General features: G+C 71.2%; 431 protein-coding genes, 2 tRNA genes and 2 pseudogenes (1 of these 435 running past the window's edge). 183 read left to right on the forward strand and 252 right to left on the reverse strand.

All coding sequences use genetic code 11. The annotated features are described in order from the left end of the window. Positions 1–1254: 1254 nt before the first annotated feature. Together E3N83_RS05095 and E3N83_RS05100 are read right to left on the reverse strand one after the other, a co-directional pair. The gene (locus E3N83_RS05095) at positions 1255–2406 is read right to left on the reverse strand and encodes a carboxylate-amine ligase (RefSeq protein WP_151082276.1); all 1152 of its coding nucleotides are present in this window, start codon (positions 2404–2406) and stop codon (positions 1255–1257) included. 691 nt (positions 2407–3097) lie between these two features. Next, positions 3098–3886, reverse strand: coding sequence for a GAF and ANTAR domain-containing protein (locus tag E3N83_RS05100; protein WP_191907961.1), 789 nt, complete (start codon positions 3884–3886; stop codon positions 3098–3100). A gap of 532 nt (positions 3887–4418) precedes the next feature. On the opposite strand from E3N83_RS05100, the gene E3N83_RS20190 reads away from it, so the two are divergent. Then, positions 4419–4868 (forward strand): acyltransferase, encoded by a 450-nt coding sequence (locus tag E3N83_RS20190; protein WP_191907962.1) that lies wholly within the window; start codon positions 4419–4421, stop codon positions 4866–4868. Beyond that, on the forward strand, positions 4865–6001 hold the full coding sequence (locus tag E3N83_RS05110; protein ID WP_151082279.1) for a polysaccharide deacetylase family protein: 1137 nt from the start codon (positions 4865–4867) through the stop codon (positions 5999–6001). Before E3N83_RS20190 ends, E3N83_RS05110 begins: the two co-directional genes overlap by 4 nt. A 40-nt stretch (positions 6002–6041) precedes the next feature. Here the strand turns inward: E3N83_RS05110 and E3N83_RS05115 are convergent, their stop codons facing one another. The 6 genes from E3N83_RS05115 to E3N83_RS05140 all read right to left on the reverse strand — a co-directional run bounded on the left by E3N83_RS05115 (position 6042) and on the right by E3N83_RS05140 (position 13105). Further along, positions 6042–8240: a fibronectin type III domain-containing protein gene (locus E3N83_RS05115; RefSeq protein WP_151082280.1), complete on the reverse strand. Its 2199-nt coding sequence runs from the start codon at positions 8238–8240 to the stop codon at positions 6042–6044. Positions 8241–8350: 110 nt separating this feature from the next. Further along, a complete protein-coding gene (locus E3N83_RS05120; protein WP_151082281.1) occupies positions 8351–10729 on the reverse strand; it encodes an ATP-binding cassette domain-containing protein in 2379 nt (792 codons plus the stop codon). A gap of 3 nt (positions 10730–10732) precedes the next feature. Continuing rightward, the gene (locus tag E3N83_RS05125; protein ID WP_151082282.1) at positions 10733–11143 is read right to left on the reverse strand and encodes a VOC family protein; all 411 of its coding nucleotides are present in this window, start codon (positions 11141–11143) and stop codon (positions 10733–10735) included. 5 nt (positions 11144–11148) lie between these two features. Further along, positions 11149–11598 carry a helix-turn-helix transcriptional regulator gene (locus E3N83_RS05130; RefSeq protein WP_151082283.1) on the reverse strand — a complete coding sequence of 150 codons (450 nt, stop codon included), beginning with the start codon at positions 11596–11598 and terminating at the stop codon, positions 11149–11151. A gap of 60 nt (positions 11599–11658) precedes the next feature. Continuing rightward, positions 11659–12114, reverse strand: a complete 456-nt coding sequence (locus tag E3N83_RS05135) for a hypothetical protein (protein WP_151082284.1) — start codon at positions 12112–12114, stop codon at positions 11659–11661. Between the two features lie 34 nt (positions 12115–12148). Next, a complete protein-coding gene (locus tag E3N83_RS05140; protein WP_151082285.1) occupies positions 12149–13105 on the reverse strand; it encodes a helix-turn-helix transcriptional regulator in 957 nt (318 codons plus the stop codon). A gap of 110 nt (positions 13106–13215) precedes the next feature. On the opposite strand from E3N83_RS05140, the gene crcB (E3N83_RS05145) reads away from it, so the two are divergent. The 8 genes from crcB (E3N83_RS05145) (at position 13216) to E3N83_RS05175 (ending at position 20262) form a co-directional block, all read left to right on the forward strand. Next, entirely contained in the window at positions 13216–13731 is a 516-nt protein-coding gene (crcB, locus tag E3N83_RS05145) for a fluoride efflux transporter CrcB (protein WP_238343073.1), read from the forward strand. Further along, the gene (gene crcB / locus E3N83_RS05150) at positions 13728–14090 is read left to right on the forward strand and encodes a fluoride efflux transporter CrcB (RefSeq protein WP_151082286.1); all 363 of its coding nucleotides are present in this window, start codon (positions 13728–13730) and stop codon (positions 14088–14090) included. The genes crcB (E3N83_RS05145) and crcB (E3N83_RS05150) overlap by 4 nt, the downstream gene beginning before the upstream one ends. 61 nt (positions 14091–14151) lie before the next feature. Then, positions 14152–14802 carry an ArsR/SmtB family transcription factor gene (locus E3N83_RS05155; protein ID WP_191907963.1) on the forward strand — a complete coding sequence of 217 codons (651 nt, stop codon included), beginning with the start codon at positions 14152–14154 and terminating at the stop codon, positions 14800–14802. Then, on the forward strand, positions 14799–16043 hold the full coding sequence (locus E3N83_RS05160; RefSeq protein ID WP_151082288.1) for an MFS transporter: 1245 nt from the start codon (positions 14799–14801) through the stop codon (positions 16041–16043). Before E3N83_RS05155 ends, E3N83_RS05160 begins: the two co-directional genes overlap by 4 nt. 177 nt (positions 16044–16220) lie before the next feature. Beyond that, complete coding sequence (locus E3N83_RS19450; RefSeq protein WP_191907964.1) at positions 16221–16376, forward strand: hypothetical protein; 156 nt, start codon at positions 16221–16223, stop codon at positions 16374–16376. A gap of 246 nt (positions 16377–16622) precedes the next feature. Beyond that, entirely contained in the window at positions 16623–18149 is a 1527-nt protein-coding gene (locus E3N83_RS05165) for a UDP-N-acetylglucosamine 1-carboxyvinyltransferase (RefSeq protein WP_151082289.1), read from the forward strand. Between the two features lie 184 nt (positions 18150–18333). Continuing rightward, complete coding sequence (locus E3N83_RS05170; protein WP_151082290.1) at positions 18334–19713, forward strand: MFS transporter; 1380 nt, start codon at positions 18334–18336, stop codon at positions 19711–19713. 222 nt (positions 19714–19935) lie between these two features. Then, positions 19936–20262: an RNA polymerase-binding protein RbpA gene (locus tag E3N83_RS05175; protein WP_272950301.1), complete on the forward strand. Its 327-nt coding sequence runs from the start codon at positions 19936–19938 to the stop codon at positions 20260–20262. Positions 20263–20340: 78 nt separating this feature from the next. On the opposite strand, the gene E3N83_RS05180 is transcribed toward E3N83_RS05175, so the two are convergent. The 7 genes from E3N83_RS05180 to kdd all read right to left on the reverse strand — a co-directional run bounded on the left by E3N83_RS05180 (position 20341) and on the right by kdd (position 27548). Next, on the reverse strand, positions 20341–20784 hold the full coding sequence (locus E3N83_RS05180; protein ID WP_151082291.1) for an FxsA family protein: 444 nt from the start codon (positions 20782–20784) through the stop codon (positions 20341–20343). Then, positions 20781–21554, reverse strand: a complete 774-nt coding sequence (locus E3N83_RS05185; protein ID WP_238343074.1) for a polyprenol monophosphomannose synthase — start codon at positions 21552–21554, stop codon at positions 20781–20783. The genes E3N83_RS05180 and E3N83_RS05185 overlap by 4 nt, the downstream gene beginning before the upstream one ends. After that, positions 21551–23095, reverse strand: a complete 1545-nt coding sequence (lnt, locus tag E3N83_RS05190) for an apolipoprotein N-acyltransferase (protein WP_151082292.1) — start codon at positions 23093–23095, stop codon at positions 21551–21553. Before lnt ends, E3N83_RS05185 begins: the two co-directional genes overlap by 4 nt. Positions 23096–23497: 402 nt before the next feature. Further along, complete coding sequence (gene kal / locus E3N83_RS05195) at positions 23498–23905, reverse strand: 3-aminobutyryl-CoA ammonia lyase (RefSeq protein WP_151082293.1); 408 nt, start codon at positions 23903–23905, stop codon at positions 23498–23500. After that, positions 23905–24678 carry a lysine 5,6-aminomutase subunit beta gene (gene kamE, locus E3N83_RS05200; RefSeq protein WP_151082294.1) on the reverse strand — a complete coding sequence of 258 codons (774 nt, stop codon included), beginning with the start codon at positions 24676–24678 and terminating at the stop codon, positions 23905–23907. Before kamE ends, kal begins: the two co-directional genes overlap by 1 nt. Further along, positions 24675–26249 (reverse strand): lysine 5,6-aminomutase subunit alpha, encoded by a 1575-nt coding sequence (gene kamD, locus E3N83_RS05205; RefSeq protein WP_151082295.1) that lies wholly within the window; start codon positions 26247–26249, stop codon positions 24675–24677. Before kamD ends, kamE begins: the two co-directional genes overlap by 4 nt. Further along, positions 26250–27548 (reverse strand): L-erythro-3,5-diaminohexanoate dehydrogenase, encoded by a 1299-nt coding sequence (gene kdd / locus E3N83_RS19925; protein ID WP_238343075.1) that lies wholly within the window; start codon positions 27546–27548, stop codon positions 26250–26252. Between the two features lie 189 nt (positions 27549–27737). Here kdd and E3N83_RS05220 point away from each other — a divergent pair, with 189 nt between their 5' ends. Next, a complete protein-coding gene (locus E3N83_RS05220; RefSeq protein WP_151082296.1) occupies positions 27738–29192 on the forward strand; it encodes a KamA family radical SAM protein in 1455 nt (484 codons plus the stop codon). Positions 29193–29320: 128 nt separating this feature from the next. After that, a complete protein-coding gene (locus E3N83_RS05225; protein WP_238343076.1) occupies positions 29321–30217 on the forward strand; it encodes a hypothetical protein in 897 nt (298 codons plus the stop codon). A 220-nt stretch (positions 30218–30437) separates the two neighbouring features. Here E3N83_RS05225 and E3N83_RS05230 read toward each other — a convergent pair whose 3' ends face one another. Next, positions 30438–30875 carry an Lrp/AsnC family transcriptional regulator gene (locus E3N83_RS05230; protein WP_151082297.1) on the reverse strand — a complete coding sequence of 146 codons (438 nt, stop codon included), beginning with the start codon at positions 30873–30875 and terminating at the stop codon, positions 30438–30440. A gap of 65 nt (positions 30876–30940) precedes the next feature. Here E3N83_RS05230 and E3N83_RS05235 point away from each other — a divergent pair, with 65 nt between their 5' ends. Next, entirely contained in the window at positions 30941–31864 is a 924-nt protein-coding gene (locus E3N83_RS05235; RefSeq protein ID WP_337692370.1) for a 5'-3' exonuclease, read from the forward strand. 95 nt (positions 31865–31959) lie between these two features. Here E3N83_RS05235 and E3N83_RS05240 read toward each other — a convergent pair whose 3' ends face one another. The 15 genes from E3N83_RS05240 to E3N83_RS05310 all read right to left on the reverse strand — a co-directional run bounded on the left by E3N83_RS05240 (position 31960) and on the right by E3N83_RS05310 (position 47623). Next, positions 31960–34728, reverse strand: a complete 2769-nt coding sequence (locus E3N83_RS05240; protein WP_238343077.1) for a DEAD/DEAH box helicase — start codon at positions 34726–34728, stop codon at positions 31960–31962. Further along, positions 34725–35600, reverse strand: coding sequence for a diacylglycerol kinase (locus tag E3N83_RS05245; RefSeq protein ID WP_151082299.1), 876 nt, complete (start codon positions 35598–35600; stop codon positions 34725–34727). Before E3N83_RS05245 ends, E3N83_RS05240 begins: the two co-directional genes overlap by 4 nt. A 111-nt stretch (positions 35601–35711) precedes the next feature. After that, a complete protein-coding gene (locus E3N83_RS05250; RefSeq protein ID WP_151082300.1) occupies positions 35712–36131 on the reverse strand; it encodes a hypothetical protein in 420 nt (139 codons plus the stop codon). Beyond that, positions 36128–36973, reverse strand: a complete 846-nt coding sequence (tatC, locus tag E3N83_RS05255; RefSeq protein WP_151082301.1) for a twin-arginine translocase subunit TatC — start codon at positions 36971–36973, stop codon at positions 36128–36130. Before tatC ends, E3N83_RS05250 begins: the two co-directional genes overlap by 4 nt. An 18-nt stretch (positions 36974–36991) precedes the next feature. Beyond that, positions 36992–37285, reverse strand: a complete 294-nt coding sequence (gene tatA / locus E3N83_RS05260; protein WP_202879325.1) for a Sec-independent protein translocase subunit TatA — start codon at positions 37283–37285, stop codon at positions 36992–36994. Between the two features lie 38 nt (positions 37286–37323). Continuing rightward, complete coding sequence (locus E3N83_RS05265; protein ID WP_151082302.1) at positions 37324–38304, reverse strand: helix-turn-helix transcriptional regulator; 981 nt, start codon at positions 38302–38304, stop codon at positions 37324–37326. Then, complete coding sequence (locus tag E3N83_RS05270; protein WP_151082303.1) at positions 38301–39266, reverse strand: helix-turn-helix transcriptional regulator; 966 nt, start codon at positions 39264–39266, stop codon at positions 38301–38303. The genes E3N83_RS05265 and E3N83_RS05270 overlap by 4 nt, the downstream gene beginning before the upstream one ends. 37 nt (positions 39267–39303) lie before the next feature. Beyond that, positions 39304–40254 (reverse strand): FKBP-type peptidyl-prolyl cis-trans isomerase, encoded by a 951-nt coding sequence (locus tag E3N83_RS05275; protein ID WP_191907965.1) that lies wholly within the window; start codon positions 40252–40254, stop codon positions 39304–39306. 227 nt (positions 40255–40481) lie between these two features. Next, entirely contained in the window at positions 40482–41843 is a 1362-nt protein-coding gene (pafA, locus tag E3N83_RS05280; protein WP_151082305.1) for a Pup--protein ligase, read from the reverse strand. A gap of 102 nt (positions 41844–41945) precedes the next feature. Continuing rightward, positions 41946–42830 (reverse strand): hypothetical protein, encoded by an 885-nt coding sequence (locus E3N83_RS05285; protein WP_151082306.1) that lies wholly within the window; start codon positions 42828–42830, stop codon positions 41946–41948. 248 nt (positions 42831–43078) lie between these two features. Then, positions 43079–43930 (reverse strand): proteasome subunit alpha, encoded by an 852-nt coding sequence (gene prcA / locus E3N83_RS05290; RefSeq protein WP_151082307.1) that lies wholly within the window; start codon positions 43928–43930, stop codon positions 43079–43081. 61 nt (positions 43931–43991) lie between these two features. Further along, the gene (prcB, locus tag E3N83_RS05295; RefSeq protein ID WP_238343078.1) at positions 43992–44822 is read right to left on the reverse strand and encodes a proteasome subunit beta; all 831 of its coding nucleotides are present in this window, start codon (positions 44820–44822) and stop codon (positions 43992–43994) included. Further along, the gene (locus E3N83_RS05300) at positions 44819–45016 is read right to left on the reverse strand and encodes a ubiquitin-like protein Pup (protein ID WP_151082308.1); all 198 of its coding nucleotides are present in this window, start codon (positions 45014–45016) and stop codon (positions 44819–44821) included. The genes prcB and E3N83_RS05300 overlap by 4 nt, the downstream gene beginning before the upstream one ends. A 176-nt stretch (positions 45017–45192) precedes the next feature. Continuing rightward, positions 45193–46701 (reverse strand): depupylase/deamidase Dop, encoded by a 1509-nt coding sequence (gene dop / locus E3N83_RS05305; RefSeq protein ID WP_151082309.1) that lies wholly within the window; start codon positions 46699–46701, stop codon positions 45193–45195. Positions 46702–46894: 193 nt separating this feature from the next. After that, positions 46895–47623 (reverse strand): hypothetical protein, encoded by a 729-nt coding sequence (locus E3N83_RS05310; protein WP_151082310.1) that lies wholly within the window; start codon positions 47621–47623, stop codon positions 46895–46897. Positions 47624–47741: 118 nt separating this feature from the next. On the opposite strand from E3N83_RS05310, the gene E3N83_RS05315 reads away from it, so the two are divergent. Next, the gene (locus E3N83_RS05315) at positions 47742–48362 is read left to right on the forward strand and encodes a class I SAM-dependent methyltransferase (RefSeq protein ID WP_151082311.1); all 621 of its coding nucleotides are present in this window, start codon (positions 47742–47744) and stop codon (positions 48360–48362) included. Between the two features lie 10 nt (positions 48363–48372). On the opposite strand, the gene E3N83_RS19455 is transcribed toward E3N83_RS05315, so the two are convergent. The 4 genes from E3N83_RS19455 to E3N83_RS05330 all read right to left on the reverse strand — a co-directional run bounded on the left by E3N83_RS19455 (position 48373) and on the right by E3N83_RS05330 (position 52700). Next, positions 48373–48522, reverse strand: a complete 150-nt coding sequence (locus E3N83_RS19455) for a hypothetical protein (protein WP_191907966.1) — start codon at positions 48520–48522, stop codon at positions 48373–48375. Between the two features lie 43 nt (positions 48523–48565). After that, positions 48566–50326 (reverse strand): proteasome ATPase, encoded by a 1761-nt coding sequence (gene arc / locus E3N83_RS05320; protein ID WP_151082312.1) that lies wholly within the window; start codon positions 50324–50326, stop codon positions 48566–48568. 113 nt (positions 50327–50439) lie between these two features. Beyond that, positions 50440–51399 (reverse strand): tRNA (adenine-N1)-methyltransferase, encoded by a 960-nt coding sequence (locus tag E3N83_RS05325; protein ID WP_151082313.1) that lies wholly within the window; start codon positions 51397–51399, stop codon positions 50440–50442. A gap of 146 nt (positions 51400–51545) precedes the next feature. Beyond that, positions 51546–52700, reverse strand: a complete 1155-nt coding sequence (locus E3N83_RS05330; protein WP_151082314.1) for a site-2 protease family protein — start codon at positions 52698–52700, stop codon at positions 51546–51548. A 75-nt stretch (positions 52701–52775) separates the two neighbouring features. Here E3N83_RS05330 and E3N83_RS05335 point away from each other — a divergent pair, with 75 nt between their 5' ends. Beyond that, positions 52776–53672 (forward strand): RecB family exonuclease, encoded by an 897-nt coding sequence (locus E3N83_RS05335; RefSeq protein WP_151082315.1) that lies wholly within the window; start codon positions 52776–52778, stop codon positions 53670–53672. Between the two features lie 129 nt (positions 53673–53801). On the opposite strand, the gene E3N83_RS05340 is transcribed toward E3N83_RS05335, so the two are convergent. From E3N83_RS05340 to metH, 10 genes are all read right to left on the reverse strand, one after another. Next, positions 53802–54428: a response regulator gene (locus tag E3N83_RS05340; RefSeq protein ID WP_151082316.1), complete on the reverse strand. Its 627-nt coding sequence runs from the start codon at positions 54426–54428 to the stop codon at positions 53802–53804. After that, complete coding sequence (locus E3N83_RS05345) at positions 54425–55705, reverse strand: sensor histidine kinase (protein ID WP_151082317.1); 1281 nt, start codon at positions 55703–55705, stop codon at positions 54425–54427. The genes E3N83_RS05340 and E3N83_RS05345 overlap by 4 nt, the downstream gene beginning before the upstream one ends. A gap of 47 nt (positions 55706–55752) precedes the next feature. Further along, the gene (locus E3N83_RS05350; protein ID WP_151082318.1) at positions 55753–56154 is read right to left on the reverse strand and encodes a hypothetical protein; all 402 of its coding nucleotides are present in this window, start codon (positions 56152–56154) and stop codon (positions 55753–55755) included. Positions 56155–56225: 71 nt separating this feature from the next. Continuing rightward, positions 56226–57554 carry an oligopeptide/dipeptide ABC transporter ATP-binding protein gene (locus tag E3N83_RS05355; protein ID WP_151082319.1) on the reverse strand — a complete coding sequence of 443 codons (1329 nt, stop codon included), beginning with the start codon at positions 57552–57554 and terminating at the stop codon, positions 56226–56228. Beyond that, positions 57538–58599, reverse strand: coding sequence for an ABC transporter ATP-binding protein (locus E3N83_RS05360; protein ID WP_151082320.1), 1062 nt, complete (start codon positions 58597–58599; stop codon positions 57538–57540). The genes E3N83_RS05355 and E3N83_RS05360 overlap by 17 nt, the downstream gene beginning before the upstream one ends. Before the next feature lies 1 nt (position 58600). Continuing rightward, positions 58601–59554, reverse strand: a complete 954-nt coding sequence (locus E3N83_RS05365; protein ID WP_151082321.1) for an ABC transporter permease — start codon at positions 59552–59554, stop codon at positions 58601–58603. Then, positions 59554–60582, reverse strand: coding sequence for an ABC transporter permease (locus tag E3N83_RS05370; RefSeq protein WP_151082322.1), 1029 nt, complete (start codon positions 60580–60582; stop codon positions 59554–59556). Before E3N83_RS05370 ends, E3N83_RS05365 begins: the two co-directional genes overlap by 1 nt. Positions 60583–60660: 78 nt before the next feature. Further along, positions 60661–62280, reverse strand: a complete 1620-nt coding sequence (locus E3N83_RS05375; RefSeq protein ID WP_191907967.1) for an ABC transporter substrate-binding protein — start codon at positions 62278–62280, stop codon at positions 60661–60663. Between the two features lie 124 nt (positions 62281–62404). Beyond that, complete coding sequence (locus tag E3N83_RS05380) at positions 62405–63082, reverse strand: HAD family hydrolase (protein ID WP_337692376.1); 678 nt, start codon at positions 63080–63082, stop codon at positions 62405–62407. A gap of 3 nt (positions 63083–63085) precedes the next feature. After that, positions 63086–66784 carry a methionine synthase gene (gene metH, locus E3N83_RS05385; protein WP_238343161.1) on the reverse strand — a complete coding sequence of 1233 codons (3699 nt, stop codon included), beginning with the start codon at positions 66782–66784 and terminating at the stop codon, positions 63086–63088. A gap of 243 nt (positions 66785–67027) precedes the next feature. Here metH and E3N83_RS05390 point away from each other — a divergent pair, with 243 nt between their 5' ends. Then, on the forward strand, positions 67028–67876 hold the full coding sequence (locus E3N83_RS05390; protein WP_151082326.1) for a PAC2 family protein: 849 nt from the start codon (positions 67028–67030) through the stop codon (positions 67874–67876). A gap of 24 nt (positions 67877–67900) precedes the next feature. On the opposite strand, the pseudogene mshC reads toward E3N83_RS05390, so the two are convergent. The 4 genes and pseudogenes from mshC to E3N83_RS05410 all read right to left on the reverse strand — a co-directional run bounded on the left by mshC (position 67901) and on the right by E3N83_RS05410 (position 71236). Continuing rightward, positions 67901–69150: pseudogene (gene mshC, locus E3N83_RS05395) on the reverse strand (cysteine--1-D-myo-inosityl 2-amino-2-deoxy-alpha-D-glucopyranoside ligase). Positions 69151–69191: 41 nt separating this feature from the next. Continuing rightward, positions 69192–69953, reverse strand: a complete 762-nt coding sequence (locus E3N83_RS05400) for an SCO1664 family protein (RefSeq protein ID WP_151082327.1) — start codon at positions 69951–69953, stop codon at positions 69192–69194. Next, positions 69953–70510 (reverse strand): DUF3090 domain-containing protein, encoded by a 558-nt coding sequence (locus tag E3N83_RS05405; protein WP_151082328.1) that lies wholly within the window; start codon positions 70508–70510, stop codon positions 69953–69955. The genes E3N83_RS05400 and E3N83_RS05405 overlap by 1 nt, the downstream gene beginning before the upstream one ends. A gap of 9 nt (positions 70511–70519) precedes the next feature. Then, positions 70520–71236, reverse strand: a complete 717-nt coding sequence (locus E3N83_RS05410; protein WP_151082329.1) for an MSMEG_4193 family putative phosphomutase — start codon at positions 71234–71236, stop codon at positions 70520–70522. 33 nt (positions 71237–71269) lie between these two features. Here E3N83_RS05410 and corA point away from each other — a divergent pair, with 33 nt between their 5' ends. After that, positions 71270–72250 (forward strand): magnesium/cobalt transporter CorA, encoded by a 981-nt coding sequence (gene corA, locus E3N83_RS05415; protein WP_202879326.1) that lies wholly within the window; start codon positions 71270–71272, stop codon positions 72248–72250. Positions 72251–72396: 146 nt separating this feature from the next. Here corA and E3N83_RS05420 read toward each other — a convergent pair whose 3' ends face one another. Continuing rightward, the gene (locus E3N83_RS05420; RefSeq protein ID WP_151082331.1) at positions 72397–73224 is read right to left on the reverse strand and encodes an undecaprenyl-diphosphate phosphatase; all 828 of its coding nucleotides are present in this window, start codon (positions 73222–73224) and stop codon (positions 72397–72399) included. 108 nt (positions 73225–73332) lie between these two features. Between E3N83_RS05420 and E3N83_RS05425 the strand changes: the two genes are divergently transcribed. After that, the gene (locus tag E3N83_RS05425; RefSeq protein ID WP_151082332.1) at positions 73333–74280 is read left to right on the forward strand and encodes an aldo/keto reductase; all 948 of its coding nucleotides are present in this window, start codon (positions 73333–73335) and stop codon (positions 74278–74280) included. A 39-nt stretch (positions 74281–74319) separates the two neighbouring features. Then, complete coding sequence (locus E3N83_RS05430) at positions 74320–74505, forward strand: DUF5703 family protein (RefSeq protein WP_151084919.1); 186 nt, start codon at positions 74320–74322, stop codon at positions 74503–74505. 2 nt (positions 74506–74507) lie between these two features. Here E3N83_RS05430 and E3N83_RS05435 read toward each other — a convergent pair whose 3' ends face one another. Then, the gene (locus E3N83_RS05435; protein ID WP_151082333.1) at positions 74508–75866 is read right to left on the reverse strand and encodes a M20/M25/M40 family metallo-hydrolase; all 1359 of its coding nucleotides are present in this window, start codon (positions 75864–75866) and stop codon (positions 74508–74510) included. 79 nt (positions 75867–75945) lie between these two features. Between E3N83_RS05435 and E3N83_RS05440 the strand changes: the two genes are divergently transcribed. Continuing rightward, positions 75946–76031: transfer RNA gene (locus E3N83_RS05440), tRNA-Leu, on the forward strand. 63 nt (positions 76032–76094) lie between these two features. Here E3N83_RS05440 and E3N83_RS05445 read toward each other — a convergent pair. Both E3N83_RS05445 and E3N83_RS05450 read right to left on the reverse strand, forming a co-directional pair. Next, on the reverse strand, positions 76095–76793 hold the full coding sequence (locus E3N83_RS05445) for a GAF and ANTAR domain-containing protein (RefSeq protein ID WP_238343080.1): 699 nt from the start codon (positions 76791–76793) through the stop codon (positions 76095–76097). Beyond that, entirely contained in the window at positions 76790–77227 is a 438-nt protein-coding gene (locus E3N83_RS05450) for a response regulator (RefSeq protein ID WP_191907968.1), read from the reverse strand. The genes E3N83_RS05445 and E3N83_RS05450 overlap by 4 nt, the downstream gene beginning before the upstream one ends. A gap of 306 nt (positions 77228–77533) precedes the next feature. On the opposite strand from E3N83_RS05450, the gene E3N83_RS05455 reads away from it, so the two are divergent. From E3N83_RS05455 to galK, 3 genes are read left to right on the forward strand one after another with little or no spacing between them, the layout of a single operon-like run. Continuing rightward, positions 77534–78820: an OmpA family protein gene (locus E3N83_RS05455; RefSeq protein ID WP_151082335.1), complete on the forward strand. Its 1287-nt coding sequence runs from the start codon at positions 77534–77536 to the stop codon at positions 78818–78820. A gap of 37 nt (positions 78821–78857) precedes the next feature. Continuing rightward, positions 78858–79439 (forward strand): LysR family substrate-binding domain-containing protein, encoded by a 582-nt coding sequence (locus E3N83_RS05460; protein WP_151082336.1) that lies wholly within the window; start codon positions 78858–78860, stop codon positions 79437–79439. 16 nt (positions 79440–79455) lie between these two features. Next, on the forward strand, positions 79456–80553 hold the full coding sequence (gene galK / locus E3N83_RS05465) for a galactokinase (protein ID WP_151082337.1): 1098 nt from the start codon (positions 79456–79458) through the stop codon (positions 80551–80553). Here the strand turns inward: galK and E3N83_RS05470 are convergent. Next, complete coding sequence (locus tag E3N83_RS05470) at positions 80546–81160, reverse strand: hypothetical protein (RefSeq protein WP_151082338.1); 615 nt, start codon at positions 81158–81160, stop codon at positions 80546–80548. The genes galK and E3N83_RS05470 overlap by 8 nt on opposite strands. A gap of 107 nt (positions 81161–81267) precedes the next feature. Between E3N83_RS05470 and E3N83_RS05475 the strand changes: the two genes are divergently transcribed. Beyond that, positions 81268–81558 (forward strand): YiaA/YiaB family inner membrane protein, encoded by a 291-nt coding sequence (locus E3N83_RS05475; protein ID WP_151082339.1) that lies wholly within the window; start codon positions 81268–81270, stop codon positions 81556–81558. A gap of 22 nt (positions 81559–81580) precedes the next feature. Continuing rightward, positions 81581–83068: an LLM class flavin-dependent oxidoreductase gene (locus E3N83_RS05480; protein WP_151082340.1), complete on the forward strand. Its 1488-nt coding sequence runs from the start codon at positions 81581–81583 to the stop codon at positions 83066–83068. A gap of 1 nt (position 83069) precedes the next feature. Here E3N83_RS05480 and E3N83_RS05485 read toward each other — a convergent pair whose 3' ends face one another. Together E3N83_RS05485 and E3N83_RS05490 are read right to left on the reverse strand one after the other, a co-directional pair. After that, entirely contained in the window at positions 83070–84284 is a 1215-nt protein-coding gene (locus E3N83_RS05485) for an acyl-CoA dehydrogenase family protein (RefSeq protein ID WP_151082341.1), read from the reverse strand. Beyond that, positions 84284–85657 (reverse strand): acyl-CoA dehydrogenase family protein, encoded by a 1374-nt coding sequence (locus E3N83_RS05490; RefSeq protein WP_151082342.1) that lies wholly within the window; start codon positions 85655–85657, stop codon positions 84284–84286. Before E3N83_RS05490 ends, E3N83_RS05485 begins: the two co-directional genes overlap by 1 nt. A gap of 107 nt (positions 85658–85764) precedes the next feature. Between E3N83_RS05490 and def the strand changes: the two genes are divergently transcribed. After that, positions 85765–86373 carry a peptide deformylase gene (gene def / locus E3N83_RS05495; RefSeq protein WP_151082343.1) on the forward strand — a complete coding sequence of 203 codons (609 nt, stop codon included), beginning with the start codon at positions 85765–85767 and terminating at the stop codon, positions 86371–86373. 22 nt (positions 86374–86395) lie between these two features. On the opposite strand, the gene E3N83_RS05500 is transcribed toward def, so the two are convergent. Together E3N83_RS05500 and cobA are read right to left on the reverse strand one after the other, a co-directional pair. Continuing rightward, on the reverse strand, positions 86396–87199 hold the full coding sequence (locus E3N83_RS05500) for a TrmH family RNA methyltransferase (protein ID WP_151082344.1): 804 nt from the start codon (positions 87197–87199) through the stop codon (positions 86396–86398). Positions 87200–87203: 4 nt separating this feature from the next. Beyond that, positions 87204–88469 carry a uroporphyrinogen-III C-methyltransferase gene (gene cobA, locus E3N83_RS05505; RefSeq protein ID WP_151082345.1) on the reverse strand — a complete coding sequence of 422 codons (1266 nt, stop codon included), beginning with the start codon at positions 88467–88469 and terminating at the stop codon, positions 87204–87206. Positions 88470–88615: 146 nt separating this feature from the next. Between cobA and E3N83_RS05510 the strand changes: the two genes are divergently transcribed. The 3 genes from E3N83_RS05510 to E3N83_RS05520 all read left to right on the forward strand — a co-directional run bounded on the left by E3N83_RS05510 (position 88616) and on the right by E3N83_RS05520 (position 90896). Further along, on the forward strand, positions 88616–89143 hold the full coding sequence (locus E3N83_RS05510) for a YbhB/YbcL family Raf kinase inhibitor-like protein (RefSeq protein WP_151082346.1): 528 nt from the start codon (positions 88616–88618) through the stop codon (positions 89141–89143). Between the two features lie 99 nt (positions 89144–89242). Continuing rightward, positions 89243–90064 carry an ABC transporter permease gene (locus E3N83_RS05515; protein ID WP_238343081.1) on the forward strand — a complete coding sequence of 274 codons (822 nt, stop codon included), beginning with the start codon at positions 89243–89245 and terminating at the stop codon, positions 90062–90064. Beyond that, positions 90057–90896, forward strand: a complete 840-nt coding sequence (locus tag E3N83_RS05520) for an ABC transporter permease (RefSeq protein ID WP_238343082.1) — start codon at positions 90057–90059, stop codon at positions 90894–90896. The genes E3N83_RS05515 and E3N83_RS05520 overlap by 8 nt, the downstream gene beginning before the upstream one ends. 22 nt (positions 90897–90918) lie before the next feature. Here the strand turns inward: E3N83_RS05520 and E3N83_RS05525 are convergent, their stop codons facing one another. Then, positions 90919–91371 carry a hypothetical protein gene (locus E3N83_RS05525; protein ID WP_151082347.1) on the reverse strand — a complete coding sequence of 151 codons (453 nt, stop codon included), beginning with the start codon at positions 91369–91371 and terminating at the stop codon, positions 90919–90921. Positions 91372–91535: 164 nt separating this feature from the next. Here E3N83_RS05525 and E3N83_RS05530 point away from each other — a divergent pair, with 164 nt between their 5' ends. From E3N83_RS05530 to E3N83_RS05545, 4 genes are all read left to right on the forward strand, one after another. Next, positions 91536–92495, forward strand: a complete 960-nt coding sequence (locus E3N83_RS05530; RefSeq protein WP_151082348.1) for an ABC transporter ATP-binding protein — start codon at positions 91536–91538, stop codon at positions 92493–92495. 105 nt (positions 92496–92600) lie between these two features. After that, positions 92601–93044: a Fur family transcriptional regulator gene (locus E3N83_RS05535; RefSeq protein WP_151082349.1), complete on the forward strand. Its 444-nt coding sequence runs from the start codon at positions 92601–92603 to the stop codon at positions 93042–93044. 26 nt (positions 93045–93070) lie between these two features. Continuing rightward, entirely contained in the window at positions 93071–95329 is a 2259-nt protein-coding gene (gene katG / locus E3N83_RS05540; protein ID WP_151082350.1) for a catalase/peroxidase HPI, read from the forward strand. Positions 95330–95371: 42 nt separating this feature from the next. Beyond that, positions 95372–96970: a catalase gene (locus tag E3N83_RS05545; protein ID WP_151082351.1), complete on the forward strand. Its 1599-nt coding sequence runs from the start codon at positions 95372–95374 to the stop codon at positions 96968–96970. 26 nt (positions 96971–96996) lie between these two features. Here E3N83_RS05545 and E3N83_RS19460 read toward each other — a convergent pair whose 3' ends face one another. After that, positions 96997–97146: a hypothetical protein gene (locus E3N83_RS19460; RefSeq protein ID WP_191907969.1), complete on the reverse strand. Its 150-nt coding sequence runs from the start codon at positions 97144–97146 to the stop codon at positions 96997–96999. Positions 97147–97331: 185 nt separating this feature from the next. Here E3N83_RS19460 and E3N83_RS05550 point away from each other — a divergent pair, with 185 nt between their 5' ends. Then, positions 97332–98207 carry a fructose bisphosphate aldolase gene (locus tag E3N83_RS05550; protein ID WP_337692377.1) on the forward strand — a complete coding sequence of 292 codons (876 nt, stop codon included), beginning with the start codon at positions 97332–97334 and terminating at the stop codon, positions 98205–98207. Positions 98208–98258: 51 nt separating this feature from the next. Here the strand turns inward: E3N83_RS05550 and E3N83_RS05555 are convergent, their stop codons facing one another. Genes E3N83_RS05555 through E3N83_RS05565 form a run of 3 tightly spaced genes read right to left on the reverse strand, consistent with a single transcriptional unit; the run spans position 98259 to position 103196 of the window. After that, entirely contained in the window at positions 98259–100706 is a 2448-nt protein-coding gene (locus E3N83_RS05555) for a GcvT family protein (protein WP_151082353.1), read from the reverse strand. Further along, positions 100699–101604 (reverse strand): choline/ethanolamine kinase family protein, encoded by a 906-nt coding sequence (locus E3N83_RS05560; protein ID WP_337692378.1) that lies wholly within the window; start codon positions 101602–101604, stop codon positions 100699–100701. Before E3N83_RS05560 ends, E3N83_RS05555 begins: the two co-directional genes overlap by 8 nt. Beyond that, the gene (locus E3N83_RS05565) at positions 101601–103196 is read right to left on the reverse strand and encodes an amino acid permease (RefSeq protein WP_151082354.1); all 1596 of its coding nucleotides are present in this window, start codon (positions 103194–103196) and stop codon (positions 101601–101603) included. The genes E3N83_RS05560 and E3N83_RS05565 overlap by 4 nt, the downstream gene beginning before the upstream one ends. A gap of 134 nt (positions 103197–103330) precedes the next feature. Here E3N83_RS05565 and E3N83_RS05570 point away from each other — a divergent pair, with 134 nt between their 5' ends. The 6 genes from E3N83_RS05570 (at position 103331) to E3N83_RS05595 (ending at position 109336) form a co-directional block, all read left to right on the forward strand. Continuing rightward, positions 103331–104065, forward strand: a complete 735-nt coding sequence (locus E3N83_RS05570) for a FadR/GntR family transcriptional regulator (protein WP_238343083.1) — start codon at positions 103331–103333, stop codon at positions 104063–104065. Positions 104066–104084: 19 nt separating this feature from the next. Next, positions 104085–105443 (forward strand): glutamine synthetase family protein, encoded by a 1359-nt coding sequence (locus E3N83_RS05575; protein WP_151082355.1) that lies wholly within the window; start codon positions 104085–104087, stop codon positions 105441–105443. 4 nt (positions 105444–105447) lie between these two features. Next, positions 105448–106800 carry an aldehyde dehydrogenase family protein gene (locus E3N83_RS05580; RefSeq protein WP_151082356.1) on the forward strand — a complete coding sequence of 451 codons (1353 nt, stop codon included), beginning with the start codon at positions 105448–105450 and terminating at the stop codon, positions 106798–106800. 91 nt (positions 106801–106891) lie between these two features. Then, a complete protein-coding gene (locus E3N83_RS05585) occupies positions 106892–107671 on the forward strand; it encodes a 3-oxoacyl-ACP reductase (RefSeq protein ID WP_151082357.1) in 780 nt (259 codons plus the stop codon). Then, positions 107655–108392 carry a gamma-glutamyl-gamma-aminobutyrate hydrolase family protein gene (locus E3N83_RS05590; RefSeq protein WP_151082358.1) on the forward strand — a complete coding sequence of 246 codons (738 nt, stop codon included), beginning with the start codon at positions 107655–107657 and terminating at the stop codon, positions 108390–108392. The genes E3N83_RS05585 and E3N83_RS05590 overlap by 17 nt, the downstream gene beginning before the upstream one ends. Then, positions 108389–109336 carry an alpha/beta hydrolase gene (locus E3N83_RS05595; RefSeq protein ID WP_151082359.1) on the forward strand — a complete coding sequence of 316 codons (948 nt, stop codon included), beginning with the start codon at positions 108389–108391 and terminating at the stop codon, positions 109334–109336. The genes E3N83_RS05590 and E3N83_RS05595 overlap by 4 nt, the downstream gene beginning before the upstream one ends. Here E3N83_RS05595 and E3N83_RS05600 read toward each other — a convergent pair. The 4 genes from E3N83_RS05600 to E3N83_RS05615 are packed head-to-tail and all read right to left on the reverse strand — an operon-like array spanning position 109329 to position 112565. After that, positions 109329–110072 carry a sulfite exporter TauE/SafE family protein gene (locus E3N83_RS05600; protein ID WP_202879328.1) on the reverse strand — a complete coding sequence of 248 codons (744 nt, stop codon included), beginning with the start codon at positions 110070–110072 and terminating at the stop codon, positions 109329–109331. The genes E3N83_RS05595 and E3N83_RS05600 overlap by 8 nt on opposite strands. Positions 110073–110083: 11 nt before the next feature. Next, the gene (locus E3N83_RS05605; RefSeq protein ID WP_151082361.1) at positions 110084–111235 is read right to left on the reverse strand and encodes an SPFH domain-containing protein; all 1152 of its coding nucleotides are present in this window, start codon (positions 111233–111235) and stop codon (positions 110084–110086) included. A 28-nt stretch (positions 111236–111263) separates the two neighbouring features. Further along, positions 111264–111725: an NfeD family protein gene (locus E3N83_RS05610; protein ID WP_151082362.1), complete on the reverse strand. Its 462-nt coding sequence runs from the start codon at positions 111723–111725 to the stop codon at positions 111264–111266. A gap of 36 nt (positions 111726–111761) precedes the next feature. Beyond that, on the reverse strand, positions 111762–112565 hold the full coding sequence (locus E3N83_RS05615; RefSeq protein WP_151082363.1) for an ABC transporter ATP-binding protein: 804 nt from the start codon (positions 112563–112565) through the stop codon (positions 111762–111764). A 53-nt stretch (positions 112566–112618) separates the two neighbouring features. Between E3N83_RS05615 and E3N83_RS05620 the strand changes: the two genes are divergently transcribed. Beyond that, positions 112619–113356, forward strand: coding sequence for a hypothetical protein (locus tag E3N83_RS05620; RefSeq protein ID WP_151082364.1), 738 nt, complete (start codon positions 112619–112621; stop codon positions 113354–113356). A gap of 255 nt (positions 113357–113611) precedes the next feature. On the opposite strand, the gene E3N83_RS05625 is transcribed toward E3N83_RS05620, so the two are convergent. Together E3N83_RS05625 and E3N83_RS05630 are read right to left on the reverse strand one after the other, a co-directional pair. Next, positions 113612–114046: a DUF805 domain-containing protein gene (locus E3N83_RS05625; RefSeq protein WP_151082365.1), complete on the reverse strand. Its 435-nt coding sequence runs from the start codon at positions 114044–114046 to the stop codon at positions 113612–113614. A gap of 41 nt (positions 114047–114087) precedes the next feature. After that, a complete protein-coding gene (locus E3N83_RS05630) occupies positions 114088–114438 on the reverse strand; it encodes a VOC family protein (protein ID WP_151082366.1) in 351 nt (116 codons plus the stop codon). Between the two features lie 60 nt (positions 114439–114498). Between E3N83_RS05630 and serB the strand changes: the two genes are divergently transcribed. After that, a complete protein-coding gene (serB, locus tag E3N83_RS05635) occupies positions 114499–115713 on the forward strand; it encodes a phosphoserine phosphatase SerB (protein WP_151082367.1) in 1215 nt (404 codons plus the stop codon). 9 nt (positions 115714–115722) lie between these two features. On the opposite strand, the gene E3N83_RS05640 is transcribed toward serB, so the two are convergent. Beyond that, a complete protein-coding gene (locus E3N83_RS05640) occupies positions 115723–116238 on the reverse strand; it encodes a SixA phosphatase family protein (RefSeq protein WP_238343084.1) in 516 nt (171 codons plus the stop codon). A gap of 34 nt (positions 116239–116272) precedes the next feature. On the opposite strand from E3N83_RS05640, the gene E3N83_RS05645 reads away from it, so the two are divergent. Both E3N83_RS05645 and cphA read left to right on the forward strand, forming a co-directional pair. Next, positions 116273–117292, forward strand: a complete 1020-nt coding sequence (locus tag E3N83_RS05645) for a cyanophycinase (RefSeq protein ID WP_151082368.1) — start codon at positions 116273–116275, stop codon at positions 117290–117292. Continuing rightward, positions 117289–120069 (forward strand): cyanophycin synthetase, encoded by a 2781-nt coding sequence (gene cphA / locus E3N83_RS05650; RefSeq protein WP_151082369.1) that lies wholly within the window; start codon positions 117289–117291, stop codon positions 120067–120069. The genes E3N83_RS05645 and cphA overlap by 4 nt, the downstream gene beginning before the upstream one ends. On the opposite strand, the gene pdxR is transcribed toward cphA, so the two are convergent. Next, positions 120036–121493 carry a MocR-like pyridoxine biosynthesis transcription factor PdxR gene (gene pdxR / locus E3N83_RS05655; RefSeq protein WP_151082370.1) on the reverse strand — a complete coding sequence of 486 codons (1458 nt, stop codon included), beginning with the start codon at positions 121491–121493 and terminating at the stop codon, positions 120036–120038. The genes cphA and pdxR overlap by 34 nt on opposite strands. 82 nt (positions 121494–121575) lie before the next feature. Here pdxR and E3N83_RS05660 point away from each other — a divergent pair, with 82 nt between their 5' ends. Next, positions 121576–122079: a carboxymuconolactone decarboxylase family protein gene (locus E3N83_RS05660; protein WP_202879329.1), complete on the forward strand. Its 504-nt coding sequence runs from the start codon at positions 121576–121578 to the stop codon at positions 122077–122079. Here E3N83_RS05660 and E3N83_RS05665 read toward each other — a convergent pair. Continuing rightward, positions 122012–122572: an rRNA adenine N-6-methyltransferase family protein gene (locus E3N83_RS05665; RefSeq protein ID WP_151082371.1), complete on the reverse strand. Its 561-nt coding sequence runs from the start codon at positions 122570–122572 to the stop codon at positions 122012–122014. The two genes, E3N83_RS05660 and E3N83_RS05665, sit on opposite strands and share 68 nt — an antisense overlap. A gap of 166 nt (positions 122573–122738) precedes the next feature. On the opposite strand from E3N83_RS05665, the gene E3N83_RS05670 reads away from it, so the two are divergent. Beyond that, positions 122739–123458, forward strand: coding sequence for a metallophosphoesterase family protein (locus E3N83_RS05670; RefSeq protein WP_151082372.1), 720 nt, complete (start codon positions 122739–122741; stop codon positions 123456–123458). Here the strand turns inward: E3N83_RS05670 and E3N83_RS05675 are convergent. From E3N83_RS05675 to E3N83_RS05695, 5 genes are all read right to left on the reverse strand, one after another. Then, the gene (locus tag E3N83_RS05675; RefSeq protein ID WP_191907970.1) at positions 123435–123959 is read right to left on the reverse strand and encodes a Crp/Fnr family transcriptional regulator; all 525 of its coding nucleotides are present in this window, start codon (positions 123957–123959) and stop codon (positions 123435–123437) included. The genes E3N83_RS05670 and E3N83_RS05675 overlap by 24 nt on opposite strands. 21 nt (positions 123960–123980) lie before the next feature. After that, positions 123981–125684, reverse strand: a complete 1704-nt coding sequence (locus tag E3N83_RS05680) for a Mur ligase family protein (protein ID WP_238343085.1) — start codon at positions 125682–125684, stop codon at positions 123981–123983. Continuing rightward, positions 125685–126455, reverse strand: coding sequence for an enoyl-ACP reductase FabI (fabI, locus tag E3N83_RS05685; RefSeq protein WP_151082374.1), 771 nt, complete (start codon positions 126453–126455; stop codon positions 125685–125687). 77 nt (positions 126456–126532) lie between these two features. Next, on the reverse strand, positions 126533–127264 hold the full coding sequence (gene fabG / locus E3N83_RS05690) for a 3-oxoacyl-ACP reductase FabG (RefSeq protein ID WP_202879331.1): 732 nt from the start codon (positions 127262–127264) through the stop codon (positions 126533–126535). 70 nt (positions 127265–127334) lie between these two features. Next, a complete protein-coding gene (locus E3N83_RS05695; protein ID WP_151082375.1) occupies positions 127335–127547 on the reverse strand; it encodes a dodecin in 213 nt (70 codons plus the stop codon). Positions 127548–127622: 75 nt separating this feature from the next. Here E3N83_RS05695 and E3N83_RS05700 point away from each other — a divergent pair, with 75 nt between their 5' ends. Beyond that, entirely contained in the window at positions 127623–127946 is a 324-nt protein-coding gene (locus E3N83_RS05700) for a DUF3099 domain-containing protein (protein ID WP_151082376.1), read from the forward strand. A gap of 294 nt (positions 127947–128240) precedes the next feature. On the opposite strand, the gene moaA is transcribed toward E3N83_RS05700, so the two are convergent. Then, a complete protein-coding gene (gene moaA / locus E3N83_RS05705; RefSeq protein ID WP_151082377.1) occupies positions 128241–129242 on the reverse strand; it encodes a GTP 3',8-cyclase MoaA in 1002 nt (333 codons plus the stop codon). A 61-nt stretch (positions 129243–129303) separates the two neighbouring features. On the opposite strand from moaA, the gene E3N83_RS05710 reads away from it, so the two are divergent. Beyond that, a complete protein-coding gene (locus tag E3N83_RS05710) occupies positions 129304–130203 on the forward strand; it encodes an SURF1 family cytochrome oxidase biogenesis protein (protein WP_151082378.1) in 900 nt (299 codons plus the stop codon). On the opposite strand, the gene E3N83_RS05715 is transcribed toward E3N83_RS05710, so the two are convergent. The 4 genes from E3N83_RS05715 to E3N83_RS05730 form a co-directional block, all read right to left on the reverse strand. Further along, positions 130102–130857: an SDR family oxidoreductase gene (locus E3N83_RS05715; protein WP_151082379.1), complete on the reverse strand. Its 756-nt coding sequence runs from the start codon at positions 130855–130857 to the stop codon at positions 130102–130104. The genes E3N83_RS05710 and E3N83_RS05715 overlap by 102 nt on opposite strands. Before the next feature lies 1 nt (position 130858). Further along, complete coding sequence (locus E3N83_RS05720; RefSeq protein ID WP_202879332.1) at positions 130859–132733, reverse strand: ABC transporter ATP-binding protein; 1875 nt, start codon at positions 132731–132733, stop codon at positions 130859–130861. Positions 132734–132753: 20 nt separating this feature from the next. After that, on the reverse strand, positions 132754–133548 hold the full coding sequence (locus E3N83_RS05725) for an enoyl-CoA hydratase/isomerase family protein (protein ID WP_151082380.1): 795 nt from the start codon (positions 133546–133548) through the stop codon (positions 132754–132756). Positions 133549–133626: 78 nt separating this feature from the next. Beyond that, positions 133627–135225, reverse strand: a complete 1599-nt coding sequence (locus E3N83_RS05730) for an ABC-F family ATP-binding cassette domain-containing protein (RefSeq protein ID WP_151082381.1) — start codon at positions 135223–135225, stop codon at positions 133627–133629. Between the two features lie 71 nt (positions 135226–135296). Here E3N83_RS05730 and ypfJ point away from each other — a divergent pair, with 71 nt between their 5' ends. Beyond that, on the forward strand, positions 135297–136271 hold the full coding sequence (gene ypfJ, locus E3N83_RS05735) for a KPN_02809 family neutral zinc metallopeptidase (RefSeq protein ID WP_151082382.1): 975 nt from the start codon (positions 135297–135299) through the stop codon (positions 136269–136271). Between the two features lie 152 nt (positions 136272–136423). Here ypfJ and E3N83_RS05740 read toward each other — a convergent pair whose 3' ends face one another. The 3 genes from E3N83_RS05740 to E3N83_RS05750 are packed head-to-tail and all read right to left on the reverse strand — an operon-like array spanning position 136424 to position 139807. After that, positions 136424–137323 carry a phosphotransferase gene (locus E3N83_RS05740; RefSeq protein ID WP_151082383.1) on the reverse strand — a complete coding sequence of 300 codons (900 nt, stop codon included), beginning with the start codon at positions 137321–137323 and terminating at the stop codon, positions 136424–136426. A gap of 10 nt (positions 137324–137333) precedes the next feature. After that, positions 137334–138902, reverse strand: coding sequence for an ABC transporter permease (locus E3N83_RS05745; RefSeq protein WP_151082384.1), 1569 nt, complete (start codon positions 138900–138902; stop codon positions 137334–137336). Further along, a complete protein-coding gene (locus E3N83_RS05750) occupies positions 138899–139807 on the reverse strand; it encodes an ABC transporter ATP-binding protein (protein ID WP_151082385.1) in 909 nt (302 codons plus the stop codon). Before E3N83_RS05750 ends, E3N83_RS05745 begins: the two co-directional genes overlap by 4 nt. Positions 139808–139905: 98 nt before the next feature. On the opposite strand from E3N83_RS05750, the gene E3N83_RS05755 reads away from it, so the two are divergent. Continuing rightward, on the forward strand, positions 139906–141255 hold the full coding sequence (locus E3N83_RS05755; protein WP_151082386.1) for a serine hydrolase domain-containing protein: 1350 nt from the start codon (positions 139906–139908) through the stop codon (positions 141253–141255). Here E3N83_RS05755 and E3N83_RS05760 read toward each other — a convergent pair. Together E3N83_RS05760 and E3N83_RS05765 are read right to left on the reverse strand one after the other, a co-directional pair. Next, positions 141245–141862 (reverse strand): acVLRF1 family peptidyl-tRNA hydrolase, encoded by a 618-nt coding sequence (locus tag E3N83_RS05760; protein WP_151082387.1) that lies wholly within the window; start codon positions 141860–141862, stop codon positions 141245–141247. The two genes, E3N83_RS05755 and E3N83_RS05760, sit on opposite strands and share 11 nt — an antisense overlap. A gap of 7 nt (positions 141863–141869) precedes the next feature. Next, entirely contained in the window at positions 141870–142613 is a 744-nt protein-coding gene (locus E3N83_RS05765; protein ID WP_238343086.1) for a maleylpyruvate isomerase family mycothiol-dependent enzyme, read from the reverse strand. 117 nt (positions 142614–142730) lie between these two features. Between E3N83_RS05765 and E3N83_RS05770 the strand changes: the two genes are divergently transcribed. Next, the gene (locus tag E3N83_RS05770) at positions 142731–143252 is read left to right on the forward strand and encodes a VOC family protein (RefSeq protein WP_151082388.1); all 522 of its coding nucleotides are present in this window, start codon (positions 142731–142733) and stop codon (positions 143250–143252) included. 128 nt (positions 143253–143380) lie between these two features. Here E3N83_RS05770 and E3N83_RS05775 read toward each other — a convergent pair whose 3' ends face one another. Genes E3N83_RS05775 through E3N83_RS05810 form a run of 8 tightly spaced genes read right to left on the reverse strand, consistent with a single transcriptional unit; the run spans position 143381 to position 149930 of the window. Beyond that, complete coding sequence (locus E3N83_RS05775) at positions 143381–143740, reverse strand: metal-sulfur cluster assembly factor (protein WP_272950303.1); 360 nt, start codon at positions 143738–143740, stop codon at positions 143381–143383. A 26-nt stretch (positions 143741–143766) separates the two neighbouring features. Beyond that, entirely contained in the window at positions 143767–144231 is a 465-nt protein-coding gene (gene sufU / locus E3N83_RS05780) for a Fe-S cluster assembly sulfur transfer protein SufU (RefSeq protein WP_151082390.1), read from the reverse strand. Positions 144232–144236: 5 nt separating this feature from the next. Further along, positions 144237–145505 (reverse strand): cysteine desulfurase, encoded by a 1269-nt coding sequence (locus E3N83_RS05785; protein ID WP_151082391.1) that lies wholly within the window; start codon positions 145503–145505, stop codon positions 144237–144239. Between the two features lie 44 nt (positions 145506–145549). Then, positions 145550–146311, reverse strand: coding sequence for a Fe-S cluster assembly ATPase SufC (gene sufC, locus E3N83_RS05790; protein ID WP_151082392.1), 762 nt, complete (start codon positions 146309–146311; stop codon positions 145550–145552). Then, positions 146308–146643, reverse strand: coding sequence for a non-heme iron oxygenase ferredoxin subunit (locus tag E3N83_RS05795; RefSeq protein ID WP_151082393.1), 336 nt, complete (start codon positions 146641–146643; stop codon positions 146308–146310). Before E3N83_RS05795 ends, sufC begins: the two co-directional genes overlap by 4 nt. A 1-nt stretch (position 146644) precedes the next feature. Then, on the reverse strand, positions 146645–147811 hold the full coding sequence (gene sufD / locus E3N83_RS05800; protein WP_151082394.1) for a Fe-S cluster assembly protein SufD: 1167 nt from the start codon (positions 147809–147811) through the stop codon (positions 146645–146647). Then, complete coding sequence (gene sufB, locus E3N83_RS05805; RefSeq protein WP_151082395.1) at positions 147811–149229, reverse strand: Fe-S cluster assembly protein SufB; 1419 nt, start codon at positions 149227–149229, stop codon at positions 147811–147813. Before sufB ends, sufD begins: the two co-directional genes overlap by 1 nt. 2 nt (positions 149230–149231) lie before the next feature. After that, positions 149232–149930: a helix-turn-helix transcriptional regulator gene (locus E3N83_RS05810; protein ID WP_151082396.1), complete on the reverse strand. Its 699-nt coding sequence runs from the start codon at positions 149928–149930 to the stop codon at positions 149232–149234. A 172-nt stretch (positions 149931–150102) separates the two neighbouring features. On the opposite strand from E3N83_RS05810, the gene E3N83_RS05815 reads away from it, so the two are divergent. Both E3N83_RS05815 and E3N83_RS05820 read left to right on the forward strand, forming a co-directional pair. Further along, the gene (locus E3N83_RS05815) at positions 150103–150978 is read left to right on the forward strand and encodes a lysylphosphatidylglycerol synthase domain-containing protein (protein ID WP_191907972.1); all 876 of its coding nucleotides are present in this window, start codon (positions 150103–150105) and stop codon (positions 150976–150978) included. 58 nt (positions 150979–151036) lie between these two features. Continuing rightward, complete coding sequence (locus E3N83_RS05820; RefSeq protein ID WP_151082398.1) at positions 151037–153373, forward strand: xanthine dehydrogenase family protein molybdopterin-binding subunit; 2337 nt, start codon at positions 151037–151039, stop codon at positions 153371–153373. Here E3N83_RS05820 and E3N83_RS05825 read toward each other — a convergent pair. Then, a complete protein-coding gene (locus tag E3N83_RS05825; protein ID WP_151082399.1) occupies positions 153370–153696 on the reverse strand; it encodes a hypothetical protein in 327 nt (108 codons plus the stop codon). The two genes, E3N83_RS05820 and E3N83_RS05825, sit on opposite strands and share 4 nt — an antisense overlap. A 73-nt stretch (positions 153697–153769) precedes the next feature. Here E3N83_RS05825 and E3N83_RS05830 point away from each other — a divergent pair, with 73 nt between their 5' ends. Genes E3N83_RS05830 through E3N83_RS05840 form a run of 3 tightly spaced genes read left to right on the forward strand, consistent with a single transcriptional unit; the run spans position 153770 to position 156404 of the window. After that, positions 153770–154732, forward strand: coding sequence for an ABC transporter ATP-binding protein (locus E3N83_RS05830; RefSeq protein WP_238343087.1), 963 nt, complete (start codon positions 153770–153772; stop codon positions 154730–154732). After that, positions 154729–155493, forward strand: a complete 765-nt coding sequence (locus tag E3N83_RS05835) for an ABC transporter permease (protein ID WP_151082400.1) — start codon at positions 154729–154731, stop codon at positions 155491–155493. The genes E3N83_RS05830 and E3N83_RS05835 overlap by 4 nt, the downstream gene beginning before the upstream one ends. Continuing rightward, a complete protein-coding gene (locus tag E3N83_RS05840; RefSeq protein ID WP_151082401.1) occupies positions 155484–156404 on the forward strand; it encodes a COX15/CtaA family protein in 921 nt (306 codons plus the stop codon). Before E3N83_RS05835 ends, E3N83_RS05840 begins: the two co-directional genes overlap by 10 nt. Positions 156405–156477: 73 nt before the next feature. Here E3N83_RS05840 and E3N83_RS05845 read toward each other — a convergent pair whose 3' ends face one another. Further along, positions 156478–157434 carry a heme o synthase gene (locus E3N83_RS05845; RefSeq protein ID WP_151082402.1) on the reverse strand — a complete coding sequence of 319 codons (957 nt, stop codon included), beginning with the start codon at positions 157432–157434 and terminating at the stop codon, positions 156478–156480. A 139-nt stretch (positions 157435–157573) separates the two neighbouring features. Between E3N83_RS05845 and tkt the strand changes: the two genes are divergently transcribed. From tkt to pgl, 6 genes are read left to right on the forward strand one after another with little or no spacing between them, the layout of a single operon-like run. Next, positions 157574–159679, forward strand: coding sequence for a transketolase (gene tkt / locus E3N83_RS05850; protein ID WP_151082403.1), 2106 nt, complete (start codon positions 157574–157576; stop codon positions 159677–159679). Between the two features lie 11 nt (positions 159680–159690). After that, positions 159691–160812: a transaldolase gene (gene tal / locus E3N83_RS05855; protein ID WP_151082404.1), complete on the forward strand. Its 1122-nt coding sequence runs from the start codon at positions 159691–159693 to the stop codon at positions 160810–160812. Continuing rightward, complete coding sequence (pgi, locus tag E3N83_RS05860; RefSeq protein WP_151082405.1) at positions 160809–162476, forward strand: glucose-6-phosphate isomerase; 1668 nt, start codon at positions 160809–160811, stop codon at positions 162474–162476. The genes tal and pgi overlap by 4 nt, the downstream gene beginning before the upstream one ends. Next, on the forward strand, positions 162473–163999 hold the full coding sequence (gene zwf / locus E3N83_RS05865) for a glucose-6-phosphate dehydrogenase (protein WP_151082406.1): 1527 nt from the start codon (positions 162473–162475) through the stop codon (positions 163997–163999). The genes pgi and zwf overlap by 4 nt, the downstream gene beginning before the upstream one ends. Continuing rightward, a complete protein-coding gene (locus E3N83_RS05870) occupies positions 163996–164904 on the forward strand; it encodes a glucose-6-phosphate dehydrogenase assembly protein OpcA (RefSeq protein ID WP_151082407.1) in 909 nt (302 codons plus the stop codon). The genes zwf and E3N83_RS05870 overlap by 4 nt, the downstream gene beginning before the upstream one ends. Further along, entirely contained in the window at positions 164901–165644 is a 744-nt protein-coding gene (gene pgl / locus E3N83_RS05875; RefSeq protein ID WP_151082408.1) for a 6-phosphogluconolactonase, read from the forward strand. Before E3N83_RS05870 ends, pgl begins: the two co-directional genes overlap by 4 nt. 20 nt (positions 165645–165664) lie before the next feature. On the opposite strand, the gene solA (E3N83_RS05880) is transcribed toward pgl, so the two are convergent. From solA (E3N83_RS05880) to uvrA, 12 genes are all read right to left on the reverse strand, one after another. Next, positions 165665–166831, reverse strand: coding sequence for an N-methyl-L-tryptophan oxidase (gene solA, locus E3N83_RS05880; RefSeq protein WP_202879333.1), 1167 nt, complete (start codon positions 166829–166831; stop codon positions 165665–165667). Between the two features lie 49 nt (positions 166832–166880). Continuing rightward, positions 166881–167240, reverse strand: a complete 360-nt coding sequence (locus E3N83_RS05885) for an RNA polymerase-binding protein RbpA (RefSeq protein ID WP_151082410.1) — start codon at positions 167238–167240, stop codon at positions 166881–166883. 16 nt (positions 167241–167256) lie between these two features. Continuing rightward, complete coding sequence (secG, locus tag E3N83_RS05890) at positions 167257–167493, reverse strand: preprotein translocase subunit SecG (protein WP_151082411.1); 237 nt, start codon at positions 167491–167493, stop codon at positions 167257–167259. A 100-nt stretch (positions 167494–167593) separates the two neighbouring features. Then, the gene (gene tpiA, locus E3N83_RS19930; protein WP_151082412.1) at positions 167594–168385 is read right to left on the reverse strand and encodes a triose-phosphate isomerase; all 792 of its coding nucleotides are present in this window, start codon (positions 168383–168385) and stop codon (positions 167594–167596) included. Between the two features lie 66 nt (positions 168386–168451). Continuing rightward, complete coding sequence (locus E3N83_RS19935; RefSeq protein ID WP_151082413.1) at positions 168452–169654, reverse strand: phosphoglycerate kinase; 1203 nt, start codon at positions 169652–169654, stop codon at positions 168452–168454. Between the two features lie 13 nt (positions 169655–169667). Then, positions 169668–170693, reverse strand: a complete 1026-nt coding sequence (gene gap, locus E3N83_RS05905) for a type I glyceraldehyde-3-phosphate dehydrogenase (RefSeq protein WP_151082414.1) — start codon at positions 170691–170693, stop codon at positions 169668–169670. 159 nt (positions 170694–170852) lie between these two features. Then, complete coding sequence (gene whiA / locus E3N83_RS05910) at positions 170853–171839, reverse strand: DNA-binding protein WhiA (RefSeq protein ID WP_151082415.1); 987 nt, start codon at positions 171837–171839, stop codon at positions 170853–170855. 70 nt (positions 171840–171909) lie between these two features. Then, positions 171910–172836, reverse strand: a complete 927-nt coding sequence (locus tag E3N83_RS05915) for a gluconeogenesis factor YvcK family protein (protein ID WP_420371838.1) — start codon at positions 172834–172836, stop codon at positions 171910–171912. Positions 172837–172858: 22 nt separating this feature from the next. Next, entirely contained in the window at positions 172859–173761 is a 903-nt protein-coding gene (rapZ, locus tag E3N83_RS05920; RefSeq protein ID WP_151082417.1) for an RNase adapter RapZ, read from the reverse strand. Then, entirely contained in the window at positions 173758–175731 is a 1974-nt protein-coding gene (gene uvrC / locus E3N83_RS05925) for an excinuclease ABC subunit UvrC (RefSeq protein ID WP_151082418.1), read from the reverse strand. Before uvrC ends, rapZ begins: the two co-directional genes overlap by 4 nt. A gap of 52 nt (positions 175732–175783) precedes the next feature. Beyond that, complete coding sequence (locus E3N83_RS05930) at positions 175784–176254, reverse strand: Rieske (2Fe-2S) protein (protein ID WP_151082419.1); 471 nt, start codon at positions 176252–176254, stop codon at positions 175784–175786. A gap of 100 nt (positions 176255–176354) precedes the next feature. Further along, complete coding sequence (gene uvrA / locus E3N83_RS05935) at positions 176355–179210, reverse strand: excinuclease ABC subunit UvrA (RefSeq protein WP_151082420.1); 2856 nt, start codon at positions 179208–179210, stop codon at positions 176355–176357. A 151-nt stretch (positions 179211–179361) separates the two neighbouring features. Between uvrA and E3N83_RS05940 the strand changes: the two genes are divergently transcribed. The 8 genes from E3N83_RS05940 to E3N83_RS05975 all read left to right on the forward strand — a co-directional run bounded on the left by E3N83_RS05940 (position 179362) and on the right by E3N83_RS05975 (position 188597). After that, complete coding sequence (locus tag E3N83_RS05940; protein WP_191907974.1) at positions 179362–180120, forward strand: maleylpyruvate isomerase family mycothiol-dependent enzyme; 759 nt, start codon at positions 179362–179364, stop codon at positions 180118–180120. Between the two features lie 4 nt (positions 180121–180124). Beyond that, a complete protein-coding gene (locus tag E3N83_RS05945; protein ID WP_151082422.1) occupies positions 180125–180808 on the forward strand; it encodes an MBL fold metallo-hydrolase in 684 nt (227 codons plus the stop codon). A gap of 52 nt (positions 180809–180860) precedes the next feature. Next, positions 180861–182387, forward strand: coding sequence for a sulfatase-like hydrolase/transferase (locus E3N83_RS05950; protein ID WP_191907975.1), 1527 nt, complete (start codon positions 180861–180863; stop codon positions 182385–182387). Further along, positions 182384–183004 (forward strand): sulfite oxidase-like oxidoreductase, encoded by a 621-nt coding sequence (locus tag E3N83_RS05955; RefSeq protein ID WP_151082424.1) that lies wholly within the window; start codon positions 182384–182386, stop codon positions 183002–183004. Before E3N83_RS05950 ends, E3N83_RS05955 begins: the two co-directional genes overlap by 4 nt. Beyond that, positions 183001–183708 carry an FAD-binding oxidoreductase gene (locus tag E3N83_RS05960; RefSeq protein ID WP_238343089.1) on the forward strand — a complete coding sequence of 236 codons (708 nt, stop codon included), beginning with the start codon at positions 183001–183003 and terminating at the stop codon, positions 183706–183708. Before E3N83_RS05955 ends, E3N83_RS05960 begins: the two co-directional genes overlap by 4 nt. 69 nt (positions 183709–183777) lie before the next feature. Next, positions 183778–184134 (forward strand): VOC family protein, encoded by a 357-nt coding sequence (locus tag E3N83_RS05965; protein ID WP_151082425.1) that lies wholly within the window; start codon positions 183778–183780, stop codon positions 184132–184134. A gap of 259 nt (positions 184135–184393) precedes the next feature. After that, positions 184394–185572, forward strand: a complete 1179-nt coding sequence (locus tag E3N83_RS05970) for an NAD(P)/FAD-dependent oxidoreductase (protein WP_151082426.1) — start codon at positions 184394–184396, stop codon at positions 185570–185572. Positions 185573–185660: 88 nt separating this feature from the next. Further along, positions 185661–188597 (forward strand): M36 family metallopeptidase, encoded by a 2937-nt coding sequence (locus tag E3N83_RS05975; RefSeq protein WP_151082427.1) that lies wholly within the window; start codon positions 185661–185663, stop codon positions 188595–188597. Here E3N83_RS05975 and E3N83_RS05980 read toward each other — a convergent pair. From E3N83_RS05980 to E3N83_RS06000, 5 genes are all read right to left on the reverse strand, one after another. Continuing rightward, on the reverse strand, positions 188594–189727 hold the full coding sequence (locus E3N83_RS05980) for a substrate-binding domain-containing protein (protein WP_151082428.1): 1134 nt from the start codon (positions 189725–189727) through the stop codon (positions 188594–188596). The genes E3N83_RS05975 and E3N83_RS05980 overlap by 4 nt on opposite strands. 28 nt (positions 189728–189755) lie before the next feature. Then, positions 189756–191048: an ROK family transcriptional regulator gene (locus tag E3N83_RS05985; RefSeq protein WP_151082429.1), complete on the reverse strand. Its 1293-nt coding sequence runs from the start codon at positions 191046–191048 to the stop codon at positions 189756–189758. Positions 191049–191075: 27 nt separating this feature from the next. After that, positions 191076–192326: a sugar ABC transporter permease gene (locus E3N83_RS05990; RefSeq protein WP_151082430.1), complete on the reverse strand. Its 1251-nt coding sequence runs from the start codon at positions 192324–192326 to the stop codon at positions 191076–191078. Continuing rightward, positions 192323–193129, reverse strand: coding sequence for an ATP-binding cassette domain-containing protein (locus E3N83_RS05995; RefSeq protein ID WP_151082431.1), 807 nt, complete (start codon positions 193127–193129; stop codon positions 192323–192325). Before E3N83_RS05995 ends, E3N83_RS05990 begins: the two co-directional genes overlap by 4 nt. Before the next feature lie 89 nt (positions 193130–193218). Then, on the reverse strand, positions 193219–194202 hold the full coding sequence (locus E3N83_RS06000; RefSeq protein WP_238343090.1) for a sugar ABC transporter substrate-binding protein: 984 nt from the start codon (positions 194200–194202) through the stop codon (positions 193219–193221). 346 nt (positions 194203–194548) lie between these two features. Between E3N83_RS06000 and xylA the strand changes: the two genes are divergently transcribed. Both xylA and xylB read left to right on the forward strand, forming a co-directional pair. After that, a complete protein-coding gene (xylA, locus tag E3N83_RS06005) occupies positions 194549–195709 on the forward strand; it encodes a xylose isomerase (protein WP_151082433.1) in 1161 nt (386 codons plus the stop codon). Between the two features lie 2 nt (positions 195710–195711). After that, positions 195712–197118 carry a xylulokinase gene (xylB, locus tag E3N83_RS06010; protein ID WP_151082434.1) on the forward strand — a complete coding sequence of 469 codons (1407 nt, stop codon included), beginning with the start codon at positions 195712–195714 and terminating at the stop codon, positions 197116–197118. A gap of 10 nt (positions 197119–197128) precedes the next feature. Here xylB and E3N83_RS06015 read toward each other — a convergent pair whose 3' ends face one another. Further along, entirely contained in the window at positions 197129–197728 is a 600-nt protein-coding gene (locus E3N83_RS06015; protein ID WP_191907976.1) for a histidine phosphatase family protein, read from the reverse strand. Continuing rightward, entirely contained in the window at positions 197725–198120 is a 396-nt protein-coding gene (locus tag E3N83_RS06020; RefSeq protein ID WP_151082436.1) for a VOC family protein, read from the reverse strand. The genes E3N83_RS06015 and E3N83_RS06020 overlap by 4 nt, the downstream gene beginning before the upstream one ends. Before the next feature lie 105 nt (positions 198121–198225). Here E3N83_RS06020 and E3N83_RS06025 point away from each other — a divergent pair, with 105 nt between their 5' ends. Genes E3N83_RS06025 through E3N83_RS06035 form a run of 3 tightly spaced genes read left to right on the forward strand, consistent with a single transcriptional unit; the run spans position 198226 to position 200921 of the window. After that, complete coding sequence (locus tag E3N83_RS06025) at positions 198226–198960, forward strand: dienelactone hydrolase family protein (RefSeq protein ID WP_151082437.1); 735 nt, start codon at positions 198226–198228, stop codon at positions 198958–198960. Between the two features lie 42 nt (positions 198961–199002). After that, complete coding sequence (locus tag E3N83_RS06030; RefSeq protein WP_151082438.1) at positions 199003–200226, forward strand: alpha/beta hydrolase; 1224 nt, start codon at positions 199003–199005, stop codon at positions 200224–200226. A gap of 50 nt (positions 200227–200276) precedes the next feature. Then, positions 200277–200921, forward strand: a complete 645-nt coding sequence (locus E3N83_RS06035) for a class I SAM-dependent methyltransferase (protein ID WP_151084946.1) — start codon at positions 200277–200279, stop codon at positions 200919–200921. On the opposite strand, the gene E3N83_RS06040 is transcribed toward E3N83_RS06035, so the two are convergent. From E3N83_RS06040 to E3N83_RS06065, 6 genes are all read right to left on the reverse strand, one after another. Further along, on the reverse strand, positions 200892–201974 hold the full coding sequence (locus E3N83_RS06040; protein WP_151082439.1) for a prenyltransferase/squalene oxidase repeat-containing protein: 1083 nt from the start codon (positions 201972–201974) through the stop codon (positions 200892–200894). The genes E3N83_RS06035 and E3N83_RS06040 overlap by 30 nt on opposite strands. After that, complete coding sequence (locus tag E3N83_RS06045) at positions 201964–202722, reverse strand: class I SAM-dependent methyltransferase (protein ID WP_151082440.1); 759 nt, start codon at positions 202720–202722, stop codon at positions 201964–201966. Before E3N83_RS06045 ends, E3N83_RS06040 begins: the two co-directional genes overlap by 11 nt. Next, a complete protein-coding gene (locus tag E3N83_RS06050; protein WP_151082441.1) occupies positions 202716–204017 on the reverse strand; it encodes a glycosyltransferase family 4 protein in 1302 nt (433 codons plus the stop codon). Before E3N83_RS06050 ends, E3N83_RS06045 begins: the two co-directional genes overlap by 7 nt. 92 nt (positions 204018–204109) lie before the next feature. Continuing rightward, positions 204110–205084 carry an NAD(P)/FAD-dependent oxidoreductase gene (locus E3N83_RS06055; RefSeq protein WP_238343091.1) on the reverse strand — a complete coding sequence of 325 codons (975 nt, stop codon included), beginning with the start codon at positions 205082–205084 and terminating at the stop codon, positions 204110–204112. A gap of 23 nt (positions 205085–205107) precedes the next feature. Then, complete coding sequence (locus E3N83_RS06060) at positions 205108–205611, reverse strand: hypothetical protein (RefSeq protein WP_151082442.1); 504 nt, start codon at positions 205609–205611, stop codon at positions 205108–205110. Then, positions 205608–206114, reverse strand: coding sequence for a nuclear transport factor 2 family protein (locus tag E3N83_RS06065; RefSeq protein ID WP_151082443.1), 507 nt, complete (start codon positions 206112–206114; stop codon positions 205608–205610). The genes E3N83_RS06060 and E3N83_RS06065 overlap by 4 nt, the downstream gene beginning before the upstream one ends. A 138-nt stretch (positions 206115–206252) precedes the next feature. Between E3N83_RS06065 and E3N83_RS06070 the strand changes: the two genes are divergently transcribed. Genes E3N83_RS06070 through E3N83_RS06080 form a run of 3 tightly spaced genes read left to right on the forward strand, consistent with a single transcriptional unit; the run spans position 206253 to position 208371 of the window. Further along, positions 206253–206948, forward strand: coding sequence for an ion channel (locus tag E3N83_RS06070; RefSeq protein WP_238343092.1), 696 nt, complete (start codon positions 206253–206255; stop codon positions 206946–206948). 26 nt (positions 206949–206974) lie between these two features. After that, a complete protein-coding gene (locus E3N83_RS06075) occupies positions 206975–207790 on the forward strand; it encodes a serine hydrolase (RefSeq protein ID WP_151082444.1) in 816 nt (271 codons plus the stop codon). Further along, complete coding sequence (locus E3N83_RS06080) at positions 207787–208371, forward strand: DUF1707 SHOCT-like domain-containing protein (RefSeq protein WP_202879334.1); 585 nt, start codon at positions 207787–207789, stop codon at positions 208369–208371. The genes E3N83_RS06075 and E3N83_RS06080 overlap by 4 nt, the downstream gene beginning before the upstream one ends. Before the next feature lie 70 nt (positions 208372–208441). Here E3N83_RS06080 and E3N83_RS06085 read toward each other — a convergent pair whose 3' ends face one another. The 4 genes from E3N83_RS06085 to E3N83_RS06100 form a co-directional block, all read right to left on the reverse strand. Then, positions 208442–208804: an MmcQ/YjbR family DNA-binding protein gene (locus E3N83_RS06085; protein ID WP_151082445.1), complete on the reverse strand. Its 363-nt coding sequence runs from the start codon at positions 208802–208804 to the stop codon at positions 208442–208444. 18 nt (positions 208805–208822) lie between these two features. Further along, the gene (locus tag E3N83_RS06090; RefSeq protein ID WP_151082446.1) at positions 208823–209911 is read right to left on the reverse strand and encodes a beta propeller repeat protein; all 1089 of its coding nucleotides are present in this window, start codon (positions 209909–209911) and stop codon (positions 208823–208825) included. A gap of 36 nt (positions 209912–209947) precedes the next feature. After that, complete coding sequence (uvrB, locus tag E3N83_RS06095; RefSeq protein WP_151082447.1) at positions 209948–212080, reverse strand: excinuclease ABC subunit UvrB; 2133 nt, start codon at positions 212078–212080, stop codon at positions 209948–209950. Positions 212081–212148: 68 nt separating this feature from the next. Beyond that, on the reverse strand, positions 212149–212568 hold the full coding sequence (locus E3N83_RS06100) for a hypothetical protein (RefSeq protein ID WP_151082448.1): 420 nt from the start codon (positions 212566–212568) through the stop codon (positions 212149–212151). A gap of 81 nt (positions 212569–212649) precedes the next feature. Here E3N83_RS06100 and E3N83_RS06105 point away from each other — a divergent pair, with 81 nt between their 5' ends. Continuing rightward, the gene (locus E3N83_RS06105; protein ID WP_151082449.1) at positions 212650–213186 is read left to right on the forward strand and encodes a hypothetical protein; all 537 of its coding nucleotides are present in this window, start codon (positions 212650–212652) and stop codon (positions 213184–213186) included. Here E3N83_RS06105 and E3N83_RS06110 read toward each other — a convergent pair. Continuing rightward, entirely contained in the window at positions 213183–213515 is a 333-nt protein-coding gene (locus tag E3N83_RS06110; protein ID WP_151082450.1) for a hypothetical protein, read from the reverse strand. The genes E3N83_RS06105 and E3N83_RS06110 overlap by 4 nt on opposite strands. Positions 213516–213587: 72 nt before the next feature. Between E3N83_RS06110 and E3N83_RS06115 the strand changes: the two genes are divergently transcribed. After that, positions 213588–214847 carry a phospholipase D-like domain-containing protein gene (locus E3N83_RS06115; protein ID WP_238343093.1) on the forward strand — a complete coding sequence of 420 codons (1260 nt, stop codon included), beginning with the start codon at positions 213588–213590 and terminating at the stop codon, positions 214845–214847. A 21-nt stretch (positions 214848–214868) separates the two neighbouring features. Here E3N83_RS06115 and E3N83_RS06120 read toward each other — a convergent pair whose 3' ends face one another. Both E3N83_RS06120 and E3N83_RS06125 read right to left on the reverse strand, forming a co-directional pair. Then, positions 214869–215807, reverse strand: a complete 939-nt coding sequence (locus E3N83_RS06120; RefSeq protein WP_151082451.1) for an SCP2 sterol-binding domain-containing protein — start codon at positions 215805–215807, stop codon at positions 214869–214871. A 58-nt stretch (positions 215808–215865) separates the two neighbouring features. Further along, the gene (locus E3N83_RS06125) at positions 215866–216774 is read right to left on the reverse strand and encodes a DNA-3-methyladenine glycosylase family protein (RefSeq protein WP_151082452.1); all 909 of its coding nucleotides are present in this window, start codon (positions 216772–216774) and stop codon (positions 215866–215868) included. A gap of 79 nt (positions 216775–216853) precedes the next feature. Between E3N83_RS06125 and E3N83_RS06130 the strand changes: the two genes are divergently transcribed. The 3 genes from E3N83_RS06130 to E3N83_RS06140 are packed head-to-tail and all read left to right on the forward strand — an operon-like array spanning position 216854 to position 219703. After that, the gene (locus E3N83_RS06130; RefSeq protein WP_151082453.1) at positions 216854–217708 is read left to right on the forward strand and encodes a tryptophan 2,3-dioxygenase; all 855 of its coding nucleotides are present in this window, start codon (positions 216854–216856) and stop codon (positions 217706–217708) included. Positions 217709–217751: 43 nt separating this feature from the next. Further along, positions 217752–219308, forward strand: coding sequence for an ATP-dependent DNA ligase (locus E3N83_RS06135; RefSeq protein ID WP_151082454.1), 1557 nt, complete (start codon positions 217752–217754; stop codon positions 219306–219308). Beyond that, the gene (locus tag E3N83_RS06140) at positions 219305–219703 is read left to right on the forward strand and encodes a hypothetical protein (protein ID WP_151082455.1); all 399 of its coding nucleotides are present in this window, start codon (positions 219305–219307) and stop codon (positions 219701–219703) included. Before E3N83_RS06135 ends, E3N83_RS06140 begins: the two co-directional genes overlap by 4 nt. Before the next feature lie 7 nt (positions 219704–219710). Here E3N83_RS06140 and E3N83_RS06145 read toward each other — a convergent pair whose 3' ends face one another. Then, the gene (locus tag E3N83_RS06145) at positions 219711–219920 is read right to left on the reverse strand and encodes a hypothetical protein (protein ID WP_151082456.1); all 210 of its coding nucleotides are present in this window, start codon (positions 219918–219920) and stop codon (positions 219711–219713) included. Positions 219921–219997: 77 nt separating this feature from the next. Here E3N83_RS06145 and E3N83_RS06150 point away from each other — a divergent pair, with 77 nt between their 5' ends. Both E3N83_RS06150 and E3N83_RS06155 read left to right on the forward strand, forming a co-directional pair. Then, positions 219998–220564 (forward strand): TerD family protein, encoded by a 567-nt coding sequence (locus E3N83_RS06150; protein ID WP_191907978.1) that lies wholly within the window; start codon positions 219998–220000, stop codon positions 220562–220564. 56 nt (positions 220565–220620) lie between these two features. Beyond that, complete coding sequence (locus tag E3N83_RS06155) at positions 220621–221292, forward strand: TetR/AcrR family transcriptional regulator (RefSeq protein ID WP_151082458.1); 672 nt, start codon at positions 220621–220623, stop codon at positions 221290–221292. Positions 221293–221320: 28 nt separating this feature from the next. On the opposite strand, the gene E3N83_RS06160 is transcribed toward E3N83_RS06155, so the two are convergent. After that, positions 221321–222601 carry an acetyl-CoA C-acetyltransferase gene (locus E3N83_RS06160; protein WP_151082459.1) on the reverse strand — a complete coding sequence of 427 codons (1281 nt, stop codon included), beginning with the start codon at positions 222599–222601 and terminating at the stop codon, positions 221321–221323. Positions 222602–222739: 138 nt separating this feature from the next. Between E3N83_RS06160 and E3N83_RS06165 the strand changes: the two genes are divergently transcribed. After that, entirely contained in the window at positions 222740–224071 is a 1332-nt protein-coding gene (locus E3N83_RS06165) for a 3-oxoacyl-ACP reductase (protein WP_151082460.1), read from the forward strand. Further along, positions 224071–225027 (forward strand): MaoC/PaaZ C-terminal domain-containing protein, encoded by a 957-nt coding sequence (locus tag E3N83_RS06170; RefSeq protein WP_151082461.1) that lies wholly within the window; start codon positions 224071–224073, stop codon positions 225025–225027. Before E3N83_RS06165 ends, E3N83_RS06170 begins: the two co-directional genes overlap by 1 nt. A 37-nt stretch (positions 225028–225064) precedes the next feature. Here the strand turns inward: E3N83_RS06170 and E3N83_RS06175 are convergent, their stop codons facing one another. The 3 genes from E3N83_RS06175 to E3N83_RS06185 all read right to left on the reverse strand — a co-directional run bounded on the left by E3N83_RS06175 (position 225065) and on the right by E3N83_RS06185 (position 227979). Then, positions 225065–225943 (reverse strand): acyl-CoA thioesterase, encoded by an 879-nt coding sequence (locus E3N83_RS06175; protein WP_151082462.1) that lies wholly within the window; start codon positions 225941–225943, stop codon positions 225065–225067. Continuing rightward, entirely contained in the window at positions 225943–226869 is a 927-nt protein-coding gene (locus E3N83_RS06180) for a proteasome assembly chaperone family protein (protein WP_238343094.1), read from the reverse strand. Before E3N83_RS06180 ends, E3N83_RS06175 begins: the two co-directional genes overlap by 1 nt. Positions 226870–226959: 90 nt before the next feature. Next, complete coding sequence (locus E3N83_RS06185) at positions 226960–227979, reverse strand: methyltransferase (RefSeq protein ID WP_151082463.1); 1020 nt, start codon at positions 227977–227979, stop codon at positions 226960–226962. A 156-nt stretch (positions 227980–228135) separates the two neighbouring features. Here E3N83_RS06185 and E3N83_RS06190 point away from each other — a divergent pair, with 156 nt between their 5' ends. Next, positions 228136–228675, forward strand: a complete 540-nt coding sequence (locus tag E3N83_RS06190) for a SigE family RNA polymerase sigma factor (RefSeq protein ID WP_151082464.1) — start codon at positions 228136–228138, stop codon at positions 228673–228675. Then, positions 228672–229841 carry a hypothetical protein gene (locus E3N83_RS06195; RefSeq protein WP_151082465.1) on the forward strand — a complete coding sequence of 390 codons (1170 nt, stop codon included), beginning with the start codon at positions 228672–228674 and terminating at the stop codon, positions 229839–229841. The genes E3N83_RS06190 and E3N83_RS06195 overlap by 4 nt, the downstream gene beginning before the upstream one ends. Before the next feature lie 19 nt (positions 229842–229860). Here E3N83_RS06195 and dxs read toward each other — a convergent pair whose 3' ends face one another. Beyond that, entirely contained in the window at positions 229861–231774 is a 1914-nt protein-coding gene (dxs, locus tag E3N83_RS06200; protein ID WP_151082466.1) for a 1-deoxy-D-xylulose-5-phosphate synthase, read from the reverse strand. A gap of 181 nt (positions 231775–231955) precedes the next feature. On the opposite strand from dxs, the gene E3N83_RS06205 reads away from it, so the two are divergent. Next, positions 231956–233839, forward strand: a complete 1884-nt coding sequence (locus E3N83_RS06205) for a glycosyl hydrolase family 28-related protein (protein WP_151082467.1) — start codon at positions 231956–231958, stop codon at positions 233837–233839. Between the two features lie 16 nt (positions 233840–233855). On the opposite strand, the gene E3N83_RS06210 is transcribed toward E3N83_RS06205, so the two are convergent. Genes E3N83_RS06210 through E3N83_RS06220 form a run of 3 tightly spaced genes read right to left on the reverse strand, consistent with a single transcriptional unit; the run spans position 233856 to position 236722 of the window. Continuing rightward, on the reverse strand, positions 233856–234779 hold the full coding sequence (locus E3N83_RS06210; protein ID WP_151082468.1) for an SMP-30/gluconolactonase/LRE family protein: 924 nt from the start codon (positions 234777–234779) through the stop codon (positions 233856–233858). After that, positions 234776–235633 carry an NUDIX domain-containing protein gene (locus tag E3N83_RS19755; protein ID WP_202879335.1) on the reverse strand — a complete coding sequence of 286 codons (858 nt, stop codon included), beginning with the start codon at positions 235631–235633 and terminating at the stop codon, positions 234776–234778. Before E3N83_RS19755 ends, E3N83_RS06210 begins: the two co-directional genes overlap by 4 nt. A gap of 9 nt (positions 235634–235642) precedes the next feature. After that, positions 235643–236722 carry a histone deacetylase family protein gene (locus E3N83_RS06220; RefSeq protein WP_151082469.1) on the reverse strand — a complete coding sequence of 360 codons (1080 nt, stop codon included), beginning with the start codon at positions 236720–236722 and terminating at the stop codon, positions 235643–235645. Between the two features lie 71 nt (positions 236723–236793). Between E3N83_RS06220 and E3N83_RS06225 the strand changes: the two genes are divergently transcribed. Both E3N83_RS06225 and E3N83_RS06230 read left to right on the forward strand, forming a co-directional pair. Continuing rightward, complete coding sequence (locus E3N83_RS06225) at positions 236794–237915, forward strand: P1 family peptidase (RefSeq protein ID WP_151082470.1); 1122 nt, start codon at positions 236794–236796, stop codon at positions 237913–237915. Continuing rightward, positions 237912–239834, forward strand: a complete 1923-nt coding sequence (locus E3N83_RS06230) for a CocE/NonD family hydrolase (RefSeq protein WP_151082471.1) — start codon at positions 237912–237914, stop codon at positions 239832–239834. The genes E3N83_RS06225 and E3N83_RS06230 overlap by 4 nt, the downstream gene beginning before the upstream one ends. Before the next feature lie 22 nt (positions 239835–239856). On the opposite strand, the gene E3N83_RS19470 is transcribed toward E3N83_RS06230, so the two are convergent. The 10 genes from E3N83_RS19470 to E3N83_RS06275 all read right to left on the reverse strand — a co-directional run bounded on the left by E3N83_RS19470 (position 239857) and on the right by E3N83_RS06275 (position 252968). Continuing rightward, positions 239857–240000 carry a hypothetical protein gene (locus tag E3N83_RS19470; protein WP_191907979.1) on the reverse strand — a complete coding sequence of 48 codons (144 nt, stop codon included), beginning with the start codon at positions 239998–240000 and terminating at the stop codon, positions 239857–239859. A gap of 133 nt (positions 240001–240133) precedes the next feature. Further along, positions 240134–241123, reverse strand: coding sequence for an electron transfer flavoprotein subunit alpha/FixB family protein (locus E3N83_RS06235; RefSeq protein WP_151082472.1), 990 nt, complete (start codon positions 241121–241123; stop codon positions 240134–240136). Further along, positions 241120–241896, reverse strand: coding sequence for an electron transfer flavoprotein subunit beta/FixA family protein (locus E3N83_RS06240; RefSeq protein ID WP_151082473.1), 777 nt, complete (start codon positions 241894–241896; stop codon positions 241120–241122). The genes E3N83_RS06235 and E3N83_RS06240 overlap by 4 nt, the downstream gene beginning before the upstream one ends. Beyond that, complete coding sequence (locus E3N83_RS06245) at positions 241896–244442, reverse strand: GcvT family protein (RefSeq protein ID WP_151082474.1); 2547 nt, start codon at positions 244440–244442, stop codon at positions 241896–241898. The genes E3N83_RS06240 and E3N83_RS06245 overlap by 1 nt, the downstream gene beginning before the upstream one ends. Positions 244443–244600: 158 nt before the next feature. Continuing rightward, positions 244601–245578, reverse strand: a complete 978-nt coding sequence (locus E3N83_RS06250) for an ABC transporter substrate-binding protein (RefSeq protein WP_151082475.1) — start codon at positions 245576–245578, stop codon at positions 244601–244603. Positions 245579–245632: 54 nt separating this feature from the next. After that, a complete protein-coding gene (locus E3N83_RS06255; protein WP_202879336.1) occupies positions 245633–247738 on the reverse strand; it encodes an ABC transporter permease in 2106 nt (701 codons plus the stop codon). Continuing rightward, positions 247735–248811, reverse strand: coding sequence for a quaternary amine ABC transporter ATP-binding protein (locus E3N83_RS06260; RefSeq protein WP_151082476.1), 1077 nt, complete (start codon positions 248809–248811; stop codon positions 247735–247737). The genes E3N83_RS06255 and E3N83_RS06260 overlap by 4 nt, the downstream gene beginning before the upstream one ends. After that, complete coding sequence (gene betA / locus E3N83_RS06265; RefSeq protein ID WP_151082477.1) at positions 248808–250547, reverse strand: choline dehydrogenase; 1740 nt, start codon at positions 250545–250547, stop codon at positions 248808–248810. The genes E3N83_RS06260 and betA overlap by 4 nt, the downstream gene beginning before the upstream one ends. Beyond that, positions 250544–252040, reverse strand: coding sequence for an aldehyde dehydrogenase family protein (locus E3N83_RS06270; RefSeq protein ID WP_151082478.1), 1497 nt, complete (start codon positions 252038–252040; stop codon positions 250544–250546). The genes betA and E3N83_RS06270 overlap by 4 nt, the downstream gene beginning before the upstream one ends. Before the next feature lie 142 nt (positions 252041–252182). Beyond that, complete coding sequence (locus tag E3N83_RS06275; RefSeq protein ID WP_151082479.1) at positions 252183–252968, reverse strand: IclR family transcriptional regulator; 786 nt, start codon at positions 252966–252968, stop codon at positions 252183–252185. 96 nt (positions 252969–253064) lie between these two features. On the opposite strand from E3N83_RS06275, the gene purU reads away from it, so the two are divergent. Further along, positions 253065–253946, forward strand: a complete 882-nt coding sequence (gene purU / locus E3N83_RS06280) for a formyltetrahydrofolate deformylase (protein ID WP_151082480.1) — start codon at positions 253065–253067, stop codon at positions 253944–253946. A 157-nt stretch (positions 253947–254103) separates the two neighbouring features. On the opposite strand, the gene E3N83_RS06285 is transcribed toward purU, so the two are convergent. After that, positions 254104–255543 carry a trimethylamine methyltransferase family protein gene (locus E3N83_RS06285; protein ID WP_151082481.1) on the reverse strand — a complete coding sequence of 480 codons (1440 nt, stop codon included), beginning with the start codon at positions 255541–255543 and terminating at the stop codon, positions 254104–254106. A gap of 149 nt (positions 255544–255692) precedes the next feature. On the opposite strand from E3N83_RS06285, the gene E3N83_RS06290 reads away from it, so the two are divergent. Genes E3N83_RS06290 through E3N83_RS06310 form a run of 5 tightly spaced genes read left to right on the forward strand, consistent with a single transcriptional unit; the run spans position 255693 to position 260669 of the window. Continuing rightward, a complete protein-coding gene (locus E3N83_RS06290) occupies positions 255693–256478 on the forward strand; it encodes an IclR family transcriptional regulator (protein ID WP_151082482.1) in 786 nt (261 codons plus the stop codon). Positions 256479–256530: 52 nt separating this feature from the next. Next, entirely contained in the window at positions 256531–257199 is a 669-nt protein-coding gene (locus tag E3N83_RS06295) for a corrinoid protein (protein WP_151082483.1), read from the forward strand. Continuing rightward, positions 257199–258083 carry a dihydropteroate synthase gene (locus E3N83_RS06300; RefSeq protein WP_151082484.1) on the forward strand — a complete coding sequence of 295 codons (885 nt, stop codon included), beginning with the start codon at positions 257199–257201 and terminating at the stop codon, positions 258081–258083. Before E3N83_RS06295 ends, E3N83_RS06300 begins: the two co-directional genes overlap by 1 nt. Continuing rightward, positions 258080–260068, forward strand: coding sequence for an ASKHA domain-containing protein (locus tag E3N83_RS06305; protein ID WP_202879337.1), 1989 nt, complete (start codon positions 258080–258082; stop codon positions 260066–260068). The genes E3N83_RS06300 and E3N83_RS06305 overlap by 4 nt, the downstream gene beginning before the upstream one ends. Next, the gene (locus E3N83_RS06310) at positions 259998–260669 is read left to right on the forward strand and encodes a DUF1638 domain-containing protein (RefSeq protein WP_151082485.1); all 672 of its coding nucleotides are present in this window, start codon (positions 259998–260000) and stop codon (positions 260667–260669) included. Before E3N83_RS06305 ends, E3N83_RS06310 begins: the two co-directional genes overlap by 71 nt. A gap of 2 nt (positions 260670–260671) precedes the next feature. Here the strand turns inward: E3N83_RS06310 and E3N83_RS06315 are convergent, their stop codons facing one another. Together E3N83_RS06315 and E3N83_RS19475 are read right to left on the reverse strand one after the other, a co-directional pair. Continuing rightward, entirely contained in the window at positions 260672–261517 is an 846-nt protein-coding gene (locus E3N83_RS06315; protein ID WP_202879338.1) for a methylenetetrahydrofolate reductase, read from the reverse strand. A 163-nt stretch (positions 261518–261680) separates the two neighbouring features. Beyond that, positions 261681–261842: a hypothetical protein gene (locus tag E3N83_RS19475; protein ID WP_191907980.1), complete on the reverse strand. Its 162-nt coding sequence runs from the start codon at positions 261840–261842 to the stop codon at positions 261681–261683. A gap of 40 nt (positions 261843–261882) precedes the next feature. Between E3N83_RS19475 and E3N83_RS06320 the strand changes: the two genes are divergently transcribed. Beyond that, positions 261883–262692: a hypothetical protein gene (locus E3N83_RS06320; protein WP_151082486.1), complete on the forward strand. Its 810-nt coding sequence runs from the start codon at positions 261883–261885 to the stop codon at positions 262690–262692. Here E3N83_RS06320 and E3N83_RS06325 read toward each other — a convergent pair. Beyond that, the gene (locus E3N83_RS06325; protein WP_151082487.1) at positions 262667–263110 is read right to left on the reverse strand and encodes an MmcQ/YjbR family DNA-binding protein; all 444 of its coding nucleotides are present in this window, start codon (positions 263108–263110) and stop codon (positions 262667–262669) included. The two genes, E3N83_RS06320 and E3N83_RS06325, sit on opposite strands and share 26 nt — an antisense overlap. Before the next feature lie 69 nt (positions 263111–263179). Here E3N83_RS06325 and E3N83_RS06330 point away from each other — a divergent pair, with 69 nt between their 5' ends. After that, positions 263180–263845 carry an SDR family oxidoreductase gene (locus E3N83_RS06330; RefSeq protein ID WP_151082488.1) on the forward strand — a complete coding sequence of 222 codons (666 nt, stop codon included), beginning with the start codon at positions 263180–263182 and terminating at the stop codon, positions 263843–263845. A gap of 49 nt (positions 263846–263894) precedes the next feature. Continuing rightward, the gene (locus E3N83_RS06335; protein ID WP_151082489.1) at positions 263895–264461 is read left to right on the forward strand and encodes a hypothetical protein; all 567 of its coding nucleotides are present in this window, start codon (positions 263895–263897) and stop codon (positions 264459–264461) included. An 11-nt stretch (positions 264462–264472) separates the two neighbouring features. Here the strand turns inward: E3N83_RS06335 and E3N83_RS06340 are convergent, their stop codons facing one another. The 8 genes from E3N83_RS06340 to E3N83_RS06375 form a co-directional block, all read right to left on the reverse strand. Then, positions 264473–264811: a DUF4190 domain-containing protein gene (locus tag E3N83_RS06340; RefSeq protein ID WP_151082490.1), complete on the reverse strand. Its 339-nt coding sequence runs from the start codon at positions 264809–264811 to the stop codon at positions 264473–264475. A gap of 94 nt (positions 264812–264905) precedes the next feature. Continuing rightward, complete coding sequence (gene solA, locus E3N83_RS06345; protein ID WP_151082491.1) at positions 264906–266066, reverse strand: N-methyl-L-tryptophan oxidase; 1161 nt, start codon at positions 266064–266066, stop codon at positions 264906–264908. Then, positions 266063–267235, reverse strand: a complete 1173-nt coding sequence (locus E3N83_RS06350) for an aromatic ring-hydroxylating oxygenase subunit alpha (protein WP_151082492.1) — start codon at positions 267233–267235, stop codon at positions 266063–266065. Before E3N83_RS06350 ends, solA (E3N83_RS06345) begins: the two co-directional genes overlap by 4 nt. Continuing rightward, entirely contained in the window at positions 267232–268257 is a 1026-nt protein-coding gene (locus tag E3N83_RS06355) for an ABC transporter ATP-binding protein (protein ID WP_151082493.1), read from the reverse strand. The genes E3N83_RS06350 and E3N83_RS06355 overlap by 4 nt, the downstream gene beginning before the upstream one ends. Beyond that, positions 268254–269318: an ABC transporter ATP-binding protein gene (locus tag E3N83_RS06360; RefSeq protein WP_151082494.1), complete on the reverse strand. Its 1065-nt coding sequence runs from the start codon at positions 269316–269318 to the stop codon at positions 268254–268256. The genes E3N83_RS06355 and E3N83_RS06360 overlap by 4 nt, the downstream gene beginning before the upstream one ends. Positions 269319–269388: 70 nt before the next feature. Next, positions 269389–270303, reverse strand: a complete 915-nt coding sequence (locus tag E3N83_RS06365) for an ABC transporter permease (RefSeq protein WP_151082495.1) — start codon at positions 270301–270303, stop codon at positions 269389–269391. A gap of 10 nt (positions 270304–270313) precedes the next feature. Further along, positions 270314–271360: an ABC transporter permease gene (locus E3N83_RS06370; protein ID WP_151082496.1), complete on the reverse strand. Its 1047-nt coding sequence runs from the start codon at positions 271358–271360 to the stop codon at positions 270314–270316. Further along, positions 271357–273291, reverse strand: coding sequence for an ABC transporter substrate-binding protein (locus tag E3N83_RS06375; protein ID WP_191907982.1), 1935 nt, complete (start codon positions 273289–273291; stop codon positions 271357–271359). Before E3N83_RS06375 ends, E3N83_RS06370 begins: the two co-directional genes overlap by 4 nt. On the opposite strand from E3N83_RS06375, the gene E3N83_RS06380 reads away from it, so the two are divergent. Together E3N83_RS06380 and E3N83_RS06385 are read left to right on the forward strand one after the other, a co-directional pair. After that, positions 273226–275346 carry a prolyl oligopeptidase family serine peptidase gene (locus E3N83_RS06380; RefSeq protein ID WP_191907983.1) on the forward strand — a complete coding sequence of 707 codons (2121 nt, stop codon included), beginning with the start codon at positions 273226–273228 and terminating at the stop codon, positions 275344–275346. The two genes, E3N83_RS06375 and E3N83_RS06380, sit on opposite strands and share 66 nt — an antisense overlap. Continuing rightward, positions 275339–276700 carry a M20/M25/M40 family metallo-hydrolase gene (locus E3N83_RS06385; protein ID WP_151082499.1) on the forward strand — a complete coding sequence of 454 codons (1362 nt, stop codon included), beginning with the start codon at positions 275339–275341 and terminating at the stop codon, positions 276698–276700. Before E3N83_RS06380 ends, E3N83_RS06385 begins: the two co-directional genes overlap by 8 nt. 148 nt (positions 276701–276848) lie before the next feature. On the opposite strand, the gene E3N83_RS06390 is transcribed toward E3N83_RS06385, so the two are convergent. Together E3N83_RS06390 and E3N83_RS06395 are read right to left on the reverse strand one after the other, a co-directional pair. Next, positions 276849–277709: an SGNH/GDSL hydrolase family protein gene (locus E3N83_RS06390; RefSeq protein WP_151082500.1), complete on the reverse strand. Its 861-nt coding sequence runs from the start codon at positions 277707–277709 to the stop codon at positions 276849–276851. A gap of 45 nt (positions 277710–277754) precedes the next feature. After that, positions 277755–278894: a LuxR C-terminal-related transcriptional regulator gene (locus tag E3N83_RS06395; RefSeq protein ID WP_151082501.1), complete on the reverse strand. Its 1140-nt coding sequence runs from the start codon at positions 278892–278894 to the stop codon at positions 277755–277757. A gap of 124 nt (positions 278895–279018) precedes the next feature. Between E3N83_RS06395 and E3N83_RS06400 the strand changes: the two genes are divergently transcribed. Next, positions 279019–280425 carry an FAD-binding oxidoreductase gene (locus E3N83_RS06400; protein ID WP_191907984.1) on the forward strand — a complete coding sequence of 469 codons (1407 nt, stop codon included), beginning with the start codon at positions 279019–279021 and terminating at the stop codon, positions 280423–280425. A gap of 33 nt (positions 280426–280458) precedes the next feature. Here the strand turns inward: E3N83_RS06400 and E3N83_RS06405 are convergent, their stop codons facing one another. Beyond that, the gene (locus E3N83_RS06405; protein WP_151082503.1) at positions 280459–280824 is read right to left on the reverse strand and encodes a hypothetical protein; all 366 of its coding nucleotides are present in this window, start codon (positions 280822–280824) and stop codon (positions 280459–280461) included. 31 nt (positions 280825–280855) lie between these two features. Beyond that, positions 280856–281446: a GNAT family N-acetyltransferase gene (locus E3N83_RS06410; protein WP_151082504.1), complete on the reverse strand. Its 591-nt coding sequence runs from the start codon at positions 281444–281446 to the stop codon at positions 280856–280858. 36 nt (positions 281447–281482) lie between these two features. On the opposite strand from E3N83_RS06410, the gene E3N83_RS06415 reads away from it, so the two are divergent. Next, the gene (locus E3N83_RS06415; protein ID WP_151082505.1) at positions 281483–282274 is read left to right on the forward strand and encodes a GNAT family N-acetyltransferase; all 792 of its coding nucleotides are present in this window, start codon (positions 281483–281485) and stop codon (positions 282272–282274) included. A 9-nt stretch (positions 282275–282283) separates the two neighbouring features. Here the strand turns inward: E3N83_RS06415 and E3N83_RS06420 are convergent, their stop codons facing one another. The 7 genes from E3N83_RS06420 to E3N83_RS06450 form a co-directional block, all read right to left on the reverse strand. Beyond that, positions 282284–282862 (reverse strand): DUF3105 domain-containing protein, encoded by a 579-nt coding sequence (locus E3N83_RS06420; RefSeq protein ID WP_202879339.1) that lies wholly within the window; start codon positions 282860–282862, stop codon positions 282284–282286. A gap of 31 nt (positions 282863–282893) precedes the next feature. Beyond that, positions 282894–283388 (reverse strand): SigE family RNA polymerase sigma factor, encoded by a 495-nt coding sequence (locus E3N83_RS06425; protein WP_151082507.1) that lies wholly within the window; start codon positions 283386–283388, stop codon positions 282894–282896. Continuing rightward, a complete protein-coding gene (locus tag E3N83_RS06430) occupies positions 283372–284685 on the reverse strand; it encodes a hypothetical protein (protein WP_151082508.1) in 1314 nt (437 codons plus the stop codon). Before E3N83_RS06430 ends, E3N83_RS06425 begins: the two co-directional genes overlap by 17 nt. A gap of 64 nt (positions 284686–284749) precedes the next feature. Beyond that, the gene (locus E3N83_RS06435; RefSeq protein ID WP_151082509.1) at positions 284750–285478 is read right to left on the reverse strand and encodes a sulfite exporter TauE/SafE family protein; all 729 of its coding nucleotides are present in this window, start codon (positions 285476–285478) and stop codon (positions 284750–284752) included. 12 nt (positions 285479–285490) lie between these two features. Further along, on the reverse strand, positions 285491–285949 hold the full coding sequence (locus tag E3N83_RS06440) for an XdhC family protein (RefSeq protein ID WP_151082510.1): 459 nt from the start codon (positions 285947–285949) through the stop codon (positions 285491–285493). 4 nt (positions 285950–285953) lie between these two features. Next, positions 285954–286367 carry a secondary thiamine-phosphate synthase enzyme YjbQ gene (locus tag E3N83_RS06445; RefSeq protein WP_151082511.1) on the reverse strand — a complete coding sequence of 138 codons (414 nt, stop codon included), beginning with the start codon at positions 286365–286367 and terminating at the stop codon, positions 285954–285956. Continuing rightward, positions 286357–286554, reverse strand: coding sequence for a hypothetical protein (locus E3N83_RS06450; RefSeq protein ID WP_151082512.1), 198 nt, complete (start codon positions 286552–286554; stop codon positions 286357–286359). Before E3N83_RS06450 ends, E3N83_RS06445 begins: the two co-directional genes overlap by 11 nt. Before the next feature lie 128 nt (positions 286555–286682). On the opposite strand from E3N83_RS06450, the gene E3N83_RS06455 reads away from it, so the two are divergent. The 3 genes from E3N83_RS06455 to E3N83_RS06465 all read left to right on the forward strand — a co-directional run bounded on the left by E3N83_RS06455 (position 286683) and on the right by E3N83_RS06465 (position 289412). Further along, positions 286683–287579, forward strand: a complete 897-nt coding sequence (locus E3N83_RS06455) for an ABC transporter ATP-binding protein (RefSeq protein WP_151082513.1) — start codon at positions 286683–286685, stop codon at positions 287577–287579. Beyond that, positions 287576–288406 carry an ABC transporter permease gene (locus E3N83_RS06460; protein WP_151082514.1) on the forward strand — a complete coding sequence of 277 codons (831 nt, stop codon included), beginning with the start codon at positions 287576–287578 and terminating at the stop codon, positions 288404–288406. The genes E3N83_RS06455 and E3N83_RS06460 overlap by 4 nt, the downstream gene beginning before the upstream one ends. Positions 288407–288539: 133 nt before the next feature. Then, complete coding sequence (locus E3N83_RS06465) at positions 288540–289412, forward strand: Vgb family protein (RefSeq protein ID WP_151082515.1); 873 nt, start codon at positions 288540–288542, stop codon at positions 289410–289412. 91 nt (positions 289413–289503) lie between these two features. Here the strand turns inward: E3N83_RS06465 and E3N83_RS06470 are convergent, their stop codons facing one another. The 3 genes from E3N83_RS06470 to E3N83_RS06480 form a co-directional block, all read right to left on the reverse strand. After that, on the reverse strand, positions 289504–290022 hold the full coding sequence (locus E3N83_RS06470) for a SigE family RNA polymerase sigma factor (RefSeq protein WP_151082516.1): 519 nt from the start codon (positions 290020–290022) through the stop codon (positions 289504–289506). After that, positions 290009–291277 carry a hypothetical protein gene (locus E3N83_RS06475; RefSeq protein WP_151082517.1) on the reverse strand — a complete coding sequence of 423 codons (1269 nt, stop codon included), beginning with the start codon at positions 291275–291277 and terminating at the stop codon, positions 290009–290011. Before E3N83_RS06475 ends, E3N83_RS06470 begins: the two co-directional genes overlap by 14 nt. A 144-nt stretch (positions 291278–291421) precedes the next feature. Further along, complete coding sequence (locus E3N83_RS06480; RefSeq protein WP_151082518.1) at positions 291422–294259, reverse strand: aconitate hydratase; 2838 nt, start codon at positions 294257–294259, stop codon at positions 291422–291424. A 146-nt stretch (positions 294260–294405) separates the two neighbouring features. On the opposite strand from E3N83_RS06480, the gene E3N83_RS06485 reads away from it, so the two are divergent. Then, positions 294406–295644: an MFS transporter gene (locus E3N83_RS06485; RefSeq protein WP_151082519.1), complete on the forward strand. Its 1239-nt coding sequence runs from the start codon at positions 294406–294408 to the stop codon at positions 295642–295644. Between the two features lie 52 nt (positions 295645–295696). Then, positions 295697–296500: a phosphotransferase enzyme family protein gene (locus tag E3N83_RS06490; protein ID WP_151082520.1), complete on the forward strand. Its 804-nt coding sequence runs from the start codon at positions 295697–295699 to the stop codon at positions 296498–296500. A 13-nt stretch (positions 296501–296513) separates the two neighbouring features. Here E3N83_RS06490 and E3N83_RS06495 read toward each other — a convergent pair whose 3' ends face one another. From E3N83_RS06495 to E3N83_RS06505, 3 genes are all read right to left on the reverse strand, one after another. Next, positions 296514–296864 (reverse strand): MmcQ/YjbR family DNA-binding protein, encoded by a 351-nt coding sequence (locus tag E3N83_RS06495; RefSeq protein WP_151082521.1) that lies wholly within the window; start codon positions 296862–296864, stop codon positions 296514–296516. A gap of 147 nt (positions 296865–297011) precedes the next feature. Beyond that, entirely contained in the window at positions 297012–298211 is a 1200-nt protein-coding gene (locus E3N83_RS06500; RefSeq protein WP_151082522.1) for a class I SAM-dependent RNA methyltransferase, read from the reverse strand. Next, complete coding sequence (locus tag E3N83_RS06505; protein ID WP_151082523.1) at positions 298208–300262, reverse strand: APC family permease; 2055 nt, start codon at positions 300260–300262, stop codon at positions 298208–298210. The genes E3N83_RS06500 and E3N83_RS06505 overlap by 4 nt, the downstream gene beginning before the upstream one ends. 24 nt (positions 300263–300286) lie before the next feature. Between E3N83_RS06505 and E3N83_RS06510 the strand changes: the two genes are divergently transcribed. Beyond that, positions 300287–300949: a potassium channel family protein gene (locus tag E3N83_RS06510; RefSeq protein WP_151082524.1), complete on the forward strand. Its 663-nt coding sequence runs from the start codon at positions 300287–300289 to the stop codon at positions 300947–300949. Position 300950: 1 nt separating this feature from the next. Continuing rightward, positions 300951–301622, forward strand: a complete 672-nt coding sequence (locus tag E3N83_RS06515; RefSeq protein ID WP_151082525.1) for a potassium channel family protein — start codon at positions 300951–300953, stop codon at positions 301620–301622. On the opposite strand, the gene E3N83_RS06520 is transcribed toward E3N83_RS06515, so the two are convergent. From E3N83_RS06520 to dut, 4 genes are all read right to left on the reverse strand, one after another. Further along, positions 301597–302310 carry a DUF3159 domain-containing protein gene (locus E3N83_RS06520; protein ID WP_238343095.1) on the reverse strand — a complete coding sequence of 238 codons (714 nt, stop codon included), beginning with the start codon at positions 302308–302310 and terminating at the stop codon, positions 301597–301599. The genes E3N83_RS06515 and E3N83_RS06520 overlap by 26 nt on opposite strands. Next, entirely contained in the window at positions 302307–302672 is a 366-nt protein-coding gene (locus E3N83_RS06525) for an OB-fold nucleic acid binding domain-containing protein (RefSeq protein WP_151082526.1), read from the reverse strand. Before E3N83_RS06525 ends, E3N83_RS06520 begins: the two co-directional genes overlap by 4 nt. A gap of 73 nt (positions 302673–302745) precedes the next feature. Then, positions 302746–303372: a DUF3710 domain-containing protein gene (locus tag E3N83_RS06530; RefSeq protein WP_238343096.1), complete on the reverse strand. Its 627-nt coding sequence runs from the start codon at positions 303370–303372 to the stop codon at positions 302746–302748. After that, positions 303372–303887, reverse strand: a complete 516-nt coding sequence (gene dut / locus E3N83_RS06535) for a dUTP diphosphatase (RefSeq protein WP_272950304.1) — start codon at positions 303885–303887, stop codon at positions 303372–303374. Before dut ends, E3N83_RS06530 begins: the two co-directional genes overlap by 1 nt. 89 nt (positions 303888–303976) lie before the next feature. On the opposite strand from dut, the gene E3N83_RS06540 reads away from it, so the two are divergent. Together E3N83_RS06540 and E3N83_RS06545 are read left to right on the forward strand one after the other, a co-directional pair. Continuing rightward, on the forward strand, positions 303977–304465 hold the full coding sequence (locus E3N83_RS06540) for a DUF3093 domain-containing protein (protein WP_151082529.1): 489 nt from the start codon (positions 303977–303979) through the stop codon (positions 304463–304465). A 9-nt stretch (positions 304466–304474) separates the two neighbouring features. Continuing rightward, positions 304475–304762, forward strand: a complete 288-nt coding sequence (locus tag E3N83_RS06545) for a DUF4235 domain-containing protein (protein WP_151082530.1) — start codon at positions 304475–304477, stop codon at positions 304760–304762. A gap of 94 nt (positions 304763–304856) precedes the next feature. Here E3N83_RS06545 and E3N83_RS06550 read toward each other — a convergent pair whose 3' ends face one another. From E3N83_RS06550 to E3N83_RS06560, 3 genes are all read right to left on the reverse strand, one after another. Further along, positions 304857–305147: a DUF4193 domain-containing protein gene (locus E3N83_RS06550; RefSeq protein WP_151082531.1), complete on the reverse strand. Its 291-nt coding sequence runs from the start codon at positions 305145–305147 to the stop codon at positions 304857–304859. A gap of 150 nt (positions 305148–305297) precedes the next feature. Then, complete coding sequence (locus tag E3N83_RS06555; protein WP_151082532.1) at positions 305298–306116, reverse strand: inositol monophosphatase family protein; 819 nt, start codon at positions 306114–306116, stop codon at positions 305298–305300. Beyond that, entirely contained in the window at positions 306113–307243 is a 1131-nt protein-coding gene (locus tag E3N83_RS06560) for a ferrochelatase (protein ID WP_151082533.1), read from the reverse strand. The genes E3N83_RS06555 and E3N83_RS06560 overlap by 4 nt, the downstream gene beginning before the upstream one ends. A 29-nt stretch (positions 307244–307272) precedes the next feature. Here E3N83_RS06560 and E3N83_RS06565 point away from each other — a divergent pair, with 29 nt between their 5' ends. From E3N83_RS06565 to sepH, 3 genes are all read left to right on the forward strand, one after another. Further along, a complete protein-coding gene (locus E3N83_RS06565; RefSeq protein ID WP_151082534.1) occupies positions 307273–308463 on the forward strand; it encodes an MFS transporter in 1191 nt (396 codons plus the stop codon). A 28-nt stretch (positions 308464–308491) separates the two neighbouring features. Next, on the forward strand, positions 308492–309802 hold the full coding sequence (locus E3N83_RS06570) for a D-arabinono-1,4-lactone oxidase (RefSeq protein ID WP_151082535.1): 1311 nt from the start codon (positions 308492–308494) through the stop codon (positions 309800–309802). 132 nt (positions 309803–309934) lie between these two features. After that, positions 309935–310948 (forward strand): septation protein SepH, encoded by a 1014-nt coding sequence (sepH, locus tag E3N83_RS06575; RefSeq protein ID WP_151082536.1) that lies wholly within the window; start codon positions 309935–309937, stop codon positions 310946–310948. A gap of 94 nt (positions 310949–311042) precedes the next feature. Here the strand turns inward: sepH and E3N83_RS06580 are convergent, their stop codons facing one another. Both E3N83_RS06580 and E3N83_RS06585 read right to left on the reverse strand, forming a co-directional pair. Then, positions 311043–312233 carry a hypothetical protein gene (locus tag E3N83_RS06580; RefSeq protein ID WP_151082537.1) on the reverse strand — a complete coding sequence of 397 codons (1191 nt, stop codon included), beginning with the start codon at positions 312231–312233 and terminating at the stop codon, positions 311043–311045. Between the two features lie 107 nt (positions 312234–312340). Then, positions 312341–314011 (reverse strand): MFS transporter, encoded by a 1671-nt coding sequence (locus E3N83_RS06585; protein ID WP_191907985.1) that lies wholly within the window; start codon positions 314009–314011, stop codon positions 312341–312343. Between the two features lie 46 nt (positions 314012–314057). Here E3N83_RS06585 and E3N83_RS06590 point away from each other — a divergent pair, with 46 nt between their 5' ends. From E3N83_RS06590 to E3N83_RS06620, 7 genes are all read left to right on the forward strand, one after another. Further along, the gene (locus E3N83_RS06590) at positions 314058–316064 is read left to right on the forward strand and encodes an SDR family oxidoreductase (protein WP_151082539.1); all 2007 of its coding nucleotides are present in this window, start codon (positions 314058–314060) and stop codon (positions 316062–316064) included. Positions 316065–316397: 333 nt separating this feature from the next. Then, positions 316398–317054 carry a thymidine kinase gene (locus E3N83_RS06595; RefSeq protein WP_151082540.1) on the forward strand — a complete coding sequence of 219 codons (657 nt, stop codon included), beginning with the start codon at positions 316398–316400 and terminating at the stop codon, positions 317052–317054. Between the two features lie 63 nt (positions 317055–317117). Continuing rightward, a complete protein-coding gene (locus tag E3N83_RS06600) occupies positions 317118–317432 on the forward strand; it encodes a WXG100 family type VII secretion target (protein WP_191907986.1) in 315 nt (104 codons plus the stop codon). Then, entirely contained in the window at positions 317432–317731 is a 300-nt protein-coding gene (locus E3N83_RS06605; RefSeq protein WP_151082542.1) for a WXG100 family type VII secretion target, read from the forward strand. The genes E3N83_RS06600 and E3N83_RS06605 overlap by 1 nt, the downstream gene beginning before the upstream one ends. Then, complete coding sequence (locus E3N83_RS06610; RefSeq protein ID WP_151082543.1) at positions 317728–319257, forward strand: ADP-ribosyltransferase; 1530 nt, start codon at positions 317728–317730, stop codon at positions 319255–319257. The genes E3N83_RS06605 and E3N83_RS06610 overlap by 4 nt, the downstream gene beginning before the upstream one ends. Further along, positions 319254–319745, forward strand: coding sequence for a hypothetical protein (locus E3N83_RS06615; protein WP_151082544.1), 492 nt, complete (start codon positions 319254–319256; stop codon positions 319743–319745). Before E3N83_RS06610 ends, E3N83_RS06615 begins: the two co-directional genes overlap by 4 nt. Then, the gene (locus tag E3N83_RS06620) at positions 319742–320563 is read left to right on the forward strand and encodes a sulfurtransferase (RefSeq protein ID WP_151082545.1); all 822 of its coding nucleotides are present in this window, start codon (positions 319742–319744) and stop codon (positions 320561–320563) included. Before E3N83_RS06615 ends, E3N83_RS06620 begins: the two co-directional genes overlap by 4 nt. A 106-nt stretch (positions 320564–320669) precedes the next feature. Here E3N83_RS06620 and E3N83_RS06625 read toward each other — a convergent pair whose 3' ends face one another. From E3N83_RS06625 to E3N83_RS06645, 5 genes are read right to left on the reverse strand one after another with little or no spacing between them, the layout of a single operon-like run. Further along, positions 320670–321422: a lysophospholipid acyltransferase family protein gene (locus E3N83_RS06625; RefSeq protein ID WP_151082546.1), complete on the reverse strand. Its 753-nt coding sequence runs from the start codon at positions 321420–321422 to the stop codon at positions 320670–320672. Between the two features lie 7 nt (positions 321423–321429). Further along, positions 321430–322554 (reverse strand): alkaline phosphatase family protein, encoded by a 1125-nt coding sequence (locus E3N83_RS06630; RefSeq protein ID WP_151082547.1) that lies wholly within the window; start codon positions 322552–322554, stop codon positions 321430–321432. Beyond that, the gene (locus E3N83_RS06635; protein ID WP_151082548.1) at positions 322551–323102 is read right to left on the reverse strand and encodes a DUF5998 family protein; all 552 of its coding nucleotides are present in this window, start codon (positions 323100–323102) and stop codon (positions 322551–322553) included. The genes E3N83_RS06630 and E3N83_RS06635 overlap by 4 nt, the downstream gene beginning before the upstream one ends. Positions 323103–323153: 51 nt before the next feature. Beyond that, complete coding sequence (locus E3N83_RS06640; RefSeq protein WP_151082549.1) at positions 323154–325901, reverse strand: bifunctional acetate--CoA ligase family protein/GNAT family N-acetyltransferase; 2748 nt, start codon at positions 325899–325901, stop codon at positions 323154–323156. Positions 325902–325955: 54 nt separating this feature from the next. Further along, the gene (locus tag E3N83_RS06645) at positions 325956–326543 is read right to left on the reverse strand and encodes a dihydrofolate reductase family protein (RefSeq protein ID WP_151082550.1); all 588 of its coding nucleotides are present in this window, start codon (positions 326541–326543) and stop codon (positions 325956–325958) included. Positions 326544–326703: 160 nt separating this feature from the next. Here E3N83_RS06645 and E3N83_RS06650 point away from each other — a divergent pair, with 160 nt between their 5' ends. From E3N83_RS06650 to E3N83_RS06680, 7 genes are all read left to right on the forward strand, one after another. Next, complete coding sequence (locus tag E3N83_RS06650) at positions 326704–329154, forward strand: DNA gyrase/topoisomerase IV subunit A (protein ID WP_151082551.1); 2451 nt, start codon at positions 326704–326706, stop codon at positions 329152–329154. Between the two features lie 48 nt (positions 329155–329202). After that, positions 329203–329898 (forward strand): LppX_LprAFG lipoprotein, encoded by a 696-nt coding sequence (locus E3N83_RS06655; protein ID WP_151082552.1) that lies wholly within the window; start codon positions 329203–329205, stop codon positions 329896–329898. A gap of 28 nt (positions 329899–329926) precedes the next feature. Then, positions 329927–331708, forward strand: a complete 1782-nt coding sequence (locus tag E3N83_RS06660; protein ID WP_337692371.1) for an MFS transporter — start codon at positions 329927–329929, stop codon at positions 331706–331708. A 27-nt stretch (positions 331709–331735) separates the two neighbouring features. Then, positions 331736–332263, forward strand: coding sequence for a beta-class carbonic anhydrase (locus E3N83_RS06665; protein WP_238343097.1), 528 nt, complete (start codon positions 331736–331738; stop codon positions 332261–332263). Between the two features lie 112 nt (positions 332264–332375). Beyond that, a complete protein-coding gene (locus E3N83_RS06670; RefSeq protein WP_191907987.1) occupies positions 332376–334973 on the forward strand; it encodes an ATP-binding protein in 2598 nt (865 codons plus the stop codon). A gap of 93 nt (positions 334974–335066) precedes the next feature. Next, positions 335067–335318, forward strand: a complete 252-nt coding sequence (locus E3N83_RS06675) for a DUF4242 domain-containing protein (RefSeq protein ID WP_151082555.1) — start codon at positions 335067–335069, stop codon at positions 335316–335318. Further along, the gene (locus E3N83_RS06680) at positions 335318–335860 is read left to right on the forward strand and encodes a hypothetical protein (protein WP_151082556.1); all 543 of its coding nucleotides are present in this window, start codon (positions 335318–335320) and stop codon (positions 335858–335860) included. The genes E3N83_RS06675 and E3N83_RS06680 overlap by 1 nt, the downstream gene beginning before the upstream one ends. Here E3N83_RS06680 and E3N83_RS06685 read toward each other — a convergent pair. From E3N83_RS06685 to E3N83_RS06690, 3 genes are read right to left on the reverse strand one after another with little or no spacing between them, the layout of a single operon-like run. Further along, positions 335847–336377, reverse strand: a complete 531-nt coding sequence (locus E3N83_RS06685) for a GNAT family N-acetyltransferase (protein ID WP_191907988.1) — start codon at positions 336375–336377, stop codon at positions 335847–335849. The genes E3N83_RS06680 and E3N83_RS06685 overlap by 14 nt on opposite strands. Continuing rightward, complete coding sequence (locus E3N83_RS19480) at positions 336374–336556, reverse strand: hypothetical protein (protein ID WP_191907989.1); 183 nt, start codon at positions 336554–336556, stop codon at positions 336374–336376. The genes E3N83_RS06685 and E3N83_RS19480 overlap by 4 nt, the downstream gene beginning before the upstream one ends. 39 nt (positions 336557–336595) lie before the next feature. Next, positions 336596–338743 carry a DNA gyrase/topoisomerase IV subunit B gene (locus E3N83_RS06690; protein WP_151082558.1) on the reverse strand — a complete coding sequence of 716 codons (2148 nt, stop codon included), beginning with the start codon at positions 338741–338743 and terminating at the stop codon, positions 336596–336598. A gap of 339 nt (positions 338744–339082) precedes the next feature. Between E3N83_RS06690 and E3N83_RS06695 the strand changes: the two genes are divergently transcribed. From E3N83_RS06695 to E3N83_RS06730, 8 genes are all read left to right on the forward strand, one after another. Then, on the forward strand, positions 339083–339334 hold the full coding sequence (locus E3N83_RS06695; protein ID WP_238343098.1) for a DUF7455 domain-containing protein: 252 nt from the start codon (positions 339083–339085) through the stop codon (positions 339332–339334). Between the two features lie 104 nt (positions 339335–339438). After that, positions 339439–339912 carry a DUF456 domain-containing protein gene (locus E3N83_RS06700; protein WP_151082560.1) on the forward strand — a complete coding sequence of 158 codons (474 nt, stop codon included), beginning with the start codon at positions 339439–339441 and terminating at the stop codon, positions 339910–339912. A 5-nt stretch (positions 339913–339917) separates the two neighbouring features. Next, positions 339918–340760, forward strand: coding sequence for an EamA family transporter (locus E3N83_RS06705; protein WP_238343099.1), 843 nt, complete (start codon positions 339918–339920; stop codon positions 340758–340760). Between the two features lie 132 nt (positions 340761–340892). Beyond that, positions 340893–342065 carry a PP2C family protein-serine/threonine phosphatase gene (locus tag E3N83_RS06710; RefSeq protein WP_151082561.1) on the forward strand — a complete coding sequence of 391 codons (1173 nt, stop codon included), beginning with the start codon at positions 340893–340895 and terminating at the stop codon, positions 342063–342065. Next, on the forward strand, positions 342059–344008 hold the full coding sequence (locus E3N83_RS06715) for a glycosyltransferase family 2 protein (RefSeq protein WP_151082562.1): 1950 nt from the start codon (positions 342059–342061) through the stop codon (positions 344006–344008). Before E3N83_RS06710 ends, E3N83_RS06715 begins: the two co-directional genes overlap by 7 nt. Next, positions 344008–344328: an STAS domain-containing protein gene (locus E3N83_RS06720; RefSeq protein ID WP_151082563.1), complete on the forward strand. Its 321-nt coding sequence runs from the start codon at positions 344008–344010 to the stop codon at positions 344326–344328. Before E3N83_RS06715 ends, E3N83_RS06720 begins: the two co-directional genes overlap by 1 nt. After that, positions 344318–344722, forward strand: coding sequence for an ATP-binding protein (locus E3N83_RS06725; protein WP_151082564.1), 405 nt, complete (start codon positions 344318–344320; stop codon positions 344720–344722). Before E3N83_RS06720 ends, E3N83_RS06725 begins: the two co-directional genes overlap by 11 nt. 333 nt (positions 344723–345055) lie before the next feature. Further along, positions 345056–345343, forward strand: a complete 288-nt coding sequence (locus tag E3N83_RS06730; protein WP_151082565.1) for a hypothetical protein — start codon at positions 345056–345058, stop codon at positions 345341–345343. Between the two features lie 126 nt (positions 345344–345469). Here the strand turns inward: E3N83_RS06730 and E3N83_RS06735 are convergent, their stop codons facing one another. The 5 genes from E3N83_RS06735 to E3N83_RS06755 form a co-directional block, all read right to left on the reverse strand. Then, entirely contained in the window at positions 345470–345784 is a 315-nt protein-coding gene (locus E3N83_RS06735) for an ArsR/SmtB family transcription factor (protein ID WP_151082566.1), read from the reverse strand. Further along, complete coding sequence (locus E3N83_RS06740; protein WP_151082567.1) at positions 345781–346254, reverse strand: SRPBCC family protein; 474 nt, start codon at positions 346252–346254, stop codon at positions 345781–345783. The genes E3N83_RS06735 and E3N83_RS06740 overlap by 4 nt, the downstream gene beginning before the upstream one ends. Positions 346255–346783: 529 nt before the next feature. Continuing rightward, positions 346784–347050 (reverse strand): hypothetical protein, encoded by a 267-nt coding sequence (locus tag E3N83_RS06745; RefSeq protein ID WP_151082568.1) that lies wholly within the window; start codon positions 347048–347050, stop codon positions 346784–346786. 622 nt (positions 347051–347672) lie between these two features. Next, complete coding sequence (locus E3N83_RS06750) at positions 347673–348863, reverse strand: ScyD/ScyE family protein (RefSeq protein WP_191907990.1); 1191 nt, start codon at positions 348861–348863, stop codon at positions 347673–347675. Between the two features lie 905 nt (positions 348864–349768). Then, positions 349769–350713, reverse strand: a complete 945-nt coding sequence (locus tag E3N83_RS06755; RefSeq protein ID WP_151082570.1) for a metallophosphoesterase family protein — start codon at positions 350711–350713, stop codon at positions 349769–349771. Between the two features lie 378 nt (positions 350714–351091). Here E3N83_RS06755 and E3N83_RS06760 point away from each other — a divergent pair, with 378 nt between their 5' ends. The 3 genes from E3N83_RS06760 (at position 351092) to E3N83_RS06770 (ending at position 353130) form a co-directional block, all read left to right on the forward strand. Beyond that, on the forward strand, positions 351092–352087 hold the full coding sequence (locus tag E3N83_RS06760; protein WP_151082571.1) for an ATP-binding cassette domain-containing protein: 996 nt from the start codon (positions 351092–351094) through the stop codon (positions 352085–352087). After that, positions 352084–352848, forward strand: a complete 765-nt coding sequence (locus E3N83_RS06765) for an ABC transporter permease (RefSeq protein WP_151082572.1) — start codon at positions 352084–352086, stop codon at positions 352846–352848. The genes E3N83_RS06760 and E3N83_RS06765 overlap by 4 nt, the downstream gene beginning before the upstream one ends. Positions 352849–352968: 120 nt before the next feature. Continuing rightward, positions 352969–353130, forward strand: coding sequence for a Flp family type IVb pilin (locus E3N83_RS06770; protein ID WP_151082573.1), 162 nt, complete (start codon positions 352969–352971; stop codon positions 353128–353130). Between the two features lie 1344 nt (positions 353131–354474). Here E3N83_RS06770 and E3N83_RS06775 read toward each other — a convergent pair. Further along, complete coding sequence (locus E3N83_RS06775; RefSeq protein ID WP_151082574.1) at positions 354475–354741, reverse strand: hypothetical protein; 267 nt, start codon at positions 354739–354741, stop codon at positions 354475–354477. A 458-nt stretch (positions 354742–355199) separates the two neighbouring features. Between E3N83_RS06775 and E3N83_RS06780 the strand changes: the two genes are divergently transcribed. Beyond that, positions 355200–355973 carry a hypothetical protein gene (locus E3N83_RS06780; protein ID WP_151082575.1) on the forward strand — a complete coding sequence of 258 codons (774 nt, stop codon included), beginning with the start codon at positions 355200–355202 and terminating at the stop codon, positions 355971–355973. A gap of 89 nt (positions 355974–356062) precedes the next feature. Here the strand turns inward: E3N83_RS06780 and E3N83_RS06785 are convergent, their stop codons facing one another. Genes E3N83_RS06785 through E3N83_RS06795 form a run of 3 tightly spaced genes read right to left on the reverse strand, consistent with a single transcriptional unit; the run spans position 356063 to position 358662 of the window. Beyond that, positions 356063–356521 carry a hypothetical protein gene (locus E3N83_RS06785; protein WP_151082576.1) on the reverse strand — a complete coding sequence of 153 codons (459 nt, stop codon included), beginning with the start codon at positions 356519–356521 and terminating at the stop codon, positions 356063–356065. 9 nt (positions 356522–356530) lie between these two features. After that, a complete protein-coding gene (locus E3N83_RS06790) occupies positions 356531–357343 on the reverse strand; it encodes a COG4705 family protein (protein WP_191907991.1) in 813 nt (270 codons plus the stop codon). A gap of 56 nt (positions 357344–357399) precedes the next feature. Then, positions 357400–358662: a sensor histidine kinase gene (locus E3N83_RS06795; protein WP_151082577.1), complete on the reverse strand. Its 1263-nt coding sequence runs from the start codon at positions 358660–358662 to the stop codon at positions 357400–357402. 101 nt (positions 358663–358763) lie between these two features. Here E3N83_RS06795 and E3N83_RS19485 point away from each other — a divergent pair, with 101 nt between their 5' ends. From E3N83_RS19485 to E3N83_RS06825, 5 genes are read left to right on the forward strand one after another with little or no spacing between them, the layout of a single operon-like run. Continuing rightward, the gene (locus E3N83_RS19485) at positions 358764–359426 is read left to right on the forward strand and encodes a hypothetical protein (RefSeq protein ID WP_191907992.1); all 663 of its coding nucleotides are present in this window, start codon (positions 358764–358766) and stop codon (positions 359424–359426) included. Further along, positions 359423–360097 (forward strand): ABC transporter ATP-binding protein, encoded by a 675-nt coding sequence (locus E3N83_RS06810; protein ID WP_151082579.1) that lies wholly within the window; start codon positions 359423–359425, stop codon positions 360095–360097. The genes E3N83_RS19485 and E3N83_RS06810 overlap by 4 nt, the downstream gene beginning before the upstream one ends. Continuing rightward, a complete protein-coding gene (locus E3N83_RS06815; protein WP_151082580.1) occupies positions 360094–360756 on the forward strand; it encodes an ABC transporter ATP-binding protein in 663 nt (220 codons plus the stop codon). The genes E3N83_RS06810 and E3N83_RS06815 overlap by 4 nt, the downstream gene beginning before the upstream one ends. Further along, positions 360753–363374: an ABC transporter permease gene (locus E3N83_RS06820; protein WP_151082581.1), complete on the forward strand. Its 2622-nt coding sequence runs from the start codon at positions 360753–360755 to the stop codon at positions 363372–363374. The genes E3N83_RS06815 and E3N83_RS06820 overlap by 4 nt, the downstream gene beginning before the upstream one ends. Positions 363375–363383: 9 nt before the next feature. Beyond that, the gene (locus E3N83_RS06825; protein ID WP_151082582.1) at positions 363384–364100 is read left to right on the forward strand and encodes a response regulator transcription factor; all 717 of its coding nucleotides are present in this window, start codon (positions 363384–363386) and stop codon (positions 364098–364100) included. Between the two features lie 398 nt (positions 364101–364498). Here the strand turns inward: E3N83_RS06825 and E3N83_RS06830 are convergent, their stop codons facing one another. The 4 genes from E3N83_RS06830 to E3N83_RS06845 form a co-directional block, all read right to left on the reverse strand. Further along, positions 364499–364915 carry a nuclear transport factor 2 family protein gene (locus E3N83_RS06830; RefSeq protein ID WP_191907993.1) on the reverse strand — a complete coding sequence of 139 codons (417 nt, stop codon included), beginning with the start codon at positions 364913–364915 and terminating at the stop codon, positions 364499–364501. 85 nt (positions 364916–365000) lie between these two features. Continuing rightward, the gene (locus tag E3N83_RS20195) at positions 365001–366338 is read right to left on the reverse strand and encodes an HD domain-containing phosphohydrolase (RefSeq protein ID WP_191907994.1); all 1338 of its coding nucleotides are present in this window, start codon (positions 366336–366338) and stop codon (positions 365001–365003) included. Positions 366339–366782: 444 nt separating this feature from the next. Then, on the reverse strand, positions 366783–367661 hold the full coding sequence (locus tag E3N83_RS06840; RefSeq protein ID WP_151082585.1) for an SAM-dependent methyltransferase: 879 nt from the start codon (positions 367659–367661) through the stop codon (positions 366783–366785). A 285-nt stretch (positions 367662–367946) separates the two neighbouring features. After that, positions 367947–369455, reverse strand: a complete 1509-nt coding sequence (locus tag E3N83_RS06845; protein ID WP_151082586.1) for a GMC family oxidoreductase — start codon at positions 369453–369455, stop codon at positions 367947–367949. 351 nt (positions 369456–369806) lie between these two features. Between E3N83_RS06845 and E3N83_RS06850 the strand changes: the two genes are divergently transcribed. Then, the gene (locus E3N83_RS06850; protein ID WP_151082587.1) at positions 369807–370583 is read left to right on the forward strand and encodes an alkaline phosphatase family protein; all 777 of its coding nucleotides are present in this window, start codon (positions 369807–369809) and stop codon (positions 370581–370583) included. 265 nt (positions 370584–370848) lie between these two features. Here the strand turns inward: E3N83_RS06850 and E3N83_RS06855 are convergent, their stop codons facing one another. Continuing rightward, complete coding sequence (locus E3N83_RS06855) at positions 370849–371073, reverse strand: hypothetical protein (RefSeq protein WP_151082588.1); 225 nt, start codon at positions 371071–371073, stop codon at positions 370849–370851. Positions 371074–372201: 1128 nt separating this feature from the next. Between E3N83_RS06855 and E3N83_RS06860 the strand changes: the two genes are divergently transcribed. The 3 genes from E3N83_RS06860 (at position 372202) to E3N83_RS06870 (ending at position 373936) form a co-directional block, all read left to right on the forward strand. Continuing rightward, complete coding sequence (locus E3N83_RS06860; protein WP_151082589.1) at positions 372202–372489, forward strand: hypothetical protein; 288 nt, start codon at positions 372202–372204, stop codon at positions 372487–372489. Positions 372490–373222: 733 nt separating this feature from the next. After that, a complete protein-coding gene (locus tag E3N83_RS06865) occupies positions 373223–373564 on the forward strand; it encodes a hypothetical protein (protein WP_151082590.1) in 342 nt (113 codons plus the stop codon). A gap of 165 nt (positions 373565–373729) precedes the next feature. Beyond that, complete coding sequence (locus tag E3N83_RS06870) at positions 373730–373936, forward strand: Flp family type IVb pilin (RefSeq protein ID WP_151082591.1); 207 nt, start codon at positions 373730–373732, stop codon at positions 373934–373936. 626 nt (positions 373937–374562) lie between these two features. Here E3N83_RS06870 and E3N83_RS20295 read toward each other — a convergent pair. Next, the gene (locus tag E3N83_RS20295) at positions 374563–374841 is read right to left on the reverse strand and encodes a MerR family DNA-binding transcriptional regulator (RefSeq protein WP_337692372.1); all 279 of its coding nucleotides are present in this window, start codon (positions 374839–374841) and stop codon (positions 374563–374565) included. A gap of 48 nt (positions 374842–374889) precedes the next feature. Here E3N83_RS20295 and E3N83_RS06880 point away from each other — a divergent pair, with 48 nt between their 5' ends. From E3N83_RS06880 to E3N83_RS06895, 4 genes are all read left to right on the forward strand, one after another. After that, positions 374890–375321 (forward strand): Hsp20/alpha crystallin family protein, encoded by a 432-nt coding sequence (locus E3N83_RS06880; protein WP_151082592.1) that lies wholly within the window; start codon positions 374890–374892, stop codon positions 375319–375321. A 103-nt stretch (positions 375322–375424) separates the two neighbouring features. Beyond that, entirely contained in the window at positions 375425–375655 is a 231-nt protein-coding gene (locus E3N83_RS06885; RefSeq protein ID WP_151082593.1) for a hypothetical protein, read from the forward strand. 293 nt (positions 375656–375948) lie between these two features. Beyond that, positions 375949–376230 (forward strand): hypothetical protein, encoded by a 282-nt coding sequence (locus tag E3N83_RS06890; protein WP_151082594.1) that lies wholly within the window; start codon positions 375949–375951, stop codon positions 376228–376230. Between the two features lie 886 nt (positions 376231–377116). Further along, entirely contained in the window at positions 377117–377578 is a 462-nt protein-coding gene (locus E3N83_RS06895) for a DinB family protein (RefSeq protein ID WP_202879406.1), read from the forward strand. 400 nt (positions 377579–377978) lie between these two features. On the opposite strand, the gene E3N83_RS06900 is transcribed toward E3N83_RS06895, so the two are convergent. After that, positions 377979–378209 carry a VOC family protein gene (locus E3N83_RS06900; RefSeq protein ID WP_151082595.1) on the reverse strand — a complete coding sequence of 77 codons (231 nt, stop codon included), beginning with the start codon at positions 378207–378209 and terminating at the stop codon, positions 377979–377981. 225 nt (positions 378210–378434) lie between these two features. Here E3N83_RS06900 and E3N83_RS06905 point away from each other — a divergent pair, with 225 nt between their 5' ends. After that, positions 378435–378701, forward strand: coding sequence for a hypothetical protein (locus E3N83_RS06905; protein WP_151082596.1), 267 nt, complete (start codon positions 378435–378437; stop codon positions 378699–378701). A gap of 329 nt (positions 378702–379030) precedes the next feature. Then, the gene (locus tag E3N83_RS06910) at positions 379031–379252 is read left to right on the forward strand and encodes a hypothetical protein (RefSeq protein WP_151082597.1); all 222 of its coding nucleotides are present in this window, start codon (positions 379031–379033) and stop codon (positions 379250–379252) included. On the opposite strand, the gene E3N83_RS06915 is transcribed toward E3N83_RS06910, so the two are convergent. The 8 genes from E3N83_RS06915 to E3N83_RS06950 all read right to left on the reverse strand — a co-directional run bounded on the left by E3N83_RS06915 (position 379249) and on the right by E3N83_RS06950 (position 384556). Next, complete coding sequence (locus E3N83_RS06915) at positions 379249–379446, reverse strand: hypothetical protein (protein WP_151082598.1); 198 nt, start codon at positions 379444–379446, stop codon at positions 379249–379251. The genes E3N83_RS06910 and E3N83_RS06915 overlap by 4 nt on opposite strands. 141 nt (positions 379447–379587) lie before the next feature. Further along, positions 379588–380067 (reverse strand): DUF421 domain-containing protein, encoded by a 480-nt coding sequence (locus E3N83_RS06920; RefSeq protein WP_151082599.1) that lies wholly within the window; start codon positions 380065–380067, stop codon positions 379588–379590. 28 nt (positions 380068–380095) lie between these two features. Next, positions 380096–380524 carry a hypothetical protein gene (locus tag E3N83_RS06925; protein ID WP_238343101.1) on the reverse strand — a complete coding sequence of 143 codons (429 nt, stop codon included), beginning with the start codon at positions 380522–380524 and terminating at the stop codon, positions 380096–380098. A gap of 91 nt (positions 380525–380615) precedes the next feature. After that, positions 380616–380813: a DUF7218 family protein gene (locus E3N83_RS06930; protein ID WP_238343102.1), complete on the reverse strand. Its 198-nt coding sequence runs from the start codon at positions 380811–380813 to the stop codon at positions 380616–380618. Between the two features lie 374 nt (positions 380814–381187). After that, positions 381188–381829 carry a potassium channel family protein gene (locus E3N83_RS06935; protein ID WP_151082601.1) on the reverse strand — a complete coding sequence of 214 codons (642 nt, stop codon included), beginning with the start codon at positions 381827–381829 and terminating at the stop codon, positions 381188–381190. 270 nt (positions 381830–382099) lie between these two features. After that, on the reverse strand, positions 382100–383431 hold the full coding sequence (locus E3N83_RS06940; RefSeq protein ID WP_202879340.1) for an RNA polymerase sigma factor: 1332 nt from the start codon (positions 383429–383431) through the stop codon (positions 382100–382102). Between the two features lie 134 nt (positions 383432–383565). After that, positions 383566–384141 carry an HhH-GPD-type base excision DNA repair protein gene (locus E3N83_RS06945; RefSeq protein ID WP_151082602.1) on the reverse strand — a complete coding sequence of 192 codons (576 nt, stop codon included), beginning with the start codon at positions 384139–384141 and terminating at the stop codon, positions 383566–383568. A 13-nt stretch (positions 384142–384154) separates the two neighbouring features. Next, positions 384155–384556, reverse strand: coding sequence for a universal stress protein (locus E3N83_RS06950; protein WP_151082603.1), 402 nt, complete (start codon positions 384554–384556; stop codon positions 384155–384157). A gap of 158 nt (positions 384557–384714) precedes the next feature. Here E3N83_RS06950 and E3N83_RS06955 point away from each other — a divergent pair, with 158 nt between their 5' ends. Further along, complete coding sequence (locus E3N83_RS06955; RefSeq protein WP_238343104.1) at positions 384715–385125, forward strand: hypothetical protein; 411 nt, start codon at positions 384715–384717, stop codon at positions 385123–385125. Between the two features lie 18 nt (positions 385126–385143). Here E3N83_RS06955 and E3N83_RS06960 read toward each other — a convergent pair whose 3' ends face one another. Next, complete coding sequence (locus E3N83_RS06960; protein WP_151082604.1) at positions 385144–386607, reverse strand: glutamate-cysteine ligase family protein; 1464 nt, start codon at positions 386605–386607, stop codon at positions 385144–385146. Between the two features lie 28 nt (positions 386608–386635). Beyond that, positions 386636–387598: a DUF4192 domain-containing protein gene (locus E3N83_RS06965; RefSeq protein ID WP_151082605.1), complete on the reverse strand. Its 963-nt coding sequence runs from the start codon at positions 387596–387598 to the stop codon at positions 386636–386638. Positions 387599–387747: 149 nt separating this feature from the next. Here E3N83_RS06965 and E3N83_RS06970 point away from each other — a divergent pair, with 149 nt between their 5' ends. Continuing rightward, positions 387748–389067, forward strand: a complete 1320-nt coding sequence (locus E3N83_RS06970; protein WP_151082606.1) for a DNA polymerase IV — start codon at positions 387748–387750, stop codon at positions 389065–389067. On the opposite strand, the gene E3N83_RS06975 is transcribed toward E3N83_RS06970, so the two are convergent. The 4 genes from E3N83_RS06975 to E3N83_RS06990 form a co-directional block, all read right to left on the reverse strand. Beyond that, a complete protein-coding gene (locus E3N83_RS06975; RefSeq protein ID WP_151082607.1) occupies positions 389033–389896 on the reverse strand; it encodes a 5-oxoprolinase subunit C family protein in 864 nt (287 codons plus the stop codon). The two genes, E3N83_RS06970 and E3N83_RS06975, sit on opposite strands and share 35 nt — an antisense overlap. Beyond that, complete coding sequence (locus tag E3N83_RS06980; RefSeq protein WP_151082608.1) at positions 389893–390486, reverse strand: 5-oxoprolinase subunit B family protein; 594 nt, start codon at positions 390484–390486, stop codon at positions 389893–389895. Before E3N83_RS06980 ends, E3N83_RS06975 begins: the two co-directional genes overlap by 4 nt. Before the next feature lie 359 nt (positions 390487–390845). Then, positions 390846–391556 (reverse strand): 5-oxoprolinase subunit PxpA, encoded by a 711-nt coding sequence (locus tag E3N83_RS06985; RefSeq protein WP_151082609.1) that lies wholly within the window; start codon positions 391554–391556, stop codon positions 390846–390848. After that, positions 391546–392451, reverse strand: a complete 906-nt coding sequence (locus E3N83_RS06990) for a GNAT family N-acetyltransferase (protein ID WP_151082610.1) — start codon at positions 392449–392451, stop codon at positions 391546–391548. The genes E3N83_RS06985 and E3N83_RS06990 overlap by 11 nt, the downstream gene beginning before the upstream one ends. Before the next feature lie 257 nt (positions 392452–392708). Between E3N83_RS06990 and E3N83_RS06995 the strand changes: the two genes are divergently transcribed. After that, positions 392709–393662: a sigma-70 family RNA polymerase sigma factor gene (locus E3N83_RS06995; protein WP_151082611.1), complete on the forward strand. Its 954-nt coding sequence runs from the start codon at positions 392709–392711 to the stop codon at positions 393660–393662. A 9-nt stretch (positions 393663–393671) separates the two neighbouring features. Here the strand turns inward: E3N83_RS06995 and coaE are convergent, their stop codons facing one another. Further along, positions 393672–394265, reverse strand: a complete 594-nt coding sequence (gene coaE / locus E3N83_RS07000; protein ID WP_151082612.1) for a dephospho-CoA kinase — start codon at positions 394263–394265, stop codon at positions 393672–393674. Between the two features lie 114 nt (positions 394266–394379). Here coaE and E3N83_RS07005 point away from each other — a divergent pair, with 114 nt between their 5' ends. Continuing rightward, the gene (locus E3N83_RS07005) at positions 394380–397331 is read left to right on the forward strand and encodes a M36 family metallopeptidase (RefSeq protein WP_238343105.1); all 2952 of its coding nucleotides are present in this window, start codon (positions 394380–394382) and stop codon (positions 397329–397331) included. A gap of 252 nt (positions 397332–397583) precedes the next feature. Further along, a complete protein-coding gene (locus tag E3N83_RS07010) occupies positions 397584–398546 on the forward strand; it encodes a hypothetical protein (protein WP_151082614.1) in 963 nt (320 codons plus the stop codon). A gap of 198 nt (positions 398547–398744) precedes the next feature. Here E3N83_RS07010 and rpsA read toward each other — a convergent pair whose 3' ends face one another. Together rpsA and E3N83_RS07020 are read right to left on the reverse strand one after the other, a co-directional pair. Then, a complete protein-coding gene (gene rpsA, locus E3N83_RS07015; protein WP_151082615.1) occupies positions 398745–400226 on the reverse strand; it encodes a 30S ribosomal protein S1 in 1482 nt (493 codons plus the stop codon). Positions 400227–400391: 165 nt separating this feature from the next. Then, positions 400392–401303: a phosphotransferase family protein gene (locus E3N83_RS07020; protein WP_151082616.1), complete on the reverse strand. Its 912-nt coding sequence runs from the start codon at positions 401301–401303 to the stop codon at positions 400392–400394. A gap of 35 nt (positions 401304–401338) precedes the next feature. Here E3N83_RS07020 and E3N83_RS07025 point away from each other — a divergent pair, with 35 nt between their 5' ends. Continuing rightward, positions 401339–402160 carry a class I SAM-dependent methyltransferase gene (locus E3N83_RS07025; protein ID WP_151082617.1) on the forward strand — a complete coding sequence of 274 codons (822 nt, stop codon included), beginning with the start codon at positions 401339–401341 and terminating at the stop codon, positions 402158–402160. Positions 402161–402166: 6 nt separating this feature from the next. Here the strand turns inward: E3N83_RS07025 and E3N83_RS07030 are convergent, their stop codons facing one another. Next, complete coding sequence (locus E3N83_RS07030; protein ID WP_151082618.1) at positions 402167–403099, reverse strand: PorA family protein; 933 nt, start codon at positions 403097–403099, stop codon at positions 402167–402169. A 199-nt stretch (positions 403100–403298) separates the two neighbouring features. Between E3N83_RS07030 and E3N83_RS07035 the strand changes: the two genes are divergently transcribed. The 3 genes and pseudogenes from E3N83_RS07035 to E3N83_RS19955 form a co-directional block, all read left to right on the forward strand. Next, positions 403299–405101 carry a hypothetical protein gene (locus tag E3N83_RS07035; protein ID WP_151082619.1) on the forward strand — a complete coding sequence of 601 codons (1803 nt, stop codon included), beginning with the start codon at positions 403299–403301 and terminating at the stop codon, positions 405099–405101. Next, positions 405098–406930 (forward strand): hypothetical protein, encoded by a 1833-nt coding sequence (locus E3N83_RS19490; RefSeq protein WP_191907995.1) that lies wholly within the window; start codon positions 405098–405100, stop codon positions 406928–406930. Before E3N83_RS07035 ends, E3N83_RS19490 begins: the two co-directional genes overlap by 4 nt. Before the next feature lie 56 nt (positions 406931–406986). Beyond that, positions 406987–407952: pseudogene (locus tag E3N83_RS19955) on the forward strand (acyltransferase family protein); the annotation flags it as partial. 37 nt (positions 407953–407989) lie between these two features. Here E3N83_RS19955 and E3N83_RS07045 read toward each other — a convergent pair. Then, positions 407990–412282 (reverse strand): alpha-(1->3)-arabinofuranosyltransferase domain-containing protein, encoded by a 4293-nt coding sequence (locus tag E3N83_RS07045; protein WP_151082621.1) that lies wholly within the window; start codon positions 412280–412282, stop codon positions 407990–407992. Positions 412283–412476: 194 nt separating this feature from the next. On the opposite strand from E3N83_RS07045, the gene E3N83_RS07050 reads away from it, so the two are divergent. Continuing rightward, entirely contained in the window at positions 412477–413517 is a 1041-nt protein-coding gene (locus E3N83_RS07050) for a glycosyltransferase family 4 protein (protein ID WP_238343106.1), read from the forward strand. A 9-nt stretch (positions 413518–413526) separates the two neighbouring features. Here E3N83_RS07050 and E3N83_RS19495 read toward each other — a convergent pair whose 3' ends face one another. From E3N83_RS19495 to E3N83_RS07070, 5 genes are read right to left on the reverse strand one after another with little or no spacing between them, the layout of a single operon-like run. After that, complete coding sequence (locus tag E3N83_RS19495; RefSeq protein ID WP_191907996.1) at positions 413527–413691, reverse strand: hypothetical protein; 165 nt, start codon at positions 413689–413691, stop codon at positions 413527–413529. A gap of 36 nt (positions 413692–413727) precedes the next feature. Further along, positions 413728–415455, reverse strand: a complete 1728-nt coding sequence (locus E3N83_RS07055) for an MmpA family trehalose lipid delivery protein (RefSeq protein ID WP_151082622.1) — start codon at positions 415453–415455, stop codon at positions 413728–413730. A 4-nt stretch (positions 415456–415459) separates the two neighbouring features. Beyond that, a complete protein-coding gene (locus tag E3N83_RS07060; protein ID WP_151082623.1) occupies positions 415460–416212 on the reverse strand; it encodes a decaprenylphospho-beta-D-erythro-pentofuranosid-2-ulose 2-reductase in 753 nt (250 codons plus the stop codon). Positions 416213–416235: 23 nt separating this feature from the next. Next, positions 416236–417579, reverse strand: a complete 1344-nt coding sequence (locus E3N83_RS07065) for an FAD-binding oxidoreductase (RefSeq protein WP_202879341.1) — start codon at positions 417577–417579, stop codon at positions 416236–416238. Further along, entirely contained in the window at positions 417572–418429 is an 858-nt protein-coding gene (locus E3N83_RS07070) for a decaprenyl-phosphate phosphoribosyltransferase (protein ID WP_238343107.1), read from the reverse strand. The genes E3N83_RS07065 and E3N83_RS07070 overlap by 8 nt, the downstream gene beginning before the upstream one ends. Positions 418430–418491: 62 nt before the next feature. On the opposite strand from E3N83_RS07070, the gene E3N83_RS07075 reads away from it, so the two are divergent. Next, positions 418492–419757: a lipopolysaccharide biosynthesis protein gene (locus E3N83_RS07075; RefSeq protein WP_151082624.1), complete on the forward strand. Its 1266-nt coding sequence runs from the start codon at positions 418492–418494 to the stop codon at positions 419755–419757. 37 nt (positions 419758–419794) lie between these two features. Here E3N83_RS07075 and polA read toward each other — a convergent pair whose 3' ends face one another. After that, positions 419795–422518 (reverse strand): DNA polymerase I, encoded by a 2724-nt coding sequence (gene polA, locus E3N83_RS07080; protein ID WP_238343108.1) that lies wholly within the window; start codon positions 422516–422518, stop codon positions 419795–419797. A gap of 50 nt (positions 422519–422568) precedes the next feature. Here polA and E3N83_RS07085 point away from each other — a divergent pair, with 50 nt between their 5' ends. Then, on the forward strand, positions 422569–422997 hold the full coding sequence (locus E3N83_RS07085; RefSeq protein WP_151082625.1) for a hotdog fold thioesterase: 429 nt from the start codon (positions 422569–422571) through the stop codon (positions 422995–422997). Positions 422998–423017: 20 nt separating this feature from the next. Here E3N83_RS07085 and E3N83_RS07090 read toward each other — a convergent pair whose 3' ends face one another. Further along, on the reverse strand, positions 423018–423575 hold the full coding sequence (locus tag E3N83_RS07090) for a GNAT family N-acetyltransferase (RefSeq protein ID WP_151082626.1): 558 nt from the start codon (positions 423573–423575) through the stop codon (positions 423018–423020). Between the two features lie 103 nt (positions 423576–423678). Here E3N83_RS07090 and E3N83_RS07095 point away from each other — a divergent pair, with 103 nt between their 5' ends. The 3 genes from E3N83_RS07095 (at position 423679) to E3N83_RS07105 (ending at position 426172) form a co-directional block, all read left to right on the forward strand. After that, on the forward strand, positions 423679–424425 hold the full coding sequence (locus tag E3N83_RS07095) for a DUF554 domain-containing protein (protein WP_202879342.1): 747 nt from the start codon (positions 423679–423681) through the stop codon (positions 424423–424425). Between the two features lie 64 nt (positions 424426–424489). Next, entirely contained in the window at positions 424490–425254 is a 765-nt protein-coding gene (locus E3N83_RS07100) for a hypothetical protein (RefSeq protein WP_151082627.1), read from the forward strand. Positions 425255–425308: 54 nt separating this feature from the next. Then, positions 425309–426172, forward strand: a complete 864-nt coding sequence (locus E3N83_RS07105; protein WP_151082628.1) for an aldo/keto reductase — start codon at positions 425309–425311, stop codon at positions 426170–426172. A gap of 37 nt (positions 426173–426209) precedes the next feature. Here E3N83_RS07105 and E3N83_RS07110 read toward each other — a convergent pair whose 3' ends face one another. Continuing rightward, entirely contained in the window at positions 426210–426830 is a 621-nt protein-coding gene (locus E3N83_RS07110) for an ANTAR domain-containing response regulator (RefSeq protein ID WP_151082629.1), read from the reverse strand. Between the two features lie 205 nt (positions 426831–427035). On the opposite strand from E3N83_RS07110, the gene E3N83_RS07115 reads away from it, so the two are divergent. The 7 genes from E3N83_RS07115 (at position 427036) to E3N83_RS07150 (ending at position 434043) form a co-directional block, all read left to right on the forward strand. Further along, a complete protein-coding gene (locus E3N83_RS07115; RefSeq protein WP_151082630.1) occupies positions 427036–428244 on the forward strand; it encodes a branched-chain amino acid ABC transporter substrate-binding protein in 1209 nt (402 codons plus the stop codon). A 116-nt stretch (positions 428245–428360) separates the two neighbouring features. Beyond that, entirely contained in the window at positions 428361–429314 is a 954-nt protein-coding gene (locus tag E3N83_RS07120; protein ID WP_151082631.1) for a branched-chain amino acid ABC transporter permease, read from the forward strand. Continuing rightward, positions 429311–431533: a branched-chain amino acid ABC transporter permease gene (locus tag E3N83_RS19760; protein ID WP_202879343.1), complete on the forward strand. Its 2223-nt coding sequence runs from the start codon at positions 429311–429313 to the stop codon at positions 431531–431533. The genes E3N83_RS07120 and E3N83_RS19760 overlap by 4 nt, the downstream gene beginning before the upstream one ends. 4 nt (positions 431534–431537) lie before the next feature. Further along, a complete protein-coding gene (locus E3N83_RS07135; RefSeq protein ID WP_151082632.1) occupies positions 431538–432440 on the forward strand; it encodes an ABC transporter ATP-binding protein in 903 nt (300 codons plus the stop codon). Further along, positions 432437–433153, forward strand: a complete 717-nt coding sequence (locus E3N83_RS07140) for an ABC transporter ATP-binding protein (RefSeq protein ID WP_151082633.1) — start codon at positions 432437–432439, stop codon at positions 433151–433153. The genes E3N83_RS07135 and E3N83_RS07140 overlap by 4 nt, the downstream gene beginning before the upstream one ends. Positions 433154–433188: 35 nt before the next feature. Beyond that, a tRNA-Leu gene (locus E3N83_RS07145) sits at positions 433189–433261 on the forward strand. 35 nt (positions 433262–433296) lie between these two features. Next, positions 433297–434043: a transposase gene (locus E3N83_RS07150; RefSeq protein ID WP_151082634.1), complete on the forward strand. Its 747-nt coding sequence runs from the start codon at positions 433297–433299 to the stop codon at positions 434041–434043. A 2-nt stretch (positions 434044–434045) separates the two neighbouring features. Here the strand turns inward: E3N83_RS07150 and pyk are convergent, their stop codons facing one another. From pyk to gltB, 5 genes are all read right to left on the reverse strand, one after another. After that, positions 434046–435494: a pyruvate kinase gene (gene pyk, locus E3N83_RS07155; RefSeq protein ID WP_151082635.1), complete on the reverse strand. Its 1449-nt coding sequence runs from the start codon at positions 435492–435494 to the stop codon at positions 434046–434048. Positions 435495–435535: 41 nt separating this feature from the next. Then, the gene (locus tag E3N83_RS07160; RefSeq protein WP_151082636.1) at positions 435536–436555 is read right to left on the reverse strand and encodes a Kelch repeat-containing protein; all 1020 of its coding nucleotides are present in this window, start codon (positions 436553–436555) and stop codon (positions 435536–435538) included. Further along, on the reverse strand, positions 436552–437832 hold the full coding sequence (locus tag E3N83_RS07165; RefSeq protein ID WP_202879344.1) for a YncE family protein: 1281 nt from the start codon (positions 437830–437832) through the stop codon (positions 436552–436554). Before E3N83_RS07165 ends, E3N83_RS07160 begins: the two co-directional genes overlap by 4 nt. A 118-nt stretch (positions 437833–437950) precedes the next feature. Beyond that, positions 437951–439408 carry a glutamate synthase subunit beta gene (locus E3N83_RS07170; RefSeq protein ID WP_151082637.1) on the reverse strand — a complete coding sequence of 486 codons (1458 nt, stop codon included), beginning with the start codon at positions 439406–439408 and terminating at the stop codon, positions 437951–437953. Continuing rightward, positions 439401–443951 carry a glutamate synthase large subunit gene (gene gltB / locus E3N83_RS07175; RefSeq protein WP_151082638.1) on the reverse strand — a complete coding sequence of 1517 codons (4551 nt, stop codon included), beginning with the start codon at positions 443949–443951 and terminating at the stop codon, positions 439401–439403. Before gltB ends, E3N83_RS07170 begins: the two co-directional genes overlap by 8 nt. Positions 443952–444224: 273 nt before the next feature. On the opposite strand from gltB, the gene E3N83_RS07180 reads away from it, so the two are divergent. After that, positions 444225–445046, forward strand: coding sequence for an adenylate/guanylate cyclase domain-containing protein (locus E3N83_RS07180; protein WP_191907998.1), 822 nt, complete (start codon positions 444225–444227; stop codon positions 445044–445046). Positions 445047–445050: 4 nt separating this feature from the next. On the opposite strand, the gene lgt is transcribed toward E3N83_RS07180, so the two are convergent. The 9 genes from lgt to hisI form a co-directional block, all read right to left on the reverse strand. Next, positions 445051–445989 carry a prolipoprotein diacylglyceryl transferase gene (gene lgt, locus E3N83_RS07185; protein WP_151082640.1) on the reverse strand — a complete coding sequence of 313 codons (939 nt, stop codon included), beginning with the start codon at positions 445987–445989 and terminating at the stop codon, positions 445051–445053. Between the two features lie 8 nt (positions 445990–445997). After that, entirely contained in the window at positions 445998–446600 is a 603-nt protein-coding gene (locus E3N83_RS07190; protein ID WP_238343109.1) for an SCO family protein, read from the reverse strand. Continuing rightward, positions 446593–447387 (reverse strand): tryptophan synthase subunit alpha, encoded by a 795-nt coding sequence (trpA, locus tag E3N83_RS07195; RefSeq protein WP_151082641.1) that lies wholly within the window; start codon positions 447385–447387, stop codon positions 446593–446595. The genes E3N83_RS07190 and trpA overlap by 8 nt, the downstream gene beginning before the upstream one ends. After that, complete coding sequence (gene trpB / locus E3N83_RS07200) at positions 447384–448700, reverse strand: tryptophan synthase subunit beta (protein ID WP_151082642.1); 1317 nt, start codon at positions 448698–448700, stop codon at positions 447384–447386. Before trpB ends, trpA begins: the two co-directional genes overlap by 4 nt. Continuing rightward, on the reverse strand, positions 448697–449479 hold the full coding sequence (trpC, locus tag E3N83_RS07205; protein ID WP_151082643.1) for an indole-3-glycerol phosphate synthase TrpC: 783 nt from the start codon (positions 449477–449479) through the stop codon (positions 448697–448699). The genes trpB and trpC overlap by 4 nt, the downstream gene beginning before the upstream one ends. A 112-nt stretch (positions 449480–449591) precedes the next feature. Further along, positions 449592–450032 (reverse strand): DUF2752 domain-containing protein, encoded by a 441-nt coding sequence (locus E3N83_RS07210; RefSeq protein WP_202879345.1) that lies wholly within the window; start codon positions 450030–450032, stop codon positions 449592–449594. Positions 450033–450050: 18 nt separating this feature from the next. Next, positions 450051–450254: an HGxxPAAW family protein gene (locus E3N83_RS07215; RefSeq protein ID WP_151082644.1), complete on the reverse strand. Its 204-nt coding sequence runs from the start codon at positions 450252–450254 to the stop codon at positions 450051–450053. Between the two features lie 44 nt (positions 450255–450298). Beyond that, the gene (locus E3N83_RS07220) at positions 450299–450862 is read right to left on the reverse strand and encodes a Trp biosynthesis-associated membrane protein (protein ID WP_151082645.1); all 564 of its coding nucleotides are present in this window, start codon (positions 450860–450862) and stop codon (positions 450299–450301) included. Further along, positions 450855–451259, reverse strand: a complete 405-nt coding sequence (gene hisI, locus E3N83_RS07225) for a phosphoribosyl-AMP cyclohydrolase (protein ID WP_151082646.1) — start codon at positions 451257–451259, stop codon at positions 450855–450857. Before hisI ends, E3N83_RS07220 begins: the two co-directional genes overlap by 8 nt. On the opposite strand from hisI, the gene E3N83_RS07230 reads away from it, so the two are divergent. After that, positions 451258–451884, forward strand: a complete 627-nt coding sequence (locus tag E3N83_RS07230) for a TIGR03085 family metal-binding protein (protein WP_191907999.1) — start codon at positions 451258–451260, stop codon at positions 451882–451884. The genes hisI and E3N83_RS07230 overlap by 2 nt on opposite strands. A gap of 169 nt (positions 451885–452053) precedes the next feature. Next, a complete protein-coding gene (locus E3N83_RS07235; RefSeq protein ID WP_151082648.1) occupies positions 452054–452683 on the forward strand; it encodes a class I SAM-dependent methyltransferase in 630 nt (209 codons plus the stop codon). A gap of 22 nt (positions 452684–452705) precedes the next feature. Here E3N83_RS07235 and E3N83_RS07240 read toward each other — a convergent pair whose 3' ends face one another. Then, positions 452706–453651: the 3' portion of a C40 family peptidase gene (locus E3N83_RS07240; RefSeq protein ID WP_151082649.1), read on the reverse strand. The gene runs 125 nt beyond the window's last position; 946 of the gene's 1071 nt are visible here — the last part of the coding sequence; its start codon lies beyond the right edge, outside the window — the gene reads right to left on this strand; the stop codon is at positions 452706–452708.

The following is a 453651-nucleotide window of genomic DNA, read 5'->3' on the forward strand; positions in this document are numbered from 1 at the left end:
GGTCCTTATCGGGACCCCTCCCCCGGCTGATAACTTCACCGGTGGGTGTGGATAGACGCCTGGTTCAGACGCCGAGGCCGGCAAGGCATCGGCGGCAGCCATCACCGCTCCGTGAAATCCACCGGAGTCGAGCATGCGCCAGGCTTACGCAGCCAGCAGTTCCACTCTGATGACGAGTGACACGGCGCGCGTGTATGGACAGGTGCCACTCCTCGTGCCGACGCGAGCCCTCAATCGGGGGGTGGGGACTCGCGTCGGCCGCACCACTGGACAGGGTGAACTCTGATGGACCGGCTTTTGGCTCCGCAGATCAGCGACAGCGCCGCGTCCCGAGCCCGCGGGGAGATCGCAGACCGCGACACCTGCCGGAACGAGCTGTCATCGCTTACGGGATTGCCGCGCTCTCAGCCAGGTGTTGGTGCAGATGCAGGGACCCGGTTGTTGCCCGCCAACGCCTTCGGCGCCTATAACGCGATGACGACTTCCCCTGTCGAAGCAACCCTCGACTCTGGGTGGTGGGCTACCGGGAGCACGCGTGTAGAACCCGGCACTCCTGGGCAGCAGGATCGACAGACGCTGTCGGATCCTGCTCCCCGTCGCCTGGCCGCGAAAACGGTGTCAATGGGCATTGCCGTCTTGATGGCGTGGGGGATCGTTACCGGCCTGATCGCCGGGCTTGTCCTGGTGCATCTGCTTGGCTGGCTGGGTATGCCGGTGGATATGGGGACTGGGTCCCTATTGAAAAGTGCGTTCTGGCTATGACGACTCGCCCGGGTCCGAGCAGCTGTTATCCAGTCGCCGTGCACAACGAGCTGATGTCGCTGATGCTGCGCATGGTCGAGATGTACCCCGGACTGCCGGCCGGTTCCGTGATGCGCAGCGTCGCCCGGACTGTTCGCCGCGCACGGGTGGCGGGGGTCGAGTTGGAGGCCCTCCCGGTCCGAGCCGAGCACACCGCCCACGAAGTTCTAGCCGCACGGTTGGCTGCAACGGGACCCGGAGCACATGGCGATCACCAGGACCGGGCAACCGGCGGCCGCTAGGGGCAGCCTCGGCGTCCGGGCTATGACCACCATGAGGTACGCGTCAGGAACTCGCAGTGCCGATCGTCGAGCTGCCTGGCTGGATACGGGAACCATGAGTCCGGAGGGAGCGGGAGGGGTTCGGCGCATCGTGGTCGGCGCCGTCATGTCGAGGTGCAGGGCGCGCGCGACCCGCTGCTGACGCGGCGGGCTGGCGACACAAGAACTCAACCTAGGCTTCCAGCCCGCTGATCGACCTCTCGGCAAGAGCCTGGACGAAGAGTGCGGGTGACACTGTTGAGCCGAAGAGTCGCCGCTGGCGCTCGGCGCCGCCCCCTGCTAGACGGAGACGGTCGAGTGTCGACACGACCGTGACGTCGTCCCCGTGAGCTCGTAGCTGCGTTTGCACCTGCTCGAGCATCCGATCGATGAATTCCCACGGCTCCAAGCGCTCATCGGTCAAAGGATCTGTCGTGCTCCCGCTCAAACCGGAGAGGGCGGCGAGTCGGCAAGACTCGCGAAGCCGTGCTTGCGGCACCCACGCAGCTGGATGACCGTGAGCCTCCTCGTCCAATGCGGTCGCCACTAGTGCTCGGACCAGGCCCGCGTAGCAGGCTGCCTCGTCGACTGACAGGCTGACGTCGGCGAGGCGGACCTCGACGGTCGGGTAGCGCGGGGACAGTCGGGCCAGGAAGTAGATGCTGCGCGCGTCCAGAGCGCGCCCGGACGACACGGTCGAACGCAGGAGCTCGTCGTACGCCTCGGCTGACTCAACGGGCGGCGCCGGCGCGGCGGTCGGCCACCGAGAGATGAAGACCATCCGCCGACTTGCCCAACGGGTGTCGTGTCCGCGCCACACGGGCGAGTTCGCGGTCAGCGCGATGAGGGCCGGTAACCAGCGACGGATGCGAAGGAGCACCTCGACTCCGAGTTGCCTGTTCGGGACCGCGACGTGAACATGGCATCCACATGTCCCGGCGGTACTCATGGCCAATGGAAAACGTTGAACGAGTTCGATGTACCGCGGGTCCCTCGTGATCGCGGGCGGACTCGGCACTCCGAAGGGGGCTACGCCTGAGGCGACCATCAAAGCCCCGTGCCCGCGGGCGACAGCTGCGACGTGGTGACGGTGCGTTCTCAGCGACTGGGCGACTTCTCGCAGGGTATGGCACACAGGTGTTCGAGTCTCGATCATGTAGCTCATGCACTCGGGTACGATTCCCGCCGCGTCGCTGCAATCGCGCACCACGTCCGGTGCTCGGCAGACGACCCGGCCCGTCCCGGGAGCCAGAAGCGCGAACTCCTCCTCGACCCCCACAGTTACGTCGCTTGGTGATAACGGCCTCAGGTCCTGGGCGACGGGGGTCGTGATGACGGTGTCCATCTCCCTCTCCTGAGCACAGGCAGTCGAGTCGGCTACGCCTCACTATGTCGACACAGCTCCGAGCTGGGCAGGGCCGGACGGCCCTCGCCCGGAGACTTCCGGATCGCTGCTGCACCGAACGCCAGTCCGCCCAGAAACGCAAGCTCTGTCGTCCTGACTGGGATGTTGCTACGCTCGACATCGGGTGTGGATAGACGCCTCTGGTGCTCGACGACTGAGCTGCGAGAGAACCGCAAGTCCCACGCCAGCGCCTGTGTGAACGTCGCCCGAAGCCAGAGTGCGCCGATGGAAGCCCCAAGGAGGCGACCGGTATGAAGGCGCACTAGGGGCCGCGTCCAGCGCTCCCGATGTGGTCGCTGGCGGGTCCTCGGAGCCGCGACCCGGCACGCGCTTGGGCGAACCCTGACAGATGAGGTCGCCAATTGAACTGGCTGGCGGTGATGACACTGCCCGACGGCACCGCGATCGAGATCCCGATGCCCTCACCCGAAGACACTTGTCAAGCCGACCACGTCCATGGCTACCGCGTACGTGGACCCTCTGGCACCACCACGTTCGCGACCCTGACCGAAGCCGCCGACTACGTCATGGGCCTGCCGGACCATGCGTGGCGACGCCCGTCATCAGGGCAAGTCAGGACATCCCGGTCCTCAGGCGCGTGACGCACCACTTCGCCTCAATGCTTGTCTCGTCATCCGGATGAGTAGCCGGACGGGCGCTGTGTGAGGGGGCGGGGGGGTTCGGGTGGGTGACCGGTCGCGCTCTCGATGAGCTCGGCGGCGATCGTGCTCACCTTGCGGTTTGTGGTCTGGGAGGTGTGACGCAAGATCTCGAAGGCGTCATGGGCGCCGATCCTGCGGCTGACCATGAGGATGCCGAGCGCTTGGTCGATGACTGCCCGGGTGGCCAGGGCGTCACGCAGCTCCTCATCGAGTGTGGCGCGGGCGGCATGGCGCAGCAGGATCGTCAACGCGGTGGCTGCTTGGGCGGTGAACGCCTCGGCCCGGGCGATGTCGTTGGCACTGAAGGCATGTGGGACGGTGGCGAACAGGTTCAGGGCCCCGAGGGTCGTGCCGTCGAGTTTCAGCGGCAGCGAAGCGACGCTGTGGATGCCGTTGGCGAGCGCGTGGCCGGCGTAGTCGCCGAATCGCGTCTCGGCGGCCATGTCAGGCACCTCGATCCGTGTCCCCTCGTCCAAAGCCGCCAGGCATGGCCCGCGTCCGCGGAGGTACTGGACCTCGTCCATCCGCATCGCCACCGCGTCGCTGCTGACCGCGGTGGCGACCTGACCGTCGCGCCGCATGGTGATGCCGCAGTGGGTGCCCGGCACGATCGAGGACGCCAGCACCGCCAGCTGTTGCAGGAACTCGGTGACATCCGGTCCGTCGAGGATGAGGTGCTGCAACTCGGCGTAGGCCGCGGCGAGGTCGAGTGGCTCTGGGCGCCCAGGCGTCGTCGACTCGCCCGGATCATGCGTCACCTTCGGGTCCCGTCTGCACCCACGGTGGGTACGCTTGTGAGCGCCGAAGGCGGTGCCGCGCTCTGGACGACACACTGAAAGCCCTCAGTGACGCCTACGCTATCCCGCCGCAAGGGCGGCCAACAGTCCGTTGGTCCTGTCGGGGAGGGTCCGAAGTCGGGAACGCCCCCGGGCGGCCCGGGCCGAAACGCCGGGCACTGCTCACCGGACGTGAACGTAGACGTGGGTCGGCCCCCGCTCCGCTTCCTGAACCGGGGGCCTCAGCCCTCACCGATCTGCAGCGCAGTCAGAACCTTGCTCCACGTTAACACTGATTCGAGCGCGAGCGTCTTCGCGTGAGTCGATCATGACGCGCCTCGGGGATCGCCGTGGCCGATGCCGCCGACCGAGCCAGGCCGGGCCAGGCCAGCGACCAGGCACCGGGTGCCAGTTATCGGCGCTATTCGCAGGGCTCAAGTCAGGCTGCGAGAGGGGTACGGCGCGGCTCGCCGATGAACCTCCCCGGCGGCGACGGTTGGTCTACCGTTTCACCATGTCCTTCCGCGCAGCCATCTTGCACCGCATCGCCGACTGGGTGCCGAGCGACGAGGCGCGGTCCAAGGTGTACCGCGCCTCGGGACTGACCATGGGCAAGGACGTCTTCATCGGCGAGGGCTGCCTGTTCGACAAGCTGGTCCCGGGCAACGTCGTGATCGGCGACCGGGTGGCGATCGGCGCCCGCAGCGTGATCACCGCCCATCAGACGACGGTCACCGCCCGGGACCTGTCCGTGCTCTATCCCGACAAGGAGTTCACGACCACGATCGAGCACGACTGCTGGCTGATGCCCGGTGTCACGATCACGCCGGGCGTGACCGTCGGCCACCATTCCGTGATCGCGACCGGCGTGGTGGTCCACAAGGACGTCCCGCCGTACAGCGTGGTGGTCGGACCCGGCTTCCGGATCGCCAAGACGCTGAGCCCCGAGGACCTCCACGCGTGATCAGTACTGCGTACGCCCGCTGGACGCCCGACCCGGCAGCCCGGCAGCGCGTGGCGAGCCACATCGTCGAGCACGAGGGAGACGAGCTCCGGCTCTGGGTCGAGGACGGTGCCGTGCACACCGCACTGCCGTGGTGGGAGTTCGAACGCCGGACTCTGCTCGAGACCGGCCTGCCCACCCAGCAGCCGACGTACTCCCGCTCGGTGATCCCCTACACGGCGATCCCGTTCACCCTGCGGGCGAGGCTCAACCGGGTCCGGATCGCCGCCCTGCGCCGGCGCTCCGAGGACTCCGGCTTCCCGGCCGACCCGGTGGAGACCGGGGTCGACCGGTTCCGGGAGTCGCTGTGGACCCAGGCGGCGGAGCTGGCCGGGGTCCCGCTCCACGCTCCCGAGACAGCCAGGACCCTGGTCCTGACCCACGACGTGGACGAGGAGTACGGCTGGCCGGGCATCGAGACGCTGCGCAGGATCGAGCGTGACCTGGGAGTCGCCTCCGCGTTCGGCGTCCTCTCGCAGCGGTACACCGCCGCCGAGCGGGACCTCCAGGCCCTGATCGACGACGGCTGCGAGGTGTTCTCCCACGGCTACCTGCATGACGGCACGCTCGCCTTCCTGCCGGCCGACGAGCTGCGGCGTCGCCTGCACCACTTCTTCGAGGTCTACCCCTCGATGCGCGGACAGGTGCGCGGCTTCCGGGCCGGCCAGCTGGTCAGGTCGCGGTCGATGTTCGAGGTCGTCGCCGAGGTCTTCGACTACGACCTCACCCCGCCCACCGTCGAGCTCGGGGGCCCCCACGGCTGGCGGACGGGGTGTGCGACCACGATCCCGTTCGTGGACGAGCACGGCCTCGCCCACCTGCCGCTGACCCTGCCCCAGGACTACTTCCTGGCGTTCATCGACCGGCTGCGGCCCGACGAGATCGCCCGCCGGTGGCTCGACGCGGCCGAGGCGGTGTGGTCGGTGGGCGGCACCGCCGTCCATCTGGTCCACCCCGACAACGTACGACGGCGCCCGGCCTTGGCGGCGGCCTACCGGACCTTCCTGGAGCAGGCCCTCGACGCCGGCGCCCGGGTACGGCTTCCCCACCAGGTGATGGCCGCCGACCTGCCCAGCGCCCCGGAGCCGACCTAGCCCGGGGGCCCCTTCGCTCCCGACGTACGACGCCAGCCGGTCAGGCCTGTGGTCCGAGAAGGCTGACCGTGTCGGTGAGGAACCACGCGTTCGCGTTCAGGCCGGGACTGTAGATCAGGTAGTCGAGGTGGTCTCCGTTGCCGAGGGTCGTGTAGGGCACCTGCAGCTGGTGCCAGGCAAGGTCGCTGAACGTCAGGCTGCGGCTCGCCGAGCCGACGAGGACTCCGGCAGGGCTGACCTCGTTGATCTGGACGACGACCGTCTGGGACTGCCCGGTCTTCTGGCCCCGGACCCAGGCGCTGGCGTTGAAGTCGGCGTTGCTGGAGGTGGCCGGAACGAATCCGGGCTTCGAGACCACGCCGGCGGCGCCTGGCGTGGTCGTGTTGCGGATGACCTTGAGGCTGTAGTGACCGTCGTGCTGGGCCTTGGCGTAACGCGCGGTCTTGGACAGGCTGTTGTACAGACCCGTCCACCCGGTCTTGCTGGACTCGAAGCCGGTGTTGGTGACGTACTCCTTGGTCGGCGACGACGACACGATCTGGTCGGCGTCGGTCGCCGTGCACACGCTCCCGGGGGTGGCACAGGCGTTGTCGGCCGTCCGGGCCTGAAGCGACACGCTGACGGTGTCCCCCGGACTGCCGGACGTCACCTGCGTCGTGACGGTCCGGATGACGCTCTGCCCGCCCGTCAGGTCCCCCACGTCCCAGGTCAGCGTGCCGCCGGCGACGGTCGCGCCGTCGGGGTCGAGCACGGTGAGATCGGCGGGCACCGTCAGCGAGATTCCCACCCCGACCGCCGTCGAGCCGGACCGGGTGTTCTGCACCGTGGCCCGGTAGGTGACGGTGTCCCCGACCTGGACGCCGGACACGCCCCCGTCACTGAGGGTGGTGCTCAGCTGAGGGTCCGGCGGGGTCGGGTTGCCCTGGTAGCCCTGCAGGGTCTGGCTGTACAGGACGGCCCCTTGGGTGCACGCGTCCAGGCCCGGGCTCGGCGGGTACGGCGGGCCGCAGATGAAGTCCAGCGTCATCTGATCGCCGCTGAACCTCACCCGCAGGTGCTCGAAGTGGTTGGTCAGCCACAACGTGCCCGGGTTCTGGTTGACGTTGGTCTCCTCGTCGCCGCCGCCGCCGTCGATCACGTGCAGGAGCCCGTGCTTGGGCGAGAGGACCTGACCGTTGTGCACGTGGTGAGCGACGTTGACGACGTACTTGCCGTCCGGGCGAGCGGCCGGTGAGTACGTCTCTGCCAGGGCGTCCAGGATGGGCTGCAGCGTCGTGTCGGAGACCCCGGCGTTCGAGTACGCCGGCCGGTGCCCGAAGGTGACGATGAAGTAGATGTCGGGGTCCGCCTCTGCCTGGGCCATCAGGGCGTCCGCGGCGGTGTGCCAGCTGGCGAACGCGCCGGACCAGGGCTCGGGGTAGCTGATGAAGAGGGTGTGCCCCGCGGTGAAGTAGCCCCAGTCGTCGCCCTGGCAGCCGTTCACGCTCGGGTTCGTCGACGAGGGGCACCCGGGGCTGGTGACCAGGCTGGTGGAGTCGATCGGGATCGCCTGGGCGTTGGGTGCGTTGAAGCGACCCTTGTAGTTGGCGATCGAGTCGCCGCCCGCCGACTCGTGGTTGCCCCACGCGTACTCGATGGCGGTCTGGGTCGCCAGGGGGGCGATGTCGTTCCAGTACTGGTGGACCGACGGGGTGCCGCAGGAGTTCGCGTAGGTGATGTCGCCGCCGTGGGTGACCAGGTCGGGGTGCTCGTCCGCGAGCTGCTGCCAGACCTGGCTCATCCACGGCTTGACGCATCCACCACCGCTGTAGGTGGTGCCGGTGTCGCCGATGTCGTCCCAGACGAAGTCGCCGGTCGGAGCGGTCCGGAACGTGTGGTCGAGGCCGCTGCTGCCGATCCGGTAGTGGTACGTCGTGCCGGGTGCGAGGTTGGCCAGCCGCACCTGCCAGAGGCCTCCGAGGTCCTTCGGCGTGATGGTGGGCCGACTCGCGGTCGCTGTGTCGCCGTACGACGCGTCGAGCCCGTACTGCACGACGTCATCGGGTCCGTGCCAGTAGAGCCACATCTGGCTGCTCGTGTCACCGAGACTGCTGTGGATCTCGTCGTCCGGCTCGGTCGTGGCACTGGCGAGCGCGTGCGGAGGGGCCACCAGCGTCGCGCCGGCGAGCGCCGCACCAGTGCAGAGGAGCAGCAGCCGTCGCAGCAGCCGATGTCGTCGCAGGCGGACATGCTGGGTCATGGCGATCCCGACCTCGGGTGTGCGGCCACAGGGCCTACGCCACGCTAGGAAGGAGGGCCGCCCGCCGCCTCTCCCGAATTGATGAAACCCGCACCGACAGTCCCCCGGACTCAGCTCCCGACGTAGGCCGCGAGGTGCTCGCCGGTGAGGGTGGCCCGCGACGCGACCAGCTCCGCAGGAGTGCCCTGGAAGACCACGGTCCCGCCGTCGTGACCCGCACCCGGGCCGAGGTCGATGATCCAGTCCGCGTGGGCCATCACGGCCTGGTGGTGCTCGATCACGACCACCGACAGGCCGTCGTCCACGAGGCGGTCCAGCAGCGCCAGCAGCTGCTCGACGTCGGCCAGGTGCAGCCCCGCGGTGGGCTCGTCGAGCACGAAGACCGCGCCGTCCCGCCCGAGCTGGCCGAGGTGGGTGGCCAGTTTGAGGCGCTGCCGCTCCCCTCCCGAGAGGGTGGTCAGCGCCTGACCCAGGCTGACATAACCCAAGCCGACGTCCCCCAGCCGGGCCAGGATCCGGTGCGCGGCGGGCACGGCACCGGCACCCTCCCCGAAGAAGGCCGTGGCCTCCTCCACCGGCATCGCCAGCACCTCGCTGATGTCCTTGCCACCGAAGCGGTACTCCAGCACGGAGGCGTCGAACCGCCTCCCGTCGCAGACCTCACAGGTGACCGCGACGGTGGCCAGCACGCCGAGGTCGGTGTACACGAGCCCGGCGCCGTTGCAGTTGGGGCAGGCTCCCTCGGAGTTGGCGCTGAACAGCGCGGGCTTCACGCCGTTCTCCTTCGCGAAGGCCTTGCGGATCGGGTCCAGCAGCCCCGTGTAGGTCGCGGGGTTGCTGCGGCGGGAGCCCCGGATCGCGCCCTGGTCGACGACCACCACGCCGTCGCGGCCCGCCACCGAGCCCTGGACCAGGGAGCTCTTCCCCGAGCCCGCGACACCGGTCAGCACCACCAGGATCCCCAGGGGTAGGTCGACGTCGACGTGCTTGAGGTTGTGGGTGTCGGCGCCGCGGATCTCCAGGGAGGCCGTCGAGGTTCGTACCTTGCCCTTGAGCCGGGCCCGGTCGTCGAGGTGCCGACCGGTGACCGTGTCACTGGCCCGGAGCCCCTCGACGGTGCCCTCGAACATCACGTCACCACCCGCCGTCCCGGCCAGCGGACCGAGGTCGACGACGTGGTCGGCGATCGCGATCAGCTCCGGCTTGTGCTCCACCACGAGCACGGTGTTGCCCTTGTCGCGCAGCCGCAGCAGCAGGTCGTTCATGCGTTGTACGTCGTGCGGGTGCAGGCCGACGGTCGGCTCGTCGAACACGTAGGTGACATCGGTCAGCGACGACCCGAGCTGGCGGATCATCTTGGTCCGCTGCGCCTCGCCACCGGACAGGGTGGCCGCCGGCCGGTCCAGCGAGAGGTAGCCCAGCCCGATCTCGACGAACGAGTCCAGGGTCTCCCCCAGTGCCGCCAGGAGCGGTGCCACGGACGTATCGTCCAGGCCGCGGACCCAGGCGGCGAGGTCGGTGATCTGGAGCGCGCAGGCCTCGGCGATGTTGATCCCCGCGATCTTCGACGAACGCGCCTCGGGGCCGAGCCGGGTCCCCTCGCACTCGGGGCAGGTCGCGAAGGTGACGGCGCGCTCCACGAAGGCGCGCACGTGCGGCTGGAGGGAGTCCACGTCCTTGGACAGCATCGACCTCTGGAGCTTGGGGATCAGCCCCTCGTAGGTGAGGTTGATGCCGTCCACCTGGATCTTGGTCGGCTCTTTGTGGAGCAGGTCGTTCAGCTCGCGCTTGGTGTATGTCGCGATCGGCTTGTCCGGGTCGAAGAAGCCGCTGCCCTTGAAGATCCGGCCGTACCAGCCGTCCATGCTGTAGCCCGGGATCGTGAACGGGCCGTCGTTCAGCGACCGGGTGTCGTCGTAGAGCTCGGTGAGGTCGATGTCGGTGACCGAGCCCCGACCCTCGCAACGCGGGCACATCCCGCCCAGGACGCTGAAGCTGCGTCGCTCCTTCGTGGTGCGTCCGCCCTTCTGGAAGGTCACCGCCCCGGCCCCGGAGACCGAGGCGACGTTGAAGGAGAACGCCTGGGGCGAGCCGATGTGGGGCTTGCCCAGCCGGCTGAAGAGGATCCGCAGCATGGCGTTGGCGTCGGTGGCGGTCCCGACGGTGGAGCGTGGGTCGGTGCCCATCCGCTCCTGGTCCACGATGATCGCCGTGGTCAGCCCCTCGAGCACGTCGACGTCCGGCCGGGCCAGGGTGGGCATGAACCCCTGCACGAACGCGCTGTAGGTCTCGTTGATCAGCCGCTGCGACTCCGCTGCGATCGTGCCGAACACCAAGGAGCTCTTGCCCGATCCCGAGACGCCGGTGAACACCGTCAGCCGGCGCTTCGGGAGGTCGACGTCGAGGTCCTTGAGGTTGTTGACCCGGGCGCCGCGGACCCGGATCACGTCGTGGGCGTCCGGCGCCCCGCCTGCGGAGGGGTCAGTCATCGGCTAGCGCAGCTCCTGGATCCGGACCAGGTTGCCGGCCGGGTCGCGCAGTGCGCAGTCGCGGACGCCGTACGGCTGCTCGGTCGGCTCCTGGACCACCTCGGCGTCTCCGGACTGGACCTTCTCGAACGTGCCGTCGAGGTCGCGGGTCGCCAGGAGCAGCGTGCCGTAGGTGCCCTTGGCCATCATCTCGGCGATCGTGCGCTTCTCCTCGTCGGTCAGGCCCGGGGTCGCCGTCGGCGGGAAGAGCACGATGCTGGTGCCGGGCTGGTCGGGAGGGCCGACCGTGATCCAGCGCATCGTGCCCCGGCCGACGTCGAGGCGCACCTCGAAGCCCAGGGTGTCGCGGTAGAAGGCGAGGGACGCCTCCGGGTCGTCGTGCGGCAGGAAGCTGGAGTGGATGGTGATGTCCATGGAGGTCACGGTAGGCGCGCCTCGGTCAGGAGTGCTTCTCGGTTCCTGACCGGTCTGGTCACCTGCTTGACCACGCACATGGGCATCCCCTCCGTGGTGCGGCCGACCTCGCGCCGGTAGGTGCTCGGCGACATCCCGACCAGCTCGGTGAACCGCGTGCTGAACGTGCCGAGCGACTGGTAGCCGACGGCGAAGCAGACCTCGGTGACGCTGAGGTCGCCGCGTCGCAGCAGGGCCATCGCGCGTTCGATCCGCCGGGTCATCAGGTACGCGTACGGCGTCTCGCCGTACGCCGCGCGGAACTGCCGGCTCAGGTGCCCCGACGACATGTGGACCCCGGCGGCCAGCTCCTCGAGGTCGAGCGGCTGCGCGTACTCCCGGTCCATCCGGTCGCGGACCCGCCGGAGCAGCACCAGGTCGCGCCGCCGCTGCTCGTCGACCGGGTTGCTGCTCACGCGCCCGATCGTGCCACGCCACCTCGACCTCCCGCTCGGCCGGACCCGCAGCCCAGGCCGTCACCCCACCGGCACGGGGTCGGGCTGCGCAGGCTGCCCGTCCTGCTCGGCCCGTGCGTCGCCGTACAGAAGGGTCAGCGCGATGGCCCCGAGCGGCGTCAGGGCGACCTCCACCACGAGCGTGACCAGCGAGATCACCCACAGGGGCGGGCCGGTCACGATGATCAGCGCGAGCAGCCCGAGGAGGACGCCGACCAGGTGGATCCCCGACCAGATCAGGAACACGAAGAGCGCGGTGTGCCACCACCGGTGTGCCACCAGACGCCCACTCCTGTGCAGGGCTCGGAGCCCCCGCTCCTCCTCGATCATCACGACCTGGCCGACGAACTGCCACCGGACGGTGAGCCAGGCCGCGACCGGCGCGCCCACGACGGTCAGCTCGAGCAGGATCAGCAGCACCAGCGACGGGCCGAGGAACGACCACGGCGCCTCCTCGTCGGAGATGGTGGGCGTCACCGTAGTGAGGTCCCGATCACCTCGACAAGGGCCGTCAACCCGCGGGTGGCCGGGACGCCTCGTCGAGCCGGGCGGCCAGCGCGGCCAGCTCGTCGCGCAGCCCCTGCGGGCGTACGACGTGGAACGGCGCGTGCACGAACGACAGCATCTCGGCGTACCACGCCAGGTCGTCGGTGCTGGCCAGCAGCCTGGTGCCGCCGTCGGTCTCCTCGAGCCGGCCGATGCTGCGCGGGATCCACCACGAGACCCGTTCGAGCGGAGCCTCCACGATCACCTCGATCTCGTGCGTCCAGCCCTGCGAGAGCTGCTCCTCGAGCATCCGCACCGGATCCAGGTCCGGCGGTGGCGTGAACCGGTCGGGCAGCCGCTGCACGTCCAGCGCGCGATCGATCCGCAGGGCACGGCGCGCGTCGGCGGTGTAGGACCAGCACAGCAGGTACCACAGCCCGTGCCGCACGACCACGGCCCAGGGGTCGAGGTCGACCACGATGGTGCGTCCGGAGGCCGTGCGGTAGTCGAGCCGGACCCGGTGGCCGGACTCGCGGGCCTCGACCAGCTCCGCGGTGAGCTCCGGGTCCGGTGCCGTCTCCTCGGGACGCCGCCCCGGGGAGGCCACCTGGCCGACCGCCCGGGCCGGGCCCGCGACCCGCTCCGGCAGCACCCGGATGATCTTGGCCAGAGCGCTGCCGACCGGTTCGGTGGTGTCCGACGCGCCACGCCCCTCCACAGCGGCCATCACCAGGCCGAGCGCCTCGGCCGAGGTGAACATCAGCGGCGGCAGGCGCAGGCCGCGACCGACGCGGTACCCGCCGTACCGGCCCCGCTCGGACTCGATCGGGATCTCGGCCTCGCGCAGGATGGCGACGTAACGGCGCACGGCTCGGTCCGACAGCCCCAGCCGCTCGGCGAGCACGAGTGCGGTGACGCCCGGGCTGTTCTGGATCATCTCCAGGCACAGCAGCGCGCGGGCCGTCGGGCTGGTGTCGTGCACGTCGCCAGTCTCGCGCACCAACCGGATGCATGTCGTCCGCAATGACCGGCGGCTCCCGCGTCAGCGCGCTGCCGGGCTGCGCTAGCCTGACGCGGCACGCGAGGAGTCCTGTGTCGTCCGACGAGCCTTCCCACCCGCCGCAGGGTCGGCATCCCGACCGCCATCCGGGGTTCCCGATCGACCCCGACGTCACCGCCGACGACGTACGCCGGGGCCCCGGGCCGGCGGTCCGGCTCCTGGTCGAGCGGCGCGACATCCTGTTGGCGATCGCTGCCGGTGGCGCCCTCGGTGCCGTGGCGCGGTGGGGCCTGGTCGAGGCGCTCCCCCACGACCCGGACCAGCTGCCCTGGGCGACGGTGCTCGCCAACCTCAGCGGCTGCTTCGCGATCGGGGTCCTGCTCGCCGTCCTGGCGGAACGACGGCCCGACAGCCGGCTCCTCCGGCCGCTGCTGGGCACCGGCGTGCTGGGCGGCTACACGACGTTCTCGACCTATGCGCTCGACACCCGCGACCTGCTCGCCGCCGGGAGGCCGGCCCTCGCGGCGGCCTACCTGTTCGGGACCCTTCTGGCCGGGCTCCTCGCGGTGGTGGCGGCGATCCGGCTGACCGAGCGGTGGCTGCGGTGACGGTGCTGCTGGTGCTGCTCGGCGGTGCGGTCGGCGCCCCGACCCGCTACCTGACCGACCTCGCCGTGCAACGGCTCCACGGCACCGTCTTCCCCTGGGGCACCTGGAGCGTCAACGTCGTCGGCAGCCTGGTGCTCGGTGTCGTCGCCGGGGCGAGCCCCCCGGCGTGGCTGCTGACCCTGGTCGGCACCGGCTTCTGCGGCGCCCTCACGACGTTCTCCACGTTCGGCTTCGAGACCGTGCGCCTCGTCGAGGACGGCGACCACGCCGCGGCCGCCTGGAACGTCGTGGGCAGCCTGGCCGTCGGCCTCGCCGCGGTCACGGTCGGGTGGGTCGTCGGCAACGGCCTGGGTCAGTAACCTCTCGGAGATATACAAGCGCTCTTGTACGACAGTTCTCCCGGGCCGCATGCTGGGCGCCATGACGCGTCGTACCGCTGCCGAGCGCCACCTCGAGTCGGCTCCCGCGGCTCCGGCACCCGGCTCCGACCCACGTGCCGACGCCCTGGCCGACCTGCTGGTCGCCTACCACCACCCCGTCCGCCGCTGGCTCAGCGAGCTGCTCGCCGTCGAGGGGCCGGCCAAGGTCGGGCAGCTCGCGGCCCGGACCGGGCTGGCGGTGGGTTCGGTGAGCCACCACCTCAAGGTGCTGCACCGCCAGGGGCTGGTCGAGCCCGCCCCGGAGCTGGCCCGGGACACCCGGGAGAGCTGGTGGCGGGTGCGCTCGCAGCCGCTCAGCTGGAGCGTCGAGGACTTCGAGGAGGGCTCCCTCGGCCGCCGGGTCGCCCAGGCGGCCGAGGGTGAGAACGTCCGGCACCAGCTGCGCGCCCTGCGCGCCTGGATGAACCAGGCCGCCTCCGACGACCCGGCCTGGCGCCAGGCGGCGGAGTCGGTCGACACGCTGGTCTTCGCGACCGTCGAGCAGCTCGACGAGCTCGGTGACCGTCTGACCGCCCTGGTGGTCGACTGGTCACGCGCGTGCGCCGCCGACGCCGAGGCCCGTCCGGACGTCGTACGCCGACCGGTCCGCGCGATCGCCCGGGCCTTCCCCAGCGGGCCGGTCCGGCCGTGAGCGCGCCGCCGGTCGGGGCCACCGACCCGGAGCTGATCGGGCCCCCTCCCCCGCGGGTCACCCGCGACCCGATGGCGCTCACCTGGCTGGCTGCGGTCGGGCTCTCGTGGTTCGGCGACTACGCCTGGAACGTCGCGCTGGCCTGGACCGCCGCGCACACCCTGCGCCCGGTGGTGGCCGGCGTCGTGCTGGGAGCGGAGATGCTGCCCCAGGCGGTGCTGATCCTGGTCGGCGGTGTGCTCGCCGACCGCTACGACCCGCGCCGCCTGCTCGTCGCAGGGCAGCTCGGACAGGCGATCGTGCTCGTGCTCGGCGCGCTCGCCTGGACGTCGGGGATCCGCGGCGCACCGGTCCTCCTGGCCATCGCCCTGTGCTTCGGGGTCGCTGCCGGCCTCACCATCCCGGCCGGCGCCACCCTGATCCGCCAGCTGATCGCCGGCGACGACCTCGGGACCGTGCAGGGCTGGAGCCAGATCAGCAACCGGGCCTCGCGGCTGGTCGGCGCCCCGGCCGGCGGCATCCTGGTCGCCTGGGGTGGGATCGTGCTGGTGATGCTGCTCGACGCCGCGACGTTCGTGGCGATCGCGATGGTGCTGCTGGTCGTGGTCCGGCCACGCTTCCGGCTGCCGCGGGCGCTGCACGAACGCTGGCGCGACTCCTTCGCGGACGGGATGTCCTACCTGCGCCACCACGACACCGCGATGCTCTTCGTGGTCGGCCTCACCGCCCTGAACGTCTTCGTCTCGCCCGTCACCGGGCTCGGGGTCGCGCTGCGGGTCAGCGGCTCGGGCTGGGGCGCGCACTGGCTCGGGATCGCGGACGCCTGCCTGGCCGCGGGCGCGATCGCGGGAAGCGTCGTCGGCATCCGCTGGCGACCGACGTACGCCGCGGCCACGGCCTTCCGGATGCTCGTGCTGCAAGGCGTCGCGATCGCCGGCGTGGGCCTGGCCACCCGGCCCTCCCTGGTGGTGGCGATGGCGGTCCTGGGCTTCACGGCGGGCTCCGCGTCGGTATGGCTGAGTGCGACGTTCATCCGGGTGATCGACCCCTCGCACCTGGGGCGCGTCTCGTCGGTGACCAGTCTGGGCGACATGATCCTGATGCCGCTGTCGGTGCCGCTCTTCGGAGCTGTGGCCGGCCACACGGGTGTCCTCACGGCGACCGCCGGTTTCGGGCTCTCGATGTCGGCCCTGTGCCTGTGGTTCGCCACCCGCCGCGCGCTCCGCACCCTGCGGGTGTGACCGGCTCACCCCTCGCTCCGGCGAACCAGAGCCCGACGTGCCCCGCGGGGTGGGCCGTTCGGCCCCGATGCCTGGTCCCCTCGGGCCATTTCGGCCCTGATCCCATCCGTCGGGGCGCGACGCGGGTCACGATGGGTCCACGCCCTCGGGAACGAGACTCAGGAGACGGAGGCAGCCATGTGGGACTCGGTCAGCGACAACGACCAGCACCTCTCCCACGACCTGCCCTGCCCTCGGTGTGGTCATGGGGTCCACACCTACCTGGCCTGTGACGAGGGCTGTGACTGCGCCCCCTGCGTGATGCCGGGCAGCCAGCTGGCCCACGTCGGCTGAGCAACCCGCTGCTGGGCCGCTCGGGCCCGCCCGGCGTTGAGCCGCTCCAGCTCTGAGATGGAGCACACCCTCTCCCCGCGTCGTACGGCGTGCCTGCGGGCTCGTCCCGGCGACCTCGTGGGACGGCGACGTCGGCCGGCCTTGATCATCGAGCGGGCACCGGTAACGTCATGCCGGACATCCTCCCCGAGGACACCCCCGACCGAGGAGCGCAGCGCTATCTCACAGATGAGATATTCTGAGACCATGACCGAGGACTTCAAGGGCCGGATCGGCAATCTCATCCGCGACGCCCGCACCCATCGCGGGCTGACCCAGCAGCAGCTGGCCGAGCGCCTGTCGACCAGCCAGAGCGCGGTCAACCGGATCGAGAAGGGCCACCAGAACCTCTCCCTGGAGATGGTCGCCCGGATCGGCTCGGCCCTCGACTCCGAGATCGTCGCGCTGGGCGCCGGTCCGACCCACCTGCGGGTCACCGGACCGACCACCCTGTCCGGCGACATCGAGGTGAAGACCTCCAAGAACGCCGGGGTCGCCCTCCTGTGCGCCTCGCTGCTCAACCGCGGGAAGACCACCCTGCGCAAGGTGGCCCGGATCGAGGAGGTCAACCGGCTGCTCGAGGTGCTCGGCAGCCTCGGCGTGCAGACCCGCTGGATCGGCGACGAGGGCGACCTGGAGATCATCCCCCCGGCCGAGCTGGACCTGAGCGCGATCGACGAGGCCGCCGCACGTCGTACCCGCTCGGTGCTGATGTTCCTGGGCCCGCTGCTGCACCGCGCGGCCACCTTCGACCTCCCCTACGCCGGCGGCTGCAACCTGGGCACCCGCACCGTCGAGCCCCACATGTCCGCGCTGCGGCCGTTCGGCCTGGAGATCAAGGCCAGCGACGGCTTCTACCACGCGACCGTGAACCCCGCCGTCGAGCCGAGCCGGCCGATCGTGCTCACCGAGCGCGGTGACACCGTCACCGAGAACGCCCTGATGGCCGCGGCCCTCCACCCGGGCACCACGATCATCCGCAACGCTTCGTCCAACTACATGGTCCAGGACCTCTGCTTCTACCTCCAGAAGCTCGGCGTCGACATCGAGGGAATCGGCACCACGACGCTGACCATCACCGGGACCGCCGACATCGACGTCGACGTCGACTATGCCCCCAGCGAGGACCCGATCGAGGCGATGTCGCTGCTCGCCGCCGCGATCGTCACCGACTCCTCGATCACGATCAAGCGGGTGCCGATCGAGTTCCTCGAGATCGAGCTGGCGCTGCTGGAGGACATGGGCTTCAAGTACTCCCGCTCCGAGGAGTACGTCGCCCGCAACGGCCACACCCGCCTCGTCGACGTCACGACGTACCGCTCCCACCTGACCGCGCCCCTCGACAAGATCCACCCGATGCCGTTCCCCGGCCTCAACATCGACAACCTGCCGTTCTTCGCGGTGATCGCGGCCGTGGCCGACGGGCAGACCCTGATCCACGACTGGGTCTACGAGAACCGCGCGATCTACCTCGTCGAGCTCAACAAGCTCGGCGCCCAGGTCAAGCTCCTCGACCCCCACCGGGTCATGGTCGAGGGCCCGACCCGCTGGACCGGCACCGAGATCGTCTGCCCGCCGGCGCTGCGCCCGGCGGTGGTGATCCTGCTGGCGATGCTCGCGGCCAAGGGCACCTCGGTGCTCCGCTCCACCTACGTCATCCACCGCGGGTACGAAGACCTCGCCGAGCGCCTCAACCAGCTCGGCGCGCAGATCGAGACCTTCCGCGACCTGTGAGCCGGGCCGCCCGCGGTCGCACCCGTGGTTGCTGTTCGGGTCGCCGTTTGGTCCCAAACCGCAACTTTTCGGGTCGTTTCTCTGCGGTTTGGGACCAAACGGCGGGTACGACGACCGGCCGGGGTGACCGCGGAGGGCCCTCGGCGGCCCGCCGGCGCGGGTGGCCGGACGGAGCGGGGGGCACGTGAGCGACCAGCGGGGCATCGCCGACCTCGAGCCGCTGTGGCGCTCGAAGGAGCAGAAGGCGTGGTACTGGTACGACTGGGCCAACTCGGCGTTCTACACCACGGTCCTCAGCGTCCTGTTCGCGCCGTACCTGATCACCGTGGCCGGCCGCGCAGCCGGGTGCGGGAGCTCGGCGGACGAGACCTGCTCCCGGACCGTGACGGTCCTCGGGCTGCACCTCGCCGCGGGATCGCTGCCGTTCTACCTGACCAGCTTCGCGACCATCAGCAGCGCCTTCGTGCTCCCGGTGGTCGGCGCGATGGTCGACCGGTCGGGGCGCAAACGGTGGCATCTGGCGGCGTTCGCCTGGTCCGGCTCGTTCTTCGCGGCCCTGCTGTTCTTCATGCGCGGCGACCAGTGGCAGCTGGCGGCGTTCGCGATCGTCGCCAGCAGCATCCTGGGCGGCTGCTCGCTGGTCAGCTACTACGCGATCCTGGTCGACATCTCGACCGAGGCCGAGCGCGACCACGTCTCCTCGCGCGGTTGGGCCTGGGGTTACCTCGGCGGCGGCCTGCTCCTGGCGCTCAACCTGGTCGTGGTGCTGCTGCACGACACGTTCGGGCTCGACAAGGAGCTCGCCGTCCGGCTCTCCCTGCTGTCGGCGGCCCTGTGGTGGGCGGGCTTCACGCTGATCCCGTTCCGCGGGCTCCGCGACCGCGCCCCCACCGGGGTGGTCCCGGAAAGAGGCGGTCTCGTGCGCCGCAGCTTCGGCCAGCTGGCCACCACTCTGCGCGAGATGCGGGCCTTCCCGATGACGCTGACCTTCCTGCTGGCGTTCCTGTTCTACAACGACGGCATCCAGACCGTGATCAACGTGGCGTCGACCTACGGCTCGAAGCAGCTGGGGTTCGGCGACAGCGTGCTGATCGCCACGATCCTGCTGATCCAGTTCGTCGCGTTCGGAGGCGCCTTGGTGTTCGGTCGCCTCGCCGCGTCGTACGGCGCCTACCGCTGCCTGCTGTGGGGCACCTACGCCTGGATGGTCATCGTGGTGCTGGCGATGTTCCTCCCCCGCGAGAACGTCGTCGCCTTCCTCCTGATCGGGGTCGCGATCGGCCTCGTGCTGGGCGGCACGCAGGCCCTCTCGCGCTCGTTCTTCAGCCTGCTGATCCCACGCGGCCGCGAGGGTGAGTACTTCGCCCTGTACAACGCGTGCGAGCGTGGTACGTCGTGGTTCGGCACCTTCCTCTTCGGCGTCGTGTTCCAGGTCACCGGCTCCTACCGGCCGGCGATCGTCGCGCTGATCGTGTTCTTCGTGCTCGGCGCGGTCTTCCTGCTCAGGCTCGACGCACGCCGCGGCATCCTCGAGGCGGGGAACACGCCGCCTCCCCGGGTGTGACGCGCCTCGCGTGCTGCTGGAGGAACATCAGGCCCACGGCGTACGTTGGAACACACGACGCAATCCGTAGACGCGTGCCATCACGAATCTCGGGTACGGACGTCTTGTTCGTGTACGCCTCGGTGGCGTATCGGGGGTCAACGACTTGGAGGTGAACCTCATGGCAGAGCGCACACTGCGTGGAGCGCGGCTGGGGGACAGAGTTTCGAGGACGAGCGCGGCATCGAGTTCGCCGCCCGTCAGCAGAGTGGCTATCGCTGTGTCAACGGCCACGAGTTCGAGGTCACGATGTCGATCGAGGCCGAGGTGCCGGCCGTGTGGGAGTGCCCGCGCTGCGGCGCCGAGGCGCTGAGCACCTCCGGGATCGTGCAGGAGGAGAAGGCCGAGAAGCCGGTGCGGACCCACTGGGACATGCTCCTCGAGCGTCGCTCCGAGAAGGAGCTGGAAGACATCCTCAAGGAGCGCCTCGAGCTGCTCCGGGGTGGCGAGATCGGTCCCGCCCACCTGCACCGCGCCAACGCCAAGCGCCGGGTCAAGTCGAACGCGTAAGCCGGCTCCAACCGCCGGTCGAGGTGACGCGCGGAGGCGTCACTCGTCGACCACTTCGCCCCGGACCACGGGTCCTGACTACCCGGGTCCGGGGCTTTGGCGTGGGGCCGCGAGCAGGCGACGGCTGACCACGCGGGTCAGCGCAGCCCGGGCGAACGGACGGGTGAACGGCAGGATCAGCACGATTCCGAAGGCGTCGGTGACGAAGCCGGGGCTCAGCATCAAGGTGCCGCCGATCAGGATCAACGCCCCGTCGGCCAGCTCGCGCGACGGCATCCGGCCCGACGACAGGGCCACGGTGAGAGCCTGCCAGGCCCGGCGCCCCTCGTGGGCGATCAGCCAGCTGCCGAAGATGCTGTCGGCGACCAGCAGCAGGATGGTCCACCACGGCCCGATCGCCTGACCGACCTGGATGATCACGTAGATCTCCACGATCGGCACCGCGACGAAGGCCACCACCAGCAGCCACCACGGCCAGCTGCGCCGGCGGAGGCGGCGGCGTCGGAGCGGACCGGTGGTCATCGGCGTCCCCGACTGCCGAACAGCTGCTCGCGCCGCTCGCGCAACCCCCAGGACGTGATCCGGCGCAGCGACTCGCTGGCGACCTTGCCGCTCATCTTCGAGTCGCCGCGGACCCGCTCGACGAACTCGATCGGCACCTCGCGCACCCTCAGCCCGCTGCGCAGGCAGCGCACCACCATGTCGGTCTGGAAGACGTAGCCGGTGCTCTCCACCGCGTCGAGGTCGATCGTCTCGAGGGTGCTCCGTCGGAAGAGCCGGTAGCCGGCCGTGGCGTCGCGCACGCTCACCCCGAGCAGCATCCGGACGTAGAGGTTGCCGCCGCGCGAGAGCGCCTCGCGGCGCCGGGGCCAGTTCACCACGCTCCCGCCCGGGACCCAGCGGGACCCGATCACGAGGTCGGCGTCGGCGAGGGCCTCTCGGAGCAGGTGGAGCTGCTCGGGCTGGTGTGACCCGTCCGCATCCATCTCGCCGATCACGTCGTACCCGGCCGCGAGAGCGAGCGTGAACCCGTGCTTGTACGCCGCACCGAGACCTGCCTTGACCGTGCGGTGCACCACCTGGATCGCCTCGTCGCCCGCGGCCAGCTCGTCGGCGAGCCTGCCGGTGCCGTCCGGAGAGCCGTCGTCGACCACCAGGACGTCGACGTCCGGCTGGGCAGTCCGCAGCCGGCCGACGATCCAGGCGAGGTTGTCGGCCTCGTTGTAGGTCGGCATCACCATCACCGTGCGGCCGGGTGGCACCGGGCGCAGGGTCGGCTGGTCAGTGGTCACGCGTAGGTCCTGTCGTCGGATGAGATCGGCACCTCAGGTGCGGGAGCCGGTCGGCGGGAACGACGATACTGACCCCGCTGCAACCCCCAGGCCAGCAGCCACCCGGCCACCACGAGGAGGACGCAGCCGCGTCCCACCGACGGGCCGATCAGCACGGCCGGGGTGACCGCGTCGATGAGCCCGACCCGGGCCTCGACGTAGGAGCGGGTCTGGAGCGGGGCGCTGGTCACGAGGGTGCCGTCGGGGGCGATCACGCCGGTGACCCCGTTGATCGCCGCCACCACGACGTAGCGGTCGGTCTCGAGGGCACGGAGCCGGCTGATCGCGAACTGCTGGTCGATCTGGGCGGTGTGGATGAACATCGCGTTGCTGGTCTGGACCACGATCAGCTGTCCGCCGTGGGAGAGCTGGGCGTACAGGCCGTCGTCGTAGGCCACGTCGAAGCAGATCGCGTCGGCGACGTGGGTGCCGGCGATCTCGAGGGGGGTGACCCGGGTGCCACGCACCATGTCGCGCCGGACCTGGGCGAGCTCGGGGAGGTGGGAGCCGAACACCGACCGCCACGGGACGTACTCGCCGAAGGGGACCGGATGCCACTTCGTGTACCGGTCTCCGGCACCGGTGACGGGGTCGAAGACGATCCCCTGGTTGAGCACGTGCCGGGGCCCGTCGGCGACGACCACGCCGGCCAGGAGCGGCACGTCCACCGCGGAGACCGCTGCGGTCAGCTCGGCGCCCATCGAGGGGTCGAGGAACGGGTCGACCGCGGTGGAGTTCTCGGGCCACACCACGAAGTCGGGTCGGGGCGTGGCGCCGGTCGCGACGTCCCGGGCCAGCCGTTCGGTCTCGGCGGTGTGGCTCGCGGTGATCTCCCGGTAGTGCGCGAGGACGTCGGTGCCGTCGCCCGGCACGTTGCCCTGCACCGCGGCGACCCGGATCGACGACACCGGGCTCGCGTCGTACGGCGCCACCTGGGGCACCAGGCCCAGCGCGAGGACAGCGCCCAGTGCGGCGACGACCACGACGCGGGCCCTCCCCCGCTCGGTGCAGGTCGCGGCGAGGAGTGCCCCGACCAGGGCCAGCACGAGGCTGACCCCGGTGGCGCCGACGTAGGGCAGCAGCCGCGCCAGGGGCGTGTCCACGACGGCGTAGGACAGTCGGCCCCACGGCATCCCACCGGCCGGCCAGTCGGTGCGGAGGTTCTCCATGGCCACCCAGGCCACCGCTAGCCACACCGGTGCCGCCGGCAACCGGCGCAACGGCACCGCTGCCGCGCCCAGCAAGCCGTACCAGAGCGCCTGGGCCGCTGCGAGCCCCAGCCACGGAAGGGTGCCGACCACGTGCAGCCACCAGAGCAGCGTGACCTGGAAGGCGGCACCGAACGCCAGGCCGGGCAGCCAGGCCGTGCGCGCGGGCAGGCCGCCGGTGAGCACGAAGAAGGCAGCCACGGCAAGCGGCAGCAGCAGCCAGACGTGCGTCGGCTGGAAGGGCAGCGAGAGACCGGCCCCGGCGAGGAGCGCCAGGAGGATGCGAGCCGGCATGAGCAGACGGTAACCGCTCTGGCCTGACCGGAGGGGTGGTCGGCCCTTCGGGCCGACCGGGTCACGACTGGCTGCCGCAGCCCCGGAAGTTGTCTAGGGGGACCGACTCCCCCTCCGGTCTCGCTCTCGAGCTGCAGGGTCCGACTCCGCCGACCAGCCGCCACCGGTGGGCGGCCTCCCACCGGGCGAGCCGGTCACCCGGACGTCGGTCCCGCATGCCCGAATGCCAAAGCGATCGACACGCACTTTCGGGTGTGGCCGACCTGGTTGTCAACCAGCCGCTGACCTGCGATGACGCGGAAAAGCGCAGGTCAGCAGGCATCCGGATACCAGGAATTTTCCGGGATTTGTCCTGCTGGAGCGGCGTGTCCGCCGCCGACACACCGCCGGGGTGAACGCTCGCTAACCGGGGACGACGACGGTGCCGGTGGCGGTCGTGGCGACCAGCGGCGGCTCGAGCACCTCGGCCGCCCCGGGACGCTCCTCGGTGGCGGCTCCGCGGGCCACGACGTGGACCGCGAGCTCCAGCACCCGGCTGCGGTTGCCGGCGCGGACCAGCTCGCAGACGACCTCGAGCACGTCGCCGGCCCGGACCGGGGCCTTGAACTGGACGTCGGAGTACGACGCGAACAGGCCCTCGTCGCCGTCGGTGCGGATGCACATCTCGGTGGCCACGTCGCCGAACAGGGCCAGGCTGTAGGCGCCGTCGACGAGGTTGCCCGCGTAGTGGGCGTGGGAGTAGGGCACGTAGCGGCGATGCACCACCCGGGTCCCTACGACCGGTCCGCCGGTCGGGCCTGTCGAGACCATCAGCCTGCCTTCCTGTTCGTCACTCGGTGGACCAGGAACGAGGCCACCTCGCCGGGCGTCGTACCTCGTCCGAACACCCGGTCGACGCCGAGCTGGTCGGCCATGTTCTCGTCGAAACGGGGGCCGCCCACGATCAGCAGGGGCCGGGTCGAGGCCGGGTAGGACTCGCGGAACGCCGCCGACATCTCGCGGGTGTTCAGGAGGTGGGCGTCGCGCTGGGTGACGACCTGGGAGACCAGGACGGCGTCGGCCTTCTCCTGGCGGGCCCGCTCCACGAGCTGCGGGACGCTGACCTGGGCACCGAGGTTCACCACCTTGAGCTCGCGGTAGTACTCCAGGCCCTTCTCGCCGGCGAAGCCCTTGATGTTGAGGATGGCGTCGATGCCGACCGTGTGGGCATCGGTGCCGATGCAGCCCCCGACGACGACCAGACGGCGGCGCAGGCTGCGCTTGATCGCGGCGTTCGCCTCCTTGGGGGTCAGCAGCGGGTAGTCCCGCTCCACGACCACGACCGACGAGGGGTCCACGAGGTGGTGGACGCGGCCGTAGACGACGAAGAACGTGAACCCGTCCCCCATCGGCTTGGCGTGCACCACCAGCGCGGGATCCATGCCCATCTTGTTGGCCAGCTGGGCGGCGGCGCCTTCCGCGATCTTGGAGTGCGCGATCGGAAGGGTGAAGCTCAGCTGGACCATGCCGTCGCCGGTGGTGTCGCCGTACGGGCGGATCGGGCCGGTCCCGCCGCTGGTCGAGCCGGCCGAGGCCTTGCTCATCGTCCCTCCTCCAGGATCTCGCTGGCCGGGTTGAGGTAGCCCGGCGCCTTCTCGGCGACGCCCTCGAGTCCGCGGCCCTGATCGGCGGGCCGCTTCATCAGGCCGAACGTGCCGTCGGCGATCGCCTCCAGCAGTGGCGCGCGTCCGGGCTCGGCCGCGATCTGCTCGAGCAGGTCGATCGTCTCGGCGAGCACCGTGCGGGCCCGCTCGGCGATGAAGCCGTCGGGTGCGGGCCGGAAGTCCTCGCGCAGGTTGCCGGCGGCGTTCATCACGTAGCGGACGTTCTGCAGGGCCAGGTCGCGGTCGGAGAGCCACGGCGTCACCACGGCCTCCGTCATCATCCCGACCAGCAGGATGCCCTGCCCGGTCAGCGCCCCCACGAGGTTGAAGAAGCCGTCGAGGAGGTAGCCCTTGAACACGTCACCGGTCATGTGCCGGGTCGGCGGCATCCACTTCAGCGGCGCGTTCGGGAACAGGTCGCGGGCCAGCATCGCGTGCGCGAGCTCCAGCCGGAACGAGTCCGGGATGTCGGGGTCGATCTCGAACGCGTGGCCGAGGCCGAGCTGCCAGTCCTCGAGACCCGCCTCCTTGGCGAAGTACTCGTTGAGGAGCTGGCTGGTGGTGACCGTGTGCGCCGCCTCGACGGCGTCGGCCGTGGTCAGGTAGTTGTCCTCACCGGTGTTGATGATGATGCCGGCGCGGGCGTGGACCTGGCGGCTGAAGCGCTGGTCGACGAACGTCCGGATCGGGTTGATGTCGCGGAAGAGGATCCCGTACATCGAGTCGTTGAGCATCATGTCGAGCCGCTCGAGGCCCGCCAGCGCCGCGATCTCCGGCATGCACAGTCCGCTGGCGTAGTTGGTCAGCCGGACGTAGCGGCCGAGCTCACGCGAGGTCTCGTCGAGGGCCGCCCGCATCAGCCGGAAGTTCTCCTGGGTGGCGTAGGTGCCGGCGAACCCCTCGCGGGTCGCCCCCTCGGGCACGAAGTCGAGCAGGCTCTGGCCGGTGGACCGGATCACCGCGATCACGTCGGCGCCCTCACGGGCGGCGGCCTGGGCCTGCGGGATGTCCTCGTAGATGTCGCCGGTGGCCACGATCAGATAGATCCACGGCTGTGCGGGTGCGTCGCCGATCCGGGCGATCAGCCGCTCGCGCTCCTTGCGGCGCTGGTCGATCCGCTTGATCCCGGCTCCCACCTGGCGCCTGGCGGCGTTCCCGGCGCGGGTCGCGTCCTGGCCCTCGGGGATCCGGAAGCGCACGGAGCCCGCCGAGGCCTTCTCGGCGAGCTCGCGGAGGTCGGCCCCCTCACCACGTCGTACGGCGTCCCAGACCGGCAGCGAGACCCCGTGCTCCAGCCCGACATCGGCGCGCACACTGTCCACGAGCCGGTTGACCCACGGCGTGCCCTCGGCGTCGGCGCCGTCGAGACCGGCGAGCCGCAGCGTGGCGCGCTCGACCGACACGGTCGTGTGCCGCTGGGCGATCCTGACGATCGGGCGGCCGACCTTGCGGGCCAGCGAGCGCGCCTGGCGGACGGTGGCAGGGTCGAGCTCGAGCTTGCCGCGTGACATCTAGAGCCTCCGCTCGAAGAGGCTGCGTACACCGGCGTCCGCACGGAGAAGCTCGAGCGCGTACGCCGCGTGGCCGGGCGTGTAGCCGTTGCCCACGAGCATGGTCACGTCGGCCGCGAGACCCTCGGCCCCCAGAGCGGCCGCCGGGAAGGACGTCGCCATCGAGAAGAAGACCACGGTGCCGCCCGGGGCGGTGGCCAGGATGGCGCCACCCTCGCAGCCGGGCACGTCGACGCAGACGACGGTGATGTCGGCCGCTCCCCCGGTCGCCGCCACGGCGTCGCGCAGGGCGATCGGGTCGCGGGCGTCGGCGACCACGACGTCGTCCGCGAGTCCGCTGGCCCGCAGCAGCGCCGCCTCGGCGTCGTTCGGGACCACGCCGACGGTGCGCCGGCAGCCGGCTCGCCGGGCAGCGGCCAGGCTGAGCGACCCGGACTTGCCCGCGCCGCCGATCACCGCGACCACCGGGCCCTCGGTGGTCGAGCCGGCGTGTTCGGTGGTCGAGCCGGCGTGTTCGGTGGTCGAGCCGGCGTTTTCGGTGGTCGAGCCGGCGTTTTCGGTGGTCGAGCCGGCGTGTTCGGTGGTCGAGCGGGCGTTTTCGGTGGTCGAGCCGGCGTGTTCGGTGGTCGAGCGGGCGTTTTCGGTGGTCGAGCGGGCGTTTTCGGTGGTCGAGCGGGCGTTTTCGGTGGTCGAGCGGAGTCGAGACCACTGCGCCACGACCCGCGCCGTGAGCGCCGGTGCACCGCAGACGTCCATCACGGCCAGGCTGAGGGCGGGCGGCAGGTCGTCGGGGATCGTGGCTGCGATCGAGCGGCCGAAGAGCACGGCGTACCCGTCGGCCGGCACCTGCTCACTGAGGCCGTCCCAGCGCTCGAGGCCGTCCTCGATCATCAGGGGTGTCAGGGTCAGCGAGACCAGGGTGGCCACGTGGTCGCCCTCGTGCAGCCCGAGGGTCGACTCGGGGCCGACCTCCTCGACCGTCCCGATCAGCATGCCGCCCGAGCCGGTCACCGGGTTCTGCATCTTGCCGCGGGTAGCGACGATGTCGAGCACCTCGCGGCGCACGGCGTCCCCGTCGGTCCGGCCGTCGACCGTGTGCTTGCCCTCCAGCTGGCGGAACGACGCGGCGTCGAGGTTGAGCGTCTCCACCCGCACCCGCACCTCGTCGGGCCAGAGCTCCCGGCGGTTGTCGAGCCGCTCGGCGGCCTGCGGCAGCACGACCGCGTCGTCGAGCACCCGGTGCAGCCCCGTGGGGTCCGCAGCCCGCGACGCGACCGAATCCGTGCGAGACGCCGTCATTCTCTGATTATCCTCCGCGATCCGGGGTTTGTACGAAAGAATCTGCGGCGTGGCATTGGACTAGCCGCACGTTCTCCGCCTACTCTGACAGAAGCGCACCGGGCGACACAACCGGCACGCCGACCTGCCCGCACTGCCCGCACCGGCTCTACGCCCCTGGGCTGCCTTGCACCCCGAGGAGACCTCACGATGAGCATCGAGACGTCGACCGGTCTGGAGACCGGTCAGCCCTATCCCTACCGCCGCGTGGAGCTGGTGGAGCCCGACTGGACCCGCTTCCCGGGCTGGAAGGACGTCACCGCCGACGACTGGGCGTCGGCCCAGTGGCAACGCGCCCACTGCGTGAAGAACGTCAAGCAGCTGCGCGAGCTGATGGGCGACCTGGTCGACGACCGGTTCTACGCCGACCTCGAGCGTGACCAGGCCGAGCGCGCCACCATGTCGATGCTGGTGCCCCCGCAGATGATGAACACGATCGCGCGCTACGACGAGCCGGCCGGCCCGGGCTCGCTGACCGACGCGTTCTACGCCGACCCCGTGCGGCACTACATGCTGCCCGTCTTCAGCGACCGTCGTACCGACTGGTCCTCCCACCCGCACGCCACCCGCGACTCCCTGCACGAGCACGACATGTGGGCGACCGAGGGCCTGACCCACCGCTACCCGACCAAGGTGCTGGCCGAGCTGCTGCCGACCTGCCCGCAGTACTGCGGGCACTGCACGCGGATGGACCTCGTGGGCAACTCCACGGCGGTGATCGACAAGCTGAAGTTCGTCGGCAAGCCCAACGACCGGCTCGGCGACATGCTCGACTACCTGCGTCGTACGCCGGGTGTTCGCGACGTCGTCGTCTCCGGCGGTGACGTGGCGAACATGCCGTGGCCGCGCCTCGAGGCGTTCCTGACCTCGGTGCTCGAGGTGGAGAACATCCGCGACATCCGGCTGGCCACCAAGGCGCTGATGGGGATGCCGCAGCACTGGCTCCAGCCCGACGTGGTCGAGGGCATGACCCGGATCGGCAAGATCTCGCGGGAGCGCGGCGTCTCGGTCGCCATCCACACCCACGTCAACCACGCGAACTCCGTGACGCCCCTGGTGGCGCAGGCGACGCGCACGATGCTCGACACCGGCATCCGCGACGTCCGCAACCAGGGCGTGATCCTGAACGGCGTCAACGCCGACCCGCACGCCCTGCTCGACCTCTGTTTCGCCCTGCTCGACGGCGCGCAGATCATGCCGTACTACTTCTACATGTGCGACATGATCCCGTTCTCGGAGCACTGGCGGGTCTCAGTCGCCGATGCCCAGAAGCTGCAGCACGCGATCATGGGCTACCTGCCGGGTTTCGCCACCCCCCGGATCGTCTGCGACGTGCCCTACGTCGGCAAGCGGTGGATCCACCAGCTCGCGTCCTACGACACCGAGCGCGGGATCAGCCACTGGACCAAGAACTACCGCACCTCGATCGAGGCCAGCGACCCCGAGGCGCTGACCCGCACCTACGAGTACTACGACCCGATCCACACCCTGCCCGAATCCGGCCAGGCCTGGTGGGCCGAGCACGGGCAGCTCGACGAGTCGGCCCTCAAGGCCGCCGAGGTCGCCGAGGCCTCACGTCGTACCGCCGCGCTCCAGGCCCACTGAGCGCGCGGTCGGAATCACGCCGTTTGGTCCCAAACCGCAGGTTTCGGGTCCTGAAATCTGCGGTTTGGGACCAAACGGCGGGTCGACCGAGACGCCTCGGCCACAGACTCCATGCCTAGGGTGGTCGGGTGGAGATCCCGCGGCGCTCGGTCCTGGTCGCCGGGCTCGGGGTGCTCGCCACCGCATGTTCCGGCCACTCGTCCGACGCCAGCGCACCTGCGGGGTGGGTGGCGCCGAGCCGCATCGGCATCGGCTCCTACCCCGCGGACCCCACGACGGCGAGGTCCGACCCCACTGCCACCGGGCTGCCGTCGGTCACGCTCTGGGTGCCGGGGCCGGGCGAGCTCGTGCCGGCCTGCAAGGTCGCCGCCGTACGACGGGTCGAGGCGGGGGGCAGCGGGGGTCAGACCGCGCTTCAGGTGATCGACGCACAGTACGGCGGCCTGCTCGCCGACAGCGCCAGCGTGCTGGTCGTGACCCGGTCGTGGAGCACCGCAACCGGGCGCCTCACCACCGGAGGGCACACCTACGACGTCCGGCTGAGCCGGGCGGGTGCGTCCTGGCGGGTGACCGCCGTAAACCCGTCGCGACCGGGAGCACCGGCAACACACCTGACCCCCGCCGCGCGTCGCGTCCTCGCCGAGGACCGGATCACTCTGCCACCCGCCGCGGCCGCCGACATCCGCTCCGGCCGGGTGCACGACTCGGTCCTGACCGCGCTGCTCACGGTCGCCCGTACCCACCGCCCGCACGTCAGCGTCGTGCGCACCGGGCACCCGCTCCACGTCTTCGGTACGACGCGCCTCAGCGACCACCCGCAGGGCCGGGCGTTCGACACCTGGGCGATCGACGGCCAGTCCGTCGTCGACCCGCGAACTCCGCGGACCCCGGTCGAGGACTACATGCACGCGGTGGCCGCCGCCGGTTCCTACAACGTCGGCGGCCCCTACCTGCTCGGCGCGGCTCCGCAGTGGTTCAGCGACGACACCCACCACGACCACGTGCACGCCGGCTTCACCACCTGACGGCGGCTCACCCGGTGTGGTGCACCTCCTGCAGCCGGTAGACCGGGGTGTCGTCGAGGCCCCTCGAAGCGGGCCTTGAGCTGGAGGGGGAGGGACAGGGCGTAGTGCCGCGACCGGTGCAGGTTGCCGCCATGCATCCAGAGGTTCGCGACCTGGCGGCGAGGCGACGATCAGGTCGGCCTTCTCGGCAGGTCGCAGATCGGTCCCCCGCCGCAGCGACTCAGGTGACCGGGCGGTTCTCGTACGGCGTGCTGAGGACGATCGTGGTCCGTGTCGACACGTTGGCCACCGACCTGATCCGCGCGATCAGCCCCTCCAGCGCGGACGGCGTGGCCACCCGCACCTTGAGGATGTAGGACTCGTCGCCGGCCACCGACCAGCACGACTCGATCTCGCGGATGTCGCGCAGCCGGTCCGGGTAGTCGTCGGGCTGAGAGGGGTCGATCGGCGTGATCGAGACGAACGCGGTCAGCGCCAGGCCGAGCTCCTCGTGGTCGATCGCGGCGCCGTACCCGGAGATCACGCCACGCTTCTCGAGCCGTTTCACCCGCTGGTGGACCGCCGAGGTCGACAGCCCGGTCGCCTTGCCGAGGTCGGTGAAGGACATGCGTCCGTCGGCCGCCAGCAGGTGCACGATCGTGCGGTCGGTGTCCTCCACGCCGCCGACCCTAGCGCGATCCGGCTCCCCGATGCCGCAGGGATGAGGCAGACTCTCGCCCCGTGGTGAGCGAACAGCGACTGATGGTCCTCGACTCCGCGTCGATGTACTTCCGTGCCTTCTTCGGGGTGCCGGAGGTGCTGGCAGCCGACGGCACCCCGGTGAACGCGGTGCGCGGCTTCATGGACTTCATCAGCCGTCTGGTCGGCGACTACCGGCCCACCCACCTGGTCTGCGCGTGGGACAACGACTGGCGTCCGCAGTGGCGCGTCGACCTGATCCCGTCGTACAAGGCGCACCGCGTGGTGGCGGCGATCCCCGGGCCCAGGCCCGACATCGAGGAGGTCCCCGACCCGCTCGAAGTGCAGGTGCCGGTGATCCTCGAGGTCCTCGACGCCTTCGGGATCTGCGTGGTCGGAGCCGACGGCTACGAGGCCGACGACGTGATCGGCACCCTGGCCACCGGTGCGTCGATGCCGGTCGACGTGGTCACCGGCGACCGCGACCTCTTTCAGCTGGTCGACGACAAGGCGGGCGTGCGGATCCTCTACATCGCCAAGGGCGTCGGAAACCACGAGCGGGTCACCGACGAGGTCGTCGTCGGCAAGTACTCCGTGCTGCCCGCTCAGTACGCCGACTACGCCACCATGCGGGGGGACGCCTCCGACGGGCTGCCGGGGGTGCCCGGGATCGGCGACAAGACGGCCGCCTCGCTGCTGCTGAAGTTCGGCGACCTGCGCGGCATCATCGCCGCGGCGACGGACCCGGAGTCGGCGATGTCGCCCGGTCCGCGGCGCCGGATCCTCGACGCCGCCGACTATCTCGAGGTCGCGCCGACGGTGGTGGCCGTGGCCCGCGACATCGACCTCGCGTCGTACGACGCGACGCTGCCGTCCGCGCCACGCGACCCGGCGCTGGTCGAGGCGCTGGCCGAGCGGTACAACCTCGACTCACCCGTGAAGCGGCTGACCGCGGTGCTCGCCGGCTGATGGCCGCGGGTCGGCGACCCGCCGTTTGGTCCCAAACCGCACGTTTTCGGTCCGAAATGCTGCCGTTTGGTCCCAAACCGCAGACCTGCAGGCGCTCAGTCCTCCAGGGGGGCGACGGCAACGACGCCCCGGCGCACCCGTCGTACGACGTCCCGGGCGGTCTCGCGCAGGGCGCCGGCACCGGCGGCGTCGGCGACCTGCCCGCTGAGGTCGATCAGCTGCTTGATCCAGCGCACGAAGTCGCCCGCGGTCAGCTCGGTCTCGCCGAGGACCTCGGCAAGGTCGTCGCCCTCGGCCCAGCGGTACGCCGCCCAGGCCAGCCCGGGGTCCGGTCGCCGCAGGAAGTCGAGCCGGTGTGCCCGCTCCACCTCGGCCAGGTCGCGCCAGAGCCCCTCGAGCGCCTCGATCGCACGACGGGTGTCCCCGCCGGGGATCCGTGGCGACTGCCCCTCCTCGGCCCGCCGCGCCTCGAAGACCAGCGTCGACAACGCCGCGGCGAGAGCGGCGGTCCCGAGCCCGTCGAGCACCCCGAGCCGGAGGGCCTCGGCGACGACCAGGTCGAGCTCGGAGTAGATCCGGCGCAGCGGACGGCCCAGCTCCGTGACCTCGTCACCCGCAAGATAGCCCAGCGTCGCCAGCACCTCACAGACCCGGTCGAACTGGCGGGCCACGGTGTTGGTGCGCTGCTCGACCCGCCGTTCCAGGGTGCGTGCGTCGCGGTCCAGCTTGTACCAGCGCTCCGACCAGCGGGCGTGGGCTTCCCGCTCTGGGCAGTCGTGGCACGGATGCGCGCGCAGCTCCTGCCGCAGAGCCTCGACCTCGGGGTCGACCCGCGCCGCGGGCGAGGTCTCGCGGCGGCGGGGCGGCGTGAGGTTGTGGGTGCCGGCCCGCAGCGACGACGCCAGGTCGCGCCGCGACTGGGGGTTGCGGGCGTTGAACTGCCGCGGGATCCGTACCCGAGTGACGGCCTCGACCGGCGACGGGAAGTCCAGCAGGCTCAAGCGCCGGGCCTGTCGCTCCGCGGTCAGCACCTGGGGTCGCGGTCCCTCCGGGGACACCCCGGGATCCAGGACGACGGCGAACCCGGCGAACTTGCCCGCCGGGATCTCGATCACGTCACCGCGCTGGAGCCGGGTGAGCGACTCGATCACGTCCTCGCGCCGGTCGGCCTTCCGAGCCCGCGCCGCGCCCTTCTCGAGCTCCGAGACGCGGTGCCGCAGCGCGGCGTACTCCATGAAGTCGCCGCGGTCGCACGTCGCCGCCTCGGCGTAGCCCGCGAGCGCGTCCTGGCTCTTGGTCAGCTGGCGGGCCAGCCCGACGACGGCCTTGTCCGCCTGGAACTGCGCGAAGGACATCTCCAGCAGCTCCCGTGCCCGCTCCCGGCCGACCTGGGTGACCAGGTTGACCGCCATGTTGTACGACGGGCGGAAGCTGGAGCGGAGCGGGTAGAGGCGGGTGGAGGCGAGCCCCGCGACCTCCGACGGGTTGATCCCGGGCTGCCACAGCACCACGGCGTGACCCTCGACGTCGAGGCCGCGGCGACCGGCCCGGCCGGTGAGCTGGGTGTACTCCCCCGGCGTGATGTCGGCGTGCGTCTCGCCGTTCCACTTCGAGAGCTTCTCCAGCACGACGGTGCGGGCCGGCATGTTGATGCCCAGGGCCAGCGTCTCGGTCGCGAAGACCGCCTTGCAGAGGCCGCGGACGAAGAGCTGCTCGACGCACTGCTTGAAGGCGGGCAGCATCCCCGCGTGGTGAGAGGCGATGCCACGGGTCAGGGCGTCGCGGAAGTCGTGGAACCCGAGGACCTGCCGGTCGGGATCCGGGAGGTCGGCGCAGGCCTCGTCGACGTACGCCGCGATCTCGTCGCGCTCCTCGACCGAGGTCAGCTTGATGCCCGAGCGCAGACACTGCTGGACCGCCGCGTCGCAGCCCACCCGGCTGAAGATGAACACGATCGCGGGGAGCAGCCCGGCGGCGTCGAGCTGCTCGAGCACCTCGACCCGGCTCGGCACCCAGACGCGCCGGCCGTTGCCGACCGGCCGGCCCTGTCCGCCGGGTCGTCCGCCCGCGCCGCGGCCGCCCTGGGCCCGCCCTCGGGGGGTACGACGGTCGCGCATGTGGGTGCTCGCCCAGTCGTCCCGCGCCACGCGCAGCAGCTCGGCGTTGACCGGCGCCCCCTCCTTGACGAACCCGGCCGCCGCATCGACGTCGGAGGTGGCGAACAGGTCGAGCATCCGCTTGCCGACCAGCACGTGCTGGTAGAGCGGCACCGGCCGGCGTTCCTCCACGATGGTGGTCGTGTCGCCGCGCACCGTCTCGAGCCACTCGCCGAACTCCTCGGCGTTGGAGACCGTCGCGGACAGAGAGACCAGGGCCACCGACTCCGGGAGGTGGATGATCACCTCCTCCCAGACCGCTCCGCGGGAGCGGTCGGCGAGGTAGTGCACCTCGTCCATCACCACGAAGCCGAGACCGAGCAGGGTCCCGGACCCGGCGTACAGCATGTTGCGCAGCACCTCGGTGGTCATCACGACGATCGGTGCCTCGCCGTTCACCGTCACGTCGCCGGTCAGCAGGCCGACCTGGTCGGCGCCGTAGCGGGAGACGAGGTCGTGGTACTTCTGGTTGGACAGGGCCTTGATCGGGGTGGTGTAGAAGCACTTGCGTCCGGTCTGGAGCGCCAGGTGTACGGCGAACTCGCCCACCACGGTCTTCCCGGAGCCGGTGGGGGCCGCGACCAGGACGCCCTGTCCCTCCTCGACCACGTGGCAGGCTCGTCGTTGGAAGTCGTCGAGGGGGAAGTCGTAGAGCCCGGCGAACTCGTCGTACACCGGGTAGCCCCGCGACTGGTGAGAGGCGCTCACGCCAGCACGGTCAGCGCTGCGGGCGCGCACTCGATGGTCAGCGGGAGCGGGCCGAAGCGCTCCCCGTCGGCGTAGGACACGATCCCGGGCGCCGCCACGGTCACGGTCCTGGCGAGGTGGTGCTCGTACTGCGGGTGCGTCACGTGGGTGCCCTTGAACAGCTTGGGGTAGGTCCGGATCAGCCCGGTCTTGGACATCGGCTTGATGATCACGACGTCCAGCATGCCGTCGTCGAGGACCGCGCCCTCGGTGATCCGCAGGCCACCTCCGAACGACGGTCCGTTGCCGACCGCGACCAGCATCGCGTCGAGCGTGAGCTGCTCGCCGTCGATCTGGAGGGTGTAGGGCAGTGGCTCGAAGACCCGGAGCTCGGCCAGGGTCGCCAGGTTGTAGCGCATCTGGCCCCTCGGCCAGGACATCCGGTTGGCCCGCTCGTTGACCACGGCGTCGAATCCGGCCGCGAGGACGGTCACGAAGTAGCGAGACCCGCTGCGCGCCAGGTCGATCGTGCGCGTCGTACCGGCGATCACCCGATCGGCCGCGGCGCGGGCGTCCTTGCGCGGGATGTCGAAGTAGCGCGCGACGTCGTTGCCCGTCCCGGCCGGGATGATGCCGAGCGCCGTCGGGGTGGTCGCGACCGCTTGCACGGCCAGGTGGACCATGCCGTCACCCCCGCAGACCACCAGCGCCTCGACGCCGTCCGCCACGCACTGCTGCGCCAGGTCGGCCGCCTCGTCGACGTCGCGGCCCTGGAGGTCGCGGACGACCAGGCCGGCGTCGCGGAGCCTGGTCAGGGCCAGGTCCCGGACCTGGCCGGCCTTTCCCTTCCCCGCCGTCGGGTTGGTCAGCAGGGCGATCTCCCGTGTGGCCACGCGCGCAGACTATCCGGTCACCGATGACCGCCGTTTGGTCCCAAACCGCAGAAATCCAGACCGAAATGACGCCGTTTGGTCCCAAACCGCAGACCGACCCGGCCCACAGCCTCAGCGGCGGTGGTCGCCGCCGGCCCGGAGACGTACGCCGAACCCGCCGGTGGACCCGACCGCGTGGGCCAGCCGTCCGACGGCCTCGAGCACCGTCTCGGGGTCCAACCGGGACCCGGGCAGCGCCAGGACCAACCGGTCCGCATCACCGAGCACGAGCACCTCGCCGTGCCGCCACAGCTGGTGCACCCTGACCCGCAGCGAGTCCGGGGCGACCGGGGCCGGATAGGCGTCGTCGACCGCCAGCAGGTCGCAGCCGAGCGGCTCCCGCGACTGCGCGGTCAACTCGCCCTCGACGCGGTGGCCGCTCCCGAGGCCGGCCAGGGCCCCCCAGGTCACCGTCTCGACTCCCAGCCAGTCGGGCAGGTCGAAGGCGTCCACCTCGTCGTACGACGAGGGGTCGGGTTCGCGGGAGCTCACAGGGTCGAGGCCTGGTCGTCGGCCCACTGGTCGGTGCGGTTGGGTGCATGGGCGCCACGACCGCGCATCCGGTCGGAGACCCGGGCGATGATCTCGGACAGCGCGAACAGCGCGAGCATCGGGACCGCCAGCATCAGCATCGAGAACGGGTCGGTGGACGGCGTCGCCACGGCGGCGAAGATCATCGTGCCGATCACGATCCAGGGCCGGTGCCTGCCCAGCGCCTGACCGCTGACGACCCCGGCCAGGTTGAGCAGCACCACGAACAAGGGGATCTCCATCGCGATGCCGAAGACCAGCAGCATCCGCATCATGAAGGAGAAGTACTTGGAGAAGTCGATCAGGTTGGTCACGCCCTTCGGCGTGAACGAGATCAGCACGGTCAGGCCCTTGGGCAGGATGTAGTAGCCCAGCGCGACGCCACCGAGGAAGAGCGGGCCGGCGACCGCCGCGAACATCCGGGAGTACTTCTTCTCGTTCTCGTGCAGCCCGGGCAGCACGAACGCCCAGATCTGGTACAGCCAGTAGGGGCTGGCTGCGATCAGGGCGACCATGCCGCACAGCTTCATCTGGAGGAGGAGACCACCGGTGGCGTCGTTGACGACCTGCTCGGTCTTGACGCTGTCGGGGAGGTTCTTCTGTGCCTGGGTGTACGGGTGCTGCACGACGGTGAGCAGGTGGTCGTAGAAGTAGATGGCGACGAAGAACAGGACGACCAGGATCAGCGTCGAGCGGATCAGCCGCGCCCGCAGCTCCCGGAAGTGGTCCGACAGGGCCATCCGGCCGTCCGGACCGACCGGGTTGTGCGGTTTGCCGCGCAGGAGGTCGATGACCCCGCTCATGGATGTGGGGACCGCCGGTCAGGCGGTCGTGTCGTCGCGGTGCTCGACCGGGCGGGTCGTGGCCTCGCGCTCGGCGGCCTGGCGGGCCTCGAGCGCCTCGCGCTCGGCGTTCTGCCGCGCCTCGAGGTCGCGCTGCTCCGGGGTCTTGGTGTCGTCGTCGATGGACGAGACCTCGGCCTTGAAGATGCGCAGGGCCCGGCCGCTGCCGCGAGCCAGGTCGGGGAGCTTGTTGGCCCCGAACAGCAAGATGACGACGGCGAGGATGAGCAAGAGCTCGGGAGTACCGAGGCCGCCGATCAGCAGGGAGCGCATGGAGAAGTCCTGACGTGAGAAGGAAGTACCGTTTCAGTCTAGCCCGCGGGTGTTGCGTACAGGGCCAAAGCCGCGTTGACGGCGTCGGCGGTTCCCTGGGCGAAGTCCTCCGGCGCGACCACACGTGCGTACGGCGCCAGTCGCAGCAGCAGCCGCTGGAGCCACCGTTCGTCACCCACCAGCAGATCGACCTCCGACGTACCGTCCGGAGCCGGCCGCGTCGCCTGGACGGCGTAGTACTCCTCGACCCAGCGCGCCTCGCGCTGGAGCGCGAGCGTCACCAGGGTCGCCTCGTCACCGCTGGTGAACACCCCGTCCGAGAGGTCCCGGGTCTCACCGGCGTCGGTCACGACCGGGGTGTCGAGGACCCTCGCGTCATGAATCCGGTCGAGCCGGAACAACCGCGGCGCCTCGGCACTGTGGCACCAAGCGTCGAGGTAGTCGACCCCGTGGTGAGTCACCACGGCGTGCGGGTCGACGACCCGCTCCGACTCCTCGTCCCGCGCCGGCACGTAGTAGGTCAGTCGCACCTGTCGCCCTGCGGCGACCGCACTCTCCAGCTCGGCGCGCAATGCGAGCGTGGAGGGTACGACGTCTCCTGGGTCGACCAGCGGGGGTGCGACGCCGGAGGCGGCGGCCTCGAGCTTTGACAGCGCCCGGTCCACGACCTCGCGGGTGTCGTCACCGGCGCCCGCCCTCAGCACGCGCAGGGCCACGATGATCGCGGTCGCCTCGGTGGGACTCAGCCGCAGCGGCCGGGCCAGGTAGTCGGCGTTGGTCACCCGGATCATGCCCTCGCCCTCGAGGGCGTCCAGGTCGACGTCGATCAGGTCGTCGGGGTAGCCGCCGGGCAGCCCGCACAGGAACAGCACCCGCAGGTCCTTGTCGAGCTGCTCGGGCGAGACCGCCAGGACGCGCGCGGCGTCCTCGAGGGAGACCTGCTCGCGACCGTGCAGGTACGGAACCAGCCGGAGCAGACGGCCGACCTGGTCCTTGGCGCCACCGGACGACGTGGTCATGCCAGCGCCTTCGCGGCGGCCTCGAGCCGCGCCACCACGGACGAGCGGAGCGAGGCCGGGGACTCGACGTACACGTCCGGGCCGAGGGCCAGGAGCTCGTCGTCCTGCGCGCCCCCGGGCAGGGCGAGACGGTCCCACGCGTCGGTGCCGTCGGGGCCGGGAACACCGCGGTCCACGTCGGCGGCGAGCCGCCGGAGCGCGGCGCCGGCTCCGGGCCGGACCAGGACGACGGCCGGCTCGCTGGGTGACACCGGTGCCAGCCTGCGGGCCATCTCACGGACGTCGGTGCCCGGCGGGATCTCGAAGGCACCGGGAGGACCCGAGGCCGTGGCCGGACCGACGACCCGGGACAGGCGGAAGACCCGCTCCTCGCCGCGGTCGGTGTCCAGCCCGACGACGTACCAACGCCCGGAGAACCGGACCACGCCCCACGGCTCGAGATGACGGGTCAGGGCGGCGTCGTACCCGGGGCGGCGGTAGTCGAACGTGACCCGGCGCCGGCTGATCGTCGCCTCCCAGAACGCGTCGAACGACGGCTCGTCGGCGCTCAGCCGCGGCTGGGCGATGTCGAGGGCACCGAGGTCGAGGTCGATCCCCGCGGCGGTCAGCTTGGTGACCGCGTCGGTCGTGGCCTCAGCCAGTCGGGCGTGCTCCCAGACCTTGGTGGCCAAGGCCACCACTGCCGCCTCGTCGGACTCCAGCGAGATCTCCGGCAGAGCGAACTCGTCCGCACGGATCCGGTAGCCCGGCTCGTCGTCGAAGTAGGCGTCCATCTGGCCCACCTCGATGGGTACGCCGAGGCTGCGCAGCTCCTCCTTGTCGCGCTCGAACATCTTCTCGAAGGCGTCGCTCGACGCGCCCGGGTAGAGGATCGAACGGATCCGTTCCTTCGGGACGAAGTGCCGCTGGACGAGCAGCATGATCAGGAGGTTGAGCAGACGCTCGGTCTTCGGCGCGCTCATGCCTCCCCCTGCTGCGACGTACGGGCCCTCATCACGCTCAGGCGGCCCCGACGATGTCCACCACGAAGTAGAGGGTGTCGGTGCCCTTGATGCCGACCGTGGGCTGGCCCTTGGCGCCGTAGCCCTCCTTGGGCGGGATGGCGAGCACCACCTCGGACCCTACGTGCTGGCCGACCAGGGTCTTGTCCCAGCCGCTCACGACCGCGCCGACCCCGATCTGGAACGGCGTCGGTGTCTGGGCGTCGAAGTTCTGGTCGAAGGGCTTGCTGCCCTTGTAGACCTGGCCGAGATAGCGGGCGAAGACGGTCTGCCCGGCCTTGACCTTGGGGCCGGTGCCGGTCCGCAGCGCCACCGAGCGCAGCTTCCCGTCCGGCTTGGGCGTCTTCGTGAAGTCCAGGCCGGTGATCAGGTGCTTCGTCTTCACGATCTTCGGCGCCCACGCCGGGGACGCGTGCTTGGCGCCGTCGGGCTGGGTGACCGGCTGGCCGACCAGGTCGAAGACGATCAGCACGTTGTCGGTGCTCTTGATGCCGATCTGCGGGTTGCCCTGCGCGCCGAAGACCGCCGACGCAGGCGTGTAGATCACCACGCGGGAGCCGACCCGCTGGCCGACCAGGGCGTCGAGGAAGATCGAGCTCACCGACTTGGCGAGGGCGACCACCTGGGGCTGGTGGTCGGTGTAGGAGTTGGCGACCGTCTTCTGGGTGGAGCCGTCGGCGATCACCGTGTGCACGATCAGGGAGTCACCCTGCTTGAGCTTGGCACCCTTGCCCGTCACCAGCGTCTTGGTCGCGGTGGCGGTGTTGGTCGTCGCCCCGGTGAACTTCACCGTCGGCGAGCTGCCCACCGGGCCGGTGATCGTCACCGACTCCAGGCCGGGGCCACCCACACTGGCCGAGCTGGTCGGCGAGCTGCTGCTGCCGGTGCTGCCGGTGCTGGTTGGGGTGCTGCTCGTGCTTCCGCAGCCGGCGAGGACCGCAGCGGTCACCAGCGCCAGGGCGGCAGGAGCGAGACGGACAGGGGGACGGCGGGTACGCACAACAGAGCCTTCGGACGTCGGGGTCGGGAGCGTTCACCCTATCCGGCGATCCTGGGTAACCCACACCGACGTGCGCGTGCGGCCGGGAGGTTGCGGTTTGGGACCAAACGGCGTACTTCTCCCGGCTGTTGCTGCCGTTTGGTCCCAAACCGCAGCAATCCGGGGCTCGGCGACGGTCACATGCCGTCGATCAGCCGCTGCACCCGTTCGTCGTACGCGCGGAACGGGTCCTTGCACAGGACGGTGCGCTGGGCCTGGTCGTTGAGCTTGAGGTGCACCCAGTCGACGGTGAAGTCGCGCCGGCGCTCCTGCGCCTTGCGGATGAACTCGCCCCTCAGCCGCGCGCGCGTCGTCTGCGGAGGCACGGACTTGGCCCGGAAGATCTTCAGGTCGGTGGTCACCCGCGCCACCGCCCCGCGCTTCTCGAGCAGGTAGTACAGCCCGCGGTCGCGCCGGATGTCGTGGTAGGCGAGGTCGAGCTGGGCCACCCTCGGATGGCCGAGCGGCAGGCCGTGCTTGGCGCGGTAGCGGTCGATCAGCTTCCACTTGATCACCCAGTCGAGCTCGCGCTCGACCAGGCCGAGGTCGTCTGACTCCACCGCCTTGAGCCCGCGCTCCCACAGTTCGAGGGCCTGCTCGATCACCGGGGTGGAGATGTCGCGACGGTCCACGAAGTTGCGCGCCTTGGAGAGGTACTCGTGCTGGATGTCGAGGGCGCTGGCCTCGCGGCCGTTGGCGAGCCGCACCTTGCGGGAGCCGGTGACGTCGTGGCTGATCTCGCGGATCGCCCGGATCGGGTTCTCCATGGTGAGGTCGCGCATCACCACGCCCTCCTCGATCATCCGTAGCACGAGATCGCAGCTGGCCACCTTGAGCAGCGTCGTGGTCTCGCTCATGTTGGAGTCGCCGACGATCACGTGCAGCCGGCGGAAGCGCTCGGCGTCGGCGTGCGGCTCGTCGCGGGTGTTGATGATCGGCCGGGACCGGGTGGTGGCGCTGCTGACGCCTTCCCAGATGTGCTCCGCGCGCTGGCTCACGGCGTACGACGCACCGCGCGCGGTCTGCGTCACCTTGCCGGCACCCACCAGGATCTGCCGGGTGACCAGGAACGGGATCAGGACGTCGGCGAGCCGGTTGAACTCCCCCGCTCGGCTGACCAGGTAGTTCTCATGGCAGCCGTAGGAGTTGCCGGCGGAGTCGGTGTTGTTCTTGAACAGGTAGGTCTCGCCCTGGATGCCCTCGTCGTGAAGACGCTGCTCGGCGTCCTTGAGCAGTCCCTCGAGGACCCGCTCCCCCGCCTTGTCGTGGGTGACCAGCTCGGCGACGTCGTCGCACTCCGGCGTCGCGTACTCGGGGTGGCTCCCGACGTCGAGGTAGAGCCGGGCGCCGTTGCGCAGAAAGACGTTGGAGCTCCGGCCCCAGCTGACCACCTTGCGGAACAGGTAGCGAGCGACTTCGTCGGGGCTCAGCCGCCGCTGCCCTTTGAACGTGCACGTGACGCCGTACTCGTTCTCAATCCCGAAGATCCGACGGTCCACGCCCCCAGCCTAGGCCGCCTGCGCCAATCTGTTCCGACCATGTTTGCGCGGCGGATGGCATTTCCGCCGTTTGGTCCCAAACCACAGAGGGTTGAGGCCGCATCACGGTCTTCGTGACCAATCGACGATCCCCATCTCGCGATGCCAGCGGTTCATGATGCGCGACCTTCCGACCGGGGAGTACAGCGACTGCTCCACCGCCCGACGCCACCGCCGCAGCCGGCCAGGCTGATGGGTGCGCCCCAGCACCCGGTCCAGCTCGTGCATCGTCACGGCCGGTTGGTTGATCAGGTCGTCCATCGAGAACCCCCGACGGACGTATGGCGTACTGGCGAGCTTGCGCTCTCGTCGCAGGTCGGAGCGGTGCTGCCCACGGTCGCGGTGACCTGCTCCGTCGTACTCGTGCAGAAGCGAGGTCCCGATGACCAGGAGGTCGGCGCGGGCCACGAACCGGCCGTCGCCGTCGCGGACCTCGACCTGGGGTTCCACCGGCACCTCCATGACGTGGTGGAAGATGCGCAGCACGGTCTCGCCTCCGGACTCCGACCGCGGGTCGGCCGCCACCCAGGCAGCCCGCAGAGCCCGGACCCCGGGCCGACGGCTGGCCAGCAACGCGGCCATGCGACCGCTGTCAACGTGACCACAGCGGAGCGCCGAGTCGATCATCACCACGAGATCGAGATGGCCGAGATCGCGTGCACACCGAAGCAGGCATTCTTCGGGGGTGTCGACCGGTAGTCCGTTGACGACCTCGCGCTTGCTGAGGGTGGCGTCGTCGCGCTCGACGAGTCGCGAGCAGATGAGCCCTGGCCGCCGCGCCCGTCGTTCGCCGCCATGGACGGCCGCGAACACCGGCACCTGCTCCGGCAGCGGGGGAAGGTGCCAACCTCGGATGCGAGCCGCGGTGACGTGCGTGAACACCGCCTCGGGAGGAAGCACGCACAGCCACGCGTCGAGGTCGCGGAGAAGCTCCTCTCCTGCGGACAATCCGTCTCGACACCGAACGAACAGGCCGTGCGCGACGCGACGGAAGCCGACCTGCCTCACCTCGCCACGGATGGGACTCTCGCGGATGCTCACCCCGACAGGATGCGCGGTCGGCGGCCGGCGCCGCGTCCGTCACAGACTCACCTGTGGAGAACCCCGACGTACGCGCCGCTTGGCCACGCCGTTTGGTCCCAAACGGCGTCGTTTCGGACTCGATCACCGCGGATTGGTCCCAAACCGCAGTGTCCTCAGCCGGCGGAGTGGTCGCCCGGCTGCTCGGCCGACGGATCGGTCGGGGCCGCGCTGGGCTCGGCGGGCTCGTCCGTGGGCACGTCGGCGGCGTGTGCGCCCGCTGGGGGCACCTCTTCCGGCCTCGGCTCCGACGGGCCGCGGTCACCGAGCAGGGCCTCCAGCCGCTGAGGGCCGAGGCGGCTGAACTTGCGGGGCTGGGTCCGTCGGCGGTCGAGCACGGCGACCTCGAGGTCTCCAGGAGGGATCACCCGGTCCTCGGAGCCGCCCGACTCGTCGGGGCTGTGGCCCAGCGCGGCGACGGCGACGTGCAGTGCCTCGGAGAGCGAGGCGTTCTCGCTGTAGTGGTCCTTGAGGTACGACGCGACCACGTCGTCGGCGCCGCCCATCACGGCGTACTGGTGCTCGTCGGTGACCTGCCCCTGGTAGGTGAGACGGTAGATCTGGTCGTCGGCGGCGGTGTCACCCACCTCGGCCACGAACAGCTCGACCTCGTAGGGCTTCTCGCCACCGCTGGAGAAGATCGTGCCCAGCGTCTGGGCGTACGCGTTGGCCAGCCCGCGGCCGGTGACGTCGCGTCGGTCGTAGGCATAGCCACGCATGTCGGCGAGGCGTACTCCCGCGATCCGGAGGTTCTCGAACTCGTTGTAGCGGCCCACCGCGGCGAAGGCGATCCGGTCATAGATCTCGCTGACCTTGTGCAGGGCCTGCGAGGGGTTCTCCGAGGCGAACAGCACGCCGTCGGCGTACTGGATCACGACCACGGAGCGGCCGCGCGCGATGCCCTTGCGAGCGAAGTCCGCGCGGTCCTTCATCAACTGCTCGGGCGAGACGTAGAACGGCATGCTCATCGGACGACATCCTTGGTTGTCGAGCGGGGTCGTGACACGCGTGTCGAGGGTGGCCGCGGCATCAGGTCAGGCTCGCTGCCGGTCCGTCCGGCCGACCCATCCGGCCGGCGATCACGGCATCCGCGATCGCGGCGACCTCGTCGTCCGGGAGCCGGTGGCCGCCGTCGGCGGTGATCACCTGGACGACCGGGAAGATCCGGCGCGCCAGATCCGGTCCGCCGGTTGCCGAGTCGTCGTCAGCGGCGTCGTACAGCGCCTGCACGATGGCGGTCACGCACTCGTCCTGGCTCAGGTCGTCGCGGTAGAGCTTCTTCAACGAGCCGCGCGCGAACATCGAGCCGGACCCCACCGAGTGGAACGCGGTCTCCTCGTAGCGACCGCCGGTGACGTCGTAGGAGAAGATCCGGCCGGAGCCGACCGTGAGGTCGAACCCCGCGAACAGCGGTACGACCGCGAGGCCCTGCATCGCCATCGCGAGGTTGGCCCGGATCAGGGCTGCGAGGCGGTTGGCCTTGCCGTCCATCGAGAGGGTCATCCCCTCGATCTTCTCGTAGTGCTCGAGCTCGGTCTGGAAGAGCCGGACCACCTCGACCGCGAGGCCCGCGGTGCCGGCGATGCCGACCGCGGAGTACTCGTCGGCCGGGAAGACCTTCTCGATGTCGCGCTGCGCGATGATGTTGCCCATCGTGGCTCGGCGGTCTCCGGCCATGACCACCCCGCCGGAGAAGGTGGCGGCGACGATCGTCGTACCGTGCGGGGCGAGGTCGCCCGCGTGTCCCTGGGGTACGACGCGCCGCGAGGGCAGCAGGTCGGGAGACTGCACGGCCAGGAAGTCGGCGAAACTCGAGGTGCCGGGCGTCATGTACGACGCCGGCAGTCGGGATTCGTTCACTGGCCGCCCTTCTGGATGAACGACTTCACGAAGTCCTCGGCGTTGGTCTCGAGGACGTCGTCGATCTCGTCGAGAATCGCGTCGACGTCCTCGTCGAGCGCTCCCTTGCGTTCGGCCACGTCGGTCTCGGGCTGGACCTCCGCGACCTCCTCGGACTCGCCCGACTTGCGGGGTTGTTTCTGCTCCTGGGCCATGCGTTCACCCTAGCCGTTCGATCCACCCGATGAGACTGGTCCTCACCGCTCGGCGGGGGGCACGGTGGTCGCCGTTTGGTCCCAAACCGCATGTTCTGCGCCCGAAACACCGTCGTTTGGTCCCAAACCGCAACCTCGGAGCGGGACATGCTCGCCGCGCCTGGTCCGCCCCGGTGTCAGCGGGTGAGCGCCCGGAAGAGCTCCTCGGCGGTGTCGCAGCGGTCGATCAGCGCGGCGACGTGGGCCTTGCTGCCACGGAGAGGGTCGATGGTGGGCACGCGCTGCAGCGACTCGCGCCCGGGCAGGTCGAAGATCACGGAGTCCCAGGAGGCGGCGGCGACGGAGTCGGCGTACTTCTCCAGGCAGCGGCCACGGAAGTAGGCGCGGGTGTCCTCGGGAGGATGGTGCATCGCCCACTCGACGGAGTCGTCGTCGAGCAGCCGCTCGATCTTCCCCAGCTGCACCAGCCGCTGGTAGAGGCCCTTGTCGGGTCGGATGTCGCTGTACTGGTAGTCGATCAGCTGCAGCTTGGCGCTGTCCCAGTCGAGGCCGTCGCGGTCGCGGTAGGACTGCAGCAGCTTCAGCTTGGCCACCCAGTCGAGCTCGGTGGCGCACAGCATCGGGTCACGCTGCAGCCGGGTGAGCACCGACTCCCAGCGGTCCAAGACGTCGACCGTCTGCTCGTCGGCGTCGGCGCCGAGCCGGTCGTCGACGTACTTGCGGGCCAGCTCGAGGTACTCCTCCTGGAGCTGGATCGCGGTCAGGGTGCGGCCGTCCTGGAGGGTGATCAGCTCACGCAGCGTCGGGTCGTGGGAGACCGCGCGCAGCGCCGCGACCGGCCCGTCGATGCTGAGGTCGGCGGAGATGAACCGGGCCTCGATCATCGCCAGCACCAGCGAGGTGGTGCCGACCTTGAGGTACGTCGAGATCTCGGCGAGGTTGGCGTCGCCGATGATCACGTGGAGGCGGCGGTACTTCTCGGGGTCTGCATGCGGCTCGTCGCGGGTGTTGATGATCGGGCGCTTCAGCGTCGTCTCGAGACCCACCTCGACCTCGAAGTAGTCAGCACGCTGGCTGAGCTGGAAGCCGTGCTCCCGGCCGTCCTGGCCGATCCCGACCCGGCCGGACCCGCAGACGACCTGACGACTCACGAAGAACGGCGTCAGGTGGCGGACGATGTCGCCGAACGGCGTCGAGCGGCTCATCAGGTAGTTCTCGTGGGCGCCGTACGACGCCCCCTTGTTGTCGGTGTTGTTCTTGTAGAGGTGGATGGGCGCAGTGCCGGGCGTCGCGGCGGCCATCCGGGTGGCGTCGAGCATGACAAGCTCGCCGGCCTTGTCCCAGCGGACGATGTCGAGGGGGGTGGTCACCTCGGGTGTGGAGTACTCCGGGTGAGCATGGTCGACGTAGAGGCGGGCACCGTTGGTGAGGATCACGTTGGCCAGGCCGAGGTCTTCGTCGGTCAGCTGGCTCGGGTCGGCGACCTGACGGCTCAGGTCGAAGCCGCGGGCGTCGCGCAGCGGCGACTCCTCCTCGAAGTCCCACCGCGCACGCCGGGCCTTGATCGTGGCGCTGGCGTAGGCGTTCACCACCTGCGAGCAGGCCACCATCGGGTTGGCGTGGGGCTGCCCCTGCACCGAGATGCCGTACTCGACCTCGGTGCCCATCACCCGTCGTACCGTCACGGTCCCGAGCCTACGCGCCGACACGGACACCGATCCGGGTCAGCCTGCCCCGACCGCGCCGGGGGACGCCGAGCGACGCCGCCGAGTCGGCGTGCCTCGGGTGGGCGGAGTCGGCCCCGGGTCACATGGCCCGAACAGGTCGGCCCCCCGGCCCAGATGGGCCAGGGGGCCGATCAAGTGCCCGAGGGACCGGTCAGCGTCCGGTCAGGGCCCGGATCGGGCTCCGGGGGCCGATCGTGATGCTCGACCCGTGCTTGAACTGCTGGTTGACGTTCTGGAAGGTGAAGGTGATCGGGTGGGCGAGAGTCACCACGCCGGCGTCACCGGTCGTGATGCAGCCGAAGATCAGCTTGGCCCCCCTCGGGAAGTGAGCGAAGCCGGTCTGGTTGATGACCGGTTCGTCCGTGGACGTGCTGGACTTCGAGGTCACCGCGTAGACCTTGGTGATGTCCGAGGTGCTCGTGAGCAGTCCCTTGTCGATGATCAGGCACTGCATCGTGTCGGCCGAGTTGTCGCTGGTCCACAGGCCGGTCATCGTGAACTCCACGTTGCCCTTCGGCGCGTTGATCTGGAACAGGTGCTGGTCGTTGCTCAGCGTCCCCCCCGACGTGCCGAGCCGGTAGGTCGCGATGGCCGGGCTGAGCTGGGCGGCCGTGAACCCACCCACCTGGTTGGCGTTGAGGTTCTTGACCATCTTGGAGCTGTTCACGACCAGCGGGGGCGAGGACTTCGCCGAGTTCAGGTTCAGTGCCGGGCCACGCCCGAGGTTCTTCAACGAGGTGGTCCCCGTGGCGGCGTTCGAGTGGCCGAGGATCAGCGGATGCCCGGAGGCGGCGTACGTCGCGAGGTTCGCGCCTCCGACCAGGATCGCTGCGGCGGCGAGCGTCGTGACGGTAGCGCGGAAGGTGGGTCGAGCAGACATCGGATCTCCTTGACGATGTGGGTGGTGGTGGAGGTATCGACAACATGAGGCCCGGTCACCGGCCCCAGATACAACCGCCCGAACGGGCCACGGGTCGCGCCGCCGCTAATGTGGCCGGGTGGGCTGGTGGAGCGAGCACGTGGTGCCCCGGGTCACCGACGCGTCACTGCGCGGTCGCGCCCTCGGGGAGTCCCGGAGCCGGGCCTGCGCCGGTTTGACCGGGCGGGTCCTCGAGATCGGCTTCGGCGGCGGCCTCAACCTCGTCCACCTGCCTGCAGAGGTCACCGAGGTGGGCGCGGTGGAGCCCTCGGACGTCGGTTGGCGGCTCTCGGAGAAGCGCCGGTCGGCAAGCGTCGTACCGGTGGTGCGGATCGGCCTCGACGGCCAGGCGATCGCCGCTGCGGACGCGTCGTACGACTCGGCGCTGTGCACCTTCACGCTCTGCACGATCCCGGATGCGCTGGCGGCGCTTTCAGAGGTACGACGCGTGGTCCGGCCCGGGGGCACCCTCCACTTCCTGGAGCACGGCCTGTCCCCCGACGACCGCGTCGCCGGCTGGCAGCACCGGCTCGACCCGTGGCAGCAGCGACTGGCCGGCGGGTGTCACCTGACACGTGACGCCGGCGCACTGGTCGAGCAGTCGGGAATGACGCTCGAGCTGCTGGAGACCGGGTCGCTGCCCGGATTCAGCGGACCCGCGGCGCTGTCCTTCGGCTTCCTCGGCCGGGCGCGGGTCTGACGGCGGGCGATCAGTACGGCGTGCCGTCGCGGAACTGCGCGCCGTTCGCCTGGTTCTGCACGTTGGTGTAGTTCACGCTGGCGTCCGTCGAGATCGGGCCGTTGCCGATGCCCGACCCCTTGGAACGCTTTGCGGGCCTTGCGCCAGATGATGCCCACACCCAGCACGAACAATCCGAGAATCACCCAGCCCACGACCGTCTCCTAGAGGTACTGGCCGGTGTTGCCGACCGTGTCGATCGACCGGCCGGGCTCGGTGCCCTGCTTGCCGGTGATCAGCGTTCGGATGAAGACGATCCGCTCGCCCTTCTTGCCGGAGATCCGCGCCCAGTCGTCGGGGTTGGTGGTGTTGGGCAGATCCTCGTTCTCCTTGAACTCGTCGACGCACGCCTGGAGCATGTGCTGGACCCGCAGGCCGCGCTGGTCGTGCTCGAGGAAGTCCTTGATCGCCATCTTCTTGGCCCGGTCGACGATGTTCTGGATCATCGCCCCGGAGTTGAAGTCCTTGAAGTACAGGACCTCCTTGTCGCCGTTGGCGTAGGTGACCTCGAGGAAGCGGTTCTCCTCGGTCTCGGTGTACATGCGCTCGACGGTGGCCCGGATCATGCCCTCCACGCAGGACACGCGGTCGCCGCCGAACTCGGCGACGTCGTCGGCGTGCAGGGGCAGCTCGGGGATGAGGTACTTGCTGAAGATGTCACGGGCGGACTCGGCGTCCGGGCGCTCGATCTTGATCTTCACGTCCAGGCGGCCGGGACGCAGGATCGCCGGGTCGATCATGTCCTCGCGGTTGGAGGCACCGATCACCAAGACGTTCTCGAGCGCCTCGACGCCGTCGATCTCGCTGAGCAGCTGCGGGACGATGGTGTTCTCCACGTCGGAGGACACCCCCGAGCCACGGGTGCGGAACAGGGAGTCCATCTCGTCGAAGAACACGATCACCGGGGTGCCGTGGCTGGCCTTCTCGCGCGCCCGCTGGAAGACCAGTCGGATGTGCCGCTCGGTCTCGCCGACGTACTTGTTGAGCAGCTCGGGACCCTTGATGTTGAGGAAGTAGGACTTCCCCTCCTGCCCGGTCTTGGCTGCGACCTTCTTGGCCAGGGAGTTCGCCACGGCCTTGGCGATCAGGGTCTTCCCGCAGCCGGGAGGGCCGTAGAGCAGGACGCCCTTGGGAGGCTTCAGCTGGTGCTCGAGGAACAGCTCGGGGTGCAGGTAGGGCAGCTCGACCGCGTCGCGGATCGCGTCGATCTGGCTGCGCAGGCCACCGATCGAGCCGTACTCGATGTCGGGGACCTCTTCGAGGACCAGCTCCTCGACCTCGGACTTCGGGACCCGCTCATAGGCGTACGCCGCACGACTGTCGAGCAGCAGGGAGTCGCCGGCTCGGAGCGTGTCGGCCTTCAGCGGGTCGGCCAGCCGGACCACTCGCTCCTCGTCGGCGTTGGCGATCACCAGGGCGCGCTCGTTGTCGGCGAGGAGCTCCTTGAACATCACGACCTCGCCGACCTGCTCGAAGTCGAGGGCGGCGACGACGTTGAGGGCCTCGTTGAGCATGACCTCCTGGCCGCGCACGAGGGTGTCGATCTCGACGCCGGGGCTGACGTTGACCCGCAGCTTGCGGCCGCCGGTGAACACGTCGACCGAGTCGTCCTCGTTGCGCTTGATGAAGGTGCCGAAGCCTGCCGGCGGCTGGGCCAGCCGGTCGACCTCCTCCTTGAGCTTGGTGATCTGGTCGCGCGCCTCGCGCAGCGTCTGGGCGAGCCGCTCGTTCTGCGAGGTGACCGCGGACAGCGACCGCTGGGTGTCGGCCAGGCGCAGCTCGATCCCGCGCGCGGCGGCCGGTCCGTCGGACAGGCGGCGGCGCAGGTCCGTGATCTCGGACTCGAGGAACCTGACCTGCTCGGCCAGCTCGCGTGCGCTCCGGTCGCCGTTCGAGGCGCCCGAAGCATCGTGACCCATGCTCATGTGCCCACCTCCTGCATTCGACCCTACTCGTCCACGGTTGCCTCGACGACGCGAACGCGGGCGCGTTTCTCACGATTTGGTCTCGGAGTTCGCGACCACGTCGGGTCGCCCGCTCAGTCCTCCGCGGGCTCGGGGGGAACGCCGGGAGGTCGCGGCCCGGCGTAGTCGGGGCCGTAGGCGCCGGGGGCCGGTCGGCGCTTCTTCAACGGGGCCCGGGTGCCGGGCGCCATCCGTCGCGCGGTGACCAGGAAAGCGGTGTGCCCGATCATCGCGTGGTCGGGCCGGACCGCGAGGCCCTCGACGTGCCAGTTCCGCACCAGCGACTCCCACGCCTGCGGCTCGGTGAAGCCGCCGTGGAGCCGGAGGGTCTCGACGAACCGGGACAGCTGCGTGGTCGTGGCGACGTACGCGCAGACGATGCCGCCCGGTCGCAGCGCTCCGGCCGTGGCCTCCAGGCAGTCCCACGGGGCCAGCATGTCGAGGATCACCCGGTCCGCCCGGAGGCCCGAGGCGGGCAGCTCCTCGGCCAGGTCGCCCGCGAGCAGTGTCCACGCCGGGTGGCCCTGACCATCGGCCATGCCGAAGAACTGGTTGACGTTGGCCCGGGCGACGTCGGCGAAGTCCTCTCGCCGTTCGTACGACGTGACCCGGCCGTGCGGGCCGACCGCGCGCAGCAGCGAGCAGGTCAAGGCACCGGAGCCGACCCCCGCCTCGACGACGTCCGCGCCGGGGAAGATGTCGGCCATCGCGACGATCTGCGCGGCGTCCTTGGGGTAGACCACCGCCGCGCCGCGCGGCATCGACACCACGAACTCGTTGAGCAGGGGACGGAAGACGAGGTACTCCCCGCCGGCGGACGAGGTCACCGTGAAGCCCTCGTCCCGGCCGATCAGCTCGTCGTGCTCGAGGTGGCCCTTGTTGGAGAAGAACCGCTTGCCGGCGACCAGCTCGAAGTTGTTCTTGCGGCCCTTCTGGTCGGTCAGCCGCACCCACTCGCCCTCGCGGAGCGGCCCGCGGTGGACTCCCCCCCACGCCTGCGCCGGGACGTCGGGGTCGGTCGTGTCGTCGGGCATGGACGCGACCCTAGCGCCGTCCTCCGGCCCGCTCCGGCCCGGCTCCCGAGTTGCGGTTTGGGACCAAACGGCGTGATTTCGGGCCGAACACCTGCGGTTTGGGACCAAACGGCGGGGTTCGGAGTACGGCGGGGGCGGTGCTGGCCTCAGGCGTGCGCGCGGAAGGCCCGGTCGACGTCGGCGGTGGAGAGGACGCCGAAGATGCTCCCGTCTGGGTCGAGCAGGAGGTACTCCCCCGCGGGCCGGGCGCTGATCGCCCGGATCAGGTCCTCGCCACCGATGCCGGCCGGCAGTCGCAGGCCCTCGTCGAGCGTGCGCGCCACGGTCGACACCGCGACCCAGGGGCGACGGTCCTCGGGCACGGACAGCAGGGCCACCTCGTTGACCACTCCGACCGGCTGTCCGGAGATGCTGACCGTCACGATGCTGCCCGCCTCGACCTCCTGGGCACGGCGTACCGCCTCGGCCAGCGGCAGCTCCGAGGGGACTGTGAGGGTACGGCGCGCCAGGTCGCGGGCGACCAGGAAGGGCAGGCGGGACCTGACCTTCGCCGAGGTCATGGCCGCGGTCGCACCGCTCCACAGGAACAGCGAGATCATGCCGGCGAACAGGAAGTCGATCGCGGTCGGCTGTCCACCGAGGAGCTTGCTGGTCAGCAGGGGCCAGCCGACGAAGGCCAGAAGCGCCAGGACCCGGCCGCCCCAGGCTGCCACGACGGTGCCCTTGTGCATGTCGCCGCTGCCGCGCCAGACGGCGGCCTTGAGCACCCGCCCACCGTCCAGGGGCAGACCGGGCAGGAGGTTGACGACCCCCACGATCAGGTTGGCGCTGGCGATCGCGCCGACGGCGAGCCCGATCAGCCCCCCGGGAGCGACGAACGTCAGGGCCGAGGCCACCAGTCCGACCGCGACCGACGTCAGCGGGCCGACCACCGAGATCCAGAACTCCTGCCGCGGGTGCTCGGGCTCCTTGTCGATCGCGGTCATGCCGCCCATGAAGTGCAGGGTGATCGAGGAGACCGGCAGCCCGAAGCGCTTGGCGGCGACGGCGTGGGCGGCCTCGTGCAGCAGGACCGAGAGATAGAGCAGTACGGCGAAGGTCAGCCCGGCGACGTACTTCAGCCCGCCCAGCCCGGGTTGCGCCCGGTCGACCGCTGGGGCCATGAAGATCGCGATCACGAGGGCGACCACGAACCAGGTCCGGGTGAGCAGCACGTCGGTCCCCGCGATCGTGCCCACCTTGAACGTGCCGGGTGGGCGCGAGACCGGCGGCGAGGCCCCCGGCGCGCGGTCGTTGCTCATGCTGCGAGGCTACCGGTCGGCCGCGCGGCGCGCGGCGTACCACGTGGTGTCGGTGGCCTCACCTAGATTCGGGTCATGTCCACCCCGTCGACCCCGCTCGCCTCGCCGGCCGAGCTCCGCTCGACCCCCGTCGACGGCGAGCAGGTGCTCGGGGCGCTCTCCCCGAGCCGCGCGTCCGACTTCATGACCTGCCCGCTGATGTACCGGTTCCGCACCATCGACCGACTGCCCGAGGAGCCGTCCGCCGATGCCCTCCGCGGCACCCTGGTCCACAAGGTGCTCGAGGACCTCTTCGATCTCCCGTCCGCGGACCGCACCCCCGAGCAGGCCCGAGCGCTGCTCACGCCGACATGGGAGGCGCTGCTCGCTGCCGAGCCCGCGATCGCGGAGCTGTTCACCGACGAGGGTCCCGACCTGGCCGAGTGGCTGGCCAGCGCTCGTGACGTCCTGGACCGCTACTTCACCCTCGAGGACCCTCGGCGCCTCGAGCCGGCCGAGCGGGAGCTCTACGTCGAGACCGTCCTGGAATCCAAGCTGCTGCTGCGCGGCTTCGTCGACCGTCTCGACGTCGCGCCCGACGGCGCGATGCGGGTGGTGGACTACAAGACCGGACGGTCCCCGAGCCAGCTGTTCGAGGCCAAGGCCCTGTTCCAGATGAAGTTCTACGCCCTGGTCCTCTGGCGCACCCGCGGCACCGTCCCGGCGATGCTGCAGCTGGTCTACCTCGGGAACGGCGAGATGCTCCGCTACCTCCCGGACGAGGCCGACCTGCGCGCCACCGAGCGCAAGGTCGAGGCCATCTGGCGGGCCATCCGGATCGCCGAGGAGTCCGGGAACTGGCGTCCCCACCGCAGCAAGCTGTGCGACTGGTGCTCGTTCCAGGCGTTGTGCCCCGAGTTCGGCGGCACCCCGCCGCCGCTGCCCGGACGCATCAGCGACCCCGGCACCCTCACCGTCGACGACATCGCCTGACCCGACCCCCGCTCACCGACCGTTCGCGGCGGCCGACATGTCGCCGTTTGGTCCCAAACCGCAGCATTTCGGACCGGAAAGTTGCGGTTTGGGACCAAACGGCACACATCCGCGCGGCCCGGCGGGGGGTCAGTCGAGGCCGTTGCGCTCAGCCCAGAGGGCGGCCTGGGTCCGGTCTACGACGCCGATGCGTTGGAACGCCGAGGTCAGGTGGGCCTTGACGGTGCGCTCGGAGATCCCGAGCCGCCGGGCGATCTGCTTGTTGGCCAGCCCCTGACGCACCAGGACCAGCACCTCGGTCTCGCGGGGCGTGAGCTCGGCGGCCGGCGTGGTACGACGGGCACCGAGCAGCTCGCGCGCGGCCCGGGGGTTGATCGGCGACTCTCCGCGGGCGACGGCCCGGATCCCGATCAGCACCTCGTCGGGCTCGGCATCCTTGAGCAGGTAGCCCATGGCGCCGGCATCCAGCGCGCCGACGATCCGCTCGGCGTCGGAGTACGACGTGAGCACGAGGACGTCGGCGAGCTTCTCGGCCACGATCTCCCGGGTGGCCGCGACCCCGTCCATGCCCGGCATCTGCAGGTCCATCAGCACCACGTCGGGCCGCAGCTCACGGACCAGCTCGATCGCCTCGCCGCCGGACGCGGCGGTCCCGACCACCTCGAGGTCGGCCTGCCCGGCCAGCAGCTGCTCCAGCCCGGCTCGCAGCACGGCGTGGTCGTCCACGATCACGACCCGGATCGTCGGCTCGCTCATCTGCGGTCCACCACCATTCGTACGGTCGTCCCGGCGTCCGGTGACGAGTCCACGTCCACCACTCCTCCGCCGTCCTCGACCAGGCTCTTGAGCCCGCGGAGCCCGTAGGAGGTGTCGGCGGAGCGCTGCGCCGGATCGAAGCCGACACCGTCATCCTTCACGACCAGCCGCACCTGGCGCTCGTCGCCGGTCACGTCCACGCTCAGGTGCTCGGCGTGAGCGTGCCGGACGGCGTTGCGGATGGACTCCTGCGCCGCTCGCCAGACCAGGGTGACGACGTGGTCGGGGGCACCCTCGATGCCGCTGACCGAGACCGTGGCCGCGGTGCCGGCGCTGACCGCGGGCGCGGTCAGGTCCTCCAGGGAGGCGGCCAGCGACCCGGCGTTGAGCCCCGGGGGGTGGATCTCCACCAGCAGCGAGCGCAGCTGCCGCAGGGAACGTCGTACGGCCTGGCCGGCCCGGTCGAGGTCACCCCGCAGCTCGGCGGAGAGCCCCGGCTCGCGCGCCGACCCCGACAGCGCGAACGCCGTCCCGGCGAGCTCCTGGACCACGCCGTCGTGGAGGTCGCGGGCGATCCTGCGCCGCTCCGCCTCGGAGGAGTCGATCGCCCGCAGCATCAGCCGCTCGCGCGCCTTCGACGCGCGGGTCAGCCGCAGCGTCAGGGCGCCGATCAGGGGTACGCCGAGGAGCAGGATCGCGAGCAGACCTCCGGCCGTGATCCGGCGGAACGGCGTGAGCACCTCGTGCGCGCGCTGCTGCACGGTGGTCAGGGAGTAGTAGGCCTCGAACAGCAGGGGCGTGCCCTCGGGCGAGTGGATCTGGGTGTAGACCTCCAGCAGGCCGCTCTGGTCGGTCTCGAACTTGTTCTCGCTGCGGCGCAGGTCGGAGACGCCCCCCTCGGTGTGGCCGCTCAGCAGCACCTGCCGCTGCTCGTCGTCGAGGGGGAAGCGCTGCCCGATCAGATCGGTCTCGTCGCTGTAGACGATCGTGCCGTCCGCACGCCAGATCTTGATCCGGCGCACGTCGCCGACCATCAGCCGCGAGAGCACGGCCCGGTCGAAGCGGTCGATCGCGCCGGGATCGGTCGCGACCAGCTTGCGTGGGATGGCCGGCTCGGCGACCGAGTGGGCCAGGAGCTCAGTCGTCACCTGGGCGTCGGCGACCGCCTCCGACCGGCCGGCTCGCTCCGACAGCATCCCGGTCGCCCACCACGTCGCCCCGAACAGCAGGAAGCTCGCCACGAGGAACTGCACCATGGGGTTGCGCAGCAGCCTCACCGCGAGGTTCCTTTCGTGTGGTCAGGCCGCGAGGCCGCTACCGGGGCTCAGAGTGAGATGGTCCCACGACACACGGCGCCGGTCGTACGACGCTCGGCCCGGAAGGCGAAGGTGTCGGTCCCGGCCAGGTCGGCCATCCGGCGGTTCACCGTGAACGAGCCGCTGGTGCCCGCCGTGGTGCTCGACCCCTTGGCGGACACGCTGCCGTCGTGCCGGACCTTCCAGTCCCAGACCTGTCCGCGGTGGTTGCTGTCGACCTCGCCCTCGAACTCGATCCGGCCGCTGTCCAGCTTGACCTTGAGCTTCCAGACCGCCCGGCCCTGACATCCGCCGTGGGTGCGGACGTCGTCTCCCCCACCGTGGCTGGCCAGGGCAGGCGCGACCGTGGTCAGCGGCAGCGCGAGCGCCGAACAGGTGGCGAGGGCAACGAGGGCGTGGCGGGCAGACATGGAAGGCTCCTGGAGTCGGTGTCCCTCCAGCATCGCGGGAGCCAGGTCGCGGTTCCCATTGGCCGGTGGTACTAGGACCTCGGGTCATCTCCGGACCGGGGGTCGCCGGTGCCGCCCTCCTCGGGATACAGGACGCACGCCACCTCGACACCCCCCGCGCGCCGGAGCCGAGGCGCCCCCGCCTCCCGGAACCGGACGGCGACGCCGTTGCCCTCGGGCTCGATCGACTCCACGCCGGCCCAGAGCGGCTCGTCGGGGTCCTCGCGCCGGATCCGGTCGAGCAGGGCGCGGACCGGTCCGCTGCCCCCGCTGCCGAACCGGGCCGTCGTCGTGGGCTTGTCCAGGTGCTCGAGGTCGCCCACCAGCGCTTGCTCCTCGTCGTACGACGCGTCCCCGCGGGTCCAGTGCTGCTCCAGCAGGGGCCGCAGGTCGCGCGACTCCCAGCCGCAGTCCGCCACCGCTGCGGGACACCGCGGGTGGAAGGAGCAGCCCAACGGCGGCTCGGCGGCGTCGGGGATCTCGCCCCGGGGCAGGTCCCGCGGCACCATCCGGTCGGGGTCCGGGTCGGGGATCGCCGCCAGCAGTGCCTTGGTGTACGGATGCCGGGGGTTGGCGAAGATCTCGTCGGTCGGCCCGATCTCGACGATCTTGCCGAGGTACATGATCGCGATCCGGTCACAGAAGAACTTGGCGGTGGCCAGGTCGTGGGTGATGTAGACGAACGTCAGGTTCAGCTCGCGCTTCAGCAGGAGCATCAGCTCGAGGATCTTGGCCCGCACGCTCATGTCGAGCATCGAGACCGGCTCGTCGGCGACCAGCACCTCGGGGTTCAGCACGATCGCGCGGGCGATCACCACCCGCTGCTTCTGCCCGCCGGACAGGTCGCGGGGGTACTTGGTCAGGAACAGCTCGACCGGGGACAGCCCGACCCGTTCGAGGGCGTCGACCACACTGCGACGGCGCTCGGTCGCCGACCTCATGCCGTGCACCCGCAGGGCGTCGCCCACGGCCTCCTCCACGGTCATCGACGGGTTGAGAGCGGCGTTCGGGTCCTGGAACACCATCTGGACGGTCCGGCGCAGGTTGCGCAGCCGGCGTCGGCTGAGGGACGCCACATCCGTGTCCCGCAGGTGGATCGAGCCGGCGGTCGCGGGTACCAGACCGAGGAGTGCCCGGCCCAGGGTGGACTTGCCGCTACCGCTCTCGCCGACGAGTCCGACGACCTCTCCCTGCCGCAGGGCGAGGTTGACCCCGTCGACCGCCTTGATCGTGCCCGAGTCGCGGCCGAGGAGCCGGGACAGGGTCCCTCCGCGCAGCTCGAAGTGCACCGAGAGGTCGCGGATCTCGACCAGGCTCGGCCCGGTCGTGCCTGTGGTCTGGGTGTCAGGCTTCGTCGGCAACGGTCAGCTCCTGCTGGTTGAGTGGCTGCTTCCCACCGGGTGGGATCTGCTCGTCCGGTCCGGCCAGCCAGCACTCGACCCGACCACCGCCCGGCCGCTCGATGTTCACCGGGTTCTGGCCGGCGCACACCGTCATGGCGTCCGGGCAGCGCGGGTGGAACCGGCAGCCGTCCGGCGGGTCGACGAGGTCGGGCGGCGCACCGTCGATCGAGTGCAGGCCGGTGGTGGTCAGCGAGATCGTCGACCGCAGGAGCTCCCGGGTGTAGGGGTGCTGCGGGTTGCGGAACACGTCGGTGACCTTGCCCTGCTCGACGATCCGGCCGGCGTACATCACCGCCACCCGGTCGCACGCCTCGGCGACGATGCCCACGTTGTGGGTGATCAGCAGCAGCGAAGTCGAGAAGTTGCGTCTCAGGTCGTTGAGGATCTGCACGATCTGCGCCTCGACCAGGACGTCGAGGGCCGTGGTCGGCTCGTCCGCCACCACGAACGCCGGGCGCAGCACGAGCGCCAGCGCGATCATCAGCCGCTGCCGCATCCCGCCGGAGAACTCGTGGGGGTAGGAGCGGTAGCGGGTCGGTGGGATCCCCATCAGGCGGAGCACGTCGAGCGCGCGGTCCCGGATCTCGTCCTTCGACAGGGACGGCTCGTGCTGCTTGATGGTCTCCTCGAAGTGCTGGGAGATCCGCATCAGCGGGTTCAGCCGGGTCAACGGCTCCTGGAAGATCATCCCGAGCTCGCTGCCCCGCAGCCGGTAGGACTCCTTGGCGCTGAGCGAGAAGATGTCGCGGCCACGGAACAGCACCTCGCCATCGCGCTTGGCCCCCTCCGGCAGCAGCCCCATCAGCCCGCGACCGAGGGTGGACTTCCCGCAGCCGGACTCGCCCACCAGCCCCAGGGTCTCGCCCGGAGCGAGGTCGAAGCTCACACCGTCGACGGCCCGGATGGCTCCGCGGGTGGTGCCGTACCAGACACGTACGTCACGGGCCGAGATCACGGCGTCCGTGGGCGACGCGACCGTCTCGTCCGTCAGGTCCAGTGCCATGTCAGCTCCGCTCCTCGGGCCGGGGCGCGGCGCTCGGCCGCGCCGGCATCACCACGGGAAGCAGGCGACGCCGCCGCAGCGTGGGGTTGAGTGTCTCGTTCAGCCCCTCGCCGACCAGGGTCAGCCCGGTCACCAGCAGCACGATGGCCAGCCCGGGATACAGGCCCGTCCACCAGACGCCACCGCCGGCGTCGGCCAGAGCGCGGTTCAGGTCGTGGCCCCACTCGGCGGCGTCCGTCGACTGGATCCCGAGCCCGAGGAAGCCCAGCCCGGCCAGGGTCAGGATCGCGTCCGCGGCGTTGAGCGTGCCCAGCACCGGCACGCTCTGGATCACGTTGCCGAACAGGTAGCGCCGCATGATGGTGAGGTCGGTCGCGCCGATCGCCCGGGCCGCCTCGACGTACGTCGCCTCCTTGGCGCTCAGCGTGGTGTTGCGGACCACCCGGAAGTACTGCGGCACGTAGATCACCGACAGGGAGAGCGACACGGCGACCACGGTGCCGCCCAGCAGGTTGGTCAGGAGGAACGAGAAGACGATCGCCAGCAGGAAGGACGGGAAGGCGTAGAGCGCGTCGGTGACCAGCACGAGGATCCGGTCCAGCCAGCCGCCGTAGTAGCCCGACACGATCCCCAGCGGGACGCCGATCACGACGCAGACGACGATCGAGAGGATCACCACCTCCAGGGCGGTGCGGGCCCCCCAGATCACCCGCGAGAAGACGTCGAAGAACAGCCGGTCCGTGCCGAACAGGTGCGCCGAGCTGGGCGGGGCCACCTTCGGGAAGGGGACGCCGCCGGACGACGACTGGGCGAAGCCGTACGGCGCGAGCCAGGGCGCGAAGACCGCGCAGATCACGAAGACGGAGGTCAGCAGCACCCCGATCACCAGCATCCAGCGGGCCAGGCCGGCGGTCTGCGTGAAGGGGGTGGCCAGGGTGCGGAGGATGCCGCGCATCAGAACCTCACTCGGGGGTCGATGAGCGCGTTGATGATGTCGACCAGCAGACTGATCAGCACCACCGCGATCGCGAACACCGTGACGATGCCCTGGACGGCTCCGTAGTCACGGTTGTTGATGTACAGCACCAGCTTCTGCCCCAGGCCCGGCCAGTTGAACGTCGTCTCGGTCAGCACCGCCCCGCCCAGCAGCAGCGCGAACTGGAGCCCGACCACAGTGATCACCGGCACCAGCGCGTTGCGGAAGGCGTGGCGCCAGGTCACGTTGCGGCGCCGGATGCCCCGGGCCTCGGCTGCCTCGACGTAGTCGGCCTGCATGGTCATCAGCATGTTGACCCGCACCAGCCGGATGAAGACTCCGCAGATCAGCAGGCCGAGGGTGACGGCCGGGAGGACCAGGTGCTTGAGCACGTCCTGGATCGCCGCGCCGTTCCCGCTCAGGAAGACGTCGATCAGGAGGATGTGGGTCTTCGGCTTGACCTCGAAGATCGTGATCGGGCTGGCGTCACCGGACGTCGGCAGCCCGAGCGGCGGGGCGACGTACAGCTGGAGCAGGAAGCCCACGAAGAAGATCGGCGCCGCATAGCTGACGATGCCGAACAGCCGGATCGCCACGTCCCCGACCGAGTCGCGGTAGCGCCCGGCGACCAGACCCAGCGGAATGCCGACGGCAAGGGCGATCACGAACGCCGCGAGGGTCAGGCTCAGGGTCGCTCCCCCGTTGTCACGGACCACCCGCAGCACCGGCTGGTTGTCGCTGAAGGTGGTCCCGAAGTCGAGGTGCGCCACCGAGGACAGGTAGTCCCAGTACTGCGCGATCAGCGGTCGGTTGAACCCGAGCCGCTCACGTGCCTGGGCGAGCGCCTGCGGGTTCAGCTTGGAGCCCAGGGCGGCCGAGACCGGGTCGCCCGGGGCGACCCGGAGCACGAAGAAGACGAGGGTGAGGATCACCCAGATCATCGGGATCACCAGGACGATGCGCTGAAAGATGTACCGGGGCAGGGATCCTGATCCAGCACGGGTCATGAGGGTGCCTCCTGGCACGAGTCATGGGGAGAGACCACTCAGGGTGGCCTCCCCCCACGACCGGGTGCGGTGGTGTGCTCAGCCGGCCTTGGTGACCAACCAGAACCGGAAGATGAACGACGGGTCCAGCGTGGACTCGACGCCGGACATGCCCGGGCCGTACACCGCGGTGTTCTGTCCGACCCATGACGGGATGAACGGCACGTCATGGGCCGCGATGTCCTGGAGCTGCCCGAAGATCTTCTCCCGGGTGGCGGTACTGCTGCTGCCCTGCTCCTTGCTGACGAGCTTGTCCACCTTGGCGTTCTTGTAGCCGTTCTGGAAGAACCCACCGTCGACCATGAACGGCGACAGGTAGTCGTCGGCGTCGGGGTAGTCGGGGAACCAGCCCAGGATGAACAGGTCGTAGGCACCCTGCTTGTAGACGGTCTGGTAGTTGTCCCACTCGGTGCTCTTCAGGGTCACCTTGAACAGCCCGCTGGCCTCGAGCTGACGCTGCAGCTCGTTCGCCTCGTCCTCGGTGCTCGGGCCGTAGTGCGTGGGCGTCCAGCCCACGGTCAGGTTCACCGGGGTGCTGATGCCGGCGGCCTGCAGGATCTGCTTGGCCTTGGCCGGGTCCGGGGATCCGTAGGCGTTCTTGTAGGAGTCCTTCTGACCGCCGTAGCCCGGGGGCACGATGGAGTAGAGCGGGTCGACGGTTCCGTCGTAGGCCTTCGTCGCGATCGCGTTGCGGTCGATCACCTGGGCGGCCGCCTGCCGGATCGCGAGCTGCTTGCCGACCTGGCCCGCGACGTTCCAGACCCAGTAGCGGATCTCCGAGCCCTTGCCCGTCGCCACGGTGACGCCGGAGTCCTTCTTCAGGTTGGCGACATCGGTCGGAGCCAGGCTGCGCCAGGCGACGTCGACCTCGTTGTTCTTCGCCGCGAGCGCGAGGGCAGTCGGGTCGGAGTAGTACTTCACGAAGACCTGGCCCGTCTTGCCCGGGTTCGGCCCGGTGTAGTCAGGGTTCAGCGACAGGGTGGCCTGGTCGGCGGCCTTGTACTGGTCCAGCTTGTAGGGCCCGGAGCCGATGACCTGGTCGTCGGGCAGCTTCTTGTCGGCGGGGAAGACGTCCTCATCGACGATCGCCGCCGCTCCGGGGTAGGTCAGGACGTACTGGAACGTCGTGTCCGGGTGGTCGAGGTGGAAGACCACCGTGGTGTCGTTCGGCGTCTCGATCGCGCCCTTGTTGAGGGTGACCTTGCCGTTCTTCGCGGTGTCGGTGATGCTGCCGAGGAGGTAGATCGCTGCGCCGTTGGCGTCCTGGATCTGGATCGCCCGCTCGAAGCTGTACTTCACGTCGGAGGAGGTCAGCGGGTCGCCGTTGGAGAACTTCTCACCCGGGTTGAGCGTGCAGGTCAGGGTCTGCGGGTCGTTGTAGGTGCACGACTTGGCGGCGTCGCCCACGATCTTGGTGGAGTTCGGCGGGACGGTCACCAGGGTCTGGTACAGGTTGTACTCGAGGGTGGAGGAGCCGAGGTCGTAGGACCCGGCCGGGTCGAGCGCGGTCACGGTGTCCGTGGTGCCGAGGATCCACGGGGAGCCGGTTCCGGCGTTGGTGCTGCCTCCGCTGCTGCTGTTGCTTCCGCCGCAGGCGCTCAGCATGGCCACGACGGCCGCCGTGCCTGCGACGGCGACGAGCTTCTTGGTCCGATCCACTGTCTCTGCCTCCCGATTCGGTCCCCCCGCGGACTCGCGAGGGTGATCAGTCCCGTGAACATAGCGGCTGGCTTCGCGCCGGTCCATCGCGCAGCGGCGCCCGGAGGTCGCGATCCGGCAACGATTAGAGGACGCCGACGGCGCCCAGGACCGAGGCCGCGTCGAGCCCCTCGAGGGAGTCGACGAAGACCCGGCCCGCTCCGCTCGGCACGCTCACGTGAAGGGGTGCGACCAGCACCGTGCACCCTGCGGCGGACGCCGACGCCGCACCCGTCGTGGAGTCCTCGATGGCCAGGCACTCGACCGCGGGGACCCCGAGTCCGCGCGCCGCCGCGAGGTAGGGCTCGGGATGCGGCTTGCCCCGGTCGACCGTGTCGCCGGTGATCACGACGTCGAAGGTCCCTGCCGGCAGGGCGGCCACGATCGGATCGGCGAACCGCGTGTACGACATGGTGACCAGCGCGCACGGGACGTCCGCCGTGCGCAGGGAGGCCAGCAGCTCGCGGGCTCCCGGGCGCCACGGCACCTCCCGGCGGACCCGGGCCACCACGTCGTCCAGCAGCTGCTCGACGATCTGCTCGGGTGCGAGGTCGATCCCCATCTGCGGGCGCATCAGCCGGGCGGCGTCGAGCAGGTCGAAGCCGACCACCTGGAGCGCCTGCTCGCGGCTCCACGTACCGCCGTACCTCTTGGCCAGGGCGAGCTCCGAGTCCATCCAGTAGGGCTCGGTGTCGACCAGCGTGCCGTCCATGTCCCACAGGACCGCGGCGAAGGAGTCCAGGCGTCGTCCGACGTCGGTCAGCGCTCAGTCCTCCGGGTCGTAGCCGAGGTTGGGCGAGAGCCAGCGCTCCGCCTCCGCGAGGGTCCAGCCCTTGCGCTCGGCATAGTCCGCGACCTGGTCGGGTGCGAGGCGGCCCACCACGAAGTACTGGGACTCCGGGTGGCTGAAGTAGACCCCCGACACCGACGCGCCCGGCCACATCGCCATCGACTCCGTCAGCTCCATGCCGGTGTGGGTGCCGACGTCGAGGAGGTCCCAGAGCACCTGCTTCTCGGTGTGGTCGGGGCTGGCCGGGTAGCCCGCGGCCGGGCGGATCCCGGCGTACTGCTCCTTGAGCAGCTGGTGCTGGTCGAGGTGCTCGTCGGGTGCGTACCCCCACAGCTCGCGGCGAACGCGCTCGTGGAGCCGCTCCGCGAGAGCCTCGGCGAGCCGATCGGCCAGCGACTCCAGGAGGATGCCGGAGTAGTCGTCGACCTCGGCCTTGAACCGCTCGATCCGCTCCGCGACGCCGAGCCCGGCGGTGACCGCGAACAGGCCGATGTAGTCCTTGAGCCCCGTCTCCTTGGGTGCGACGTAGTCGGCCAGGCAGCGGTTGGGCACCCCGGGCCGGTGGGCTCCCTGCTGCCGCAGGTGATGGAGTACGGCGTGCGGCTCGCCGCGGTCCTCGCCGAGATACACCTCGATGTCGTCACCCACGGAGTTGGCCGGGAACAGCCCGACCACGCCCTTGGCCGTCAGCCAGCCCTCGTCGACGATCCGGTCGAGCATCGCCTGCGCGTCCTCGTAGAGCCGGCGAGCGGTCTCGCCGGACTCGGCGTCGTCGAGGATCTCGGGGAACGACCCCTTCATCTCCCAGGCGTTGAAGAACGGCTGCCAGTCGATGTAGCGGCGCAGCTCGGCGAGGTCGACGCTCGGGAAGACCCGGACGTGCTGACCGGCACCGGGCAGCCCGACCGCCGAGGAGACCGCGTGGTCCTGCTGGAGCAGCAGGTGCGGCCGCGGCGGGCGGTAGCCGGTCCAGTCGATCGGGGTGCGCGCGGCCCGGGCATCCGCCAGCGTGGCCAGCGGCCGGTCGTTCTTGGCGGCGTGCCTGGTGCGCAGGGAGTCGTAGTCGGCGGTCACGCCCTCGAGCAGCTTGTCGCGCTGCTTGGGGTCGAGCAGCGCCGCGGTGACCGGCACCGAGCGGGAGGCGTCCTTGACCCAGACCACGGGCCCGTCGTACTTCTGGTCGACCTTGACCGCGGTGTGCGCCCGCGACGTCGTAGCACCGCCGATCAGCAACGGCAGCGTGAAGCCCTGGCGCTGCATCTCCGAGGCGACGTTGACCATCTCGTCCAGGCTCGGCGTGATCAGGCCGGACAGCCCGATCACGTCGGCACCCACCTCGCGCGCGGTCTCGAGGATCTTCTGGGCCGGCACCATCACCCCGAGGTCGATCACCTCGTAGTTGTTGCACTGGAGCACCACGCCGACGATGTTCTTGCCGATGTCGTGGACGTCGCCCTTGACGGTGGCCATCACGATCGTGCCGTTGGTGTCCTTGGCGGTGGCCAGCTCGGGCCGGTCCAGCTTCTCCTGCTCGATGAACGGGATCAGGTAGGCGACGGCCTTCTTCATCACCCGAGCGCTCTTGACCACCTGGGGCAGGAACATCTTGCCGCTGCCGAACAGGTCGCCGACGACGTTCATGCCGTCCATCAGCGGGCCCTCGATCACCTCGATCGGCCGGCCGCCGCGCTCGGCGATCAGGGCCCTGAGCTCCTCGGTGTCGGGCTCGACATGGGCGTCGATGCCCTTGACCAGCGCGTGGGTGATCCGCTCCTCGACCGGGAGCTCGCGCCACTCCTCGGTGGCGACCTCACCGACGCCGGCTGCGATGTTGAAGCGCTCGGCGATCTCGAGCAGGCGCTCGGCTGCGTCGGGACGCCGGTTGAGCACGACGTCCTCGATCCGCTCGCGCAGCTCGGGGTCGACCTGGTCGTAGACGACGAGGGCGCCCGCGTTGACGATTCCCATGTCGAGGCCGGCCGCGATCGCGTGGTAGAGGAAGACCGCGTGGATCGCCTCGCGGACCGGGTTGTTGCCCCGGAACGAGAAGCTCACGTTGGAGATGCCCCCGGAGACCAGGGCGCCGGGCAGGTTCTGCTTGATCCACCGGGTGGCCTCGATGAAGTCGTGGCCGTACGTCGCGTGCTCCTCGATGCCGGTCGCGACGGCGAACACGTTGGGGTCGAAGATGATGTCCTCGGCCGGGAAGCCCACCTGCTCGGTGAGGATCCGGTAGGCGCGCTCACAGATCTGCTGCCGGCGCTCGAGGCTGTCGGCCTGGCCGTTCTCGTCGAAGGCCATCACCACCGCGGCCGCACCGTAGCGCCGGCACAGGCGGGCGTGCTCGATGAACTTCTCCTCGCCCTCCTTCATCGAGATCGAGTTGACGATCGCCTTGCCCTGCACGCACTTCAGCCCGGCCTCGATCACCTCCCACTTGGAGGAGTCGACCATCACCGGCACGCGGGAGATGTCGGGCTCCGAGGCGATCAGCTTCAGGAAGCGGTCCATGGCGGCGACACCGTCGATCATGCCCTCGTCCATGTTGACGTCGATGACCTGCGCGCCGGCCTCCACCTGCTGGGCGGCGACGGTCAGCCCGGCGTCGTAGTCACCGTCCTTGATCAGCTTGCGGAAGCGGGCGGAGCCGGTGATGTTGGTGCGCTCGCCCACGTTGACGAAGAGGCTCTCCTCGGTGATGGTGACCGGCTCGAGGCCGGAGAGGCGGAGTGCCGGCCGGATCTCGGGGATGACCCGTGGGGTCACGCCCTTGGCCGAGTCCGCGATCGCGGCGATGTGCTCGGCGGTCGTGCCGCAGCAGCCGCCGACGATGTTGACCAGGCCGCTCGTGGCGAACTCCCCCAGGATGCCGGCCATGTGCTGCGGCGTCTCGTCGTACTCCCCGAAGGCGTTGGGCAGCCCGGCGTTGGGGTGGGCGGAGACGAACGTGTCGGCGACCCGCGACAGCTCGGCGACGTAGGGGCGGAGCTCCTCGGCGCCCAACGCGCAGTTCAGGCCGACGGCGAGCGGGCCGACGTGTCGCACGGAGTTCCAGAACGCCTCGGTCACTTGGCCGGACAGGGTCCGGCCGCTGGCGTCGGTGATGGTGCCGGAGATGATCACCGGCCAGCGGCGGCCGTGCTCGTCGAAGAGCGTCTCGAGGGCGAAGATCGCGGCCTTGGCGTTGAGGGTGTCGAAGATCGTCTCGACCAGGAGCAGGTCGGCACCGCCGTCGACCAGGCCGCGCGCCTCCTCCAGGTAGGCCTCGACCAGCTCGTCGAAGGTGACGTTGCGGGCGCCCGGGTCGTTGACGTCGGGTGAGATCGAGGCGGTCTTCGACGTCGGGCCGAGCGACCCGGCGACGTAGCGGGGCCGCTCGTGCGTGGTGACCGCGTCCACGGCCTCCCGCGCCAGCGACGCAGCGGCGGCGTTCATCTCGTAGGCGAGGTCCTGGAGGCCGTAGTCGGCCTGGGAGATCCGGGTGGCGTTGAAGGTGTTGGTACAGATGATGTCGGCGCCGGCCTCGAGGTAGGCCGTGTGGATGCTGCGGATCACGTCGGGGTTGCTCAGCGAGAGGAGGTCGTTGTCACCGCCGAGGTCTCCGTCGTACGACGCGAAGCGGTCGCCACGGTAGTCGGCCTCCGCGAGCTTGTGCGCCTGGATCATCGTGCCCATCGCGCCGTCGAGCACCAGGATCCGCTCGTGCAGGAGCTCGGTGAGCTCCCGGCTGGCATCCGGTCGGTGCGACGGCTGGGTCACGGTCAGAACTCCTCGGGTCGCGTGGGTCATCAGCCTAGGAACGACGTCCGACCCGTGGACGGCATTCCCGCATCGTGACACCGCCGCGAGCGGCGGGTGAAATCCTCGGGGCGCGCTCGGCGGCCCCGCTTCCGACGGTGGGGGAACTAGTGTTGCCGCGTGATCGAGATCGAGGAGATCGACGACCTGGTGGAACCCGTGGTGATCGCGGCGTTCGAGGGCTGGAACGACGCCGCCGACGCTGCGTCGTCCGTGGTCGACCACCTGATCCGGGTCTGGGACGCCCGGATCATCGGCGCGATCGACCCCGAGGAGTTCTACGACTTCCAGGTCAACCGTCCGGTGGTGGGTGCGGACGCGCTCGGACACCGCCGGATCACCTGGCCGAGCACCCAGATCGCCGTGGCCTCGCCACCGGACCTGGACCGCGACGTGATCCTGATCCGTGGCATCGAGCCGAACATGCGCTGGCGCCAGTTCTGCGCCGAGCTGCTGGCTGCCTGTGACGACCTCGGCGGCGAGCTGGTGATCACCCTCGGCGCGCTGCTGGCCGACACGCCGCACACCCGCCCGATCCCGGTCACCGGCACCGCGACCGAGCCGGACCTGGTGGACCGGCTCAACCTCGAGCAGTCCACCTACGAGGGCCCGACCGGCATCGTGGGGGTGTTCCAGGACGCCTGCGTGCGGCTCGACGTGCCGTCGGTCTCGTACTGGGCCGCGGTGCCGCACTACGTCGCGCAGCCGCCGTGCCCCAAGGCCACCCTGGCGCTGCTCGGACAGCTCGAGGAGCTGCTCGAGGTGAGCATCCCGCTCGGCGACCTGCCCGAGGACGCACGGGCCTGGGAGCGCGGCGTGGACGAGCTGGCCGACGAGGACGAGGACGTCCGCGACTACGTCCGTGCCCTCGAGGAGACCCGTGACACCGCCGACCTCCCGGAGGCCTCGGGCGAGGCGATCGCTCGGGAGTTCGAGCGCTACCTCAAACGGCGTACCGACGAGGGCTGACCCGGCTCCCCGGGCTTTCCGAGGTCAGAGCGCGATCCCGAGCGCCGCGTCGAGGACCGTCGCGATGCCGGCGGCCGCGTGCTCGTCGCCGGTCTCGGCCAGGCCGCCCACGCCCAGCGTGGCATCGACCCAGGCGTCCACCGCGGCCACGGCGGCAGGAGCGTCGAGGTCGGCGGCCAGCGCGGCGAGCACGGCGTCGACCACCGGCGCGGAGGGCGCTCCGGCACCCAGGGCGACCGCACGACGCCAACGCTCCAGCATGTCGACCGAGGTCCACAGGTCCTGGTCGGTCCACTCCCAGTCGCCGCGGTAGTGGTGACGCAGCAGGGTCAGCCGGATCGCCATCGGGTCGACGTCGCTGTTGCGCAACGCGGAGACGAAGACGAGGTTGCCCCGCGACTTGGACATCTTGGCGCCGTCGTACCCGACCATCCCGGCGTGCACGTAGGCCGCGGCGAACGGCGCCCCGGTCAGCACCTGCGCCTCGGAGGCGCACATCTCGTGGTGCGGGAAGACCAGGTCGGAGCCACCGCCCTGGACGTCGAACGTCGTCCCGAGCAGGTCCAGGGCCATCGCCGAGCACTCGACGTGCCATCCCGGGCGCCCGGGCCCGAAGGGGCTCTCCCAGGCCGGCTCGCCGGGTCGTTCGGCGCGCCAGACCAGGCAGTCCAGCGGGTCCTTCTTCCCGGCGCGGTCCGGGTCCCCGCCGCGGTCGGCGTACACCTCGAGCATCTGCTCGCGGGTCCAGCCGGACTCCTGCCCGAACGCCGGGTCGGCGGCGACGGAGAAGTAGAGGTCGTCGTCGACGGCGTACAGCGAACCCGTCTCCTGGAGCCGGCCGATCAGCTCGACGATCAGTGGGATGGACTCGACGGCGCCCCGGTAGTGCTCGGGGGTACGACGCGCAACGCGGTCATGTCCTGCCGGAACAGCTCGGTCTCCCGCTCGGCCAGGTCGCGCCAATCGATGCCCACCTTGGTCGCCCGCTCCAGCAGCGGGTCGTCCACGTCGGTCACGTTCAGCACGTAGGTCACGGCGTGGCCGGCGTTGCGCCAGGCCCGGTTCAGCAGGTCGAAGGCGACGTAGGTCGCGGCATGGCCCATGTGCGTGGCGTCGTACGGCGTGATCCCGCAGACGTACATGCGGGCGGCACCGGTGGGACGCGTCTCGAGGAGCCCACCGCTGGCGGTGTCGTGCACCCGCACCTCGGGGCCGCGCACGGGCAGGCCGGCGCGGGTGAGGGCAGGCAGATCCGGAGCTGGCCACGCACGCATGGGGCGAGACTACGGCAGCCCGCGGCCGCCTCGACGGGGTGTCAGAAGGGTGGCCACGGGATGGCGCGCCAGCCCTGGCCGGGCTCGGGAAGGGCCCCCACGCGGAGCAGCCGCTTCAGCCGCCGCCGGGTCGCCTCGACCTCGTGGTACGTGACCAGGTCGACCAGGCGCTCGCCGAGGTCGGCGTCCAGGCTGTCGGCCAGCAGCTCGAGAACGGCGCGGTCCTCGTCGCTCAGCAGCTCGCCGGCCCAGCCCCACAGCACGGTGCGGAGCTTGTGCTCGACGTGGAAGGTCAGGCCGTGGTCCACGCCGTACCGGTGGCCGCCCGGCATGGCGAGCACGTGCCCGCCCTTGCGGTCGGCGTTGTTGACGACGGCGTCGAACACCGCCATCCGGCGCAGCTCGGGGGTGTCCTCGTGGATCAGCGACACGACGTGGTCGCGGTCGTCGAGCCCGTCGAACACGTGCCGCCACCCGTCGGGCACGTCGTGGCCGGAGACGAGGGTGACCGCCTCCTGGACGGGGTCCGGCTCCTGCCAGAGCTGGACCATGCCGGGCCCGTGCGGCCCCTCGCGCTGGAAGGTCAGGGGCACGATGTCCCAGCCCGTCGCCACCGAGACGAGGTACGCCGCCTCCTCCCGCGCCGCGAGGGTGCCGTCGGGGAAGTCCCACAGCGGCCGCTCCCCCGCCACCGGCTTGTAGATCACCCGACGTCCGCCGATCTCGCCGACGAAGGTCGCGTTCGACGCCGGCATGACCCGGCCGTGCAAGGTGAGCTCGCCGGTCAGGAGGACGGGGTCCATCAGGTGGGGTCGCGCCTGCGGAAGCCGTTCGCGCGGACGCACAGGTGACCTTCCGGGTCGATCGGGTTGCCGCAGAAGGGACAGTCGGGCCGACCGGCCTCCACGACCAGCGCGGAACGGCGTACGAACGCACGGGCCGGGCCGGCCTCGAGCCGGACCAGGAAGACCTCCTCGGGCTCGGAGTCGTCCGGCTCGTCGTCGGCGGTGTCGGTGAGGGGGAACACCTCGATCACGACCCGCTGGATGGTCGGGTCCCAGGACAACGTCATCGTCCCGGCCCGGAACTGCTCCTCGATCGGCTGCTCCAGGGGCGCGGAGTCCTCCAGGCCCACGGGAGCGACGGCGGGGATCAGGACCTCGTTGTCGCCGCCGGCCATCACCTCGTCGAGGAGCTCGTCGACCCGCTCGGCCAGCACGACGACCTGCTGCTTCTCCAGGGCGACGCTGACCAGACGCGGTCCGGAGCGCGCCTGGAGGAAGAACGTCCGCGCTCCGGGCTCGCCCACGGTCCCCGCGACGAACCGCTCGGGTGGGTCGAACTCGTGGATCACCGGCATGGCTCAACCTTAGGCAAGAGCCGAAGCAGGTCCGGCGCCGCCGCCCACCTCGGCGCCCTGGGCGGGCTTGCGCCGACCCTTCTTGCCGTGCGGAGCCAGCCACGACAGGTCTCCCTCGTGGGTGTTGCTGGCCAGGACGTAGGGGCGGGCGTCGGTGTAGCGGATCACCGAGATCGACGCCGGGTCGACCTGGATCCGCTGGAAGAGGTCGAGGTGCATGCCCAGGGCGTCGGCGAGCACCGACTTGATGACGTCACCGTGGCTCACCGCGAGCCACACCGCGCCGTCCCCGTGCTCCGCCGCCACGGCGGCGTCGCGACGGCGTACGGCGTCCACGGCGCGCGCCTGCATCTGGGTCATCGACTCGCCGCCGGGGAAGGTGACCGCCGAGGGCTGGGCCTGGACGGTCCTCCAGAGCGCGAGCCGGGCCAGCTCCTTGAGCGGGCGGCCCTGCCACTCGCCGTAGTCACACTCCGTCAGGCCCTTGTCGGTGTGGACCCGGACGGCTCCGGTCTGCGCGGCCACGACCGGCCGCGCGGTCTCGCGACAGCGCTCCAGCGGGCTGCTGACCAGGTCGGCGAGCGGGACGGCGGCCAGCCGGGCGGCGGCCCGCTCGGCCTGGGCACGACCCAGGTCGTCGAGGTGGACCCCCTTGGTCCGCCCGGCCAGCGTGCCCGAGGCGTTCGCCGACGTACGCCCGTGCCGGAGCAGGATCAGGGTTGCCATGTCGCAGAGCCTAGAGGGACTAGCGTGGTCGCCGTGATCGTCGACAGCGCCGTCTACCGCGCGGGCCAGCGGATCGTCGACGACATCCCGCCCAGTGAGCTCGGGCGCCTCCGCAAGCTGGCCTGCGAGCCCGGCGACTTCGTGTGGGTCGGCCTGCACGAGCCGAGCGAGGCCGAGCTGGCCACGGTCGAGGAGGAGTTCGGGCTGCACCCCCTCGCCGTCGAGGACGCGTTCAACGCCCACCAGCGACCCAAGCTCGAGCGCTACGAGGACACGCTCTTCCTGACCCTCAAGTCGCTCTGGTACGTCGACGCGGACGACGCCGTCGAGACCGGCGAGATCAACATGTTCGTCGGCAGCGACTTCATCATCACCGTGCGGCACGGGTCCGGGTCCGAGCTCCACACCGCCCGCCGCGACCTCGAGGCCCGGGCCAAGGTACTCACGCACGGGCCGTCCGCGGTGGTGTACGCCGTGTGCGACCGGGTCGTGGACGCCTACCTGTCGGTGGTGGCCTCGCTCGAGGAGGACGTCGACGAGGTGGAGACCTCGGTCTTCTCCACCGAGCGCACCAACGACTCGGCCCGGATCTACACGCTCAAGCGCGAGATCGCGGAGACCCGCCGCGCCGTACTCCCCCTGCGCGAGCCGATGCGGCGCTTCGCCACCGGCGCCGTACCCGGAATCGCGGAGGAGTCGGCGCCGTTCTTCCGGGACGTCTCCGACCACCTGACCAAGGTCGCCGAGACCGTCGACGGTCTCGACGCGCTGCTCTCGACCGCCTTCGACGCCCACCTCGCCCAGATCTCGGTGCAGCAGAACGAGGACATGCGCAAGATCTCCGCCGGCGTCGGCCTGGTCGCCGCGCCGACCCTGATCGCCGGGGTCTACGGCATGAACTTCACCCACATGCCGGAGCTCAGCTGGCTGCTGGGCTACCCGTTCGCGCTGGCCCTGATGTTCCTCACCTCGGGCGGTCTGTGGTTCTTCTTCAAGCGCTCCGGCTGGCTCTAGGTCTCCCGACCACCCACTGCCCACCCCCACCGGAGGCGGGTCGTCGACCCGCCGATTGGTCCCAAACCGCAGGTTTTCGGCCCGGATTGTCGCCGTTTGGTCCCAAACCGCAGAGAAAATGTCGACCGCCGCGGCCTCCTGGAGGGTCAGGTGGCGGAGATGACGTTGCCGGCCAGGAGCGCGAGGAGTACGACGCCCAGGGTGACCCGGTAGGGCACGAACCAGGTGATCGGGTGGTGGGCGACGAAGCGCAGCAGCCAGGCCACCGTGGCGTAGGCGACCACGAAGGCGACGACCGTGCCGACGACGGTCTCCCCGACGCTGATCGAGCCGCCGAGCGCGTCCTTGAGCTCGAAGAGGCCCGCCGCCAGCAGCGCCGGGATGGACAGGAAGAACGACAGCCGGGTCGCGGTCACGCGGTCCAGGCCGCGGAACAGACCGGCCGAGATCGTCGCCCCGGAGCGGGAGACTCCGGGCACCAGGGACACGCACTGGACGATCCCGACCACCAGAGCATCGGTCAGGTTGAGCTGCCTCTCTCCGCGCTCCTGGCGAGCCGAGCGTTCGGCCGCCCACATCACCGCCGACCAGGCGATCAGGGCCACGGCCACCACCCAGAGGCTGCGCAGGTCGTTCTTGATCACGTCCTTGAGGAGGAGCCCGACGATGCCGACCGGGATCGTGCCGAGGATGACGTACCACCCCATCCGGAAGTCCCGGTGCCCGCGCCACTCGGGCTTGACCAGGCCCAGGCCCCAGGCCTTCACGATCTGCGCGATGTCGCGGACGAAGTAGAGGATCACCGCCGCGATCGCGCCCATCTGGATCACCGCGGTGAAGCCGGTGACGTCGGGGTCGTCGACGGTGAGCCCGAGCATCTTCTCGGCAATGGTCAGGTGCCCGGTGCTGGAGACGGGCAGGAACTCGGTGAGCCCCTCCACGATCCCGAGGATGACGGCGTCGAGGTAGTTCATGGCCAGCTTTCGACTTCGGGGACGGCGGGTCGGCCCCCAGGCTAGGGCCCTGCCCGCCTCCGCGAGCCGCAGGCTCCCCGGCGACCCGGGACCGGCTAGTTTGTCGCCATGGAACAGCGGGTGGTCGGAGCCACGGGCCTCTCGGTCTCGCGGCTCGGGCTGGGCACCATGACCTGGGGTCGGGACACCGACGAGCACGAGGCCCGCGACCAGCTGATCGCCTTCGCCGAGGCGGGCGGCACGCTGATCGACACCGCCGCCGGCTACGGCGACGGAGCCTCCGAGGAGCTCGTCGGCCGGCTGATCCGCGACGTGGTCTCGCGCGACGAGGTGGTGCTCGCGACCAAGGCCGGCATCTCCCGGCGCAGCGGGCGCCGCGAGACCTACGCCTCACGCGGGCGCCTGCTCAGCGAGCTCGACGCGTCCCTGCGCCGGCTCGGGGTCGACCACGTCGACCTCTGGCAGGTGCACACGTGGGTCGACGGTGTCCCCGTCGAGGAGACGCTGACCGCGCTCGACCTGGCGGTCACCTCCGGCAGGGCGTCGTACGTCGGGATCTCCAACTACACCGGATGGCAGACCGCCCAGGCCGCGACCTGGCAACGGGCGGTGCCGAGCCGCACGGTCCTCGCGTCGACCCAGATGGAGTACTCCCTGCTCAACCGGCGGATCGAGCTGGACGTCGTGCCGGCCGCCCAGGCGCTCGGGCTGGGGATCCTGCCGTGGTCGCCGCTGGGTGGCGGGGTGCTGACCGGCAAGTACCGCAGCGGTACGCCGTCGGACTCCCGGGGCGCGTCGCCCTTCTTCGCCGGCTTCATCGACCCCTACCTCGACGACCGCTCCAGCCGGGTCGTCGAGGGCGTGGCCAAGGCCGCCGAGGGGCTCGGGTGGTCGATGACCGAGGTGGCGCTCGCCTGGGTGCGTGACCGGCCGGGCGTCACCGCCCCGATCCTCGGCGCCCGCACCGCCAAGCAGCTGATCGACTCGCTCGGCGTCGAGGAGCTGACCCTGCCGCCGGAGATCGTCGCCGCACTCGACGACGTCTCGGAGGACTGACCGGTGCCCGACACCCTCCGCCGCCCGTCCACCCGCGGGGTGGAGTGGGAGTTCGAGAAGCTGACGATCGCGCGAGACTTCTCGCGCAACGTGGTGACCCGGATGCTGGTCGAGCGCGCCGAGCACGGCGGCTGGGAGCTCGACCGGGTCAGGATCTCTGCGGACGGCACCCGCCGCGTCGTCCTGCGCCGCAAGATCATCCGGATGCGGCCCACGCTGTACTGACCTCAGACCTGCTCGAGGAACCTGTCGAAGACCCGTGCCCCGAACTCCAGCGCGTCCACCGGCACCCGTTCGTCGACGCCGTGGAAGAGCGCGGTGAAGTCGAGGTCCGCCGGAAGCCGCAGCGGCGCGAAGCCGTAGCTGCGCATCCCGAGCTTGGTGAAGTGCTTGGCGTCCGTCCCGCCACTCATGAGGTACGGCGCCACCCGGGCGCCGGGATCCTCGGCCAGGAGGCTGCGGGTCATCGCCGCAACGAGGTCTCCGTCGTACGGCGTCTCCCAGGGCTGCTGGTGGGAGAGGAACGTCCGCTCGATCCCGGCGCCGCACAGCTCCGCGATCGTGTCGAAGAACTCGTCCTCGTAGCCCGGCAGGAAGCGGCCGTCGACGTGGGCGGTCGCCTCGGTCGGGATCACGTTCACCTTGTAGCCGGCCTGGGTCATGGTCGGGTTCGCGGTGTTGCGGATCACCGCCCCCATCATCCGGGCGGCGGGGCCGAACTCCTCCACCAGCTGCTCGGCGTTGTCGGGTGTCGCCTCGGTGCCGACCAGCTCGGCCACCGACGCGAGCAGCGTCTCCATCGTCGGGGTCAGCCGGACCGGCCACTCGTGGGTCCCGATCCGGGCGACCGCGGCAGCCAGCCGGGTCACCGCGTTGTCGTCGTTGATCATCGAGCCGTGGCCCGCCCGCCCGCGGGCGGTCAGCCTCATCCAGGCCATCCCCTTCTCCGCGGCCTCGATCAGGTACAGACGCCGTCCGCGGATCGTGGTGCTGAAGCCACCCACCTCGCCGACCGCTTCGGTGCAGTGCTCGAGCCGGTCGGCGTGGTCCTCCACCAGCACCTGTGCTCCGTGGTGACCACCGGCCTCCTCGTCGGCGGTGAAGCACAGGACGATCGGCCGGTCGGGCACGCACCCGGCCCGGGCCCGGGCGCGGACGACGGAGAGCAGAATCGCGTCGAAGTCCTTCATGTCGACCGCGCCGCGCCCCCAGACGCACCCGTCCTGGATCTCGCCCGCGAACGGGTCCACCTGCCAGTCCCGCGGCTCGGCCGGGACGACGTCGAGGTGGCCGTGCAGCAGCAGGCCTCCGCGCTCCTGGCCCGCCCCGGGCGCCGAGCCACCCCACTGCGCTACCACCGACGTACGACCGCTGTCGCGCTCGAACAGCTCACTCGAGATGCCCACCTCGTCGAGCAGCGCGGCGACGTGCTCGGCCGCCTTGCGCTCCCCCGGCCCCGTCTCGTCTCCGTAGTTGCTGGTGTCGATCCGGATCAGGTCGCGACAGAGGTCGACGACCTCGGCGGCAGGGTCGTACGAGGGGTCGTACGACGACCCGCCCGGCTGATCGGTCTGGTCCTGGGACATGCGACCATCCTGTCACCGCGCCGCCCGGTTCCCGATGTGAGGATCGGCCGCGCCGGTTGCTAGAGTTCCCTCCGCACTCGTCCGGGTGGCGGAATTGGCAGACGCGCTAGCTTGAGGTGCTAGTGCCCGTATTAGGGCGTGGGGGTTCAAGTCCCCCCTCGGACACAGAATCAGGGCGATCGCCGGGGACGGCCCGCTCGACCGGCCACGTCGTGGCCGACCCGGCCGTCACAGGTCCGACGCCTCGCCGGGGAGCAGCCGGGTGTCGACGATCAGTTGGGCCACGTCACGCAGCTTCGTGTTGGCGTTCTGCGAGTAGCGGCGCAGCACCTCGAAGGCCCGAGCGTCGTCGAGGTCGTAGCGCTCCATGAGGATGCCCTGAGCCTGGCCGATCAGCTTGCGCGCGTCGATCGCCTGCCGGAGGTTGGCAGACTCTTGGACGCGGGACAGGGCCAGTGCGGCATGACGGGCCAGGACGTGCGCGACTTGCAGGTCCTCGGCCGAGAAGCGGTCGGGCCGGTGGTCGTAGAGGTTGAGGCTGCCCAGGGTGCGCTGGCCGGTGTAGAGCCGCACCCCGATCATGCTGCGGAGCCCGCACTCCTCCGCGGCCGCGGCCCAGCCGGGCCAGCGACGCTCTCGGCGGGTGTCGTGCACCACCACGCTGGTGTGGTCGGGCGCGATCGAGAGGTCGGGGCCGTCCCCCAGCACCATCTCCCGGGCGTGCAGCGCGTCGACCCCCAGGTCGGTGCTGGCCACGCTCTCGATCCGACCCTTGGCGTGCACGAACACGACCCCTGCCTGGCTGCAGCCGACCGCCGAGCGCGCGAAGTCGAGCACCAGCTCGACCGTCTCGACGACCGACTCCTCCTCGTGGATGGCCAAGGCCATCTCGGCCAGGCTGGTGCGCGGATCCTCGGACCCGGTCACGGGCGGTCCGCCCCCGGACGCACGAGGCGGGTGGCGTCGCCCGGGCGACAGCGGGTGAGGAGCTCCGCGACGGCGGCCACCAGCTCGTCGCCCTGGATGCTCTTCAGCACCACCCGGGCCACACCGGCCTCCTGCGCCTCGCTCTCCTCCTCCGGGCTGGTCGTGCCGGTGTGGAGCACCAGGGCCGTCGTCGGGACGGCGGCCGACACCGCGCGGCAGAGGTCGACGCCACGTCCGTCGGGGAGCCGGCTGTCCACCACCGCCAGGTCCGGTCGGTGCGTGAGGATCGAGGTGACTCCGTCTCTGAAGGTGGCCGATGCCGAGCAGACCTCGACGCCCATGGCCTCCAGCCGCTCCGCGATCCAGCCACGCACCAGCTCGTGCTCGTCGACGACGCAGGCCCGAGGACGGACTGGCTGGGCGGGCGACGGCACGTGGGGCAAGGTAGGAGTGCCGGCGAAGCGTGCACAGGGGCTTAGGTCCCCTCCCCTCGAGCCGCCGCCGCCCGCGGTCCTTACACCCTGCGCGGGGCGCCTACCTCCCCACCGTCGGAGATTTTGCTCACCACGGGCCCCACCGGTCCCATCCATCTCACAACGTGACCCGTCGCATTGTCTTCCCTGCCCGCTGGCGTCACTCTGGCCCTGGGGGAATCTTTCGCCGGGGGGTGCGAAGAAATAATGAGCCAACGCGCGTTCAAGTCAGCGCCAGAACACACATCAGTGCCGGATCCTGAGGACGTGATCCCAGAGAGCCCAGGCACCCGCCTGCTCGACGCACTGCGTGCGGGTGACGACAAGGCCGTGGTCGCCGCTGTCAGCCAGTCCACGACGGTGACGGCCGAGAACATGCCGTGGGCCTGCCGCGGTCCGGACGAGATCGAGACCATGCTCCGCGAGGCCCGCGAACGCTTCCCCGGGCTGACCTTCGAGTCGTCGGCGCGACACGTCGGCTTCGGGATCGTGATCGAGGAGGCCCGGGTCCGCGATGCGGCAGCCGAGGCCGAAGCGGGGGCCGCCGCAGCGGGAGACACCGCACCGCAAGTCGGGGACGGCGACGGCGACGGCGAGTCGGGCACGCCGGAGCAGGACACCTCGCTGCACCCGATGTGGGACGCCCCAGCCAAGACCACGCACCTCGGTCTGTCGGTCTGGCGCGACCGGGTCGAGCCGGACGAGCCCGCGACCCCGCTCAACATGCCCGTGCGGTTGACGGTCAAGCACGACGACCTCCAGGTCCACGAGGTGACGCTGAGCTTCCCGGCCGCTCTGCTGAAGCGAGCGCTCGGCCTGCACGTCGACCCGTTCGAGATGTCGCTGAGCGAGATCCAGTCGGCGTTCATCGCCCCGGTGGGCGCCGGCTTCACGACCCACCGGCTGGCGCGTCCCGAGCTCGCCCTGGTGACGCCGCCCCCGGCGGAGGCGCCGGCTGCCGCCGCTCCGGTCGAGGAGCCCCCGCGCCGGCGTCGTCGGGTCCTGGTTCCGCTGCTCCTCGCACTGCTCGCCCTCGCCGCCGGTGGTGGCTGGTGGGTCGTCCAGGGCTCCACCGGCAACGACGTCGCCTCGCCGCCGGCAACCTCGACGACCCCGACGGCCCCGCCGACGACCCCCTCTGCCTCGCCCTCGGTGCAGGTCAGCCCGACGAAGGAACCGTCCCAGCCGGTGCGCTCGCGCAAGCCCAACGTGACCTTGAGGTCCGACCTCGCCTTCGGGTTCAACAGTGCGCTGCTGTCCGGGGCGGCCAAGGGCGCCATCGCCCAGGTCGCCGACCAGGTGCAGAAGGCGCACCTGCACGGCACGATCTACGTCGACGGCTACACCGACAACATCGGCTCGGCGTCGTACGGCAGGGTGCTGTCGCAGCAGCGCGCCGACGCCGTCGCGGCCTACCTCCGTAGCCGCCTGGGCAACGCCCCGGTCACGGTGGTGCCCGTCGGCCACGGCGAGACGCACCCGATCGCCAGCAACGCGACCACGGCGGGGCAGAAGCAGAACCGACGCGTCACGATCACCCTGCCCAAGCCCTGAGCACGGACCGGCCCGGACTCCGGCCTACCGTGTGGGCATGCGCGAGGAGCTGCGGGTCGGGTTCGTGACCGGCGCGACCCCCGACAAGTGGGCGCGCGCCTGGCGCGAACGCCGTCGCGAGCGGCTGGTCCTGGTCCCCTTGACCGAGGCCGAGCAGGAGGACGCCGTACGCCGTGGCGAGGTCGACATGGCCCTGGTCCGCCTGCCGGTCGAGACCGAGGGACTGCACTGCGTCCGGTTGTACGACGAGCGGCAGGTGGCCGTGGCCGGGCTCGAGCACCTGATCTCGGCGGCCGACGAGGTCAGCCTGGCCGACCTCGCCGACGAGCAGCTGGTCCTCCCCCACCGGTCGGGCTGGACGCCCTCGGCGCAGCAGCGTCCGTGGCCACCCATGACCGAGAAGGACGCGGTCGAGACCGTGGCCGCGGGCACCGGGGTCGCCGTCCTGCCGCTCTCGGTGGCCCGGCTCTTCCACCGCAAGGACGTCGTCCAGCGTGAGGTCACCGACCTGCCTCCCAGCACCATCGCCCTGGTCTGGCCACGCGCGTCGGACGGAGAGGTCACCCAGGCCTTCGTCGGTGTCGTCAAGGGCCGCTCGCCGAACTCCTCCCGCGGCTGACCGTAGGGTGGCCGCCATGCCTGCCGTCGTCGCCTCGGCACCCGGCCGGGTGAACCTGATCGGCGAGCACACCGACTACAACGGCGGGCTGTGCCTTCCGCTGGCCCTCCCGCAGCGGACGACGGTCCGGCTCGAGACCCGCTCGGACCCTCGCCTCCGGCTGCGCAGCCGTCAGGAGAGCGACGGGTGGGAGGGTGCGGTCGAGGACCGTCCCACCGGCTGGGCGGCGTACGTCGCCGGGGTCGTCGCCGCCCTGCGCGCGGACGGTGACGACGTCCCCGGCTTCGACGCGGAGATCGACTCCGACGTACCGCTCGGCGCCGGCCTGTCGAGCTCGGCGGCGCTCGAGTGCGCGACCGCCGTGGCGGTGGCCGCCCTGATCGGCCTCGACCTCGACGACCCAGGCCGTCGGCGGCTGGCCGCAGCCTGCATCCGGGCCGAGAACGACTACGTCGGGGCGCCGACCGGGGGCATGGACCAGACCGTGGCGATGCTCGCCCGGCCCGGGCACGCGCTGCTCCTCGACTTCGCCGGCGACGACGTCACGCAGGTGCCGGTCCCGCTGCCGCTCGAGGACGCCGGGTTGGTGCTGCTGGTGACCGACACCAGGGTCAGCCACACCCTCACCGACGGCTCGTACGGCGACCGGCGCACCGAGTGCCGGGCCGCCGCCGCAGCGCTCGGGGTGACCGAGCTCAGCCGGGCCGACCTCCGGCGGGTCGAGGCCATGGCCGACCTCGTGCTGCGTCGACGAGCCCGGCACGTCCTCACCGAGAACGACCGGGTCCGCAGCGCCGTCGCCCTGATCGGCGCGGGCGACTGGACGGGTCTGGGCCGGGTGCTCGATGCCTCGCACGTCTCGATGCGCGACGACTTCGAGATCTCGTGCCGAGAGCTGGACCTGGCGGTCACCGCCGCTCGCGGGGCCGGGGCACTCGGGGCCCGGATGACCGGTGGCGGCTTCGGCGGGTCGGCGGTCGCGCTGGTCCCGGCCTCGGCGCTGGACGACGTACGCCGTGCGGTCACCGCCGCCTTCGCCGAGGCGGGACTCGCGGAGCCCGCCCATCTGGTCGCGACCCCGGGCGAGGCCGCTCGGGTCGAGACCGTCAGCTGAGAGCGGCCGGCACCGCGAGGCCGCACTCCCGCAGCTCCAGGCTCGCGAGGGCGGTGACCACGTCCGGGTCCCGGGCCCGCCAGGCACCGGCCGGGTCGTCGCTGATCCTGGCGAGCACGTGCATCGGCTGCCGGGTCAGGGCCCGCAGGGCGAACAGGTCGAGGTCCTCCGCGGCGTCGATGAACCGCGACGCTGCCGTGGCCTCCCGCGCGAACCTCCACCGGCGGGGTACGACGAACACACCGACGCACAGCACCGGGATGGCCGCCAGCGACACCCCCAGCACCCACGACAGCCGGTGCACCGCCGTCACCTGGTCGCGCCCCGCCTGGGCCAGCGCCTGGGACGCCGACGACATCTGGTCGAACGGCGCCGACACGCCGCCGCCGACGACCGGGATGCCGCTGAGGGTGTCGCCGGCGCTGCTGAGCCCACCGGCGAGCTGGGTCGCGGAGGTGTCGGTCTGGCGACCGACACCGGCCAGCTCCATGGTCCCGTGCTGGACGACGTGGCCGATCCACAGCCACCCCACGATCCACACCAGGAAGATCAGATCGCCCGCCAGCTGTCGGGTGCGGCGGGCGGGGGCGTCGGCGTAGAGCTTCATGCCGCCATCCGACCAGCCCTGGACCGGCAGGTCGAGTGTGCGTACTCAGCCTGCTCTGGGTGCGGTGGCGGATCCGCGACCCTGCGGGCCCGCGCGACGATCCCGTCATGACGACTCCTGACAGCACCCAGAAGAACACCAGCGCCTTCTACCTGCAGGCCGCCGCCGCGTTCGGCGTCTCCCTGTTCGCGATGATCGCCGCGATCTACTACCTGCCCGCCGACGCGTGGGTGAAGGCCTTCCTGGCCCTCGGGACGATGTTCCTGACCACGTCGAGCTTCACCCTCGCCAAGTGCGTCCGTGACGCCCAGGAGGACCAGATGGTCGTCCGGCGCCTGGACCAGGCCCGCCTCGACCGCGCCCTGGCCAGCCACGACCCGTTCAAGAACGCAGGCTGACGCTGCCTGCCACAATCCGATCGTGACCCTGCCCGATCCCGCTGTCGTCGTACTCGTCGGCGCAGGGGGGTCGGGCAAGTCCACCTGGGCCGCCCAGCACTACCGCCGCGCCGAGATCGTCTCCTCCGACGAGCTGCGCGGCGTGGTCGGCTCCGGCCCGGCCGACCTCGACGCCTCGACCGACGCCTTCGACCTGCTGGAGCGGATCGTGGCCGCTCGGGTGGGTCGCGGCCTGACCACCGTCGTCGACACCCTCGGCCTCGATCCGGAACGACGTGAGCGCTGGCGCGCCGCGGCGCGGGCGGCCGGCCTCCCTGCCGTCGCCGTGGTCCTCGCCACCCCAGGGCCCGAGTGCCGCCGGCGCAACGCCGACCGTGACCGACCGGTGCCCGCGCCGGTCCTGACCGACCAGCTCCGCCGCGTCACCGCGCTCACCGCGTCCCTCGCGGACGAGGGATGGGACCACGTCGAGCTGGTCACCCCGGACGAGGGCGGTGACGAGGACACCCGGCGGTTGGTCCCCCACCGCAGTCCCGAGGGCCGAAATGTCGCGGTGGGGGACCACACGGCGACCTCCCGCCCGCCCACCGGGGTGCGGGTGGTGCTCCAGCTCTCGCGCTTCCCGTGGGGTGAGGACCCCGGCGGCTGGCTGCGCGGGATGGCCCTGGCCGCCGACGAGGCGGGCTTCTCCGGACTGGCGGTGATGGACCACCTCGTCCAGATCCCGCAGGTCGACAGTGCGTGGCAGCCGATCCCGGAGCCCTGGGTGACCCTCGGCCTGGTCGCCGGGCTCGACACCCGGCTGGCGCTGGGCACCCTGGTCACCCCGGTCTCGTTCCGCCCGGCCGGGATCACCGCCAAGGCCGCGGCCACCCTCGACACCCTGACCGGCGGCCGGGCTTTCCTCGGGATCGGCGCCGGCTGGTGGGAGCGCGAGCATCGGGGCCACGGGATCGGGTTCCCCTCGGCCCGCGAGCGGCTCGACCTGCTGGAGAGCTCCATCGAGACGATCCGGGCGCTGTGGGCGGCCGGCACCAAGGCGTACGACGGCGCCCGGGTCTCGCTGCCGGAGACCACGTCGTACCCACGCCCGGTGCACGACATCCCGCTGATCGTCGGTGGTGGCGGCGAGCGACGGACCCTCGACATCGCCGCCCGGCTGGGCGACGCGTGCAACCTCTCCTCCGACCCCGAGGTGCTCACCCACAAGCTGCGCGTGTTGGACCGCCACCTCGCCGCGGCCGGGCGCACCCGCGCCGACGTGGCGGTCACGGTGCTCGACCTGCCGGTGGTCGGCCGCGACCGCGAGGACGCCTGGGCCCGGGTCGAGCGGCTGCGCGGGCGTACCCCGGCGGCAGCCTTCGCGCGTCGTACCAACGCGGGCACCGCGCGGCAGCACCGAGACCGCTACGCCGAGCTGGCCGAGCTCGGCGTCAGCACGGTCTTCGTCGGCGTCCGGGGTCTGGAGTCGCCCGACGACGTCCTGGCCCTCGCCGAGCTCAACGGCTGAGCTACTTCAGCTCAGCGCTGGACAGGCCCAGGACCCGGCGGGCCACGATCAGCTGCTGGATCTGCTGGGTGCCCTCGAAGATGTCCAGGATCTTGGAGTCGCGCGCCCACTTCTCCAAGAGCTCGGACTCGCTGTAGCCGACCGCGCCGCACAGCTCCACGCACGACAAGGTGATGTCCGAGGCGACCCGGCCGGCCTTGGCCTTGGCCATCGAGGCCTCCATGGCGTTGGCCTTCCGGTTGTCGGCCATCCAGGCGGCCTGGAGCATCAGCAGCCGGGCGCCCTCCCAGTCCGCCTCCATCTGGAGGAACTTCGCGGCGGCGGCGCTCTGGACCAGACCGGGCCGGTCGTAGTCCACCGCGACGCCCGCCTGCTCGAGGAGGTCGCGGGTGAGGTCCAGCGAGGCCTTGGCGCAGCCGACGGCCATCGCCGCGACCAGCGGCCGGGTGTTGTCAAACGTCGCCATCGCGCCGGCGAAACCCTGGCCACCCGCGTCCACCTCCGGCGAGCCGAGCAGGTTGGCGGCCGGCACCCGGCAGTTGTCGAAACGGATCGCCGCGGTGTCGGAGGCGCGGATGCCGAGCTTGTGCTCGAGCCGCTCGACGGTCATCCCGGGCGTCCCCTTGGGTACGACGAACGACTTGATGGCCGCGCGACCCAACGAGCGGTCGAGGGTCGCCCACACCACGACGGCGTCGGAACGCTCGCCGGAGGTCACGTAGATCTTCTCGCCGTTGATGACGTACTCGTCGCCGTCGAGGGTCGCAGTGGTCCGGATGTTGGCCGAGTCAGATCCGGTGTCGGGCTCGGTGATCGCCATCGAGGCCCACAGCCCGCCGAACCGCTCCTGCTGCTCCGCGTCGGCCACCGAGGCGATCGCGGAGTTGCCCAGACCCTGTCGCGGCAGGGAGAGCAGCAGTGCGACGTCGCCCCAGCACATCTCGGCGATCGACATCACCGAGGCCAGGTTGGTGCCGTTCCTGACGCGGCCGTCGTCCTCGCTGTCGTCGCGCTTCACCCCGGAGGCACCGGCGCCGGAGCTCGCGCCCGACTCGGAGAGCCCGTCGATCATCGCGGCCAGCAGGTCGAGCTCCTGGGGGTACTCGTGCTCGGCGCGGTCGTACTTGCGGCTGATCGGCCGCAGCATGTTCATCGCGACCTGGTGCGCCTGGTCGCGCAGGGGCCGCAGCTTCTTCGGGTCGTCGAGGGAGATCATCAGACCAGCACCCCGCCTTCCATGATCGAGATGGCCCGGAGGTCGCGGTACCACCGCTCCACCGGGTGCTCCTTGACGAAGCCGTGTCCGCCGAGGAGCTGGACACCGTCGAGCCCGATCCGCATCCCCTTGGCCGAGCACAGCGAGCGGGCCAGCGCCACGTCGCGGGCGACGTCCTGGCCGGCCGCCGCCCGCGAGGCAGCCTTCCAGGTCAGCAGCCGCATCGCCTGGAGCTCGATCGCGATGTCGGCGACCATGAAGGCCACCGACTGGCGGTGGGCCACCGGTTCGCCGAAGGCCTCGCGCTCCTTGACGTACGGCGTCACGTAGTCGAGCACGGCCTGACCTACGCCGACCGCCAGCGCGCACCAGGCGATCCGAGACAGCCGCACGCACTCGGCGTACGACGTGCCGTCGGGGCTGCCGAGCAGCGCTGACTCGGGCACCCGGACTCCGTCGAGCGTCAAGGTGGACAGCGAGGCCGCGCGCACGCCCATCGACGGGTCGGCCTCGACGGTGAGCCCGGGGGCGCCGGACTCGACCAGGACCATCACGTTGGCGCCCTCGAGGCGCGCGCCGACCACGAACAGCTCGGCCTCCGCGCCACGGGGCACCATCGCCTTCACGCCGTCGAGGACGAAGCCGTCCTCGGTGCGCCGAGCGGTGGTCGCCGGCTCCAGGACGTCGAAGAGCGGGCGTGGCTCGGTCAGCGCGAGCGCCGCAGCCGGAACGTCGTCGCCGGTGAAGGCCGGGAGGTAGGTCTGCTGCTGCTCGTCGGTGCCCCAGGTCGCCACCGCGGTGGCGACCGCACCCGGTGCGAGCGTGGCCACGGCGAGCCCGAGGTCACCCGTCGCGAGCGCCTCGGCGACCAGCGCTCCCGCCATCACCGCCCGGTCCTCGAAGATCCCGCCCAGCGACTCCGGCACACCGAGCGTCGGCAGGCCGATGTCCAGGCTCCCCTTGAGGACCGCGTCGGGGGCCGCGCACGCCTCGTCGGCCTCCCCGGCCGTCGGCCGGAGCACCTCGGTCGCGAACTCGGTGACGACGTCGACCAGCATCTGCTCGTCGTCGGTCGGCGTCAGGTCGAAGACCCCTCGCTGGGTGGCCGGGTCCGCCCGGCGGCCGGCAGCACCTCGCTGTCCGGCCCGCTTGAAGGCGCGCCCGGCGCTCGTCGCGACCCGGAACCCACCACGCGTGGCGGTGAAGACGGTCTGCTCGGCCTGCTTGCGGAGGCCGAGCCGGTCGAGCAACGGACTCTGGGCGAGCCGGCTCAGGGCTGCGACGGCGTAGCCGATCGGGTCGCGGGTCTCCCCCGCGGCGACGCCGTGGCGACCGCCCGGACCGCGCTGCGGAAAGTTCTCGGGAAGGGACATGGCTCCAATGTAACTCCGAGTTACAGTTGCGGCCATCGGCTCGCAGCGTGCTCCGGCTCACAGGGACGGAGGCCTGTCGCTGACGTCGCGCACCCTAGGATCTGCCCATGTCCGCCGACCGCGACGCCGTCGTCCACGCGCCGTACGGCCTGCTCCCCGAGGGCGGCACGGTCCGCCCGATCACCCGCTGGGGCAGCGACGTCATGCACCACGCCAACCGGCCGGTGACGTCGTACGACGACGACCTGCGAGACCTGGTGGCCGACATGGTCGCCACCATGTACGCCGCTGACGGGGTCGGGCTCGCCGCCTGCCAGATCGGGGTGGACGCAGCGGTGTTCGTCTTCGACTGCCACGACACGTCGGGCGAGCGCACCGTCGGCGTCGTCTGCAACCCGGTGGTCACGCTGCCCGAGGGCCGCGACCGCCGGCTCGACGAGGACGACGAGGGCTGCCTTTCGCTTCCCGGCGCCTACGTGCCGCTGGCCCGGCCCGACACCGCGGAGGTCGCGGGCTTCGGCGTCGACGGCTCGCCCGTGGGCTTCACCGGTGACGGGATGCTGGCCCGCTGCCTCCAGCACGAGACCGACCACACCAACGGCACGGTCTTCGGCGACCGCCTGTCGACCCGCTGGCGCAAGAAGCTCCAGAAGGCCCACGACCGGACCGAGGAGTCCTACCCGGCGGACTGGCCGGTGGTTCCGCGAGCCGAGTGAGGTCGCGGCCACCCGGTAGCGGTCAGCGGCGCGCGGTGACGTAGCAGGCGACCGCGGTGGCGGCGGCGACGTTGAGGGAGTCGATGCCCGGCTCCATGGCGATCGTCGCGCGCCGGTCGGCGGACTGCTCCCAGCGCGCCGAGAGGCCGTGGCCCTCGGAGCCGAGCACCAGCGCCACCCGGCCCAGTCCGGCGACGGCCTCCTCCACCGCGGCCGCGTCCTCGGCGAGGGTGAGCGCCACCGTGGTGAAGCCGCGGGCCGCCAGGTCCGGCAGGGCGTCGTACCACTCGGGGAGGCGGGTCCAGGGCAGCGTGAACACCGCACCCATGCCGACCTTGACCGATCGCCGGTAGAGCGGATCGGCACAGCGCGGCGCGAGCAGGACCGCGTCGAACCCGAAGGCCGCGCCGCACCGGAAGATGGCTCCGACGTTGGTGTGGTCGACCACGTCCTCGAGCACCAGCACCTGCCGGGCGTCGGCGAGCACCTCATCAAGGGTCGGCAGCGGCCGTCGCTCGAGGGACGCCAGGGCGCCGCGGTGGACGTGGAAGCCGGTGACGCGCTCGGCCAGGCGCTCGTCGAGCACGAAGCAGGGGGCGTCGCTGGTGGCCAGCACGTCGGACAGTCCGTCGAGCCAGCGCGGCGCCATCAGGAACGACCGCGGGGTGAAGCCGGCCTCGACGGCTCGGCGTACCACCTTCTCGCCCTCGGCGAGGAACAGGCCGTGCTCGGCCTCGAGGTGGGTGCGCAGCTGGACGTCGCGCAGGTCGCGGTAGTCGCCGAGCCGCGGGTCGTCCGGGTCGTCGACCTCGATCAGCTCAGCCATGCGCCTATGGTCTCGACTCCGCTCGACCGACGGGACTCCCCGCTCGACCGGCGAACGCACCGGGGTGCGCGACGGCGACGACCTCCCCGACCACGATGATCGCCGGTGGGCGTACGGCGTGCCGGTCCAGGTCCGCGGCGAGCTCACCGAGCCGGGAGAGAACGGTCCGCTCCCCCGGCATCGAGCCGTCGCACACGACCGCGACCGGGGTGTCGACCGGCCGGCCGGCGGCCAGCAGGGCCGCGGCGATCGCGGGTGCGTTCTCCACCGCCATCATCAGCAGCAGGGTGCCCCGGAGCCGGCCGAGGGCGTCCCAGTCGACCAGCGAGTCGGAATGGTCGGGCGGGACATGCCCGGAGACGACGGTGAAGTCGTGCGCGACGCCGCGGTGGGTGACGGGGATCCCGGCGAGAGCCGGGACCGCGAGGGGGCTGGAGAGACCGGGGATCACCTGCACCGCGACGCCGGCCGCCCGGCAGGCCTCGATCTCCTCGAAGCCGCGGCCGAAGACGAAGCTGTCGCCCCCCTTGAACCTCGCCACCCGCTGGCCGGCCAGGGCCCGCTCGACGATCAGCCGGTTGATCTCCTCCTGCCGCGCGGAGCGTCCGCGGGGCAGCTTCGCGACGTCCACCACCTCGGTGGTCGCGGGCAGGTCCCCCAGCAGCTCGCGCGGTGCGAGCCGGTCGGCCACGACGACGTCGGCCTCCATCAACGCCCGGCGACCCGCCACCGAGATCAGCTCCGGATGACCAGGCCCACCGCCGACCAGCGTCACCCCGGGCACCGACGGGCGGCGCTCGCTGGCCGCGATCGTGCCCTCGTGGAGCCCGGTCACGATCGCGTCGCGGACCGCGGCGGTCCGACGGGGCTCGCGACGGCCGAGCACGGCGACGGTCAGTCCGTCGTACCGCCCGACCGCGGGGGTCCAGGCCGTCGCGGTGCTGGCGTCGTCGGCGCGGACGCAGAAGATCCGGCCTGCCTCACACGCCTTGGAGACCTGCTCGTTGACCGCTGTGTCGTTGGTGGCGGCGATGACGTACCACGTGTCGGCGAGGTCGCCGTCGGCGAAGCCACGGGCCAGCCAGGCGACCTCGCCGGCCAGCACCTGTCCCTCGATCGCCGGGGTGACCTCCGGCGACACCACGACGACCTCGGCGCCGGTCGCCAGCAGCCCGGGGATCCGGCGCTGCGCCACGTGTCCGCCGCCGACCACCAGCACCCGGCGCCCGGACAGGCGCAGGCCGGAGGGGTACGGCGGGTGGTCGCTCACGCGTCCATCCTCCGCGTGCGCGGGGGCTCGTCGTACCAGCGCCCACGACTCGGACCTGCGCCGGTGGGTACGTTGGTCCCGACTCCGCTCGACCAGCGCGAGTTCCTGCTCGACCAGCGTCAAACCACCGACACCCAGGAGCGCCGATGAGCCTCGACCGACCCGTGAAGCCCGACCCGTACGACCTCCTGCCCCCGGTGCCGTCGTTCACCGTCACCAGCGACGACGTCACCGACGGCCAGCCGCTGAAGGACGACCAGGTGGCCGATGCCGGGAACACCTCCCCCCAGCTCTCGTGGAGCGGCGCCCCGGAGGGCACGAAGTCCTACACCGTCACCTGCTACGACCCCGACGCCCCGACCCCGAGCGGCTTCTGGCACTGGGCCGTGGTCGACCTGCCCGCCGACGTGACCTCGCTGGACGCCGGCGCGGGCGCTCCCGGCTCCGACCTGCCGGGAGGTGCGTTCATGCTGAAGAACGACGCCGGTGTGGTCGGCTTCATGGGGGCGGCGCCGCCGGAGGGCGACCAGGTGCACCGCTACTACTTCGTGGTGCACGCGGTGACCGAGGACAGCCTCGGCATCGACGCCGACACGTCGTTCGCGGTGATGAGCTTCAACCTCGCGTTCAAGACCGCCGCCCGGGCGATCGTGAAGGGCACCTACCAGCACTAGACTGGTCGCTTCACAGACCTCATAGCGCGCACCAGCGACCCCCGGATCGACGCGATCCGGGGGCGTTGGCGTGCGCCTGTCGCCCTCGGGAGGAGCCCCGTGCCGGACGCCGTGCAGGACGCCGGGCTGTACGCCGCCATCGCCCGGCGGTCCTTCCACCGCTACAGCACCTACCGGGCGGCGACCCTCGCCGGGATCTTCACCAACTGCGTCTTCGGGGTCATCTTCAGCTTCGCCTACCTCGCCCTGTGGGACCAGCGGCACCATGCCGGTGGGTACGACGCCAACGACGCCGTCACCTACGTGTGGATCGGGCAGGCCCTGCTGATGACGGTGGCGCTGTGGGGCGGCGGCACCACCGACGACCTGGCCGCGCGGATCCGCAGCGGCGACGTCGCGATCGACCTGTACCGACCGGTCGGGCTGATCGGCTGGTACCTCGCCGGCGACCTCGGCCGTGCGGGCTACCACTTCCTGTTCCGGGGCCTCGGGCCGACCGTGCTGGGCGTGATCCTGTTCCACATCGCGCTGCCCGCGACCCCGGTCGCGGCCGTGGGCTTCCTGGCCAGCCTGGTGCTGGCGGTCGTGACCAGCTTCGGCGTGCGGTTCCTGGTCGCGTGCTCGGCGTTCTGGCTGCTGGACCAGACCGGGGTGCGCACCATGTCGGGCGTCGTGGCGCTGTTCTGCAGCGGGATGGTCCTGCCCCTGGTGATCTTCCCCGAGCCGCTCAAGAGCATCCTGCTGGCGCTGCCGTGGGCGTCGTACCTCCAGACGCCGGCCGACATCTGGCTCGGCCACCGCACCGGCCTCGACGTGGTCGCCGGGCTCGGGCTCCAGGTCTTCTGGGTCCTGGTGCTGCTCGCGCTGTGCCACCTGGTGCTCGGGGCGGCGACCCGCAAGGTGGTGGTCCAGGGTGGCTGAGGTCGCCGGCGAGGTCACCGGACGCCTGGCCGAGCTGCGCCGCAGCCCGCGGCAGTTCGCCCAGATCGCCCGGATGTGGGTCCGGGCCGGCCTGGCCTACCGCACGTCGTTCTGGACCCTGACCGTGGCGAACGGGCTGATCACCGTGCTCGACTTCGTCGGCCTGGCCCTGATGTTCCACACCGTCGACCGCCTCGGCGGGTTCGGCCTGCGCGAGATCGCCTTGCTGTACGGCGTGAGCGGCTTCGGGATCGGGGTCGCGCACCTGTTCATCGGCACGGTCGAGGACATCGGCACCCATGTCCGTACCGGCACCCTCGACACGATGCTGACCCGCCCGGTCCCGCTGCTGGTCCAGGTCGGCGCCGACCAGTTCGCCTTCCGTCAGCTCGGGCGGGTGACGCAGAGCCTCGTCGTGCTCGGCTACGGCGCCGGAGCCGTCGACTGGACGCCGGGGCGGGTGCTGCTCGCGGTGGTGACGGCGGTGGCGGCGACCGGGATCTTCTTCTCCTTCTTCGTCGGCTTCTCGTGCCTCCAGTTCTGGACCGTCGACGCCGGAGAGACCTCGAACGCGTTCACCTATGGCGGCAACACGATGACCCAGTACCCGATGACGATCTTCCCGCGGGAGGTGCTGAAGTCACTGACCTTCGTGCTCCCGGTCGCCTTCGTGAACTGGTATCCCTGCCTGGCCCTGCTCGGCCGCCCGGACCCCTTCGGCATGCCGTCCTGGTTCGCCTACATCTCCCCCGTGGTCGCCGTGATCACCCTCTCGCTGGCCGGCCTCGCCTGGCGCAGCGGGCTCCGTCACTACACGTCGACCGGGAGCTGAGATGGTCACGACTGGACGCGGGTCAGGCTGCCCGTCCGAGGGCGGCCGCCGACGCGGCGCCGAGCAGTCCCCTCGCCTCCGCCGGCGGCATCGGCCGGACCGGGGCGCACACCGCGACCCTGAGCCCGTCGACAGTCGCCACCAGCAGGTCGAGGTCCGGCGTGGTGACCCTGAGCTCGTGCACCTCGGCCAGCAACCGGCGTTCCCGCGCCCGGAGCTCGCCCACGTCGTGGAGCAGCCACTCCTCGCTGCGCCAGAGCTCGCACCACGCCAGCCACGCCCGGGTCAGCAGCACCCCGTCGTCATCCCCGGGAAGGAAGGGGCCGACGCCGTGCAGCAGCGAGCCGGGGCTGATCCCGCTCTCGCGACCGATGCTGCCCAAGGTCAGCCCGAACACCCCCTGCTCGACGATCACGGTGTTGATCGTCGTCACCATCGCGCCGGTCCGAGTGTGGGGATCGATCAGCCTCGGCACCCGCCCAGTGCAGCACGGACGCCGCCACCTCGCCCGGGTCTGTCCACAGGGCCGCCCGCTCCCGGCGAGGGTCGTCGTCCCGGTTGGTCGAACCTTCGACCGACCGGCGTCGTGAACGAACGTTCGACCAACCGGCCGAACGACCTCTCGACCGAGGGAGACCGATGGTGAGCACACCCCTGATCGAGGTGGCCGACCTCGGCCGGACCTTCGTGGTGCGTCGGCGCGCCCGCGGACTGCGGCGGACGACGTCGCAGGTGCAGGCGGTGCGCGACCTGACGTTCTCCATCGACTCCGGGGAGATGGTCGGCTACATCGGGCCGAACGGCGCCGGCAAGTCCACGACGATCAAGATGCTCACCGGGATCCTGGTCCCGACAGCGGGTCGTCTGCGGGTGGCCGGACTGGAGCCGAGCCGGGAGCGCACCGAGCTGGCCCGCCGGATCGGGGTGGTCTTCGGGCAGCGCACCACGTTGTGGTGGGACCTACCACTGCGCGACAGCTTCGCGCTGCTCCAGAAGCTCTACCGGGTCGATCCCGAGCGGCACCGCCGCAACCTCGCGGAGTACGTCGAGCTGCTCGACCTCGGCGACCTGCTGGACACCCCCGTCCGCCAGCTGAGCCTGGGCCAGCGGATGCGCGGGGACATCACCGCGGCCCTGCTGCACGATCCCGAGATCCTGTATCTCGACGAGCCGACGATCGGGCTCGACGTGATCAGCAAGGGTCGGCTCCGGGACTTCCTGCGCACGCTCAACGCCGAGCGCGGCACCACGCTCCTGCTCACCACCCACGACCTCCAGGACATCGAGGCCCTGTGCCGGCGGGTGATCGTGATCGACCACGGCACCGCGGTCTTCGACGGCCCGCTGCCCGACCTGCAGCGGCGCGGGGGGTCCAGCCGGACGCTGGTCGTCGACCTGGTCGACGAGGCTCCCCCCATCGAGGTGCCCGGCGCCACCACCCGCAAGGTGGAGGGGCCGCGGCAGTGGCTGAGCTTCCCGGCCGACGCCAGCGCGGCGCCGATCGTGGCCGCCGTCGCCGCGTCGTACGACGTCGCCGACCTGTCCATCCAGGAGCCCGACATCGAGGACGTGATCCGCCAGATCTACGCCGGCGACTGATCTCGGCGTTCGAGCCACCTCGGTGGTCGAGCGAAGTCGAGACCACGCTCTCGGGGCTCCGAGCCTTTCTTGACTCGTTCCAGAAAGCGCGCAAGGGTGGGGGCGATGTCCCCCGCACCCGAACCGGCCCAGGCGCTGCGCGAGCACGGCCTGCGTGTGACCCGGCCGCGGGTCGCCGTCCTGGAGGCCCTGCACGCCGAGCCGCACCTGCGCGCCGAGCAGGTGATCACCGCCGTCCGCGCCGACGGCGAGGTGTCGGGCCAGGCGGTCTACGACGTGCTCAACGTGCTGAGCGCGCACGGCCTGGTCCGCCGGATCCAGCCCCGCGGCTCGGTCGCACGCTATGAGCTCGAGACCGGTGACAACCACCACCACGTCGTCTGCCGCGGTTGCGGCCGGGTCAGCGACGTCGAGTGCGCCACCGGCGAGGCACCGTGCCTCGACCTCCCCGAGACCACCTCGCTGCACGGGTTCTCCGTCGACGAGGCCGAAGTGACCTGGTGGGGCCACTGCCCCGCCTGCTCGCGCACCACCCCGACAACCGACTGACCCACCCACCGATCGAGAGGTTCCTTATGGCCACCGAGCACGATGCCGCCGTCGGCGACATGAACGTCGAGTCCACCGACGGACCCGTGAGCGCCCAGGACGCCGGAGGCTGTCCGGTCGGCCACGAGGGCGCGGTGTACCCCGTCGAGGGCGGGAACAGCAACCAGCGCTGGTGGCCGACCCGCCTCAACCTGAGGATCCTGGCGAAGAACCCGGCCGAGTCCGACCCGCTGGGCCAGGACTTCGACTACGCGCGGGCCTTCTCGAACCTCGACCTGGCCACGGTCAAGCAGGACATCGCCGAGGTGCTGACCACCTCGCAGGACTGGTGGCCGGCCGACTTCGGCCACTACGGACCGTTCATGATCCGGATGGCCTGGCACAGCGCCGGCACCTACCGGATCAGCGACGGGCGGGGCGGCGCCGGAGCCGGGCAGCAGCGGTTCGCTCCGCTGAACTCCTGGCCGGACAACGGCAACCTCGACAAGGCACGCCGCCTGCTGTGGCCGATCAAGAAGAAGTACGGCGCGAGCCTGTCCTGGGCCGACCTGATGGTGCTGACCGGCAACGTCGCCCTGGAGTCCATGGGCTTCGAGACCTTCGGCTTCGGCGGCGGACGCGCGGACGTCTGGGAGCCCGACGAGGACGTCTACTGGGGCCCGGAGCAGACCTGGCTCGGCGACGACCGCTACACCGGTGACCGCGAGCTGGAGAGCCCGCTGGCCGCGGTCCAGATGGGCCTGATCTACGTCAACCCCGAGGGCCCCAACGGCAACCCGGACCCGGTCGCCGCCGCCCGCGACATCCGCGAGACGTTCCTGCGGATGGCGATGAACGACGAGGAGACGGTCGCGCTGATCGCCGGCGGCCACACCTTCGGCAAGACCCACGGTGCCGCCGACCCCGAGCAGTACGTCGGTCCCGAGCCCGAGGGCGCGCCGCTCGAGCAGCAGGGCTTCGGCTGGAAGAACACCTTCCGCTCCGGCAAGGGCGAGGACGCCATCACCAGCGGGCTGGAGGTCACCTGGACCGCGACCCCGACCCAGTGGGGCAACGGCTTCTTCGACAACCTCTTCGGTTTCGAGTGGGAGCTCTCCAAGAGCCCCGCGGGAGCCAGCCAGTGGGTCGCCAAGGACGGCGCCGGAGCCGGCACGATCCCGGGCCCGGCCGCGTCGTCGGCGCCGCGTCCGCCCACGATGCTCACCACCGACCTGTCGCTGCGCTTCGACCCGGTCTACGAGCAGATCTCGCGCCGCTTCCACGAGCACCCCGACCAGTTCGCCGACGCCTTCGCCCGGGCCTGGTTCAAGCTGACCCACCGCGACATGGGCCCGATCCAGCGCTACCTCGGGCCCGAGGTCCCCTCCGAGGTGCTGATCTGGCAGGACCCCGTGCCGGCCGTCGACCATGCCCTGATCGGCGCGGACGAGATCGCCGACCTCAAGCGCCAGGTGCTCGACGCCGGCCTGAGCATCTCCCAGCTCGTCTCGACCGCCTGGGCGTCGGCCTCGACGTTCCGCGGTAGCGACAAGCGGGGCGGCGCCAACGGTGCCCGGATCCGGCTCGAGCCGCAGAGCGGCTGGGAGGTCAACGACCCCGAGCAGCTGGCCACCGTGCTGCGGACCCTGCAGGGTATCGCCGACGCGTTCAACGAGCAGGACGGTGAGACGCGGGTGTCCCTCGCCGACCTGATCGTCCTCGCCGGGAACGCCGCCGTCGAGAAGGCTGCGCAGACCGCGGGCGTCGAGCTCGAGGTGCCCTTCACCCCGGGCCGGACGGACGCGACCCAGGAGCAGACCGACGTCGAGTCCTTCGCCGCTCTGGAGCCGGACGCGGACGGCTTCCGCAACTACCTCGCCAAGGGGCACCGGTTGCCGGCCGAGTACCTCCTGGTCGACCGCGCCAACCTGCTGACCCTGACCGCCCCGGAGATGACCGTGCTGGTCGGGGGCCTGCGGGTGCTCGGCGCCAACAGCCAGGGGTCGTCGTACGGCGTGCTGACCGAGCGGCCCGGGACGCTGACCAACGACTTCTTCGTCAACCTCCTCGAGCTCGGTACGACGTGGCACCCCACGTCCGAGGACGCGGAGACCTTCGAGGGACGCGACGCCGACGGCGCGGTGCGCTGGACCGGGACGCGGGTCGACCTGGTGTTCGGTTCGAACTCCGAGCTGCGGGCCCTCGCCGAGGTCTACGCCAGCGACGACGCGCAGGAGAAGTTCGTGCACGACTTCGCCGCGGCCTGGGCCAAGGTGATGGACGCGGACCGGTTCGACCTCGACTGATCGGGGTACGCCCCTCGTAGACACTCGACGAGGGGAACCCACATGCCTGATCTGCCGAAGCCCGACACCGGCGAGTCGATCGCCACCGCCCCGTCCGAGGAGGCCCAGCAGGGCTCGCACACCGACACCGGCGCGCCGGCGCCGAGCGACCGCAACAGCCTGACGCTCGGCGCCGACGGGCCGATCCTGCTGCACGACACGCACTTCCTGAACCAGATGGCCCACTTCAACCGGGAGCGGGTGCCCGAGCGCAACGTGCACGCCAAGGGCTCCGGCGCGTTCGGCAGGTTCCAGACGACCGAGGACGTGTCGGCGTACACCAAGGCGGCGCTGTTCCAGCCGGGTACGACGACCGAGATGCTGGCGCGCTTCTCGACTGTGGCCGGGGAGCAGGGGTCGCCCGACACCTGGCGCGACCCGCGCGGCTTCTCGCTGAAGTTCTACACGACCGAGGGCAACTACGACCTGGTCGGCAACAACACCCCGGTGTTCTTCATCCGCGACACGATGAAGTTCCCGCACTTCATCCGCAGCCAGAAGCGGCGCGGAGGATCCGGGCTGCGCGACAACAACATGCAGTGGGACTTCTGGAGCCTCAACCCCGAGTCGGCGCACCAGGTCACCTACCTGATGGGCGACCGCGGCATCCCGAAGACCTACCGGCACATGAACGGCTACGGCTCACACACCTACCTGTGGGTCAACGCGGCGGGCGACAAGCACTGGGTGAAGTACCACTTCCACAGCGACCAGGGCGTCGAGGGGCTCACCGACGAGGCCGCCTCGAAGATCGCGGGCGAGGACGCCGACTTCCATCGCCGCGACCTCTACGACTCGATCGAGAACGGCGACTTCCCGTCGTGGACCCTCTCGGTGCAGCTGATGCCGTACGACGACGCACCGAGCTACCACCTCAACCCGTTCGACCTCACCAAGATCTGGCCGCACGCCGACTACCCGCTGGTCAAGGTGGGGACGATGACCCTGAACCGCAACCCGGAGAACTTCTTCGCCGAGATCGAGCAGGCGGCTTTCGAGCCGAGCGCGCTGGTGCCGGGCATCGGGTTCAGCCCCGACAAGATGCTGCTCGGCCGGGCCTTCGCGTACGCCGACACGCACCGCTACCGGATCGGCCCCAACTACCTCCAGCTGCCGGTCAACCGGCCCAAGGCGGTCGAGGGCCTGAACACCTACACCAAGGACGGCCCGATGGCCTACGACCACACCGGCGACGCGCCGGTCTACGCGCCGAACTCCTTCGGCCGCGGGTACGCCGACGAGGTGGGCGAGGTCGCCGAGGGCTGGGAGGCCGACGGCGCGATGGTGCGACAGGCGTACACCCTGCGGGAGGACGACGACGACTTCAGCCAGGCGGGCACCCTGGTCCGCGAGGTGTGGACCGACGAGATCCGTGAGGCCTTCGTGAGGACCGTCGCGGGTCACCTGCTCGGAGGCGTCACGGGAGATGTCCTGAATCGCGCGTTCGCCTACTGGAAGGCCGTCGACGCCGACTGCGGCAAGCAGATCGAGGAGCTCGTCCACGCCGGAGGGCCCAACCACAACCCCGGCGGACAGGCCGACGAGGCGCAGGCGGAGTCGGGTGACGCGATCAGGGAGTCAGCCACGCACGCCGGCAGCTGAGGCCGACGAGCAGATCCGGGGAACGGTCAGCCGGAGTGGCGGGTGAGGTTGGTGCGCATCTCCATGAGCCGACGGTCCGCGTAACGGGCCTCGGTCCAGGACCGTCGGACGGCCGCCGTCACGCGCGCGACCTTGGAGGTGCGGCTGGTGGACGACGCGGCGCTGTGGTGCAACATGATGGTTCCTTCGAACGTTCAGCGGGACCGTCCCGCTCTGCCTCCAGCGTGACAGATCCGACCCCTCGGAACCCAACTACCGAGCCCTCTGCCGACGTGACTCTCGTCTCCCCCCGCCGGGGTGCGCCAGACTCGTCGACCGAGGGGCAGTCGGCGACAGGAAAGGACGCATCGTGGACCAGGAGATGCTGGACCGGATCAGGACCGGTCGGGGCTTCATCGCCGCGCTCGACCAGAGCGGCGGCAGCACCCCCAAGGCGCTCGCGCTGTACGGCGTGCCGGAGTCCGCGTACTCGAGCGAGACCGAGATGTTCGACCTGATCCACGAGATGCGCACCCGGATCGTCACCAGCCCGGCCTTCACCGGCGAGCGGATCCTGGCCGCGATCCTGTTCGAGCAGACCATGGACCGCCAGATCGAGGGGCTCGGGTCCGCGGAGTACCTCTGGACGCGCAAGCACGTCGTCCCGTTCCTCAAGGTCGACAACGGGCTCGAGGACGAGGAGCACGGGGCCCAGGTGATGAAGGCGATCCCCGAGCTCGCCGACCGTCTCGGCCGGGCCACCGAGCACGGCGTGTTCGGGACCAAGATGCGCTCGGTCATCCATGACCCGGACCCCACCGGCGTGGACGCGGTGGTCGCCCAGCAGTTCGAGATCGCGGGCACGATCCTGGCGGCCGGGCTGGTGCCGATCATCGAGCCCGAGGTCGACATCCACAGCTCCGCGAAGGCGGAGACGGAGGCCCTGCTCAAGGACGCCCTGCTGTCGCACCTCGACGGGCTCGGCGACGGGCAGGAGGTGATGCTCAAGCTGACCCTCCCCGAGCAGGACGGCTTCCACCACGACCTGCTCGAGCACCCGCGTGTCCTGCGGGTGGCCGCTCTCTCGGGCGGCTACTCCCGCGACGAGGCGGACGCGCGGCTGGCTCGCAACCCGGGCGTGATCGCCAGCTTCTCCCGGGCGCTGAGCGAGGGACTGACCGCGCAGCTGAGCGACTCGGAGTTCGACGCCGCGCTGGACGCCGCCATCGCCGCGATCTACGCAGCATCGACCACCTGACGCCGACCTGAGCCGTGGCCCTGGACCGGCGGGGTCCACTGGCTCACACCGTCAGGCCAACGGGGCGCGCAGCGACACCCTGAGGCCGAGGCGCTCGCCGGCCAGGTCGACCTCCCACCTGGCCGCGGCCAGGTCGTCCTGACGGACCGGGCCGTCGGCACGCAGCAGTGCGAGGCCGACGCACGCACCGACGGTGGCGCCGTACGCCGTGCTGGTGACCTGGCCGGCCGGTGCACCGTCACGGAGCACCAGCTCGCCTCCCCAGAGCATCGCGTCGGGGTCGTCGCACACGAACGAGACGATCCGCCGGCGTGGGCCACCATCTGCCAGCCGGTCCCGGTGCGCCTCGAGCTCGGCCCGGCCGAGGAAGTCCTTATCGCCGGCGCCACGCCCGGCCACGGCGGTCGCGAACAGCAGCCCGGCCTCCACGGGGGTGAGGTCGGGGTTGAGCTCACGCGGGAACGCGCGGTAGCCCTTCTCCAGCCGGAGCGACTCGATCGCGTGGTAGCCGCCGTCGACCAGCCCGAGGTCGGCACCGGACCGGTGCAGGGCGTCGTACACGGCACCGGCGTCGGAGACCAGCGTCAGCAGCTCCCAGCCGAGCTCGCCGACGTAGGTCATCCGGGTGGCCCGGGCGAAGGCGCCGGCCACCACCACCTCGTGGCTGGTGGCGAAGGGAAACCCCTCGTCCGACCAGTCGGTGACCGGGTCGACCCGGCTCATCAGGTCGCGGGCCCGCGGCCCCATCACCCCGAGCACGGCGTACTCGTCGGTGACGTCCTCCACCGTGACGTCGCGGTCCGCGAGATGCCGTCGCAGCCAGTCGAGGTCACGGACCGTGGTCGCCGAGCTGCTCACCATCACGAAGGTGTCCGCTGCGGTGCGGGTGACGGTGAGGTCGGCCTCGTAGGTCGCGCGGGCGTTGAGCAGCGGCGTGTAGACACAGTGCCCGAGCGGGACCTCGACGTCGGCGGCGCACAGCCACTGGAGGCCGGCCAGGGCGTCCGGTCCGGAGACGACGTACTTGGAGAACGACGTCTGGTCGAAGACCGCGACGGCGGAGCGGCAGGCGACCTGCTCGGCCACGGAGGCGGCCAGCCACCAGGGCCTGCCCCAGGTGGACGGGGCGGGGGTCGCACCGAACACGTTGACCCGCTCCCAGCCCATCCGGGTGCCGAAGTGGGCGCCCTTGGCGACGAGCCGTTCGTGCAGCGGCGAGAGCCGCACTCCTCGGCCGGTCTCCGGCTCGCGGTCGGGCCACGGCACCGCGTAGTGGATGCCCAGGGTCTCCACGACCCGCTCGCGCAGCCACGCGTGGTCACCGGCGTACGGCGCGAAGCGGCGCAGGTCGACCGCGACCATGTCGCTGGTCGGCTCGCCGGCGACGACCCACTCGGCCAGCGCGCGACCGGCGCCACCGGCCGAGGCGATGCCCACCGAGTTGAAGCCGGCGCCGACGAAGAAGCCGCGCAGCCCCGGTGCCTCGCCCATCAGGAACTGGTTGTCGGGCGTGAAGCTCTCGGGGCCGTTGTAGAACTTGCGGATCCCGGTCCGCTCGAGCGCGGGGACGCGGCGCACCGCCTCGTCCATGAGCACCGAGAAGTGGTCCCAGTCCTCGTCGAGCAGGGCGAACTCGAAGGGGTGCGGGATCTGGTCGGGCGACACCCAGGGCTTGGCGTCCGGCTCGAAGCCGCCGACGACCAGGCCTCCGACCTCCTCCTTGAAGTAGGTCCAGCCGTCGGGGTCGCGCATGATCGGCAGGTCGGGCCGGGTCCCGTCGACGGAATCGGTGACCACGTAGAAGTGCTCGGCGGAGTGCAACGGAACGGTGACGCCGGCCAGGTCGCCGAGGGCCTTCGACCACTGGCCGGCACAGATCACGACGACCTCGGCCTCCACCTCTCCCCGGTCGGTGCTGACGCCCGTCACCCGACGGCCGGCCGGGCCGTCCGCGAGGTCGAATCCGGTGACCCGGACCCCCTCCACCACGGTCGCCCCGCCCTGGCGCGCCCCCTTGGCCAGCGACTGGGTGAGGTCGGTCGGGTTCACCTTGCCGTCGCCGGGCAGCCAGATCGCGCCGAGCAGGTCGTCGGTACACATCGGCGGCCAGAGCTCACCGGCCTCGTCGGCCGACAGCATCCGGCACTCGAGGTCGTACGCCGTCGCGTTGGCCGCGGTGCGACGCAGCTGGACCATCCGCTCCTCGGTCCGGGCGACGATCAGGCCGCCGACGTTGGCGTAGCCCGTGGCCAGCCCGGTCTCCGCCTCGAGCGACGCGTAGAGCTCGGCGGAGTACTGCACCAGCCGGGTCCCGGCCTCGCTCGCGCGCAGCGGCCCGACCAGCCCGGCCGCGTGCCACGTCGTACCACCGGAGAGGTGGCCCTGCTCCAGCAGCAGCACGTCGGTCCAGCCGAGCTTGGTCAGGTGGTACGCGGTGGAGCAGCCCACCACTCCCCCGCCGACCACCACGACCCGGGCGCGGGACGGGAGCTCAACCACCGGCGGACACCTGCTCGAGGAGACGCGGCAGCTCCGGCGAGGTGAAGGTGCGGGCGGCCTTCTCGAACCGGTGCATCCCCCAGCCGTGGAAGTCGAAGTCGAGGGCGCTCGAGCCGGCCTGGATGAAGCCCCAGAGGGACCAGCCGTACTCGCTGCACAGCGCCTGGAGCCGCACCCGGGCGAGCAGCCGGGGGTCGTCGCGCCCGGCGTAGGCGGCCGTCCAGGCCCGCGTCAGGTCGGCGTCGAACTCGCACTCGGTGGCGGTGTTGCCGAGCTCGAAGCACGGGTCGTTGTTGCCGGAGTAGTCGTAGTCGATCAGCCAGACCCGCGCCCCGTCGTCGATGAAGTTGCCGGCCAGAAGGTCGTTGTTGCACGGCACCGTCGCCCCGGCCGTGGCGGTCATGACGCGACGGACGTCGGCCCAGGCCGGAGCATGGTCGTCGTACGACGCCGGGAGCGGGAAGCCGTGCTCGGCGACCACCTGGCGGTAGCGCTCCTGCCGGGCGAACATGTCGAAGTCGTTGACGAACCGCGGCGCCGCATGCAGCCGACGTACGGCGTCGGCCGCGCGGTCCAGCACGGCAGGTTCGGCGAAGTCGGACTCCACGAGCGTGCGCCCGGGCAGGAACTCCAGCACCGTCGTCCCGAGCTCGGGTCGATGCTCCAGGACACCGGCGCCGACCCCGGCCTGCGCCGCGATCAGGGTGTTGGCGTGCTCGGCCTCCTGGTCGATGGCCAGCAGCCCGGCGTCGCTGCGCACGATCCGGACCACGACCTCGCGGTCGTCGAGGGTGACCCGGAGGTTGAGGTTGGTCAGGCCGCCGGGCAGCTCGGTGACCTGCCTCGACCGCCCCGCCAGGACGGCGAGGCGGTCGAGGTCGGAGTCGTTCAGGACTATCTCTCGTCGAAGGCGGCGACGACGTCCGGGTCGATCGTGTGCTTCGGACCGGTGAACCAGTGCTTCACCGACACCTCCCAGTAGATGGTCAGGAGGATCAGCGCGACCGGGACCACGATGATCGCGTAGTTGACGTACTTCCACGCGAAGCCGTCGTTCCACCAGATCCCGACACTCGCCGTGGGCAGCAGACCGACGATCGACATGACCACGATCTCCACGACGGCGATCGGGTTCATCCACTTGTACTTGTTGCCGTTGTTCCAGGCCCCGACCTGGAAGCTGTCACCGAGCTTCCAGCGCAGGTAGATCGGAATCCCGAAGGCCAGGTACAGCCCGATGACGCCGATCGAGACGACCGCGAAGAACGCGATCGGGACCGGGGCTCCGCCGATGTCGACCTTGATCAGCGCCGGCAGAGTCAGGATCAGGGCGATGATCGCCGCGGCGATCACGGCGTTGGACGGCACCCGGCTCGTGTTCAGCTTGGCGAAGTGCTTGGCGCCGGGCATGGCGCCGTCCCGGCTGAAGGCGAAGAACATCCGGCTGGTGCTGGTCATGCACGCCACCGTGCAGAAGAACTGCCCGGCGGCCGAGATGGCCACGACCAGACCTGCCACGTGGGGCGTCAGCGACTGGCTGAAGATCACGAACACGCTGCCACCCCCTGCCGTCACGCCGTTCTTGTCCTGGACCGCGAACAGGAACGAGAGCAGCAGGATCCAGCCCCCGATGCCGGAGTACAGGATCGACTGCCAGATCCCCTTGGCGGCACCGGTCGACGCGGACTGCGTCTCCTCCGAGAGGTGGGCGGAGGCGTCGTACCCGGTGATCGTGTACTGGGTGAGGATGCCGGAGAGCGGCAGGATGTAGAGGAAGAACCCGATCCCGCTGGTCTTCCCCCCGAACAGCCCGGTGTTGTTCACGCTGCCGGTGAAGACGTCGTGCACCGAGGCGTGGCTGGCGCCGTCCTTGAGGAGGAACCACAGGATCAGCACGATCAACGCCGCACCGATCACGTGCCACCACACCGAGATGTTGTTGAGCACGGCGAGCAGGTGGCTGGAGAAGATGTTGACCAACGCCGCCAGGCCCAGGATGATCACGAACTCGATGAACACCCGGGTCAGTGAGTAGTTCCCCGCCCACGACGAGCTGAACAGTCCGAGGGTGGCGTCGAAGAACGTCGCGCAGCCGTAGGCCACCGAGGCCACGATCGCGACCAGCCCGATCAGGTTCAGCCAGCCGGTGTAGAAGCCGGCCTTCGGGCCGCCCAGCTTGGAGGCCCACCAGTAGATGCCGCCCGACGTCGGGTACGCCGACACCAGCTCGGACATGCACATGCCGATGATCAGGATGAACACCGTGAGGATCGGCCAGCCCCAGGCGATGGCGGCCGGGCCGCCGTTGTTCCAGCCGAGCGCGAAGCTGGTGAAACAGCCCGCCAGGATGGAGATGATCGAGAAGGAGATGGCGAAGTTGGAGAACCCCGACCAGGAGCGGTGGAGCTCTTGGCTGTACCCGAGTCGTGCCAGTTGTTTCTCGTCGTCGCTGAGCTCGTGATAGGCGACGGGTTCGTGCGATTCGGGCATCGGTGCACCCTTTCAGAAGCGGAACCGGTTGGCCGGAGGCTAGACCCGTTCCGATTCCGTAGTCCATAGCAACACGTTAATTCGGTATGAAGCCAGACCATTGACACGTGGCCGGTCGGTGCCAGACTGACCCCGTGACCGCCCAGCCGCTCCCGCATCTCACGGAGTCCGTGCTGCGTCCGGTGCGCGGTCACCACGTCTTCGAGGCCTGCGTCGAGCAGGTGGCGACCGCGATCCGCCTGGGGGTCTACCCCCTCGGCACCAGCCTGCCGCCGGAGCGTGAGCTCTCCGAGCGGCTCGAGGTCTCGCGGGCCACCGTGCGCGAGGCCATCGCCGCGTTGCGGGCCGCGGGGCTGGTCGAGACCAGGCGCGGCCGCGGCGGCGGGACCGTCGTCACCATGAAGCCCCAGGGCCCCTCGGCCCGCACCGCGGACAACACCACGGCCGCCCAGCGGGCGGACTGGCTGGACGCGCTCGCCTACCGGCGCATCGTCGAGCCGGGCGCCGCCGCGATGGCCGCGGCTGCGGACCTCGACGACACGGCCCGGGCCACCCTCGAGGCGGCGCACCAAGCCGTCGCCAAGGCCACCAGCCGGGCCCGGCACCGCCAGGCCGACTCCCGCTTCCATCTCACCGTCGCGTCGCTGTCGGGGTCGGCGAGGGTGGTCGAGGCGGTCACGTCGGTCCAGGCCAGCCTGCACCAGATGCTCAGCGCGATCCCGGTGCTGGAGGCCAACATCTCCCACTCGGACACCCAGCACGCGACGCTGACCCGCGCCGTACTCGCAGGAGACGCCGACCGGGCCCGCCGGGTGATGGAAGAACACTGCGACGACACCGCCGCGCTGCTGCGCGGGCTGCTGGCCTAGGCCGACGACGAGGAGACCCATGCCACCCAACGATCGCTACCTCACCCTGGACGACCTCCGGAGCCGGATCGACCGGGGCGAGATCGACACCGTGGTGCTCGCCTTCACCGACATGCAGGGACGCCTGCAGGGGAAGCGCCTGCACGCGCGCTACTTCCTCGACGTCGCGCTCGAGTCGGGAACCGAGGGCTGCAACTACCTGCTCGCGGTCGACATCGACATGAACACCGTCGGCGGCTACGCCATCTCCTCCTGGGAGAGGGGCTACGGAGACATGGAGTTCGTCCCGGACTACGACACGATCCGCCTGCTCCCCCACCTGCCGGCCAGCGCGCTCGTGCAGTGCGACCTGGTCTGGCTCGACCACGCGCCGGTTCCGCAGTCGCCACGCACCATCCTGCGGACCCAGCTGGACCGGGTGGCGGAGAGGGGGATGGTGGCGCTGGCCGGTACCGAGCTGGAGTTCATCGCCTTCGACACGCCGTACGAGCAGGCCCACGACCTGCGCTGGCGCGACCTCACTCCCGTCAACCAGTACAACGTCGACTACTCGATCCTCGGCACCACCCGCGTCGAGCCCCTGCTGCGCGACCTGCGCAACCACATGTACGCCGCCGGCCTCGACGTCGAGGGCGCCAAGGGCGAGTGCAACTTCGGCCAGCACGAGGTCGGCTTCCTGTACGCCGACGCCATGGTCACCGCCGACAACCACTCGGTCTACAAGACGATGGCCAAGGAGATCGCCGCCCAGCACGGACAGTCGCTGACCTTCATGGCGAAGTACGACCAGCGCGAGGGCAACTCCTGCCACATCCACCTGTCCTTGCGGGGCGAGGACGGCACGGTCGTGTTCTGGGACGAGGACGGGCGATCCGCGCTCTACGACCAGTTCATCGCCGGGGTGCTGTCCACGATGCACGACTTCACGCTGCTCTACGCGCCGAACGTCAACTCCTACAAGCGGTTCGCGGCCGGCTCGTTCGCCCCGACCGCGATCGCGTGGGGCCTCGACAACCGCACCTGTGCCGTCCGCCTCGTGGGCCACGGACCCAGCGCACGCATGGAGAACCGGCTGCCGGGTGGCGACGTGAACCCCTATCTCGCGCTGGCCGCCATGCTCGCCGGCGGACTGCACGGCATCGAGCAGGAGCTGGACCTCGAGGACGAGCTGGTCGGCAACGCCTACGCCTCAGACAAGGAGCACGTGCCGCACACCCTCCGCGCGGCCCGCGACGCCTTCTCGGGCTCCGCCCTGGCCCGCGCGGCGTTCGGCGACGACGTCGTCGAGCACTACACCAACATGGCCGACGTCGAGCTGGCCGCCTTCGAGTCGGCGGTGACCGACTGGGAGCTCGCCCGCGGCTTCGAGCGGATGTGACGCGATGACGACGACCCTGATCAACCCCGTGACCGCCGAGGCGTTCACCGAGGTCCCGTCGGCCACCGAGGCCGAGACCGACGCCGCTATCGAGCGCGCCCACGAGGCCTTCCTCGGCTGGCGGGCGCTCGCCCCCGGCGAGCGGGCGCGCCTGCTCCGCGCCTTCGCGGCCGTCGTCGACGCGCACAACGAGGAGCTCGCGCAGCTCGAGGTGACCAACGCCGGGCACACGATCGGCAACGCGCGCTGGGAGGCGGGCAACGTCCGGGACTGCCTGAACTACTACTCCGCCGCACCCGAGCGGCTGTTCGGGCGGCAGATCCCGGTGCCCGGCGGTGTCGACCTCACCTTCCACGAGCCGCTGGGCGTGGTGGGCGTGATCGTGCCCTGGAACTTCCCGATGCCGATCGCCGGCTGGGGCTTCGCCCCGGCGCTGGCGGCCGGCAACGCGGTGGTGCTGAAGCCGGCCGAGATCACGCCCCTGACCGCGATCCGGATCGGCGAGCTCGCGCTGGAGGCCGGTCTGCCAGCCGGCGTGCTGACCGTCATCCCCGGCAAGGGCTCGGTCGTCGGACAGCGCTTCGTCACCCACCCGCTGGTGCGGAAGGTCTGCTTCACCGGGTCGACCGAGGTGGGCAGGCAGATCATGGCCGGCTGCGCCGACCAGGTGAAGAAGGTGACCCTGGAGCTCGGGGGCAAGAGCGCCAACATCGTCTTCGCAGACACCGACGTGGCCGCGGCCGCCGCCAGCGCGCCGTACGCCGTCTTCGACAACGCCGGGCAGGACTGCTGCGCGCGCTCGCGCATCCTGGTCGAGCGGACGGCGTACGACGAGTTCGTCGGCCGACTGGAGACCGCGGTGCAAGCGCTGCGGGTCAAGGACCCGGCCGCCGAGGACAGTGAGATGGGGCCGATGGTCTCTGCGGGGCAGCGCGCGTCGGTGCAGCGCTACCTCGACGGGGCGACCGTCGCGTTCTCCGGGTCCGCACCGGAGGGGCCGGGCTGGTGGCTGCCGCCGATGGTGGTCGAGTCGCACGACACCGCCGAGCCGATCTGGCGCGAGGAGGTGTTCGGGCCGGTCGTGGCGGTGATGCCCTTCGACGACGAGGAGCACGCGGTCGCCCTGGCCAACGACAGCGACTACGGGCTGTCCGGCTCGATCTTCACCGCCGACCTCGGGCGCGGGCTGCGGGTGGCACGGGGCGTCGAAGCCGGCAACCTCAGCGTGAACTCGCACTCCAGCGTGCGCTACTGGACACCCTTCGGCGGCTACAAGCAGTCGGGTCTGGGCCGCGAGCTCGGCCCGGACGCGCCGTTCGCCTTCACCGAGGAGAAGAACGTCTTCATCGCCCACTAGGTCCCGGTGGTCGACCATCAGTCGTCGAGGCCCCTCGGTGGTCGAGCGAAGTCGAGACCACACCACAACCAGCGAAACGGAAGGACTCTCCATGGCAGGACGCATCGACGGCAAGGTGGCCGTGGTGACCGGAGGTTGCTCGGGCATCGGCCTGGCCACCGTGCGCCGCTTCGTCGAGGAGGGCGCCCGGGTCGTCATCGGCGACATCGACGACGAGCGAGGCGCGGCTCTGGCCGACGAGCTCGGCGGCCCCGGCACCGCGACGTACGCCCATGTCGACGTGACCAGCAAGGAGGAGGTCGACGCCCTCTTCGCGCTGGCCAAGTCGACCTACGGCTCGGTCGACATCGCGTTCAACAACGCCGGCATCTCGCCTCCGGACGACGACTCGATCCTCGACACCGAGCTCGACGCCTGGCGCCGGGTGCAGGAGGTGAACCTGACCAGCGTCTACCTGTGCTGCAAGGCGGCCCTGCCCTACATGCTGGAGCAGAAGTCCGGCTCGATCATCAACACCGCGTCGTTCGTCGCGGTGATGGGTGCGGCGACGTCGCAGATCTCCTACTCGGCGTCGAAGGGCGGCGTGCTCTCGATGTCGCGTGAGCTCGGCGTGCAGTTCGCCCGCGAGGGGGTGCGGGTCAACGCGCTGTGTCCCGGCCCGGTCAACACTCCCCTGCTCAAGGAGCTGTTCGCCAAGGACGCCGAACGTGCGGCCCGGCGCCTCGTGCACGTGCCGATGGGCCGCTTCGCCGAGCCGGAGGAGATGGCCAACGCCGTGCTGTTCCTGGCCTCCGACGAGTCGTCGTTCATCACCGCCAACACGTTCCTGGTCGACGGCGGGATCTCCGGTGCCTATGTCACACCGCTCTGACCCGCCCCTGATCGGGATCACGACCTACCGCGAGCACGCGCGCTGGGGGGTGTGGGACACCCGCGCCGACGTGCTGCACGCGCAGTATGCCGACGCGGTCATCGCCGCCGGCGGCGTGCCCGTGCTGCTGCCGCCCGCCTCGGCGTCCGACGAGGTGGCCGCCGCCGTGGTCGCCCGGATCGACGGGCTGGTCGTCAGCGGCGGGGCCGACGTGGACCCTGGCCGGTACGGCGCGCAGCCGCACCCGTGCACGGGAGGCTGGCGCGAGGACCGCGACGCCTGGGAGACGGCCCTGCTCGGGGCCGCCGATGCCGCGGAACTGCCCACGCTCGGGGTGTGCCGCGGGATGCAGCTGATGGCAGTCGCGGCAGGAGGGTCGTTGCTCCAGCACACGCCCGAGCTGGTCGGGCACGAGGGCCACAACCCGGGCGGCGACGCGTTCGGCACGACCGAGGTCAGCACGGCGGAGGGTTCGCGGCTGCGCGGCCTGCTCGGCGCCCGGGTCGACGTCGGCTGCCACCATCACCAGACGGTGGCCGACCACCCCGGCTTCGAGCCCAGCGCCTGGGCCGCCGACGGCTCCCTGGAGGCGATGGAACGGTCCGGGGACCGCTTCTGCCTCGCCGTGCAGTGGCACCCGGAGGTCCGCGACGACCACAGTCTGTTCGCCGGACTGGTCGCCGCCGCGGCCGACCGGGCCGCTGCCAGGATGGGGGCATGACAGCTCCGGCCGGTTCCCCGGACGTCCTGGGGGCGCCGTACACGCTCGAGACGATCGCTCTGCCCGACGACGACGAGGGCGCCGTGGTCGCCAGCCTGGTCCACCGCCCGGCTGACGTGCCGAGCAGCCGGGCCGTCCTCCACGTGCACGGCTTCGCCGACTACTTCTTCCAGACGGCGTACGCCGAGTGGTGGACCGCGCGGGGCTACGACTTCTACGCCCTCGACCTGCGCAAGTACGGTCGCTCGTTGCTGCCCCATCAGACCCCCAACTTCACCACCGACCTGCACGACTACTTCCCCGAGCTGGACGAGGCGTGGGAGCGGGTCCACGGCGACCATCCGGACGTGGTCCTGAGCGGGCACTCGACCGGCGGGCTCACGGTGTCGCTGTGGGCCGCCGACCGGCGCACGCCTGCCGCGGGGGCCGTGCTCAACGCGCCGTGGCTCGACCTCCAGGGGTCGGCCGTGCTGCGACATGTCGTGACCCCGCTGGTCACCGGCCTGGCCCGGCGCACTCCCAAGCGGCCGATCCCGCGCACCGTGACCGGCTTCTACGCACGCAGCCTGCACCGCGACCACGACGGGGAGTGGGACTTCGACCTGGCCTGGAAGCCGATCGAGTCCTGGCCGGCGTACGCCGGCTGGCTGGCCGCGGTCCGCCGGGGCCATGCCGAGCTGCACCGGGGGCTCGACCTGCCGTTCCCGGTCCTGGTGCTGTCCAGCGCCGCCTCGGCGAGCCCGGCCGAGATGGGCGAGGACGTCCACGTCCACGACATCGTGCTCGACGTCGAGCAGATCCGGCGCTGGTCGCCGGCCCTGGGGAGGCACGTCACCTACGTGGGCATCCCCCACGCGCGGCACGACGTGTTCCTCTCCCGCGAGGCTCCGCGGACGGAGGCCTTCGCCGAGCTCGACGGCTGGCTCACGGCCTACGTCACCTGAGCAGGAACACCGCCAGTGCGACCAGGCCGACCACGACGATGACCACCCGGAGCACACCGGCCGGCAGCCGGCGACCGACGGTCGCTCCGACCTGACCACCGACCACCGAGCCCACGGCGAGCAGCAGTACGACGGTCCAGTCGACGTCGGCGACCAACGCGAAGATGAGCCCGGCGACGCCGTTGACCAGGCCGGCCAGCACGTTCTTCAGGCCGTTGAGGCGCTGCAGGGTCTCGGCGATGCCGATCCCGAGCACGCCCATGATGATCACGCCCTGCGCGGCGCCGAAGTAGCCGCCGTACACACCCGAGAGCAGCACCACGGGCCAGACCCACCAGGGGCCGTTCTCGGCGCGGGCGCCCTCGTGCCGGGCGTCGACCCACGTCGAGATCCGCGGCTGCAGCACGACCAGCACCAGCCCGACCACGATCAGGGCCGGCACGATCGCTGAGAACGCCGACTCGGGCAGGGACAGGAGCAGGGCGGCGCCGATCGCCCCACCGATCATCGAGGCACTGCCCAGGCGGATCGCCCGGCCGCGCTGCCCCTCCAGCTCGCGCCGGTAGCCCCACACCCCCGAGGCGACCCCGGGCACCAGGCCGATGGTGTTCGAGACGTTGGCGGTGACCGGTGGGACACCGAACGCCAGCAGGGTCGGGAACGTGATCAGCGTTCCCGACCCCACCACGGTGTTGATGGTGCCGGCGGCGAGCCCCGCGAGGAGGACCGCCGCCATCTGGAGGGCTGTCACTGGGCGGGCGCGGCTCCGGTGCCGTCGTCGGTGCCGGCGCCGGCGGCGGGATCGGTGCCCGCGCCCGGCAGCTCGGAGTTGCGACCCGGGTTGGCCGAGCGCTCGGCCTCCGCGATGGCGTCCTCGACGGCCCGGTTGGCCTTGGACAGCTCGCTGTCGAGGGCTCCCGAGCCGGCGAGCGACGCGGGCTCGGAGGAACCCATGTCGACCCGCTTGAGCGGTCCGTCCACCTTCTGCGGGATGCCGGCGACCTCGTGGACCGAGGAGCCGAGCCCCTCCAGCGCCTTGGTGATCTCCGAGGGGATGACCCACACCTTGTTGGCGTCGCCGGCGGCGATCTTGGGCATCATCTGGAGGTACTGGTAGGCGAGCAGGGCCTGGTCGGGCTGCCCGTCGTGGATCGCCTGGAACACCGTCTGGATCGCCTGTCCCTCACCCTGGGCCCTCAGGATCGCGGCCTCGCGGTCGGCCTGGGCACGCAGGATCAGCGACTCGCGGTCACCCTCGGCGTTCAGGATGGCGGATTGCTTGTTGCCCTCCGCGGAGAGGATCGCGGCCTGGCGCGAGCCCTCGGCGGTGAGGATCACGGCCCGCTTCTCGCGGTCGGCCCGCATCTGCTTCTCCATCGAGTCCTTGATCGAGGGCGGCGGGTCGATGCCCTTGAGCTCCACCCGGTTCACCCGGATGCCCCACTTGCCGGTGGCCTCGTCGAGCACGCCACGCAGACCGGAGTTGATCTGGTCGCGGCTGGTCAGGGTCGCCTCGAGGTCCATGCCACCGACGATGTTGCGCAGGGTGGTCATGGTCAGCTGCTCGATCGCCTGGATGTAGTTGGCGATCTCGTAGGTCGCCGCGATCGGGTCGGTCACCTGGAAGTAGATGACGGTGTCGATCGAGACCACCAGGTTGTCCTCGGTGATCACCGGCTGCGGCGGGAAGCTCACCACCTGCTCGCGCAGGTCGATCAGGTAGCGCACCTTGTCGATGAACGGAACGACGACGTTCAGCCCTGCGGGCAGCGTCTCCTTGTACTTCCCGAAGCGCTCCAGGATCCCGGCCCGCGCCTGCGGGATGATCCGCACGGTCCGGGCCAGGAGCACGACCACGAACAGCACGATCAGGATCAGAAGTGCGTACACGACTGTCATCGAACGGTTCCTCTCTCAGGGGTGCGGGCTACGGCAGGATCTCGTCCACCGGGTGGACGAAGGCCGTGGCTCCGCGGATGGCGAACACCTCGACGGTGGCGCCGGATGGAATGGTCAGGGAGTCGTCGTACGGCTGTGCGCTCCAGATCTCTCCACCGATCTTGACCCGGCCCGGCTGCTGGGTCGACAGGGCCTCGGTCACGACGCCCTGATGGCCGACCAGCTTGTCGTGTCCGGTCACCAAGGTCGGACCGTTGTGCAGCTTCGCGATCAGGTTGGGCCTGACGAGCGTCAGCATGGCTGCGGCTCCGCCACCGGCGAGCAGCACCTGGAGGACCACCGGGAACGACGCGAGGGCGGCCAGGGCGCCGACGACGGCGCCGACCGCCAGCATCAGCAGGACCAGGTCGAGGCTGAGCATCTCGGCCATGCCGAGGCCCACCGCCAGAACCATCCAGACGGCCCAGAGGTGATTCCCCAGCCACTCCACGCTTTCAGCCTAGTCGCTTCCGGGTCGTCAGCCTGCTCACTCGGCGGTGCGGCGCCTCGTGCGGCGCCGGGCGGCCCAGCGGCCGGCCTCGTGGGAGAGCACCAGCGGCATCCCGAAGGTCTCGGTCAGGTGCTCCTCGGTGACCACCTCGCGCAGCGGCCCGGCCGCGACGACGGTGCCTGACCGCAGCAGGAGGGCATGGGTGAAACCGGGCGGGATCTCCTCGACGTGGTGCGAGACCAGGACGGTGGCCGGCGAGGAGGGGTCGAGGGCCAGCGCGGACAGCGTCGAGACCAGGTCCTCGCGGCCACCGAGATCGAGCCCGGCCGCCGGCTCGTCGAGCAGCAGGAGCTCGGGGTCCGCCATCAGGGCCCGCGCGATCTGGACCCGCTTGCGCTCGCCCTCGCTGAGGGTCCCGAACGTCCGGTCGAGGAGGTGACCGGCCCCCACCGAGTCGAGCAGGTCACGGGCCCGGTCGTGGTCGAGGTCGTCGTAGGCCTCCCGCCAGCGCCCCACCACGGCGTACGACGCCGAGACGACGACGTCGCGGACCGGCTCCTCACGCGGGATCCGCTCGGCCAGCGCGGCGCTGGTCAGCCCGATCCGCGGGCGCAGCTCGAAGACGTCGACGGTGCCGAGCACCTCGTCCAGGATGCCCGCGACACCGTCGGTCGGGTGGATCTGGGCCGAGGCGACCTGGAGCAGGGTGGTCTTCCCGGCGCCGTTCGGCCCGAGCACCACCCATCGCTCACCCTCGGCGACGCGCCACGAGATCTTGTCCAGCAGCGTCGCCGATCCCCGTCGCACGGTCACCTCGGCGAACTCGATCACCGCGACCATGCGGCAACCCTAGCGACTTCCGGGCCGCTCCCGGGCGCGTAGGGTGACCGCCCGTGCCAGCCCGTCACCCGTCGCCGCTCCCGGTGTCGGGACGCCTCGCCTGGTGGGGTACGGCGTGGCTGCGCGGGCTCGTCGTCACCGACCTGGTGCTCGACGCCGTCCTCGGCGACGACGCCACCCACGTGGTCGCGGGCCTCCCCGGCGTCGACGGTCCGGTCCCGCTCGCCCGGGCGCTGGCCGAGCTGCGCCTGGCCGGTGCGACCGGGCTGGGGCTGGCCGTCCCGGCCCCGGGCGACCCGGTCGGTCTGGGTGGTCCGCCCGCGTTCAACACCGCCGCCCTCGAGTCGGGCCAGGCCGCCGTCTCGGTGGGTCTGGGGCTGGTCCCGCTCCGGGTCGGCGCCGCCGTCGAGTGGACGGCGTACGACGCCCTGCCGCGCCAGCTCAGTGATGTCGGCGAGTGCGACCGGGCGCTGCGACTGGCGCTCCAGGAGGCTGCGGGAACGCTGGCCGACCTCGACGTCGCCCGGTGGCGCCCGGAGGTGGCCGACGCGTTGCTCAACCTGCGGCACCGGCCCGAGCTCGCGCCGCCGCCCGGCACGCCGGGCCGGTGCGTGGAGCTGGCCGGGCGGTCACTCCAGTCGCTGGGCATCGTCGACCTCGCGCTGGAGGACGACGGCTCGTCCCTCGACGCCGGCCGCGCCGCGGCACGACGAGAGGCCCTGGCGCCGCTCGCCGCAGCGGCGCGCCGCGGCCTGGTGGCCGCCTGCTCGCCCGAGGTCTGGCCCGAGTGAGGTCGTTCTGCCCCGGCGGAGCCGGGGCAGAACGACCGAACGAGCGGCGAAGCGAACTCGTTCGCAAGCCGACCATCTGACGGGGCAGAACGACCGAGCGAGCGGCGCAGCGAGCCCGCTCGCAAGCCGACCAAGCGACGGGGCAGAACGACCGAACGAGCGGCGAAGCGAACTCGTTCGCAAGCCGACCATCTGACGGGGCAGAACGACCGAACGAGCGGCGCAGCGAGCCGGATCGCGTGCCGACCGGACGGCTCAGCCGTTGCCGCCGTACCCGTTGCCGCCGTACCCGTAGCCCCCGGGCCCTCCGCCGGTTGCTGCGCCGGCACCCTTCGGCGACGGTCCGTACTTGTTGTCGGCGTGGCTGTCGGTGCACCACCACACGATCAGGATGATCCAGCCGACGAGGATGACGATCCACAGCAGCTGCCACCAGCCCGAGCGCCCGGTGTCGTGCAGCCGCCGGGCGCCGACGGCCAGGGACGGCAGCAGCAGCGCGAGATTGGCCAGGGAGCCGACCAGACCGTTGCCACCGACCGTGGTGGTGCCGAGGACGGCGTCGATGACCCCCGCCACGAGGCCGACCATCACGGTGAACAGCACCCACCACCAGAACTCGGAGCGGCGCGCCCGGCCGTTGAAGTCGGCGTACTTGTTCAGGCAGAGCTTGACGGCATCGGGGAACTGCATGGGACCTCCCAGGTCTGGCAGCACCGTAGCGTCTCGTGACCTCAGGCGCGGGTCCAGACCGCGAGCTCGTTGCCGGCGGGGTCGGTGAAGTGGAAGCGCCGTCCGCCCGGGAACTCGAACGGCTCTTCGGTGACCCGGCCGCCCGCGGCTCGCACCCCGGCCAGGGTGGCGTCGAGGTCGTCGCTGTAGAGGATCACCAGGGGCAGCCCGGCCCCCGCCGGTCGGGCCGGGTTGAGGCCGCCCATCTCGTCGTCGCCCCCGGGTCGCTGGATGCCGGAGTAGTCGGGACCGTAGTCGTTGAAGGACCAGCCGAAGGCGTCGTCGTAGAAGCGCTGGGCGGCCGCCAGGTCGGGGGCCGCCAGCTCGATGTAGTCGAAGGTGTGGTGTCGCATGCCGGACACGCTACGGACAGGCACCGACAACCGTCAGCACCCGGATAACCTCGAGTCCTGATGACCGAGCACAAGCCGGAGACCCTCCTCCTGACCGTCTCCGGGAAGGACCGGCCGGGCGTCACGTCGGCCATGTTCACCACCCTGACCAGGGCCGGCGTCGAGGTCCTCGACATCGAGCAGATCGTGCTGCGGCGACGGCTGATCCTCGGCATCCTGGTCACGGCTCCCCGGGACTGGAAGCGGTTGCGCGCCGCGATCGAGGAGACCGCCGCCGCCCTCGGCATGAGCGTCGAGGTGGACCGGGGCATCGGCGACAACAAGGTACGACGCGAGGGCCGCTCCCACGTCACCGTGATCGGTGCGCCGCTCAAGGCCGCGGCGATGGCGGCGGTCGCCGGCCGGATCGCCGACAGCGGCGCGAACATCGACCGGATCGAGCGGATGGCGCGCTACCCGGTCACCGCCATCGACCTCCACGTCTCCGGCACCGACCCCGACCGGCTCCGGGCGCTGCTCAGCGCCGAGGCGGCCGCCCAGGGCGTCGACATCGCGGTCCAGTCGGCCAACCTGCTCCGCCGGGCGATGCGGCTGATCGTGATGGACGTCGACTCGACGCTGATCCAGGGCGAGGTGATCGAGCTGCTGGCCGCCCACAGCGGGCACCGGGCGGAGGTCGCGGCGGTGACCGAGCGTGCGATGCGGGGCGAGCTCGACTTCGAGGAGTCGCTCCGGGCCCGGGTCTCGTTGCTCGCCGGGATCCCCAGCACCGCGCTCGACGAGGTGTACGACGAGCTGGTCCTCGCCCCGGGCGCCCGCACCCTGGTCCGCACCCTGCGGCGCCTCAACTACCGCTTCGCCCTGGTCTCCGGCGGCTTCAGCCAGATCACCGACCGGCTGGCCGACGATCTCGGCATCCACTACACACGCGCCAACGAGCTCGAGATCGTGGACGGCGTCCTCACCGGCCGCATCGTCGGCGACGTCGTGGACCGGGCCGGCAAGGCCAGCGCCTTGCGCTACTTCGCCGAGCAGGTCGGCGTCCCCCTCGAGGCCGTGGTCGCGATCGGCGACGGCGCCAACGACCTCGACATGCTGGGCATCGCCGGCCTCGGCATCGCCTACAACGCCAAGCAGCTCGTGCAGGACGCCGCCGACACCACGGTGAACGTCCCCTACCTCGACGCGATCATCTACCTGCTCGGCATCTCCCGCGAGGAGGTCGAGGCGTTCGACGCCGAGTACGGCGTGGTCACCCCCGCCCCCCCGCTCTGAGCGGAGAGGTCAGCCACGTCCGACGTGGAAGGCGACCAGGCGGGCCGAGGCGAGATCGAGGTCGCGCCAGGTGCCGGCCACCTCGAAGCGCGCAAGCGCCGAGGTGGGGAAGCCGGTCGCCATCTCGTTCCCGGCCTCGACGTCGCCGGTGCCGTCGTCGAGCAGCTGGGCGAGATAGGCAGCGGTGGGGTTGTGCCCGACCACGATCAGCGACGTCACGTCGGACGGCGTCTCGCGGACCAGGTCGAGCGCGGTCTCGGGTCCGGCGAGGTAGAGGCTCTCCGACAGCGTCACCGCCGCCTCGAACGAGCCTCCCTCGGCGACCGCCAGCCAGGTGGTCGCGGTCCGTCTCGCCGAGGAGACCAGGGCGGCATCGGGGAGGAAGTCGCGGTCGGCCAGCCAGCGCCCGGCCTCGAGTGCGTCGGCGTACCCCTTGGCGGCGAGCTCCCGTTCGGCGTCACTGTCACCGTGCGGCTCCGCCTTGGCATGCCGCATCACCACCAGCTCGCGCACCTGCTCCCTCACAGGCGAACTCTCGCACCGGCTAGCCTTCCCTGTCATGCCCGACACCGACGCGCCAACCCACACGTCGGAGCGCAGCGGGCGCCTGATGATCATCGGCGGAGCCGAGGACAAGCTGCGCCAGCGCACGATCCTGCGCGACTTCGTGAGCGCCAGCGGTGGCGCCCAGGCCCGGATCGTGGTGGTCCCGACCGCCTCCAGCCTCGGTGAGGAGGTCGTCGAGGTGTACGACGCCCTGTTCCGCAAGCTGGGCGCCGGCGACGTCGTGGCCTGCCGCCCCGAGAGCCGCAGCGAGTCCCACGACCCGGCACGGGTCGCCCTGATCGACCAGGCCACGGGTGTCTTCATGACCGGCGGCAACCAGCTCAAGCTGTCGGCCGTCATCTGCGGCACTCCGGTCGGCGACGCGATCGTACGGGCGCACGCCCGCGGCGCGGTGGTCGGCGGGACCTCGGCAGGCGCCAGCATCCAGTCGTCGCACATGGTGGCGTTCGGTGTTCCCGGAGCGACCCCCAAGCAGCGGATGACGCAGGTCGCGGCCGGGCTCGGGCTGCTGGACACCACGGTCATCGACCAGCACTTCGACCAGCGCAACCGCTACGGCCGGCTGCTGATGATCGTCTCCCAGTCGCCGCAGCTGCTGGGCATCGGTGTCGACGAGGACACCTGCGCCACCGTCACCGTCGAGGAGAGCCACGAGGTGCTGCGGGTCACCGGGCGAGGTGCGGTGACGATCCTCGACCCGGCGCACCTGGTGACCAACTCGTACGAGGCGAAGCGCTCCAGCCCCCTGCTCGCCAGCGGCATCGTCCTGCACGTGCTGCCGGCCGGCGCGGCGTACGACCTGACCTCGCGCACTCTGGTGCCGCACGCCCCGCGCGTGTCCCGCCAGGACGCCGCTGAGCTGGCGGAGGCCCAGGCCGACATGCGCCGGCTGGCCCGCGACATCGCCGCCGACGACATCTCGCCGGCCACCCTGCGGCGGCGGCTGGCCCGCGCCCGTACGACCCGCAAGACTGTCCCGACCGAGCACCAGCAGGACGGAGCCCCCCGGTGACCGAGCGCCCCACCCCGGACCTGACGATCGAGGAGACCCGCGTCTACCGCGGGCCCAACGTGTGGTCCTACGACAAGGCGATCCACCTGGTGGTGGATCTCGGCTCGCTGGAGCAGTTCCCCACCGACAAGCTGCCCGGGTTCACCGAGCACCTCCTCGAGGCGCTCCCGGGCCTGTCCCACCACTCCTGCTCCCGAGGCCGCAAGGGTGGCTTCGTGGAGCGCCTCCACGAGGGCACCTGGCTCGGGCACGTCACCGAGCACGCCGCGCTCGCGTTGCAGCAGGTCGTCGGGCACGACATCCGGCGCGGCAAGACGCGGGGCATCAAGGGCGAGACCGGTCGCTACAACGTGATCTACGGCTACATCGACGAGAACGTCGGGCTCGCGGCCGGCACCCTGGCCGCCCGCCTGGTCAACCACCTCATCCAGGCCGACCCGTCGTTCGACTGGGAGGAGGAGCTGGAGACCTTCATCCTCCGCGCCGAACGCACGGCGTTCGGACCTTCCACCCAGGCCATCCTCGACGAGGCGGTCAGCCGCGACATCCCGTGGATCCGGCTCAACCAGTACTCCCTGGTGCAGCTCGGCCAGGGGGTCCACGCCAAGCGGATCCGGGCCACGATGACCTCGGAGACCAGCTCGATCGCGGTCGACATCGCCTCCGACAAGGACCTCACCACCAAGCTGCTCGGCGCGGCCGGGCTGCCGGTCCCCAAGCAGGAGTCGGTCCGCTCGGCCGACCAGGCGGTCTCCGCGGCCCGGCGGATCGGGTTCCCGGTCGTGGTCAAGCCGCTCGACGGCAACCACGGGCGAGGCGTCTGCCTCAACCTGGCGAACGACGACGACGTGCGCGAGGCCTTCCCGGTCGCCGAGGAGCAGTCGCGCCGGGGCGTGTGCATCGTGGAGTCCTTCGTGACCGGCAAGGACTACCGCTGCCTGATCATCGACGGCCGGATGGCCGCGATCGCCGAGCGGGTGCCCGCCTCGGTCACCGGCGACGGCCGGTCCACGGTGCGCGAGCTGGTCGACCTGACCAACGCCGACCCGCGCCGCGGGGTGGGCCACGAGAAGGTGCTGACCCGGATCAAGGTCGACGCCGCGGCCGAGGAGGTCCTGGCCGGTCAGGGCCACTCGCTGGACTCGGTGCCCGCCGACGGCGAGACCGTGAAGCTGGCCCTGACCGGCAACATGTCGACCGGCGGCATCTCGATCGACCGCACCTTCGAGGCCCACCCGGAGAACGTCGAGATCGCCGAGGAGGCGGCCCGGATGATCGGGCTCGACATCGCGGGCATCGACTTCATCTGCCCCGACATCACCGAGCCGGTCCGCGAGACCGGTGGTGCCATCTGCGAGGTCAACGCCGCGCCCGGCTTCCGGATGCACACGCACCCGACCATCGGGGAGCCGCAGTTCATCTCCAAGCCCGTCGTCGACATGCTGTTCCCGCCGGGTGCTGCCTCGCGGATCCCGATCGTCGCGGTCACCGGCACCAACGGAAAGACCACGACGTCGCGGATGATCAGCCACATCTTCAAGGGGATGGGCCGCAAGGTCGGCATGACGTCGACCGACGGCGTCGTGATCGACGAGCGCCTGCTGATCCGCGCCGACGCCTCCGGACCGCGCAGCGCCCGGATGGTCCTGCAGAACCCCCGCGTCGACTTCGCGGTCTTCGAGGTCGCCCGCGGCGGCATCCTCCGGGAGGGCCTGGGCTACGAGCGCAACGACGTCGCGGTGGTCCTCAACGTCCAGCCCGACCACCTCGGCCTGCGCGGCATCGACACCGTCGAGCAGCTGGCCGACGTGAAGGCCGTGATCGTCGAGGCCGTCCCGCGAGACGGGCACGCCGTACTCAACGCCGACGACCCCCTGGTGCGGGAGATGCGGCGCCGGTGCTCGGGACAGGTCGTCTGGTTCTCGATGGACGAGCCCGGGTCGGAGATCCGGGAGATGATCGAGGCCCACTGCCGACGCGGCGGCAAGGCGCTGGTGCTCAACCCGTCCGAGCGTGGCGAGATGATCGTGGTCAAGCACGGGCGCCGCGAGATGCAGCTCGCCTGGACCCACCTGCTCCCGGCGACGTTCAACGGCCGGGCCCGGATGAACGTGCAGAACACCCTGGCCGCGGCTGCGGCCGCGTTCGCCGCCGGCGCCCCGCTGCACGACATCCGGCAGGGCCTGCGCACCTTCTCGACCAGCTACTACCTCTCCCCCGGCCGTCTCAACGAGGTCGACGTGAACGGCGTGAACGTGATCGTCGACTACTGCCACAACGCCCCTGGCATGCGGATGCTCGGCGACTTCGTGGACCGGGTCGGCGAGACCCTGACCAGCACCTCCGAGCTCGGCAAGCCGTCCCGGATCGGCGTCATCGCCACCGCCGGCGACCGGCGCGACGAGGACATGCGCGAGCTGGGTCAGGTCGCGGCCCAGCACTTCGACGTCGTGATCGTCCGCGAGGACGTGGCCCTGCGCCGGCGCCAGCGAGGCGAGACCGCTGCCCTGGTCGCCGAGGGCGTCAAGGCGGCGATGGCCGACGGCGCCCGTTGCAAGCAGGTGGAGCTGGAGCTCGACGAGATCGCGGCCGTGCGCAACGCTTTGGTGCGGGCCAACCCCGGTGACCTGATGGTGATCTGCGTCGACAAGCACGCCGAGGTGATGAGCGAGCTGGAGAACTGGTCGAAGCAGGCCCAGGCCGGCTCGAGCGCCCACCCGGACGCACCGTCGGCGGACCCCGACTACACGCCCGCGGAGCCGGTCGAGGTCTCCTGACGGACGCCCGGCCGGACGACCTCGACGAGGCGGCGCAGGGCGTCGGGGATCGCCTGGGCGTCGACCCCGCCGAACCCGAGCACCAGGCCCGCTCGCGGCGGCTGCTCGCGGAAGTGCGTCGACAGCGCCTCGACCCGCACACCGCGAGCCGCCGCCCGCGCGACCACCGCCCGGTCGTCGGTCTGCGGATCGCGGAACAGCGCACATACGTGAAGTCCCGCCACGGACGGTACGACGCGCAGGACGTCGTCCAGCTCGCCCAGCCCGGCCAGCATCAGGCCTCTCCGCTCGGCGTACACGCGACCGGCGCGTCGTACGTGTGCGGCGTGGTGACCCTCGGCGAGGAACTCGGCGAGTGCCCCCTGGGTGGTCGCATCGCCCTCCCACGTGGTCACCCGCTTGGCCTCGCGCAGGCCGGGCTGCAAGGACCGCGGTGCGACCAGGAAGCCGGTCCGCAGCGCCGGCAGGAGTGACTTGGAGAACGTGCCGACGTAGACGACCCGCCCCTCGCGGTCCAGGCTCTGGAGGGGCTCGACCGGCTGGTCGGAGAAGCGGAACTCGCTGTCGTAGTCGTCCTCGACGACGACAGCGTCGTGCTCGACCGCCCAGCTCAGCAGCGCGACCCGCCGGCGCAAGGACATCGGGATCCCGGTCGGAAACTGGTGTGACGGGGTGACGTACACCAGCCGGGCGTCCGGCGGCAGGGCGTCGACCACCAGCCCCTCGGCGTCGACGGGGATCCCGCGCACGTCCGCTCGGTGGGTCTCCAGCAGGCGGCCGACGGCGGCGTAGCCCGGATCCTCGACCGCGACCGTGGCACCGGGCTCGAGGAGCACGCGCGCCACCAGGTCGACCGCCTGCTGAGCGCCGGCGGTGACGATGACGTCCTCTCCCGCCGCCGCCACCGAGCGGGTCAGGCCGAGGAGTCGGGCGATCTCGGCCTGCAGCCGCCAGACCCCGCGACCGGCGTACGTCGCCTCCGCCAGGCGCGAGCGCCGCAGCTGCCGGGCGACCTCGCGACGCCACTGGGCGAGCGGGAAGAGCGCGGGGTCGGGCAGCCCGATGCCGAGGTCGTGCAGGACGCGTCCGCGCCCCTGCGGCGGCGCGGGTGGCCGGTCCCACAGGTCGAGCGGCTGGACGGCGCCCGGGCGGGCTCGACGCTCCCGGCCGTCCGGTGCGGTGAGCGGGACCGTGGTGACGAAGGTGCCGGCGCCCGGGCGACTCTCGAGGAAGCCCTCGGCGACGAGCCGGTCGTAGGCGACGCTCACAGTGCCCCGAGCGACGCCGAGCTGGACCGCCAGGTCTCGGGTCGACGGCACCCGGTCCCCGGCGACGAGCCGGCCGTCGAGCACGGCGGCACGCAGGGTGAGGTAGATCCGGGCGGTCCGGTCGCCCCGGCCGCCCACGCTCACGTGGAGATCCACGGAGCCACCCTGCCATGTGGACCAGTCAAATGGACCACAACTGGCTCATCCCACTGGTCCGCACCTCACCTAGGTTCGTGCCATGACCACCTCAACGCTGACCACCGATCTCCACCGTGTTCCGGCCCGCCTCGACGTCGACGCGACCGTGCCGTCCTACAGCAAGGCGATGAGCCACCTGGACACCACCGCGACGCGCGAGCTCGACCGCGTGGGCTTCCCCGCCGGCCTGCGCGAGCTGGTGCGGCTCCGCGCCTCCCAGATCAACGGCTGTGCCTACTGCGTCGACACCCACGCCACCGACGCGGCGTCGGCCGGCGAGAGCCCCCAGCGGGTCAACGCGGTCGCCGTCTGGGCCGAGTCGCCCTTCTTCACCGAGCGCGAGCGTGCCGCGCTGGCCTTCACCGAGTCCGTCACCCGGGTCGCCACGACGCACGTCCCGGCCACCGACTACGAGGCCGTCGCGGCCCACTGGTCGCCCGACGAGGTCGGTGCCCTGCTCTCCCTGATCGTCACCATCAACGCCTGGAACGCCCTCGCCGTCGCGACCCGGGCCTGGGAGCCGGTCCTGACCGGCGGATCCTGAGCACGCAGGCGTCACCCGGGGGCGGGTGGGCGAACGCGGAGCGCGGCACCCGTGGTCCCATCTCGAGGGCGGCCGGGCCGCCGGCACGACGGAGCAGCCCGCGCGCGGCGCCCTCCGCCACCACGAGGTCCGCCGACAGCAGGTGCGGCTCGCGCAGCAGCCTTCTCACCAGGGCGTTGACCCCGTCGTACGGCGGGTTGGCGACCACGCGGAACGGGTGCCCCGGCCAGCGGAAGGCGTCGATCGCCACCTCGACCACCGCGACGCGGGATCCCGCGACGACCGTCCGTAGCCCCGCGGCGCGGCCGGCATGGAGCTCGACCGCCAGCACCCGGGCTCCGGTCCGGGCCAGGGGCAGGGTCAGCGCCCCTCGCCCCGCACCGAGATCGACGACCACGTCGCCGCGGCGCACCGGCGACTCGGCCACGATCCGATCCGCCCACTCAGGCAGGAGAGGGTGCCACCCCCAGCGCCGGGCGCCGGGCCCGGCCACGGCGGACCATCAGCAGGTACGTCACCATGCTCCGCACCCTAGGCAACCGCCCCCTCCGGGCGCGACCGGGTTTCAGGCTCGGGCGGAGTCGGCGGCCTTGCAGCCGGCGGACGGCCACCGCGGACGCCCGCCGGCCACCCGTCGCGTCTACGGCAGGATCACGCCCATGCGGATCCTCGTGCTCTCGGACCTGCACTACCGGCTCCCCCACTACGACTGGCTCGTGCGGGCCAGCGAGCGGGTGGACGCCGTGGCGATCGTCGGAGACCTGGTCGACGTGGTCAGCCCGGTCCCGCACGAGGTGCAGGCGGTCGTGGTGACGACGTACCTCGGGAAGCTCGCCGAGCGCACCCGGGTGCTCGCCGCCTCGGGCAACCACGACCTCGACGGCCCCGGCGCGCACGGTGAGCAGGTGGCGGCCTGGCTGCAGCGGACGAGTCATCCCACGCTGCTCGTGGACGGCATGTCGGTCGACGTCGGCGACACCCGCCTCACGGTCTGCCCGTGGTGGGACGGCCCGGTGACGCGGGCCGAGGTCTCCGCCCAGCTCGCCGCCGCCGCCGTGGACCGGCCGGCCCGCTGGGTGTGGCTCTACCACGCACCACCGGCCGGCACCCCGCTCTGCCACGACGGGCGGCGCACCTTCCCCGACCAGGACCTCGCCGACTGGATCGCCGAGCACCAGCCCGACGCCGTGCTCTGCGGGCACATCCACCAGTCGCCGTGGGCCGACGGGGGCTCGTGGCACGCCCGGCTCGGCCGGACGTGGGTGTTCAACGCCGGCAAGCAGATCGGCCCGGTGCCGGCACACATCACGCTCGACACGGACGCCTGGACGGCCGACTGGTACGGCGTGTTCGAGTCAGAGACCCTGGCCCTGGCCTGAACCGTCGGCCTCGTGGTCGTGGTCGCCCTCGGGGTCGCGGGCCGAGCCGGTGCTGGCGGCCGGGCCCTGATGGTGCAGCAACGAGTCGAGGATCTGGTCGACCAGACCGAGATGGCCACCGGAGTCGGCGAGCTGCCGCTTGACGTCGACCAGGTAGCGGGTCATCCCGTCCAGGCGTGAGGCGGTGGTCCGGAGCACCGTCAGCGCCGCAGCCGGGTGGTCGGTCAGGAACGCGACGGGGTCGTCGGCCACCCGCACCCGGACCGCACCGTCCGCGCGTACGGTCGCGGTGGCCGGTCGGTCCAGCACCGCCGACATCTCCCCGAACACCGCACCCGGAGCGTCGATCCGGGCGAACGGGACCCCGTCGTGCTCGACCACGACCTGCCCGGTCACGAGCACCAGCAGACGGCCTGGCGGAGCGCCCTCCTCGATCAGCAGCTCGCCGTCCGACGCGTCGTGGAGCGGCAGGTCGGAGCAGAGCGCCAGCAGGTCGGTCACCCGTGCAGTGTGGAGGATCCCTCAGTCGCCCGAAGCGGCGTTCCGTACCTTGGCACCCAGCTCCTCCGGGGTGTCGGGCGTGCCGCCGTGAGCGGAGATCCAGTCGTAGACGGCCTGCCGCTCCGCGTGGCACATCAGCCCGACCACGTCGTCGGGCTGCGCCTGCGCGACCATCCCGGCCAGGCACTCGACCTCCGTGCCGTACGACGTCACCTCGGTGACGCCCACCCGCTCGGCACCCTCGCGGAGCAGGTGGTCCAGCTCCTCCAGCGACCGGCCGCGGAGGTACTGCTGCTTGTGACCGATGGCGACCACGTCGGCCCCCATCGCCCCGATCTCGCCGAGCCGGCCGATCAGCTCGTCGGTGCGGTCGCCGACCGCGCCGAGGCCCAGCAACAGGCGCCGGCCCGGCGGCCGCACGCCGTTCATGATCTCGAGCAGGGCCTCGAGCCCGACCTCGTTGTGCGCGAGGTCCATCACCACCGAGGCGGTCCCGCCCTCGACCGGCACCGTGAAGAAGTTCATCCGGCCCGGGTTGTGCTCGGCGTCGGGCCGGAAGTCGCGCAGCCCCTCGATCACCGACTCGCGCGGGATCCCGATCGCCAGGGCGGCCGAGGTGGAGGCCAGGGTGTTCTCCACGTTGAAGCGGGACAGGCCGGCCAGGGTCATCGGCACGTCGGTGAGCACGATCACCGGGTCCGGGTCGCGGCCCGGAGCCAGCACCGCGACCCAGCCGTCGATCACCGTGGTCGCCCGGCCTCCCTCGTTCAGGGTCTCGCGGACCGCGGGCGAGTCCGGGTCTCGGGAGAACACCCAGGGCCGGGCCTTGATCACGCCGCGCATCGCGAACACCCGGGGGTCGTCGCCGTTGAGCACGGCCCAGCCGCGACGACGGGTGATCCGCGGCACCACGGCCTTGACCTCGGCGAGCTGGTCGAGGGTGTCGATCCCCTGGAGGCCCAGGTGGTCGGCGCTGACGTTGGTCACCACCGACACGTCGTTGCGGGTCAGGCCGATCCCCTTGAGCAGGATCCCGCCCCGTGCGGTCTCGGTCACCGCGAGCTGCACGCCCGGCAGTGCCAGCACCCGACCGGCGCCGCTCGGTCCGGAGTAGTCACCGCCCTCGACGAGGTCGCCGTCCAGATAGATGCCGTCGGTGTTGGACCAGCCCACCACCCGCCCGTCCACCCGTGCGATGTGGGCGATCATCCGGCTCGTGGTGGTCTTGCCGTTGGTGCCGGTCACCGCCACCACCGGGATCGTGGGGGTGACCGTCTGCGGCTCAGGGCCGTTCTCGGCCGCGGCCACCCGCTCGGCGGCGCGGCTGACCGCCGCCACCACGTCGTCACCGGGGACGGCGTCCAGCACCGAGGCCACGGCCCGGCCCATCTCCTGGGCCCGCTCGCGGTGCCGCCAGGGGTAGGCGACCACGATCTGGTGCGGGTCGCTGGTGGTCCGGACCCGGACTGCCAGCCGCGACGTGCCGGACTCGTGGGCGATCGCCCGCACCAGCCGGGTCACCGCGCGCACCGCGAACCGCTGACGGAACCCCGTGTCGGGCTCGCCGGGAAGCGCGTTGGCCAGCCCGATCCGCCGGGCCAGCCGGGTCGCCGTCACCGTCGGCGCCGAGGCCAGCGGCGTGATGTCGAGCGTCAGCTTGATCGCGGCCCGGGGGAAGTAGAGGTTCGGGCCCTCCAGCACCCGCACCTCCAGGAGCGACGTCACTCAGGCACCCATCGCGTGGAAGCCGCCGTCCACGTGCACGATCTCGCCGGTGGTGGCCGGGAAGAAGTCCGACAGGAGGGCGCACACCGCGCGGGCGGTGGGGTCCTGGTCCTTCTCGTCCCAGCCGAGCGGCGCCCGGTCGCTCCACATCGACTCCAGCTGCTCGAACCCGGGGATCGCCTTGGCGGCCAGGCTCTTCAGCGGGCCGGCGCTGACCAGGTTGCAGCGGATGCCCTCGGGCCCGAGGTTGCGGGCCAGGTAGCGCGAGGTGGACTCGAGCCCGGCCTTGGCCACGCCCATCCAGTCGTACGCCGGCCAGGCCACGGTGGCGTCGAAGGTCATGCCGACCACCGAGCCACCCGGGCCCATCAGCGGACGGCAGGCCTCGGTCAGCGACATCAGGGAGTACGCCGAGACCCGCACCGCCTGGGCGACGTCCTCCCACGGTCCGCCGAGGAACTTGCCGCCCAGGATCGTCTCCGGGTTGCCGAAGGCGATCGAGTGCACCACGCCGTCCAGCCCGTCGACGTGCTCACGGACGGCGTCGGCGAGGCCGGCCAGGTGCGCGTCGTCGGTCACGTCGAGCTCCAGCACCGGCGGCTCGGTCGGCAGCCGCTTGGCGATCCGCCTGGTGATGCCCAGGGCCCGGCCGAAGTTGGAGATCAGCACGGTCGCGCCCTGCTCCTGGGCCACCTTGGCCACGGAGAAGCCGATGGAGGAGTCCATGGTCACTCCCGCGACCAGGATCCGCTTGCCCTCGAGGATGCCCATGTGCTGCCTTTCGTTCGAGTGGTGATGTCGACTTCGCTCGGCCACCGGACTGCTTCGCGCGGAGGTCGTCTGGTGGGTCAGTGGCCCATGCCGAGGCCGCCGTCGACCGGGATCACGGCTCCGGTGACGTACCCCGCACCGGCCGATGCCAGCCAGATCACCGCGGAGGCCACCTCGTCCGGGGACGCGTAGCGCTGGAGCGGCACGCGGTCCTTGATGGTGGCGCGCTGCTCGTCGGTGAGCACGGCCGTCATGTCGGTCTCGACGAAGCCCGGGGCCACGACGTTCGTCGTGATCGAGCGGGAGCCGAGCTCGCGGGCCAGGGAGCGGGCGATCCCGACCAGACCGGCCTTCGAGGCCGCGTAGTTCACCTGACCGGCCGAGCCGAGCAGGCCCACGACCGAGGAGATCAGGATGATCCGGCCGCGGCGCAGCCGGAGCATGCCCTTCGCCGCGCGCTTGGTGAGCCGGTAGGTGCCGGTCAGGTTCGTGTCGATCACCGACGACCAGTCCTCCTCCGACATCCGCAGCAGCAGCGTGTCGGCGGTGATCCCGGCGTTGGCCACCAGCACCTCGACCGGGCCGTGCGCCGCCTCGATCTCGGCGAACGCCGCCTCCACGGCCGCGGGATCGGTGACGTCGCAGCGCAGGTCCAGGGCACCGTCGGGACCTCCGCCGGAGCGCGAGGTCACCGCGACCTTGTCCCCGAGGGCCAGGAAGGCCTCCGCGATGGCGCGGCCGATGCCACGGTTGCCGCCGGTGACGAGCACGGAGCGGGGCTCAGCAGCGTTGTCTGGGGCGTCGTCCACGGCCACGACGCTAGTGACTACCGGTCGGTACCCACAACCGCGGGGGTCGGCCCCCGGTCCGGTGGCCCGCTCACTCGTCCTCGAGGCGGAAACCGATCTTCAGCCCGACCTGGAAGTGCTCCACCTCGCCGTCCTGGATCTGACCGCGCACCTGGGTCACCTCGAACCAGTCCACGTGTCGCAGCGTCGCGCTCGCCCGTCGTACGGCGTTGCGGATGGCCGCGTCGATCCCGTCGGACGAGGTCCCGACGATCTCCGTGACACGGTAGGTGCGGTCTGACATGGCGAACCTCTTCGGTGGTCGGGGCGGGGGCTCCTCGATGTTACTGACGGGGAAGGTCCGACGTAGGGTGAGGGCATGGCCCGCGGGGCGCACGGGGGCGAGACTCCGATCCGGATCACCACGGCTGCCACGAGCCCGCACGAGGACATCGCAGCGCGGCAGCGGCGCTACCTGATCGCCATGGGCGTGCGGACCCTCTGCTTCGTGATGGTCGCCCTGCTCGCGATCACGCACGCCGGACCGTCGTGGCTGCCGTGGATCTTCGTGGGCGGCGCGATCGTGCTGCCCTACGTCGCCGTGGTGATGGCCAACGTGTCCGACACGAAATCTGATGCTTTTGAGCTCCGGGACGGGTCATTGCACGACCGGGAGCTGCCTCCGGGCGCGCATTCCGACTGATTTACGGCGGTTCGGACTTGGAACCGGTCCGACGCCCGTGCAACAATCGCGGCCGTGTCGCCGGGTTCCCCGAGCCGGTCGACACCGACGAGTGCCGGAAAGCTTCCCCCGTGGCTGTCTGGCACTCGTCGTCATTTCACGAGCCCGTGGACCGAGCGAAGCTCGGGCCACGCCAGGCTCGGGAGGTCGAGGAGCGCCGGCTGAGACCCGAGCGCAGCGAGGGACTCAGCGGCGCGTCTCGAGACCCACGTGGCGGTGGTCTCGACTCCGCCCGACCACCGAGGGGCGGGGAGCTCAGCCGCCGATCGCCGACATCGGGCGGTCGGGCTGGAGGAACGACGGGTCGTTGATGCCGTGGCCGGGCAGCTTCCCGGCCATCGCGGTCACCCAGCGGTCGGCCAGCTCGTCGTCGTCGGCCCCGGCCCGGAGCGCGGCGCGCAGGTCGGACTCCTCGCGGGCGAACAGGCAGTTGCGCACCTGGCCGTCAGCGGTGAGCCGGACCCGGTCGCAGTCGCCGCAGAACGGGCGGGTCACCGAGGCGATCACGCCGACCGTGGCCGGCCCGCCGTCGACGAGGAACAGCTCGGCCGGGGCGCTCCCCCGCGGCTCGGTGGCCGGGCTGAGCGTGAACTCGGCGGCCAGCTTCGCGAAGATCTCGTCGGCGGTCACCATCTGCTCGCGGTGCCAGTCGTGCTGGGCGTCGAGCGGCATCTGCTCGATGAAGCGCAGCTCGTACTGGTGGTCGATGGCCCAGGCGAGCAGCTCGCAGGCGTCGTCGTCGTTGACCCCGCGCAGCAGCACCGCGTTGATCTTCACCGGGGTGAGCCCGGCGTCGTGGGCGGCCTTGGCCCCGCGGAGCACGTCGTCGAGGCGGTCGCGCCGCGTGATCGTGTGGAAGCGCTCGGGGTCGAGGGTGTCGAGGCTGATGTTGACCCGGTCGAGGCCGGCCTCGGCCAGCGCCCGGGCGTTGCGCTCGAGCCCGAGCGCGTTGGTGGTCACCGACAGCTGGAGCTCGGAGCCGAGGGCGCGGGTGCGGCGGACGATGTCGACCAGGCCGCGGCGTACGAGGGGCTCGCCGCCGGTGAAGCGCACCTCGCGCACACCCAGGCGCTCGACGCCGATCGTGATCAGGCGGACGACCTCGTCGTCGGTCAGCGTCTCGTCGTGCGGCAGCCAGTCGAGACCCTCGGCCGGCATGCAGTAGGAACAGCGCAGGTTGCAGCGGTCGGTCAGCGACACCCGGAGGTCGGTCGCCACACGGCCGTACGCGTCGGCCAGCGGTCGCTGCTTGATCATCGTCGTCAGTGTAGGTGGAGGCACCCCCGAAACCTCACCTCCGTCCGGATAGCCTCGTCGGGTGGGCGGTCTGCGGTTCCTGGTCAGCAGGCGCTGGCTGCTCTTCTTCGCCATCGTCGTGCTGCTCGCCTACGCTTGTCTGCTGCTCGGTCAGTGGCAGTGGCACCGGCTCACCTCGACCAAGTCCAACAACGCGATCATCCGGGCCAACGAGAGCGCCGACCCGCTGCCGGTCGACCAGGTGCTGCACCCGGGCCAGGACCCGACCTCCGCCGACCAGTACCGCCCGGTCACCGCGACCGGCCGGTACGACGTCAGCCACACCATCATCGTCCGCTACCAGACCGACGCCGACGGCCACTCCGGCGTCGACGTGGTCGTCCCGCTCGTCACGGCTGGCGGCACCGCGCTCCTGGTGGACCGGGGCTGGCTCTCCACCACCAACCAGGGACTGACCGACCCCTCACAGGTCCCGCCCCCGCCGACCGGCACCGTCACGGTGACCGGCAGTGTGCGGCGTGACGCCAGTGGCGGTGCCGCCGCCGTCGTCGACGCCTCGACCCGGGCGATCTCCAGCGCGCAGATCCAGCCGGCGATCGGGATCCCGGTCTACGGGGGCTTCGTCGACCTCACCCACGAGAGCCCGGCCCCCTCCACACCGCTGGAGCCCGCCGAGCTCCCCGACCTGAGCAACGGGCCACACTTCTTCTACGCGCTCCAGTGGTGGTTCTTCGGGCTCCTCGCGCTCTTCGGCTTCGGCTACCTCGCGTGGGAGGAGAAGACCGGCCGGGCGGCGCAGCGCCGCGCCCAGCAGCCGGCGAAGAAGCCGGGAAGCGCGCCGCCACTCGCGCCGAGCCGGTCAGAGGGCACGCATCACGCCGCCGTCGACGGGCAGCATCACCCCGGTGACGAACGACGCGGCGGGGCTGAGCAGGAACGTCGCGGCCCGGCCGAACTCTGACGGCTCGCCGTCCCGGCGCAGCGGGATGGTCAGCGCGGCCCTGGCCTTCGCCGCCACCGGGTCGTCCTGGAGGGCGTCCAGCTCGGCGACCCGCTCGGTGCCGACGCGCCCCGGCAGGAGGCCGTTCACCCGGATGCCGCGCGGGCCCAGCTCGTCGGCCAGCTGCTTGGCGACCATGGCGAGCCCGGGCCGCAGGCCGTTGGAGATCGCCATCCCCGTCAGCGGTGCCTTGACGCTGGTCGACAGGACGAACGCGATCGCACCGCCGGCGTCGAGCTCGGCCGACACCTCGCGGGCCAACCGGACCCCACCCAGGAACACCGACTCGAAGGCGGTGGTCCACTGCTCGTCGGTGGTCGAGGCCACGCTGCCGGCGGGCGGCCCGCCGACGCTGATCAGGGCTCCGTCGAGCCGACCCCACCTGTCGCGCGCCGCCGCCACGAGGCGGGCCGGGAGCCCGGGCTCGGCGTTGTCCCCCACGACGTACGTCGCGTGGTCGCCCAGTGTCTCGACGGCGGCGGCCAGCGTCGCCTCGGTCCGCCCCGAGAGCACCACCCGGGCTCCCTCGGCGACCAGCACGTCGGCGGTGGCCCGGCCCAGCCCGCGCGCTCCACCGGTGACGACGTAGACCCGGTCGGTCAGCCCCAGGTCCATGTCAGGAGGTCGCCGCGAGGTCGGGCAGGAACTGGGTGCGGTAGAGGTCGGCGTACAGGCCGCCCTCGGCCAGCAGCCCGGCATGGGTGCCGCGCTGCACGATCCGGCCCGACTCGAGGACCAGGATCAGGTCGGCGTTGCGCACCGTGGACAGCCGGTGGGCGATCACCAGCGAGGTGCGGCCCTCGAGAGCCGCGTCGAGCGCCCGCTGCACCGCTGCCTCGGACTCGCTGTCGAGGTGGGCCGTCGCCTCGTCGAGCACCACGATCGCCGGAGCCTTGAGCAGCAGCCGGGCGATCGCCAGCCGCTGACGCTCGCCCCCGGAGAGCCGGTAGCCACGGTCGCCGACCACGGTGTCGAGGCCGTCGGGCAGGGACCGGATCAGCTGGGCGATCTGTCCGGCTTCCAGGGCCGCCCAGATCTCCTCGTCGGAGGCGCCGGGCCGGGCGTAGAGCAGGTTGGCCCGGATCGTGTCGTGGAACATGTGGGCGTCCTGGGTGACGTAGCCGACGACGTCCTCGAGCGACTGCAGGGTCACCTCGCGCACGTCGTGGCCCCCGACCCGCACCGCGCCCGTGACGGCGTCGTACAGGCGAGCGACGAGGTGGGTGACTGTGGTCTTGCCTGCCCCGGAGGGGCCGACCAGGGCCACCATCTGCCCGGGCTCGGCCGAGAACGAGATCTCGTGGAGCACCTCGCCGCTGTCGCGGGACTCGACCCCGGCCACGGTCTCCAACGACGCCAGGGAGATGTCCTCGGCCCGCGGGTAGCCGAAGGAGACCTCGTCGAACTCCAGCGACGAGGCGGTGGGCGGCAGCACGATCGCGTCCGGCTGCTCCTGGATCAGCGACGGGAGGTCGAGCACCTCGAAGACCCGGTCGAAGCTGACCAGAGCGGTCATCACGTCGACGCGGACGTTGGACAGGCCCTGGAGCGGGCCGAGCAGGCGCAGCAGCAGGGTGCCGAGGGCGATCACGGTGCCGACCGAGAGGTGACCGTGCACGGCGAAGTAGCCGCCGACGCCGTACACGAGCGCGGTGGCCAGAGACGGCACCAGCGTCATCACGGCGAAGAAGATGCGGCTCAGCACCGAGATGCGCACCCCGAGGTCGCGCACGGTGGCGGCCTTGCCGGCGAACATCGTGTCCTCGGTCTCGCGCTGCCCGAAGAGCTTCAGCAGCATCGCACCACCGACGTTGAACCGCTCGGTCATCGCGTTGCCCATGTCGGCGTTGCCGTTCATCCGGTCGCGGGTCAGCACGGCCATCCGGGCGCTCACCCAGCGCGAGGCGAGCAGCAGGATCGGGAAGAGCAGGAGCGGGAGGACCGTCACCTGCCAGCTCAGCGCCAGCATGGTGACCCCGACGACCAGCACCGAGATGATGTTGGAGACGGTGCCGGACAGCGTGGACGTGAAGGCGCTCTGGGCTCCGATCACGTCGTTGTTGAGCCGGCTGACCAGGGCACCGGTCTGGGTCCGGGTGAAGAACGCCAGGGACTGGCGCTGCACATGGGCGAACACCTTGATCCGGAGGTCGTAGATCAGCCCCTCCCCGATCAGGCTGGAGAGCCAGCCGCTGGCGAAGCCGAGTGCGGAGTCGGCGATCGCGGTCAGGGCCATGCCGACCGCGAGCCAGACCACGAGGGTCGCGTCGTGGCCGTAGATGCCGTGGTCGATGAGGCGCTGGATCAGCAGCGGGGTCACCACGACCAGCCCCGCGTCGAACACGGTGACCACCAGGAACCAGCTGATCAGGCGGCGGTGGGGTCGCGCGAAACGGAGCACGCGGCGCAGGGTGTCGCGTTCGATCTTGTTCTCCACGACGCTGCGGTCGCGGTGGATGCTGCGGTACGCAGCCGGGCTGAAGCCGGACACGCGCCACCTCCTCCTGCGGCCTAGCCGCTGCTCATCAGCTGCGCCAGCTCCCGGAACCTCCGGACCTGGGCCTCTCGTTCGTGTCGTCGCTGCTCGTCGAGCGTCCGTGAGGACGCGGCCAGCAGCAGGGTCTTGGTCTCGCGGACCGCTCCGGGCAACGGCGCGGTCAGGGCCGCCACGAGGTCTGCCACGGTCTCGTCGAGCTCAGCCAGCGGGCAGACCACCGTGGCCAGCCCGATCGCCGCAGCCTCCGCTGCCCCGACCTCGCGAGCCGTGGCACAGATCTCCAGTGCCCGCGCGTACCCAACGCTCTCGACCAGCGGCTTTGTTCCCGTCAGGTCGGGCACCAGCCCGAGCGCCGACTCCTTCATGGAGAAGCGCGCATCGTCGGCGACGACGCGGAGGTCGCACGAGAGGGCGAGCTGGAAACCGGCGCCCACGGCGTGCCCCTGGACCACGGCGATGGAGACGAACCTCGGGTCGCGCAGGAACGTGAAGCCGCGCTGGAACGCGTCGATGGTCGCCGACATCTCGTCGTCGGGCTGCGACAGCATCGCGGCGACCGACTCGACGCCCTCACCGGCGCCGGCCGGGTCGAGCATCGCGCGGTCGAGCCCGGCCGAGAAGCTCCGCCCCGAGCCCCGCACCAGCACCACCCGCACCTCGTCGGAGATCTCTTCGCCGATGGTGGCCAGGCTGCGCCACATCAGCGGGGTCTGGGCGTTGCGCACCTCGGGCCGGTCGAGCGTGATCGTGGCGACCGGTCCGGCCACGTCGTACCTCAGGCCGGCGGCGGCGAGCTCCTCGGGCGTCATGGGCTCACTGTAGGAGCGGGCACCGACGGGTCGAGTGGGCGGCTCGCGCCCACGCGCGTCGCCCTTCGTCGCGGTCGCTCAGGCGAGGGACACGAGGTCGGCGTAGGAGTCGTTCCAGAGGTCCTCGACGCCGTCGGGGAGGATCAGGACGCGGTCGGGGTCCAGTGCGCGGACGGCGCCCTCGTCGTGGGTGACCAGGACGATCGCCCCCTGGTAGCTGCGGATCGCGCCCAGCACCTCCTCGCGGGAGGCCGGATCGAGGTTGTTGGTCGGCTCGTCGAGAAGCAGGACGTTGGCGCTGGAGACGACCAGGCTGGCCAGGGCCAGCCGGGTCTTCTCACCGCCCGAGAGCACGCTCGCCGGCTTGGCGACATCGTCACCGGAGAACAGGAACGAGCCCAGCACCGACCGGGTCTCGGTGTCGGTGAGCCCGGGTGCCGCGGTCCGCATGTTCTCCAGGACGGTGCGCGAGGTGTCGAGGGTCTCGTGCTCCTGGGCGTAGTAGCCCAGCTTGAGACCGTGGCCGGGGGTCACCACTCCGGTGTCGGCGCGGTCCACACCGGCCAGGATCCGGAGCAGGGTGGTCTTGCCAGCGCCGTTCAGGCCGAGGATGACCACCCGCGAGCCCTTGTCGATGGCGAGGTCGACGTCGGTGAACACCTCGAGCGAGCCGTAGGACTTCGACAGCTCCGACGCCGTCAGCGGCGTCTTCCCGCACGGGGCGGGGTCTGGGAAGGCGATCTTGGCGACGCGGTCGCTGCGACGCTCGCCCTCGAGTCCGCTCATCATCCGCTCGGCCCGCTTGATCATCGACTGCGCCGCCTGGGCCTTGGTCGCCTTGGCCCGCATCTTGCCGGCCTGCTCCATCAGCGCGTCGGCCTTGCGCTCGGTGTTCAGCCGCTCGCGCTTGCGACGCCGCTCGTCGGTCTCGCGCTGGGCGAGGTACGCCGTCCAGCCCAGGTTGTAGACGTCGATCTCGGCCCGGTTGGCGTCGAGGTGGAACACCTTGGTCACCGTCTGCTCGAGCAGGGCCGTGTCGTGGCTGATCACGACCAGGCCGCCCTTGTGGCCGCGGAGGAACTCGCGCAGCCAGACCACCGAGTCGGCGTCCAGGTGGTTGGTCGGCTCGTCGAGCAGGAGGGTCTCGGCGCCCGAGAAGAGGATCCGGGCCAGCTCGACCCGCCGCCGCTGGCCACCGGACAGGGTGCGCAGTGGCTGGGTCAGCAGCCGGTCCTCGATGCCCAGCGAGGCTGCGATCTGGGCGGCCTCGGCCTCGGCGGCGTACCCACCGCCTGCGTGGAGGTCGGCGTCGGCGCGCTCGTAGCGGCGCATCGCCCGCTCGGCGATCTCGGGGTCGTCGCTGCCCATCTCCGTCTCGGCCGCACGCAGGCGGCGTACGACGTCTCCGAGGCCACGCGCGGACAGGATCCGCTCGCGGACCGGGACGTCGGGGTCGCCGGTGCGGGGGTCCTGCGGGAGGTAGCCGACCGAGCCGGTCGAATGGACCTCACCGGACGCGGGCAGGGCCTCGCCTGCCAGGACGCGGGTGAGGGTGGTCTTTCCGGCACCGTTGCGACCGACGAGTCCCACCTTGTCTCCGGGACCCACCCGGAACGAGACGTCGTGCATCAGCAACCGGGCCCCGGCTCGGACCTCGAGTCGTTGGGCACTGATCATCAGGCTGGTTAGTCTAGGGCGGCCCGGCGCCCCGCCACGCCCCGGCCCACAGCCCCACAGAGGAGTCGACGATGCGGTTCAACCCCAAGGCCAGGCTCGACAACAGCCGGATGCGGAACAGCGGCGGTGGCGGCGGCGGGATGGGTGGCGGCATGGGCGGCGGGGGTGGAACCCGGATCCCCTTGCCCGGTGGCACGAAGGCCGGGGGCGGCATCGGCTTCGTGCTGATCGTGGTGGTGATCCTCCTGCTCAAGGCCTGCGGCGGGGTCGACCTGACCGGCGCCATCGGTGCGGGCGGCGCCAGCGGTTACACGACCAGCCGGTTCAGCGGCGACACCGGGCTCTACCAGGGCTGCAGCACCGGACAGGACGCCAACGACCACCCGACGACCTGCGGCGTGGTCGCGGTGGAGAACTCCCTCAACGACTACTGGAAGAACACCCTGGCCCAGCAGGCCCCCAAGGCCACCTGGGCGCCGGAGGCCGCGATCAACACCTTCAGTGGCCAGACCTCGAGCGGCTGTGGGACCGCCCAGTCGGGAATGGGGCCGTTCTACTGCCCGCCCGACCAGACCATCTACTTCGACCCGACGTTCTTCAAGGACATCCTCCAGGGCCAGCTGAACGGTCCGTCGGGCGCGTTCGTCGAGCCCTACGTGATCGCCCACGAGTACGGCCATCACGTGCAGAACCTCCTCGGCACCATGAGCAAGGTGAAGACGCAGCAGGGCCCCAACAGCGACTCGGTGCGGCTCGAGCTCCAGGCCGACTGCTACGCCGGGATGTGGGCCAAGAGCGCCACCACCACCGAGGACTCCCAGGGCAACGTGCTGATCCAGGACCTCACCCAGCAGGACATCCAGGACGGCATCGCCGCCGCGAAGTCGGTCGGCGACGACACCATCCAGAAGGAGACGACCGGCAAGGTGAGCCCCGAGCAGTGGACGCACGGATCGTCGGCGGCCCGCGTCAAGTGGTTCATGACCGGATACCAGAACGGCAGCCTCGACGCCTGCAACACCTTCAACGGGCAGACCGTCGAGTAGGACACCCACCGCGCCCCCTACCTGGTCGGCGGTCCCGGCACCCTGTGCAGATCCGCCGGGCGTCCGGCGGCGCCATCATGGTCCGTTGCTCGACGGGTGTGTCGCAGGCTCCTGGGCCCTCTGCCGCAGGTGCAGCTTCCCGGGTGACCGGGTCAGAGCAGCTCCTCGATCAGGGGGAACTGCCGCTGGAGCGCCCGGAGGTACGGCGCGACGGCCGGGTGCCGGTACTTGCCGGCGAGCGCGCCCTGACCACCGGCGACCCGGGCCAGGGCCCACTCGGCACGTGAGAGCGAGGTGTACGCCGCGCTGACGCGGAGCCCGAGGGTGACCTCCTCGCGGGTGGCCAGCCCGTCGGGCAGTCCCATCAGGTAGGCGTCCAGGAGCGGCTCGGCCTCCTCGCGCGCGTTCTGGAGGAACAGCCCGAGATCGGCCCCGACCGGCCCGTGCCCGAGGGTGGCCCAGTCGATCGCGATGACCTCGTCGCCCTCCCGGCCGGGCAGGTTGGCCGCCGCCGGGTCTCCGTGCTGTGGCACCTGCGGCAGCGCGTCGAGCTCCTGGACCAGGGTCTCGCGACGCGACCAGAGCCGGTCGGCGACGTCGGCGACCGTGGTCCGGGCCAGGGTCGGCCAGCCACCACGTCGTTCGACGCGGGTCAGCCGGTCCCGGAGCTGGTCGACCGCGAGCCACCGGCTCCGGCCGAGGTCGGCGCCGGCGAAGCGGCCCAGCGCGTGGGCGACGTACAGACCGTTCAGCGCGGCGTCCTCGACCCACTCACGGGTCAGGGTGATGCCCTCGTCGTCCTCGTCGACGTCGAGCACCCGGGCCTGCAGCCCGGGAGTGTTCTCCACGACCCGACTGATCGCGACGTCGGCCTCACGCCGCCAGTAGGCGAAGTGGTGGGGCATGGAGAGCTCCGGGGGATCGTCCGGACCGGGTACGGCGAGCCGTTTGACGACCAGCGGGCTGCCCTCGCGCTGGGTGCGCCACACCCCGACCGTGGACATGCCGGTCCCTCCGGGCACGAGGTGCCAGGCGGGGTCGGGTTCCCACATGGCCCGGACGCTATCCGATGTCACGCTCCTGATAGCGCCACCAGGCCGTGGCGACCAGCGTGGCGGCGATCGCGGCCAGCACCAGCTCGGGGGTCCAGCCGAACCCCTCGGCGGGCACCCGGGAGACGTGGGAGTACGGCGAGAGGCCGGCCACCCAGCCCGGCAGCTTCAGCAGCTCGGCGACGGGACCGACCAGGAAGAAGGCGACGACGACCGCCCAGCCGAGCAGGGCGTACCGGCTCCCGGCGGCCAGCGCGAGCAGCGCCAGCCCGGCGACGACGGCGACGGCGGGCAGCTGCACCAACACTCCGGCCAGCGTGCCGGCGAAGCTCACCTGGGACCCGGAGGCGCCCACGCCCATCGCCAGCCCGGTCACCAGCAGCAGCCACGCGGCCCCGAGCACGGCGACCAGCGCGACGGCCAGGAAGGCGGCCGACCGCTCGGTCGCGGTCGCCAGGACCTCCTCGGTCCGGCCGTCGTGCTCCTCACCGCCACCGTGAGTGACCACGGCCACTGCGAAGCAGGAGATCGCCACCGCTCCGATCGAAGCGAAGGCGGCGACCAGGGTCTCCTGGAGCGCCCCCACTCCGCCGAGCCGCTCGAACATCTCGCGGGCACCGACGGAGTCGAGCATCGAGCCGATGTTGGGGATGATCGCGGCCATCAGGGCCCCCATCACGGCGCAGGCGACCGTCCACACGGCCAGGGCGGCGGTGTGGACGCGCAGGTTGAGCGCCAGGGCGTCGGAGAGCCGGGGCGAGCCGGTGGGCGGTCCGGGGCGCTCGGGAAGCAGTCCCGAGCCCAGGTCGCGGCGGCGCCGCAGGACCAGGGCGCCGGCGACCAGGGCCGCGGCGAGGACCAGGTCGAGCAGCAACAGCCAGCCGCGCGGGTCGGACCAGGCCCGCAGCTGCGTCGCCCACCCCAGCGGCGAGAGCCAGCTCAGCCAGGAGGCCGAGGTGGTGTCGCCGACCGCCCGGAGGACGAAGAGCACGGCGAGGGCCATCGCCGAGATCGCCCCGCAGGTACGCGCACTGGCCGAGAGCTGCGAGGCCACGGCGCCGATGCCGGTGCCGACCAGGCCCAGCCCCAGCCACGAGCCACCGAACCACAGGGAGCCCGCCATCGGCAGACCACCGGCGATGTCGGCGACGGCGACCAGGGCCGCGACCACCAACGAGCCGACGGCACCCACCAGCACCGCGCTGACGAGCGGTGCCGACTGGTCCAGAGCGAGCCCCCCGAGGAGCTCGGCCCGGCCGGACTCCTCCTCGACCCTGGTGTGGCGACGTACCAGCGTCACGGCGAACGCCATCAGGAACACGGCGTACGTCACGGTCATCTTGGTCATCGCCAGCTCGCCGAGGCTGTGCGGGTCCAGGACCGGCCCGTAGAGCGCGACCAGGGCCGGGCTGTCGTTGATCGCCCGCGCCGCGGACACCCTGTCCGCGACGGTGACGTACAGACTGCCGGTGGCCGCGGCCGAGGCGTAGGCCATCACCACCAGCACCGCGGTCCAGACCAGCACGAGCACCCGGCTGCGCCTCAGGGAGAACCGGGTGAGCCCCACGACTCCGGTCATCGCGGGCTCCGGTCCTCCGGACGCCGGTAGGCGTCGAGGAAGAGCTCCTCCAGGGTGGGCGGCGTGCTGGTCAGCGTCCGTACGCCGGCCTCGGTGAGCGCGGTCAGCACCGCCGGCAGCCCGTCCGGGTCGACCGTCAGGGTCACCACGGCTCCCTCGGCGCTCAGGTCGTGGACCCCGGCCACCCTGTGCAGGTCGGGGAGCGACCCGACCACCTCGGCGCGGACCCGCGTGCGATGCAGGTGCCGCATCTGCGCCAGGCTGCCCGACTCGACGACCCGACCCTCCCGGATGATCGTGACCCGGTCGGCGAGCCGCTCGACCTCGCTGAGGATGTGGCTGGACAGCAGCACGGTCGTGCCCGCGGCACGGACCACGTCCACCGCCTCGGCGAAGACCTGCTCCATCAGGGGGTCCAGGCCCGAGGTCGGCTCGTCGAGCACGAGCAGGTCGGTGGGAGCCGCGAACGCGGCGACCAGGGCGACCTTCTGCCGGTTGCCCTTGGAGTACGCGCGTCCCTTCTTGGTCGGGTCGAGGTCGAACCGCTCGAGCATCTCGGCCCGCAGCGGGTGGTCGGCCGGCGCCCCACGCATCCGCAGCAGCATGTCGATCACCTCGCCGCCGCTCAGGTTGGGCCACAGGCTGACGTCGCCCGGCACGTAGGCCAGCCGACGGTGCAGGTCGGCGGCCACCGTCCAGGGATCCGCGTCGAAGAGCCGCACCTCGCCGGCGTCCTTGCGGACCAGGCCGAGCAGGATCCGCAGCGTGGTGGACTTGCCGGCGCCGTTGGGGCCCAGGAAGCCATGTACCTCACCGGGCCGGACCGAGAGGTCGAGGCCGTCCAGCGCCCGGGTGGGACCGAAGGTCTTGACCAGGCCGGAGATGTCGATGACCGAGTCCGCCATGACTGCCACCCTGCCACGGTTGCCGGACGTGGGTCAGGGTCCTTGGCCATGTCTGCCCGGGTCTCGTCCGGCTCGCCAGGGGCCGCTAGTTTCGGGGCATGAGCCAGCTCCTGGACACGACGACGCGCCACCTGCACCGGACCGCACTCTCCCGCCAGCGCGAGGGCCGGGTGCCCGGGCTCTACGCCGGGGTCTGCCGTGGCGGGCAGCTGGTCTGGGGTGAGGGCATCGGCGCCGTCGAGATCGGCTCGGACCGCTCCCCGGCGGCCGACGACCAGTTCCTGATCGCCTCCAACACCAAGACGTTCGTCGCGGTGATGGTGATGCAGCTGCGCGACGAGGGCCGGCTCACCCTCGACGACCTGCTCGGCGACCACGTGCCCGAGGTCTCGCACCCGGTCACGATCCGGCAGTGCCTGGCGCACGTGTCGGGGATGGCGCGGGAGCCGCTGGGTGACGTCTGGGACACCCTCGAGCAGCCGGACCAGAAGACCCTGCGACGGGACTTCGACGACGTCGAGCGGGTAGGGCGGCCGCACGACCACTGGCACTACTCCAACGTGGTGTTCGCGATGCTCGGCCAGCTGGTCGAGGAGCTCGACGGCCGGTCGTGGGAGGAGTCGCTCCGGACCCGGCTCCTGCTGCCGCTGGAGATGCGTCGTACGACGGTGGGCTTCGACGGCGGGCCGCACGTGAGCGGCTACTACGTCGGCCCGTACGACGACGTACCCCGGCCCGAGCCGGTGCTCGACCTCAAGGCGATGGCGCCGTGCGGGGGCCTGGCCAGCACCGCCGAGGACCTGGCCCGGTGGTCGGCGTTCGTCGCGGACCCGGGCTCGCTGCTGTCCGCCGACACCATGGAGGAGATGTGCCAGCCGCAGGTGCTGCTCGACCCCGACCGCTGGAACGGCGCGATGGGCCTGGGCTTCTTCCTGATCCGGTCGGCGAGCGGCCGCACCTGGGTCGGTCACACCGGCGGGATGCCCGGGCACATCACCGGCGTCTTCACCCACCGCGAGTCCGGTACTGGCGGGATCGCGCTGATGGGCTCCACCGCGTCGCCCGCGCCGGACGCGTTCGCGATCGACCTCGCCGACCACGTGGTGACCTCCGACCCGGTCGAGGACCCGCCCTGGACGCCCGGCACGGACGTCCCGGTCGAGCTCCGACCTGTGCTCGGACGCTGGTTCTCGGAGGGCCAGCCCTTCGTCTTCTGGGTCGAGCAGGGCGAGCTCCGGGCCCGCATCGACAAGGCGGGTGCGGAGAAGCTGACGTCCTCGCGCTTCGAGAAGGTCAGCGACGACGTCTACCGCGACGTCGCCGGCCGCGAGCGCGGCGAGCTGTTGCGGGTCACCCGGGCACCCGACGGCACGGTCACCCAGCTGAACTGGGCGACCTACCTGTTCACCCGCGAGCCCCTGGCGTTCGGCGAGCACCTCACGCGTTGACGACCTCGACGCCGATCGCCGCCGCATCGAGGACGGCCGCGTCGAGCACCGCCCGGCGGGGGTCGGGGACGGCGAGCCACGGGCCGACGACGGTGACCCTGCGCAGCCGTGGGTCGGCCAGGACGTCGTCGACGGCGGTGTGGTCCCCGCCGGTGACCACGGGTAGGGCGCCCGGGCCCAGGATCCGGGCGGCATGCTCGGCGGCGGCCTCGTAGGCCTGTCGCGCCTGGTTGTCACGACGACGCGCGAAGCGCTGCTGGCTCTGGCCACCGGCCTTGGTCCGGCCCTGCACGTGGCGTTGCCCGATCTTGTGGTCCGCCAGGGTCAGACCGCGCAGCCGGGCCACCGCGAAGCCCCCCTTGCGGACCAAGAGGACGCCCCACTCCCCCGGCGGCTCGGCCCGGGCGAGGAAGGCACCGACCTCCGCCGGCCCGTCGTACGACGCGTCGAACGGCAGGGAGGCCGCGAAGGTGGAGCCGTCCCCGGCCACGCCGGTGAGGTGTCCGGCGACGACGCCGAGGGTCGCCCCGTCGTGGCGCTCCCCGAAGTTCTGCACCCACCGCGCGAGGCGCGCCGGCGGCACCCGGACCTGGCTCGCGCCACTCACGGGACGGTCACGACCACGACACGCGGGCCCCGTCGGCCCACAGGCCGAACCCGTCGGCCTCCACCTCGTCGCTGCGGTTCCACAGGGTGAGGTACAGCGCGACCGCGGAGCCGCGGAGCACCACGTCGGCGCCGTCGTCGCCGGCGCCGCGCTCGGTCGTCGGCGGCCGCTCCGTGACCGTGACCAGCCAACGCTCGGCCGCGTCGTCGGGCAGCACGGCCACGGTCGTGGGCTCGGGGGTCCGCAGCCGCGAGCGCGGCCGCGGCAGGAAACCGGTGAGCAGCTCGTCGATCCCGTCCAGCGCCAGGTCGGGCTCGAGCCAGGTGTCGGCCGCCCGGGGGTACCGGCCGAGGGCCGCGGCCAGGGCGTCGACCGCGTGGATCGTGGTCTCGTGGCACTGACGGCGCGCCCAGAACTCCCGCGGGGCCGGGGCGTCGGCCAGGAACACCAGCGCCTGGAGGTCGTCGGGCGCGTCCGCGAGGGTCTCGACCAGCCGCTCCGCGCCCGCGCGCAGCCAGGCGACCGGATCCTCGGCGTCCATCCCCTCACGCTCGATGGCCTCGTCGTCGATGGTCTCGCCGACAACGGTCGCCGTCGCCCAGCGGTGCACCAGGCCCTGGTGCGCGACCAGACGTCGTACGTCCCAGTCGGGCGTCGTGGGCACGCTCGCCGCCAGCCCCGCCTCCGCGACCGCGGCGGCGAAGGCATCGACGGCCCGGCGTACGCCGGCCAGGTGGCGCTCCACATCCATGCCGGCAGTCTGGCAGCCGGTGACCGTCCACGGCCTGCCGTTATCGGCCGGCCCGGCCCGGCCGGGGTTCGGCGGTATAGATTCCGTTTCAACCAGCTCGACGACAGGAGACACCCGATGGCTGAACCCGAAGGCGCGGAGCTCGAGGCGATCCGGGCCCACCGCGACGAGCTGCGCGAGACCTACCTTCGCCCGCTGGCCGACCGGCCGCCCAGCAAGGTCCGCGGCGTCCACCACCTGGCCCTGGTCTGCCAGGACGTCGAGGAGACCATCCGCTTCTACCAGGACTTCCTGGGCTTCCCCCTGGTCGAGCTGGTCGAGAACCGCGACTACGCAGGCTCCAGCCACTTCTTCTTCGACATCGGCAACCGCAACCTGCTCGGCTTCTTCGACTTCCCCGGACTCGGCAACCCGCCGTACGAGGAGACCATCGGCGCGGTCCAGCACCTCGCCCTGTCGATCGACCGCGAGCAGTTCGACGAGGCCAAGGCCAAGCTCGACGCGGCCGGGGTCGACTACCTCGGCCCGGACCGGGGTGCCGACGACAGCATCTACCTGCGCGACCCGAACGGCGTGGGACTCGAGCTCTACCGCGAGGATCTCGGCGTCTTCGAGGGCACGCCGCTGATCAACGAGTGAAGGATCTGCGTTGCTCGATGTGATGGATCTCGAGACGCGTCACCCGTCCCGCCGCTGACGCGTCGGTTCGGGTCGACACTCCTCGATCTTTTCGCTCCTCTGCGAGCTCGCAGGCTCGCTCGCAGCGCTCAAACGTTGAAGCCGAGGGCGCGCAGCTGGTCGCGACCGTCGTCGGTGATCTTGTCCGGGCCCCACGGCGGCATCCACACCCAGTTGATCAGCACGTCGTTGACCAGACCCTCGAGAGCCTGGTTGGTCTGGTCCTGGATCACGTCGGTCAGCGGACAGGCGGCCGACGTGAGCGTCATGTCGATCACGGCGTTGGTGTCGTCGTCGAGGTGCACGCCGTACACGAGGCCGAGGTCGACGACGTTGATGCCCAGCTCGGGGTCGACCACGTCCTTCATCGCCTCGGTGACGTCGTCGACGGTCGTGGCGGTGCCGGCCACCGAGCCGGACGGCGCACCGGCCTCCGGGACCTCGGGCAGGTCGGTGTGGTCCACGGGGTTGGTGGTCACTTCGTCTCCTCCATCTGAGCGGTCGTGGTCGCGTCCTTCCAGGCCATCCAGGACAGCAGGGCGCACTTGATCCGGGCCGGGAACTTGGCGACCCCGGCGAAGGCGATGCCGTCCTCCAGGACGTCCTCGTCGGGCTCGACCTGGCCCTTGCCCTGCATCAGGGTCAGGAACTCCTGGTGGATCGCCATCGCCTCGGCGACCGGCTTGCCGATCACCAGGTCGGTCATCACCGAGGCCGACGCCTGCGAGATCGAGCAGCCGAGGGCGTCGTACGACACGTCCTCGACCACCGGTCCGTCCGGGCCCTCGGCGACGTGGACGCGTAGCGTCACCTCGTCTCCGCAGGTCGGGTTGACGTGGTGCACCTCGGCCTCGTAGGGCTCCCGCAGGCCCCGGTGGTGGGGGTTTCGGTAGTGGTCCAGGATGATCTCCTGGTAGAGGGAATCGAGCTCAGTGGACATCGTGCTCAACCCAACTTGAAGTAGTTGCGGGTGTATTCCAGACCCTCGACGAGCGCGTCGATCTCGGCCGGCGTCGTGTAGAGGTACGACGACATCCGGGTCGAGCTCTGCACCCCGAAGCGGGCATGGGCCGGCTTCGCGCAGTGGTGCCCGGCCCGGACGGCGATCCCGCGGGTGTCGAGCACCGTGGCGATGTCGTGGGGGTGGATCCCCGGGATCTCGAAGGAGATCGCTCCCCCGCGCTGGCTCGCGTCCAGGGGGCCGAGCACGGTCAGGCCGGGCACCGTCGCCAGACCCTCGAGGGCGTAGGCGGTCACCGCCTGCTCGTGCGCGTGCACGGCGTCCATGCCGAGCTCGGTGAGATAGCTGACGGCCGCCCCGAGACCGACCGCCTCGACGATCGGCGGGGTCCCCGCCTCGAACTTGTGCGGGACCGGGGCGTAGGTCGAGCCCGCCATGGTCACGGTCTCGATCATCTCCCCGCCACCGAGGAACGGCGGCAGCTCGTCGAGCACAGTGCGTCGACCCCACAGGACCCCGATGCCGGTCGGCCCGACCACCTTGTGCCCGGTGAAGGCCAGCAGGTCGGGCCGCTCGTCGTCGGCCATCGCGGCCAGGTCGATCGGCAGCTGCGGTGCCGCCTGCGAGGCGTCCACGACCACGAGCGCACCGACCTGGTGGGCACGACGGGCGATGTCGGCGATCGGGTTGATCGTGCCGAGCATGTTGGAGACCCAGGTCAGGGAGACCACCTTGGTCCGGTCGGTGACCAGGTCGTCGAGCTGCGAGAGGTCCAGCCGGCCGTCCTCGGTGATGCCGAACCAGCGCAGCGTGGCACCCGTGCGCTCGCACAGCAGCTGCCACGGCACGATGTTGGAGTGGTGCTCCATCTCGGTGATCACGATCTCGTCGCCGGGTCCGACCTGACGCGGGCCGGCCCAGGCCAGGGTGCTCGCGGCCAGGTTGAGCGCCTCGGTGGCGTTCTTGGTGAACACCACCTCGTCGCGGTCCGGGGCGCCGATGAACGACGCGACCTTGTCACGCGCGGACTCGAACGCCTCGGTCGACTCCGCCCCGAGCTGGTGCATGGCCCGGGCGATGTTGGCGTTGTGCCGCTCCAGGTGGTCGACCATCGTGTCGATCACGACCTGAGGCTTCTGCGAGGTGTTGGCGGAGTCCAGGTAGACCAGCGACTGCCCGTTCGCCAGGACGCGCGACAGGATCGGGAAGTCCTTGCGGACGACTTCCAGGTCCGGGAGCAGTCCTTCGATCATCAGTTCCTCCTCGCGTGGTCTCGACTCCGCTCGACCATGGAATGTCAGACGGCGGCGGCCTTGACGTACTTGTCGTAGCCCTCGGCCTCGAGGGCGTCGGCGAGCTCCGGTCCACCCTGCTCGGCGATCCGGCCCGCGACGAAGACGTGGACGAAGTCGGGCTCGATGTAGCGCAGGATGCGGGTGTAGTGGGTGATCAGCAGGACACCCTTGCCCTCCTGCGCGCGGAACCGGTTCACCCCCTCGGCGACGACCTTGAGCGCGTCGATGTCGAGGCCCGAGTCGGTCTCGTCGAGCACCGCCACCTTGGGGCTGAGCAGCTCGAGCTGGGCGATCTCGTGGCGCTTCTTCTCGCCGCCGGAGAAGCCCTCGTTGACCGAGCGGGTGCCGAAGCTGGGGTCGAGGTCGAGCTGCTGGAGCGCGCTGTTGACGTCCTTGACCCACGTGCGGAGCTTGGGCGCCTCGCCGTCGATCGCGGTCTTGGCGGTCCGCAGGAAGTTCGAGACCGAGACGCCGGGCACCTCGACGGGGTACTGCATGGCCAGGAAGAGGCCGGCCCGGGCCCGCTCGTCGACGCTCATCGCGAGCACGTCCTGGCCGTCGAGCGTGACCGTGCCCGAGGTGACGGTGTACTTCGGGTGGCCGGCGATCGAGTAGGCCAGCGTCGACTTGCCGGAGCCGTTCGGGCCCATGATCGCGTGGGTCTCGCCGTCGCGGATCGTCAGCGTGACGCCCTTGAGGATCTCCTTGTCCTCGTCGTCGGTCTTGACCGACACGTGCAGGTCCGTGATCTCGAGGGTGCTCATGAGGGTGACACTCCGTTCAGGGTGGTGGTGACGTCGACGTACACACCATCGGTGCGGACCTCGACCGGGAAGGTGGCCACCGGCTCGGTGGCGGGCAGGCCGGTCGGCTTGCCGGTGCGCAGGTCGAAGCGGGAGCCGTGCAGCCAGCACTCGATGGTGCAGTCCTCGACGTCGCCCTCGCTCAGCGCGACCTCGGCGTGGGAGCAGAGGTCCTGGATCGCGAAGAACTCCTCACCCTGGCGGGCGACGGCGATCTCCATGTCGTCGACCGTGACGCCGAGCGGCTGGTCCTCCCGGACCTCGTCGGCGGCGCAGGCGCGTTCGAAACTCATCTCAGAAGGCCCCGTCCAGGACGTTCTTCGCGAGCTCCGCCTCCACGGTGGCCGCCAGCTGCTCCTCGAGCTCGGGTACGGCGATCCGGCGGATCAGGTCGTTGAAGAAGCCGTGCACGACGAGCCGACGGGCTTCGTCCTCGGCGATGCCGCGCGAGCGGAGGTAGAACAGCTGCTCGTCGTCGAAGCGGCCGGTCGCCGACGCGTGACCGGCGCCGGCGATCTCGCCGGTCTCGATCTCGAGGTTGGGCACCGAGTCGGCCTGACAGCCGTCGGTGAGCACGAGGTTGCGGTTCTCCTCGTAGGTCTCGATGCCCTCGGCCACCTTGCGGATCAGGACGTTGCCGATCCAGACCGTGTGCGCGCCCTCGCCCTGGAGCGCACCCTTGTAGGTCACGTGGCTCTTGGTCTTCGGCGCGGTGTGGTCGACGAACAGCCGGTGCTCGATGTGCTGGCCCGCGTCGGCGAAGTAGAGGCCGAGCATCTCCACGTTGCCGCCGGGGCCGGCGTACTCAGCGGTGGTGTCGTGCCGCACGACGCTGCCGCCGAAGGTGACGTCGACATGCTTGAAGCGCGCGTCGCGGCCGACCCGGGCGTGCCGGTGGCCCACGTGGACCGCGTCGTCGGCCCAGTCGTCGATGCTGACCAGCGTCAGGTCGGCGCCGTCGCCGACCACGATCTCGACGTTGTCGGCCAGCGTCGCCGAGCCGACGAACCGCAGCACGACGGTCGCCTTGCTGTGGGCGCCGGCCGTGATCACGGCGTGGGTCGCGGTCGCGGTCTCGGTGTCGGTGCCGGTCAGGGTGACGAAGACCGGGCGGTCGAGCTCGGTGTCGCTCGGGACCGTGATCGCGAAGCGACGGCCGCTCTCGTGCCAGACCCGGGCCGCGATCCGGTCGGTGGGCACGAAGCCGCTGCTGCCGAGCAGTGCGTTGCCGGCCTCCAGCGACTCGACCACGACCGCCTCGGGAGCGTCGTACTCGGCGCCGACGCCGGAGCCGGCCAGCGAGGCGTCGGCGTGGAGGCCGCGCAGCCGCTTCAGCGGGGTGAACCGCCAGATCTCTTCACGGCCCGTGGGCACCGGGTGGTCGTCGACATCGAACGACCCGAGCGGGTGCAGGTGGGAGTCCACGCGCTCGATCTCGAGCGCGTCCAGGAGTTGGGACATCAGCCGACTGCGCCTTCCATCTGGAGCTCGATGAGCCGGTTCAGCTCGAGCGCGTACTCCATCGGGAGCTCCTTGGCGATCGGCTCCACGAAGCCGCGCACGATCATCGCCATCGCCTCGTCCTGGCCCATGCCGCGCGACATCAGGTAGAAGAGCTGGTCGTCGGAGACCTTGGAGACGCTGGCCTCGTGCCCCATCGAGACGTCGTCCTCGCGGATGTCGACGTACGGGTAGGTGTCGCTGCGGCTGATCTGGTCCACCAGCAGCGCGTCGCACAGGACGTTGGACTTCGAGCCGTGGGCGCCCTCGTTGATCTGGATCAGCCCGCGGTACGACGTGCGGCCACCGCCGCGAGCCACCGACTTGCTCAGGATGCTCGACGAGGTGTTCGGCGCCGCGTGGACCATCTTGGCGCCGGCGTCCTGGTGCTGGCCCTCGCCCGCGAACGCGATGGACAGGGTCTCGCCCTTGGCGTGCTCGCCCATCAGGTAGATCGCGGGGTACTTCATGGTCACCTTGGAGCCGATGTTGCCGTCGACCCACTCCATGGTCGCGCCGGCCTCGCAGGTGGCCCGCTTGGTCACCAGGTTGTAGACGTTGTTCGACCAGTTCTGGATCGTCGTGTAGCGGCAGCGGCCGCCCTTCTTCACGATGATCTCGACCACCGCGGAGTGCAGCGAGTCGCTGCTGTAGATCGGCGCGGTGCAGCCCTCGACGTAGTGCACGTAGGCGTCCTCGTCGACGATGATCAGGGTCCGCTCGAACTGGCCCATGTTCTCGGTGTTGATCCGGAAGTAGGCCTGCAGCGGGATGTCGACGTGCACGCCCTTCGGCACGTAGATGAAGGAGCCGCCCGACCACACGGAGGTGTTGAGCGCGGCGAACTTGTTGTCGCCGACCGGGATCACGGTGTTGAAGTACTCCTGGAAGAGCTCGGGGTGCTCCTTGAGCGCGGTGTCGGTGTCCTTGAAGATCACACCCTGCGCCTCGAGGTCCTCGCGGATCGAGTGGTAGACGACCTCCGACTCGTACTGCGCGGCGACGCCGGCGACCAGGCGCTGCTTCTCGGCCTCGGGGATGCCGAGCCGGTCGTAGGTGTTCTTGATGTCCTCGGGGAGGTCCTCCCACGAGGCGGCCTGCTTCTCGCTGGACCGGACGAAGTACTTGATGTTGTCGAAGTCGATGCCCGACAGGTCGGAGCCCCACGTCGGCATCGGCTTGCGGTGGAAGAGCTTGAGGCCCTTCAGGCGCAGGTCGAGCATCCACTGCGGCTCGGACTTCTTCGAGGAGATGTCGCGGACGACCTCCTCGCTGAGACCGCGCTTGGCCACCGCTCCGGCGTCGTCGCGGTCGGACCAGCCGAACTGGTAGCGGCCGATGCCCTGGAGTTCGGGGTTCAGCTCTTCGATGGACGTCACGTCTACTCCTCGGTGGTCGAGCTGGTCGAGACCAATGGGTTGGGGATGCAGGTGGTGCAGACACCGTCGCCGTGGGCGATGGTGGCCAGGCGCTGGACGTGCCGGCCGAGGACCTGGCCGATGGCCTCGGTCTCGGCCTCGCACAGCTGCGGGAACTCGTGCGCCACGTGGGAGACGGGGCAGTGCTGCTGGCACAGCTGCTCGGCCGCCGACAGCCCGTCGAGCAGCGGCAGCGACCGCACGGAGGCGGCGTACCCCTCGGCCGAGAACACCCGGGCCAGCGCCTCGGCCGGCGACAGCTCCGGGTGGGCTGCGGTGACGGTCGCGTAGTCGCGCTCGATGAACGCCACCCGGCGCCGCGCGAACTCCATCACGGCCTCGTCGCCGCCGGTCTCGGACAGGTAGCGGAGAGCCTGCACCGCGAGGTCGTCGTACTGCTGGTCGAAGCTCTCCCGACCACTGTCGGTGATCGCGAAGACCTTCGCCGGCCGGCCGCGACCCCGGGTCGCCGAGGGCCGCGCGTCCCGTGACTCGAGCGCCCCCAGGGTCAGCAGGTGCTCGAGGTGACGGCGTACGGCGGCGGGCGTGAGGTCGAGCCGTTCGGCCAGCGCCGCGGCGGTCGAGGGACCGTTGACCAGGATCGACCGGACGACGCGCTCACGCGTCGGCTGGTCGCCGGAGTCGTTCCGCTCGAATTCCACAACACCAGTGTGCCGTTAATACCGAGGCTGCTTCAAGTAAGGGTCCCCTAAACGCCCCGTGCCCATGCCTGACCACCACCTGACTGAAATCCGGCGAACCGCCCCGCAGCGGCCCGTTGCTTGCTTCACTCGTGGCAACGACCCCCCGTCCGGCACAGCCCCGAGGTGCCCCATGCAGCTGCGTTCCCTGGCCCAGTCGAGGCCCGTGGTCCTCGTCGGCGTCGTGGTGAGCGTGCTGGTGCCCGCCCTGACCCTTCCGCACCTGCCGTCGGTCAACCCCTGGCCCCTGGCGATCGGGGTGGTGCCGTGGGTGGTGGGCAAGTACGTCCTCTGCCCGCTCCGCTGGCGGGCCCTGACCCCGGTGCCGCAGAGCCGGCGGTGGCACCTGCGGGCCTTCGCCGAGGGCGAGCTCCTCGGGCTCCTGACTCCGGGCCACATCGGCTCCGACGTGTGGCGGGTCCGCCGGCTCACCGGCACCGGCCTCGGCCGGGGCGACGCCGTGCTCAGTGTCACCGCCGACCGCCTGGTCGGTGCCCTGGGCCTGGCCGCCTTCGTCGTGTTCGCCGGCACCGCCCTCCCCGGGCAGCTGGTCGCAGTCGCGCTGGGGGTGGTGGCGGTCGCCGCACTCTTGATGCTCGTCGTACGACGCCTGCGGCCCGACCTGCTGCCGCACGGTCCGCTTCCCCCGCCCCGCCAGCTGGCGCGGGCTCTGGTCCTCTCGGCCGGCTACCAGCTGTCCATCGCGGCCCTGCTCCTGGGCACGATCGACGCAACCGGTCACGACCTGTCGCCGCTGGCGGTGCTCGGCGCCTTCGGAGCCAGCCAGCTCGCCGCCGTGGTCCCCGGCCCCAACGGGGCGAGCCCGCGGGACGGAGCCCTGGTCGCCGCCCTCGTGGGCCTGGGCATCCCCTGGCCCGCGGCCCTGGCGGCGGTCAGCCTCAAGGCGGCCGTGGCCTGGCTGCCGGCCCTCGCCTTCGGCGGCGTGAGCCTCGTGCTGGCCCGGCGCGCGCTGCGCCGGTCGACCGCCCTGACCGGCGTCCCCGCCTGAACCCGAGCGCCGGGAACGGGCTAGCGGAGAGGGCTTCCGCTATGCGTAGGCTGAGCGCATGCCCGGATCGATCCTTGGAACCGAAGTCCGCCGCGTCGAAGACCTGGAGCTGCTGCTGGGGCAGGGCTCCTTCGTCGACAACCTGGACGACGAGGGCGTGGCGCACGCGATCTTCGTGCGCAGCCCCTTCGCGCACGCCCGGATCTCCGGGATCGACACCGCGGAGGCCGCGGCCGCACCTGGCGTCCTCGCCGTCCTGACCGCCGACGACCTGGGCCGCGCGCCGCTCTCCGGCTTCGCCGACGTCAACGACAAGGCCGGTCGGGCCGCGCTGGCCGTGGACAAGGTCCGCTTCGTCGGCGACCCGGTCGCCCTGGTCGTCGCCGAGACCCGCGCCCAGGCGATGGACGCCGCCGAGCTCGTCGACGTCGACTACGACGACCTGCCGGCGGTCAGCGACATCGAGGACGCGCTGGCCGACGACGCTCCGCTGCAGTTCGAGGCGATCGGCTCCAACATCGCGACCAGCCGGTCCGCCAAGGACCCGCAGGACGTCCTCGACGACGCCGACCACGTCACCCGGGTCCGGATGGTCAACCAGCGGATCGCGACCGCCCCGATCGAGGGCAACGCGATCCTGGCCCGTCCTACCGACGAGGGCGGGATGGCGATCTGGGTCTCCACCCAGCACCCGCACATGGCGCGCGACCTCCTGGCCAAGGCGCTGGGCCTCGATGCCGCTCAGGTCCGCGTGGTCGCTCCCCACGTCGGCGGAGCCTTCGGCGGGAAGGCCGGCAGCGGCCCCGACCACGCGGCGGTCGCCCTGGCCGCTCAGAAGCTGGGCGTCCCGGTCAAGTGGTCGGAGACCCGCAGCGAGGCGATGCTCTCGATGCAGGGCCGCGGCCAGGTGCAGTACGCCGAGCTCGGGCTGAAGGAGGACGGCACGATCACCGGGCTCCGGATGCGGGTCCTCGGCGAGTGCGGCGCCTACGCCGGCTTCGGGGGCGCCCTGGCCGTCGGGCCGACGTACATGATGGCGCAGGGTCCCTACGTCATCCCGCGCCTGCGCTTCGACGCCATCGGCGTGATGACCAACACCGCCCCGGTGGGCGCGTTCCGGGGCGCCGGCCGCCCCGAGGCCAGCGCCGCCCTGGACCGGATCCTCGACGTGGCGGCGAGCGAGCTCGGCATCGCCCCCGAGGAGATCCGTCGCCGCAACCTGATTCCGGCCGACGAGTTCCCCTACCTGACCCAGACCGGTGTCACCTACGACAACGGTGACTACCTCGTGCCGCTCGAGCAGGCCCTGCGCATCGCCGACGTCGAGGAGGCCCGCAAGGAGCAGCAGCGCCGGATCGACGCCGGTGAGTCGAAGCTGCTCGGGATCGGGGTGGCCACCTACGTCGAGATCACCGGCTTCGGCGGCTCGGAGTTCGGCTCGGTGCAGGTGCATGCGGACGGCTCGGCCACGGTGATGTCCGGCACCTCCGCGCACGGGCAGGGCCACGCCACGTCGTTCTCGATGATCGTCGCGGACCGGCTCGGCATCCCGCTCGACAAGATCACCTACCGCCAGTCCGACACCGCGATGGTACGCACCGGCGGCGGCACCGGAGGCTCCCGGTCGCTCCAGCTCGGTGGGAACGCCGTCAGCAAGGCCGCCGAGGAGCTGCACGAGAAGGCGGTCGCGGTCGCGGCCCGGATGCTGGAGGCCAACGCCGACGACGTCACCCTCGACGAGCAGGGGTTCGGCGTCGCGGGCGTGCCCGACACCCGGGTCTCGTGGCCCGAGCTGGCGGCCTACGCCCATGAGCACGACGGCGGGCTCGGCGTCGACACCGACTTCACGCAGAAGGGCGCCACCTTCCCGTTCGGCGCGCACGTCGCGATCGTCGAGGTCGACGTGGAGACCGGGCAGGCCAAGCCGCTCCGGCACATCGCGGTCGACGACTGCGGCCGGATCCTGAACCCGTTGATCGTGGCCGGCCAGCAGCACGGCGGCGCGATCCAGGGCATCAGCCAGGCGTTGTGGGAGGAGATGGTCTACGACGCCGACGGCACCCCGATCACCAGCTCCTTCGCCGACTACGCCATCCCGACGGCGGCCGACGGGATCCCCCTCGAGACCTCCAACACCGAGACCCCGACCCCGGTCAACCCGATGGGCGCCAAGGGCATCGGCGAGTCCGCGACGATCGGGTCGACGCCCGCGGTGCAGAACGCCGTCGTGGACGCGCTCAAGCACCTCGGGGTCAAGCACATCGACCTGCCGTGCACCCCGCAACGGGTCTGGCGCGAGATCCAGCACCCGCGCTCCGAGGTGTGGCGCGAGCCGCCCGCGGCGTTCGACCGGCTGGTCGACGACGGCACCGAGCCCGACGTCGTGGAGGCCTAGCCCGGGTCCGGGTCGCGGTCCCTCCCTCCGGGAGAGGCCTCAGGGGCTCCGTAAGCGGGGTCCCTGGCGCTCGCGGGATGGCGCTCCGGGTGCTGGAAGGCGAGCTCCCGCATGCCGGGCTCCCGACCGATCACGACCCAGTGCGGCTCATCGGTGATCCGCTGCATGTCGAGCAGGGTGGCGTAGAACTCCGCCAGCACCCGGGGCTCGGCACACTCGATCACGGTCTTCTCCAGACGCGCCCCCGTCAGCGCCGGCCCGGACGACCCGTGAGGTCGCGCTGCGTGACGCTGACTGACCGGCATCCCCGCACCCTCGCTCATCGACTGAGAGAGCGCCCCTCAACGCCCACCGCCCGCCGACCGGCGTGAGCCGCGCCGTTCCTACACTGGAGGCGTGTCCGCGCCGCCCGTCCGTCCCGACGACCCGGCCGCGGACCCGGCTGTCGCGATCGACGGGCTGGTGATGCGGTACGGCGAGAAGGTCGCCGTCGACGACCTGAGCCTGACGGTCGGCCGGGCCACGATCACCGCGGTCCTGGGGCCCAACGGGGCCGGCAAGACCACCACTCTCGAGACCGCCGAGGGCTACCGCAGGCCGCAGGCCGGCTCGGTCCGGGTGCTCGGCCTCGACCCGGTGCGCCAACGACGTGACCTGCTCCCCCGCATCGGGGTCATGCTCCAGGGCGGGGGCGCCTGGAGCGGCGTCCACGCCGACGAGATGCTGCGCCACGTCGCCCGGCTGCACGCCCACCCCCTCGACCTGCCCACCCTCTCGGACCGGCTCGGGCTCGGCGACTGCGGGCGCACGCCGTACCGACGCCTGTCCGGCGGCCAGCAGCAGCGGCTCGGGCTGGCCCTGGCCATCGTCGGCCGACCCGAGATCGTGTTCGTCGACGAGCCGACCGCCGGCATGGACCCCGCCGCCCGCCGGACCACGTGGGAGCTGCTCGAGGAGCTGCGCAGCTCGGGGGTGACCGTCGTGCTCACCACGCACTACATGGACGAGGCCGAGCGCCTCGCCGACCACATCCACATCATCGACCACGGCCGCCTGATCGCCAGCGGCTCGCCGCTCGAGCTCACCCGCGGTGGCACCTCGACCATCCGGCTGGTGGTCACCAAGCCGTTCCCCGACGACGCCCCCGAGTCGCTGCGCGCGGCCCTCGGCGCGGCGATGGAGCTCACCCTGCTCGGCTCCACCAGCCTGCTGCTCACCGGGCCGGCCGACGCGTCGACCCTGGCCGTGGTGTCCCACTGGTGCGAGGCCAACGACGTGCTGCCCGAGTCGCTCGCGCTGGGGCAGCGCACCCTCGAGGACGTTTTCCTCGAGCTCACCGGGCGGGAGCTGACGGCATGAGCCTCGACCTCACCCCTCGCCCCGGGGCCGCGCCGTTCCCGCGCATGGTCGTCGCCCAGGCCGGCATGGAGGCGCGGCTGATGCTGCGCAACGGTGAGCAGCTGCTGCTCGCCGTCGTGATCCCGGTGCTCGTCCTCGTCGGTGGCGTCAACGGCGCCCACCACATCGGGATCCACTTCACGCATCCGGCCGTCGACGTCTTCACCCCCGGCGTGCTCGCCCTCGCGATCATGTCGACGTCGTTCACGTCGCTGGCGATCGCGACCGGCTTCGAGCGACGGTACGGCGTGATCAAGCGCCTGGGTGCGTCCCCGCTCCCCCGTTCCGGTCTGCTCGCCGGGAAGGCCGGCGGCCTGCTGCTGATCGAGGTCCTCCAGGTGCTGGTGATCGGCATCGTCGGCGCGCTGCTCGGATGGAACCCGCACGTCGACGTCCCGGGAGCGGTGCTCGCCTTCGCGTTCGGCACCGCAGCCTTCGCCGGGCTCGGTCTGTTCGTGGCCGGCGTGCTCCGGGCCGAGGCGACGCTCGCTGCCGCCAACCTGGTCTACCTCCTGCTGATGGCGGGCGGCGCCGTGGTCCTCCCGAGCTCGTCGTACGGCGCGTTCGGCCACGTCACCGCGTTCCTGCCCTCGGGCGCCCTGGGCGACGCCCTGCGGCACGCCCTGATCGACGGCACCACGGCCTGGCGCAACCTCGGCGTGCTCCTCGTGTGGGCCGCGCTCGGCACGGTGCTCACGGCCCGGACGTTCCGATGGGAGTGAGCACCTGGCTGAGGCGCCTGGCGTGGGCGACCCTCGTGGCCAACATCGCCCTCGTGGTCACCGGGGGCGCCGTCCGCCTGACCGGCTCGGGCCTCGGCTGCCCGACCTGGCCACGCTGCGACGAGGGCTCGTTCGTCCCGCACGGCGCCTACGACATCCATCGGCTCATCGAGTTCGGCAACCGCACCCTGACCTTCGTGCTGGTCGCGGTCGCCGTCGCGACCTACGTCGCCGCACGCGCCAGCGGACGCCGCGACCTGACCCGGATGGCGCTCCTCCTCGCCCTGGCGATCCCCGCGCAGGCCGTGCTCGGCGGGGTCACCGTGCTCACCGACCTCAACCCGTGGGTCGTCTCGCTTCACCTGGTGATCTCGCTGGCGATCGTGTCGGCCGCGGTGCTCTTCCTCCACCGGCTCGACCACCCGGCCCGGCCGCCGGCGAACGGCACCCTCCCGGCGCTGGCCTGGTCGACGTACGCCGTGACCTGGCTCGTGCTGTACGCCGGCACCGTGGTCACCGGCTCGGGCCCGCACGCCGGCGACGCCAAGGCGCCGCGCAACGGGCTGGACCCGCTCCAGGTCAGCCAGCTCCACGCCGACCTGGTGTTCCTGCTGATCGGTCTGTCGGCGGGCCTCTGGTTCGCGGTCCGCGCCGCGGGCGCCGACCCGCGACCCGTCAACGCGTTGCTGGGGGTCGAGGCACTCCAGGCGGCGATCGGCTTCGTGCAGTACTTCGCGGGGCTGCCGGTCGTCGTGGTGATGCTGCACATGCTGGGAGCGGCCCTCGTCATCGCCACCGTCACCTGGCTGCTGGTCACCGTGCTGGAGCCGGAGGTCGCCACGAACCGCGACGAGACGCGAACGACGGTTGGCCTACACCCCCGTGGGCAGGCCAACCGTCGTACAGAGTGAGACGCATCCAGCCGCACTTTGGTTGCCTCCGACGGCCGACTTTCTGTGACCGGTCGCGATCTCGCACCCCGCGTCAGCGGGTCAGCAGCGGATCGAGCGCCACCGCGACGAAGAGCAGCGACAGGTAGAGGTTGGAGGCGTGGAAGAGCACCATCGGCCGGATCTCGGAGAGGTCCTCGGTGCCGCGGGTGCGCGCCCACATCCGGTGCGCCTGCACGAGGAAGACCGCGCCGAGCCCCACGGCGACGACGGGGTAGACCCAGCCGGTGTCCGCGACCGGCCACAGCAGCAGTGAGGTCAGCACCATCACCCAGCTGTAGAGCACGATCTGCCGGCCCACCGTCTCCGCGGGCGCGACCACGGGGAGCATCGGGACGTCGACCCCGGCGTAGTCCTCGCGGTAGCGCAGCGCCAGCGCCCAGGTGTGCGGCGGCGTCCAGAAGAAGACGACCGCGAACAGCACCACGGGTGCCCAGGCGAGCTGGTCGGTCACGGCGGTCCAGCCGATCAGGGCCGGGAAGCAGCCCGCGAGACCGCCCCAGACGATGTTCTGCGTCGTACGACGCTTGAGCAGCATCGTGTAGACGAACAGGTAGAAGCACTCCGCGACCAGGGACAGCACAGCGGACAGCGGGTTGACCCAGACCGCGAGGATGACGGTGGCCAGCACCCCGAGAGACACCCCGAAGACCAGGGCGCTGCGAGTCGAGACGATGTGGCGCGGCAGGGCGCGTCGGCGGGTGCGTCGCATCTGCTCGTCGATGTCGCGGTCGTAGACACAGTTCAGCGCCGAGGCCGACCCGGCCGACAGGCTGCCGCCGATCACGGTCGCCACGACCAGGCCTAGGTCGGGGACGCCCCGGGCGGCGAAGAACATCACCGGAACGGTGGTCAGCAGGAGCAGCTCGATGACCCGTGGCTTGGTCAGCCCGAGGTAGGCGCCCGCGACGTCCTTCCACCGGGAGGACCCGCTCGTCCGCGGTGCGTCCGGCTCGGAACGGGCCGGGGCCGACTGGCCGACGTATGTCACGGAGTTCCTCGGGTACGGGGACAGATGAGAGGGGACGACGTGCCTCGCAGTCTATCGCCCGGGGTGGGTAGGCTCGGAGACGGCTGAGGCGCCGCCCGGACGACCACCCCGCGTACCCGAGTTGGAAGGGAACCACCGCGTGAGCAACACACCCGCGAAGCTGGACTGGACCGAGCTGGACGAGAAGGCCGTCGACACCGCCAGGGTGCTCGCCATGGACTCGGTGCAGAAGGTCGGCAACGGTCATCCCGGCACCGCCATGAGCCTGGCTCCCGCGGCGTACCTCCTGTTCCAGAAGGTGATGCGGCACAACCCCGCCGACCCGCACTGGCCGGGCCGCGACCGCTTCGTGCTCTCCTGCGGCCACTCGAGCCTGACCCTCTACATCCAGCTCTTCCTCGGCGGCTGGGGCCTCGAGCTCGACGACCTCAAGGCGCTGCGCACCTGGGGCAGCAAGACCCCGGGCCACCCCGAGTTCGGCCACACCGCCGGCGTCGAGACCACCACCGGCCCGCTCGGCCAGGGCATCGGCAACGCCGTCGGCATGGCCATGGCCGCACGTCGCGAGCACGGCCTGCTCGACCCCAACGCCGCCCTGGGCGACTCGCCGTTCGACCACCAGATCTATGCGATGTGCTCCGACGGCGACATCGAGGAGGGCGTCTCCGCGGAGGCGTCGGCGATCGCCGGCGTGCAGGAGCTCGGCAACCTCACCGTGATCTACGACCACAACCGGATCTCGATCGAGGACAACACCGACATCGCCCTCGGCGAGGACGTCGGCGCCCGCTACGAGGCCTACGGCTGGCACGTGCAGCACGTCGACTGGACCAACGACGGCACGAAGTACGTCGAGGACGTCCCCGCGCTCTACGACGCGATCCGCAAGGCGCAGGCGGTCACCGACAAGCCCAGCTTCATCGTCCTGCACACGATCATCGCCTGGCCGGCACCCGACGCCCAGAACACCGGGAAGGCGCACGGCTCCGCACTCGGCGACGACGAGGTCGCGGCCACCAAGCGGGTGCTCGGCTTCGACCCCGCCCTGAACTTCGAGGTACCCACCGGGGTCCTCGAGCACACGCGGCAGGCCGTCGAGCGCGGCAAGGCCGCCCAGGCCAAGTGGAGCACGGCGTACGACGCGTGGGCGCGCAAGCCGTCCGCCGACACCGCGCTCTTCGACCGGCTCCAGACCCGCACCCTGCCCGAGGGCTGGGCCGCCCGGCTGCCGAGCTTCCCCGCCGACGAGAAGGGCGTGGCCACCCGGGTCGCCTCCGGCAAGGTGATCAACGCCCTCGCCGGCACCCTGCCCGAGCTCTGGGGCGGCTCGGCCGACCTGGCCGGCTCCAACAACACCACCATCGACGGCGTCCCGTCGTTCCTCCCCGGCAACCGCGCCACCAAGATGTGGAAGGCCGACCCGCTGGCCGGCCGGGTGCTGCACTTCGGGATCCGCGAGCACGGCATGGGCGCGATCATGAACGGCATCGCCGTGCACGGCGGCACCCGCGTCTTCGGCGGCACCTTCCTGACGTTCTCCGACTACATGCGCGGCGCGGTCCGCCTGGCGGCCCTGATGGGGCTGCCGGTCACCTACGTGTGGACCCACGACTCGATCGGCCTCGGCGAGGACGGCCCGACCCACCAGCCGGTCGAGCACCTCGCCGCCCTGCGGGCGATCCCCGGGCTCGACGTCGTACGCCCCGCCGACGCCAACGAGACGGCTGCCTGCTGGCAGACCATTCTCGAGCAGACCGACCGGCCGGCCGGGCTGGTGCTGTCGCGGCAGAACCTCCCGGTCTTCCCTCGCGGCAAGGACGGCTACTCCGACACCAGCAACGTCCACCGCGGTGGCTACGTCCTGCTCGACGTCGACGGCGGCCAGCCCGATGTGGTCCTGGTCGGCACCGGCTCCGAGGTCCAGCTCGCCGTCCGGGCGCGCGAGCTCCTCGCGGCCGACGGGGTGCGGGCCCGGGTCGTCTCGATGCCGTGCCGGGAATGGTTCGACGCGCAGGAGACCTCCTACCGCGAGACGGTCATCCCGCCGATCGTGAAGGCCCGGGTCTCGGTCGAGGCCGGGGTCGCCCAGGGCTGGCGCGAGGTCGTCGGTGACCACGGCCGCATCGTCTCGCTCGACCACTACGGCGCCTCGGCCGACTTCGAGCGTCTTTACCGCGAGTTCGGCATCACCGCGGAGGCCGTCGCGGCCGCCGCCCAGGACAGCATCCGGAGCGCTACCAACTAGGAGCAGAAACCATGACCGACCGCCTACAGCAGCTCTCCGACGCGGGAGTGTCCATCTGGCTCGACGACCTCTCCCGCGAGCGTCTCGAGACCGGCAACCTCGCCGACCTGGTCGAGCACTCACACGTGGTCGGCGTGACGTCCAACCCGTCGATCTTCCAGGCGGCACTGAGCAAGGGCGAGCGCTACGACGCCCAGATCCGTGAGCTGGCGGCCCTCGGCTCCGACACCGACCAGACCGTGCGGGTGCTGACCACCGACGACGTGCGTGAGGCGTGCAAGGTGCTCCGCCCGGTGTTCGACGCCACCGACGGCGTGGACGGACGGGTGTCCATCGAGGTGTCGCCGGGCCTGGCGCACGACACCGAGCAGACCGTCGCCGAGGCCGCCGACCTCTGGAAGACCGTCGACCAGCCCAACCTGATGATCAAGATCCCCGGTACGGTGGAGGGCGGCCCGGCCATCACGGAGACCCTGGCCGCCGGGATCAGCGTCAACGTCACCTTGATCTTCGGCCTCGACCAGTACCGCAACGTCATGGACGCCCACCTCGCCGGCCTCGAGCAGGCCCGCGAGAACGGCCACGACCTGACCACCATCCACTCGGTCGCCTCGTTCTTCGTCTCCCGGGTCGACACCGAGATCGACAAGCGGCTCGACGGCACGACGTCCGGCCCCGGCACCGATGCGGGCCTCAAGGGCAAGGCGGGCGTCGCCAACGCCCGGCTCGCCTACCAGGCCTACGAGGAGACCCTGGCCAGCGAGCGCTGGGCCTCCCTCGAGGCCGACGGAGCCCGGCGGCAGCGTCCGCTGTGGGCATCCACCGGGGTGAAGAACCCCGACTACCGCGACACCATGTACGTCGACGACCTCGTCGTGGAGGACACGGTCAACACGATGCCCGAGGCGACCATGCACGCGGTCGCCGACCACGGGGAGATCAGGGGCGACCAGGTCCGGCCGCACTACGAGGACGCCGCGGCTCACATGGCGGCGCTGGCGGAGGCCGGCATCGACTACGACGACGTCATCGAGGTCCTGATCAAGGAGGGTGTCGAGAAGTTCGTGACCGCGTGGGACGAGCTCGGCGCAACGGTGACCACCCAGCTCGAGCAGGCCAAGGGACAGCAGTGACCGAAGGGGCCGTCGACCCGGCGTCGACCGCGGCCTGGTCACGACTCACGACGCTGGCCGAGGGGTTCGAGCCGGACCTCCGGGCGTGGTTCGCCGACGACCCGGGCCGGGTGGAGCGGCTGAGCTTCACCGCCGCGGACCTGCACGTCGACCTGTCCAAGTCCTTCCTGGGCGAGGAGCTGCTCGACGCGCTGCTGGCGCTGGCCGAGGAGGTCGGGCTGACCCGCCGGCGCGACGCGATGTTCGCCGGCGAGCACATCAACGTCACCGAGGACCGCGCGGTCCTGCACACGGCCCTCCGACTCCCGGCCGACGCGACCCTCGAGGTCGACGGGCAGAACGTCGTGGCCGACGTCCACGAGGTGCTGGAGCGCGTCTACGCGTTCGCCGACCAGGTGCGCAGCGGCGCCTGGACCGGCGTCACCGGCGAGCGGATCCGGACGGTGGTCAACATCGGGATCGGCGGCTCCGACCTCGGCCCGGTGATGGCCTACGAAGCCCTGGCTCCCTACCGCCAGGACGGGCTCGAGTGCCGCTTCATCTCCAACATCGACCCGACCGATGCCGCCACCAAGCTCGCCGGCCTCGACCCCGCCTCGACCCTGTTCATCGTGTCCAGCAAGACGTTCGGCACGCTGGAGACGCTGACCAACGCCCGGCTCTGCAAGGCGTGGCTGCTCGACGGCCTGACCGGCTCCGACCAGACCGAGGCGGTCAAGCGGCACTTCGTGGCAGTCTCGACCGCCCTGGACAAGGTCGAGGCCTTCGGGATCGACCCCGACAACGCCTTCGGCTTCTGGGACTGGGTCGGCGGGCGCTACTCCCTGGACTCCGCCATCGGCACCTCCCTGGTCGTCGCGATCGGTCCCCAGCGGTTCGCCGAGCTGCTGGCCGGGTTCCACGCGATGGACGAGCACTTCCGGACCACCGACCTCGCCACCAACGTGCCGGTGCTGATGGGCCTGCTCAACGTCTGGTACTCCTCGTTCCTCGGTGCCCAGAGCCACGCCGTACTCCCGTACGCCCAGCTGCTGCACCGGTTCCCGGCGTACCTTCAGCAGCTGACCATGGAGTCCAACGGCAAGGGCGTGCGCTGGGACGGCACCCCGGTCACCACCGACACCGGTGAGGTGTTCTGGGGCGAGCCGGGCACCAACGGCCAGCACGCGTTCTACCAGCTGATCCACCAGGGCACCCGGCTGATCCCCGCCGACTTCATCGCGGTCGCGAACCCGGCACACGCGCTGCGCGACACCCACGACGGCGAGACCGTGGACGTGCACGAGCTCTTCCTGGCCAACTTCTTCGCCCAGACCCGGGCCCTGGCGTTCGGCAAGACCGCCGACGAGGTCCGAGCCGAGGGCACCGCGGAGGCGATCGTCCCGGCCCGGGTGTTCACCGGCAACCGGCCCACCGCCTCGGTGATGGCGCCGGAGCTGAGCCCCTCGGTGCTCGGTCAGCTGGTCGCGCTCTACGAGCACATCACCTTCACCCAGGGTGCGGTCTGGGGCATCGACAGCTTCGACCAGTGGGGCGTCGAGCTCGGCAAGCAGCTGGCCCAGCAGGTCGGACCCGCCATCTCCGGCGACGACGACGCCCTCGCCGCGCAGGATGCGTCGACGCGGGCCCTGATCTCCTACTACCGGAAGCAGCGGGTGCGATGAACGACTGGGTGAACCCGCTCCGGGACCCCGAGGACCGACGCCTCCCCCGGATCGCGGGTCCGTGCGGGATGGTGCTCTTCGGGGTGACCGGCGACCTGTCCCGCAAGAAGGTGATGCCGGCGATCTACGACCTCGCCAACCGCGGGCTCCTGCCGCCGGGCTTCAGCCTGACCGGTTTCGCCCGCCGCGACTGGGCCGACGAGGACTTCGCGCAGGTGGTGCACGACTCGGTCAAGCAGCACGCCCGCACGGAGTTCCGCGAGGAGGTCTGGAAGCAGCTCGCCGAGGGCTTCCGCTTCGTGCCGGGCAACTTCGACGACGACGTCGCCTTCAACACGCTGCGCCGGACCATCGAGGAGCTCGACGAGGTGCGCGGCACCGGCGGCAACCACGCGTTCTACCTGGCCATCCCGCCCGGCTTCTTCGGCGACGTGGTCGGCCAGCTCAAGGAGCACGGCCTGGCCCAGCCCGCCGCGGGCTCCTGGCGGCGGGTGGTCGTGGAGAAGCCGTTCGGGCACGACCTGGAGTCGGCGCGCGAGCTGAACGGGATCCTGGCCGACGTCTTCCCGTCCGGCTCGATCTTTCGGATCGACCACTACCTCGGCAAGGAGACGGTCCAGAACATCCTGGCGCTGCGCTTCGCCAACGCGATGTTCGAGCCGATCTGGAACTCCAACTACGTCGACCACGTGCAGATCACGATGGCCGAGGACATCGGCATCGGTGGCCGGGCCGGCTACTACGACGGCATCGGCGCGGCCCGTGACGTCATCCAGAACCACCTGATGCAGCTGATGTCCCTGGTCGCGATGGAGGAGCCGACGTCGTTCGACGCCGAGAGCCTGCGGGTCGAGAAGCTGAAGCTGCTCTCCAGCGTCACCCTCCCCCGCCGGCTCGACCTCGCCACCGCCCGCGGGCAGTACGCCGCGGGCTGGCAGGGCGGCGACCAGGTCGTCGGGTTCCTCGAGGAGGAGGGCGTCCGCAAGACGTCACACACCGAGACGTATGCGGCGGTCACCCTGCACGTCGACAACCGCCGCTGGGCGGGGGTGCCGTTCTACCTGCGCACCGGCAAGCGGCTCGGGCGCCGGGTGACGGAGGTGGCCGTGGTGTTCAAGCCCGCGCCGCACCTGCCCTTCAACAAGACCGCGACCGAGGAGCTCACCCACAACGCCCTGGTGATCCGGATCCAGCCCGACGAGGGCATGACCATCCGGTTCGGCTCCAAGGTGCCGGGCACCGCGATGGAGATCCGCGACGTGAACATGGACTTCGCGTACGGCGGCTCGTTCACCGAGTCCAGCGCCGAGGCCTACGAGCGGCTGATCCTCGACGTGCTCCTCGGCGACCCGCCGCTGTTCCCCCGCCACGCCGAGGTCGAGAAGTCCTGGCAGATCCTGGACCCGGTCCTCGACCACTGGGCGAAGAAGGGCCGGCCCGACCAGTACGAAGCCGGCACGTGGGGTCCGCCCTCCGCGGACAAGATGATGGCCCGCGACGGACGCGTCTGGAGACGACCTTGATTGAGCTCATCGACACCAACGCGTCCGGCATCGCGGCCGAGTTCGTGGCTGCCCGGGTGCGCGCCGGCAGCCCGGCCATGGGGATGGTGATGACGCTGGTCATCGTCGTGGACGAGGACGGCGCCCCGGACGCGATGCGGGTCGCCCGGCAGGCCTCGCACGAGCATCCGGCCCGGGTGCTCGGTGTGATCCTCGGCGACGCCCGCGGGACCGGCCAGGTCAACGCCCAGGTCGGCACCGGTGACGGCTGGACCGGCGAGACGGCGCTGATCCGGCTCAAGGGCGAAGTGGTCAAGCACCCCGAGTCGGTCGTGCTGCCCCTGCTGCTTCCCGACTCCCCGGTCTCGATGTGGTGGCCCTCGGACCCGCCGCCGGAGCCCTCCACCGATCCGCTCGGGCGGCTGGCCCAGCGTCGGATCACCGACGCCGCGGCTGCGGTGCGGGGCAAGGGGAAGGCGATCCACGCCCAGTGCGCGTCGTACTCCCCCGGCAACACCGACCTCGCCTGGACCCGGATCACCCCCTGGCGCGCCCTGCTCGCCGCCGCGCTCGACCAGCACCCGCTCAAGATCAGCCGCGGCTCGGTGACGGCCGAGCGGATCAGCCCGAGTGCCGAGCTGCTCGTGGCCTGGCTCGCCGACCGGCTGAAGGTGACCATCGAGCGGAAGACCTCGAAGGGCCCCGGCATCACCGAGGTCGTGCTCGAGACCAGGGAGGGTCCGATCCGGATCTCGCGAGGCGACGGGCGGCTGGCCACCTTCTCCTCGCCCGGGCGGCCGGACCGGCCGGTCGCGCTCAAGCGTCGGCAGCTGCCCGAGCTGCTCGCCGAGGAGCTGCGCCGGCTCGACGAGGACGACGTGTACGCCGCCACCACCCGCAAGCTCGCCCGGATGCACGTCTCGTGACCCACCCACCCACGCCTCGGGTCGAGGTGCACGAGTCCGCCGACGACCTCGCCATCACCGTCGCCGGCGCCTTCGTCCGGCTGCTGGCCGACCGCCAGGCCACCGGCGAGATCCCCCGCGTGGCCCTGACCGGCGGCACCATCGCCGAGGCCATCCACCGCGAGATCGCGCGGCTGGCGCCCGACAGCGACGTGGACTGGTCGAGGGTCGACTTCTTCTGGGGCGACGAACGCTACGTCGCCCCCGACTCGCCCGACCGCAACGCTGGCCAGGCCCGAGCCTCGTTCCTCGACGTCGTCGGTGCCGACCCGGCGCGGATCCACGAGATGCCCTCCACCGCCGAGGCGGACACGGTCGAGGCCGCCGCCACGGCGTACGCCGAGGTCGTGCGGTCCGTCGGCGCCGAGCGGTTCCACCTCACCATGCTCGGCGTTGGTCCGGACGGACACGTCGCCTCCCTCTTCCCGGGCTTCCCCCAGCTCGACGTGGTCGACGAGGTCGCGGTGCCGGTGACCGACTCCCCCAAGCCACCGCCGGAGCGGGTCAGCCTGACCTTGAGCGCGCTCAACCGGTCCGACGAGGTGTGGTTCGTGGCCAGCGGCGGCGGCAAGGCGGCGGCCGTGGGCCGCGGCCTCACCACGCCACCCCCCGACCCGCACGAGATCCCGGCAGCCGGGGTGCAAGGCGTCACCGCCACGATCTGGTTCCTCGACCGCGACTCGGCCAGCCAGGTCCCCTAGCCTCGGCGGACCTGTTCCCTTCAGCCAGCGGGCGGCAGCGCGAAGGCCGAGAGGTCGATCGCGCTCGCGCCGGAGGTCACCAGCTGGGCCAGCGACTCGCCGATCGCCGCGGAGTGCTTGAAACCGTGGCCGGAGCACGGCGAGGCGACCACCACGTTCGGTGCGGACGGGAGCCGGTCGATCAGGAAGCGGCTGTCCTCGGTCACGGTGTAGAGGCACACCGCCGTCCGGAGGCACCGTCCCGACAGCGCGGGCAGTCGCGGCCGCACGCACCGCTCGTACATCTCCTCGATCTCGTCGGCGCCGACGACCCGGTCCACCTCGTCGGGGGTGGTGACAACGTCGTACTGCTCGCGCGCGACCTTGGCCCCGCCTGCCGGCCCGTCGACCATCGGGAAGCCGTAGATCATCTCGCTCGGGTCTCCGCCGGGCCACCAGATGTAGACCGGGCCGTTGCGCATCAGCGGGTACGACGCGGGGTCGCGGAGGTCGAACCAGAACAGCACCTGCCGGTGGATCGTGACCGCGGGCGCCAGCTCGGGGACCACCTCGGGCAGCCAGGGGCCGGCCGTGACGATCAGCTGGGCCGCCTCCACGGTCCGGGTCGGGGTGCGGACCGTGACGTGGCTCCCGTGGTCGGCGAAGCCCAGCACCTGCTCCCCCGTCGCGAGGGTGGCCCCGAGGTCGCGAGCCAGCCGGAGCTGGAGCTCGACGGCCAGCTCGGGTCGGACGAGCCCGGCGCCGGGCTCGAGGCAGCCGTGCTCCTCGCCGGCCAGGGCGAACTGGGGGAACCGCGCCGCCAGCCCGGCCGGGTCGAGCGCCTGGTGCTCCACGTCGTACGCCTGCGCGGCGGCGACCGTGTCGGCCAGGAAGCTGGAGGTGCCGTGCATGTCGAAGCCCCGCGCGGCCGGCGCCAGCACGAGGCCGCCGCACCGGGTCAGGATCTGCGTGCCGGTCTGCTGCTCGAGCTCGCGCCAGATCTCGTGCGAGCGCCGGACCAGCGGGACGTACGCCAGCCCCTCGCCGACCGCCACCCGCGTGATCCGGGTGTCCCCGTGGGTCGAGCCGAGGTTGTGCGGAGGCCGGTGCCGATCCAGACCGAGCACCCGCACGCCGGCCTTCGCCAGCTGGTAGGTCGCGGCGCTGCCCATCGCGCCGAGCCCGACCACCACGACGTCGTAGCGCATCAGACCCGCCCTGAACGCGGACGTCGCAAGCTCGGTCCGCGGGCCGTGGTCAGAAGATGATGTCGCCGGACTTGCGACGGCTGCGGAGCAGCTGGATCGCCTCGTCCAGGATCTGGGTGGCCTCGGCGTCGGAGCGGCGCTCCTTCACGTAGGCCAGATGGGTCTTGTAGGGCTCGATCTTGGGCGCCGGAGGTGGGTTCTCCGAGTCCAGGCTCGCCGGCAGACCGCACTTGGGGCAGTCCCACGACTCGGGCACCACCGCCTCGACGGCGAAGGTCACCACCGAACGATGCTCGTGCGAGCAGAAGTAGGTGACGGCCTGCCGTGGGGCAGCCTCACCGCGTTCGGCCTCGCCCATGGGACCTGCGCCGACCCGGCTACCCCGGATCGCATTTCCTCCACCAGCCACGTGCAATGAACCTTTCTCAGTTCTGGTAGGCCAGAAGAAGGCCCAGGGCAACGACGCAAGCGAACCAGATGACTCCGATACCTACGGTGAAGCGATCGAGGTTGCGCTCCGCCACGGATGAACCCCCGAGCGAGCTGGACACACCGCCGCCGAACATGTCCGAGAGACCGCCCCCGCGGCCTTTGTGGAGCAGGACGAGCAACACCAGTATGCAACTGGTGAGAACGAGCAGAATCGTGAAGACGGTGGTCACAGCGACATAGCCTACGTCACCCCTGGGGGTGCGCCGAACCGGCCCGCGGGCCGGTCCAGACCGGTGCTGCGCCCGACGTCATGCAGGCGCCGCTCCGCCGTCACAGGGCCGGCATCGAGTAGTACCGGCAGATGCCGCCGAACTCCTCGGCCTGCAGGCTGGCGCCCCCGACCAGGGCGCCGTCGACATCGGGCTCGGCCATGATCCCGGCGATGTTCGCGGCCTTCACGGAGCCGCCGTACAGGATCCGGCAGGAGTCCGCGGCCTCGTCACCCGCGGTCTCGCGCAGGCGCTGCCGGATCGCCGCGCACACCTCCTGCGCGTCATCCGGAGTGGCGACCTCACCGGTCCCGATCGCCCAGACCGGCTCGTAGGCGATCACCAGCCCGGCGATCTCCTTCGGCGAGAAGCCGGCCAGCGAGCCGTCGACCTGGGCGAGCGTGTAGGGGACCTGCTCCCCGGCCTTGCGCACGTCGAGCCCCTCACCCACACACACGATCGGGGCCATGGTGGCGCCGAGCGCCGCCCGGGCCTTGGCGTTGACCTGCTCGTCCGTCTCGTGGTGGTACTCACGCCGCTCGGAGTGGCCGACGACGACGTAGGAGCAGCCGAGCCGGGCCAGCATGCCGGCCGAGATCTCGCCGGTGTAGGCGCCGGACTCGTGCGCGGAGACGTCCTGGGCGGCGTACTTCACGGAGAGATGGTCACCGTCGACGACGGTCTGCACCGACCGGAGGTCGGTGAACGGGGGTACGACGACCACCTCGGTGCGCGCGAAGTCGTGCTTCTTGTCGGTGAGGATCCAGGCCAGCTTCTGGACCAGGACCACCGCCTCGGCGTGGTTGAGGTTCATCTTCCAGTTGCCGGCCATCAGCGGGATGCGCGAGCTCATCGGGGTCCTTTCGACGTACGGCGATGGTGGTCGCGACTGCACTCGACCACCGAGGGGAGGAGACGGTCAGCGTTCGAGCACGGCGATCCCGGGCAGCTCCCTGCCCTCGAGGAACTCCAGGCTGGCGCCGCCGCCGGTGGAGATGTGGCCGAACGCGCCCTCGTCGAACCCGAGCTGACGCACGGCGGCCGCGGAGTCGCCGCCACCGACCACGGACAGCCCGTCGACCTCGGTCAGGGCCTGGGCCACCGCCCGGGTGCCCTCGGCGAACGCAGCGGTCTCGAACACGCCCATGGGGCCGTTCCAGAACACCGTCCTCGCCTCCGCGATCGCCGCGGCGAAGGCCCGGGCCGAGTCCGGCCCGATGTCGAGGCCGAGGCTGTCCGACGGGATCTCTCCTGCCGGTACGACGTGCGGCTGGGGCTCGCGGTCACCGGACGGGAACTCGGTGTCGACCACGATGTCCGTCGGCAGCAGGATCTCGACGCCCGACTGCTCGGCACGCTGGAGGTACTCCCGGCAGATGTCGAGCTGGTCGGCCTCGAGCAGGCTCTTACCGACCTCGTGTCCCTGGGCCGCGAGGAACGTGAAGACCATCCCGCCGCCGATCAGGAGCCGATCGGCCTTGCCGAGCAGGTTGTCGATCACCCCGAGCTTGTCGGAGACCTTCGACCCGCCGAGCACCACGACGTAGGGCCGGGCCGGGTCCACGGTGAGCCGGCGCAGGACGTCGATCTCCCGGGCCACCAGACCCCCCATCGCGGAGGGCAGTCGCAGGGCCACGTCGTACACACTGGCCTGCTTGCGGTGGACGACACCGAAGCCGTCGGAGACGAAGCAGTCGGCCAGGTTGGACAGCTGGTCGGCGAACGCGCCGCGCAGGTCGTCGTCCTTGCTGGTCTCGCCGGCGTTGAAGCGGACGTTCTCCAGGAGCGCCACCTCGCCGTCGGCCAGTGCGTCCACGGTCTCCTGGGCCGACGGCCCGACCGTGTCGTGGGCGAACGCCACCGGCCGGCCGAGCAGCTGCCCGAGCCGTTCGGCGACCGGTGCCAGCGAGAAACGGTCCTCGGGCTCTCCCTTGGGCCGGCCGAGGTGCGCGACCACGATCACCCGCGCACCCGCCTCGGCGAGCTCCTTGATGGTCGGGACGCTGGCGCGCACCCGCCCGTCGTCGGTGATCGTCGTACCGTCCAGGGGCACGTTGAGGTCCGAGCGCACCAGGACCCGCTTGCCCCGGACGTCGCCGAGGGCTTCGAGCGTCGCAGTCACTGTGGGGGGACCGTCAGAGGGACGCGCCGACGAGGGCCGACAGGTCGATCAGGCGGTTGGAGTAGCCCCACTCGTTGTCGTACCAGCCGACGACCTTGACCTGGTTGCCGTTGGCCAGCGTGAGCCCGGCGTCGATCGTGCAGGAGGCCGGCCAGGTGACGATGTCGGCACTGACGATCTCGTCCTCGGTGTACTCGAGGTACGGCGAGAGCGGGCCCGACTCGGAGGCCGCCTTGAACGCGGCGTTCACCTCGTCCTTGGTCACCTCGGCACCCAGGGTCACGGTCAGGTCGGTCACCGAGCCGGTCGGGACCGGCACCCGCAGCGCGTAGCCGTCCAGCTTGCCCTTGAGCTCGGGCAGCACCAGGGAGATCGCCTTCGCCGCGCCGGTCGTGGTCGGGATGATGCTCGTGGCGCCGCCGCGGGCCCGACGCAGGTTGATCTGACCCTTGCGGTTCAGCGAGATCTGGTCGAGCAGCTGCTGCTCGGTGGTGTAGGCGTGGACCGTGGTCATGAACCCCTTGTCGATGCCCCAGTTGTCGAGCAGCACCTTGGCCATCGGGCCGAGGCAGTTGGTCGTGCAGCTCGCGTTGGAGATGACGTGGTGGCTGGCCGGGTCGTAGTCGCCGTCGTTGATGCCCATCACGATCGTGATGTCCTCGTCGCTGGCGGGCGCGGAGATGATGACCTTCTTGGCACCGGCCTCGATGTGCTTGTGGGCGTCCGCGGCCTTGGTGAACAGCCCGGTCGACTCGATCACGATGTCGGCGCCGATGTCGCCCCACGCCAGGGCGGCCGGGTCTCGCTCGGCGCTGGCCCGGATCTTCTTGCCGTCGACGGTCAGCGTGGTCTCGTCGGACTCGATGACGCCCGGGAAACGACCCAGGATCGAGTCGTAGCGCAGGAAGTGGGCCAGGACGTCGTTGGGGGCGAGGTCGTTGACGCCCACGATCTCGACGTCTGCGCCGGACGCCGCCACGGCGCGGAGGAAGTTGCGGCCGATCCGGCCGAACCCGTTGATGCCTACCCGAACGGTCACTGCTGCTCCTTCATCGGTACTGGTCCCGGGCGCGTGACGCACCCGGTACGTCGACCCTATCCTCCGCTCGCGGGGCTGCGGAGGGACGTTCGTCCTACGTGCGAGTAACCACGGACCCGGCCGGTGCTCCGTGGCCCGCGCCGCCGTGCCGGACCGGGGTCAGTCCTCGTCGGCCAGCATCTCGGGGGTCAGCGACGCCTCGGTGTCGGGGATGCCGAGCTCCTCGGCGCGCTTGTCCGCCATCGCGAGGAGGCGACGGATCCGGCCGGCGATGGCGTCCTTGGTCAGGACCGGCTCATGAAGCTGGCCGAGCTCCTCGAGCGAGGCCTGCTTGTGCTCCAGCCGCAGGCCGCCGGCCATCTTGAGGTGGTCGGGCACCTCGTCGCCGAGGATCTCCAGGGCTCGGTCCACGCGGGCGCCGGCCGCGACCGCGGCCCGGGCCGAGCGGCGCAGGTTGGCGTCGTCGAAGTTGGCCAGGCGGTTGGCGGTGGCCCGCACCTCGCGCCGCATCCGGCGCTCCTCCCAGGCCATCAGGGCCTCGTGGGCGCCGAGCCGGGTCAGCAGCTGGGAGATCGCGTCGCCGTCCCGGATGACGACCCGGTCGACCCCGCGCACCTCACGGGCCTTCGCGGGGATGCTCAGCCGGCGGGCGACACCGACGAGAGCCAGCGCCGCCTCGGGGCCGGGGCAGGTCACCTCGAGGGAGGACGAGCGGCCCGGCTCGGTCAGCGAGCCGTGAGCCAGGAAGGCACCGCGCCAAGCGGCAACCGCGTCGCAGGCTCCGCCCGAGACCACCGCCGGCGGCAGGCCGCGCACCGGACGGCCGCGGGCGTCCAGCAGACCGGTCTGCCGGGCCAGCGCCTCGCCGTCCTTGGTCACCCGGACCAGGTAGCGGCTGCCCTTACGGATGCCGTTGCCCTGCACCATCGCGACGTCGCTCTGGTGGCCGAAGACCTCCGAGATGTCCTTGCGGAGCCGACGGGCGGCAGCGCCGGTGTCCAGCTCGGCCTCGACGACGATCTTGCCGCTGACGATGTGGAGGCCGCCGGCGAAGCGCAACATCGTCGACACCTCGGACTTGCGGCAGCAGGTCTTGGTGATGTGGGTGTTGGCGATCTCCGCCTTCACCTGAGCCGTCATCGCCATGGCGCCGATCCTGCCACGCGCGTCAACAACCCTCGTCTCGAGCGGAGCCGAGATACACGGTGGCCACCCGTCACACGTCCAGCAGGCGGGCGTAGGCACCGGCCAGCTTCGCGGGGTCGTGGCGCGGGGACCCGTCCCCCGTCGCCACGTCGTCGACCACGAGCCGGGCTCCGCAGCCCTTCACGAGCCGCTCCAGGTCGGAGAGGTCACCGGCCTCACGATGGTCGACCAGCACGCTGCCGATGGGCAGGTCGGGCGCGTGGTCGAGGAGTGCGGCGAGATGGTCGGCGGCGGCGTACCCGTCGGTCTCGCCGTCCTGGGCCTCCAGGTTGAGCACCACGACGAGGTGGCCCTCGCTCTCCAGAAGCGCCTCGCGCAGATCGGGCACGACCAGGTGGGGCAGCACCGAGGTGAACCACGAGCCCGGGCCGAGCACGACCGCGTCGGCGGCCCGCACGGCGGCGACGGCCTCCGGGCAGGGACGCAGGTCGGGCGGGATCAGCGAGATCGACTCGATCGAGCCCTCCGAGGTGGCGACGGCGACCTGGCCACGCACCGTGGTCAGGGCGTCGGGACGGTCGTGGTCCACACCCCGGACCTCGGCGCTGATGTCGAGCGGGGTCAGCGCCATCGGCAGGACCCGCCCACGGGCACCGAGCAGCCGGCCGACCCAGTCGAGCGCCTGCACATGGTCGCCCAGCTGCTCCCACAGGCTCACGATCAGGAGGTTGCCGACCACGTGGCCGTTCATCTCGCCGGTGCCCGCGAACCGGTGCTGGAGCACCCTGGCCCAGGTCTCGCCCCACTCGTCGTCACCGCAGAGGGCGGCAAGAGCCATCCGCAGGTCGCCCGGGGGCAGCACCCCGAACTCCGAGCGAAGCCGCCCGGAGGAGCCACCGTCGTCGGCGACGGTCACCACGGCGGTCAGGTCGACCGGCAGCCGGCGGAGCGCGGACAGGGACGCGAAGAGCCCGTGGCCGCCTCCGAGTGCGGTCACCCGACGGGGGTGAGCGGTCACGTCACTCCCGCCCGAGGTCGCGGTGCACCACGCCGACGCTGTGCCCGAGCTCGCGGAGCCGGCCGGCGATCTCCTCGGTCATCGCCACGCTGCGGTGCTTGCCGCCGGTGCAGCCGATCGCCACCGACATGAAGCGCTTGCCCTCGGTGAGGTAGCCACCGGCGACCCCCGTCAGGAGCTCGACGTAGCTGTCGACGAACTCGCGGGCGCCCATCTGCCCGAGCACGAAGTCGCTGACGTCCTGGGACCGTCCGGTCTTGCCGCGCAGCTCGGGCACCCAGAAGGGGTTCGGCAGGAAGCGCATGTCGGCGACGAAGTCGGCGTCGATCGGGATGCCGTACTTGAACCCGAAGCTGATCATCGTCACCTGGAGCCGCATCTGGTCGGGCGTGCCGAACGAGTCGGCGATCCGGTCGGTCAGCTGGTGCACGTTGAGATCGGACGTGTCGATGACCAGGTCGGCGTCGGCGCGGAGATCGGCCAGCACCGAGCGCTCGCGGCGCAGGCCCTCGATCAGCCGCCCGCTCCCCTGGAGGGGGTGAGGTCGCCGCGCGGCCTCCTGGCGGCGGACCAGCACGTCGTCGGTGGCGTCGAGGAAGAGCAGGGTCGTCCGGCGGCCCACGGCGTGGTGGGCGAGGTTGGACTGGAGGGAGTCGAAGAACGAGCCGGAGCGGACGTCGACGACGACCGCGATCGGCTGGTCGTGACCCCGGCTCTCGTCGACCAGCTGCACCACCTCGCGCAGGAGCGACGGCGGCAGGTTGTCGACGACGTAGTAGCCGAGGTCCTCGAGCTCCTTGGCCGCGGTGCTGCGACCGGCTCCGGTCATCCCGGTCACGATCACGACCTCGCCGGCGTGGTCCCGGCTCCGCTCGACCCAGGGCCCGGTGGGCGTGTCGGTCATGAGTCCTCCAGGAGCTCGCCGGTGGCGGTGTTCACCGTCTGCGCGCCAGTGTGACCGCTGGCAGCGCTGACCGCATCCTTGATCGCCGAAGCCGTCCGCGGCCCGATCCCCGGCACCTGCGCGATCTCGTCGAGCTCGGCCAGCCGCAGCTTCTTCAGGGAGCCGAAGTGCTTGACCAGGGTCTTGCGGCGCACCTCGCCGAGACCGGGGACGTCGTCGAGGACGCTCTCGACCATCGTCTTGGAGCGCCGTGAGCGGTGGTGGGTGATCGCGAAGCGGTGAGCCTCGTCGCGCACCCGCTGGAGGAGGTAGAGGCCCTCCGACGAGCGGGCCATGATCACGGGATCCTCCTGGTCCGGCAGCCAGACCTCCTCGAGCCGCTTGGCCAGGCCGCAGACCGGGATGTCGACGACTCCGAGCTCGCGCAGGGCGGCCTGCGCCGCCGCGACCTGGGGCGGGCCGCCGTCGACGACCACGAGGCCCGGCGCGTAGGCGAACTTGCGTGGCCGACCCGTCTCCGGGTCCACCAGCATCGGGCCGGACTCGGTGGCGATCTCGGTCGACCTGGCCTGCTCGTCGAGCAGCCGCCGGAAGCGCCGGGTGATCACCTCGTGCATCGACGCGACGTCGTTCTGGCCCTGGACGCTCTTGATCACGAAGCGGCGGTACTCGCTCTTGCGGGCCAGGCCGTCCTCGAAGACGACCATGCTGGCCACCACCTCGGTGCCCTGGAGGTTGGAGATGTCGTAGCACTCGATGCGCAGCGGCGCCTCGTCGAGGCCGAGGGCCTTCTGGATCTCCTCCAGCGCCTGGTTGCGGGCGGTCAGGTCGGTGCCGCGCTTGGTCTTGTGCAGCATCAGCGCCTGGCCGGCGTTGCGGGCGACGGTCTCCTGCAGCGTCTTCTTGTCACCGCGCTGCGGCACCCGGATCCGGACCCGGCTGCCGCGACGCTCGGAGAGCAGCTCCTCGAAGGTCTCCGGCTCCGGCGGCAGGGTCGGCACCAGGATCTCGCGGGGGACGGCGTCGTCGTCCTCGCCGCCGGCGTACAGCTGGAGCAGGAAGTCCTCGACCAGCTCGGCGGTGCCGCCCTCCTCGACCCGGTCGGCCACCCACCCGCGCTGGCCGCGGATCCGGCCGCCGCGCACGTAGAAGATCTGCACCGCGACCTCGAGGGGGTCCTCGGCGAGGGCGATCACGTCCGCGTCGGTGCCGTCGGCGAGCACCACCGCCTGCTTCTCCAGCGCCTTCTGGATCGCACCGAGGTCGTCGCGGAGCCGGGCCGCCTTCTCGAAGTCGAGCGCCTCGGACGCGGCGTACATCTCGGAGCGGATCCGCTTGACGAAGGTGTTGGTGTTGCCGGCCATGAAGTCGCAGAAGTCGTCGACGATGTCGCGGTGGTCGTCGGCGCTGATGTTGTCGACGCACGGCGCGGAGCACTTGTCGATGTAGCCGAGCAGGCACGGTCGCCCGATCTGGCCGGACCGCTTGAACACGCCGTTGGAGCACGAGCGCATCGGGAAGACCCGGAGCAGCTGGTCGACGGTCTCGCGGATCGCCCAGGCGTGGCTGTAGGGCCCGAAGTAGCGGGTGCCCTTCTTCTTGGCGCCGCGCCCGACCATCACCCGGGGGTACTCCTCGCCGACGGTGACCGCCAGCCAGGGGTAGGACTTGTCGTCGCGGTACTTCACGTTGAAGCGCGGGTCGAACTCCTTGATCCAGCTGTATTCCAGCTGGAGGGCCTCGACCTCGGTGTTGACCGTCGTCCACTCGACGCTCGCGCCGGTGGTCACCATCGCCGCCGTGCGGGCGTGCAGGTTGCCGACGTCCTGGAAGTACGACGACAGCCGGGCCCGCAGGTTCTTCGCCTTGCCGACGTAGATCACCCGGCCACGCGCGTCGCGGAACCGGTAGACCCCCGGCTGGGTCGGGATCTCCCCCGCCTTGGGACGGTACGACGCGGGGTTGGTCACGCTTCAAGCCTACGGGCAGGCGGGGACACCGTTGCGTCTGCAGGGAGCCGGATCAGCCGGCGACGATGTCCTTGCCCTGGAGCTTGACCGCGACCCTCGGCAGGGCCGGCACCGAGCCCGGCGGGCTGCCCAGCGGGCCCGCGACGTTGCTGCCGTCCTTGATCGAGAACTGGCTGCCGTGGCAGCCGCAGTTGATGGTGCCCGCCGACACCGACGCGAGGATGCAGCCCGCGTGGGTGCAGGTGGCACCGAACCCCTCGAACTGACCCTGGGTCGGCTGGGTCACCACGACGTTCTGCTGGCCGAGGATCACCCCGCCGCCCACGGGCACCGCCGAGGCGGTCGTCAGGAGGGTGCTGGAGGACCCCGAAGGAGTCTTGCCGCCCGACTGGCCACCCTGCTGCCCGCCCGGCTGGGCAGCGGGCTTGCTCGAGCCGCCGCAGGCAGCCAACAGCGGCAGGCTCAGGCCACCCACGGCGGCTCCCGCGAGGGCGCGGCGTCGGGTCAGTGCTGGGTCGGTCACGGAGGCTCCTGGCGGGGTCTGGGCGGGGGGTCGTTGCTGTCAACGCTAGCTGCGAAGGCTGAGATTGCGCTGTGGGACGTTGGTACTACGACCAGACCCGTCAGGCGGTTCGGCCGGTGGTCAGCAGCGGCGCCAGGAACTGCCCGGTATAGCTCTCGGTGTCGGCTGCCACCTGCTCGGGAGTGCCTTCGGAGATCACCATCCCGCCGCGGGACCCGCCCTCGGGGCCCATGTCGATCACCCAGTCGGAGGTCTTGATCACGTCGAGGTTGTGCTCGATCACCAGCACGGTGTTGCCCTTGTCGACCAGGCTCGAGAGCACCCCGAGGAGCTTGCGGATGTCCTCGAAGTGCAGCCCGGTGGTCGGCTCGTCGAGGACGTAGACGGTGCGGCCGGTCGATCGCTTCTGGAGCTCGCTGGACAGCTTGACCCGCTGGGCCTCTCCTCCCGACAGGGTCGTCGCGGGCTGGCCGAGCCGGACGTAGCCCAGCCCGACCTCGCACAGGGTGACCATGTGCCGCGCGATCGCGGGCACCGCGGCGAAGAAGTCCGCGGCCTCCTCGATCGGCATGTCGAGCACCTCGGCGATGGTCTTCCCCTTGTAGTGGACCTCGAGCGTCTCGCGGTTGTAGCGGGCACCGTGGCAGACCTCGCACGGGACGTAGACGTCCGGCAGGAAGTTCATCTCGATCTTGATCGTGCCGTCGCCGGCGCAGGCCTCGCAGCGCCCGCCCTTGACGTTGAACGAGAACCGCCCCTGGAGGTAGCCGCGCACCTTGGCCTCGGGCGTCGACGCGAAGAGCTTGCGGATGTGGTCGAACACTCCCGTGTAGGTGGCGGGGTTGCTGCGGGGGGTGCGCCCGATCGGCGACTGGTCCACGTGGATCACCTTGTCGACCTGGTCGACGCCGTTGATCCGCTTGTGCCGGCCGGGCACGGCCCGGGCGTTGTAGATCTGCTTGGCCAGGCTGGTGTAGAGGATGTCGTTGACCAGGGTGGACTTGCCCGAGCCGGACACGCCGGTCACCGAGACGAAGAGCCCCAGCGGGAAGCTGACGTCGATGTCGCGGAGGTTGTGCTCGACCGCGCCGACCACCTTGAGCTCGCGGCCCTTGGTGCGCGGACGGCGTACGGCGGGCACCGGGATCTCGCGGCGCCCCGAGAGGTACATCCCGGTCAGGGAGTCGCGGTGCTTGAGCAGCCCCTTCACCGAGCCCGAGTGGACAACCTGGCCGCCGTGCTCGCCGGCACCCGGGCCGATGTCGACCACCCAGTCGGCGGTGCGGATGGTCTCCTCGTCGTGCTCGACCACGATCAGGGTGTTGCCGAGGTCCTTGAGCCGGACCAGGGTCTCGATCAGGCGCTGGTTGTCGCGCTGGTGGAGACCGATCGAGGGCTCGTCGAGGACGTAGAGGACCCCGACCAGGCCGGCACCGATCTGCGTGGCGAGCCGGATCCGCTGCGCCTCGCCGCCGCTCAGCGAGCCGCTGGGACGGTCGAGCGAGAGGTAGTCGAGCCCGACGTCGAGCAGGAAGTTGAGCCGCTCCTGGATCTCCTTGAGCACCCGCTCGGCGATCTGCTTCTCACGGGTGGAGAGCTCGAGCTCGCGCAGGAACGCGGCACTCTCGTTGATCGGCAGGGCGCAGACCTCGGCGATCGACTTGCCGCCCATGGTCACGGCCAGGCTGACCGGCTTCAGCCGGCTGCCGTGGCAGGCCGGGCAGGGCACCTCGCGCATGAAGCCCTCGAAGCGCTCCCGGCTGGTGTCGGACTCGGCCTCGTGGTGGCGGCGCTCGACGTAGGTGCGGACGCCCTCGAACTCGGCGTAGTAGGCGCGCTGGCGGCCGTAGCGGTTGGTGGTGACGACGTGCACCTTGGTCGGGTGGCCGTCGAGCAGGGAGGCGCGGGCCTTCTTGGAGAGCTTCTCCCACGGGGTGTTGAGGTCGAAGCCCAGCTCCTCGCCGAGCGCACCCATCAGCCGCAGGAAGTAGTCGGCGACGTGGGCCTGGCTCCACGGCTGGATCGCGCCCTCGCCCAGGGTCGCCTGGGGGTCGGGGACGACCAGGTCGGGGTCGACCTCCATCCGGGTGCCCAGACCGTGGCACTCGGGGCAGGCGCCGAACGGTGAGTTGAAGGAGAACGACCGGGGCTCGAGCTCGTCGGTGTCGATCGTGTGGTCGTTGGGGCACGACATCTTCTCGGAGAACTTCAGCTCGCGACCGGGGTCCTTCGCCGGGAGGTCGACGAAGTCGAAGACCACCAGCCCGGCGGCGAGCCGCAGGGCGGTCTCGACCGAGTCGGTCAGCCGGCGCTTCGACGACGGCTTGACCGCCAGCCGGTCGATCACGACCTCGATCGTGTGCTTCTTCTGCTTGTCGAGCTTCGGGGGGTCGTCGAGCGTGTGGATCTCGCCGTTGACCCGCACCCGCGAGAAGCCGTCGGTCTGGAGCTGCCGGAACAGCTCGACGTACTCCCCCTTGCGGCCACGGATCACCGGGGCCAGCACCTGGAAGCGGCGACGCTCCTCGAGCGCCAGGACGCGGTCGACGATCTGCTGGGGTGTCTGCCGCTCGATCGGGGCGCCGCAGACCGGGCAGTGGGCGCGGCCGGCGCGGGCATAGAGCAGGCGGAGGTAGTCGTAGACCTCGGTGATCGTGCCGACGGTGGAGCGGGGGTTCTTCGAGGTGGACTTCTGGTCGATGGACACCGCGGGCGAGAGGCCCTCGATGAAGTCGACGTCGGGCTTGTCCATCTGGCCGAGGAACTGGCGCGCGTACGCCGACAGCGACTCGACGTAGCGGCGCTGCCCCTCGGCGAAGATGGTGTCGAACGCCAGGCTCGACTTGCCCGAGCCCGAGAGGCCGGTGAACACGATCAGGGCGTCGCGCGGCAGGTCGAGCGAGATGTCCTTGAGGTTGTGCTCCCGGGCACCCCGGATGATGAGCTGGTCGGCCACGAACTTCCCTAGCTGGTCGTCGGACGGCGTTCGAACACATGTTCGTCCACGCTGGTGGTCAGCGCAAGCGTGCCACGCCCCACCGACAGTCCGATCCTACGTGGCGGGGCGAGGTACCCCTTCGGGTGTCGGCGGGGTGTTAGATGGCGCCATGACCTCGGCTCCCGACCACTCGGCGCAGCACTCGGCCCAGCGGGTGGCCGAACTCCTGGGCGAGGCCGCGCAGCGGCTGACGCGCACCGTCGACGGCCTCGGCGACGAGGACTGGTCGGCCCCGTCGCTGCTCCCCGGCTGGACACGCGCGCACGTCGTCGCACACCTCGCCCTCAACGCCGAGGGCATGGCCCGGGCCCTGCGCGGGGTGGTCGCCGACGAGTCCGACGCCGACGAGGCGCGCACCATGTACGACTCCGACGAGCAGCGCGACTCCGACATCTCCGACCTTGCCACCGCCGACGCGAGTGAGCTCCGTGACCGGCTGCTGGCCGGCACCAGCGCGATCAACGACGCGATCACCGCGGTGCCCCCGACCGGCTGGCAGGGGCGGATCGAGCGCACGCCGGGCGGACGCACCATGCAGACCGCCAGCCTGCCGGGCATGCGGCTCCGCGAGGTGGAGATCCACCATGTCGACCTGGGAGCTGGCTACACCACCGCCGACTGGTCGCCCGAGTTCGCCGAGCTGCTCCTCGACGCGATGTCCAGGCGCGACGCCACCACGGCCTTCGAGGTCAAGCCGCTCGACTCCGACCGCACCTGGCTGTTCGGCGACGCGGAGCCGGACGCGGAGCACCCGGTCCCGGTCGTGACCGGCCCAGCGGCCGACCTGGGCTGGTGGCTGACCGGCCGCCCCGCCCCCGAGACTGTGTCCTGCTCGCACGGCGAGCTTCCCGAGATCGGAGCGTGGTGACCCCATGACCCAGCAGGCTGACTACACCGGCGAGGTGTCCCCCGGCGGCGCCCCGGACCGTCGTACGGCGGGGGCCCTCGAGATCACCAAGCTCGCGGTCGACCCGGAGATGCACAACAACTGCTACCTCCTGCGCTGCACCGACACCGGCGACCAGGTGCTGATCGACGCGGCCGACGAGGCCCACCGGCTGCTGGAGCTGATCGGGGACGGTGGGCTCACCGCGGTGGTCACGACCCACCAGCACTGGGACCACCACCGCGCCCTCGCCGAGGTCGTGGCCGGCACCGGCGCGACCGTCATCGCCGGCACGCCCGACGCCGACGCGATCACCGAGCAGACCGGGGTGACCGTCGACCAGCGGGTCGGCGCCGACGACCGGATCCAGGTGGGCACCTGCTCACTCGTCGTGATCCCGGTCGCAGGCCACACCCCCGGCTCGATCTGCCTGTTGTACGACGACGGGTCGGGCCGGCCGCACCTCTGGACCGGGGACTGTCTGTTCCCCGGTGGTGTCGGAAACACGCAGGGCGACGCCGAGCGCTTCACCCAGCTGATCGGTGACGTCTCGACCCGGATCTTCGACGCGCTCCCCGACGAGACGTGGTTCTACCCCGGCCACGGCAACGACTCGACGCTCGGCGTCGAGCGCCCCCATGTCGAGGAGTGGCGCGAGCGCGGCTGGTAGGCCGCACCGACGCACCTGCCGGGAGAGCCGAGACGCTCTGGTAGAACGGAGGATGCCCTCCGGAGGACCAGCGCGGCGCCGCACGCGACCTGCCGTCGCCGTACTCCCTGCCCTCCTCGCCACGGTTCTGATCGGGCTGCTCGGCACCTCCCCGGCCGTTCACGCGGCACCCGGTGGGCCGGCGTCGCGGGCCGGGACGGTCCCGGTCGAGCAGAAGCCCAACATCGTGGTGATCCTGACCGACGACATGCGGGCCGACGAGCTGCAGTTCCTGCCCGCCGTCCAGCGCCTCCAGAGCTCGGGGGTCACGTTCACCCGAGCCCTGAGCCCGGACTCGCTGTGTTGTCCGGCCCGCGCGACCCTGCTCACCGGCAAGCTCGCGCACAACCACCTGACGCTGGGCAACGACCCCTCCAGCGACGGCGGCTACGGAGTGTTCGCCCTGCACAACGACATCGAGCGACTCCTGCCCCAGTGGCTGGACAACCAGGGCTACCGGACGGCCTGGATCGGGAAGTACCTCAACGGGATCCCGCCCTTCGACACCTTCGACCAACCGGACTGGACGGACTTCGAGGTGCCGGTCAGGGGGATCTACGACTACCGCTTCAGCAAGTTCGCGGTCAACGGCCGGCTGGTCACCGACGACCGCTACCGCGAGGTCTACACCCGTCAGCTGCTGCTCTCGCGGGTGCGCGCGTGGTCGTCCCGGACGCGTCCGTTCTTCGTGCTCTACAGCGCCCTGGCACCCCACAAGAGCAGGTCGGCGCTCGGGGGCGCGGCTCCCCCGCAGGTGCAGGGCATCCACCGCGACTTCGACCCCGGCCGCCTGGTGCCGGCGCCGTCGGTGACCGAGACCGACCTCACCGACAAGCCCCTCTGGCTCCAGGGCTACGCCGCCAAGGTCGGGCCGCAGCCCTACCCCTTGCGCCTCGAGACCCACCGGGTCGAGGCTCTGCTCAGCGTCGACGACACGGTCGACGCTCTCGTCACCACCCTCCACGACCTGCACGAGACGAAGCGGACCATCGTGATCTTCACCTCCGACAACGGCTTCATGCTGCGCGAGCACGACCTGGCCGACAAGAACAAGGCGTACGACGAGTCCGTGCACGTGCCGCTCGTGGTGCGCGGGCCCGGCTTCCGCGGCGGGATCGAGGCCGGCCAGACCGTGAGCCTGGCCGACGTGACCGCGACCATCCGGCGCGCGGCCGGCGTCACCCGGGCGCACCGCGCCGACGGCACCGCACTCCAGGACGTGCTCGGCTTCCCCGCGTCGTTCGACCAGAGGCCGGTGGAGATCGAGGGCTCGGACGCGCTCTACCCGAACCGCCCCGCCCTCCCCACCGACCCGATCGGACGCTTCTACTCCGGAGCGGTGTGGGGCCCCTACTCCTACATCACCTACCAGACCGGGGACCGCGAGTTCTACGACCGGAGCACCGACCCGTGGCAGCTGGACAACACCTACTCCGCCCACCCGGTGCCCGGGAGCCCGCAGGCGCTGCTCCAGGCCTGGTTCGCCGCCCACGTCGACTGCCAGGGCCTGGCCTGCAACGACCGGATCACCGGGCCATGAGCGAGTTCCCGCCCACCCGGGGCTTCACCGGTCGGCCGCGGGGCGGACGACCCGACCGGCTGCCACCGGGCCAGTACGACACCGGAGCCGACTGGCCCACCCTGACCGCCGAGGTCACCCCGCATCTCGTCCCGGACCGGTGGACGATGACCGTCGACGGGCTCGTCGACTCGCCGACCACCTGGACCTGGAGGGAGCTGCACGCGCTGCCCGGGTCGTCGTACTTCGGCGACATCCACTGCGTGACCACGTGGTCGAAGCTCGACACGACCTTCGCCGGGGTCAGCGTCGACACCCTCCTCGCCGCGGCCCGTCCGGCCGGGGACGCGGCGTACGTGATGGCGCACTCCACGACCGGCTACACCACCAACCTCCCCCTTTCTGACGTCACCGGCGGCAAGGCCTGGGTGGTCTGGGAGTACGACGGGCGGCCGCTGCCGGTCGAGCACGGCGGCCCGGCCCGGCTGCTGGTGCCGCACCTCTACTTCTGGAAGTCCGCCAAGTGGGTGACCCGGCTGGAGCTGATGGAGCGCGACCGGCCCGGCTTCTGGGAGCAGAACGGCTACCACGACCGTGGCGACCCCTGGCTGGAGCAGCGCTACCAGGGCGACCCGTGACCAGCGCGACCAGCGTGCACGACACGGCCTGGACCAGCGGCCGGGTCGACGAGGTCGAGCGGGTCGGCGACCACCTGGTCCGGCTGCGGCTGGAGCTGGCCGAGCGCAGCGAGCACCTGCCCGGCCAGCACTGCGTGGTCCGGCTCCGTGCCGAGGACGGCTACACCGCGCAACGGTCCTACTCGATCGCCTCCGACCCGGCGGACCCACTGCTGGAGCTGATGGTCGAGTGCCTGCCCGGCGGCGAGGTGTCGGGCTTCCTGCACGACGAGGTGCGGGCCGGCGACGTGCTGGAGGTGCGCAGCCCGATCGGCGGCTGGTTCACCTGGGCCGGCGACACCACGGCGATCTGCGTCGGCGGCGGCACCGGCGTCGTACCCCTGGTCTCCATGCAGCGGCACGCCGCCCGCCTGGGGCTGGCGGACCGGCTGCGGATCGTCGCGGTCGCCCGCACCTTCGCCGCCCTTCCCTACGCCGGTGAGCTGCTGGCGGGCGGGGCCTTCGTCGCGCTGACCCGCGAGAACCTCGGCGACCGCGTCGCCCACCCGCCGTACCCCGACGAGATCGAGCGGCTCGCGGCGGGCGTCGAGCGCGCGTACGTCTGCGGCTCGGTCGGCTTCGCGTCGTTCGCCACCCGACTGCTCGGCGAGGTGGGCGTGCGCTCGGACGCGATCCGGGTCGAGCAGTTCGGCGCCACCGGCTGATCGGTCATCTGCTGGCTGCCCACCGCGACCGGACGCGGATCGTCCGGAACGCCTTGTAGCGTGCCCGACATGGCCATCGCCCGGTTTCCCAGCCTCGTCCTCGACTGCCCCGACCCCGCTGCCCTCGCCGCGTTCTACGGAGCGATGCTCGACTGGTTGGTCGAGTCGCGCCCGGGCTGGGCGGAGGTGCGGGCCGACTACGGCCAGTGCATCTGCTTCCAGCAGGTGGCCGACTACACAGCGCCCGCGTGGCCGGGGCAGGCGGTGCCGCAGCAGATGCACCTCGACGTGATCGTCGACGACCTCGACACCGGTGAGGCCGCGGTGCTCGAGCTCGGCGCGACGAAGCACCAGCACCAGCCGGGTACGACGTTCCGGGTCTTCCTCGACCCGGCCGGGCACCCGTTCTGCCTTTGCGTGGACTGAGCCGAGCGGGACGCCGTCCTACGGTCCGCGCCAGCCACGGTCGGTCGTCGGGTCGTGTGCCTGAGGGCGCGCTCCGGCGCGGTCTCGGGCACACGACCCGAAGTCCCCCACCGGTGCTCCGCGGCTCCGCCTGTCGTCGTACGACGTGCCCGTCTCCTGCCGGCGCCACCCTTCTGGCTACGGTGGGCGGGGGCCGCCTCAGCGACGGCCCGGCGTCACGAGCCGAGTTCCTCAGCCTGACCCGAGACAGGAGTTCCCGATGAGTGCACCGATCGTCGTGGTGGGCGGCGGCCTGGCCGCCGGCACCGTCGTCACCCAGCTGCGCGAGCACGGCCACGAGGGCCCGGTCGTGCTGCTCGCCGCCGAGACCCACGCGCCGTACGAGCGGCCGCCGCTGTCCAAGGACCTCCTGCTCGGCAAGGGTGAGCCGGCGGACGCCGAGGTGCACGAGCGCGCGTGGTACGCCGGGCACGACATCGACCTGCGCACCGGCACGGCCGCCACCGCGATCGACCGCGAGGCGCGGCGAGTGCAGGCGGGTGGCGAGTGGATCGACTACGACACCCTGGTGCTGGCAACCGGAGCGCGCCCCCGGCACCTGGCGATGGCCGACGACAGCGGAGTCCCCGTGGTCTACCTGCGGACGCTCGACGACTCGCTCGCCCTGCGCGAGCACCTCACCGAGGGTCGGCGGATCGGGATCATCGGGGGCGGCTGGATCGGGCTGGAGGTGGCCTCGGCGGCACGCCAGCAGGGGGCCGACGTCACGGTGCTGGAGTCGCTCGACCTGCCCCTGCTCCGGGTGCTCGGCCCGGAGGTCGCCCAGGTCTTCGCGGACCTCCACCGCGAGCACGGCGTCGACCTGCGCACCAGCACCGAAGTCACCGCGATCACCACGAACGGCGCGGGAGCCACCATCGCGCTCGGCGACGGCAGCGCCCTCGACGTGGATCTCCTCGTGGTCGGGGTCGGTGTCGAGCCGGTCACCGACCTGGCCGAAGCCGCCGGTCTGGCCGTCGACAACGGCATCCGCACCGACAGCCACCTGCGCACCGCGGACGAGCACGTCTATGCGATCGGAGACGTCGCCAACATCGACCACCCGGTGCTCGGGCACCCGTTGCGGGTCGAGCACTGGGACACCGCGATCCAGCACGGCAAGGCCCTGGCAGGCACCCTGACCGGCACGCCGACCGAGGCCTCCGCACTCCCCTACTTCTTCACCGACCAGTACGACCTGGGCATGGAGTACGTCGGGAACCCTGGACCCGAGGGCTACGACCGGGTCGTGCTGACCGGCGACGTGCCCGGCCGCGTGTTCCGGGCCTGGTGGCTTCGCGGCCCGCGGGTCGTCGCGGGGATGCACGTCAACGACTGGGACGCCATCGACGAGATCCGCCGGGTCGTCGGCACCGACGAGGTCCCGCCCGGAACGTGACCAAGTCGGTACGAACGAGGGTTACCCTCGGCGGGACGGTCAGGGGAGAGTACGTAGGCCGCCGTCCACGCCCAGCCGAGGGAGACACATGATCGAGCATTTCCTGCCCAGCCGCCGTCGGGCGGGCTACGCCGTGGCCTCGGTCGCGGCGCTGGCCGTGGCCGGCCTGGCGGGCAGCACGTCGTACGCCGCTGGTGCCGGCGCCGGCGGCCCTCGTGCCTCCATCACGACCTCCCACGTCCGCGCGACCGGCGGCGAGCAGCGCGGCTTCTACGACGCCCGCAGCCAGGCGCCGAACGCCCGGCAGGTCGCGGCGGTCACGGCGGAGCAGCCGGCCGTGACGACGTTCAAGGCCACGCTTCCGGGCCAGAGCGTCCTCGATCTCGACCCGACGACCGGGACCGTGCGGATGCTGACCCGCCTCGACGGCTTCCTGACCGGGGCCAGCCACCGCGGTGCACCCCGAGTCGCGCGCCACTACGTCGCCCAGCACCACGCCGCCCTGGGTCTGACCAGGACCGACCTCAGGACCCTCCACCTCAGGCGCAACTACGTCGACATCGCGGGCACCCACCATCTGTACTGGACCCAGCGCATCGGTGGGCGACAGGTGATCAGCAACGGCCTGACCGCCGCGGTCGACAAGCGCGGCCACCTGCTCACCGTCGGCGGGTCACCGATCAGCAAGTCGCGCGCGGGCAAGGTGCCCACCGGCACCGGCCGGATCGCGACCGCGAGCCAGGCGCTCACCGCGGCCCGGCAGGCCGGTCAGGTGTCCGCCGGGGCCGACCTCGGCAACGACTTCGCCGAGCGCGGCCTGTTCCTCACCCCGAGCGGGCTGCATCTCGCGTGGCGCACGGTCGCCCTGTCAGCCAGCCGACCGGCCGAGCGGGTCGTCGACGCCACCACCGGGCAGCTGCTGCTCCAGCACCCGCTGACCAACTTCGAGAACAGCAACGACAGCACCGGCAAGGTCTTCCGCTTCTTCCCGAAGGCCAAGCACGGGGGTCGGCAGGTCCGGGTCGACTTCACCCGCCACGGCTGGCTGGGCCGCAGGGCCACCGTGCTGAAGGGCAACAACTCCCACGCCTACTCCGACGTCAACGACGACAACCGCCCGGAGAAGTCCGAGGAGGTCAAGGCTCAGAGCGGTCACGCCTGGAGCTATCTGCTCAAGCCGTTCCACCCCTCACTGCCCGGCGCCGGCAAGTTCTGCAGCAACCCGTGGCCCTGCTCCTGGGACCCCGACACCCGGCGGTCCTGGCAGACCAACCGCGCGCAGAACGCCACGCAGGTCTTCTACTTCGTCAACAACTGGCACGACCACCTGAAGAAGGCGCCGATCGGCTTCACCAACGCCGCCGGCAACTTCCAGGCCAGCAACGGCGGTACCCAGGGCAAGGGTGGCGACGCGGTCGCCACCGAGACCGACGACGGCGCCAACACCGCAGGCGGACTGCCCGACAGCTCCCACATCGACAACGCCAACATGTCGACGCCGCCGGACGGTCACGCGCCGACCATGCAGATGTACCTCCAGCACGAGCCCGGTACGTCGTACCCCACCGAGGACCCCTTCTCACCGACCAACGTCGGGGACGAGGCGGACACCGTCTACCACGAGTACACCCACGGGCTCTCCAACCGGCTCGACGTCGACGTCCAGGGCTTCTCGACGCTCGGCAACGTGCAGGCCGGCGCGATGGGCGAGGCGTGGAGCGACTGGTACGCCATGGACTACCTCGTCAAGCAGGGCCTGCAGAAGGACCGGCCCGGCAAGGTCGACGTCCGGCTCTTCCGCTACGACGGGGTCGGCGTGAACTTCGACCGGACCGAGCCGATCGACTGTGCCGTCAGCTCGAAGGCCCACCTCTGCAACGGCGGCCGCACCGGCCACCGGGGCGGCTACACGTACGCCGACTACGGCAAGGTGGTCGGCGGGCCCGAGGTGCACAGCGACGGGGAGATCTGGGCCCAGACGCTCTGGAGCCTGCGCCACAAGCTGGGTTCGCGGAAGACCGAGTCGTTGGTGACCCGGGCGATGGAGCTCGCGCCGTACAACCCGTCGTTCCTCGACATGCGCAACGCGATCCTGGTCGCCGACACCTCGTTGTACAAGGGCGTGGGTCGCGCCAACATCTGGCGGGTCTTCGCCAGCCGCGGCATGGGCTTCTTCGCCGGCTCGCTCGGTGGCAACGACTCCGCACCCGGCGCCAGCTTCGCGACACCTCCGAAGCAGCTCGCCCTGCGCACCGTCCAGGGCACCGTGACCGACAGCAGCACCCACGCGCCGCTCGCCGGCGTGCCGGTCACCCTGGCCTTCCAGGGCAAGGGTGTCGTCAACCCGACGGCGGTGACCGACGCGACCGGGCACTACGCCATCCACGGCGTGCCCGAGGGCGTCTACCGCAAGCTGCAGGTGACCGGCGGCGGCTTCGAGCCGACGCGGGTCACCGTCAGGGTCGGCCCCTCGGGCGCCACCAGCAACCTGTCCGCACGTCGCGACTGGGCCGCGGCCAGCGGCGGAGCCACGGTGCAGCACGCCGACGGTGTCGACTACAGCGTCTTCGGCTGCGGCCCGCGCGGCGCCATCGACCTGAGCCAGGCCACCGGCTGGAGCACCAATGCCGGGCCGGGCACCAACGACAGCCCGACCAGCACCTTCCATGCCAAGCAGATCGTGATCAACCTGCACCACGCGGTGAACGTGACCGGGTTCGGGGTGGACCCCGAGGCCACCTGCAGCGACGGAGCGAGCGCGTCCACGGGGCAGTACGAGATCGACACCTCGCCGGACAACGTGAGCTGGACGCCCGAGCACTCCGGCACGTTCACCGCCGCCGACAACGGTCGGATCAACGCCGTGCCCGCCGACACCAGCCCGACCGGGGTGCAGTACGTCCGCTTCACCATCGTCACCAACCAGGTCCCGGACTTCGCTCAGGACTGCCCGGCGGGTGGGTTCGACGGTTGCCAGTTCGCCGATCTCACCGAGCTCGAGGTCTTCGGGACGCCCGGGCCCTAGCTCCCCTGCCCGGCCCCGGCGAGGTTGGCCTGGGTCACCACCTGGGCGGGCAGCAGCAAGGCCTCGAGCCGGTGCCCGTCCGACTGCGGGTCGGGGAAGGGTCGCAGGCTCAGGCCGGCGGACTCCGGGCTCTGGCCCCGGGCCAGCGCCGAGACCAGCTGCGCGGCGGCGCGAGCCTCGAGCGCGCCGTCCTCGACGACCGTCAGGGTCTGCCGCCCGTCCCGGACCTGACGCAGACCCGGAACACCCGAGCCCTGCCCTGCGATCATCACCCGGCTCTTACGGCCGAGCCCGTTCAGGACGCCGAGCACCGTCTCGGCGAGGTGGTCGTCCGCGGCGAGCACGCCGTCCACCTTCCCGCCTGCGGCGGTGAGCGCCTGCTGGAAGGACGCGGCGGCATCGGCGAGCGTCCAGCTCGTCACCTCCGCCTCCACGACGGTGGCCCGGCCGGCGCTCACCAGGGGGTCGAGCACCTCGTGCACCCCCATGGCGAACAGCACCGCGTTCTGGTCGATGTCGAGCCCGCCGTCGAGCATGATCAGCTTCGGGTCGGTGACGCCCTGGGCGGTCAGGCAGTCGACCAGCGACTGGGCCTGGAGCCGCCCGGCTCCCTCCTCGTCGTACGACACGAGGTACGGCGCCGTACCGCCCGGCACCGGGTGGTCGAAGTCGACCACGGTCACACCCGCGCGGGCCGCGATCCGCTCGACCCGGGCACCGGTCCGGGCGTCCAGCGTGTCGAGGACGAGGAACCGCGCCCCCGACCCGATCACCGCCCGGGCCCCGCTCAGCAACGCCGTCGGGTCGGCCGCCGTGACCCGCACGCGGGGGCGCAGCCCCGCTTGCCTCAGTGCGCTGTCGAGGTCGTTCGCCACGGTCTGCGGGTCGCTCGTCACGGCCGTCGAGCTGTCGACGACGACGGCGACCGCACCCGAGGCCCGCCCCGCGTCGGATCCGGGCGGCGGCACCGTACTGGTGGGCGGGTCGGCCAGGGAGCAGGCGGCGTCGGTCCCGGCGGATGCGCTGGACTCGTCGACGCCCGGGTTGCTGCCGCTCCCGGAGTCGCAGGCAGCCAGCCCGAGCACCATCGTGGCACCGAGGGCCGCGATCGAGGCGGTGGTCCTGCGCACGCTGCGAACCTATCGGCCCCCGCAGCGCTCAGGCCGCGCCGGGGCTGTCGGGCCTCGAGGCTGCCTGGCCGCCGGCGGCCCCCGCTGCTGGAACGGAGGCACGGTCGCCGAGGCGGGCCGTCATCACGGCGACGGGGTCCGCGAGAAGGGGCGCGAAGGCAGCCTCGGCGGCGCCGAGGAGGGGCCCGTCCGAGCCCAGGCCTCCGGCACAGACCGAGACGTTCTGGGCGAAGTCGACGCCGTCGCGCTCGTGCAGGACCTCCATCACCCCGGTACGCCGGGCCTCGAGCACCTGTCCGAGGGTGCCCCCGAGGACCACCACCTCGGGGTTGAACAGCCGGACCAGGGCCCGCAGCCCGAAGCCCAGCCAGTACGCCGCGTCGTCGAGGGCGCGACCGGCGAGGGCATCGCCGTTCGCGGCGGCCTGGACGACCTCGTCGACGGCCGCGAGGCCGCCACCGGTGAGTCGGCCGGCCGAGCTCAGCAGCCGGTTGGCGCCGATCTTGGTCTCCCAGCAGCCACGGGAGCCGCACCGGCAGAGGGCGCCCTGGCTGTCGACGATCAGGTGTCCCACCTCGCCGGCGTAGCCCTCGACCCCTCGCAGCGGCTGGCCACGGACCAGGAAGCCGCCACCGATCCCGACGGTGCCGCCGACGTAGGCGACCTCCGAGGCGCCGACGGCCGCGCCGTACAGATGCTCGGCCAGGACGCCGAGGTCGGCGTCGTTGCCGACGACGACCGGGAGATCCATCTCGTCGCGGAACACGTCGGCGAACTGGACGTCGGTCCAGCCCAGGTTGGGGGCGAAGTGCACCAGGCCGTCCTCGGAGCGGACCAGGCCGGGGATCGAGACCCCGATGCCGAGCACCACTGTCTCGGGCGCGGCCCGCAGCACCTCGCGGCACATCTGGGCCGCGGAGTCCACGACGTGCTGCAGGTCGTGGGCACCGGGCTGGTGGAGCCGCTCACGACGGTGCCGCATCTCGCCGCCCAGGCCGACGACGCAGACCCCGATCCGGTCGACGTCCAGCATCAGTGCCAGCACCCCGACCTCGATCCGGGGCGAGACGACCAGCGACGGCCGGCCCGAGCGCCTGGCCGTGACCCGGTCCGTGGCGACGACCTGGTCGGGCCGCAGCTCCTCCACCAGCCCGTTCTCACTGAGCAGGGAGGTGAGGTCGCCGATCGTGCTCCGGTTCAGGCCCAGCTCACGGGTCAGCCGGGCCCGCGTGGTCGGGCCGTTGTGGTGCACCCACGTGAGCAGGGCGCTGGTGTTGACGCGCCGGAGCTCCTCATGGCTGATCCCGGTCTTGGCTGGCATCTCCGTGGCCTTCGCGCAGGGTGCCGGTCAGGCCCGCCCGGAGGCCGAGGCCCGGCGGCGGCTGATCGCGTCGACCGACGCGGCCAGCAGGAGCACGGCTCCGGTGATGATGTAGACCCGACCCTGAGACTGGCCCTGCAAGGTCATGCCGTTGATGATCACCGCGATCACCGAGGCGCCGAGCAGCCCGTCGAGCGGGCGGCCCTTGCCCCCGAAGAGGCTGGTGCCGCCGATGACCGCAGCACCGACGCCGTACAGCAGGGTCTCGGCACCACCGGTCTGCGGGTTGACGGAGTTGGTGCGGCTCGCGAGCAGCACGCCGCCGACCGTGGCCAGGGTGGAGCAGAGCATGAAGCACGAGATCTTGACCCAGGCGACGCTGATGCCGGCACGTCGGGCGGCCTCGGCGTTGCCGCCGACGGCGTACACGTGGCGTCCCCAGGCCGTGCGGGTGAGCAGGAAGGTGAGGAACACCAGCAACGCCCCCACGATCGGCACCACGATCGGCACGCCCTTGAGCGAGGCCAGGAGCACGTTGCGGCTGCGCTCCTTGGACAGGTAAGCCGTGGCCGCCAGCAGGATCGCGGCGAAGATGACCGACTTGAACACCCAGACGACGAGCGGCGGGGTCGGAAGTCCGGCGCCGGCCCGGGACAGCTGCCGCCTGAGCGACAGGCCGGCGTACGCCGCGACCGTGAGGACGGCCAGAACCCAACCGAGCCAGAGCGGCATGTTGTTGTTCATGATCGCCAGGATCGCGTTGTTGCGATAGGCGATGGTGCCGCCGGCGCCGGTCTCGATCAGCAGCACCCCCTGGAGAGCCAGGAAGTAGGACAGGGTGACCACGAAGGACGGGATGCCGAGCTTGGCGACCAGGAGGCCGATGCTCAGGCCGATCGCCGTGCCGCAGAGCAGGGCGATGATCAGAGCTGGCACCCACGGCCAGCCGTGGTTGGTCATCAGGATGCCGAGCACACCGGCCGTGACACCACCTGCATAGCCCGCCGACAGGTCGATCTCGCCGAGCAGCAGCACGAAGACCAGGCCCATCGCGAACACCGCGATCGCCGAGCCCTGGAGGATCAGGTTGGCGAAGTTGAACGCGTTCGTGAAGGTCTTTCCGGACAGGAAGGTGAAGACGATGACCAGGGCGACCAGCCCGGCGATGGCGGGCAGCGCGCCCACGTCGCCGCCACGGAGCCGGACGATGTAGTCGTCGAACGTGCCCTGGAGGGACTGTCTCTGGGGCGTCTCCGCCGCGTTGGAGGTGTCGCTCATGCCTCGGTCCCCTTCGCTTCGGACTCGTAGCCGGTTGCCCGACCGGTGGTGATCAGCTCGACCACCTGGTTCTGCTTGACCTCCGAGGAGGAGACCTGCGCGACCATCTCGCCCAGGTAGAGCACCGCGATCTCGTCGGCGACCTGGAAGACGTCGTTCAGGTTGTGACTGATCAGGAGGACGCCGAGACCGCGGTCGGCCAGTCGGCGGACCAGAGCGAGCACCTGCTCGGTCTGGGCCACGCCCAGCGCGGCGGTCGGCTCGTCGAGGATCACGACCTTGGAGTTCCAGAGGACGGCGCGGGCGATGGCGACGGTCTGGCGCTGGCCACCGGAGAGCGACGCGACGGGGGTCCGGACCGACTGGAGGGTGCGCACGGACAGTCCGTCCAGGGTGGTCCGCGCCCGCTGCTCCATCGTGCCCTCGTCGAGGAGCTTGGCCTTGAGGATCTCGCGGCCGAGGAACATGTTGTGGACCACGTCGAGGTTGTCGCACAGCGCGAGATCCTGGTAGACGATCTCGATCCCGAGGCCGTTGGCGTCCCGGGGGCTGTGCACGTGCACCGGCTTGCCCTCGAAGGAGAACTCCCCCTCGTCGAAGGCGTGGATGCCGGCGATGCCCTTGATCAGTGTGCTCTTGCCGGCGCCGTTGTCGCCGACGAGGGCAGTGACCTTGCCGGGGAAGACGTCGAGGTCCACCCCGCGGAGCACGTGGACGGCTCCGAAGCTCTTCTCGATGCCGCGCAGGCTCAACAGCGGAGATCCGGTGTCGGCAGCGGGGCGCTCGGTGTCGGTGACAGTCATGCGGGCGGGACCTCCCGGAGCAGGGGAACGAGGCGGTGGGACAGCAGGACGAGGGTGCCGGCCCGTAGGCCGGCACCCTCGTCACGGGGTCAGCTGATGCCGGCCTGCGTGCAGAGCTTGGCGTACGGTCCGGTGCAGACGTCGGACGCCTTCTGGAACCCGTCGTCGATGACCTTCTTCACGTTGTTCTTGAAGATGGCCTCCGGCGTCGCCAGCGCCGACTTCACGGGCTGGTTGGTGGTCGGGTCCGTGACCGAACCGGTCGCCAGGGCGTCCGCACCGGCGGTGTCGCCCTTGATCAGGTCGATCGCCAGCTTCGAGGCGAGGCCCGCCTCGAGGTCGGTGTTCTTGTAGACGGTCATGCACTGGTTGCCGGCAAGGATCTGCTGCAGACCGCCGACGCTGGCGTCCTGACCCGTGATCGGGACCTTGCCCGCGAGCCCGTTGGCCTTCAGCCGGGCGATGATGCCGCCGGCCATGGTGTCGTTGGCGGAGACGATGCCGTCGATGTTGCCGTTGTTCTTGGTGTACAGACCGTCGAACGCGTTGGCCGCCTTGTTGGCGTCCCACTCACCGCTGACGTCACCGACCAGCTTGTAGTCGCCCGAGTCGAGCTTGGGCTTGAGCGCCTTGGCGTAGCCCTCCTTGAACAGGGAGGCGTTGTTGTCGGTCTCGGCGCCGTTGATGTAGATGATGTTGGCGGTGTTCTTGCCCTCGGCCGTCAGGCACTTCTGGAGGCCCTCACCCATCAGCTGGCCGACCACGACGTTGTCGAAGGACACGTAGTACGACGCCCCACCGCCCGGCGTGAGCCGGTCGTAGTCGATGCTGGTGATGCCGGCAGCGGTCGCCTTCTTGAGGCAGGCCGAGCCCGACTCCGGGTCGAGGTTGACGATCATCAGGACCTTGACGCCCTCGTTGATCATCGAGTCGCAGATGGTGCCGAACTTCGCGGTGTCACCACCGGCGTTCTGGATGTCCGAGCCCACTCCGGCGGCCTTGAAGGCGGCGGTGAGGCTGGGACGGTCGTTGTTCTCCCAGCGAGGCGAGGTGGTCGCGTCCGGAAGAATCACGCCTACCGTCCCTGCCGAGGTGCCGCTCGAACCCGGCGCGCCGGCGGTGCTGCTGTTGCTGCTGCCGCAGGCGGTGAGCGCAAGCGTTGCCACTGCCCCCACGGCCGCCAGACTTGCCCACTTCGATGTTGCCATCGACTGTCCCTACTTTCTTGCTCGGACGTGCTCCTGGCGCAGTCACACCTGCCGTGACCACCCTCACGCCGTATGTTGTGGACCACAACTTAACCGGCTACGTTGGGCCTGCCAACCCCCTGGAACGGCAAGTTTGTTGGATCAATCACCGAATTGGTCACAATTCGGTCACGACAGAGGCTTCCGGGCCCATCGGAACGAGAGGTGCGTCATGACGGAGCTGTCCCCGACCCCCACCGACAAGTTCTCCTTCGGTCTGTGGACCGTGGGCTGGCAGGGGGTCGACGTCTTCGGGGGTGCGATCCGGCCACCGATGGACCCGGCGTACGCCGTCCACCGCCTGGCCGAGCTGGGGGCCTACGGGATCAGCTTCCACGACAACGACGTCTTCGCCTTCGACGCCGACGCCGCCGAGAAGAAGACCGCGATCGACTCCCTGCGGCGGGCCCTGGACGAGACCGGCCTCGGCGTACCGATGGTCACCACCAACCTGTTCTCCCACCCGGTCTTCCGCGACGGCGGGTTCACCAACAACGACCGCGACGTCCGGCGCTTCGCCCTCCGCAAGGCCGCCGACAACATCGACCTGGCGGTCTCCCTCGGCGCCAAGGTGTTCGTGGCCTGGGGCGGGCGCGAGGGAGCCGAGTCCGGCGCTAGCAAGGACATCCGGGCCGCGCTCGACCGCTACGCCGAGGCCTTCAACATCCTGGGCCAGTACGTCCTGGACCAGGGCTACGACCTCCGCTTCGCCATCGAGCCCAAACCCAACGAGCCACGCGGTGACATCCTCCTCCCCACGGTGGGCAGCGCCCTGGCGTTCATCGCGGAGCTGGACCACCCCGAGCTGGTCGGGGTCAACCCGGAGGTCGGGCACGAGGAGATGGCGGGCCTCAACTTCGCGCACAGCCTCGCCCAGGCCCTCTGGCACGGCAAGCTCTACCACGTCGACCTGAACGGTCAGAACGGTCCCCGCTTCGACCAGGACCTGCGGTTCGGCGCCGGCAACGTGCGCGGCGCCTTCTGGACCGTCGACATCCTGGAGACGGGCGGCTACCAGGGCCCCCGCCACTTCGACTTCAAGCCTCCCCGGACCGAGGACGAGTCCGGGGTCTGGGCCTCGGCCTCGGCCTGCATCCGCAACTACCTCATCCTGCGTGAGAAGTCGCGAGCCTTCCGGGCAGACCCGGAGGTGCAGCAGGCCCTGGCCGCGGCCCGTGTCGACCAGCTGTCGGTCGCCACCCTGGCCCAAGGCGAGTCCCTGGCCGACCTCCGCGCCGAGTCGTTCGACCCGGACGAGGCCGCCGCTCGCGGCATGGCCTTCGAGGCCCTCGACCAGCTCGCGCTGGAGCACCTGTACGGCGTGCGGGGCTGAGCGTGGCCTTGGTCGCGGGGATCGACTCCTCGACCCAGTCCTGCAAGGTGCTCGTTGTCGACGCCGACACGGGCGCGGTGGTCCGCCGCGGCCGGGCCGGTCATCCCGACGGCACGGAAGTCGACCCCCGGCACTGGTGGGAGGCCCTGCAGTCTGCCGTCCACGACGCCGGCGGCCTCGACGACGTGGCCGCGGTCTCGGTGGGTGGTCAGCAGCACGGCATGGTGGCCCTCGACGACGCGCGGGCGGTGGTCCGCCCGGCCCTGCTCTGGAACGACACGCGCTCGGCCGCTGCTGCGGCCGACCTCACCGACGAGCTCGGCGGCCCCCAGGTGTGGGCCGACGAGGTCGGGCTCGTGCCGGTCGCGTCGTTCACGATCACCAAGCTGCGCTGGCTCGCCCAGCACGAGCCCGAGGCCGCGGCCCGCACCAGCGCGGTCTGCCTGCCGCACGACTGGCTCACCTGGCTGCTGGCCGGACGCCCCGACGACCTGGTGACCGACCGCAGCGACGCCAGCGGCACCGGCTACTGGTCGGCCTCGACCGGCACCTACCGGCCCGACCTCCTCGAGCGCGCGCTCGGCCATCCGGCCGCCACGCCGCGGGTGGCGGCTCCCGACGAGGTGGTCGGGCACGGTGCCAGCGGCGGTTGGGTCCTGGCTCCCGGCTGCGGCGACAACGCCGGTGCCGCTCTCGGGCTCGGGGCAGCCCCCGGCGACGCGGTCGTGTCGCTGGGCACCTCGGGCGTGGTCTCCGCCGTGTCGCTGGTCCCGGCGGCCGACGCCAGCGGTGCCGTGGCGGGCTTCGCCGACGCCACCGGCCGCTACCTCCCGCTGGTCGCGACGCTGAACGCGGCCCAGGTGCTCGACGCCTCCGCCGGGCTCCTCGGCGTCGACCACGCCGGGCTCAGCGACCTGGCCCGTTCCGCGCCGTCCGGCGCCGGCGGGCTGGTGCTGGTCCCTTACTTCCAGGGCGAGCGCACGCCCAACCGCCCCGACGCCACCGGCTCGCTGCTCGGCCTGACCCTCGCCGGCACCACCGCGGCGAACCTCGCCCGGGCCGCGGTCGAGGGGCTGTGGTGCGGCCTCGCCGACGCGCTCGACGCGCTGCGCGACCAGGGTGCCGAGGTCCGGCGCGTGCTCCTCGTCGGCGGCGCGGCGGCCTCGCCCGCCGTACGCGAGATCGGGGCCGAGGTCCTCGGGCTGCCGATCGACGTCCCACCGGCCGAGGAGTACGTCGCCCTCGGGGCAGCCCGTCAGGCCGCCTGGGTGCTGGACGCGGCGGCCGGTGCCCCGGACTGGGCCGGCAGCGCCGACGGCTGGTCGCGGCACGAGCCGCTCACGGCTGGGGGCCCGGCCGTCCGGGCCCGCTACGCCGAGGCCCGCGACCTCACCCTGACCCGCGCGTAGGCGTCCTCCCTCACTCAGCCTCGGCCGGCGCCGGCGGCCAGCTCACGCACCGCCAGTGCTGGTCGTCGACGGTGAGCTCGACGACGGCGCAGTTCGCGAGCCGGGCCGGCGGGTCGGCCGGCTCCTGGGTCAGGATCAGCGGCAGGGCCAGTCTCATCAGGCCACCGTGGCTGACGGCCAGGACCGTCTGGCCACGGTGCCGGTCGGCGATCTCGTGGAGCACGTGGTGCATCCGGAGCCGCAACTGGGCCCCGGTCTCGCCGCCGGGCAGCCGTCGCTCCAGGTCACCGGACAGCCAGGCGGCATAGGTCTCGGCGAACGGGTCGTCGGCACGGGAGCCGCTGAAGGATCCGACCGAGAACTCCCGGAGCGCCTCGCGGGTCGTGACCGCGACCCCGAGGGCGGCCGCTGCGATCTCCGCGGTCTGGACCGCACGCGCGTAGGTGCTCGTCCAGACGTGGGCCACGTCGCGGCCGGCGAGCCGGTGGCCCAGGTCATGTGCCTGCGCGCGTCCGGTGTCGGTCAGGGAGCCGCCCTCGTCGGCCCAGTGGTGGCTCTCGTACTCGGCGTCCGCATGACGCGCGACCAGGATCGTCGCCGCTGCCGTCACTCCGCGGCGGCCTCGGCCGTCGGACGGTACGGCGTCAGGACGCAGAACTCGTTGCCCTCGGGGTCGGCCAGCACCGCCCACCCGCGATCGCCGTCGCGGAGGTCGTCGACCAGCGTCGCGCCCAGGCCCAGCACCCGGTCGATCTCCTCGTCGCGGCTGCGATCGGTGGGCCGCAGGCACAGGTGCATGCGGTTCTTCACCGACTTGGGCTCGGGCACCTTGAGGAACAGGAGGTAGCGGTCGTCGGGTCCGGTCAGCCCGCACTCCTCGTCCTCGGGCTTCATCTCCCAGGTCTCGTCGACCGTGAAGTCCTCGAGGACCTGCGCCCACCACATGGTCTGGGCGTAGGGATCGGCGGCGTCGATGCAGAAGTTGGATGCGCGAGAAGCCATGGCGCGAGCCTAGACCGCGGCCCTCCCCGCGGGCCCCGGGTTTTCCGCCCGCGACACCGACGTCGTACGCCGTGGGCCGGCGAGGGGGTGCGGCAGACTGACCGCATGAGCCTGCTCGACTCCTGGACCCGCGACCTGCACGAGGCGGAGGACGGCACCATTCGGCCGACCTACCGGAAGGGCACCGGGCCCGGTGTGATCGTGATCCACGAGCTGCCGGGCCTGACCCCCGCCGTGATCGACTTCGCGGACGAGGTCGTCGAGGCCGGCTTCACGGTCGTCCTGCCGCACTTCTTCGGTCACCCCGAGGCGCGGAGCAACCCCGGCACCCTGACCGGCGCCCTCGTCCAGGTCTGCACCTCCTCGGAGTTCACCAAGCTGGCCACGGGGGTCACGGCTCCCCTGGCGGACTGGCTGCGCAGCCTGGCCCGGACCCTGCACGCGGAGCTCGGCGGCCCCGGCGTCGGGGCGCTCGGGATGTGCTTCACCGGAGGCTTCGCCCTCGCCACGATGGTCGACGAGTCCGTCGCGGCGGCCGTCGTGGCCCAACCCTCGGTGCCGTTCGCGATCGGCAAGAAGCGCGCCGCCGACCTCAACCTCTCCCCCGCCGACACCGACGCCGTGGTGGCCCGGGCCGCGGCCGGCTGCCAGGTGCTCGGACTGCGCTACCGCAAGGACCGTGCCACCGGGACGCGTTTCGACACCCTCCGCGAGCTGCTCGGTGACAACTTCGTCGGGGTCGAGTTCGAGGGCAAGGGCCACGCCACGCTGACCGAGCACCGGCAGCAGGAGGCGGTCGACCGGGTGCTCGAGTTCTTCGAGGAGAAGCTCAAGGGCTGAAGGGCCCGCACGGTCGCCGGCCACGCGAACTAGCATCGACGGGTGTCCTTCCTGCGTCGCCAGCTCCTCACCGCCGCCCTCACCGCCAACGCGCTGTGGCCGTCGTCGCGCAGCGCCCGGGCCGGCCTGGCGTCGTTCGTGCTCGGCTGGCCGACCGGCGAGCTGGCGCCGCAGCTGCTGGCCCTGACCGCCGCGGACACCGTGGCCCACCTGGCCGTCCCGCACCGACGGCCCCGGAGCCGGACCGGGCTCCTCCTGGCCGCCTTCAGCGCGGCCGGGCTCGCGCAGATCGTGCGCCAGAGCCGGCAGGTGCAGGTCCTGGCTGAGCAGTCGCTGGTCGACTCCCTCGGCGAGGAGTACGCCGACAGGCCCGGCGAGCGACCGACCACGGTCGACCTGGCCACCCCGTGGCGCAAGCTGCTGAACCCGTTCGGCCGCCGCAACCCGGCGGTCCGCGTCGACCGCGACGTGCGCTACTCCGACGCCGGCAAGCGGGGGCTGCTCGACGTGTACCGACCGTCCGATCGCGAGGTCACCGGAGCTCCAGTGCTGCTCCAGGTGCACGGCGGCGGCTGGACGCTCGGCTCCAAGGACCAGCAGGGCATCCCGTTGATGCAGCGGATGGCGGAGCGGGGCTGGGTCTGCGTGGCGATCAACTACCGGCTCGCGCCCCGAGACCCCTTCCCCGCGCAGATCGTCGACGTGAAGCGGGCGATCGCCTGGATCAGGGAGCACATCGAGGACTACGGCGGGGACCCGTCGTACGTCGTGATCACCGGGGGGTCAGCGGGCGGCCACCTGACCGCCCTGGCCGCGCTCACGCCCAACGACCCGGACTACCAGCCGGGCTTCGAGGGCGCCGACACCCAGGTGCAGGCGGCCGTGCCCTTCTACGGCGTCTACGACTTCGCCGGGGCCACCGGCCTGCGCAGCGCCCTGCGGATGCGCGACGACTATCTCGCCCCGCGGATCCTCCAGCGGACCTGGGCCGATGACCCCGAGGCGTTCGAGAACGCGTCGCCGATCCTGCGGATCACCCAGGACGCCCCGGACTTCTTCGTGATCCACGGCGCCCGCGACTCCCTGGTGTCGGTCGAGCAGGCCCGTCTGTTCGTGGCCGCGCTGCGAGAGACCTCCAAGCACAGCGTCGCCTACGCCGAGTTCCCCGGCACCCAGCACGCCTTCGACGTCTTCCCGTCGATCCGCTCCGAGCACGTGGTCCGCGCCGTGGAGCGCTACCTGACGTGGCACCACGGCCGCCGGTGAGCGACCGCCGCACCGCCTTCGAACGGTCCACCTATCGTGCAGGCGTGCCGATGCCCGAACGCCTCCTGGTCGTGGCCCGGGCGGCCAAGGGGTTCATGCCCGACGACGAGGGGCTGGCACTCCACCGTCTCGCCCGCGACCGGCTCCCCCACGGCCCGGCCCTGGAGGTCGGCAGCTACTGCGGCAAGTCCGCGGTGTACCTCGGCGCCGCCGCACGTGAGGTCGGCGGCGTCGTCTTCAGCGTCGACCACCACCACGGCTCGGAGGAGAACCAGGCGGGTTGGGAGCACCACGACCCCTCGCTGGTCGACCCGCTCACCGGCCGGATGGACACCCTCCCGGCCTTCCGCGCCACCCTCGCCGCCGCCGGCCTCGAGCGGGTCGTGGTGGGCGTGGTCGGGGAGTCCACGACCGTGGCCCGGCACTGGCGCACCCCGCTGTCCCTGCTCTTCATCGACGGCGGCCACGGCACCGAGCCCGCGCACGCCGACTACCACGGGTGGGCCCGCTGGGTGATGCCCGGAGGGCTGCTCGCCATCCACGACGTGTTCCCCGACCCGGCCGACGGTGGGCGGCCGCCGTACGAGATCTACCTGCGGGCGCTGGACGGCGGGGCGTTCGACGAGGTCGAGGACGTCGGCTCGCTGCGGGTGCTGCGCCGGGTCTCAGGCGCGGCCGGCGAGGGCGTCGGCTGAGGCGCAGCCACACTCCAGGCCCAACGGCTCCGGGTCGGCGACCATCGTGGTGTCACGGAACAGCCCGGCACCCGGCGTGGAGTCGGTGAGGGCGTCGTGGGCGAGCAGCACCGCGGCCGCCGTGTACGTCGTGTGCTCACCCGGCCAGTGGGCGTCGTCGGGGTAGACGTAGCCGGTCCAGTAGCCCCCGTCGAGGTCGCGCAGGTGCTGGGCGTCGGCGAACAGCCGGACCGCCCGCTCACGGTCGCCGAGTGCGTCGAGCGCCAGCACCAGCTCGCAGGTCTCGGCGCCGGTCACCCACGGGTTGGCATCGACGCAGCGGACCCCGAGACCGGGCACCACGAAGGTGTCCCACCGCGAGGCCAGCAGGTCGAGGGCCTCCCGGCCGCGGACCGCGCCGCCGAGCACCGGGTAGTACCAGTCCATCGAGAACGACGACTTGTCGAGGAACTCCGCGCGGTGCCGCCGCAGGGCGTGACCGAGGCGGCCGGCGGCGAGCTCCCAGTCCGGCTGGGGGTCGTCGAGCAGGTCGGCCAGGGACAGCCCGGCCCGCAGCGCCTGATGGATGCTCGACGACCCGGCCAGCAGCGCCTCGGCGTTGACCCGGGCCGGCCGGGCGTCGGACCACTCCTGGGACCACGCGATCCCGCCGAACGGGAGCTGCAGCCCGCACACGAAGTCGAGGGCGCGGCGCACCGTCGGCCAGAGGCTGTGGACGAATCCGGCATCCCGGCGGACCAGCCAGTGGTGCCAGACGCCGACGGCGACGTAGGCCGCCATGTTGGTCTCGCCGCTGGCGTCCTCGATCTCGCCGGCGACGTACTTCATCGCCCAGGACCCGTCGTCGCGCTGGGTACGGCGTACCCACTCCCAGGCGCGGTCGACCGCGTTGCTGCGGCCGGCGACGAGGAGGGCCATCGCGGCCTCGACGTGGTTCCACACGTCGGTGTGCTGCCCGGTCGTCCACGGGACGGCTCCGTCGCCCTCCTGCATCGCCTCGATCGCCCGCCCGGTGCGGTCGACCTGCTCGGCGGTGAGCGCCTCAGGAGGCATCGGCGACGCTCTGGTCCAGGTCGGCCGACTCCGACGCGGCCGGCTTGTGCAGGTAGACCACCAGGCTCTTGCCGATCAGCGGGTTCAGCACGCGCTCGGCCCAGCGGGTCGCGCGGGGGCGCTTCATGATGTCCCAGACCAGGAGCCGGTGGTAGGCCTTCGCGACCGGGTGGTCGTCGTTGTGCACCCCGACCGCGCACTTGATCCACCAGTACGGCGCGTGCAGGCCGTGCGCGTAGTGCTTGCCGTCGTAGGCCAGGCCGGCGTTGGTCGCCTTGGTGATCAGCTCTGCGTCGGAGTAGATCCGGATGTGCCCGCCGGGGGTGTTGTGGTAGTCGTCGGAGAGCTTCCAGCACACCAGCTCGGGCAGCCAGCGCGGCACGGTCAGCGCGATCGTGCCGCCCGGCCGCAGCACCCGGACCAGCTCCTCGATGGCCGCGATGTCGGCCGGTACGTGCTCGAGGATCTCCGCGGCCACGATCCGGTCGAACTCGCCGTCGGCGAACGGGAGGGAGAGAGCGTCGCCCTCCTCGACGTCCGCCTCGGCGCCCAGCGGCACCTCGCCGGCCTCCGCCATCGCCACGAAGAGGTCGCGCACGTGGGCGAGCTCCTCGGCGTCCTGGTCGAAGGCGACCACGTCGGCGCCCCGGCGGTACATCTCGAAGGCGTGCCGGCCGGCGCCGCAGCCCAGGTCGAGCACCCGCTCCCCCGGCTGGAGCCCGAGCCGGTCGAAGTCGACGGTCAGCACGTCTGCTCCTCGGTCGCGGTGCGGGGTCGGGGCTCGGTGGCGGAGCGCTGTCGTGACTCCTGGGCGAAGGCGACGATGGCATCGTCGTAGGCCTGCGCGGTCGCAGCAGCGACGGCGTGCCAGCTGAACAGCTCCTCGACCCGCCGGCGTCCGGCCGCGCCGTACCGCGCCCGGCGCTCGGGGTCGTCGAGCAGCTCACCGATCGCGGTCACCAGCTCACCGACGTCGCCGGGCGTGACCAGGTCGGCGCAGAGACCGTCGGGGCCCACGACCTCGGGGATCGCGCCGGCCCGGGAGACCACCAGCGGGGTGGCCGTCGCCATCAGCTCGGCGGTCGGCAGGGAGAAGCCCTCGTAGAGGCTGGGCACGCAGGCGAGCTCGGCGGAGCCCATCAGCTCGACCAGCTCGGCGTCGCTGATGCCGTGCACGAACCGGACGTGGTCCCGGATGGCCAGCTGGTCGAGGAGCTGCTCGGTGCGGCCGCCGGGTGACGGGCGGGTGACCAGCATCAGCTCGAGCTCCGGTCGCTCGGTGCGCAGCTTGGCGAACGCCTCGAGCAGGGTCGCGATGCCCTTGACCGGGGCGTCGGCGCTGGCCATCGCGATGATCCGGCCGGGCATCCGTGGGCTGGTCGGCGGCACGAACGACTCCTCGACCCCGAGCAGCACCACCCTGGTCCGGGCCGGGTCGACGCCGAACTCACGGACGACGTCACGGCGGGACGACTCCGACGGCACCAGCACCATCCGCATCCGGCGGGCGACCCGCGCCTGCATCCGGACGAAGCCGTACCAGCGGCGCAGGGTCAGCCGCTTGCGTCGGGTCGGCGCGGAGGCGATGTCGATGCGCCGGTCGATGCTGATCGGGTGGTGGATGGTCGTCACCAGGGGCAGCCCGACCCGCTCCTCGAGGTCGAGCAGGGCCGAGCCGAGCACCTGGTTGTCGTGGACCACGTCGAAGTCGGCGGACCGCTGCTCCAGGAGCCGCAGCACGCGCTTGCTGAACGTCCGCGGCTCGGGGAACCCGGCCGTCCACATGGTCAGCACCTCCTCGACGTCGATCCGGTCGCGGATCTCCGACGGGCGGGGCGTGCGGAACGGGTCGGGCTCGCGGTAGAGGTCCAGGCTGGGCACCTCGGTCAGCCGGACGCCCTCGTCGAGCACCGGGTAGGGCTGGCCGGAGAACACCTCGACCTCATGGCCCAGCCGGACCAGCTCCCGGCTCAGGTGGCGGACGTAGACGCCCTGGCCACCGCAGTGCGGCTTGCTGCGGTAGGACACGAGGGCCACGCGCACGAGGTCCGCCTCTCCGGCTCGGGTCGACCGGAGCACGGAGGTTGCTACCGACCGGTAGGGGACGAGCCTAACCGGGCCTCAGGAGGCTCGGATCAGGTGCCCTCGCTGGAGTGACCGGGGAACACGTGCGCACTGGGATCGACCACGACGGCGGCGTTGTTGACCGCGGTCGCCGCCTCGCCGAAGCCGACCGCGATCAGCCGGACCTTGCCGGGGTACTCGGTGATGTCGCCGGCGGCGAAGACCCGCTCGAGGTTGGTGCGCATCGCCGCGTTCACCACCACATGGCGCTTCTGCACCTCGATCCCCCAGTGCTGGAGCGGTCCGAGGTCCGCGACGAAGCCGAGGGCGGCCACCACGGCCTGCGCCGGGCGGCGTACCGGCTCCTGGCCGTCGACGGTGATCTCCACCTCGGCGACGGTGGGCTCTCCGAACATCCCCGTGACCTGCGCCTTGGTGATGATGTCGACGTCGAGGTCACGCACCTGCTGGACCGACCGCTCGTGGGCGCGGAAGGCGTCGCGCCGGTGCACCAGCGCCACCGACCGGGCGATCGGCTCGAGGTGGATCGCCCAGTCGAACGCCGAGTCGCCGCCGCCGACGATCACGACGTCCTTGCCGGCGTACGGCGCGAAGCTGGGCACGAAGAACTCCATGCCCCGCCCGAGCCACCCGTCCCCGGCCGGCAGCGGGCGCGGACTGAACTTGCCGATGCCCGCGGTGATCAGCGCCGCCTTGGCGGTCACCGTGGTGCCGTCGTCGAGGGAGACCGTCACGTCGTCGTCGGTGTGCTCCAGCCCGGTGGCGGTGCGGTCGAGGAGGTACTCCGGCTGGGCGGTGTTCGCCTGCTCGACCAGGCCCTCGACGAGGTCGCGGCCCTTGACCGACGGGAAGCCGGCGACGTCGAGGATCTGCTTCTCGGGGTACATCGCGGTGATCTGCCCGCCCAGCTCCGGCAGCGAGTCGACCACGGCCACCCGCAGCTGGCGGAAGCCCGCGTAGTAGGCGGCGTACAGGCCGGTGGGACCGGCCCCGATGATCACCAGGTCCACGTCGAGGTGTGCCACGTCGTTCCTTCCATCAGGGATGTTCATCGGGTCTGCACGTTGGCCACGAGCCAGCCACGGTCGGTGTGGACCATGGTGACCAGCGCCCGCCGGGCGTCGTACGACGGGGGGTTGCCGCCGCTGGTCGTGCGCTGGTCGAGGAAGAGCAGCACGAGCAGCCGGTCGGACGTCGCGCTCACGACCCCGGAGGCTGCCACCTTGGTGCTGGTGCTCGTGCGCGAGGCCACCATCCGGGCACGCACCGGGGCGGCGCTGCTGCGGTACTGCGCGGCGAAGGTGTCGGTCATCAGCCCGCTGACCTGGGTCAGGTGGGAGTCGTACGAGCGCCAGGACGTCGTGAAGATCCGGGCGGCGTCGAGGGCCGCCGTCTGGGTCGCGGTGCTGGCCGCGATGTCGCCGATCACGACCGGGCGCTCGGCCGACGCGGTCGGCGCCGGTACCCCCCAGAGGTACCACGCCTCGGCCGCCAGGGCCGTGACCGGCACCAGCAGGGCGGCCGCCAGCACCGGGGTCAGCCGGCCGCTCACGAGGTGCCCCCGACGAACTGGACGTTGGAGGTCAGCCAGCGGCCGTCCTCGGCGACCAGGCTGAGCCGGAGCCGGTAGCTCCGCTCCACGGGCCGGCCACCGGTGCGGTCGTTGGCGACGGTGCCGGCCGTCGCGACGATCACCGTCGCGTTGGTCGGGTCGACCTGGACCACACCGGACCAGACGACGTGGCCCACCATCGAGGAGCGGTGGCGTTGCAGCACCCGGACCACGCGCCCCGACGCGCTCGCGTAGTGGGCGCGGAAGCTGCCGGTGGCGCCGGCCGCGACCGCTCCCACCGTCTGCTCGGCCCGGTCGTAGCGGAGGTTGACGAAGGCGGTCGCCTCGGCGTTCGCGGCGGCCAGCACCGCGCCGTACCGCTCCTGGGCGACGCGGGCGTCGAGGCGGTCCTGGTGGGTGCGGCGGACGAGGGCGGCACCGAGCACGGCCAGCACCACGAGCAGTGCGAGGAGCCCGGCCAGCCATCGGTTGGTGACGCTCACGACGGCACGCCGCAACCGCCAGCCGCGACCTCCACGGAGTCCCTCCCAGGCTCAATCGATCACCCGCCGTCCGCATCGTACGGCGCGGTGCCCCCGCGCCGACGCGCTCGCCACGCGGCGGTTGCCTACGATGCCGGTGTGGCTGTCCAGAGCGTGGTCCGCGGGCCCGGGCTCGGCACGCTGCGGCGCAACCCCTCCGCAGTGCTCCTCGCGGCTCAGCTGCTGTCGATCCTGGCCTACCCCTTCCTGGACTCCTCGACCGCCGGGCGCGCCGCGATCGGGGTCTTCGGCCTGGTCGTGGTGGCCGCGGCCCTGTGGGCGGTGCGGAGCACACCGGCACTCACCTGGGTGGCCCTGCTCCTCGGCGGGCCGGCCATGGTGCTCACCGTGCTCGAGGCGACCTCGCCCGACAACCATGCCGTCGTGCTGGTCTCGGCGCTCTTCCACGCGCCGTTCTACTTCTTCATCTCCTACGGCATGATCCGCTACGTCTTCGCCGACGAGCGGGTCAGCTCCGACGAGATCTACGCGACCGGCGCCGCGTTCACGGTGGTGGCCTGGGGCTTCGCCTACGTCTACGCCGCTGCCCAGGTGGTCTGGCCGGGCTCGTTCACCGGCTCCGGCGGCGTGGGCGACCGTAGCTGGTTCGAGCTGTTGTTCCTGTCGTTCACCACCCTGACCAGCACCGGCCTCTCCGACGTGACACCGGTGCTCGGGCACGCCCGGTCGCTGTCGATGGTCGAGCAGGTGACCGGCGTCTTCTACATCGCGTTCGTGGTCGCCCGGATGGTGGCCCTGACCGTGGCTCGTCGCCGGCCCGAGGACGCGACCTGAGCGGGTCTGCGGCGCTCCCGGAGGCGTTGGAGGCGGCCGTCACCGGCGTACGACGCGGGTCGGGCACGGTGTCCGTGGTGCTGCGGGTCTCGGGTGAGGAGGCCCCACGGCTGGCGATCGATCCGGAGGCGCAGCACTACGCCGCCAGCACGATGAAGCTCCCGGTGCTCGTCGCCGCCCTGCGCCGGGCCGAGCGGGGTGAGCTCGACCTCGACCGGCGGGTGGTGGTGCACGACGACTTCGACTCCGTGGTGCCGGGCCAGCGCTTCACGATGGACCCCGACCAGGACTCCGACCCCGAGACCTGGGCGGCCCTCGGCGACGCCGTGGCCCTGCGGGACCTGGTCGGACGCATGGTCACCGTCTCCGGCAACCTCGCCACCGACCTGGTGCTCGAGCAGGTGGGCCCGGCCGAGGTCGCCACCGTGCTGGACCTGGCCGGCTGCTCGCCGGGCACCACGCTCCCCCGCGGCATCGAGGACTACCCGGCGCGCGACGCGCGCCTGGACAACCTGGTCACGGCCGACGACCTGGCCCGGGTGATGGTCGCCCTGGCCGAGGGCCGGCTGGCCGGGCCGGCCGCCACTGCGGAGTGCGAGCGGGTCCTGCGCGCCCAGACCTACCGCGGCGGCATCCCCGCCGGCCTGCCGCCCCGCCTGGTCATCGGCAACAAGACCGGCTGGATCGACGGCGTCAACCACGACGTCGCGCTGGTCCGGGCTGCCGGTCTGCCGCCGGTCGGCCTGGCCGTGCTGGTCTCCGCGCCGGGCACCCCGGAGGAGCGTGAGGCCGGGATCGCCCGGGTCGCGGCTGCGGCGTGGGACCTTACGATGTCCCGGTGAGCGCGGGGAGCATCTGGCGGGAGTTCGAGCACGACCCGCGCGACCCGTCGTACGCCGGCATGCGGGCCTCCGACCGCGACCGTGCCGTCGTCAACGACCTCCTGGCCTCGGCGTACGCGGACGGCCGCCTGGACCGCGACGAGCTCGACGAACGGTCCGGCGCGGTCAGCTCGGCCAAGACCTACGCCGAGCTGCTGCCGCCGATCCGCGACCTCACCGCCGACGCGGTGCCGGCCCGCTTCGCCACGGTCGCCCCGACCGACGTACGACGCAGCGCGGAGGTCTACTTCGCCGGCCAGCGGCGGGACGCGCTGATGGGGTTCCTGGTGCCCAACCTGATCTGCTGGGCGATCTGGCTCATGACCGGTCACAGCGGCTTCCTCTGGCCGCTCTTCGTCGCCATCCCGACCGGGATCAACCTGCTGCGGGTGCTGGCGAGCCGGCAGGAGATCGTCGAGAAGCGGGTCGAGAAGCTCCAGCGCCGCCAGGCCAAGGCCCTCGAGACCCCCGAGGCGCAGCAGTCCGGACCGATCGTCGGCGAGGCGGAGCGGTCGCCGGTGCGCGAGACCGACGACGACTGATCCGGGCCGCAGGACGCTGGCGGTGAGCCAGGACCGGTCTCGAGCCCGCGAAACGGTCCCAGCTCACCGCTCAGGCGTCCCAGCCGTCGGGGCGGAGCTTCTGCGGGAGCTTCTCGACGACCAGCCGGTAGGACTCGTCGACCGCCTCGAGCAGCTCGTCGTCGGGGATGCCCTCGAAGGCCAGGTCGTTCCAGCCGGAGCGACCGATGTAGGCCATCGTGGTCGCGCGGCCGGGGTAGCGGTGCAGCCACTCGTCGGCCACCTCACGGGTGGTCGCGGCCTTGATGCCGACCCCGGAGCCGCCGAGGAAGGCGAAGATCTTGCCGCGCTCCCCCGGCCCCACCTTGAACACCGGGTGCTCGTGCCCCCAGGGGTTGTCGGCCCAGGCGCCGGGCTTGGCCGCGCAGTACGCCGTCATCCGGGTCACGTCCATCAGGAGATTGTCGCGCACTCAGCGCTGCCGGCCCGGGGCCGGCAGCGGGGACCAGGTCCGGCCCTGGTCGGTGGTCACCCTGAGCACCGGCTGGATGAAGCGACGGTCGGGGGTCGTCAGGGCGACCAGACGGCCGTGCGCACTGCTGAGCGAGACGGGCCGGATGCCGGGCACCACGTCGACGGGGCGGCCGGGCCGGGCCCGGAGCAGCTGACCCGGGCCGGTGGAGACGAACGCCGTTCCCGAGGGCAGCACCACCGCACTCAGCGCCTCGACCACGCCCGAGGGTGCCGGCTCGGTGCGCCAGGTGCGACCGGCGTCGTCGGAGACCGCCAGCCCGGCCACGCCGGTGGCGTCGATGCCGTTGCCCAGAGCCCGGCCCAAGACGACGACGACGTGGTCACCGGCTCCGACCACGACGTCCGCCACCTGCCCCAGCGGCCAGGCCCCGGTCGTCCACCGATGCCCGGCCAGCGTGGCCCAGACCGGGGACCCGTCGGCGCTGCCCGCGACGACCAGTGCCCCGGAGGCGGTGACGTAGCCGCCGGACGGATGCGCCAGCGGCGGCTTGGGTACGTCGTACGCGCGACCTGTCGACGGCCGGTACACCACCAGCCGGGCTCCGCGACGCACCAGCACGTCTCCCGGTCGCGGGCGCTCCGACACATCGGACACGGCCAGCGGGTGGGCGACGGCATCGACCCCGATCCGGACCAGGTCCATCCCGTGCCGACCCCTCGACGAGACGATCCACCCGTGGGTCAGTGCGGCCTGCACGAAGCTCGCGGTGGGTGCCCCCCGGACCGCGACCTCCCCCGTGGCGGTCCGGACCGCGAACGCCTGGCGCGGGTGCCGGCCCGAGCCGGCCGACCAGATGCCGAGCAGGTCGCCCCGGGCATCGGCGGCCCAGCTGTAGAGGTGCGAGCCTGGCGCCGCGACCACGGAACGCGCGGACCGCTCACGGCCCGAGCCGGGCTCGGCGCTCGGCTGGTCGGGCCGCAGGTTCGCGGGCGGTGCGGGGTGCCGCACGGCAGAGCCGGGTGTGCCGGGATGGCAGCCACCCAGGACCAGGAGCAGCAGCACAGCGGGAAGCGCTCGTGACCTCACGGTCCTGAGACCCGTCAGACGGTCAGTTGGTTGCGCTCACTTCGTCGCCTCCATCATCTGACGGAGCTCCTTCTTGAGGTCGTTGACCTCGTCGCGCAGCCGGGCGGCGAGCTCGAACTGGAGCTCGCCCGCGGCTGCCTTCATCTGGTCGGTGAGCTCCTGGATCAGTGAGGCGAGCTCGGCCGACGGCAGGCCGGCGAGGTCCTTGGCGTGGCCGCTGGAGTTCAGCTGGCCCAGCGCCGGCACCGGCTGGCCGACCTTGAGCTTGACGCCACCCGCGCGACCCTTGGCCTCGGTGCCGGCCCAGGTCTGGAGCAGGGCCTGGGTGTCCTCACCCTCGCGGGCCAGCATCTCGGTGATGTCGGCGATCTTCTTGCGCAGCGGCATCGGGTCGACGCCGCGCTCCTTGTTGTAGGCGACCTGCTTGGCCCGGCGCCGGTTGGTCTCGTCGATCGCCGAGGCCATGGACGGCGTGATCTTGTCGGCGTACATGTGCACCTGGCCCGACACGTTGCGCGCCGCGCGGCCGATGGTCTGGATCAACGACTTGTCGGAGCGCAGGAAGCCCTCCTTGTCGGCGTCGAGGATCGACACCAGCGACACCTCGGGCAGGTCGAGGCCCTCGCGGAGGAGGTTGATGCCGACCAGGACGTCGTAGTCGCCCAGGCGCAGGTCGCGCAGCAGCTCGATCCGCTTGAGGGTGTCGACCTCGGAGTGGAGGTAGCGGGTGCGAACGCCGGCGTCGAGCAGGTAGTCGGTGAGGTCCTCGGACATCTTCTTGGTCAAGGTGGTGACCAGGATCCGCTCGTTCTTCTCAGTGCGGACCCGGATCTCGTGGATCAGGTCGTCGATCTGGCCCTTGGTCGGCTTCACCACGACCTCGGGGTCGATCAGCCCGGTCGGCCGGATGATCTGCTCGACCACGTCACCGCCGACCTTGTCGAGCTCGTAGTTGCCCGGGGTCGCGGAGAGGTAGATCGTCTGGCCGATCCGCTCCAGGAACTCCTCCCACTTCAGCGGGCGGTTGTCCATCGCGCTGGGCAGCCGGAAGCCGTGGTCGACCAGGTTGCGCTTGCGCGACATGTCGCCCTCGTACATCCCCCCGACCTGCGGCACCGCGACGTGGGACTCGTCGATGACGAGGAGGAAGTCCTCCGGGAAGTAGTCGAGCAGGCAGTTGGGCGCGCTGCCGGGGCTCCGGCCGTCGATGTGCATCGAGTAGTTCTCGATGCCGGCGCAGGACCCGACCTGCCGCATCATCTCCACGTCGTACGTCGTGCGCATCCGCAGGCGCTGTGCCTCCAGCAGCTTGCCCTGCTGCTCGAACGTGGCGAGCCGATCCTCGAGCTCGGTCTCGATGCCGCGGATCGCCCGCTCCATGCGCTGCGGGCCCGCGACGTAGTGGGTGGCCGGGAAGACGTAGAGCTCCGGGTCGTCGGTGATCACCTCGCCGGTCACCGGGTGCAGCGTCATCAGCCGCTCGACCTCGTCTCCGAAGAACTCCACCCGGACCGCGTGCTCCTCGTAGACCGGGAAGATCTCCAGGGTGTCGCCGCGCACGCGGAAGGTGCCGCGGGTGAAGGTCATGTCGTTGCGGGTGTACTGGATCTCGACCAGCCGGCGCAGGATCGTGTCGCGGTCGTGGGTCTCGCCGACCTTGAGCCGGAGCATCCGGTCGACGTACTCCTGCGGGGTGCCGAGGCCGTAGATGCAGGAGACCGTCGACACCACGATCACGTCGCGCCGGGTGAGCAGCGAGTTGGTCGCGGAGTGCCGCAGCCGCTCGACCTCCTCGTTGATCGAGGAGTCCTTCTCGATGTAGGTGTCGGTCTGGGGGACGTAGGCCTCGGGCTGGTAGTAGTCGTAGTAGGAGACGAAGTACTCGATCGCGTTGTTGGGGAACAGCTGGCGCAGCTCGTTGGCGAACTGCGCGGCCAGCGTCTTGTTGGGCTGGAGCACCAGCATCGGCCGCTGCACCTGCTCGGCCACCCACGCGATCGAGGCCGTCTTGCCGGTGCCGGTCGCGCCGAGCAGGACGACGTCCTGCTCACCGCCCTTGACCCGGCGCACGATCTCCTCGATCGCGGCCGGCTGGTCGCCCGAGGGCGTGTAGTCCGAGATCACCTCGAACGGCGCCACCCGGCGCTCCAGGTCGGTCACTGGTCGCATGCGGCCAGCCTACGGGCGGCCACCGACAGCCCGGGGTTCGTGGCCCGGCACCGGCCGAATCGCGGTCCTCAGCGGAGCGGGACGAACGCGCTGTTCGCGGTCGTGCTGCGTCGCCGCCGGCTCTGGACCTGCCTCCTGCTCCTCGCCCTCGTCGATGGGGTCGCGATCCGGGGGTCCGGATCGTCGCTCCTCGGTGCCGTGGTCTTCGCCCCGGGCTGGACCGCCCTCGTCGCCGGAGCCACGCTGGCGCTCCTGTACGCCGTCACCCGGTCGTGGAACCACCAGGCGCCGTACCGGTCCCCGGCACGCGTCGCCCGGAGCAGCACCGGACCCTCCCAGGACGTGTGCCCGGCCGCCCAGGGATGGGGCCCGTGCGGATGGTCGTGGAAGGTGAACGGCGTCCCGGGACGCAGGAGCGTGACCAGCTCGTGCCCGTCGTCGGCGACGACGGTCTCCGGGTGGGTCAGCCAGTCCTGCCCGTGCAGCACTCGTGGAGGACGATCGTCGACCCCGGCTCGCAGATCCGGTCACCGTAGCGATCGGAGGGCATCCGTGCTCCAATGCCGCGCATGGACGACCTCGGCGCGACCAACCGCTGGACCGCCGACCGGTCGTCGGCACGGAGCGCGGCCACGGCGCTGCTGGTCCAGGAGCTGCGCCGCGGCCGCATCCTCGTCCTCGGCGGTGTGCTCACCGTGGGGCTGATGCTGGCGCTGCTGACCGCCGGTCGAACCGACGAGGACCACGACCCGCTCCTCGCGCTCCTCTTCTCGGTGGCACTGATCGGCGCGCTCGTCCTGTGTGCCGTCGGCTTCGCCCACTGGCAGCGACTGCGGGTGATGCACCGGCAGCTGCCTTGCGGGCTCGAGTTCGAGTCGCAGTTCGGTCCGGACTTCGTGGTGGTCCGACGGCAGTGGTCGGAGTCCACGCTCGCGTTCGACGGGTTCTCCGACGTCCACGTCGTGCACGGCTGGGTGCTGCTGCGCAACCGGCAGACCCGGGTGCAGGCGATGCTCCCCCAGGAGCTGTTCCCGCCCCACGACCTGGCCCGCTTGCGCGTGGTGATCGCGGGGTACCAGCCGCGCGAGGCGGAGGCGGAGGACTAGCCGCGACGACGGCTGGCCGTGGCCGCGCCGCGGCTCCCGCCGAGGACGCTGCCGAAGACGAACGAGGCGCCGAGGACGAAGCCGGTGTCGTACCAGCCGCCGTTGTTGTGCACCTCGTAGATGCCCACGCTGCTGTTGAACCACGAGATGATCAGGCTGACCGGCAGGATGAAGCCGTGCCACAGGCCGGGCCAGAAGCCCGCCAGGTCCTGCCCCGTGCCGGCCACGTCGTTGCTGCCGGCACACCCCGTGAGCACCACCAGCAGGGCCACGGTCAGGGCGGCCACGGCCGGTCGGCGGAGCGAGCGCCAGGGTTTCGGTTCGGTCATGTGTCCATCAGATCGCCGTCCCGGTCCGCCGACCAGATCGGAAGGTCCCGGCCTTGTGGGTAGCGTGGCGCCGTGCACACCCCCACCGCGAGCGATCGCTGGATCACCGCGGCTCGCCGTACCGCGGTCGGGGTGGCCGCGGCGCCGTTCGCGCTGGCGACCGCGATGACGCTGGTCGACTCCTACCGCCGGCGGGGCAAGCGCCGCGCGGTCTCGTTCCCCACCGACCCGCCTGCCACCGTGCCGGTCGGCGACGGCGACGTCACGACGTACACGTTCGGCACCGACCTGTACGACGACATGCTCGCGGCCATCGACGGCGCCCGGCGCCAGGTCCTGTTCGAGACCTACATCTGGAAGGGCGACACCACCGGGCAGCGGTTCAAGACCGCTCTGGAGGCCGCTGCGGAGCGGGGGGTCGAGGTCTACTGCATCTACGACAGCTTCGCCAACCTCGTGGTGTCGCCGAGGTTCAAGCGCTTCCCACCGACGATCAAGGTGCTGCGCTACCCCGTGTACGCCGCGGGGTGGCGGCCGTTCGACCTGCGCCGCTACGGCCGCGACCACCGCAAGATCCTGGTGGTCGACGACGCGGTCGGCTTCCTCGGCGGCTACAACATCGGTGACGCCTACGCGACCGAGTGGCGCGACACCCACGTCCGGATCACCGGGCCAGGGGTCTGGGACCTCAAGCGGGCGTTCGCCGACTTCTGGAACCTCAACCGGCGGCGCAGGATCCGGGCCAGCGAGCGGCCCTTGCTGCTCGAGACGGCCTCCACCTGGGAGCCCACGATCCGGATCCACCGCAACGTGCCGCGGCTGTGGATGTTCCCGATCCGGTCGATGTACCTCGAGGCGTTCGCCCGGGCCAGCCGCAACATCTGGATGACCACGGCCTACTTCCTGCCCGACCAGGACTTCGTCGACGCGCTGACCCAGGCCGCCGAGCGTGGGGTCGACGTCCGTCTCCTGATCCCGGCCAAGTCCAACCACGTGGTCGCCGACTGGATCTCGCGCGGCTACTTCTCGCAGCTGCTGCGGTCCGGCGTGCGGATCCTGCGCTACCGCGACGCCATGGTGCACGCCAAGACCGCCACCATCGACGGCCGGTGGGCGACCGTCGGCACCGCGAACGTCGACCGGCTGAGCCTCCAGGGCAACTTCGAGATCAACGTGGAGATCATCGACCCGGGCCTCGCCTCGGCGCTCGAGGACGTCTTCCGGCTCGACGAGTCCAACTCCCTAGAGCTGACCCGGTCCGAGTGGGAGGCGCGCGACATCTACCGCCGCTTCACCGAGTTCGTGCTCAACCCGCTGCGCCCGCTGCTGTAGCCGCCGCCCGACCGCTGAGCCTCAGGGGGCGTGCGGGATGTCGATGATCGAGCTCAGCTGGAGTGCCTTGGCCTTGTCGCCCTTGACCTTGAGCCGTCCCTTGAGCACCCCCAGCACCGGGTTGAGGTGACCGGTGGCCAACCGCAGGTAGTCGTGACCCTCGCAGGTGATCGTGGCGTCACGCTCGCCGCCGGCGTCGCCGGTCTCGACCGTGGCCACGCCCTCGTGCACGCGGACGACGTACCGCTCGATCTCGCCGCTCGGGTTGCCCAGCAGCCGGAACCCGATGGTCAGGTCGACCCCCCTGGCCTTGCGCTCGTTCACGAACTCCGGCAGCCGCCGGAAGATCTCATCGAGCACCACGTGCCGGAAGCCCGAGCGCATCACGCTGCGCAGGTGAGCAGCAGGCACGCTGCCCAGCGCGGTCGCGACGTCGACGGGGTCCAGCAGCCGCGGGTCGACCGCCACCCGGCCGGTGCCCGGAACCCGGAAGATGCCGCCGATCCCGAGGGCGAGGTCGGCGTCGCCCTCGATGTCGAGGTGACCGGCGAGGTAGAGGAGGCCGGCGTTGGCCTCACCGCTGACCAGCCGGAGGAACCGCACGAGGCTCGTGGTCATCACCACGTCGACGGGCAGGTCGGCCCCCAGGTGCGGCCGCGGGGTCATCGCGCCGTTCACGAACTCCAGACCGTGCCGCTCCAGCACCTGCCGCCCCCGCACCAGGTCGAACCGGACGACGCCGTGCAGGCCGGCCAGTCGCTCGGGTACGGCGTACTCGTGCAGGCGCTCGACGATGCCCTCGACCGCGGCGGTGCGGACCTCGTCGCGGCCGACGAGGGCGAGCAGGACGTCGTCGGCGGTGGCATGGAGCGCGGCCACGAGGTCCTCGGGACCGACCGTCGCGAAGAAACGCCGGGCTGCGGACTCGTCGGCGTCGCGGAGTCCCACCAGAGCGGTCAACGCCGGCCCGCCTCTCCTCGCTCGACCGGAGCCGAGATCTGTAACTCGGAGTTACACCTTATCCGGCGGGCAGGTGGGTGCGCGGCGCCATCCGGGGGCCATGTCGCGGCCGACCGCCGGCCAGGCCGTGGATCAGGAGCACGGCGCGGTTGCGCTGCGGCCGCCACGGCTCGAGGAACTCGCGGAGCTGGTCGTCGTCGAAGGCCTCGCCGGTCACGGCCCAGCCGATGTCCTTGGCGACGTGGTAGTCGCCGAAGCTGACGGCGTCGGGGTCGCCGAACGCCCGGGACCGGACCTCGGCCGACGTCCACTCCCCCACCCCGGGCAGGCTGCGCAGCCTGGTGTCGGCGTCGTCAGGGGTCAGCCGCTCGAGGCTGTCGGCCACGGCGGCCGCGCGCACGAGGGTCCGCGAGCGGGCCGGGTCGACGTGCATCCTCAGCCACTCCCAGGACGGGACCAGCCGGATCGTCGCGGCGTCGGGCTGGACCCGGAGCCGCAGGTCGCCACCCGGGCCGGGTGCCGGCTCGCCGTACCGCCTGACCAGGGCCCGGAAGCCGGCGAAGGCCTCCTGGCCGGTCACCTTCTGCTCGAGGATCGCCGGCACCAGCGCCTCCCAGAGCCGATGGGTGGCCCCGAAGCGCACCCGGCGTCGGCGCCAGGCCTCGGCGACCAGGGGGTGCCGGTCGGCGTCGAAGCCGGTGTCGTCGTCGTCGGCCCCGAGCAGGGCGGGGACGTGCTCGAGCGCCCACTCCGCGCCCGGGCCCCACGCCCGGGCCAGGACGTCCGCGTCGGCTGTCCGCGCCGCGATCCGCAGGGTGACCGGCCCGGCCGGGGTGCGGATGCCGCGCCACACCTCACCACCCTCGGACCGGTAGGTCGGGTCGCCGGGCCCGCGCCGGAGCGGGCCGAGCAGCGCGGCGACCGAGAGCGGGAACCCGGGTCGCCACACCCGCTCTCCGGACTCCACGCGGTCAGGCTAGTCGGCGAGGCCGACATCCCGGCCGGACCGGGACCGCAGCCGTCGCGGCGCGACTAGGGTCGGCACCGTGAGCGACTCCAGCAACCAACGCGGGCTCGAGGAGGGCATCGAGCGCGACTTCAGCCGCCAGATGTCGTACGGCGACTACCTCCGGCTCGACCTGCTGCTGTCAGCGCAGCGTCCGCTGAGCGACCCGCCCCAGCACGACGAGCTGCTCTTCATCATCCAGCACCAGACCTCCGAGCTATGGCTGAAGCTGCTGGTCCACGAGCTCCGCTCGGCGAGGGCACTGCTGGCCACCGACGACCTCTCGCCCGCGCTGAAACGGCTGGCCCGGGTCAAGCACGTCCAGCACGTGCTCACCGACCAGTGGTCGGTGCTGGCGACCCTGACCCCGTCGGAGTACGCCCTGATCCGCCCCTTCCTGGCGACCTCGTCGGGCTTCCAGTCGGCGCAGTACCGCGAGGTCGAGTTCCTGCTCGGCAACAAGAGCGCCGACATGGTCAAGGTCTTCTCCCACGACCCCGAGGCGCACGCAGCACTGACCACGCTGCTCTTCCAGCCGTCGCTGTACGACGAGCTCCTGGCCTACCTGTCGCGCCAGGGGTACGCCGTACCGGAGGAGTCGCTGCACCGCGACTGGTCCCGGCCCTACGTCTCGCAGCCGGCCCTGGTCGACATGTTCGCGGGGGTCTACGCCGCGCCCGAGGAGCACTGGGGCGTCTACGAGACCTGCGAGGAGCTGGTCGACGTCGAGGACAACTTCCAGGAGTGGCGGTTCCGGCACCTCCAGGTCGTGCAGCGCACGATCGGCCACAAGCAGGGCACCGGCGGCTCGTCCGGCGTCGACTTCCTGCGCCGGGCGCTCGACCTGACCTTCTTCCCCGAGCTGTACGCCGTCCGGTCGCGGATCGGCGACTGACCGCTCGGAGGCCAGTGTCGGAGGCCTCCGGCAGGATGGCTCCATGCTGCTGCGCGACCTGGTCGAGACCTCGGGTGCCGTCGCCGGGACCCGCTCCCGGAAGGCCAAGGTCGCCGCGATCGCCGAGCGACTCGAGCGAGCCGGAGTCGACGAGCTGCCGGTGGTCACGGCCTACCTCGGCGGCACGATCCTCCAGCGCCGCACCGGGGTCGGCTTCCGCGGTCTCAGCGCTCTGCCTGCGCCGGCCTCCGACCCGACCCTGACCGCCCTGGCCGTGCACGAGACGCTCGACGAGCTCGCTGCGCTGGCCGGGCCCGGCTCCCAGGAGGCCCGGGCGTCGGGGGTCCGTGACCTGTTCGCGCGAGCCATGGCCGACGAGCAGCGCTGGCTGCGCGGGGTGATCACCGGCAACGTCCGCCAGGGTGCCCTCGACGCGCTGGTGCAGGAGGCCGTCGCGGCCGCATCCGGCGTGCGGCTGACGGCCGTGCGCCGAGCCGCGATGCTCGCGGGCGGCACGGTGCCGATCGTGGTCGCCGCGATGACCGGCGGCGAGGAGGCCCTGGCCGAGGTGGGCCTCGAGGTGGGCCGGCCGGTGCTGCCGATGCTGGCCTCCAGCGCCCCCGACGTCACGGCCGCGATGACCAAGGCGGGTGGCGGCCGGGTGGCCGTCGACGTGAAGCTCGACGGCATCCGGATCCAGGTCCACCGTCGGGGCGACGACGTGCAGATCGCGACCCGCAGCCTCGACGACATCACCGACCGGCTGCCCGAGGTGGTGGCCGTCGCGAGGTCACTGCCGGCGCGGGAGTTCGTGCTCGACGGCGAGGCCATCGCGCTCGACGATCGCGGCCGGCCGCGACCCTTCCAGGAGACCGCGTCCCGCACCGCCCAGCCCGACCGCGAGGGCGGTGTCGCGGTCACGCCGTACTTCTTCGATGTGCTCACCGTCGACGGCCGGGCACTGCTGGACGCACCGGCGACCGAGCGGCTCGCCGCCCTCGACGCCCTGGTTCCCGAGCAGCACCGGGTGCCCCGTCTCGTCACCGACGACCCCGCCGCAGCCGAGGCCTTCGCCCGCGAGGCGATCGCGGCCGGCCACGAGGGCGTGGTCGTCAAGGGCCTCGACCTCGGCTATGCCGCCGGGCGCAGGGGCTCCGGCTGGGTCAAGGTCAAGCCGGTGCACACGCTCGACCTGGTGGTGCTCGCCGTCGAGTGGGGCAGCGGGCGCCGCGAGGGCTGGCTGTCCAACATCCACCTCGGCGCCCGCGACCCGTCGGGCGACGGCGGCGCGGGCGGGTTCGTGATGCTGGGCAAGACCTTCAAGGGGATGACCGACGAGATGCTGGCCTGGCAGACCGAGCGGTTCACCGACCTCGCCCTGGAGCCGAGCGAGATCCGGGCCCACTACGTCGTGAAGGTGCGACCCGAGCAGGTCGTCGAGATCGCCTTCGACGGTCTCCAGCGGTCCACCCGCTACCCCGGAGGGCTGGCGCTGCGCTTCGCCCGCGTCGTCCGCTACCGCGACGACAAGGGGCCGGACGAGGCCGACACCATCGAGACCGTCCGCGGCCTCGCCGGCGATGCCACACTGCCCACGTGACCACCTTCGAGATGGCCCTGCGCACCGGCAACTGGGGACCCCTCCTCTACGAGCTCGCCCCGCACTCGCAGGCGGTGGTCGAGCTCGCACCCCAGGACCACCCGGGCGTCCTGGTCCGGTTCGTCGACGGGCTCCCCGCCGTGCCCCGCGAGCTCCTGGCCGACGACGTCCTCGACATCGTCGTGGTCGCCCCGAGCGGGAAGGTGTGCCTGCGGGTGACTCCGCCGGACGGGGCCGCCGAGGTGCCCCGTGGGCGTTCCGGGGAGGGATCCTGGGAGCTCCGGATCGAGTGCACGGGTCAACGGTCCCTCCACCTCTACTCGCTGACCGGTACGCCGTTCCCCACCGACGCCGAGCTGGAGGCGCTGGCAGCCTCGGTCGGCCCGACAGGCTGACCGGCGCTCAGTCGCGTGCGGCGTTCCGCTCGCGGACGTAGGCGTCGGCCCACCGCTCGAGCCGCCACACGGCGTACAGACCGACGACGATGCCGAGCGGGGTCAGCCAGAGCGAGACCGACACGATCGCATAGATCGCGCCGAGCAGCAGGAACGGCACCAGCCAGATCGGCGGCACGTCGTACCGCCGGCTCTCCCGCAGGGGCGTCGAGGCCATGACCGGAATGCTCGCACGGCCGCACGGAGGTGTCAGGTGCCCCGATAGATTCGGCGGCACGAGCGAGGAGGACGACAGTGATCGAGCTGACCAGGGGCCAGGAGCTGGCGCTGGAGACCGACGACGGGCAGCCGCTGGTCCGGCTCCAGATGGGGCTGGGCTGGGACAAGGAGCGCGGCGCCGGCTTCATCGGCACTGGCAAGCCCGACGTCGACCTCGACGCCACGGCCATCCAGTTCGCGGACGGCCGGCTCTTCGACATCGCGTTCTACAACCACCTGGAGACCCGCGACGGCTCGGTGGTCCACCTCGGTGACAACATCAGCGGCCGCGGCGAGGGCGACGACGAGCGGCTCACCGTCGACCTGGGGCGGGTCTACGCCAAGGTCGACACGATCCTCTTCCTGGTCAGCAGCTACCAGGGGCACACCCTGGACTGGATCGACAACGCCTACTGCAGGCTTCTCGACGAGCGCGACGTCGAGCTGGCGCGGCTCACTCTGACCGACGGCACCCCGCGGACCGGCCTGGCGATGGCGAAGCTGTTCCGCGACGGCGACGGGTGGCGGCTGCGCGCGATCGGCGAGGGTGTGGCGGTCACCGTGCCGACCGAGTCGCTGGACCGGCTGACCCGCTTCCTCTGAGCGACCTCGCAGCGACACGCGTGCAACTCGCAGTTGCACGGTCGTACGATGCCGCCATGCCGAGCACCGCGCAGCGCCCCAGCAGCACCGCCGTACGACGCCGGGCCCGGGAGTCGGCAATCCTGGCCGCGACCCGGACGCTGTTCGACGAGCGTGGCGTCGCCGACGCGCAGATCGAGGACATCGCCCGTGCCGTGGGGATCAACCGGGCGATCGTCTACCGGCACTTCACCGGCAAGGAGGAGCTCTTCGCCCTGGCCCTGGTGGGCTACCTCGACGAGCTCGCGGCAGCGCTCACCGACGCAGCCGCCGAGAGCACCTCACCGCCGGACCAGCTGGCGGCCCTCGTGTCGACCTTCGTGGACTACGGCGTCGCCCACCCGGCGTTCGTGGACTGCGCCCACAGCCTGATGCGACGTACGGGTCACGAGCTCTTCGACGAGATCTCCGAGGGAGCGATGCTCCGGCTCGGCCGGGCGATCGCGGCCTGCCTGGCGAGCCTGCGCCGGACCCTGGAGGCCGGCGTGTCCGCGGGCGACTTCGAGATCGACGACCCGGTCCTGCTGGCCAACACGCTGTACGCCACCGGGCTCGGTGGCCTCCAGCTCGCCCGGGTCGGCCTGGTCATCGACGAGGTGTCGCCCGGCGTACCCCAGGTCGGCCGGATCGGCGCCGAGCAGGTCAAGGCGCTGCTGCTCACCTCGGCCCTGGCCATGGCCCACGGCTGAGCCCACCGGCGAACTCTCCGGCCGAGCGTCAACGCTCGAGGATCGCGGTGACGCCCTGGCCGCCGGCGGCACAGATGGAGATCAGGGCGCGCCCGGACCCCTTCTCGGCGAGCAGCTTGGCCGCGACGTTGAGGATCCGTCCGCCGGTGGCGGCGAACGGATGGCCCGCGGCCAGCGACGAGCCGTTGACGTTGAGCTTCGACCGGTCGATCTCCCCCAGCGGCGCGTCGAGCCCGAGGCGCTCCTTGGTGAAGACCGGGTCGTCCCAGGCCTTCAGCGTGGCCAGCACCTGGGAGGCGAACGCCTCGTGGATCTCGTAGAAGTCGAAGTCCTGCAGCGTCAGGCCGTTGCGCGCCAGCAGCCGGGGTACGGCGTACGCCGGCGCCATCAGCAGCCCCTCGTTGCCGTGCACGAAGTCCACGGCCGCGGTCTCGTGGTCGACCAGGAAGGCCAGGGGCTCCAGCCCGTGCGCGGTCGCCCACTCCTCGGAGGAGAGCAGCACCGCCGACGCGCCGTCGGTCAGCGGCGTCGAGTTGCCGGCGGTCATGGTGGCGCCCTCGCCGCGGCCGAAGACCGGCTTCAGCCTCGCCAGCGACTCGACCGTGGAGTCCGGGCGAAGGTTCTGGTCGCGCTCCAGGCCCCGGAAGGGCGTGACCTGGTCGTCGAGGAACCCGGCGTCGTACGCCGCGGCGAGGTGCTGGTGCGACAGTGCGGCCAGCTCGTCCTGCTCCTCGCGACCGACGCGCCACTCCAGCGCGGTCAGGGCGGCGTGCTCGCCCATCGACAGCTTGGTCCGGGCCTCGCCGTTCTGCGGGATGGCCAGACCGATGTCCGTCGGGCGGATCCGGGCCAGCGCGGTCAGCTTCCCCTTCGTGTCGCGGGCCGCGTTGACCTTCATCAGCTTCTTGCGCAGCTTGTCGCTGATCGCGACCGGGGCGTCGGAGGTCGTGTCGGTGCCGCCCGCGATGCCGACGTCGATCGTGCCGAGGGTGATCTTGTCGGCCACGATCGCCGCGGCCTGGAGCCCGGTGCCGCAGGCCTGCTGGATGTCGGTCGCCGGGGTCTCAGGGGCCAGCTTCGAGCCGAGCACAGACTCGCGGGTCAGGTTGAAGTCGCGCGCGTGCTTGAGCACGGCTCCGGCGACGACCTCGCCGACCCGCTCCCCCTCGAGCCCGAACCGGGTGACGAGACCGTCGATGGCCGCGGTGAGCATCTCCTGGTTGGAGGCGTCGGCGTAGACGCTGTTGGAGCGGGCGAAGGGCAGGCGGTTGCCGCCGAGCACGGCGACCCGGCGGGTCTTCGGGTTCATGGCACATATCCTTGTGCCTCGGGCCGCGTCATCCAATGCAATGAGCGCCACATCACGAAATATGGACCCGGAGTTACACATCGGGTTACATGTTGGTGGCCGACCGGCCAGACCCGTGGCACGCCCAGGAGACGACCCATGACCGACCGCTACCAGGACTTCGTGTCCTCCCCCGTCGGCAGGCTGATGGTGAAGAACCTCGGTCTGCCCAACCCGGTCGAGCTCGACCGGTACGCCGCGGGGTCGCCGCTGGTCGACGGCACCGTTGTCGTCGGAGGCACGGGTCGGCTGGTGGAGTCACTGCCGGGGCTGCTCGACACCCGGGGCATCACCTCGGTGGCGGTCACCGATGGGGAGGCCCGCTACAAGGGTCTGGTCTTCGACGCCACCGGACTGACCGACCCGGGCGCCCTGGTGGCGCTCCGGGACTTCTTCGCGCCGCTGATGCGCAACGTGCAGACCTGCGCTCGCCTGGTCGTGATCGGCACCCCGCCGGAGCAGCTGAAGGGCGAGGAGCGGATCGCGCAGCGCGCCCTCGAGGGCTTCACCCGGAGCCTGGCCAAGGAGGTCGGCCGTGGCGGCACGGCCCAGCTGGTCTACGTCGCCGACGGCGCGGAGGGTGGGGTCGCCTCCACGCTCGGCTTCCTGCTCTCGCCGAAGTCGGCCTACGTCTCGGGCCAGGTGATCCGGATCGGCAACACTGCCACCGAGCCCGCCGAGGAGCCCGACTGGCAGCGCCCGCTGGCCGGCAAGGTCGCGCTGGTGACCGGCGCCGCCCGCGGCATCGGCGAGCAGATCGCCCGCGTGCTGGCGCGCGACGGCGCCACGGTCGTCGGCGTCGACGTACCCCAGGCGGCCAGCGACCTGATCACCCTGACCAAGGAGCTGGACGGCGACTACCTGACCCTCGACATCACCGCCAAGGACGCCCCGAAGCGGATCGCGCAGCACCTGTCCACCGCGCACGGCGGCGTCGACGTCGTGGTGCACAACGCCGGGATCACCCGCGACAAGCGGCTCGCCAACCTCGACGAGGCCCGCTGGAGCTCGGTGATCGACGTCAACCTCGTGGCACCCGAGCGGATCACCGCCGAGCTCCTCGCCCAGGGCCTGGTCCACGACAACGGACGGATCATCGGGGTCGCGTCGATCGCCGGGATCGCGGGCAACCTGGGCCAGACCAACTACGCCACCTCCAAGGCCGGGGTGATCGGCCTGGTGGACTCCCTGGCCGGCGAGCTCACGCACGGGATCACCGTGAACGCGGTGGCCCCCGGTTTCATCGAGACCAAGATGACCGCGGCGGTGCCGTTCGCCACCCGCGAGGTCGGACGTCGGCTCAACTCGCTGAGCCAGGGCGGCCAGCCGGTCGACGTCGCCGAGGCGATCGCGTGGTACGCCGACCCGGCCTCCACCGCGGTCAACGGCAACGTGGTGCGGGTCTGCGGCCAGATGATGCTGGGCGCCTGATGGTCTCGACAGGCTCGACCAACGAGGGGACCGGCTCGACCAACGAGGGGACCGGCTCGGCCAACGAAGCGACCGGCTCGACCACCGAGGTCCGGATCGTCCACGGCGAGCCCGGCGGCGTCACGACCCTGCTCCGGGCCGCCCTGCCGTCGATCCCGCTGGTCAACCAGCTGCCCGGGGTCCGCAGGTCCGGCGGCTTCGAGGGGCTGGCTTTCGCGCGGCCGGCGGTGACGATCGAGCGGGCGCCGGTCTCGGCGTACGCACAGGTCTGCGGCTTCCCGGTCAAGGACACGGTGCCCCTGACCTACCCCCACGTGCTGGCGTTCCCGCTGCACCTGGCGATCCTGAGCGACCCGAGCTTCCCCTTCCCGGCCGTCGGTGCCGTGCACGTCGCCAACGTCATCACCGCACACCGGCCGGTCGCGATCGGCGAGACGGTCACGGTGACCGTGCGGGCCGACGAGGTGCGACCGCATCCCAAGGGCCGCACCGTCGACGTGGTCGCGCGCATCGACGCCGGGGGCGAGGTGGTCTGGGAGAGCACGTCGACCTACCTCCGCCGCGGCCGCGGGGACTCCGAGGCGCACGTGCCGGACGGCCCGACGGACGTACCGACCGGCCGGGTCACCTGGCCGCTCCCGGCCGACCTCGGTCGCCGCTACGCCGGGGTGTCGGGAGACCACAACCCGATCCATCTCTACCCGTTGACCGCCAAGGCGCTGGGCTTCCCGCGCCAGATCGCGCACGGCATGTGGAGCCTGGCCCGCTGCGTCGCGGCCGTGGAGAACCGGCTGCCCGACGCGGTGACCGTCGAGGCCGCGTTCAAGAAGCCGATCCTGCTGCCCGGCTCGGTGGGGTTCGGGGTGGAGCCCGGGTCCGACGGCGGCCTCGCCTTCGCGCTGACCTCACCGAAGGACGGCGCCCCGCACCTCGTCGGCCGCACCCGCTCCGCCTGACCACCGGGACGTCATACGTACGGGTTGTCGCGCGGGGTCAGCGGGTACGACGCCTGATCAGGCCCTCCTGGGCCACCGTCGCGACCAGCCGGCCGTCCTGGGTGAACACCCGCGCCAGGGACAGCCCGCGTCCACCGCTGGCCGAGGGCGACCACTGGTCGTAGAGCCACCACTCGTCGGCCCGGAACGGCCGGTGGAACCAGATCGTGTGGTCCAGCGACGCCGGCATCAGCTCCGGCGAGCCGATCTCGACGTCGTGCGGCACGAGCGAGGCGCCGAGCAGGGTCAGGTCGCTGGCGTAGGTGAAGGCCGCCACGTGCAGGTGCAGGTCGTCGCCGAGGTCTCCGTCGACCCGGATCCAGACCTGGGCCCGGGCCGGACGCTCGGCGTCCTCGCCGAGGTGGGTGTGTCCAGGATGCTGACTGTTGCCGAGGTACCTGGTGTCGAGCGCCGCCCACTCCTTGGCGAACTCCGCGGCGGCCCGGTCGTCGCCGGTCCGCAGCGCGGCGATCTGGGCGAAGGTGAGACCGCCGTCGGGGCCGGGCACCTCGGGCATCACGTCCTGGTGCTCGAAGCCCTCCTCGGGGCGCTGGAAGTTGGCGGTCAGGTAGAAGATCGGGTGCCCGTGCTGCCGGGCCACCACCCGGCGGGTCTCGAACGACCGACCGTCCCGGATCCGCTCCGCGTCGTAGATGATCGGCACCGTCGTGTCGCCGGGGCGCAGGAAGTAGGAGTGCAGCGAGTGCACGTCGAGGCCCGGCTCGGAGGTGCGGATCGCGGCGATCAGGGCCTGCGCGGCCACCTGGCCGCCGAAGACGCGCTGCCGGTCGGTGTCGGGGCTCCGCCCCCGGAACAGATCGGTGTCGAGGCGCTCGATGTCGAGGAGCTCGACGAGCTCCCCGGCGGACGACGGCATCAGACCTCGCCGTCGGGCGAGTCGAGGCCGGCCAGGAACTGCTCGAACTGCTGGCCGATCTCCTCCCCCGTCGGCAGCGGCTCGTCCGGGGCGAGCAGGCTGTTGCCCTCCTGCTCGGCGAGGGCGAAGGAGTCGTACTGCTGCTCCAGCGCCTGGACGATCTCGGCCACCTCGGGGTTGTTCGAGAGGTAGCTGTCCACCTCGACACCGCGGGTGTGCGCCAGCTCGCGGAGCTCGGTGAGGTCGATCGTCAGCCGCGCGGCGCGCTCGACATGCTCGAGCAGCTCCACCGAGGCCTGCGGGTAGTCCAGCTGCGCGAGGTAGTGGGGGATGTGCGCGACGAAGCCCATCGCCCCGTGACCCCACTCCCCGAGCCGCAGCTCGAGCAGCGCCTGCGCACTGGAGGGGATCTGCAGCTCGCCCCGCCACGGGCTCTCGCCCGAGAGCAGCTCGGGGCTGTTGGCATGGTGGGTCACCGCGATCGGGCGGGTGTGCGGCACCGCCATCGGCACCGCGCCCATGCTGACCACGTGGGACACGCCCAGGTGCTCGACCACGCGGCGGACGGCCAGGGCGAACGCCTCCCACCGGTTGTCGGGCTCGGGACCGTGGAGCAAGAGGTACGGCGTGTCCCCGGCGTCGGCCAGGAGCCGCACCACGAGGCGCGGGGCGTCGTACTGCTCGTAGTGGTCGCGGACGAAGGACATCGCCGGGCGCCGGGCCCGGTAGTCGTGGAACTCGTCGACCTCGAAGGTCGCGACGACCCGCCCGCCCCCGGACCGCTCCACGAGGTGCTGGGCCGCGTGCGCGGCGGCGTTCCCGGCGTCCAGGAAGCCGTCGAGGACCATCACCATCGGCACGCCGGAACCGTCGGCGAGCTCGGGGACGTCGTCGACGATGTGGACCAGGCGCTCGGGATCGGGCACGGGTGACCTTTCGGGATCGGGGACCTGTCTCAGCGTCCCAGACCACCAGCCTATTCCGGCGGCCGGTCGGTCCGGCCCGTCAACGGGCCGTCAGCGGGTCGTCTCGATCACGTTCCACGACGTCTCCGCGTCCGGCACGGAGCCGGGTGGGAAGCCGGCCGCCACCAGGAGCGCGTCGTACTCCGGCTTCGTGCGCTCGCGCGCCCCGAACATCACCAGCATGTGCAGGTCGACGAAGTGCAGGTCGCGGGTGTCCTCGAACGAGCGGGGCGCGTCGAGCAGCTTCTCGACCACGACCAGCCGGGCACCCTCGGACATCGCGGCGCGGACAGTGGCCAGGATCGCGACGCACTCCGCGTCGTCCCAGTCGTGCAGCACGTTGGAGATCACGTAGAGGTCGGCCCCGGCCGGCACCGAGTCGAAGAAGTCGGCCGCCACACCGTGGGCCCGGGCGCCCAGGCCCGCCTCGGCGAAGGCCACCTCCGCCTCGGCGGCGACCTCGGGTCGGTCGGCGACGACGCCGGACAGGTCCGGGCCGGCCTCCAGGATCCCGGCCAGCATCGCCCCCCGGCCGCCACCCACGTCGACCACCGTCCGCACCCCCGTGAGGTCGACGCCGGCCAGGATCGCCTCGATCTGGCCGGCCGCCCGGCGCGCCATCGCCCGGTTGAACAGGGCCTCGGCCTCGGGATGCCGGCTGAGGTGCTCCCAGGAGGGCATCCCGTTGACGGCCTCGAAGACCGACGAGCCGGTGCGGACGGCGTCCTCGAGCCGGGTCCAGGACGCGACGTTGGGCAGCCAGCTCTGCATCAGGACCAGGTTGCGCACCCCGCTGGGGTGGTCCTCCCGCAGGGTGGCCCCGGTCGCGCTGTTCGCGTACGCGCCGTCGCCGTGGCCGTCGCGCTCCAGCAGACCCAGGTCGGTGAGGGCCACCAGCAGCCGGGCCGTCGCGTGCGGGTCGCTGCCCAGGGCCGCCGCGAGGTCCGGCGCGGTCCGCGGCTGGTCGAGCTGGTCGAAGACGCCGAGTCCGCAGGCCGCCCGGAGTGTCATCGCCACCCAGGTACCGCGGGCCATCCACAGCACCGTGTCGACTGGTTGCAGGTCCGCCATGGTCGCTCCTCCGCTGGTCCGTTCCCGTGAGCGTCCCACCTGGAGGCGCCCGCGTCAGTACCGTTTCCCGGGGTCCCTGCTCGCGACGAACCATTTCGGGTGGCCAGGTCGTCTGGGAGGGTGACGGGGCACCTGCCCCGCGGATCGGAGAAGTCGGTGAGCACTCGGGACCGAGCGGCGTTCGCGGAGTTCGCTGCGGCGCGGGCCAGGTCGCTGCACCGGGCGGCGTACCTGATGGTCGGCGACCCCCAGCTGGCCCAGGACCTCGTCCAGGAGGCGCTGACCAAGACGTACGTCGCGTGGCCCCGGCTGCGGGACCCGCACAACGCCGAGGCCTACTGCCGCAAGGCGATCACCACCACCGCGATCTCGTGGTTCCGCCGCAAGGGCTGGAACAACGAGCGACCCACCGAGACCCTGCCCGAGGGAGCCCTCGCGGGCCACGACGGCGGCGTCGCCCAGCGGGACGAGATCTGGCGAGCGCTCCAGTCGCTGCCACCACGGCAACGCGCGGCGCTGGTGCTCCGGTACTTCGACGACCTGACCGAGGCCCAGACGGCCGACGCCATGGGCTGCGCCGTCGGCACGGTCAAGAGCCAGGTCTCCGCCGGACTGGCCAAGCTCCGTACCCGGCTCGGCGACGACCTCGAGCTGCTCCCCCACGACGATTCGACCGAAGAGATGGTGACCCGATGACCGGACAGCTGCGCACCACGATGCACACCCGGGCCGACGCGCTGGACCGCCTCGACCTCGACCTGGACGCCATCGTCCGCGACGGCAACCGCCGCCTGCGGCGGCGCCGTACCGCGCTGGTCGCCGGCGGCGCCGCCCTCGCCCTCGTCACCGCCGGGACCGCCTTCGGCCTCCACGGCCGGGGAACCACCGCCGAGCCGATGCCGGCCGACCAGCCCACCAAGGCGTTGACCTATGCCGTCGGCAGCGTCATCCACACCGGCGACGGGACGATCGACGTCGGACGGAAGGTCGAGTCCATGGTCCAGACGGCTCGCGGCTTCGTCTTCTCCGATCCCGATCTGAACGTCTACGAGGAGACGAACGGCGACGTCCAGCAGATCGGGCACCTCGCGCATGCGCGGAGCAGGCTCCTCGCCGGCGACGACGGGCTGGTCGCGACCTGGTACGACGGCCACCTGATCCATCTCTGGCCCGCCGCCTCCGCCGAGGGCAACCGCAACACCATCGACCCCAGGTCGACCGCACCCAACGGCGTGAACCCCTCTCAGCCGGGTCAGCCCGACCCCTACGTCGAGGCCTTGTCGGACGGACACCTGTGGCTCTGGGACGGTCAGGGCACGAAGGTGGTCGAGGTCCGGCCGACCCCGAGCACCGCCTTCTGGCCGGACCAGGGTCTGTCGGAGCCCGGCACCGTCCAGGACGCTGCCGGAGACCGGATCCTGGTCCGGGTCGGCAACGGGCTCGCCGTGGTGAAGGCCAACCTCCGTCCACTGGACGCCGCCGGCCTCGCTGGCTGGGCGGCAGGAACCGATCTCACCGGCGTCGCGGCCCAGGTCCCGGACGTCTCCAGCGGCGACCTCGCACCCGACGGGGCACACTGGTTCACCCAGGACGCCGACCAGTTCGCGGTGTTCGCCTCCGCGACCGGGAAGCGGCAGGACGTCGCGTTCAAGGACCTCGGCTTCCAGTTCGCTGCGCCGTACCAGTGGCTGGACAGCGACACGATCGCGGCCCTGGCCCTCCCGAAGGCCACGAACGATCCGCAGCCGATCTCGCTGCTGACCTGCCACGTGTCGACGAACGACTGCGTGGTCACCGCCCGCGACATCGGCGACAACACCCAGGTGGCGGTCCCGGTCGGGGAGTCGCTCCGGCAGCAGTGACGCCGCCGCCCGCGTGACCTCAGTCGCGCGTGCGGGCGCTCTGGTCGGTGGCCGCGAGCGGCTCGTCGCCGTCGGCGGCGAGCCGCTCGACGATGCCGCGGGCGATGGTCTGAGCGGTCAGGCCGACCCGCTCGAGGATCGCGCTGCGCTCGGCATGGTCGAGGAACTCCTGCGGGATGCCGTGCAGCGAGAACGGCGTGGTGACGCCCTCGTCGGACAGGCGCTGGAGCAGGGCCGAACCCGCTCCGCCGACGCGGCCGTTGTCCTCGATGGTGACCACCAGACGGTGCTCCCGGGCCAGCCCGACCAGGGCGGGGTCGACCGGCTTGACCCAGCGCGGGTCCACGACGGTGACGCCGATGCCCTGGGCGGCCAGGCGGGCGCCGACGTCGACGGCGACGGACGCCATCGAGCCGATGCCGACGACCAGGACGTCCCGGGTACCGGTGCGGACCAGGACGTCGCAGCCGCCGGCCCGGTCGATCGCGGGGATCTCGTCGGGTGGCGCCCCCTTGGGCAGCCGCACCACCGTCGGCGCGTCGTTCACAGCGACGGCCTCGCGCAGCAGCTCGCGCACCCGGGCGCCGTCGCGCGGCGCCGCGATCCGCAGGCCCGGCACCACCTGGAGGATCGACATGTCCCACATGCCGTTGTGGCTGGCACCGTCGTTGCCGGTCACCCCGGAGCGGTCGAGCACGAAGGTGACGCCGCAGCCGTGCAGCGCGACGTCCATCAGCACCTGGTCGAAGGCCCGGTTGAGGAACGTCGCGTAGATCGCGACGACCGGGTGCAGGCCGCCCATGGCCAGGCCGGCCGCGCTGGTGACGGCGTGCTGCTCGGCGATGCCGACGTCGAAGGTGCGTTCGGGGTACGCCGCCGCGAAGCGGTCCAGCCCGACCGGGTACAGCATCGCCGCGGTGATCGCGACGAGGTCGCGCCGCTCGGAGCCGAGGGCGACCATCTCCTCGGCGAAGAAGTCGGTCCAGATCCGGCCCGCGGGCCGGGCCTCACCGGTCTCGACGTCGAAGGCGCCGATCTGGTGGAACTGGTCGGCCTCGTTGCGCTCGGCGGGGTCGTAGCCGAAGCCCTTGCGGGTGATCACGTGCACGATCACCGGCCCGCCGAACCGCTTGGCCTGGGCCAGGGCGTGCTCGACCGCGACCCGGTCGTGGCCGTCGATCGGCCCGACGTACTTCAGGCCGAGATCCTCGAACATGCCCTGTGGGGCCAGGGCGTCCTTCATGCCCTTCTTCATCGCGTGCAGCGCGTCGTACACGGCCGGGCCGACCCCGGGCACCTTGTTGAGCCGGGTCTTGACCTGGTCCAGGACCTCCTCGTAGCGAGGGTTGGTGCGCAGCGTCGCCAGGTGGGTCGCGAGACCGCCGACGGTCGGCTGGTAGGAGCGCCCGTTGTCGTTGACCACCATCACCAGCTTGCGGTCCTTGCCGACCGCGATGTTGTTGAGCGCCTCCCAGGCCATGCCGCCGGTGAGGGCGCCGTCGCCGATCACCGCCACGACGTAGCGGTCCTCGCCACGCAGCGCGTAGGCCTTGGCCAGCCCGTCGGCGTACGACAACGAGGTGGAGGCGTGGGAGTTCTCGACGAGGTCGTGCTCGGACTCGGCGCGGCTCGGGTACCCCGACAGACCCCCCTCGGTGCGCAGGGAGTCGAAGCGACCGATCCGACCGGTCAGCATCTTGTGCACGTAGGCCTGGTGGCCGGTGTCGAAGACCACGCGGTCACGCGGGGAGTCGAAGATCCGGTGGATGGCCAGGGTCAGCTCTACCACCCCGAGGTTGGGGCCGAGGTGGCCGCCGCGCGGGGCGCAGGTGCGGACCAGCTCGTCACGGATCTCGGAGGCCAGCGTGGTGAGCTGGGCGTCGGTGAGGTCGCGCAGGTCCGCAGGTCCGGTGACCCGCTCCAGCAGTCCCATCGGGGCCCCTTCGTACGACGGTCGGTGTCTGCCGAGTCTAGACGTGGAGGCCTGGCCGGCTGGTCCGGCACGGGCCGCTGCCGGCCCCGGCGGTAGCGTCCGGATGCCGGCCGAGGAGTTCGTCCCGCCTCGGTACGAATCAGGTCTTGTGCCCACTGCTCCCGACAGCCAAGGTCCGTCTATGACCCCCTCGCTCGGGCGGCGCCTGTCGCGCTCGGCCCGTCCCCTCCTGCTCCTCACCCTGCTCGCCACGATCGGCTTCCTCTGGACCGCTCCACCGTCCACCGCGGTGACGTCGTCCGGCGTGCTCCTCGCCCCCGCGGTCGCCGCGCCGGGCGACCCGGACCTGGGGCCGAACACCTATGTGTTCGACCCCTCGATGTCGGTCGACGAGATCCAGGCCACGGTGGACGCGGTGTCGAAGCAGCAGCTGGGAAACCAGTTCGGGACCGAGCGCGTGGCGCTGCTGTTCAAGCCCGGCACCTACGGGTCGGCGGCCCAGCCCCTGAACTTCGAGGTGGGCTACTACACCGAGGTCGCCGGTCTCGGCCGCAATCCCGGCGACGTCGTGATCAACGGGTCGGTGAACGTCTACAACCAGTGCGACAACGGCACGTGCATCGCGCTCAACAACTTCTGGCGCTCGCTGTCCAACCTCACGATCGACGTGACGAACCCCGCCTTCGGCTGCCACACCGGCGAGTTCTGGGCGGTCTCGCAGGCAGCGCCGATGCGGCGCGTCCACATCAACGGACTGACCACGCTGATGGACTACTGCAGCGGACCGTCGTTCGCCAGCGGCGGCTTCATCGCCGACTCGCGCTTCGACGGCGGCACCGTGGTCAACGGCTCGCAGCAGCAGTTCTACGTGCGCAACTCCGCCCTGGACGGGTGGACCAACGGCGTGTGGAACCAGGTCTTCTCCGGTGACACCGGCGCGGTGCCGGCCCAGTGCTTCCCGGCGGACGCCTCGTGCGGTGGCCCCTACACGACCCTCGCCACCACGCCGCAGAGCCGCGAGAAGCCGTACTTGTACGTCGACGGCTCCGGCGCCTGGCGGGTCTTCGTGCCCGGCGCCGCCGCCGGCTCGTCGGGTCCGACCTGGGACGCCGGCTCCGACACGCCCGGCCGCTCCCTGCCGCTCTCGTCGTTCTACGTCGCCCACCCCGGCGACTCGGCCGCGAACCTCGACAGCCAGCTGGCGCGCGGCAAGAACCTCCTGGTCACGCCCGGCGTGTACGACGTCGGCCGCACCCTCGACGTGAGGCGTGCCGACACCGTGGTGCTCGGGATGGGTCTGGCGACCCTGACCGCGACCCGTGGCGCCGTACCGCTGGCGATCGCGGACGTTCCCGGCGTGGACATCGCCGGGCTGACCATCGACGCCGGATCGACGGAGTCGCCTGCCCTGCTGCGGGTGGGGACGGCGCACGGCAAGAGGTCGAGTGCGGCCGACCCGACCGCCCTGCAGGACGTCTTCTTCCGGATCGGCGGACCTCACGAGGGCCGGGCGACCACCAGCCTCGTCGTGAACAGCGACCACGTCGTGCTCGACGACATCTGGGCCTGGCGCGCCGACCACGGCGCCGGTGTCGGCTGGACCCAGAACACCGCCGACACCGGCCTCGTGGTCAACGGTGACGACGTGAGCGCGACCGGTCTCTTCGTGGAGCACTACCAGAAGCACGAGGTGATCTGGAACGGCGAGCGCGGCTCGGTGGTCTTCTTCCAGAACGAGCTCCCCTACGACGTCCCGTCGCAGGCCGCCTGGCGCTCGACGCCGACCACCGACGGGTACGCGGCGCTGAAGGTCGCCGACCGCGTGCGCAGCTTCACCGGCGACGGCCTGGGCAGCTACAGCTTCTTCAACCAGGGGGTCGACATCTTCGCCGATCACGCCTTCGAGGTGCCGACCACGCCGGGTGTGCACCTGCACGACCTGCTGACGATCTTCCTCGACCCCAACAACGGGCGGGGTGGCATCCGCCACGTCGTCAACGACACCGGAGGCTCCTCGACGATCGCGAATCCCGACGTGCCGGTGACGCTGGTCGACTACCCCTGACCGCCCCTGCCGACGGTCAGAGGTCGACGACCGCGATCGCCGGCTCGTGGAGGCTGCCGAGCCAGACCCGTCCGTCGTGCTCGCGGACGCCGGTGACCATGTGGTAGCCGGCACCGGGAACGTCGACGTCGTGGACCAACCTGCCGGTGTCGTCGTAGGCCTGGGCGCGGACGGTGCGCTTCGGCTTCGGCTGGAGGGCCTCGGGGATCCGGGTCACGGCCCGCCGGACCGGCAACGGCGCACGCTGAAGCACCTCGACCACGGGGTCACGGGGCGAGGCGATGGTCACCCAGACCAGGCCGTCGCTGCCCCGGGCGATGTTGTCGGGGTAGCCGGGCAGGTCGGTCACCAGGAAGTCGCGCTCGCCGGCACGCGCGCCGGTCAGCCAGCGGCGTACGACGGTGCGCGCACCGGTCTCGGCGACCGCGACGTAGGACTCGTCCGCCGCCAGGGCCACGCCGTTGGCGAACGCGAGCCCGTCCAGCACGACCTCGACCTCACCGTCGGGGCCGAGCCGGAGCAGCCGGCCGGTGCGGGTGTCCTGGACGAAGTCGTCCTTCCAGCGGTCGATCCCGAAGTGCACCGACGAGTCGCTGAACCAGACCGTGCCGTCGGATGCGATCGCCGCGTTGTTGCAGAAGACCATCGGCACACCGTCGACCCGGTCGGCGACGGCCTCGATCGCGCCGGTGGAGGGGTCGACGCGGAGCAGGCCTCTCCTGGCGTCGCACACCAGCAGCCGGCCGTCGAGGTCGAGCTCGATCCCGAGCGGTCGACCGCCCGTGTCGGCGACCTTCGCGATCCGGGCCCCGTCGTGGCTGACCCGCCAGATCGCGCCGTCCTCGGTCCCGGTGAAGACCGCACCCTCGTCCGGCCCTGTCGTCGCCACGACGACGTCCTCCGCGCCCGGGCTCGGGACCTGGAACACCTGCATCGTCATCCGCACATCCTTCGGTACTCCTCGGAGTCGAGGAAGGCCGGCACCACCAGCACGGCCGACATGGTCAGGTCCAGCCCGCGGGCCCGCTCGGGTGCCACGAAGACGATCTGCCGGCCCTCGTGACACTCGACGTCGGCATCGGTCAGGTCGACCCGGGCGACGTAGATGTGGTTGCTGTCCACGGAGCCGTAGTGCGGGTGGTAGACGGCGAGCTCGGTGAACAGCCGGAGCGTGCCGGGTGGCAGCCGGATCCCGGTCTCCTCCCGGAGCTCGCGGAGGGCACCGGCCTCGGGGTCCTCGCCGGGGTCGAGGTGCCCGCCCGGCATCCCCCAGGTCTCGGGGTCGATCGGTGCGTGCTCGTCGCGCTCCTGGAGCAGCAGTCGGCCCTCGGCGTCGACGAGGATCACGCAGGCGAACGCCCGCGGCTCGCGGCGACCGAAGCGCTGCACGTACGACGGGCTGCCGATCACCCGCGGCAGGGCCACCGCGAGGGCCCGGTTCCAGTCGAGGGTGTGGACGGTCATGGGGTCGACGAAGACGATCTGCCGGCCCTCGTGGCACTCCACGTCCGCATCGCTCAGGTCGGTGAAGGCGGTGAAGAGCACGACGTCGTGGCTCTCGGCGCAGCCGGCGCAGTAGAAGGTGAAGTCGCCGACCCGGTCGAGGTCGATGCCGGTGAGGCCGGTCTCCTCCTCCAGCTCACGACGGGCGCCGGCGGCGTCGTCCTCTCCCTCGTCGATGCCGCCGCCGACCATGCCCCACCGGTCAGGGTCGACCGGTGCGCCCTCGTCGCGCTCCTGGAGCAGGAGTCGGCCGCGCGAGTCGACCAGGACGACGGCGGCGATACGGCGCATGCCTCGACGCTAGCGGCCGACGCCGCCCCGGTGCCCGTCGAGGTACGCCGCCACCAGTCCGCCGAGGCTGGGCAGGTGGTAACCGCCCTCCTGCACGACCACGGCAGGCAGGCCGAGACCGCCGAGCACCTGACCGGCGGCGTGGTAGCCGTCCGCGGTGACCAGCAGCGGGCTCTCGGGGTCGTCGGCCGAGGCGTCCACCCCGAGCGAGACCACGAGGGCGTCGGCACCGGCTACCCACTCGGCCAGCACGCGGACGCCCTCGAGCCAGGCGTCGTCGCCGGTGCCCTCGGGCAGGGGGAGGTTCCGGTTGTGGCCCTCCCCTGCCGCAGCGCCGGTCTCGGAGGCGTGGCCGAACCAGTGCGGGAACCAGCCCGCGCCGGGGTCGACGTGCAGCGAGGCGTAGCGGACATCGGCCCGCTCCCAGAAGATCGCCTGCGTGCCGTTGCCGTGGTGGGCGTCGAGGTCGACCACCGCCACCGTCGCCGGGCCGGCGTCGCGCAGCGCCTGCGCGGCCACGGCAGCGTTGTTGAGGTAGCAGGAGCCGCCGTAGCCCTCCCGGGTGGCGTGGTGGCCGGGCGGGCGACACAGGGCGTACGCCGTCGGGGTCTCCACGTCGCCCGACGGCCGGGAGCCGGTGACCACGTCGACGGCGGTGAGGGCACAGTCCACCGCGGCCCGGGCCGCCTCCCAGGTGCCCGGCCCGACCAGCGTCATCGTGTCGTAGCAGTACTCCCCCGCCCGGGCGTGCGTGGCGACGGCCGGGGTCGGCGTCATGCCCTGGGTCAGGGCGGGCGTCGGGAAGGCGTACGGCACGACCCGGCTCTGGGCGACCAGCTCGTCGTACGGTCCCCGCAGCCACGCGGCGTGCACCGTGCGCAGGTGGTCGACGTACGCCGGCGCGTGGACCCGGCGCAGCACGTCGTCGTCGTGGGGCGTGGCACCCACCAGGGGGTGGCCGGAGAGGGTCTCGACGATCTGGTCGACCCGGGCCGGCACCTCGGTGCCCTCGGTCGGCACGCCGACCCACACCTCGCGCTGCGGATCGTGGCGGCGGGTCTCGGGAGACCACACGACCGGGATCGTCATGGCAGGAGTCTGGCAGGTGGTCCCGACTCCGCTCGACCACCGAAAGCACCACTTACTGGTTGGATGAGCCCATGCCGCGCGCCCGAGACCTAGGGATCGTCATCGGGGCCCTGCCGACCGGTCCGACCAACTCCGTCCTCGACGTTCCGGGGGTCGGCCTCGGCCACACCACCGTCCACCGCGACGAGCCCGATCCGCCCGCCGGTCGCGGCGTGGCGCGCACCGGGGTCACCGTGCTGGTGCTGGCCGAGGACGCCTTCAGCCGGCCGCTCCCGGCCGGCGGCGCGGTGCTCAACGGCGCCGGGGAGTGCACCGGCTTCATCACCGCCGCCGAGTGGGGCTCCGCGGAGACGCCGGTGTACCTGACCTCCACCCTGCAGCTGGGGCGTGTCTACGACTCGGCGTGCCGGATCGAGCTCGAGCACAACTCGTCGTCGGCGACCGACTTCGTGATCCCCGTCGTCGCGGAGTGCGACGACTCCTGGCTCAACGACGCCCGCCGGATGCAGGTCGAGCACGAGGACGTGGTCGCGGCCTGGCAGGCAGCGCTGGCCGCACGCGGGTCGCAGACGCCACCCGACGAGGGTGCGGTCGGGTCCGGTACCGGGATGTCGTGCTTCGACTTCAAGGGCGGCATCGGCACGGCGTCGCGGGTCGTGCAGGTCGGCGAGGCCGAGCACACCGTCGCCGTCCTGCTGATGACCAACTTCGGCTCCCGCGAGGAGTGCATCGTGAACGGCGTTCCCGTCGGACGCAGGCTCGGGCCGGTGGTGTCGACGGGCTCGACCGATGCAGGCGGCGTCGGGAAGGCGCCGGCCGGCTCGTGCATCGGAATCGTGGTCACCGACGCGGCCGTCGACGGGGCGTCGTGCGCCCGGCTCGCCCGCCGGGTCGGGCTCGGGCTGGCCCGGGCCGGGTCGGTGGCGCACCACGGCAGCGGTGAGATCTTCATGGCGTTCGGCACCGGCCTCCGGCTCGACCGCGACGGCAGACCCGATGGCACCCCGGTCGTGACCGGCCGGGCCCTCGACCCGCTGTTCGCAGCGGTCGTCGAGGCCTCGGAGGAGGCGGTCCTGAACTCCATGTTCGCCGCCCCCACCGTGGTGGGGCGGGCCGGCAACACCAGCCCGACGATCCACACACCCGAGATCCTGGAGCTGGTCTCGACCGGCTCGAAGGGCGGCCGGCCATGAGGGTCGAGGAGACCCGGATCCCCGTCCGGGACGGCCTGTTCCTGGCCGCGACGCTGTACCTGCCCGACCAGTCCGCGGGCCCGCAGCCCTGCCTGGTGGAGGCCCTGCCGTACCGCAAGGACGACCTGACGTCGTCGTACGCCGCGAGCTACGAGTCGCTGTGCGAGCGCCACTCGTACGCCGTGTGCCGGATCGACGTGCGGGGCACCGGCTCCTCGCCGGGTGACGCGCTCGACGAGTACCAGGAGGCAGAGCAGACCGACCTGCCCGACGCGATCGCCTGGCTGGCTGAGCAGCCGTGGTGCGACGGACAGGTCGGGATGTGGGGCACGTCGTACTCCGGCTTCAACTCGCTCCAGATCGCCTGCGAACGGCCGCCGGCGCTCAAGGCGATCTGCGCGATCTACGCCACCGACGACCGCTGGACCGACGACGTGCACTGGCGCGGCGGGGCGCTGCGGCTGGTCGACCTCGTCGACTACGACCACTACATGACGCCGATGTGCGTGCTGCCGCCCGTGCCGGCCGTCTGGGACTCCCCCGACGGCCGGAGCTGGTACGACGAGTGGCTGCGGCGGCTGGAGACCAACGAGCCGTGGGTGCTGACCTGGCTGCGGGAGCACCGGCACGGCGCCTACTGGGACCACGGGTCGCTGCGTCTCGGGGGCACGACCGCGGGCTACGAGCGGATCGCGTGCCCGACGATGATCGTGGCCGGCTGGGCAGACGGCTACCGCAACAACTCCTTCCGCACGGTGGCCGAGCTGGCCCGGCACGGCACCCCGCACCGGCTGCTGGCCGGACCCTGGGCGCATGCCGACCCGACCACCGCGATGCCCGGCCCCCGGATCGACTTCGAGGCCGAGCTGGTCGCGTGGTTCGACCGCTGGCTGCGCGGGCGCGGTGACCACGAGGACCGCTGCGACGTCTTCGTCCGCTCCTCCACCCGGCCCGAGATCGACCTGGACCTGCACGACGGCGCCTGGTTGACCCTGCCGTCGGTGCCGCCGGTGACCGAGGCGACCCTCGACCTGACCGCACCGGTGTCGCTCGAGGTGGCGCCCGACGTCGGCACCGCGGCCTGGATCGACTGCGCCGGCCACCTGCCGTGGGGGCTGTCGGGCGACCAGCGGCTCGACGACGAGCGCTCCGTCACCTGGGAGATCGACCCGCCACCCGGACCGGTCGTCGGCCACCCGGTGCTCCGCGCCCGGGTCTGGGCGACGGTCCCGGCCGCGTCGTTGTCGGTCAAGGTGTGCGACGTCTTCCCGGACGGCACCTCCGCGCTGGTCACCCGCGGCACCCTCGACCTGACCTACCGCGACGGCGTGCACGGCGAGCCGTCCCCGCTGGTGCCCGGCCGTGAGTACGAGGTCGAGGTGGTCCTGGACGCCTGCGCCTACCAGTGGGCGCCCGGGCAGACCCTGCGGGTCTCGGTGGCCGGCTCCGACTGGCCCAACACCGTCGCGCCCCCGGAGCCGGTGACGCTGCACCTGCGGACGGCGTCACTGACCCTGCCGCTGCTCGACGAGGGGGACTACCCGACGCCCGGCTTCGGCCCGGGCGCCGAGCACTCGTCGGAGTCGGTCGAGGGGGTCAGCTGGTCGATCCACCACGACGTGCTGGCCCGCAGGACGTCGGCGACGACGCGCTCCGACAGCCGCTACCTCACGCCGTACGACGGCACAGCGCACGAGCTCTACCTCGGCGAGGTGAGCGTCGACCGGCGCACCTTCGCCCAGCGCGCGGACGCGCACACGACGTTCGAGCTGACCTGGCCCGGCACCGAGGTGGTGGTCCGGTCCGGGATGACGGTGGACGTCACCGCGGCGGGGTACGACGTGCGGATCTGGACGCACGCGGCCCACAACGGCGAGGAGATCAGCTCCCGCACCTGGCAGGAGTCGATCCCGCGCTGAGTGCCGGTGACAGCCGAGCGGCCTACTCCAGGCCCTCGGCGGCGACCACCGCAGCGGCGATGCAGCAACAGTCGTCACCCGCGTCGTCGTCGGCGACGCACACGTGGGTGCGGTCGGGCTCCTCGGCGGCCAGGTCGTCCAGGGCACGGAACATCGCGATCGTCACTGCAGGCTTCCTCTCGTCGGTCACCTCCACGGTGACACGGCGCTCGGGTCGGCGCAGGAGGCCAACGACACCCAGCGACGGGACCGGCGGCCCCTGCGCGACGGACTCTCGGCGGCGCGAGCGACGTCGAGGGTCAGGCGCCGCGACGGCGCCGGATCTCGGCGTTGATCGCCGGCACGACCTCGTGCAGGTCGCCGATCACGGCGTACGACGCCTTGGTCACCATCGGCGCCTCGGCGTCGGTGTTGATGGCCAGGATCGTCTTGGCGCTCGAGCAGCCGGCCCAGTGCTGGATCGCGCCGCTGATGCCGCACGGGATGTAGAGCTCGGGCGAGATCCGCACCCCCGTCTGGCCGACCTGCTCGTGGTGCGGCCGCCAGCCAAGGGAGGTGACCACGCGGGAGACCCCGAGCGAGCCGCCCAGCAGGTCGGTGAGCTCCACCAGGTCGGCGAAGCCCTCGCTGGACCCGGCGCCACGACCGGCCCCGACGACCACCCGGGCCGACTTCAGGCCGCCGGCCTCGTCCGGCGGGGCCGGGTCGGAGGACACCACGCGGGCCCGGAGGTCGTCGGCCGACACCTCGGGTGAGCTCTCGACCAGCTCGGCGTCGACCGGCTGGTCGGCGGGGGCCGCCTCCACAGCGTGACCGGCCACGGTGAACACCGCCGGCCGCTGGTCGAGCTGCATCTCCTCCAGCGCCGCACCGCCCACGACCTGACGGGTCACGGTGAACGGCGACAGACCACCGAACGACGTCACGTTCGCCGCCATCGCCACCCCTGCGCGGGCCGCGAGATGGGCCAGCACCTCCATGCCCCGCGGCGTACCGGCGGCCATCACGACCACCGAGGCCGCGGTGGCGCGGACACCCTGGACCGCGGAGGCCCAGGCCGCACCGGAGTAGGCGCCGAAAGCGTCGCCGGTGACGTGGTGCACGCGTCGTACGCCGTGACTGCCGAGCGACTGCACGACGCCCGGGAGGTCGGCGGCGGACGGACCGACGAGGACCGCGTCGATCGGCACCCCGCCGCCGGCGGCGGACAGGGTGCGGGCGAAGGTGACCGCCTCACGCGACACCTCGGTGGCGCCGGAGGCATCGGTCTCCACGAAGACCAGGATCATCGGGCCAGCACCCCCAGGGTCTCGAGCAGGTCGACCACGGCCGGCGCCGCCTCGGCACCGGTGCCGAGGATCTGTACGTCGCTCGGTTGCGCGGGTGGGAGCAGCAGGCGCACCCGCTTCGGCCCGGCCGGCTCGGCCGCCAGCTCGCGCTCCTCGATCAGGATCTTCTTGGCCTTCAGCCGGCCCGGGACACCGGGGTAGCGGGGCTCGACGCCGCCCTCGAGCACGGTGACCACGGCGGGCAGGGAGACGCGGTAGGTCTCGCGTCCGTCCGGGCCCTCGCCGCTGGCGACGACCTCGTCCCCCTCGACGGCCAGCGTCGAGACGCCGTTCACGACCGGCCAGCCGAGCTCGTAGGCGAGCCGGATGCCGACCTGGAAGTCACCGGAGTCGGCCGCGTCGTTGCCGAGCAGGACGAGGTCGTGGCTCTCCCCCGTCGCCGCGTGGTCGCGGACCACGGCCGCGATCTCGCGGGCCACGTCGGCCGGGCCGAGCCGGGAGGAGTCGGCGACGACGTGGGTGGCCGACGTGCACCCCAGCGCCAGGGCGGTGCGCAGCTGCTCGACCGCCTCCGCCTCGCCGATGGTGAGCACCGCGGCGCTGCCCTCGGTCGACGCGGCGGCCTGGATGGCCAGCTCCACGGCGCACTCCTCGTGGGCGCTGGTGGTGAAGCCCGCGAACCGACCGTCGACCGCCTGGGCGTCCTCGGTGAGCACGACCTCACCGGAGGAGTCGACCACCCGCTTCACGCAGACCAGGACCGACGCCCCCATCAGCGGAGCCGCTCGTTGGCCGGGTCGAGCAGCGGCGTGGCATCCACCGAGCCGACGGTCACCGGGTAGAGCTCCTCCATGTACGACACCGCCAGCTCGTTGCCGATCCGCGCCTCGTCGACCGGCAGGTAGGCCATCAGCACGTGCTTGCCCAGCGAGGGAGCCGAGCCGGCGCTGGTGACGTAGGGGTGGTGGCCGTGCCCGTCGGTCAGCGCGCCGCCGTCGCGGGTCAGGATCGGCTCGCCGCCGAGCATGTAGCGCTTGGTCCCGGACGCGGAGGTGTGGTCGTCGACGGTCAGCGTGCACAGGACCGAGGCGGCGGGCGCCTCGCGCTGGGCGAGGTAGGCGTCGCGGCCCACGAAGTCCGCCGCCTTGACCTTGGGCCGCTGCATGCCGGCCTCCACGATGGTCCGCTCGGCGTCGAGCTCCGCGCCGTACGCGCGATAGCCCTTCTCGATCCGGCCGGTGGTGCCGTACACACCGATCCCGACCGGCACCGCACCGTGCGGGCGACCGGCCTCGAGCAGCGCCTCCCAGAGGGCCGCGGCGTCGGACATCGCGACGTAGAGCTCCCAGCCCAGCTCGCCGACGTAGGAGATCCGCGACGCCAGCACGGTGACCGTGCCGCCACCGGCGACGCGTACGGCGAGCTCGCGGCAGGTCAGGAAGCCGAAGCCCGCGTCGCTCAGGTCGTCGTCGGCCAGGCTGCTGAGGATGTCGCGGGCCCGCGGCCCCCACAGGCCGATGGTCGAGACCTCGTCGGTGCGGTCGGTCAGCGTGGTGGAGGCGTCGGGCGAGACCTGCGCGAGCTGGTCCCCGAAGGTCTTGCGGTCGGCCATGCCGTGGGCGCCACCGGTGACCACGCGGAAGTGGTCGTCGCCCAGGCGCATCACGGTGAGGTCGGACAGGAAGCCACCGCGTGCGTCGAGCACCGGCGTGTAGATCACCTTGCCGACGGCGACGTCGCACTGCGCGACGCAGGTGCGCTGCACCGCGGCCAGCGCCTCGGGTCCCTCGATGTCGAAGACGCAGAAGGCGCTCAGGTCGACGACCCCGGCGGCCTCGCGCATCCGCAGGTGCTCGGCGTTGATGATCGGGCTCCACCAGCGCGCGTCCCACTCGTGCTCGCGGGGCATCACGGCGTCGCCGTACTGCTCGAGGAGCTCGGCGTTGGACTCGTACCAGAACGGGCGCTCCCAGCCGGCGGTCTCGTAGAACACCGCGCCGAGCTTCTTCTGTGACTCGTTCATCGGCGAGAGCCGCTGGTCGCGGTCCGACTCGTACTGCTCGCTGGGGTGGATGATCCCGTAGGTCTTGATGAACGACTCGGTCGTGCGCAGCCGGGTGTGCTCGCGGCGGCCCTGGTGGGCGTGGAACCGGGCGATGTCGCTGTGGTGGATGTCGATCTCCGACCAGCCCTGCGTCATCTGCTCGGCGACCGCGCGGCCGACGCCGGGACCCTCCTTGATCCAGACCGCGGCCGCGGTCCAGAGACCGCCGACCTCGCTCTCGCCCAGGATCGGGTTGCCGTCGCAGGTCAGCGAGAGCAGGCCGTTGATGGCGTAGCGCATCTCGGCGCCCTCGGCACCGAGGAGCTCCGGCATCAGCTCGTAGGCCTGCTCCAGCTGCGGGTCGAAGTCGTCGGAGGTGAAGGGCATCTCGGTCGGGGACAGCTTCGACTGCTCGATGGTCGGGATGTCCTCGGGCTCGTGCAGGATCGCGCGGTGGGCGTAGGAGCCCACCTCCATGTCGGCGCCGTGCTGGCGCTCGTAGCAGAACGTGTCCATGTCGCGGACGATCGGGAAGGAGATCTCACCCTCGCGCTCGGCCAGCTGGGGACACGGGCCCACGCTGATCATCTGGTGCACGGCCGGGGTGAGGGGGATCTTGATGCCCGCCATGTCGCCGATCTTGGGGCTCCACACGCCGCACGCGATCACCACGGTCGAGGTCTCGATGTCACCCTCGCTGGTGCGCACCCGGGTGATCCGGCGTCCGGTCGGGGTGTCCTCGACGTCGAGGCCGAGCACCTCGACGTTGGGGACGACGGTCAGCGCGTCGAGCGCCATTGCCTCCTCGCGCATGATCGTGCCGGCCCGCAGCGAGTCGACGACGCCGACGCCGGGGGTCCAGAACGCGCCGATGAACTGGTCGGTCTCGATGAACGGGACCTTCTCCTTGACGAACTCCGGGCTGACCAGCTCGGACTCGATGCCCCAGGCGCGGGCGCTCGACATCCGGCGGCGCAGCTCCTCCATCCGCTCCTCGGTGCGGGCGATCTCGAAGCCACCGCACTGGGTGAAGACGCCCATCTCCTGGTACTGCCGCACGGAGTCCAGGGTCAGGTCGGCGATCTCGCGCGAGTGGTCCACGGTGAAGATGAAGTTCGAGGCGTGCCCGGTGGACCCGCCGGGGTTGGGCAGCGGGCCCTTGTCCAGCTGGACGATGTCGCGCCAGCCGAGCCGCGCCAGGTGCTGCACGAGGCTGTTGCCGACGATGCCGGCCCCGATCACGACGACGCGGGCGGTGGGAGGAACGGTGGCCATGGACTTCCTCGATCTCTGCCGGCGGGCTCCGCCGTACGGATGCTACGGATGTTGCGCTATGTGCAACATAAAGCGTGATACGGAACAGGATAAACCATCACGGGTACCCGGCCGGGTGTCAACCCGGCCGGGTACCGGTGTCAGGTCCGGTCAGCCGGTCAGCTGGTGGCGCCGGTCCCCTGCAGCCAGGCGGCGACCTTGTCCGGGTTGGCGTCGATCCACTTCTGGGCGGCGTCGGCCGGCTTCATCCCGTCCTTGGCGATGTACTGCGAGACCAGGTTCTGGTCGTCGTTGGTCCAGTTGAAGTTCTTGACCAGCGTGGCCGCCGGCGACCCGGAGTCGTCGAACTTCTTCGAGATCAGCTTGTTCAGGTGGTACGGCGGGTAGTCGCAGGCCACCTTCGCGGGGTCGGAGTCGCAGCCCGGCGTGTACTTGGGCAGGTTCACCTTGACCAGCTTCATCTCCGAGAAGAACCACTGCGGCTCGTAGAAGTACGCCAGCAGCGGCGTCTTGTTCTTCTCCGCGCTGCGGAAGCTCTGGATCAGCGCCGCCTCGCTGCCGCCGACCACGACCTGGTAGTTCAGGTTGAGGTTCTTGACCAGTGCCTCGTCGTTGGTGACGTACGACGGGTCGCCGTCGAGCAGCTGGCCCTTGCCCCCGGACTCACTGGTCTTGAACATCGAGGCGTACTTGTTAAGGTTCTTCCAGTTGGTGATGTCGGGGTACTTCTGGGCCATCCACGGCGGTACGTACCAGCCGATGATGCCTTCGTTGCCGGTCTGGCCGGCGTCCACCACGGTCTTCTGGTCGGTGATGTACTTCTTGACCAGGTCGGCGTGGCCCCAGTTCTCCAGGATCGTGTCGATCGTGCCGCTGGACATGCCCTGCCAGCCGACCTCCTCCTTCACGTTCTTGTAGCTGACGTTGCAGCCGAGCTTGGAGGCGGCGAGGTCGCCCACGACGTAGGCGTCCGAGACGTAGCCGGTCCACGGGTTGACCGCGATGTTGAAGTTGCCGCAGGCCTTGGTCCCGCCCGCGGTCGTGTTGTTCTTGATGCCTCCGCCGCCGCAGGCGGTCAGCAGCAGTGCTGCCGCTGCCACCACCCCGAACAGTCGGACCTGGGTGGTTCTTCTCATGCGATTCCTTCTTCCGTCGGGTTCCGTGTGTTGATCCAGGAGGCTGTGCTGTGCTCAGGCGCGGCCGTATCTGGCAGCCGTGTAACGGGCGACTCGATCCAGCATCACCCCCAAGGCGGTGATGGCGATGCCGGCCGCCAGGCCCTTCCCGAACAGCTGGTCCTGCGAGAACCCCGAGACGACGAGGTAGCCGAGGCTGCCGCCGCCGACCAGACCGCCGATCACCACGACGGACAGCACGTAGAGCAGGCCCTGGTTGGTCGCGAGCACGAGGGACTCGCGGGCCATCGGGATCTGGACCTTGAGGATCATCTGCCAGCTGGTGATGCCCGAGGCCTGAGCCGCCTCCACCGTGGTCGCCGAGACGCCGCGGATGCCGTCGGCGACGAGCTTGGTCGCGATCGGTACGCCGTACGCCACCGCCGCCACGATCGCGGTGAAGCGGCTCGCACCGAACAGCGCCAGCGCAGGCACCAGGTAGACGAACGACGGGATCGTCTGGAAGGTGTCGAGGAACGGCCGGACCCAGACGTCGATGAGTCGGTTGCGTCCCATGGCGACACCCAGCACGACCGCGCTGATCATCACCAGGATGGTGGCGACCAGGGTCATGGTCAGGGTGATCATCGTGTCGTTCCACAGGCCGGTGCCCAGGATGATCGCCAGGCACACCGCGACCGAGACCAGCGCCCGCCAGCCGCCGAGGACCAGCCCGGCCGCCAGCAGCACGAACGCCATCAGCCACCACGGCGAGTTGGCCATCAGGTTCTGCAACGGGTTGAGGAGCCCGTAGGAGACCGCGTTCTTGAAGCCCGTGGTGACCGTGTCCACGTGGTTGACGAACCAGTTCACGAAGTCGTTGACCTTCGCCGCCAGGTCGGTGCCGACGTTCCAGGACTCGGGGAACAGCGCGAGGTTGAGGTACTGACGGGAGAGGTAGACCGCGACCAGCACGGGGACCACGGCCAGGCCGAGCACGAGGCGGCGCATCAGCGCCGAGGGCCGGCGTCGGGCGACCCGGTGGTCCTGGCTGGCCCAGCGGGGAAGCCGCTCCAGCACGACGCTGGTCATCATCACACCCATGCCGGACACCGACGCGATCCGGCCCTGCACGTGCTCACGACGCTCGCTGGCCGCGGTCGTGGTGCGGTCGAGCATGATCGCGATCGCCACGATCAGCATGCCCGAGACGGTCGCGGTGCCGACATCGAGGTTGGTCAGGGCGTTGCTCACGTCCTGGCCGAGGCCGGGGCCCGCCACGAACGCCGCGATCACGGCCATCGAGAGAGCCGCCATCGTGCACTGGTTGAGACCGACCACGATCGTGCGCCGGGCCATCGGCAGCTGGACCTTGCGGAGCAGCTGGCGGGTGGTCAGCCCCATCGACCCCGCCGCCTCGATCGTCGACTCCGGCACGGTCCTGATGCCGTGCTCGGTGATCCGGACCAACGGGGGCAGCGCGTAGATGAAGGTGAGCACCACCGCCGCGGACGGGCCGATGCCGAAGATCAGGGACAACGGTGAGAGGTAGGCGAACGACGGCATCGTCTGCATCACGTCGAGCACCGGCGTCACTGCGGCCGACAGCCACCGGCGCCGGGACATCGCGATGCCGAGCGGGAGCCCGACGATGACGCAGGCCACGACCGAGATCACGGTGATGATCAGGGTGTCCACGCCGTCCTGCCAGAATCCACCGAACCCGAAGAGCATGACCGTGACGGCCACCACGAGGGCGTAGCGCACTCCGGCCGCGGCCAGCCCGATCCAGGCCAGCAGCGCGACCACACCGATCCAGCCGATCTCGGGCACCGGCCGCGGCGGCGACGGGACGCTCACCCACGACTGGAGCTTCGCGACCAGCCAGTTGAAGAAGTCCGTGATGTTGCCGATCACGCCGTGGAAGAACCAGTTGGTCTGGGCCGAGGCCTGGATGCTGTCGCGCAGGTGGTTGATCCAGGTGTGGAAGCCGTTCAGCTGCTGGAACGGGACCGCGAGCGTGGCGTGGCCCCGGAACAGCAGCCAGCCGACGACCCACACCACGGCGACCGCGCCGAGCTTGAGACCGGTACGACGCTTCTCGACCGGAGCGGCCCGCGGCTGTTCCTCCTTGGGAACAGCCGGCCCGGGCCGCGACTCGGAGGTCACGAGCACGCTCACGACCGGTGCTCCTCCGCCACCACGACGCGGAGGATGTCCTCGTCGTCCACGACGCCGACCACCTTGTCGCCGTCCACGACCCGGCACGGCCCCCGGTTGTCGAGCACCGCCCGTGCCGCTTCGCGCACGACCTGGTCGGCCTGGAGTGCCGGGCCCTCGATGGCCTCGTCGCCGTTGACCGGGCGCATCACCCACTTCAGGGTCAGCACGTGCGACTTGGGGACGTCGGAGACGAAGTCGCGCACGTAGTCGTCGGCCGGAGCCCCGACGACCTCGTCGGGCCGCCCGACCTGGACGACCTCGCCGTCGCGCATGATCAGGATCCGGTCGCCGAGCTTGAGCGCCTCGGCCAGGTCGTGGGTGATGAAGACCATCGTCTTGCCCACCTCGTGGTGCAACCGGATGACCTCGTTCTGCATGTCGCGCCGGATCAGGGGGTCGAGGGCCGAGAACGGCTCGTCGAAGAGGAGCACGTCCGGGTCGGCCGCCAGGGCCCGGGCCAGGCCCACGCGCTGCTGCATGCCGCCGGAGAGCTGGTCGGGGTAGGACCGCTCGTAGCCGGAGAGGCCGACCAGGTCCACCATCTCCTGCGCCCGGTCGCGTCGCTCGCTGCGGTCCTCGCCGCGGACCTCGAGGCCGAAGGCGATGTTGTCGAGCACCTGGCGGTGCGGCAGGAGGCCGAAGTGCTGGAAGACCATGCCGACCCGCTTGCGACGCAGGTCGCGCAGTGCCTTCTCGTCGGCACTGGTGACCTCGTCGTCGCCCAGGTGCACCGTCCCGGCGGTCGGCTCGATCAGGCGGGTCAGCATCCGGACCAGGGTCGACTTCCCAGAGCCGGACAGGCCCATCACCACGAAGACCTCGCCGGGTGCGACCTCGAACGAGACGTCCTTGACGGCCATCACGCAGCCGGTCTTCTCCTGGAGGTCCTTACGCGAGAGATCGGCGTCGGGGGTACCGATGATCTTCTCGGAGCGGTTGCCGAAGATCTTCCAGAGGCCGTCCACCTTCAGGGCGGGGTCGGTGGAGCCGCCGGTGGTGGCCCGGGCGGGCTCGATCGTGGGCGCGGTCATCTGGCGACCTCCTGGGTGCCGGCCGGATCGGCCGGGTCGGCTGCCGGAACGGCGTTGCGGCCGTCGCCGGGCGGGTAGAGCGGCATGCGGTCGCGATGCCGGTAGTAGAGGACGTCGGCGGCGGGCAGGGGTGTGCGGCCGGCGATCAGGTCGGCCGCCTTCTCGGCGACCATCATCACCGGGGCGTAGATGTTGCCGTTGGTGACGTAGGGGAACACCGACGCGTCCACGACGCGCAGCCCTTCGGTGCCGTGCACGCCCATGGTGGTCGGGTCGACGACCGAGAGGTCGTCGGTGCCCATCCGGGCGGTGCACGAGGGGTGCAGAGCGGTCTCCGCGTCGCGGCGTACCCAGTCCAGGATCTCGTCGTCGGTCTCGACCGACGGGCCGGGCGAGAGCTCGCCGTCGTTGTACGCCGCGAACGCCGGCTGGTTGAGGATGTCGCGCGCCACCCGGACGGCCTCGACCCACTCCCGCCGGTCGTTGGCCGTGGACAGGTAGTTGAACAGGATCGAGGGATGCTCACGCGGGTCGGTCGAGCGGATCCGGACGTGGCCCCGGGTGTCGGCGTACATCGGCCCGACGTGCACCTGGTAGCCGTGGCCCTCGGTGGGCGCCGACCCGTCGTACCGGATCGCGACCGGCAGGAAGTGGAACATCAGGTTCGGGTAGTCGACGTCGTCGTTGCTGCGGCAGAAGCCGCCGCCCTCGAAGTGGTTGGTCGCGCCGAGCCCCCTGCGGTGGACCAGCCAGTTGTAGGCGATCCCGGGCCGGGCCCGCCAACGCAGACCGGGGGCGATGGAGACCGGCTGCTTCGAGGCGTACTGGATGTAGACCTCGAGGTGGTCCTGGAGGTTCTCCCCGACTCCCGGTGAGTGGTGTACGACGTCGATGCCGAGCCGACGCAGCAGGGCCTCGTCGCCGACACCGGACAGCTGGAGGAGCTGAGGGGTGTTGAAGGCACCGCCGCACAGGATCACCTCGCCGGCGCCGATGCTGCGCTTGCGGCGGCCGGGCAGCTCGCAGTCGACCCCGACCGCCCGCTTCCCCTCGAAGCGCACCCGGGTGACCAGGGTGTTGGTGAGGACGTCGAGGTTGGGCCGGTCCTGCACGGGGTGGAGGTAGGCCCGGGCGGCCGAGAGCCGCCGACCGCGGTGGATGTTGCGGTCGAACCGCGCGAAGCCCTCCTGGCGGTAGCCGTTCACGTCGTCGGTGGCCGGGTAGCCGGCCTCCACTGCGGCCCGGAAGAACGCCGTGAACAGCGGGTTGTCCGCCGGGCCGCGCTCGAGCACCAGCGGCCCGTCACCGCCGCGCCAGTCGTCCGCTCCGGCCAGGCAGGTCTCCATGCGCTTGAAGTAGGGCAGGCAGTGCAGGTAGTCCCACGTCTCCATGCCCGGGTCGGAGGCCCAGCGCTGGTAGTCCAGCGGGTTGCCGCGCTGGAAGATCATCCCGTTGATGCTGCTGGAGCCGCCCAGGACCTTGCCGCGCGCGTGGTAGACGGTGCGGCCGTTCATCGCCGGCTCGGGATCGGTCTCGTAGCGCCAGTCGTAGAACCTGCTGCCGATCGGGAAGGGCAGCGCCGCCGGCATGTGGATGAACGGGTCGATCCGGTAGTCCGAGCGGCCGGCCTCGAGCACCAGCACGCTGGTCCCCGGGTCCGCTGAGAGCCGGTTGGCCAGCGCCGAGCCGGCCGAGCCGCCACCGACGATCACCACGTCGTACCGGTCGCGCTTCATCGCGCCTCGTCGCTCGAGCCGGCCACGCCACCGAACCACCGTTGCGCCTGGGGGCGGATGTTGTGCCAGATGTGCTTGGTCTCGCGGTACTCCTCCAGCCCCGCCTGCCCGAGCTCGCGGCCGATGCCGGACTGCTTGTAGCCGCCCCACTCGGCCTGGGCGACGTAGGGGTGGTAGTCGTTGATCCAGACCGTGCCCATCCGCAGCCGGTTGGCCACGCGCTGGGCCTTGCCGGCGTCCTGCGTCCACACCGCGCCGGCGAGGCCGTAGATGCTGTCGTTGGCGATCGCGACCGCGTCGTCCTCGTCGGCGAACGTCTCCACGGTGAGGACCGGCCCGAAGGACTCGTCCTGGGTCACCGACATCGCGCTGGTGCAGCCGTCGAGGATCGTCGGCAGGTAGTAGAAGCCCTCGGCGAGCGCGGGGTCGTCGGGTCGGGCGCCACCGCAGCGCAGGACGGCGCCCTCCGCGATCCCGGCGGCGACGTAGGCCTCGACCTTGTCGCGGTGGGCGGCACTGGTCAGCGGGCCGGTCTCGGCCTTCTCGTCGAAGGGGCCGCCCAGTCGGATGGTGCCGGCGCGGGCGACCAGCTCGTCGACGAACTCGTCGTGGATCGACTCCTCGACGAGCAGCCTGGCCCCGGCGGAGCAGACCTGGCCGGAGTGCAGGAACACCGCGGTGAGGGCGAGGTCGAGCGCCGCCCCGCGGTCGGCGTCCGCGAAGACGATGTTGGGGTTCTTCCCGCCGAGCTCGAGCGCGATCCGCTTCACGGTGCCGGAGGCCGCGGCCATCAGGGAACGTCCGGTGGCCAGTCCGCCGGTGAACGAGACCAGGTCGACCCGGGGGTCGACGGCCAGCGGCGCGCCGGCGTCCATGCCGGCGCCCAGGACCAGGTTGCCGACGCCGGGTGGCAGCCCGGCCTCCTCGAGCAGGCGCATCAGGTGGATGGCGGTGTGCGGGGTCAGCTCGCTCGGCTTGAGCACGAAGGTGTTGCCGGCCGCCAGGCAGGGCGCGACCTTCCAGGAGACCTGGAGCAGGGGGTAGTTCCACGGCGTGATCAGGGCGCAGACCCCGACCGGCTCGTGGACGATCCGGCTGACGACATCGGGGTTGCCGGTGTCGACCACGCGGCCCGACTCCTCGGCAGCCACCCGCCCGTAGTGACGTACGACGGAGACCACGTCGGCAACGTCGTACTCGCTCTCGACCAGGCGCTTGCCGGTGTCCAGCGACTCGGCCCGGGCAAGGACGGCTGCGTCCCGCTCGAGCAGGTCCGCCAGCCGGAGCAGCAGGTCGCCGCGCTCACGAGCGGAGGTCGCCGGCCACGGACCCTCGTGGAAGGCCCGGTGAGCGGCCCCGATCGCGGCCGCGGTGTCGTCGGCCGACGCCTCGTCGACGGTGCCGACCAGGGTGCCGTCCGCCGGGCAGCGGATCTCGCGGCGGCCGCCCTGGCGCGCGGTCGACCACGCTCCGTCGACGTACAACTCCGCCATGATCCGGGCTCCATCCCTGCGCATGGTGTTGCGCGAACCGCAACCAGCCGCCTCCTTCGCAACCCGTTGCGATAGCAGTGAGGATGGTGCGACGAGCCCGCCACGTCAAGGATCGCCGGGATGTGGTCCGGCGACGCAGCGGCTAGCGCTGACCCCAGCCGAGCCGGTGCGAGACCTCGAGGGCGGCCTCGGTCAGCTGCTTGACCACGGCGCGCAGCGCCTCCTCCGGCAGCCGGAACGTCGGACCCGACACGCTCATCGAGGCGATCACGTCGCCGTGCGCGCTGCGGATCGGGGCCGCAGCGGCGGCCAGACCGATCTCGAGCTCGTCGACAGCGACGGCGTAGCCGTCCGCGCGCACCCGCTCGAGCTCGGCGCGAAGCGCGGCCCGGCTGGTGATCGTGTGCGAGGTGTAGCGGGTCAGCTCCCCCACGCTGGCGTCGACCGCCGCGTCGTCCAGCCCGCCGAGCAGGACCTTGCCGTTGCTGGTGGCGTGCAGGGGGATGTGCTGACCGACCCAGTTGTGCGGCTGGAGCGCGGACGAGCCGGCGACCTGGTCGAGATAGAGGGCCGAGTGCTCGGAGAGCACGGCGATGTTGACCGTCTCGCCGGTCGCGGCGGCCAGCGCACGGCAGACCGGCCGCGCCTCCTGGACGATGTCGAGCCGGGCGGTCGTCGCGCCGGCCAGGCGCAGGATGCCGACCCCGAGGCGGTACTTCCCGCGGTCGGAGGTCTGCTCGACCAGCCGGTGGGACTCCAGCGTGGCAGCCAGCCGGAACGCGGTGCTCTTGTGGACGCCGAGCTCGGCGGCCAGCTCGGTGACCCCGGCCTCGCCCAGCCGGGCCAGGCTCTCCAGGATCGCCAGGGCGCGGTCGACGGACTGGACGCTGGCACCCTCGGTCGCCACACTGGCCCCGTTGTTGCTCATGCTGCAACCCTAGCGGAACCTTGTTGCGCATCACAGATTGTGTATCTTCAGGCGCAACATCTCGGCTCATCGATCTCGACTGCAGGAGCATGCCGCATGAGCTCGTCCATCCCTCCGGCCGGCAACCCGCTGGGCGACTTCGTGCTGCGCCTGGTCTGCCCCGACCGCCCCGGGATCGTCCACGCGGTCACCGGCTGGCTCGGCTCCCACGGCGGCAACATCGTGGAGAGCCAGCAGTTCGGCGACGCGCTGGCCGGGCGGTTCTTCATGCGGATCGGCTTCACCGCGGACCAGCCGGCGACCGCCGACGGTCTGCGGGCGGACTTCGCCTCGGTCGCGGAGTCGTTCGGCATGGAGTTCGAGCTCTGGGACTCGGCCGCGCCGTACCGCACCCTGATCATGGTCTCCAAGCACCTGCACTGCCTCAACGACCTGCTCTTCCGGGCCAGCACGGACTCGCTCCAGATCGAGATCCCGGCCGTGGTCTCCAACCACCCCGACGCCGAGGCGCTGGTGCGGTCCTACGGCCTGGACTTCCACCACATCCCCGTGACTCCGGAGACCAAGGCGGTCGCCGAGAAGGAGCTGCTCGGCCTGGTCGACGAGCTCGACGTCCACGTCGTCGTCCTCGCTCGCTACATGCAGGTGCTCTCCGACGAGACCTGCCGGACGCTGTCCGGGCGGGCGATCAACATCCACCACTCGTTCCTGCCGAGCTTCAAGGGCGCCCGGCCCTACCACCAGGCCTTCGACCGCGGCGTCAAGCTGGTGGGGGCGACCGCGCACTACGTGACCGGCGACCTCGACGAGGGTCCGATCATCGAGCAGGACGTGATGCGGGTCGACCACGCGTCCAGCCAGGACGACCTGGTCGCCGCAGGGCGCGACGTCGAGGCCCAGGTGCTGGCGCGCGCCGTACGGTGGCACTCGCAGTCGCGGGTGATGCTGAACGGGCACCGCACGGTCGTCTTCCGCTGACCCGGGGGCGCGTGCCAGTCTGCGCCGACTCGGCGTGCTTCCCGTGCCTCGTTGTGCCGACTCGGCGTGCTTCCCGTGCGTCTTTGTGCCGACTCGGCGTGCTTCGCGTGCCTGTTTGTGCCGACTCGGCGTGCTTTGTGTGCCTGTTTGCGCCGACTCAGTCGCCGAGCTCGGCCCGGCGGCGGACGACGTACTCCTCGAGCTCCTGGCGGACGGCGTCGTCCAGGGCCGGCGGGACGAACTCCTGGAGGCGGGTGCGGTAGATGTGCCCGGCCCGCTCGGCGGCGTCCTGGCCACCGTTGCGGCTCCAGCGCTCGAAGTTCTCCGACGACGAGAGCAGCGGGCGGTAGAAGCAGGTGCGGAAGCGCTCCATGGTGTGCATCGCCCCGAGGAAGTGACCGCCGTGGCCGACCTCCTCGTGCGCGCCGAACGCCATCGAGTCCTCGTCGATCTCCAGCGGGGTGAACTCCACCTGGAGCATCTGGAGGATCTCCACGTCGACCACGAACTTCTCGTAGCCGGCCACCAGGCCGCCCTCGAGCCAGCCGGCGGAGTGCATCACCCAGTTCGCTCCGGCCAGGAAGGTCGGCAGCATGGTCATCAGGGCCTCGTAGCCCGCCTGGGCGTCCGGGGTCTGCGACGACGTCAGGCCGCCGCCGGTGCGGAAGGGCAGCCCGAAGTGGCGGGCGATCTGGCCGGTGCAGAGCAGGCCGATGCCGGACTCCGGCGTGCCGAACGTCGGCGAGCCCGACTGCATGTCGATGTTGGACAGGAACGACCCGAAGATCACCGGGGTGCCGGGCCGGATCAGCTGGGACAGCGCGATGCCGGACAGGGCTTCGACGATCTGCTGCACGAGGGCGGCCGGGATGGTCACCGGGGACATCGCGCCCATCAGGATGAAGGGCGTCAGCACCACGGGCTGGCCGGCGCCGGAGTACTCGAACTGCGCCTCCAGCATCCGGTCGTCCCAGCGCAGCGGGGAGTTGCAGTTGATCAGCGAGATCGTGGCCGGCGTCGTCTCGATCGACTTGCGCGAGCCGAACAGGATCTCGGTCATCGCGATCGTGTCGCGGGCGTTGACCCCGGAGACCACGTTGCCCATGTAGACCTTGTCGGTCAGCGTCTGGAGCGCGTAGGTCATGTCGAGGTGCCGGCTGTCGAGGGGCGCGTCGTTGGGCTCGCAGATCACGCCGCCGGCGGAGTCGAGCGCGTCGAAGGACTGTGCCAGGCGGGTGAAGTTGCGGAAGTCGTCCATCGTCGCGTCCCGGCGCACGGCGCCCTCCCGGACGAACGGCGGGCCGTAGACCGAGCCGAACGCCATCGAGTCCCCACCGATGTGGATGCTGTGCTCGGGGTTGCGGGCCTGGACGTCGAACTCGCGCGGGGCCTTGGCCACCTGGGCGAGCACGAAGTCGGGGTCCAGGAAGACGGTGTTGTCCTCGACCCGCTGGCCGGCGTCGCGGAACAGCTGCAGCGCGCGCTCGTCCATGAACTCCACGCCGATCTCGGTCATCAGCCTGCGCCAGCCGCGATCCAGGGTGGCCATCGCCTCCTCGGAGAGGATCTCGTAGCGCGGCATGCGGTTGTGGAACATCGAGCCTCCTGCAGGCGGACGGGACACGAGCGGTCGGACGGGCGGACCACGACACCGGCCGGCCGGCCTTGACGTGATCCGCGTCGCATCCTAGCCTCATCATGTGGGACGACCGTTCCACATGATGGAACTCCAGTGGGCAGGACCCGATGAGCCCAGCACCGGCCACGACCCGGGCTCCCGCCGCGAGCGGGACCCAGGCGGTCGACCGCGCCGCGCTCCTGGTCGCCACGGTCGTGCACGCCGACGAGCCGCTCAGCTTCGGCGAGCTCCAGGACGAGTGCGGGCTGCCGAAGTCGACCACCTCGCGGATGCTGACCGCGCTCGAACGGTCCGGCCTGCTCGAGCGCGACGAGGGCGGCTCCTACGTCGCCGGCCGCCTGTTCTGGCTCTACGCGATCCGGCACGACCGCTGGCAGGAGCTGGTCCGGCTGGCCCGCCCGACGATGACCACGATCGGCCAGGAGACCGGCGAGACGGTGCACCTGAGCATCCGCCGGGGCGCCCGCGTCGTGCAGGTCGCCCAGGTCGACGCCCGCTACCTGCTCGGCAGCCGTGACTGGACCCAGGTCGAGGTGCCGCCGCACTGCTCGGCCCTCGGCAAGGTCTTCTACGCGTGGGGCGGACTGGCCGTGGCCATGCCCCTCGAACGTCGTACCGACGCCACCGTGACCGACCCCGAGGCCCTGCGCCGCGACGTACGCCGCTGCGTACGCCGGGGCTGGGCCACCACGGTCGACGAGCTCGAGCTCGGGCTGAGCGGCATCGCGGTGCCGGTGCACGGCTCTCGCGAGCTGGTCGCGGCGCTCGGCATCTCGGGGCCCACGCCCCGGCTCCAGGGTCGCCACGACGAGCTCGGCCACGCCCTCTCGGAGCACGCCCACGACCTCTCCCGGCTCCTGCGCGGACGCGCCCGGGCCGAGGGCGTGGCATGACCATCCACCCCACCCAGGGTCAGCCCGACCCGCGAACCACGGAGGCCTTCTCATGAGCACACCCGAGGAGATCCTGAAGGGTCTCTACGACGAGACCCTGGTCGGCAACGCCCCGCGCGTGCTCGAGCTGACCAACGAGGGGCTCGCGCTCGACATGGAGCCGCAGACCATGCTGTTCGAGGCCCTGATCCCCTCGCTGGAGGAGGTCGGCTCACGGTTCGAGCGCGGTGACTTCTTCGTCCCCGAGATGCTGATCGCGGGCCGCGCGATGGCCGGCGCCATGGAGGTGCTCCGACCGCTGCTGGCCGAGACCGGCGTGCAGACCATCGGCAAGTTCCTGATGGGCACGGTCAAGGGCGACGTCCACGACATCGGCAAGAACCTCGTCAACATCATGCTCGAAGGCGCGGGCTTCGAGGTGATCGACCTGGGCGTGCAGGTGGCTCCGGAGAAGTTCATCGCGGCCATCGAGGAGCACGAGCCCGACATCGTCGGCTTCTCGGCGTTCCTCACCACGACCATGCCGATGTTCAAGGCCAACATGAACGCCCTGCAGAAGGCCGGCCTGCGCGACACGGTGATCGTGATGGTCGGCGGCGCACCGGTGACCCAGGAGTACGCCGACGCGGTGGGGGCCGACGGCTACGCGGCCGACGCCTCGGCGACGGTCAAGAAGGCGAAGGCGCTGCTCCACGAGAAGCGCGCCAAGGTGCCGGCCTGATGCCCGCGACTCCGCTCGAGACGGTCCTGCGTGGCACCGGCTCCGAGGTCGTGATCGGCCACGACCGGCGCTTCTGCCTGATCGGCGAACGCATCAACCCGACCGGCCGCCGGATCTTCCAGGAGCAGCTGCGCGCCGGCGACCTCTCGGCCATCGAACGCGACGTGAAGGCCCAGGTCGAGGGCGGCGCCGACGTCCTCGACGTCAACATGGGTGTGCCGCTGACCGACGAGGCCGAGCTGCTGGCCAAGGCGATCACGCTGGTGCAGAGCCTGACCGACAAGCCGATCTGCATCGACTCCTCGGTCGTCGAGGCGCTCGAGGCAGGCCTCTCGGCCTACCAGGGCCGGGCGCTGGTCAACTCCATCACCGCCGAGGACGAGCGGATGGAGCTGATCCTCCCGCTGGTCAAGAAATACGACGCCGCGGTGATCGCGCTGCCCAACGACTCCGACGAGATCCCGATGGAGGCCGAGAAGCGGATGGTCCTCACCCGCAAGATCTTCGAGGTCGCCACGAAGGAGTACGGCATCGCCGCCTGTGACATCGTGATCGACCCGCTGGCCATGCCGATCGGCGCCGACCAGCAGGTCGCGAACACCTTCTTCGAGGTGGTCTCGGCGATCCGCGACGAGTTCGGCGCGAACATGACCTGCGGCGCGTCCAACACGTCGTTCGGGATGCCGGGGCGCCACCAGCTCGGGGCGGCGTTCCTGCCGATGGCGATGACCGCCGGGCTGACCAGCGCGATCATGGACACCCGGACGCCGTACATCGTGGAGGCGGTCAAGGCGGCCGACCTGCTGCTCGGTCACGACGAGTGGGGCGGCGCCTGGATCGCCGCCCACCGGGCCCGGCAGGCCGCCGAGGCCCCGACGACGTGACCGATGGCCCGACCACCGACGACCTGACCACCGACGGGCCGCCCTTCACCCTCGACGACGTACGACGCGAGGGCCTGATGGCGGCGCCGGGCACCGAGCCGGCCGCCCACGACGGCACCGGCCGGGTCGGCCTGCGGTTCACCGTGCACTCCGACGCGAAGGCACCGCCCAGCGAGCGCTCCGTGCGGGTGCCGCCGGGGGTCACCGTCTTCGACTCCGCGTCGTGGAACGGCATCGCGATCGACTCCACCTGCGGCGGGCACGGCACCTGCCACAAGTGCCGCGTGAAGATCGAGGGCGGCGGGGTCCCGGTCACCCGGCACGACACCCGCACCTTCACCTCCGACCAGCTCGCCGACGGCTGGCGGCTGGCCTGCCTGGTGCAGGCGACCCGCGACCTCGACGTCGAAGTCCCCCCACTGACGACCCGGCCCAAGGCGGCGACCGTCGGCGTCGGGCGGCAGGTGATCCTGCGACCGGCCGTCCAGAAGCGGTACGTCGAGCTCGACGAGGCGACACTCTCCGACCAGCGCACCGACCTGGTCCGGCTGACCGACGCCATCGACGACCTCGAGCTGACCGCCGACCTCCACGTGCTGCGGCGCCTGTCGACGGTGCTGCGCGCGGCCGACTTCAAGGTGACCGCCGTCGTCGTCGACGAGGACCTGATCGACGTCGAGCCGGGCGACACCAGCGAGCTGCGCTACGCGATCGCCTTCGACCTCGGCACCACCACGGTCGTCGCCACCCTGCTCGACGTCGGCACCGGGACGCCGCTCTCGGTCTCCTCGCGGCTGAACAAGCAGCAGCCGTACGGCGGCGACGTGATCACCCGGATCAGCGCCACGATGATGGACCCCGACGCCCTCGGCCGGCTGCAGGAGGCCGCCGCCTCCACCCTCTCCGAGCTCGCCGGCGAGGTCTGTGCCGAGGCGGGTGTCGACCCCGGGCACGTCTACGAGGTCGCGGTCGCCGGCAACGCGACGATGACCGCGCTGCTGCTCGGCATCGACCCCGAGCCGCTCGGTGTCGCCCCCTTCGTGATGACCACCGCTCAGCCGCCGACGATGCTGGCCGCCGACCTCGGGCTGAGCCTCCACCCGCGCGCCCGGGCCTTCGTCTTCCCCGCGCTCGGGGCCTACGTCGGCGGCGACATCGTCGCGGGCATGCTGGCCACCGGCATGGACCGGGACAAGCGCACCCGCCTGTTCATCGACGTCGGCACCAACTGCGAGATCGTGCTCAGCGACGGCGACACCATCCTGTCCACTGCCGCCCCCGCCGGGCCGGCGTTCGAGGGCGGCGCGATCCGGTGCGGGATGCGCGCGGCCGAGGGAGCCATCGAGGTGATCAAGCTCGACCCCACCGGCGACGAGCCGGTCACGCTGGGTGTGATCGGCGACGTGCCCGCCCGGGGTCTGTGCGGCTCGGGCCTGGTCGACGCCGTCGCCGAGCTGGTCAAGGTCGGGCTGCTGGACGCCTCGGGACGGTTCGTCCCCGAGGAGCGGGCCGCCGAGCTGGCCCCGGCGCTGGCCGACCGGCTGACCAAGATCGGCGAGGAGCGGGTCTTCGTGCTCGACCGCACCTCGCCGGACGACGACCCGGCCGACGGGGTCTACCTCTCCCAGCGGGACGTGCGCGAGCTGCAGTTCGCCAAGGCCGCGATCTCGACCGGCTGGACCCTCCTGCTCGAGCAGCTGGGCCTCGAGCACGGCGACGTGCAGCAGGTGCTGCTGGCCGGCTCGTTCGGCAGCTACCTCTCCCCCGCCTCCGCGATCCGGATCGGACTGGTCCCGCAGCTGCCGGTGCTCCGCATCGTCTCGGCCGGCAACGTGGCGGGCGAGGGAGCGAAGATGGCCCTGCTCTCGGTCCGCGAACGGGTCGGCGCCCAGGCCCTGCTGGAGGAGGTGAGTTATGTCGAGCTCTCCGACCGCACCGACTTCAACGACACCTTCGTCGACCAGCTCGGGTTCACCCAGCCCTGAACGCAGCCCTGACCGTACCCGTCGTACCGCGCTGATCGCGTGCGGCGCGATCGCGCAGCCCGCGGCGGCCGCCGTCGAGCGGCACGGCTGGCCGGTCGACGTGCACCCGCTGCCCCCGCTGCTGCACAACCAGCCGCAGCTGATCGCCGGACAGGTGCGCGAGCTCGCCGTCGAATTGGCCACGTCGTACGCCTCGGTCGTCGTCGGGTACGCCGACTGCGGCACCTACGGCGCCCTCGACGAGGTCTGCACCGAGCTGGGCCTGTCCCGGCTGCCCGGGCTGCACTGCTACGACGTGTACGCCGGCGCCGACCGGCTGGCCCGGATGTTCGAGGAGCAGCCCGGCACCTACCTGCTGACCGACTTCCTGGCCCGGTCGTTCGCCCGCACGGTGCTCCAGGAGCTGGGGCTGGACCGCTACCCCGAGCTCCGCGACGACTACTTCGGCAGCTACACCCGGGTGGTGTGGCTGGCCCAGGCACCCGACCCCGAGCTCCGCGAGCTGGCCGAGGCGGCCGCGGCCCGGATCGGCCTCCCGCTCACCGTGGTCGAGACCGGAACGAGCGGACTGGAGCGGGCGCTCGCCGACCTGGTCGGCTGAGATCAGCTCTCGAGGCGCTCGAGCAGCTGGGTCCGCCACTGCTCGGACTCGGCGATCTGGTTGAAGGTGAAGACGTGGAGGCCCTCGACCAGGGCCTCGGGCGGCGCCAGCGCCGGGGCGCACTTCTCCAGGAAGCTCTCACCGGTGAAGCCTCCCGGTGCGGCGAGCCGCGCGAAGGTGCCCTTGTGCTTGGCCAGGAACCGGGTGGACTCCCCCACACCGATCTTGGTGGCCATGGCCAGGAGCTTGGTGCGCTCGACCGGGCCGGGGATGCCGAGCAGCAGGGGCAGGGTGATCCCGCGGGCCCGCATCCGGCCCAGCCACGCGGTGATCGCGGACGGGTCGAAGCTGAGGTTGCTGACCACCTGGCTCGCGTGCCGGCGCTTGTCCCACATCGCCTGGATCGTCAGGTCGTCGTGGATCGTCGGGTGCGACTCGGGGTAGCCGGTGATCCCGACCTGCGCGAAGGGGCTGCCGAGCGCGGTCAGGTCCTCCAGCAGCGCCAGCGCATCCTGGTAGTCGCCGGCCGGGTCCGCGTCGCCACCGGGCACGAACACGCTGCTGATCCCGTGGCTGACGAGCCGGTCACAGATCTCGGCGAGCTCGGTGCGGCCGCTGATCATCCGGGCCGCGAGGTGCGGCACGACCTGGTAGCCACTGCCGGCCAGGCTCTCCGCCAGCGCGAACGTCGCCTCCAGGCCCTTGCCGGGCGACGCGGTCACGGTGATGGTGCGGTCGGTCGGCACGGACGCCAGCACCTTGTCCTCGGTGGACGGGGTCGGGAGCACCTCGTAGCGGGCGTGGCGCAGCAGCGTGGCCATCGTCGCGCGGGTCGCCTTGTTGCGCATAGTGCATCCCGTTTCGTGATACGAACTGGGCTGCCAGCCTAGCGCTTCCGAGGCACGCCGAGCACCCGCCGCAGCCATGTTCTTCGGCCGGTTCGCAGCGGGCTGCGGTGGGTCGCACCTGGTCCGGTGACCGATACTCGGGACGTGGGTCGGTGCGGCCCGCTCAGATCCCCCCGTGCGGGAAGCGGTCGACGCCGTCCCGGGCGCGTTGCAGCTCGTCGGCCGCGGCGCGGTCCCGTGCCACGTCCCGGCTCACCCGCGACGTGGCACGCAGCACCCGCCGCTGGCGCAGATACTCCGCGAGCCTGGCTCGAAGGGTGTGCATGACTGAGGATACGGCCGCCGACCGGTGACGAAGCTCTGAGATGCTCCGACGCATGATCATCGGGCTGGTCGGAGACCTCGAGGGCGACCGGGACTGGGCGGTCCGCGTGCTCCGGACCCTCGGCGAACGCCGTGACGTCGAGGTGGTCTGCCAGCTCGGCGACCTGCGGTTCGGGATGGGCGAGGACCCCGAGGGCTACCTCGCCGCCATCGAGTCGGTCTGCGCCGAGCTCGACCTCCGGCTCCTCTGCATCAACGGCAACCATGAGAACTGGGCCCGGCTCGACGAGCTGTGGGCCGACCCGTGCCGGCAGGACGACGACGGCCGCCTGCGGCCGATCGAGGTGTCCGAGCACATCTCCCTGCTGCCACGCGGCCACCGGTGGCACCTGGGTGGGCGTTCCTTCGTGGCCCTCGGGGGTGCGCCGTCGGTGAACCGGCTCCTCCTGACCGAGCAGGTCGACTGGTGGCCCTCCGAGGTGATCGAGGAGGAGCACGTCGAGGCCACGATCGCCGGCGGCCATGCCGAGGTGATGCTGACCCACGACAGCCCGAGCCAGCCGTACTGCACGGCCCCGGTCGCGACGACCATCACCGACAACCCGTGGGGCTGGCCGGAGTCGATCCTGGCCGAGGCCGACGCCGGGATGGAGAAGGTCACGAGAGCGGTCCTGGCGGTGCGGCCCCTGCTCCTCGCCCACGGCCACTTCCATGCCGCCGGTGAGGCCGCCGTACGACTACCAGGTGCGGCGCACGAGACGACGGTCTGGTCGCTCGGCGCGAACGGTGACCCGGCCAACGTCCGGCTGCTGGACCTCGAGGACCTCACGGACGCTGGTCCGTGGCAGTGACGTCACCGGCCGCCGGGAGGAGCTTCGCCAGCTTCTGCGGCGCCTGGAGCCGGTAGCTCTCGGTGACCAGGCCGGTCACCTCCGCCCAGTCGGTGTCGCCGTCGATCACGACCCCCACGATCGTGGGTGACCACGGTGGCTTGTAGTACGGCAGGCCGATGTGGACCAGCGCGAGCAGCTCGTCGCCGGTGACATGGAACGTCAGGACGGTGGTGGGGTCGGCCACCCCGGTGAGGTCGCGGAACGACGACTCGAAGCCGGGCTGCGCGACCATCACGTGGGCGAAGGTCCTGGCCCGGATCCGCCACCGGACGCCGGTCCAGGCGTCCTCCTCATGGGCCTCGGGCAGGGCCAGGGCGATCTCGCCGAGCCGGGCGACCACCTCGACATCGGGCTCGATCCGGTTCGCCCGCGCCATGGTCAGAGCCTGACACACGGACGGCCCTCCGCAGTCTGCAGTGACATCCATCCATCTAGAGTTCGCGCCATGCCGCTCGCACTCGTCACCGGAGCCGCCCGCGCCAACAGCATCGCCGCAGGCATCTCCCAGCGCCTGACATCGGACGGCTGGGACGTCGCCACGAGCGACCTCGCGGACGTCGACTACCCGTGCGACCTGGCGACCGCCGACGGTCCACAGGCCCTGGTCGAGGCCGTGGCCGCCGACCGGGGACCCATCAGCGCGCTGGTCCTGAGCCATGCGCACGACGAGGCGACCGGGATCCTCGACACCACGGCGGAGAGCTTCGACCGGCACTGCGCCGTCAACGCCCGGGCGAGCCTGCTGCTGATCGCGGCGTTCGCCCGTCAGGTCCCGGCGACCGGCGGAGCCATCGTCGCGCTCACCAGCGACGCCACCACGGGGAACCTGCCGTACGGCGCCTCCAAGGGCGCCCTCGACCGGATCGTGATCTCGGCGGCGCGGGAGCTGGGGCCGTTGGGCATCGCCGCCAACACCCTGAACCCGGGCCCGATCGACACCGGGTGGATGAACGAGGACATCCGGCAGGCAGTGCTGGACCGCCAGCCCCTGGGTCGCCTCGGAGAGCCGGCTGACATCGCCGACGTCGTGGCCTTCCTGGTGTCGGAGCCGGGTCGCTGGGTCTCCGGGCAGCTGCTCCAGGTCGACGGCGGCTTCTCGGCCCGCTTCTGACCCCGGCAGAGGCCTCCACGGTGGTGGCGTCTGGGCCATGATCGGCACCATGCCGTTCCTGTACCACCTGTGCGCCGACGACTTCCGCGGCGACGAGCTGCTGCCGCTCAACCTGCTCGCCAGCCGGTTCCCCGACCTCCACGACCGCGAGGTGCGCAAGTGGGCCGGGCGTGAGTCGGTGGTCTCGTTCCCGGTGCCGCACCTGGGGGTCGCCTGGGGCGACACGGTCAACCTGGCTGCGCTCGACCCTGCCCGGCTGGTCGAGGCGCGCCGTCGGCTCGGTCTGCCGTTCTCCAGCCTCCTGCAGCGCAAGGTCCTGCGGATCCCGCTCGAGCGGATCGCCGGGCAGCCGGCCGTGGTCTACGACACCCGCTCCCACTGGCGCAACAGCCGGCCCGACGCGGAGGACGTCCCCGAGGTGCCGCCCTCCTCCGACTTCACGCCGTTCGACCCGGACTCCTACGAGGAGCTGACCGAGGTCCCGCCCCTGCACCTGGACTACCTCGTCGAGCAGCGCGACGCCGGCCTCCCGGCGCTCGGCTTCGTCTTCGTCCGGCACGTGCTCGTGGCGGGGGCCGTGGACGTCGCCGGCCTGGCGCGGACGAGGCTCGCCTGACCTCGTCCGGCTCAGCCGCGCTGGTGCAGGTAGCTCCAGACCGCGACGGTGAGGACGACGCCGAGGCAGCCGAGCAGGATCCCGGTCACCGCCGCCCCGCGGCCCCTCACGGCTCCGTCGGCTTCCCTGATGCGGAGCAGGGCCTTCCGTCCGACCCAGATCGCCGGCAGCCCGGTGAGCACTCCCAGGACCAGGCTCAGGGCACCGAGGGTGAGCGCGTTGCGGGCCCGGCTGTCGACGGAGTCGGGGGCCACGTGGCCGGCGTCCCGGTCCGTCGGCACTCCCGCGTGAGGACCAGGGTCGAGGTCGCGGAACGCGGCGGTGTTCGGGTTGATCGGAAGGTTGGTCATGGCCCCGGCTCCTGGTCGGTGAGGTGTGCTGCTCGGTACAACGCAGCTAGGGCCCTGGATGGTTGCCCGGGGCAGTCGTGCGGCGCGGACCCGGTCACACCATCCAGGTCGCCTCGAAGGCCGGGTCGGTGAGCCCGGGCCGGTCGAAGCCGAAGCCGGTGAGGTCGGAGGACGTCGTACCGGTGGTCGCCAGGTCGGCCAGGATCCGACCGAAGGTCGGCGCGAACTTGAAGCCGTGGGCAGCCCCGAGACCGACCACCACCGCCGGATGGCCGGGCACCGGCGCGAGCACGAAGTCGCGGTCCGGGGTGAGGGTGTACTGGCAGCGCAGGGACCGCACCGGCCCCCCCGAGCCCGGCAGCAGCTCTCCCATGAATCCGGTGAGGAGGTCGAGCATCTCCGGGTCGGGATCGGTGGTCCGGGCATCCGGGTCGACCGCGGGGCCGCCGCAGTCCTGGGCCGCCTTCAGGGTCGCCTCGCCGTAGCAGGGGAAGCCGTAGTACGACGGCTCGTCCATCCAGATCCACAGCGGCATGGCGTCGTACGACGCCGGGTCGGCCGGGGAGAAGTAGGTCACCTGCTCCAGGGTGACCGTCAGCGGGAGCTCGGGCACCTCCGGGCCCAGGCCGGCCAGCACCCGGTTGGTCCAGGCGTCGGCGCAGACCACCACTCCCCCACAGGTGTACGACGCGTCCCCGGCCTCGACGGTCAGGTGCGAGCCGTGGTCGGAGACCCGGGTGACCGGCGTCGACCCCAGCAGCGTGGCACCCGCCCGGGACGCCAGACGCTGCATCGCGGCGGTGCCGCGGGCGGCCGGCACGATCGCCCCGCGCTCCTGGTAGAGCCCGACCGTGTCATCGGGCACCCGGAACATCGGGAAGCGGGCCATGATCTCCGGCGCGGCCAGCGACTCGAACTCGACCCCGCGCTCGACCATGGAGCCGACGTAGTCGTCCGGCGCGATCGCGCAGCCGGGCGGGAACAGGTCGATCCCCCCGACGACGGTGACCAGCGACTCCCCCGACTCCTCCTCGAGGCGGGCCCAGTCGTCGTACGCCTCGAAGGTCAGCCCGACGTACTGCGGCGTGTGGTAGCTGTGCCGCAGGATCCGCGACGTGTCGTGCGAGGCGCCGCGGGAGTGACCGAGCTCGAACTGCTCGAGCCCGACCACGGAGTGTCCGCGCGAGGCGAGCTGCCAGGCCGCGGCGGAGCCGAGGGCACCGAGCCCGACGACGACGACGTCGACGTCGGTCATCGGAGGTGGTCTCGACGTCGCTCGACCACCGACGGATCGCCGACCTCCGAGGTGTCGCGACCCAGCCGCGGCAGCAGCCAGCGGCGGATGTCGGCGGAGTCGTCCTCCATGGGCGCGAACCAGCCGTGCCGGTAGGCCCGCGAGGACATGCCCCGCTGCACCGACTCGCAGATCGCCCAGTCCTGGCGGTTCACCAGGTCCCAGAAGTCGCCGGCGTCCGAGGGGTCGAACGACGACGACGCCACCTCGTCGGCGGCGAACAGGAGCCGGCAGTCGATCCGGGTGCGGTCGACCGCGACCGGGCGGATCACGAACGCCGCGACGTGGTCGGCCGAGCACGACAGCATCAGGTTGGGGTAGACCAGCTCTCCCTTGTGCCGCACCCGCTCGGTCTCGTCGAGACCCGGCAAGGGCGCCCGGTCGGTGGTGCCCGACAGCGTGAAGGTCCACGCACCCTCGCGGTGCGGGATGCCGGCGTCCCAGTCGAGCCCGGCCCCGCCGCCCGCGAACGCCGGCACCAACCGCGACAGCTCCGGGTGCACCGGGCCGCAGTGGTAGCACTCGTTGTAGTTCTCGGCGATCACCTTCCAGTTGGCCGCCACGTCGTAGGTCATCGTGAGGCCGGTGACCAGCGCGCCGAGGTCGTAGTTGGCCAGGGTGCGGTCGGCCCGGCCCACGCTCGCGGCCAGAGGTACGGCGTCGGCGGGGGTCGGGTGCACGAACACGAATCCGCCCCAGGTCTCCACCCCGACCGGGTGCAGCGCGAAGTCGAGGGGCTCGATCTCGGCGTCGCCGGTGTGCGGCGCACGCAGCAGCGAGCCGTCCAGGGCGTAGGTCCAGGAGTGGTAGGGACAGCGGATCGCCTTGGCGCCGCACAGCTGCGGCCCGGATTCGGCCTCGGCGCCGGCAGCCGACCCGGTCGGGAAGAGCTGGGAGCCGCGATGCCGGCACACGTTGTACGACGCGTGGAGCAGGCCGTCCGCGTCCGAGGTGACCACCAGCGACTCGCCGGCCACCTCGACCACCGCGACCCGCTCCGGCTGGTGCAGCTCGAGGTCGTCGACCCGGCCGACACAGGTCCACTCCCGCAGCAGCACCCGCTCGCACTCGCGCTCCCAGGCGGCCGGGTCGACGTACAGCTCGCGGGGCAGTGCGGCCTGAAGGCTCATGTCCTCACCTCGTCGGTGGTGTCGGCCGAGACCTGCGCGGCGACCAGGTGGCACGCGCTGCGATGTCCGTCGGGGTCCGACGGGAGGATCTCCAGCGCGGTGCCCCGGCACCGGTCGGCGACCTCGGAGGCCGCGCCGGAGGCCAGCGCCGGGCACCGCGGGTGGAAGCGGCAGCCCTGCGGGATCCGGGTCGGGTCGGGGATCTCGCCGCGCAGGACGATCGGCTCGAGCCGGTCCATCTCCGGTACGACGGACAGCAGCGCCTGTGTGTAGGGGTGCTGGGGCGCGGTCAGCACCGCCTCGGTGGGTCCGGCCTCGACGATCCGGCCCAGGTACATCACCGCGATCCGGTCGGCGATGTTCCAGGCCAGCCCGAGGTCGTGGGTGACCACCAGCACGCCGAGCCCGAGCTCTTCGCGGAGCTTGAGCAGCAGGGCCAGGATCTCGCCCCGGATCGAGGCGTCCAGGCTGGAGACCGGCTCGTCGGCGATCAGCAGTCGCGGCGACACCGCGAGGGCTCCGGCGATCAGGACCCGTTGCCGCTGGCCGCCCGAGAGCTCGTGGGGGTAGCGCAGGAACAACGTCTCCGGCGGCCGCAGCCCGGCCGAGGCGAGAGCGGCGGCGACCAGCTCGGTCTCGGTCCGCCCCGATCCGGACACCAGCTTGTGGATCCGGAGTCCCTCGGCGACCGACTCGTAGACCGTGTGTCGCGGGTTGAGCGCTCCCAGCGGGTCCTGGAGGACCAGCTGCACCTGACGCCGCAGCGCCTTGAGACCACGAGGCGAACGGTCCAGCGCACGACCCTCCCAGCGCACCTCGCCGGCGGCCGGCTTGGCCAGCCCGACCAGGGTGCGGGCGAGGGTGGTCTTGCCGGAGCCGGACTCGCCGACCAGGGCGACGACCTCGCCGGCGCGGACCACCAGGTCGGCGCCGTCCAGGGCGCGCGCGACGCGGCCGTTGCGGGTCGTGAACTCCACCCGCAGGCCGTGCGCGGACAGCTCCGCTGGGGGTCGGCCGGTCATGGCGTCGTCTCGACGTCGCTCGTCGATCGAGGAGCCGCGTCGCCCGACGACTGGAAGTCGTCGATCCGGACGCAGGCTGCCGCCCGGTCGCCGCCGTACGGCGTGAGCACGGGCTCGGCGGGCAGGCACACCTCGGCGGCCCGCGAGCAGCGCGGGGCGAACGAGCATCCCGGTGTCAGGTGCCGGGGGTCCGGCGGGTCGCCGGGCAGACCGGCCGGGGCGAACCGGGCGGCCGGATCGCCGACCCGCGGGAACGCCGCCGAGAGGGCCGCCGCGTAGGGGTGCAGGGGCGAGGTGAAGATCTGGGATGCCGGGCCCTCCTCGACCACGCGCCCGGCGTACATCACCGTGATCCGGTCGCACAGCTCGGCGAGCACCGAGAGGTCGTGGCTGATCATCAGCATGCCGACGCCGTACTCACGGACCATGCCGGAGAGCACGTCCAGCACCTGTGCTTGCACCATCACGTCGAGGGCGGTGGTCGGCTCGTCGGCCACCACCAGGTCGGGGTCGCACGACAGGGCCATCGCGATCATCACCCGCTGCTTCTGGCCACCGGAGAGCTGGTGGGGATAGCTGCGGGCCCGGTCGGGGTCGAGCCCGACCTGCTGCAGCAGGTCCCGGATCCGCGTGGTCACGACGCTCTCGTCCATGCCGGGGTTGTGCACGTGGATGGCCTCGGCGATCTGGGCGCCGATGCGGTGCACCGGGTTGAGCGAGTGCAGGGCGCCCTGGAACACGATCGAGGCACCGGCCCAGCGCACGGCTCGCAGATCGCCCCAGCGCATGGTCAGCACGTCGTTGCCCTCGAAGAGCACCTCGCCGGTGACCGTCGCGCTCTCGGGTTGGAGGCGCAGGATCGTGCTGGCCAGGGTCGACTTTCCGCAGCCCGACTCCCCCGCGACCCCGACGATCTGGCCCCGGTCGACGGTGAGGTCCACGCCGCGCACGGCCGGTAGTCCGCCCTCACCGGTCGCGTAGGTGACGTGCAGGGCGCGGATCTCCAGCAGGGGCCCGGTGGTGCGGCTCGTCGACGCCTCGCTCGCGGTGGAGGTGCTCATGCGGGGTCCCCGCGGCGTTGTTCGGCCGAGGAGCGAAGCGGAGGAGACGAAGAACGTCGGGAGGTGAGGTTCATTGGCGGGCTCGCAGCCGGGGGTTGAGGACTTCCTCGAGGGCTTGGCCGATCAGCGTGAACGCCAGCACGACGAGGACCACGCAGACCCCGGGTGGGATGACGTACCACCAGCAGCCGGTGGTGATCGCGCCCGAGTGGTAGGCACCGTCCAGCATCGTGCCCCACGACGTCCGGGTCGGGTCCCCGAGGCCCAGGAAGCTCAGCGTCGTCTCGGAGAGGATCGCGATCGCCACGGTCAACGTGGTGTTGGCGAACACCATCGGCATCACGTTGGGCAGCACGTGCCGGCCGAGCTGGTGCCAGCGTCCGGCCCCGATCGCCTCGGCCCGCTCGACGTAGGGCCGCTCCCGGATCGAGAGCGTCTGGCTGCGGATCAGCAGAGCTGTGCTGGGCCACGACGTGACGCCGATGACGATCACGATGTTGACCAGCCCGCGTCCGAGGACCGCGGCGAGCGCGATCGCCAGCGGCAGGAAGGGGATCACCAGCACCCACTCGGTGATCCGGAACGTGATCCGCCCGATCCACCCTCCGAAGTAGCCCGAGACCAGGCCGACCAGGGTGCCGATCACCATCGAGATGACGGTCGCCGACAGCCCGACGAACAGCGAGATCCGGGCTCCCCAGATCAGCAGGGTCAGCACCGACCGGCCGTTCTCGTCGGTCCCGAGCAGATAGTGCCAGGACGGATGACCCAGCACCGGTCCGTTCGCCTGCGTGACGTCGAGCCCCTGCGACGAGGCGAGCAACGGCGCACCGAGAGCGACTGCGACGAAGAAGGTGAGGACCCCGAGGCCGACCAGGCCGCCGCGGTGCGAGCAGAACTCCTGCCAGCTCCTCCGGTAGGCCGCCGCGCGACGTCGCCGCGTCAGCTGACGTGAGGAGAGCCGGGGTGCCGTGGTGTCGCTCATCCGGTGGCCCTCATGTGCGCACCCGCGGGTCGAGGAGGCCGTAGACGAGGTTGGCCGCCAGGTTGGCGGCGATCACACCCGCGCTGGCCACCAGGAAGGTGCCCTGGAGCACCGGGAAGTCGGGGAAGCCGATGGCGTTCGTCGAGAGGAGGCCGAGCCCGGGGATGGAGAACACGGTCTCGACCGTGATCGCGCCGGACACCACGAATCCGATGTTGAGCGCGATCACGGTCGTCGTCGGCAGGAGTGCGTTGCGGACGGCGTGCCGGTTGCGGACCTGCACGTCACGCAGCCCCTTGGCCCGGGCGGTCTGGAGGTAGTCCTCCCCGAGCTCGTCGAGCAGCGAGCTGCGCATGATCAGGGAGAAGTCGGCGAGGTAGGCCAGGGTGAGGGTCACCACCGGGAGGGTCAGGTGCCAGGTGGTGTCGAGGATGCCGTGCAGGGAGTTCGGGTTCACGTCGGGCGAGTGCAGCCCGCCAGTCGGGAAGATGCCCGGGACGAACCAGAAGCCGACGCCCAGCCCCGCGATCAGGATCAGTCCCAGCCACCACTCCGGCATCGCGTAGAGGGTCAGGGAGGTGCCGGTGGAGATCCGGTCGAAGACGCCGCCGCGGTTCCACGCCCCCCGGATGCCGAGGTAGACACCGATCAGGGTGGACAGGATCGCCGCACTCCCCACCAGCAGCAGGGTCGGGCCCATCGCCTGCCAGATCAGCTCCGACACGGGCCGCCGGAACTGCAGCGACAGGCCGAGATCCCCGTGCGCGGTCTGCTTGAGGAAGGTCAGGAACTGCACCCCCAGCGGCTGGTCCAGGCCGTAGGCCTTCTTGAACGCGGCGACCTGGGCCGGAGTGTTGAGGTGGCCGCGCCCCAGGGTGCGCACCGGGTCACCGGGAAGCACCCGGAACAGGAAGAAGTTCACGAGCAGCATGAACAGCAGGCTCCCGGCCGACCCGAGGACCTTGATCAGGACGTACGTCGGGTAGCCGCGCCGCCTGGTCTGGTCGTCGGTCTGCTCGCTGTCGGCGACCAGTCCCGGCTCCGCGACCAGGCTCACTCGCGGTCCTCCACGGTGGTGCGCCGCCGCATCATCACGACGCCACCGCCGACCAGCGCCACCACGACGACCGCTCCGAGTCCGATCAGGAAGGGTCCGGTCTTGGACGACGTGCTGGCCGCGGCCGTGGTCTTCACCGCCCCGGTCAGGCCGGGCGCCGGGTCACAGGCACTGGTGTCGGACGCCGGCTTCACGTGCTCGTAGTTGTAGACGCCGTACTGCTCGAGCCAGATGCCGCCGGGGTTGGGCTGGCTGATCAGGCAGTGGAAGCGGTCACTGCGGACGGCCTCGCCGATCGAGGAGTACGCCGTGACCAGGTAGGGAGAGTCGCGGTACAGGATCTCCTGCATCTTCTTCACGTCCGCGATCCGGGTGGCCTTGTCGGTCGAGGTGTGCTGCTGGTTGTAGAGCTTGTCGTACTGCGGGTTGCAGTAGAACGAGTCGGACGACCCCTGTCGCTGACCGCAGGTCATGTAGCTGAGCATCGAGTCGGGATCGGGCTCGACGTACCAACCCCACTGGAAGGTGTCGTAGTCGCCCTTGTAGATCACGTTGGTCAGCTGGCTGGAGCTGTAGGTCGAGACCTGCGACTTGATGTGGAGGTCGCTGAGCCACTGGTGGAAGTAGTCCATGGTGTTCAGCGAGGTCGTCGAGTCCGACCGCGCCGCCAGCCGCAGGGTCCCGATCGGCTTGCCGTCGGGCAGCGTCCGGTAGCCGTCCGAACCCACCTTGTAGCCGGCGGCGTCGAGGAGCTGGCCGGCCTTGGTGAGGTCGAAGGTGAACTTCTGGCTCGCCGGAGGCTCCCAGTGCCACTGGGTGTAGGTGGGCGGGACGATCGTGGTCCCCGGCAGCCCGGCGCCCTGGTAGACCTTCGAGATCAGCTGCGGCAGGTTCAGCGCGTAGCCCAGCGCGTGCCGGAACTTCGGGTCGAGGACGGCGGGGTTGGGGTTCCCGATCTTCTGGGTCCCCTTCGAGTCCGAGGTCGAGCCGGTGTTGAAGGCGATCTCGTCGAACCCGGGTGAGTTGCCGTTGTGGGCGGTGATCCCGGCCTTGCTCTGCAGGCTCTTCACCTCGAGCGCGGTGATGCCCTCCACGAAGTCGGCCTCGCCCCGGATCAGTGCCTGGACCGCGGAGTCGTCGTTCTTGTAGAACTGGAAGTTCACCTCGTCGATGTGCGGTGCGCCGCCCCAGTAGTCCGGGTTCGCCTCGAACTTGAACGTCGACGCGTTGGCGCTTCCCGCCACCAGCCGGAAGGGCCCGGAGCCGACGACCGGCTTGCCTCCCGTGGGCGCCGCCGCGTAGCTCTTGATCTGGCTGGCGGAGACGTTCTTCCAGATGTGCTCGGGCACGATCGGGATCGGCAGCAGCGGCAGCGTCGCGACCGGCTTCTTCAGCTTCATCACCACGGTCGTGGCGTCCGGCGCGGTCACCGACGTGACGCCTTGGAGGTAGGACAGCCAGTTCGACTGCTCCACGGTCCCGTGCAGGATGCGGTTGTACGTGTAGGCGACGTCCGCAGCGGTCAGCGGCACGCCGTCGGAGAACTTCACCCCGCTGCGCACGGTGAAGGTCCAGGTCTTGCCGTCCGGCGAGGTCTTCCACGTGGTGGCCAGGTCGGGCTCGGGCGACATGTCCTTCATCGAGTAGCCGACCAGGTAGTCGTAGGTCAGGCCCCACATCTCGTACGACGGAGCCTGGAAGCCGAGGAACGGGTTCAGCGAGTCGACACCCTCGCCGAGGATCGCCACGTTGAAGACGACCTTGGTCTTGCCGGCCGCGGGAGAGGTCGCGGCCAGACCCGGCGCGAGCGCGAGGAGGAAAAGGCCCAGTGCGGCGGCCAGCGTCCCGGCGGTACGGTGACGGCCGTGACCAGCCAGCCGACCGGAGAGACGTCCGGCCCGCCGGCCGCGCGCCGCACGCCGTACACCCACACCGAGCACGGAGTGACCCGGCCGGATCCCTACCACTGGTTCGGGTCCGACGACCCGGCCGTGCTCGAGCACCTCGTCGCCGAGCGTGCCTTCTACGACGCGTCGTGTCTCCATCTGGACTCCCTCACGTCCGCCCTGAGAGCGGAGATGCTGTCGCGACTCCCGGCCACCGACGAGTCCGCCCGCTGGAACCGCAGACGTCACGCCTACTGGACCCGCCACCCCGTGAACAGCGACTACGCCGAACTGTGGCGACTGAATCATGATTCAGAGGGAGGGTCAACAACCGAATCCGAATCGTCACGTCCCTTTTTCGACATTGCAACACTCGACGCCGGCACCGGGTACCTCGATGTCGGGCTGACCGTCGTCAGCCCGGACGAGGATCTGCTCGCCTACAGCGTCGACACCGAGGGCGACGAGGTCTTCGAGCTGCGCTTCCGGGACCTGCGGACCGGGTCGGACCTGCCCGAGACGATCGCCCGCAGCTACTACGGCGGGGCCTGGAGCGCCGACTCCCGATGGTTCTTCTACACCGTCCACGACCAGGCCTACCGGCCCTGGCAGGTGCTGCGGCACCGGCTCGGGACCGACCCCGCGGACGACGTCGTGGTCCTGACCGAGCCCGACCCGCGCTTCGAGCTGAACCTGCGACCGACCCGTAGCGGCGAGCTGATCGTGCTCTGGAGCGAGAGCCGCTCCACCAGTGAGGCGTGGGTGGTCGACACCTCGGCTCCCGAGTCGACGCCGCGGTCGGTGGGCGGTCGCCGGCACGGGGTGCGCTACCGGGTCGAGCACGCGCCGGCAGCCGGCAACGACCGGATGCTGGTGACCACCAACGACGCGGCCGTGGAGTTCCGACTGATGACCGCGCCGGTGCCACGGGAGGCCGACCAGGACGCGACGGTCTGGGTCGAGGCGCGGGCCGAGCGACCGGAGGAGCGGCTGCTCCAGGCGGACTCCTTCGGCTCGGGCGTGGTGCTGTCCTACCGGGCCGAGGGCCAGCACCGGCTGCGGATCGTCGGCCACGACGACCTCGATGGCGACGGGCTGGTGCTGACCAGCCGGCACGGCGTGGGCTGCCTCGACCTCGCCCGCAACACGACGTACGACGCGGAGACCGTGACGGTCGCGGACGAGAGCTACCTGAGGCCGCCGGTGTGGTCCACCGTCGACCTGCGCACCGGTGAGATCACCGACGTGCACCACGCGGAGGCGCCCGGCTTCGACCCCGAGGCGTACGTCGTGGAGCGGCGTACCTTCCCCGCGCCGGACGGGACCCAGGTGCCGGCGGTGCTCGTGCGACATCGGGACACCCCGCTCGACGGCACCCCGCCGGCGCTGATCTACGCCTACGGCTCCTACGAGGCGGTCGACGAGCCCGAGTGGGACGACGCCCTGCCGGCCCTGCTCGACCGCGGGGTGGTGTGGGTGCACGCGCATCCGCGCGGCGGCGGCGAGATGGGCCGGCGGTGGTGGATCGACGGCAGCATGGGCACCAAGCAGCACACGTTCGACGACGTGGCCGCCGTCGCCGACGGCCTCGACCGCGAGGGTCTCGTGGACGGCAGCCGGATCGCCACCCGAGGGCTCAGCGCCGGCGGGCTGCTCCAGGGTGCGGTGTTCAGCCAGCGGCCGGACCGCTGGCGGGCGGTGGTCGCCGAGGTGCCCTTCGTCGACGTCGTCACCACGATGCTCGACGAGACGGTGCCGCTGACGGTCAACGAGTGGGAGGAGTGGGGCGACCCGCGGGTGCGCGAGGAGTTCGACTGGATGCTGGCCTACTCGCCCTACGACAACCTGCCGCCGGCCGGGGTCCGCCCCGACCTGCTCGTGACCGGCGCCGTGCACGACCCGCGGGTGATGGTGCGCGAGCCGGCCAAGTGGGTGGCGGCCCTGCGGCACTCCGATCCCGCCTGGTCGCCGCACTGCCTGTTCCGCGTCGAGACCGGGGCCGGTGCGCACGTCGGACCGTCCGGCCGGACCGGACATCTCGGCTACGAGGCCGAGGTCTATGCCTGGGTGATCGACCGACTGGGAGTCCCGCATGAGTGAGTCCACGCGCCACGAGTCGCTGCACGACGAGGTGGTCCGGGTCGCCCGCGACCTGATCCGGCTCGACACCACCAACGCCCGCGAGCCGGGGCTGGGCAACGAGACCCTCTGCGCGGAGTACCTGGCCGGGTACCTCTCGTCGTACGGCGTCGAGTGCGAGCTGGTCGCCCGCGAGGCCCACCGGGCCAACCTGGTGGCCCGGATCCCCGAGGCCTCGACCGGCTCGACCGGCGGCGGAGCGGCCGAGTCGCTGGCGTTCGTGGGTCACACCGACGTCGTGCCGTGCGACCCGCGGGACTGGACGCACCCGCCGTTCGAGGCGGTGCTGGACGACGACGGCTGGCTGTGGGGCCGCGGGGCCGTCGACATGAAGGACGAGGTGGCCGCCCGGGCCGTCGCGATGGCCGAGCTGGCCCGGTCGGGCTTCCGGCCGAGCGGCGACCTGTGGTTCCTCGCCGTGGCCGACGAGGAGGACGGGTTCGCCGACGTCGGCATGCGCTGGCTGCTCGAGGAGCGCACCGACATCCGGCCCGACCACAGCATCAACGAGGGCGGCGGCGAGCGGCTGGTGCTCTCCGACGGACGCCAGGTGGTGGGGCTCTCGGTGGGCGAGAAAGGCACCCTCCCGGTCACGGTGACCGCGGTCGGCGAGGCCGGGCACGCCTCCGTGCCCACGCTGGGGAACAACGCCGTACCCCTGTTGGCGCGGCTGATCCCGCGCCTCGGCAACGGGATGCCGGAGCCGGCGGCCACGCCGATGGTGACCGCGATGCTCAGCGCGCTGCTCGGTCGCGACGAGCCCGACCTGAGCCGCGCCGTCGCCGAGGCCGAGGCCCTGCACCCGAGCCTGCGCGGGTCGATCTCCGCGCTGATGGGCTCCACTCTGGCGCCCACCATGCTGGCCGGCTCCAACAAGCGCAACGTGATGCCGGGTCGCGCGTCGGTCGAGGTGGACTGCCGGATCCTGCCGGGCACGACGCAGGCCGACGTGGAGGCGCAGGTGCGGGCGCTGCTCGGCGACGACCTCGCCTACGAGCTGAGCTGGCCCGAGGCGATCGTCGAGGCCTCGAGCTCGCCGTTCGGCGGCCCGGTCCCCGACGCCGTCGCGGCCTTCCTCGCCGCCGAGGAAGACCCGGCCACGGTGCTGCCGACGATGTGCACCGGCTTCACCGACAGCAACTACCTCCGGGCGGCCGCGGGCACCGCGGCGTACGGGTTCTCCCCCTTCCGGTCCACCCCGGTCGAGGTGCTCGACGCCGGCTACCACAACGCGAACGAGCGCGTCCACGTCGACGACCTGCTGCTGTCGACCCGCTTCCACATCGACCTGGCGCAGCGGATCCTCGGCGGGTGACCGGCATCTGGCCCGCCGAGCCCGGTCCACCCACTACGGGCGGGCCGGGCGACCACTACGTGGATGGGGCCAGGTGGACTCGTCTGCGTAGGAACCGGCGGCCGTCAGCGGAGGGGTGTGCCGGCGAGCTGCCGGGCAGCTGCGTGCCTCACCGCAGGTGGAGGACCTTCATCGCGCGCTTGGCCAGGTGCTTCTCCCCCAGCGCGTTGGGGTGGACGACCACCGGGTTGGTGCCCTGGAGCACCGGCTCGACCCACCGCACGCCCATCTTCTGGCACGCGTCGTGGCCCTCGGAGACCCGGCTCAGGTTGACGTAGGTCGACCCGGTCGCGGCGGCGGCCCGGCGGACCGCGTTGTTGAGGGTCGCCTCGACGTGGCGCAGGTAGGGCACGTCACCGCTGGCCACCGGCATCTTGTCGAAGCAGCCGACGGTCTTCGGCAGGATCCACGGGTAGCCGAGGATCGCCACGGTGGCGTGCGGCGCCTTGTGCCGGACGGCCCTGAGCGTCTTGACCAGCGCCGGGTAGGTCTTCTGCCGGATGTCGCGGACGAACGACGAGCCGTACGTGTCCTGGCAGGGGCTCCCCTGCCCCAGGGTGGACAGCCCGGCCGCGCCGCACTCGGCGATCGCCCCGACGAAGGTGTTGTTGTCGTTGCCCCCGATGGTCATCGTCACCAGCTGGGTGCGCCGGTGCACGGCGTCCAGCTGGGGGGCGACGCCGGGGTACTGGCCGGTGAAGAAGTCCTTGGTCTGGGCAGCACCGCAGGTGACGTCGGTGAACGCCGCTCCGGTCCGCGCCGCGATCAGGTGCGGGTAGTTGGCGGTCGACCGCGCGCACGACGGGCTGCTCGGGTCGGGTGGCAGCACCCCCGAGGCGGCGCTGTAGGAGTCACCGAGGGCGACGTAGCGCAGGGCGCTCGTCGAGGCCTGGGACGGAGCGGTCGAGGTGCCGGCGGTGGCGGCCAGCGCGGCGACGGCGGCCAGGGTGGCGAGAGTACGACGGGGCATGACCAGCACAACGAGGGAACCGCGCGGAGGTGACGGGCGAGCCGCTCAGGTGCGGGGACCGCCCAGCATCGGGACGCCGCCCGCGACCCGGCGTTCGTTGTCGCGGAAACCCGGCTCGTAGTGGGTGAAGAAGATCTTGCCGACCAGGTCGCGCCGGCTGCGCACGCCGGTCTTGGCGAAGACGCTCTTGAGGTGCTGCTGGACGGTGTGCGGCGAGACGAAAAGCTGCTCGGCGATCTGGCTGGTCGACGCACCCTGAAGCACCAGCCGGGTGACGTCACGCTCGCGCGCGGTCAGCTGGTAGGCCGCCTCCAGGAGTGGGTGGATCCGGGCCGGGTGCGCCGGCTCCACGATCACCGCGATCCGGTGCGAGCCGGCGTCCTCGAGGTAGGCGCCGTGCAGGACCACCCAGGTCCCGTTGCGGGCCATCACCCTGGCGACCGTCGTACCGCTGGGCCGGTGCGGGTTCTCGGCGGTACGACGCGTGCGCGCGGCCACCGCCACCACCGACGGCGGCAGGTCGCCGCGGTCGGGGTCGCCACCGGGCAGCTCGGCCAGCCAGCGGTCGATCCCCGGCGTCGCCGACTGGAGCTCCCAGGTCTCGGAGACGATCAGCAGCCCGGGAGCGTCGGGGAGCGTGACGTCCGGCGAGAGCGCCTCGCCGACCAGCAGCGCCCGGCGCGCCCCCTCGGCCAGGTGACCGGACACGGCGCGGAGGAACTGCTTGTCGCGCTCGTCGAACATCGGCTGCCCGAGCTCGCGGTAGAGGCCGAGCATGCCCCACACCTCGCCGGACGGCGCGCGGAGCCGCGCGACCATCTCCTGGTCGCTGCCGAGCGAGCGGTTGAACGTGTAGCGGCGGCTGCGCGACGGGTCGCCGTCGGTGGCCTCGTGCAGCGTGGAGATGCCGGTCTCGGACCCCGCCACGTCGACCATCTGGTTGACGTCGTCGTCGTAGTACTCGTGGGCCAGCCACTCCGGCGGGAACTCCGGCATCCCCTCGTGGAAGTGGCTGGTGGCCAGCAGCGAGGCGGGGTCGAGGGTGTACCAGCACGGTGTCCAGTAGTGCGGGATCACCGAGGCGATGACGCCCGTGCACTCGCGCCAGTAGCCCACGAGGTCGCGCGGCTCTCCGCTCAGCCGGGCGATCTTGTCGATCGACCGCTCCTGCAGGTCCGTGCCCATGCCACGAGGTTAGGGGCCGCGGCGACAGCGCCGACATACCAGAAGCGTGGGATACCGCCACGCCGGAGCAGGCCGCACCGTTGACGCCACCCGACACACCCGCCGTACCCGAGGAGCAAGCACCGTGACCACCCGCATCGACCAGCCGTTCACCGCCGCCGACCTGTCCGGCCTCCGGAGCGCCTGCACCGGGCCGGTGCTGACGCCGGACCAGCCCGGCTACGCCGACGAGGTCGCCACCTGGAACCTCTCGGTCCGGCTCCGTCCCGCCGTCGTCGTGGGGGCCGCCGGACCCGACGACGTGGTCGCGGCCGTGCGCTGGGCCACCGAGCGCGGCCTGGCGATCGGGGTCAACGCCACCGGCCACGGCGCCGTCCCGAACGCCGACGGCGCGCTGCTGGTCAGCACCCGGCGGATGACCTCGGTCAGGGTCGACCCGGTGCTCGGCACCGCGACGGTGGCGGCCGGGGCGCGGATGCGGGACGTGACCGCGGCCGCGGCGCCGTACGGCCTGGCCCCGGTGCAGGGCTCGACCGGCTCGGCCGGTGCGGTCGGCTACACCCTCGGCGGCGGCCTCGGGGTGATGAGCCGCACCTTCGGCCTGGCTGTCGACCACGTCACCACCATCGACGTGGTCACCCTCGACGGACGGTTGCGCACCGTGGACGCCGACCACGACGCCGACCTGTTCTGGGCGCTGCGCGGCGGACGGGGGAACTTCGGCGTCGTCACGTCGTACCGGACCATGCTCCAGCGGCTCTCGACGTTCTACGGCGGCGGGCTGTTCTTCGACGGGGCGGACGCCGGGGAGGTGCTGCATCGGTACCGGGCGTGGATTGCCGACCACTCGGACCGTACGTCGTCCTCGGTGGCGCTGCTCCGGCTGCCACCGGACCCACGGCTGCCGGAGCCGATCCGCGGCCGCTTCGTGGCCCACCTCCGGATGGCGCACGTCGGTGAGCCGGAGGAGGGGTCGCGACTCGCGGGGGCGATGCGCGCGAGCGCACCGGTGCTCCTGGAGACCCTCGGTCGGCTGCCCACCACGGCGCTCGACGCCGTTCACCTGGACCCGGTCGACCCGATGCCCACCCACGAGCGCGGGCTGCTGCTGGACGACCTCGCTGCGGGTGTCGTCGAGGCGGTGCTGGCCCGCGCCGGTGGGGCGGTCGAGCACCCGCTCGTGGTCACCGACCTGCGCAACCTGGGCGGAGCGATCGCCCGGCCACCCGAGCGGCCCAGCGCCGTACCGGGTCGGGACGCGGCCGCGCTGCTGTTCACCCTCGCCCCCGCCGTACCTCCGCTCGCGGAGGCCGGGCCACGGGCGGTACAGGCGCTGTTCGACGCGGTCGAGCCCTGGCGCTCGACGTCGACGCTGCCGAGCTTCCTGGGCCGCAGCTTCCGCCCGGCCGACGTGCAGGGAGCCTGGCCGCAGGCGAGCCTGGACCGCCTGCTCGCCGTCAAGGGCGCCTGGGACCCGGCCAACCAGCTCCGGGTCGGCCACGCCCTGCTCGGCGCCGACGACGTCGGATGAGCCGGCTCGCGCGGCGGCTGAGCCCGGGTCGGCTCACAGCCGGGCGACGTAGCGTCGGCCGCGCAGCGCCTCCTCGACCAGCTCCGCACCGCGGCGGACGCCGAGCAGGCGCGCCTCCTCGGCCTGCCAGGTCAGGACCGCTGCCTCGATGATGTCGGGCTGGGCGACGTCGCGCAGGCCCGAGCGCGCCTCGCTGAGACCGCGCCGGCACGCCGCCTGGTTGGCCTCGACGTGCAGCACAGCGAAGCGGGCCAGCACGACCGGGTGCTTGCGCAGCGCGGGATAGGCGCGGAAGTCGGCCGGGCACTGGTCGAGCAGCCAGTTGCAGGCCGAGCGCTCCCAGTCGGGAGCGTCGGGCGGGCGGACCTCACGGGGCCAGCCGGGCGGCTTGACGAGCATCTCTCCATCATCGGTCGAACAGGTGTTCGAGTCAATCGGAGATGCCGAACCGCTCCTCCAGGTCGGCCAGGCGCGGGTCGCGCAGTCCCGCGGCACCGTGCTCCCACCACACGTCGGGGTAGATCAGCTGACCGGTCATCCAGGGCTCGTGCGCGTCGAACAGCACGACCTGGAAGGCCGGGCGTGGCGTCCGCTCGAGCGCGGCCGGCAGGAAGCCGCGCCGGTCGGCGCGGTCGAAGCCCCGGGTGCCGTAGTAGGACGGGCTGCCCTCGAGGAACAGGGCAGGCGTCCCGCTCCCCCGCGCCGTCGCGACGGCGGCGGCCACGAGGGCCGAACCGGTGCCGGCCCCCTGTCGCTCCGGTACGACGGACAGCGGGCTGAGCACCCACACCTCGACCAGCTCCCGGCGGGCGTCCACCCAGGCCCGGCTGAGCCCGACGTGACCGAGCACCGCACCGCGCTCCTCCGCCACGAGCCCCGCTCGCCGGTGGTGGCCCAGACCCTCCCAGATCGCGGCGACGTCGGCCCCGTGCGCCGGGTCGTCGGCGCCGAAGGCCGCGGTGACCACGCGTCGTACGGACTCCCGATCGGCCGGCTGCTCCGGTCGCACCTCGAAACTCATGCGCGCCACGCTGCCATGCCTGCGTACGGTGCCGCCATGGAGATCGACTCGCTGGCCTACCGCACCGACCTCGCGATGCTCGAGCTCTCCGGCAGCACCGTCACCGACCGCGGCGGCTACCTGGTGGTGCGGACGCCGGACAACCCGACCTTCTGGTGGGGCAACCACCTGCTGCTCCCCCACGCACCCCGCGACGCGGAGGAGGCGAACGGGTGGGTGACGACGTTCGAGCGGGAGTTCCCCGAGGCCCGGCATCGCACCTTCGGTGTCGACGGTACGACGGGTGAGCTCGCCGACCTCGCGGCCTTCGCCGCGCTCGGCATGGAGACCGAGGTGCTCAGCGTGATGACCGCGACGGAGGTACACCCGCCTCCGCACCCCAACACCGAGGCGGCCGTCCGGACCCTGGTCTCCGACGACGACTGGTCCCAGCAGGTCGAGCTCAGCATGGTCGGCGAGGAGTTCGGCTACAACCGCGCCTTCTGCACCGCCCGGACCGCGGCCGAGCGGAGCCTGGTCGAGCAGGGGTACGGCGCGTGGTGGGGCGCGTTCGACGGCGCGACGCTGCTCGCCTCGCTCGGGCTCTTCACCGCCTCCCCCGGCCTGGCCCGCTTCCAGCACGTGAAGACCCACCCCGACTCCCGCGGCCGCGGCCTTGCCGGCACCCTCGTGCACCGCGCCAGCCGCTACGGCTTCGAGGAGCTCGGCGCCCGCACGCTGGTGATGGTCGCCGATCCGGACTACCTCGCGATCCGGATCTACCGGTCCGTCGGCTTCGCCGACACCGAGCGCCAGCTCCAGGTCACCCGCCAGCCGCCCCACGACTGATCACGGGGCTCAACGTCCCGCCAGGGCGTGCACGCCTCCCGCACACGAGGCGTTCGGCTCCGGGGCGGTGTGGCCGTCGCCGTAGAACCCGAGGAACGTCGCCAGGCGGGGGTCGTCGGCACCGGTGAGGTCGAGCTGGGCGTCCCACACCGTGACCACCACGGGCGCCGGCAGGCCGTCGTACGGCGAGAGGATGGTCTTGCCGCTCTTCACTGCGTGCAGGGCGGAGGTCAGCGCGGCGACGTCGGCCGCCGCGAGCCCGGGCCGGTAGGTGACCCAGACCGTGCCGTGCTCGAGGGCGTGCACGGCGTTCTCGTTGCGGACCGGCTGCGGGTAGGCGCCGCAGTCCTCCCAGGCCGGGTCGTGGGGGCCGCCGGCCGGAGGGGTCTGGGCGTAGGTGACCGGGTCGCTGGTGTGATCCCCACCCGCGTAGTCGAAGGTCTGCACCGACGCGAGCTGGGGGATGTCGTTGCCGGGGTCGCCTCCGTGCGACGGCTTCTGGATCCGGTAGATCTGGTAGCCGATCCCGGCCAGCAGCAGGACGGCGAGGATCCCGACGACGGCACGGCGGGCGGAGGGGTTGGGCACGGGGCGCAGGCTATCGGCCGGACCGGGCGGGTCAGGGCGACACCAGCTCCTCGGCGAGGTCGGGGACGCTCTCCCGCAGCCGCTTCAGGGCATCACGCGCCTGGGACTTCACCGTACCGACCGCGATGCCGAGCGCCTCCGCGGTCTGGGCCTCGGTGAGGTCCTCGTAGTAGCGCAGCACGATCACCGCGCGCTGGCGGGGCGCCAGCAGGGCCAGCGCCTGCTGCAGCTGCATCCGGTCCTCGGCGCCGTCGTCCTGCTCCGCCCGGTCGGGCACCAGGTCGGTGTGCACCTCCCGCCAGCGCCGCCGCCGCCAGCGCGAGACGTTCTGCCGGACCAGGATCGTGCGCACGTAGGGCTCCGGGTCCCCGACGATCCGGCCCCACGCGCCGACCGCCTTCACCAGCGACTGCTGGAGCAGGTCCTCGGCGTCGTGGTGGTCGCCGGTCAGGAGGTACGCCGTGCGCAGCAGCGCGTCGTACCGCGCGGCCACGAACGCCTCGAAGTCGTCACGGCCGGCTGACACGGGTCCCCCGCACCACGAGTGTGACCAGGCCGAGCAGGATCGCCAGCGCCACCGACCAGCCGAGGACCTTGCGCGGGTCGGGGGGGCTGGAAGGCGGACTCGCGTGGACCGACGGGCCGGTCAGCAGGTCGGTGGCCACCTGCGAGAGCACGAAGTGGCCGATCAACGGCCGGACCCGGCCGGTGCGGACGTCGACGCTGTCGAGCTCCCCGCGGGCATCGGCACCCGTGACGCCGACCTCGACGATCGCGTGGTGGTCGTCCAGCCAGCCGTCGACGGCGTAGGCGTGCCGGGACCGGCCCACCGTCAGGGTCTGGTAGCCGAGCAGGGCTCCCCCTCCGGCCGGGATCCGGCCGGTGACCAGGTTGCCGTTGTTGCCTTGCCCCTGGAGCCCGACCAGCCGGCTGCCCGAGGGGTTCACCGACATCGGCTGATGCTGAGCGCCGGCCCAGGTGACCCGGACCGGCGCCGCCTGGCCGTCGAGGTCGGTGACCAGCGCTGACCGGGCGTGGTAGGTCACCAGCCGGTGGCCGGTGGCCGTGCTGTTGAGATCTTGCAGGGACTCCGGCAGCGGTTCGGGCCGGCCGGACGGAAGGTCCCAGCGATAGGTCCGGTACCCGACGGCGGCACCCTCGTCCGGGGAGCCGGCGCCATGGACGTACTGGCCGACGTCGACGAGCAGGGTGTCGCCGCCGGCCCAGGTCAGCCGGTCGGTCGACAGCCCGTGCACCGTGGGGGGCCGCCAGCGCTGCACCGCGCCCGTGACCAGGTCGTGCACGTCCAGGCCGCTGACCGGCGCCGGGGAGTTCGGTCGCCCTCGCACCCGGCCGGTGACCCACACCGCGAGCCGTCGTCCGTCGGGCGACAGCGACACCGGGTCGGCGAAGGTGAGATCCGGGACCCGGCGGGGCAGGTGCAGGAACCCGTAGTGTCCCGTGGCCGCGGTCACCCCGACGTAGCCGTTCTGCTCGTGCCAGAAGGTGCGCTGGATCGCGGGGATCACGGCGATCAGCCGACCCGGAGGTCCGTCGTAGGAGTGCAGCCACGGACTCGGCGGGAACAGCCGGTCGGGCACCTGCGTCACCGAACCCGGGTCGGCCGGGGCGACGACGCGGGCGCTGTGCCAGGCCCAGCCGCCGACACCGACCAACAGGACCAGCACGGCGACGAGGAGAGCGGTGCCCGCCTGCCCGACCCGACGACGTCGTACGCCGCGGCTCCACAGGTCGTTCGGTGGGGCGCCGGGCGGCGTCGCGCCGGCCAGGTCGCCCAGCCGATCGCGCAGGTCCGCGGCCATCGGGGTCCTCCTTCGTGGGACATCCTCACTCACTCCTACGCCACGGGGCGGGAGTTCGGAGGGGTCAGACCAGGGAACGGACCAGCAGGGCGAGGGCCGAGATCGTGCAGACCACCAGGACGGCGCGTCGGAAGCCGTCGGCGTCGATCCGGTCACGGGAGACGCTGCCGACCAGGAAGCCGAGCACCACGCCCGGGGCCAGGGCCAGCGCGAGCAGGGACGCGGTCCGGTCCAGGGAGCCGGAGAGCGCCAGTCCGCTCAGGCTGATCAGCACCCCGACGAAGAAGAAGACCGACAGGGTGGCCCGCACGACCTCGGGCCGCTCGCGCTGGAACAGCAGCGCGATCGGCGGGCCGCCGATCGAGGTGGCCGTGCCCGATGCGCCGGCGACGAAGCCCGCGATCGCCAGGCTGGCCGGGTTGAGGGGTACGACGAGGTTGCGCATCGACGACAGCGCCACCGCGACCAGCACCATCACCGCCAGGGCGACCCCGATCTGGGACTCGGTGAACGATCCGACCAGCCACGCGCCGAGCACCGTCCCCGGCACCCGCGCCGGCAGCGACCAGCCGATCGCCCGCCAGTCCACGTGCGCCCGCTCCCCCGCGAGCATCAGCCCGGAGATCAGCAGCGCCAGCCACAGCGGCAGGGCCGGCACCAGCGACGGTGCGAGCAGGGCAGCGACCGGAGCGGTGAGCAGCCCGAGCCCGAGGCCGACGACGGCCTGGACGAAGGCACCCACGGCGGCCACCAGACCGACGATGACGACGACCTGCCAGGAGAGATCGGCCAAGGTCAGCCGCGCTCAGCCACGGAGGGAACCACCGGGCCTGCCGTAGGACTCCGCCACGATCTCGGCCACGACCGACAGCGCGATCTCGCCGGGCCCCTTGCCGCCGAGGTCGTGGCCGGCCGGGACGTGGAGCTTGTCCAGCCCCGGCGCGCCGGCGAGCTCCTCCTTGATCCGCGCGGCGCGACCGCGGCTAGCCATCATCGCGACGTACGACGCGGGCGAGGCGAGCGCGTCGCGCAGGAACTGCGGTGCGTCGGGCGCGTCGTGGTCGCAGAGCAGCACCGCGTCTCCCTCGGCCGGGGCCAGGGAGGCGAGGCCGGGGCCACCGTCGTCCTCGGCAAGCACGACCACCTCGCGGCCCGCGGCCGTGGCGATCGCCTCGACGGCAGCAGAGATCGGGTTGGCGGTGAGCACCAGGATCCGTCCGAGCTCGGGCCGGTCGTCGGACCAGGGTTGCTCGCGCTCTGCCATGGCCTCACCCTTCCAGAAACGACAGCCGGACCTCACGGTCGGGGTTGTCCACGTTGAGGTCGACCAGGCAGATGCTCTGCCAGGTGCCGAGGGCCAGCCGCCCGTCCACCACCGGGACGGTCGCGTACGGCGGGATCAGTGCCGGCATCACGTGGGACCGACCGTGCCCCGCGGAGCCGTGCCGGTGCCGCCAGCGGTCGTCGGCCGGCAGCAGGTCGGCCAGTGCCGCCAGCAGGTCGTCGTCGGATCCAGCGCCGGTCTCGAGGATCGCGATCCCGGCAGTCGCGTGCGGCACGAAGACGTGCAGCAGACCCGACGCCGACCCGTCGTACGCCGCGACGAACTCCGCGCACTCGCGGGTGAGGTCGTGCACCGTCTCGCGGCCACCGGTGTGGACGCGCAGGGTCTCAGAGCGCATGGGCCCGGTCCGCGTGCCGGTAGGGGTCCTCGTCGTGGACGTACCACCAGACCCAGGTCAACGGGAACGCCAGGCCCGCCAGCACCGCCACCGGGACCGACGTGCCGCGACGTCGCGAGCCCAGGCCGGTGGTCACCGGCAGGACGGACGCCACCAGCACGAGCAGCGCGACGCCGATGACCAGCATGCCCCCAGTGTGCCCGACCCCGAGCCGACCCCCGGGCGGCCCCTAGGGGTTACCGGGGTCGGGACCAGAGGCGGTCTCAGCAACCTCCCCGATGCCGGGAGGGCCTCCGGACCAGCAGAGTCCTCGGCATGATCACAGTTGACTCACTCACCAAGACCTACGGCGGGTTCACCGCCGTCGACGACGTGTCGTTCCGGGCCGAGCCCGGCCGCGTCACCGGCTTCCTCGGCCCCAACGGCGCCGGGAAGTCCACCACGATGCGGATCCTCGTCGGGCTGACCCCGGCCTCGTCGGGAACCGCCACGGTCCTCGGCCGCCGGTACGCCGACCTGCCGAACCCGGGCCGGGAGATCGGGGTCCTCCTCGACGCCTCCGCCCAGCACGCGGGCCGGACCGGACGCGAGATCCTGACCCTCGCCCAGCGCACCATGCGGGTCCCCGGGGACCGCGTCGACGAGATGCTCGACCTGGTCAGCCTGACGCCGACCGAGGCCGGTCGCCGGGTGCGCGACTACTCGCTCGGGATGCGGCAGCGCCTGGGCATCGCCACCGCCCTGATCGGTGACCCCGAGGTCCTGGTCCTGGACGAGCCCGCCAACGGTCTCGACCCGGCCGGCATCAGGTGGATGCGCGACCTGCTGCGCGGCTTCGCCAACCGGGGCGGCACCGTGCTGCTCTCGTCGCACCTGTTGCACGAGATCGAGGTCGTCGCCGACGACCTCGTCGTGATCGGGAACGGCCGGATCGTGGCGTCGGGCACCAAGGGCGAGCTGCTGGCCTCGGCCGGCACCTTCGCCGCGGCGGCGGACGTACCGACGCTGTCCGCTGCCCTCACCGCCGCCGGCCACACGGCCACACCGGGCCTCGGAGGCATCCGTACCGACGCCGAGGCAGCCGAGGTCGGGCGTGTCGCGCTCGCGGCCGGCGTACCCCTGACCGAGCTGCGCCCCGCCGACGGGGCCGGCCTCGAGGAGATGTTCCTCGAGCTCACCGCAGACAACGCACGAGAGGACGTAGCAGCATGAGCACCGCAACCACCACCACTGAGGCGGCCGTGATCGACGGCCGCGCCGTCGAGAGATCCGAGGCGGGCGACCGCCACGCACCCATCCCGTTCCGGACGGTGGCCGGTGTCGAGCTGCGCAAGATGTTCGACACCCGGTCCGGCTTCTGGCTGATGGTCGGCATCGCCGCCACCGGCCTGATCGCGACCGTCGCCGTCGTCCTGTTCTCCTCCGACGCGGGGCTCACCTACGACAGCTTCGCGGGCGCCGTCGGCGTCCCGATGACGATCCTGCTCCCGGTGCTGGCGATCCTGTCGGTCACCGGCGAGTGGAGCCAGCGGGCGGGTCTGACGACGTTCACCCTCGTGCCGCACCGCGGACGGGTGATCCGCGCCAAGCTGGCCGTCACCCTCGCCGTCGGGCTCGCCTCGATGGCGGTGGCCCTGGCCATCGGCGCCGTCGGCAACGTCGTCGGCAGCAACCTGGCCGGCGTCGACACCACCTGGGACCTCGGACCCACCGCCATCGCCTACATCGTCGGCGCCGACCTCCTCGGCATGCTGGTCGGCTTCATGCTCGGTGTCGTCACCCGCAACTCCGCGGCGGCGATCGTCGGCTACTTCGTCTACTGGTTCGTGTTCCCGACCCTGTCGATGCTGCTGGCCGCCAACAACGCGTGGTTCGAGAAGGCCCAGCCCTGGCTCGACTTCGGCTTCAAGCAGAACTCGATGTACGACGGCGGGTTCACCACCCAGGACTGGGCCCAGCTGGCGCTGACCGGGTCCGTGTGGCTCCTCCTGCCGCTCGCGTTCGGGGTCTGGAAGCTGCTGCGCAGCGAGGTCAAGTAGCAGCTGCAGACCGGTGCCGGACGGGACGCTCGTCGTCCCGTCCGGCTTCCGCAGGTCACGAGGGCGGCACGATTCGGTAACGGGTGGGTCCAGCCCTCGACAGCACCGGCCGACCTGCCTAGCGTCCCGGACCATGAGATCGTCCACGGTCGAGGCGATCCAGGTGGGTGCCGGGCCGGTGGGTCTGGCGAGGGGCGAGGCCGGTGCGGTCTGGGCGGTCAGCGCCCGTGGCGACGCGGTCAGCCGGGTCCCGGCCGGCGCGACGGAGCCCGACCTCGTCGTCGAGGTGCCGGGCACACCGCTGCGCGCCACGTGGGCCCACGACGCGCTCTGGGTGACGTCGTTCGGCGCCGAGCAGCTGGTCCGCGTCGACCCGGTCTCGGGCACGATCACCGACCGGGTCCCGACCGGCGCCGGACCCGAAGGGGTCACCGCGGCGTTCGGCTCGCTCTGGGTGGTCGCCCAGGACGCAGGAAGGCTGCTGCGCATCGACCCCCGGACGGTCACGGTGACCCACCGGATCGAGATCGGGGTCGGGGCCCGGCTGGTGACCGCGGGGCCGCGCTGGCTCTACGTGTCGCACTACGCCGACGGCCAGGTGCTCCGGATCGACCCCGGCACGGGCCACCTCTGGCGCTCGCCGGAGGTCTGCCGCGGGCCGCAGGGCATGGCCCTCGAGCAGGGCCGGTTGTGGGTCGCCTGCACGGCCGGCAACCGGCTCCTGGTCCTCGACGCCGAGACCCTGCACGTGATCGCCCGGCTGCCCGGACCGGAGGCCCCCGACCCGGTCACGGTGGCCCCGGACGGGACCGTGCTGGCCGTCTCCCAGGCCGGTCCCACAGTGGTCACCGTCGACCCGGTCACCCGCGAGCCCGTCTCCCGGGTCGCCCTCGGCGAGGCCGACCAGCTCTTCGACCAGGCCAACCTCGACGCCCTGGTCTCGGGTGGCCAGGTCTGGGTGACGTCGTTCAACGACGACGCCGTGCTCCGCGTCCCGCTCCCCTGACGTCATCCGAACCGGCTGCCCGGGCGACCCGAACGTAGGACGTCCCGCGGGCGCCACGGAGGGGTCGGCGCGCGAGAGGTTTCCCGTCAGGTCAGTCCTGGCCCACGGCCACGGCGTCCTCACCCTCGGTCAGCAGGTGCGGGGCGAGCTCGCGCAGCCGGGCCAGGCCGTCGCGGGCGTGCGACTTCACGGTCCCGACCGAGATGCCCAGCACCTCGGCGGTCGCGGGCTCGGTGAGGTCGTCGTAGTAGCGCAGTACCAGGACGGCCCGCTGGCGCGGCGACAGCGTGGCCAGGGCGTCGCGCAGAGCCATCCGGTCGTCGGTCGGCTCCGTCGCCGTGGGTTCGGGCAGGTGGGCGGTCGAGCGCTCGCGCCAGCGGCGGCCGCGCCACCGCGTCACGCTCTCGCGGGCGAGGACCTTGCGGACGTAGGCCTCGGGGCTGGTCGAGATCCGGCCCCACTTCGGGACGACGCGCAGCAGGGTCGTCTGTACGAGGTCCTCGGCGTCGTGGTGGCTCCCGGTCAGGAGGTACGCCGTACGCAGCAGGGCGCCGCGGCGCGCGGCGACGAACTCCTCGAAGCCGCGCTGACCACCGTCAAGGTCGGACACGGCGCCTCCACCACACCAGGGCGACGGCACCGAGGAGCAGCACGCCGGCACCGAGCCCCGCCTCGAGCCGCGGGTCCATGGGCTCCGGCGGCGCCGGGAAGTCACGGGTCGGCAGACCCAGCAGCGACGTGGCGAAGGCGGCCCCCCAGCTGGTCTGCTGGTCGCTCATGCCGGCGACCTGGACCGTCCGGCCCGTTTCGACGTCCACGCTGTCCAGGGCATACCGGCCGGGGTCCGCCGGCGCGTCGGAGCCACCGGGAGAGACCTGGCTCACGACCAGCACGTGGCTCTCGTCGGCCCAGCCGACGAGCCACGGCCAGTGCACGGCCGCCGGGACCCGGGTGAACCGGCTGACCTGTCCGTGCGGGGTCACGTCGGCGACCAGGAGCCACCGGCCGCTGCCGGACGCGCCGGTGGTGACCACGCGTCGACCCGACGCGGTGACGGCGGCTGTGCCCGTGACCCGATCGCCGCCGCGCAGGGTGAGCGTCTCGACCCGCCGCTGACGGGCGGGGTCCAGGTAGAAGTAGCCGCGACGGTGAGGAGCCTGGTACAGGCCGGCGTTCCCGACCGTCCCGATCGTTGAGGTGAGGTGGACCGAGATGGGCTGCGGGTCGCCGTGCCGGAAGTGCCAGAGGTACGACGTCGGCCCGGCACGGAACGTGAGGGCGTCGTTGCCGCTCCAGGCCACGCTGTTGAGCCCGACCCGGCCCGACGGCGGGGACCACCGGTCCAGATGCCCGGTGACGGTGTCGTAGACCGCCAGGCCGATCAAGACCTCGCTCTCCCCCGACCCCCTGCCGGTGAAGCACCAGACGTGCAGGCCGTCCGGGGCCAGACCGGAGACGTCGAGGCAGCCGGGGATCTCGAGGTAGCGGTAGGAGCCGGTCGTGGCCGACACCCCGACCTCGCCCCAGTGGTAGTGCCGCCAGCCGCCGCGCTTCCCCGGGACCAGCATCGACAGCTGCCCCGGCGGCTGGCCACCGGTCCCCGAGAGCCAGGGGCTCGGGTGGTGGACCTGGGACGGCAGCGCCGGAGCCTCGCCGGGCTGCCCGGCGTACTGAGGAGCCGCGGCACGGTGCCCGGCGAGGCCGCCGACGCCGGAGAGCAGCGCGAGGATCGCGACGACGACCACGGCGGTACCGACTCGTCGGGCGCGCGCCCGTCGACGTCCCTCCACCCACAGGTTCGGCGGTGTCGGGCTGTCCGGCGCCTCCTCGGCGAGGTCGGCGAACCTCTCGTGCAGCGTCTCCACGGCGATCTCCTTCGCGCTCGCCCACTGTGACGCGACGAGCGGCCCGAAACGAGGGGGGCGCCCGACAAAATTCCTGCGACCGCCGCTGACGTCATCCGGACGGTGCCACAGACGGCACCGTCCGGATGAGGTCCTGGAGCTGAATCAGGCGCGGAGCAGGTTGCGCAGGACGAACTGCATGATCCCGCCGTTGCGGTAGTACGACGCCTCGCCGGGGGTGTCGATGCGGACGGTCGCCTCGAACTCGTCGGAGCGCTCGCCGTCGGCCGACTCGACCTTGACGGTGACCGTGCGCGGCGTGGTGCCGTCGTTCAGCTCGGTGATGCCGGAGATCGAGATCGTCTCCTCGCCGGTCAGGCCCATGTCGTCGGCGGTCTTGCCACCGGGGAACTGCAGCGGCAGCACGCCCATGCCGATCAGGTTGGACCGGTGGATCCGCTCGTAGGACTCCGCGATCACGGCCTTCACCCCGAGCAGCGCGGTGCCCTTGGCGGCCCAGTCTCGCGACGAGCCGGAGCCGTACTCCTTGCCCGCGAGCACGACGAGCGGGATGCCCTCGGCCTGGTAGTGCTGGCTCGCCTCGTAGACCGACGTCACCTCGCCACCCGCCGTGAAGTCACGGGTGACCCCGCCCTCGGTGCCCGGCGCCAGCTGGTTGCGCAGCCTGATGTTGGCGAAGGTGCCGCGGATCATCACCTCGTGGTTGCCGCGCCGCGAGCCGTAGGAGTTGAAGTCCCGCTGCTCGACACCGTGCTCGGCGAGGTAGGTGCCGGCCGGGCTGTCCTTCTTGATCGCCCCGGCCGGGCTGATGTGGTCGGTGGTCACCGAGTCGCCCAGCTTCAGCAGCACCCGGGCGCCCTCGATGTCGGTGACCGGCTCCGGCTCGTCCGGCATGCCGTCGAAGTACGGCGGCTTCCGGACGTACGTCGAGTCCTCGGCCCAGGCGAACGTGTCGCCCTCCGGCGTCGGCAGGTCGCGCCAGCGCTGGTCGCCGGCGAAGACGTCGGCGTAGTCGTCGGTGAACATCTCCGAGGTGATCGCCTCGCCGATCACCCGCTCGACCTCGGCCGGCGACGGCCAGATGTCCTTGAGGAAGACGTCGTTGCCGTCCTGGTCCTGACCCAGCGGGTCACCGAACAGGTCGACGTCCATCGAGCCGGCCAGCGCGTAGGCCACCACCAGCGGCGGCGACGCCAGGTAGTTCATCTTCACGTCGGGGTTGATCCGGCCCTCGAAGTTCCGGTTGCCAGACAGCACGCTGACCACGGCCAGGTCCGCCTGGTTGACCGCGTCGCTCACCTCGGGGATGAGCGGGCCCGAGTTGCCGATGCACGTCGTACACCCGTAGCCGACGAGGTTGAACCCCAGCTTGTCGAGGTACGGCGTGAGCCCGGCCCGCTCGTAGTAGTCGCTGACCACCTTCGAGCCGGGCGCCAGGGTGGTCTTCACCCACGGCTTGCGCTCGAGGCCCTTGTCGACGGCGTTCTTGGCGAGCAGCGCGGCGGCGATCATCACGCTCGGGTTGGACGTGTTGGTGCACGACGTGATCGCGGCGATGGCCACGGCCCCGTGGTCGACCTCGACCTCCTGGCCGTCGATGGTGACGGTGACCGGGTTGCTCGGGCGGCCGCCGTCGCGCGGAGCCGCGGACGGCTTGCTCGGCGCGCCGTTGCCCTCGGCGTGGCTGGGCGAGTCGGAGGCCGGGAAGGACTCGGCGACCGCCTCGTCGTACCCCTGCTCCTGCTGCTCGTCACCGCTGACGTAGTCGGCCAGCGCTCCCCGGAAGGCCTCCTTGGCGCCGGTGACCTCGACCCGGTCCTGAGGACGCTTGGGCCCGGCCAGGGACGGTACGACGGTCGACAGGTCGAGCTCGAGCCGCTCGCTGTAGCGCGGCTCCCGGTAAGCCGAGTCCGTGGGATCGTGCCAGAGGCCTTGTTCTCGTGCATAGGCCTCGACCAGGGCCAGCTGCTCCTCCGGCCGGCCGGTCAGGCGCAGGTAGCTGATCGTCTGCTCGTCGATCGGGAAGACCGCGATGGTGGAGCCGAACTCCGGGCTCATGTTGCCGATGGTGGCGCGGTTGGCGACGGGGAGCACGGTGACTCCCTCGCCGTAGAACTCCACGAACTTCCCGACCACGCCGTGCCGACGCAGCATCTCGGTGATCGTCAGCACCAGGTCGGTCGCGGTCGAGCCCTCGGGCAGGTCGCCGGAGAGCTTGAAGCCGACCACGCGCGGGATCAGCATGCTGACCGGCTGGCCGAGCATCGCGGCCTCGGCCTCGATCCCGCCGACGCCCCAACCGACCACGCCGATGCCGTTGACCATCGTGGTGTGGGAGTCGGTGCCGACGCAGGTGTCGGGGTACGCCGTGAGCTCTCCGTCGATCTCACGGGTGAAGGCGACGCGGGCGAGGTGCTCGATGTTGACCTGGTGGACGATGCCGGTGCCGGGCGGGACGACCTTGAAGTCGTCGAACGCGTCCTGGCCCCAACGCAGGAACTGGTAGCGCTCCTCGTTGCGCTCGTACTCGATCTCGACGTTGCGCTCGAAGGCGCCCGCGGTGCCGAAGACGTCGGCGATCACCGAGTGGTCGATGACCAGCTCGGCGGGCGCCAGCGGGTTGATCTTCGTCGCGTCGCCGCCGAGCTCGGCCATTGCCTCGCGCATGGTGGCCAGGTCGACGATGCACGGCACCCCGGTGAAGTCCTGCATGATCACCCGCGCCGGGGTGAACTGGATCTCCTTGTCCGGGTCGGCCTCGGGGTCCCAGCCCGCCAGGGCGCGGATGTCGTCGGCGGTGATGTCGGCGCCGTCCTCGGTGCGCAGGAGGTTCTCCAGCAGCACCTTGAGGGAGAACGGCAGGCTGTCGACCGCGCCGTCCTCGACCCCGTCACCGGTGACCGCGGACAGCCGGTAGATCTGGTAGCTCTGCTCCCCGACCTCGAGCGCGCCCTTGGCTCCGAAGCTGTCCTTGCTCGCCATCCGTCACATCTCCTCGTGAAGTCCGTCCGCGTCCGCCACCCATCTTGCCGCCGTACGACGGAGGCCCGGTAGGCGGGTAGATCTCTTGACATCAAGATACATTGCCGCGGCGACCGGCGCCAACCGGGGTAAGGCACCATGCGGTCATGACCGGCGACGAGGACTTCCCCACCCGGTCGTTCCGGCTGTACTGGCGCGCCGAGGCCGTCTCGTCGTTCGGCACCTACATCACCCTGCTCGCCCTGCAGACCTTGGTGGTCCTGACCCTGCACGGCTCGGCCGCCCAGGTCGGGTGGCTGAACGCGGCCCGGTGGCTGCCCTTCCTGGTGCTCGGGGTCGTGGTCGGCGCCGTGGTCGACCGGCACCCGCGACGGCCGGTCATGATCGCCACCGACCTCGCGCAGGCCGTCCTGCTGGCGCTGGTCCCTCTGCTGTGGTGGCTGCACCGGCTGACCTTCCCCGCGCTCCTGGCCGTGGTGCTCGGCTACGGGACCGCCTCGGTGATCCACGGCGCCGCCGAGATGGCCTTCCTGCCCCGGCTGGTCGAGCGCCGGCACCTGCAGCGCGCCCACGCGCGCATCGACGGCGCGGACGCCGTGGCGATGAGCGCCGGACCGGCCCTGGGCGGGCTGCTGGTGGGCCTCCTGGGCGCGCCGGTCGCCGTCCTCGCGGACGCCGCGTCGTACGTCGTCTCGGCGGTCACCCTGGGCCGGATCTCGGTGGCTGAGCCGGCGTCGCGGCAGGGCGCCTCGGCCCGCGACCTCGTGCTCGAGATCCGCGACGGCATCCGCTGGATCTACCGCGAGTCGGACCTGGTCACCCTGTCCCTGACCACCCACGGATGGTTCGTGGGCAACGCGGTGGTCGGGGTGGTGCTGGCTCCCTACGCGCTGCGGACGTTGAGCCTGACCCCGTTCGAGTTCGGGATCGTCGGCGCCCTCGGTGGGCTCGGGGCGCTCCTCGGCGCCGGCGTCACCACCCGGGTCGGACTCTGGCTCGGGACCGGGCGCACGATCATCGTCTGCCGCGCGATCTCGACCGCGGGGGTGCTGGTGATGGTGACCGCGGCCGGCAGCGGCCGGGAGTGGACCTCGCTGGCGGTCCTCGGTGCCGGCCAGGGTCTGTACGGCCTCGCCATGGGCCTGAGCAACTCGCACGAGATGAGCTTCCGGCAGCTGGTCACGCCCGACGAGCTCCAGGCCCGGACCAACACCACGCTGCGCTCCCTCAACCGGGCGGTGATGGTGGTCGTCGCCCCACTGGCCGGGCTCGCGGCCGACGCCTGGGGCATCCGGCCGGCACTGCTCCTCGCCGCTCTGGTCTTCGCGATCGTGACCCTCGCCCTCGCGGCCTCGTCGTTCCGCACCGTCCGCGCTCCGGCGTGAGGGGTGCCGAAAGCCGGTGGCGCGCGGGTGGCCGTCGTGGTCGACTCGCCCCATGACGACGAAGTCGGACGACGGCCCGACCGCGTCTGCCGAGCGGGAGATCGACGCGCTGAGGCCGATCGAGATCGTCGGCGACGTCGTACGACGTCCGGCGCAGGCGTGGACCCCGACGGTGCACGCCTTCCTGCGTCACCTGCGCTCGGCCGGGCTCGACTGCGTGCCCGAACCGATCGGCATCGACGCGGAGATCGAGACCCTCGGCTACCTACCGGGCGCGTCCGGGCGGGACGGCTGGTTCGCCTCGCACTCGCTGGACGGCCTGACCTCGGCGGCACGGCTGCTCCGCCGCATCCACGACGCGTCGGTCGGCTGGGTGCCGCCGGTCGAGGCGGTCTGGGCGGCGCTCCCGACGTCCGGCCAGGCAGCCGACGGGGCGGAGACGGTGCTCTGCCACGGCGACCCCGGGCCGTGGAACTTCGTCTGGGACGGCGAGCGGGCGGTCGGCCTGATCGACTGGGACTTCCTGCACCCCGGGTCGCGCCTCGACGACGTGGCCTACGCGCTGCGGTGGTTCGCGCCGGCCCGCAGCGACGAGCACGCCCTGGACTGGCACCACTTCCCGGAGGTGCCGGACCGGCGCGAGCGGATCAAGGCGTTCCTGACGGCGTACGGCGACCTCCCGGCGTTCGACCGGGTCGAGGCCATCGCCCGCCGGATGGAGGCGACGATGGCCGTCGAGCGGGCGTTCGCCGAGGCGGGCGTCGAGCCGCAACGCACCTGGGTCGCCGAGGGGCATCTGGACGACCAGGCCGCCGAGGTCGCCTGGGTGCACGCGCACCGGGCCCTGTTGGAGTGAGCCCGCAGGTGGCCTACACCGGCAGCCGCTCGCCCCGCTCGTCGCGGACCGCGGCCGGTGCGGACAGGCGCCACGCCTCGAAGACCAGCTCCGCCAGCTCGTCGCGCTCGACACCCTCGAGATGCACGACCACCCAGCCGAAGCCGTAGGCGGTGAACTGCTTCTCGAAGACCCGCGGCCGCTCGGTGACCAGGGCGACCTGCTCGGCGATGGTCTGCTTGAGACCGACCGTGGCCGTCGGCTCCCAGAGGTAGCCGAACGTGCGGCCCTCCACCTCGAGCTTCGTGTAGCGCCCCAGCTCGGTCACGGTGACCGCGTCGAGCTGTCCGACCAGGTCGCGCGCGTCACTGATCTCGCACGGCATGGACCGCAGCGTGCCACAGGGCGCCGACAGCAGCCGAACCCGAACCGTGGCCACCGGGCGCCGGCCGGCGTCGGTCGTCCCACGCGTCACACCACCCAGCCGATCCAGTCGCTTCTCGGCCGATATTTCGGCCGGGAAGCGGCGCGATCACCGGTGCACCGGGGATCGCAGCTCCCGTTCCAACACCGCCACGCACTCGATGTGGTGCGTCATCGGGAAGAGGTCGAAGGCGGTGAGGTCGCGGAGGGGGTAGCCGAGCTCGGCGAAGGTGGCCAGGTCGCGGGCCAGCGCGGCGGGGTCGCAGGCGACGTAGGCGACGGCGCGGGGAGCGCGGTCGACGATCTGCTCGACGACGGCACGGCGCGCACCCTCGCGGGGCGGGTCGAGGACCACCAGGTCGAACGGCTCGTCGTACGACGTGGACAGGACCCGCTCGACGGTCCCGTGCTCGACGGTGGTCGGGCTCCTGACCTGGTCGCGACCCAGGTTGGCGCCGGCGTGGCGGCACGCCTCCCGGGCCCCCTCGACCGCGACCACCTTGCCGGTCGGCCCGACGGCGTCGGAGAGGAAGGCGGCGAAGAGCCCGACCCCGGCGTACAGGTCGAGCACCCGCTCCCCCGGCGCGGGCCGCAGGCCGCGCATCACGGTCTCCACGAGCACGCGCGGGGCCTCCAGGTGCGACTGCCAGAAGCCCTCGGGCGCCAGTGAGAACTGGTGGGTGCCGTAGGACGTGGCCACGGTCTCGAGCGTCGGGTCACCGCCGTCCGGCTCCTGGCCGCCGGCGTCGATCAGGCAGTCGTCGATCTCGACGACCCGGTCGGAGCGGTGCTCGTGCAGCCCGCGCCGGCCGTCGGGCAGCTCGACGTACCGCATCCGGGTGCGCCAGCGGAGCGTCGGCGGGACCACCTCGACCTCGACCTCGCGGTCGATCCGGGCCAGTCGGGAGAGCTGCTCACGGACCACGGCCGCCTTCAGGTCACGCTGCGCCGCCGGGGCGACGTGCTGGAAGTCGCAGCCGCCGCAGCCACCGGGGTGGGCGTGGGGACACGGCGGCGGCACCCGGTCCGGGGAGGCCTCGAGGACCTCCACCGCGTCGGCCCGCCAGAAGCTGTCGCCGTCGGAGCCCTCGGTGACCTCGACGACGACCCGCTCGCCGGGCAGGGCGTGGCGGACGAAGACCACCCGGTCGCGGGCCGGCTCGTCACCCGCGGGGGCCTCGGCCGGGACCCGCGCGACGCAGTGCCCACCGTGGGCGACCGGGCCGACCTCGACCTCGATCCGCTCTCCGACGCGCGACGCGCCCCTGGCCGCCCGGGCCCGCGGGCGGCGCGATGTCCGCCTGGTCATCGGTGGATCTGCTGGCCGGTCTCGTCGCCGCCGCGACTCGGGGCCCCGCGCCGCAGGTCGCCGGCCTTGACCCGGGTCAGCTCGCGCTCCTCACGAGCGCGGGCGACCTGGGAGGAGTACAGCTGGTAGGGCACCGACGTGACCATCACACCGGGGGTGAACAGCAGGCGCCCCTTGAGGCGCAGCGCGGTCTGGTTGTGCAGGAGCTGCTCCCACCAGCGGCCGACGACGTACTCCGGGATGTAGACCGCCACGACGCCACGCGGGCTGGCCTCCCGGATCTGGGTGGCGTAGTCGATGATCGGCTTCACGATCTCTCTGTATGGCGAGTAGAGCACCTTGAGCGGCACCCCGAGGTTGCGCTCGTCCCACTCCCGGACCAGCTGCTTGGTGGTCTTGTCATCGAGCCCGACGTAGACCGCCTCCAGCACGTTGGGCCTGGTCGCCTTGGCGTAGGCGAGGGCGCGCAGCGTCGGCTTGTGCAGCTTGGAGACCAGCACGATCGCGTGCACCTTGGTGGGGAGGATCTTGTCCTCGTCGTCGGCGGCGAGCTCACGGCTGACGTTGTCGTAGTGGCGGCGGATCGCCTTCATGATCGCGAAGAAGATGCACATCGCCAGGATCGCGATCCAGGCGCCGGCGAGGAACTTGGTGAGGAGCACGATCACGAACACCACTGCCGTCATGCCGAGGCCGAAGGTGTTGATCAGCCGGGAGCGGAACATCCGCCGTCGGGTGGCCGGGTCGGTCTCGGTCTTCAGGTGTCGGGTCCAGTGCCGGATCATCCCGAGCTGGCTGAGGTTGAACGACACGAACACACCGACGATGTAGAGCTGGATCAGCCGGGTGGTCTGGGCGTCGAAGGCCACGATCAGGACGATCGCGAAGCCGGCCAGCACGATGATGCCGTTGCTGTAGGCGAGCCGGTCGCCGCGGGAGCCCAGCGCCCGGGGCATGAAGCCGTCCTTGGCCAGGATCGACCCGAGCACCGGGAAGCCGTTGAACGCCGTGTTCGCGGCCAGGATCAGGATGATGCCGGTCATCGCGAGCACGAAGTAGAAGCCTGGTGTGAAGCCGGTGAACACCGCCTTGGACAGCTGCGCCATCACCGTCGGCTCGTCGTACCCCTTCGGCATCGGGGCGCCGTTGGCGTCGCGCAGCCGGGAGATGTCGGCGGGGTCGACGTACTTCAGGTTCATCTTGTTCGCCAGCACGATGATGCTCAGCAGCATCGTGATCGCGATCGTGCCGAGCAGCAGCAGCGTCGTGGCGGCGTTCTTGCTCTTCGGCTTGCGGAACGCCGGGACGCCGTTCGAGATCGCCTCGACCCCGGTCAGGGCCGCGCTGCCGGAGGAGAACGCGCGGGCCAGGAAGAAGATCAGGGCGATGCCGGTGAGGTGGCCCTCGTATCCGGGAGCCGGCTGGATGTGGAAGTCCGCGCTCGCCACGTGGGGCAGGGCGCCCTGGGCGGCGCGCACCGCCCCGAAGATCGCCATCCCGATCACGCCGATCATGAACCCGTAGGTCGGCAGGGCGAAGAACGCACCCGACTCGCGCACGCCGCGCAGGTTGAGCGCCGCCAGCACGATCACGAGGAACACGGCGGTCACAGCCTCGTGCGACTGGACCCAGGGGATCGCCGACGCGGCGTTCTGCACGCCCGACGAGATCGACACCGCGACCGTGAGCACGTAGTCGACGAGGAGCGCCGACGCGACCGTGACCCCGGCGTTGGCACCGAGGTTGACCGTCGCCACCTCGTAGTCGCCACCACCGCTGGGATAGGCGTGCACGTTCTGGCGGTACGACGCGACGACGGTGAGCATGACGATCGCGACGACGATGCCGATCTTCCACGACCACACGTAGGCCGAGGCTCCCGCGAGGGACAGCATGATGAAGATCTCGTCGGGCGCGTAGGCCACCGACGACAACGCGTCGCTCGCGAACACCGGCAGCGCGATCCGTTTGGGCAGGAGGGTCTCACCGAGCTGGGAGCTCCTGAGCTTTCGGCCCAGAAGGATCCGCTTGGAGACATCGCCGGCACCCACGAGGGGACAGGATACGGTTTCCTCGTGCACGTGGTGATCATGGGATGTGGCCGGGTCGGTTCGACCCTTGCCCGCAGCCTCGAAGAGCGCAACCACACGGTCTCCGTGATCGACAGCGAGCCCGACAGCTTCAGGCGCCTCGGACCCGGCTTCAACGGCGACAAGGTGACCGGCTACGGCTTCGACCAGGAGGTCCTGGAGAAGGCCGGCATCCGCCGGGCGGACGCCTTCGCTGCGGTGTCGAGCGGCGACAACTCCAACATCATCGCGGCGCGGGTCGCCCGCGAGACGTTCGGCATCGACCAGGTGGTGGCCCGGATCTACGACCCCGGCCGCGCCGAGGTCTACCAGCGGCTCGGCATCACCACGGTGGCGACGGTCAAGTGGACCGCCGACCAGGTCCTGCGCCGGCTGCTGCCGGTCGGCGCCGAGCCCGACTTCCGCGACCCGTCCGGGACGATCCGGGTCGACCAGGTGCCGGCCCCCGCCGCCTGGGCCGGGCACCCGACGATCGACTTCCAGATGCAGTCGCGCTCCCGGATCGCCTGGATCGACCGGCTCGGCGAGGGCATGCTGCCCACCCGCGACAGCGTCATCCAGGAGGGCGACCTCCTCCACCTGGTGATGCGCGAGGAGAACGCCGCCGAGGCCTACCAGGTGATCCACCACGGGCCCGAGGAAGGCTGACATGAGAGTCGCCATCGCAGGAGCGGGCGCCGTCGGGCGGTCCATCGCCCGCGAGCTGATCACCAACGGTCACCAGGTGCTCCTGATCGACAAGGAGCCGTCCGCGATCAAGCCCGAGCGGGTCCCCGACGCCGAGTGGCTGCTGGCGGACTCGTGCGAGCTCTCGTCGCTGGAGGAGGCCCACCTCGACCAGTGCGACGTGGTGATCGCCGCCACCGGCGACGACAAGGCCAACCTGGTGACCTCGCTGCTGGCCAAGACCGAGTTCGCCGTGCCCCGCACGGTCGGCCGGGTCAACCACCCCAACAACGAGTGGCTGTTCACCGAGGCGTGGGGAGTCGATGTCAACGTCTCGACCCCGCGGATCATGTCCGCTCTCGTCGAGGAGGCCGTCACGGTCGGCGACCTCGTGCGGCTGTTCACCTTCCGCCAGGGCCAGGCCAACCTGGTCGAGCTCACCCTGCCGGAGGACTCGCCGTACGTCGGACGGCCGTCCGGACTGATCCCGTTCCCGGAGAACTCCGTGCTGGTCACGATCCTGCGCGACGGCCAGGTGTACCCGCCCGACGGTGAGCAGCCGATCGAGGCCGGCGACGAGCTGCTGTTCGTGGTCTCCGCCGACGTGGAGGGGGAGCTCGAGGAGCTGCTCAGCCCGGATCGGGAGCGGGACTGACGGTCTCCAGCGGCGTGTGGTTGCGGCCCAGCAGCCACGACATCGCACCGAGCGCCGCCAGCTGCAGCGGCCAGCCCATCGCCACCTTGAGGATGCCGAGGGTCGCGACGGCGGTGTCGGCCGACAGGCTGCCGGAGTGGCCGGCCAGCCAGATCGGTCCCTGCACCGCCATCCTGGCCGCGCAGGGCAACATCAGCAGCAGGGTCAGCCGCGTGCAGAGCCGGACCACCTGACGGTCGTCGTGCCAGGCGGTGGGGTCGCCGGTGACGCTGCCGATCATGAAGCCCACGACCGGCCAGCCGATCACGCAGGTCAGGCCGAACACCGCGGCGTACGCCGTGTTGTAGATCAGACCGGGCAGGAAGTAGGCCAATGCCTGGTCGTCGGCGCTGCCGCCGCGACTGGCCGCCAGGTGGACGAAGAACCAACCGAGACCGATGCCGACCAGGGCGTTCACGCAGAACTTCACCGTCGAACGCTGCACCAGGCGCGCAGCCAGCTCGACGACGGCGACGCCGACGCTGGCGACCAGGGCGAGGTCCAGGTTGCGGGTGGTCAGCCAGAACACGGTGAAGGTCAGGGTCGGGACCGCGGCCTCGATCATGCCCCGTCGCCCACCCAGCGCCTGCCCGAGCTGACGGCGTACCAGGGACTCGACGGTCTCGGCCGTCGGGACGACACCGCTCACGGGAGGAGCTGGTACCGCGGGTTGTAGATGATCCGCTCGCTGCCGTTGCGGCCGATCCGGCCCTGGATCTCGATCGAGCGGCCGGGGCCGATGGCCGCGATCTCGCGCCGCCCGAGCCAGACCAGGGTGATCGTGCCCGAGCCGTCGAAGAGGTCGGCCTCGAGGGCGGGGACGCCACCGCGTGGGCGCAGCGTCACGCACTTGAGGGTGCCGCGGAGCCGGACCGGGGTGCGGTCGGCTGCATCCGCGATCAGGTCGCAGTCGGCCGCCGCGCGGGTGGTCTGGCGCAGCTCGCGGGCGTGCATGTCGTCGGCGTTGGCCCACTTGCTGATCTGCCGGCGCAGCTTGCTCTTGTCGCCCATGGTCTCCCACGATCTCGTCCGTGTCGCGGCCCCCGGAGCCCGGGTGCCTGCCTCCAGCGTAGGCGCGTCCGGGTCAGGTCGTGCGCTGAGCGTCCGGCGGCAGCACGAGGGGCAGTGCGTCGCCGACCGGCATCGCGTGGTCGCCGCGGCGGACGACGACCGACGCGAGGGCGTCCTCCCAGGCCTCGGCGTCGTCGGTCTCGACGGCCGGGCGGCCCAGGAACGTGCCCCGCAGCAGCCAACGGGTGCCGTTGACCCCGACGATGCGGGACGGCTGGATGCCCTGGGTGCCGTCGGGCATCACCACCTGCATGTTGCAGACCAGCTCGACCCCCCAGCGCCCGTCCCGCTCGGTCGCGGTGCCGCCGTGCTGGGCGACGTCGGCGGAGATCTGCGGACGGACCTCGCTCCACAGGTCGCCGTTGCGCGGGGCGGCGAAGGCCCGCAGCTCCAGCGCGCCGTCCTCGCCGGCCAGCATCACCGACTGCACCTGCCCGGTCTGCTCGTCCACCTGGAGCCGCACCTCGGTACCGTCGGTCGGCGGCACCAGCAGGGAGCCGAGGTCGATCCGCTCGACCCCGTCGTCGGGCACCTCGTCGACGTCCCACGGTCCGCCGAGGGAGTCGGTGCCCGGTTCACCGGAGTCGTCGGTCACCTCGTCGAGGTCGTCCGACTGCGAACGGGACTTGCGACGGAACATCAGTGGGTCTCCTGGTTTGCTGCGGTCGGTGGGGCCGCGTCGTCGACCGGCCCGACCGTGGGCGCGGGCGGAGCCGGCACGGACTCGACCCCGGTTGAACCGTAACCCCCGCTGCCCCGGACCGACTCGGGCAGGGCGTCGACCTCGGTGAAGACGGCCCGCTCGAAGCGCTGGATCACCAGCTGCGCGATCCGGTCTCCACGGCGCAGCCGGATCGGCTCGGCCGGGTCGTGGTTGATCAGCATCACCTTGATCTCACCGCGGTAGCCGGCGTCGATCGTGCCCGGCGTGTTCACGATGGACAGCCCGTGCCGGGCCGCCAGCCCCGAGCGTGGGTGCACCAGCGCGACGTACCCCTCCGGCAGCGCGAGGGAGATCCCGGTCGGCACCAGGCCGCGCTCGCCCGGCCCGAGGACGACGTCGACCGTGGTCAGCAGGTCGGCGCCGGCGTCGCCGGGGTGGGCGTACGACGGCAGGGGCAGGTCGCGGTCGAGGCGGACCACGGAGACCGGCAGGCCGGATCCGGACGCCGGTGCGGCAGCAGGCTCGGGCACGAGGCGGACCCTACCTGCGTGCCCGCCTGCCCGGGTGGTTGGCTGGGTCCGTGCCCGAGACCCCACCGCCCGCCGAGCCGGGCGACCACCGCGAGCGGCTCGCCGTGCCGCTGCGCTGGTGGGTCCAGGGCACCATGCTGGTCGCGACGTTCTGGCTGGCCTTCATCGTCTCGATGCCGGCCTCCTGGGCCTGGACCGCCACCGGAGTGCTGCTGGCGATCATGGTCCTGCTGTTCGTGAGCTACGGCTCGCCGCGGATCGAGGTGGCCGACGGCTGGCTCCGGGCGGGCCGGGCCCGGATCTCGGGTGAGTTCCTCGGGAGCGCCGAGGCCCTCGACCCGGACGCCACGCGCCGGGTGGCCGGGCGCGACGCGGACGCGCGCGCGTATCTCCTACTGCGGCCCTACCTCAAGCGGGCGGTCCGGGTGACGATCAGCGACCCCCGCGACCCCGCGCCGTACTGGCTGGTGAGCACGCGCCATCCCGAGCAGCTCGCCGCCGCCCTACGGGTGATCTCGACCGGACCGGCACCGCGATAGCCTGCCGCCATGGCTGACTCCGGTTCGAGCAAGATCTGGACCGTCTTCTCCCTCGTCTCCGCCCTCGGTGCGGCGGCGCTGGCCAAGAAGGCGCTCGACTCGGGGTGGCGTGCCGCCACGGGCAAGCACCCGCCGGAGAACCCCGCCGACCCCGACGTGCAGATCGGCGAGGCCGTGGCCTGGGCGGTCGTCAGCGGCACCTTCGTCGCCCTGGCCCGGATGATGGCGCAGCGCAAGGCGGCCAACTACTACGCGCGGTCCGCCGGGCACCTGCCCCCCCAGCTCCAGAAGGACTGACTCCGGCGTCGGCGCACCCCCGCATCGGCCGGCCCATTGGACGCAGAAAGACCCGCCGAGATCTCTCGGCGGGTCTCGCTGGTCTCAGCGTGTGTCAGGCGCAGTCGCGGCAGATCAGCTTCTTCGCATCCGCGAGCTGGCTGCGGTGGTGGACCAGGAAGCAGCTCATGCAGGTGAACTCGTCCTCCTGGCGCGGCATCACCTCGACCGCCAGCTCCTCGTGCGAGAGGTCTGCTCCGGGCAGCTCGAAGGACTCAGCCGCCTCGGCCTCGTCCTCGTCGACCTTGCCGGAGTTCTTGTCGTGCCGACGCGCCTTGAGCTCTTCGATGCTCTCTTCGGACTGGTCTTCCTCGTTCTTGCGAGGTGCGTCGTAGTCAGTCGCCATTCTCTGTGTTCTCTCTCCCCTACCCAGACGTCCGTCGGCGCCAGATTGTGCACCATGCGGGGGTCTTCTGCACTCCCGGGTTGCGCCGTGTCTCCTGAACCATGCCCGACGCCTGGCTATTCCCCCCGACGAGCCCCTGGTCCGGAACTCTCAGGCCCCGGCGTGAGGACCTTCGCCCCCCACGAAGCCGGCCTCGACGACGGCCGCACGGAAGTCGTCGAAACCCTCGCGGGGAGCACCGATCAGTACCCGCTTTCCGGTGATCGAACGCGTCACTTCGAGCACCCCTCCGGCCTCGGCCAGCACCAGCCCGGCGGCGGCGTGGTCCCAGATGTGCGCGCCCTCCTCGACGTAGGCGTCGAGGGAGCCGGAGGCGACGTAGCAGATGTCCAGGGAGCAGCAGCCGATCCGCCGCAGGTCGCGGACCCGCGGCAGCAGCCGGGCCAGGTACCCCGCCTGCCGGGTCCGGGCCTCGATCTCGTAGCTGAACCCGCTCCCGACCAGCCGCTCACCCAGGGGTACGACGTGACGAACCGCCACGGGGGTCCCGTTGCAGGTCGCCCCGCCCCCGAGCGTGGCGGCGTACTCGAGCCGGACGACAGGCGCCACCACCACCCCGGCAACGACCTCGCCGTCCACCTCGGCGGCGATGCTGACCGCGAAGTGGGGCAGTCCGTAGAGGTAGTTCACCGTGGCGTCGATCGGGTCGACGATCCACACGACCCCGCTGCTCCCGGCGCGGGCGCTGCCCTCCTCGCCGACGATGCCGTCGTCGGGCCGGGCTCCGAGCAGCCGGTCCAGGACCAGCCGCTCGCAGGCCCGGTCCGCCTCGGTGACGATGTCGGTCGCACTGCTCTTGGCGGCCGCGACCTCCACCCCCTCGGACCGCAGCCGGACGACCAGCTCACCGGCCTCGCGGGCCACGGCCAGGGCGAGGTCGCGCAGCTCCGCGGGAGTGGCTGAGGTCACGCGGTCACACCGGCCGGGTAGGTCCCGCGCGGACGCTCCCCCGGTGGCAGCTGGCTCAGCGCCGGCAGCAGCTCCCGCGGGTTGGGGCAGCAGTCGGCCGCGCAGCGGTCCCAGCAGGCCGGCCAGCCACCCACGGCGGCCCGCTCGACGGTCTCGCCCCGCTCCACCGCGGCACGCTCCACGAGCAGCTCACGGACCATGGCCACGAAGCGCTCGTCGGTGCCCGAGGTCGGGACCCGGACGGCGTCGAGGCCCAGCCGCTCGGCCGTCGCCATCGCCTCGGTGTCGAGGTCGTAGACGACCTCCATGTGGTCGGACACGAACCCGATCGGGACCAGCACCACCGAGGGGACGCCTTCGACGACCAGCTTCTCCAGGTGGTCGTTCACGTCGGGCTCGAGCCAGGGCACGTGCGGCGGACCCGACCGGGAGCAGAAGACCAGGTCGTGGGGATGGATGCGCCCCGTCACCTCGGCGACCCGGCCGGCGACGTACGCCGCGGCGTCCAGGTGCTGGGCGAGGTAGGCCCCGCCCATCGGCCCGCTGCCGGCGTTCATCGTGTCGGGGATCGAGTGGGTCACGAAGACCAGTCGGGCCTCCGGCCGGGTCTGCGTCGCCGCGACCACGGCGTCCACGACGGGCTCGAGGAACCCGGGGTGGTTGAAGTAGAGGCGGATCTTGTCCAGCACCGGGCCGGCGTCCGGCGCCGCTCCCCCGTCCGCGACGGCACCGGCGAGATCCTCGCGGTACTGCCGGCAGGAGGAGTAGGACGAGTAGGCGCTCGTGGTGAAGCACGCCGCCCGGGTGATCCCGTCGGCCCTCATCCGGGCCACGGCCTCGGTCAGGAAGGGGTCCCAGTTGCGGTTGCCCCAGTAGACCGGCAGGTCGATGCCGTGGTCGGCCAGGTCGGCACGGAGCGCGGCGAGCAGCGCGCGGTTGAGGTCGTTGATCGGCGACCTCCCGCCGAAGCCGAAGTAGTGCTCCCCCACCGCCTCGAGCCGCTCCCGTGGGATGCCTCGGCCGCGGGTGACGTTCTCCAGGAACGGCACCACGTCCTCGGGCCGCTCGGGCCCCCCGAACGAGACCAGCAGGAGGGCGTCGTACGGCGCGACGTCGGGGGAAGCCATGGGCTCATCGTGCCCTACGCTCGGCCGGGATGCTCACCGCCTACCGCGCCGTGCTCGGGCGCCCCGGCGCCCTCCGTTTCAGCGCGACCGCGATGGTGGCCCGGCTGCCGATCTCGGTCGACACCCTCGGCATCGTGCTGCTCGTCACCGGGCTCTCGCGGTCCTACGGGCTGGCCGGCGCGCTGGCCGCCGCCTACACCGTCGCCAACGCCGGCATGACCATCGTCCAGGGCCGGTTGATGGACCGGCTCGGCCAGGCCCGGGTGCTGCCGGTCGGTGCCTGCGTGTTCGCGGTCGCGATCGTGTCGCTGGTGACCGGGCTGGAGTCGGGCGGTCCCGACGGGTGGTTGTTCGTGTCGGCGGCGGCCGCGGGCGCGGCGTACCCACCGATCGGCTCGTGCGTGCGGGCGCGCTGGTCGCACGTCCTGGCCGGGCGACCCGACCAGGTGCAGACGGCGTACGCCCTCGAGTCGGTCGTCGACGAGGCGATCTTCATGATCGGCCCGACCGTGGCCACCGTCCTGGCCACGACCTGGCACCCGTGGGCCGGCCTCGGCCTGGCGTTGGTCAGCGGCCTCGTCGGCACGCTCTACCTCGCCTCCCAGCGCGACACCCAGCCAGACCCCCACCCCGCCGACCGCAGCACGGGCGCGGAGCCCGGCCCCGCGATGCCGTGGGGCACGGTGGCCCCGCTGGTCGTGGTGTCCCTCGCCCTGGGGTCGATGTTCTCGGCGGCGGAGGTGGCCACGGTCGCCTTCTCCGGCGAGCAGCACGCCCGGTCCTACGCCGGCGTCCTGCTCGCCCTGTGGGCGTCGGGCAGCCTGATCGCCGGCCTGGTGACCGGCAACGTGCGGTGGCAGCGGTCACCAGTGCGCCGGGTGCAGGTGGGCAGTCTGGTCCTCGCGCTGGTGATGCTGCCGATGGTGCTGGTCGGCAGCATGGTCGCGATGGGGCTGGCCCTGTTCGTGGCGGGCTTCGCGATCGCACCGACCCTGATCGCCTCGATGTCGGCCACGGAGCAGATGGTGCCGGCGGCGCGGCTCACCGAGGGCATGGCGCTGATCCACACCGGGATCGCGGCCGGGCTCGCCCCCGGCGCCGCCCTGGCCGGGGTGGTCATCGACGCGCACGGCGCCTCACCGGCGTACCTCGTGGCGGGCGGTGCCGGAGTGGTCGCCGCCCTCACGTCGCTGCTGCTCCGGGCGGAGCCTCGCGGCTGACCCGCTCCCGACCTCTACTCTCGGTCCCGTGCACTGGCAGAACTGGTCCGGCCTCGAGTCGGCCGAGCCCCGGACCGTGATCCGCCCGACCTCGGTCGACGAGGTGGTGGCGGCCGTCGCCGCGGCCCGCCGAGGGGGTACGACGGTCAAGATGGTCGGCACCGGCCACAGCTTCACCGGCATCGCCGCTCCGCAGGACGCGATGCTGCTTCCCCACCTGCTCTCCGGCATCGTCGCCGTGGACCGCGAGGCGATGACCGTCACCGCGCTGGCCGGCACCCCCCTGAAGGTGCTCAACGCCGAGCTCGAGCGGCTCGGGCTGTCGCTGCACAACATGGGCGACATCGCCGAGCAGACCCTCGCCGGCGCGGTCTCGACCGGCACCCACGGCACGGGTGGAGTGGCCGCCGGGCTGTCGGCCCAGCTCACCGGTCTCCAGCTGGTCACCGGCACCGGCGAGGTGGTCGACGCCGACGCCCGGCACCACCCCGACGTCTTCGAGACGGCCCGGGTCGGGCTCGGTGCGCTCGGGATCCTCACCTCGCTCACCTTCGCTGTCGAACCGCTGTTCGTGCTCGAGGCGCACGAGCAGCCGATGACGTGGGACCAGGCCCTGGGTTCGTTCGACGAGCTGGTGGCCCAGAGCCACCACTGCGACATGTACTGGTTCCCCCACACCGACCGGCTGCTGACCAAGCAGAACACCCGTCTGGACCTCGACCCCTCCGACGCCGAGCCGCTCTCCCGGGTCCGGCACTGGGTCGACGACGACCTGCTGTCCAACACCGTCTTCGGTGCCCTCACCGCCGCCGGCAACCGGGTCCCCGGGGTCGTCCCCCGGCTCAACCAGGTGGCCGCACGGGCGCTGTCCGAGCGCACCTACAGCGACGTCGCGCACCGGATCTTCACCTCCACCCGCAGGGTGGTCTTCCGCGAGATGGAGTACGCCGTGCCGCGCGAGGCGGGACTCGACGCGCTGCGCGAGGTGCGCCGGCTGGTCGACGCCTCGGACTGGCGGATCAGCTTCCCGATCGAGATCCGGGTCGCGCCCGCCGACGACATCCCGCTGTCGACGGCGTACGGCCGCGACTCCTTCTACCTCGCCTTCCACACCCACCACCGCTCCGACCTCGCCCAGCACACGGCGTACCTGTCGGCGATGGAGGCGGTGATGCGCGACCACGACGGCCGGCCCCACTGGGGCAAGCTGCACAGCCGGACCGCGGCCGACCTGGCACCCGCCTACCCGCGCTTCGCGGACTTCCTGGCGCTGCGTGAGCGGCTCGACCCCGAGCGGCTGTTCAGCAACGACTACCTGCGGCGGGTGCTGGGGAGCTGACCCGGTGGAGAGAGGTCGCCGAGGCGCGCCGTGCCGGGAGCCGGGAGCGACGCCCACGCTGGCGTAGGCTCGGCGCCACCGGAGCAGGAACGGCGCAGGGCTGGAGCAGTCAGGGCAGGAGCGAACAGGGCCATGGTGCACCTCACCCTCACCGGGTTGAGCGAGGACGGCCGGCAGCTCTTGTTCGTCAGCGACGAAGGGGTCGAGTTCACCGCCGACCTCGATGCCAGGCTCCGGGCCGCCCTTCAGGCGCGACAGGGCGGCGACCAGGCACGGCAAGGCCAGTTGGAGATGCAGATGGACTCAACGCTTCGCCCACGCGACATCCAGGCGCGGATCCGGGCCGGGGAGACCCCCGAGACCGTGGCCCAGGTCGCCGGGACCTCGGTGGACAAGGTGATGCCCTACGCCGCGCCGGTGCTGGCCGAGCGCGCCCACGTCGCCCAGCGCGCCCAGCGCGCCTCGATCCGGCGCCCACCCGGCGACGGGCCGGCCGCCGGCTCCGGGCGCACCCTGGGCGAGGCCGTCGGCAGCCACCTGCGCGGCCGCAACGTGGACCCCGACTCGATCACCTGGGACGCCTGGCGGCGTGAGGACGGCCGGTGGACCCTGACCGGTGCGTACGCCGCCGGCGGCCGGGTCGGTGCGGCCCACTTCTCCTTCGACGCCCCGGGCAACTACGTCGTGGCCGACGACGACGACGCGCACTGGCTGCTCGGCGAGGTGCCGGACGCTCCCGCCGAGGCCGCGCCGGCCGCCGCGAGCCGCGACGACCTCTCCACGGCCCGCCAGCGGCGGCTGTCCGCCGTACCCCCCGACGAGCTGCCGCTCGGTGAGGACGCCATCGAGCTGGTCAGCGAGCCGGCGGCCGGCCTCGGCGCCGAGCAGCCGGTCGAGGCCTACCTCGACGAGCCGCTCGCCCCCGGGCTGGACGACGACACCGCCACCTCGGACCCCGTCGCCGCGGCGGACGACCCGGCCCACGAGGCCGACGTCGAGTCCGACGAGGAGTCCGGCGAGGAGTCCGGCGACGACGACCACGCCCGCCACGAGCCCCCCTCCCGCAAGCCGGTGAAGAAGACCCGCGGCCGCGCCTCCGTCCCCAGCTGGGACGAGATCATGTTCGGCGGCGGCGCCGAGGAGTGAGGGGGAGGTTTCCCCGGTACACCGGGGAAACCTGACGTTCTCGGGCGAAGTTTCGCCCGAGAACGTCAGGTTTCGCGCGAGAACCTCCTCGAGATCAGTTCTCGATGTGGCGCGACCAGGTGAACGGACCGAAGCCGGTCGCGGTGGTCTTGGCGTGGCCGCCGGGGGTCACCGTGAAGTCCAGGTACTCCAGGGGGACCGTGCTCCCGTGCACGGTGACCCGGTGGAAGTTCGCCACGTCGTACGACGGGTGGCTGTTCCAGTCGTCGTAGCCGCAGACCCCGTCGTCCCCGGTGCAGGGAGCACCCTGCTCCAGCGGGTTGTCGGACCGGTAGGTGTGCGAGTCGCCGTTGAAGAGCAGCACCGGCTTGCCGAAGGCGCTGGTCCGGGCGGCCAGGCTCGACACGATCGGCTCGTACTGCGTCAGGTGCGACGACGGCTTCCCGTCGAGGTCCCACATGTCCGCCTGCTCGATGACCACGACACCCTGAGCGTCCTGGGCGTTCGCGATGTCGAAGGCCCGGCCGAGCCAGCGCAGGTCGGCGCCGGTGCGCTGCTGCACCTCCTGCTGCTGCGCGGCCGACATCGACGGCGCGCCGTACCAGGGGTCCGTGTCGTTGTTCGAGCCGCCGGGGATGTCCAGCGTCACGAAGACGAAGCCCTTGCGCTGCCAGATCACGTTCTCGACGTACTGCGCGTCCGCGGGATGTGCCGGGTCGTACGCCGTGGCCTGCGACAGGGTGTGCAGGGAGCCGCTGCCCAGCGTGGCGCCGGGCTGCGCGAAGAAGATGGAGCGGACCAGCCCGAGGTTGGCCACGGGGTCCCCGCCCGCGTAGTCGACCGGGTTGCCCGCGGAGTCGACCACGTGGTCGACCTGACCGGTCGCGGGGTTGTAGACCCCACCACCCTCGGCCTTCTTGTGACAGTCCGTCCACTCGTTGTCGCCCGGGGTGTAGACCATCGGGTCGGCGAAGCCGCTCCACAGACCGGCGATCTGGCGGTCGTAGGCCTCGGTGCAGAACTGCTTGCCCGAGTGGATGTCGCCGACGTGGACCACCGTGTCGACGGCCGGGTCGGCGTTGACCGACGCGACGAACGCCGGGGTGGCGTCGGTCTCCGCGGTGTCGGTCGGGGTCGTGCCGTACGGCGCGTCGCCGTACACCGCCATCGTGAACGACCGGTTGCCCGCGTCGGCAGTCGGGCCGCCGGGTGCCGCGCCCGCCATCGCCGGTACGGCGCACAGGGCGGCGCTCGCCGCGGCCGCCATCAGGATCCTGGTTCGCATGCGTTCTCCTCGCTCGGGGATGTCCGGGCCGACTCTGTCGAGCGCTCATGACCCGGGTGCCGACGACGAGGTGAACGTCGAGCGAACTCTGCTCAGCGCCTCCGTGGTCAGCCCTCCGGGGGCGTGTCCGGCGAGAAGCGGTCCAGCAGGTCGTCCACGTGGTGACCGGCCCGCGCGTTCGTGGTCTCCCAGCCGGTGACCACGCGCACGAACCGGTCGCCGTCGAGCAGGCACAGGTCCAGCTCGGTCTCGGCGCGCACCGTCGCGGTCCGGGGGACCCGGCGCAGCAGGCCGATCTCGCCGACCAGCTCGCCGGTGCCCAGGGTGGCGACCAGCCGACCGTCGCCGACGACCGAGGCACGGCCACCCTCGATCACGTAGCAGCCGTCCGCGACTTCCCCCTGCTCGAAGAGGACCTGCCCGGCGCCCACCCGCCGCCGGACCAGACCCGCCGCCAGCTGCTCCAGGGCGGGCAGCGGCAGCGGGTCGAAGACCCGGACGGTGCGCAGCAGGGCGATGTCCCCGGCCCGGTCGACCATCACGGCGTCGAGCCGGCGCAGCCCTCGCCAGCCCAGGATCACAACGACCGGGCCGAGCGCCCCGACCACCGCCAGGGCGCTGCGGACGTCGAGGAGGTGGGCCAGCGCCGCAGCCAGGACGGAGCCACCGCCGACGGTGAGGGCGCCGAGGCTCTCGGTCAGTCCGAACACCCGACCGAGCATCCGCTCCGGTGCGAGCCGGGCGACCAGGGTGAAGAACCCGATGTCGACCAGAGCGTTCCCGACGCCGACCAGTGCGTAGAGCAACAACGCGGTGGCGCGGGCCGGCACGGCCGCGAGGACGACCAGGGGCAGTCCCCACAGGGCGACCCCGATCCCGAACCACCCGGCCAGTCGCTGGTTGCCCACCATCACGGATCCGGCCAGCGAGCCGATCACCGCTCCCGCACCGAGGGCAGCCGTCAGGGTGCCCACCCCCGGATCGCCCAGGCCCAGCAGGTCGACCGCGACCAGCACGCTGAACACCGAGAGCGCCCCCCGGGTGACGGTCTGGGCCGCGAGCAGCGCGAAGAGGAGGCGCAGCATCGGGGTGGTCCACACCTCGCGAGCACCGGCGACCAGTCCCTCCCACACCGAGTCCGACGCCGTACGGCGCTCCGGCTCCTCGACACGCAGACCCACCGTGACCACCGCCGAGAGGGCCGACAGGACCGCCACCGACGCGAAGCCCGCCGTCACTCCCGACCCCGCCAGAAGGGCGGCCGCGAGCGCCGGGCCGACCAGCGTCGCCAGCGAGTCGAGCAGGCCCCGGACGACGTTCGCCGAGGCCAGGTCACCCGGGGTGTCACACAGCAGCGGGAGCAGCGCCGAGTTGACCGGGCGGTACAGCAGCGCCGCCGTGGTGGAGACCGTCGCCAGCAGGTAGACCCCGGCAGTGGGGCCGCCGCCGGCGGCCAGGACGACGATGCCGACGGTGGCCAGGCAGCGCACCGCCGAGACCAGCGTGAGCACCAGGTCGCGCCGCCACCGGTCCGCGACGGTCGAGGCGAAGGGGGCGAGCACGGCCGAGGGCAGGAACCGCAGGAGCGAGACCAGGCCGACCGCGGTGGCACCTCCCGACTCGAAGGCGTAGACCGACAGCACGACGGTGAAGGCCCACTCGGCCGTGCAGGCACCGGCGAACCCCGCCTGCGTCCGTCGCAGAGCCGGGTCGCGGGCGTTGGCCGCGAACGCCCCGGCGGCAGCCCGCAACCGGTCGCGCGATCGCGGGGTTGCCACGTCTGGCAAGGTAACCGGCGCAGCCGGCCGCGGGTAGTCTCCCGCCATGTCGTACTTCGTGACGGGCGCCACCGGGTTCATCGGACGACACCTCGTGGAGGAGCTGCTCGACCATCGCGACGGCACGGTGTTCGTCCTGGTGCGCGAGGGCTCGCTGGCCCGGATGGACTCCATGATCGAGGTCTGGGGCACGGACCGGGTGGTGCCCGTCGTCGGCGACCTGGGGGCCGACCGACTCGGCGTACCGAAGAAGTGGGTCACCGAGCACCGGGGCGCGATCGACCACTTCTTCCACCTGGCCGCGATCTACGACATGACCGCGGACGACGCCACCAATGAGGAGCTCAACGTCGGCGGCACCCGCCATGCCCTCGAGCTGGCCGAGGCCCTCGAGGTCGGGTGCTTCCACCAGGTCAGCTCGGTCGCGGCGGCCGGGGAGTACGACGGCCCGTTCGACGAGTCGATGTTCGACGAGGGCCAGACGTTGCCGTCGGCCTACCACCGCACCAAGTTCGAGTCCGAGCGGATCGTGCGCGACGAGGCGACGGTGCCCTGGCGGGTCTACCGGCCGGCGATCGTGGTGGGGCACAGCGAGACCGGGGCCATGGACAAGGTGGACGGGCCCTACTACTTCTTCCCGGCCATGAAGATGCTCCGCGACGTGCTGCCGGCCTGGCTGCCGATGGTCGGCGTCGACCTCGGGGACACCAACGTCGTGCCCGTCGACTACGTCGCCAAGGCGATGGACCACCTCGCCCACCTCGAGGGCCGGGACGGCGAGGCCTTCCACCTGGTCAACCCCGAGCCGCAGCCGGTCGTGGAGATGATCAACGCCTTCTGCGGAGCAGCCGGGGCGCCACGCTTCGCCACCCCGGTGGACCGGGGCACGACCGGTGGTCTGCCGTTCTCCCTGGTGCCGGGACCGCTGCGGCCGTCCCGCCTGCTCACCGGCCTGATCCGCAGCGGCCCCGGCCAGCTGGTCCTCGAGCAGACCATCGGCCGGCTGGGAATCCCGGCCGAGGTCGTGGGGCACACGTCGTTCCGGCCGGTCTTCGACTCGCGTCGTACCGAGAAGGCCCTGGCCGGCTCGGGCATCGCGGTGCCCGACCTCGAGTCCTACGCCCGCACCCTGTGGACCTACTGGGAGGACCACCTGGACGAGTCCACCGCCCACGACGCCTCGGCCCGCGAGGCCCTGACCGGGAAGTACGTCGTGATCACCGGCGCCTCGTCGGGGATCGGCCAGGTCACCGCGCTCAAGGTCGCCCAGGCCGGAGGCATCCCGGTCCTGGTCGCCCGCGGCAAGGACAAGCTCGAGGCGACCCGGGCCACGATCGAGAACCGCGGCGGCACCGCGCACGTCTACCCGTGCGACCTGTCCGACCTCGACGCCATCGACGGGCTCTGCCGGCAGCTGGCCGACGACCTGCCCAGCATCGACTTCGTGGTGAACAACGCCGGACGCTCGATCCGGCGGTCCCTGAGGCTGAGCTCGGACCGGTTCCACGACTTCGAGCGGACGATGGCACTGAACTACTTCGGGGCGATCCGGCTGATCATGGGACTGATCCCGCAGATGCGCCAGGGGCACCAGGGCCACGTCGTCAACATCTCGTCGATCGGCGTGCAGACCAGCCCGCCGCGCTTCTCGGCGTACGTCGCCTCGAAGGCTGCGCTCGACGCCTGGAGCAACGTCGTCTCCTCGGAGCTGGTCGGCGACGGCATCACCTTCACCAGCATCCACATGCCGCTGGTCCGGACCCCGATGATCGCGCCGACCAAGATCTACGACAAGTTCCCCACCATCAGTCCCGCCCAGGCCGCCGACCTCGTGATCAAGGCGATGGTCGAGCGGCCGCACGAGATCAACACGCTCCTCGGCAATGTCGGGGCCGTGGCCCACACGGTCGCGCCGAAGTTCGCGTTCCGGGTCCTGAACATGGCCTACCAGGTGTTCCCCGACTCGGCCGCCGCGAAGGGCGAGGGCTCGTCGGGCACCCGCGAGTCCGAGCAGATCATGCTGGCCAAGGTGTTCAAGGGCGTCCACTGGTAGCAGCGCCGCGGAGTGGGGGGTCCCGGCCGGGGGGCGCCGGGTGGGTCGGAGGGGGAGTCCGTCCGTCAGGAGATGGCAGAAGCATCGCCCGGGATCACCGGTTCCGACCATCGGGCGACCGGTCAGGGCACATGGCCCGGATCGGCCATGCCGCGTCCACCCTTCGGCCGAACTGCGGGACAACGCTGGTCACGGTTGCTCGGTTCACCCTACGGTCGGTACTCCGGTGGCCTTCGGGGTGTCGAACTCATGCGGGGGCCACCGGGCTCGAGGGGCTCGGCCGGCACGGGGAGGCCGAGCCCTTCGAGAGGGGCCGTGACACAATCCGGCGCGATGGCTGAACTCCACTTCTTCACCGGGACGATGGACTCCGGCAAGAGCACCCTGGCGCTCCAGACCAACCACAACCATGCGGCGCGTGGTCGGGTCGGGCGGATCTTCACCACCCACGACCGGGCCGGCGAGGCGATCCTCTCCAGCCGGCTCGGGCTGACCCACGACGCGATCGAGGTCGACGACACCTTCGACTTCTGGCGGTACGTCGTGGACTCGCTGACCGCCGGGGGCCGGGTCGACTACCTGATCTGTGACGAGGCGCAGTTCTACACCGCCTACCAGATCGACCAGCTGGCCAAGGTCGTCGACGAGCTCCAGATCGACGTGTTCGCGTTCGGGATCCTCAGCGACTTCCGGACCCGCCTGTTCCCGGGCAGCGCCCGGCTGGTCGAGCTGGCCGACCGGATGAACGTGCTCCAGGTCGAGGCGCTGTGCTGGTGCGGCAAGCGGGCCACCCACAACGCGCGCACCGAGGACGGCGCGATGGTCGTCGAGGGCGAGGTGATCGTCGTGGGCGACGTGGACTCACCCGGCGGCGCTCCCGCGGAGGTCGCCTACGAGGTGCTCTGCCGCCAGCACCACCGGCGCCGGCTGACGGCGGCCCGGGCCCAGGCGGTCGCCCTCTCGCCGGAGCCGCTGCCCTTCGGATCCTGATCAGGTTTGCCGACCGCCGCACTGCGGTAAGAACCCACCGCGACCCCGATCGGGAGGTGTTCGGTGACCATTCAGGTCGACCACGAGGCGTTCGACCGCGCCACCAGGCTGGTGGCCGACATCGGTGCCGCCCTGCGCAAGGAGCACCAGCTGGTGCAGGCCGACGTGGCCGACCTGCTCGGTGCGAGCTGGGCCGGGACCGCCTCCGACCAGTTCGGTCAGGGCTGGCAGGAGTGGTGCCGCGGCATGGACGACGTGCTGGCCGGCATCGGGATCACCAACGCGCTGCTGGGCGTCGTCCGCGCCGACCTGGACCGGACCGACGCGTCCCGACAGGCTGCGGCTGCCGCGCTCCAGGCCCGGCTCGGAGACGTCTGATGGCGCTGCGCTACCGGGTCGACCTCGACGAGCTCGCCCGCGTGATCGACAGCCTCGAGTCCTTCGGCACGACGCTCGATGCCAAGCTCGCGGAGCTCGACCGGGTCAACGCCGAGCTCCACGTCACCTGGGAGGGCGAGGCGGCCGTCGCCCAGGCCGACGCCCACCGCAAGCTCGCGCACGGCGCGGCCGAGGTCCACCGGGGCCTGCTGGCCATGCACGCCGCCGCGTCCCGCGCCCACGCCAGCTATCACGCGGCGGCGGTCGCCAACCAGCAGACCTGGAAGCAGGTCCGGTGAACTACCCCATCGACGTCGGCAGCACCGGCTACGTCGACGCGGTCTCGGAGCTGGCCGGAGCCAACCGCGGCGTCGTCGACCTGATGAACGCGCTGACCGACTCCATCTATGGCTGCGGCGGCATGGCCGGCACCGACACCGGCGGCGAGGAGTGGGCCGGTCAGTACGACTCGGCCGCGGCCCAGCTGGTCCAGGCCGGCTGCACGCTCGGTGACGCGCTGGCCAGCATGGCCAACCTGCTGAACGGCTCGCTGGTCAACCACGAGGGCGCCGAGCACGGTGCGCAGCTCTACCCGATGGCCACCACCGACGGCGACGACAACCCCGACCACGGCGTGATGTCCCTGTCGGCACCGGCTCCCCCGTCGGCGCGCGGTGGCACCGGTGACCAGCCGGGTTGGTGGCACTGGATCGCGGGCCACGTCGAGGGCCTGGTGTGGCCCGACGCCGACACCGGCCGGCTCCGGTCCGCGGGCCAGGCGTGGCTCGCCGCGGCCGACAAGCTGTCCGGCTACCAGTACTCCATCGACGCCGCCGAGAGCGCGATCCTCGGCGAGATCTCGCCCGAGATCGACGACGTCCTCGCGGCCTGCGACGGCATGCGCGGGCACATCACCGACCTGGCCTCGGCGTTCACGTCGGTCGGCAACGCCTGCAACGACTACGCGCAGGGCGTCGACGAGCACCACCACGAGGTCGAGGACGAGCTGAAGAGCTTCGTGGAGTGGACGATCGGGATCGAGACCGCCGGCGCGGTCGTCGGCTTCTTCACCCTGGGGCTCGGCGAGGGCGCGGCCCAGGCCGCAGAGGGCGCGGAGGTGGCCAACGCCGCCTCCAAGGTGGTGCGGATCCTCGAGGACCTGATCGAGTTCGCCCGCACGGTGGTCACCACGATCAAGACCGCACTGGGCAGCATCGCCCGGATCGTGATGCGGCTGGAGAAGTTCGTCAACGCCAAGCTCGTCCGGGCGATGACCCGGGTCGGGGCGGACCTCGCCCGGGACATCCCGGCCGATCTCAAGGCGATGGAGGGCGCCGGCGCGCTGACCGAGAAGGAGCTCGAGGCGCTGAAGTTCTACACCGGCCCGGGCTACGACTCGCTCAACGCCTACCTGCGGGGTCTGGCCACCAAGGTCGCCGACGGCACCGCCACCCGCTCCGAGCTCGAGGCCTACTCCCAGGCCGTGTCGGAGGGATTGACCAAGATGCCGACCTTCGCCGGGGAGACCCTGCGCGGCACCAACCTCCCCCAGGGCGTGATCGACTCGATCGAGTCGACCGGCAAGTTCTCCGACCCGGCCTTCCTCAGCAGCTCGACCGACATGGCGGTGGCCCAGCAGTTCCGCAACGGCGGCAACGCGATGCTGCACATCGAGGGCACCACCGGGCGCGACGTCACCGCCGCCTCGACCTACGGATCGTCGGAGTCCGAGGTGCTGTTCGACAAGGGCACGGACTTCGACGTGATCAAGAAGGTCTGGAACGACAAGGGATACTGGGACATCTATCTCAAGGAGACCCCGTGACCACCCCCCTCGACGAGCGCCTGACCGCGCTCCTGTCGGCGCTCGACAAGCTGCCCCCGCACCACGGCCTGAGCTACCGCGGCTACACCGGCCGGCAGGGGCAGACCTTCCAGCGCGCGATCCCCAGCGCCGTCCTGGTCTCGACCTCGCGCGACCCCCGGGTGGCCACCGACAACTTCTCGACCGACGGCGTGTACGCCGTGATCGGCCGGCGTGGCCGCGACCTCACCTCGGTCAGCGAACGCCCCCACGAGCAGGAGGTCGTCTTCCGTCCCGGCTCGGTCTACCTGCCGATCGAGCGGTTCGACGTCGACGGGCTCGAGGTGGCGGTCGTCGAGGAGCTCGACCCGGGGCACACCCCGGAGACCCACCCGACGGTCACCCTCGACCAGCTCAAGGACCAGATGACCGAGGCGATCCGCGACGCGCGTGAGCGCCCCCCGGTCGACGACGTCACGCCCGGCAAGTTCTCCGGCCCCCTGGCGTGATCCGGCCCGGACTCCTGGTCGACGTCGACTCGGTCCCCGGTGACGCCGTCCTGCTCGACACGCGGCTGACGACCTCCGGCGCGCCCGGTCGTGAGCGGTACGACGCGGGCCACCTGCCCGGCGCGACGTACGTCGACCTCGACGACGACCTGGCCGACCCACCCGGTGCCGACGGCCGGCACCCGCTGCCGACGCCCGAGCGCTTCGTCGCGGCCATGCAGCGGGCCGGGGTGTGCCAGGACTCGACGGTCGTGGTCTACGACGACGGTCCGGCCACCGCGGCCGCCCGGCTGTGGTGGCTGCTGCGCGACTACGGGCACGACGACGTGCTGGTGCTGGACGGTGGGCTCCGGGCCTGGAGCGACGCCGGTCGACCGGTCTCGACCACGCCGACGGCTTCCGGGCCGGGCGACTGGACCGGCCGGCCCGGGCAGCTGCCGACGGTCGGCGCCGACGGAGCCGCCGGGCTCGCGCGAGACGGGGGGCTGATCGACGTCCGGGCCGCCGTCCGGTTCCGGGGCGAGCAGGAGCCGCTCGACCCGGTGGCCGGTCACATCCCAGGTGCGGTGAACGCGCCGCTCACCGACCTGACCGACGAGCTGGGGCGCTTCCTCCCGTCGTCGGCCCTGGCCGCGCACTTCGAGGCCCTGAGCGTGTCCGGGTCGGCGCGGGTGGCCGCCTACTGCGGCTCCGGCGTCACCGCCTGCCAGACCCTGCTCGCGCTGCGGCTCGCGGGTCTGGAGGACGGGGCGCTCTACCCGGGCAGCTGGAGCGGCTGGATCACGGATCCGTCCCGGCCCGTCGCCCTCGGCGGCTGAGCAGGGCCCACGGCGCGTCCTCGACGAGGACACCCCCTACCTGGATGGGCCCACGTGGACTCGTCCTCGTAGCGCCCCGGTGGAGCGACGGACGAGCCGAGCCCGCTCAGCCGACCCGTTCCCACCAGCGGATCGCCGACCGCGGGGACGACTCGCGAGGTGCGGCCTCGGACCGGGTCGGGGCCGAGCCGCCGAGACGGGCAGGGTGCCAGGGCGGGCTCTCGCCCGGCGCGGGTCGATGACGGGGCAGGGACTGGAGTCGGTCCAGCATCGCCTGGAGCCGGGCGCCCAGGTCCACCGTCGCCGACACCACGTCGGTGCCCTGCGCCAGGGTCAGCGGCGACCCGACCGAGATCGACACCGGACGGCCCCGGTGCAGGTCGACCGGGCGACGGGCGCTGGCGACCCGCTGGGGGCCCCAGATCGCCACCGGCACCAGTGGCGCGCCGGTCTCGACGGCCAGTGCGACGGCGCCCGGCATCACCTCGCGGACGTCGTACGCCTGGCTGATCCCGGCCTCCGGGAAGATCCCGACAGCCTCGCCCGCGGCGAGGAGGCGCCGGGAGGTGAGGTACGCCCCGGCAGGGGCTGCGCGGTCGACGGGCACGTGCCGCATCGCCCGCAGGAACGGCCCGGCCGCCCAGTGGTCGAACGCGTCGGAGCGAGCCAGGAAGCGCACGTGTCGGGGCGCTGCGGCCAGTCCCACCAGGGTGAAGTCCAGGAAGCTGACGTGGTTGGCGGCCAGGATCACCGGCCCCGACCGCGGCACCAGGTCGGCGCCGTCCAGGTCGATCCGCAGGCCCAGGGCCCGGAACAGCACACGCGCCGCCCGGGTCGCGGCCGGGTAGACCAGCTCCACGGCCGGCTCAGTCGACCATCAGCGGGATGCGCATCTCGGCCGGTGTCAGCGACCCGTGCAGGCCGACCAGGGTGAGCTCGTAGGGGAAGTCGACCGAGGAGAAGATCCCCCAGTCGTCGCGGCAGGCGACGACGACGTCGCCGAGCCGCGGCAGCACCGACGCGCTGACCGGACCGAACCAGCCGCGCCGGATCGCCGTCTCGCGGGTGAGCACCAGCGCCCGCTCCCCCAGCAGCTCCGTCCAGCGAGCCGCCACGTCGGTCACCGCGCCCCGTGCGCAGTAGACGTGGCGGAAGCGGGCCTCCCCGCCGAGCAGGACGACGCCGTCGCGCAGGTCCGGCTCGAGGTCCACGTCGATCCGGTGGTCGTCCGGCGAGTCGACCATCCCGTGGTCGGCGACCACGACCAGCCGCGCCGAGGACGGCAGTGCCTCGCGGAGCTGCTCGGCCTCGGCGTCGATGCTGGCCAGCTGCTGGAGCCACGGCGCCGAGGCGACGCCGTACCGGTGACCGGTCCAGTCCAGGTCGCCGTCGTAGAGATAGGTCAGCGCGGGCGCCCCGGTCGAGGACGCAGCGGAAGCCGTGACCGCGGCCGCGATCCGCTCGCCGATCCGGTCGGCGCCGACGTACTCCCCGCCGCGCTGCGCGGCCAGGGTCAGCCCCGACCCGCGGAACTCCCGCTTGTTGACCGTGGTCACGCTGACCCCCGCCGCGGCCAGGGTCATGAACGCGGTCGGGTGCGGCTGCCACTGGACCGGGTCGACGTCCTTGTCCCAGAACAGCGCGTTCAGCAGCCGGTCCGAGCCCGGCACCCGGGAGGTGAACCCGACCACGCCGTGCGTGCCGGGGGGCAGCCCGGTGCCCAGCGAGGTCAGGCTGGTCGCCGTCGTCGACGGGACGCCGGCGGTGCCGGTGTTGTCGCCGGTCAGCAGCGACGAGAGGTACGGCGCGGCGTGGGCGTGGCGGGCCAGAAGGTCCGACCCGAGACCGTCGATCAGGAACACGACGTACGCCGGAGCGTCGGGCAGGCCGAGCACGTTCGGACCCCCCGCCCCCAGCGCGGCCCCCGCGGAGGGCAGGACGTCGGCCAGGGACCCCGACCCGTAGGCAGGCTCGACGAAGTCGTCGGTCACGACCGCGTGCGGGACGACAGCGACTCCGAGAACGCCAGCAGGGACGGTACGGCGTCGGGACCGTCGGCGGTCGCGGACACCCGGATCGAGAAGTCGTCGGAGGCCAGCACGCCGGAGTAGCCGTGGTCGGCATCGCACTCGGGGTCACCGCAGGTGGCCGGCTCCAGGTCGAGCCGGGCGACCCCGCCCCAGCCGATCGTGAGCACGGCCTCGGCCGGTGGCGTGGGACCGTCGGTCGGGTTGGCCACCATCCGGGTCACCACGACCGACTTCACCGACGACAGGGAGATCGCCTCGGTGGAGGTCGAGGTGTACGGCGCGGGCAGCATGTCGTCGCCCTCGTGCTCGTCGGTGTGGGCCAGGATCAGCCGGGTCGGCGTGAGCACCGCGACGGTGAGGTGGCGGCGGACCTCGTCCCGGTCGAACGTCGGCTCGTGGTGGACGAAGAACGACACGACGTCCTCGCCCGCCACCGCGCTCATCACCCCGTCGGCGACGACCTCGGGGTAGTAACCGGTGCGGTCGATCGCCTCCTTCAACGTCTGCATGGGGCGAGTCTGTCACGCCCCTACGACGCGGCCGTGCGCCCGTCGCCGGCCTCAGCCGGGCAGGGTGTCGCCGATCGACGGCATCCGCCGCACGAACCAGTCCGAGCGCGGGTCGGAGACCGGGTCCACCCGGGCCCGGGCGGTGAGCACGTTGCAGGTCTCGGCGCCGGCGAGCACCAGCGAGAGCTCGAGCGAGGAGACCTGCGGCAGGTCGTGCTGGAGCATCGCCACCCGTCGGATCAGGTCCTCGACGGGCTCGATGTCGACCACCTCGGAGCCGCGGTAGCCGAACAGCATCGGCGCAGCCTTGATCTCCCGGGTCATCGCGGCCGGGTCGCGCTCCCCCAGCGGCGGGATCCGGTAGGAGCGGTCCTCCAGCAGCTCGGTGAGCGGACCGGAGATCCCGAACGACACGACCGGGCCGAACAGCGGGTCCTCGATGCTGAAGATGCTCACCGGCACCCCGGGCGGGGCGTTCTTCTGCACCACGAAACCAGCCGTCGCGGCGTCGTCGATCAGCTGGCCCAGCGACTCCCAGGCGTCCTTCATCTCCGCGGGCCGGCCGATGTTGCGCCATACGTGGGCGAGGTCCGGGCGCTCCCGGAGCCGGTCGGTGGTGGCCTTGAGCACGACGTCCCAGCCCAGCTCGCGACCTGCCCGGGTCGCCTCGGCCAGCGTGGAGACGGGGCGCGAGTCCCACAGCTCGATGCCGTAGGCCACCAGCAGGGTGGTCAGGTCGGCCGGCTCGAGCTCGACGCCGTCGGGGTTCTCGATCAGGAGCCGTTGGGTCAGACCCCGCGCGGTGGCTCGGTCGACCTCCTCGGGCACCGCCGGTGGGCCGTTCGGCGTGCGCAACCACACGGCGTACTCCACGACCCGCGCGAGCGCTCGCACCGCTCCCTCGACGGCGGGGTACGACGGCACCGAGCCGCGGCCGGCCGTCGAGCCCGCCACGTCGGGCACCCGCAGCAGCTCGGGCACCCCCTCGGCACCGAGGAACGACGAGACCAGCGGCTTGTCGGACTGCTCGCCGACGGCGGCCAGCACGTCGGCGACCTCGACCCCGGACACGTCGATCGGCGGGATGTAGACCGCCACGACGGAGTCGACCTCCGGGTCGTCGATCGCGGCGTCGAGGGCGTCCTCGAAGTCGGGACCGGTCGCGTCGGCGCCGAGCGCGACCGAGCGGGTCACGGTGAGCCCGACCGCGGCCGCGGCGTCGTTGGCGAGCAGGCCTAGCGCGTCGGAGTTGCCGACCACCGCGACCCGGCGACCGCGCGGCAGCGGCTGGTGAGCCAGGAGCTGGGCGACGTCGAACATCTCGTCGAGGGTGTCGACCTGGATCACGCCGGCCTGGCGGAACATCGCGTCCACGGCCTGCGGCGGCGCGCCGATCTTGCGCACCGTGTGGCCCATCGGCACGCCCTGGGTCGTGCGCCCGGAGCGCACCGCGATGATCGGCTTGCGCAGCGAGACCCGGCGCGCGATCCGGCTGAACTTGCGCGGGTTGCCGATCGACTCGAGGTAGAGGAGGACGACCTCGGTGGAGTCGTCCTCCTCCCAGTACTGCAGCAGGTCGTTGCCGGAGACGTCGGCACGGTTGCCCGCGCTGACGAACGTCGAGAGGCCGAGGCCCCGGTTGTTCACCTTCTCCAGGATCGCCGAGCCCAGGGCGCCGGACTGGCAGAAGAAGCCCGCGCGGCCGCGGGCCGGCTTCAGCGACGACAGCGAGGCGTTGAGGTTGACCTCGGGGTCGGTGTTGATGATGCCCAGGCAGTTCGGGCCGATCAGGCGCAGCCCGTAGGACCGGGCCAGGCCGACCATCCGGCGTTGGCGCTGCCGCCCCTCCTCGCCGGTCTCGGCGAAGCCCGACGAGATCACGATCAGCCCGTGCACCCCCTTGGCGGCGCAGTCGAGCACGACGTCCTGCACGGCGTCGGCGGGGACGGCGACGATGGCGACGTCGACGTCACCGGGGATCTCGCCGACCGTGGCGTAGGCCGGCAGCCCGGAGACCGCCTTGGCCGAGGAGTTCACGACGTACACCCGCCCGGTGTAGTCCCCGAGCACGAGGTTGCGGACCAGGGCCTGGCCGACGGTGTCCTGTCGCCGGGACGCGCCGATCACCGCGACCGAGCGCGGGTTGAAGAAGGCCTGGATCGACGCGGCCTCGGCCCGGTGCTCGCGGCTCGACATCACCCCGATCGCGGTGTCGGTCGAGGCGATCGGGAACTCCAGGGTGATCACGCCGTCCTCGTAGTCGCTGAGCAGGCGGTAGCCCGCGTCGCGGAACGTCTGGATCATCCGGGAGTTGTCGGGGAGCACCTCGGCCACGAACCGGTCGACCCCGCGCTCGCGCCCCGCCTGCGCGAGGTGCTCGAGCAGGAGCTGGCCGATGCCGCGGCCCTGCTGGGCGTCCTCGACCAGGAAGGCGACCTCGGCCACCTCGGGGCCGCTCTCGGGCGGTGCCCCCTCGGGGAGGGGGTGCCCTTCGTAGCTGCCGAGGGCGATCATCTCCTCCGAGAGCAGCATCACGAACGCCACCCGGTGCAGGTGGTCGACCTGGGTGAAGCGGGTGACGTCGCGCTGGGAGAGGTGCGGCATCGGCGAGAAGAAGCGGTAGTACTTCGACTGGTCCGAGACCCGGCCGTAGAACTCGACGAGCAGCTCGTCGTCGTCGGGCCGGATCGGCCGGATGTGCGCCGTCCGGCCGTCCCGGAGCAGGACGTCGGCCTCCCAGTGGCGCGGGGCCACATGGGTGGGAGTCCCGGGCGGGACGACGTGCTCGGCGGCGGTCACGGCCGAAATCTACCGGGCCGGCGTTTCGGGGAGGTTGCCGACGAGTGGACCCGCTCAGCCGCGCAGGTGATATCTCAGGTGCAGCACCCGCTCGCCCTGCACCACGACGTGGGCGTCGTCGAGCACGAGCTCGTCGGTGTGGGAGCCGAGGAACTTCTTGCCGCGACCGAGGAAGACCGGAGCCAGGTCGATCGCCAGCTCGTCGGCCAGCCCGGCCGCCACCACCTGCCCGCCCACCTCTCCGGCGCAGACGACCACGGACCCGTCGCCCGCGTGCTCGGTGGCCCGGCGGATCGCGTCCTCCACCCCGTCGGTGCAGAACGTGTACGGCGCGTCGGGGTGGCGCTGCCGCCACTCGTCGGCGTCCCGATGGGTGACCACGAAGACGTGATCACCCACGATCGGCAGCCCGCCCCAGCCGTCGACGAAGTCGAACAGCGTGCGTCCGATCACCTGGCACCGGACCTGGCTGTGGTCGAGGTAGTCGGCCGACGGCTGCGAGACGTGGAAGACGTGGTCGGGGTTGAAGCGCAGCTCGACGTCCCCGGCCTCGTACCAGTCGAAGATCGGGCCCGGCAGGTCGTCGGGCCGGGCGATGAAGCCGTCGAGCGACGCGACGGCCTGGACGATCACGGTGGCCATGGGAGCCCCCTCCGTTTGTTCAACCATGTGATTGACAATTATCCAACCGCGGCCCGGACGCAGTTGTCAACCGGATGGTTGACCACAGTCGGACCGCCGGCCTCCCCCGGTACGGCGTGCCCCGGCGTCCGCCGTACCGGCGACCGGGGAGAATGCGCCCATGGCACCACCCAAGGCGAAGCAGGAGCTCCCCGACGACTTCGAGGAGCACATCCTCGACATCGACGTCGGCGAGGAGATGCGCTCCTCGTTCCTCGAGTACGCCTACTCCGTCATCTACTCGCGCGCCCTCCCCGATGCCCGCGACGGGCTCAAGCCGGTGCAGCGCCGGATCCTCTACACGATGAACGACATGGGCCTGCGGCCCGACCGCGGGCACGTCAAGAGCGCCAGGGTCGTCGGTGAGGTGATGGGCCGCCTCCACCCCCATGGCGACGGTGCGATCTACGACGCCCTGGTCCGGCTCAGCCAGCCGTGGTCGATGCGACTGCCGATGATCGACGGCCACGGCAACTTCGGCTCGCCCGACGACCCGCCGGCCGCGATGCGCTACACCGAGTGCCGGATGGCGCCGGCCGCGGTCGCGATGACCGCGTCGATCGACGAGGACACCGTCGACTTCAAACCCAACTACGACAGCCGTGAGCTCGAGCCGGGCGTGCTCCCGGCCGCGATCCCGCACCTGGTCGTGAACGGCTCGACCGGCATCGCGGTCGGCATGGCCACCAACATCGCGCCGCACAACCTGATCGAGGTCGTGCAGGCGCTGCGCCACCTGGTCAGCCGTCCGCAGGCCACCCTCGACGACCTGATGCGCTTCGTGCCCGGCCCGGACCTCCCCACCGGCGGCATGATCGTCGGGCTGGACGGCGTGCGTGACGCCTACGAGACCGGGCGCGGCACGTTCCGGATGCGAGCCACCGCCCGGGTCGAGACGATCGGCCGCCGCAAGGGGATCGTGGTCACCGAGCTTCCGTACGGCGTGGGCACCGAGAAGGTCTCGGAGCGGATCAAGTCGCTCGTGCAGGCCAAGAAGCTCCAGGGCATCGCCGACATCAAGGACCTCACCGACCGGGTGCACGGCCTGCGTCTGGTGATCGAGGTGAAGAACGGGTTCGTGCCCGAGGCCCTCCTGGAGCAGCTCTACAAGCAGACGCCGATGGAGGACACGTTCGGGATCAACGCGGTCGCGCTGGTCGACGGGCAGCCCCGCACCCTGGGGCTCAAGGACATGCTCGAGGTCTTCCTCGGGCACCGCTTCGACGTCGTACGCCGTCGGTCGACGCACCGGCGCGGCAAGGCCGCGGACCGTCTGCACCTGGTCGAGGGGCTGCTGGTCGCCATCCTCGACATCGACGAGGTGATCCAGCTGATCCGCTCCTCCGACAACGCCGCCGAGGCCAAGGAGCGCCTGATCGGCGTCTTCGACCTGACCTCGATCCAGGCCGACTACATCCTCGACATGCCGCTGCGCCGGCTGACCAAGTTCTCCAAGCTCGAGCTGGACAAGGAGAAGGGCGAGCTGGAGCGCACGATCGAGGCGCTCGACGCGATCCTCGCCGACGACCACCTGCTGCGGAAGGTGGTCTCCGACGAGCTCGCCGACGTGGCCAAGACCTACGGGACCCCGCGCCGGACGGTCCTGCTGGAGTCGGCCGGGGTCACCGTGACCGCCGCCACCGCGAACCTCGAGGTGGCCGACGACCCGTGCTACGCCTTCCTCTCGTCGTCGGGGCTGCTCGCCCGCTCGTCCTCCGACGAGCCACCCACCGACGAGGGTGGGCGCGCCAACCACGACGTGATCGTCTCCGCCGTGCGCACCAGCGCTCGGGGCGAGATCGGTGCGCTCACCTCCCGCGGGCGCGTCGTACGTCTCAGCGTGCTCGACCTGCCCGCCCTGCCCCCGTCGGCCAACCACCCGCATCTCCAGGGCGGGCTGCCCTTCGACCTGGTCCGGTCGCTGCAGCCAGGCGAGCGGGTGCTCGCCCTGTGCTCGCTGCGCAGCGACGGGCCGGGCCTCGCCGTGGGCACTCGGCAGGGCGTCGTGAAGCGGGTCAACCCGGAGGTACTGGGCAAGGACGAGTGGGAGGTGATCGGGCTCAAGGACGGCGACGAGGTGGTCGGCGCCCTCGAGCTGCGCACCGGCGACGAGGAGCTGTGCTTCATCACCTCCGACGCCCAGCTGCTGCACTTCGGAGCTGCGGGCGTGCGGCCCCAGGGTCGCAGCGGTGGCGGCATGGCCGGCGTCAAGCTCGCCCTGGCCCAGCACGTCGTGTGGTTCGGTGCCCTCGACCCGGCCGCCTCGGTGGTGGTCACGGCCAGTGGCTCGTCGACCGCACTGCCCGGCACCGAGCCGGGGGCGGTCAAGGTCACCCCCTTCGACGAGTATCCCGCCAAGGGCCGCGCCACCGGCGGCGTCCGCTGCCACCGCTTCCTCAAGGGCGAGGACTCCCTCGTCTTCGCCTGGGCCGGCGCAGCCCCGGCGCGCGCCGCGGCCGCGAGCGGCTCGCCGGTCGACCTGCCCGAGGCGACCGGACGACGCGACGGCTCGGGTGTGCCGGGGTCCCAGCCGATCGCGGCCTGCGCCGGGCCGGTGTCGACCCAGCTGTGAGCCCGTGGCGTGATCCGCCTGCCGGCCTCCTGTGAAAGGGTGACCCCCATGTCGCTGCGCCGCGCCCTCGCACTGCCGATCGTGACGACGTTCGTGCTGGTCCTGACCGGCTGTGGCGGTGGCTCCGGCGGCAGCAGCGTCGACCCCGCCACGGCGCTGAAGACGGCCGGCGACAAGCTCGCCGGCACGTCCGGGGTCACCCTGAACCTGACCACCAGCGACCTGCCCTCCGGCGTGGAGGGCATCAAGGCGGCGACCGGGACGGTCACCGACGCACCGGCCTTCGACGGCACCCTCACCGCCGTGATCTCGGCCGGGACGTTCTCGGTGCCGGTGAAGTCGGTCGACGGCAAGGTCTACGCGAAGATCCCGCTCACCCCGGCCTTCGCTCCGATCGACCCCGCCGACTACGGCGCTCCCGACCCCGCTCTGCTGACCAGCGCGGACCAGGGCATCCCCGCGATCGTGGCCGCCACCACCGGCGCTGAGGCCGGCGACCAGGTCCGCGGAGGCACCGACAACAAGGAGGTGCTGTCGACCTACACCGGCACCGTGCCGGCGACCGCCGTGAGCCACCTGATCCCCGGTGCGAGCGGTGACTTCAAGGCGACCTACGGCATCACCGACACCGGTGAGCTCCGCCAGGCGACGCTGACCGGCGTCTTCTACTCGGGCAAGCCGTCGATGACCTACACCATCGTCCTCACCGACTACGGCACCAGCACGGACATCGCTGCCCCATGACGCGCGTGACGCGCTGATGACCGGTCCCGTGACGCGCGGCCCTCGGCTGCTGCTGGCGCTCGCCGCGGTGGCCGTGGCGTTCGCGGCGGCCGACACCTACGTGGTGGTACTGGCCCTGCCCGACATGATGGCGTCGGTCGGGATCTCGATCGACGAGCTCCAGCGCGGGGCACCGATCGTCTCCGGCTTCCTGCTCGGGTACGTCGCGATGCTGCCGCTGATCGGGCGGATCGCCGACCTGCGCGGCCGGGTGCCGGTCCTGGTCGCGGCGCTGGTGCTGTTCGCGGCCGGTTCGCTGGTCACCACGCTTGCCTACGACCTGCCCACCCTCGTCACCGGGCGCTTCCTCCAGGGCGTCGGCGGTGGGGGGCTGGTGCCGGCGACGCTGGCCCTGGTCGCCGATCTCTACCCGGTCGAGCGTCGGGGTGTCCCGCTCGGCATCGTCTCGGCGGTCCAGGAGATCGGCAGCGTGGTCGGGCCGCTGTACGGCGCGATCGTCCTGGCCGTCTCGCAGTGGCAGGTGATCTTCGCGATCAACCTCGTCGTCGGACTGGTCCTGGCCGTGGCCATCCGTCGTACCACCGGAGGTCGACCGACCTCCCCGACCGACGAGCCGGACCGACCGGCCCCCCGGCGCACCGGCCTGCGCACCTTCGACTGGGCCGGCATCGTCTTCCTCCTGATCGCGCTCGGTGCCGGTGGACTGGTCTTCCTGCAACCGACGGCCCTGGTCAGCGACGTCACCTGGGGACAGGTCTTCATCCCCGTGGCCGGGTCCGGGCGGTGGCCCACCCCGGTCGGCCTGGTGGCGATCCTGGCCGCTCTGCTGTTCACCGTCCGGTGCTGGACCGCACGCCGACCGCTGGTCGACCTGCCCGGCTGGTGGCGCAGCGTGCGTGAGGCCGACCTGCCCGGTGCGCTCTTCCTGGCCGCGGCGCTGGCCGGGGTGATCCTGGCCTTCTCGACGGCCGATCCGCGGGTCGAGGTGTTCGCGCCGCAGGGTTGGTGGTACCTCCTCGGGGCCGCCGCAGCCACCGCGGTGCTGGTCTGGCACCTGCGCACCGACCAGAGCCCCCTCGTGCCGCGGGGCGCCCTGCGTCGTCGCCCGGCCTGGGGCGCCCTGCTCGTCAGCTTCTTCATCGGCGCGGCCCTGATCGCGGCCCTGATCGACATCCCGATCTTCGCCCGCACCACCGTCTACCCCGACTCGCAGCTGCTCGCCGCCCTGGTCCTCGTCCGGTTCCTGGTGGCCATCCCGGTGGGGGCGGTGGCGGGTGGCTACCTCACCCGGACCCTGCCGGCGGGCGTGGTCGCGGGCGCCGGGATGGCGCTGGCGGCGCTTGGCTTCCTGCTGATGACCGGCTGGGGGCTGACCACGCTGTCGGACTGGTCGGCCAACGTCTCGCTCCTGGTGGGCGGGCTGGGCTTCGGGCTGGCCCTGGCCCCGGTGAACGCCGCGGTGCTCGCCTCCACCGACCGGGAGGTGCACGGGCTGGCGAGTGCCGGTGTCGTGGTCGCCCGGATGGTCGGGATGCTGGTCGGCATCTCCGGCCTGACCACGATCGGGCTGCGCCGCTACTACGCCGAGACCCGCGACATGCCCCCGCCGATGCAGGTCTGCGGGGGCACGACCAGCCGGTGCGACGCCTTCGACAACCTGCTCCGGCACGCGGGCATCGCCCAGGAGCACACCGTCTTCGCCGGCGCCGCGGTCTGTGCGGTGGTCGCCGCCCTGCTCGCCCTGTTGCTGTTCCGCGGAGCGCCCACCCGGTCGGTGGGCGCCTCCGCCCTCGCCCGGCTGGCCGGCTGACCGTCGGGGGACGCTAACGTCGGCTGCGTGACCGACCCCTTGAGCCGGGCCGACGAGCTCCCCGGCGACTTCGACGACCTGCTCGCCGCCAACGCGTCGTACGCCGAGTCCTTCGACGACGCCGACTTCGACGGTGTCGCCCGCGCGGGCGTCGCGGTGGTGACCTGCATGGACTCCCGGATCGACCCGCTGCGGATGCTCGGTCTAGGCCACGGCGACGCGAAGATCTTCCGCAACCCCGGCGGCCGGGTCACCCCCCAGGCCCTCGAGGCGCTCGTGCTCGGCACCCATCTGCTGGGTGTCGACCGGATCCTGGTCGTCCCGCACACCCGCTGCGCGATGGCATCGTCGTCGGAGGCCGAGCTGCATGCCCGGGTGTCGGCGTCGGCGGGCATGGACGCGAGCTGGTACCCCTTCCACGTCGTCGAGGACCAGCTGGAGTCGCTGGCCGAGGACGTGCACAAGGTCCGCTCGCACCCGCTGATCCCCGACTCGGTCCGGGTGGGCGGCTTCCTCTACGACGTGGACACCGGGCAGATCACCCGCCACGCCTGAGGGCTCGCCGAACCATCGCGCGATCCGCGTCGTATCCCCGGTCCTGCGGGCGCCTCCTCGACCCACGAGGAAGGCGATGGACGTAGTCGCCGGGTGGAGGGAGAATACGGCCGTGTCGCTGCTCGAGAGGGAGACGCAGCTCGGGTCGTTGCTCCAGTACGCCGACGAGGCCCGCGGCCGCGCCGGCCGCCTCGTCCTGATCTCCGGCGAGGCCGGGGTCGGCAAGTCCTCGCTGGTCGAGGAGCTCCAGCTGCGCCTCCCCGCCGCGACCTGGGCCTGGGGCGCCTGCGACGGCCTCTTCACGCCTAGGCCCCTCGCTCCCCTGCATGACATCGCCCGGGGGCTCGGGGGCGACCTCCTCGAGCTGGTGCGCAGCGCGGCCTCCCGGGACGAGATCTTCGACGAGGTGCTGCGGGCGTCGGCCGCCGTCGACGACGTCTCGGTCCTGGTCATCGAGGACGTGCAGTGGGCCGACGACGCGACCCTCGACCTCCTGCGCTTCCTGGGCCGGCGGATCCGGGACCTACCGCTCCTCCTGCTCGTCACCTTCCGCGACGATGCCCTGGCGCCGGCCGACCCTCTGCGCGTCGCGGTGGGCGAGCTGGCCGGTCAGCGCGGCACCCGCCGGATCGACCTGCCACCGCTGACGTCGGCGGGGGTGCGCCGGCTGGCCGAGGGATCGTCGTACTCCCCCGACGAGCTGTACCTGCTCACCGGCGGCAACCCCTTCTTCGTGGTGGAGGTGCTCAGCGACGACGGCACCGAGATCCCGGCGTCGGCGCGCGACGCCGTCCTGGCTCGCGCCGCTCGGCTCAGCGGCCCCGCCCGGGCGACGCTCGACCTGGCGTCGCTCGACTCCTGGCGCGTCGACCCCGACCTGCTCTCACGCGCGGGCGGCGTCGCGATCGAGACCCTCGACGAGCTGCTCAGCTCGGGGCTGCTGAAGGCGGAGGGCGACGCCCTGCGGTTCCGGCACGAGCTCGCCCGTCGGGCCATCGAGTCCGAGGTGCCGCCGCACCGCTGCCGGGCCGGACACCAGGCGCTCCTCGACGTCCTCGTCGAGGACGACTGCGACGACGAGGCGCGACTGGCCTACCACGCCGAGGAGATCGGCGACCCGGGGCTGGTCGCCCGCTACGCGCCACCGGCAGCGCGACGGGCGGCCGAGCTGGGCGCCTACCGCGAGTCCGCCGCGCAGTACGAACGCGCGCTCCGCTTCCCTCCCGACGACCAGCACGAGCTGGCCGAGCTCTACGACGAGTACGCCGACCAGCTCGCCCTGGTCGACAGCTGGCCGCGTGCCGCGGAGGCCCGCGAGCGGGCCATCGAGCTGTGGCGCGAGCTGGGCGACGATCGCCGCGAGGGCTATGCCTACCGCCGGCTCGGGTCGGTCTACTGGCGGCTCTGCCAGGGGGCCCGGTCGAACCACGCCATCGCTCGCTCGCTGGAGCTCCTCGAACCGCTCGGACCCGACCCCGAGCTCGCCCGCACCTTGTCGACGCAGGCGTTCCAGCTCTGGGCCGACGGTGACGTGGAGGCCGGACGCGCCATGCTCGCCCGGGCCGTGACGATGGCCGAGCAGGTCGGAGACGCCGCGGTCAGCAGCGACGTCCTGAACAACGCGGCGTTCGCGGCCTTCCTGCTCCGCCAGGACTGGCGGCCCCAGATGGACCGGGCCCTGCAGACCGCCTTGGCCGCCGGCGCGGAGGCCCAGGCCGGTCGCGCCTACGCCAACGCCTACACGTTCTTCATCGCCCAGTACCGCTTCGCCGAGGGAGAGCGCTACTGGCGCGACGGTGTCGCCTACTGCGACGACCGCGACATCCCGACGTACGGCACCTGCCTGCGCGGCCACCGAGCGGTCGCGCTGCTCGACCTCGGACGGTGGGACGAGGCAGCAGCCCTCGCCCGACGGGTGCTGGCCACCGAGGCGAGCCCGGTCAACCTGCTCACCTCGCAGGTGACCCTGTCTCTGGTGCTGGCCCGGCGCGGGGAGCCCGGTGCGCTGGAGGTCATCGATCCCGGGGTGACCGAGGCCGACAGCCTCGCGGAGGCCGAGTGGATCGCGGCGACCCGGCTGGCCCGGGCCGAGATCCGGTGGCTGGCCGGCGACCACGACGGCGCCGTCGCCGACCTCGCCGTCGTCCGCGCGGCGATCACGCCGATGGACTATCTGGAGGACGCCCGGCTCAGCGTGTGGGAGCAGCGGCTTCTCGGGGTCTCCGCACCGGCCTCCCCCGCGCCCGGCCCGTGGGCGACGTCGCTGATCGGCGAGCATGCGGCCGCGGCCACACACTGGGAGCGCCTGGGCTGCCGCTACGAGTCGGCGATGTCGCTCCTCGACTCCGACTGCGAGGACGACCTGCGCGAGGCCATCACCCGGTTCGAGTCGCTGGGCGCGGACGCCGCGGCGCGTCGGACCCGGCAGAAGATGAAGGAGCTCGGGCACCGCGCCGTACCGGCGGGTGCCCGCGCGACCACCCGCGAGCACCCGGTCGGGCTGACCCGCCGCGAGGACGAGGTCCTGGCCCTGCTCTGCGAGGGCCTGACCAACGAGGAGATCGCCGGAAGGCTGGTGGTCTCGACACGCACCGTCGACCACCACGTCTCCGCCGTCCTGGCCAAGCTCGGCGTGGGCTCGCGCGGTGCCGCGGCGGCCCGGGCGCGGGCCCTGAGCCTGGTGCCCACCGCGGTGCCGGCGACAACCTAGGCAGCGCGGCAGGCGAACCTGGGCAAGTCTCCCGATGAGGGAGAGCCCCCCGGATTCCTACGGTGAACGCACCACACACCGAAAGGACATCTGATGCCGCTCTACATGGACATCCACCACCTCGAAGGTCCGGTCTCGGCCGACGACGTGGCCCAGGCCCACATGGCCGACCTGCAGACGCAGGACAAGTACGACGTGAACTACCAGCGCTACTGGGTCGACGAGGCCACCAGCACGGTGTTCTGCCTCGTCGAGGCGCCGTCCCCGGACGCCGCCAACACCGTGCACCGCGAGGCGCACGGCCTGGTGGCGGACTCCATCCACGAGGTCAAGGAGGGGTCGTGATGACGCTGCGTCGCATCCTGGCCGCTACCGCCGTGACCCTCGCCGTGACCGGCGCCGGCGCGACGGCGCTGGCCGCCGGGAGCGCGAGCGCCGCGTCGCCGAACCTGCCGGCCCAGATCCGGTCCGCCACGGCGGAGTACCACAGCCTCGCCGCCGCGAAGGCCGACGGCTGGAACGGGCTGTTCCATGACGTCAACGGGCTGACCTGCATCGAGGACACCGACACGCCCTCGATGGGCGGGATGGGCTTCCACTGGATCAACAGCGCCAACATCGGCTCCACCGACCCGACCAAGCCGGCCGCGCTGATCTACGCGCCCGGACCCTCGGGACAGGTGCGGTTCGCCGGCATGGAGTACCTCGTGCCGGACCCGACGGGCACCACGCCGCAGCCCTTCCTGGGGGACCAGGGCTTCATGTACACGCCGCCGGGCAACCGGTTCCTCGGGGACACCGGGTTCTGGTCGCTCCACGTCTGGGCCTGGCAGCACAGCCCGGCCGGCCTGTACTCGATGTGGAACCCGGCCATCAGCTGCCCGTAGGCCGCTGACGACCCAGGATCACCTGGTCGCCGCCAAGACCCGGTCCGACCACCTGCCAGCCTTCGCTGGCGTAGAGGTGGCGGGCCGGGTCGTCGGCGTCCGCGGTCGCCATCAGGGTCCACCGGCTGTGCGGGAGGCCCCGGGTGAGCGCGCGCAGCAGCGCCCGGCCGACCCCTCGACCGCGGGCCGGCTCGAGCACCCCGAGGCTGACCAGCTCGAAGTGCCCGCCCAGCCAGATGGCGGCCACGGTCGGGTCGAGCACCTCCGCGGCCCGGTCGGTCCACCACTGTCCGTGCTCCCCGGTGTAGCCGTAGGCGAACCCGACCAGTCGAGGCTTCCCGTCGACCGAGCCGTACGCGCGGGCGAGCCGGAACCCCGCCCGGGCGACGTGCCCGTCCCACGTCCGGCGCCGCCACGCGTCGACGTCGTCGTGGTCGCCGAACACCGCGTCGTACACGGGCCAGAGCTCGAGGGTGTCCGTCTCGTCGACCGACGTGACGACGTCGTACGACGTCACGGCCGGGAGTTGGGAGACCGCTCCGGGCCCACGCCCTGCTGACGACGGACGGCGTCCGCCTCGCGGTGGCGTGCGGCGTCGACGGTGCCGTGCTTGACCGCGAGCCGGATCACGCCGTACAGCACCAGCAGGGCGAGCACGGGGAAGATCAGCAGCTCGACCACACCCATCGCGAACATGGCCGGATCGTACGCCGTGGCACCGCGCGGCGCGGGAGGTCAGGCGTCCAGCGCCTCGACGTCGACGTCGTAGGCGCCCTGCACGATGAACTCCTTGCGAGGCGCGACGTCGGAGCCCATCAGCAGCTCGAAGACGTCGGCGGCCACCTCGGCGTCGTCGACGGTGATCCGGCGTAGGGTGCGGTGGCGAGGATCCATGGTGGTCTCGGCCAGCTGCTTGGCGTCCATCTCACCGAGGCCCTTGTAGCGCTGGACCGGGTCCTTCCAGCGCTGGCCCTTCTTGGCCAGCTCGGCCAGCTTCCGCTGGAGCTCGGCGTCGGAGTAGGTGTAGACGTACTTGTCGGTGCCCTTCTTCGGGCTCGTCAGCTCGATCCGGTGCAGCGGGGGCACGGCGGAGTAGACCCGGCCGGACGCGATCAGGTCCGGCATGTACTTGAAGAACAGGGTCGCCAGCAGGCACCGGATGTGGGCCCCGTCGGAGTCGGCGTCGGCCATGAAGATGATCCGCCCGTAGCGCCGCGCCTCGAGCTCGAAGGTGCGTCCTGAGCCGGCACCCACGACCTGGATGATCGAGGCGCACTCGGCGTTCTTCAGCATGTCGCCGACCGAGGCCTTCTGGACGTTGAGGATCTTGCCGCGGATCGGCAGCAGGGCCTGGAACTCCGAGTTGCGGGCCAGCTTGGCGGTGCCGAGGGCGGAGTCCCCCTCGACGATGAACAGCTCGGTGCGGTCGTTGTCCGTGGCCCGGCAGTCGGCCAGCTTGGCCGGCAGCGCCGAGGACTCCAGGGCGTTCTTGCGGCGCTGGGTGTCCCGCTGCTGCCGGGCCGCCAGCCGGGTCTTGGAGGCCCCGACGACCTTCTCCATCAGGAGCTTGGCCTGGGCCTTCTCGGCGCGCTTGGTCGAGGTCAGGAACTTCTTGAGCTCCGCCGACACCACCCGGCGTACGACGCCCCGCACCGCCGGCGTCCCCAGGATCTCCTTGGTCTGCCCCTCGAACTGCGGCTCCGCCAGCCGCACCGTGACCACGGCGGTCATCCCCTCGAGCACGTCGTCCTTGATCACGTCGGCGTCGTTGACCTTGAGCGCCTTGGTGGCCTTCATCACGTCGTTGAAGGTCTTGGTGATCGCGCTCTCGAAGCCGCTCACGTGGGTGCCGCCCTTGGGCGTGGCGATCACGTTGACGTAGGAGCGCAGCTCGGTGTCGTAGCCGGTGCCCCAGCGGACCGCGACGTCGACGGTGAGCTCGCGCTCGACCTCCTGCGGGGTCATGTGCCCGAGGCTGTCGAGCATCGGGACCGTCTCGGTGAAGTGGTCGACGCCCTGGAGCCGGAGCACGTCGGTGACCGGCTCGTCGTGGGAGAGGTACTCGGCGAACTCGCCGATGCCGCCGTCGTGGCGGAACTTCTCCTCCACCGGGGTGTCGCCGCGCAGGTCGCGGATCACCAGCTCCAGCCCCGGGACGATGAACGACGTCTGCCGGGCCCGGCCGAGCAGGAGGTCGAACTCGAACGTCGCGTCCCTGGTGAAGATCTGCCGGTCCGGCCAGAAGCGGATGTGGGTGCCGGTCTTGGCCTTGGCGACCCGGCCGCCCTTGCGGGTCAACCCGGACTTCTCGGTGAACGGCGCGTCCGGTCCGTCGCCGGCGAAGACCCCGGGGACCCCGCGCCGGAAGCTCATCCCCTGCTGCGACGGCGACCGGTCGACGTCGACGTCGAGCCGCGCGGACAGGGCGTTGACCACCGAGGCCCCCACCCCGTGCAGGCCTCCGGTCGCGACGTACGACGAGCCGCCGAACTTGCCGCCGGCGTGCAGCTTGGTGAAGACCACCTCGACGCCGGGCAGGCCGGTCTTGGGCTCCTTGTCGACCGGGATCCCGCGGCCGTGGTCGTGCACCTCGGCCGAGCCGTCGGGATGCAGGGTGATCTCGATCAGGTCGCAGGCGCCGGCCAGGGCCTCGTCCACCCCGTTGTCGATGATCTCCCACAGGCAGTGCATCAGGCCGCGGGTGTCGGTCGAGCCGATGTACATCCCGGGGCGCTTGCGGACCGCCTCCAGCCCCTCGAGGACGAGAAGGTGCGCTGCGTTGTAGGTGTTGTCGGCGATCGCGGTGCTCCTGGGTCGTGCGGCTGGTCCAGCGGTTGTGATTCGGTGGTGGTGCGGTTCTTCCTCGGTGGTGGTGCGGTTCATCCTCGGTGGTCGAGCGAAGTCGAGACTACCGGCGACACGCCGACCGCCGACGAAGCCACGCTGCGCCCCCGGGAGTGAGGTCGGGGCTAGCGTGTCCCACATCACGAACCGGACAAGATTCACGCATCGATTACCCGGATCCGAACCGCACCGCCCGCTCAACCGTCACACTCAACAGAAGAGAAACCATCGCGGCCGGCAGTGCTTGAGGCATGGACCTTCGCGCAGCGGGCACGAAGACCGTGATGGGATCGTGGTATCGGAAGACGCGTCGCGACCGGGGGGTCACCACGGGAATGTTCCCACCCTCTCGTTACGTTGGACATGACACCGGAACACATGAGAAATGAGGCCGATGTGACCACTGCTGTTGCCCCGAGCTCCGCACACCTGAGTGCTGCGGACCGCTGTGACCGTTGCGGAGCGCAGGCCTACCTGAAGGTCGAGCTCCAGTCCGGCGGCGAGCTGCACTTCTGTGCACACCACGCCCGCGAGCACGGAGACAAGCTCCGTGAGATCGCGGCCAACCTGGTCGACGAGACCGACAAGCTGAAGGCCACGCCGGCGATCGCGCCAGAGGGCGAGCTCTGACCCGAGCAGCCAGACACCTGGCCCCACCGCACTGACCGAGACCCCGGACCGATCTGGTCCGGGGTCTGGTTCGTCCGGGGGTCGGCTGTGGGAGGCTTCGCCGCGTGACCGGCACCGACGTCATCTGCGGCCTCCTGGTGGTGGTCGGGCTGTTCGGGATCGTCGTCCCCGTGCTTCCCGGCACCCTCCTGGTGCTGCTGGGCATCCTGGTCTGGGCCTCCGCAGACGGCTCGGGCGCCGCCTGGGCGGTCTTCGCGGTCGCCACGGCGTGCCTGGCGGTCGGCGCCGTGGTGAAGTACGCCGTACCCGGACGCCGGCTGCGGGCCGCGGTCCCGACCAGCACCCTGGTGGTCGGTGGAGTCGGAGCGGTGATCGGCTTCTTCGTGATCCCGGTGGTGGGGGTCCTGCTGGGCTTCCCGGTCGGGATCTACCTGGCCGAGCGCGCGCGGGTCGGTGCGGCCGGGGCCTGGCCGTCCACCCGTGAGGCACTGCGGGCGATGGGTCTCAGCGTCCTGATCGAGCTGGCCGCCGCCGTGGTCGCCGTCGGTGTCTGGGTCACCGGGGTCGTGCTGACGTGATCGCGGTGGTGCTCGCCGTCCTCGGGGCGGCGTCGTACGGCGTCTCCGACTTCATCGGCGGACTCGCGTCACGTCGCACGTCGGTCTGGCCGGTCGCGATCCTCTCCTGCACCGGCAGCCTGATCGGGGCGCTGTTCCTGGCGGCGTTCGCGCCCGGGCACGCGAGCTCCTCCCAGCTGTGGTGGGGCGCTCTGGCGGGCATCGGCGCGGGTGCCGGCACGGCGTTCCTCTACCGGGGCCTGGCACAGGGGCGGATGGGCGTGGTCGCGCCGGTCTCCGGGGTGGGGGCGACCGTGATCCCGGTCCTGATCGGGGTGTGGTCCGGAGAGCGGCCCTCACCTGTGGTGTGGCTCGGCATGATCGCCGCCCTGCCGGGGATCTGGCTGGTGAGCAGGGAGGAGTCGGGGCCTCCGCCTGAGCCCGGGTCGACGTCGGCCCGCGGCAGCGGCCTCCTCGACGGCCTGCTGGCCGGCCTGGGCTTCGGCGTGCTCTTCGCCGCCCTCGGGCAGGTGCCCGCGGACGCCGGCTACTGGCCGCTGGCGACGGCAGAGGCCGCCTCCGTGGTCACCGTCGTGGTCGCCTGTGTGGCGCTGCGCGGCTCGCCACTGCCCCATGCCGCCGAGCAGTGGTGGGGGCTGCTCAGCGGACTCCTCGCCGCGGCGGCCGGGGTCTGCTTCCTGCTGGCGACCCATCGCGGGCTGCTCAGCGTCTCCGCGGTGCTGGTCTCGCTCTACCCCGCGTTCACCGTGGTCCTGGCCGCGCTGGTGCTGCGCGAGCGGATCCACCGCGTCCAGGCGGCCGGTCTCGCCCTGTGCGCCGTGGCCGTCGTTCTCGTCGCCGCCGGCTGACCACTGCCGGATCCGGTGGGTTCCCGGCCGCGCACGGGACTTTCGCCCCTTCCTCCGCGGTTTCCCCACGCTCGTCAGCGGCGCTGGATAGCCTTTGCCTTGGTAAAGAAAGGTCCTCGGGAAGGTGACTCTGTGGCTACATCCGAACCGCTGCGCCTTGCAGCGCTCTACGAGCTCGGCCTGCTCGACACCCCCCCGGAGGAGCGCTTCGACCGGGTCGTGCGCCTGGCCAAGCGGATCTTCGACGTACCCATGGTCGCGGTCAACCTGATCGACGAGGACCGCCTGTTCACCAAGTCCGCGATCGGCGTCGAGGCCGGTGGCAGTACACCACGCGACATCTCCTTCTGCCCGCGGACCATCGAGACCGGCACCTCCCTCGTCGTACCCGACGCGCGCCAGGACCCGCGCTGGGCCCGCAACCCCCTCGTCACCGGTGACCCCGGGATCCGGTTCTACGCCGGCGCCCCCCTGGCTGCTCCCGGAGGCGAGCTCGTGGGCGCGCTGTGCCTGATCGACGACGAGCCCCGCGACCTGTCCCCCACCGACCACGCCCTCCTCGAGGACCTCGCCCGCTGGGTCGAGGTCGAGCTGGCCGCCGACGCCGACGCCCTCCAGGCCCGGGAGATCCAGAAGCGGCTGCTCCCCCGCCATCCCCCCGTGATCCCGGGCTACGACATCGCCGGACGCTGCCAGCCGGCGCTGCACGTCGGAGGCGACTACTTCGACTGGCACCTGCTCGACGACACCCTCCTCCAGTTCACCGTCGCCGACGTGATGGGCAAGGGGCTCGCCGCCGGGGTCATCGCGGCCGGCGTCCGCACCGCGCTGCGGGCCACGGCACGCTTCAACACGCTCAGCGACGCGATCCGGCTGACGGCCTCGAGCATGCAGGACGACTTCGACAACACCGGCACCTTCGCCACGCTGTTCACCGCCCGGCTCAGGCCGTCCCAGGGTCACCTCGAGTACGTCGACGCCGGGCACGGCCTGGCGCTGATCGTGCACGCCGACGGCGAGATGGAGCAGCTCTCCTCGCGGGACCTGCCGCTGGGCTCCGACCTGGACACCAACTGGCAGAGCCAGGAGTCCCGGCTCGCCCCGGGCGACACCCTGATGGTGGTCAGCGACGGCCTGCTCGACATCTATCCCGAGCCCGACGACGTCCTCGAGGCGGCCCGCAAGCTCGCCGCGTCGGACCGCACCGCGGAGCAGATGTGCGACCGGATCATGGACGCCAGCATCGGACACGAGGTCGCCGACGACCTGACCGCCCTGGTCATCCGGCGGGAACCGTCATGGTGAGGAAGGCGCTCACCCGGCTGATGGTCACGCTGACCCTGCTGCTCGGCTCGTTGTACGTCGGTTGGCGGTGGCTGTTCTCGGTGAACTGGCACAGCTGGTGGATCGCCCTGCCCCTGGTCATCGCCGAGACCTACGCCCTGATCGACGCGTTCCTCTTCGGGATCACCGTCTGGCGGATGAAGCTCCGCGGCGACGCTCCGCCGCCGCCGGACGGGGCGACCGTCGACGTCTTCATCACGACCTACAACGAACCGGTCGAGATGGTCGCGGCGACCGCGCGAGCGGCCCGGGCGATCAGCTACCCGCACCAGACCTGGATCCTCGACGACGGCGACCGGCCGGAGATGCGGAAGATGGCCGCCGAGGTCGGACTCGGCTACGTCACCCGCAGCGTCGACTGGGTCGACCGGCCGCGGCACGCCAAGGCGGGCAACCTCAACAACGCCCTGCTGGTCACCGAGGGCGAGTTCATCCTGATCCTCGACGCCGACCAGATCCCCGACCCGTCGATCCTGGACTGCACCCTGGGCTGGTTCCGCGACGAGGAGGTCGCGCTGGTCCAGACGCCCCAGTGGTTCAGCAACGTCACCGGCTCGGACCCGCTCGGCAGCCAGGCCCCCCTGTTCTACGGCCCGATCCAGCAGGGCAAGGACGGCTGGAACGCGGCGTACTTCTGCGGCTCCAACGCCGTGCTGCGGCGCGAGGCGCTGATGCAGCTCGGCGTGGTCGGCTACGTGCGCGAGGTGCACGTCGCCGTTCGCGACGCCCTCGCGACGGCGGACAAGATCCTGACCCGGGCCCTGCGCACCTCGCAGGCCCAGGGCCGGCACGCGATGGCCGCGGTCGCCAACGTCCGCACCGCTGCCCGCTCCGCCCGTCGGGCCCTCGACGCCGGGGACCACGTGGGCGACGTGACCTACGCCTTCCAGGCCGCGGTGGACTCCGCGTCCCGTTCCTTGGTCAACCACGACGTGGCCGTGATGCGCGCCGACCTGGCGTCGTTCAACCTGCCGGCCGAGCTCAGCTCCGAGGCCGGGCTGCTGGTGATCGACGACCGGGCCCTCGAGCAGCTGGCCGACCGCGAGTGGTCACCGCTCGGGGCGCTCGAGTCGGTACGCCAGCTCGTGCGCTCGGTCGACGTGGACCGCGCGGACGAGGCCCAGCCGATGATGCCGATGGCCACCGTGTCGGTGACCGAGGACATGGCCACCTGCATGCGGCTGCACACCCTGGGCTGGAAGTCGGTCTACCACCACCAGATCCTGGCCCACGGGCTCGCCCCCGAGGACCTGGGCACCATGCTCCAGCAGCGGCTGCGCTGGGCCCAGGGCACGCTCCAGGTGCTCTTGAAGGAGAACCCCCTGGTCCAGAAGGGCCTCACGCTGGGGCAGCGGCTGATGTACTTCGCCACGATGTGGAGCTACCTGGCCGGTTTCGCCGCCGTGGTCTTCATGGTCGCACCCGTGACCTACCTCTGCTTCGGCGTGAAGCCGGTCAACTCCTACGGCCTGACGTTCATCTCGCTCTTCATCCCGTTCGTGGTCGCCAACCAGCTGCTCTTCCTCGTCGTCGGGTACGGCGTGAAGACCTGGCGCGGCCACCAGTACAGCCTCGCCCTGTTCCCCCTGTGGATCCGCGCGTGCGTCACCGCCGGTGCCAACGTCTACCTCGGACGCCCGCTCGGCTTCGTGGTGACCCCCAAGACCCGGCAGGAGCGCTCGGGCTTCCCGTGGCGGCTGGTGTGGCCCCAGGTCGTCGCGACGGTCGTGCTCGTGCTCGCCTGCGTGATCGGGGTGGTCCGGCTGTGGCTCCACGCCGAGACGAGTACGGTCGGCACCGCGGTCAACCTCGCCTGGGTCGCCTACGACCTGCTCGTGATCAGCGTCATCTACCGCGCGGCCCTCTACCGCGCACCCGAACCGACAACGGAGGCAGCACACTGATGTCAGAGGACACGCGTACGGCGGTACTCACCCCCACCGGTCGACTCAACATGGTGGCTGCGCCCGCCCTGAAGAGCCTGATCGAGGAGAGCGTCGCTGACGGCCGGGACCGCGTGGTGGTCGACTTCAGCGAGGTCGTCTTCATCGACTCCTCCGGCCTCGGGGCCCTGATCGCGGGGCTGAAGTGCACCCGGCAGTCCGGTGGTGACCTGCGGATCGCCAACGTCCCCGAGCAGGTGGTCGCGGTCCTGCGGCTGACCAACCTGGACCGCGTGCTGCGCGCCCACCCGACCGTGGCGGCCGCATCCCATGAATGGTGACTACGTCCTCGACGGACTCGCGGTTCCCGACAGCCTGGACCTCCTCCACGACCTGCTCGAGCAGGTCGGCGTCGACCACCCGGAGCTGTCCGGATCCGACCTGATGCTCTTCGAGACCGCCGTCATCGAGGTCGCCGGCAACGTCGTGGAGCACGGCAAGCCGCCGGGTGAGGTGCGGTGGCGCTTCCGGCTCGCGGTCCGCCCCGACCGGCTCGAGGGCACCCTGTCCGACAGCGGCGAGGAGTACCCCGGGGGCGCCTGGGGCACCGACATGCCCGACCTCATGGACGAGGACGGGCGAGGCCTGGCACTGGCCACGGCGGTGCTGGAGTCGTTGGTCTACAAGCGGTCCGGCGACGTCAACGAGTGGACGATGGTCCGCCACCTCTCGTGACCGGCGGCTCCGTCGATCTGCAGCGTGAGCACGTGCGCCACCTGCCTCGCCCCGGTCACCACGGCGGCTTCCGACGCCACGGGGTCCTGTCCGGGCTTCGCCATGCCCGGCATCCATGACTGCTCCTGGTCGTCGCCGTCGTGGTGGCGGTCGGGATCGTGCTCGTGGCACGCTCGTGACGCTGAACGGCCTCCGCCTCACCGCAGGCTGGGGGCTTCTCCGAAACGACGAAATCCGTAGGTGAAAGTCGCGTCACACCTGCCGGTGCGCTGCGTCACATCTACAAGGAGGCACACCGATGCGCACACCATCCCCCCGCCGCGGTGACATGTCATGACCACAACGAGCGCCACCCGCGTCACCGTCGACTGCCCCGCCTGGTGCAACGTCACGCAGGCCCAGCACCTCCGCGAGCTGCGCTGGGAGGGCAACACCACCCACTGGAGCGACTCGCGCAGCGGTGACGGTTGGGAGATCCGGCACACCGCCACGGCCACGGCCGACGGCTCGCCCAGCGGGCCGGCCCGTCTCTACGTCTCCACGCCCGGTGGCCTGACCCTCGCCAGCGCCGAGGCCCTCGCGCTGACCCTCCTGGCGACGTACGAGGAAGCCAGCGACTGAACCTCATCGAGTTGCGGCGCCGACATCCCCCCACGGCTGCTGCGACCTCCGTAGATCGCCCGTGCCGCCTCCTGGCACGGGCGATCTGGGTTTCGGGGCCCTGCAGCGAGCCGGGGGGACATCGGGTCAGGGAGCCTCGGCCAGCCGCTTGATCTGAGCCAGCCGTTGCTCCCAGGCACCCGCGATCCGCTCCAGCTCCGAGGCGACGTCGGTGAGTCGTCCGCCGATGGCGCGGTGCACGAGCTCGCGCCCGACCTGTTCGGTCTCGACCAGCGACGACGCCCGGAGCACCTCGAGGTGCTTGACGATCGCCTGCCTGCTGATCGGCAGCTCGCGGGCCAGCGCCGACGCGGAGGCCGGGGCCTCCCCCAGCCGGGTCAGGATCGCCCAGCGGGTGTCGTCGGCCAGGGCGGCGAACACGGGAGCCAGGCTCGCGGTCATGCGCCGGCCAGGTAGGTCCGCGCCGCACCGAGCTCGGTGTCCCAGCCGTCGACGTTGCCCGCCCGGTCCGCCAGCCACACCGCCCGGTCCGGGCTCAGGCTCGCGAACCCGCTCTCGGTCACCGACAGCGTCACCCCGCCGGCGCGGGGCGAGATCCGGAACTCCACCAGCGTGGACCGCTCGGGGCGCTCGTCGTTCGCCGCGTGCAGCCAGCGGAAGGCGGCGTACGACGGACGGTCGGCCTCGACGGTGAGCAGCTGGAACTCGCCGTGCCGCGGGTGGGTCAGCACGGTGACGTCACCGTCCTGGCGAAGCACCGGCTCGTCGTCCACGGTCCCGTCGTTGATCCACCAGCCGGGTCGGGAGACCAGGTCCCAGACCCGGTCGGCCGTCGCGTCGATGTCGATGCTCTTCTCGATCCGGTCCAGTGGGTCGATCGCCGTGCTGCCGGATGACTGCTGATGGGTCATGTCGGTTCCTCCGCGTCGTCGAGATGTGCAACTTCAATATTGCAGGTCAACGCCAGTTGTGCAACCCGTTGATTGCACTCATCCGACTCCCTCACGCCCTCACCCCAAAGGGTGGGTTCGAGCGTGGGGGCGGGTCCTTACCATCGGCTGAAGGTCCGGTCCCCCGTCCGGGTCAGCGCCCTGCGAATGCCGACGGCACCGCAGGGCGCATCCTCGTCCGGAGCCGGTCGACCCCGGTGGCCGGGCAAGGGACCAAAGTCCTTTTCCCCGGCGCCGGGCTCACGTAATCTGAACCTCAGATGCCCGCTGGTGACCCGAGACGCCGGCGGGCATCACTGTGCCCGGACGCGCCGGTCGACGGGTCAGGCCAGTCGCCCGGCAGCCGGGACCTTCGCCCCTCCTGGTCGCAGCGTCGTTGACATACCATGAGTATGGAACGAGGAACCCGGGGGGAGCCTCGATCCGCGGCCCCATCCGCTCGGCGCGGGTGGGGCCTTTGTCCATCCCGGCTCCGGTCCGACGCCGACGCTCAGCCGAGCGCCTCGCGCAGGTTGCGCCGGACCCGTTTCAGCCCGGCGCTCGGGTCCGATCCGTCACCGGGACGGCCGTGCTGGGCGTACTCCAGCGCGACGTCGGCCTCGAACAGCGCCTCGCGCATCTCGGGGTGGGAGCCGTCGAGCGCATCGCGGAGCCCGGCCACCGCCGCCTGGAGGCCGGCATGGTCCAGGTCGCCGCGCTCGTGGTCGGCCAGGGCCGCCAGCAACCGGGCCCGCATCCGCTCGTAGTGGTCGTCCACGACCTGCCCGCTCCGCCCCGCCGCCTCAGTCGAGGTAGTCGCGCACTAGGGACGTGTGAACGCTGTGCATCTGAGCGTCCCGCGCCTGCACATGGCGAGCGCTGTGGGGTGCAATATCTTCGACTGAGATCGGCGCGAATTCCACCGCGCCACCGTAGCGCGTGACCCACAGTGTACGAGTGGGTCGGCGGCTCACAGAATCCCGCCAACTGCTTCGATCCCTGTGGCTACGAGCAGCCTTCGCGGACCTCCACTGCGGTGCGATGGCGAGATGGTGGCCGTCAACTCCACCATGTGCGGGCGCGCACGCCGCACCGTGGACGGTCTACACGGCCGACGGCGACATCGAGTCATGCCGCGATGGGGTGCCGTCAGCCCAGGAAGGAGCTGGTGATCCCGAGACCTGGGGCATCGTCATGCCCGGGCACGCGCTCACATGCCGATGACCGTTTGGATCGTGGAAGTCGATGGCACGATGCGCCGTGCTCACACGGCTGGCCGCATACGTTCGGCCTACTACCTTTGGGAATGGCCGGCTTGTACTTGGGCGGCAGCCTTCCGCGGCGAAGATGGAGAGCCGGTCGGCGCCCGGTGTGTGCGGCGCCGACCGGCTCTTGCTGTTTCAGTGGTTGACGGACACGCGCATGACTCCGCCACTGACGCCCGGTGCTGATGATCCGACGGTGACATACATCGCGCCGTCCGGCCCTTGTGCAATGCCTCCTGGCACCGGCAGCTGGCCCAATCCGAAGTGAGCCTGGGCTGTCGGGTGCGCGAACGGGATCTGCACGATGTCACCGGGCGGGTTCGCGCCAAGCCCGCCGGCGAACATCTCCGCGGCCCAGAAGTTGCCCTGGCGGTCGAAGGTGCATCCGGTGATCGTGGTCAGCCCGGTGGCCCACTTCGTGGGTGCGGTCGGATAGTTGGCGTTCGGGTTGACTCGCCACACGCTGGAGAAGCCACCGGTGCCGGGCGGGACGAACAGGTTGGATACGAAGTCGAGGGTGCCGACGTACAGGTAGCCGTCTGGGCCCTGCGCGATGCAGGTCGGCGTGGCGTCGCGGAACGCCCCGAAGTCCTCGTTCGGGATGTAGGACACCACGCGCGCGTTACCGCCCGGCATGATCTCGCTGATCGTGTTCGCTCCGGCATCCGCCACGAACGTACGGGCGCGACCGGCGCCCTTGGTGACCAGCACGCCGTATGGGTTGGAGTCGGGGAAGTCATCAGGGAACAGACTGGAGTGATCGCCTGTCCACTGGTACATCTGCGAGCCGACATTCGACTTCGATTCCGCGGCGCCGGTGTTGCCGTCGAGGCGGTACAGGTGCCCGGCCTGCCGGTCGACTACCGATCCGCCCGTGGCAGCGCGAATGCCCGGCGTCGACTCGCTGGTGATCATCAGCACCCGGCATGCGCGAGGGTCCTCCTTGCAGCCGTTGGGCACCACGCTGAGCCCCTCGGGGCCCAACACGTCCGGCGGCGCGGACGGATCCTCGGTCGCGTAGAGCGAGTTGAACTCTTTCGTCCACGCCGGAGTGGTCGAACCCCAGGTGAACTTGTCCACCTTGCCCGTGTGTGTCAATCCGGCCGGGCCGCTGCCCGCGACCCCGGACTCCGAGACGTACATGCTGCCCCTGGCATCAAACACGATCCCGCGCGGCGCAGCCAGGCCACCGAGCACCGGTCTGATCGAGACGGACGGATCGGCCTGCGCAGCACCGGCATTCACCAGCGAGCCGGCGGCGAGCGCAGCAATACCCACGGCTGTGGACAGAACCGAACGCCTGCCGATACGACGACGAATTAGCATGACTACCCCTCCTCTGGCGCCACGTAAGCGCGGTGTGACGGGCGCCGATGCCCGGCAAGGTACGCCGACCGTGCCGGGACCGGAAGAGCGAATCGCCGGTGGGGTGTCGATGCCCGCCGCGCCCGGGAGGTCCTCGGAGGTCATCGTCGCGCCCCGCTACGGCGCCCCCGGGTCCTGGCACTTCACGGCGCCCAGAAAGGCGAGGTGTCGAACTCGGATGGCCCCCGGTCCTAGCCCGGTCGCAATTGAGGCGCACGCGCATCGCATCCTTCACCCCTCACTGCATCAAGTAATGGGCGACCACCCAGGACTATGGTCCCGACCAAGAGCCCGGGATGCCGGGGCTTAACCCGGGCCCCAGCGCCCCGCCCGTCGCCAACCGTGCGGGGCGCCACAACACCGGAGACCCAGCTCCCGCCCCTGGGCATCGTCATGTGCCTGCTTGCTCAGGTTAGGTGATGTAGCGACGGGAACCTGGGCATATGGTTTCCGCAAGGCGCAGTGCTTTCTCCCAGAATCCCAGCGCCACCGATGCCCGCTGGTGACCCGAAGCCGGCGGGCATCGTTAAGCCGGTCCCTCAAGTGACCCACGTGAGTGTGCGCTCCGCGGGGGTACGGTCTGCCGGGGGTGCAGTCATGGTCAACGCAATTCTCATGCTCGTCGCGGTTGGGGCGCTCATGGTTCTCACGAGCTTCTGGTGGCCCAAACGCCGCTGAGGACCCGAGACCTCGGCGGGCATCGTCATGTCTGGGCGGGTGAAGCCCTCCCGGTTCCCCTAGGTCACCTGCTGGATTCCAGCACCTTGGGACACGCGGCTGGCCGTCAGAGGTTTGTGGGCCCTACAAGGGTGTGACCATCACCGCTGGCACGCAGAGCGGCCTCGGGCTGGCTCTGTTGCGTTCGGTCAGTTGCAGGTTGCTGAGCCTGAGTCGCGGATGGTTGAGGCCTCGTCGAGGAACTGCCAGGAGTACGAGCCGTCTTGGAGAGTGAGCTGGAGGACACCGAAGGCCTTGACCCTCTTCTCACTGGTGGGCTGAACGTAAGGGAATCCAACCAGGCTCCTGCCACCGGTGCCGACGACGAACTCTCGAATGCCGTCCCCGGCCACTGACCCGTTGGGAGCCATCTGGGCGAACCGCTCGTAACTATGGGTGTCCCCTGCGAGAGCCAGGTCCGTGTGTGCGGCGTACAGGTCCTGCCAGAAAGCATCGAAGGTAGCGTTTCCGGGCGCCTTCTTGCCCGAGGTCCACCTCGGCTCCCCCCAGTAGGCGGCGATGCAGGCGGCGCTGGTAGAGGCCAGATCGGATTGAAGCCACTGCTCCTGCGGTGAGCCAGCACTGTGGTCGATCTCAGAGTTGAGCGAGATGACATGCCAGCCGCCCATCTCGAAGGAGTAGTACGACGGCACACCGAAGTAGGTGAAGTAGCCGGCCCCACCGATCTTCCCGTAGTCGTGGTCCCCCGGACTTGGGAACGTCACGCCCTTCAACTGACCCCACCCGGTCGGGTCGTAGGCGTTGCCCAACTGTGTCGTCGTCGCTGTCGGATAAATGTGATCGCCCAAAGTCCATACTGCATCCGAACCCGCGAGAAGCCTGCCGGTGTACTTCTGCCGACACTGCGTGGCCGTCCCATCGCCGTTGTTGTATGCCGCAACGGTGGTGCCACACGCAATGTCACCGGCCACCGAGACCACCACTGCTCCGGTCAGCACAGCCTGAGCGGTGGCGCGAAGACCAAAGGGAGAGGACAGCATGCCAGCGGCCAAGGCCGCCGCTACTGCCACGGCAAGGCCCACGCGACGAAGCGCGGAAGAGCGCGCACGAGCCCTGCAGATCATCTTCGGCATCCCCCACCATAAGAGCGGTCTACCGTTTGCACTTCCCCCTAAAAGGGGGTGCCTAGACGGGCGAAGTGCGTACCCACCATGTTGCCGCATGGTCCGTCATGGCGAGATCAGCCGCTTCGGCTGAGTCCTAACCAACTAAGGCGGCCGTCAGCCTGCTAGCCAGGTTGGCGGCCGCCGACGCCTAGGTGCTTCAGCCGGATGATGCAGGTTTGGATATAGGGCTGCAGTTGTGGGTTTGGGCCCAAGCTGAGTGCGCGGCCAGACCGGCTCGAACTCAGGTGCCCACGAGTCATGCAATCCGGAAGTCCGCCGGCACCGTGCCTCGAGGAGAGGAAGGAGTCTGGAAGGTGCTGACGCACATGGGAGAAGGAGGTTCAAGTGATTGAAGTGCGCGAGGTCAGCAAGCGGTATGCGCGGACGGTAGCGCTGGACAAGATGTCGTTCGAGGTCAGGCCGGGGGTGGTGACTGGTTTTCTCGGCCCGAACGGTGCCGGGAAGTCCACGACATTCCGCATTCTGTTGGGACTCGACCGCCCCGATGAGGGGTCCGGCCGTGTGCTTGGTAGGCGGTACGCGGATCTGCCTCGCCCGATGACCAGGGTCGGTGTGCTCCTCGATGCTCGCGCCGTCGCGCCGCGGCTCTCGGCTCGCAACCACTTGCTTGCCTTGGCGCGCTCCAACGGTCTGTCGCGGAGCCGAGTCGACGAGATGCTGGAGCTCAGCGGGCTTGCGGGGGCAGCCGATCGTGCGGTCGGGCGGTTCAGCCTGGGGATGGCGCAACGACTTGGGATCGCTGCTGCCTTGCTGGGCGATCCGCCAGTCTTGATGCTTGACGAGCCGGTGAACGGTTTGGACCCGGACGGAATTCTGTGGTTGCGAGAGCTTCTACGCGACCTGGCCGCGGAGGGAAGGACTGTGTTCCTGTCTTCGCATCTCATGAGTGAGGTGGCGCTGACCGCCACGGACCTCGTCGTGGTCGGTGCGGGTCGAGTGATCGCCGAGACGACGGTGGACGAGGTGGTAGACCGGGCGTCCGAAAGCGGCGTGACTGTCCGGAGCCCCGAGCTGCATCTCTTCGCGGAGGTCTTACGAGCTCGCGGCTTTGATTGCACCGCACTCCAAGAGGACCCCCCTGCCGTACTTGTCAGGGGTTGTCGTACCGACGACGTAGGGCAGGTGGCCGCAGAGCATGGGATCGTCCTCCACGAGCTCGCGCCGCGGCGGGCCTCCCTCGAGGACGCCTACTTCGAGCTCACCCGCAACGCCGCTCAATATCAGTCGAGTCGCTTGCCCGGGCCAGAAGCCGATGACGCCGCCCGAGCGGACGCGAGTGGTCCAGAGACCGCCTCGGCTCCGACGGAGGTGGCCGCATGAACGCGCTGGCATCCGCGGCGCACGGAGAGTGGACAAAGGTGCGGGCAGTCAGGTCCACGTGGGCAGCCGTAGGAGCTTTCTTGATCGTCATGGTTGGAGTCGGCCTGGCGGTCACCGCGACCGCGGACCCTGCCAATCTCACGGTCGGCGAACGCGCGGCGTATCACCCGGTCAGTCAGGCGATGAGTGGGGTCTTCCTGGGGCAGATCGTGCTCAGTCTCCTCGGGGCACTGATGGTGACAACTGAGTTCACATCCGGCTCCATTACCACGACGCTGCTCGCCGTTCCGCGTAGAGGGATCTTGCTGCTCTCGAAGAGTCTGGTGCTGGTCGCGGTGGTGCTGCCACTGGCCATCCTTGGCACTGGGTCAGCCCTCCTCGTGGGACTGCAGATCCTCACCTCGAAGGGCCTCGGGGTCGGTCGGACCGGCATCGTCACGGCCGCCCTGGGGGCACCGCTCTACCTGACCCTCACAGCCCTCCTCGGCCTTTCGCTCGGCGTAATCCTGCGCTCCACGGCCGGGGCCGTTTTCGCTCTTACCGGACTACTGTTCCTCGTCCCCGTGTTAGTGGGGCTTCTCCCGGCGGCCGATGCGATCGGCCGATGGTTGCCAGCCCAAGCCGGCCAGGCGGTCCTGGTACCAAAGGGCACTTCCGGCTACCTGACCCCGGGCGCTGGCCTCCTGGTCCTCGGCCTATACACAGCGGTACTCACTCTCGCGGCCGTCCAGTCGTTCCGCCTGCGTGACGCCCGAACCTGAATCGCTTGAAGTTCGGTGAATAGCCGCTAGCCGCTAGCCGTCAGCCTTGGCCATCAGAAACTCAGAACCTCCGACCATTACGTAACGCCCGCTCATGGCGCCGCCCGAGCGTCGCCCGATTTGCTGCCGAGACCACAACACGCCGTCGAGTACGGCCTGCTCATCGCCGGCATCGCCGCCCTGATCGCGATCATGGTGTTCGCATTCGGTGGCGTGCTGAGCCACATCTTCAAGAACATGTGCAACAAGGTCGGCTCGGGCGCCAGCGCCGGCACCTGCTGACCCCTTGCTTGACCCGATGCCCGCCGGGACCCCGGCGGACTTCGACATGCCCGGTGGTTGACCCACTTCGGTGACGCTCCCGCGAGACCACCGTCCTACATTGGTAGTCGGGGCCGCGCCATTGACCTCACCCTGGCCCTGCCAATCTCCCAGTCCGAACTGCTGGACATGGGCCAGGGTGGTCAGGGTCGCTGGTGCGGGCAGCCGGTTTCTATTCGGCTCGATCCCCGCAGGTGACCCGCGACTCCAGCGGGCTTCGTCATGCTTCCCGCAAACGCCTTGTCACGCCGATGACAGGGACTTCCGCTCGCCATCTTGAGCCCGTCGAATGCATGGCCGGCAATGTGCGCACCGCGCTCAATGGGGCGGGGCGGGCGATGGCGTGGCTGGACAGGCTCCTACACCTCCCATGCGGTGGCGCGAAACCGGGACAAGGTGGCCGTGGTGGAAGGCCGACCAGGACCCGGTTACCCAGACCGAGGGGTCCAGGGGGTGTCGTTCTAGTCGGAACGTCAGGTGATGGCGTTTGGCCACCAGGCTTCTGGCGTCGTCCCTGGTTATTTGCCATCCGGCTCCGACCAGCGCTGGGCGGTAGAAGGCTCGGGCATGGTCCAGGTTGTGGAGATCGAGGGCGTAGGAACACTCGGCCGGTCCTGAGTCGCCACCGCCCGGGAACCCAGCGGGATGTCGGAGCGCGTCGAGCGCTGCTTGGATCTGGGACAGTCGTCCGGGCGCCGGGGCACCGCTCCGCTCGAACGCAGCTGTGCAGGGCGGACTGGAAAAGTAGCCGCCTCGCTTGTGCTCGATGGCGGCTCGTCCGGCCACCGCTAGCGCGATCACACTGCTGCCCGAAACGAGCAAGGCGGTCAGCCACGCCCAGCCGAGCCGCCCGGCCGTGGTAGCTGCGAAGAACGCGATCGCCGTGCCCAGAGCGGGCGCGAGCCAACCAGAGCGAACCGCCTGCAGAAGATCCGAACTGGTCGTGGTGTTCCCGTAGGTCTCCAAGAACCCCGCCGACACCAGCGAGCCGCCGACGCCCACGACCCCGGCCAGCACGAACAACGAGAGTGTGAACACCCGATTCATAAGGGGAGTTTCGCCCTCGGGTAACTCACCGACCAGAGCTTAGGTACTCAGGCCAGTGTCGAACGTCAGTCTCCTGGGGACGCCACCGTAAGTCAGCATCCCCAACCCCGTGAGGACAGCGGGCGAGGTCGTCGAGGGGTGCTTGAGGGCTGGACTGTGTTCGTGATCACCGCCGTAGGTGGCAGCTTCGCGGCCCTTCTTCCACTCCGGGGACTCCCGGTAGCCCATTACGGTCAGCACACGGACGACGGTGCCCCGTTAAGTGGCCGACGCGTTCTGGTCGAGAGGCCAGGTCAGGTTCTCATAGTTTGCGTCGTACCAGCGGATGTGGACTCTGGCGTCCACGTCGTCCCGGCCGAGGTCGCATCGCATGGCCCGGCTCATGGCTGTGTCGACGTCGCGGAGGTGTGCGACGTGGATGCGGATCTCGGGCGCGTCGGCGAGGCGGACCAGCCAGCAGCCTTCGGTATAGATCGCTGTAGCCGTCACCTGTGTGATCCCTGGCGGCTGCAGCTCGACGGTCATGGCGTCAGGCTAAAGGTTGGCGCAGGCCAGGGAGACACGCCAGTCAGGCTCCGTTCAGGTAGGCGCCAGCTGCACAGTCGACATCGCCGAATGTGCACGACCCGCTCAGTGGGCGACGTGCAAGCCGAGTGTTGCAGCCGACCTCGAAGAACGAATCGATGGCGGCTTGGACCGCTAATTCAAACCGGCGTCGGTTCCCCGCACCCTTCGGTGGCAGGTACCCCGAGCCCTGAAGTCAGAGTTGTCCAACTCACGCCGAATGAGTACCCGCTCGACGAACTCTTGCTCGTCCGCGACCTCGATGATCACTTCCATGGGAACCCTGTACCGCCGCGCCATCAAGCGAAGGTACAGCCAACCGTTCATCGGCATGCGCGCTCTCGGACAGCGGCATGTGCTAATCGTCGACTCATGAACGCCACCTATGGTCGGCGTCAGCCAATCCCAAGGAGATCTACATGGCTCGTCTGCGAACAAGCTTCCGACCTGGAATCGCCCTGACGGGTCTCGCCCTGACGGGGCTGCTTGCTGGGGTCGGCGCGGCCACTCTCGCACCCGCTTCGGAGGGCGCTACAGGCCGGACGCTGATCCGCCACCCCCACCCTTCGCCATCCCACTTCACTCGCGGCGTCATCAACAACGAGTGGTTCCCACTCAAGGCCGGAACCCGCTACGTCTATCGCGGCGTCAGCGGACACGCAACCGTCCGCGACGTGATGGAGGCGACCTACCGGACCAAGGTCATCGAGGGGGTGACCTGCCGCGTCGTCCTCGACCGCGGTTACGCGCATGGACGGCTCACCGAGCGCACCTTCGACTGGTACGCCCAAACCAAGGCCGGCGTGGTCTGGTACTTCGGGGAGAACACCACGACCTTCGACAAGTCCGGACACCCAACCGGCCATGAAGGTTCGTTCCAATCTGGTGTCAACGGCGCGCAGGCCGGGATCTTCATGACCCCGCACCCTCATATGGGTCCCGTGTACGCGCAGGAGAACTTGCCTGGAGTCGCTGAAGACAGGTTCACCGTCTTTCGTCACGGCGGGCAGGTGTCGGTACCGCTTCTGACCTCCCGGAGTGCCCTTGTCACCAAGGAGTTCAGTCCCATCGAGCCCGGAGTCATCGAGCACAAGTTCTACGTGCGCAATGTCGGCGACGTATACGACGTCACCGTGCACGGTGGGCACGAAGATGCCCGACTCGTCGCGGTGACCCACTTCCCGCACCCCTGACGGAGCCTCAAGCTCCCTGATCGGTGTCGGTTTCAAGCTTCATGTGACGGGACGAGGTCTGTCGTGGCCGGCCCGTTGATGGCGGATTCCTACTCGTGAGTCTTGTAGCCGTGTCGGATGGTCACGACCGGGATCTTGAAGTGCGCCAGCCGGTGCTCGAGGTCCTGGTGGAGCCAGGATGAGAGGTGGTGTGGGGGGACGTCGAGGATGATCTCGTCCACCGGCTCGGCGAACAGCGCCTCCTCGATGGCGTCCATCGGATCGTGACGCACCGATACCGACGCGATCACTGGCGCGCCCGCGGCGAGCTCGAGCTGGGGCAGCGCGGAGCGGAGGGTGACCTCGGCCGCGGCCGCCTTGTCGTGGCGCTCGGGGTGCAGCGGGTGAAGTTCGGCGCGGGCCGGGTTCAAGACGATCAGCCGGAACTGTGCGTCACCGGTCTCGGCGCGGTGCCGGATGGCGTCGCGTAGAGACTTGGTGGGCTCAACGGCATCGGTGACGACCAAGACCCGGTGTGAGTTCGGTGTCGGGGTGGGCGTTTCAGACATCTGGGTCTCCTAGACCTGATCGCTGACGGGGGCCCGCTGCTGGCGGGCCTCGATGGTCTCGGTGCGGTCCTTGTCGGTCACGGTCAGGTAGATCACCACGGCCAGAATCGTGCCCAGGAAAAGCACGCTGGTGCCCAGGGTCCCCAGGTTGAGGCCGCCGTCGGCTTTCGGCGAGGCCAGGTAGTCACCGATGTTCGCGCCAAGCGGGCGGGTCAGGATGTAGGCCAGCCAGAAGCACAGCACCGGCCCCGCGCCGAGCTTCCACGCGACCAGGACGGCCAGGATCAGGCTCAGCGGCAGCAGGACGGACTTGCCCGGAGACCACCCGGTCAGCTCCAACGTCCAGTCGCCGGCCGCGGTGCCCAGGGCGAAGGTGACCAGGACCGTCAGCCAGTACCACGCCTCACGTGGGGTGGTGATGATGGTGTGGATCGACAGGGTGTGCTCGCGGGCGTACCAGATCGAGAACACCGCGGCGAGGAGCACCGCGAAAACGGTGGTGCTGATCCACAGCGGCACGCCCTGGCCGTCGGTGAGATTGTCGGTCAGAAGGGTCCCCACCACACTGATCAGGACGACGCTGAGCCAGTACACACCGGGCACGTAACGGCGCAGCCTGAACTGAGCCACCAGCGCAGCGATCAGGGCCGCGGAGAACACGAGCGTGGTGTTGGTCAGCCCGAAGCCGAGGGTCTCGTTGATGTAGTCGGCAAAGCTCTCCCCCACCGTGGTGCACAAGATCTTGATGATCCAGAAGTAGACCGTCACCTCCGGAACCTTGTTCAACATCACGCGGCCGCGGCTCGTCGTCGCAGTAGTCATGCCTTCCATGCTGAGGGACCCCAACTGCCGCGAACCTGACTGATGGCTCCGTCGCGCTACCTCGGAGCGGCTGGCAGCAGGAGGGTGAAGCGAGTTCCCCGGTCGTCCTGGGAAAAGGTGAGTCGGCCTCTTTGGGACTGGGCCATCGAGCGAGCCATCACGAGGCCGAGGTGCCCCAGCCCGGAGTCGGGCGGCCAGGTCACGGGCCCGTCGCCCTGATCGACGACGTCGATCGCGACGGCGTCCGCGGACTCCCGGCCGACCAGGGTGACGGCCCCCGCGCCGTGCCGGAGAGCGTTGTCGAGCAGGACGTGGAGGATCTGACGTACGGCGACGATGGACGCGAGGGCAGTGGGCGGGTCCTCGACGACGACGCGGAGTGGGCGATCGGCGGCGGCGAAGAGGCCGTGCCACTGTTGGTCGCTCTCACGCAGGAGCGCCGGGACGTCACACGACTCGGTCCTCCCCTCTGTCTCCCTTGTGATCCTCAGGACGTCGTCCAAGGTTTGCGATAGATGCTCCGAGGTAGCGAGGGCTTCATGGGCAGCCCGAAGTAGGCCCTCCGCGTCGGAGTCGAGCCCGGCCTCCAGCTCGAGGCGGAGCCGCGTCAGTGGTGTGCGGAGCTGATGGGAGGCGCGTGCGGCGAAGGCGCGCTCGCGCTCCACGACGTCCGAGAGTCGGCGTGCGGTGGCCGTCAGGGCGTCAGCCGTGCGGTCGATCTCGGTGACTCCGCTGGGCGTGATCCGGACCGTGAAGTCGCCCGCGCCGAGCTGCGCTGCTGCCCCGGCCAAACGGCTCATGGGACGGGCGAGGCGACGGGCCTGCCACAACGCGAGCGTGCCGGCTCCCGCGACGGCCAGCAGGGCCAGTGCAGCGAGCACCAGCAGGTCCCTGTTGGCCGATGACTGGACCGTCGAGCGGCTCGAGGTGGCGCGAACGACGCCGATCACCCGCTCGCCGACGCTGACCGGGACCAGAGCTGCGAGGGTGTCGCTGGTCGTGAGGTGGATGACCCGGCCTGCCAGGACGCCGGTCATCTCGTCGGCTGCCAGGCGACTCGGCCCATCGCCGGCGACCTTCCGGCCGTCCGGGGTGTAGGCCGCGATCTCGATGCCGGGGCCGGCCGCCGGCAGCTCGACCGGGTCGCCGGAGCGGTACGTGGGCGAGACGGTCACCGCGCCTTGGAGGGCGGCACGTTCGAGCTCGCCGCGTTCCTCGGCCACCACGTTGCGTTGGATGGCCACGGCAAGAGGTGCGCCGAGCAGGACGACGGCCAGAGCGACGGCGGACAGGGCGACGACCAGGATCCGCCGGAGCATGGCCCCAGCCTCTCACCTGGTCGGGCAGGTCGCTCGGATGCTTACCTGATGCTTACCCGTTGCTGGCTGGGCGTTGGCTGCCTGCTTCCTAGCGTGGTCGTATGTCTTCCAACCTCGCCGTCGGCTTGGTCACCAGCGCCGTCGCGGTCGGTCTGGTCTCCGCCTGCGGCTCCTCGAGCTCGACCACGGCCACCTCCCCGGCCTCCGGCCCGACCTCGTCCATGTCGAGCGGTGCGCCTCCCCACTCTCCTGGTCCGCGCTCGACAGCACCGTCGACACCGCATGCCACGGAGTTCAGCCCGCCGGGTGACATCCCCGACTCGGCCGTCTACGTCGACCACGTCGCGCCGGGCTCGCACGTGCACCTGACCGTGCCCGAGGGGTGGGCCCAGGTGACCAAGGGCGGTGTGACGACGTACACCGACAAGTACAACTCCATCAGCATCCAGGTCCTCCCCCTGGCACACCCGCCCACCCCCTCGAGTGTCCGCGCCCACGAGGTCCCGCAGCTGAGTCGGACGGTGACCTCGTTCCATCTCCAAGGAATCACGCGAGTCACGCGGCAGCACGGCAGCGCCGTCCACGTCGTCTACGGACTGGACTCAGCACCGAACCCGGTCACCAACAAGGTGGTCCGCGACGTCGCCGAGCGATTCGACTTCTGGCACGCCGGCCAGGAAGCAGTGCTCACCCTCACCGGGCCGAGCAACGCCGACAACGTCGACCCCTGGCAGACCGTCAGCGACTCCCTGCAGTGGAAATGACCGCGCCACGGGCCGATCCCTGCGCGCTGCGAGCCGACCGGATCTACCGGTTCTTCCGCGCGGGCGACGAGGAGACCTTGGCCGTGCAAGGGGTCTCGCTGGAGCTCGCAGCAGGTGAGGTGGTGTGCCTGTCCGGGCCGTCCGGCTCGGGGAAGTCCACCCTGATGGCCTGCCTCGCCGGTACGGACGAGCCGTCGGGCGGCACCGTCTGGGTGGCCGGTGAGCGTCTCAGCGGCCGCACCGAGGCCGAGCGCGCTCGGTTGCGCTCGCGGCACATCGGGACCATGAGCCAGTCGGGAAACCTCTTCGCCCACCTGACCATCGGTGGCAACGTCGCGCTGGCACGACGTATCGGGGGCGGCACGCAGCCGGTGCGAGGGGTGCTCGACGCCCTCGGACTCTCGGACCGGGCCGGGGCATGGCCCCACGAACTCTCGGGCGGCGAGCACGCCCGTGCGTCCCTTGCGGTGGCCCTGGTCAACCAGCCCGCCGTGGTGCTGGCCGACGAGCCCACCGGTGAGCTCGACGAGACGACGGAGACCCAGCTGCTGCGCCTCCTCCGTAGGCACGCCGACCACGGGTGCGCTGTCCTGGTCGCCAGTCACAGTCCAGTGGTACGGCGAACGGCGGACCGCGTGCTGACCATCGACGACGGCCGGATCGTGGCATGAGCAGCTCGTTGGTGGTCTGCGACCGCGCGGCCCGTACCTACGGACATGGCGTCGTCGCGGTCGTCGCGGTCCACGGCGCCTCAGGCACCGTCGGCTCGACCAGCCGTGTCGCTCTCGTCGGGCCGTCGGGATCCGGCAAGTCGACCTTGCTGCACCTGATGGCCGGGCTCGACCGGCCGACCTCGGGCACGGTTGCCTGGCCGTCGTGGCCCGGGGGCGCGTTCCAGGACCCCACCCGCGCCGGCGTGGTCTTCCAGGGCCCGAGCCTGATCCCCTCTCTGTCGGCCCTCGAGAACGTCGCCTTCCCTTTGCTCCTGCAGGGCGTGGGTCACAAGGAGGCAGCCGCTCGCGCTCGTGAGTCGCTCGACCTCCTGGGGCTGGGGTGGCTCAGCGACCGGGCACCGGAGGAGATGTCAGGCGGGCAGGCCCAACGCGTCGCGGTCGCCCGGGTGGTCACCGCGCGACCCCAGCTGATCCTGGCCGACGAGCCGACCGGCCGTCTGGACCGGCGGGCCGGCGAGCAGGTCATCGACCTCCTGCTCGACGCGGCTGACCACCTGACCGCCGGACTGGTAATCGCGACCCACGACCCGGACGTGGCCGGACGGATGAAGGAGATCTGGCGGATGCGCGACGGAGAACTGCAGGTGGCCGCATGACCGGACTCTGGCTGCGCGGACTGCTCCGCCGTTCCCCGCTGCGACTGCTCGCAGCCTCAGCCGGGATCGCTATCGCGGTCGCGTTGGTGGCCGGCCTCGGCAGCTTCCTGGTCTCCTCCGAAGCGACGATGACCGACCGCGCGGCGGCCCAGGTCGCCGTCGACTGGCAGGTGCAGGTGGCCTCCGGGCAGCGCTCGGGCCCGGTACTCACGGCCACCCGGGCCACGCCCGGCACCGTGGCTGCCCTGCCCGTCGGCTTCGCCGACACCCCCCACCTGACCGCCACGGCAGGCGGCACCACTCAGACGACGGGAGCCGGACGCGTCCTCGGCCTCCCGCCCGGCTACCTGCACACCTTCCCGCTCGCGATCCGGCCGCTGACCGGCACCACCACCGGAGCCCTGCTCGCCCAGCAGACCGCCGCCAACCTGCACGTCTCCCCCGGTGACACTATCCGGATCGCCCGCGCCGGCCAGCCGGCGTACCGCGTCAAGATCACCGGGGTGGTCGATCTCCCTCAGGCGGACTCCCTGTTCCAGCAGGTCGGTGCACCGACCCAGTCCCAGCCGGTCGCACCACCGGACAACGTCGTGCTCCTCACCTCTCGCCAGTACCGGCACGCCTACACCTCCCTGGCGCGGCGTCGACCCGACCAGGTCTCCACCCAGATCCACGTCCAACGCGACCACACCTCACTGCCGAACAACCCCTCTGCAGCGTTCGTCGCGGAGACGGGCGCGGCCAACAACCTGTCGGTCCGCACGCACGGAGCCGCCGTGGTCGGCAACAACCTCGGCGCCTCCCTCGATGCCGCCCGCGAGGACGCCAGCTATGCCCGGCTCCTGTTCCTGTTCCTCGGCGCCCCCGGCGCCCTCCTCGGCGCGGCCCTCACCGCGGCGGTGACCGAAGCCGGTGGCGAACGCCGACGCCGAGAGGGCGCCCTGCTGCGCGCTCGCGGCGCCGGCCCCAGCCAGCTGCTCCGCCTGGTCCTGGTCGAAGCCGGAGTGGTCGGGCTCGTCGGAGGCGCCGCCGGCCTCGCCGGCGCCTGTGCCATCAACGCCGCCTCGTCCTGGAAGTGGGACGTCGCCGCCGTGCTGGCAGGGCTCGCCATCGCCGGACTCGTCTGCGCTGTCCCGGCCGCCCGCGACCTGCGATCCGTCGCCGCCGGGGAGAAGGCAGGTCGAACCGAACGCGAGCGCCCGACCTGGATGCGCTTCGGGCTCGACCTCGCCCTGATCGCCGTTGGCCTTGGCGTGTTCTGGGCCGCGGGACGCACCCAGTACACCCTCGTGCTCGTGCCCGAAGGCGTGCCGACCATCTCGGTCAGCTACTGGGCGTTCCTCGCACCCGCCTTGGCGTGGCTGGGCTGCGGGCTCCTGTGCTGGCGCATCGCCGACACGACCCTCCGGCACGAGCGGCTCGTCGCCACCGTGGCACGCCCGTTCGTGGGGCAGCTGGCCTGGCCGGTCGCCGCGACGCTACGGCGGCAGCGGCGGCTCGTCGCGCGTTCAGCCGTGCTGCTGGCCCTGGCCTTCGCCTTCGCCTTCTCCACCTCGGCCTTCAACACCACCTACCGCCAGCAGGCCGAGGTCGACGCCCAGCTCACCAACGGCGCCGACGTCACGGTGACCGAGTCCCCGGGCGCCACGGTGCCACCCTCCGTCGCCCAGCAGCTGGCGTCGGTCCCGGGAGTCAAAGCCGTCCAACCGATGCAGCATCGCTTCGCCTACGTCGGCAACGACCTCCAGGACCTCTACGGCATCGACCCCACCACCATCGGCCAGGCAACCACGCTGCAGGACCCCTACTTCCAGGGCGCCAGCGCCGCCCAGTCGATGGCAGCCCTGGCGGCACGGCCCGACGGTGTGCTCGTCAGCGCCGAGACCGTCAACGACTTCCAGCTCAACCCCGGAGACCTGGTCAAGCTCCGCCTGCAGGACACCCGCTCGCACACCTACACCACCGTGCCGTTCCACTACGTCGGGATCGTCAACGAGTTCCCCACCGCACCCAAGGACAGCTTCCTGGTCGCCAACGCCGCCTACGTCGCCCGCGCCACCGGAAGCCCGACCGTGGGCACCTTCCTGGTCAACACCGGCGGCACCCACGTCACCTCGGTGGCCAACCAGCTCCTGCACACCGTCGGCACCACCGCGACTATCGGCACCATCAACGACGCCCGGGGACTGGTCGGCTCCAGCCTCACCTCGGTCGACCTCTCACGCCTGACCCGGCTCGAGCTCTCCTTCGCCCTCCTCATTGCCGCCGCCTCCGCCGGACTTGTCGTCGGGCTCGGCCTGTCTGAGCGACGCCGCGCCATCGCCATCGCGACCGGACTCGGTGCCGACGCGCGGCAGACCCTGAGGTTCGGGCTGGCCGAACCCGCGTTCGTCCTGCTCATCGGCACCGTCTGGGGACTCGCTGCCGGATGGGGGCTGTCCTACCTGCTCGTGAAGGTCCTCACAGGCGTCTTCGACCCCCCACCCCAGGCCATCGCCGCGCCATGGGGATACCTCGCGGCCCTGGTCGCCTCCGCCACCGTGGCCGTCGCGATCGCCGCATCCGCGGTCATCGAACGCGCTCGCCGCTCAGCACGCGCCCTGCTCCGTGCCATCTAGGCTGCCCGCATGGCGAACCTGCTCGTCGTGGAGGACGAGGAGAAGATCGGGCAGCTCCTCGTCTCCGCCCTCGAAGCCAACGGCCACCGGGTGACCTGGCGACACACCGGCACCGAGGCACTCGATTCAGTGCACCGAGGCTCGTTCGACCTGGCCCTGCTCGACCTCGGCCTACCCGACGTCGACGGCATCGACGTGTGCCGCGAGCTCAAACGCCGCCAGCCCGACTGCGTGGTCGTCGTCCTCACCGCAAGACGCGACGAGATGGACGTCGTCGAGGGCCTGGAGTCCGGCGCTGACGACTACCTCACCAAGCCGTTCCGGATGACCGAGCTCCTGGCCCGGGTCCGAGCCCATCTTCGTCGCTCCTCGGCGGGCCAGTTCGTCTCCGGGACGTTCCGAAGCGGCGACCTCACTCTCGATCCCACCTCGCGACGCTGCCTGGTCGGCGACACCGAAGTAGCCCTACGACCCAAGGAGTTCGACCTCCTCGCGCGACTGGCCTCGGAGCCTGGACGTGCCGTGACCCGTGAGGCCCTCATGGACGACGTCTGGGACCGCAATTGGTTCGGCTCCACCAAGACACTCGATGTGCACGTCGCCGCCGTCCGACGGAAGCTCCAGAATGCTGCCGAGGCCATGGAGCCGCCAGGACATGTCCCCCAGATCAACACCCTCCGAAGCCATGGATACCGACTGGACGCCGATCCCGCACCCGCCGGATGACGCCGTGAGGGGTCCATGTCGGCGCGACTCGGCGGTCGACCACGCGTCAACCACCGCGGACCGGAGGCGAGCGTCGTTCACCGTGAGGCGACTGCTGTGTCAAGGACGCCGCAATCACCCGGATCAGGAGAACCAGCAGACCGGTGCGCGGCCGCGTGGCACCTTCCCTGGTCGGCGCGCCAGCCGGCCCTCGCGACCGCGAAGACGCATCACACCGCAGCGTAAGGCGCGGATCTGCCGAGAAGCGGGCCTTGTTCTATGGCGCGGATGGGTGGCTGGAGAGGATCAGACTGCAGATGGCGCGGTGACTGTTCGCGCTGCCTTGCCTCGTGTGGCTTCCGAGGCAACGAGCAAGCCACCGATCGACGGGTCGGTGGCTTGTCGTTCCCCTCAGGCGTTCAGGCCCAGAACTCCGTCACCACCGGCGGGTCGCCGATGAATTGGTCAACCGATCGGACCTTCCCGTCCTCGAGTTGGAAGTAGAGGATCTGCGTGTCGTCGAAGGTGCGGCCATCGGGGCGGTTCCCAGAGATCCGGGTCAGCACGGCGACGTGGCCCGCGCCGTTCGACATGTACAGCTGGGGGACCGGGCGCAGGGTCCCGGTGGTCAGTTCCATCGAGGCGGCCAGGAAACCGACGATCTCGTCGACGCCGTTCTTGACCCCACCCAGGCTGTCGGGGTTGCGGTGGTTCCAGGTCGCGTCGGCGTGGAAACCCGCGGCGAAGGCCACGACGTCGCCAGCCGCGACGGCTTCGAACCCGGCCCGGACGGCCTCCAGGTCGCTCTGTGCGCTGGTGTCGGTGATGGTGTTCATGGTTTCCTCCTGGTGGTCGGCTGCAACATCCCAGGAACGTAGGTTCATGGTGTGCTCCGCCGCATCGACTGTTCGATCGATATGGCTAGGGGGTCGCCGCTAGGCCGTGCCGCATCGCGAACATGGCCAGAGCCGCCCGGGTGCTGACCTGGCACTTGCCGTAGATGTGCACCGTGTGGGTGTGCACGGTGGAGGCCGAGATGAACAGTCGCTCGGCGATCTGCTTCTTGGTCAGGCCCGCTGCGAGCAGCTGGAGTACGTCGAGCTCCCGCTCGGTCAGGTCGACTGGAAGCGCTGGGAAGCTCGGTTTGGGCCCCTCCGCGGCCGAGAGGACCGCGCGCACCGCGGCCCGGTCCAGAGGCAGCTCGGAGATCCGCCGGGCGGCCTCACCGGGGGTCATCGCCCGTCGGTACGGCCTCGGCTCGCCCAGACTCCGCCAGGTCTCGACCGCGGCGAGCAATCGCGTGGTCAGGTCGAGCTCTCCGGCACGGACCCCCATCGGGTACCCGGAGCCGTCCAGACGCTCGTGGTGCCGGCTGACCACGGCGGACAGCGGCTCCAGGACGGGTGACCGGGCCAGGATCCGGCCCGAGTGGTAGGGGTGCAGCCGCACAAGCTCCCACTCGTCCGGGTTCAACGGCCCCGGCTTCTCCCAGACACCGGTCGGCACCGCGACCCGTCCGAGGTCGTGCACCAGGCCGGCCCGGTAGGCGAGCCCAGGGTCGACGCCCTCGAGCTGGGCTGCGGCACACCTGGCCAGGGTCGCCACCCCGCGCGCATGCCCCTGGAAGTACGGCGACTTCAGGTCGGCTGCGTCGCCGAACCCGGCCAGGACGTCGTCGAGCTGGTCGCCGTCGTCGATGTAGCGGTAAGGCGCGGCCTCTGCCGCGACGACCGCAGCCCAGGGGTCCTCGGCCCGAGAAAGACGGAGTACCCCCTCCGCGTCACTCAGGAATAGCCCCGCGATCTCGGGGTCGAGCGCACGCCCGCACCAGCGGGTCACGGTCTGCACGCTGCCGCCGACCGCGTCAAACATCGCTACCGCGTAGCCGACCGCGGCGAAGCGCGCTGGCTCCGGCACGTCGGCTCCGGACCGGCCCGCGGGCGCGCCCTTGCCGTCGTACCGCTCGAAGGCGCACAGGACGGAGTCGCTGACCGCCGATGGCAGGCCGAGGAGGGCGACCAGTCCGGCTCCGACCTCGCAGTCCGCGCGGGCCGCCTCTGCCACCAGGCCTGGCACGCGCGGCGCGCCGGCCAGGATCCTCAGCTTCTCGGTCCCGCTTCCCAAGCCGGCCAGGAAACGCATCGCCTCGACGGGGTTCGCGGTGTCGGTCAAGTCTCCCCGGGCCCGGACCGCGATGTCGTCGCCACCGAAGTTCGCCGCAGCCTCGTGCGAGGTGGCCGCGCAGCCTGCGAAACGCATCAGAGTCGCGTAGAAGACCTCCGACTGGCGCGAGGCCGAGAGACCGGAACGCCGAGCAAGCTCGGTCGCGACGAGGCAGGACCGCATTGCCTCGCCAATGGGGTGACCGCGCGTCAGGTCGCTGGTCACCGACAGCGCTGCCACCACACCGGCTACCCGCACCTGGCTCGGCACCCCCGGATCGTACGCCCGGCTCAGCCCTAGCCGGAGGTCTCGACGACACTCAACTCGAACTCGAAGCCAACGCCAGATTCGTCGTCAATGATCATTGCATCGCGGCCGGCGAACTGATTCGAATGCGATCGGTTTGAACCAGTTGTGGGCGCTCGACCCGAGCCGCGTCAATCCGCCGCCTGTCGGCGCGTTGCCATGCTCGTGGTGCTGAGGATCGGGAATCACTCGACGGACGACATCCGCTGCACATCGCCAGTGCGCCGACGATAGCTATGCACGCGTGGGTTTGCGTCCGACGGTGATGGCCGGCGCACCCTCAGGGGTCGGAACCGTTCGCACCTCGAGCAGTCCAGCGGAGCGGAGCATCTCCTCGGCCTGTTCGTCGCTGAGCGCGGTGCCCCCGTAGGTGACGGTCTTGAACCTGCCGATGGCGTCGTTCATGACGGAGCCTCCGTACTTTCCGTGTCCGAGCATCAGCCAACCGCCCGGCTGAAGGGCATCAACGACACGCAGCACGCCGGGTCCGAGCGCCGCCTCAGGGATGAACGGGGCCGGCAGCCACGCCAAGACATAGGTCTCAGGGTCGTCCAGAGAGCTCACGTCCTGCTCGCGCAAGATGATCCGGTCGCTGACCGAACTCTCGGCCACCGTCCGTTCTGCCATGGCGAGCACCCGGGGCATCACGTCGATCCCGACAACCGTGAGTCCGGGAAAGAGCTCGGCATAGGCCACCGCCATCGCGGCCACTCCCGTGCCAACGTCGAGCATTCGAGCGCCGGTCGCGAAGGCCTCTTGAAGCCCCGTCAACATCGGCAAGCCGAACTGGGCGAAACCTGCGGCGCCTTGAGCGCTGGCCCGGCCCTGAGCAAGGAGAGCCTCGTCGGACTGCGTAGTCCACATATGTCCCTCTCCTCGAAGCAAAGCACCGACCTGATGGATCGGCGCAGCGGCCTGCGACGCCAGCCCGTCACGGTCGCCCAGGCCCGTCACCCCATCGAGGCCGCTCGCGCTGAGCACGGCCAGTGCGGCCGCCTGATGGGTCTCCGACGCCACCGCTTGAAGGGCCACCACCAAGGCAGCGGTGGACCAGATCGCCTGATCGCCGTCATGAAGGAATGAGTCGAGCTGGTCACGGGCGATCTTTGCCATACGCGCACTGTCCTCGCGGAGGAACACACTGACAAGGCCCAACGGACCACCGAACGACGGTTAACGACTCAGGCGATCGCCACAAGCAGGTGGTCACGCTGACCCGACCACACGCGCGCTCACGACGGGGGGTTCAGTCCTCCGCCCACCCAGTTGCGCCGACCTGCGCAACGGCGAAGGTACTACGGCAAGCCGCGTGAGCACCTGCGTCACTCCGCCGGGCTCGGCGCGACCTCCGAAGCCGCGTCGCCGGCGCGAGGGGGTCGTGCGTTTGTTTGGCGGGGGTTATCTGCTGAGGAGGGCGCGGGCGATGTGCTCGGCCACCATCATGGTCGGGAGGTTCGTGGTTGCGGTGGGGATCGTGGGCATGATGGAGGCGTCGGCGACGGTGAGGGCCTCTGTCCCATAGACCGAACCGTGCGAGTCGCACACCGCTCCCCGGGCGGGGTCAGGACCCATGGTGCAGGTGCCCACAGGGTGGTGGAAGGTCGAGACGGCCGTGCGGGCCCAGGTCGCGAGGGCGTCGCGGTCATTGGTCGGGCAGGTCGGTCCCGGCGCGAGCTCGGAGCCGGTGGTGATCGCCGCCATGGGTTCGCTGTGCGCCAGCCGTCGCGCGTGGGTGACCGCGTCGACCATGCGCTCGAGGTCATCGGGGTCGGTCAGGTGAGCCAGATGGATATGGGGAGGGGCCCCGGGGTCCGTGGAGGCCAGACGGACCCAGCCACGCGATCGTGGCGACATCACCCCTGAGACAAGTCCGAACACACCGGCCCTTGCGTTCGCGTCGACGCCGGCGTCGAACGGGCCGGCCGCGAACATCAGCAGGTCGGCGGGACCGGTCTGGTCAGCGCGGTCTGAATGGAATGTCATGTGCACCTGGAACCGGCTCAGGGCCTGAGCGGATCGGGTGGGCAGATCGACGGAGAGCAATGGGTGGTCGGCGAGGTTCGACCCGACCCCAGGGAGGTCTATCACCGGCGCGATGCCTAATGCACCCAACTGGTCTGCGGGCCCGATCCCGGAACGGGCCAGGATCATGGGACTGGCGTAGGCCCCCGCCGTGAGGGCCACGCGATCCGCATCGACCACCGTTCCATCGAGGAGACGAACCCCGATGGCCCTCGTCCCCGCGCACTCGACCTGGGCCACCACGGTGTCGGGCAGGATCGTGAGGTTCTTGCGAGATCGCGCCTCGGCGAGATAAGTGACAGCGGCGCTCATCCGGGTGCCGTCGCGCGCGTTGCGTGGCGTTGCTCCGGCCCCGACCGCACCGGGTCGGTTGTGGTCCTCGACTTCGGTATGACCAAGGCTGACCGCTCCGTCGAGGAACGCGGCCTGGACGGCGTTCAACTCATCGCGGGAGTAACGGCGGATGGGGACCGGACCGTCCGAACCATGCCACCGATCGTGGAAGTCCTCGTCACTCTCCAGGCGACGGAAGTCATCCAGTACGTCGGCGAACCCCCATCCCGGGACACCCAGCGCCGCCCAGCCGTCATAGTCCTGCGTCGCACCACGAAGTGCAAAGCACGCGTTCGTGGCCGAACACCCACCCATGATCCGAGCCCTTGGCAGCGCGATCCCGCGGTCGAGCTCAGCGTCAGCGAGATAACCCCAGTCGTGGCCAACGGTAGGTTCCGAGGCGTCCATGACATCAGGTGGGAGTGTCCGCGGGTCCGGGTGATCGGGGCCCGCCTCGACCAACAGCACCGTTCGGCCCGTGTCTTCGCTGAGCCGAGCCGCCAACACACAACCCGCCGCACCCCCTCCCACAACGACGACGTCAAAGCCCATCCCAGAACGTTACCGCTGTGGTAGCACGGCACATTGCTGCGCAATTCAGCCGCCGCATCTAAGGACTTTCCGGGGCCGCGTGGTGTCCGTCGCTCACGCTCGCGAGCCGGGTCAGAGTTCGGCCAGATCGCGATCGAGTTCCGTGGGACGTTGACTGGATCGCCCGAACGTCAGAGGCTTCAGTGGAGAGCGAGCTCGGCGCCCCCGCGAAGCCACCACACACGGGAAGGCACGAGCACCATCGCAAGGACGCACACGAGGGTCCACCCTCCAGCTCTGGCAGCGCTGACAGCGCTGGCTGCTCTGGCTGCTCTGGCTGCTCTCCCGGTTCCGTCCGCCTCAGGCGCGGCGGTGACGCCCACCAAGGTCCTCACCATCATGGAGGAGAACCACTCCTACGCCGAGGCTCGCGCCGGGATGCCCTATCTGGCGAGGCTCGCCAACCGCTACGCGTACAGCACGCACTTCCATGCTGTCACGCATCCGTCGCTCCCGAACTACATCGCTATCGCCGGTGGCTCGACATTCGGGGTCACCACCGACACCGAGGCGATCCCGTCGCCGAAGATCGGGTCACACCAATCGGTGTTCGGGCAGGCCCTGGCGGCCGGCAAGACCGCCAAGGTCTACGCGGAGTCCATGTCGGCCCCCTGCTCGGGCGCCTCCGGCGGCGGCTACGCGCCCAAGCACAACCCGTGGGTGTACTTCGGTGCCGAGAAGAAGTCGTGCCGCAAGTACGACGTCCCGGATACCTCGTTCCTCACCGACGCCAAAGCCAACGCCTTGCCGAACGCCGGGATGCTGGTTCCCAACCAGGGCAACGATGCCCATAACGGCACCCTGGCGACAGCCGACCGCTGGCTCAAGGCCCGGCTACCAACAGTCCTCGCGTCCTCGGACTTCACATCGGGTCGGCTCACGGTGATCGTCACCTTCGACGAGGATGACCGCTCCACAACGACCAACCATGTCTACACCGTCGTCCTGAATGCGGCCCTCGCGCGCACACATCGAGTCGTGACCACCCGCCTGAGCCAGTACGCCATCACCGGCTACTACGAGCACGTTCTCGGCGTTCGGCTGCACCACAAGGCCACGGCGCGGCTGCGCACAGCATTCGGGCTGTGAGGCCCAACCTGCACGCGGTTGTCTACTGACGGCCACAACGACGGCTGCACTGGGTGTCCACCACGAACAAGAGGGATGCGGATGCGTGCTTGTCCTCTGCTCGTCGCGCCAACAGCGGTCCGGGGCCACACGAGCCTCCGGCACACGACCAGTTCGCGGGCACATGCTGCAACTGTTCGGGTGGCGGGAAACAAGACCCGTTGGAGAGTTCGAGGCTCCAGCGGGTCTTTGTCGTGCGCCCACGTTGTCGGCCGTCGACCTTGGCTCAGTCGTCGTCATCCAGGGACTTTCGGCACTGCACCGCTCGCTCGTCGCGGCTGACGATGTCGAGATGCCGTGGTTCTTCCGAGCGATCGAGACAGCACAGGGCCGATGGGAGTGCCGCCACGGCGTGCGCGTGTTCGACGACCACGAGAGCCTCGAGGAGGCCTTGGAGCACCTCAGGGTGCTGGCCGCTGGCCAGGGGTCTGCTGGGCAGCTCTTCATCCATCACCGAGAAGGTCTGGTCCGTGACGTGGACGTTTAGCGGCTGGCGGCTCGGATGAGGCGCTCGCACATGGGGCACCGAGCTTCGGTCGGGCTGTCGCTGAAAGGCAGTTGATTGAACCGTGGCATCCCGGCTAGCCCGAAGCCGCACACGGTGTCCTTGGCGTCCTCTCGGTAGGCGTGCTGTTTCCCTTCGGGACTCGCGCCGACTTCACGGCCGAGCCTGCTGGAGAAGGCGGCGACACGGTAGTTGGGCATCCGATGATGGTCGGACGCTTTCTGCCGGTACGAGTCTGGCCGTGGTGCGGCCGCCCGGGCTCGTCGCACGCCCGCAACCCGTGGCCCGACTGGGTCTGGAACCGCCCGCTGTCGCGAGAATACGATACGCGACACGCGCGTCATATCTGCCGAATGGACGACAGAATGACGCTCCAGCGCCCCGCTAGGTCAGAGCCCCGCGGGGCGCGACCACGCTTGGCTTCCCAGCGTCATAACAACAGTAAATTTAGATCTCCTAAAGAGGGGCTGACGGCCTGTGGCGGTTTTTGGTAGCGGGTACACGGCTCCTGCCGGGGGATTTGATCTCCGGTGTGGACGCGCCCAAGGCGCCGGGGGGAGCTAAGGACGCGTCCACTCTCGAACCTTTCGCTTCGACCCCATGCCCGCTGGAGACCGAGACTCCGGCGAGCTTCGTTCATGCGGTCTAGACCAGAAGCGTCGGGTGCTGGGCTTGCCGTAACCCAGGACCGCACCCCCTCGTCAGTCGGCAGTTCTACACGCCGCTCATCCCCTCCCGGATGCTGGCGTGGGGTACTACCGGGGGTACAACTCCGGTGTGGATGTGCCCGGGTCGCCCCGGGGGTGCTGTCTGGGCGCATCCACATTCACACAGAGATTCAGCGGGTTGGCGAGGCTAGTCTGCTGACTTCCGGGCCCATTCCGGGAGGGACGTCTCGCGGGCACCCCCTCCCCCCGGTGCGTCAGCCGAGCCGCAGGGCGCACCCCGTACCACGCCGGGCTTCGTGATGAGCCGAGTAAAGAATGTCGGCCGGTCGTGACGCATTCAAGACGGCCAGCGCTGTACCAGTTGAGGCTTGACCTTGGATCACCCCCCATCCCGAAGGACAAGAACATGAACCGATTCCGCACCACCGCCGTTGCGTTCGTCTCCACCCTCGCAATCGGCTCGTTCGCCGTGACCGCCGTCCCGGCGGCGTTCGCTGACGATGGCTCGACTGACGCCACTTGCACCACCGCGCAGGCCCACGTCGACAAGGCCACTGCGAAGTGGGAGGTCCTGCAGGCTAAGTACGCGGCCCACCCGACCAAGAAGGTCAAGAAGGCCAAGAAGGCGCAGGCCCAGCGCGTCGCTCATGCGACAGCGCAGCTGGACTCGTGCCTGGCCGGCCTGCCGGTCTGACGTCTGGCCCAAAGCGGCCCACCGAGCCAGTTCGGTGGGCCGATTTGTTCCGGTTGGCTGCTGTCCGAAGGGCCCCAGCCGCATCCTCACTCCCAGCACGTCCCATCAAGGCCTAGCGTCGAGCATGCACATCTACCGTCCCGCTGAGCGACCCGACGTTGAGGTCCAGGTCGATGGCATGTGGTGGCCTGCCGACCTCCGAGGCTGGTGTGAGAAAGACGGCGTCCGGCTCATCAACGTGCAGTGGCGCACCGCACCCGGCGAGGTACGGCTGGACACCGTGCCGGCCGATCAGGTGTGTCAGGTCTAGCCCTAGAGACCCGAGACTCCCGCGGGCTTCGTCATGCGTCAAGCAATCGCCCTCTCATGCCGATGATGTGCGTGCGCTGGCTAGTCGGAGGAGAGGTGAGACTGAACCAGTTCCAGGTGGCCGACCGGGAACCGATGTTCCACCCAACGTCGCAAGTACAGCTCTGGGACGAGACAAGGTCGATGCGCGGGTCCACATCCGCTGGTACGACGCGGCCGACGACAGATGACACCAGCCCGCCTGCTCTGCCCGACGCCCTGGAGCCCGGGACTCCGTCGGGCCTCGCCATGCGAGTGGAGAGGAAGGGCGGTGTGGCCGGTGATCCCCGGTCTGCACTAGCCCTTACGGCGGCCATGCGGCCGTCGGGCCGGCGCACGTGCCATTCCCCTGAGAAAAGTCCAAACATCGGAAGGTGACACGCAAATGATCCGAGAAGAACTGAAGCGGTTGTTCACTCATCGGGAGCGCCACCGTCGCCTCCTCGCACGAATGATGCTCGCGGCTGGCTCCTCGCTCATCGTGTTCCTCATCGGCACAGTGGCAGTGTGGCTGACCGAAAGCGGTCAGAAGGGCGGGAGCATAACCGGACTCGGCGACGCCGCATTCTTCACCGCCGTCCAGTTACTCACCATCTCGTCCTCGCTCCCCAACCCTGTCACCACGGCGGGCAAGGTCATCGATATCGCCCTTGAAGGTTGGGGTGTCCTCGTTATCACTGCGGTAGCAGGAAGCTTCTCGACCTTCTTCAGCTCTGGAGACGCCTAGACCCGACAAACATCTTTGCGCGTGCCCCCGGGGGTTCTCTAGTCCCGACGTGTCATGCCGCAGGCCCAGTCAGCCGATGTCACTTGCAGCCGCAGCGCACACCATTGGGTGCGGGGGGAGCGACAGAAGCGTTCCCGAAGACATCAATCGAGGGGAACCTTCAACATGCTCGACTACCTACGCATCATTCTCAACGCCCGCATCGCCAGAATGGACGAGCGCGGCGCATCCGCCGTCGAGTACGGCCTGCTCATCGCCGGCATCGCCGCCCTGATCGTGATCATGGTGTTCGCATTCGGTGGCGTGCTGAGCAACATTTTCAAGAACACGTGCAACAAGGTCGGCTCCGGCGCCAGCGCCGGCACCTGCTGACCCTGCTTCACCCCGATGCCCGCCGGGAACCCGGCGGGCATCGCCATGTGTGCGAGATTTGAGTGGGTGGTGCCGCCTCAGCGTATGGGCGATACCCACGTGTCTTCGCCATCTCGGTGATCGGCAGACCGGCCGGGTGCACCGGTGGGTGCAAGGTGGTAATCGAACTCGAGTGATTCAGGTCACGCCCTTCTTCGATATCACTCGCCAGCCGCCTCGGCAGTCACACGGCACAGGGGCGGCTTGGCACCGTGGACTAGTCCCAGTGGGCCAGGCATAACGGTCCAATTGGGCACGTCACCTTCCGTCGTAAGCATCGTCACATGGTTGGAACACCCGTCAGATCGAAGTTTCACAGGCGGCTCTTGCGCCAAGAGTTGGCCGCCCGATGGGGCGTGGCGGCACTCTTTGTGCGCTAAGTAGTTGGTGTGATGGCTCACCTGACCGTCGACCTGATGCCCGCCGAGTCTCCGAGCCATCGGCGGGCATCGTCGCACGTGTCTGCGCCGAACGGCCGGGTATGCCGATGAGCTGGCCGGCCGATCGGATGGCCGATCGGATGAGAGCGCCGCGCTATGGGCTGGTGCGGATCGTCGCGCGCACGTGTGCGAGCTCGTTCTCCAGCTTCAACACTCGGCGTACTCCTGCGAGGTTGAGGCCATCGTCGAGTAGTTGCGCGATCCGAAGAAGCACGATGATATCGGCTTCGCTGATAGCCGGGTCCCGCCCGCCGTCCGGGCCGGTGCGAGCAGACCGCGGCGCTCGTACACGCGGAGGTTCTGGACCGGCAGGGCGGCACGTTCAGCGGCCACGGAGATCGCGGAACATCCCGCGCTCGTCTGGACGTGGGTGTGGCTCCATGACAAGTCTCCGTCCCGAAGGGCTTGACAGTATGTGAATCTCACGCTACATAAAACCTATAACGATTGATACACCCAGAAAGGAGACCACCGATGCTTCTTCGAACCACGGACCCGTTCCGCGACTTCGATCGCCTCGCCAGCCAGTTCCTGGGCACTCTGGGTACCACCAACCGCCCTGCCGTCATGCCGATGGACGCCTGGCGCGAGGGCGAGGTGTTCCGCCTCGAGTTCGACCTGCCTGGTGTTGCGCCCGACTCGATCGACCTGGACGTCGAACGCAACGTGCTCACGGTACGGGCAGAGCGGGTCGCACAAAACGGTGACTGGGAGATGCTGGCCTCAGAGCGCCCCCGTGGCATCTTCAGCCGGCAACTGGTCCTGGGCGACAACCTCGACCTCGACCAGATCCAGGCCAACTACGACGCGGGAGTGCTCAGTCTCACCATCCCGGTCGCCGAACGCGCCAAGCCACGCAAGATCGAGGTCGGCACCAGCTCCGAACCCGCCGCGATCGAGGCCTAGCCGCGCAGGGACACGCTCCGACCACCATCGGACCCGACATCACGCATACATCCGAACGGAGCGCGCCCCTCACCCTCCACAGGCACCTCAAGCAGGAGACGTCATGACGATGACCGCCCAGCTCAGTCCAGGAGAATTAGCTGACGCGCCGTGCAGCGTCGCCGACTGCCTCGAAACCGCCACAACCATGGGAGCCGCCACCGTCCGCATCGATCCCCACGTAGGCGCGCCGCCGGACTTCGAGATCCTCACCTTCGGCCTCCCACTGTGCCTCAACCACGCCCACCTACTACGCAGCGGCTGCGACCTGCTCGCCTTCCGTAGCGGGATCTGACACCGCGCTCTCGGCGGAGAAGAACTCACCTCCGCCCGCAACCTGCAAGCGGAGGTGACTAGGCCCGCCGGTTGTTCTCACGGGGGGACCGGCGGGCCGACCACAGACAACCAGACTCACCAACGACCGCTCGGGCCGCCGCCGAACGCTTTCATTCCGATGAGCGTGAGTGATCCTCGTTGGTTGCGTTGACACGTATCGCTCGCTGCGTATTTTGAGAATCCGGTTCAGCTCCCTGCTCAGGAGGCTGTCGTAATGTTGCGTCGAGTTGTCGCATGAGGGTTCTACATGACGTGATCCTGCTTGCCTCTCCCACGTTTGTGTTTATTGGCACGGTGTTGAGAATGTGGGACTCCGTGGCGGAGGCCGACAAGGACGCTGAGTTCCTTCCCCGCAACACGAGGGAGGAGTTTCGCCATCTCTTCAGGTTCTTCTCGATGCTCGATCGGGTTGAGCATGCGGTAGCCCCCGACCGATACACCTACTACCTGCGGACAGCGCAGGGCTGGTTCTTCTTGTCCGTGGGTTCGTTCGGGGGCATGCTTCTCGCCATCCGCCATGTGCTGTTCCCTTGAATGAGGTCCCAACAGTGGAGGTGGCGGCATGCGGAGTCGTCTCGGTGGAGCGCGCGCAAACAACAGAGCGTCTTGGACAGATGTCGCTCGAGGATCGGAGCGCGACGGCGTCGCCGCTCTCTCCAAGCCCTCCAGAACACGGTTTCGGCCCTCCACACCGCCCGCCAGCTCGGCCAGTGACAGTCCTAGATCCTCGTACATGCCCTTGACCCACATGATCGCCCCCGAACAGCGCTGCACGAGAGTGCGGGGGGTCACGGCTCTCGACGAACCACAGGCGACGACAGGAAGCGAACCGACCACCAGACCGATAGCGGCGTAGAGAGACGAACCTCGCTCATCGATTGTTGCAGCGGCTGGGCGTCCCGTGCACGCCGCGCCCGTTAAGGACAGGCCGCGGCCCAGCCCGACTTCGGGGAGGCGATCAAGACGCTGGAGACCTGCGACGGGACCCGTTCGTCGAGCCCGTGACAGGTACACACCTCCCCGCCTAGGGGCTGCTTCTGGAGGGGTGACGTGTCGCAGCGGGCTGGCAGCGACGCATCCAGGGGCCGGTGCGCGACACCAGAGGCCCGATCGTGGTCGAAGGAATGGTTGCGTGAGGACACTCTGTGGGGCGGCCCGACCTTCCGCCACGGACCCGGGACCGCCGCGTGGTCTCCATATCGGGTGGTCGCCCGCCGATCGCGCTCTCATGTGAATGTGACTGCGTCCACCGGCGGCGACCCAGCGCGAGGACCTGCCGTGGCAATGCGAGGTCCCTCTCGCGTCATGGGTCTGATCTGATGGTCACCAGCAACGCCCCGCACTCAGAGGAGCTGCCGTGACTTCCATCGACCTGAGCACACGTACCCACGTACCCACCACGTTCGACGAACGCGCCACAGTGACCCAGCTCCTGAGCTACGTCCGCCTGACTGTGCACGCCAAGTGCGTCGGCTTGTCCCAGTCGGATGCGGTGACGACGCCGCTGGCGAGCTCGCCGGCCATGAGCATCGCTGGCCTGGTCAGCCATCTGCGCTGGTCAGAAGCCTTCTGGATCGACGTCGTCTTCCTCGGCGGGTACAACCAGTGGCCAGGGTCGGACGACGACTCCGAGCTCCAGATGCGCCGTGGACTCCAACAACCCGTGGCCCAGCTGCTCGACGAGTACGCCGAGCAGGCAGCCCACACCGACGACGTGATTGCCGCCCACGAATGGGACGCAGAAGCAGTCGGCCGAGACGAGAACACTGGCAAACCGTTCGCGTTGCGGTACATCATCACGCACCTGATCGAGGAGACCGCCAGGCACAATGGTCACCTCGACATCCTCCGCGAGCTCGCCGACGGCGTCACCGGCGACTAACCGCCTTAACTCCCGCCCATGCCGCTGTCCGCCGCTCTCATGCCAATGCGCGGCTTAGTGGTGCTCGATGAGGGTGCTGGGGGACAGATCCTCGCGTCCTACATGGCCTCCGGCACCCTGACGGCAACGCGGATAGCGGCATGCGAGTTCGTTGCGAACCTAGCACCAGTCGCGGTGCCGGGAATGGCTTCGGCTCGGTAGGCATTTCGTGTAGGGAGGCGCGGCTTCGGGGTGAGATCAAGCGAGCGCACCGCCGCGCGTCAGGGGGACCCTCGCCCCTGGGCTCAGAGCTGGACGATGGCGTGAGTGTTCCCGTCCGGGTCTTTGACCCACGCCACCCGTTCGTTGCCCGACTGGGCGATCCCTGTCTCTTTGATGTGAGGCGGTCCGTGTTGTAGTGCTAGAAGGTGACGCCGTTGACCGTCAGTTCGTCCACTGTCCTTTCCACGCCGACGACCTCCCAGGCTGCCACCGTTGTGCCTGACTTACCGGCGCTGGTGGGCGAGAGATAAGTGTGGATCTCACGTCTCTGGCCGCATTGGTAGGTGATCCCGCCGTCGACGATCGGGCGGCCGTCTGAGAGCCCGAGCTTTGTCTCGTAGAACTCTCTCGCCTGGGTCATGTCAGACACAGGCGCTGCCGGTTCAACCCTTGCATCTCGCAGGCTCAATGACGCTCCTCCGGTGGGTTGCACTCGACGGACGCTCCCATGGCTGAGCCTCACTTGACAGCACCGATAGGCGCAACGCCGTCCGGCCTGCCCTGCGATCACCTGCTGCGAACGCAGCTGTCGCCATCCTGAAAGCAGCCTGACCAGACTGGTTCAAAGGTGTCCCTCAACCCTTAGCCTGACGCCATGATCGTCGAGATGCAGCTTCCAGCGGTCACACAGGTGACGGCTACAGCGATCTACAGTGACGGCTGCTGGCTGGTCTGCCTTGCCGGCTCGCCCGAGATCCACATCCGCGTCCCACACCTCCGCGACGTCGACACAGCCATGAGCCAGGCGCTGCGCTGCGACCTGGGCCGGGAAGACGTCAATGCCAGCGTCTACATCCGCTGGTACGACGCGAACTACGACAACGTGACCTGGCCCCTCGATCAGGGGGCGCCGGCCTCGTGAGGGTGACACTTCTCGCCCACTCTGGACCCGGCACCTCACTGGCCGAAGCGTCGGGTTCCTACCTGTAGACGACCTGGCGGCGCTCTCCGAACGATCGTGGGTGTCGCCCCGTCGACCAACCCCAGTCAGCCGGCAGGCGCACCATCTCCCCTGGCCCAGCGCTGTCTGAAACACCGAGCACGCGAGGGCTACGGTCCACAAGCAATCGGCAGGGGTCTTCGGGGACGCAAAAGGAGGTCCCGCCCCTGGCGCTCCGCCGCCCACGCCTGCTGGCGGGGCGCTGCCCGTGACAGTCCTGACTGCGCCCTCGAGGCATGCGCCCATCGGGGATGACCGACTACTACCGCGTCGCAGCCTTCCCCCGGTCCAGCCGCGACGCCGACAAAGTACTGGTCGGCAAACAACACGCCTATCTCGAGGGCGTCAGAGCCACCGTCTGCGGCTTCGGCTTGGTCCAGATGCGCAGGTTCGAGCAGTTGCCGTTCAGCGCCAGCCCACCCTCGGAACGCTGCCTGTTGTGCGACAGGGTCGTCCGCGCCGCCAGCCACTAGCCGCCCAAGTCGGCCCGCACCTCTCCGTCCACGGTGTGAATGAAGATCTGCCCCACTGGCTGCAGCTCGCCCGCGAGGACCCGGAGGTGGGCGAGAGCCTCGTCGAGGGTCGCGTGGTCGTCGAACACCTCGACTCCGTGGTGGCAGGCCCACGTGCCCTGCACGCTCTGGATCGCCCGGAAGAACCACGCCACAGCGGCATCATCGGGCCTGACTGGCTACCCGAACCAGTGTCGAAGGTCCCGTGACCCCGACACTACGAACAGACCGCCGGCGGCAGTGCGGACCACTCGGCTCACTGGGATTGACCTGAAATGATCAGTTCTGAGGGGAACTCATGATCTGGCGCCGGAGGTCGGGCCGCCTGAGGAGGATTCGGCAGCGGTGAAGAAGGAGACCTTTCCGTCGGCCTCGAGGATGGCGAGCTCGATGTCGGCGAGGTCGCGGATGCCTTGCTGGCGGGCGTTGGCGAGCAGGTCGGACTCGGTGAACCGTTGCTGTCGGGCGGCCACCGGAAGGAGGTGACCGTCGCGGACCACGACGATGGGCTTGCCTCGGATGACCGACCGGGTTCGCGGAAACTTCCACTGCAGCCAGGAGAGGGCGACGGTGAGGAGCGCGAAGACCGAGATGGTGAGCACCCCGGAGGTGACCGAGTAGTCCTGCTGGGTCACGGACTGTTGGATCAGGTCTCCCATCGTGACGTACAGGAGCAGCTCGAACGTGCTCAGCTCGCCCAAGGTCGAGCGCCCCACAGCCCTCGTCACGGCCCAGAGGAACGCGAACATCACCGCGGCCCGGATCACGATCTCCACAGGCTCGGCTCCCTTCGTGTCCGACGGTTCATGGCAGAAGCCTGGTGTGGATGTCCACAGACGCGACGGGCGAACCGCCGTCGATCACCGACACGGTGGCATAGCGACCCTGCTGGCTAGCGGGCTGGATGTAGGCGTCGAAGTCGACCACGAACGTCTCGCCGGGAGGCGAAGTGAAGGTCAAGTACAGGGTGTTGCCGTCCCGTGTCTCGTCGGAGGGGTTCGGGTGAAACCCCTGGGTCTCGAAAATGTTGAAGTAGTCACCGGTGACACCGAGAGTCAGCTGTTTCCCGAAGCCGCCGCGATGGCTGACAGTGACCTGCCATGGAGTATCCAAGCCGGCCCGCGCAACAGAGGGATAGTGCACGGTAAGGGAATAGCCGTGGGCGCTAGCGGCCTCCGTGCTTGTCCGGACGCCCAGCAGGCTGAGCAGGTCGGCGGCGACCAGCACACTCATCGCTGCGAGCATGGCGCGCCGGAGCCAGAGCGCCACCGCGTGGCTGCCCTCGTCGATCTCCTCTCCGGTATGGGACCGGAACGTGGAGGTCTCAGCCGTGGGAGGCCTTGCCACCCTTACGGCCCGCCTTCTTCTTCTGTGCCGTCGTGCCGCCCTGTGAGCTGTCACCGCCGGACCCGCTTGCCTGGCCCCCGTGCTTGGAGGCCTCAGGACTGTTGGCGATCTTCGCGGCGCGTTCCTTCGACATCCCCTTGTCCTTAAGCGCCTCGTACTGCTTCTCGTTCTTCACTGTCGCTCGTTTGCCGGGCATCTCAGGCTCCTCTCGATACGGCAGCAGATTCGTACCCTGCACGGGAAGAACACATGCCTGGCGATCCGGGACAGCCCGTGTCGCGGTCCCCGGGGAAGGAGGCTGCCGTTTTGTCGTTGCCGGAGCTGTTCGCTTCTTGGTGGGGCCGTTGCGTTGCCGGCTCGGGTCATGTCGTTTCGAAAAGGGCCTGCGGATTTGAGCATGAGTGAGATGTCAGGACATCGCCGGCCCCGTCGAGATGCCCGGCGTTCCCGAGGGTGAGCAGATTCGCCTACCGACGCGCTGGAGCGCGGGGCTCGAAGCGCTGGATCCAATGCCCCCGCCCAGCCCGGGACTCGGCGGGCACCTCAATGTCAGACGGCGTTGTCCTTGGCTCGCTGGACCTGAGAGACCATCCACGTTGCAACCGACGCTGTGATTGCGCCCAGGAGGCTGATTCCGACGATCATCAGGGCCACGGCGATTATCCGACCCTCTGTCGTCACTGGGTAACGATCCCCGTAGCCAACCGTGGTGACGGTGCTGCACGCCCACCACAAGGCGTCTCCGAAGCTGGTGATGTTCGCTCCCGGCGCGTTCTGCTCCGCGTCGAGCACGGCCACCGACCCCAAGCCAACTGACATGACTGCGGCTCCCGTCACGTACACGGAGGCGCGCTCCACCAGACCACCGGTAGCGGATCGGTTGACCATTCGCGCGAAGCCCAACACCCGCAACACCCGCAAGGGCCGGAGCATCGGCAGGGCGATGAGCGGGAGGTCGTACCAGTGCCGCTTGATGTACGAGGGTCGTTCACCGGTTGCGAGGCTTACACGAATCACGTAGTCGACAACGAACACCACCCAGACGGCCCAAGAGATGCCGCTGAGGTCGGATCGCAGTGTGCTGTCCAGGCGCGGGTCGAGTACTGGCCAGGCGTAGGCCACGAGGAAGGCCAATGCGAGCAGCAGTATCGGAACCTCGACGCGGCGCTCCCACCGTTCAACTCGAGTCACAGGCGCAGGCTAGGACTCATCAGGGGTGATTTTCCATTCCCACTCGGGAGGGGATGGCGCCTGCCATGCCGACGGGGCACTGGCTAGACCGCCGCTGGTCAGCCCGCCCACCACCTGACCCGCCAGTCTGGAACTCCTCCTAGGCGCCGACGAGGCTCGCGTCGTTCCTTCGAGCCACTTGGCGCCGAACACCCGGTAGACCTGGGGGTGGGGGAAGTTTGGCTGAATCAGCCTCTGACCTGCATGGATGAACCTAGGCGATCGACTAGCTCAGTCGAGGTAGTCGCGCAGGACCTGCGAGCGACTCGGGTGCCGCAGCTTGGACATGGTCTTCGACTCGATCTGGCGGATCCGCTCGCGGGTCACGCCGTACACCTTGCCGATCTCGTCGAGGGTCTTGGGCTGGCCGTCGGTGAGGCCGAACCGCATCGAGACCACGCCGGCCTCGCGCTCGGAAAGCGTGTCCAGCACGGCGTGCAGCTGCTCCTGGAGGAGCGTGAAGCTGACCGCATCCGCCGGGACGATCGCCTCGGAGTCCTCGATCAGGTCGCCGAACTCGCTGTCGCCGTCCTCACCGAGAGGCGTGTGCAGCGAGATCGGCTCGCGACCGTACTTCTGGACCTCGACGACCTTCTCGGGCGTCATGTCGAGCTCCTTGGCGAGCTCCTCGGGGGTCGGCTCCCGACCGAGGTCCTGGAGCATCTGCCGCTGGACGCGGGCGAGCTTGTTGATCACCTCGACCATGTGCACCGGGATCCGGATGGTGCGGGCCTGGTCGGCCATGGCGCGGGTGATCGCCTGCCGGATCCACCACGTGGCGTAGGTCGAGAACTTGTAGCCCTTGGTGTAGTCGAACTTCTCGACCGCGCGGATCAGACCGAGGTTGCCCTCCTGGATCAGGTCCAGGAAGAGCATGCCGCGACCGGTGTAGCGCTTGGCGAGCGAGACGACGAGCCGCAGGTTGGCCTCGAGCAGGTGGTTCTTCGCGCGGCGGCCGTCCTCGGCGATCCACTCCAGCTCCTCCTGGAGCTTGGCCGACAGCTTGCCGCCCTTGGCGAGCTTCTCCTCGCTGAACAGGCCGGCCTCGATCCGCTTGGCGAGCTCGACCTCCATCTCGGCGTTGAGGAGGGGGACCTTGCCGATCTGCTTGAGGTAGTCCTTGACCGGGTCGGCGGTGGCGCCGGCGACCATGACCTGCTGCTCGGGCTCACCGGCGTCGTCGGCGTCGGAGACGACGAAGGTCGCCTCCTTCTCGTCCTCGACGATCGTGGGGTCGGCCTTGACGTCCTGCTCGAACTTCTCGTCCGGGATGTCCGGCAGGACCTTCTTGCCGTCGGGGCCGACCACCGCGGGGTCGACCACGGCGGTCTCGACCGCGTCGGAGGTGGTGGACTTCCGGGCCGTCGTCTTCGCCGCCGCCTTCTTCGCGGTGCTCGTGGGACCGGCCGCCGGAGCCTTCGCCGCGGCCGCCTTCCGGGCCGGCGGCTTGGCCGCCGCGCTCGACGAACCCGCCGTGGACGCCGCCTTCTTGGCAGGCGCCTTGGCCGGGGTCGTCGCCGTGGTCGTGGTGGTCTTGTTACGCGCGGTCGAGGACACGAACACCTCTCGTGAAGGACACCTGGGCGCGGCAAGGCCCGGTATGGTCAAGAGCCGCTCTGGTCATTCTGCCACGAGGGCGGGCACGATCACGAAGCGGGAGGGCTGCTCCGCCGGGGTCCGGGCCGACCGTCGGCGGGTCAGCCGGAGGCCTGTGCGGCCCTGGCGGCCGCCTTCTTCTCCTGCTTGTACGCGCGGACCTTCTGCAGGGACCCCGGGTCGACCACGTCGGCCACCGAGCGAAAGCCCTCGAGGGCGTAGTCGCCGACGGCCTCCTCCCACCCCGCGGGGCGTACGCCGAGCTGCTTGGCCAGGAGTGCGGTGAAGATCTGGGCCTTCTGCCTGCCGAACCCCGGCAGCGCCATCACCCTGGCCAGCAGCTCGGCCCCGGTCGTGGCTTCGGTCCACAACCGCTCGGTATGCCCGTCGTACCGCACCTCGACCAGCCGGGCTAGCTCCTGCAGTCGCCCCGCCATCGAGCCGGGGAAGCGGTGGATCGCCGGTGGGGTGGAGCAGACCGCCTTGAACTGCTCGGGATCGGCCCCTGCGATCGCGGCGGGCTCGAGGCTGCCGAAGCGGTCGAGCACCTTCGCCGGCCCGCGGAACGCATGCTCCATGGGGTACTGCTGATCGAGCATCATGCCCACGAGCAGCGCGAACGGGCTGTCGCTGAGGACCTGGTCCGCGTGGGCGTCGCCGGTGATCTGGATGGCCATGGTGGGACGGGGCTCAGCCGACCTTGACGGCCAGGACCGGGCAGGGAGCGTCGAGGAGGATCCGCTGGGCGTTGCTGCCCAGGATCAGCTTGCCCACGGGGGTACGGCGTCGCAGGCCGATCACGATCAGGTCCGCGTCGGTGGCCTCGGCGATGCTGATCAGGTCCTCGGCCGGCTCGAAGCCACGGACGAGGTGCCGCACCTCGTGCTCGACGCCGGACGCCTTGAGCTTCTCCTCGAGGCTGGTGAGGTCGTGCTCGGTGCGCAGCGACGCGTCGTCGTCGTACTCCCGGCCGCCGCGCTGCGAGTTGACCACGATCAGGCTGACCCCGCGGAGCTTGGCCTCGGCGATGCCCTGCTCGACGGCCGCCTCGCCCTCGGGCTTGGCCACATATCCCACGACCACGGCTCCCATGGGTCTCCCTCACTCGAACCTCGATGCAACGCGGACGCCTCCGGACAGAAGCCATCGGCTGTACGCGGGCAACTTATCCCACCGCGGCGCCGGTGGCGCCGGACGCTTCCCTGTGGAGACGGCCCCCGCGCGAGGTCGACAGGCGGCAGGCTGGCTCCGTGCCCGTGCTCGACGAGCCACTCCCCCGCGAGATGACGCGGCTGCTGCGGCGCGCCGTCCTCGACCTGGCCGTCTCCGACCACCGGATGCACGTCCCGCCGGTGCTGCACCTCGGGCTGCCCGGTGGACCGGCCGTCGCGGTGGCCGACGACCCGGGCTGGGACCACGGCCTCCGGACCGACATCGTGGCGACCCTGCTCGCCGCCGTACCCGAGCCGGCGGCGCTGACCTGGCTGACCAGGAGTGGTCCGGTCTCCCTTCACGACGCCGACGCGGCGTGGCTCGCCCCCGTGCTCGCCGCCCACGCCGAGCAGCGGCGCGAGCCGACCTTCGTGGTGGTCACCCGGCACGGCTGGACCGACCCGCGCTCGGGCGCCGGCCGACGGTGGAAGCGGATCCGGCAGCGCTGAGGTGAACAGAGAGAACGGTCAGTCCCAGGTGTGGACCGGCTCGTTGCTGTGCATCCCCTCGCGGTACTCCCGGAGGGTCGCCCGCAGGGCGTCGTAGCGGTCCTCCCCCTTGCGCGCGTGCATCCGGTCCACGAACCAGCTGGCTCCGTTGACGCCCTTCACACAGCGCTGCTCGATGATCCCGAGGAGGCGGTCGCTGTCCTCGGTCGCGACACCCCACGAGGCCAGGCCCTGATGGGCCATCGGCAGCAGGCGACGCAGGACCAGCTCGGTCGCCTTGACCTCACCGAGAGCCGGCCAGTAGACCGAGGCGTCGATGCCGTCCTCGGCCGCGGTCTCGAAGTTCTCCTCGGCGGCCTGGAACGACATCTGGGACCACAGTGGGCGGTCGCTCTCCGCGAGATGGCGGACCAGGCCGAAGTAGAACGCCGCGTTGGCGATCAGGTCGGCAACCGTCGGGCCGGCCGGCAGGACGCGGTTCTCCACGCGGAGGTGCGGGGTGCCGTCGTTGATGTCGTAGACCGGGCGATTCCAGCGGTAGATCGTGCCGTTGTGCAGCCGCAGCTCACTGAGCTGCGGCGCGGTGCCGGACTCGAGGGTGGCGACGGGGTCCTCGTCGGCGGTGATCGGCAGCAGTGCCGGGAAGTAGCGGACGTTCTCCTCGAACAGGTCGAAGACGGAGTTGATCCAGCGCTCGCCGAACCACACCCGTGGCCGGACCCCCTGGGCCTTCAGCTCCTCGCTGCGGGTGTCGGCCGCCTGCGCGAACAACGGGATCCGGGTCTCTCGCCACAGCTCCTTGCCCAGGCAGTACGGCGAGTTGGCGCCGACCGCGAGCTGGACCGCCGAGACCGCCTGCGAGGCGTTCCAGTAGGCCGCGAACTGCTCGGGCGAGGTCTGCACGTGGAACTGGGTGCTGGTGCAGGCGGCCTCGGGCAGGATCGAGTCGGCCGTGGTGATCAGCCGCTCGGGTCCGGTGATGTCGATCCGGATGTCCTCACCGCGCGCGTGCAGGATCTGTTCGCTGAGCAGCCGGTAGCGCGGGTTGGCGCTCATCATCTGCGGCTCGAAGTGGCCCGGCGCCAGCGTCGGCAGGACGCCGATCATCACCTGGTGCGCCCCGACCTCGGCCGCCTTCGCCTCGGCGTCGTTCAGCGACCGGCGCAGGTTGGCCTCGAAGGTCCGCAGGCCGCCGTCGCGCAGCACCGCCGGGGGCACGTTGATCTCGATGTTGAACTGGCCCAGCTCGGTCTGGAACGACGGGTCGGCGATCGCGGTCAGCACCTCGGCGTTCTTCAGTGCCGGATCCCCCGCGTCGTCGACGAGGTTGAGCTCCACCTCCAGCCCCGTCATCGGGTTGTCGGTATGGAACTGGTCCTCGCTGAGCATGCGCTCGAACACGTCGAGGCAGCGATGCACCTTCTCGCGGTAGCGAGTGCGGTCTGCCCGGGAGAACTCCTGGGCGTCGACGTCTTCTCCCATGAGCGAACCCTAGGCCAGTCGACCGTCGTCAGCCCGTGTCGGACTCCGAACTGGACAGCCCCGGCACCTCATGCCAGGCCGAGGGTGGCACAGCGCGGGTCAGGCACTCGGCCAGCCCCAGCCCCAGCCGGTGATCGGGCCGGACCTCGAGACACCGGTCGAGGGCGCACCACGCCAAGGCGCCGTGACCCGACTGCCAGGCCGCGAACGCGGCCAGCACCGCCGCGGACGGCACCAGCCCCTCCGGTGCGCGTCGCAGCAGGCCCGACCAGATGCGCAGGTGCTCGCGAGCCGTCTCCCGCGACACCAGGAAGAGGGCCGCGTCGCGGGGCTCGACCCCGGCGACCGCCCGCAGGACCCTGCCCGCCTCCTCGTCGTCGGGCTCGGCACCCGAGCCGACCCAGTGCCGGAGCATTTCGACCAGCCAGGCCTCCTCGGCTGCCACCGCCGGACACGGACCGGCGGGCAGCCGGGCCTGGACGCGGGCCCGCGCCTCGAGGTCGGGCGCGAGGGTCGCCCGCAGGTCGTCGCGGGAGGCGTGGGTGACCCGCCCGTCGAAGACCGCCTGCGCTGCGAACCAGTGGCAGGTGTCGTCGAAGGGCAGCCCCTCCCCGGGGCTCCGACCCGGCTCGTCCGGCACCGACCACCAGCGACCCCGGCTGACCCGCAGCACGTCGATCACCCCGATCTCCACCTCCGCGAAGCCGGCCCGCAGCCGGGCACCGATCCGGGCGGACAGGTCGGCGTCGTCGGCATAGAGCACGAAGGCCACCCTCCCCACGTCATGGAGGAGGCACGGCGCCCGCAGCGCCTCGCTGAGGTCGATCAGCGCCTCGGGGTCGTCGGGCGGCGGCAGGTCGACCCGGGCATGGAAGGTGCACGGTGCGCCGAAGGTCAGCATCACCACCGAGTCGGTCGGCCGGAAGCCGAGCACGACGGGGACGGCGGCGAGGAGGTCCTCCGGGCCGCGGGCGGTCAGGGACGTGGTCATGGAGCCACGCTGCACCCGGCCGTGGGGTCATCGCCGACGACTCGTGCCGCCCGGTGGACGAGGCCGGCGTCGGCCGTGACTGTGGACGACGAGCGGGCCGTCCGCGCGCTGTCGGCCTCGGTGTCGGTGAGCGGCGATAGGTTGCGCACATGCGTCCGGAGGCCTCGGTGCTGCACCTCGACCTGGACGCGTTCTTCGCCTCCGTCGAGCAGCGCGACAAGCCGTCGCTGCGCGGCAAGCCCGTGGTCGTCGGCGGGGTGGGCGGTCGCGGTGTCGTGGCCACGGCGTCGTACGAGGCCCGCAGGTACGGCGTGCGCTCGGCGATGTCGACCCGCGAGGCGCGGTCACGGTGCCCGCACGCCGCCTTCCTCAACGCCCGCTTCCCGGCCTACCGCGCCACCAGCGCGGCGGTGATGGAGGTGCTCCGCTCGGTCTCCCCCCTGGTCGAGCCGCTGTCGGTGGACGAGGCCTTCGTCGACCTCGCGACCGCCGGGCTCACGTCGTACGACGAGGCGACCCTGCGCGACTTCGCCGAGGGCCTGCGCGCGCGGGTGCACGAGGTGACCGGCGGACTGACCGCCTCGGTCGGGGTCGGCACCTCGAAGTTCATCGCCAAGGTCGCCAGCGACCTCGACAAGCCCGACGGCCTGGTGATCGTGGCGGCCGGGTCCGAGCGCGACCTGCTCCGGCCGATGCACGTGACCGTGATCCCCGGCGTCGGCCCCGCGACCGCGGAGCGGCTGCGGCGGGCCGGCATCACCACGGTCGCCGACCTCGAGGACGTCAGCGAGGAGGAGCTCGTGCGACTGCTGGGCAAGGCGCAGGGCCGCGGGCTCCACCAGCTGGCCCGCGCCCAGGACGACCGGGCCGTCGTGCCCGAGCGCGAGGCGAAGTCGGTCAGCGTCGAGGGCACCTACGACACCGACCTCACCGATCCGCGGCTGATGGCCGGGCTGGTCACCCGGCAGGCCACCAACGTGGCCGAGCGTCTCCGCAAGAACGGCCTGTCCGGCCGCACGATCACCCTCAAGGTGCGGCTGCACGACTTCACCACCCTGTCGCGCTCGACCACCCTGGCGGCCCCGACGGATGCCGGCCCGACGATCGCCCGCCTCGCCCGCGGCCTGCTCGGTGAGCTCGACACCACCGGAGGGGTCCGGCTCCTCGGGGTCGGCGTCTCCGGACTCGCCGACTGGATCCAGGAGGACCTCTTCGGCTCGGACGACGACGCGGAGTCCGCGCCCGACCCGGAGACCGAGGTCCTGCCCGAGCCGCCCGAGGCGCGCATTTGGTGGCCGGGGATGGACGTCGTGCACGACGACCTCGGCCGCGGGTGGGTGTGGGGCGCGGGCCGCGGCATCGTGACGGTGCGGTTCGAGACCGCCGAGACCCCGCCCGGGCCGGTGCGCTCGCTGAAGGTGGACGACCCGGCGCTCAGCCCGTGGGTCGTCCCGTCGACGAGCGAGTGAACCGCACCGGTTCTCCCGGCCTCAGCTGGGCGCACTGCCAGAGATCGGCCTCGTCGACGACGGCCACCACGGGGTAGCCGCCCGTGGTCGGGTGGTCCGCGAGGAACACCACCGGCCGACCGTCCGGTGGCACCTGCACGGCGCCGAGCACCATCCCCTCGCTGGGAAGCTCGTCGGTGCGCGCGAGCGGCAGCGGGGCCCCGTCGAGGCGCAGGCCGATCCGGTCGGAGTCCGGAGAGACGGTGTACGACGTACCGCACAGCAGGGCGACCGCGTCGCCGTCGACTCGGTCCGCGCGCGGACCCGGGGCCAGCCGGAGCGGCCCGGCCGACGGCGTACGCGGAGTGTCCAGCGCCGCCGGTGGCCCTGCCGCGACACCCACCGGCAGGACGTCTCCGACCGTGACCGGCGGTGGCCCCACCCACGCCAGGGTGTCGGTCGACCGCGAGCCGAGCACCGGGTCGACTGCGACACCTCCGGCCACGGCGACGTAGGAGCGGAGGCCGGCGCCGGGGGTCCCCACCTCCAGGGTGGTGCCGGCCGGCCACCAGACGGCGGCCGCGAACTCCTGTGGCCGCCCGTCGACCCGGACGCCCGCGACGGCTCCGGTCACCGCGCACCACCTCCCCCGGTCGGTGTGCATCGCCAGACCCCCGAGCAGCACCTCCAGGCAGGCCGCGTCCTCGCCGTTGCCGACCAGCCGGTTGGCCAGCCCGGCCGCCGGCGCGTCCAGCGCACCGGCCCGCGGCACCCCCAGGTGTGCCCAGCCGGCGCGGCCGCGGTCCTGGACCAGGACGGAGGCCCCCACGGCGAGCACGGTGAGGCTCATCGCGCCACGAACCTGACCCGGGTGCCCGGTGCCAGCAACGCGGGCTCGGCCAGGGTCACGTCCCAGAGCCGGGCGTCGGTCTGGCCGATCACCTGCCATCCGCCCGGTGAGGCGCGCGGGTAGATCCCGCACCAGGGTCCGGCCAGCGCGACCGCGCCCGCCGGCACTCGGGTCCGCGGAGTCGCCAGTCGGGGCACGGAGCCCGCGAGCCCCGAGAGGTAGGCGAACCCGGGCGCGAAGCCGCAGAACGCCGCGACGAAGTCCGTGCCCTGGTGGCGCGCTGCCACCTCGTCCGCCGCACAGCCCCAGGCGGCGGCGACGGCTGCGAGGTCCGGCCCGTCGTACGACACCGGGATCTCGACCCGCCGGCCGGGCCCGGCCCGGGTCGGGCGCCACCCGGACAGGGCCCGCGCCAGGGGCTCGGTACCGGCCGCGCCGTCCGCCAACCCGTCGAACAGGACCGTCTCGGCCCCGGGGACGACCTCGCGGGCCAGACCCAGGCCCCGCGCCCACTCGGCGAGGCCGACGGCGTCCTGCGGCGAGGAGACCTCGACCAGGGCCGCGTGCGGGCCGACGGGGAGGACGCGCATCGGCTCTCCTGGAAATGAGGTGAGGGGCTCTCGATGGTATGAGCACCAAGAGCCCCTCGGAACCGGGTCTGTGACCACCCGATCGGACCGGACAAACCCTCCGACCCCACCCGCCGCCACCGGCCGGTGCCACGAGCAAGCTCGTGGTGTGGATCTTCGGACTTCTCCGCTCCCCGCCCCGCCGCGAGCGGCGGGTTGGTAGGGAGAGTTCTACGTGCTCCGGACCGCTCCGCACAAGGGGCTACGGACAACTTTCGACGGCTATTTCCGGCTGTCGGCGTGTCCTCCACAGGACCAGTCGCTCCCTCCACAGATGACGGCCCATCCTCCACAGGAAACGGCTCTCTCCTGTGGAGGAGCTACCGCCCCGGGAGGAACGAGCGCAACCGGTGACCGGCGTCGCTCAGCGCGCGCCGGACGGCCTCCGCGTGGGCCACCGCACCCGGCGAGTCCCCGTGGACGCACAGCGACGCCACCCGCGGAGCCAGCGCCACTGCCTGCCGGGCGATCTCGTCCACGTCGAGCAGCAGCGCCCCCGGGACAGCCCGGTCGACCAGACGCCCGTCCAGGTAGCGGCGGTCCGGGAAGCCCTCGTCGTACGACGCCCGTCCGGCGTCGCGGGCCAGGTCCAGCAGCACGGCGCCGGGGAAGCCCAGCACCGGCAGGGTTCCCGACCCGGCCAGCACCGCGGCCGCCTGCTCGAGGTCGTCGGTGACCCGGTGGTAGAGCGCGCCGTGGGGCTTGAGGTACGCGACCGCGGTCCCTTCGTCGACGGCGATCCGCGAGAGCAGCCCCACCTGCTCGGCCACCTGCTCGCGCAGGTCGTCGAAGCCGACGTCACGGGCGACCCGGCCGAAGTTGGCCCGGTCGCGGTAGGACACCTGGGCGCCGACCACGACCCCGAGCCGAGCGGCCTCGGCACAGACCGCGCGCATGATCGCGGGCGTCCCCGCGTGGAAGCCGCACGCCACGTTGGCCGAGGTGACCACGGCCAGGAGCCCGGAGTCGTCGGTGACCTCCTCGCCGAGATCGGCGTTGAGGTCGACCGCGCCGGGTGGGTCAGCCGGCATCGGGGACGTCGAGGGTGCGGTAGTCCACCGTGACGACGTAGCCCAGCTTGTCGTAGAGGGCCCGGGCTCCCGCGTTGTGGGCGAAGACGTTGAGGCCCAGCGAGACATGGCCGTGCTCGCGGCACCAGAGGGCGCCTGCGTTCATGATGGCGGCGCCGTACCCCTTCCGGCGCTGGTCCTCGCGGACCACGACGTCGTAGACGAAGGCCATCGGCTTCTCGGTGCTGATCCAGAGGTGTCCGACCGGCTCGCCTCCCACCTCGGCGGTGAAGAACTCCTGACCCACCGAGGCGACGCCGTCCGGCATCAGCTGGGCCGACTGGGTCCGGCTCTGCTCGTCGGCGGCCTCGCGGCTCAGGCCCGCGGCATGGAGCTCGTCGGCGTAGTCGCGCACGAGGTCGGCGTAGAACACGGCGAAAGCGGTCTCGCTCATGTCGCGCAGCCCGAGCCGGCCGGGGTCCGCGATCGGGGCGTCGAGCCGGAGCAGCATGTTGGTGGCCCGGGGGGTGAAGCCGGGGAGCTCGACCAGCGCCATCCGGCTCGCGTCCGCCGGCACTCCGGCCGAGCCGATCTTGCGGCGGCCGTCCGCGCGGGCCAGGTCGAGGAGCTGGGGCAGGAGCTCGTCGAGCCGCTCGGGGTCGTCGATCCGCACGTCCATCACCGCGGCGTCCTCACCCTCGCGCCCCCACCACAGATGACCGACCACGGCACCGCCGTCGGTCACCTCGAACACGGTGGTCCGTCCGATCACCTCACCCACGAACGCCGCTGCCGAGGCCGCCGAGACCTCCGGGTCGTCGTACTGGTGGCGGAAGCGGAGCAGGTCCAGCCGCTCGGAAAGAGTCGGGACCCAGTCGGTGCGTGCCTCGTCGGGCACGGGACGCAGCTCGAGCACGTGGCGATGCTAGTGCGAGCGGGCGCGGCCCGCGCGGACGGCGGTCCCATCCGATGGCGGCACCGGGAACGGATCAGCCCTGAGAAGTCCCTGAGAGTTCCGCGCCGAGGCAACTACCGCGCCCGCCCGTACGTCTGGCTGGGTGAAGGGTCCGAGCACCGGCAGGACCGGCCGAGGGAATCTCACCGGCGTGCGGTGCGTTGGAGTCACCGTGGGTACTGACCAGTAGGCGGTCCCACGCAGGTCAGGAGGGCGACATGGCAACACGATCCATCAGCGCGACGCGGGAGATCGAGGGCCGCGACAGCGTCGGGCTGTACCTCGACGAGATCGCCCGGACCGCGCTTCTCGACGCCGCCTCGGAGGTCGAGCTGTCCAAGACCATCGAGGCCGGCCTGTACGCCGAGCACCTGCTCGCCCAAGGCCGCGTCGGCCGCCGCAAGGGCGGGGCGCCGATGACGGCCACCGAGGAGGAGCTCCAGTGGCTGGCCGAGGAGGGCCGCAAGGCCGTCGACCTCTTCATCAGCGCCAACCTGCGGCTCGTCGTCTCGATCGCCCGCAAGTACGGCCGCGCGCAGATGCCGATGCTGGACCTGATCCAGGAGGGCAACACCGGCCTGATCCGGGCCGTGGAGAAGTTCGACTACACCAAGGGCTACAAGTTCTCCACCTACGCCACCTGGTGGGTGCGTCAGGCGATCACCCGCGGCATCGCGCAGCAGGCACGCGTCGTCCGCCTCCCTGTGCACGTGGTCGAGGAGCTCAACCAGGTCGGCGGGGCACGCCGTACCCTCGAGCGCCAGCTGGGCCGCGACCCGGAGCCCGCGGAGATCGCCACGGAGCTCGGCATGGACATCGACCGGGTGCTGGACCTGCTCTCGTGGGGCCGTGACCACGTCAGCCTGGACACGCCCGTCGACGAGGACGGCGACACCTCCCTGGGCGACCTGATGGCCCAGGAGACCTCGCCGGGGCCCGACGACACCGTGCTCGACGTGGAGTCGCGCGAGCGGCTCGACCAGCTGGTCGGGCAGCTCGACGACCGCGCCGCCGACATCATCCGGGCCCGCTATGGGTTGCTCGACGGCCGCCAGCACAAGCTGGCCGACATCGGCGCCCGGCACGGCATCTCCGCCGAGCGGGTCCGCCAGCTGGAGCGCGAGGCGCTGCAGAAGCTCCGCCGCCTCGGCGACCCCGACCTGGCCGCCTGAGAGCCGGCCTCAGCTGACCCCACCGGTCAGCGCTGCGACGACCTCCGCCACACGCTGGCGGAGGTCTTCGCGCGTCCGGGTGTTGTCGATGACGTAGGTGGCCACCGCCAACCGGTCGGCCCGTGATGCCTGCGCGGCGATCCGGGCCGCGGCGTCCTCGGGCGTCCAGCCGCGGTCGCGGACCAGCCGCTCGACCTGGAGCTCGGGCGGCAGGTCGACCACGAGCACCGCGTCGAACGACCCGCCCTGACCGGTCTCGACCAGCAGCGGGATGTCGTGGACGACCAGCGCCCCGGCGGGCGCGGCGGCCTCCAGCTCGGCCGCGCGGCGTCGTACCAGGGGATGGACGATCGCCTCCAGCACCGCCCTCCGTGCCGGGTCGGCGAACACGATGGCTCCCAGCCGGGCCCGGTCGAGCGCGCCGTCGTCGTCCAGCACTTCCGGACCGAACTCCGCGACGACCGCGGCCAGACCCGGCGTACCGGGCTCGACCACCTCCCGTGCCAGCGCGTCGGCATCGATCACGACCGCCCCGAGGTCCGCCAACGCACGCGCCACCGTGGTCTTGCCCGCCCCCACTCCTCCGGTAAGACCCACTCGCATGGAGGAAACACTACGGAAACCCTTCCTCTGGGGCATGCCCCGTGCTTAGGGTGCCCTGAATCCTCTCGGCGCGCCCACAGGCGCACCACCCCCACACCCATGAAGGGAACCTTCGTGCATCCCACCAGGAACAGATCGCTCGCGGTCGCCGCCATCGGCGGCACCGTGCTCGCGGTCAGCATGCTTGGGCTACCGAGCCAGGCCGCAACCGGCGGCAACTCGGCTCGGTCTCAGAACTCCGCGGTCCGGGGCGGTGAGTCCACCGCCCGCACCCCCGGCTACTACGACGTACGCCAGCTCAGCGGGGTCGCCCTCGTCAAGGCCAACCGCCAGGAGGTGACCAGCCGCACCAAGAGCGACTCGGCGTACTTCCGAAGCCTGGGCGGCCAGTCGATCATCTCGTTCGACCCGCTCACCCACACCCCGCGCGACTTCGGTCGGCTCGACGGCTTCCTGACCGGTACGTCGTCCGCATCGGCTCGGACCATCGCGATGAACTACGTGCGCAGCCACCTCGCGGCGCTCGGGCTCACGTCGGCCGACCTGTCGACGTTCCGCTTCCACCAGGACTACGTCGACGGCATCGGCGTGCACAACCTGTCCTGGACGCAGTCGGTCCGCGGCGCCACCGTCTTCGGCAACGGCCTGCAGGTCAAGGTGACCGGCAAGGGCCAGGTCCTCGCCGTCCAGGGCAGCCCGGTCTCCGGTCTGGCCAAGCTGGCCGCGGCCGCGCCCTCGGCCGGTCGGGTGACCGCGGACTCCGCGCGCACGTCCTCGGCCCGCGACGTGCGTGGCACCGTCCAGCCCGCCGCGGTCGCCGCGTCGCGGGGTGGCTCGTCTGCCTCGACCGTCTGGTCGAACCACGACTTCGCCAAGCGGGTCTGGTTCCTGACCCCGCAGGGCCTGCGCCCGGCGTGGTCGACCTACGTCCAGAGCTCGGCGGGTGCCTACCAGCACGTCGTCGACGCGGTCACCGGACGGGTCCTCTACCGCCACTCCAACTCCGACAGCGCCACCGGTGACGCCCAGGTGTTCCCGTACTACCCGGGTGCCCCCAAGGGCGGCAAGGCGACCGTGGTCAACATGGTCAAGAAGGGGTGGATCAAGAAGCACGCCACCTTCCTCAAGGGCACCAGCGTCATCGCCTGGGACGACCTGAACGACGACAACAAGATCAACGCCGGTGAGAAGACGCCGCTGCCGGGCACCAAGCACCGCGCCCAGTTCACGCTCAAGCCCTTCCACTCGTCGCCGCTGTGCTCCAAGCACTTCAAGTGCACCTGGAACCCCAACGCGCCGTTCTCCTGGAAGAAGAACCGCAAGGCCGACGCCACCCAGGCGTTCTACCTCGCCAGCAACTTCCACGACTACCTCGCGAAGGCGCCGATCAGCTTCACCGCGGCCGCCGGCAACTTCTCCCGCAAGGGCGGGGACCCGGTCATGCTGAACGCGCTGGACGGTGCCAACACCAGCTCGATCGCCGGTCTGCCCGACGGCAACCACATCGACAACGCCAACATGAGCACCCCGCCGAACGGCACGCCGCCGACCATGCAGATGTACCTGTGGCACGTGCCCGGCACCACGTCCGACCCCGCGACGGGCGACCCGTTCGTCCCGACCAGCTCGGCGTTCGACGCGAGCGTGGAGTACCACGAGTACACCCACGGTCTGTCCAACCGCCTGGTGATCGACGCCAACGGCAACTCGACCCTGAACGACATCCAGGCCGGGTCGATGGGTGAGGCGTGGAGCGACTACTACGCCATGGACTACCTGGTCACCAAGGGCCTCGTCCACGACACCGCCAAGGCCGGTCAGGTCTTCGAGGGCAAGTACCTCATGGCCGCCAAGGCGCCGTTCCGCACCATGGCGATCGACTGCCCGGTCGGCTCCAAGGCGCCGGGCTGCCTGTCCGGCTTCGACGGAGTGACCCAGGGTGGCTACACCTACGGTGACTTCCCGACCATCACCGGTGGTCCCGAGGTGCACGGCAGTGGCGAGGTGTGGGCCCAGACCCTCTGGGACCTGCGCAAGGCGTTCGGGCACAAGGTGGCCGACACCCTGATCACCCGCGGCATGTCGCTGTCCGCCAACGACCCCGACATGCTGGACATGCGCAACGCGATCCTGCGTGCGGACCTCGTGGCCTACGGCCGTAGCCACACCGCGCAGATCTGGAAGATCTTTGCGAACCGTGGCATGGGCTTCTTCGCGGGCTCGGTGAACTCCGCCGACGCCCACCCGGGCCAGGACTTCCACACGCCGCCGCCGGCCTCCCGGCCGCACGACGGCACCGTGGCGGGCTTCGTCCACGACCCGACGACCGGTGACCCGGTTGCCGGTGCGGTGGTGACGGTGACCGGTCAGGGCGACCAGTACACCGACACGACCGGTTCCAACGGGTTCTACGAGATCGACAACCTCGTGACCGGGCGTTACGCCAAGGTGGTGGCTTCGGCCCCCGGCTACTTCGGCGACTCGCACCCGGCCACGGCTGTCAGCTTCGGTGACTTCACCGGGGCCGATCTCAGCAACTTCCAGATCACCCGTGACTGGGCCGCCACCTCCGGTGGCGCCTCCGTCGCGGACTTCACCGGACCGGACTTCTCCGCGTTCGGCTGTGGTCCGGACCAGGCGCTGGACACCAGCCTGACCGCAGGCTGGGGCAGCACCACCGGTGACGACCAGGGCGACACCACCAACGTCTTCGTCCCGAAGACGCTGACGGTGCAGCTTCCGAAGGCCGTGAACATCACGACGTTCGGCGTCGACCCGACCGCCACCTGCGGTGACGGAGGCAGTGCCTCCACGGGTGCCTACAAGATCGAGACGTCGACCAACGGCAGCTCGTTCGTCGAGGCCGCGTCCGGTGCCTTCACGTCGGCCGACCGCGGGCACCTCAACTCGGTGGCGCTGAACCCCGGCACGGGCACTGGCGTGAAGTTCGTGCGTTTCACCATTCTGGGCAACCAGACGCCGGACTTCGCGACCAACTGTCCCGACGGTGCGTTCTCCGGCTGTGCCTTCACCGACCTGACGGAGCTGGCAGTCTTCGGCTCCTGACGATCACGCACCACAGACGGGCCGGCCCCTCGGGGCCGGCCCGTTTGCGCGTGGTGGGCGGAGCTTTCCCCGGTGTACCGGTGAACGAGTCGCTTCCCGGCCGAAATTCCGGCTGAGAAGCGACTGCTTCGGCTGAGAAGGGCTGCGCCCGACGGCCCGCGCATGGTCCACAGCGAATCCTTCAGCACCCCGACTCCACAGACAGGAGCAACGGGGATCTCGCACCCCGCGGTCTTCGGCGACCATCCGGTCATGTACCTGGATCCTCAGCTATACGCCATCTGTCTGCAGAAGGGCGCCTTCCTGCGACGCGAAGCAAGGGCGCTGGGCTACACCGACGGCGAGATGGGTCGTCTCCTCCGCACGAGGACCTGGCACCGACTCCGGCACGGCGCCTACACCTTCACCCAGATCTGGGACGAGGCTGACGGTCTCCGCCGGCACCTCCTCGTCAGTCGGGCGGCCTACCGGACTGCGCGGGCCGAGGTGGTCCTCTCACACACCAGCAGTCTCTCAGTCCATCGTCCAGACGTCTGGGACCTCGCTCTGGACGCCGTACACCTGACCCGGCGCGACGGGAGGGCGGGACGTCGAGCCGCCGGCGTCGTGCAGCACTGCGGACGGGTGGAGGTGGGCGACATCGTGCACAGCCAGGGGTTCGACTACATGTCGGCGACCCGGACTGCCTTGGAGGTCACGACGATCACCGATGTCGAGCACGCGTTGGTCGTGGTCAACGACCTGCTGCACCGGCGACTCACGACCCGCGAGCAACTTCGCGAGCGGTACTCACGGATGGAGCAGTGGCCACACACTCTGAGAACCGACATCGTGCTCCGGCTGTGCGATCCGCGCATGGAGTCGGTGGGCGAGTCACGTAGCGACTACCTCTTCTTCCGGCAGGGCCTCCCCCGCCCGATCCCCCAGCTGGAGGTCCGCGACAGCGCAGGACGGGTCGTGGGTCGCCTGGACTTCGCCTGGCCGACCCTCGCGGTGTGGGTCGAGTTCGACGGGCGCCGCAAGTACGACGAGCTGCGTCGACCGGGCGAGACCGAGGCCGACGTACTGATGCGCGAGAAGCGTCGGGAAGAGCTGATCCGGGAGATCACCGGGTGGGAGTGCGTTCACATCACCTGGGCCGACCTTGCCCACCCCGAGCGGGTCGCTGAACGCATCCGGGCAGCCTTTGCCCGGTCCGCGCGTCGCCTTGGCTGACCCGGCTCGATGCATAGCGTCCCGCGAGAGTTCTCAGCCCAAGCCGCTGCTTCCCCGTCGAAATTTCGGCTGAGAAGCGACGGTTTCCCCGGTGCACCGGGGAAAACGCTCCCCACGACGCACGGAGGCCCGGTCGGGAGCCGACCGGGCCTACGTGGTGGAAGCGGATGAAGCGGGTGGTGCAGAGGTGGTGCGGTGTCAGCTGGCGCCGCCGGTGAGCTTCTCGCGGAGCGCCTGGAGCGCCTCGTCGGAGGCCAGCGAGCCGCCGGTCTCCTCGCCCTCGGCAACGTCGTCGGTGGTCCCGGAGGAGTACGTCGTGGCCTCGCTGGCCTCGACCTCGGCCTGCTTGGCCTCCTCCTGCTGCTTGACGTGGGCCTCCCAGCGAGCGTGCGCCTTGGCGTACTGGTCCTCCCAGACCTTGCGCTGCTCGTCGAAGCCCTCGAGCCACTCGCCGGTCTCGGGGTCGAAGCCGTCGGGGTAGATGTAGTTGCCCTGCTCGTCGTAGGTCGCGGCCATGCCGTAGAGGGTCGGGTCGAACTCCTCCGCGTCACCGGCGGTCGCGGTCTCGTTGGCCTGCTTCAGCGACAGCGAGATCCGGCGACGCTCGAGGTCGATGTCGATGATCTTGACCATGACGTCGTCGTTGACCTGGACGACCTGCTCGGGGATCTCCACGTGGCGCTCGGCCAGCTCGGAGATGTGCACCAGGCCCTCGATGCCCTCCTCGACGCGCACGAACGAGCCGAAGGGCACCAGCTTGGTGACCTTGCCCGGCACGATCTGGCCGATCTGGTGGGTCCGGGCGAAGTGCTGCCAGGGGTCCTCCTGCGTCGCCTTGAGCGACAGCGAGACCCGCTCGCGGTCCATGTCGACGTCGAGCACCTCGACGGTGACCTCGTCACCGACGTTGACGACCTCGCTGGGGTGGTCGATGTGCTTCCACGACAGCTCGGAGACGTGCACCAGGCCGTCGACGCCACCGAGGTCCACGAAGGCACCGAAGTTGACGATCGAGGACACGACGCCCTTGCGGATCTGGCCCTTCTGGAGCTGGGTCAGGAAACCGTGACGCACCTCGGACTGGGTCTGCTCGAGCCAGGCACGACGCGAGAGCACGACGTTGTTGCGGTTCTTGTCCAGCTCGATGATCTTGGCCTCGAGCACCTGGCCGACGTACGGCTGGAGGTCGCGCACCCGGCGCATCTCGACCAGCGACGCGGGCAGGAAGCCACGCAGGCCGATGTCGAGGATCAGGCCGCCCTTGACGACCTCGATCACGGTGCCCTCGACGACGCCGTCCTCTTCCTTGACCTGCTCGATGGTGCCCCAGGCGCGCTCGTACTGGGCGCGCTTCTTGGACAGGATCAGCCGGCCTTCCTTGTCCTCCTTCTGGAGGACCAGGGCCTCGACCTTGTCGCCGACGTTGACGACGTCGTTCGGGTCGACGTCGTGCTTGATCGACAGCTCACGGGAGGGGATCACGCCTTCGGTCTTGTAACCGATGTCGAGCAGGACCTCGTCCCGGTCGACCTTGACGATGGTGCCCTCAACGATGTCGCCGTCGTTGAAGTACTTGATGGTGGCGTCGATCGCGGCGAGGAAGTCTTCCTCAGAGCCGATGTCGTTGACGGCCACCTGGGGCGCGTCGATCTCCGAGAGGTAGGCGGTACTGCTCGTCATAAGGGTAAGAGGACCTTTGAGTGGATGGAGTTGTGCGGACACGCGAGAGGCCTGTTTCACTACCGCAGATGGCCCGCGGCCAACGCATGGCTGGTTCGCGGAAGAGATAGCGAGCCGGTGTCCGCTCGGTCCGGGACGTGGGCAGACTTCTGGCGCGTGGCAATTCTAGGCGGGGGCGCCGCGATGCGTCCAACCGGCGGGTACGGCGTGCAGGTCACCGGACTCCGCGATCGCGGTCAGCAACCCGGCGGCCCGGTCCGCCACCGGGTTGTCCCCCGCCCGCGACGCGAGGTCGACCAGCGCCCACAGGTCGGCGGCCCGGGCCAGGTCGAGGGCCTCCTCCGGACTGCCTCCGCGGCGCTCGCACCACGCCCGGAGCACCGCCTCCACGTAGACCGGGTGCCGATCGAAGCGGAGCAGGTTGCCCAGGTCGGTGAACGGATGGCCCGCGTGGGCGAACTCCCAGTCCAGCACCCCGGTGACGGTCAGCGTGGCCCGGTCGACGAGGAGGTTCTTCGGGTTGAGGTCCGAGTGGACCAGGCAGGTCCGGCCCACGGTGTCGCTCAGGTCCTGGGCCCGCTCGGCGAGCCGGGTCAGCGAGATCAGCCGGTCGGCCGGCCACGCCGGCCCGGACAGGCTCTCGGCGACGAACCCGGGCAGGTCGCCGGTCACCCCGAAGTCGCCGACAGTCAGCGACGCGTCGAGGAACCTCCCCGCCCGCAGCGTCGGCATGCCGCTCAGGTCCGCGGCGATCGTGCCCAACCGGGCCCCGAGGCTCGCCAGCCCGGCCCGGTCGAGGTCGGGCAGCACGAGGTCGCCCCGGTCCCCCGCCAGATGAGCCGTCACCAGCAGGCCTGGCTGGTCCGCGGCGGCCGAGCCACGTCGTACCTCCAGGACGTCGGGCACCGGCACCAGCCCGCGCACCAGGCGCAGCACCGAGGCGTCGATCTCGGGCGCAGCGTCGTCGCGTCGGCCCGGGGTGTAGATCCGGACCACCGTGCGCTCTCCCCCGGCCTCGGCCAGGAAGGTCTCGCCGGACCAGCCGCCCGCCAGCGGGGTCAGGCCGGGCACGTCCATGGCTCCACGCTGTCACACCTACTAGGGTCGGTGCCGTGGCGGACCACCTGCCCCAGCGCGTGCGGGTCGAGCGCCGCCCCGTGGACGAGGCCGAGTCGCGTCGCGCCAACGGCCCGGACTGGGACCGGTACGCCGACGAGTACCAAGCAACGCACGGCGACTTCCTCGGCAACACCGGCTTCGTGTGGGGTCCGGAGGGACTGACCGAGGACGACGCCGGTGTCCTCGGCGCGGTGGAGGGCAAGGACGTGCTGGAGGTCGGCTCCGGCGCCGGCCAGTGCTCGCGCTGGGTCCGCCTTCGGGGCGGCCGGTCGGTAGGGCTCGACCTGTCCCTGCGCCAGCTCCAGCACTCGCGCCGGCTGGACGAGGAGTCGGGGGTGGCGGTGCCGTCGGTGCTCGGGACGGCGACCCGGCTCCCGTTCGGGCCGGGCACCTTCGACGTGGTGTTCTGCAGCTTCGGCGCGCTCCAGTTCGTCGCCGACATCGACGACGCCGTGGCCGAGGTCGCGCGGGTGCTCCGGCCAGGTGGCCGGTTCGCCTTCTCGGTCACGCACCCGACCCGGTGGAGCTTCCCCGACGACCCGTCGGCCGCCGGCCTGACCGCGGCCACGTCGTACTGGGACCGCACGCCGTACGTCGAGGTCGACGACGAGAGCGGCCGGGTGGCCTACGTCGAGCACCACCGCACACTGGGCGACTGGGTCGGTCTGCTGGCCGGGCACGACTTCCGACTGGTCGCCCTGGTCGAGCCGGAGTGGCCCGAGGGGCACGAGCGTGTCTGGGGAGGCTGGTCGCAGACCCGCGGACGGCTCATCCCCGGGACGGCGATCTTCGCCGCCGACCTGCCGCCGGGCTGAGCCGGGTCAGGACCTCGAGAGCTCGACCGGCTGGTCGGCCGAGCCGTCCGAGCCCGCGCCCCGCCGCCGGCGTAGCAGCAGGCCACCGACGACCAGGCAGATCAGCCCGACGACGAGACCGACCAGCGGCAGCGTGGTCTCGATCAGCTTCAGCTGCGCGGCGCCGTCCTTGGCGGTCTTGACGTTGTCGGCGATCGTCTGCGGCGTGTACTCGGCGCTCAGGTCCAGGGCGACGCCGCCACCGTCCTTCAGGGTCCGGACGTCGTGCAGCTTCTGGTCGATGATCTTCCCGGTGCGCTGGTCGATCGTGTAGGTCTCGTCGAGGTTGTAGAAGCCCTTGATGCCGTGCCCCAGGTCGATCGGGGCGTGGGAGATCACCTGGTGGTACTGCCGGCAGTTGACGCCCTGCACGGTGACGTTGCCGACGTACGTCGCGGGGAACGCCTTCTTGGTGACGTCGTCCCAGACCGGGTAGGTGATCGGCTTGTTGTTGAACGGCCACTTGTTGGTCAGACCCTGCACGGGCTGGGCGTTGGTGACCGACGGGTCCTCGACGGCCAGCGCGGTCACCCGGTCGGCGGCCCAGTTGGACTGGGTGTTGCTGATCAGCCGCGGGTCCTGCTTGGAGTACCGGAGGCAGTCCGGCGGGTTGTCGGTGTCGATGTTCACGCAGGTGCTGGTCACGAACACGACCACGTCGCCGTGGCTCTTGTTCGGGTCGATCTGGGTGATGTTGGTGATCTTCACCGGGAGGTTGGTCTCGACCTTGCCGGTGGCCGCGTCGAGCTTGTCGGCGGTCCCGGTGAGGTAGGTGCGCTGGTAGGAGTTCAAGGGGGTGCGCTCGGCCTCGCCGGGAGCCCAGAACTTGGCGACCCCCGCCGTGGTCAGCAAGAACGCGCCGAGGAACAGGAGCAGCCAGGCAGGCCAGACCTTCTTCATGACGCATTCCCTCCCAGACACGACGCCAGTGGACGGACCCTAGCAGTTACCGACCAGTCAAGTTAGGGGCCTGAAGACCCTCGCGCGCCGCCTTGTCCGACCGGTCCGCGGCGCTGTCCGGACGGCTCCTGGTGGCCTCCGCCGGAGCCCGGAACGCCCCTTGCCCTGTGGCATACTCCCGCGAGTGTCGGCTCGCGTGATGTCCCACCCGGAGCTGCGGCACCGGACCGGCTCCGACGTACGACGCCTCGGTCTGCTCGTGATCGCGCTCGCGCTGGCCTTCCGGATCTGGTCGCTGGCCGGGTCGTGGTTCTTCTTCGACGACCTGGCCTTCCTGTCGACCGGCACCAACGACCCCCTCACCTGGCACTTCGTCGGGCGCAACTACGCGGGCCACCTGATGCCCGCAGGGTGGCTGGTGATCAAGGCCCTGGCCACCTGGGCGCCGTACCGGTGGGGCGTGTGGGCCGGTGTGCTGGTGGTGCTCCAGGCCGTCGCCTCGCTCGGCATGCTGAGGCTGCTGCGCAGCATGTTCGGCGAGACCCGGCTGGTGCTGGTGCTGCTGGCCGGCTACTGCTTCTACGTCTTCACCCTGCCGGCAGGTCTCTGGTTCGCCGCCGGGATCAACCAGCTGCCCCTGCAGGTCGCCCTGGTCTTCGGGCTGCACGCCCACCTGGACTACCTCCGCACCCGCCGCTGGCAGTCACTCGCGGTGACCCTCGCCTGGACCGTGCTCGGGCTGGCGTTCTACGAGAAGGCCGCGATCCTCTTCGGGTTCTACGCGATCCTGGCGCTCGGCTGGTTCGCGCGGGGCAAGCTCACCGAACGGGTGACGATGCTGTGGCGCGACTACCGCGTCGGTGTGCTGGCCCACGGGGCCGTGGCCCTGCCCTACGTCGCGATCTACCTGAAGTTCGGGCTGCACGGCACGCAGCCGGCCAGCACCCTGCTCAGCTCGGTCGGCTACCGCCTGGTCGCGGTCGCCTTCAGCACGGGGGTCATCGGCGGGCCGTTCGAGTGGCGCTCGATGTCGGCCAACTCCCTGGCCGCGCCCAGCGACCTGATCAGCCTGGGCTCCTGGGTGGCGGTCGGCTCGCTGGTCTACTACGCCCACAGCACCCGGACGGCCAGCCGGCGCGCGTGGAGCCTGATCGCGTTCAGCCTCGCGGCCAACGTCTATCTGCTCTCTTCGGCACGAGCCGACCTGGTCGGCCCGGACATCGGGCTCGAGTACCGCTACCAGACCGAGTCCGCGGCGATCTTCGTGATCGCCCTCGGCCTGGCGTTCCTGCCGCTGGTCGGCGCCCCGGAGGTCAACCGGTTGCGCGAGGGCGTCCCACGACCGCACGAGCGGCCGGTGGTGATCCGCACCGTCACGCTGATCGTGGTCGCGTTCTCGCTGGTCTCGAGCCTGGCCTACGTGCGCAACTGGCAGGACCACAACCCCACCAAGCCCTACTTCGACCACCTGGCGAGCAGCATCTCCGCCACCCCTGACAAGCCACTGCCACTGGTCGACCTGTCCCTCCCGCAGAACCTGCTCTGGGCCTTCGGCTACCCGGAGAACACCGACAGTCACATCTTCCGGGCCCTCGACTACCCCGTCACCTACCCGGACACCTCGGTCGACCGGCTCTACGCGATCAAGGACGACGGCGAGCTGACGCAGGCGATCGTGCTGCCCGCACGGTCGATGGTGGGTGGCTCCGGCTGCGGTTACGTCCTGCACCGCGCCCCGACCGACATCCCGCTGGACGGGCCGGTGGTCGGGGGCGGCTGGTGGATCCGGATGGAGTACGGCGCGCCGCGCGCGTTCGCGGTCCGGATCGGGATGGGCACCAACACCACACGGATGAAGCTGCCCGCCGGTGCCCACACGGCGTACTTCAAGGCCGACGGCAGCTACGACACGGTGCACCTGGCCAACGACGCCGCCGGCCGGAGCGCCTGCATCACCCACCTGGTCCTCGGCAACGCCGTTGCCCAGCTGCCCACCCCGTGACCGCCACCCTGCGCCACTGGTGGTTCGGCGACGACCGCGACAACCGGTGGGTCGTGCCGCTCGCGGTCGGGCTCGTCGTCGCGGAGCTGGCCTTCCGCGCCTGGGCGTCGTTCGGCTCCTGGTGGAACGGCGACGACTTCATCATGATCGCCCGGGTGTTCGGCCCGGGCGGCACCACCGTCCCGGGTCTCCTTGCCGGCTTCGCCGGTCACGTGATGCCGGGGGGCTTCTACCTGACCTGGCTGCTGACGAAGATGTCGCCGTACGACTACGCGTTGCCGGCTGCGTCGCTGCTGGCGATGCAGGCGCTGGCGGACGTCGGTCTGCTTCGCCTGCTGATGCTCGGCTTCGGGCGGCGGTGGGGCATCCTCCCCCCGCTGATCGCCTACCTGGCGACGTCGTACACGGTGGGCAGCGCGGTGTGGTGGGCCACCGGGGTCCAGGCCTTGCCGGTGCAGATCGCCTTCTTCTGGGCGATGAGCTCCCAGGTCACCTATCTGCGGACCCGGCGTCCGCTCGCGGCACTGGCGGCCCTGGCGTGGGTGGGGTTCGCGCTGCTGTTCTACGAGAAGGCGATCCTGGTGATCGGCGCGCTGGCGATCGTCACCGTCGCGTACTTCACCCAGGGCACGGCCCGCCAGCGGCTGCGCCAGGTCTGGACCAGGTACCGCGTCTCGGTGCTCGCCAGTCTCGTGCTCGGTGTCGGCTACCTGGCGGTCTACGTCCACTACGGGCTCAACTTCGCACCTGCGACTGCCACCCACGTCCCGATCGGGCCGACCGCCGACGTGATGGTGCTCCGCGGCTGGGGGCCGGTCGCGCTCGGCGGGCCGCTGCGCTGGCGGCACGATCCCACCGAGCCGATCTCCTACGCCAACCCGCCGAGCATCGTGGTGCTGCTGGCCTGGGTCTGCCTGGTCCTGCTGATCCGTGAGATCGCCCGGTCGCGGTCGTGCTCGCTGCGGGCCCTCTGCCTGCCGGGTTTCTTCCTGGTCAGCGACCTCCTGCTGGTCACCGCCGGCCGGGCGGCGGTCTTCGGTCCTGCGATCGGCTTCGAGTATCGCTACATCACCGAGCTCTCCGCCGTCACCGCCACCGCTCTCGCCTTCGCCACGATGCCCGTGCGAGGGGCGGTCGAGGAGGTGCAAGTCGTGCGACCGAGCGCCCTGCTGGACCGTAGGCGGACGGTCGCCATCGCCTGCGCTGCGGTCGCGGCGCTCGGCACGTTCTCCGCGTCGACCTTCGTCCACAACTGGCACCGGGACATGGTCAACCGCGCTTACATGACCCACCTGGTCCACGACGCGCGGACCGCGCCCGCCGGGACGCAGGTCGTCGACGCGGCGGTGGCGCCGGAGGTGGTGTTCGGCTTCGCCCATCCGAACAACCTGCTGAGCCGGCTGCTGGCCCCGGTCGACCGCCACCTGCGCTACGTCACCGCGGCCACCGACCAGCTCGCCTACCCCTCGACCGACGGGCACCTGCGGCAGATCTCCGTGCTGCCCACGCGACATGTGGTCTCGGGGTCGACCTCGGGATGTGCCAACCGGCTCCGGCACGGCGTGCGGACCCTCCGCCTCGACGCACCGTTCGCCCTCGCCGGCGGCTGGGTCCGGGTCAGCTACCTCGCCACCGCCGACAGCTCGATCACCGTCAGCGCCGGCGGGGTCAGCCACCGGACCAGCATCACCAGCGGACTCCACGTGCTGTACTTCTCCGCGGGCGACCAGCCTTTCGACTCGATCACCCTGGGAGATCTGATCGGCGAGGCGCAGCTGTGCACGGACAACGTGATCGTCGGCCAGCCCGCGTTGACAGGAGGCTCGTGAGCACCACCGACCGGACCTTCCCGACCCTGAACGCCGTGCGCGGCATCGGGGCGCTCATGGTGGTGACCACCCACTCCGCCTTCAACACCGGGCAGATCCTGCGCGGCTGGACCGGCGGGCCGCTGGCCCGGCTGGACTTCGGGGTGCCGCTGTTCTTCGTGCTCTCCGGCTTCCTCCTGTCGCGACCGTTCTTCCTGGCGATCGGCCGCGGCGAGCGGCACCCGTCGTACCGCCACTACCTGTGGAAGCGGGCGCTGCGGATCCTGCCGCTCTACTGGGTGGTGGTCGTCGTCGCGATGGTCTTCGACCCCGCGAACCACGGTCTCGGCTGGGAGGTGTGGGTCCGCCAGCTGACGCTGACCCAGCTGTACTTCCCCACCCTCCTGCCGGAGTCCCTGACCCAGATGTGGAGCCTGTGCACCGAGGTCCTGTTCTACCTCGTGATGCCGCTGACGGCGTACCTCCTGACGGCGTCGCGCCGGCGGCGCGGGCTGCACCTGCCCACCGTCTGGGTGCGCGGCCTGGTGCTGACCGCGCTGGCGCTGGCCTGGCAGGTGTGGTTCGCCCACATCCCCGGCAGCCAGGGCCACTACCTCCAGTGGCTGCCCGGCTGGATGCCCCAGTTCCTGGTCGGGATGCTGTTCGCGGCGGTCAGCGCCGACCTGGCCCTGCACCCGCGCACGCGCCGCCCGCACGTGCTGGACCGGATGGGCACCGACCTGACCGGGTGCTGGATCCTGGCGGCGGCCCTGTTCGCGATCGCGTGCACCCCGGTCGCCGGCCCGCGCACCCTGGCCATGCCGCTGGGCTGGGAGTCGGGCACCAAGGACCTGCTCTACACCCTCGCCGCGGCCTTCTTCGTGCTGCCGCTGATGTTCGGCCCGGAGCTCGCCGGGCGGGTGCGCCCCTACCTCGCGGGCCCGGTCCCGACCTGGCTCGGAGACATCTCGTACGGCGTGTACGCCATCCATCTCTTCGTGATGGGCGTGCTGTTCCGGGTGCTCGGCATCGTGCCGTTCACCGGGCACTTCTTCACGATCCTGGTGCTCGACACCGCGATCACGCTGGTGGTGGCGACGCTCTCCTGGCGCTACTTCGAGAGCCCGATCCTGCGGCTGAAGAACCTGCGCTGGATGATGCGGATCGAGCCGGACGCCACCAGGGCCGACCTGGAGTTCCAGGCGCGGGCGCAGGAGCACTCCCCCGCGCACGAGCCGGCCGGACCAGCGCCACGCTGACCGCCGCCACCGCGACCATCGCCCAGACCTGGGCCCACGACAGCGCCCAGGACTGGCTCTTCACCGGGCCCCAGGTGAGCCCGAGCACCGCGACCAGCAGGGCGAGCCCGGCGGCGTAGCCCCAGCCGTCGAACGAGCGGAACCGCCACGCCACGACTGCACCGGCCGCCAGGACGGCCAGCCCGACCCAGCCGGTGAAGAACCCGGCGGCCGCCACCACGAGCACGGCATCGAGCCACCGACCCGGCGCCGCCCCGAGCGGCGGCAGGTCGCGGACCGTGCCGCGGGCGGTCGCCCGCAGCCGGAGCGGGGTCGCCGCGACCGCGCAGCCCAGGGCGAGCACGGCACCGAGGATCAGGAGCCCGTCGAAGAGCCGGGTCGGCGTGAACCTCAGGTCGACCCGGGCCGCGGGGCCGGCCGGCACCACCCAGCCCTGCTGCCAGCCGTCGACGCGTTGGGCGGCCAGCACGTGGCCGTCGAGGGTGGCCTGCCAGCCGGGGTTGACGTTCTGCGTCAGCGACAGGACCGAGGTGGCGGTGCGGGCCGGCAGGTCGACCGAGGTCGGCAGACCTCCGGCGTCGCGGTGCACCGTCGCCGGTCGGTCGGTGCCGAGAGCGGCACCGGGTCGCTCCAGGGTGACCGAGTCGACCCGCAGCGCGCCGGTGGGCGGAGCGAGCACGGTGGCCGCGCCGTCCAGCACGACGTACGGCGTGACTCCCGGCAGGGCACACACGTGGAGGGGCACCTGCGCTCCCCGCAGCAGGCTGCGCACGTTGGCGATGGCGCTCGTGTCGAAGATCGAGCCCCCGATCGCGAGCTTCGGCCCCTGCCCGCAGGGCACGTCGAGGGGCCGGAAGACGTCGTGGGTCAGGCCCCGCCCGTTGATCCGGAGCTCGGAGATGCCCGGCCCCAGCTCGGAGAAGCGCTGTCCGTCGGGGGTGAACGCCGGGTAGGTCGACTCCACCCGGAGACTGAGGTCGCGCACCCGCCAGTGCGGGAGGGGAGCCCTCCCCTGGGTGTCGAGGTCGACCACCTGCTGCCGGTGGCCGGACCGGACCAGGAGGCGCTGCGGGAGCGACGCGGCGGCTCCCGGCTGCAGGTCGAGGGCCAGCTGGGACAGCCGGGTGCGGTGCGGCAGCCGGAGCCGGATCAGCGGGTGCGAGGAGGTCGCCACCCAGGTCGTCGAGGGGTCGCCGTCGGCCAGGGCGCCGCTCCCCTGGGCCGGGTCCCCCTCGCCCTGGTGCGGCACCACCACCCGGACGCCCGTGTGCCGGAGCAGCGTCGACCAGACCGCGTCGGTGCGCCGGAGCGAGGCGGTGGCCGCGACCGTGAAGCGGGAGGGGTCGGGCACGCTCAGCCGGCGGGCCAGCATGTCGCCGTCCTCACCGGGCTCGCGCAGGGCCGGGTCGCACGGAAAGGCGCTCTGCACCTCGACGCACGGGAACCGGTCCGGGTCGCGGGAGAGGGAGACGACGTCGACCGGCGCGTCGGACAGGGGCGCCGGGAGGTCGAGGTAGCGCTGCGGCCGGAGGCCGTCGATGTGCACCTCGCTGAGCCCGACCGACCCGGTCAGCAGGGGCCCGGCGTAGACCGGGGAGATCCGCAGCGTCGAGGTGCTCGGCAGTCCCACCGGGTACGACGCGTCGCGGCCGGGGCGAGGGGCGGGCACCGTCCGCGACTGTCCCCCACCGGAGATCACCAGGGACGTCAGCGGCACGGAGCCCACGGCCACGCTCACGCCGACCCGGGAGACCGTGCGGGCGTGGGTGAAGTCGGCCTGCCACCACTGCTGCTTGGGGTCGGCGTCGCGGGCCGAGAGCCAGGCGGTGTCCGGGTCGCCGTCGAAGACCGCTCCGGGGTGGGCCCCGATCACCAGCGGCGGCACGGCGTCGGCGTAGGCCTGGGAGGTGCTGGCCTCGACACCGGACACGCCACCACTCCAGGACACGGTGGTGTCCCAGCGGGCGTCGTCGGACACCAGCCGATGAGACTGCTCCTTGCCGCTGAGCCGGAAGGGCTCGCCGGCCGTGAGCGTGCTCGACTCGTTCCAGCGCACCGCAGGGAAGTTCATCTCGCGCCGCTTGAGGTCGTCGGTGAGCACCTGCCCGGTGATCGGGGCGGTCGGACCGGACGCGTCGGCGGCCAGCAGCGGCGGGACCGGTGCCACGTCTGCCAGACCGCTGTCCAGCGGCGAGGACGGGTCGCCGAGGAGCACCTCCCCGACGCTCGACAGCGCGGCCGGTTGCGGGTCGCGGACCTGGTAGACGTCGATCGACCGGGCCAGGTCGGAGATGCCGCTGTTCTGCACGATCCGGGTCCGGTCGGCGTTGTCGACGTAGCCGTAGGCGCTCGCCGACACCAGCGGCCCGAACGACTTGACCAGGGTCAGCCCCGGCGTCGCGGACAGCACCGCCTTGACGTAGGTCGGGTCGGGCGCGCCGGTCAGGATCCGGTCCAGGTCGTTGCGCACGACCAAGGCCCCGACCCCGTTGGCCGCGAGGTACGACGCCAGCCGGGGCTGCGGCTGCCCCGACTCCACGGCCCGGGTCACCGCGTCCAGGAAGACCACGTTGCCCGGCTGGGCCAGCGGCACCACGTTGCGCACGGCCCAGGGGCTGGTGGCCAGGCCCTGGAGGATGTCGTCGTGGGAGTTGCCCCAGGTGTAGACACCGAACGGCGCCGCCGGCAGCTCCAGCGCGACCGAGCCGTCGTCGTGGCCGGCCAGCCAGGTCGCGGCCGACGTCCAGTACGAGGGGACGGTCCGCACCCCGTCGCTGGCTGGGATCACGCCGTACAGCCAGGGCGTGAGCAGGGCGAAGACCGCCGCACCGACCGCCGCCCGGAAGACCCGCAGGGTGAGCACCGAGCCGAGCCTGTGGATCAGCTTCGGCAGCTCGGTCAGGGCGTGGGCCAGCCCCAGCACCAGCGGGATGCGGAGCACCACGTCGAACTTGTGGACGTTGCGGAACGGCGCCAGAGCGAAGTCGAGGGAGCTCAGCCGGTCCCCGGCGAAGAAGCCCGGCAGGTCGCGGGCATAGCCGAAGCCGACCAGCATCAGCCCGGTCAGGAGGCCCCAGACCAGGAACCTGCGGTGCGGGTGGCCGGGCAGGCAGATACCGAGCAGCCCGAGCCCGGCGACCAGGGCGGCGTCCACCAGGAGGTACGGCGTTCCGACGACGTGCAGGCCCGAGCCGAAGTCGGGGCCGCCGAAGTAGGCGACCCAGTCGGAGATCCCGAGCAGGCTGCGGGTCAGGTCGGTGGGCAGCGTGGTGATGGTGGCGTTCTCGATGTAGTCGAGGAACGGCGGCGCGTAGCGACCCAGGAGCAGCAGCGGTCCGCTCCACCAGGCCGTGGCCAGCACCGTGAAGAAGGTCCACCAGCCCAGCAGCCGCCAGCGTCGCGGGCCCGGCTCCCGGGTGAGCAGCCAGATCACCCCGAGCGGCAGCACGGCGGCCACCGCCACGGCGTTGACGCCCCCGCAGCAGCAGACGACCAGGGCGCTCATCGCAGCGGCACGGCGGACCGACCCCCGGCGCGAGCCGCGCACCAGCGGCAGCAGCACCCACGGTGCGAGGGCCATCGGCCAGACCTCGACCGACACCACACCCACCAGCGTGGTCATCCGGGGTGTCAGCACGAAGACCAGGGAGGCGACGAGCCGGGTCAGCTCGCTGCCCATCAGCAGCTCCTCGAGGAGCCGGAGCATCCCGAAGAAGGCCAGGCACAGCAGCAGCGCCCACCAGAGTCGCTGGATCATCCACGGCGGCATCTGGGCGAGGTGGCCGAGCGCGAAGAACGGGCCCATCGGCCAGGCGTAGCCGTAGCTCTGGTCGGGCACCTGGCCGAACGCGGCGTCGGGGTCCCACAGCTGGAGGCCGCGGGCCAGGAAGCGGCCGGGTGCGGTCAGCAGGTCGAACTTCGTGTCGGCGACCATCAGGCCGCTGCCCTGGATGAAGGCCAGCACGGTGAGCACCGCGGCGTACCCCGCCTTGCGCACCGGGGAGCTGAGCGCTCCCTCGTGCGGCGTACTTGGTGGGGGCTGGTCGGGCGGGAGCCGGTCGGGTGGCGCGACCCTGGTCTCCGGCCCGTCGAGGGCCGTCGACCGCACTGACATGGCCGCCACCCTACCGGCCGGTCACCTGGCTCCGGAGGCGCCGTGGGCGTCCGGAGGGGTGGCCCGTACCCTCCTCCCATGACCGAGCCGGCCGCTGTCGATCCGCGGCTGTTCGACGGTCTCCAGATCGCCTGTCTGAGCTGGCGCGACACCCACAACCCCGAGGGCGGTGGGGCGAGCGGGCGCTCGAGGAGGTGGCCGAGGGCCTGGCCGCGCGCGGCGCCCGGGTCACCGTCTTCAGCGCGGCGCACGCCGGCGCCCCGCCCGAGGACGAGATCCGTGGCGTCCGCTACGTGCGCCGTGGCTCCAAGCTCTCGGTCTACGCCCGCGGCATGCAGGCCCTCGGCCGCGGCGACCTCGGCGACCCCGACCTCGTGGTCGACGTCCAGAACGGGCTCCCCTTCTTCAGCCGGCTGGTCACCCGCCGGCCGGTGGTGGTGCTGGTCCACCACGTCCATCGCGAGCAGTGGCCCGTGGTCTACCCCGGCTTCACCGGCACGGTCGGCTGGTGGATCGAGCGACGCCTCGCCCCCTTGCTCTACCGGCGCTGCCAGTACGTCACCGGGTCCCGGGCCACCCGCGACGAGCTCGCCCAGCTCGGCGTGGACCCCCGCCGGATCGCCGTGGTCCACTACGGCACCGACCGCCTCGGCCCGGTCCAGGCGGCGAAGACCAGCGAGCCGAGCATCTGCGTGGTCGGCCGGCTGGTGCCCCACAAGCAGGTGGAGCACGCGATCGACGCCGTGCTCGAGCTGCGCAAGGAGCTGCCCGGCACCACCCTGACCGTGGTCGGCAGCGGCTGGTGGGAGGCGGAGCTGCACGCGTACGCCGCGGCCCGCGACGCCGGGGACGCCGTCCGGTTCCTCGGCCAGGCCGACGAGGCCACCAGGGAGCAGGTGTACGAGGAGTCCTGGGTGCTGGCGCTGCCCTCGCTCAAGGAGGGCTGGGGGCTGGTGGTCGGCGAGGCCGCTCTCGCGGGCACCCCCACGGTCGCCTACGCGAGCGCGGGCGGGACCCGGGAGTCGGTGGTCGACGGGGTCTCCGGGCTGCTGGTCGACGACCAACCGGAGTTCGTGGACGCGCTGCGGCGGTTGCTCACCGACCACGAGCTGCGGGCACGGCTGGCCGAGGGCGCCCGCACGCACGGCGGGCGCTACACCTGGGACCAGACGCGGGCCGGCTTCGCCGACGTGGTGCGTCGGGTGCTGGCCGGAGAACGGGTCTCGACCGACTAGGGCGAACGCCTACTGCGTCGTGCCGTAGGGGATGACGGCGTTGTCGAGGTTGCCCGGCTTGTCCGAGGACGAGTTCACGGAGTGTGAGACGACGCCGACGATCGTGACGGCGGCGATGACCCCACCGACCACCATGCTCGTGACCGAGCCGATGATCTTGCCTGAGCTGCCCATGGCCATGTAAGGGTGTCCCTCCGCTTGCTCCCGCGGTCATCCTACATGGGTGGGCGGCCCCGTGCGCATCCCCCGACGCGCCCCTCTGACGCGGCCGATCCCGGCCACGGCGAGGCCGCCCAGCAGGCTGAGCAGGTACGCCGTCCAGGCCGCGCCGGTCGCCAGCCGCGCGAGCAGGGTCGGGCTCCGGGCGACCGCGGTGCCGTCGAGCCGTTCGACCACCAGGGCGCCGCTCGAGGCCACCGGCTCGGTGGCCAGCGACGGTGGGCGGGGGCGGAGGTCGGTCTCGGTCGCGACGTACTGCACGCCGAGGGCGAGCAGCGCTCGGGTGCGGGCCGGTGCGGTGGCGAGCCGGAGGGCGGACTCGACCCGAGGCCCGCGTGGGTCCTCCCCCGGCACCGTGCGCCCGTCGACCACGAGGGTGTCCGCGGTGAGCGCATCGGGGGGCAGGTAGCGGGCGAGCGGGTCGAGCACCGTCCGGCCGGAGTTCCACGTCGGGGCGCGGTAGGCCGAGAACGGCAGGACCAGCAGGTCACCGTGGCCGAAGCGGGCCTGGGCCCGCACCTCGGCCCAGGCCACCGGGTAGTCGGCGGGCCGCAGGGTGTCCACCAGGCCCCAGGCCGCGTCGTACAGCAGGAGCAGCGGGAGCAGGGCGCCGGCAGCCGCGACGGCGCGGCGCAGCCCCAGGTCAGCCTCCCCCGCCCGGTCGGCCAGCACCCCGACGCCCACGGCGGGCAGCCCGGCGTACACCGGGAGGCAGAGGCCGAGGCTACGGGTGCCGTCGCGCAGCAGACCGCCGCCGGCCACGTGAGCGGCCAGCCAGTCGGTGGGGCCGGGCAGCAGCCAGGTCAGGCAGGCCAGCGCGAAGCCGATCGCCCACAGCACACCGAGCCGCAGCACATCACCGTCCGGGCGGCGGCGCCAGGTGCGGAAGCCGACCGCGGCCAGGCCGAGCAGGAGGAGCAGGGCCAGCCAGGCCACGAAGGTCTGGCGCGAGCCGGGCACGACGTCGGAGTTCCAGATCCCGCCCATCCCCAGGGCGGCCAGCGGCGCGGGCAGGCTGCCCTCGGGGTGGAGCGCGAAGACCGCGGTGGCCGAGCCGGTCGCGGTGCCGGCGTGCAGCAGCCCGGCGACCAGCCAGGGCGCGTTGCCCGCCACCACGCACGCCAGCAGGGCCAGGTCGCCCCGGCCGCGCCGGGCGCCGGGCCGCCATCCACTGACCAGCAGGGTCAGGGCCGACACCAGTCCTGCGCTGGCGCTCAGTGCCCCGAGCGGCATCAGCACCCAGGCGGCCGCGGGCAGGGTGCCGGTACGGCGCAGTCGTCGCCCGGCCAGCACCAGCCACGGCAGCACGCCGTACCCCGCCAGCACGGTCCAGTGGCCGATGCCGAGGCGCTCGACCACGAAGGGGTTCCAGACCGCCAGGGTGACGGCGGTCAGGCGGACCGCCAGGGAGCCGCCGACCAGTCGTGCCATGCCGGCCCCGGCGCCGACGAGGGGGGTGAGGAGCGCGAGTTTCTCCAGCAGCGCCGCCGGTACCACGTTGTCGAGGACCGCGACGACGGCATCGGAGGGTACGGCGCGCGGGAGGGCGGTGCCGAAGCCGAGGAAGTCGCCGCGCAGTGACAGGTGCGGGACCCAGACCAGGTCGTAGCCGAGGACGTAGCCCGGGCCCAGGGCGGGTCCGAGCAGGAGGAGCGCCAGCAGCGTGGCCCAGACCAGGGGCAGGTGATCCCCGAGGAGTCGGATCGGGCGGCTGGACACCGGGTCAGAGTGGCAGGCGGCGGAAGAGCGGGCGCGGCACGTGGCGCAGGCCGGACATCACGCCACGCATCAGCCCCGGGACCCAGACCAGGTCCGAGCCGTCCGCGACCCCCTTCACGATGGCTTCGGCCACCTGGTCGGCGGTCACCGAGAGCGGTGCCGCCGGCCGACCGGCCGTCATCTTGGTGTGCACGAAGCCGGGGCGCACCACCAGGACCCGGCCGCCGTGCTCGCGCAGCGCCTCGCCCAGGCCCAGGAAGAAGCCGTCCATCCCGGCCTTGGTCGAGCCGTAGACGAAGTTGGACCGTCGGACCCGCTCGCCGGCCACCGACGACAGGGCGACGATCGTCCCGTGACCCTGCCGTCGTACGACGGAGGCCAGGCAGACACCGACACTCACCGCGCCGGTGTAGTTGACCCGGGCCAGGCGCACCGCGGCGGCGTGGTCCGTCCACGCCTCCTCCTCGTCACCGAGCACACCGAAGCAGACCAGGGCGACGTCGATGTCGCGCCGCGATGCGACACGGTCGATCAGGGCGGGATGGGACTCGGTGTCCTCCGCCTCGAAGTCGACGACGTCGACCTCGAAGCCCTCGCTCGTCAGGGCCGCGGCAGCGTCGTCTCGCGCGGGGCCGGGACGGGCGGCCAGCGTGACGTGCGGCTTGGCGTCGGCCCAGGCACGCGCCGTGGCCAGGGCGATCTCGCTGGTGCCGCCGAGCAGCAGCAGCGACTGGGGCCGTCCGAGGGCGTCGATCATGCGGGCTGGTCTCCGTCCGGTGGTCACAGGTCGAGGCGGCGGGCGAGGTCGGAGCTCAGGACCCGTCCGGGGTCGACCCTGTCACGGACCCGGGCGAACTCCTCGCGCCGGGGATACATCGCGGCGAACCGGTCGGCCCGGAGCCGGGAGTCCTTGGCGAGGTAGATCCGGCCGCCGGCCTCGACGACGGCGTCGTCGAGGCGGTCCAGGAGCCTGCCCAGCCCGGGCCGGGCCGGGAGGTCCAGGGCGAGGGTCCAGCCGGCCATCGGGAAGGACAGCAGACCGGCGTTGGCGGGACCGAAACGCTTGAGCACCGCCAGGAACGACGCGTGGCCACTGGCCGCGAGGGTCGCCACGGCGTCGCGCACGACGTCGCCGGCCTCGTCGGGCACGACCAGCTGGTACTGCACGAACCCGGCCGGCCCGTAGAGCCGGTTCCAGTCCGCGACGCCGTCCAGCGGGTGGAAGAAGGTGGCCAGGGTCTGCAGCTCGCCGGACCGGTGCCGTGGCGCCTTGCGGAACCACAGCTCGTTGAACGCCCGGACCGACAGCGGCGAGACGAGTCCCGACGGGAGGCCCCGCGGGGCACCGAGGCGGGGGTCGCCCGGCAGGGGGTACGGCGTACCGGAGCGGCGGGCGTCGAGCGCGGCCCGGGCGGCGTGCTCCCCGCGGGTCAGCACCGATCGACCGGGCCCGGCTCCGGACCTGCCCCGCGACAGCGTGTCGACCCAGGCCACCGAGTAGGTCCAGGCGTCGTCCCCCTCGCGCATGGCCGCCATCAGCGAGTGGAGATCCTCGAAACGGTCGGTGGTCACGTCGACCCAGCCCGACTCGACCGCGATGGTGCGCAGGGTGGCCGATGTGACCACCCCGGTCAGGCCCATCCCGCCGACGGTGGCCCAGAACAGCTCGGGCTCGCCCTCCGCGGTCACCGTGCGGGTCGTCCCGTCCGGGGTGACCAGGTCGAAGCTGTCGACGTGGGCGCCGAACGTGCCCGTGACGTGGTGGCTCTTGCCGTGCACGTCACAGGCGATCGCCCCCCCGACGCTCACGTAGCGGGTGCCCGGAGTCACCGGCAGGAAGCGGCCGTGCGGCAGCAGGAACCGGATCAGGTCGTGCAGGGAGGTGCCCGCCGCCGCGACCACCCGGTCCCCGACCAGCCGCGGCTGCCCCTCGATCGGCAGGAGCACCTCACCACCGGAGTTCTGCGCGGCGTCGCCGTAGGACCGGCCGAGACCGCGGGCGATCAGCCCGCGCGGGCCGGCCGATCGCAGCAGGTCGCCGACCTCGCCGGCGGTGCCGGTGACGGCGGTCGCCATCACCGGAGCCGTCCGCCCCCAGCCCTGGAACTGCCGGCGCTCAGACACCCAGCACCCCGAGGCAGACCAGCACGAACCAGACCGCCCCGATCGCCTGGAGGCCGCGGTCGCCCAGCACGATGTCCTCCGGCTCGGCCGCGTGCCCGGCGTCGATGTCGACGGCGTAGCGGAGCAGCCCGAGCACGAACGGCACGATCGAGAAGGACTGCCACGGCAGCGTCTCGGGGGGCTGCTCGAACGCCCACAGGCAGTAGGCCAGCGCGGTCGAGGTGGCAGCGATGCTCCACACGAAACGGAGATAGGTGTCGGTGTAGCGGATCAGCGAACGGCGGGTGCCGGCCTCGCTCCCGAGGGTGTGCAGCTCGGAGTAGCGCTTGCCGGCCACCATGAACAGCGAGCCGAAGCCGGCCACCATCAGGAACGAGTTGGACAGGAACAGCCCCGCCGCCAGGCCACCGGCGACGGCACGCAGCAGGAAGCCGACCGCGACCACGGCCAGGTCGAGCACCGGCTCGTGCTTGAGCCAGATCGAGTAGGCCACCTGCAGGGCGAGGTAGCCGAGCAGAAGGAGCCCGAGCTGCCAGCGCACCGCCGTACCGCCGGCGAGGGCCACCACCGTGGCGACCGTGGCGGCGACCAGGGCGGTGCGGATCGACAGCTCGCCGGCCGCGATCGGGCGGTGCTGCTTGCGCGGATGGACCCGGTCGGACTCCACGTCCAGGGAGTCGTTGACGAGGTAGACCGCCCCGGAGACCAGGCAGAAGGCCACGAACGCGACCAGGGTCTGCCACCACACCGGCGAGTCGAAGAGCCGCCCGGCGGCCAGCGGGGCGGCCACCACGAGAAGGTTCTTGGTCCACTGCCGAGGGCGCATGGACCGCACCACGGGGGCGATCACCCGCCGGAGTCTAGGGCTCGGCGTGCGTCTACGGACCGAGCCGCACGGATACGCTGCGTGCCGTGACGGCGCGGGGTGGGGTACGGGACTTCGTGCGCAGCAGCAGCGCGATGGCCGTCTCGATCAGCATCGCCAACGTGGCCACCTACGGCTTCACGGTGGTCGCCGCCCGGGCTCTCGGCCCGCACGAGTACGGCGCCGTCGCGGCCCTGTTGGCGGCACTGCTGGTGATCGGGGTGCTCCAGCTCGGCCTGCAGGCCACCGCCGCGCGCCGGGTCGCCGCGGAGCCGGAGCACCGAGCCGAGATCGAGCACGAGATCGTCCGGGTGGGCTGGCGTGCCGCGCTGGCCCTCGGGCTGGTCCTCCTGGTGCTCTCGCCCCTGGTCGAGCGCCTGCTGCGGCTGGACAGCGTGGTCACCGCGGTCTGGCTCGCCGTGGCCGCCGTACCGCTGAACCTGATGGGGGCCCAGGCCGGCATCCTCCAGGGCGAACGACGGTGGGGCGCGCTGTCGCTGGTCTACCTGGCCGTCGGCATCCCCCGGGTCGCGGTCGGAGGAGCGTTCATCGCGTGGCGTCCCGACCAGACCGCGGCGATCGCCGGCGTCGCCCTGAGCGCGGTGTTCCCGGCGGTGGTCGGCTGGTGGGCGCTGCGGTCCGGCGAGCGCTTCGTCCCGGACCGGACCCGACCGGGTGAACGACGCCACCCGACCCGCGACATCCTCACCGAGATCGCGCACAACTCCCAGGCCCTGCTGGCGTTCTTCGCCCTGTCCAACGCCGACATCGTGGTCGCCCGGCACGCCCTGGACTCGCACCGCGCAGGCATCTACGCGGCCGGGCTGATCCTGACCAAGGCGATGCTGTTCCTGCCGCAGTTCGTCGTCGTGGTGGCCTTCCCCTCGATGTCGACCGAGGCCGGCCGCGGCCCTGCCCTGAAACGCAGCCTGCTGGCGGTCGGCCTGCTCGGCGTGGTCGGGACCCTCGGGGCGTTCTTCCTGCGCGACCTGGCCCTCGTGTTCGTCGGTGGCTCGGCGTACACCGAGGTCACCGACCGGCTGTGGATCTTCGCCCTGCTCGGGACCATCCTGTCGATGCTCCAGCTCCTGGTGTACGCCGTGCTCGCCCGCGGCGGACGGCGTCCGGTGCTGCTGGTGTGGGCGACGTTCGTGGTGGTGCTGGTGGCCGGCCTCACCACGTCGACTGTGACCGGGCTGCTCACCCTGGTCGCGGCCTGCGACACCGCCCTGCTCGTGGCGCTCCTGCTCACCGATGCCCGCGGGCTGGGCAACGCCGAGCCCGTCGACCAGGACGCGCCGGCCCCCGTCTGAGTGCCTCCGAGCCTGCTCGGTCTCGACGCGTCGGTGGTCAGTGCGCGGCGTCGTGCCAGCTGTGGCCGGTGCCGACCGAGACGTCGAGCGGCACGGCGAGCGACGCTGCGGCGCCCATCTCGCGACGCACGATGTCCTCGAGGGTCTCGCGCTCCCCCTCGGCCACCTCGAAGACCAGCTCGTCGTGTACCTGGAGCAGCATCCGTGACCCCAGCCCGGCCTCGCGGACCGCGGCGTCGACCCGCAGCATGGCGACCTTGATCAGGTCGGCGGCCGAGCCCTGGATCGGGGCGTTGAGCGCCATCCGCTCGGCCATCTCGCGACGTTGACGGTTGTCGCTGGTCAGGTCGGGGAGATAGCGGCGGCGACCCCAGAGCGTCTCGGTGAACCCGGTGCGCCGGGCCTCGTCGACGACACCGCCGAGGTAGTCACGGACCCCGCCGAAGGTCAGGAAGTACTCGTCCATCAGCCCCCGCGCCTCGCCCGGGTCGATCCGCAGCTGCGCGCCGAGCCCGAACGCCGAGAGCCCGTAGGCGAGCCCGTAGTTCATCGCCTTGATCTTGGCCCGCTGGGCACCGGTGACCTCGTCGGCCGGCACGCCGAAGACCCGGGACGCGGTGATCGAGTGGAAGTCCTGGCCCGACTTGAACGCCTCGATCAGGAGGGCGTCCTCCGACAGGTGGGCCATGATCCGCATCTCGATCTGGCTGTAGTCGGCGGTCATCAGGCAGTCGAAGCCCTTCCCGACCACGAAGCCCTCGCGGATCCGGCGCCCTTCCTCGGTGCGGATCGGGATGTTCTGCAGGTTGGGGTCGGTGCTCGACAGCCGCCCCGTCGCCGCGATGGTCTGGTTGAACGTCGTGTGGATGCGACCGTCGGACTGGACCGTCTTCAGCAGCCCTTCGATGGTCTGCCGCAGCCGGCTCACGTCGCGGTGCCGGAGCAGCGCCATCAGGAACGGGTGCTCGGTCTTCTCGTACAGCTGCTGCAACGCGTCGGCGTCGGTGGTGTAACCGGTCTTCGTGCGCTTGGTCTTGGGCATGCCGAGCTCGTCGAAGAGGACGACCTGGAGCTGCTTGGGCGAGCCGAGGTTGATCTCCTTGCCGATCACCCGGAAGGCCTCGGCGGCCGCGTCGCGCACCTCGTCGGCGAAGTGCGACTCGAGGGTCGCGAGATGCTCGCTGTCGACGGCGATCCCGGTCTGCTCCATCGTCGCCAGCAGGTCGACCAGGGGCAGCTCGACCTCGGCCAGCAGGGTGGTGCCACCGGTCTGCTCGATCTCGCCGTCGAGCGTGTCGGCCAGGTCGAGCACGGCCCGCGCGTGCAGCATCGCGGTGTCGGCGGCGTCGCCACCGACTCCGTCGACGTCGAGGCTCAGCTGGTCGTCGTCGGCCGTGCCCTGCTTCAGCTCGCGCTTGAGGTAGCGCAGCGTGAGGTCGGCGAGGTCGTAGGAGCGCTGGTCGGGCCGGACCAGGTAGGCGGCCAGAGCGGTGTCGCTGACCAGGCCGCGCAGCGGCCAGCCACGGGCGGCCAGGGCCAGCATCGGGCCCTTGGCGTCGTGCAGCACCTTGGCGCGGTGCGGGTCACCCAGCCAGCCCAGCACCGCGGCGTCGTCGGCGGGCGAGACCTCGGTGACGTCGATCCAGGCGGCCTGACCGTCGGCCGCGGCCAGTGCGATCCCGCGCAGCTCGCCGGTGCCGGCACCCCACGACCCCTGCACGGTGACGCCGGTCCGGACGTCGGGCCCGGCGTGGTCGTCGAGCCAGGCTGCCACCTCGCCCAGCGCCAGGCGTGCGCCCTGGAGGTCGAAGCCGGAGTCGTCGATCAGGGTGGCGTCCTGCACGTCCCACGACTCGAGCAGCCGCTCGCGCAGCACCCGGAACTCCAGGGAGTCGAAGAGCGTGTGCACGAGGTCGCGGTCCCACGACTGGGCCGCGAGGTCGTGGGGACCGAGCTCGAGGTCGAGGTCGCGGACCAGTGCGTTGAGGCGGCGGTTGCGGATCACGTCACCGAGGTGCTCGCGCAGCGCCTCGCCCTTCTTGCCGGTGATCCGGTCGGCATGGGTGATCACGTTGTCGAGGCCGTCGTACTCGTTGATCCAGCGCGCGGCGAAGCCGGGGCCGACCCCGGGCACACCGGGCAGGTTGTCGGAGCTCTCGCCGACGATCGCGGCGAGCTCGGGATAGCGGTGCGGGGGCACGCCGTACTTCGCCTCGACCGCGTCGGGGGTCATCCGGGCCAGCTCGGAGACCCCGCGCATCGGGTAGAGCACCGTCGAGTGCTCGGTGACCAGCTGGAGGGAGTCGCGGTCGCCGGTGAGGATCAGCACCTCCATGTCCTCGGCGAGCGCCTCGGTGACCAGGGTGGCGATGATGTCGTCGGCCTCGTAGCCCTCGACGGCGAGGTGCCGGATGCGCAGCGCGTCGAGCACCTCGTTGATCAGAGGCAGCTGGCTGGAGAACTCCTCGGGCGTCTTGTTGCGCTTCGCCTTGTACTCGGCGTACTCGGCGAGGCGGAAGGTCTGCCGGGACTTGTCGAAGGCGACTCCGATGTGGGTGGGCTGCTCGTCACGGAGCACGTTGATCAGCATCGAGGTGAACCCGAAGACCGCGTTGGTGTGCTGACCGGTGGTCGTCGAGAAGTTCTCCACGGGGAGCGCGAAGAACGCCCGGTAGGCGATCGAGTGCCCGTCCAGCAGCAGCAACCGGGGCCGGGTCTGGGAGTCGGTGTGGGTCGCGGTCAGGGCGCTGGCGTCGGGCACCCGGTGACTCTATCGACTGCCGCCGACAGCCCGTCTGCGACGATGACGGCATGACCGACGAGCAGATCGAGGCCTTCGTGGCCGGCATGCCGGAGGGCATGGGCGCACTCAACGACAAGCTCGGGATCGTCCTCACCGAGGTGGGTCCCGACCGGATCGTGGCGACGATGCCGGTCGAGGGGAACACCCAGCCGTTCGGCCTCCTGCACGGTGGGGCGTCGGTGGTGCTGGCCGAGACCCTGGGCTCGCTGGGGTCGGCGCTGCACTGCCCGCCCGACCGGGTGCCGGTGGGCATCGACATCAACGCGACCCACCACCGGGCCGCGACGTCGGGCACGGTGACCGGAGTCGCGACTCCGCTGCACACGGGGCGCACGATGGCGTCGTTCGAGATCGTGATCAGCGACGAGCGCGACCGACGGGTGTGCACCTGCCGGATCACCTGTGCCCTGATCCCCCGCGAGCGGGTCCCGCAGTAGCGCGACGCCCAGGGCGTGCCTCAACGGCCGGAGACGGACCGAGTGCTGCGCAGGCTGCGGCGTACGGCGAGCACCTGCGACATCTGCCGGGTGCCGGGGTGGCGGTTGGCGAGCCGCGCGCGCACGGCCGGCGTCGGCGCCATCCGCAGGACTGCCTGCGGCGCCAGGGCGATCCGGGCCATGAAGCGGTTGGCCTCGCGTGAGCCCGAGGCCGTGGCGGTGGCGACGTGGCCGATGCCGAGCTCCTCGGCCCAGGTCACCGCACACTCCACGAGTGCCCGACCCACACCGTGGCGCCGGTGCTCCGCGACGACCGCCGGGTTGTGGATCTGCAGCACCGGCTCGGCGTTGACGGGTGAGTACGTCGTGGTCTTGAGGTAGACCGCGCCGGCGAACGCGCCGTCGTACTCCGCGACCACCAGACGGTGACCCGGTTGCTGGTCGAGGTGCTCGATCACCGATGCGAGGTCCTCCAGCGCCTCCTCGGCTCCGCGGCGCAGATAGGGCTGCCACAGGTCCGCCAGGGCGCTCGCATCCGACAGACGTGCCTCGCGCATGGTCACCAAGGACCGACTCATCCGTAGACCTCCAGGCCAACGAAGGAGCGGCACGTCTGGTCCCCCCGTGGGTGCCGCACCCGGCAGACTACGCTCAGGGCCCCCGACTTGTCCCAGGAGTCCCGTGATCACCGGCACCGGCACCGCGGTCAACGTCGCCACCGTCCTCCTCGGCGCCACCGTCGGCGTCCTGGCCGGCCACCGCCTCCCGCCCCGGAGCCGCGACCTGGTGACCGACGCACTCGGGCTGGTGACCCTGCTGATCGCCGGTCTGTCCGTGGTCTCGGTCAACGATCCCGCCCTGGCCGCGGAGGTGGGCAGCTCGGCCCCGCTCCTGATCGTGCTGGGCTCGCTGGTGCTGGGTGGGATCGTCGGCTCCCTGCTGCGGCTCGAGCAGCGCGTCGAGGCGCTCGGCGGCTGGCTGCAGGCACGCCTGTCGAGATCGGCCGACTCGACCGGACGGGCCCGTTTCATCGAAGGCTTCGTGACCTCCTCGCTGGTCTTCTGCACCGGCCCGCTGACCATCCTCGGCTCGCTGTCCGACGGTCTCGGGCACGGGGCGGACCAGCTCTATCTCAAGGCCACCCTCGACGGGTTCGCCGCGATCGCGTTCGCCGCCTCGTTCGGCTGGGGCGTGGCCGCCAGCGCGCTGACCGTACTGGCGGTCCAGGGCTCGCTCACCCTGCTCGGCGCCGGCCTGGGCAACGTGCTCTCCGACGCCGGGCTGGCCGCGGTCACCGCCAGCGGTGGGCTGATGCTGGTCGGGGTGGCGCTGCGACTGCTGCGGATCCGCGAGATCGCGGTCGCCGACCTGCTCCCGGGGCTCGTGGTCGCCCCGCTGCTCGTGCAGGTCGTCGCGGCGTTCCGCTGAGCTCCCCGGCTGCGGCACAGGCGGTTCACAGGATCCGTACAGGAAGCTCCGTGATCCTGTGCAGATGCAGAGTGTCAGCGATCTCGCGTCCACCCCTGCCGTGGCCGCTCTCGTGGCCGAGGCCACCGGCAAGGAACGGCGCGAGGACCCGGTCCTGCCGCGCACCGGAGGTCCGGCCGGCAACGCTGTGCTGACGGCGTGGACCGGTCTGGTCCTGCTGGTGCTCTCCGCGGCCGAGCTGCTCACCCTGTTCAACGTGCGCGGTCTGCTGTCGTGGCACGTCGCGATCGGGGCGCTGCTGATCCCGCCGGCGCTGATGAAGACCGCGACCACCGGCTGGCGGATCCTGCGCTACTACGTCGGCGACGCGTCGTACCGGGCCGCCGGGCCGCCCCCGATGGCCCTGCGGCTGCTGGGTCCCCTCGTCGTCGCCTCGACCCTGGGCCTGCTCGGCTCCGGGGTGCTGCTCGTGCTGCTCGGCAACGACACCAGCCAGCGCAGCTTCGTCTCGTTCCTCGGCTTCGGGGTCAGCTGGGTCAGCGTGCACCAGGGCTTCTTCATCGTCTGGGGCTCCGCCACCGGGCTGCACCTCCTCGGCCGGATCGTGCCGGCCCTGATGCTGACCTTCGGCCGGACCCCCCACCTGCGGGTACCGGGTGGCTGGGCGCGGTCGGTCCTGATCGGGATGGCGGCCGCGGTCGCGGTGCTGCTGGCCGTGCTCCTGGTGCAGACCGAGGGGAGCTGGGGCGGCGGGGACGGGCCCGGCCGCTTCGACGACGGCGCCGGGGTGCCCGCGCCGGTCGCCGTCATGCGCCAGAGTCGTGTCTGATCCCTCACAGCACCTGGTCGGAACAGGCCAGGGGTAGGGCCGGTTGAGCCGGTCATGACCCCTCCCACGACGTACCGCACCTCCTCGACCTTCCTGCTCGGCGGCGACCTCGAGGTCCACCGCCTGGGCTACGGCGCCATGCAGATCACCGGCGACGGTGTCTGGGGCCCGCCCGCGGACCACGACGGTGCCCTGGCCGTGCTGCGCGCCGCGATCGAAGGTGGCGTCGACTTCATCGACACCGCCGACAGCTACGGCCCGGTCGTCAGCGAGCGCCTGATCGCCGAGGCGCTGCACCCCTACCCCGCCGGTCTGGTGATCGGCACGAAGGCGGGCAACACCCGCACCGGTCCCGGCGAGTGGATTCCGGTCGGCCGCCCGGCGTACCTCAAGCAGCAGGTGGAGCTGAGCCTGCGCAACCTCGACGTCGAGCGGATCGACCTCATCCAGCTGCACCGGGTCGACCCCGAGGTGCCCCTCGAGGACCAGGTCGGCGCGTTCGCCGAGCTGAAGGCCCAGGGCAAGGTCCGCCACATCGGCATGTCCGAGGTGTCGGTCGCCCAGCTCGAGCAGGCGCGCGCGGTCACCGAGATCGCCAGCGTGCAGAACCTCTACAACCTGACCAACCGCCAGTCGCAGGACGTGCTCGACTACGCGACCCGTGAGGGCATCGCGTTCATCCCGTGGTTCCCGATCGCGACCGGTGACCTGGCCGCGCCCGACAGCCCGGTGGCCGAGATCGCCCGTGAGCTGGACGCGACGCCCTCGCAGGTGGCGCTGGCCTGGCTGCTGCACATCTCTCCGGTCGTGCTGCCGATCCCGGGCACCAAGTCGGTCGACCACCTGAGGGAGAACCTCGGCGCGTCGTCGCTCGAGCTCTCCGACGCCGACCTGGACCGGCTCGACCGGCTCGCCTGACGTCGTACGACGTGGGGCGGGGCCTGGTCACACCCGGTCAGGCACCGCCCACGCCGTGCTCGACGACGCCCTCGGCCACCTCGCGCATCGAGCGGCGGAGGTCCATCGCCGTCTTCTGGATCCAGCGGAAGGCCTCCGGCTCGCTCAGCGCGAGCTCCTTCTGGAGGATCCCCTTGGCCCGGTCCACGGCCTTGCGAGCCGCCAGCTGGTCGCCGAGGTCGGCGAGCTCCGCCTCCAGGGCGTGCAGCTCGGAGAACCGGCTGACCGCGATCTCGATCGCCGGCACGAGGTCGGAGCGGGTGAACGGCTTGGTCAGGTAGGCCATCGCCCCGGCGTCGCGGGCGCGCTCCACGAGCTCCCGCTGCGAGAAGGCGGTCAGGATCACCACCGGCGCGATCCGGGCACGGGCGATCCGCTCGGCCGCCGAGATGCCGTCGAGCACCGGCATCTTCACGTCCAGGATCACGAGGTCGGGCCGGTGCTCCTCGGCCAGCTCGACCGCTCGCGCGCCGTCCGCGGCCTGGCCGACGACGTCGTACCCCTCCTCGGCGAGCATCTCGGCGAGGTCCATCCGGATCAGCGCCTCGTCCTCGGCGATCACCACCCGGGCACGAGGGGTCCGGCCGGCCGCCCCCGGCAGCGCCTCTGCATCCGTCACGGCGCAAGGCTAGCGGCGCGGAGCGCCCTCCCAGCGCTACCCCTGGCCCAGATGGACGGGTGACAGTTGCGTCCCAATTGCTGAGCCGGACCGCGTCGTCCTTGACTAACGGCGCGGGTGAAGGGATCGTGCCCACCACGTCGATGCCACGCGGGCATCGTCAGCAACTTTGGTTTGCATTGCGCCAAGGAGAGAACGAGGAGACATGCGGACTCGGTCCATCGCACACATCGGGGCACTGAGCCTGATCGGCGCCCTGGCACTGGCTGGCTGCGGCAGCTCGAACTCCAGCACCGCTGGCGGAGGCGGCCTCACGTCGGGATCCTCGCCCACGGGCGGGGCCAGCGGCGGCACCTACACCATCGGCTTCGAGGGCCCCCTCTCGGGAAGCAACGCACAGCTCGGCATCAACGAGGTGAACGGCGTCCAGCTCGCCGTCGACCAGGCGAACGCCTCGGGCGACCTCGGGTTCACCGTCAAGCTCGTGAAGTCCGACGACCAGGGGAACCCGGCCCTGGCACCCGCCGCGGCCTCGAAGATCATCCAGAACAGCAACGTGATGGGCGTGATCGGGCCGTCGTTCTCCGGCGCGACCCTCGCGGTCGCCAAGAACTACGGCAGCGCCGGGATCACGATCGTCAACCCGTCCGCCTCGGACGGCACGATCCAGACCCACGGCTTCCCGACCTGGCACCGGATCTTCCCCAACGACTACGCCGAGGGCCCGGCCGCGGCCGACTTCCTGGCCAAGCACGCCCAGAAGGTCTTCGTGGTCAACGACCTCAGCGCCTACGGCGCCGGGGTCGCGGGTGCGGTCGCCAAGGAGCTGAAGAAGAAGGGCGTCACGGTCATCACCCAGGGCGTGGACGCCAAGACCACCGACTACGGCCCGATCTCGCAGACGATCGTGAACTCCGGCGCCCAGGCGATGTTCTACGGCGGCTACGACGCCCAGGGCGCGCTGTTCGCCAAGGCGCTGGCTGCGGCCGGCTACAAGGGCATCGCGATGGCCGGCAACGGCGTGAAGGACTCCGTCTTCGAGACGGGCGCCGGCGCGGCCGGTGTCGGCTGGTACTTCAGCTGCGGCTGCCAGGACGCCTCGGTGGCGCCCACGGCCAAGCAGTTCACGGCCGACTACAAGGCGGCGTTCAAGACCGAGCCGGGCACCTACTCCTCGGAGGCCTACGACGCCACCAACATCCTGCTCGCCGCGATCAAGGCAGCGGCGGCGGCTGGAACGGTCACCCGGGCCGCGGTGAACGACGCGGTGAACAAGACCGACTACCAGGGCATCACCGGACACATCACCTTCGGTCCGGACGGTGACCTCCCGGTCGGCGAGGGCACGGTCAACCTGTTCCAGGACAAGAACCAGAAGATCGTCGGTCTCGGCGACATCACGAAGGCGAAGTGACCACCGGCACGACGACCTGACCATCGGCGAGGGGCCTGCAGCCTGCGGTTGCAGCGCCCCTCGTCGTGGGTCGGTGGCAGGATGCGTGACCAGGCGCCGAGGGTGAGGACACCTGCATGACCGACTTCTTGAACTTCCTGGTCGCGGGGATCTCCCGCGGCTCGATGTATGCGCTCATCGCTCTCGGCTACACGCTGGTCTACGGCGTGCTCCAGCTGATCAACTTCGCGCACAGCGAGGTCTTCATGTCGGGCGCCTTCGGCAGCCTGATCATCATCAACACCGTCGTCGGCCGCGGCACCCACGCGCTGCCGTGGTACGGCGTCATCGGCGTCCTGCTGCTCGGGCTGCTGTCCGGCGCCGTCGTCGGTGCCATCGTCGCCTGGTCCCTCGAACGCGTGGCCTACCGGCCTCTGCGAAAACGGGGAGCCCCCAAGCTCGCCTTCCTGATCAGCGCGATCGGCATGTCGTTCTTCCTCAGCGAGTTCGCGGGCAAGATGTTCAACCGGCTCAACAACAACAACTTCCCCCAGTACTTCGACCCCAACCGGCACATCCTCCACGTGGGCGGGGTCTACGTGACGATCCCGCAGCTGGTCCCGATCGTCTCCGCCCTAGTGATGATGGTGTTCCTGGACCGCCTGGTCTCGAAGACCAAGCTGGGACGCAGCATCCGCGGTGTCGCCGAGGACGCGCCGACGGCGGCACTCATGGGCATCGACATCGACAAGACCATCGCCCGGACGTTCATCATCGGCGGGGCACTGGGCGGTGCCGCCGGGTTCCTGTTCGGGACCGCGTTCACGGTGTCCAACACCATGGGCTTCATCCCCGGGGTCAAGGCGTTCGCGGCGGCGGTGCTCGGCGGGATCGGCAACATCCGCGGGGCCATGCTGGGCGGGCTGACACTCGGCATGATCGAGGCCCTCGTGCCGACCGCGCCCTGGGGCGCCACCCACGCCTGGATCGGCATCCAGTGGACCGACGCCGTGGCCTTCGTGGTCCTCGTCCTGGTCCTGATGTTCAAGCCCACCGGCCTCCTCGGTGAGCGGTTGGGACGGTCGGCATGAATCTCCTCACCCTCGAGCACGCCAAGCGCCTGGCCGCCTGCCTGGCCCTGGGAGTCGTCCTCGCGTGCATGGTCGGCCCGCAGGAGGGCAACCAGAGCGACTTCGGCTACGCGTTCCGGACCGCGGTCTTCGACCCCCGCATCTTCGTGTTCCTGCTGATCGGGGTGGCCGTCTTCGTCGCCAACCTCTTCTGGTCGCGGATCGTCCCCTACATCCTGCGTCCCGGCGTCCGCCCCTTCGTGGCCGGTGTCGCCTCGGTGGTGGCGTCGTACGACCTGCTGAACTGGAGCGACAACTCCAGCCTGACCGAGGGCAAGCTCGGCACCCTGGCGCCGCTCGCCCGCGAGACCAGCGGGCTGAGCAGCCTCACCCGCCTCTTCTACGGTTCCGCGGTCCCGGCGATGTACTGGCTGGTCCTGGTGCTCGCCGTCGTCCTGACCGGTGCCGCGCTGATCACCCGTCGCGCAGTCTTCGGCTGGTCGGGCGCGGCCGTCTCGGTCGTGGCCGGTGTCTGGGGCCTGGCGGCCCACAGCGAGGTCAACACCTTCCTGGGCTCCCCCGACCACTCAACCGGCGCCTTCGTCGGGCTGATGGGCTACCTCGCCGTCGCGGGTGCCGCCATCACCGCCGTACGGTCGGAGACCGACAAGGCCGACACCGCCGGCTTCCTGGAGCGGGTGTTCGGTTGGCGGGTGGGCATGCCCCTGGTCGTCCTCGGTGCGATCTGCGGCGTCATCTCGATCTTCGTCGCGACCTGGTTCTCACCCGTCAACCGCGACGCCGGCCTGAGCGAGATGTCGAAGCTGTTCACCGGCGAGCCGGTGAGCTCCCTGACCACCGCCTACTTCGGCTGGCTGGTCTGGCTGCTCTTCGTGGCCAGCCTGGTCGCCTCCGCGGCGGCCTGCTGGCTGCGCGACTCCCGGATCGGCTGGGCGGCCACGGCGATCGGCGCGGTCTCCTTGATGATCACCCTGAGCGCCATGCACGACGCCAGTGGCGTCGCTGCCGGCCTCGGCTTCGACGGCGCCACCGCCGCCTGGCAGAACCTCGGGGTCGGGGCCTGGTTGATGTGCGGTGTCTTCAGCATGCTGACCGGCGCCGGGGCCATGGTGGCCCGCGGGATCACCGGCCGGCCCGAGGCGGGCTCGGCCCGCGCCGCGTCCAGCGACGGTACGGCGGTCCGGTCGGCCGCGGTGACCCAGGCGATCATCGTGGTGGTCCTGGCCTTCGCGCTGTTCTACCCGCCCACGGCGACGTCGTTCTGGCAGACCGTGCTGGTCACCGAGATCGGCACCTACGTGCTGCTCGCCGTGGGCCTCAACGTGGTGGTCGGCTGGGCCGGGCTGCTCGACCTGGGGTTCATCGCCTTCTACGCGATCGGCTCCTACACCACGGCCTTCCTGACCGGCACCCTGCCGATCCGGCCGCCCGACTGGCTGATCCTCTCGCCGCTGCTGGCGATCCCCTTCGCGGTCACCATCTGTCTGCTCGCGGGGCTGGCCCTGGGGGCGCCGACCCTGCGCCTGCGCGGCGACTACCTCGCGATCGTCACGCTGGGCTTCGGTGAGATCATCCGGATCATCGCCAACAACGCCAAGCCGATCACCAACGGCCCTCAGGGAGCGTTCGGCATCCCCAACCCGGTGATCCACATCGGCCCGATCAACCTGCACTGGGGCCAGGACCCGCTCCAGTACTGGTACCTCCTGCTGGTGTTCATCACCGTCGTGGTGCTGCTGTTCCGGCGGCTGGAGAACTCCCGGCTCGGCCGGGCCTGGGCCGCGATCCGCGAGGACGAGGTGGCCGCCCAGGCGTCCGGCGTCAACACCACGCGGGTCAAGCTGCTGGCCTTCGCGATCGGCGCCTCGACCTCCGGCCTGGCCGGGGTGTTCTTCGCCAGCCAGATCGGCTTCATCAACCCCGACAACTTCCTGCTCAACAACTCCATCCTCGTGGTCGCCTATGTCGTCTTCGGCGGGATGGGGTCGCTGCCGGGTGCGATCGCCGGCGCGGCCGTGCTCACCTGGATGCCGGAGTTCCTCAAGGACCAGGTGCCGGCCGAGGACCGCCAGATGTGGATCGGCGCGGTCATCCTGCTGATGATGATCTTCCGGCCCCAGGGCCTGATCCCGGCCCGACGTCGGGCCGCAGAGCTGCACGGCCTCGAAGGCGTGAGCACCAGCGAGACCAGAGCCGTGCCGGCCGGGGAGGGGATGTGACGCGATGACGACCACCGCACCGGACGCCGCGAAGGCGCCACCCACCGACGTCGTGTACGACGTCCGGGACATCACGCTCACCTTCGGCGGGGTCACCTCGCTCTCCGAGCTCAGCCTGCAGATGCACCGCGGCGAGATCCTGGCGATCATCGGCCCCAACGGCGCCGGCAAGACCTCGCTGTTCAACTCCCTGACCGGGGTCTACACCCCGCAGAAGGGCTCGATCACCGTGGCCGCACGGGTCGGTGACCAGCCGACCTCGGTGATCTACGAGTCGGGGCTGATCACGAAGAAGACCCGCAGCCTGAAGACCCATGTGATCAACCACCTCGGCGTGGCCCGGACCTTCCAGAACATCCGGCTCTTCCCGGCCCTGACCGCGCTGGAGAACGTCAAGGTGGGCGTGGAGACCCGGATGAAGTCCGGTCCCGTCGCCGCCATGCTCGGCCTCCCCCGCCAGCGCCGCGAGGAGCGCGAGTCAACTGTCCGCGCCGTCGAGCTGCTCCGCTTCGTCGGGCTCGCGCACCGTGCCAACGAGCTGGCCGGCTCCTTGGCGTACGGCGAGCAGCGCCGTCTCGAGATCGCCCGGGCGCTCGGGACCGACCCCGGCGTGATCCTCCTCGACGAGCCGGCGGCCGGCACCAACCCGGTCGAGAAGCGCGAGCTGGCCGACCTGATCCGCAAGATCAACGAGGTCGACGGGATCTCCGTGCTGCTGATCGAGCACGACATGAAGCTGGTGATGTCGGTGGCCCACCGGCTGGTCGTGCTGAACTTCGGGATCAAGATCGCCGAGGGCTCGCCCGAGCAGATCCAGAAGGACCCCGCCGTCGTCGCGGCCTACCTCGGCACCGCGGACGACGACGAGCTGCCCGCAGCGACCGACGAGCCCGGAGGTGCCTCGTGAGCCTGCTCGAGGTCGACGACATCGAGGTGCGCTACGGCGCGATCCGGGCCCTGAAGGGTGTCTCCTTCGAGGTCGACGAGGGCGAGGTCGTGGCCCTCCTGGGTGCCAACGGCGCCGGCAAGACCACCACCCAGAAGACCGTGTCGGGGATGATGCGGCCGAGCCTGGGCGAGATCCGCTTCGACGGCGACCGGATCGACGGCCTCCCGGCGCACGAGCTGATCCACCGCGGCATCTGCCACGTGCCCGAGGGCCGGCGGGTCTTCCCGCGGATGACGGTGGCGGAGAACCTCGACATGGGCGCCTTCCGCTTCAAGCGGGCCGACCCGGAGATGCTGGCCCGCGTCTACGAGCTGTTCCCGCGGCTCAAGGAGCGGATCGCGCAGTACGCCGGGACACTCTCCGGAGGCGAGCAGCAGATGCTCGCGATCGGCCGGGCCCTGATGGGCAAGCCGCGGCTGCTGCTGCTCGACGAGCCGTCCATGGGGCTGGCTCCGCTGATCGTGCGCCAGATCTTCGACATCGTGCGAGAGATCAACAAGGAGGGCGTGACCGTGCTGATCGTGGAGCAGAACGCCGCCCAGGCGCTCGGTCTGGCCAGCCGCGGCTACGTCCTCGAGACCGGTGAGATCGTGCTGTCCGGGTCCGGCCAGGACCTCCTCTCCGACGATCGGATCCGCGCGGCGTACCTCGGCGAGGAGATCAACACCTGACGTAGGAGCGTCATCCGGTAGGTTTGCCGACCGTTGCCCCGGTATCCCAACGGCAGAGGAAATGGTCTCAAACACCATCGAGTGTGGGTTCGAATCCCACCCGGGGCACGAGGGATGTCGGCACCCAGAGCCACAGTGGTGGCATGTACACGCGCCGGGCCAGAGAGGCCGCGCTGGCGGCCCTCGCGGCAGGCGAGACCGCCGCGGAGGTCAGTCGTCGTCTCGGTGTCGCGCGCTCGACGCTACGCGCCTGGACCCGTGATCCGCAGGGCCGGGCGGAGGACGACGACTGCCCCGGCTGCTCTGGCTGCGCGGTCGACGGGTCCGCCTACGCTGCCCTCCTGGGCTTCTATCTCGGAGACGGATGCCTCTCGGCGGCGGCGCGCTACGTCGTCTTTCGGGTGTCCTGCGACGCGTCTTACCCGCGCGTCGTCGACGACGTCACCCACCTGATCACCCTCGTGCGACCTGGGTCCAAGGTCTTCCACGTGACCGCACCCGGCACCGTGGTCGTCCAGTCCCACTGGAAGCACTGGCCGTGCCTGTTCCCCCAGCACGGTCCCGGGCGCAAGCACGAGCGCCCGATCGTCCTCGAGCCCTGGCAGCGACAGGTCGTGGCGGCGCACCCGGGAGACTTCCTGCGGGGGCTCTTCCACTCCGACGGCAGCCGGACGGCCAACTGGGCCAGGCGCACGGTCCAGGGGCAGCCCCGTCGCTACGACTACCCGCGCTGGGAGTTCGTGAACCACTCCGCCGACATCCTCGGGCTCTGCACGTGGGCTCTCGACCTGTGCGAGATCCGGTGGCGCCGACCACGGCCGGTGTGCGTCGCGGTCTCCCGACGTGACGACGTACGCCGTCTGGACGAGCTGATCGGCCCGAAGGCCTGAGCTCAGGTGATCCGGCGGTAGGCCGGGGTGACCTCGTGCAGGGCATCGCCCATCCGGTGGATCCGCATCGCGTTGGTCGAGCCGGGGATGCCCGGCGGCGAGCCGGCGATGATCACGACCTGGTCGCCCTCGGAGACCCGGCCGATCTCCAGCAGCGCCTCGTCGACCTGGCGCACCATCTCGTCGGTGTGCTCGACGTCGCCGGCCAGGAAGGTCTCGATGCCCCAGCTCATCGACAGCTGCGAGCGCACCTTGGCCACCGGGGTGAAGGCGAGCACCGGCACCCGCCCGCGATAGCGCGAGAGGCGACGGGCCGAGTCGCCGGACTGGGTGAAGGCGACGAGGTACTTCGCGCCGACCCGGTCGGCCACCTCGGCCGCGGCCTTGGCGATCACGCCGCCGCGGGTGCGGGGCTGCCAGTCGATGGCGGCCATGCTGGCCAGGGCGTGGTCCTCGGTGGAGGCGACGATCCGGGCCATGGTCTCGACGGTCTCGATCGGGAACTCCCCGACGCTGGTCTCGCCCGAGAGCATCACCGCGTCCGCACCGTCGAGGACCGCGTTGGCGACGTCGGAGGCCTCCGCGCGGGTCGGGCGGGGGTTGCTGATCATGGACTCCAGCATCTGCGTCGCCACGATCACCGGCTTGGCGTTGCGGCGAGCCTTGTCGATCACCCGCTTCTGGAGGAACGGCACGTCCTCCAGCGGGCACTCGACCCCGAGGTCGCCCCGAGCCACCATGAACGCGTCGAACGCCTTGACCACCTCGTCGAGGTTGTCGATCGCCTGCGGCTTCTCGATCTTGGCGATGATCGGCAGCATCACGCCTTCTTCGCGCATGATCGCGCGGACGTCGTCGGCGTCGCTGCCCGAGCGCACGAAGGACAACGCGATGAAGTCGACCGAGGTCCGCAGCGCCCAGCGCAGGTCCTCCTTGTCCTTCTCCGACAGGGCGGGCACGCTCACCGCCACCCCCGGCAGGTTGAGGCCCTTGTGGTCGCTGACCTTGCCGGCCACCTCGACCTCGGTGGTGACGTCCTCACCGTCCACGCCGACCACGCGCAGCCGGAGCTTCCCGTCGTCGACCAGGATCGGGTCGCCCGGGCTCACGTCGCCCGGCAGCCCGTCGTACGTCGTGCCGCAGATGCTGGCGTCACCCTCCACGTCGCGCGTGGTGATCACGAAGGTCGCGCCCTTGGCCAGCTTGACCTTGCCGTCCTTGAAGGTGCCCAACCGGATCTTCGGGCCCTGGAGGTCGGCGATGATGCCGACGCCGTGCCCGGTGTCGTCGGAGGCCTGGCGGACCATGTCGTAGCGGCGCCGGTGCTCCTCGTGGCTGCCGTGGCTCATGTTCAGCCGGGCGACGTCCATGCCGGACTCGACGAGCTTGCGGATCATCTCGGGGGTGTCGACCGCGGGACCGAGGGTGCACACGATCTTGGCTCTACGCACGAGATCCAACCTACCCGCTGTTGGATCGATCCAAGGAACGATCAGCGCACCGAGATTGTCAGGACCCCGGAGGTGACCGACGGATCCTCACCGCCGAGCAGCCAGACCCGGTGACCGGAGACCGCGACCGCCGCGTCACTGAGGGGACGAGGCAGGGCGCCGGCCCGGGTGAACCGCCCGGTCGCCGGGTCGAACCACCACATCGCTGCCGTCTGCTGGTCGGGGCTGACCCGGCCGCCCACGAGCAGGATCCGGCTGCCGACGGCGGCGGCCATGGCGTGCCCGAGGGGCACCGGCAGCCGGGCCACCACGCGGGTGCGTCCGGTGCCGAGGTCCACGGCCTGCACGCCGTCCAGCTCGGCACCGAGGACCTCCCCGCCGAAGACGTACGCCGTGTTGCCGATCCGGGCGGTGGCGGCGTAGCGCACGCCTCGGACCAGGTGGCCCGCGGGCGTGGTCGACCCGTCCGCCGCCAGGGAGAGGATCGTGGTCGGCACGCTGGCGCCGTCGTACCCCCCGATCACGAACGCCTGGGTGCCTCGCTGCACCACGCTCAGGTCGGAGCGGGTCGTCGGCAGGTGTCCGGTCACGTGCCAGGCGCTGTCGGTGAGCACCTGGACGACGTCCTGCTCGGTGGCGTTGCCACCGCCGACGACGGCCGGCACTCCCCCGACCAGGCCGCCGGCGACGTCGTGGACCGGCACCGCGAGGGACTGGAGTCGGGTGATCCGGCCGGTGGCCAGCTCGATCCGCAGCGCCTCGTCGGTGGACTGGTCACCGGCGACCAGGCCACCGGCCAGCACCACCGTGCCGTTCCCGACCGGAACCACCGCCTGACGGCCGCTGGCGGTCGGCAGCGTCCAGTGGGCGGCCGACACCCTGGCGACGTGCGGCACGAACGCCTGCGGGCTCACCGTGGCGGTCCCGGCACCGGTCGGTGCGCTCGTGGGTGACGAGGTGCCGACGACACCCGAGCCGGCCGCACCCGGCGTCGACGACCCGCCGCCACAGGCGGCGAGCGCGGGCACGACCAGGAGCAGCGGCAGCAGGCGCCCTCTCACCGCATGTTCCCGGTGTGGCCCAGCGAGTAGCGGCCGGGCTGGGGCCAGACCGCGATGCCGTGCGGGCTGCCGCCGACCGGGATCTTCGCGATCAGGTGCCCGGTGGCGGTGTCGAAGCCGTAGACGACGCCGTCGTTGCGGCCGGAGAGCCACAGGGTCCTCCCGTCGGCCGAGACCCCACCCATGTCGGGGCTGCCGCCGCCCGGGATCACCCAGGTGTCCACGATCTTGTTCGACGCCGGGTCCAGCACGCTGACCTCGCCGGCGCCCCGGTCGGAGACGTAGAGCCGGGTGCCGTCGCGGCTCGGGTAGATGCCGTGCGGCATCCGCGGCATCCCGATCACCCCGACCTGCTTGAAGGTCTTCGCGTCGATCAGGCGCAGCTCGTTGGTGCCCATGTCCGCGACGTAGAACGTCGTGCCGTCGGGCGAGATCCGGACGTCCTGCGGGACGCTCTTGCCCATCGTCATCGGGTCCGCGTGCGGAGCGGTCGGCTGCGGGTCGAAGTGGATCACGCCCTCGACCTGGTGGCTCAGGGTGCCGATCTTGAGCAGCTCACCGGAGAACTCGCAAGTCACCACGAAGAAGCGGCCGTTGCCGGAGAAGTCGGCATGGTTGGGGCCCAGACAGCCCGGCTCCTTGAGGTCGTCGATGGTCTTCCACGTGTGCGGGTCGGCGAACCGGATCGTGTCGTACTCCTCGATCATCACCACCGCGGTCTTGCCGTCCGGCGTGAAGTAGAGGTTGTAGGGGCGCGGCATCGAGATCGCCCGGCCGCGCAGGCCGGTGCGGGGGTTGATCTCGATCAGCTGGTTGGCGACGCTGGAGTTGGTGTAGAGCGTCTTCAGGTCGTACGACGGCACGACGTGCTGGCTGAGGTAGCCGACCGGGATCACCCGGACGATCTGGTGGGTCCGCTGGCTGATCACGGTGACCGTGGAGCCGTCGGAGTCGGGCACGTAGAGCAGCTCCGGGTCGTGGCGGACCTGTGGGGACAGCATCCCGGCCCGGGTCTGGGAGTAGACGTCGTTGCCGACCACCGGTGGCATCCCGGGGAGCGGGTTGCGGAACGGAGGGGCGACGTACGCCTTGTTCGCCGAGCCCGTGGCCGTGGACGTGTCGGGCGAGGAGGACGACGACGAGTGCGGTGACGTGGGCGGGCCGGCCCCCGGCGTCGGTCCGCCCGACGAGCCGCGCTGCAGCCCCCACAGGGTCAGCAGGACGACGCCGACGGCCAGGAATGCGGCGGCCGGGCGGGCAGCCTGCTTCCACGACACGCGACAATCTCCTCGAGGCTCTCGGACGGGCCTGCGGCCACGCTATCGGGAGCACCTGACCGTTGCCTGAACGACCCGCCCGGCCCTCCCCTTCCGGACGCCTCGGGGCACGCGCGGGTCAGACCACGAGGGGCCGGGCCGTCGGCGGGATCGGCCGCGGCAGGCTGGTCTCGCCGGTGAGGTACTCGTCGACCGCAGCCGCCGCAGCCCGGCCCTCGGCGATCGCCCACACGATCAGCGACTGCCCGCGCCCGGCGTCGCCGGCCACGAACACGCCGTCCACGCTGGAGGCGTACCACGCGTCGCGGGCGACGTTCCCGCGCTCGTCCAGCTCGACCCCGAGCTGCTCGAGCAGCCCGCCCCGCTCGGGGCCGGTGAAGCCCATCGCCAGCAGGACCAGCCCGGCAGGGATCTCGCGCTCGGTGCCCGCGACCGGCTGGAACGACGCGTCGACGTCCACCAGCTGCAGGGCCCGGACCCGGCCCTCCGCGTCGCCGAGGAACTCCTGGGTGGACACGGCGTACACCCGCTCCCCCGCCTCCTCGTGCGCCGACGAGACCCGGAAGGTCATCGGGTAGGTCGGCCACGGCTGTCCGGCCGGCCGGGCCTCGGGCGGCTGGGCCAGGATCTCGAGCTGGGTCACCGAGGCGGCCTGCTGCCGGATCGCCGTACCGAGGCAGTCCGCCCCGGTGTCGCCGCCGCCGATGATCACGACGTCCTTGCCGGTGGCGGTGATCTGGTCGGGCACCTCGTCGCCGAGCGAGGCGCGGTTGGACTGCGGCAGGAACTCCATCGCCTGGTGGATGCCCGCGAGCTCGCGACCGGGCACCGGCAGGTCGCGGCCGACGGTCGAGCCCACCGCGAGGACGACCGCGTCGTAGCGCTCCCGCAACCGTTCGCCGGTCAGCTCGGCACCCACGTCCACCCCGGCCCGGAAGACCGTGCCCTCGCGCCGCATCTGGTCGAGGCGTCGGTCGAGCACCTGCTTCTCCATCTTGAACTCGGGGATGCCGTAGCGCAGCAGCCCGCCGATCTTGTCCGCACGCTCGTAGACCGCCACCGTGTGGCCGGCGCGGGTCAGCTGCTGGGCCGCCGCGAGGCCGGCCGGGCCGGACCCGATCACCGCCACGGTGCGCCCCGAGAGCCACTCGGGTGGCTGAGGTCGCACGTAGCCCGACGACCAGGCGCGGTCGATGATCGCGACCTCGACGTTCTTGATCGTGACGGGGTCCTGGTTGATGCCGAGCACGCAGGCCGTCTCGCAGGGCGCGGGGCACAGCCGGCCGGTGAACTCGGGGAAGTTGTTGGTGGCGTGCAGGCGGTCCATGGCGCCGTCCCAGTCGTCGCGCCAGACCAGGTCGTTCCACTCCGGGATCAGGTTGCCCAGCGGGCAGCCCTGGTGGCAGAAGGGGATGCCGCAGTCCATGCAGCGTGACGCCTGCGTCGAGATGATCGGCAGCAGGGCCCGGCCCGGACCGCCGGGATAGACCTCGTGCCAGTCGTGGATCCGCTCCTCGACGGGGCGACGGGCGGCGACCTCGCGGCCGTACTTCAGGAACCCGCGGGGGTCAGCCATGCAGCACCTCCATGACGCGCTTGTCGGCCTCGTCGTCGTCCAGCCCGTTCCGCAGCGCGTCGGCCCGGGCCTCGAGCACCCGGCGGTAGTCGCGCGGCATCACCTCGGTGAAGCGCGGCAGCGCGGCGGCCCAGTCGGCCAGCAGCGCCTCCGCGACCTCCGAGCCGGTCTCCTCGTGGTGACGCCGGACCAGCTCGCGCAGGTCGCCGGCCACCCCCTCGGGCACCGGCCCCAGCTCGACCAGCTCGCGGTTGACCCGCTGCTCCTTGAGGTCGAGCACGTACGCCGTACCACCGCTCATCCCGGCGGCCAGGTTGCGGCCGGTCTTGCCGAGCACGACCACCCGGCCTCCGGTCATGTACTCACAGGCATGGTCGCCCACACCCTCGACCACGGCGGTGGCACCGGAGTTGCGCACGCAGAAGCGCTCCCCCACCCCGCCGCGCACGAAGATCTCGCCGGACGTCGCGCCGTACCCGATCACGTTGCCGGCGATGATCTGCTCCTGAGCCACGAAGCGGGCAGCGCGGTCCGGGCGGATCACCACGCGGCCACCGGACAGGCCCTTGCCGACGTAGTCGTTCGCGTCACCCTCGAGGCGCAGGGTGATGCCACGCGGCAGGAACGCGCCGAACGACTGGCCGGCCGAGCCGAGGAAGGTGAGGTCGATGGTGCCGTCGGGCAGCCCGTCCGCGCCGTACCGCTGGGTGACGCGGTGACCGAGCATGGTGCCGACCGTGCGGTTGACGTTGCGGACGGCGAGCTGTGCCCGGACCGGCTCCTCGCGTTCGAGCGCCGGCTCCGCGAGGGCGATCAGCTGGTTGTCGAGGGCCTTGGCCAGCCCGTGGTCCTGGGTGTGGACCTGGCGCAGCGCCTGCCCGGCGAACTGCTCGCCGACCTCGGCGACGTGGAGGATCGGTGCCAGGTCGAGCCCGGACGCCTTCCAGTGGTCCACGGCGCGGTCGACGTCGAGGGTCGACACCTGGCCGATCGCCTCGTCCAGGGTGCGGAAGCCCAGCTCGGCGAGCAGCTCGCGCACCTCCTCGGCGATGTACTCGAAGAACGTGACCACGAACTCCGGCTTCCCGCTGAACCGCTGCCGCAGCACCGGGTTCTGCGTCGCCACCCCGACCGGGCAGGTGTCGAGGTGGCAGACCCGCATCATGATGCAGCCGCTGACCACCAGCGGGGCGGTCGCGAAGCCGAACTCCTCGGCACCGAGCAGCGCCGCGACCACCACGTCGCGCCCGGTCTTGAGCTGGCCGTCGGTCTGTACGACGATCCGGTCGCGCAGCCCGTTGACCAGCAGCGTCTGCTGGGTCTCGGCCAGGCCGAGCTCCCACGGGCCGCCGGCGTGCTTGAGCGAGGTCATCGGCGCCGCGCCGGTCCCGCCGTCGTGCCCGGAGATCAGCACCACGTCGGCGTGGGCCTTCGAGACCCCGGCTGCGACCGTGCCGACCCCGACCTCGGCGACCAGCTTCACGTGCACCCGGGCCTGCGGGTTCGCGTTCTTGAGGTCGTGGATCAGCTGGGCGAGATCCTCGATGGAGTAGATGTCGTGGTGGGGTGGCGGGCTGATCAACCCCACCCCCGGCGTCGAGTGCCGGGTCTTGGCGACCCACGGGTAGACCTTGTTGCCCGGGAGCTGGCCGCCTTCACCGGGCTTGGCGCCCTGGGCCATCTTGATCTGGAGGTCGTCGGCGTTGGTCAGGTAGTCACTGGTGACCCCGAAGCGACCCGACGCCACCTGCTTGATCGAGCTGCGGCGTTCGGGGTCGTGCAGGCGGTCGGTGTCCTCGCCGCCCTCGCCGGTGTTGGACTTCGCCCCGATCCGGTTCATCGCGACCGCGAGCGTCTCGTGGGCCTCGCGGCTGATCGAGCCGTAGGACATCGCGCCCGTGGAGAACCGCTTCACGATCGACGAGACCGGCTCCACCTCCTCGAGCGGCACCGGCGGCCGCCCGGTGTCTGCGGCCTGCTTGAACCGGAACAGCCCGCGCAGGGTCATCAGCCGCTCCGACTGCTCGTCGACGCGGGAGGTGTACTGCTTGAACACGTCGTAGCGCCCGGTGCGGGTCGCGTGCTGCAGCCGGAACACGGTCTCGGGGTCGAACAGGTGCGGCTCGCCGTCGCGCCGCCACTGGTACTCACCGCCGACCGCGAGCTCGCGGTGGGCGGGGCTGATCCCGCCGCGGGGGTACGCCGTGCCGTGGCGCCGGGCGACCTCCTCGGCCAGGGTGTCCAGCTCGATCCCGCCCAGCTTGGAGGTGGTGCCGGTGAAGTACTTGTCGACCAGCTCCTGGGACAGGCCCACCGCCTCGAACGTCTGGGCGCCGGTGTAGGAGGCGACCGTCGAGATGCCCATCTTGGACATCACCTTGAGCACGCCCTTGCCCAGGCCCTTGATCAGGTTCTTGACCGCGGCCTCGGGCTCGACGGTGACGTAGTAGCCGTCGCGGGCGAGGTCCTCGACCGACTCCATGGCGAGGTAGGGGTTGACCGCCGCGGCGCCGTACCCGATCAGGAGCGCGACGTGGTGCACCTCGCGGACGTCGCCGGCCTCGATCACCAGCCCGACCTGGGTGCGGGTCTTCTCCCGGACGAGGTGGTGGTGGACGGCTCCGGTGAGGAGCAGCGACGGGATCGGCGCCAGCTCGGCGGTGCAGTGCCGGTCGGAGAGCACGATCACCCGGGCGCCGTCGGCGATCGCCGCGGACACCTCCGCGCAGATCTCGTCGAGCCGGCGGGCCATTGCGGGACCGCCGCCCTCGACCTCGTAGAGCCCGCGGCTGACGTGGGTGATGAAGCCGGGCATGTCACCGTCGCGGTTGATGTGCCGGATCTTGGCGAGGTCGTCGTTGTCGAAGACCGGGAACGGGAGCACGATCTGCCGGCAGGCGGCGGGCGTCGGGTCGAGCAGGTTGGCCTCGGGACCGATGGTGCCGCCCAGGGAGGTCACCAGCTCCTCGCGGATCGCGTCGAGGGGCGGGTTGGTGACCTGGGCGAACATCTGCGCGAAGTAGTCGAACAGCAGCCGTGGCTTGTCACTGAGAGCCGCGATCGGGGTGTCGGTGCCCATCGAGCCGAGCGCCTCGACCCCGGAGTTGGCCATCGGGGTGAGCAGGACCCGGAGCTCCTCCTGGGTGTAGCCGAACACCTGCTGGCGGCGGGTCACCGAGGAGTGGGTGTGCACGATGTGCTCGCGCTCGGGGATGTCGTCGAGGTGGATCAGGCCGGCGTGCAGCCACTCGGCGTACGGGTGCTCGGCGGCCAGCTCGCCCTTGATCTCCTCGTCCTCGACGATCCGGTGCTCGTCGGTGTCGACCAGGAACATCCGGCCCGGCTGGAGCCGGCCCTTGCGGACGATGGTCGCGGGGTCGAGGTCGAGCACGCCGACCTCGGAGGCGAGCACCACCAGTCCGTCCTCGGTGACCCAGTAGCGGCTGGGTCGCAGGCCGTTGCGGTCGAGGACGGCGCCGATCTGCGAGCCGTCGGTGAAGACCACGCACGCGGGGCCGTCCCACGGCTCCATCAGGGAGGAGTGGAAGGCGTAGAACGCCTTGCGCTCGGCGTCCATCTCCTGGTGGTTCTCCCAGGCCTCCGGGATCATCATCAGCACGGCGTGGGGCAGGCTGCGGCCGCCCATGTGCAGGAGCTCGAGCACCTCGTCGAAGCTGGCCGAGTCGGAGGCGCCCGGGGTGCAGATCGGGAACAGCCGGTCGAGGTCCCCGGGGATCAGGTCGGAGTCGAGCAGGGCCTCGCGGGCCCGCATCCAGTTCCGGTTGCCCATCACGGTGTTGATCTCGCCGTTGTGGGCGATGTAGCGGAACGGGTGGGCCAGCGGCCAGCTGGGGAAGGTGTTGGTCGAGAAACGGGAGTGCACCACCGCCAGCGCGGAGGTCACCCGGTCGTCGGTCAGGTCGGGGAAGAAGTGGTCGAGCTGATCGGTGGTGAGCATGCCCTTGTAGAGCAGTGTGCGGGTGCTCAGGGAGCCGAAGTAGACCTCCGCCTCACGCTCGGCCCGCTTGCGCAGGCAGAACGCCATCCGCTCCAGCGCCATCCCGGTCAGCCGGGGGCCGGCGGCCGCGACGAAGAGCTGGCTGAACAGCGGCATCACGCCCCGCGCGGTCGCCCCGAGCAGGTCGGGGTCGACCGGCAGGTCGCGCCAGCCGAGGACGATCAGGCCCTCCTCGTCGGCGAGCTCCTCGACCCGCTGCCGGGTCTTGGCCACCCGGTCGCCGTCACCCTCCAGGAACGCCGTGCCGACGGCGTACGAGCCGGGACCGGGGAGGTCGAAGTCGACGACCTCGGCCAGGAACGCGTGCGGGACCTGGAGCAGGATGCCGGCGCCGTCGCCGGAGTTGGCCTCCGCGCCGGCCGCGCCGCGGTGGTCGAGGTTGCGCAGGGCGGTGAGCGCCTTGGCCACGATCTCGTGGCTGGCCTCCCCGGTCAGGGTGGCGACGAAGGCCACGCCGCAGGCGTCGTGCTCGAAGCGCGGGTCGTAGAGACCCTGGGCGGGCGGGCCAGCGTGAAGTCCGCTCATCGACCGGTGCTCCCGTCGTCAGTGCCCGCACGGTGTCCGGGGCGGGCTGGCAAGGCGGTGGCAGGGGACGGCGTTGGCCCAAGCGCGGTCAGGCTACCAAGCGGTACGCCGTACCGGCCGTCCCTTCTTGCCCTGCGGACAGGCGCTGTCGGAATCGTCGGTTCACCGGCGCGCGCGCTCACCGGGCGTGGCAAGGGCCGAGAGGAGTGATGGGCGCGCTGCCCGGGTGACGGAGGTGACCTGGAGGCCACGCCCGTGGGCATAATGGCCGCCATGTCGGGACTCCCCAGTGGAACGGTCACGTTCCTCTTCAGCGACATCGAGGGCTCGACGTCGTTGCTCAAGGCGCTCGGCGACGGCTACGGCGACGTGCTCGACACGCATCGACGGCTGATGCGCACCAGCTTCCACGACCTGGGAGGCGTCGAGATCGACACCCAGGGCGACGCCTTCTTCTTCGCGTTCCCACGAGCCCGCGACGCGGTCGCCGCAGCGGTGGAGGCACAGCGCCTCCACGCGGTGGAGGAATGGCCCGAGGAACGGCCGGTCCGGGTCCGGATGGGCCTGCACACGGGCGAGCCCGCCATGGGCAGCGAGGGCTACCTCGGCATCGACGTGGTGCGCGCCGCACGGCTCTGCACGGTGGGGCGCGGCGGCCAGGTGCTCCTGTCGGAGACCACGCGGGCCCTCGTCGGAGGCACCCTCCCGGACGGGGTCTCGGTTCACGCTCTCGGGGAGCGGCAGCTCAAGGACATCGACGAGCCGGAGCGGATCTTCGAGCTGGCCATCGAGGGCGCCGCGAGCCCGGAGGCTGCCCCGGCAGTCGCCGAAGCGCCGCCGGCGCCGGCTGAGGCACCTGCCGCCGCGCCGCCACCGTGGCCCCCGACCGACGAGCAGCCCTCGCGCACGGCCGACTTCGGCGCTCGGCTGGTCGAGCAGATCCAGGATCACGTACGACAAGTGATCGAGAACCCCCTGCAGCGCACGCGCTCCCAGGCCGACAGCCTCGCCGAGCGGGTCGCCGAGAAGCCGGCGACCATCACCGAGAAGCTCGACCACAAGCCCCGCAACCAGCGGGTGACCGGCTGGCTCTGACCGGTCAGGGACCCGGATCGGTGGGGCCGTCCCGCATCTCCTCGCCGTCCGGGTCGGGCGTGAGGATCGGCTCGGACACGTCGGCGGCCGCGGCCCGGTCGGCGGCGAGCCGCCGCTCGGTGTAGACCACGGTCTCACGGTCGGGGTGCCGGCGGCCGGCGACGACGAAGTACACCGCCGCCAGCACGAACAGCACGATCGAGGTCCAGACGTTGAGGCGCAGCCCGAGCACGTGCTGATACTCCACGTTGTCGATGCGCAGGGTCTCGATCCACCCGCGGCCGGCCGTGTACGCCATCACGTAGAGCGCCATCACCCGACCGTGGCCGAGCTTCCAGCGGCGGTCGGCCCAGAGCACGAACCCGAAGGCGCCGAGGTCCCAGATGGACTCGTAGAGGAACGTCGGCTGGAAGGTGGCGTACTGCTCGTAGCCGGGCGGGCGGTTGGCGACGTCGATCTTCAACGCCCACGGCTCGGTGGACGGCTTGCCGAACAGCTCCTGGTTGAACCAGTTGCCCCAGCGGCCCATCGCCTGTGCGACCAGCAGGCCCGGGGCCATCGCGTCGATCACGGGCGGTACCCGGATCCCCTTGCGCCGGGCCCCGATCCACACGCCGACGCCGCCGAGGGCGATGGCGCCCCAGATGCCCAGCCCCCCGCGCCAGATGTACAGGGCGTCGATCGGCTGCCGGCCGGCGCCGAAGTAGAGGTCGTGGTCGGTGATCACGTGGTAGATCCGGCCGCCGACCACGCCGAACGGCACGGCCCACAGCGCCAGGTCGGAGACCTCGCCCTTGAGGCCACCACGCAGCACCCAGCGGCGCTCACCGATCCAGATCGCCGCCACGATCCCGGCGATGATGCACAGCGCGTAGCCGCGCAGGGGCAGGGGACCGAGGTACCAGACGCCCTGCGAGGGGCTGGGGATGAACAGGGTGGTCACGGTTGTCCTCAGGAGAGCAGCTGGTGGATGTCGTGCGCGAACTCGGGAGCGGTGGTCCCGAGCGTCCAGACCACCGGCACGGTGTGCTTGCCGTCCATGCCGAGGACCTGGGTGCCGTGGGTCATGTCGTAGCCGCCGCTGGGCAGGCGGTTGCCCTTCTCGACCGGTACGCCGACCTGCCGGGCGACCTTCAGGATCCTCGGCAGCGGGCCGGTCAAGCCGGTGAACTGCGGGTCGAACCGGTCGAGCCAGGCCCGGATCACCGGGCCGGTGTCGCGGGCCGGGTCGGTGGTCACGAAGACCACCCGAACCGCGGCGCGGTCCGCGTCGTCGAGCTGGTTGACCGCTGACGCCAGCGTCGCCATGGTCGTCGGGCACTCGTCGGGGCAGTGGGTGTAGCCGAAGAAGATCAGGGTCAGCCGCTTGCCGCTGCTCGTCAGAGAGGTGGTCGCGCCGCTGGTGTCGGTGAGCCGGGTGCCGGGCACGTGATACGGCGTGTGCAGCTCGGCGCCGGAGAACGTGCTGGCCGAGCTCTTCGCACAGGACGCCAGCACGAGGGCGACCAGCGGGACCACGAGCAGCAGCCCGATCCCCCGGCGCGTCCTAGCCACGGCGTACGCCCGCGGCCAGGTCCTCGGTGAGGCGGCGCAGCGCCGCGAGCCCGCCGGCCCGGTCGTCGTGGTCGAGGAGGCAGCGGACGAACGCGGAGCCGACGATCACCCCGTCGGCGTACGCCGCGACCTCGGCCGCCTGCTCACCGTTGCTGACCCCGATCCCGACGCCGATCGGGAGGTCGGTGGTCGCCCGGGTGCGCTCGACCAGGGGCCCGGCCAGGTCGCTGGAGGCGGCGCGGGCACCGGTCACGCCCATCACCGCGGCGGCGTAGACGAAGCCACGGCACGCGGCCGTGGTCATCGCGATCCGCTCGTCGGTCGAGGACGGCGCCACCAGGAAGATCTTGTCGAGGTCGTGCTGGTCGGCGGCGGCGATCCAGCCGCCGGCGCTGTCGGGGGTGAGGTCGGGTGTGATCAGGCCGGCTCCCCCGGCCGAGGCGAGATCGGCGGCGAACCGCGCAACGCCGTACCGCTCGACGGGGTTCCAGTAGGTCATCACCACGGTCGGGGTGCCGGTCGCCGCCACCGCCTCGACCGTGCGCAGCACGTCGCTGATCCGGACGCCGCCCTCGAGGGCCCGCTGGGCCGCCGCCTGGATGGTCGGGCCGTCCATCACCGGGTCGCTGTAGGGCAGGCCGACCTCGATCACGTCGCAGCCCGCGTCGACCAGGGTGCGGATCGCCTCGATGCCGCCCTCGACGTCGGGGAAGCCGGCCGGCAGATAGCCGACCAGCGCCGCCCGGTCGTCGGCCCGGGCCTTCTCGAAGGCCGTGGAGACGCTCACGTGACCGGCTCCGCTTCCCCGCCCTCGGCCTCGCCGAGACGGAACCAGTCGCGCGCGGTCTCCATGTCCTTGTCGCCTCGCCCGGACAGGTTGATCAGCATGATGTCGTCGGGGCCGTAGCCCTTCGCCACCTGCAGCGCCCCGGCGATCGCGTGGGCCGACTCGATGGCGGGGATGATCCCCTCGGTACGGCTGAGCAGCGCCATCGCCTCCATCGCCTCGGCGTCGGTGACCGGGGTGTACGACGCCCGTCCCGACGCCGCGAGCCAGGCGTGCTGCGGCCCGACGCCCGGGTAGTCGAGGCCCGCGGAGATCGAGTGCGACTCGATGGTCTGGCCGTCCTCGTCCTGGAGCACGTAGGTCCGCGCGCCGTGCAGCACACCGGCGTCGCCGGCCGTGATCGTGGCGGCGTGGCGGCCGGTCTCGAAGCCGTCACCGCCGGGTTCGAAGCCGTGGATCTCCACGTCGTCGTCGAGGAAGGCCGTGAACAGACCGATCGCGTTCGAGCCACCGCCGACGCAGGCCGCGACGCCGCGCGGCAGCACGCCGTACCGGTCGAGGCACTGGGCCCGCGCCTCGTCGCCGATCGCGCGGGTGAAGTCACGGACCATGCTGGGGAAGGGGTGCGGGCCGGCGGCCGTCCCGAAGAGGTACGCCGTGTGGTCCACCGAGGCGACCCAGTCGCGCAACGCCTCGTTGATGGCGTCCTTGAGGGTGGCGCTGCCGGAGTCGACCGGGATCACCCGGGTGCCGAGCAGCTGCATGCGGGCGACGTTGAGCGCCTGGCGCTTGACGTCGACCGAGCCCATGTAGACGGTGCAGTCGAGCCCGAAGTAGGCCGCCGCGGTGGCGCTGGCGACGCCGTGCTGGCCGGCCCCGGTCTCGGCGATCACGCGGGTCTTGCCCATCCGCCGGGTGAGCAGGGCCTGGCCGAGCACGTTGCGGATCTTGTGCGCCCCGGTGTGGTTGAGGTCCTCGCGCTTGAGCAGGATCCGGCAGCCGACCTGCTCGGAGAGCCGGCCGGCCTCGTAGAGCGGGCTCGGCAGGCCGGCGTACTCGCGGCAGATCGTGGCGAACTCGTCGGTGAACGCGGGGTCGGCCATCGCCTCGTGCCAGGCCGCCGTCAGCTCGTCGAGGGCGCGGACCAGGGCCTCGGGCATGAAGCGCCCGCCCCAGCCCTCGGCCCCTCCGAACCAGCCCTGCTCGTCGGCTTCCCAGCCGCCCGCGGGTCGGGCGGCCTTCTCCGGTGGTCGAGCGGAATTCCCCGGTGGTCGAGCGGAATTCCCCGGTGGTCGAGCGGAGTCGAGACTCATGGCGTCACTCCTGTCATCGCACGCACGGCTTCCTCGGGAGCACCGTCGCGGACCAGTGCCTCGCCGACCAGCACGACGTCTGCTCCTTCCGCGACCCGACGGCGTACGTCGTCGGGGCCGGTGATGCCGCTCTCGGCCACCTTCACGACGCCGTCGGGCAGCTGCGGTGCCAGCTTGGAAAAGGTCGCAGGGTCGACGTCGAGGGTCTTCAGGTTGCGGGCGTTCACCCCGACCAGCCGGGCCTCGAGCGCGACCGCGCGCTCGGTCTCGGGCTCGTCGTGCACCTCGACCAGGGCGGTCAGCCCGAGCTCGCGGGCATGGTCGTAGAGCCGGGTCAGGGCGTCACCGGGCAGCGCGGCCACGATCAGCAGCACGAGGTCGGCGCCATGGGCCCGCGCCTCGAGCAGCTGGTAGGGCTCGACCACGAAGTCCTTGCGGAGCACGGGCGTCGTGACGGCCGCTCGGACGGCGTCCAGGTCGGCGAGACTGCCGCCGAAGCGGCGCTGCTCGGTCAGCACGCTGATCGCCGCGGCTCCGCCCCGCTCGTAGGCAGCAGCGAGCGCCGCGGGGTCCGCGATGTCGGCGAGGTCGCCCTTGCTCGGGCTGCGCCGCTTCACCTCGGCGATCACCGACGAGCCGGGCCGCCCGAAGGCCGGCATCGGGTCGCGGGCGGGGGGAAGGTCGAGCAGGCGGGCGCGCAGGTCCGCCTCGGGGACCTCCGACTGCCGCCGGGCCAGGTCGTCTCGCACGCCCGCGACGATGTCGTCGAGCACGGACATGACACGACCTCCCAAGGGTCCGACCGGAGCGAGCGGAATCGCCGCCCAGCCTCTCACGCGGCACCTGAGCGGCCGTGACCTGCCCAGGATCGACGGACGCGTGCCCGAGCCGTCAGGGGGCGAGCCAGCTGCCGGGCAGGTTGCGGGCCACGACGAAGACCGTCACGAGCACGAGCAGGGCGACCGTCAGCGCGCGCGGCACCGGTGGCACGAGGTGGGCGTCATGGCCCTGCCACGAGGCGAGGCTCCAGCGGGCGAAGAGCAGCCCGACCACCGGGATCAGCGCCACCAGGAGGAGGTTGCTCGACGCGGCCGCCGCCACGTGGCCGTGAGTGAGGTCGTTGACCGCGCGCAGGCTCCCGCAGCCCGGGCAGTAGAGGCCGGTCGCGAGGTAGAGGGGGCAGACCCCCCAGGAGTGGGAGACGTGGGGGTCGCGCAGCCTCAGGGCGAGCGTCGTCGCCGCGACCCCGCCCGCGGCGAGCAGCGGACCACGCATCCGGGCCGCGCGGGTGCCGGCGGCCGCGGGGACGAGCCGCTCGGTCGTCAGGCTCATCGCGGGCCGCTCATCGGCTCAGTGGCCGCCGGGCCCGTTCAGGCCCATCCGCGACATCACCACGAACAGGACCAGGGCGACCACACCGAGGGCGACGCCGACCCAGAAGACCGCGAGCTTCACCGGGTCGAACATCAGGCCGATGCCGCCGACCACGAATCCCAGCATCGCCACCGCCACAGCCGCCCAGGCTGCCGGGGTGTTGCCGTGGTTGTCAGACATGCAGTGCTCCTCGTGGACGGTCTCCCGAAACGGGTAGCCGCATCCTAGTGGTCGCGATCGGTGGGGTCGTGCCCCTGGTCGATGGCGCGCCACAGGTCGACCTCCGACATGTCCTCGACGGACGGCCGGGCGGCCGGGGCGTCGTAGCGGCTGCCCATCTCGGGCCAGTGCGGACACAGCCGTACGGCGCTCACCGCGGTCGCGAGGGCGACCAGCGAGGCCAGGAGACCGACCCACCACCAGGCCGTGGTGTGGACGCCGATCCCGGTGACCCCGAGGTCGAGCGTCGCCGAGCGAGCCGAGTCGAGAGCCGAGGCCCGCCCCAGCACCGAGGTCGCCACCAGACCCGCGGCGCCCAGGACCCCCGCGGCGGCGACCACGCGTCGTACCACCCCGCGGGTGACCAGCAGGACGCCCCAGCAGGCCAGGGCCACCAGCCCGAGGGCGGCACCGAGCGGCACGTGGCCACCGGACCGGTCGACAAGGGCGGCGGTGCCGCCGGTCCGGTCGGGGGACGCCCAGGGTCGGCCGCCGGCGAACGCGGCGAGGCCCGAGCCGGCGAGGCCGGCCAGCACCGTCGGCCCGAAGAGGCGGCGCGGCTCAGACACCGGCGCCCCGCGGGTCGTCGGAGATCCACAGCACGTCGGCGTCGAAGCAGGTGCGGTCGCCGGTGTGGCAGGCGGCGCCCTCCTGCTCGACGCCCAGCAGCAGGGTGTCGCCGTCGCAGTCGAGGCGCACCGAGCGCACCCACTGCCGGTTGCCCGAGGTCTCGCCCTTGGTCCAGTACTCACCGCGCGAGCGGCTCCAGTACGTCGCCCGGCCCGAGGCGATCGTCCGGGCCAGCGCCTCGTCGTCCATCCAGCCCAGCATCAGCACCTCTCCGGTGTCGTGCTGCTGCGCGATGGCCGGGACCAGGCCCGCGTCGTTGCGTCGCAGTCGTGCGCTGATCGCCGGGTCGAGGTCCACCCGGTCATCCTCCCATCGGCGCCTATGCTCGGCAGACATGACCTCCCTCGCCCGCCGCGAACGCCTGGCCCTCTGCGACACGGCCCTCCGTGAGGGTCCGGACGCGCCCACCCTGTGCGAGCCGTGGGACGTCCAGGCCCTGCTCTGCCACCTCCTGGTGCGCGAACGGCGGCCGGTCGCGGCGGTCGGCATCGCCGTGGGCCCGCTGTCGGGTCTGACCGACCGGGCGATGGGGCGGCTGGCGCGCACCGACTTCCCGGTGCTCGTCGAGCGGTTCCGGACGCCGTGGGTGCTGCCGTTCGCGATCCCCGGCGTGGAGCAGGTCGTCAACACCACCGAGTTCTACATCCACCACGAGGACATCCGCCGCGCGCAGCCCGGCTGGGCGCCACGGCTGCTGTCGGACGCCGACGAGGCGACCCTCTGGTCGTTCCTGAAGGTGGTCGGCCGCGGGCTGACCCGTTTCGCCGGCGTCCCCGTGCGGATCTCGTGGGACGACCACGTGGCTGACCTGCGTGGCGGGGAGGGCGACCCGGTCGTCGTCTCGGGCCCTCCCTCGGAGCTGGCCCTGATGCTGTACGGGCGTGATCGCGTCGCGCAGGTGAAGTACGACGGTCCGGACGACGCGATCGCCCGGCTGCGTAACACGGACCTCGGCATCTAGGTCAAGTTTTGCCCAGTTGTGCCCTCTCGGAGGCGAAGTCGGGCTACCGTCGTGATGTGGCCCACCCCCACTTCCAGGGCCACACGAACGACGCTCGCGCTCTCCAATTGCGGGCGTCGTTCCTGCGTCCGCGGCGCGGTCCTCGATCCGTCCCCGGCCGGGGGTCGTGATGACCGACGAGTCGTTCGACCGGGACTCGTGGGAGCGCCGCTGGGACCAGGTGCAGCGCGAGCACTCCCACCAGGTGGCGGCGCGGCCGCCGAGCGCGACCCTGCGGTCGGAGGTCGCTGGGCTGCCCTCCGGCCGGGCGCTCGACGCGGGCTGCGGGCACGGCGCCGAGTCGCTCTGGCTCGCCGGGCGTGGCTGGCAGGTCACGGCGGTCGACTTCTCGCGGACGGCGCTCGACCTGGGTCGCACCCTGGCCGACGCGGCCGGCCCCGTGGTGGCCGACCGGATCACCTGGGTCGAGGGCGACCTCGGCCGCTGGACTCCCGAGGTCGGTGCGTTCGACCTCGTCAGCTGTCTCTACGTCCACGTCACCGGCTCCGTGGACGAGCTGATCCGGCGGCTGGGCGCGGGCGTCACGCCCGGTGGGACGCTCCTTCTGGTCGGTCACCAGCCGGTGGATCCCGCCACCGGTGCTCCGACGGCTGCGGCGGGCCAGGTCCAGGTCTCGGTGGCCGACGCGGTCGGCGCGCTCCCCACCACCGACTGGGAGGTCGTCGCGGCCGAGGACCGACCACGTGCGGCCGCCCGGAGCGGAGTCGACGCGGTGGTGCGCGCCGTACGTCGTCGCTAGGCGACCGCCCGTCCCGGCGCGGTCAGGGCAGGTAGCGGCGGGAGCCGACGTACTCCGACTGGTACGCCGTCGTCGCGGTGGCGATCACCTGGACCCGCGCCCCGGTGTGGGGACTGTGGACCATCAGCCCGTTGCCGACGTACATCGACACGTGATGGACCAGGCCGTTCGTCGCGTAGAACAACAGGTCACCCGGGCGTGGCCGGGCGGCCGAGGTGCCGTGCTGCGACTGCGGCTCGGCGTCTCGGGGGATCCGGATCCCGTGCACCCGGTAGTCGAGCCAGGTCAGACCCGAGCAGTCCAGGCCGAATCCGGAGGCACCGGCCCAGAGGTAGGGCAGTCCGAGGAACTGCTCGGCGGTGTGGACCAGGCTCGCTCGCGTCGGTGCCCGGGCCGGGCTGCCGGTCGGGTGGACGACGACGACGTGGCCGGCGATCCGGCGGACCCGGCCGCTGGGCGCCATCACCCGGACGAACCCGTCGGTGATGCCGACCACGGGGAGGCTGGTGCCGAAGCTGATCGGGAACAGCGGCACAGCCCCCGCGTCGTCGGTGCGCAGCTCCGCGATCCGGACCACCACCGTCGCCACCTGCGCGGAGCCGGTCGGCGGCCGGGCGGTGAGCTGTCGGCGTGGGACCCAGCCCGGGTAGCCGCGAGGGTCGGCCGGGGTCGGCTGGGAAGGGACGACGACACGAGCCCAGCCGGGGCGGTCGGGAGGGAGCGCCAGCACTCGCACCCGGTCGCCCAGCAGCGCCTGCGTGTCCGCCCGGCCGCTGAGCCCGCGCCGTTCGGCCAGGGTCAGGTCCGCCAGCCAGGTCTCGATCCGTGCCGGGCGGGTCAGGGCGGGCGCGTCGACCGCACGCGGTGAGCTCGGTGACCGCCAGAGGGTGGCCACCGAGACCGAGACCCACGCGTCGTGCCCGACGGCCAGCGGCGGCTGGTCGCCGCCGCCCCGCGGGTGCGCAATC

It is taken from the genome of Nocardioides cynanchi (assembly GCF_008761635.1).
Taxonomy (GTDB): domain Bacteria; phylum Actinomycetota; class Actinomycetes; order Propionibacteriales; family Nocardioidaceae; genus Nocardioides; species Nocardioides cynanchi.

Bases quoted from the DNA above. Each gene is read 5' to 3' on its own strand.
- E3N83_RS05095 (WP_151082276.1), bottom strand. From the start codon at position 2,406: ATGGACACCGTCATCACGACCCCCGTCGCCCAGGACCTGAGGCCGTTA.
- E3N83_RS20190 (WP_191907962.1), top strand. From the start codon at position 4,419: ATGTCCTTCCGCGCAGCCATCTTGCACCGCATCGCCGACTGGGTGCCG.
- E3N83_RS05115 (WP_151082280.1), bottom strand. From the start codon at position 8,240: ATGACCCAGCATGTCCGCCTGCGACGACATCGGCTGCTGCGACGGCTG.
- E3N83_RS05120 (WP_151082281.1), bottom strand. From the start codon at position 10,729: ATGACTGACCCCTCCGCAGGCGGGGCGCCGGACGCCCACGACGTGATC.
- E3N83_RS05125 (WP_151082282.1), bottom strand. From the start codon at position 11,143: ATGGACATCACCATCCACTCCAGCTTCCTGCCGCACGACGACCCGGAG.
- E3N83_RS05155 (WP_191907963.1), top strand. From the start codon at position 14,152: ATGACGCGTCGTACCGCTGCCGAGCGCCACCTCGAGTCGGCTCCCGCG.
- E3N83_RS19450 (WP_191907964.1), top strand. From the start codon at position 16,221: ATGTGGGACTCGGTCAGCGACAACGACCAGCACCTCTCCCACGACCTG.
- E3N83_RS05165 (WP_151082289.1), top strand. From the start codon at position 16,623: ATGACCGAGGACTTCAAGGGCCGGATCGGCAATCTCATCCGCGACGCC.
- E3N83_RS05180 (WP_151082291.1), bottom strand. From the start codon at position 20,784: ATGACCACCGGTCCGCTCCGACGCCGCCGCCTCCGCCGGCGCAGCTGG.
- lnt (WP_151082292.1), bottom strand. From the start codon at position 23,095: ATGCCGGCTCGCATCCTCCTGGCGCTCCTCGCCGGGGCCGGTCTCTCG.
- kal (WP_151082293.1), bottom strand. From the start codon at position 23,905: ATGGTCTCGACAGGCCCGACCGGCGGACCGGTCGTAGGGACCCGGGTG.
- kamE (WP_151082294.1), bottom strand. From the start codon at position 24,678: ATGAGCAAGGCCTCGGCCGGCTCGACCAGCGGCGGGACCGGCCCGATC.
- kamD (WP_151082295.1), bottom strand. From the start codon at position 26,249: ATGTCACGCGGCAAGCTCGAGCTCGACCCTGCCACCGTCCGCCAGGCG.
- kdd (WP_238343075.1), bottom strand. From the start codon at position 27,548: ATGACGGCGTCTCGCACGGATTCGGTCGCGTCGCGGGCTGCGGACCCC.
- E3N83_RS05220 (WP_151082296.1), top strand. From the start codon at position 27,738: ATGAGCATCGAGACGTCGACCGGTCTGGAGACCGGTCAGCCCTATCCC.
- tatC (WP_151082301.1), bottom strand. From the start codon at position 36,973: ATGAGCGGGGTCATCGACCTCCTGCGCGGCAAACCGCACAACCCGGTC.
- tatA (WP_202879325.1), bottom strand. From the start codon at position 37,285: ATGCGCTCCCTGCTGATCGGCGGCCTCGGTACTCCCGAGCTCTTGCTC.
- E3N83_RS05265 (WP_151082302.1), bottom strand. From the start codon at position 38,304: ATGACCACGTCGTCCGGTGGCGCCAAGGACCAGGTCGGCCGTCTGCTC.
- E3N83_RS05270 (WP_151082303.1), bottom strand. From the start codon at position 39,266: ATGAGCGCGCCGAAGACCGAGCGTCTGCTCAACCTCCTGATCATGCTG.
- prcA (WP_151082307.1), bottom strand. From the start codon at position 43,930: ATGAGCATGCCGTTCTACGTCTCGCCCGAGCAGTTGATGAAGGACCGC.
- E3N83_RS05300 (WP_151082308.1), bottom strand. From the start codon at position 45,016: ATGGCCCAGGAGCAGAAACAACCCCGCAAGTCGGGCGAGTCCGAGGAG.
- E3N83_RS05310 (WP_151082310.1), bottom strand. From the start codon at position 47,623: ATGTCTGCTCGACCCACCTTCCGCGCTACCGTCACGACGCTCGCCGCC.
- arc (WP_151082312.1), bottom strand. From the start codon at position 50,326: ATGAGCATGGGTCACGATGCTTCGGGCGCCTCGAACGGCGACCGGAGC.
- E3N83_RS05325 (WP_151082313.1), bottom strand. From the start codon at position 51,399: ATGCCCGACGACACGACCGACCCCGACGTCCCGGCGCAGGCGTGGGGG.
- E3N83_RS05330 (WP_151082314.1), bottom strand. From the start codon at position 52,700: ATGAGCAACGACCGCGCGCCGGGGGCCTCGCCGCCGGTCTCGCGCCCA.
- E3N83_RS05335 (WP_151082315.1), top strand. From the start codon at position 52,776: ATGTCCACCCCGTCGACCCCGCTCGCCTCGCCGGCCGAGCTCCGCTCG.
- E3N83_RS05340 (WP_151082316.1), bottom strand. From the start codon at position 54,428: ATGAGCGAGCCGACGATCCGGGTCGTGATCGTGGACGACCACGCCGTG.
- E3N83_RS05350 (WP_151082318.1), bottom strand. From the start codon at position 56,154: ATGTCTGCCCGCCACGCCCTCGTTGCCCTCGCCACCTGTTCGGCGCTC.
- E3N83_RS05360 (WP_151082320.1), bottom strand. From the start codon at position 58,599: ATGGCACTGGACCTGACGGACGAGACGGTCGCGTCGCCCACGGACGCC.
- E3N83_RS05365 (WP_151082321.1), bottom strand. From the start codon at position 59,554: ATGCGCGGCATCCTCCGCACCCTGGCCACCCCCTTCACGCAGACCGCC.
- E3N83_RS05370 (WP_151082322.1), bottom strand. From the start codon at position 60,582: ATGACCCGTGCTGGATCAGGATCCCTGCCCCGGTACATCTTTCAGCGC.
- metH (WP_238343161.1), bottom strand. From the start codon at position 66,784: ATGGGCACGATGATCCAGGCGCACAAGCTCGCGGAGGCCGACTACCGT.
- E3N83_RS05400 (WP_151082327.1), bottom strand. From the start codon at position 69,953: ATGGACCCCGTCCTCCTGACCGGCGAGCTCACCTTGCACGGCCGGGTC.
- E3N83_RS05405 (WP_151082328.1), bottom strand. From the start codon at position 70,510: ATGCCGGTGATCCACGAGTTCGACCCACCCGAGCGGTTCGTCGCGGGG.
- E3N83_RS05410 (WP_151082329.1), bottom strand. From the start codon at position 71,236: ATGGCAACCCTGATCCTGCTCCGGCACGGGCGTACGTCGGCGAACGCC.
- E3N83_RS05420 (WP_151082331.1), bottom strand. From the start codon at position 73,224: ATGAACTACCTCGACGCCGTCATCCTCGGGATCGTGGAGGGGCTCACC.
- E3N83_RS05425 (WP_151082332.1), top strand. From the start codon at position 73,333: ATGGAACAGCGGGTGGTCGGAGCCACGGGCCTCTCGGTCTCGCGGCTC.
- E3N83_RS05435 (WP_151082333.1), bottom strand. From the start codon at position 75,866: ATGTCCCAGGACCAGACCGATCAGCCGGGCGGGTCGTCGTACGACCCC.
- E3N83_RS05460 (WP_151082336.1), top strand. From the start codon at position 78,858: ATGCGCGAGGAGCTGCGGGTCGGGTTCGTGACCGGCGCGACCCCCGAC.
- galK (WP_151082337.1), top strand. From the start codon at position 79,456: ATGCCTGCCGTCGTCGCCTCGGCACCCGGCCGGGTGAACCTGATCGGC.
- E3N83_RS05470 (WP_151082338.1), bottom strand. From the start codon at position 81,160: ATGAAGCTCTACGCCGACGCCCCCGCCCGCCGCACCCGACAGCTGGCG.
- E3N83_RS05475 (WP_151082339.1), top strand. From the start codon at position 81,268: ATGACGACTCCTGACAGCACCCAGAAGAACACCAGCGCCTTCTACCTG.
- E3N83_RS05485 (WP_151082341.1), bottom strand. From the start codon at position 84,284: ATGATCTCCCTCGACGACCCGAAGAAGCTGCGGCCCCTGCGCGACCAG.
- E3N83_RS05490 (WP_151082342.1), bottom strand. From the start codon at position 85,657: ATGTCCCTTCCCGAGAACTTTCCGCAGCGCGGTCCGGGCGGTCGCCAC.
- def (WP_151082343.1), top strand. From the start codon at position 85,765: ATGTCCGCCGACCGCGACGCCGTCGTCCACGCGCCGTACGGCCTGCTC.
- E3N83_RS05500 (WP_151082344.1), bottom strand. From the start codon at position 87,199: ATGGCTGAGCTGATCGAGGTCGACGACCCGGACGACCCGCGGCTCGGC.
- E3N83_RS05510 (WP_151082346.1), top strand. From the start codon at position 88,616: ATGAGCCTCGACCGACCCGTGAAGCCCGACCCGTACGACCTCCTGCCC.
- E3N83_RS05530 (WP_151082348.1), top strand. From the start codon at position 91,536: ATGGTGAGCACACCCCTGATCGAGGTGGCCGACCTCGGCCGGACCTTC.
- E3N83_RS05535 (WP_151082349.1), top strand. From the start codon at position 92,601: ATGTCCCCCGCACCCGAACCGGCCCAGGCGCTGCGCGAGCACGGCCTG.
- katG (WP_151082350.1), top strand. From the start codon at position 93,071: ATGGCCACCGAGCACGATGCCGCCGTCGGCGACATGAACGTCGAGTCC.
- E3N83_RS05545 (WP_151082351.1), top strand. From the start codon at position 95,372: ATGCCTGATCTGCCGAAGCCCGACACCGGCGAGTCGATCGCCACCGCC.
- E3N83_RS19460 (WP_191907969.1), bottom strand. From the start codon at position 97,146: ATGTTGCACCACAGCGCCGCGTCGTCCACCAGCCGCACCTCCAAGGTC.
- E3N83_RS05550 (WP_337692377.1), top strand. From the start codon at position 97,332: ATGCTGGACCGGATCAGGACCGGTCGGGGCTTCATCGCCGCGCTCGAC.
- E3N83_RS05565 (WP_151082354.1), bottom strand. From the start codon at position 103,196: ATGCCCGAATCGCACGAACCCGTCGCCTATCACGAGCTCAGCGACGAC.
- E3N83_RS05575 (WP_151082355.1), top strand. From the start codon at position 104,085: ATGCCACCCAACGATCGCTACCTCACCCTGGACGACCTCCGGAGCCGG.
- E3N83_RS05580 (WP_151082356.1), top strand. From the start codon at position 105,448: ATGACGACGACCCTGATCAACCCCGTGACCGCCGAGGCGTTCACCGAG.
- E3N83_RS05585 (WP_151082357.1), top strand. From the start codon at position 106,892: ATGGCAGGACGCATCGACGGCAAGGTGGCCGTGGTGACCGGAGGTTGC.
- E3N83_RS05590 (WP_151082358.1), top strand. From the start codon at position 107,655: ATGTCACACCGCTCTGACCCGCCCCTGATCGGGATCACGACCTACCGC.
- E3N83_RS05595 (WP_151082359.1), top strand. From the start codon at position 108,389: ATGACAGCTCCGGCCGGTTCCCCGGACGTCCTGGGGGCGCCGTACACG.
- E3N83_RS05600 (WP_202879328.1), bottom strand. From the start codon at position 110,072: ATGGCGGCGGTCCTCCTCGCGGGGCTCGCCGCCGGCACCATCAACACC.
- E3N83_RS05605 (WP_151082361.1), bottom strand. From the start codon at position 111,235: ATGACAGTCGTGTACGCACTTCTGATCCTGATCGTGCTGTTCGTGGTC.
- E3N83_RS05615 (WP_151082363.1), bottom strand. From the start codon at position 112,565: ATGGTCGCGGTGATCGAGTTCGCCGAGGTGACCGTGCGACGGGGATCG.
- E3N83_RS05625 (WP_151082365.1), bottom strand. From the start codon at position 114,046: ATGCAGTTCCCCGATGCCGTCAAGCTCTGCCTGAACAAGTACGCCGAC.
- E3N83_RS05630 (WP_151082366.1), bottom strand. From the start codon at position 114,438: ATGCGACACCACACCTTCGACTACATCGAGCTGGCGGCCCCCGACCTG.
- serB (WP_151082367.1), top strand. From the start codon at position 114,499: ATGACCGAGCACAAGCCGGAGACCCTCCTCCTGACCGTCTCCGGGAAG.
- E3N83_RS05645 (WP_151082368.1), top strand. From the start codon at position 116,273: ATGCCCGACACCGACGCGCCAACCCACACGTCGGAGCGCAGCGGGCGC.
- E3N83_RS05660 (WP_202879329.1), top strand. From the start codon at position 121,576: ATGACCACCTCAACGCTGACCACCGATCTCCACCGTGTTCCGGCCCGC.
- E3N83_RS05670 (WP_151082372.1), top strand. From the start codon at position 122,739: ATGCGGATCCTCGTGCTCTCGGACCTGCACTACCGGCTCCCCCACTAC.
- fabI (WP_151082374.1), bottom strand. From the start codon at position 126,455: ATGGGCATCCTCGAGGGCAAGCGGATCCTGGTCGCGGGAGTGACCATG.
- E3N83_RS05695 (WP_151082375.1), bottom strand. From the start codon at position 127,547: ATGTCAGACCGCACCTACCGTGTCACGGAGATCGTCGGGACCTCGTCC.
- E3N83_RS05700 (WP_151082376.1), top strand. From the start codon at position 127,623: ATGGCCCGCGGGGCGCACGGGGGCGAGACTCCGATCCGGATCACCACG.
- moaA (WP_151082377.1), bottom strand. From the start codon at position 129,242: ATGATCAAGCAGCGACCGCTGGCCGACGCGTACGGCCGTGTGGCGACC.
- E3N83_RS05715 (WP_151082379.1), bottom strand. From the start codon at position 130,857: ATGGACCTGGGGCTGACCGACCGGGTCTACGTCGTCACCGGTGGAGCG.
- E3N83_RS05725 (WP_151082380.1), bottom strand. From the start codon at position 133,548: ATGACGCCCGAGGAGCTCGCCGCCGCCGGCCTGAGGTACGACGTGGCC.
- E3N83_RS05730 (WP_151082381.1), bottom strand. From the start codon at position 135,225: ATGATCAGTGCCCAACGACTCGAGGTCCGAGCCGGGGCCCGGTTGCTG.
- ypfJ (WP_151082382.1), top strand. From the start codon at position 135,297: ATGCGGTTCAACCCCAAGGCCAGGCTCGACAACAGCCGGATGCGGAAC.
- E3N83_RS05740 (WP_151082383.1), bottom strand. From the start codon at position 137,323: ATGTGGGAACCCGACCCCGCCTGGCACCTCGTGCCCGGAGGGACCGGC.
- E3N83_RS05745 (WP_151082384.1), bottom strand. From the start codon at position 138,902: ATGACCGGAGTCGTGGGGCTCACCCGGTTCTCCCTGAGGCGCAGCCGG.
- E3N83_RS05750 (WP_151082385.1), bottom strand. From the start codon at position 139,807: ATGGCGGACTCGGTCATCGACATCTCCGGCCTGGTCAAGACCTTCGGT.
- E3N83_RS05755 (WP_151082386.1), top strand. From the start codon at position 139,906: ATGAGCCAGCTCCTGGACACGACGACGCGCCACCTGCACCGGACCGCA.
- E3N83_RS05765 (WP_238343086.1), bottom strand. From the start codon at position 142,613: ATGGATGTGGAGCGCCACCTGGCCGGCGTACGCCGGGCCGTCGATGCC.
- E3N83_RS05770 (WP_151082388.1), top strand. From the start codon at position 142,731: ATGGCTGAACCCGAAGGCGCGGAGCTCGAGGCGATCCGGGCCCACCGC.
- sufU (WP_151082390.1), bottom strand. From the start codon at position 144,231: ATGTCCACTGAGCTCGATTCCCTCTACCAGGAGATCATCCTGGACCAC.
- E3N83_RS05785 (WP_151082391.1), bottom strand. From the start codon at position 145,505: ATGATCGAAGGACTGCTCCCGGACCTGGAAGTCGTCCGCAAGGACTTC.
- sufC (WP_151082392.1), bottom strand. From the start codon at position 146,311: ATGAGCACCCTCGAGATCACGGACCTGCACGTGTCGGTCAAGACCGAC.
- E3N83_RS05795 (WP_151082393.1), bottom strand. From the start codon at position 146,643: ATGAGTTTCGAACGCGCCTGCGCCGCCGACGAGGTCCGGGAGGACCAG.
- sufD (WP_151082394.1), bottom strand. From the start codon at position 147,811: ATGTCCCAACTCCTGGACGCGCTCGAGATCGAGCGCGTGGACTCCCAC.
- E3N83_RS05815 (WP_191907972.1), top strand. From the start codon at position 150,103: ATGCAGCTGCGTTCCCTGGCCCAGTCGAGGCCCGTGGTCCTCGTCGGC.
- E3N83_RS05820 (WP_151082398.1), top strand. From the start codon at position 151,037: ATGCCCGGATCGATCCTTGGAACCGAAGTCCGCCGCGTCGAAGACCTG.
- E3N83_RS05825 (WP_151082399.1), bottom strand. From the start codon at position 153,696: ATGAGCGAGGGTGCGGGGATGCCGGTCAGTCAGCGTCACGCAGCGCGA.
- E3N83_RS05835 (WP_151082400.1), top strand. From the start codon at position 154,729: ATGAGCCTCGACCTCACCCCTCGCCCCGGGGCCGCGCCGTTCCCGCGC.
- E3N83_RS05840 (WP_151082401.1), top strand. From the start codon at position 155,484: ATGGGAGTGAGCACCTGGCTGAGGCGCCTGGCGTGGGCGACCCTCGTG.
- tal (WP_151082404.1), top strand. From the start codon at position 159,691: ATGACCGACCGCCTACAGCAGCTCTCCGACGCGGGAGTGTCCATCTGG.
- zwf (WP_151082406.1), top strand. From the start codon at position 162,473: ATGAACGACTGGGTGAACCCGCTCCGGGACCCCGAGGACCGACGCCTC.
- solA (WP_202879333.1), bottom strand. From the start codon at position 166,831: ATGCGCTACGACGTCGTGGTGGTCGGGCTCGGCGCGATGGGCAGCGCC.
- tpiA (WP_151082412.1), bottom strand. From the start codon at position 168,385: ATGAGCTCGCGCATCCCGCTGATGGCCGGCAACTGGAAGATGAACCTC.
- whiA (WP_151082415.1), bottom strand. From the start codon at position 171,839: ATGGCGATGACGGCTCAGGTGAAGGCGGAGATCGCCAACACCCACATC.
- rapZ (WP_151082417.1), bottom strand. From the start codon at position 173,761: ATGACCGACACGCCCACCGGGCCCTGGGTCGAGCGGAGCCGGGACCAC.
- E3N83_RS05940 (WP_191907974.1), top strand. From the start codon at position 179,362: ATGACCTCGGCTCCCGACCACTCGGCGCAGCACTCGGCCCAGCGGGTG.
- E3N83_RS05945 (WP_151082422.1), top strand. From the start codon at position 180,125: ATGACCCAGCAGGCTGACTACACCGGCGAGGTGTCCCCCGGCGGCGCC.
- E3N83_RS05950 (WP_191907975.1), top strand. From the start codon at position 180,861: ATGCCCTCCGGAGGACCAGCGCGGCGCCGCACGCGACCTGCCGTCGCC.
- E3N83_RS05955 (WP_151082424.1), top strand. From the start codon at position 182,384: ATGAGCGAGTTCCCGCCCACCCGGGGCTTCACCGGTCGGCCGCGGGGC.
- E3N83_RS05965 (WP_151082425.1), top strand. From the start codon at position 183,778: ATGGCCATCGCCCGGTTTCCCAGCCTCGTCCTCGACTGCCCCGACCCC.
- E3N83_RS05970 (WP_151082426.1), top strand. From the start codon at position 184,394: ATGAGTGCACCGATCGTCGTGGTGGGCGGCGGCCTGGCCGCCGGCACC.
- E3N83_RS05975 (WP_151082427.1), top strand. From the start codon at position 185,661: ATGATCGAGCATTTCCTGCCCAGCCGCCGTCGGGCGGGCTACGCCGTG.
- E3N83_RS05985 (WP_151082429.1), bottom strand. From the start codon at position 191,048: ATGCCAGCCAAGACCGGGATCAGCCATGAGGAGCTCCGGCGCGTCAAC.
- E3N83_RS05990 (WP_151082430.1), bottom strand. From the start codon at position 192,326: ATGAGCGACACCTCCAACGCGGCGGAGACGCCCCAGAGACAGTCCCTC.
- E3N83_RS05995 (WP_151082431.1), bottom strand. From the start codon at position 193,129: ATGACTGTCACCGACACCGAGCGCCCCGCTGCCGACACCGGATCTCCG.
- xylA (WP_151082433.1), top strand. From the start codon at position 194,549: ATGACGGAGCTGTCCCCGACCCCCACCGACAAGTTCTCCTTCGGTCTG.
- E3N83_RS06020 (WP_151082436.1), bottom strand. From the start codon at position 198,120: ATGGCTTCTCGCGCATCCAACTTCTGCATCGACGCCGCCGATCCCTAC.
- E3N83_RS06025 (WP_151082437.1), top strand. From the start codon at position 198,226: ATGAGCCTGCTCGACTCCTGGACCCGCGACCTGCACGAGGCGGAGGAC.
- E3N83_RS06035 (WP_151084946.1), top strand. From the start codon at position 200,277: ATGCCCGAACGCCTCCTGGTCGTGGCCCGGGCGGCCAAGGGGTTCATG.
- E3N83_RS06040 (WP_151082439.1), bottom strand. From the start codon at position 201,974: ATGCCTCCTGAGGCGCTCACCGCCGAGCAGGTCGACCGCACCGGGCGG.
- E3N83_RS06085 (WP_151082445.1), bottom strand. From the start codon at position 208,804: ATGGACGTGACCCGGATGACGGCGTACTGCGCGGCCAAGCCCGGCGCC.
- uvrB (WP_151082447.1), bottom strand. From the start codon at position 212,080: ATGCGACCAGTGACCGACCTGGAGCGCCGGGTGGCGCCGTTCGAGGTG.
- E3N83_RS06105 (WP_151082449.1), top strand. From the start codon at position 212,650: ATGGACGACCTCGGCGCGACCAACCGCTGGACCGCCGACCGGTCGTCG.
- E3N83_RS06110 (WP_151082450.1), bottom strand. From the start codon at position 213,515: ATGACCGAACCGAAACCCTGGCGCTCGCTCCGCCGACCGGCCGTGGCC.
- E3N83_RS06135 (WP_151082454.1), top strand. From the start codon at position 217,752: ATGCTGCTGCGCGACCTGGTCGAGACCTCGGGTGCCGTCGCCGGGACC.
- E3N83_RS06145 (WP_151082456.1), bottom strand. From the start codon at position 219,920: ATGGCCTCGACGCCCCTGCGGGAGAGCCGGCGGTACGACGTGCCGCCG.
- E3N83_RS06155 (WP_151082458.1), top strand. From the start codon at position 220,621: ATGCCGAGCACCGCGCAGCGCCCCAGCAGCACCGCCGTACGACGCCGG.
- E3N83_RS06160 (WP_151082459.1), bottom strand. From the start codon at position 222,601: ATGAACCCGAAGACCCGCCGGGTCGCCGTGCTCGGCGGCAACCGCCTG.
- E3N83_RS06165 (WP_151082460.1), top strand. From the start codon at position 222,740: ATGACCGACCGCTACCAGGACTTCGTGTCCTCCCCCGTCGGCAGGCTG.
- E3N83_RS06170 (WP_151082461.1), top strand. From the start codon at position 224,071: ATGGTCTCGACAGGCTCGACCAACGAGGGGACCGGCTCGACCAACGAG.
- E3N83_RS06175 (WP_151082462.1), bottom strand. From the start codon at position 225,943: ATGCCGTCGTCCGCCGGGGAGCTCGTCGAGCTCCTCGACATCGAGCGC.
- E3N83_RS06185 (WP_151082463.1), bottom strand. From the start codon at position 227,979: ATGGCGGACCTGCAACCAGTCGACACGGTGCTGTGGATGGCCCGCGGT.
- E3N83_RS06195 (WP_151082465.1), top strand. From the start codon at position 228,672: ATGACCGGACAGCTGCGCACCACGATGCACACCCGGGCCGACGCGCTG.
- dxs (WP_151082466.1), bottom strand. From the start codon at position 231,774: ATGGGACTGCTGGAGCGGGTCACCGGACCTGCGGACCTGCGCGACCTC.
- E3N83_RS06205 (WP_151082467.1), top strand. From the start codon at position 231,956: ATGACCCCCTCGCTCGGGCGGCGCCTGTCGCGCTCGGCCCGTCCCCTC.
- E3N83_RS06210 (WP_151082468.1), bottom strand. From the start codon at position 234,779: ATGACGATGCAGGTGTTCCAGGTCCCGAGCCCGGGCGCGGAGGACGTC.
- E3N83_RS19755 (WP_202879335.1), bottom strand. From the start codon at position 235,633: ATGCGCCGTATCGCCGCCGTCGTCCTGGTCGACTCGCGCGGCCGACTC.
- E3N83_RS06220 (WP_151082469.1), bottom strand. From the start codon at position 236,722: ATGACGATCCCGGTCGTGTGGTCTCCCGAGACCCGCCGCCACGATCCG.
- E3N83_RS06225 (WP_151082470.1), top strand. From the start codon at position 236,794: ATGCCGCGCGCCCGAGACCTAGGGATCGTCATCGGGGCCCTGCCGACC.
- E3N83_RS06230 (WP_151082471.1), top strand. From the start codon at position 237,912: ATGAGGGTCGAGGAGACCCGGATCCCCGTCCGGGACGGCCTGTTCCTG.
- E3N83_RS06235 (WP_151082472.1), bottom strand. From the start codon at position 241,123: ATGATCCTGGTCTTCGTGGAGACCGATGCCTCCGGCGCCACCGAGGTG.
- E3N83_RS06240 (WP_151082473.1), bottom strand. From the start codon at position 241,896: ATGGGGGCGTCGGTCCTGGTCTGCGTGAAGCGGGTGGTCGACTCCTCC.
- E3N83_RS06245 (WP_151082474.1), bottom strand. From the start codon at position 244,442: ATGGCCACCGTTCCTCCCACCGCCCGCGTCGTCGTGATCGGGGCCGGC.
- E3N83_RS06250 (WP_151082475.1), bottom strand. From the start codon at position 245,578: ATGAGAAGAACCACCCAGGTCCGACTGTTCGGGGTGGTGGCAGCGGCA.
- E3N83_RS06260 (WP_151082476.1), bottom strand. From the start codon at position 248,811: ATGACCGCGCCCACGATCGAGCCCGCCCGGGCCACCACCGGCGGCTCC.
- betA (WP_151082477.1), bottom strand. From the start codon at position 250,547: ATGAAGCGCGACCGGTACGACGTGGTGATCGTCGGTGGCGGCTCGGCC.
- E3N83_RS06270 (WP_151082478.1), bottom strand. From the start codon at position 252,040: ATGGCGGAGTTGTACGTCGACGGAGCGTGGTCGACCGCGCGCCAGGGC.
- E3N83_RS06275 (WP_151082479.1), bottom strand. From the start codon at position 252,968: ATGAGCAACAACGGGGCCAGTGTGGCGACCGAGGGTGCCAGCGTCCAG.
- purU (WP_151082480.1), top strand. From the start codon at position 253,065: ATGAGCTCGTCCATCCCTCCGGCCGGCAACCCGCTGGGCGACTTCGTG.
- E3N83_RS06285 (WP_151082481.1), bottom strand. From the start codon at position 255,543: ATGTTCCACAACCGCATGCCGCGCTACGAGATCCTCTCCGAGGAGGCG.
- E3N83_RS06290 (WP_151082482.1), top strand. From the start codon at position 255,693: ATGAGCCCAGCACCGGCCACGACCCGGGCTCCCGCCGCGAGCGGGACC.
- E3N83_RS06295 (WP_151082483.1), top strand. From the start codon at position 256,531: ATGAGCACACCCGAGGAGATCCTGAAGGGTCTCTACGACGAGACCCTG.
- E3N83_RS06300 (WP_151082484.1), top strand. From the start codon at position 257,199: ATGCCCGCGACTCCGCTCGAGACGGTCCTGCGTGGCACCGGCTCCGAG.
- E3N83_RS06310 (WP_151082485.1), top strand. From the start codon at position 259,998: ATGTCGAGCTCTCCGACCGCACCGACTTCAACGACACCTTCGTCGACC.
- E3N83_RS06315 (WP_202879338.1), bottom strand. From the start codon at position 261,517: ATGCGCAACAAGGCGACCCGCGCGACGATGGCCACGCTGCTGCGCCAC.
- E3N83_RS19475 (WP_191907980.1), bottom strand. From the start codon at position 261,842: ATGCACACCCTTCGAGCCAGGCTCGCGGAGTATCTGCGCCAGCGGCGG.
- E3N83_RS06320 (WP_151082486.1), top strand. From the start codon at position 261,883: ATGCTCCGACGCATGATCATCGGGCTGGTCGGAGACCTCGAGGGCGAC.
- E3N83_RS06325 (WP_151082487.1), bottom strand. From the start codon at position 263,110: ATGGCGCGGGCGAACCGGATCGAGCCCGATGTCGAGGTGGTCGCCCGG.
- E3N83_RS06330 (WP_151082488.1), top strand. From the start codon at position 263,180: ATGCCGCTCGCACTCGTCACCGGAGCCGCCCGCGCCAACAGCATCGCC.
- E3N83_RS06335 (WP_151082489.1), top strand. From the start codon at position 263,895: ATGCCGTTCCTGTACCACCTGTGCGCCGACGACTTCCGCGGCGACGAG.
- E3N83_RS06340 (WP_151082490.1), bottom strand. From the start codon at position 264,811: ATGACCAACCTTCCGATCAACCCGAACACCGCCGCGTTCCGCGACCTC.
- solA (WP_151082491.1), bottom strand. From the start codon at position 266,066: ATGACCGACGTCGACGTCGTCGTCGTCGGGCTCGGTGCCCTCGGCTCC.
- E3N83_RS06350 (WP_151082492.1), bottom strand. From the start codon at position 267,235: ATGAGCCTTCAGGCCGCACTGCCCCGCGAGCTGTACGTCGACCCGGCC.
- E3N83_RS06355 (WP_151082493.1), bottom strand. From the start codon at position 268,257: ATGACCGGCCGACCCCCAGCGGAGCTGTCCGCGCACGGCCTGCGGGTG.
- E3N83_RS06360 (WP_151082494.1), bottom strand. From the start codon at position 269,318: ATGAGCACCTCCACCGCGAGCGAGGCGTCGACGAGCCGCACCACCGGG.
- E3N83_RS06365 (WP_151082495.1), bottom strand. From the start codon at position 270,303: ATGAGCGACACCACGGCACCCCGGCTCTCCTCACGTCAGCTGACGCGG.
- E3N83_RS06385 (WP_151082499.1), top strand. From the start codon at position 275,339: ATGAGTGAGTCCACGCGCCACGAGTCGCTGCACGACGAGGTGGTCCGG.
- E3N83_RS06390 (WP_151082500.1), bottom strand. From the start codon at position 277,709: ATGCCCCGTCGTACTCTCGCCACCCTGGCCGCCGTCGCCGCGCTGGCC.
- E3N83_RS06395 (WP_151082501.1), bottom strand. From the start codon at position 278,894: ATGGGCACGGACCTGCAGGAGCGGTCGATCGACAAGATCGCCCGGCTG.
- E3N83_RS06405 (WP_151082503.1), bottom strand. From the start codon at position 280,824: ATGCTCGTCAAGCCGCCCGGCTGGCCCCGTGAGGTCCGCCCGCCCGAC.
- E3N83_RS06410 (WP_151082504.1), bottom strand. From the start codon at position 281,446: ATGAGTTTCGAGGTGCGACCGGAGCAGCCGGCCGATCGGGAGTCCGTA.
- E3N83_RS06415 (WP_151082505.1), top strand. From the start codon at position 281,483: ATGGAGATCGACTCGCTGGCCTACCGCACCGACCTCGCGATGCTCGAG.
- E3N83_RS06430 (WP_151082508.1), bottom strand. From the start codon at position 284,685: ATGGCCGCGGACCTGCGCGATCGGCTGGGCGACCTGGCCGGCGCGACG.
- E3N83_RS06440 (WP_151082510.1), bottom strand. From the start codon at position 285,949: ATGGCAGAGCGCGAGCAACCCTGGTCCGACGACCGGCCCGAGCTCGGA.
- E3N83_RS06445 (WP_151082511.1), bottom strand. From the start codon at position 286,367: ATGCGCTCTGAGACCCTGCGCGTCCACACCGGTGGCCGCGAGACGGTG.
- E3N83_RS06450 (WP_151082512.1), bottom strand. From the start codon at position 286,554: ATGCTGGTCATCGGCGTCGCGCTGCTCGTGCTGGTGGCGTCCGTCCTG.
- E3N83_RS06455 (WP_151082513.1), top strand. From the start codon at position 286,683: ATGATCACAGTTGACTCACTCACCAAGACCTACGGCGGGTTCACCGCC.
- E3N83_RS06460 (WP_151082514.1), top strand. From the start codon at position 287,576: ATGAGCACCGCAACCACCACCACTGAGGCGGCCGTGATCGACGGCCGC.
- E3N83_RS06465 (WP_151082515.1), top strand. From the start codon at position 288,540: ATGAGATCGTCCACGGTCGAGGCGATCCAGGTGGGTGCCGGGCCGGTG.
- E3N83_RS06480 (WP_151082518.1), bottom strand. From the start codon at position 294,259: ATGGCGAGCAAGGACAGCTTCGGAGCCAAGGGCGCGCTCGAGGTCGGG.
- E3N83_RS06485 (WP_151082519.1), top strand. From the start codon at position 294,406: ATGACCGGCGACGAGGACTTCCCCACCCGGTCGTTCCGGCTGTACTGG.
- E3N83_RS06490 (WP_151082520.1), top strand. From the start codon at position 295,697: ATGACGACGAAGTCGGACGACGGCCCGACCGCGTCTGCCGAGCGGGAG.
- E3N83_RS06495 (WP_151082521.1), bottom strand. From the start codon at position 296,864: ATGCCGTGCGAGATCAGTGACGCGCGCGACCTGGTCGGACAGCTCGAC.
- E3N83_RS06500 (WP_151082522.1), bottom strand. From the start codon at position 298,211: ATGACCAGGCGGACATCGCGCCGCCCGCGGGCCCGGGCGGCCAGGGGC.
- E3N83_RS06515 (WP_151082525.1), top strand. From the start codon at position 300,951: ATGAGAGTCGCCATCGCAGGAGCGGGCGCCGTCGGGCGGTCCATCGCC.
- E3N83_RS06525 (WP_151082526.1), bottom strand. From the start codon at position 302,672: ATGGGCGACAAGAGCAAGCTGCGCCGGCAGATCAGCAAGTGGGCCAAC.
- E3N83_RS06530 (WP_238343096.1), bottom strand. From the start codon at position 303,372: ATGTTCCGTCGCAAGTCCCGTTCGCAGTCGGACGACCTCGACGAGGTG.
- E3N83_RS06545 (WP_151082530.1), top strand. From the start codon at position 304,475: ATGGCTGACTCCGGTTCGAGCAAGATCTGGACCGTCTTCTCCCTCGTC.
- E3N83_RS06550 (WP_151082531.1), bottom strand. From the start codon at position 305,147: ATGGCGACTGACTACGACGCACCTCGCAAGAACGAGGAAGACCAGTCC.
- E3N83_RS06560 (WP_151082533.1), bottom strand. From the start codon at position 307,243: ATGGCTTCCCCCGACGTCGCGCCGTACGACGCCCTCCTGCTGGTCTCG.
- E3N83_RS06565 (WP_151082534.1), top strand. From the start codon at position 307,273: ATGCTCACCGCCTACCGCGCCGTGCTCGGGCGCCCCGGCGCCCTCCGT.
- sepH (WP_151082536.1), top strand. From the start codon at position 309,935: ATGGTGCACCTCACCCTCACCGGGTTGAGCGAGGACGGCCGGCAGCTC.
- E3N83_RS06580 (WP_151082537.1), bottom strand. From the start codon at position 312,233: ATGCGAACCAGGATCCTGATGGCGGCCGCGGCGAGCGCCGCCCTGTGC.
- E3N83_RS06590 (WP_151082539.1), top strand. From the start codon at position 314,058: ATGTCGTACTTCGTGACGGGCGCCACCGGGTTCATCGGACGACACCTC.
- E3N83_RS06595 (WP_151082540.1), top strand. From the start codon at position 316,398: ATGGCTGAACTCCACTTCTTCACCGGGACGATGGACTCCGGCAAGAGC.
- E3N83_RS06605 (WP_151082542.1), top strand. From the start codon at position 317,432: ATGGCGCTGCGCTACCGGGTCGACCTCGACGAGCTCGCCCGCGTGATC.
- E3N83_RS06635 (WP_151082548.1), bottom strand. From the start codon at position 323,102: ATGCAGACGTTGAAGGAGGCGATCGACCGCACCGGTTACTACCCCGAG.
- E3N83_RS06645 (WP_151082550.1), bottom strand. From the start codon at position 326,543: ATGGCCACCGTGATCGTCCAGGCCGTCGCGTCGCTCGACGGCTTCATC.
- E3N83_RS06650 (WP_151082551.1), top strand. From the start codon at position 326,704: ATGGCACCACCCAAGGCGAAGCAGGAGCTCCCCGACGACTTCGAGGAG.
- E3N83_RS06655 (WP_151082552.1), top strand. From the start codon at position 329,203: ATGTCGCTGCGCCGCGCCCTCGCACTGCCGATCGTGACGACGTTCGTG.
- E3N83_RS06675 (WP_151082555.1), top strand. From the start codon at position 335,067: ATGCCGCTCTACATGGACATCCACCACCTCGAAGGTCCGGTCTCGGCC.
- E3N83_RS06680 (WP_151082556.1), top strand. From the start codon at position 335,318: ATGACGCTGCGTCGCATCCTGGCCGCTACCGCCGTGACCCTCGCCGTG.
- E3N83_RS19480 (WP_191907989.1), bottom strand. From the start codon at position 336,556: ATGTTCGCGATGGGTGTGGTCGAGCTGCTGATCTTCCCCGTGCTCGCC.
- E3N83_RS06690 (WP_151082558.1), bottom strand. From the start codon at position 338,743: ATGAACCGCACCACCACCGAGGAAGAACCGCACCACCACCGAATCACA.
- E3N83_RS06695 (WP_238343098.1), top strand. From the start codon at position 339,083: ATGAGAAATGAGGCCGATGTGACCACTGCTGTTGCCCCGAGCTCCGCA.
- E3N83_RS06715 (WP_151082562.1), top strand. From the start codon at position 342,059: ATGGTGAGGAAGGCGCTCACCCGGCTGATGGTCACGCTGACCCTGCTG.
- E3N83_RS06720 (WP_151082563.1), top strand. From the start codon at position 344,008: ATGTCAGAGGACACGCGTACGGCGGTACTCACCCCCACCGGTCGACTC.
- E3N83_RS06725 (WP_151082564.1), top strand. From the start codon at position 344,318: ATGAATGGTGACTACGTCCTCGACGGACTCGCGGTTCCCGACAGCCTG.
- E3N83_RS06730 (WP_151082565.1), top strand. From the start codon at position 345,056: ATGACCACAACGAGCGCCACCCGCGTCACCGTCGACTGCCCCGCCTGG.
- E3N83_RS06735 (WP_151082566.1), bottom strand. From the start codon at position 345,784: ATGACCGCGAGCCTGGCTCCCGTGTTCGCCGCCCTGGCCGACGACACC.
- E3N83_RS06740 (WP_151082567.1), bottom strand. From the start codon at position 346,254: ATGACCCATCAGCAGTCATCCGGCAGCACGGCGATCGACCCACTGGAC.
- E3N83_RS06750 (WP_191907990.1), bottom strand. From the start codon at position 348,863: ATGCTAATTCGTCGTCGTATCGGCAGGCGTTCGGTTCTGTCCACAGCC.
- E3N83_RS06755 (WP_151082570.1), bottom strand. From the start codon at position 350,713: ATGCCGAAGATGATCTGCAGGGCTCGTGCGCGCTCTTCCGCGCTTCGT.
- E3N83_RS06765 (WP_151082572.1), top strand. From the start codon at position 352,084: ATGAACGCGCTGGCATCCGCGGCGCACGGAGAGTGGACAAAGGTGCGG.
- E3N83_RS06775 (WP_151082574.1), bottom strand. From the start codon at position 354,741: ATGACCGTCGAGCTGCAGCCGCCAGGGATCACACAGGTGACGGCTACA.
- E3N83_RS06780 (WP_151082575.1), top strand. From the start codon at position 355,200: ATGGCTCGTCTGCGAACAAGCTTCCGACCTGGAATCGCCCTGACGGGT.
- E3N83_RS06785 (WP_151082576.1), bottom strand. From the start codon at position 356,521: ATGTCTGAAACGCCCACCCCGACACCGAACTCACACCGGGTCTTGGTC.
- E3N83_RS06790 (WP_191907991.1), bottom strand. From the start codon at position 357,343: ATGACTACTGCGACGACGAGCCGCGGCCGCGTGATGTTGAACAAGGTT.
- E3N83_RS06795 (WP_151082577.1), bottom strand. From the start codon at position 358,662: ATGCTCCGGCGGATCCTGGTCGTCGCCCTGTCCGCCGTCGCTCTGGCC.
- E3N83_RS19485 (WP_191907992.1), top strand. From the start codon at position 358,764: ATGTCTTCCAACCTCGCCGTCGGCTTGGTCACCAGCGCCGTCGCGGTC.
- E3N83_RS06810 (WP_151082579.1), top strand. From the start codon at position 359,423: ATGACCGCGCCACGGGCCGATCCCTGCGCGCTGCGAGCCGACCGGATC.
- E3N83_RS06815 (WP_151082580.1), top strand. From the start codon at position 360,094: ATGAGCAGCTCGTTGGTGGTCTGCGACCGCGCGGCCCGTACCTACGGA.
- E3N83_RS06820 (WP_151082581.1), top strand. From the start codon at position 360,753: ATGACCGGACTCTGGCTGCGCGGACTGCTCCGCCGTTCCCCGCTGCGA.
- E3N83_RS06825 (WP_151082582.1), top strand. From the start codon at position 363,384: ATGGCGAACCTGCTCGTCGTGGAGGACGAGGAGAAGATCGGGCAGCTC.
- E3N83_RS06830 (WP_191907993.1), bottom strand. From the start codon at position 364,915: ATGAACACCATCACCGACACCAGCGCACAGAGCGACCTGGAGGCCGTC.
- E3N83_RS20195 (WP_191907994.1), bottom strand. From the start codon at position 366,338: ATGCGTTTCGCAGGCTGCGCGGCCACCTCGCACGAGGCTGCGGCGAAC.
- E3N83_RS06840 (WP_151082585.1), bottom strand. From the start codon at position 367,661: ATGGCAAAGATCGCCCGTGACCAGCTCGACTCATTCCTTCATGACGGC.
- E3N83_RS06845 (WP_151082586.1), bottom strand. From the start codon at position 369,455: ATGGGCTTTGACGTCGTCGTTGTGGGAGGGGGTGCGGCGGGTTGTGTG.
- E3N83_RS06855 (WP_151082588.1), bottom strand. From the start codon at position 371,073: ATGGATGAAGAGCTGCCCAGCAGACCCCTGGCCAGCGGCCAGCACCCT.
- E3N83_RS06860 (WP_151082589.1), top strand. From the start codon at position 372,202: ATGAACCGATTCCGCACCACCGCCGTTGCGTTCGTCTCCACCCTCGCA.
- E3N83_RS06865 (WP_151082590.1), top strand. From the start codon at position 373,223: ATGATCCGAGAAGAACTGAAGCGGTTGTTCACTCATCGGGAGCGCCAC.
- E3N83_RS06870 (WP_151082591.1), top strand. From the start codon at position 373,730: ATGCTCGACTACCTACGCATCATTCTCAACGCCCGCATCGCCAGAATG.
- E3N83_RS06880 (WP_151082592.1), top strand. From the start codon at position 374,890: ATGCTTCTTCGAACCACGGACCCGTTCCGCGACTTCGATCGCCTCGCC.
- E3N83_RS06885 (WP_151082593.1), top strand. From the start codon at position 375,425: ATGACGATGACCGCCCAGCTCAGTCCAGGAGAATTAGCTGACGCGCCG.
- E3N83_RS06905 (WP_151082596.1), top strand. From the start codon at position 378,435: ATGATCGTCGAGATGCAGCTTCCAGCGGTCACACAGGTGACGGCTACA.
- E3N83_RS06910 (WP_151082597.1), top strand. From the start codon at position 379,031: ATGACCGACTACTACCGCGTCGCAGCCTTCCCCCGGTCCAGCCGCGAC.
- E3N83_RS06925 (WP_238343101.1), bottom strand. From the start codon at position 380,524: ATGAGTGTGCTGGTCGCCGCCGACCTGCTCAGCCTGCTGGGCGTCCGG.
- E3N83_RS06945 (WP_151082602.1), bottom strand. From the start codon at position 384,141: ATGGCCATCCAGATCACCGGCGACGCCCACGCGGACCAGGTCCTCAGC.
- E3N83_RS06950 (WP_151082603.1), bottom strand. From the start codon at position 384,556: ATGGGAGCCGTGGTCGTGGGATATGTGGCCAAGCCCGAGGGCGAGGCG.
- E3N83_RS06960 (WP_151082604.1), bottom strand. From the start codon at position 386,607: ATGGGAGAAGACGTCGACGCCCAGGAGTTCTCCCGGGCAGACCGCACT.
- E3N83_RS06965 (WP_151082605.1), bottom strand. From the start codon at position 387,598: ATGACCACGTCCCTGACCGCCCGCGGCCCGGAGGACCTCCTCGCCGCC.
- E3N83_RS06970 (WP_151082606.1), top strand. From the start codon at position 387,748: ATGCGTCCGGAGGCCTCGGTGCTGCACCTCGACCTGGACGCGTTCTTC.
- E3N83_RS06975 (WP_151082607.1), bottom strand. From the start codon at position 389,896: ATGAGCCTCACCGTGCTCGCCGTGGGGGCCTCCGTCCTGGTCCAGGAC.
- E3N83_RS06980 (WP_151082608.1), bottom strand. From the start codon at position 390,486: ATGCGCGTCCTCCCCGTCGGCCCGCACGCGGCCCTGGTCGAGGTCTCC.
- E3N83_RS06985 (WP_151082609.1), bottom strand. From the start codon at position 391,556: ATGCCGGCTGACCCACCCGGCGCGGTCGACCTCAACGCCGATCTCGGC.
- E3N83_RS06995 (WP_151082611.1), top strand. From the start codon at position 392,709: ATGGCAACACGATCCATCAGCGCGACGCGGGAGATCGAGGGCCGCGAC.
- coaE (WP_151082612.1), bottom strand. From the start codon at position 394,265: ATGCGAGTGGGTCTTACCGGAGGAGTGGGGGCGGGCAAGACCACGGTG.
- E3N83_RS07010 (WP_151082614.1), top strand. From the start codon at position 397,584: ATGTACCTGGATCCTCAGCTATACGCCATCTGTCTGCAGAAGGGCGCC.
- rpsA (WP_151082615.1), bottom strand. From the start codon at position 400,226: ATGACGAGCAGTACCGCCTACCTCTCGGAGATCGACGCGCCCCAGGTG.
- E3N83_RS07020 (WP_151082616.1), bottom strand. From the start codon at position 401,303: ATGGACGTGCCCGGCCTGACCCCGCTGGCGGGCGGCTGGTCCGGCGAG.
- E3N83_RS07030 (WP_151082618.1), bottom strand. From the start codon at position 403,099: ATGAAGAAGGTCTGGCCTGCCTGGCTGCTCCTGTTCCTCGGCGCGTTC.
- E3N83_RS07035 (WP_151082619.1), top strand. From the start codon at position 403,299: ATGTCCCACCCGGAGCTGCGGCACCGGACCGGCTCCGACGTACGACGC.
- E3N83_RS07045 (WP_151082621.1), bottom strand. From the start codon at position 412,282: ATGTCAGTGCGGTCGACGGCCCTCGACGGGCCGGAGACCAGGGTCGCG.
- E3N83_RS19495 (WP_191907996.1), bottom strand. From the start codon at position 413,691: ATGGGCAGCTCAGGCAAGATCATCGGCTCGGTCACGAGCATGGTGGTC.
- E3N83_RS07060 (WP_151082623.1), bottom strand. From the start codon at position 416,212: ATGATCGACGCCCTCGGACGGCCCCAGTCGCTGCTGCTGCTCGGCGGC.
- E3N83_RS07085 (WP_151082625.1), top strand. From the start codon at position 422,569: ATGACCGACGAGCAGATCGAGGCCTTCGTGGCCGGCATGCCGGAGGGC.
- E3N83_RS07090 (WP_151082626.1), bottom strand. From the start codon at position 423,575: ATGAGTCGGTCCTTGGTGACCATGCGCGAGGCACGTCTGTCGGATGCG.
- E3N83_RS07100 (WP_151082627.1), top strand. From the start codon at position 424,490: ATGCAGAGTGTCAGCGATCTCGCGTCCACCCCTGCCGTGGCCGCTCTC.
- E3N83_RS07105 (WP_151082628.1), top strand. From the start codon at position 425,309: ATGACCCCTCCCACGACGTACCGCACCTCCTCGACCTTCCTGCTCGGC.
- E3N83_RS07115 (WP_151082630.1), top strand. From the start codon at position 427,036: ATGCGGACTCGGTCCATCGCACACATCGGGGCACTGAGCCTGATCGGC.
- E3N83_RS07120 (WP_151082631.1), top strand. From the start codon at position 428,361: ATGACCGACTTCTTGAACTTCCTGGTCGCGGGGATCTCCCGCGGCTCG.
- E3N83_RS19760 (WP_202879343.1), top strand. From the start codon at position 429,311: ATGAATCTCCTCACCCTCGAGCACGCCAAGCGCCTGGCCGCCTGCCTG.
- E3N83_RS07135 (WP_151082632.1), top strand. From the start codon at position 431,538: ATGACGACCACCGCACCGGACGCCGCGAAGGCGCCACCCACCGACGTC.
- E3N83_RS07150 (WP_151082634.1), top strand. From the start codon at position 433,297: ATGTACACGCGCCGGGCCAGAGAGGCCGCGCTGGCGGCCCTCGCGGCA.
- E3N83_RS07170 (WP_151082637.1), bottom strand. From the start codon at position 439,408: ATGGCTGACCCCCGCGGGTTCCTGAAGTACGGCCGCGAGGTCGCCGCC.
- gltB (WP_151082638.1), bottom strand. From the start codon at position 443,951: ATGAGCGGACTTCACGCTGGCCCGCCCGCCCAGGGTCTCTACGACCCG.
- E3N83_RS07180 (WP_191907998.1), top strand. From the start codon at position 444,225: ATGTCGGGACTCCCCAGTGGAACGGTCACGTTCCTCTTCAGCGACATC.
- trpB (WP_151082642.1), bottom strand. From the start codon at position 448,700: ATGAGTCTCGACTCCGCTCGACCACCGGGGAATTCCGCTCGACCACCG.
- trpC (WP_151082643.1), bottom strand. From the start codon at position 449,479: ATGTCCGTGCTCGACGACATCGTCGCGGGCGTGCGAGACGACCTGGCC.
- E3N83_RS07210 (WP_202879345.1), bottom strand. From the start codon at position 450,032: ATGAGCCTGACGACCGAGCGGCTCGTCCCCGCGGCCGCCGGCACCCGC.
- E3N83_RS07215 (WP_151082644.1), bottom strand. From the start codon at position 450,254: ATGTCTGACAACCACGGCAACACCCCGGCAGCCTGGGCGGCTGTGGCG.
- E3N83_RS07230 (WP_191907999.1), top strand. From the start codon at position 451,258: ATGACCTCCCTCGCCCGCCGCGAACGCCTGGCCCTCTGCGACACGGCC.
- hisI (WP_151082646.1), bottom strand. From the start codon at position 451,259: ATGTCTGCCGAGCATAGGCGCCGATGGGAGGATGACCGGGTGGACCTC.
- E3N83_RS07235 (WP_151082648.1), top strand. From the start codon at position 452,054: ATGACCGACGAGTCGTTCGACCGGGACTCGTGGGAGCGCCGCTGGGAC.